Genomic DNA, 461373 nt, shown 5'->3' on the forward strand with positions numbered 1-461373 from the left:
ATGATAGGCGGCATCATCGTTTCGATACTGCTGGCGATCCTGAGCGTAAACGATCTGGCATTTTAAAAATAAAAATGGAGTCGACAACATGAAATTAACCTTGCACCGCCACCGCGGTTTTACTTTGTTGGAACTGCTTGTGGTGTTGGGCATTATCGCGATGCTGGCCGGCATCGTCGGCCCGCAAGTCATGAAACATATGGGTGCATCCAAGACCAAGGCGGCCAAGGTCCAAATCGAGGACCTCGCCGCAGCGCTGGACATGTACAAACTCGATGAGGGCCGTTATCCGACCACCCAGCAAGGCTTGACGGCACTGGTGGAAAAACCGGCCGAGGCCAAACGTTGGAACGGTCCTTACCTGCGCAAAGACAAAATTCCGCTGGATCCGTGGAACCAGGAATACCACTACGTTTTCCCTGGCCAGCACGGCAAATTCGACTTGTTCAGCCTGGGCGCCGACGAGAAGGAAGGCGGCGAAGGCGAAGACCAGGACATCAACAGCTGGGAATAAATGGCTGCCCTGCCCGCTTCGGCCAACGCACTCCGGCGTCCGCCGCGGTCATGCGCCGGATTCACGCTGATCGAACTGGTGGTGGTATTGCTGGTCGCCGTGCTCGGCTTCGCGGCACTGGGCGGCAGCATCGGCTCCGGCAATAAAAGCACCCAACTGCAAGCGCTGGCCAGAGATCTGGCCAGCGCTTTACGCTACGCCCAGGGCCAGGCGCTGGCCACGCAACGCCAAACCAGCGTCGCCATCGACTTGCGCAACAACAGCTATCAAATCAGCAACCGCGACAAAGTCTATACCTTCGCCGAAGAGGTCGACGTGTCGCTGGTCGTCGCCGAAGAGGAATTCGGCGCCGACCAAATCGGCAGCATCCGCTTTTTCGGCGACGGTTCGTCGACCGGCGGCCGCATCACGCTGGAATGGGGTAACCAATTACGCCGGATCGACGTCAACTGGATTACCGGCGAAGTCAGGATATCGGATGCGGCGGCATAAAGGCTTTTCGCTGCTGGAAATCCTGGTGGCGTTTTCGATCATGGCGATTGCATTGAGCGTATTGCTGCGGGTATTCGGCGCCGGCGTTAACAATGCCGTCATATCCGAGGAATACACTATAGCCGTGCAGATCGCCGAATCGTTGATGGCGCGGACCGGCGTGGAAACCCCGCTCACGGTCGGCGACAGCGAGGGCAGCGAGGGCGACAAATACGACTGGCTGGTCCGAGTGGCGCCGGCCTCGAATCAACCGGCCAAGCGCAGCCTGCGCGAGCCCGATCCGAACAGCGAAAACGCCGCACAACTTTACTCGGTGCAGGTTGGCGTCAGTTGGGGCGACGGCGACCAACGCCGTAGCGTGGAATTAACGACATTGAAATTGCAGCAAGGCCAGGGATAGTGTTTCCCCGCCAATCTAACGGCTTTACCTTGATCGAAATGCTGATCGCGATCACGCTGCTCGGCGTGATGGTGACCTTGCTGTTCGGCAGTTTGCGGATTGCGGCGCAGAGTTGGCATAGCGGCGAAACCAAAATCGACCAAGTCAACCGTAAAGCCGTGGTCTACCAATTTTTCAAACACCATTTGAGTGCGGCCCGGCCGTTGCCTGAGTTCGTCGCTGCCGAGCGCGACGACCTTCAAGCCCCCCCCGAGCCGGAATTGCCCAAACTTAGTTTTCAGGGCCTGCCGCAAAGCTTGCGCTTCGTTGCCGCGCTGCCGGCCGCTTCGGCGCGCAAAGGTCTGCAAATCTTCAGCATCGAACCGGCCCGCGACCGGACGTCTACATTGAACGTCACCTTGACCCCCTACCGGCGGCAAGTGGATGCCGAGCCGGAGCCGGTGGTGTTGCTGGAGGACGTCCGCAGCTTCCGCATCAGTTACTTCGGCGCCAAGAGTCCGAACGCTGGCGACGCTCCGGTCTGGCAGGACGACTGGCTGGACGCCGAACGTTTACCGAGCCTGGTCAAAATCCATATTGCGCTCAATGACGACAGCTTTTGGCCGGATATGATCTTTCCGCTGCGGATCGACGCCGCCGCCCCGGCCGGCGATAACATCGGCCAGCAAACCTCGCTGCCCCCCGATGCCGAGTAATCCGTCCCGGCCACGCCAAACCGGAATGGCGCTGGTGATCGTCATTTGGATTTTGACGCTGCTCAGCGTGATGGCGGGCAGTTTTACGCTGACCATGCGGCGGGAAAGCGGCGTTAGTTCGGCTATGGTCGGCAACGCCCGCGCCTCGGCGCTGGCGGAATCCGGTTTGAATTTGGCTGCACAGGGCCTGCGTCAACCCGATCCGGAACAACGCTGGCGGGTCGACGGCGCGATTTACCGGTTGGCTGGCGCCGATAGCGAACTGCGAATTCGGGTTTTGGCCGAATCGGGCAAGGTCGATATCAATGCAGCCGGCGAAGAATTACTGCTGGCGGTACTGTCCTATGCCGTCGAAGATGATAGCCGGCGGCAACAACTGATGGATGCGATCATCGATTGGCGCGACGCCGACGACGAACCGCGGCCGAACGGCGCCGAAAAGAAACACTACCGCCAGGCGGGCAGATCATACCCTCCGGGCAATGCCCCCTTTCAATCGCTGGAAGAGTTGCAAATGGTGCTGGGCATGGACGAAGCCATATTCGAACGGATCCGGCCCTGGATCACGGTCTATTCCGGTCAGCCCGAGCCGAACAAAAGCCTGGCGCCGCCCGAGTTGCTGCGCATCATCGATGCCCGGCTGAAGACACAAAATATTCATGATGTATACTTGGAGCGACGTCTGGCCAAACAAACCGGCGATAACGGGCCGGACGGCAATCAAACCGAGGCCGGCTTGGCGGATCAGGAACAAACCTTTACCATTAGCTGCGAAACACTGCTGGCGGACCAGTCAACCGCGTCAATTACGGCGGTGGTGAAGTTTGAAAACCAAGATATCGGACAAGCGCCCTACCGCATCCTGGATTGGCAGCAGGGTCGACAAGAATCGTCGTTATTCGACCCGGAAAAGGAACCCCAGTTAATCACTGTGCAAGATGAGCTTACTAACAACTAACGACGTCGATCTGAAGCGGTTTTGGCAATGGTGGAGCGGAGAGCTGGCTGCTCTGCTGCCGACCGGCCTGAAACGGCTGCTCAGCGACCGCAGCGGCGTCGCCATCTTCAGCCCCGACCACAGCAATTTCCGAATCGATTTTCATCGGGAAACTGCAAGCGAAAACACCGTAATCTGGCAACTCGATTCCAATGCCGCGGACGCGTACCGGAACCTGAAAAATCTGAATCCCGAACTGGACAAGGCCGAGTGCCTGCTGCGGTTAAACCCCGGCCAAGCCTTGCAAAAACGCTTGTTTCTGCCTGCCGCCGCCCAAGAAAATCTGCAACAAGTCGTCGGCTTCGAACTGGACCGCTACACCCCGTTCAGCACCGAGCAGGTTTATTTTGCCGCCAACGTGCTAGGCAAAACCGAATTCGGCCAAATCGAAGTGTTGTTGGTGTTAACACCGAAACCGCTCCTGGACGATTGCCTGGCCCGGCTGCAGGCGCTTGGCGTACAACCGGCCGCAGTCGATTTCAGTCCGGCGACGACGGTTTATCCCGCTAACGTCCCGCGTTACACCTTGTTGCCGGAACAATACCGGCCCCGGCCAAATAACTGGGTGCGCACGGTACATTGGAGCCTGAATGCCTTGTTACTCCTGTTGCTGGTCGCCGCCTTGGCTTGGCCGGTCTGGCAGGAAGGCGAAGCCGTCGATACCTTGAAACGCCAACTGAAGACATTGGAGAAAGAAACCACTCTGATCGAAGCCCAGCAAAGCGAAATAGACGCGCTCCGCGAGCAGACCCAACGTCTGATCGGCATTAAATCCGATTCGCCATCGCTCGTTGCGGTTTTAAACGAACTCAGCGTCTTGTTAAAAGACGATACGTGGTTAACCCACTACCAATACGCCGAAAAACGTTTACAAATACAAGGCCAGTCGCCGGCCGCATCGTCGCTGATCGGGGTACTGGAAGCCTCGCCCTACTTCAGTAACGTCAGTTTTGTCTCACCGTTGACGCAAGACAAGGCAACCGGCCGCGAACGGTTTCAAATCAGCATGGATGTCGCCGCGCCGAAGCCGGAAGACACGGCAGCAGATGCGGAAACGCCCGCCGCCGCGGAGGGCGACAACTCCGAGGAGGCACAGCATGAATGAAGCCCGCTATCAGCGTTGGCTGGCGTTGGGCCTGTTGGCTGCAGTGGTGCTGGTTGTGGTGTTGGCCGCCCTGTTGCCGCTGTTCAACACCTGGCTGGATTACCGCGAGCAGAAGGAAACCTTGTTATTCCGCCTGCAACGCCAGCAAACCATTGCCGCCCGTCGCGACAGCGTGGCTCAAAACCTGGATTTTCTGCATCAACAGTTTCAACAGCAAGGCTATTTGAGCGATAGCGATACCGAATCGCTGGCATCGGCGGAATTGCAAAACATCATCAAAACTGCCGTAACCGACGCCGGCGGCCAATTGACCAGCACTCAGGGATTACCCGGCAAAACTGAAGACGGTTTCATGCGGATCCTGGTCAAAGTCCGCATGAGCTGCAGCATGGAGGCCTTACGCGCCGTGTTGTACGCGCTGGAAACCAACGTCCCGCTGTTATTGGTCGACCAGCTGGACATTTCGCCGGTACGCGGCGCGCGCAACCGTAGCAATAACAAGCTGGAGCCGAGCTCGCAATTGAATGTCAGCTTTCAAGTCGTCAGCTTTATGCGGGCCAAGGCGTCATGAATCGTAAGTTGTTACGCTTGCAATTGCTGACTTGCGCCGCACTCGGCACCGGCCTCGGCGGCGAGTGGCTGGTCAGCCGTTACGCGGCGCAGGAACTCGACGGCCAACTGGCGGCCCGAGACCAAATCGGATTCGAGGCCGAACAATTACCCGCTATCGCTGATGCCCCGCGCCCTATCGACAGTTACAACGATATCGTCGAGCGGCCGATTTTTATCGAGGGGCGCCGGCCGCTGGTCGAAACCAAAGCCAACGACCCCATGCAGAACAGCGACACCAGCCAGATCGACGACTGGTCGCTGATCGGTATTTACGATAAGGGCGGCAAACCGACCGCGCTGTTCAGCAAGCGTAACGAAGCGCGGAAATTCCTGAAGATCGGCGAAGAACAAAGTATATCCGGCTGGCAATTGAAACAGATTCTGGCCGACCGGGTCATCCTGCAACAAGCCGGCCAGGACAAGCCGGTCATGTTGCGCAAACCGCGAGCACAAATCAAACCGCCGCCCGGTAAACCCGCGCCCCGGCCCCCGGCGCCGGCCAACGTCAATGCCAGACCGATTGAACAAGCACCCAATGAAATACCCGAGACACTCAATGACAACTAACAAAATTGGCGTTCCCCCGATGTTGGTGTTGGCGCTGTCCATGGCCGGCTGCGAGTATATCGGCCCGCAGTTGCACCAAAAATTGCCGATTGCCGACAACCAACGGATCGGCGACGATCAGCCCATTCCGGAGCTGGCAAATGCGGATAAATCGGCCGAGAACCGGACCACCAAAGTCGAATTGTTCCCGAACGGTGAAGCCAGCATTACCGCGCACAATACGCCCAGTACCGCCGCCAAATCCGGCGCCAAATCCGGCGCCAAAGGCGAATATAGCCTGAATTTCGACGATGCCGACCTCGGCGAAGTCGCCAAGGTGATCCTGAGCGACATCATGGGCCGCAATTACACGATCAGCCCGCAGGTCACCGGCAAGGTCACTCTGCAAACCTCGAAGCCGCTGACCAAGGACGAGCTGCTGCCGACTCTGGACATGCTGCTGGGTTTGAATAACGCCGCGTTGACCGAGCAAGGCGGAATGTATCTGATCAAACCGGCCAACGAGGCCTTGTACAGCAGTTCGATCAATTCGTTGACCAGCGCCAAAATGCCGAACGGCTATCAGGTACGCATCATCCCGGTGAAAAACGTGGCCGCGACCGAGCTGTCCGAGATCCTGAAGCCGCTGATGCCGGAAAAGTCGGTTTTGCATGTCGACCCGAGCCGCAATATTTTATTGGTGGCCGGGTCCGGCAACGAAGTCGCGCGAGCGATGGAAGTGGTCAATACTTTCGATATCGATATCATGAAGGGCCGCTCCTTTGCGTTGTTCACCCCGGCCAATGTCAGCGCCGGCAAGATTATCGAAGAACTGGAACAGATTTTTAATAACAAGAAAGCCAAGGACGAAGAAGCCAGTTTCTTCCGTTTCATCGAAATTGAACGCCTGAATGCGGTATTGGCAATCACTCATCAAGCCAATTATCTCAAAGACATTGAAAACTGGGTGTTGCGGCTGGACCGGATCAATCCGGCTGCGGCCGGCGGCGTCAACGTCTACCGTTGCCAGCACGTCAGCGCCGGCGATCTCGCCGACACCTTGAGCGGCATTTTCGGTAGCGGGGTGCAACGCAGCAGCAAAGCCTCGATCGCTTCGGGTCGCAAATCCCTGTCAGCGACCAACAAAAGCTCCAGCGGTACCTCGTCAAGCGCCAGCAGCATGGGTGGCAGCACCGGCAGCAACCGGCAACAGGATTCCGCCAGCGAACGAACCCTGAGCGACCGCACCGACCGTTCCGCCAACCGCAGCTCCGGCGCGCTCGGCGGCAGTTTGAGCGGCGGCAGCGGCAGTGGCGGCGGCAATAATAACGATATGCCGAACGTCAAAATCCTGGCCGACGAAGGCAATAACGCCTTGATTATCGTCGCTACGGCGCAGGAATATGCCGTGATTCAGCGTGTGTTGAAGCAACTGGACGTGTTGCCGTTGCAGGTGATGATCGATGCGACAATTGTGGAGGTAACGCTAAAGGATGATCTGAAATATGGACTCCAATGGTATTTCAATCATAACAATGGTGGGACGAATGCTATTTCAGGAGGAACCGGCAGTGGTCTAAATTTAACAAACCTCGCTGAAAACCTTGCTAAAGGCGTTGGTAGCGGCGGCTTTTCATATGCCTTTACAAGCGGTTCCAGGGACATAAATGCGGTATTGAACGCAAGCGCGATAAAAAATAACATCAATGTTATTTCATCCCCATCTTTGATGGTGCTGAACAACCAGGAAGCTTCGATCAAGGTCGGTGATTCAGTGCCGACGCGCTCTTCTGTTTCCACTAACTTAACTTCTGGCGGCGCTAACAATACTCCTATTCAAACCAGCTCCATTCAGATGGTCGATACCGGTATCAATCTTGCCGTAAGACCAAGGGTCAATTCTGGCGGCCTTGTTCTTATGGATATTTTACAGACCGCGAATAAAGCGATTGCATCAAATACTGGTCCGAATGCAACAAATCAAAATATCGACTCTCCCACGATTCAAAAAAGAGAGATCGAAACCAGCGTCGCGGTACAAAGCGGCGAGACCATTGTGCTGGGCGGTTTGATCGACGACAAAAATGAATATCTGCGCGACGGAGTACCATTGCTGTATGAAATACCACTGTTAGGGCCTCTTTTTGGCGGCACAACTCGTGCTAACAACAAAACTGAATTGGTTATTTTACTTACTCCACGAGTCATGAAAAGCCGCCAAGACGCACAAGACATTACCAAGGAGTTCAAACGCAAATTGTCCGGCATCTATTTTCAAGAACCGTTCGAGGTCGATGTCGAGAAGGTCGAACCCAGCGAGCAATAACGCTACCGCATAGCGGCAAACGCTCTATGAATCCGATCTCTCCCGACCGCTTGATCTCGTTTTGGTCCGCTGCCCAGCTCGAGGCCAGCGCAGTGATACTGATGAACATCGTCGGAGCCCTGTTGTTGGGCATGGTGGTCGGTTACGAACGCTCCTATCACGGCCGCGCTGCCGGCATGCGCACCTACGGCTTGGTCTGTATGGCCTAGGCGGCGGTTACCGTCATCGTCGGTTACCCGCAATTCTGGTTCGGCGGCTTATTGCCGCTGACGGCGACGGCCGATCCGACTCGGGTAATTCAAGGCATCGTCACCGGCATCGGCTTTCTGGGCGCCGGCGTCATTATGAAGGAAGGCCTGAATATCAGCGGGCTGACCACCGCAGCGTCGATTTGGGCCTCATCGGCGATCGGCATCCTTTGCGGCGCCGGCTTTTATCTGGCAGCGATCGTACTGGCCTTGATCGCGTCGGCGACGATGATCTGGGGTGGCTGGATCGAAACCGTACTCCCCTCCAGGCACGCCATTGCGGTTTTGCTACGTTTCAAACCCGACCACCGCCCGCGGCAAACCGATTTGGAACAGTTAGCCCAAATCATGGGTTACCGCCTGGCGGAAGGGTCGATTTCGATGAGCAAAGACGTGCAGGGTGAAGAATGGCATTGCCACCGACAACCGAAAGGTATCGATTCCCGCAATCAGCGAGACGCTGGAGCAACAGGTGTTTCTGGCCGGTTACCAGTTGTCTTTCGCCCGCAACTGACCTGCTGCAGCAACTGCGTCCAACACCAAGCTGCGATTTTTACTTCAGCACGTCCTTCACGCATTGCCTGATGAAGGCTTCTATCGGCAGATTGTCGTTGACATAGTTGTTAAACAAACCGCTGACATCGACCGGATCCAAGTAGGCGTAGACGCCGCAGCCGGTGGCGGCAATAAATTGGTGGCTGAGGTTTTCAATGAACATGGTCCGGGCATAGCCAAGTTCGGTCATTTCGTTCAATGCTTGCATGGCGCTCACCGTTGGGTTGATGGAACTCACCAACGCTGCAGCATAGGCTGGGCCAAACGCTCTGTTTTATTGGCTTTCAACCATTTGCATCCGGTCTGACGCGCCGAAGAGACCGCAGTGCTTCGAGACTCCTGCCACAATTGTCAGACAGCTTACACACTGTGGCAGCCAACTGTCAGGCGAAGGCCAAGCAGGTTTCGGCCAATCTGACCCAGTAACTGGCGCCCAACGCCAAAATGGCGTCGTTAAAATCGTAACTGGGATTGTGCAACGTACACGGACCGGCGCCGTGGTCCGCTAACCGGTGGCCGCCGTCGCCGTTACCGATGAAGCAGTAACTGCCGGGTACGCGTTGCAGCATGAAGGCAAAGTCCTCGGCCCCCATGGTGGGCTGTTGTTCGAAAACCTGTTCGTCGCCAACGATGCCAGCCATGACTTGCCGGGAAATTACGACTTGCTCTGCATGGTTTACCGTTGGCGGATAGCTGCGGGTCAATTCGAAATCGCCGGTCATGCCGTGCGCCAAACAGGTATGGTGGACGATTTCGGCCATGCGCGCTTCTATCATATCCAGCAGTTCGGCGGAAAACGTCCGCACCGTACCGGCCAGTTCACAACGTTCGGCAATCACGTTGGTAGCTTCGCCGATGTGCATCATCGTCACCGAAATCAGCCCCGCCGCCAACGGACTGGTGTTACGCGTCAGAATAGTTTGCAGCGCTAAAATAATTTGCGCCGCAACCGGTGTCGGGTCCAGGCCCAAATGCGGCAGCGCGGCGTGGCAACCTTTGCCATTTATCGTGATCCGGAAGGTATTTAATGAGGCCATCACCGGCCCCGGGCTGACCGCAAAACTGCCGGCCGGCAACCCAGGCCAATTGTGCATGCCGAACACGGCCTGCATTGGGAAGCGCTCGAACAAGCCGTCGCGGATCATGGCGTCGCCGCCACCGCCGCCCTCCTCTGCCGGTTGAAAAATCAGATACACGGTGCCGTCGAAGTTGCGCTGCTTGGCCAAATAGCGTGCGGCGGCCAGCAGCATTGCGGTATGGCCGTCGTGGCCGCAGGCGTGCATTTTGCCGGGATAAACCGAAGCATGGGCGAAGCGGTTTTGTTCCTGGATCGGCAATGCGTCCATATCGGCTCGCAGGCCTATCGCATTTTCCGAAAGACCGGACTTGACGATGCCGACTACACCGGTTTTACCCAAGCCGCGGTGGATGGGTATCCCCCATTCCGTTAATTTTTCTGCGACGAAATCGGCAGTGCCAAACTCCTGAAAGCAAAGTTCGGGATGAGCATGGATACGCTGCCGCCAAACGCTGATTTCGCCGGCATAGTCGAAGATTTCGGCAACGGCACCGCCAATTCGGCCGTTTCCGTTACTTGGATGGTTCGAGTTATTCGATTCTGGCATGGTTACGAAGGCTGCTGCAGTGGCAAAGCCTTAGTCTAACACTTGGCCGGGGTTGGATTGCTACCGCACAAATCTGGCGGCCGGACAAAAAAACGCCGCCGCTTAGGCGGCATCCACTTTGCGCAGTTTTTCCACTAACGTGGTCCTGCGCATATTCAGCAATTTGGCGGCATGGGCGACCACGCCATTGCACTCTTCCAAGGCTTGGCGGATCAGTTCGTTTTCCAAGTCGGTCAAGTATTCTTTTAAATCAATGCCTTGCTCCGGCAATTGCACCGTAGCCTGGCCCTGTATCGGCTTGGCCAGCGCTTCGCGTGCGGCCGGCCGGACCACATGGATATCAGGTTCCGGCAGCTGCAACTGAACCGTGTCGGGCACTTCGTACGCTTGGAATTTTTCCGGTAAGTCGCCGGCATCCACGGGTGAATCCGGGCTGATGATCGCTAAGCGTTCGATCAAATTCGACAACTCGCGCACATTGCCCGGCCAACTGTGTTGCATCAGGACAGCGACCGCCCGCGGCGTTAAGCTGACGCTGCCGCGGTTCGCCGCTTCCATGCGGGCAATCAAATCGTTGATCAGATACGGGATGTCTTCAGCCCGCTCCCGCAACGCCGGCACTTCAATCGGAAATACGTTCAGCCGGTAGAACAAATCCTCCCGAAAACGTTTTTCGATAATCTCCTGTTCCAGATGGCGGTGGGTGGCGGCGACGATACGGACGTCGCAGCGGATGGTTTTATTGCTGCCGACCCGTTCGAAGGTCCGTTCCTGCAATACGCGCAAAAGCTTGACCTGCATCGGCATTGGCATGTCGCCGATCTCGTCGAGAAATAAGGTACCGCCCTCGGCCATCTCGAATCGGCCCTGGCGCGATGTCAAGGCTCCGGTAAATGCCCCTTTTTCATGGCCGAACAGTTCGCTTTCCAACAGTTCGCCCGGAATCGCTCCGCAATTGACAGGCACAAACGGCTTGTCCCTGCGGGCGGATGCCCGATGCAGGGCTTGGGCGACAACTTCCTTACCGGTCCCGGACTCGCCGAGAATGAGTACGGTCGCATCGGATTTGGCGACTTGATCGATCAACTCGCGGGTTTTCTGTACTGCTTTACTGATTCCGGCCAAGCCTTTATTGGTTTGCGGCTTGTGCGCAGTCGATTCTGGTTTGGGCAATTCGTCCAATATGTCGATGAGTGTCGGATAGACCGTCGGCCATTCCACGACTTTACTGACCAATTGTTGAATAGTGCTCAGCAACTGCTGCCCGTTACCGGGCTCCGCTAGCAGAATGATCGGCGTATCCTCCGTCGCGTCGGCTATCGCTTTGATCAGGCTGGCTTGGCGATCGCCACTACCGACAAACACCGCACCGAAAGCATCTTGACCGGCCAATACCGATTCGTATTGATTGCCGCTGACCGTAATCACCCGGTATTCCAAAAACCGGAGCACCGTTTCGACTTGTTGTGCGCGATTAAGGTTATCGTCAACCAGCAAAATTTCCGGCAATGCCATGCGTGTGTTCTCTGAAACTACTTGGATACGAAGGGAGGGAACAATCGAATTTCAAGTTAAGCATCGAAGTCCGGGATTGTCAAAATCGCCGGATTTCAGCCGATTGCGCCGTCTAGTTGATGTAGTTTAGTTCAATCTCCGGCAAATGCTTCGGATCGGCACGCGGTTTTCAGCTTGACAAATTTTGCCCAGCATAGAAACTAAGCTCTTGTTACACAACCCAGAGTACGTTTGTTTTGAACGAAATTTCCCTAAGTATACTATTCGGTATACTGGCGGTATTATTGTTGATATCCGCATTTTTCTCGGGCTCTGAAACAGCGTTGATGACGCTTAACCGCTATCGGTTGCAGCATCTCGTCAAAAAAAAACATAAAAGCGCCGTTAAAACCCATCGCCTGCTAAAACGGCCGGAACGCGTGCTGGGCCTGATTTTAATCGGTAACAATTTCGTCAATATTCTGGCCGCTGCGCTGACGACGGTGATTGCAATCCGGATCGGCGGTAATCAGGCCATTCCTGCCGCGATGGGACTATTGACCTTCGCCATTTTAGTATTCTCCGAGGTTACCCCAAAAACTCTGGGCACACTAAAGCCGGAATTGCTGGCATTCGTTTCGGCTTGGATTTATCCCCCGTTATTGAAATTGTTTTATCCGGTGGTATGGACCATCAATTTGATATCGAGCGGCCTGTTACGCATTTTCGGGATCAAACGTAAAAAATTGGGCGAAGTTGCCGAGCCTTTGAATAAGGACGAGTTGAAAAGCCTAGTGTCTCAAGCCAACCACCAACTGCCGGCCCGCTACCGTAATATGCTGATGAGTATTCTGGATCTGGAATCCGCCAGCGTGACCGATATCATGACCCACCGTAACGAGATCGTCGGTATCGATTTGGAAGAATCGATCGAAGATATCATTCGCCAGCTCCAAGCCAGTCCACATACCCGTCTGCCGGTTTACAAAAAGAATATCGATCGGGTGATCGGATTTTTGCATATTCGCACCGCCCTATCCCGCATTAGCCACGCCGATTTAGATAAGCAAAGCATTGTCAACAGCTTGGCCAAGCCGTTTTTCATTCCGGCCAGCACGTCGATTCATAAGCAAATGCAGATTTTCAAGGCGGAAAAATTGCGGATCGGATTGGTAGTCGACGAATATGGGGACGTATTGGGACTGGTTACGCTCGACGATCTGTTGCAGGAGATCGTCGGCGAGTTGGCGATAGAAGAACCCGATATTAAAGCGCAAAAAGACGGTAGTTACTTGGTCGATGCCGGTGTTAGCATCCGTGAGCTAAACCGCGTCACCCAATGGGATTTGCCGACCGAAGGTCCAAAAACCCTCAACGGCTTAATTATCGAGTATATGGAAACCATCCCCGAGCCCGGCACCAGCATTAAGCTCCACGGCCACGTCATTGAGATCGTCAAGCGCGACGATAATGCAATCAAGTCGGTTAAATTCAAACCGGTCGGTTAATTTCTTCGGGCAAAAAAAAGGCGATTACCAGTGGATAATCGCCTCAGAGCAATAGGAAGAAATATAACGCAACTTTTAGCTGTCAAACCAAACCGAAAAAGTTAGGTTAATAATAGTTGGCGGATTGTCGATTTTAAATGTGACATATTGTCGCAGTTTGTGGTTTTGAGCCAACAAACTGTGACGCACTCCGTGATTTTTTATCTAAGCCAGCCTTTGCGTTTGAAATATACGTAAGGCAATAGCACAGAAACAGTCATCAACCCCAACGCAAACGGGTAACCCAACATCCATTTCAATTCGGGCATATACTCGAAATTCATACCGTAAATGCTGGCGATCAAGGTAGGCGGCAACATTGCCACCGAAGCGACCGAAAAGATTTTAATAACCTTGTTTTGGTTGATATTAATAAAACCGACGGTTGCGTCCATCAAGAAATTGATTTTGTCGAACAGAAATGCAGTATGGCTATTCAAGGACTCGATATCGCGTAAGATTTGCTGTGCATCTTCCAACTGGGTCGGATTCAACAATTTACGCCGGATCAAAAACGACACGGCGCGTTGGGTATCCAGCATATTGCGGCGGATACGGCCATTCAAATCCTCTTCTTCGGCAATATCGGTCAATATCTCAGCAGCTTCTTCGTCGCTGATATCCTGGCTTAATACTTTTTTACTGACGCTCTCCAGTTGCTCGTAAATATTTTCCAGCGCGTCGGCCGAATATTCAGCCTCGGCACCGTACAAATCCAGCAGCATATCCTTGGAATCCGAGACAAAGCCTGGCTGTGTTCTCGCCCTTAAGCGTTGGAGCCGAAATACCGGCAACTCCTCGTTGCGTACCGAGAACAGCATGTCGCCCGACAAAACGAAGGCTACCGGCACGCTACGCGATTTGCCCTCCCGGTCCAACAAAAAATCCGAATGGATATGGATTTCATGCTGGTCTTCGACATAGAACCGGGCGCTGGCCTCAAGATCGGTCAAATCCAGCGGATCGGGCAATTCCAAGCCGAAATGCTGGCCGATCAGTTGGCGCTGGGCCTTGGTCGGCGCCAATAAGTCGATCCAGATCGGTTTGATTTCGTACAAATCGTGGCGACAGGTGATCGCCACTTTGGATAACCGGCCCTCGACCAGTTCGAATGCGCTCATTTGGCCGACGCCGCAATGCGGCTCTCGGTCGCCGACCAATTGTTCGCGTAAGGTATCGGAAAGCTCCCACAACACGTCATCCTGCCGGTTCTCCTCCACCTGCTCCCAGACCAGGCGGGCATCCTCCAACTCCAAGGCGTGCAAGATCTGGCCGATTTCGATTGCCGTGAGCCGCGCCAACAAGCTGCGCAATTCGACCATGTGCTGCTTTTGCACCAGCGCAGTAATCAACTTGCGCCTCGGCATCGGCTGGTTGTGCAACATGCCCTCGACGAGCTTGTGTTTTTTCAAAAGGTCGTTGACCGTTTGCAGAGACAAGGGCAACTCCGGGGAAACGATTACCGAACGTTATCGGATGTTAGGCAGGTCACCGCGCCAAGCCGGCGCGGCGTTGATCGGAAGTTTAGCGTGACTATTACCGCATGGCGCTAGATTCGTCCGTACTGGTCTTCGTAGCGCACAATATCGTCTTCGCCCAGATAGCTGCCGGATTGGACTTCGACCATTTCCAGCGGAATCACGCCGGGATTCTCCAAACTGTGAATCACGCCGAGCGGGATGTAAATCGATTCGTTTTCCGACACCAGAACTTTTTCGCCGTTTTTCTCGACCCAGGCGGTCCCTTTCACCACCACCCAATGCTCGGCGCGATGGTGATGTTTCTGCACCGACAATTTTGCGCCGGGCTTGACCACGATGCGTTTTGTTTGGTGCCGGTCGCCGCTGTCGACCAGGTCGTAGTGACCCCAAGGCCGATAAACCTTGCGGTGCACGTTGGCTTCACTGCGTTTGGCTTTTTTCAGTTGGTCGACGACATCCTTGACGTCTTGCACCCGGTCTTTGGCGGCAATCATCACTGCGTCGTCGGTTTCGACCACGATCAGATTATCGACGCCGATCACGGCCACCAATTTGTTGCCGGAATGGATGTAGGAATTACGGGTATCGACTGTCAAGACGTCGCCTTTGATGGCATTGCCGGTTTCGTCCTTGGCGGTGACATCCCATAGTGCCGACCAGGAACCGACGTCGTTCCAGCCCGCGTCCAACGGAATCACTGCGGCTTTGTCGGTTTTTTCCATCACCGCGTAGTCGATCGAATCGGAAGGACATGTCGCAAATATTTCCTTATCCAACCGCACAAAGTCCAGGTCAGGTTTGGCCGCTTTCAATGCTTCCCGGCACACTGCCAACATTTGCGGATTGAATTTTTCCAGTTCGCGCAAGAAACAACCGGCTTTGAACGCGAACATGCCGCTGTTCCAAAAATACTCGCCGCTTTCCAGATAGCGTTGCGCGGTCTGCAAATCCGGCTTCTCGACAAAGGCATCGACTTTATAGGCCTCGCCGTAACGCACCTCACCGCGCTTGATATAACCGTAACCAGTCTCGGGTTCGCTGGCGACAATACCGAAGGTGACCAACAAGTCCTGCTTCGCCAGTTGTTCTGCCTGCACCACCGCACGATGGAACGACTGCCGATCGGCCACGACGTGATCCGCCGGCAAGATCAGCAAGATGTCGTCCTCGGAACCAGCACTCAACGCCGCCATGGCTACCGCCGGCGCGGTATTCTTGCCTACCGGCTCCAATATAATCGCCGCCGGCTTGATACCGATCTCCCGCATTTGCTCCGCCATCATGAAGCGGTGATCTTCGTTACACACCGCGATCGGCGGCTGCAAACCGGCCAACCCATCCAGCCTGAGCATGGTTTCCTGGATCATGGTTGCACCGGAAACCAAAGGCAAAAATTGTTTGGGATATTGGCCGCGCGACAATGGCCAAAGCCGAGTTCCAGAACCGCCTGACAAAATTACCGGTATCATAAGTTTTCCTTCACAAAGTTTTAAATAAGGGTGTTGCTAGTCTAACATCCGCGCGGCCTGCAGCGTCAAGCGGAGTACTGACGCGGGTCGACTGTGTCGATCCTGTTCGCCGAACTCAGCTGCAGCACGCCAAGGCTATTTGTTTTAACTTATCCCGCGCCGTATCCAATTCTTGAGTAGCTAGTTCTGTGTAAACCACAACCAGCAATTCCGGCGCCGAATCGCCGGTTAAGCGCTTGAGCAGTTGCCACCACTTTGCCAAATAGGCATTGTCGGTATTTTTATCGCCGATGCGATACCAGCGCCATACCAATAATTCGCGCTGGCTGCTGTTCAAGACCGCTTCCTCGACAACGATTGAGTAGCCGGAGCCCCAATCGACCGGATAGTCATTGTCGCGCAGCATCCGCCAAATCTTATGTTTTTGCGGGACCAAATAGTTCTGCGAGTTTACCAATTCGCCACCTTGGCTTTCGTCGCCGAAGTTGGCGAAATAGAGGCCGACGACGGCTTGCTCGTCTTTTAAAAATGTTCTGGATTCGGCGACCACACCTTTGAAGTTCGGCTCCCAACCCCAATCCGGCGGATCAGCCGGTAGCCAAGTATCGAGCGCGGGGTGGCTGAACCGTTCCGGCACCACTACATTGCTATTTTGCAAGCCAGACAGACCATGAGAAATCGGCGGCCAAATTGTCAGGCACACCAAGATTGCCGCGAAACCGAACCACTGATAACGGGGCTCTGAAGCCACTTCGGCATCGAACGGCCCTTCTTCTTTCACGGTGATTTCGGAGCTGTTTGGGGCGTCGTGCCAAAACGAACCGATGTAAAACAGCGCGAACATGACGATCCCGAAAAATACCCAGCCATAAACGATGTGATCCACGCCGGTCGCGAGTTTCATGCTGCTTAAATGGCCGATCATGACGATCATATAAGCGCGGAATCCGTTTGCGATGATAGGTGCCAGAAAAGAAACCGCGATAAACACTGCGCGCTTTTTATAACTGGTGTAATTCAGATAGGCGTAAACGGTTCCCAGAGTAAAAGACGATATCAGATAGCGTAAACCGCTACAGCCCTCCACCACAGACCAATTCCCGGAGGTTAGCGTAAAGAATAAGCCTTCCCGGTAAACGCTAATCCCGGTCAAACGCAGTAACGTGACGACAAAGGTCGCGGTGTAGTCCATCAGTGGCGGAATAAAGGCTTCGCCGAAAGGTACCATCAGAAACAAGAACAGAATGGGAAAAAGCATACTCGATATCACGCCGGTTCCCAACACCGCCCACAGACTGCTGATCAGGATTCCAACCACCGCCCATTGCTGTACTACCAAGACGTGGACCAAGTCTGCCACCAACCACATAAAGCCACCCGCGATGGACAAAATCAGGCCAAACCAACTGAATTCCGCCCGCAAATCGCGGTATTGCCGCCGCCGCAGCCAGATCAGCCATAAACTGGTCGGCGCAACTAAATAACCATGGGTAAAGGTCTCTGAACGCGACCAAATTGCAACGATAGACGCCCATGTATCCGCGAACACTCCCAGCGTAACCAGCGTAACCACCAGCACTCCTGCCAACGGTCTACGCCAATGTTGCGGTAAACCTGACGTATCGGTCATAAAAAATTCTCCGCTTTTACCCGATCTAACCCACTGTTTTTGCGCATCATCACCCCGGATTGAACAAATAGACGATTCATAACACTAAAATTGGCCGCACAATGCACCCCGAATCCTTCCCGAGGCTATCACGGTTCGGCGAGACCATGAATCTCTGCTAGGATGAAAGTGTAGCCCGTTATAGCTTGCTACCGCGGCACTTTAATTATCGATTGAAAATATGGCAATTCTGTTTATTTTAGGTTTCTGGTCGGTCTGCATCGCCTGCTTATGGGTTTGGAAAAAGGATCTGTTCGTTGCAACCTGGAACGAAGCCTATTTTGCCGACACCCCGGTATTGATTGAGAGCGACGATTGGGGGCCAGGCGGCGAGTTTCATGCCGACCGGCTCAACCAATTGCTAAATATGCTGGATCAGCATAAAGACGCCGTAGGACGCAATCCTGTCCTGACTGCCGACATGGTGTTGGCGGTTCCCGACATAGAAAAAATAGCCGTTGAAGGTGAATATCACCGAAAAATGCTGGATGCCGATTTTCCGGCAATCTACCAAGCACTCAAAGATGGCATCGCCCGGGATCTATTGACTCCGCAATTACACGGTCTGGAACACCTGAACGGAGCCGGTTTTGCCAGGTTATGCCAGCAAAACGACCCGCGCTTAACCGCGGCCAAATCCACCTCCGACTGGTGGGACTGGGAATCACTGGATTCGCCGCTACAAGGCCATTACGTGGACGGCAGCGCATTACCGACGTCATCGGTCGACTCGGCCGAGGCGCAAAACATCATAGAACTTGCCACCGCCAGCTTCCAGCGTATGTTCGGTGCACCCAGCGTGACTACGGTCGCGCCCTGCTATCTATGGAACGACCTTATCGAACAACAGTGGCGCGATCGCAATATCATTGCAATTCAAACCGCAGGCTACCGTTGCACCGGCCGCGACCAATCCGGCCGATATCGACAGGATCCGTCGATTATCCGGGTCGGGAACAAAACCAGTTTCGGCCAATTTTATTTGGTCCGCAACGTCATGTACGAACCCGTTGACGGTAAAAACACCGTTGCGAGCGCTGTGGCTGAGGCTGAAATTGCTTATCGGCAAGCAGCGCCGATCAGTATCTCGACTCATCGTTACAACTTCACTCGTTCCGAAACAGAATGCAACGATGCGATTGCCGGGCTGGATCAGTTGATGTCGGCTATTGCCGGGATGTTTCCGCGAGTCCGCTTTCTGTCCTCGGCCGAACTCGGGGAATCGCTACTCGATCCTTCGCCTGAAATTACCAACCGTTTTAATGGCAAGCGGTGGCCCGGCCTGAAGATGGCGAGCGGTCACCGAAAATTGGGCGCATTCTTATATCGTCTATACTATCGTCATCGAAAATTGGCCTTGATCGGATACGTCACGGGACTAAGCCTTCCTGCTTGGGTAATCTGTAAAACTGGACTCAAATAAGGGTAACCAAGAAAACTAATGAAAATCAGCGCAGTCATCCCAGCATACAACAGCGCCAAGTTCATCAGTGCCGCGGTCGCCAGTATTCAGGCCCAGACCGAACCCGTAGCGGAAATCATCATTGTCGACGACGGTTCGACCGACGAAACTGAAGCGATCGTGAGAGCGTTGCCCGGAAACATTATCTACTACAAACAAAAAAACCAGGGTCCATCCGCCGCCAGGAACAAAGGCGTTGAACTGGCAAGTGGAGACTGGATCGCATTTTTGGACGCCGACGATCAATGGGTCCCCAACAAAATTGCGCTGCAAAAACAGATTCTGATCGCACATCCAGAATTGAAACTAGTAGCCGGCGATATGGCTGAAATCGATATTGACGACAACATTACGGTCAAATCGGTACTAGCCAAGCACCAACTGTTTGATTATTTTCATCACTTGGCGGGTTGCCCAATACCAAACGCATTGGCCAAACTTGTCGAAAAAAATTTCATTCCGACAGGTACTGTCCTGATTGACCGTGAAACTATCATCTCATCCGGGCGATTCAATCAAGAAATTCGTTTTGGCGAAGACTTGGAGATGTGGGCAAAAATTGCTGCCGTTCATGCTATCAGCTGTGTGCCCGAAGTACTGATGCTACGCCGCCAACACGGCAACAATGCTACCCAAGCAAACCGGCCCATGTTGGCAGACCTAATCAAAGTCATGAACTCGATCCGCGAATTTGCTGGGCCGCAATTGAGTGCTCAGGGAATAGACGCTAATTTGATGGTAGCTAACGCGTACTGGTCGCTAGGGTATTGGTCTTTTATCAACTTGGAACACGACCAAGCCCGAGTGAATTTTTTAATAAGTATGAAACAAAAATTCACGCTACGCTCTCTGAAGTATTTAACGTTAAGTAACCTACCCAAAGACTTGATAATAAAATTACGTAGTTTAAAACAAGTATTAAATTAAATCACTAAATTACATTTTAATTATAACAGCCCATAGGACATTCCGGTTAAATGAACGGTGCAGTCAAACCGAAACGCATATTATTCGTTGAAAATGGCATTGGCTATGGTGGTGCCGTAATTTGTCTTCGCCATTTAGTGAGATGTCTTGATCGCAGCCAATTCTATCCGATCGTTGTTACTGGACGCGCAACTGCTCAATACCAAGAAATAGCAAGCGAGGCTGTTTGGAAACCTATAAAAGACCGCCATTTCGACATTAGCGCATGGCGTGCTTTAGTAAAACGCAAACCAGTGTTTGCAAGCAACCGATATTTAAGATTTATCGCCACGCAAATCATCGCTCGCGCTGATGATTTGCTCAATTTTATGCCGTTTTTTTTGCAACTTCTCTGGATTGCCTGGAAGTTTGAAGCAGACCTGATTCACGCCAACAATGACCCAGTTTGCAACCGCGCCGCTTTGCTGGCCGCTAAAATTTTGCATAAATCGTGTGTTTGCCATGTGCGCGAAAACCCTAGTTATTCCAAATTGGCGGGTTACCTTTACAAAATTCCGGACCACTTTGTATCTGTTTCTAACTGGGTCGCTGACAGAATGACTTCTGAACTAATGGTTGCCCGGGAAAAAATAACCGTAGTTTATGATGGGATAGAATTACAAAAACTCGATTTAAAGGCTGACGGCAACACATTCCGTAAACAATTTGATATAGAAACCAATGATTTTGTAGTCGGACTGGTAGGATTACTGATTCCCTGGAAAGGCCAGGAGTTATTTTTGGATGCCGCCAAAGAGCTATCTGATAAAATTCCAAATTTAAAAATGGTAATTATTGGCGGTACGCCGGAAGAATGCTCTAATTATGAAGAAATGTTGAAAAATAGAGTCAATAACGAAAACTTAAAAAATTTTGTTATTTTCACCGGCCATATCGGGCAAATGGAACGCGTATACAACGGTTTAAATGTGGTCGTGTCGGCATCGACAGCGCCTGAACCGTTAGGCACAGTAGTTATCGAGTCCATGGCAATGGGCAGACCTTTAATCGGCCCGAACCACGGTGGCGGCGCGGAAATGCTGGACAACGGAGAAACGGGGTTGTTATTTAGCGCCGGTGACTCCGAAAGCTTCCGTGATGCCGTACTTGAACTTTACCAAAAACCTGACTTAGCCGAACGGCTTGGGGAAAACGCGCAAGAAAAGGCGTTTAAATTATTCTCTATAAAAACTCATACAACAAGTATAGAGTCAATTTACTTTAAATTACTGAAACAGTAGCCATTTTTACAACTTATAAAGCTTATACATAATGAGAATTATAAAGTTTGCCAAAAAATCATTAAAAACATTTATGCTGTGTATCGGACTTTTACCGATCATTGCTAAAGCAGAATTTCCTCAAACAGATCTAGACTATATGGGGCTGCCTATTTTCTGCAAAGAAATGCATCAGGAAGGTGCCCAAGGCACGCCAAGAGCCTTGATGTGGGAAAAAAGGCTGGCAGGCAACGGCGGTATTCACCATTATTGTGCAGGATTATTTACCTATAACCTGGCCTGGAAAACCAACAACCGTGCGGAAAGAGTCAGTTATCTGAAACAGGCCATCAACGAAATGGTTTTTCCGTTTAAGCACGGTATGGTGTCGGATTTTGTATTGATCCCTAAAATGTACTACGACATCGGCAAAGCATACGAAGGATTGGAGGACTACAAAGCGGCTATCGACAACTATCACAAAAGTATCGAGCGTAGCCCGAAAACCTGGATGCCTTATGCAGCGCTAGGCGATATATATATCAAATTGAACAGACCTAACGAGGCGATCAATATACTGGAACAAGGCTTAGAAAAGAAACCGGATTCTAAGCCTCTATTGAAACGTCTTTCTAAACTGAAAAAAACCCAAAAAGCTGATTAATATACCTTATAGCGCATACCATTCGAGATGTTCAGAATAATCAAAAACCTTTATAACTATAGAGAGCTAATAGCCGCTCTAACTTACAAAAATATAGTTATTCGCTACAAACAGGCTTACCTTGGCATTTTATGGGCGGTACTAAAACCAGTTATGCTGATGTTGGTATTCACGCTAGTCAAGGGTTTCGTAGGTATTGAGACAGGTGGATTACCTTACCCTTTAATTACCTTTGCGGCATTAATACCTTGGGTCTTTTTTCAGGAATCCGTTTCCGAAGGTGTAAACAGCGTCACCTCGAACGCAGCCTTAATTAAAAAAATATATTTCCCAAGGGAAATTTTTCCGTTGACAGCAATGGTGACCAAACTAGTAGAACTAGTTGTTAGTTTTGTAATACTGGCCGGAATGATGATCTATTACAAAATTTTGCCTACTATATATGCTTTCTGGCTGCCGGTTTTTGTGCTGTATACCATGGTAGTGGCTTTGACGATCAGTTTTTTCGGCGCAGCGATGAATGTCTACTACCGCGATATCGCGCAAGCCATACCAATCGGCCTATCGTTATTGATGTACGGCTCACCGGTGATTTATCCCTTAAGCCTGGTTAAAAAGAAACTACTTATAGAGCAGGCAGCCGGAGAGTGGTCGGAGAAGTTGTATACCCTTTACACTATAAATCCATTAGTTGGAATAATCGATAGTTTTCAGCGCACACTAATTGGAGCATCTGACCCGGATTTTCAAGCACTTTACCCAGGTTTGATATTAACTTTGTCTGTGCTTCCTTTTAGCTATTGGTTTTTTAAGCGGGCTGAAAATTGGTTTGCAGACGTTATCTAATAGGTCGATAACTTACTAGAATCGAAATACTCAAATTCCACTATATGGCCATTATAGAAGTCAATCATCTGACCAAAGAATATCAACTCGGACACCTTACCAGTTTGAAAGAAACTGCCGTCAACGCAATACGACGCCTAAGTTTTCAGCCTACAATTAGTCGCGAGCGGTTTAAAGCCCTCGACAATGTGAACTTTGCTATTGATGAAGGTGAAGTCGTTGGCATTATCGGACACAACGGCGCCGGAAAAAGCACTCTACTCAAACACCTCGCCAATATTAGCAAGCCTACAAAGGGCAATGTTGTGGTAAGAGGTAGTATCGCCCCGCTTATCGAAGTGGGCGCAGGCGTAAATCCAGAATTAACCGGCAGGGAAAATATTTTCCTGAATGGTTCTATTTTGGGTATTCCGAAAAAAGTCATTCAACAAAAATTGGACGAAATCATTAATTTTTCCGAATTGGAAAAATTTATTGACACCCCTGTAAAACGATACAGCTCCGGCATGACCGTAAAGCTGGGATTTTCCATCGCCACCAGTCTGGATGCGGATATTCTAATTATCGATGAAGTTTTAGCAGTCGGCGACTTAGCGTTTCAACGGAAATGCTTCAATAAGATGGAAGACATGATAATTCATCAAGGAAAAACAGTTTTACTTGTCAGCCACAACATTCGACAAATCGAACGCATATGCAAGCGAGTGCTCCTCATGGATCACGGTAAAATTGTCGCGGATGGAAACCCGGCGGAAATATGTGGCCTTTTTTATGCGCAAAACGACGAGAAAATAAAAGAGCAAAGCCACCATTCATCAAGCAGAGCTCGAAAAGAGCTTTCTGGGGATATCGAACTAAATGCCGTTGAAATAATTAACGATCGCGGTGAAAAAATTGAAAGCATCAATACCAATGAAAATATAACATTTCGTTTGAATTTTAAAGTCAACAAAACACTTGAAAACCCAAACTTCGGGTTTGGAATTCATACCACAGACTTTCTTTATCTTGCCACAGAAATCACCGAGTCTCAGTTTAAAAACAAAATACTGTATCCAGGTCAATATATATTGGCCATTGAAATACCATCCTTTCCTCTATTACCCGGTGTTTTTTCAATTCGTATCGGCATTGAGGCCGGAAAAATAGCGCGTAATATCTTCTATGAAGAAGGCGTAATTAACTTCCAAGTTAAAACTTCAAATATCGAAAGAACTCAAAGCATGACGGAAGGATTTATTAATTTAAACGGAAAATGGAAATTTCTTGACAACAATGGACAATAAATAAAATGCATTGGCGAATCGAAAGACTTAAAAATATAATTGGATCAAAATTTTACAATATTGCCAACTTCGCTCGACAATCACTCTGGCTTGCAAGAGAAAAGAAATACCCGAGAACGCAAGACGGAGAATTACTTTTACACATTGGCTGCGGCGACATAAACGCCCCAGACTTTATCAATATTGATGCTAGAAAATATCGTCATGTCCATATAGTGACTCGCAATATTTTCCGCCTATGGATGATTCCGGATAATACTGTCGATCTCATCTACATGTGTCACGTATTGGAGCACGTCCCTAGGAAAAATATATCATTAGTCCTCAAAGAAATGCATCGCATATTAAAACCCAAAGGAAAATTAAGAATATCCGTACCGGATTTCGATCACATCATTGCCATTTATAACGATACAAATCACCAAATAGAATACATATCGCCCTCCCTTATGGGCGGACAAGATTACCCAGAAAATTTTCACCATGAAGTCTATAACAAAAAATATTTAAGTAACCTATTATTTTCACATAATTTTGGAGACATAACGGAATGGAATCCGCATGAAAGTCAATTTCATAATTTTGAAGACTGGGCATCAAAGAAGCTATCGTTTAATAACAAAGAATACCTAATTAGCCTTAACTTAGAGGCTTCAAAGGTTCAATAGTAAAAAAATGAATAAATTACCAAGAATAACGATAGTAACTCCCACCTTTAACCAAGGTAAATTTATTGAGAAAACTATACAATCTGTAATATCACAAGATTATCATAATCTGGAGTTTATAATAATTGATGGTGGAAGTACCGATAACACAATTGAGGTCATAAAAAAATACGAGCACTATTTAGCTTATTGGGTTAGCGAGCCTGATAGAGGTCAAAGCCATGCTATAAACAAAGGCATGGCAAAAGCCACCGGCGACATACTTACTTGGCTAAATTCGGATGATTGGTACCTGCCTGGCACTCTTGAATATTTCTCTAAGACATTCCAGAACAATCCGGAAATTGGTATGGTCGTTGGCTCAGGAAGAATTGTTGATTTGTCTGGCAACGAAATTTATTACATTGAACCTAATCCAACAATCGATCTGAATAGCCTATATAGCTGGATGAATGGCGGCAATTTTTTGCAACCGTCTAGCGCATTTTCTCGCGCGGCTTGGGAGCAGGTTGGTCCGATTGATGAATCTATCCACATCGCGATGGATCTGGATTTATGGCTGCGAATGGCGGAAAATGGAATTAAATTTATCAGCACTGACAGCCTTCTTTCTGAAGCTTTAAGTCATCCTAATGCCAAAACAACAGCTTTTGAGAAACTTATGCTTTTAGATTGTGCGATGGTTATCATTCAACATGGTGGTAAAAAGCAAGTCGAAAAACAACTAACAGATATAATCAATAAATACTGCTGGTACGAGAAAAATTACCAAGCAATTATCCAGAATCCTGTTATTAGATTTCTCAGACCGATTATCAAGCGATTGGCAAAAAATGAAGATCAATACTGGAGCGAATTCATACCGCCATGGGTAAAACATTAACTTTAGTTGCCGGATCGATATCTCAACAAATATATTCTTTACCGAGTCATTTAGCGCATGAAAATACTGATCGTCTCTGACTCCTACCCAGCATTCGACCGTTCCTCATACGAACTCAGGTTTTCTCGCTTGATTCAAATACTGACGGAGTCTCACCAAGTATCGCTTTGCCCGTTGGATGTCCCCTACATGGTCAACGAATTAGGAGAGTCCGCGGTGTCGCTTTATCGACAAACTTTGGTGTCTCAAGGCGTCGGTATTTGCGATAACGGATTGGTGCCGGCCTTACAGGCTGAAAATTACGATTCGGTGGTATTCGTTCTCTATGTACTGGCGACCCCGAAAAATATTCAAGCAGTAAGAGATTGGGCGCCGACAGCGAAATTGATTATAGACTCTGTAGACGTTCAGTTCGGCCGATATATGTCACGTGCCCGATTGACTAAACAACAGAGCGATATAGATTTCGCCAATAAAGTTAAGCGGGAAGAAATTGCCACCTATAGGAAAGCTGATTTCATTATTGTCGTTTCTGAACAGGAGCGTCAGTTATTAGCACCAGAACTCCCCGCCAATAAACTCGCTATCATTCCAAATATTCATCCTATGGGTGAATATATTCCTACTGCGGCGCGAGATAAAAACGTATTGATGTTTGTAGGCTGGGGCCAGTATGAGCCTAATAGTGACGCAGTGTTATATTTTGCCAACGAGGTCTTGCCGCTAATATTAGAACAAGCCCCTCAGGTTCGTTTTAAAGTAATCGGCGAAGGCTACCCGGAGACGGTGAAAAATCTTCACGGCGGGCCCATCGAGATTTTGGGCCACGTGCCGTCCATGCACCCTTATTTGACAGAGTCCTATATCTCGGTAGCACCTTTGCGTTACGGGAGCGGTGTAAAGGGCAAAATTGGCGAAGCGCTGTCCTTCGGCCTCCCAGTCGTCACGACCTCGATTGGGCTAGAAGGCTTCGGGCTTACTCCAGGCAAGGAAATATTGATTGGCGATACACCCAGAGAATTTGCCGATCACGTATTAAGTTTACTCAACGATCCGGGGCGGCATAGCGAAATCGGCTTATCCGGCAGAAATTTTCTGGAAAATAATTTTTCAGAAGCGGTGGTGAAAGTCAAAATTAATCAGGTATTCAGCCAGATCGATCAAACCCAGGTACCATGGTTAAAACTCAAAAGCCGCATTCTTCGTAGCTGGTTTTATCACACTCTCAATCGTTATGTGCTATGGCGATTCAATAAAACAAATTAACTAAGATGAACGGTAATTTTGGCATCAACGTTATCGGCTACGTCAGCAGTAACGTAAGCTTGGGAATAACTGCCAGGCATTTTGTAAAACTATTTTTAAATCGGCAAATTCCAGTATCGATTTTTGATATAGATTACAAGCGCGCTCCCAATGCCCGGGTGCATGAGTACCAGGATCTTACAGTTGACGACCCGATACAACTGCCCTACTCGATCAATTTGTTCTTTCTATCGATGGGACAATTGCCAAACCTGTTTCTGCATCCCCCGAAGGGCTTGTTTGCCGCCAATCGTCTCAATGTAGGATTGATCTGGTGCGAAGAAACAGTGCTACCGAAACGCTTCCGGGAAGCGCTACGTTTATTTGATGTGGTACTGGCCGGATCGCACTTTGTTAAACATGTATTTGATACTAATTTATCGGATGTATTGACGCTCGACTGCATACACCCGCTTTTCCTGCCTGACGGAATTTACGCAGACCGCGCTAAATTTGAACTGCCTCACGATAAGCTTCTGTTTGTATCCAGTTTCGATCCGCATCATGACCCGGCCCGCAAGAACCCATTTGGTGCTGTCGATGCTTTCCTGCAGGCGTTTCCCGGCAACTCCGAAGCTTCGGACGCGCCGCATTTAGTCGTGAAATTAAATAACGCGGAAGTCACTACGCCGGGTTGCAACCCCATGCGATTGGTAGAGGAACTAAAATCACGATGTGCTGGTAATCCCCGTGTTCATTTTATCCCCAAGTCGCTGAGCTACCCGGATGTGTTAAGCCTGTATGCCAGCTGTGACGTATTTGTCTCTATGCACCGTGCGGAAGGACTGGGACTCGGACCATTAGAATGTATGACGTTAGGCAAGCCTGTGATAGCAACCGCCTGGTCGGGTAACATGTCGTTCATGCGGCACACGAATTCGTGTCTGGTAGGATTTGATTTGGTGCCTTATACCGGCATGGCCGCCAATGGCCCTGACCGACTCGGCAAACGCGCAGTATGGGCAGAACCCCATATCGATGAGGCCGCCGATTGGATGAAAAAATTGGCCGTCGATCCGGGATTTCGCGAAAAAATCGGCCGCCAAGCGGCGGCTGATGCTCGGGCCTATCACGCCGCGTCGGAGCAAATCGAATTTATGAACGATTTGGCGTTAATTCTGGAAGAAAAATCGTTTTTATCACGGCGGCAACACAGCAAGCTGAGCGATACCAAGGCATTAAAAAACGCCGAAATGCAATTTAACTATTTCGGACTCCCTGGTTTTAAAAGACGATGCATCGACATGTTGGACAAACATGTAATGTGGCGTTTCAAGCAAACCCACTCAAATGGATCGGCATAACCATCTTAACAGCCAGAGCAAGCCGCTGGCTTTGCTCACGCTAACACTCGAAATTGAGCCAACCTCGTGACTATCTATTATCTTTGTCCGGAACATAACACTCCCGTAGGGGGGGTAAGAGTCATATATCAGCATGTCGACGTATTGAACCGTAACGGCATCCCGGCCTACGTCGTGCACAACAATCCCGGATTTCGAGTATCGTGGTTCGAAAATAAAACGCCAATTGTGTATTGGCGGGGCTCGATCATCGATCGTCTTCACGGCAAGGTAAAACGCCGTTTCCAGCCGGATCAGGTCGTTGAGTTGCACATCAAAGGCGGCAAAAGTCGCACGATCGGCTCAGACGACATTATTGCTATACCGGAATTGTACGGACCGGATTTGGCGTGGGCTTACGGCAAAGGCATAAAAAAAGTCGTATTAAACCAAAATTGCTATCTGACCTTTAACGGTTACTCGTTGAACAAAGATCGCCTGATAAGTCCATATCACGACCCCGATACGCTTGCCACGCTGGTAAACTCGAAGGACGGCGAAGATTATTTACGTCATGCTTTTCCGGAACTATCGCTCTATCGGTTTAGACTCTCTATCGATCCTAATACCTTTTATTATCAAGAGAAAAAGAAAAAGAAAAAGCAATTGTGTTTTTCCCGCATCAAAAATCAGCAAGACGCGATGCAAGTGATTAACATTCTGAAGTTTCGCGGCGCGCTTGAAGACTTCGAGATCGTCCCTTTCATTAACTTGCCTCAAGCAGAAGTTGCAAGAATTTATCGCGACTCGGCCGTCTTTTTGAGTTTCGGTTATCCCGAAGGCTTCGGCTTACCTGCTGCAGAGGCTATGGCATCGGGTTGTGTCGTGATCGGCTTCCACGGCGGCGGGGGCCGGGAGTTTTTCAACCCTGAATTCTCTTATCCTATCGAGCAAGGCGATATAGTAGGCTTTGCGAAAACTGTCGAACACGTCATACAAACCTACCGGCAGGCCCCCGAAACCATGGCGCAGAAAGGTCGGCTGGCAGCTAATTTTATTCGCGAGACTTATTCATTGGCGCTTGAAGAACAAGAAATCGTGTCAGCCTGGCGAGCCATACTTGCAAAATTCAACTCTGTTTAACATTTTATGAAGACCAGTCCACGCCTTATCGCTTTTCATTTACCTCAATTTCATCCTACCCCGGAAAACGACGAGTGGTGGGGCAAAGGGTTCACAGAATGGACCAACGTCGCTAAAGCCAAGCCGCTATACCCCGGCCATTACCAACCCCATGTGCCGGCCGACCTCGGATTCTACGACCTACGGTTACCCGAAGCGCGTCACGCTCAAGCCGAACTTGCCAAAGAATACGGAATTGAGGGGTTTTGCTACTACCACTACTGGTTCGGCGACGGCCGACGCATCCTTGAGCGGCCAGTCAACGAGATTCTCGCCAGCGGCGAACCCGATTTCCCATTTTGCTTGTGCTGGGCAAATCATAGTTGGAACAACATCTGGCAAGGCACCGCTGATCGAACTTTAATCGAGCAGACCTACCCAGGCATGGAAGACCATAAGCAGCACTTTGAATGGCTGCTTAATGCCTTCAAAGACCCACGTTACATCACGATCGAAGGCAAACCTCTGTTTTTGATTTTTAGTCCGATGGACGTGCCCGATCTGCAAAACGTAATTGCGTACTGGCGAGAATTAGCCGCCGCCGCCGGATTGGCTGGTCTGTATCTGGTTGGAGTGAATTATCGAATGCGCCAGGACTGGGACCCGACCAGCGTCGGGCTCGATGCTTCGACGTGGCAGCCTTTGCCACCAAAAGATGGTCACTTACCCACCCGATATATCATGCGTAAAATCTTGCGGTTTATTGCGGGAAAAAAATCCTCGCTGACCGTATACGACTATGCGGAGGTGATGGATAACCTGATTCGCAAATCGGCACCAAGCTTTCCGGACTATCCGACCGTATTACCAAACTGGGATAACACTCCGCGATCCAACGAAAACGGCTTAGTACTGCATGGATCAACGCCCGAGCTATTCAGGAAGCTATTACGCCAAGCGTTTGGATTAATTGCCAAAAATCCCCCCGAAAAACGCATTGTTTTTGTCAAAGCTTGGAATGAATGGGCTGAAGGCAATTATCTGGAGCCCGATCAACTACACGGCCTGAGTTATCTGAATATTGTCAAAGAAGAACTCACCCATTACGAAAACTAGTCAAGTTATAGAGTTGCCGAGTTAAACGCCGTGGCATTAAATAACAACTCAAAAACAGGGGATACTTTTGTCTCCATAGTAATGCCATGTTTCAACTCGGCTGTCACGATCAAAAACTCCGTTGCTTCCGTTTACAACCAAACTTTTAAGAATTTCGAGTTAATTATCGTTGACGACGGCTCAACAGATAACTCCAGACAAGTCATCAACGAATTGGAAGCTACTTATCCCAATATTAAGTCGATATTCAAATCCAACTCCGGCCCGGCGCAAAGCCGTAACGTCGGAATTCAAGCGGCCTCTGGCCAATTTATTGCTTTTCTAGACTCCGATGACACTTGGCACCCGGAGTTTTTAGAAAAACTTCTCGGCTGCCTAGAACAAAATCCGGATTGCACACTTGCCTATTGCGGCTGGCAGAATATCGGCTTAGCAGCCGACCGCTGCAAGCCCTATATTCCGCCGGACTACGAAACGTCCGATAAGGCGAGTATTCTGTTAAAAAGCTGCCCTTGGCCGATCCACGCCGTCATTACCCGCAAACAAGAGATAGACCGCGTCAAAGGTTTTAACGATGCCTGGTTTACCGCAGAGGATTTTGACATGTGGTTGAGAATTGCGTTATTCGGCAAAATTGTCCGGGTTCCGGAAGTTCTTTCTTACTATCACCATAAACAAGGCGAACAGATTACCCGTAATCGCTTGCGCGCAATATTGAATCATCTTGGCGTACAAAAAGCCTTTTTAAAAGACTTTCCAGGCATCGAAAAATCCATTGGCAAGCAGAACTGCAATAAATTGATTTATGAGCAGATTTTATATCAAGCGTATGAATTATACTGGGCCGGCGAATTGGGCGGAGCCCAAATATTATTTAGAAAAGCTTTTATATCCGGCCAGTTTAAACCTACTGATCTGAAATATATTATTCCCGCTTGGTTACCGTCCGGTATTTATTTAAATTTTATTGGCGCGTTTAGAAAACGGGCCAATCAATAAAACATTTATACCCTGGATTTTGGTCGCCCAGCTTTCGCGACCACAATCGGCTGGTTTTTACTTGGCGGATTCAAAAGTGAAGTGCAACACCCAAAACACCAGTAAGGTATGCACATGGAAATTACCTCAAAGCGCTATCAACAGCTTCAGCCTGAAGAGCGAGTCACGATCAGCAGTCTGAAGCAACAAAACTACGGTGTTCGTGCCATAGCACGGGTGCTGAAACGTCCCGCCAGCTGCATCAGCCGAGAACTGGGTCGTAATAGCGCATCCGGTCATTACGGCAGCGTCCAAGCGCATCAGGCCTGTCAACGTCGGCGGCGACAATCCAGACCTCGGCAGAAACTGCATGTCGATGGCGTGTTGTTTGGTGTCGTCAAATATTTCCTTCAGCAAGGCTGGTCACCGGAGCAGATTGCTCTGGCGCAGGCGGCTCTCTATCCCAAAGGTCATGAGTATCGCGTGTCACACGAAACCATCTACAACTGCATCTATGCCCAACCGGTCGGCGAATTAAAGCGCGACCTGATTGCCTGTCTGCGCCAGGCCAAAAACAAACGGGTGCCGCGCAGCAAGGGCCAAGACCGTCGAGGTCAGATACCGGACATGCTCAGCATCCACCTGCGGCCTCCTGAAATCGAAGACCGCCAGTTTCCAGGGCATTGGGAAGGCGATCTCATCAAAGGCGCGGGTAATGCCAGCGCGGTGGGTACCTTGGTGGAACGTACCAGTCGCTTGCTGATGTTGATCAAACTACCCCATCCGCAGCCCGCCAGTGCCGCTAACGTACTGCAAGCCTTTACCGACAAACTCAACAGCATTGCCCAACCGATGCGGGTGAGCATGACTTATGACCAAGGCCGCGAGATGGCTTTACACAAGCAGCTTTCGGCCAATACCGGCATTGCCGTGTACTTCTGCGATCCTCATAGCCCCTGGCAGCGCGGCTCCAACGAAAATATGAACGGCCTGGTTCGTCAGTATTTGCCCAAGGGCACTGATCTGTCCGGTTACACGCAACAACAACTCGATGCCATTGCCGATCAAATCAACTCTCGACCCCGGAAAGGTCTTGGGGTACGCTGTCCGCTCGCTGTTTACAGGGAATTGCTGCTGAACAGCTCGCAACAGTCAACTCTCATTCATTAATATCGAGGTGTTGCACTTCACTTTTGAATCCGCCCTTCAATAGCAAAATGACCCGGATTACCGGAACGTGCATTAAGCAAAAAACCAGACCAAACCAATACCGAAACCATTTCCGGGATGTAAGAAAGGTGCCGCTTTCCACGGCACCTTCACGGCCCATGCGATTGACCGCTATAGGCCCGTAACCATTTCTGGCTGGGATCCCCCTATGGAATGACGGCCGGCAATTCCGAAGGGTTAGAGACGTTTATACAAGTCGGATGACCAAAGCCACCGGCGCTCTTACCGTCGGCCCCGATGTCGTAAACGATATTATCCGGGCGCTGCCCATCGCCGCTGACGCCGTTTACGCCCTGAAGGTGATCCAAACCTAAATTATTTCTGACTCGCCAAGCGATATTGTGGTCGGCACACGATGTGTCGCCGCTCAAACCGATACCGCCAATCAAGGCTTGTCCTGTCGCATATAAACCAAGACCGCCGCCAAACACATTGACACCGCCGATTTTTTTGCCGACCATCGGGTCGACCGGCGTGCCGTAAAGGCCTGAGTTACCGCCATAAGCCACTTCCGCATTCACCGGATTACTTTCCTGTAGTCCAAACAGACTACCACCAGGCTGCACCGCAGAGTATAAATTTGCGGTCGACAACGCCAGCCCCAACTGTCTGCCCGAGCCGGCCGAAGCCGAGGTAGAATCCAGGCTCAAGGAATTGGCAGTATTGGCTTTTTGGGCCGAAATCACCCGACTGGCAGGCCATTGCGCTGCTCGATTACTACCGGAATAAGCCACGGCACAAACCACACCGTCTCGGTTGACGATAGTGGCCCACATATGCAGATTCAAACCGCTGCTTTCGGTGCTGACGGCCTGATTCAAGGCAGCTTTTAACGCAGCGTGGCTGGGCAAGCCTTTACAAGCTGCGCCAATACCTTTGCCGCCAAAATCCCAATCTGCGAATGCGTTACCCGTATTCAACAGGGCGGCGACAGTCGCCGCAAGTACTAACTTCGAATTCATAATTTCCCCTCGTTATTTTTGTTGTTGACCATGCGTTCGATAGCTCGCTCGCGCAGCCGATGGTAGCCGCGGCTCGCTCTTATGACTGAGCCGCGTTTTTGGATTCTAGATTGGCAAGGGCTAAGGGTCAACCGTCCGCACGGAGGGTAGTTAGCGAGTGCGGCTATTACGGCGGGCGGCAACCAGAAAACGCACTAAAACCAGTAATGTAAAATCAGACAGGCAATCGCGCCGGCGGCGATATCGTCAAGCATGATGCCGAGACCGCCGTCGACGTTTCGATCTAACCATTTGATCGGCCAAGGTTTCAGGATATCCAACAGCCTGAACAGAACGAATCCGGCCAACAAACTCTGCCAGGATAAAGCAACGCCGAGCATGGTCACCAAGAAACCGGCGATTTCGTCCCAGACGATGCCGCCGAAATCGTGTACCTGCAGTTTGTCCGCGGCGCGGCGGCAAATCGCCACTCCAGCGACGATTGCTACCAGCGTCGCCAAGCTATAAACGACGCTGCCGGTTTGGACCAATAACAGATACAGCGGAATCGCGGCGGCAGTACCGAACGTGCCCGGCATGAACTTGGAAAGACCGGAGCCGAAACCGAACGCCAAAAACAACACCGGGTCGCTTAGGATTTGCCGGGGGCTTAACCGGCTGTTACCGTAATATTCTCTAAGCAAAGTGTTGATAACCCCTGGCTGGAATGTTTTCGATACGCCCTGCCCGACGAATCCGCAGACCGGACTCGACCTCGACGACGCCGACGCAGTGGCAACCGGCCGGTACCTTTGCCGCCAATGGCGCCGGCACCGTGAAGCACAGTTCATAGTCGTCACCAGCGCTCAACGGCAACGTCCAGTCCGAACTGGTTGCGATATACTCGCCCACCGCAGTCGACAACGGCAGTTTGTCCCAATCGAGCACCGCACCGACGCCGCTTTGCTGCAGAATATGGCCCAGGTCGGCAGCCAAGCCGTCGGAAATATCGATGCAGGCGCTGGCAACGCCGCGCAACGCCAAACCGGTCTCGATTCGCGGTAGCGGCCGGTCGAACCTTTGCAAAGATTGTTCGTTACCGAAGACCGGCAAACCTTGTTTGATCTTGAGTCCCAAGCCGGCATCGCCGATGGGGCCGCTGACGAAAATCAAGTCGCCGGGCCTGGCGCCGGAACGCAACAAGGCCTGGCCGCGCGGCACTGCACCCATGGCCTGTACCGTCAAGCTCAGCGGTCCGGAGGTGGTGTCGCCACCGACCAGATCCACCCGATATTGACGAGCCAGGGCCAGAAAACCATCGGCAAAAGCTTGCAACCAGGATTCGTCGACTTGCGGCAAGGTCAACGCCAGCGTCACCGCGAACGGCTCGGCGCCCATCGCCGCCAAATCGCTGAGGTTTACCGCCAAGACTTTATGCCCCAAGGCATTCGGATCGACATCGGCAAAAAAATGCACGTTTTCGACCATGGTGTCGGCGGTCACGGCGATCTGGTAGGTTTCCGGCAGATTCAGCAAGGCGCAATCATCGCCGATGCCGAGTTGATTGAACGGATGTTGCAGCGCCGATCCGGCAAAGAAGCGACGGATCAGGTCGAATTCGCCCAGCGCCATCAGTCGCCGGTTTTATGGCGTTGTTTGGCGGCGATTTCCATTGCCCGCTGCTTCTGTGCCACTTTATCCAGAATACCGTTGACGTATTTGTGGCTGCCGTCGGCGCCGAAATCCTTGGCCAGATTGACGCCCTCGTTGATGATGACCTTGTACGGGGTTTCCAGACGGTTGATCAATTCATAGGCACCGATGCGCAGAATCGCCCGCTCCACCGGATCGATTTTCTCCACTGGCCGGTCGACGAATTCGGCCAACGCGGCGTCGATCACGTCCAGCTGTTTCGGCACGCCGTGGAACAGTTCGCTGAAATAAGTTTTCTGGGCGCCTTTCAAATGTTCTTCTTCCAGAAAATAGGTCTCGATCCGGGTCAGACTGTCGCCCGACATCTGCCATTGGTACAAGGCCTGCACCGCACATTTTCTGGCGTTGGTTTTTGCCTGGCTCATTAATTGCCCTGGTTGGCGTTCAGGGCCTTGAACAGGCTGACCATTTCGATCGCGGACAGAGCGGCCTCGGCGCCTTTGTTGCCGGCTTTGGTGCCGGCGCGTTCGATCGCCTGCTCGATGCTATCGACCGTCAACACACCGAATGCAACCGGAATATCGTGTTGCAATGCGACTTGGGCAATGCCTTTGACGCATTCGCCGGCCACGTATTCGAAGTGCGGCGTGCCGCCGCGAATCACGGCGCCCAAGGCGATGATCGCATCGTACTTTTTACTGGCGGCGATGCGTTGCACCACCATCGGCAATTCGAAGGCGCCCGGCGCCTTGACCAGCGTAATATCGTTGCGATCCGCACCGTGGCGGACCAATGCATCGATCGCGCCGCCTTCCAATTGTTCGACGATAAAGCTGTTGAAGCGCGAAGAGACGAGACAAAACTTGCCGCCTTGCGCGGAAAAATTGCCTTCTACGGTAGTGACTGTTGCCATGTATTTACCTGATGAGTGAGAGATTGAGGTTGTTGCGGTCAATTGCCGGCATCGATATGTTCGACCACTTCCAGATCGAAACCGGACAAGCCGATGTATTTTTTTTGCGCGCCCATCACCTTGAGCCGGCGCACACCCAGATCGGACAAAATCCGCGAACCGGCGCCGGTGGTGCGCCAATCGGCGTCGGCGCTGAGATCGCGACTGTGTTTGACGCCGTGGTCCTGCATTTGGTAGCTATGGATCAATTCGACCAGATCTTTGTTGTTTTCTTTCTGCCGGATCAGCACCAGCACGCCGCGGCCGGCCTCTGCGATATTTTTCAGCGCTTCCCGCACCGGCAGACTGCAATCGCTGCGTTTGGAGAACAGCAAATCGTCGATTACGTTACGCGCATGCACTCGCACCAAAACCGGCTCGTCGCCAGCCACGTCGCCCATGACCAAGGCCAGATGGACGTTGTCGTCGTTACAATCCTGGTAGGCATATAACCGAAAATCGCCGAACTCGGTCGGATAGGCGCATTCGCTGATGCGTTCCAACGTGTTCTCGTGCTTGATCCGGTAATGGATCAAATCGGCAATCGTGCCGATTTTCAGATTATGGCGTTCCGCGAACGCCTCCAAGTCGGGACGGCGGGCCATAGAGCCGTCGTCGTTCAGAATTTCGACGATTACCGCGGCCGGCTCGACACCGGCCAAGCGAGCCAGGTCGCAACCGGCTTCGGTATGCCCGGCCCGGTTCAGCACGCCGCCGGCCTGCGCCATCAGCGGAAAAATATGGCCCGGCTGGACCAAATCGCTGGGCTGAGCCTGTTTGGCAACGGCGGCTTGCACTGTCAACGCCCGGTCCGCCGCAGAAATGCCGGTGGTAACGCCCTCGGCCGCTTCGATCGACACGGTGAAATTGGTGGTATAGGGGGTGCGGTTGTCGTTGACCATCAGCGGCAGCCGCAGTTGCTGGCAACGTTCGCGGGTCAAGGTCAAACAAATCAGGCCGCGACCGTATTTGGCCATGAAATTGATGTCTTCCGGGCGGACGAATTCGGCCGCCATCAACAAATCGCCTTCGTTTTCGCGATCTTCATCGTCCATGATGATGACCATCTTGCCTTGGCGCAGATCGCCGATGATTTCTTCTATGCTGTTCATTGGATAAAGCCTGCGTCGTGAAGTAGGGCCTCGGTGATGGTCCCCCGGCCGCGGGCCGCAGCATCGCCTTGCATCAGGCGTTCCAGATAGCGGGCCAACAGATCGACTTCCAGATTGACCCGGTGGCCGACTTCGGCCTGGCCGAGCGTGGTTTCCTGCAAAGTGTGCGGCACGATATTTACGGCAAAGGTGGCGCCGTCGACGCTGTTGACCGTCAGGCTGATGCCGTCGATGCAAATCGAGCCTTTTTCCGCGATGTATTTGGCCAGTGGGTCCGGCGCTTTAAACTTGAAGCGCCAGGAACGGCCGTCGGCGCGTTTTTCCAGAATTTGGCCGATACCGTCGACATGGCCACTGACGATATGCCCGCCCAACCGGCTGCTTGGAGTCAGCGCCAACTCCAAATTAACCGGCATACCCGGTTTGGCCTGGCTTAAGGTCGTGCGCGATAAGGTCTCGTTAGATACGTCGGCACTGAAGCGATGCTCGGCCAATTCGACCGCGGTCAGGCAGACACCGTTGACGGCAATGCTGTCGCCGAGCGCGCAGTCTTGCAGCGACAGTTTGCCGGTTTCGATACTCAAGCGGCAATCTCCGCCCCTGGGTTGAACGGCCGCGATTTGGCCGACGGCTAAAACAATTCCGGTAAACATGATATTCGCTCGATGATTCGGGTTATGTTGGACCGTCAACGTTTTTGCGGCTGTTCCGCCGGCTGCGCAGCGGAGTCCTGAGTTTTTTCGGTTTTGTGCGGTTTACGGTAAACGGTTACCGATTGGTAGACGCCGCTATGATAATCGTAAATTTCGATATCGTGCTCTTCACCGACGTATTTGCCGCCTTCGATTTTAACGGTTTTCGAGCTTTTCGATTCGTCGTCCTCGGCGCCCGCCCAGCCCGGCAACAACGATAATGACAACGTAAAAATGATGACAGTCCTCATAACGGCTAGCCCTAATCGGAAATTGTTTGCGGGCGGTACAGCAACCGTAAATCCGGGCCTACTTGCCGCACTTCCGCCAAAGTAAGTTTTTTCTTATCTTGCAGGCGCTGCAACTCCGGCATCCGGAACAGGCCGCGTCCGCTGTCGCCCAAAACGCAAGGCGCCATATAAATCAACCACTCGTCGACCAGGCCGCTATTCAGCAAAGCGCCGTTCAAGGTCGCACCGGCCTCGACCCAGACCGTGTTGATCTGCCGCTCTGCCAGCAATCTGCACACCTGGTGCAAATCGGTTCGTCCGGCTGTCGCATCGACCTGAAACACCTTGTAGCCGGCATCCAGCAGACGCTGTCGTTTTACCGAATCGCTGCTGGAAGTGACGATCCAGACTTCCGCAGGATCCTGCAACATCCGCGCAGCGAGCGGTATGCGCAAATGGCTGTCCAGTACCACTTTCACCGGCTGGACCACATCGAAATCGACCCGCGCGCTCAATGAAGGATCGTCTGCCAACACCGTGTCGATTCCGGTCAAAACCGCGCTGCTGGCGGCTCGCCAACGTTGGACATCCTGCCGCGACTGCGGCGAGGTGATCCACTGGCTTTCTCCGCCGGCCATCGCCGTGCGCCCGTCCAGACTCATGGCCAACTTGCTGCGAATCCACGGCAAACCTTGGCTCATCCGTTTGAAAAAGCCGCGGTTCAAATTTTCCGCTTCGCTTTGCAACACACCGCAAACCGCTTCGACCCCGGCCGCAGCAAGCTGCTGCAAGCCACGGCCGGATACCAGCGGATTCGGATCTTGCATCGCGGCGACCACCCGTGTCACACCTGCTGCAATCAATGCCTCGGTGCAGGGCCCGGTCTTGCCTTGATGACTGCAAGGTTCCAGCGTGACGTAGGCCGTGGCGCCGCGGGCGTCACCGGCCCGACTCAACGCGTCGACTTCGGCATGAGCGTAACCGGCGCGCTGGGTCCAACCCTCGGCAATGATTTCGCCATGCTTGACCAAGACGCAACCGATATGGGGATTGGGATCGGTCGTATACAAGCCGTTTTGTGCCAGTTTCAAAGCCCGCGCCATAAAGGCGGCGTCTTGGCTAGGCGTCATGCTTCTGCAGATTTTCGATCACGGCGGTGAAATCGGACACATCCTGGAAACTACGGTAAACCGAGGCAAAACGCACGAAAGCCACGTGATCTAGCGCTTTCAGTTCGTTCATCACCATCTCGCCCAGCTCGCGCGCCGGGATTTCCCGCTCGCCCTTGGCCGTCAGCGCCTTTTTGATCCGGCTCAACGCGGCTTCGACGGCATCGACCTGCACCGGCCGTTTTTCCAGCGCCCGTTGCATACCGGCCCGCAGTTTTTGTTCGTCGAAACTTTGCCGGGCGCCGCTACGTTTGATAATCCGCGGCAGGGTCAATTCGACCACTTCGAACGTGGTAAAGCGCTCTTTGCAGGCGACGCACTCCCGCCGACGCTTGACTTGGTCGCCGTCGTCGGCCAGACGGGTGTCGATCACCCGCGTGTCTTGTGCAGCGCAAAACGGACAACGCATGTTAAAAATCGAAACTGGGTTTAAAGGGGTGCATTTTATTACAGAACCCAGTGATATTGAAATCGGCTAATAGCTGGCACCGCCCTCGTTCAATACGCCTTTCGAGACCGACCGGATATGCACGTCGCGTTGCGGATACGGGATTTCGATATGGTGGGCCTGTAACGCTTCGTAGATCTGAATATGCAATTTGTGGGTAGCGACGGCCCGGTCGCTCAGCTCGCGCACGAACACATTGACTTTGAATTCCAATGCGCTTTCGCCGAAACCGACGAAACTGATCACCGGTTCCGGATCGGCCAGAACTTGTTCGGTGTTTTTTACCGCTTCGCTCAGGATCTGTTCCACCAACTCGATATCGGAGCCGTAGGAGACGCTGACCGGTACCACCACCCGGGTTACGGTATCGGACAAGGTCCAGTTGATCAGCTGGTCGGTAATGAAGGTCTTATTCGGCACCACCAACTCCTTGCGGTCCCAATCGACGATGTGGGTAGCCCGCATTTGAATCCGGCTGACCCGGCCGGTAACGTCGCCCACGGTAACGGTATCGCCGACCCGAATTGGCCGTTCGAACAACAGGATAATGCCCGACACCATATTGGCGAAGATCTCCTGCAAACCGAACCCCAAACCCACGCTGAGCGCCGCCACCAACCATTGCACCTGCGACCAGCTGCCGCCAAGCTCGTTGGCGACAGCCAAAAAGGCAATCGAAACCAAACTGTAACGCACCAACTGAATCAGGGCGTAACGGCCGCCGGCGGTCATGGCGAATTTACCGGCCGTAGCCAAGTCGACCAAGGTTGGAAAATTGCCGACGAACAAAAACGCCAGTCCAATATACAGCAAACACAGCAGGAGATTGATCAACGTGATCGGCTGCAGTGCCTCCTTGCCGTCGACGATTTGGGCGTGCTGCCACAACACGATTTGGTCGAATACCGAAAATGCCGGCAGGATATCGCTCCAGATCAGCCAAGCACCAACCACGAGCAACACGCCGGTTATCGTGGTCAGAAATTTATGGCCCTGCTGGTTGATTTTGGAGATGTCCAACAATTCATCTTCCAACGGAATCGCCGGCTCGGCGCCGGTCGCGGCTGCCGCCTGTTCGGTCTGTTTGCGCTTTTGGCGGGCATTTTGCAGCGCCAGGCGCCGCTCGGTATTTCGCAACCAACGTAACACCAAGGCCTGGAACAAGGACACGAAAAACACCAATCGCAGACTGTCGATCAGCTTTTGTTCCAACTCCAACGCACTTTGGAAATAGCCAGCCACCGCGAAGCCGATAATCGCCAGCGGCGTCAGTACCGCAATCGCATACCAGACGTAACGCAACCGACTGACCCAACCCTCCGAGTGTTGGTAAAAATAGCGACCCAGTCCGGTTTGCGGCTGCGTCAAACGGTGAAAGACGTAGCTGAAGGTCAGCATCATCGCAATCAGCGCGCTACGCCCCAAGGCATAGCTGTGTTCGGAAAACAAGTCGCTCCCGGTCATCGACATAATGAATACGGCTGGCAGCAACAAAAACCGGGCCCATTTCATTTGGCCGTAAAGCAGACTGGTGGCATGCTCCGGCCAATGAAAAAGGGTTTCGGCGATACCGCCGGGTTTGAACAGGCGAAAGAAAAATTGTACGACAAACAGCGATACGGCTGTAACGACCATCCCCTCGGCGAAGGCGTGGCTGAAAAAATCGGCGCGGGCGTTCAATAACAATACGCCGCCGATCCAGGCCATTAATAACCCGCCGTATAAAGACAACAGCATCAAATATCCCATGCCGGATAGAATCTCGCCGAAACTATGGCCTATCGGATTTTTGACCAGCAAGCGCCCCAGCTTGAGTTTAAGATTCAAGCGAAAACGCCAATGCAGGACCACTATCCCCAAACCGACCAGCGCTAACATCGGATAATTCGCGATGCTCTCGGCAAAATCGGCGGCCACCCGCAGCCAATTGCCCGGATTCAGAAACCAGGTCAACGACGAGATAATATCCTTCAAATAATGTTTGTCGATCACCGGCGCGCTGGGCACCCACAGCAAGCGCTGGTCGAGATAGGCACTGAATTTGTCGGCCACGCCCAGCATTTGTTGCAAACTGAAATCGACGTCGCCGAGTAAGCGGCCGTAGTCGTTATAACTGGCGGCCAGCCGCATCACCAGATCTTTGCGGTCGTTCAATAACATGCGCAATTCGGTACGAATCCGCAATTTCTCCGCGTCGTCCGTCTCCGCCGGCAATTGGCCGATTTGATCCAGTAACACTTGATTGACATCGGCCAACTCTTTCTTCGCCTCATCCAGTTTGAACATTTCCAAACTCGCCAGCGCAATTTGCGCCTGGATATCGTCGTTCAAATGGGCAAACTGCTTTCGCTGCGGCACGTTACGACGCTGTTCCCGCAGCAGGTTGCCCAAGGCCGGACTCAAACCGGCGAGATTGATTTTTTGCTCGGCGCTTTGAAAGTCTTTTTCCAGTTGTTTGCCGCGGGTATCGATCTCGGTTTTTTGCAGCAGGTATTGCTCCATGTTTTTATTGATGTCCTGCAGCTTGCGGTTGTATTGCATGTTCTGCTTGGTTGCAGCTCTAATCAGCGGATGCTTGCTTTCCGCTTCTTTCTCCGCCTGCGCCAATTCGGCCTGCTCCTTGTCAATTTGCTGCTGGCGCCGATCCAATAAAAAATTATCCAGATCGGCAATGGTCAGAGCTTCCAACTCCCGTTGCAACGACGCCAGATGCATCCGGTCCTTTTCGACCTGCAACCGGAGCGGGCTGCTGATGTTTTCCAGCTCCAGCGTTTTCAAACTGCTGTTCAACAGGCGAATCCGGGTATCCAGTTGGATTTGGCGGGCTTCGCGCTCGTAGAGACTGTCGGCGGCGCGCGCGACCAAACTTTGTTGCTCCTGTAAACTGGATGCCTGCTTGTTTTTGATTTCGGCAATTTTTTCCCGAATCAGTTGCGGCCGGCTATTTAGTTCGCCGATTTGCGCTTCGATCCGGCTGATTTCGGCATCCAGATCGCTGAGACGGGTCTTTTCGATAATTAAGCGCTGCTCCAGTTCGTCGGTCGGAAATAGCGCCAACTTTTCCGCTTTGCGATTTTTTAAGTTGTTTTCCGCTTCGGCAATCTGGCCGGCGATTTGTTTGGCAACGACCGGATACAAACTCAACGCCTGCTTGAAGGAATCGGCTTGAGCATCCTGAGCTTCGGCCTCGCTCAAATTGTCGTCGCTTTCGCGGTAGGCGGCCAAAATCCGGTTCTTGATCTCTTCGGCCAGATTTTGCTTGTCCTTGATCGATTGCACCCGCTGCTGAATATCGGCCCGGGTCACGGCTTTGATGGCCGTAGCCGGCGCAGCTGCGGCCGAAAAGGCATCGCCCGCCAACAACATCAATAAAAAAACAGGCTATGCAGCAAAAAATTCAAGTTCATGAGTTAGTGTAATCAGCGTAAAACAAAATAGCCGGCTGGAGTTCCTATGCTTAACGATCGCGAAGGCGTGATCAAATACCGTCTCGACCACCGATACCAAGCACTGCCCGTAGACACCGATCTGCGCGCGATCAATGCTTGGCGCGACATTATGTATCGCCTCGGTTTGATAGGTCGCATCGCCGGCAAATACGATGGCCTCGGTTTCGGCAACATCAGTAGCCGTCGGGTTCCAGGCGAGAACGGCTTTTTGGTATCCGCCACCCAGACCGGCGATCTGCCCCAGCTCGGCCCGGAACATTACGCCTGGGTCACGACGGCGTCGCCACAGCAGAATCGGCTGCAGTCCTTAGGCCCGGCCCAACCCTCTTCGGAAGCTTTGACTCACGCGGTGATCTACCAGCTGTTGCCGCGGGTGCAGGCCGTCATCCACGTGCATTGCCCGGAAATTTGGCACAATACCGCAAATTTGCAGCTGGCGCATACCGCCGCACAGGTACCCTACGGTACCCCGGAGATGGCCGACGCCGTGGCAACGCTATTGCGGAATTCTGGGAGCGTCGACCACGGCATATTTGCCATGCTCGGACACCTGGACGGCGTCGTGGCCTTCGGCGGCTCCCTGCAGCAAGCAGCAGAGTTATTGATTGCTCGGCTGGCCATGGCCTTAGCGCTTGAGCAAAACCGGCCGGGCCGCTAGAATGCCAGCTTTATTAGCATTTATTAATTTTTATCATGCCGGAAATCATCATCTACACCACCAAAATTTGCCCTTATTGCACGATGGCGAAACGCTTGCTGGAGCGTAAAGGAGCCGGTTACACCGAAATCAACGTCGATGCCGAGCCGGGCTTGAGAGAGCAGATGATCGAGAAAACCCAACGCCGCACGGTGCCGCAGATATTCATCGGCAATCGCCACATCGGCGGATTTGACGACTTGCAAGCGCTGGACAGAAATCAGGAGCTGGATCCGCTACTGCGGGATTGAAACTAAAGCGAGCCCTGTTCGGGCCGAGCATTTTAGCGGATAGTGACTAACTGCAGGCCGATGCGGGTGCTGATTTCGTTACTGTCGTACCAGACGATTTTGCCCAACGCGCTCAAGCCCAACTCTGGGCACTGCACTTTGACCGGAGCGTTGATTTTGATGGCTGGCGAATTGCCGGCCAGTTTCAGACACATGCCTTCCACCGAGCGGTCTAGCCCTTCCACCAAAAAACGTTCCTTGTCGACGAATAACTCCGCCTTAAAATGTTCGGCCTTGCGGTATCCGCGGCGCTTGCGCCACAGTTTTTGAGCGTTGTGTACTACGTCGCGAAACTCCAGCCCCATCATTATGCGGTTGCGATCGCGCTTGACCCAGACAATGTCAACCTCACCGGCCAACTGCAACTCGGCGACAAAAATTTCCGCGCGCCGGCTTTGTTCCAACAGAACTTCGAAATCCCGAATAGTCGTCAACAAATCGCCAGGAGCAACCTCAAGCATCGCGCCGTTCAGCGAAACATCGTAGCAATTGATCTGCAGCGTCTCGCCGCCCACGTACAGCCTACCTTCGGCATTAAAGTTTTTTCGGTATTCTTTTCTATCCTGAAACATGCTCGAAATCTCTAAGGAATGTCCGACAAAGATAGCTTATTTTTGGCTCAACGTTCGCCCGCCCGGCCCCGTGTTTCAGACCAAACCCAAACCGACCGCCAAATCGGCCTTGATGTCGTCGAGATTTTCCAGACCGACCGAGATCCGCACCAAACTGTCCTTAATTCCCGCTTCGGCGCGGGCCTCCGGCGATAGCCGGCCGTGAGTGGTCGTGGCCGGATGCGTAATTGTGGTTTTGACGTCGCCCAGATTGGCCGTTATCGACAGCATCCGCGTCGCATCGATCAAACGCCAGGCTTCTGCCTTGCCGCCCTTTAGTTCGAAACTGACTACCGCGCCGAAATGGCTTTGCTGACGCTTGGCCAGTTCGTGCTGGGCGTGAGACGCCAACCCCGGATAATGCACCTTGGCGACGGCGTCCTGTTGTTCCAGCCATTGGGCCAGGGCAAAGGCGCTGTCACAATGCGCTTTCATCCGAATCGCCAGCGTTTCCAAACCGCCCAAAAACACCCAGGCGTTGAACGGACTCAGCGTCGCGCCGCCGGTACGCAGATAGGGGTATACCTGCTTTTCGATGATCTCGTTGTTGGCGACCACCGCGCCGCCAACGCAGCGTCCCTGACCATCGATATACTTGGTCGTCGAATGCACCACGATATCTGCGCCCAACGCTAGCGGCTGCTGCAAAATCGGCGTGCAAAACACGTTGTCCACCACCAACAGACAGCCGTGGCGATGGGCGATATCGGCCAAAGCCCGGATATCGGCAATTTCGATCAGGGGATTCGACGGCGTTTCCAGAAACAGAAACCGGGTATTGGGCTTGATGGCCGCTTCCCAAGCGGCAGGATCGGTCAAACTGACGAAATCGGTCTCGACCCCGAATTTGCCGAAATAATTTTGAAAAGCCAGGACCGTGTTACCGAATACGCTACGCGAACACACCACATGGTCGCCTGCCTTCAATAAAGCCATCCCTACCGCCATGATCGCCGCCATTCCTGACGCAAACGCCAGACAGCGCTCGCCTTTTTCCATCAGCGCCAGACGCTCCTGGAAGGCCGCGACTGTCGGGTTGGTAAAGCGCGAATAAATGTTGCCGGGCAACTGGCCGGTGAATTTGAGCGACGCCTCCTCGGCCGAGCCGAACACATAGCTGGAGGTCGCAAAAATCGGCATGCTGTGCTCGGACTCGTGAGTCCGATGCTGGCCGGCGCGTATGGCTTGGGTTTCTGCGGCAAAATCCTGCCAATCCGGTTGACTCATATTATTTCGCCACCTGCATTTCGATGATAAAACTGCTGCTGTTGCGCTGCTCCTGGGCGTGGTCGTTGCGCAAGGCTTCGATTCTCGCCAAGTAGGCGTCGTCTATGTCGCCAGTAACATAATCGTGACTGAAACAAGAGGTATCGAAATGTTTGATCTTAGGATTACCGCGACCTACCGCTTCGATCAAATCGTCGAGATCCTGGTAAATCAGTTTATCGGCACCCAGAGCTTTGCACACCTCGGCTTCACTTCGGTCGTGGGCAATCAACTCATGCGCGGCCGGCATATCGATGCCGTAGACGTTCGGATAACGCACCGGCGGCGCCGCGGAGGCAAAATACACCTTTTTGGCACCGGCGTCGCGTGCCATCTGAATAATCTGCTCCGAGGTGGTGCCGCGCACAATGGAGTCGTCTACCAACAACACGTTTTTACCGTCGAATTCCAACGAAATCGCGTTCAGCTTTTGTTTTACCGACTTTTTGCGCAGCTTCTGGCCGGGCATGATGAAGGTGCGACCGATGTAACGATTTTTCATAAAGCCTTCGCGAAACTTCACACCCAAGTCATGGGCGATTTGCGAAGCGGCGGTACGACTGGTGTCCGGAATCGGAATCACCACGTCGATATCGTGGTCTGGCCATTCGCGCAGAATCTTTAACGCCAATTTTTTGCCCATCCGCATCCTTGCCTTATAAACCGAAATGTTGTCGATGATCGAATCCGGCCGAGCGAAATAGACATATTCGAAGATACACGGGCAATGATCGGTGACCTCGGCGCACTGGCGGGTATGCAATGTGCCGGAAGCCTCGATGAACACGGCTTCGCCCGGTGCCAAATCGCGGATCAGACGAAAATCCAACACGTCCAGTGCGACGCTCTCCGAGGCAATCATGTAATCGACGCCATCCTCGGTTTTGCGTTCGCCGAACACGATCGGTCTGATGCCGTGCGGATCGCGAAAACCCAATACGCCGAAGCCGGCAATCATCACCACCACCGCATAAGCGCCGCGGCAACGTTTATGCACGGCGCTAACGGCTTGAAACACATCCTCTACCGTCAAGCGCAATTTGCCGAACTGCTGCAATTCGTGAGCGAACACATTCAGTAACACTTCCGAATCGGAATCGGTATTGATATGGCGCTGGTCGTCGACGAACACTTGGCGCTTCAGTTCTTCGGTATTGGTCAGATTGCCGTTGTGGGCCAAGGTCAGGCCGAACGGCGAATTGACGTAAAACGGTTGCGCCTCGGCCGAACTGGTGCAACCGGCGGTCGGATAACGCACGTGCGCAATGCCCATGTTGCCTTTCAACTTCATCATTTGTTCGGTTGAAAACACGTCTCTGGCCAAACCGTTGTCTTTGCGCAGATGCAAACGGCCGCCTTCGCAGGTGACTATACCGGCAGCATCCTGGCCGCGGTGCTGCAACACCGTCAGCGCATCGTACAGGTCCTGGTTAACACTTTGATTGGAAACAATAGCGGCAATACCACACATAGCTGATCCGGATTATCGATAATGAATGTAATCCGCCAAGCCCGCCGGCATCTGGGTTTTCAACCAGACCGCCAAGGCTTGAAACGGAGGAATGAGAACGGATTGTTTCCACCACGGATCTTCCGGCAATGGTGTGACCCCGGCCAGAATCACCAGAATGGAAACCAGCACGGCCCCGCGGGCAATGCCGAACAACATGCCGAGCAGGCGGTCGCTGCCGCTCAAGCCGGTTTTTTCGATCAATTGGCTCAACAGAAAACTGATCAGGCTGCCCAATATTAAAGTCGCGAAAAACAGCAAGCCGAAACTCGCGGCGATGCGGGCCGACGGATAGGTGATTGTGGTTTGCAGCAACACCGCAAGCTCACGGCTGTAATGGGTCGCCACCCACACCGCCGCAATCCACAGCACCAACGCGAAAGCTTCCTTGATAAAACCGCGCACCAAACCCATCACCGCCGACATCGATATGATGGCGATAATGGTGTAATCAACCCACAGCAGCTTGTCCCAAGCAACCAAGTCCGGCATCGTTCAGAGATCTATCGATCCGTACGCAAAATTTACTCGTCGGCGGAGACAAAGCTGTTGACGTTGATCTGCGCCAACTTGGCTTTGACGGCCTGGGCTTTGGCTTTGTCGACGATGGGCCCGATCCGAACTTTAAATACCGTGCCTTTATCGCCGGCGGCTTCTTTGACCGTCGCGGCAAAACCCTGCTGCTTCAAACTCTCTTGCAAACTGGCGGCGTTGGCTCTTTGACTGAAGGTACCGACCTGCAAATACCAGCGATTGGTTTCCTCGGCCGGAGCGGCGGGCTTGATCGCTGGCGGCGCTACCGGCGCCTGCGTTTGCAGTTCCGGTTTCGCTTCGGCTGGTTTTGCCAGAGGCTTCAAAGGTTTCGGCACCGGTGCAACCCCTGGCAACGGTTGAACCGGGGCAACAGGTTTTGTGGTTTTTGGCGCTATCGGCAAATCTTCAGCCTCAGCCGGTTCTTCTTCGACAGGCGCTAATGCCCGCGGCGGCGGCGCGGCCGGCGTTATCGGCGCGGTATCCCGCGCGCCTAGTTTCAGTTGCGGTTTCGGCGCCTCGAATTCGGCCTCGGCTTCGCCTTCCTCAACGAACTTGGGTACGGGCTTTCCGGTACTGGCCGGAGCCTGCGCTTCAGCGACATCTTCCGTTTTTTCCGGAAGCGGCATGATTTCCACATCCTGGGTCTTGGCAGGCAGCTCGGGAATTTTCAGTTCGCTGATATTTTTGCCGGTTTCGTCGATCGGGTCGTCGAACAACATCGGTACGAAAATCGCGGCCAATGCAGTGATCACCGCCGCCCCAATCAATCGCTGTTTCAATTCTTGATCCATTACGATCCCCTCTAGGAAAATTTAGCCAAATATTCGGATACCAGAAAAAACGAGCCGAACACCAGAACCAGCTCGTCCGGTCCGGCCGCGGCCCGCGCCGCTTCAAATGCGGCCGAAAAATCGGCGAAGCCGTTTTCGAAGTTCGCCATCTGCAACTGGCGGAAATGGGATTCGATCAATTCGGGCGTGGCGGCGCGCGGATTGTCGAGCGGAGCCAGATACCACTTGGCCACCCTAGCCCGCATCATTTTCAACACGCTGCCGATGTCTTTATCGCGCATCATGGCAAATACGGCATGAATTCTGGTTTCGGGAAAATAGTCGCTCAGGTAATCGATCAAGGTACCGACCGCTTGCGGATTGTGGCCGACATCCAGCAACACCTGCGGCGTCCCCGGAATCAACTGAAACCGACCCTGCAGTTTGGCCGCGTTCAAACCGGCACGGATCGCCGCCTCGTCCACCGGCAAGTTCTCCTGCAACGCCGAAACCGCCATCAGCACCGCCGCCGCATTCCGGTATTGGTGTTCACCTTTAAAAGCCGGAGCCGGCAAACCGGCGTAGACTCGATCGCCTGCACGCCAAGCCCAGGTTTCACCGTATTTTTGGTAAGCAAAGGCTTCGTCCAATTGATAAACCTCGGCACCGATCTGCTCGGCCACCTGCCGTAACGAAGCCGGTGCCGCGGCATCGCCAATCACGGCTGGCACCGATTGCCGAAAAATGCCGGCTTTTTCCCGGCCTATCGCTTCGACGGTATTGCCCAACCAATCGACATGGTCCAAGGCGATGGTGGTCACCAGAGCAACATCCGGATCGACGATGTTAACCGCATCCAGCCTGCCGCCCAAACCCACTTCCAATAACTGAACATCCAGATCGGCTTCGGCGAACAAACACAAGGCCGCCAGTGTGCCGAATTCGAAATAGCTCAGACTGGTTTCGCCGCGGGCCATATCGATTCGGGAAAATACCCGGCAGATGTCGGCATCGTCAACTGCACGGCCGTCTATACGGATCCGTTCGTTGTAGCGCAGGATGTGGGGCGATGTGTAGGCACCGACTTTATAGCCCTGCGCTCGGTAGATTGCTTCCAGATATGCCACGCAGGAGCCCTTGCCGTTGGTGCCGCCGACCGTGACGGTCAAGGGTTTACGCCTGGTCGGATTGAGCTGCCGGTATACGCCGGCAACTCGTGCCAAGCCTAAATCGATCGAGCGCGGATGTAATTGTTCCTGCCAGGCCAGCCAAGCTTGCAGTGAATCGAAACGCGCCATTTCGACCGGTTTTAGTCTGTTATCGGCAAGGTTTCGCTGACTGAGCCTGGATTCGAATCGGCCGTTTCGCTCGTTGCCACAGCGGCGGTTGCGGCTTCGCGTAAAATCGCCAGAATGCTGGCTATTTTATCGCGCATCTCCCGGCGATCAATGATCATATCGATCGCGCCGTGCTCCTGCAAAAACTCGCTACGCTGAAAACCTTCCGGCAACTTTTCCCGCACCGTCTGTTCGATCACGCGCGGCCCGGCGAATCCGATCAACGCGTCGGGCTCGGCCACATTGATGTCGCCCAACATTGCCAGACTGGCCGATACGCCGCCCATTGTCGGGTCGGTCATGAACGAGATATAAGGAATGCCGGCCTCAGCCAGTTTGGTTAGGGCTGCGCTGGTTTTGGTCATCTGAAACAAGGAAAACAACGACTCCTGCATCCTGGCGCCGCCGCTGGCGGTGAAGACAATGAACGGAGCGCCGCTACGCAGGCTTTCGTTGACGCCGCGCACGAAACGCTCGCCCACTACCGAGCCCATCGAGCCGCCCATAAAGCCGAAATCGAAGGCCGCCGCCACAATCGGATAGCCTTTCAAAGTGCCCTTCATCACCACCAGGGCGTCGTTTTCGTTGCTTTGCTTTTGCGCCTGACTGATCCGGTCCTTGTACCGCTTGCTATCCTTGAATTTCAGCGGATCGGCCGGTTTCAGACCGGCACCGATTTCCTGGCGATTGTCTTCGTCCAGAAACATGTTCAGCCGCTTGCGTGCGGAAATCCGCAAATGGTGTTCGCACTTGGGGCACACGCTGAAGTTTTTTTCCAGTTCGGCATTGAACAGTATCGCGTCGCAACGCGGACACTTGTTCCACAAGCCTTCCGGGACCGTGGTGCGTTTTTGCGACGATTCGGTTCGTATTGCAGAGGGAACCAATTTCTCAAACCAACTCATTCGGGGTGTTCTCCGCTATATAGCTCAGTGGTCCATTGCTTGGCGCATGGACTTTAACAATTCGATAATTTCGCGTTTGGCCTGCTCGGGATCGTCGAGATTGGCTTCAACCTTACTAATCAGCGCGCTGCCCACCACGACGCCGTCGGCAATGGCGGCAATCGTCCGCGCCGTATCGGCATCCTTGACGCCGAAACCGACGCCGACCGGCAAATCGGTATTGGCCTTGATCATTTGCAACTTGTCTTCGACGTCGGCCGTATCCAAATGACCGGCACCGGTGACGCCTTTCAACGACACATAATAAAGGTAACCGCTGCCGACCTCGTGCATTTTGCGGATCCGATCCGGCGTGGTATTCGGCGCCAACAGAAAGATCTGGTCGATGCCGCGCTCGCGCAGCAATTTGACGCAATCCTCCGATTCTTCCGGCGGTAAATCGACCGTCAACACCCCGTCGACGTCGGCACGCTGTACCGCATTGGCAAAACCTTCGTAGCCCATGATTTCGATCGGGTTCAGGTAACCCATCAACACCAGCGGCGTAGTTTGATCGGTGTTGCGAAATTCCATCGCCATCGTCAGCACTTTGCGCAGCCCGACATGGTGGGCCAAGGCGCGCTCGCTGGCACGCTGAATCACCGGACCGTCGGCCATCGGATCGGAAAACGGCACGCCCAGTTCGATCACGTCGGCACCGGCCTTGACCATTTCGTGCAGCATCGGCACGGTGAATTCCGGATACGGGTCGCCGGCGGTAATGAACGGAATCAAAGCCTTGCGCCCGGAAGCTTTCAATTCGGCGAATTTGGCGGCTAGACGGCTCATAAGCTGATCCCCTCGCGTTGCATGATGGTGTGCATGTCCTTGTCGCCGCGGCCGGATAGGTTAACGACAATGACTTGATCTTTGCGCATCGTCCGCGCCAATTTCATCGTGTAGGCCATAGCATGGCTGGATTCCAGCGCCGGAATGATGCCTTCCATCTTGGTCAGCGCGTGGAAGCCCTGCAAGGCCTCGTCGTCGGTGATATTGGGGTACTCGGCCCGGCCGATGTCTTTCAGCCAGGCATGTTCCGGACCGACGCCGGGATAATCCAGACCGGCGGAAATGGAATGGGTTTCGATGATCTCGCCGTCGTCGTCCGCCATCAGATAGGTGCGGTTGCCGTGGAGTACACCGGGGCGGCCGGCGGACAGCGGCGCGGAATGGCGGCCGCTGGCGATACCGTCGCCGGCCGCTTCGACGCCATACATTTTGACGCCGGCATCGTCGATGAACGGATAAAACAGGCCAATGGCATTGGAACCGCCGCCGACGCAGGCGACCAACGCATCCGGCAATTTACCGGCTTGATCCAAGCATTGTTGGCGGGCTTCGCGGCCGATCACCGCTTGGAAATCGCGCACCATCGCCGGATAAGGATGCGGACCGGCCACGGTGCCGATGATATAAAAGGTGTTGTCGATATTGGTCACCCAATCGCGTAGCGCTTCGTTCAACGCGTCCTTCAGGGTTTTGGAGCCGGATTCGACCGGCACCACGGTGGCGCCCAACAGTTTCATCCGGTAGACATTTAACGCCTGGCGGGCGACATCGACCGCACCCATGTAAACCACGCATTCCAATCCCAGCCGCGCCGCGACGGTTGCGGTGGCGACACCGTGCTGGCCGGCGCCGGTTTCGGCGATGATGCGGGTCTTGCCCATCCGTTTGGCCAGCAAGGCCTGACCGACGGTATTGTTCACTTTATGGGCGCCGGTGTGGTTCAGGTCTTCCCGCTTCAGATAAATTTGCGCGCCGCCCAGATGATCGCTCCAACGTTGAGCGTGGTACAACGGCGACGGCCGACCGACATAATCGCGCAGATCCGCGTCCAGTTCGGCAATGAAATCCGGATCGTCGATGTAACGCTGGTAAGCTGCGTTGAGTTCGGTAATCGCCGGCATCAGCGTCTCGGCTACAAAAATGCCGCCATAAGGACCGAAATGCCCCCTGGCGTCCGGCATATCGTACTTGTCACCCAAAGGGTATGTGTCAGTCATAATTCTCAAGTCGCTTGATTAGTTATTCTTATGAATTCGGCCATTTTCGCCGCATCCTTGATGCCCTTCCCGGCCTCAACACCGCTGCTGACATCCAACGCATACGGCTTTACCGCAATCACCGCCGCACCGGCGTTCTCCGCTGTCAAACCACCCGCCAATATCAACGGCAGCGATCGTCTTTGCGGAATCAAATCCCAGTCAAAACCGCTACCGCTTCCCCCCGGCAGGCCCGGATGGTAGGCATCCAGTAACAATCCGGCGGCATCGGCATATCGGCTTTCCAACTGCGCTACGTCAATGCCAGGCCGCATCCGGACGGCCTTGATATACGATTTGCGATAGATCCGACAGGCTTCCGCCGGCTCTTCGCCGTGGAATTGCAGGCAATCCACCCGCACTTTGTCCAATACTTCCCGAATCATGCCCGGCTCGGCATCGACGAACAAGGCTACCACGCTGACGAACGCCGGCAAGGCTTCGCTGATCGCCGCCGCTTGTTCGATTTCGACATGACGCGGACTGGGCGGGTAAAACACCAACCCAATCGCATCGGCACCCAGCCGACCGGCCTGCACCGCATCGTCGACATTGGTAAAGCCGCATATTTTAACGCGGGTACGCATAGCCAAACTCATAAAAAATGGCGGCGTAGGATACCACAGCTAAACCGGAAATCATGCCCGCACCCAACAAAAAAGGCCGGACGAACCAGCCTTTGCCGCGCCTTAAGCGACAGCTCAGTGCGCATGTTTGTGGTTATGCTGGTGCGGGTGGCTTGCAGCTGCCGGGGCAGGATCGCCTTGCGAATGCTGCGCGCCGTCCTGATGGATGGCGCTGCCTAAGCCCAATTGCTGCTTCACCACCGGCTCGTCGTGATCGACCGGTTGGTCGAAATCGGGAGTGCCGTGTTCATGTTCCTGCGCCGCAGCCCGATTCGCATCGGCGGCCGCCTCGACCGCGACGCCGTATTTGTAAACCATCAGGCCACCCAAATCGGCTGTAAACATCAGCAAGCCGGCCAGCACTCCGGCCAGCAGCAAGTAAAACGCATTGGCCGGACCGGCCGGATAGGTTTTGCCGATTCCGCGCCACACCGCCAGAAATGCGGCCAGACCGAATACCGATATCGCCAAATGTTCGTGGCTTTCCATGATCTCGTGGACATCGCCGCCGTGGGCAACCGTATCCGCCGCAATAAAACCGAAGGTCGCGGTAATCCCGGCAAAGGCGACGCCAAGATACAACAGCCAGCCGGCGACCCGGCGCCACTCGGCGCGACCGGCCAGGGTGCCGACCAGATCCACTGCAAAAAACAGACTCAACAAGGCGATCGGAAAATGCACGAATAACGGGTGCAAATTCTGCAATGCCGCGATTCCCGGCATTAAATCGTGGAAGGTTTCGGCCGGCGATTGCCGGACTGCGGTCTCCAAAAACGCCAGCAGACTATCGACGCCGCCGGCCACGCCGCCGCTGTCGGCACCGCCATGTATCGAAAATCGGATTTGACTGTCTAGTCCCAACATGAATCCCCCTGGTTTCGGCGCTCCGGCCTTGGCTTAATTGATTGTGACTGCGGTCGAGGTCGTCAGCGCCCGAGTCTTGCTTTCGACGAATTCGCTGCCGCGCTGCTGAATGAATAAAGCCTGCAGTTTCTCGTTATCCGCCAACTTCATACCCTCTTCCTGACCCAGACAAAGCAAGGCCGTCGACCAAGCATCGGCCACCGTCGGATTTTCGTGGAAAACCGTCACCGCCACCAAATCATGCCCCACCGGCCTGCCGTTGCGCGCATCCAGAATGTGGCTGTAGCGCTGGCCTTTCAGATCGAAATAGTGGCGATAAGTGCCGCTGGTCATCACCGCCATCGGCGCATCCTTCGGCAAAGTCACCGTCTTATGCATCATTCTTTCGCCGGGCAAGGGTTTTTCGACGGCGATGATCCAGGCTTTGCCGTCGGGTTTATGGCCATTCGATTTCAGTTCCCCGCCGATTTCGACCAGATAATTTTCTATCCCCAAGTGTTCCATGGCTTCGGCAACTTTGCCAACACTGTAACCCTGGGCGATGGAGGACAAATCAACGCGAAGACTAGGTAACTTCTTCAACAAATGCACGTCGTCGACGATTTCCAGTTTAGACATGCCGACATTAGCCAACGCGGCATCGATAGCGGCCTGGTCCGGCACGTGCAATTCGTCGTTTTGAAAACCCCAAAGTTCGAATATAGGCTTGACGGTCAGATCGTAACAACCGGAACTGAGCTGACTGACCGTTTGCGCTACTTTGACCAGGGCAACGATTTGCGCGTCCACGGTCTGGCCGACCGTCGCGGCAGACACATTGAATTGCTCGATTGCGGAATCGGGCCGGTAGTTCGACAACAATTTATCCAGCTCGGCCAGCGTCCTGTCGACTTCGGCCTGCACTTGCTTGCCATCCATAACCTGATCCGACCAATAGCTGACATGGTAGGTGGTGCCTTGGGCGAAGCCCTCGAATTTCTGCACCGGCACCGGCGGTTCACCGCCGCAAGCCACCAGCAATAACGCTCCCAGTATCGGTCCGATCCATGTCGTCCGTATCATTTATCCCCCACGATGGTGTTTTTAAAGCAATAAACCGGAAATAGCCTTAAACCGTTCATGCCTGGCATCGCGCAACCATTCGAACAATACCGATTCGTGGCAGCTCAGCGTCAGACCCTGCTGCTGCATACGCTGCAAAGCGAAGGCCTTATGTTCGGCATGCCGCGAGCAGACGGCGTCGGTAAGCACATGTATCTGGTAACCCCGATGCTGCAACTCCAGTGCAGTCTGCAGGACGCACACATGGGTTTCTTGGCCGGCCAGCACTATCTGCTTGCGTCCCAGTGCCGCCAACGTGCCGTCAAAGCCTTCCGCCGCGCAGCAGGAAAACCCGGTTTTGGCGAACACGTGCGCCGCGGCCGGCAATCGCTCCAACAAATTGGCTTGAGTCGGCCCCAGCCCTTGCGGGTACTGTTCGGTCACGATGACCGGCACATCAAGCAAAGCCGCCGCTTGCAGCAGACGTTCGCAGTGCTGCGACATTTGTTGCGCTTCGGCTGCCGTCATCGCCGCACTGAGGCGGGTTTGGATATCCACCAGCAGCAGGACGCTGTTATTTGCGTCGAGTAAATTGGGATGAGAAGACATGGCTTAGCCGTGTTTCATGATGCGCGCCTTGTCGCGTTGCCAATCCTTGTCCTTGGCCGCCGCGCGCTTATCGTGCAGTTTTTTACCTTTAGCCAAGCCGATTTTCAGTTTGGCCCGGCCTTTAATCCAATACATGGACAGCGGGATCAGAGTGTAGCCTTTGCGTTCCACCGAGCCGATCAACCTGTTCAGTTCGCGCCGGTGCAACAGCAGCTTCTTGCGCCGCACCGCGTCAGGATTGACGTGGGTCGAGGCCGACAGCAACGGTGAAACGTGGGCGCCGCACAACCAGGCTTCGCCGCGTTTGATTTCGACGTAGCTTTCCTTCAACTGCACCCGGCCGTCGCGCAGACTCTTCACTTCCCACCCTTCCAGCACCAACCCGGCTTCGAATTGCTCGTCTATCGTGTACTCATGCGTGGCTTGCCGGTTTACCGCAATAGTGTTGTCGTTGGCTTTGGAGTCCTTTTTCGATTTTTTGGCGGCCATCTGGTGCTAGGATTTTTTAGACTGACTGAAAACGGGAATTTTGTTATTTTACTCACACACCCGTTAAATAACGACTTAAAAAACACAGGGCGCAACACATGAGCGATAAAACCCGATCCATTCACGGCGAATGGTCATCCCGCTTTGCATTTATTTTGGCCGCCACCGGATCGGCGGTGGGATTGGGTAATATCTGGAAATTTCCGTACATCACCGGCGAAAACGGCGGCGGTGCCTTCGTGATGGTGTACTTGGCCTGTGTTGCCGCAATCGGCGTGCCGATCATGATCGCCGAGATCATGCTCGGCCGGCGCGGCCGGCAAAGCCCGATCAACACCATGCAAAACCTGAGCGCGGAAGCCGGCGCCGACCCGCGCTGGCATTACCTGGGCTGGCTGGGCATGATCGCCGGCTTTCTGATCCTGTCTTACTACAGCGTAATTGCCGGCTGGGCCATGGCCTATATTTTCAAAGCCTTCTTCGGCGGCTTCTTCGGCACCGACGCCGGCGAGGTCAAAGCCATGTTCGACGGCCTGATGGCCAGCCCGATCCAGCAATTGTTCTGGCATACGCTGTTCATGATCATCACGATGCAGGTGGTGATGCGCGGCGTGCAAGGCGGCTTGGAAAAAGCCGTGCGATTTTTGATGCCGGCCTTGTTCGTGATTCTGATGATATTGGTGGCTTATGCGATGTCGTCGGGCGCCTACGAGCAAGGCATCGAATTTTTGTTCAGCCCGGATTTCAGCAAGATCGACGCCGATGCGGTATTGACCGCGATGGGCCACGCCTTCTTCACTTTGAGCCTGGGCATGGGCGCCATCATGGTTTACGGCTCCTACCTGCCAGGCCATGTCTCGATCGCCAAAACCACGTTCTTTATCGCCGGCGCCGATACCATGGTCGCACTGCTGGCCGGCATCGCGATCTTCCCGCTGGTGTTCGCCAACAACCTGGAAGCGGCAGCCGGACCGGGACTGATCTTTCAAACCCTGCCGCTGGCTTTCGGCCACATGGGCGGCGGTTGGCTGTTCGGCGTGCTGTTTTTCGTTTTGCTGTTTTTTGCGGCGCTGACTTCCTCAATTTCGTTGATCGAACCGGCTGTGGCCTGGCTGGTGGAAAATAAAGATATCGAACGCAACCGGGCCTGCGTCTGGGCCGGTAGCACCTGTTGGGCTCTGGGCGTCGCCGTGGTGTTTTCGTTCAACATCTGGTCCGGCCACAAATGGTTCGACAAAAATCTGTTTGAATTGCTGGACTACCTGACCGCCAACCTGATGTTGCCGATCGGCGGCTTATGCATCGCCCTGTTTGCCGGCTGGAGCATGCGCCAGACCGATGCCGAACAGGAATTGGAATTGCCGGCACAAGGCTTTCAGGTCTGGCAATTTTTGATCAAATACGTCGCGCCGGCCTCGGTCTTTCTGGTATTCCTGCACGTACTCGGAGTGCTGTAAATGATTACGGTGGTACAAAAAAGCGCGCTGGTGAAATTTTCCGCGCAGCAGATGTTCGATCTGGTCGACGACATCGAATCCTATCCCAAATTTCTGCCCTGGTGTTCCGGCAGCCGGGTGCTGCGCCGCGAGGGCGATATCGTCGAAGGCCAGATCGACATCGCCAAAGCCGGTTTTCACAAGTCGTTCACCACCCGCAATAAAATCGACCGCGGCGGCCGGATTCAGATCAGCCTGCTCGACGGGCCTTTTAAGTCGTTGGAAGGTTTTTGGAGCTTTATGCCGTTGCGCGAGGACGCCAGCAAAATCTCGCTGGATCTCGAGTTCGAAATTTCCAGCGCTTTCGCCAGCCTGGCCTTCGGCCCGGTATTCAACCAAATCTGCAACACCATGGTCGGTTCCTTCACCCAACGCGCCAAAGCCCTGTATGGCGGTTGATCCGATTCAGGTCGAAGTGGCCTACGCCCTGCCGGAACGGCAAATCCTGATTCCGCTGGGGCTGGCGGCCGGCACTACTGCGGTCGAGGCCATATCGGCGTCGAACATCGCCAGCCAACTCCCCGACGTCGACCTGGCGCAGCAAACCATCGGCATCTTCGGTGCGGTCTGCACCGCGGATAAAGTTCTGGCCGACGGCGACCGCGTGGAAATCTACCGGCCGCTACGGAAAAATCCGATGGAAGCCAGGCGGGAACGAGTTAAAAAGTGACGAATCTAGCTGCCGCCGCCCTCTGAAAAAGCTTTCAGGCTGTTTCCCAAACAAACGGATGCTGAATTCGGATTCGGCAATTTCACCGGACGTCCCCCTAAACAATCGGTTCGATGGAATGCGCTGCTACTGAATGACCCTTGTTAGATATCAACTGCCAACTGGTTTGGATTAATCGCTTAGAAAATCGTCCTGTACCAAAGCAACGGCGGGCGACAGGATGGTTACCCCAAACAGTTTCAAATCCTCGGCCAACACCAATAAATCCTGATCACCAGAAACCAACCATGATGCGTTTGCAGCCAACGCCGCGTGGATAAATTTGTCGTCGTCCGTATCACGGGAAAACGTTTGTTGTTCGACCTCCGGTGGAATGCTTACCCAGTAAGCCAGCGCATCGACATCGCGCAGCAATTGCTTGCGGTATTCCAAGCTCAGGTAGCGGTCGAATTTCGCTCGAAATAGGCGTTCCTGCAATTCGGCATAAGTCGCCACTGAAAACACCGGCTTACCTTGGCTGACCAGTTGGCGGATCACCCGGGCCGGTGCGCCGGTTTTACTCAGAAAGCCACTGATCCAGACATTGGTGTCGACGACAGCGATGAGTCCCGCACCTTCAGCTTTCATCCGCCAATAATTGTTCCAGGATTTCCGAAGTCATACCGGCTTTTTCCGCGGCGGCGGCAGTTTCGTCCAAGGTCTTACGCAAGCGGTCGGCATAAAAGGCCCGCATGGCCTCGTAGTCTTCGGCGCTGACCATCACGCCAACCACGCGGTCGTGCCGTGTCACCCGCACCGGTTCGCGCTGGGCGATGTCGAGGAATTCTCCAAAACGGGTTTTGGCTTCGTTGGCGGTAAAAGTTTGCATGACGGCCTCCTGCGGACGGTGGTGCGTTGCCGCTGATTTACTCCAAAATCGTTCGATTAGCTCATTTCAAAAAGCTATGTTAATAATCGACGCATGGATGATGTTTGACTTTATAAAGACTGTATTCACGACTCTTTTCCAATTAAGTTCAAGCTTTTTATCGATAGCCAAGTCAAGCAAACCAGCCATTGAATATGCAGAACTGATGCGCGCCTATTTATGGATTTGTTTGGATTTAAAGTCGACTCAACAACCTGGAAACCCTCACCAAATCCTCCTCCGTATCCACCCCCGCCTCCGGCGTCTTGTCGACGATCTTTACCAATACCTTTTCGCCGTGCCACAGAATCCGCAATTGCTCCAGCGATTCGACACTCTCCAGCGGCGAGGCGGACCAACTGCAATAACGGTTCAAAAAACCCACGGTATAGGCATACATGCCGATATGCCGCAAATGCGGTAACGCCGCGGACTGAATATCATACTGGTCAGGAAACGTGGCGCGGTTCCAAGGAATCGGCGCCCGGCTAAAATACAGCGCATAGCCGTTCTTATCCAACACCACTTTCACGGCGTTGGGATTGAAGATTTCGTCGGCGTCCAAAATCTTGGCCGCCAAGGTAGCAATGCCGGCCTGGTCTTGTCCGGCCAACGCCAAGGCCGCGTCGCGGATGTAGGCCGGCGGAATCAGCGGCTCGTCGCCTTGCAGGTTAACCACGATTTGATCGTCATCCCAGCCCATGATGCGCGCCACTTCGGCAATACGTTCGGTGCCGGATTGGTGATTGGGATCGGTCATTACCGCCTGCAGGCCCAGATTGCCGACCGCAGCGAAAATGCGCTGATCGTCGGTGGCGACGACCACTTGCTCGGCGTCGGCTGCCAGCGCCCGTTCGCAAACATGGACGATCATCGGCTTGCCGGCGATGTCCAGCAACGGCTTGCCCGGCAAGCGGGTGGAGCCGTAGCGGGCCGGAATCACGACCTTGAAGCCGGCGCTCATTTTTTCAGGGCTTCGGCTTCTTCGAAACTCAGTTCGCGGGCTTCGTCTTCCAGCATCACCGGAATACCGTCGCGGATCGGAAACGCCAGCTTGTCGGCCTTGCAGATCAACTCTTGCTGGTCTTTATCGTAAATCAGCGAGCTTTTGCACAGCGGGCAAGCCAGAATATCGAGCAATTTTTTATCCATGGGTTTTGGTTTTCAATAGTTTTAAGAGCTGTTGAGAAAATGCCTCGGGCAATTCGGCATCGATGGGTAAATACCAGAAATTATCGGCGGCAAAGGCGGCGCATTTGACGGCGTCTTTCTCGGTCATGACCAGCGCCCGCTGGTCTTTGAACTGCAAGTCGGCAGCGCTAAATGGGTGATGATCCGGGAAGGCATGGGTTTCGCAGACCAGGCCGGCCTCGGCCAATTGATTAAAAAACCGCTTGGGGTTGCCGATCGCGGCGACGGCATGGACCGCTAAGCCTTTAAACTCGGTTAAAGGCCGGCTTTCGCCGGTTTTCAAGTTGACCAATTGCAGACCGACGCATTGCATCGCTATCTCGCCTTCCAGCAATTCCAATGGGCTGTTGACCACCACCAGATCGACTTCCCGCACGCGTTCGGGCGGTTCGCGCAACGGGCCGACCGGCAGGCAATAGCCGTTGCCGAACCGGCGCTGGCCGTCGATCACGATAATCTCGATATCGCGTTCCAGCGCGTAATGTTGCAAGCCGTCGTCGGAAATAATCACATCGCAGTGATGGTTAGATAGCAGATGTTTGGCGGCTGCCGGCCGGTCCCGGCCGATCGCCACCGGGCAGCCGCAACGGCGGGCCAACAACACCGGTTCGTCGCCGACGCTGGCCGGGTCGCTGTCCGCGGCGACCAGTTGCGGGCCGGAGTCGGTTTTGGGGCCGGCGTAACCGCGACTCACCACGCCGGGTTTATAGCCTTGCTGACGCAAAAATTCGACCATCCAAACCACCAACGGCGTCTTGCCGGTCCCGCCGACCGTGATGTTGCCGACCACGATCACCGGCACCGGCAGTTTGGTTTTTTTCTTGATACCAACCCGATAAGCGAAACGGCGCAAGCGCACCGCATCGACATACAGCATCGACAGCGGCATGAACCAGGCCGAGATATACATCTCGCCATACCAGGCATCTTCGAACCATTTCACGAGTTTTTTGTTCATGGCTGTTCCGGCTGATTGACGGCAAAGGTAATGTGATGGAAACCGAGTTGGTTCGCCACATCCAAGGCACTGACCACGGCTTGGTGCGGCGCCTTGCCGTCGGCGCTGATGATGAACGGCAAGTGCCGGGTTTCGCCGGCGAACTTAGCCAGCGCCGCTCTCAGGCCGTCCAGGTTTTGATTGACCAGTTCGTGAAATTGGTTGTCTTCGCCGGACAAGGAATAAACGCCCTTGGCGTCGACATACAAATTGATGGTTTTGCCCGGCTCGGCCGCTTCACTACCCTGCGCTTCCGGCAAATTGATCTTTAGCTCCGAATGGTGGCGGAATGTCGTCGCCACCATGAAGAAAAGCAGCAGAACCAGCAATACGTCGATCATCGGAATCAAACCGATTTCCACTGGCGCGCGGCGACGGCGGCGAAATTCCATTACACGTCCTCTCTGGCGCCTTGCATGATGTCGACCAGACGCAACGATTCCTCTTCCATCCGCACCACGTGATCGTCGACCAGCCGCTCGAAATAACGGTGAAAAAACAGGCTGGGTATCGCCACGGTCAACCCGGACGCGGTACAGATCAAGGCTTCCGAGATACCGCCGCTCAACACCGCCGGGTCGCCCATGCCGCCGACCGCGATATCGGAAAACACCCGAATGATACCGTCCACAGTACCCAACAAACCCATTAGTGGCGTGATCGAGGCGATGCTGCCCAAGGCGTTCAAATAGCGTTCCAGTTCGTGAGCGACTTGGCGACCGACTTCCTCAATACTGGATTTCATGATCTCGCGGCCGTGTTTGCGGTTAAGCAAGCCGGCGGCCAGAATCCGCCCTAGCGGCGAACTGAGTTTGATGCGGCGGATGGTGGCTTCGTCGAGCTTGTTCTCGCGATGCAATTGCCAAATGTACGGCACCAGCTCGGCCGGAAGAATGCGTTTGCGTTGCAGCGACCAGAATCGCTCGCCGATGATCGCCATCGCCACAATCGAACACAAAATGATCGGCGCCATCATCCAGCCGCCGTTTTTGATAACCTCGAACACTTGATAACCCTTGTTAGTAAATCGTCACAATTTTAACCCAATCCGGGCCGCGATTCCCGCGCCAGACCCAGGAAAGCGATAAGCCAAGCCACGCCGCAAACCAGGGCCGCAATCACGTAAACTTCGCGCCCGCCCAACACGTCCCAGAAATAACCGCTATACAAACTGCCGACCATGCCGCCGACGCCGAAACTGGCACTACTGTACAAGGCCTGACCTTTGCTCTGGTGGCGTTCGCCGAAATAATGGTAGAGCAACTGCATTGCCACGACATGGGCGACGCCGAACGTGGCGGCGTGCAGCAGCTGTGCGGCGACGGTCAAAATCAACGAGCCGACGCCGTCGGCAATCAACAGCCACCGCACCACGCTGAGTGCAATCGCCCACAGCAGCAAGCTGCGTGGCTTGCAACAACTCAACAGGCGGCGCATCGCCAGAAACAGCAGAATTTCGGCGCCAACTCCGGCGGCCCATAGCAGGCCGGTTTCGCTGGCGCTGTAACCGTGTTGCTGCAAATATACCGAATAGAACACGTAATAAGGACCGTGAGCCACTTGCAACAACAGATAAACCAGCAGAAACGCCAGCAACTCCCAGCGCAATAATACCTGCCAGATACCCGGCCCGGCTTGGCCGCGATCGATACGGGGCCGGGCTTCCGGGGTCAGTAGCGCCGCCAGCCAGTTCAACAACATCAAACCGCCGATGATCAACGGCAAGTTGGCGATACTGAAATAATCGAGAAAACGGCCGATGCCAAGCACCGCCGCAATGAAACCGATCGACCCCCACAAGCGGATCTGGCTGTAACGCTGCGGCTCGGCCTGCAAATGAAACAAAGTTGCCGCTTCGAACTGCGGCAGCGTCGCATTCCAGAAAAAGCTGAAACCGACGGTGACCAGCGCAAACCACCAGTAGTCGTTGCGGAACAAAAACCCGGCAAAACTGGACGCCGCTAGCAGCAGCGTCAGCCGAATCAAACGCAGATTGCGGCCGGTTTTGTCGGCCAGCCAGCCCCAATAGTTCGGGGCGATGATTTTGGTCGCCACCATCAGCGCGGTCAGTTCGCCGATCTCTTCGGCGGCAAATCCGGCCTGCTTCAGATATAAGCTCCAGAACGGAAGAAATGCTCCGAGCGTCGCGAAGTAGAAGAAATAAAAGCCGGATAGCCGCCAATACGGGACTGGCATCTAACGCAAGACAGGCAAACCGCAGTCGACGTGCAAATTTTGGGCGCGATGGCGCAGCAAGTGATCCATCAATACCAAGGCTACCATCGCTTCGGCGATCGGCGTGGCGCGGATGCCGACGCAGGGGTCGTGGCGGCCCTCGGTGATCACTTCGATCGGTTCCCCTTGGGTGTTGATGCTGCGGCCCGGCAGGCGCAGGCTGGAGGTCGGCTTCAACGCGATGCGGGCAACGATGTCCTGGCCGGTGGAAATACCGCCCAAAATGCCGCCGGCGTGGTTACTCAAAAACCCTTCCGGCGTGATTTCATCGCGAAACTGAGTGCCTTTGGTAGCAATGCAGTCGAAACCGTCGCCAATCTCGACGCCCTTGACCGCGTTTATGCTCATCAAGGCGTAGGCCAATTCAGCATCCAGCCGGTCGAAAATCGGCTCGCCCAAGCCCGGCGGCACCTGGCTGGCGACGACTTCGATTTTGGCACCGATCGATTCGCCTTCCTTGCGCAGCGCGTCCATGTATTTTTCCATTTCCGCAACTTTGCCGGCGTCTGGCGAAAAAAACGGGTTATTGCCGACTTCGTTCCAGTCGAAACTTTCGATCTTGATCGGCCCGAGTTGCGACAAATAACCGCGCACCTGAATGCCGTGTTGCTGGAATAAATATTTCTTGGCGATTGCGCCGGCCGCGACCCGCATCGCGGTTTCCCGCGCCGAAGAACGGCCGCCGCCGCGATAGTCGCGAATACCGTATTTATGGTGATAGGTATAATCAGCATGACCGGGGCGGAAGCTTTCGGCGATTTTGCCGTAATCCTTGGAACGCTGATCGGTATTCTCGATCAATAAACCAATCGGTGTGCCGGTAGTTTTACCTTCGAACACGCCCGAAAGGATTTTGACCTCGTCGGCCTCGCGGCGTTGGGTCGTATGGCGCGAGGTACCCGGCTTCCGCCGATCCAGATCGATCTGCAAATCGGCTTCGCACAGTTCCAGTCCCGGCGGGCAGCCGTCGACGATCGCCCCCAGCGCCGGGCCGTGGCTTTCGCCGAAGGTGGTAACGGTGAACAGTTTGCCTATGGTATTTCCGGACATGGTTAGAGCGCGTTGGTAAAGAGTGAATGGTAAGTGGAAACTTGTTCGGCGGTCAGCAGAAACACGCCGTCGCCGCCATGTTCAAACTCCAGCCAGTGGAACGGTACCTCCGGAAACATCTCCTGCAAGGTCTGGGCGCTGCTGCCGACTTCGACCACCAGGATACCCTGCTCTGCCAAATAGCGCTCGGCGTCGACCAAAATTCGCAGCACCAAATCCAAGCCGTGTTCGCCGCCTTTGAAACCCAACGCCGGTTCGGCATGGAATTCCGGAGGCAGGCTTTCCCACTCGGCAATGGAAACGTAGGGCGGATTGCTAACGATGATGTCGTAAGGTTTGGCCGGCAGATTATCGAATAAGTCCGACTGGTAGAGCTGCAATTGCTCTTGCAACTCGTGCTGTTCCAGATTGATGCGGGCCACGGCCAATGCGGCGTCGGACAGTTCCACCGCATCGACTTGCGCTTCCGGGAAGGCATAAGCGCAGGCGATGGCGATGCAGGCGCTACCGGTACACAAATCCAGAATATTGAATACTTGGGTTTCGTCGACCCAAGGCTCGAAGCGTTCGTTGATCAATTCCGCGATCGGCGAGCGCGGCACCAGCACCCGTTCGTCGACGTAGAACGACAAACCGGCAAACAGGGCTTCGTGGGTCAAGTAAGCGGAAGGCTTGCGCTCGACGATACGCCTCTCGATGAGTTCGGCCACTTGCTGGCGCTCGGCCATCGTCAATACGCTATCCAAGTAACTGTCGGCCAGATCGTAGGGCTGGTGCAAGGTATGCAGCACGATTGCCGCGGCTTCGTCCAACGCCGTTACGGTGCCGTGGCCGAGAAATACCTTGTGTTCGGCAAAGCGGCTGGCGGCCCAGCGGATGTAATCTCGAATGCTGCTCAGGGTTGTAATAACATCCGGGCCTGTTATAGTCATAGCGTATCCGTGTGTAAAAAATGCAGCGGCGGATTTTAAACCAAACCCTTGCCGCTTGTCCGAATTAAGCAATGTCCATGACCGAGGCCGCAACCCATCCGCTCAGCGCCAAGCTGGCCAAAAACCGCTTGTACCAGGATTGCTTCAAATACATGCAATCCGATTCGCTGGCCTTGCCCACCATTCCGGACGTATCGCTAAAAATCCGCCGCGCCATCAACGAACCAAGCGCCAACAGCAACAAGATCGCCCGCGTGGTGCAAATCGACCCCAGCATCACCGCCCGCCTGGTCAAGATCTCGAACAGTCCGCTGTACCGGGGTCGGCGCCGCATCGAAAGTTGCCCGGAAGCCTTGACCCGTTTGGGCTTGAAAGCGGCCCAGGACATTATCACCGCGTTTGCCTTGAAAGCCGTGTTCAATGCCCGTTCGCCGGTGATCCGCCGCAGAATGCAGGAGCTGTGGGCTCACAGCAGTTACGTGGCGGCGATCAGCGCGGTGCTGGCGCATAAGACGCCGGGCTTCGATCCGGACCGGGCCATGCTGGCCGGCCTGATCCACGACATTGGCGTGGTCCCGATTTTGGCATATGCCGATAGGCAACCGGACATTCTGGATAATCCGGGCGACCTGGCCGAAGCCGTGCGCGAATTGCGCAGCCCGATCGGCGTGCAGATCGTGCGCAAATGGGACTTCCCGGCCGACTTCGAGGACGTGATCATTCACGCCGAAAACTGGCGGCGCGACAGTGGCGAATCGGCCAGCTACAGTGACATCGTGATGATTTCGCAATTGCACAGTTTCATCGGCAAAGTCGACGTCAAACAAATGCCGAAGATGGACGAACTGCCGGCCTACAAAAAATTGGCGGCCGGGAACCTGGACGCCGATCTGAGCATCAACATCCTCGACCAGGCCAAGGACGAGATCGAACATATCCGGCAAATGCTCAGCTAAGCCGCCATTTTTTATGCCGGCGATTGGCATTGGCGCTGGGTTGCGGAATAATCCCGCCGGCAAACCCCGCGGCCGCTTGCGGCCGATAAATTTCCGTTTAAATCCGTCATGGAGACAGCGAATGAAACTGACCGTTTTAGCGACGACCGCCCTGCTGGTGTCCAGCAGCATCACCACCGCCGGTACTTTGGGCAACGGCACTTGGGTTCCGGCCGCTTGCGGTACGCCGCCGGAAACACCGGTCGTCGATGACAGCGATGTCGATGCTTTCAATAAAAGCATTGCCGCAATCAACACCTGGCAACAAAAATCGCGCGACTATTTCGAGTGCATGATCAAAGAAGCCAATACCGACAATGCCACCATCGCCGACAGCGCCAATCAGGCTCAAGCCAAATATCGGGAAACCGTCGAGAAAGTCGGTGCCCAAGCCGACGCCGCGAAGAAAAAGCTGGATAAGTAACGCCCGTTGCGGAAAACCACGCCTGCCGTCGGCATCAACCAAGCAACCCTGCCCGTAAACGCAACACACATGAAAATACTCAAACTGAAGCTGCCGATTCTGGCGCTGGCACTGCTGTCGTCCGGCTGCGCCAGTATCGGCAAAGGCATCACCGAAGCCATCCTGGAAAAACAGGAAGAAGAAGACACCCGCATCTGCGAGATCAAAGGCGAAAAATTCAGCGGCATCAAACCGCAGTTGGAAATCGCCAACCGGAAAATGAAATTGTTGATGGTGCACGGCGTCGGCAACCATTTGCCGGGCTATTCCACCCAGTTCATGGAAAAGCTGGCAAAAGAATTGGACCTGACCGTCACCTCCCGCAACATCAAAAACATCCGCTTGACCGATGCCAAGGAGCCGGCACGGCCGTTGGGCAATTTGCGCATCAACCGCTATCTGAATGCCGACCGGACTCAAGAGATGCTGTTCTACGAGCTGACCTGGTCCGAAATCAGCGCCAAGGACAAGGAAGTGCTGTCTTACGACAATTCCGGGGAACAGTCTTTCCGCCGCGCCGAGGTCAACGACTTATTGAAGAAGTTCTCCAACGATACCGGTCCGGATCCGATCATCTACCTCGGAGAGAAACGCGAAGACATCCTGTCGGCCTTTGCCCAATCGTTTTGCTGGATGATACAAGGCGACTGGAACAGCCTGCCGGACGATGTCCAACAAAGCTGTTCCACCAAAAATGTCACACCGTTTTACAACGACAGTTACGCCTTCGTCTCGCATAGTTTGGGCAGCCGGATCACCATCGACGGCCTGCAACATCTGGCGTCGAAACTGAGCAACGGCGATACCGCCAGCTATTACACCGCGCTAACTAATGTCTTGAAAAACAAGGAAGTGCCGATCTACATGATGTCCAACCAATTGCCGATGTTGCAGTTGGGGCGCAGCCTACCGGAAGTCGCCAACCAAGCCGAGGCCTATTGCAACAGCAATGGCGCCAAATACGGCGAACGGATACTCGCGAAAACGTCGGTGATTGCATTCAGCGACCCCAACGATCTACTCAGTTATGCGATCCCGCACGACTTCGTCAACAAGTATCTGGACTCGCGGCTGTGCATTGATGTTACCAACATCAACATCAACGTAGCCCGGGTTTACGATGCGTTCGGTTTGGGCAAGCTTGCCAACCCGATGGATGCCCACATCGGCTACGATACTGACGAGCGAGTGGTGGCGATGATCGCGAAAGGTATCGCCAACGACAAAACCGCGCCCGTCGTCAACGAACGTTGCCATTGGATACAGACCATCGATTGACGGGCGTCAGCAGCAGCGTTTGACGCCGCTCCATTTGCGGCGGGTTTCGGCGGCGAAAAACGCCTTGCGGCTGAGCGGTTCGGCCTGTTGGCCGGCATGCTCGGCCTGCCAATGGCGCAAATAGCGCTGGTAGGCCGCATCGCCGTTCAGAGTGCGCCAGACCTGCAACCACGCTTGCGAATCAAATTTCATGAACCGCTTCCGGCTGCGGCGCCAGTTTGACGCATTCGAACATCAGATCGTCCAATTCGTGTTCTTGGTGCCTGTCGGGGTCGTATTGCAAACCGCACTCTTGTTCTTCCTGAATATGCTTGATGGTGCCGTGAATCGACACCGGTATTCCCGACTCCGGCAATACAATCGAAATACGTAACTCGGCCTCTTCGATAGCTTGACCCAACGGCTCCCGCAAACGGATTTTGATTCCGCTGTAACTCATATCCACCACTTGACCGTCGATGACGATTTCCCCGCCGGGCGGCGGCGGATCGATAATAATGTGGGCGACTAATCCGGCCGGATTAAAACGTATTCTGCTGCGGTTTTCGTTCTGCACGAATCGGTACTCCTGTGTTCGGTTTGCCAGAGTATAGGCACAAACCTCCGGCCGGCACAATTCATCTCGGCTTCCCGGCTAACATTCCGGCTAGTCCGAATGCCAATAGCGCCGTCGCCGTGGCCGCTCCGCCACCGGAGACTGGCCGCTGCTCACGATATCGATTGCGCCCAGTTCAGCGGTATTCATCACCGCAGCCGGGAGTTGCCGATAACGTTCCAGCACTTGGCGATGGGGAAAGCCGAAACGGTTGGCGTAACCCGCCGGGATCAACACCCATTCGGGCTTAACCGCATCCAAAAACGCCTGGGTCGATGAGGTCTTGCTGCCATGGTGCGGTGCAACCAATATCCGACTGGCTAGCTCGCCGCCGTAAGTCGCAGTCAACCAGGCTTCGGCAGTCTGCTCTATGTCGCCGGTCAGCAGTGCACTCTGTCCGGCCGCGATGACCTGCAATACGCAGGAATTATCGTTTTCTTTATTGAATGCCGGCTGCGGCGGCGCCAACATCCGGAAACGCACATCGTCCCACAGCCATTCCTGCCCGGCCCGGCAATAACCGGCACGCTCGCGCTCGGCCCACTCCGGAACGCTGCTCAGCAGGCGCTCTACCGGCAGTTCGGCCAGTACCGATTCGGCACCGCCGCTATGGTCGTTATCACCATGACTGACAATTAGCGCATCGACCTTGGCAATACCGCGCAAACGCAGGAAGGGCAGCACCACCGATTCGCCCATATCGGAAAATTCGGAATATTTGGCCCCGGTGTCGAACAGCAACACGTGATCGGCGGTCCGCACCACCGTAGCCAGGCCCTGGCCGACATCCAACAGCGTCAAGCCGAATTCACCGGACTTGGGTTTGTCGATAGCGGGAAAAAATAATGGAATCAGCAGCAACGGACTCAGCTGCCGCCCCGGAAAGCCGCGCGGCGCCAACGCCAGCAGAATGCCGATTGTCGCCAGTGGCAGTGCGTACCAGGGCGGCGACGCTAAACTCAATTGCGACAAAGGCAGTGCTGCCAGATGCTGCAATAGCCACCACAAGCCCTGTAATACCGAATCTGCCACCTGCAATAAAATGCTCGCAGCAGCCGGCCAGACGAACAACAGCGCGATAGCCAACAATGCCAACGGTACCACCACGATTCCGATCAGCGGCACCGCCAACCAGTTCGCCAGCGGCGCGATCAAGGACACCTGTTGGAAAAACAAGACCAATAGCGGCGCCAGGCCAAGCAAACTGGCCCATTGTGCCACGACCAAATCCCGCCAATAGGCGGGACGTGCCAGCCGTCCGACCGAGACATACATCAATAAGGCCACAGCCACAAACGACAACCAAAAGCCGACTGACAAAACCGCCAACGGATCGGCAAGCACGACAGCCAACAAGGCCCACAGCAGCACCTGTGTCGGTGCCGGATTGCGTTGCCAGGCAATTGCCGCCAGCGCCACGCCAAGCATGATTACCGCCCGCTCCGTCGGCGCCGAGAATCCGGCCAAACCGGCATAGAACAGCGCCGCCAGCCAAGCAACCGGCGCGGCGGCCGATTGCGGCGAAATGCCGAGCAAACCCAAGTTAATCCAGATTCGCCGCGTCGCCAGATAGAACCAGCCGGCAATCAGGCCGATGTGCGATCCGGAAATAACGATCAAATGTACGACACCCGTGATGCGGAAGATTTGCCATTGTTGTTGGCTGATTGCGTTCTGGGTGCCAATGGTCAATGCCTTTATCACGCCAAGTTGCGAACTTCCCGGCAATGCCGCGTCGATTTTGTCCGCGATCAGATTGCGGCAGACTGCAAGATAGCGGCCCAGGCTGGCGCTGTCGGCGATCCGTTGCGGCGGCGGCTTGCTCTTGACGTAACCCGTGGCGCCAATGTGATTGGCAAACAGCCAGGCTTCGTAATCGAAACCGCTGGGATTGAAACGGCCATGGGGTTTTCGCAACTTGACCTGAAACCGCCAACTTTGCCCCGCTTTCAGTTCGAACTCCGGCGTATACCAGGACAAGCGCATCTTCTCAGGAACCGCATCCGGCGCGCTCGTAACCACAAAATCGAAACCGGTTCGATGTTCCTGAACCTGCGGCAGACTGGCGATGTAGCCCTCGACTTCTATTTCGGTATTTTGGTAACGGTCCGGCAATTGTTGCGCCAAACGCCAAGCGCCGAATGCGCAAGCCCAAGCCAGGCCAAGCAACAAACTCAACACGGCATAATGGCGCCTGACGCAGGCCAGCAGCGCGAGCGCCGCCAAGCCGAGCCATTCCGCCGAATTCGGCAAGCGGCTGAATTGCTGAACCGCAACAATGCCGGCAAAAAACGCCAAGCTGTAGCCGGTCATTGTTGATTTTCTCCCGGAACAGCCGGTGCCGATTTGCTTTTTAACTCTACCATCGAATCTATGCGGCCAAACAATCCGGCCAGTCTAGTCGATTTTTCGGCCAACTGCGGCAAGGAAACGCGTTAAACTGCGCCGATTTTTTTCGCGGTGTCGGCGTCACGAAGCGAAAACGCGGAGCCGGCCCCGATTCGCCTGGCCGTGTACGACCTGCAATATAGCGCAAACCCAACCATGCCTGAACCGTATTACCCACTGATCGTCCGCCCCCGCTTTATCGTCAACGCCCGAAAATTCTGGCGCCAATGCCATTTGTTATTGGCGCTGGGCCTGGGATTGGTATTTGCGCTGATCGGCCTGACCGGCAGCCTCAGCGTTTACCGCGAGGAACTGGACAGCCTGTTCAATCCGCAACTGCGGATCGAGATTCCGCGCGATGGCGCTCCGCTGCCGCTGGATAAAATCCTGGCTTCGTTACGTACCGCCCATCCCGACCGCCACGGCGCCTGGACACTGGAAATGCCGCTCGCGCCGGACCGGCCGCTGACCGCCTGGTTCGACAAACCCAAGGAAAGCGTCGACGCGTTTTACGCACCATTGATGGTTTCGATCAACCCCTACACTGGAGCGGTGTTGGACAGCCGATTGTGGGGCCAGACCTTCGCCACCTGGCTCCTGGACCTGCACGCCCAATTGCAACTGGACGCCGCCGGCCGTAACGGGATGGCCATTCTGGGCGGCTTGCTGATGCTGTCTACCGTCAGCGGCCTGTATTTGTGGTGGCCGGGCTGGCGAAATCTGGCCTGCGCTTTCCGCGTCCGCCGCGATGACAGTCTGATCGGGCTGATATTCGACCTCCACCGCTGGTTGGGCTTGGCAGCGGCCGGATTTTTGCTGTTGCTGGCGTTCACCGGCCTCCATTTGGCCTATCCGCCGTTACTGGAAAGCCTGACTTCGGCCGAAGGCATGGGCCACGGCGACGCCGGCCCCAACGTGCGCAGTACCGCGGTTCCGAACGATAGGCCAGTATCGGTGGGCGAAGCGATTTTGGTCGCCCGCGGACCGTTTCCCAGTTCCGAGGTCAGGCGAGTAACCACGCCGGCCGGCGAGCTGGGCGTGTATCGCGTCAATCTGCGCCAGCGCGACGAAATCAACCAACATCACCCGTTTACCACGGTCTGGGTCGACCGCTGGAGCGGGCAAATCCGAGACGTCCGCAATCCGCACCGGTTCTCGTTGGGTCAGACATTCACGGTCTGGCTTTGGCCCTTACACACCGGGGAAGCCGTCGGTGGCGGCGGCCGTTTTCTATGGTTCTGCGCCGGACTGACTCCAACCTTGTTGTTCGTTTCCGGCTTACTGCATTGGCTATATCGGCACGGCTGGATAGCGGACCGCCAGGTCGACTGGGCAGCGCTGGCCGATAGAACCAGACGCAAAACCGCTGGCTCTGCAAGACGGATTGGCGCCGCTTGGGCCGCCCTCCGGCCACGGATTCAAACCTGGAGTGGCAACGCCGCTCGAGAAATATTGAATCGATTGCGGCATTAACCGAAAAGCCCAGTGTATATGGCGTTGACGACATACGGGCCGGTATTGAATTTGGGAACGACAGGCTTTGGATACCAACCTGCCGTCCGTGTCGGCGACAACCTATCTTCTATCGGCCCTAAGTATCGATGACAATGGCTTGCCGCAATGAGCGCAGACGAAACTTCCGGTCGGCAAGCCCATTACCAATTCTTTTGCCAGAGACGAATGGCTGCAATCGCCGCCGAGATTCTTATTTGATGTGTCGTTTTTCTTGGTGTCCATAATCTTTGCCTCGCTATCGCTAAAATCACAATTCTTAAAGACTTTCCCTACGCACAGGCACCAAGCAAAATTTGTGCGATTACTGAATAAGCAAGAAAAAATAACTACTTTATGTGACGATCTTCACACGAAACAGGTCTTTGTTACAGAAATATGTAAAAATTTCCGACTAGTCATAAAGCCTTATCCGGCTAAACAAATATGCAGAAACAATCGTCCCCAACTGGCTCTGCAAATACCGGAAAACTCATTATTCAACAAATACTTGTAAAATTTTTCGACACTACGCTTTAACAGTCTTCATGTTGAATATATCGCCTGATTCCGGCACCAGCGCCGTTCACGGTCAGCAGATATGTTCAATCCGGCGACATGCGAAAGCCGCCGGACTGCCAGGCATCCCTTCCAACGTAACAAAGGGCTACGCCGCTATGCGCCGATCAACTCCAACATCTCTTCTCGCTGTATTACTTCCCGGTCTTGCAACAACTCGGCGAGCCGATCCAACTGGCCACGCTTACTGGTCAGAATTTTGTGGGCCCGGCGTTCGGCATCTTCGACCAGCTCGCGAACTTCGGCATCGACCACGCGCGCGGTTTCTTCGCTGTAGTTACGCTGTTCGGTAACGTCTCCGGCCAAAAACTGCAGCTGCTGGCGTTGGCCGTAAATCAACGGCCCCAGTTTTTTACTCATACCCAGGTAACACACCATGTTGCGGGCAATTTCGCTGGCTTTTTCCAGGTCGTTTTGGGCGCCGGTTGAAACGCTCTGCAACGCCAGTTGCTCGGCCACCCTTCCGGCCAGCAGTATGGCGATTTGGTCTTTCAGTTCCGCTTCGGTGGACAGGTATTTTTCTTCGACCGGCAGTTGCAAAGTAAATCCCAGCGCCGATACGCCGCGCGGAATGATCGAGATTTTGTGAACCGGCTGGCCGGTCGGCACGTTCTCGGCAACCAAGGCATGGCCGGCTTCGTGGTAAGCCACCCGGCGTTTTTCCTCCGGGCCGAGTACACGGTTTTTCTTTTCCGGCCCGGCCATAACCCGGTCGATCGCCGCTTCGAAATCGGCCATGTTCACGGTGTCGCGGCCGGCCCGAGCCGCCAAAATCGCCGCCTCGTTGGCAATATTGGATAGATCGGCGCCGACGAAACCGGGGGTGCGCTTGGCAACGATGGCCAGATCGACGTCTTTGTCCAGTTGCATGCCTTTAGTGTGCAATTTCAGGATTGCCACCCGATCCAGTTGATCGGGCTTGTCGACCACGATTTGCCGGTCGAAACGGCCGGCGCGCAACAAGGCCTTGTCCAGAATTTCCGGCCGATTGGTGGCGGCCATCACCACGACGCCGGAAGCGGCGTCGAAACCGTCCATTTCGGTCAATAATTGGTTCAAGGTCTGCTCGCGTTCGTCGTTGCCGCCCATCACCACCGGCCCGCCGCGAGAGCGGCCGATCGCATCCAGTTCGTCGATGAAAATGATGCAAGGGGCTTTCTGCCGGGCCTGTTCGAACAAGTCCCGCACCCGCGCCGCGCCGACACCGACGAATAATTCGATAAATTCGGAAGCGCTGATATTGAAGAACGGCACGCCGGCCTCGCCGGAAACGGCCCGCGCCAGCAAGGTTTTCCCGGTACCCGGCGAGCCGACCAGCAGCACGCCTTTCGGCATCCGCCCGCCCAGCTTTTGCAGTTTTTCCGGCGCTTTTAAAAATTCGATGGTTTCCTTTAGTTCCTGTTTGGCACTGTCGGCGCCGGCGACGTCGTCGAACGTGGTTTTCGAGGTTTCCTGCTGGATGCGCATTTTGTTACCCAGATTCAGAAAACCGCGACCGCCTCCACCGGCCATTTTCGGTAACAGCCACATCCAGATGCCGGCAAAAATCGCGATCGGAATGATCCAATTGAACAACAAGCTGCTGGCCCAGTTGTCGCCGCTCCTGACCACATATTCGACCTTATGCGCCTGCAGGTTTTTGACCAACGACTCGTCCCACAGCGGTATCGTGAAAAATTGTTTGCCGATCTTTTGGTCTTCCTGCTTCAAGGTGCCGTTAATGAAGCGCTGGGTCACGACGGCATTTTCCACTTTGTCTTCATTGACCAGATTGATGAACTGGCTATACGGGATTTCCCGGCCTTGGATACGTTCACCGCCGGCAAAAATCGACAACAGGAAAATACCTAAAAGCAGATACAACCAGAATCGCGATTGCTTCGGCGCGTCGCTGCCGGATTGGCCGGCGCCATCCGAGCTTTTGGCATTAAAAGCGCGCCAACGCCCCTGTAGCCAAGCCCAGGCCGCATTCAGCCATTCGACCGCAAGCCGGTAAATCTCGCCGATTTTTTGCTTATCTATCATGACCTTCGCCCTCGTTAGTTTCTTATTCGCAAAATACTCTACTCCACTTTTACCGTATTTTATCGACTTATCAACTAGCGACTTTCTCCGCCGTCACTCGAGGCGCGCGGTCTCATTGGTTTTTGATGATCAGCGGCTGGACGATGGCGATAACATCCTAAGACCTCACACCTCCGGTCTTACGATCCGCATTTACCCGATCGCCTGGAAGACATATAACTCGAAACGACGCAGTTTCTTTTGTTGGGCAATATCTCGAACGGGGTGAGCGGGCGACGCCAGCCATTCTCGGGTGACATATTGAAGCTGTTAATCAGCACAGGCCGGCTTTGAGGCGCCTTTCCTGTTCTAACACACTCTATTTGGTGTTTTTTGGGTTTTCGAATTTTGCTGGAATCGCTGCCGTTGACCACAGGCGCGCGGGCTTCGTCCGTATTACGCCTGGCATCGGTTAAGCTGGTTGAGGGATAAACGCCAAGAGAAATAGTTTTTCGGCGACCGTCGATGGAATAATCGAATCGCCACCATTTGGCGCCGTTGGTCTTAACCAGCAAATACAATCCAGAACCGTCGTTTAGGCGAAAGTCTTTGCCTACTGGTTTGGCATTGCGAGCCAAAATGTATTTAAGTATTTGTTTTTCCAAAAAGAATCCATGATTTTTTTAAAATAACCAAACACTAAAAATGCAAGCTGTTACCAATTGCCTTCTCCGGAAAAATACACCAGCAGCATTGTCACTGCGTCAAAGCGTAGCCGTCAGAATGGAATACCGGAAACGAGCTGACGAAACCCGCTTTTCGCCCCGTCGGGCTATCCGGTCGGAAAGATCATTAACAAATCAACGGCCAACATGCAAACTGGCCGGCGCGCGGGCATAATGCAGAAATCGCCGACTGCCGACCACCGCCATGCAAATCAATTGTCTCAACTGCCTGAAAAAAGCCCACATCGTTTCGCGCCAGAACCTAAACGACGAAAAAACCATCGCCGACCTGAACTGCAGCTGCTCAAACCCCGACTGAGCCGCCCGCTTCGTCATGCAACTAGGCTTCCAACGCTGGCTAAGCCCGCCCATCGCCAGCACCCTAGAACTCGCCGCCAGTTTGATCGGGACACTGTCGAAGGCTGAGCGGATGGCGTTGTTGAAGGAATTTGGTTAAAGACAATTAAAATCGTGATCAAGTTGACAAACACCATAATGCGGCACGTTCAGCTTCCCAAATATGAGGAAAACCATTGTTCTGATTATTGAGCAAATCTTTGTGGCTTGGATGCGAACCATTCTGAAATATGTCCGAAAAATCATGTAAGGATTCATCTACGTCTGTCCAAAGATCCATCATTGATGAAGGTTCATCACCACTATTCCAAAAGCCCCGCTGAACTCCAAACGGAGAAAACCAGAAATCAAGGTCGTAATTTTTAGGAATTCCAGCATCGAAAAATAATCTAGAAACTATTCCAGTGGATATTCGTAATAATAAAGTGGCTCTGGAAAGAATTGTTAATGGCGATGTAGGTGGATTTTTGGTTTGTTTTGCATATTGAAAAACAGATGGATCAGACGGATCAGATTGTCGTTTTAAAAACTCTAAAGGAAGATGGTTCTGAATAGTTGGGTCAAGTCTACGATACCCGGCAACAATTGGAGGTATTGATGGGCTATTAATCGATTTAGGTTGACTGTTGATTGTATCCAACAATGCAACACGGAACAAATACCTATCTAGTTGATAGAATGCTCCGCCAGACTGTGGTTCAAGTAAAAACCAAAACTCTGAAATATAATCGTATAGTTCTTTAGTTGAAATTTGAAGCGAAAAAAACTCATGAGGAGTATAACTGGCCGCATTGCGATGCTTTCTATCTTGAGTTCCCATGGAAATATCAAAAGCCCACTCAGTCAGCCATTTGTATACACATAAATAACCTGTTGTACCTAGTGATAGCTGGGTAATCGCGTCTCCAAGCGAGCAACTTCTAAAGGAAATAGCTCTTTCAAGTGATTGTCTCGCCTCTGGATTATGCTTTACCCATTGCTTCAAGGCTAACCATGCCATTGAATGGGTTCCCTTAACTGGTTTATCTTTTTCATCAATTTTAATAAGTAAACCAGAAGAATCTATTACCGAATTCCATTCATTAAATACACCAATACCACTAGCGGCTAATATCGAGAGAGCCGCTCTCAGTTCTGCGTAATATGCAAAATGCCAAGCAGAATGTGGATCCCCGGCCGTTAAACTACTCAATGCACGCGACAAATAAGACCACCCATTTAGACAATGGGTAGGTGCGCTGGTGGCAAGATATTCTGCTATTTCGTCGTCGGATGCGTGTTTACTTTTTCCAGGTGCGTGTTTGGCATTTACACCATTACGAAGCTTATGGCCATTAGATAACCAATTTGGGTTTTGTTGTATAACAAGGCGCTGAAGAGACGAAACAACATACCCTCTACCTGCTACATTAATTCCATTTTCTTCCGTAAGTGAAAGGACCATAGTTTACTCGCTATTGTTTAATAGCTGCAGTGCACAAGCACTAAAAGGATTATCAGCTTCTGACACAAATTGCAATAAATACATTTTAAAGACGCCATAGCCTCCCGTGCCGCGTAGTGCTTGTTTCTTTAGTTTTTCCTCGCCGCTTAATAAATCAGCTGATCGCCAATCATATTGTGAGAGTAGCTGGCAAAGCTCTCGAATTAAATAATAAAATTCTTGTTGTTGTATTTCTTGATAAGCTTTTGATACGTAATGATCCTTGGTTTCTACATCAGAAATATCATCGATTTCCCATTTATGAAGGCCAGCTTCAATTGCGCGAGCATAAAATAAATCATTGGTTATCGATAGCACCCCCCGAATTCCTTGATCTTGGTTGAGCAATGACGCCGAACCGGAAAAAGCTGGGTCAAAATTGTCATCAAGAATTCCATTGGTTCTATCAAAAGACTGGAGCCAAGAAGATGATGTATTGTTTCGAATTGACGTTTCTAGCTCCGCCCAAATAGCAATTAGAAATGCAGCTTGCTGAGACCGACTCCAGGTTAGTGGGCCGTGTAAATTGCTAAGATTGCATCCAAATAATCCTTTTGGAGCGCGGCCTTTTCCAGATGCTAAATAAGTATTGAAGAGGGATCTTACCCACGCTGCCTGAGTTACTTGTTTCTTGTTTTTCTCCCCCAGCATATTTATTCTATGTTTCCATGGGCTATCAGCATGTCTATAAAGGATTTCAGTGAGCTCTTGCGCTCTAGCTTCTCTGTAAATATAAGTTTCTGAGAAACCCTCTAACCAATCTTGAGAGCGGAGCAAAGGATATAGATCGAATGCGTGACTGGGATTAATTTTCTTGGGTGATACATTAATTGACCAAAAAATGTAAGCTTGCCAGCCTAGATCTAGTCCGTGGAATGCAACTATGGGTAATTCAAAGTTATCGATATCACCACTGGGGTCAAAAGCAAATAGCCGATGTTGACCATCGATGACTTCTAATGGAGGGAATCCCTTAGGTTTCCAATCTTCGCCAGAAAAACTATCGGGAAGTGAAAGAATGCTTGTTGAGTTATCTCTATCTTCGACGGTTATTGCATCGAATGGTTCTACCTTTTTTCCTCTACGTTCGTCATTTGGATTAAGAATATTGACTACAATTGCTGTTGGAAGCCATCCCGGCTTACGTAAGTTTGTGGCATCAAAGCTTGAGCGTTGTCTTGCTGTCAATTCGCAGTACGGATAACCATATCTAACATAGTCCCTAATTAGCGTCGACCGATCTTTTTCATGTGCCCGCTGAATACCGGTAGCACCATTAATGTCTCGTTCACGAGGGAATACTCCACAAAGCCTTCGGAGCTTATTAGCGGACATGCTAAAGATATATATTGTAGGCTCTGGCTTTTTTCTTCCATCGGCATGATTGAAATCCAAGTGATCCCATTCACTTAGCCATTGTTTAAAGCGTAATGCCATAAACTGGTTATTATTACCCATGATTTATGCCTTTGAATTTCTAGATTTTTATTAAAATTTTTCTGGTATAAAATAAAAAATGACTCAGCTAATTAACAATTCTTCATAGCGGCCACGATGCGATGAGGATCCCGCAAGCACACTTGCTCGTGTTAAAGAATCTAAGTTGAAGTCGTTTTGATAAAGCTCATGAATAGAGGTGTGATACGCATTTGTAGCGAAAATCTTTACTCCTCTGGATTTTGCTCTTAATAGGGAGTCGCGTAATCTGACTTGATCATCCCACGAAAAAAGTGAGTCATTGTATTTTATGAAACCATTATAATTATGCTTTACCGTGTAAGGTGGATCTGCAAAAATCAAATCGCCACTCACAGCTTTATCAATAGTTTCTTCAAAATCAGCGCAGACGACATCAGTAAATTTTAAAATATCCGATAATCTAAACCAATCATCTGTTTCCATTATTACATTAGACTTTGTTCCTATTGGTACATTAAACTCACCTTTGCGATTAACTCTATACAATCCATTCCAGCATGTTCGATTTAAATAGATAAATCGTGCTGCCATTCTAAATTCGCAGCGTGGCTTATATTCCCGAATAGTGTAATAATATTCTTTTGAATGATGCTTATGGTGTAATAGTAATAATTCGAAAATACGTTTTGGATTTAATTTTATTGCATTGTACGTATTAATAAGATCAGCATTGATATCTGAAAGGATTGCTTGAGTTGGTTGAATTGCAAAGAAAACGGCACCGCTTCCAAGAAATGGTTCAATGTATCGACCGTTAATGGGGGTTGCCAATTCAGCGATCTGTCGAGCAAGCCATCGTTTTCCACCTGCCCATTTCAGAAATGGTGGAAGCGTAAGCGCTTAACAACAAATAGGCATGCAGTAAAATAGCAGGGTTTTAGATACGGTGGTGGCGACGGAATGCGGGTAAGGCCCATAGAATTGAGAGAAAGCGAACGAGAGCAACTACAGCTAATCATCAAGAAAGGGAGTGATTGGCGAGAACGGGAGCGTGCGGAAACCATTTTGATGTTATCCGAGGGTCAAACAGTCGTTGCTATTGCAGAGCATCAGGGGGTGAAGCCGGAAGCAGTCCGCGAGCGGCGACGAAAGTGGTGGAGAAACGGACTAAACAGCTTACCGGATCAACCGCGTAGTGGTGCGCCGAGCAAGTTGACTGACGCGCATCGAAGCCAACTCAAGGAATGGATCGATGCGGAACCTTTGAACTGCCGGGTATTGGTTAGTCGTCTAACGACGGAGTGCGGAGTAACGATTAGTGCTGGCACCTTGCGGAACGAGTTAAAACGCATGGGCTATGTGTGGAAACGCACTCGTTACAGTTTAAAAAAAAGCGCGATCCCGAGCGCTTCGAGCAGGCCCGACAAGACATCGCTGAACTGATTAAGCAAGCTCAAGCTGGTGAAATTGAATTGGCCTATGTGGACGAAGCGGGGTTTGCGCCACAACCACCGAATCGTTCAGCTTGGACAAAAAGCGGAGAAGTCCATGCCATTACTGCTAAGCGTGCACTACGCTTGAATGTGATCGGTGCCATGCTGTCATCCGGCCGATTAATACTGGCTAAACTGTGGCAAAGCGTAAATGGTCTATGGTTCTTTGGCTTTCTGATGGCGTTGATCGACCGCGTCAGCAAACCCTTGGTAGTGATTTTGGATAATGCATCCATTCATACTGCCAAGAAACTGAAACCTTATTGGGATTTGTTGGAAGAAAAAGGGATGCGATTTTATTTCCTGCCACCCTACAGTCCCGAGCTGAACCGGATTGAATTGCTGTGGCATAAAATGAAATATGAATGGCTGCCATTCAAGACATTTACGCCGGATGAACTTGAGCAAGCCATTGACGAAATTGGTCACGGGTTTGGCTCGCAATACACGTTAACTTTTTGCTAGGCGCTTAGTGATTTTGGATAATGCATCCATTCATACTGCCAAGAAACTGAAACCTTATTGGGATTTGTTGGAAGAAAAAGGGATGCGATTTTATTTCCTGCCACCCTACAGTCCCGAGCTGAACCGGATTGAATTGCTGTGGCATAAAATGAAATATGAATGGCTGCCATTCAAGACATTTACGCCGGATGAACTTGAGCAAGCCATTGACGAAATTGGTCACGGGTTTGGCTCGCAATACACGTTAACTTTTTGCTAGGCGCTTATTAAGGTTATTTAAGTCCTGCTTTGGCATTTGAAGCTAATCCATGTGTATTATTTTAGTAATTATCAGACCTTCATTCAGGTAGTTGTTGGAATGAACGAATATAGATATTAGACAGCATTGATTAATATAACTGGTTTCTTGAAGTAAATCATTGTCGGTTTAGTCACTTTTCTTTATCTATACACCTTTGCTTCTTCTGTATCAATTCCACACTGTCTAACTGTCAATGATTTTGTTCTTTAGGGCATCTAAATAATCCGCCTATTGCTGCTTCATCCTGTGCCGTTCCGGTAAATGCGCCGTCCTATTGCAAGCGCGGCCGTTGGGGGCGCGGACCGCATGGGCGAGCTGGTGTTCGATAAAGTCCGGCCTCACGCCCAACACTTCGTCAAGTATAGTCCTGGCCATTGCCCGGAAGCCGTGCATCGTCATTTTGTCCTTCCCGATCGGCGGACAATAAACGATTTCAACGCGCCGAAAAAAAGACTTCTGGCGATTTAACTTCCCCGATCGGCTTTTGGCCAATTTCCGGAAACACGTAGAGTTCGAAGCGGCGGATTTTCTTTTGGTGAGTAATATCGCGCACTTATGCGCCGACGATTCGAGCCACTGTCGGGCGATGTGTTCGAAGCTGTTAACGATAGACAAGCCGGCTTCGAGCCGGGTTGATTTTCGGCGACTTGGGCAATTTCAGCCCTGGATTGCTTTCTGATTTCGCTTGGATCGATGCCGTCGGCAAAATTGTTTCGGGCTTCTTCAGCTTTGCGCCTGACATTTTCCAACGTGGTGTCCGGATGCACGCCAAACAAAAGTTTTTCGCTTCCCTTTGAAGGTAAAGACGAACTTCCATATTTCGGTGCCGTTTTTTCCGACGACCAGATAAAGCCCTCCCCTGTCGTTGATAAAGTATTCTTTATCGCGAGGCTTTGCCGCCTGTAAATCGTGTCTTTATTGAGATGGAGCGCCATTGTGCGTCTTCAATCGTGTCCTCGGAGAGAGGCATTATAGAAAAGGACACAATGAAGGACACACTTTTGGGTGTATGCCCCCTACATTTCGTTGAACAATAAAAAACCCGCTAAGCCTTGAGGCTCGCGGGTTTTTAAATTTCTTTGGACTACCTTAGATAGGTAGGTGGTACCGAGGGTCGGAATCGAACCGACACTCCCGAAGGAACCGGATTTTGAATCCGGCGCGTCTACCAGTTTCACCACCCCGGCAAAGAAAGCGTCATTATACTGAAATATTCAGAAATGACAAATGTTTTTTTATCAAGCTTCTAATGTCACCGCCGCTCGGAGTTTCTTCATCGCGTTTTGCTCAAGCTGCCGAATCCGTTCTGCAGATACTTGATACCGATCGGCAAGCTCGTGCAATGTAGCTTTTTCTTCGACCAACCAACGGCTAGCCAGAATATCCCTGCTCCTTTCGTCCAGCCCCGCCATGGCATCCATCAGCAGCTCTTCCTTGCGACCCTCCCAGTCGCTGGCTTCGAGCATTAATGCCGGGTCGGCGCCGTGTTGTTCCAGGTAGGCAATCGGGGCCTGCACCTGATCTTCGCTATCGTCGCCAGTGGGCTCCAGCCCCACGTCGCGACCGTCCAGCCGCCGCTCCATCTCGTAGACGGTTTTGACGTCTACGTCCAGATTTTCGGCAATCGCTTCGGCATCTTCCCGCGTTAGATAGCTCAATTCCTTTTTGAATTTACGTAGATTGAAAAACAATTTACGCTGCGCTTTGGTTGTGGCGACTTTGACGATACGCCAGTTCCGGATCACATATTCGTGGATTTCGGCTTTGATCCAATGGACCGCGAACGACACCAAACGTACGCCCATGTCGGGGTCGAATCGTTTGACTGCTTTCATCAAGCCGATATTGCCTTCCTGCACGATATCGGCCATCGGTAGACCATATCCGGAGTACCCGCGCGCCACGTGGGCGACAAACCGCAGGTTCGTCATCACCAATTCGCGCGCTGCTTCCAAATCACCACGATCGCGGTAACGTAAAGCCAGTTCCTGCTCCTGTTCGGCGCTGAGCTTGGGCATCTGCGCAATCAGGTTCAAGTATGAATCAAAAGTCCCAACCGACAAATTGATGGGTAAAGCCAAGCTGTTACTCATATCTTCCTCGATTTTTCTGAAAAATTAGACATGTCCGAATTCTAGCACTCGTTTAACAAGAGTGCTAATAATTTAACAATTTCTTTATATATCAGTGCGATAAACCATTTTCCGGCTTCTATCGCGGTTTGCATTCGCCTTTACGGGCTCACGACAAACTCGTTAAAATGACTGGACGCTTAGCTTTTATCAGCGTTCTCGCAAAAAATCTAAAACCTCAACTCGCAACCGAACATGTCCGCCAACGATAACAGCACCGCCGCGCCTAATTTCATTCGCCATATTATTGCCGCCGACTTGGCCTCCAACAAAAACCAGGGCAAGGTTGCCACCCGCTTCCCGCCAGAGCCTAACGGCTATCTGCATATCGGCCATGCCAAATCGATCTGTCTGAATTTCACTCTGGCACTGGAAAACAAAGGCACCTGTAATTTGCGCTTCGACGACACCAATCCGGAAAAGGAAAGCGTCGAGTACATGGAGTCGATCGAGCGCGACGTCGCTTGGCTTGGGTTCAAATATGCCGGCAAATTCCACGCCTCGGATTATTTTGAACAGCTCTACGACTACGCGGTGCAGTTGATTAAACAAGGCGACGCTTATGTCGACAGTTCCAGTTCAGAACAAATGCGCATGGACCGCGGCACCTTGACTCAACCGGGCAAAGAAAGCCCGGATCGCAACCGCAGCATCGATGACAACCTGGATTTATTCCAACGCATGCGCGCCGGCGAGTTCAACGACGGCCAATATGTGCTGCGCGCCAAAATCGATATGGCGTCACCGAATATCAACATGCGCGATCCGGTGATCTACCGCATCCGCCGGGTACACCACCACCGCACCGGGGACGCATGGTGCATCTACCCGATGTACGACTACACCCATTGCTTGTCTGACATGCTGGAAGGTATCACCCACTCGATCTGTACTTTGGAATTTGAAGACCATCGACCTTTGTACGACTGGGTGTTGGATAAATTGAACACACCTTGCCATCCGCAACAAATCGAATTCGCCCGCCTGCAATTGGAATACACCATCGTCAGCAAGCGCAAACTGCTGCAATTGGTCACCGAGAAGCATGTTTCCGGCTGGGACGATCCGCGGATGCCGACCATTTCCGGCCTACGCCGCGCCGGATTCACCCCGGAAGCGATTCGCGATTTCTGCGAACGGATCGGCGTGACCAAAAACGATTCCTGGATCGAGATGGGGGTGTTGGAAAACTGTATCCGCGAAGATTTGAACGAGCGGGCACCACGAGCGATGGCGGTGCTGCGACCACTGAAAGTGACGATCAGCAACTGGGAAGACGGCAAAACCGAAACCTACCAGATTGCCAACCATCCGCAAAAACCGGAAATGGGTAGCCGCGAAGTGCCGTTCGGCAAAGTCATATTGATCGAACAAGACGACTTCATGGAAAATCCGCCCAAAGACTTCAAACGTCTGGTGCCGGGCGGCGAAGTGCGCTTGCGCGGCTCTTATGTCATCAAATGCGATGAGGTAATCAAAGACGCTGCCGGCAACGTTGTCGAACTCATTTGCAGCTACGACCCCGCAACCTTGGGCAAAACCCCGGAAGGCCGCAAAGTCAAAGGCGTCATCCATTGGGTATCCGAGGCGCATTCCATCCCGGCGGAATTGCGTTTATACGACCGCTTGTTCAGCCACCCCAACCCGGACACGCTGGATAATTTCCTCGACGGCATCAATCCCAACTCACTGGAAATTCTTAGCGACTGCCGCCTGGAAGCCAGCTTAGCCAAGCCGGCACCAGACACGCGCTACCAATTCGAACGCACCGGATATTTCTACCTGGACGACCTGGATAGCAAAGCCGGCAAATTGGTATTCAATCGTACCGTGACCTTACGCGACAGCTGGGGAAAATAAAGGCCTGCCGATGTCGGACCGATTGCAACCCTTGATGCGGCATCTGGCGCAATCGACCGGACAAAATCTGGCCGAAGCTCGCCTGACTAGCGTCGGCGGCGGCGACATCAATTCCGCTTATCGGTTACAAAGCCGGGGTATCGACTGGTTTATCAAACTTAACCGAGCGGAATTGGCCGACATGTTTGCTGCCGAAGCCGTCGGCTTGACCGAATTGGCCGGTATCGGCGCTGTTCGCATCCCGAATGTGGTCTGCCATGGCCAGCATCAGCAATACGCCTACCTGGTTTTGGAATACATCGAACTGCGCTCCTTGTCAGCCGGTGCTGCCGCACTATTCGGCGAACAACTGGCCCGCATACACCTCCAACCGCAAGCCTACTTTGGCTGGACCATCGACAACACCATAGGCTCAACTCCTCAATACAACCCGAGGCATCATGACTGGATGGAATTTTGGCGCGACCAGCGCCTGGGCAAGCAATTGCAACTTGCCGCCGAAAACGGCCATCGCGGCACACTGCAAAAACAGGGGGAAAAACTTCAGGAACGGCTAAACAGCCTATTCGACAGCTATCGACCGCAACCATCCCTGTTGCATGGCGATTTATGGGGCGGCAACGCTGCCGCCGACAGCCAGGGGAAGCCGGTGATGTTCGATCCGGCCTGCTATTACGGCGACCGCGAAGCGGATATTGCCATGACCGAATTGTTCGGCGGTTTCGGGCAAGAATTCTATTCGGCGTACCAAGCGCACTACCCTTTGGATCCAGGCTACAAAGTCCGCAAAACCTTGTACAACCTCTACCATATTCTCAACCACTTGAATTTGTTCGGCTCGGGCTATTTAAGTCAGGCTAACCGTATGCTAGAGCAACTGCTCTCGGAATTGAAATAATCTCAAACAAAAGTTACCGCGGCGGAACTGAAAGGGATGCTCGCCAAAGAAGTGCTCTTGATGCAAGAGTTATGAAACGCGATTCAAAGACAAAGGTATGTCTTTGAGGCTTATCGGTAATAAAATTCGGGAATTACAAAGGCCATTTATCCGGAAAAAATAAATGGTGCCGAGGAGAGGACTTGAACCTCCACGGGGTTACCCCCACTAGCACCTGAAGCTAGCGCGTCTACCAATTTCACCACCTCGGCTGAGTCAAGTGAAGTCGCCATTGTATAGATCGCCAGCGTAGATGTCAACTCTGATCTACCTAAATAACGAATGACTGGCCCCGTCCAGCAAACGCCGGCCAAACCGTTCGCGTCAATCAAACCGCTTGGCGTTAGCCGGCAACCTATCGAAAAGCGGATGTTTGGCGACGCCATATTCGCTTGGGTAATACACCGCGGCCAGATGCAGACCATGGGGCGGCGCCGTCATTGCAGCTCTAGTACGGTCCTTGGCGACCAATAGCTCGGCAGTCCAATCCTCAGGCTGTTTACCACTACCGATTTCGATCAATACGCCGGCGATATTGCGCACCATATGATGCAAAAAGGCATTGGCGCATAAATCGATCACCACTTTCTCGCCGTCGCGGTAAACATCGATGAAATACATCAATCGGTTCGGACTGACCGATTGGCAGCTTTGGGCGCGAAACGAGGAAAAATCGTGTTCGCCGAGCAAATGCTGAGCGGCTCGGTGCATACGCTGCTCGTCCAGCGGCCAATAGCACCACGTCGCCTGGTTGCGCAGCAGGGCCGATTTTGTCGGCCGGTTCAAAATCACATAGCGGTAAGCTCGGGCAATGGCGCTGTATCTGGCGTGAAAGTCGGCAACCGCCGGCTGCGCCCAGGTAATCCGGATATCGTCCGGCAAATGGCTGTTGCCACCCATCAACCAGCCGCGCAAATCGCGCTGCACCGGGCTATCGAAATGCACCACTTGTTCCAGCGCATGGACGCCGGCATCGGTGCGGCCAGCGCATAACACACTGATCGGCGCGCAGGCGATTTTGCTCAAGGCACGTTCCAGTTCGCCTTGCACGGTGCGCTTACTCTGCTGCCATTGCCAGCCGGCGTAAGCGCTGCCGTCGTATTCGATGCCTAAAACAATGCGATTCATACGGGTGGCACGCCGTGATCGGCAGGCATGCTTCGCAGTTTTAAGTTGCCCGTCATCTCTTGGATACCAGGCTCAGACATGAATAAATACCCGGCAACCGACCGGCACCGCAGCGAACAAGGCAATCACGTCGGCGTTGTTCATCCGCACGCAACCGTGCGACTCCGGCTGTCCGTTCATCAATTCGTCCGGCGTGCCATGGATATAGATATACCGCCAGCCACTATCGACCTCGCCGTAACGGTTCTTGCCCGGCTCCAAACCGCCCAACCACAGAATCCGGCTCAAAATCCAGTCGCGTTGCGGCTGTTGAATCGACAAGTCGGGACTGTAAATCTCGCCGGTCGGACGCCGGGCTTTGAACACGCTGTTAATCGGCAAACCGGCACCGATTTTGGCTCGAACCCGGTGCCAGCCGGTCGGCGTACAGTAACTGCCCTTTCTTTCGCCGGGACCGTTTTTTGCAGTCGATACCGGATAATCGGCAGCCACTTCGCCGGCTTGCAGCAAACGCAAGCGCTGTTCGGCGATCGACACATCGATCAAGCAAGCCGCCGACGCTTCCGTCATTTCACAAACAATGCAATCGATTCGACGTGGGCGGTCTGCGGGAACATGTCCATCACACCGGCTTTGACCAGTTTGTAGCCGAGTTCGTTGACCAGAATACCGGCGTCGCGGGCCAGCGTCGACGGATTACAGGACACATAAACGATCCGTTCCGGCTGCCAATGCTTGAAATTGTGCAAAACCTCCGACGCACCGGCCCTCGACGGGTCGAGCAGGACTTTATCGAATTTTTGCTTGCACCACGGCAGATCCTTGACGTCTTTGCTCAAATCGGCGACGTGAAACTCGACATTCTGCAGATTGTTGAGACGGGCATTTTCCCTGGCATGGTTGACCAACGGCAAATCGCCCTCCACGCCGACGACATGGCCGGCGCGGGTTGCTAATGGCAAGGTAAAATTGCCCAGGCCGCAAAACAAATCCAGCACCCGGTCGTCTTTGCCCAACTCCAAGGCCTCAATGGCCCGAGTCACCATCTTCCGGTTAATTTCATAGTTCACTTGAGTGAACATCGCCGGGCGGAAATTGAATTTGACGCCCTGCTCGGCCAAGGTATAACTCGGCACGACTTCGGCTTCCCCGTCCAACGGCACAATGCTGTCCGGGCCTTTCGGTTGAAGACAAATCGTCACCCCCAACTTTTCGGCATATTCGCGCATGCGCTGCTGGTCGGCTGGGCTAGGCGGTTCCAATACCCGCACCGCCAGCACGCAGTCGTTGTCGCCGATTGCGACTTCAATCTGCGGAATCTTGTCCTTGATCGACAGACCGGCGATCATTTCGCCCAAGGCCAGCAAGTTTTCGCCGACGATAGGGTGCATGACTTTACAGCTATCGATTTCCGCCAAAAACGGATTGCGCCGTTCGCGAAAGCCGACCAACACCCTACCCTTCTTCGCCACCCATTTCACGCCCATCCTGGCTTTACGCCGGTAACCCCAATGCGGCCCGGTCAACGCTTCCCAGATTTGCGGGATTTCCAGCTTACCGATCCGGCGGAACTGGTCGCGTAACAATTCTTCCTTGAAATGAATTTGCTCGGCGTCGTCGACATGCTGAAAACTGCAACCGCCGCAGCGGCCGAAATGCGGACAAGCCGGCTCCACCCGATGCGGGTTGCGGTCGTGCAATTCGACGACCTTGCCTTCAGCATAATCGCGGCGGCTGTCGGTGTAGACAAAATCCAGGGTTTCGCCGGGTAAGGCTTCGTCGATGAATACCACTTTGCCGTTGACGTGGCTGACGCCGCGACCGTCGTGGGACAGTGATTCGATGGTTACGGTGACGGGTTCGAGCGGAAGTTTTTTCTTGTGGGCCATTATCAGTAGAAGTTAGGTCGGGGCCGCTCGGTAGAGCGCGACTCGACATGACAGGATGCGAAGACGGATAGTTTAAAAGAGGTGGTTCAGGTCGGAAACACGCCGGTCGACAAATAGCGGTCACCGCGGTCGCAGACGATGGTGACGATCAAGCTATTTTCGACTTGCTCGGCCAATTTCAACGCGGCAAACACGGCACCGCCGGAAGAGACGCCAGCAAAAATGCCTTCCACCGCCGCCAGACTGCGCGTGGTGTTTTCGGCATCCAATTGCTCGACTTCGATGATCCGATCCACGCGGCTGGCGTCGTAGATTTTCGGCAGATACTCCTGCGGCCAGCGGCGGATGCCGGGTATCTTCGATTCGCCTGCCGGCTGCACGCCGACGATTTGAATATCCGGATTTTGCTGCTTCAGATACCTCGAAGTCCCCATAATCGTGCCGGTAGTCCCCATCGAGCTGACGAAATGGGTCACTTTGCCATCGGTGTCGCGCCAAATTTCCGGGCCGGTACCTTCGTAATGCGCCCGCGGATTATCGGGATTGGCAAACTGGTCCAAAATCCGGCCTTCGCCGCGGGCTTCCATCGCCCGCGCCAAATCGATCGCGCCTTCCATGCTCTGTTTTGCCGGGATCAAAATGATCTCGGCGCCATAGGCTTTCATCGACGCGATCCGTTCCGCGCTCATGTTGTCGGGCATGATCAAGGTCATTTTATAGCCCTTGATCGCCGCGGCCATCGCCAATGCGATACCGGTATTGCCGCTGGTGGCTTCGATCAGCCGGTCGCCCGGTTTGATCTCGCCGCGGGCTTCGGCGTGCCTGATCATGCTGACAGCCGGCCGGTCCTTGACCGAACCGGCCGGATTATTGCCTTCGAGTTTCAGTAAAACGGTGTTACCGCCGGCTACCGGCAGACGTTGCAGGCGCACCAATGGCGTATTTCCGACAAAAGACTCAATGGTTGGGAAGTTCATCAATGACATCCGATTTGCGTGATCGCGGCGATTATAGCAAGTTCGAGACCAGAGGCGCCGCTGTAACCCAAGGCCGAAAAAATTCCTTTATAATCGATTCAACCCAATCCAACCCGCAGCAGACATGGAATCCATCGATTTGACGAGTCCCGAACTCTACCTGAACCGCGAACACAGCCTGCTGGAATTCAACGTTCGGGTGCTGGCGCAGGCATTGGACGAAAGACTCCCGCTGCTGGAGCGCCTGAATTACCTATGCATATCCTGTTCCAACCTCGACGAGTTCTACGAGGTGCGCGTCGCCAGCTTATTGCAGATGGCGGAAATGGACCCGAATCTGGTCAGCGCCGACGGCCTGACCATCAACGAACAGTTCGAGAAAATTTCGCAAAAAGCCCACGAGCTGGTCGCCGAACAATACCGGGTGCTGAACGAAATTCTGATCCCGAAACTGGAAAGCGAAAACATCCGCTTCCTGCGCCGCGACCGTTGGTCGCCGTCGCAAAAAGCCTGGCTGGAAAGATACTTCAACGAGGAGTTGCTGCCGATTCTGACACCGGTCGGTTTGGATTCGGCCCACCCGTTTCCACGCATCCTGAACAAGAGTTTGAACTTCATCATCTCGTTGACCGGAAAAGACGCGTTCGGCCGCAACAGCGGCCGCGCCGTGCTGCAGGCACCGCGGGCGCTGCCGCGCATCATCCAATTGCCGGTCAGCGAAACCGACAGCGGCCCGCACGATTTTGTGTTTCTGTCGTCGATCATCCACGCCTTCGTCAACGACCTGTTCAACGGCATGACGGTAAAAGGTTGTTACCAATTCCGGGTCACTCGAAACAGCGATTTTTTCGTCGACGACGACGCGATCGACGATTTGCTGCTCGCGGTGGAAGGCGAACTGGCGATGCGGAACTACGGCGACGAGGTTAGACTGGAAATCGACGCCAATTGCCCGGAAGAAACCACCCAATTCCTGTTGGCACGCTTCGACTTGACCCAAGATCGATTGTTTTTGGCCAACGGCCCGGTCAATTTGAGCCGGATGCAAGCCATCTATAACATGATCGAACGGCCCGATATGAAGTTTCCGCCGTTCAAACCCAGCGTACCGTCGGCCTTCGGCCGCAACAAAGACTTCTTCGCCAGCATCCGCAAACAGGACATCCTGCTGCACCATCCCTACGAATCGTTTTCGCCGGTGGTCGATTTCATCAAGCAGGCCGCAGCCGATCCCGACGTGTTGGCCATCAAACAAACCCTGTACCGGACCGGTGTCGATTCGCCTATCGTCGCCGCGCTGATCAAAGCCGCCCGTGCCGGTAAGGAAGTCACGGTCGTGATCGAATTGCGGGCCCGGTTCGACGAAAAGGACAACATCGGCCTGGCCGCCAAATTACAGGAAGCCGCGGCGCACGTGGTATACGGCGTGGTCGGATATAAAACCCACGCCAAAATGTGCATGGTGCTGCGCAAGGAGGGCAACAGCTTACGCAATTACGTCCATCTCGGCACCGGCAACTACCATCCACGCACGGCCAGGCTATATACCGATTACGGCCTGTTCACCTGCGAGAAAGAACTGGCCGAGGACGTGCGCCGGGTATTCATGCAATTGACCAGCCTGGGCAAGGTCAGCAAGCTGAACAAATTGTTGCAATCGCCATTTACCCTGCACCATGGCTTGCTGAAAATGGTGGAAAGAGAAATCGAACAGGCCAAGAAAGGTAAAACGGCCAAGATCATAATCAAGGTCAATGCCGTGGTCGAGGAGCAAGCGATTCAAGCCCTTTATCGCGCCTCGCAGGCCGGAGTCGAGATCAAATTGATCGTGCGCGGCGTTTGCTGCCTGCGGCCGGGCGTGCCTGGGGTTTCAGACAATATCGAAGTCCGCTCCATCGTCGGCCGCTTCCTGGAACATACCCGGGTTTATGCCTTCTACAACGGCGGCGACTGGGCCGTCTACGCCTCCAGTGCCGACCTGATGAACCGCAATCTGTTCCGCCGGGTCGAAGTTTGCTTCCCGATTGCCGACAAAAAAATCGTCGAACGCGTACTCGGCGACCTGGACGGCTATTTGAAGGACAACACCCAGGCTTGGCTGCTTGGTCCCGACGGCCAATATCGGCAAGTACACGACGAACAACACCCGCTTTACCAAGTGCAAACCGAATTGTTGAAACACTTTTGCTCCTGAGGCCAAGGCATGAGTAAACCGACTCACCGTCAAGTCGTTCTGGATACCGAAACCACCGGTATCAACCCGAAAGAAGGCCACAAAATCATCGAAATCGGCTGTGTCGAGTTGGTTAATCGCCGGCTGACCCGCAACCATTTCCACGTCTATCTGAACCCGGATCGGGAAATCGACGCGGGCGCGATTGAAGTCCACGGCATCACCAACGAATTCCTGCGCGACAAACCGCGCTTCGCCGACGTGGTGGAAGATTTCATGGCGTTTACCGCCGGCGCCGAGCTGATCATCCATAATGCGCCGTTCGACGTCGGCTTTTTGAATCACGAGCTGTCGCAGCTGCCGCGCGAAACCCGCACCGTGGAAAGCAACAGCAGCGTATTCGACACGCTGGCCTACGCCCGCAAGAAACATCCCGGCGCCCGCAATAGCCTGGACGCGTTATGCAAACGTTACGGCATCGACAACAGCCACCGGGAATTGCACGGCGCGCTGCTCGACGCCGAGATTCTGGCCGACGTTTATTTGTTGATGACCGGCGGCCAGTCTTCATTGCTGGACGAGGGCGACCAGCAGGACGGCGGCGGCGAACGCGCGATTGTGCGGTTGCCGGCGGATCGGCCGCGTTTGAAGGTGATTGCCTGCAGTGACGACGAACTGTCGGCACATCAGCAACGTTTGGCAAAAATCAGCAAGGCTAGCGGCGGCGTCTGCCTTTGGCAGGAATAAACTTAACTGCAGTTACCCACCCCGATACCTCAACCGATAGCCCGTCTGGTCAAGGCCTGCGGAGCGCTAAAGTCGCTCAATACGGCTTTATCCAAGGTTTGCAAAAACTGTTCGATGGCGTGACCCAATAGACCGGTCAAGCCGCACCCATTTTCCAACGGGCAAAGCCCCTGCTTTTTCGGATTGAAGCATTCTGCCATCTGAAACCGGCCTTCGACTTCGCGCACCACATTACCGATACTGATTTCCTGGGCCGGCCGGGACAGGCGGATGCCGCCGCCTTTGCCGCGTACGGTTTTGATGAAACCCTTGACACCCAGCTTGTGTACCACTTTGACCAGATGATTTCTGGAAATACCGAAGAACTCGGCCAGCTCGGTAATCGTGACCAATTTTTCGTTATTGACGTTCAGATAAATCAGGACGCGCAGCGCGTAATCGGTGTGTGCAGTCAGTTGCATATCCAGTCCTCACAAAGCTGTATTTGAAATAAATGTTAATGGCGCTTACACTTGTCGTAAAGCTGCATTTAAAAAACACCTTAAAAACTTACCTGGCGGTGGTAACCGATGTTGATAGAACCGGTGGCGTTATCCGACTTTTTTCTGAGTTTTTTCAGTGCGGCGCTGATTATTTTGCTCGCCACGCTATACGCGGCGCTATTTGCCTGGGGCAAGGTCAGTGGCCGCCGGTCGCTGGGCGTTGCTGCGTGGATAACATACTTCGCATTGATGGTTTGCGTCGCTGTTTTTAGCTACGTCAACCATTTCAGCGACTATTGGCTGGTACTGTCGCTGCTAATGGCGCTGGGTTACGGCTGGATGCCGCGCTTTATCTGGCAGTTGTGCGCAGCCACGCACCAGCCGGACCATCATCCCCCTCACCAAGCAGGAGACCACCATGACTGAGCACATCCCGCCGCGCTGGGCGACGGAAACTTTCTGGAAGAAAACCGCAATCTGGGTCACCGGCGGCTCATTCGTACTGCTAGTGATTTTAACCTTCGACTCGTTGGCGAAAATTTCCGCCGGCGGCCCGCGGGTACCGGCTTACAGCGTGATCAACCAAGACGTCGGTTACCGTTTCGATAAAACCAAACAGCGTTACCAGCCCGTGATCGGCGCCGAAGCGCCCTTGTTCGGTAAAATCCTGAGCGAAGAGGAAGCTGAAAAACTGGTCGATCTGGGCAAAAAAACCGTGCAGGCCAAAAACTGCATGAACTGCCACACCCTGCTCGGCAACGGCGCCTATTATGCGCCGGATCTGACAAAAGCCTGGCTGGACCAGGGCTGGATCGCCAAAGAATCGCGTGAACAGATGATGCTCAATTTCCTGCTCGATCCGGAAAAGAACGCCCGCACCTTCGGTTCCAACCGCAAGATGCCGAACCTGGAGATCACCCCACAAGAGGCCGAAGGCATCGTCGCTTTCCTGAAATGGATGGCAGCCATCGACACCAACGGCTTCCCGCATAATTTCAGAGCACTCGGCGCAGAGGAATAAGACGATGACAGCGACAACTTTCCAAGACAAAGCGGCCGCCTGCTGGTCCGGCTGCAAGCAACGTCACGCCGAGTTCATGGCCAATCCGCATTTAAGCGGCGGCCAGAAACTGGCAGTGCACTACTTCACCGTCGCCATGGTGCTATTCATGGCGCAATTGCTGTTTGGGTTGCTGGCCGGGCTGCAATTCTTGTTTCCGAGTTTTCTTTACGAAATCCTGGATTTCAACGTCAACCGCATGGTGCACATCAACGCCATGGTGGTGTGGATGTTGTACGGTTTTATCGGCTCGGTCTACTGGTTTCTGGAAGACGAAAGCGGCGTAGAAATCGTCGGTCTGAAATGGGGCCAACTGGCGTTTTGGGTGCTGACCGGCGCCGTGACGCTGGTGGTTTTAGTTTACTTGTTCATCCAGTTCGGCGCCGGCAACGATACCTCGCTGTGGCTGATCAACGAAGGTCGCGAATACATCGAAGCGCCGCGCTGGGCCGACATCGGCATCGTCGTCGTGGTCTTGACCTTTTTCTACAACGTCGCCGCCACCTTTGCCAAGGGCCGGTGGTCCGGCATCGCCGGCGTACTGGTGCTGGACTTGGTGGCATTGGCCGGTTTGTATCTGGCCGGGATGTTTTACGTAACCAACATTTCGGTCGACCAGTACTGGTGGTGGTGGGTGATCCATTTGTGGGTGGAAGCCACCTGGGAAGTCTTGGTCGGCTGCATCATGGCCTGGAGCTTGATGAAACTGCTTGGCGTGCGTCGCCAAATCGTGCAAACCTGGTTGTATATCGAAGTGGCGCTGATGTTCGGCTCCGGTATTTTGGGCTTGGGCCACCATTATTTTTGGATCGGCACGCCGGAATACTGGTTCAGCATCGGTGGATTTTTCTCGGCCTTGGAACCAATCCCGCTGGTAGCGATGGTGGTGCACTCGGTCTACGATTCTGGCGTCCATCGCTTTAAAAACAGTAACCACCCTGCCCTGGCCTGGATCATCGCCCACACCTTCGGCAACTTCCTCGGCGCCGGCGTCTGGGGTTTCATGCACACCCTGCCGCAAATCAATCTCTACACCCACGGCACCCAATGGTCCGCCTCGCATGGCCACTTGGCCTTCTTCGGCGCCTATGCCACGATCAACATCGCCTTCTTTTACCTGGCGGCGCAACAGGCGCGCGGCAACGTCTGGATGGGCGGCGATCTGGTCAACGGCTGGCGCTGGAAAGCGGCGGCGATTCTATTGAACCTCGGCGTGCTGGGCATGACCGTTGCGTTGTTGATCGCCGGCTACGAACAATCTTTCGTCGAACGTGCGGTAGAAGGCTCGACCTGGGCCGGCTACTTCGCCGCGCAAAACCACCCGTGGTTCATGCAAGCCATGGTCTGGCGCATGGTGTTCGGCCTGATGACCGCGGCCGGCGGCGGCCTGCTGTTCTGGGATTTACTGGAAATCGGCAAAGGCGAACAACGGCCCGCCGCAGTAATCGCTAGCGCAGCCGAATAAGCGGTTATCGCTCAACCGGGCAAGCACAGACCGGTTTGCCCGGTATGCAGCTTCCGATCTTGTGCCGCGGCTAAAGCTGCCGCGGCACAAACACTCTCTTTATCGTATTACCTCTGTCCGGCGCCCGGCCAATACGCCGTTCTGACGGTTCCAAGCCAAACGCCACAGGCCCTAAAAATTTGCAGGCGCTAATACAATCATCCCGGAACCGGTTCGCAAAAGTGTGACTACCCGGCCTTATTTTGCCTAATTCGTTTGTTGGATCGCGGAAATCTCTCCGATACTGTGCGGCACGAACGCTCGGCGTTCGGACAACCGATAACAACAATAACGAGAAAAACCATGACTTTCCTCTATAAACGCAATTTCGGGCCGATCGCGGCGGCCGCATTACTATTCAGTAGTTCGGCAATGGCCTCCTTCGTCAATACCTCGCCGCTGATCAACAGCTCGCGTAGCAACCGCAATGTCGATAACGGCTACGCCGGCTTGAAATGGACTTTGGGAGAAAGCTTCATTCCTGAATTGGTCGTCGGATTCCGCCATGCCAACATCAGCTCGAACGGCGATACCTATGGCGGCGATATTTCGTTTTCATTCCGGGTTTGGGGCGGCCTGCAGCCCGGACAAATCAGATTGAAATACTTTAACGGCGCGGACTATCTGCAAGGCGAGGTCGGCGGCGGCTACGATTTCAAAAACGGTTTTTTCGTCGGCATCGGCGGCAAAGCGCCTTTCTCCAGCGTGGGTTTGGATTACCAGTTTAACGGCCCGGTGCCGTTAGTTCCCTACTTCATGCTGGATTCAATCGGCCAGTACCGCAAGCCGGGCGTAAATTTCAGGATTATCTGTCCGGTGGCAGGACAACACTACAACCCGGTCACCGGACTCTGCGACGGCGTAATCTGATAGCGCCAGCGGCGGCTGCATCGCCCACATCGGGAGTGTGGGCGAATTCCGGCGCCTGAAGGTACGGCGTCGCCCAACGCGAGGCAACCGCCACGGAGCCCGCCGCAAGCCCTATCCCGTCAAATTTTTCGCCGATCCAGCGGATGATTGTTAAAGGCCTTGCGCGCCTGTTGCCAATGCTCAATGACCGCTTCGATCCGATTGGTATTTGCCGGCGTCAGCTGGGTAAAACATTCACTGCTGCGAACGAAGGAGGCCAAAAAATCGGCCATAATGCGTTGCTGCGTCGCGTACTGGGCAATCGCTTCGTGCTTGCGAGCGATCTCGGTCGGCGTCAAATCCAGGCAAACCCGGCGATGCCCGCGTGGCGGCAGATTTTCCGGCAAATGCATGGGTTGGTTGCTCCAATCCTGCGCGACGCCCCAATCCGAACCCGTAGGCCAATGCGGCCAATGCACCAGATACGCCAACATTTTCGGGTTGATCTGTTCGGCCGATGCTTGCGCCCGCCATTCGTGCACAGCCAACAATGCAAACATACCCAATCCGGCATGGTCGGAATCGTCTTCCATCACATCCGGAAAACTGATGATGGTCGGTTTGGTCTCCTGCATGATCGCCACCAATTCTGCGACCAGATCTTTACCGTCTTGCGCGTAGCCCCAATCCTGGCTGTCGCGATACGGTACATGGTCGAACCCGGTGAATTGCGACCGAAACGGGCTGTTACGCCGCCAATGCGATACCAGAGCGGAATAGATCGCACCGTCGGAAAATCCCATTAAATCCAAGTGCAGGAAACCGTTGCCTAAAATCTGCGCCGCCCGGCGGGATTCTTCCAGCCGTTTTTCGCCGAATGCCAAATAATCGGCCGCAGACAAGCGGCTTTTGCCGGTATCCATTTTTACCGCATCGACATAGGCATCGCCGGATGTCACGACAACGGCTCGCACCGAGCCGCCTTTGGCAAACACTCGCTGAGTCAAACCGGCGGAACTCAGACTCTCGTCGTCCGGATGGGGAGCCAACACCAGTAAACGTTCGCCGACACCGACATCCAATGCGGATTCTTGCGCCAAGGCCGGCGCTATTGTCAGGCCCAGCCAACAGGCGATAATGCCAACGCCGCCAAAAACTCTCATAAATAACTCCTTTGTAATCCGGAATTCGTAATCTCTGCAACCAAACGCATCGGCACTCAAGTTAAGCTCTTGTGCCGCCCGCTACGTGCCTTTTTTGAGCCGCGGCCGCTCGACTTGACCGGAACCGGGACAAGTCGAGCGCTGAGCGTTTAACGTAAGTCGAAACGATCCAAATCCATCACCTTGGCCCAGGCAGTGGCGAAGTCCTGAACGAACTTCTGTTTGGCGTCGTCCGCCGCGTACACCTCGGCCACCGCCCGCAACTCGGAGTTGGAGCCGAAGATCAAATCGACGGGGGTCGCAGTCCATTTGACTTGCTTGGTCGAACGGTCAAGCCCCTCATAAATGCCATCACTGGCCGACTTGCTCCACTGCGTCGACATATCCAACAAATTGACGAAGAAATCGTTATTCAGTGTGCCCGGCCGGCTGGTCAGTACGCCGTGCTTGCTATGACCGGCGTTGGCATCCAGTGCCCGCATACCGCCGACCAGCACCGTCATTTCCGGTACGGTCAAGGTCAGGAAGTTGGCGCGCTCGACCAGCATTTCCGCCGGCGAATGCGCATTATCCTTGCCGAAGTAATTGCGGAAACCGTCGGCCTTCGGTTCCAACGCCGCGACGGAATTGGCATCGGTTTGCTCCTGGGTCGCGTCCATCCGCCCCGGTTTGAACGGTACTTGCACCTTGTAACCGGCCTTTTTGGCGGCTTCTTCCACCGCCGCCGACCCGCCCAGCACGATCACGTCGGCCAGCGACACTTTCTTGCCGCCTTTCAAAGTGCGGTTAAAGTCGGCTTGGACGGCTTCCAGTTTGCCCAGCACTTTAGCCAATTCGGCGGGATCGTTGGCCTCCCAGTCTTTCTGCGGCGCCAGCCGAATCCGCGCGCCGTTGGCGCCGCCGCGCAGGTCGGTACCGCGGAAGGTGGCTGCCGATGCCCAGGCGGTTCTGACCAGTTCCGGAATCGTCAAATCCGAAGCCAGAATCGCCGATTTCAGCTTGGCGACATCCTTGGCATCGATCAGTTTATGATCGACTTTGGGGATAGGATCCTGCCAGATAAAGTCTTCGGCCGGCACTTCGGCGCCGACGTAACGCGCTTTCGGCCCCATGTCGCGATGGGTCAGCTTGAACCAGGCTTTGGCGAACGCCGCTTCGAACGCTTTAGGGTCATCCAGGAAACGTTTGGAGATTTTTTGATACTCCGGGTCCATTTTTAAAGCCAAATCGGTGGTGAACATGATCGGCGGATGGCGCTTGCTCGAATCGTGCGCGTCCGGCACGAAGTTGTCGCCCTTGCCGTCTTTCGGAATCCATTGCGTCGCACCGGCAGGGCTCTTGGTTTGTTGCCACTCGAAGGTGTACAGCCAAGTCAGGTAATCGTGGGTCCAGCGGGTCGGATTGGTCGACCAGGCCCCCTCCAGGCCGCTACTGACCGTGTCGACCCCGTTGCCTGCACCGCATTTGTTGGCCCAGCCCAGGCCTTGCTGTTCGATGCCGGCAGCGGCCGGTTCCTTACCGACGCATTCGTCCGCCTTATGTGCACCGTGGGCCTTGCCGAAGGTATGGCCGCCGGCGATCAGCGCCACGGTTTCCTCGTCGTTCATCGCCATCCGGCCGAAGGCTTCGCGGATGTGTTTGGCAGCCGCCAACGGATCGGGATTGCCGCCGGGCCCCTCCGGGTTGACGTAAATCAGGCCCATTTGCACGGCGGCCAGCGGTTTCGCCAGCTCGCCTTTTTCGTTATGGCGTTCGTCGGCCAGAAATTTCTTTTCGCTACCCCAATTCACGACCTCGGCTTCCCAATCGTCGGCACGGCCGCCGGCAAAACCTAAGGTCTTGAAGCCCATGTCTTCCAGCGCCACGTTGCCGGCCAGCACCATCAAATCGGCCCAGGATAACTTGGCGCCGTATTTTTGCTTGATCGGCCACAACAAGCGGCGGGCTTTGTCCAGGTTGACGTTGTCCGGCCAACTGTTGAGCGGTTCGAAGCGTTGCTGGCCGCCGGAGGCGCCGCCTCGGCCGTCGAAGATGCGGTAAACACCGGCGCTATGCCAGGCCATGCGAATGAAGAACGGCCCGTAATTGCCGTAATCCGCCGGCCACCAGGGTTGGGACGTATGCAGCACCCCGGCGATATCCTTTTTCACCGCCGTCAAGTCCAGGGTTTTGAATTGAGCCGCGTAATTAAAATTTTGTCCCAACGGATTGGACTCGGCCGCGTTCTGGCGTAGCGGTGTCAAATCCAACTGGTCCGGCCACCAGAAACTGTTCATGGTCGGTTGCGATTCCGCCAAAACCTGGCCGGCGTTCAAGGCTGCGGAGATGGCTAACGCCAAGGCGGATGCCAGCAAAATTGGTTTGGTTTTCATGGTGCACCTCTGTTAATTATTGTTAGTCTGCGAAAATACGTACCGTCGATAGCTGAGTTTAGATGCCGCTACGGAATAAAACCGTAGCCGCTTAAAACTGGCGTCATCGCTCAGGCACTACCGAATTGCTGTACGGCGATGGCAAATAAACTTATCTGCCATTGCCAACGGTACTAGCGAATTATCCGTCCGCCCTTTGAACGTGCTCGGTGGCTACATTGAACCGAATAGAGCCTGGAATTAGAAATTGATTCCCTCGATAAGCCGATAGGCGGAATCAATAAGCCTCGCTTTATGTTGTTATCATTTGCGGCTGAAACCAACCTTTCCGGACTTTCCAACTAACGACGGGCAGCAAGCCATGACTTTGCGCGAATTGAGCTATCTGGTAGCGGTGGCGGAATTTAGAAACTTCAGCCAAGCGGCCGAACATTGTGCAATCAGCCAACCCACTTTGAGCACCCAAATCAAAAAGCTCGAGGACTATCTGGGTGTGGACCTGTTCTTGCGCGACAAAAACAATGTGGACGTAACCGAAGCCTGTCGGGAGATTTTACCCATCGCCCGCCGCATGCTCGACGACGCCCGCGCCATTCGCCAAATCGCTGCTCATGCCAGCGGCCGCCAACGCAACCAACTGTCACTGGGCGCGTTTCCGTCGCTGGCGAGTTACGTATTGCCGGAGTACGTTTTTCGCATCAAGCAACATTATCCGGAACTCAAATTGCAATTGGTTGAGGAAAAAACCCACGCCTTGATCGCATTGCTACTCGACAAAAAACTGGACGCGGCCCTGCTGGCCTTGCCGATCGCCCCCGACACGCTGGACTCCCGGGTGTTGTTCGAGGACCCATTCACGCTGGCAGTCAGCGCCGATCATCCGCTCGCCGATCAGGCCGAAGTCGACCTCAACCAAGCCGCCAACGAAAACCTACTACTGCTGGACGAAGGCCACTGCCTGCGCGACCAGGCACTGAAATTGTGCGACCCGTCCCGTTTCATCGAACACGATTTTCGGGCGTCGAGCCTGGAAACCCTGCGTTTCATGGTCAGGAACGGTGTCGGCGTTACCTTGATGCCGTCCGTGGCGATTCAGCCGGAAGACAAAGACATTCGGTACATCGACATTCGGCAACGCCCCAGTCGGTCCATTGCCCTGGTATGGCTCAAGACTCATCCGCGTATCGCGTTGCTGGAAACCATGGCCCAACTGCTGGCATACAAACCATTGCCCTGAGTGGGAGAAGCTTTGATCTGGCTGACGTTAAACGTCAGCCAGACGAACTCGGATTCTGTTATCACGCGGCAACAAGGGCGATAGCCTCGGTTTCAATAGCTGACGCCGGCCATCTAGCCGGCTCGAGATTGCCGGCCGAACAAAACGCTAATCCCGCTGCCGTGGCCGCCGATGCCGGGGCCGACTTCAATCCGCGCCGCGTGCAGGTCGGCGATTTCCTTGACGATGGCCAGGCCCAAACCGCAGCCCTCACCGCGGCTGCCCGGAACCCGGTAAAACCGCTCGAATATCCGGTCCGCTTCCTCCGGCCGGATACCGGGACCGTCGTCCTTGACTACCCAGCCGGGCGGGTCGGCCAGGACGGTCACGTTGATCCGGCCACCCGGATTGCTGTAGCAAATACTGTTATCCAGCAGGTTGTTCAGCAGCTCCCGCAGCAGGGTTTCGTCGCCTTTGATCGAAACCGGGACGCGCGGCGCGTCGAATCCCAACTCAATTTGCTGTTCCAGGGCTTTATATACCCAGTCCATACAGCAGGCTTTGGCCAGCGCGGCCAAATCCAGGAGCCGAAACGGGCGCGAACCCTGCGAGACCGATTCGGAACCGGCCAGAACCAGCAACTGCGAACTCAAATGCGCCACCCGGTCTGCCGAATGTTTGATGTGGCTCAGTGCCGGTTTCATTGCATCCGGACTATCCGCGGCCAACGCCCGCTCGGCATGCACTTTCAGCCCGGCCAGCGGCGTGCGTAGTTGGTGGGCGGCGTTTTCGATGAAACGCTGCTGCGCGGCCAGCGCGGAGCCCAGGCGTTGCAGCAGCGCGTTGATGGTGTGGGTCAAGGACCGCACTTCCAGCGGCACGTTGGTATCCGGGATCGGGTCCAGTTCCCGCGCCGACCGCTGACCGCTGACCGATCAGCGTCGCCAGATCGTGCAACGGGCTCAAGCCGCGATTGATGCCGGCCTAGATGTGGAGCCCGGCGACCAGCAGCAGCAATAGCTGGGGCAAGCGACTTATCGCTCCGACGCCGAGGGCGAGCCAAGCAGGTTACCGCCCTTGTTCGGTTTGGGGCTGAAACAAGCCGCCGCCCTGCCCGTCCTGGTCTGCGCCGCCTTGACACCGCTGCTGTTGGTTCGGAGCCAGGATGACGCCAACACGCCGACCGTAGCGACCGCGCCGCCAGCACCAGAGCCGGCGCCAAGCGGCGAACTGCTGCGGACCGGCGCTGCCAAAGCCGACACAGATACCGAAACCGTGGCCCAGCGCCAGTTGTAGATTCGGGCTGAGCGGATCGTCAGGATTGCGATCTTGATCGACTCGGTGATCGGCTGAATTTGCAGTTTTTCCAGGTATGCTAGCCGGCGGCCGGTATTGCGCGGCCCGGTGTTCGGGCGGCAAAACGGCGGGCTGCCGACAACAGACTGATCAGGATTATTGGTATGGCAATCAACAAATTTTCGGCCGGCAAACTGACATACGCCGGCATCAGCTTAATGTTAATGCTACAGCCCAATTTCGCGTTTTGCGCCACGCCGGAGGCTTTGGATTTAAGCGGGCATTGGATCGGCTTCCTGGCCTTGGGTTTGTTTGCCACCGCCTACGTGCTGGTAGTGCTGGAAGAACTGTTGGAACTGCGCAAATCCAAGCCGATGATGCTGGCCGCCGCGCTGATTTGGCTGGCAATCGCACTGATTTACAAAAGCCACGGCTTGTCGGACCTCGCCGAAACGGCGATACGGCATTACGTGCTGGATTACAGCGAATTATTCCTGTTTTTGATCGTCTCCATCGCCTACATCAATGCAATGGAAGAAAGGCGCGTATTCGACAACTTGCGTGCCTGGCTGGTAAATCGCGGTTTCAGTTACCGTAAGCTATTCTGGGTCACCGGCCTGCTGGCATTCTTCATTTCGGCGGTCTCCAATAACATGACGACCGCAATGCTGATGTGCGCCGTGGTGATGGCAGTCGGGAAAGACAATCCGCGCTTCGTCGGCATTTCCTGCGTCAACACCGTCGTCGCCGCCAATGCCGGCGGCGCATTCTGCCCTTTCGGCGACATTACCACCTTGATGGTCTGGCAAAAGGGCATGATCGAGTTTTGGACCTTTTTCAACCTGTTCATTCCGTCGGTCGTCAATTTTCTGATACCGGCAACCATCATGCATTTCGCAATACCGAACGCCCGGCCGGCGCCGATTCAGGTCCAAATCCGCACGCTGCGCGGCGCCAAACGTATCGTCCTGCTGTTTCTGCTGACGGTGCTGACCGCGGTCGGGTTCCAGAACAGCCTGCAATTGCCGGCCGCCGTCGGCATGATGGCCGGTCTGACTTACCTGCAACTGTTCGGCTACTTCCTGCACATCACCCACCGCGACGAACCGGAACTAAGTATCGACGGCGTGGCCGGGGACCATCTGCCGGAGACCGGCGATGGCGGCAACGGTCTGCGTTTCGACGTGTTCCACCATCTGGCCAGGATGGAATGGGACACCCTGCTGTTCTTTTACGGCGTGGTGTTGTGCGTCGGCGGCCTCAACTTCATCGGCTACTTGCAGCATCTGTCCGAATTCCTGTACGGAGAACTAGGGGCGACGCCGGCCAACATTCTGGTCGGTATCGCTTCGGCGGTGGTGGATAATATTCCGGTGATGTTCGCGATACTGGCCATGACGCCGGACATGAGCGAGGGCCAATGGTTGCTGGTGACATTGACCGCGGGAGTCGGCGGCAGCTTACTATCGGTCGGCTCGGCCGCAGGCGCCGCGCTGATGGGGCAAGCGAAGGGGGTTTACACCTTTATGACCCACCTGAAATGGACGCCGGCCATCATGTTGGGCTATCTCGGCAGCGTCGGCGCGCATTTTCTGATCAACGGCAGCCTGTTTTGACCGACTGGCCCGCACGGCGGCCAGCCGGCTTTACCTGCGAGCCAATGCCGCGCTATGCTGAGCCATCTAGTGAATGCGCCGCGGCCGCGTGAACTATTAACCAGGCCCTTAAATTCCCTGGAGTCGTCATTCCCGCGAAGGCGGGAATCCACTATTGATTCTGGGCCCCCGCTTTGGCGGGAGCGACCCTATTTAAAAGCCGGGTTAATAAAACCCCTTGTCCCAACCGCACCATTTTTCAGGAAGCCCAAGCATGTATCAAGAACCGTCAATACCCGAAACCGAACCCGGCAAGCGCTACGTTTTTATCGAGCAAAGCGTGTTTATTCTGCTGGTTTTGTTATCTCTGGCCGGAATTTACATTACCGATTTCAATCCGGATGACGGCTACGGTTACTGGCTGACTATGGTGTTCGTATTCGGTTCGCTTTCGGTGTTCGTGTCCTGGCTGCAGGCCAAAAACGGCGCCGCCGATTTCGGCCAGGTGTTGAAGGCGCAGGCGATGCATTGGCTGCATACCATCGTGGTCGTGATCGCCGCAGCGTTTTTGAACAAGTCCGGCCAATTGTCCGGCGTCAGCGCCGACTTGGTGATATTGCTGATTTTGGGCTTGGCGGCCATGCTGGACGGTTACCACATCGGCTGGGAATTCAGTTTCCTGGGCTTTTTTCTGGTCGGCTGCGCCGTGATCATCGGTTACGTGCAACCCTTTCTGTGGGCTTGCGGCGGATTCGCCGCCGCCATCGTCGCCGTGTCGTTGCTACGCAATTTCCTTGGCGCAAAAGTCCGCCGCCTCGACGGCGAGCAAACATGATCAGAGCAATTACCTGGTTCCGGCGGTTAAACCGCAAAAACAAACTGGCAGTGGTCTTATCCGCAATCTGGATGCTGGCGGTACCGGCTTTCGTCGTCCCCTACGGCGACGAAGCGACCGGCCGACTGGAACATTTTTTCTGGTGGGGCCTGTTTCCGGTGTTTTTATACTGGGGCCGCCATCTTTGGGTCAGAAAATGGCCGAACTGAACCCCAATTACTCATGGTAAAAAGCGGTATCAGCCGCCGGCCCAGACTATGAACCAAAATCCGCAGCAAGCACCTGTCAGCCCCAGCCTCGCCGAAGCCGGCAAATTCTGGCTGAAACTGGGCTTTATCAGCTTCGGCGGACCGGCCGGGCAAATAGCGATCATGCACCAGGAGCTGGTCGAGCGCCGGCGCTGGATCAGCGAAACACGCTATCTGCACGCCTTGAATTACTGCATGGTCTTGCCCGGCCCGGAAGCCCAACAACTGGCGACTTACATCGGTTGGTTGCTGCACAAGACGCCGGGAGCTTTGATCGCCGGTGGCCTGTTTTTTCTGCCGGCGCTGTTGATTTTGATCGGCCTGGGCTGGGTCTACATGCGGTTCGGCGACTTGCCCGCGGTGGCCGGCCTGCTTTACGGCATCAAACCGGCCGTCACCGCCATCGTGTTGTTTGCCGCGTACCGCATCGGTTCGCGGGCCTTGAAAAACCGCTGGCTGTGGGCGATGGCGGCGGCAGCCTTTATCGCCATTTTTGCGTTGCAATTGCCGTTTCCATTGATCGTGATTGCGGCCGGCTTGATCGGCGCCGCCGGCGGCCGATGGGCACCGCAGTATTTTGCGATCGGTGGTGGCCACGGCAGCGCCAAGGCCAATTTCGGCCCGGCCGTGATCGACGACGATACGCCAACGCCAGCGCACGCCCTATTCAGTTGGGGCAAGTTTTACCGCCTGTTGGCGATAGGCCTGGCGATGTGGGCCGGCGTGCTGGGCTGGCTGTGCGCAGAATACGGCTGGCAGGGCGGTTTGACCCAAATGGGCTGGTTCTTTACCAAGGCCGCCTGGCTGACCTTCGGCGGCGCCTATGCGGTATTGCCTTACGTCTATCAGGGGGCGGTCGAGCACTACCACTGGCTGACGCCACAACAAATGATCGACGCACTGGCGCTGGGCGAGACCACGCCAGGGCCTCTTATCATGGTCAATACCTTCGTCGGGTTCGTCGCCGGTTGGGGCCAAGCCTGGTTCGGCGCGGATTCGGCGTTTTTAGCGGGCAGCGTGGCAGCTGTCGTCGTCACCTACTTTACCTACCTGCCCAGCTTTTTATTCATTCTGGCCGGCGGCCCGCTGGTGGAAACCACCCACGGCAACCTGAAATTCACCGCACCTCTAACGGGCGTCACCGCCGCGGTGGTCGGCGTCATCGTCAATCTGGCGGTTTTTTTTGCCTACCACGTGTTCTGGCCGCAGGGCTGGAACGGATCGTTCGATCTGTTTGCCGCCGGGCTGAGTCTGGCCGCGCTGTTGGCGTTGTTTCGGTTCAAACTCGGCATTATCCCGGTCATTGCCGGCGCCGCGCTGGGCGGCTGGCTGTGGATGCTTTGACCTAAAGCTACGCAGTGCTTACCCTCGTGGCAGGTCGTAATCTCCAATGAATTTAAAGAATCCCATCATCTGTGTCGGAATATGTCGAACGGCGTTTCTGGTGATTTAAAACTTACTGGAAACGCTAACGCTTGTTCCGGGCCACCTGCACTAACCGGCAAAGGGAGTGTTGACTAGCGGCCATAAATTGACGTTCAGGTAGCCGAGAAAAATTAAAGATCAACGGCTGATTTGAGATGCTAAGCTGTCTTCAATTCTCGTCATACTGCATCAAATAAGGTGCTGCCGATTCACTATTGACGGTTTGAAAAGATTCGTATAAAAATGCCCGCAAAAGGCATCTACTTTCATAAGACAATTTTCTTATGAAAGTAGATGCAGCAATCATTAGCAAAACAAAACTATCTCGAGTTTACCAGTGAAATTATGTCTCAAATCTAAAAATTTATAAAGGTGTAATTATGTTTGACGTAGACAACAACCAGTCTCTACCATCGCCAGAGTCTCTATTAGGAATAACTATGCCAGCTGATTTGGTGAGCTCACCTGGTGGGATTAGGATAAAAAGAAGACGTCAAATTCCAGTTGATTGGGGAAAGATATTAGAATTCACTGATTTAATTTATAAAGACGGATCATATTTTTTTAAACGATACATTGAGAAAAGTTGGAGTTACGAAAAAGAGGTAAAGCCTGGCGAAGATGGAAAGATTAAACTTCCTAATTTGATAAAGGACGGGATAAAAAAAACAAGTGAAAAAAGCAGATTTTCTTCAATAGATAGTAATGAAATTAAATCTGGACTAATTGTAATTCATAAGCGCTCGAATCGTGAATATCTTTTAATTAATTGGAATGGAATTCCCCTTGAAGAGTCTGAGTATGATAAATTAGTGGAATCGCAAGACGGATTTATTAACGAGGCAGAATACAATGAGTTTTGGGATAAAGTAGATTCTTTAGTTTTAGTATCAGACTCAATTCAAAATTTGAAAGATAGCTTGCCAACAGCCGAAGCAGTAACTAGTCAGGAAAGCGAATTACTAAGAGATTTTGATGCACTTATAAAGTTGAAACAGATTACTGATGCACTTTATCAAAAAGCCGAAAAATCATTTGAAAATTCTTCGAATTTAGAGGAAATAGAGCTTAATTCACTTATGGCTAGATGGGAAGAGCTCTCTCTTCGAAGACGGCACATTAATGGTAGATTAAAAGAATTAATAAATCGAGCGTTGAATTCTGGATATATATTGTTGCTTGAGACTAGGAAAGTAAAGCTTCCCGACGGCACTGATAAAAATTTGTCGCCGGGTATTTTGTATCGTGTATTTGAGAAGGTATTCAAATGGAATATACAAGAACAGCGAGAAGAATGGGTTTGGGATGGGGATTTAGGAAAAATTTTTAATAAAAAGAAAAAGAGAAGATATACGGTAACTGTAGAAAAACAAGAAACAGGTACTGATTATGAAGAGGTGGTTGTTGATGATAGTCCATGGCTCCATAAAGTCCAAAAATATATAAAAGATAAAAAAACAGTTTTTTTATTGACTACCACAAAGCAAGGACTATTTACTGAAAACGGACTTCCTGCGGAAGAATTATTGGAGAGATGTGATAACGATGACTTATTTAGAAAAGACTGTATTATAGGTTTTCCTATTTCAAGAACAACTGTTTTTGGCGATTTAGACAGTGTAGGATACTTATTCATAGAAAGACCACTCCCTCCAATTAAGCCGTCTAGGCCCCCTAGCTTTAATTTAATCGAAACTCTCAGTTCAGGTGTCAAATGGCAAGGTATTGAATACGGTAGATTAGTGACATCCATACCACTCGCGCCCGGTGAAGAGCGGTCAATCAGTATAAGTCTACAAGAGGAATCTCAGAATACAATTGCTGTTTCACGGGCACTAGGCACAGAAACTTTAATCACTGACAGCCAAGATTTGAGTCAAGAGATAGAAAAAGAATATCGTAAAGAAGGTACTAGTAATTTCAGCGCATCTATGTCCTCTGGTGTTGAGATCCCTTTAGAGGTAGTTTCAATTAATGCTGAAAACGATTTGAACTATGCTACATCGCTAACAACTTTTTCTAGAGAGTTTGCCCGAACTACGCAACGAGCAGCGCGAAATTTAAGTCGGCGTAGATCGGAACAATACTCTGTATCAACGACCTCGTCATCTCGTCTTACTTCCTCTAGTAGCACACAGATTAAAGTTTCTAATATAAATGAGGGCAGAACTCTAAATTTACTCTTATTTCAATTAGCAAATAAATTTGAAACTGGGCTTTTTTTGGATAATCTTGAAGTCGAAGTTGATACTGGTATGGAGTTTTTTCCAGGTATTAGTTCTTATGTCACAAAACGTGTTCCTTTAGATAATGTCGATCGGATTGTACGTGTTATAGCGGAAAATAAGATAATTTTCCCTGTGGGAAAGGAGTTACTTAAAAATTTTAGTGAGCAGTTTTCAAAAGCATTGATTGATTTATTGAACAATGAGTATGGAGAAGTCGATGATACATCAGAGTTTAAAAGTACTACATCTGTTCAAATGTTGCCGTTTTTTAAAGCTACTGAAGAACTTAACATATTTGATGTTGCGAAACAGCTTGAAGGATGGGATAAGAAGTTAATCGGAAGAGTGGTCGAGGGTTCCATTGCTAATATTTCAATTCCATCTGGAGCATTTTTTATCGATGCGGTAGTTGGGCAAGGTATCGCGACTGAAGATTATTCCGAGCAAATGAGAGTTGTAGAAATACAAAAGGGACATGCAGAAATAGAATATAGAAATGCTCAGGCTAGAGCCGAAAGAGCGAGATCAATTGGGCTTGCAATGGGTGTTGTTACAAACCGAATTACTAGTTTTGAAATTAATAAAAAAGATCAATCATATGATGTTGTAATATATTTAAATCAGGAACTAACGCATGGAGAATGGGAGGTTAAGTATAATGGAAAACTATGGTTTAAGAGGTCCATTAAGATTGATGAAGAAATATCATCGTTTACCCAAGCATGGGACGTTAATCTTGCCGATGGAAGCAAGCCTGAGTACTTTTCTTTACGTAAAAATGTAGTAATAAAGTCTATTGATACCGGGGAAAGCATTAGGGCTGATATATGATAAAAGCCAACCCATCTCCCGTAACTAAGGCTGCGTTATCAAGTAGTTTAAATAAGCGTAATAATTTTTCAGACTACTTAAATGCAAAACTTAATGCTGCATTAAAAACTAATGCGAGCCTAAATCTAACGGAACAAAAAAAAATTATACTCGATAAGTTCCCTGAAGAAATGCTTTTGGACAAGATCCTAACTATTATTTTTTTGCCGGAAATCATGCGAGCAATGGGATATAAGTATGCTTCGAAGGCTTTCGACGCGTGGTTGAGTGGAGTCGATAGAAAATCCGGATTTACAGAGAGTGGAAAAAATGGAGAGGTTAAATCTGATTATTACATGATTGATATTAAAAAAGTCATATCAGGCTTTCGCAATGATAGTCGAAAGGAACTTTTTAATAATGTCATTTCAAAAATAGAGAGTCATGCCTATGATGATGCTGTCCAAGAATATAATGTGGAGAGTGAATTTCGCAAAAGTCTTTACATATTTGCTGAAGAAAAAATACGTAAAATGAAAATTAAAGAAGAGTGTAAATTTGGAAATCTTGTAGAGCCTGGAATCAATAAAGCATCAGATTTCTATATCAAAGCATACACAAACGAAGAAAATAAATACGAGCATGCCATCAAAATGGCTCTTGCTACACAGCTAAAAGAATCAAAGTTAATTTATAGCGAAGTTGACGCTTTGCTTGGAAGTTATACATTTCTTACTTATGCAACCGGCAAGATGATTAAAATTAAAGAAAATACTATTAACTTTTATATTGACCGCATTTCATACAGATTAAGGGATTCATTTGATTTTTTAGGAGATCAAGAACTTGGTTACTGGGATCTAGGAGAATTTAATAAAAAAAAAGGCACCAAAATGGTGTGGCTAAATAATGACGACTTTATGCAATTTCAAACATCTATTATGCCATTTTATAACAAACTAGTTACTCGGTATAGCAATGGATTTAGCTGGTTGATTTGTGGGAGGTATGTATTAGTAAGTCCTTGGTATACAATTCCTAGGCCATCTGATTTTCCGGTTTTTGAAGTCAAGGTTGATCTTTAACAGGCTGTTGGCTTTGTTGCAAAAATCACCTGCATTTCCCATTGTGTGAGGGGATATCTGTTTAGTCCAGGATTTGTGCAACAAAGCCCTACATAAGCGAAAGCACAAGTTTCAACTAATTTTTATTTCTCCGAAAATACTAAAGAATAATCATGGCTAGCACGACAGAAGACATTGAGAGTGACGAACAATTGTTCACGGATGCCATGGCGAGAATTAGTGCTTGGCGACAAATAGAAGGTATAGATGAGAAGGGGGAGTCGATTCCTCTTTGTAAGGCTGATGATGACGTAAAAGATGCATATTTAATCGCATTGCGAGTAATCTCCCGGTTAAAGCCTGGAGGTACTGACCCATGGATGCTAGGGAAAATTCAAGTGCTTATACGTAAGAGCACCCGCTATATTATTTATTTAGATCAGAACTTCGAAATTCAATGGTGGTGGATTATTCCACCCGACGATGTTGATAATCTTACTTTGCTACAAACACACATTACCCAAATTGAAACCGACAGTAATTTTCTAATGGAAAAAGTCGAAAATTTCTGGAGATTTCTGCATTTCTTTCAAGAAAAACAGCCAGAATATGAGACATCGACACAATCTTTGCCTTTTCAAGCATCAATTGAATTGATTGGTATCCGAACGATGCTAGGGGAAGCAGCGGCTATTGCAATGAATGGAGGTAAATCAGATGATTGGGGGCGAGTAATCGATGAAGCTCGAAAACAGGTAACACTTGCGAAAGACCGTAGGTGCCGACCCTGGTTTATATTTTGGTTTCTAGTCCCAGTTGTGTTGGCCAATTTTTTACCACATGTCAACATGTTTTGTTGGACGGATACCACTTCGCTATGTTTTCAAAAATGGGGACAAGGCCATACTCACGCCATGTTAGCACTAGGCGCCGGCACAATTGGAGCGTTAGTATCTGCTATTTCCCGAACGCAGCAAATCGGGCTTGATCCACGCTCCGGCCAATTGGGATTGTTTACAGAAGCCTTGTCGCGTGCCATTTTGGGTGCCACCGCAGGTGCGCTTACCTCCCTGGCCATCGATGGGCATCTCATATTAGGTGAAGAACTAGTAAACACACCAGCTCTTCGGTTTTTTCTTGCTTTTGCCGCGGGATTTAGTGAACGTGTATTGCCAGCTTTAATTGGGAAGGCTGAAACGACTATCACTGGAGATCCTTCTAAAAAATAAGATGTATATTGCTAATGGAATTTATTACAGCCGCTGCACTTTTTGCATAAAGGTATGTCAGCTAATGAAAGCAGTTCGGCCATAACTTGCCAATATAGGTGACAGGCAGCTTTGGGACGAAACCAGCCAACCAACCTCGCAACCGAATAGCGCGGAACAACTCACAATCACCGGCTATTTCAAACCATACACCTTCAATTGGCTGCAAACCGGCAACTGGTTATCCGGCGCGGTGCAATCCGAGGTGCCGATTCGGTAAATCATCACGTAAACCCGGCCGTTGGCGACCACCGGCGGGATCATCCGCGACATTTTGCCCAGGCCGCCATTATTGTCGTCGCCGGTGCGGAACAGGCGTTTCAGCTTGTTGCCAGGCAGCACCGTGGTCGCGTCGTAGGCGACCAATTGGCCTTCGGCGAACTCCTTATTTGCATCGCCGAATTTGGAATAAACCGCCCAGACAAGGGCAGAACCGAAGTCGATAGCGTGCGGAAACGCCGATGCGGGCGAGGGTTTGCCGGAGACCATCAGCAAACCGCCGGGCATACCGCCGGGAGAGGCGACGCCGACCGAAGCCAGATCGTCGGCTTCGGCGCGGAAGCTGGGCAATTTGCCGTCCAGCGTCGAGAAATCGTAAGCCTTCAGCCGCGAATTTTCGCCCCAGACGTAGACGATACCGCCGCTCTGGTCGCGTTGCGCCAGCGCCAAGGCATGGATATGGTGCATCTTGTTGTTTTCCGGATCGCCGCAGGGTACGAACCAGCCGTGGTCGCTGTGGCCGGCCGCCGGGCACGGCAGACTGCGGTTCAGGTGCTGCGCCCTGTCCCAGTTCTCGTCGATGCCGCCGCCGTAGTAAGTCGCCACCAGCGGCGGTTTGGACAGCAACTGGTTGAAGCGATCGTTTTTCCCCAGATTGAATTTATCCAGCGAATAAATGATGCCGTCCTTGGTGCCTTGCAGCAGCAAACTCGAACCCGGCACCAGCATCGGCCCGGCTGCGCCGAAATCCCAATCCGCGCCAGCGGAACCGGCACCGGCCCGGCCGCAGGACACTTCCGAGTCGTTGTCCTGCCACAGGCAATCCTTATGCGCAACCCGCTCGTCAAGAAAGGCTTTGTAATAATCCACTTGCTCCAACAGCGGCCGGGCGCCGCCAAGGCCGGGCTTGAAGCGCAGTTTGATCATGCTTTCCGCCAGATCGACGCCGCCGTTATTGGACGTACCGTTGGAGGTGGCGACGTAGATCATGTCGTCTTCGGTGACCGGTGCGCCGCCGGCGTGCCAGATGCCGGCGCCCCACGAATTGAACGCGGTCGCGCAGAAGATCGCCGCTTCTTTGGAGAACCCCGGCTGCCCCAGCAGCGCGCGGGTATCGTAGGCGACGACAAAACCGTGCGGATTTTTGCGCCCACCCAGCAGTTTTTCCTCGTTGGCGGCAAATGCCATGACCAAGCCGTTATTCGCGGTCAATGCCAGACCGGCGCGCAACTTGGGATAGACATATTGCTTGGTCTGGTTATTCTCCCGGTAAACCGCACCGGCGTCGTTGAACCAACAGCCGTTGCCTTCCTGCGACCGACCGAAAATCCTCACCGGCGGCGCTTTCCGGCTGCCGTCCGCGGGATTCAAGGCATAGACCCAATAGTCGCGGAGCTTGTTGTCGTTGTTTTTCTTTTGCCAGGAGGCGACGAATAAAGTATTGCTGGCCGGATCGAGGATAGGCGTGGCCGATATGCCCCAGGTCGGCGTGTGCTTCCACATATCCATGTCCTGCGAACTGATTTCCGGCCCCAATTTGACGTTATAAACGGTGGCATTGGTGCGGGCGTTGATGCCGACAACTTCGTTTTTCATCGTCGTGACGACGACCAAATCGTCGCCGTTGGCCGCGTTTTCCAGCACCAATGGCTGGGTTTCGACTTTGGCGTTGAAATCGTAGGTACGCAACAAACCGAAGCGGTCGGGGTTGACGTTATCCTTGTCAAGCAGCACTTCCTGATTGTTGGCGGCGGTGCGGAAATTGTTGCCGGCCCGTTGGGTAATACTGACCGCCACCGCCTGATTGACAAACACACCGCTTAACACGGCCCCGGCAAGACTGAGCGCAATTCGTTTCATGGCGTACTCCGGCTGTGGCAAAAGTCAACTGAGCCTAGAATTTATCGCTCGCCGCTGTCAAGCATTTAATAATCAAGGTTTTTTCTAGTCTGTCCGCCCGCCAACACTACGCCGTTTCAATATCGTGCAATTGCGCCCGCATCACGCTAACCCGGCTGCCGCGGTATATTTCCTCGGCAACAGGCTGCCACCCCAGTGTTTCGTAAAACGCAACCCGATCCGGGGTAAACAAGTACAACTGCTCGTAACCGGCCGCACCGGCTTGGGCCATGACATGCCGCACCAAGCGCCCGCCGATTCCCTGCCGACGAAACTGCGGCGCGACAAACACGCTAGCCAACCAAGGCGTCCACTGCGGTCGGGTTTCCATATCGCAGGCGACAATGGCCGCCGACCCGGCCAGACAACCTTGTCGCTCGTAGACAAAGGTCGATGGAATCAGGCCGGCCTGCAAATAAGACTGCATCCTGGCGATGCGCATCGGCAAGGTTTCGCCCGGATTCAAATACGCCCATTCCGCTTGGTGCCAGGCGGCCAAAGTTGGCAGGTGATGAGGTGCGGCGGTCAAATCGACGATCGACATACGGTTTTGGTTATGTTGTTGAACTGGCCGGAATTATACGGAAACCCGGTGCCATTGAATCCGCGCTTTTTGCCAGCCCCCAACCTGGTCCGGTTTGACAAGCTCGCCCGCCGCGGCATGTTAATCCACTAACGGCCGGTCATATTCAAGCGTTGCAGCGCTGCCGGCATTCGGCGTAACATCGGCGGCAACGCCATCCCCGCGAGGCATACTCTGATGCTGCAAAAACGATTAATCGCGCTGTTGCTGCTCTTGATTTTGTTGCCGACCTTCGCGACCGGCTGGATGGCCTACCGCTTTGCGATCGACGATATTCTTGGCAACCGTCTGGACGCAGTCAGCCGCGTCGCTGAGAGCCGCCTGGAACAACTGGTGATGGTATTGCGCCGGGCCAATAGCCACACCAGTGCCGCTTTGGCAGATTTGTTGGCCGAATGTATGGTCCAGGACCGGCTAAACCGGGACTGCGCGATGCGTAGCGTCAACGATTTCCTGCATCGGGAAGGCGCCGCAGGCGCTTGGCTATTCCGCAGCGATCGGACCGACACGTTGGCGATCGGCAATCCGCCGCTGCCGATCGCCGATTTCGCCCACTTTGGCCGTGAGCAGCTCGCCGGCCTGATTCCATCCGTGCCCGATCGCTCCGGCTATTTTTATACAATTGCCAGCGATCCTGGCCAACCGTGGCAACTGGCTGTGTTTTACCAGGAAGCGCCGATCCAGGCCATTTTTGGCCCCCACGCGGTCCTCGGCCGCTCCGGGGAAAGCCTATTGGCCGACCGGCAAGGCATTTTCGTAACGCCAGCCCGTTACCCGCCGGCCTCAAATCAAGCTCAGGCCACCGCCAACAGTCCTTTGGCGGCCTGCCTGGCCGGAGAAAACGGGCAAGGGCAAGACAAAGATTACCGGGGGCGAGCGGTGATCTACAGCTATCGCCACGTCGCCGAGATCGGCGGCGGCTGCATCCTGGCCCAAATCGAGCAGGACGAAGCCTTCTCGGCAATCCAAAGCCTGAAGCACAACATGTTGCTGGTGGTAACGGCCTTTATTGTGCTGACCGGTTTTACCTCGCAGGCTTTGGCCAAACGCATCGTCGCGCCGATCGCGCGCCTGACCTTGACCGCGCGCCGGATTCGCGACGGCGACTTCAGTCTGCGCGCCGAGGTGAGCGGGCACGACGAAATCGCCGAACTGGCCAGTTCCTTCAATCATATGACCGACGCGCTGGCCGACGCCCAGCACAATCTGGAAACGAAGATCGCAGAACGCACCCTGGCGCTACGTACCAGCGAAGAGCGTTATATCCTGGCAGAGCGGGCCGTCAACGATGGTATCTGGGACTGGAATATCCTGACCCACGAATACTACCTGTCGCCGCGCTGGAATAAAATTCTGGGTTATGCCGCAGGCGAATTGCCGAACGAGGAAGCGATCTTCTTCGAATTGATCCATCCCGACGACAAAGCCAGGGCCAGCGACGCCTTTGCCCGGCACTTGGAACGGAACGAACGCTACTCCACCGAACTGCGCTTACGCCATCGCGACGGCAGTTACCGCTGGGTCCTGGACCGGGGCGAGGCCTTGCGCGACGCAAACGGCCGGCCGGTACGCATGGTCGGTTCGATTACCGATATTACCGAGCGTAAGGCCGCCGAAGCGGAGTTGCTGGAATATCGCGAGCATCTGGAAGAATTGGTGGCGATGGCCACTACGGAAGTCAAGGCCATTGTCCAGACCGCCGTCAACGGGGTGATTTCGATCGACAGCAGCGGCATTATCCGCATGTTCAACCCCGCAGCGGAGAAGCTGTTCGGCTGGCGCAGCGATGAAATCGTCGGCAAAAACGTCTCACTCCTGATGCCGGAACCCGACGCCTCGGCCCACGACGGTTATATCCGCCGATTTCTGGCTCAGCGGCAATCGAGAATCCTCGGTACCGAACGCGAAGTCATCGCCCAACGCAAAGACGGCAGCCGCTTCCCGGCCAGTCTGGCGGTCGGCCACGGCATCATTTCCGAGGGCCGGCACATCTTCGTCGGTTTTATTTCCGATATCACATTGCAAAAACAGGCGGAGCTGGAACTGCGCCAAGCCAAGGAAGCGGCCGAGGCCGCCGCCAAAGCCAAAGCCAACTTCCTGGCCAATATGAGCCACGAAATCCGCACACCGATGAACACGGTGATCGGCTTCGCTGAGGTCGCCCTGCAGGACGCCAACCTGTCGAATGCCACCCGCAATCACATCAAAACCATCCTCAGCTCGGGTCGGCATTTACTGAGCGTGATCAACGACATCCTGGATTTCTCCAAAATCGAGGCCGGCAAAATCGAATTAGAGTCGGTCTGTTTCAACTTGCCGGTCGCAATCCAGGAAGCGCTGCAAATCATGAGTTTGCGCGCCGCGGAAAAGGGTTTACGCATCGATCTGGCGGTTGAGGCCGGCCTGCCCCACCTCTTCGTCGGCGATCCGAATCGGCTGCGGCAGATCATATTAAACCTGGTCGGCAACTCGGTGAAATTCACCGACACCGGCTATATTGCCGTCAGCATCGGCCGGGCGGAACAGCCGGAACTGCTGCATTTCGCCATCGCCGACACCGGCATCGGCATGAGCCCGGAACAAACCGAACGCATCTTCGAATCGTTCTCCCAAGCCGACGCCACCACCAGCCGCCGTTTCGGCGGTACCGGCCTGGGCACCACCATCAGCAAACAAATCGTGGAAATGATGGGCGGGCGGATTTGGGTGGAAAGCCAACTCGGCGTCGGTTCGGTGTTCCATTTTACGGTGCGGCTGCCGGAAGCGGCAGCCAACGACGTCTGCCTGTACGAATCGGCTGCGCCGCGCAAACGGGCTTATTACTCGCCGCGCCGCTTCAAAATCCTGTTGGCCGAGGATGTGGAAGCCAACGCGAAACTGGCTAGCCTGCGCCTGGAACAACAAGGCCACCGGGTACGCTGGGTCAAAAACGGCGCCGAGGCCGTCGCGGCCTACCACGAATCCGACTTCGACTTGATTCTGATGGACTTGCAAATGCCGGTCCTGGACGGCATCCAGGCCACCCGTCAAATCCGCGAACTGGAGCAAGGCAGCCTGCGCCGGATTCCGATTTTGGCGCTGACCGCCAGCGTCCTCAGTCATGAACGCCGGGAGTCGCTGGCGGCCGGGATCGACGCGATTGTCGGCAAACCGATCGACATCGACGAACTGCTGGCGCAGATGGAAAATCTGACGCCGCCCGGTTTCGGCATTGCCAATAACGGCGGAGCGCCCGCGCCCACCAACGAAACCGCCGTCGATTTCGCACCGCTGGCCGACGTTGCCGACTACCGGAAAGGCTTGAGCAATTGGCTGGACCCTTTGATTTACGCCGATGCCCTGCTTAATTTCGCTGCGCAACACGCGGCCGACGCCGACAACATTCAGCTCAGTCTGGCAAACGGCGACATTGAAGCCGCCAAGCGCAGCGCACACGCCCTGAAAGGCGTGGCCGGCAATCTGGCATTGGTCGACATCGCAGCCTTGGCCGCCAACATCGATGCCGAACTGAAGAACGGCACACCGGCGCTGGCCGCAGCCCAAATCGACCGTTTGCGCAGTGCACTCGACCAAGCCGCCGCGGCAGTCCGCCGGCTCGAGTTGCCGGAAAAACAGCCGGTGGCCAGCGCGGAAGCCTTCGACGCCGCGCACATCGCCGATCTGTTGCAACAATTGCTGCGGAACCTGGACACGTTGAATCCGGAAAAAGTCGAGCCGGTGTTGCAGGATCTGGCGCCTTACCTGACAGCAACCGAATTGCAAGCCATCCGCTACGAATTGGACAGCTTCGATTTCGACGGCGCCAAGGCAGCGGTCGGACGGTTGCAGGCCAAACTCGCCGGTGCCGCAGAAGGAGAGCAAGCATGAAAGACAGTTACAAACTGCTGCTGGTCGACGACGAACCGAACAATCTGAAGGTGTTGCAGCAAATCCTGAAAGACCGCTACGAGCTGATTTTCGCCATCAACGGCGAAAAAGCGCTGGCCGCAGCGCGCGACCACCGGCCGGACCTGATTCTGCTGGACATCATGATGCCGGACATGGACGGTTATCAGGTCTGCATCCACTTGAAAGCAGACGCCGGCACCGCGAAGATTCCGGTCATTTTCGTCACGGCGATGGGCGAAACCGAAAACGAGGCCTACGGTTTCGACGTCGGTGCGGTGGACTACATTCAAAAGCCGGTTTCCGGCCCGATCGTGCTGCGCCGGGTCCAGACCCACCTGTCGCTGGTCCGGGTTGAGGAACTGGATGACTTGGCCCGCGCCGCGATCGAAATGCTGGGCGCCGCCGGCCATTACAACGACCCTTACACCGGCGACCACATTTGGCGGATGGCGGCCTATTCGGCGGCGCTGGCCCGTGCTGCCGGCTGGAGCCCGGCGCAAGTGGAAATGATCAAGCTGGCCGCCCCGACCCACGACACCGGCAAGATTGGCATTCCGCACGCGATCTTGAAGGCGCAATCCGGTTTGGCCGGCCGCGATTGGGACATCATGAAAACGCATTCGCAAATCGGCTACGACATACTGAGCAAGACCGACAATCCGGTATTCAAAATGGCCGCCGAAATCGCTCATTACCACCACGAACGCTGGGACGGCACCGGATATCCGGCCGGCTTGGCCGGCGCAGCCATCCCCGAATCGGCCCGCATCGTCGCAATTGCCGACGTGTTCGATGCCTTGAGCAGCAAACGGCCTTACAAACCAGCCTGGCCGCAGGAAACGGTCCTGGAAACGATGCGTAGCGGCGCAGGCAGCCATTTCGACCCGCATTTGCTGGAACTGTTCATGGCGATCATGCCGGAAATACTGGCATTGAAGGCGCAGTTCGCGCCTTGAGCCGCGCCCGAACGGCAAGCCGAGAAACAGGCTCATGTCGGCGCTGGGTACGCGCCCGACGCGAGCGTTTCAAATCGATTCGCGATACATTTCCAGATAAATCCGCCGCATGCGTTGCAAGTGCGCCGGGTCGGCGGCGCCGGCCCCGTAGCGGGCTGCTTCGAACAAGTGCGTCAGCTCCTGAGCGTGGCGCTGGACCTGCCGACGCTGCAGCCGGTTGATCTGCGCCAGATATTCGCGCGTATTGCTGAAGCGCGATCTGGGCAATTCGCCGAGCGCAAACAAGCGTTCCATCGCCCGGTAGTATTGGCAAGCGCCGGGCTCGCCCCCGGCGTGGCGTCCGCAGCGGCCCAGATACCAATAATCCCAACGGCTAGCCAGCCAGATCGCCCAAGGCGTCTCCCGCAGCAGATTGCGGAAAGCCAGTATCACGGCCAGCAGAATCAATCCCAGCAACGCGAACATCAAATCCAGCCAATGTTCGCGCAGCCATTGCCGCAGCCAGCGCCACCAATCGAAGACGAGCAATACCGCCGGCTCTAGCGTTTCGCTGAATCCGGCCAGTTGCTCAATCGCCGATTTTTGCCAGTGCGGCATATGCGGCCGCTGCGCCGCGGCGCGCATGTCCTGCGGACCGGGCCAGTGCATGCCCGGCCATTGCAAACCTTGGCCGCCACCGGTTCCGTTTTCGGCGGTCCCGCCCTGGCTTTTAGTTGCGGCGGAACCGGTCTGCCCGCCGGACTCCGCCTGTTCCAGCTCGCCGCCCGGCGCCTGCGGAATATCCTGGCCGAAGCGCGATTCCAGATAAGGCCAACTGACTTGCGGCGTCAACAGGTACAAGCCGCCGCCGAGCAACAAGATGCTCAGCGTGGCGGCCAAGCTGGCGGCGCCCTGCCCCTGGCTGCTCGATGTCCGCGCCAGGCCGGTCAGGCGCAGGTCGTCGCTACGCTGGCCAATCTGGCTGGCAACCAAGGTAAACACGGCGGCAATCAGATACGGCAGGATATAAAACAGCATGGTCCAGTCCGCCCGGTAGTGGGAAGCGGCAAACAGCACCAAGGCCAGCGAGGTCAACAACCCCAGGTGCAACTGGCGGCGGCTGGCGGTCGCGCAATTGTAAGCCGCTTGCAGCATCGCCAGCAGGTACAGGCCGGCGCGCGGCATGCCCCACAGCGGCAAGAATGCGAACACGAACAACACCAAACCGAAAAACAACACGAATTTTTGGGCAATGCCGCCCCAGCCGCCGGCTTTTCGGGCTTGGCGCCAGCCAACGGCCAGAGTGCCGCCGAACACCACCGACCAAAACAGCATTTCCCTGCCGAAGCTGCCGTAGCCGATATCCAAAAACGCGTTGCAGGCCAGCGCCAACAGTTGCGCGGCAAATAACCCGGCATACAGCGCTCCGGCAAGTTTGGTTTCGCTCACGAATTGAATACCTCGGTCAAATCGTCGCCTTTACGCACGGTCAGGCTCGGCACGCCCATCTCCAACAGGCCCAGGGTCAAATCCCTTCGCCGCGGTGCGGCGGCCATGCCGGCGCCGCTCGGAAAAAAACTGTCGCGATCGAAGTTTACCGCCAGCAAATTGGCGCCTCTGGCGCGCAGCAAGGCCAGCGCTTGCAGCGTCGCCGTGTCCCGGTGCGGCGGTTCGCTGAGCAGCAACACCACGGTTTCGCCGCGCTGGCAATGCAACGCGATGTCGGTCAACAGTTCGGCGTAGGGGGTGCGGCCGTCGCTGTCCGCCACGGCCAAGGCGTCCAACATATGCTGAAAGTGCAAGTCGCCTTTACCGGAAGCAAAGCGCACGGTTTGTGCCCCGTAAGCCAGCAAGCGGCTATGGATGTTTTGGCGGCAGGCATATCCGGCGACCGATGCGGCGACGCGTATCGCATACTCCAGGGTGCTGTGGCGGCCGCGGCCGACATTGGCGTCCTTGGCCAAATCCAGTGCAATGTAAAGGCAAGCCGAAGCCAGCGGTTCGAATTCTTTTACCATCAATTCGTTCATCCGCGCGGTGGTCGGCCAGTGCACGTGGCGCGGGTTGTCGCCGCTGCGGTATTCGCGCAGGCCGGCGAACTCGGCCGCTCCGGCGCCCTCCGGCAAACAGTAGGCGCCGCGGTGAATCTGACTGGGCGCACCGAGCAAGGCCAAGGCCTGGATCGGAAACAATTTGGGGTAGATCGTGAATCCTGGCGTCGTCTGTTCTCCGGCGATACGCACTTCCGCCAAACCTAACGGAAACGACGAAGCCAGGCCGACCGGCCCCAGCAGGTAAAAGCCGCGTTTTTCGCATTGCAACGTCAACTCGAAACGGCGGCTAGCGCCGCCGGGGATGTACGAAATCCCGCCGAGCAAGCGAGCACCGGCGGCAGGCAGCGATTCGGCGGCGCCGACAAAAGGCAAATGGTCGGCTAACTCCAGCATAAAGCGCGGCAGCCGGCCACGGTTATGCACTTCGAATTCGAATTTAACCGTATCGCCTTCCAAAGCCCGTTGCGGGGCGATCCGACGGATTGCCACCCGCTTCAACAACAGGTAAGGCCAAAGCAAACCGCTCAGTAAACCGCCGCCGATCAAGGCCGCCAATAGCCAAGGCAGACTTTGTTCGCGGGCGATGGCGGCGGCATAAGCCGCCAACGCAAAACCGGCCAGTATCCAAAACCGGCGTTGAACCGACATTGGCCTACACCACCGGCGGCGGCAATTGGCCGAGAATCTCGGCCAGAATTTCGCCGGCGCTGCGGCCCAGCACCGCCGCCTGCGGCCGCACCAACAACCGGTGCTCCAGTACCGCCGGCGCGATTAGCTTCACCAAATCCGGAGTGACGAAGGCTTGGCCGCGCAAATAGGCCAAACCTTGCGCGGCGCGCGCCAGCGCCAAGGTTGCGCGTGGGCTGGCGCCCAAACGAAGATCGGCGTGTTTGCGGCTGGCAGCGCCGATACCGACGACGTAGGCGGCCACATCAGGGCTGATATAGACATTTTTCACCTCGGCGCGCGCCGCCAGAATTTGGGCTTCGGTGGTAACCGGTTGCAGGGTCTCGATCGGATGGTTGTGCGCTTGCGCCGCCAAAATTTTGATTTCCTGGTCGATGTTGGGATAGCCCATATGCAGCCGGATGAAAAAACGGTCCAACTGCGCCTCCGGCAGCGCATGGGTGCCGGCCATGTCAATCGGGTTTTGCGTAGCCATGACCGTGAATAATTTCGGTAATTCGTAACTTTGGCCGTCGACGCTGACGTGAAACTCTTCCATGCATTCCAGCAATGCCGACTGGGCCCGCGGCGTCGCCCGGTTGATTTCGTCGGCCAATAGCAATTGGGTGAATACCGGGCCGGGACGGAATTCGAAATCCGCGCTTTTCTGGTTGTATACCGCGACGCCGGTGATGTCCGACGGCAATAAATCGGGCGTGCATTGCAGGCGCTTCATGTCGACTTGGATCGACCGCGCCAATGCCCGCGCCAACATGGTTTTGCCGGTTCCCGGCACGTCTTCCAGCAGAATGTGGCCTTTGCAAAGGATGGCGACGCAAGCCAGTTCGATGACCGGCCGTTTGCCGACGATGACGCGTTCGACGTTTTCGATCAGGGTGTGAATGTTTTCCATAGCTAGCTATTGAGTTGAATCAGGAATTCGGACCGGCTTGGCCCAAGATCGGCTTATCGGCAAAAATGACCAGCAAGGCCAATAGCCCGACCGCCAAAGCAGAAGTACTCGCCGCGGCCGCCGACAAGCCCAAATACGCCAATGCCGACAGAAAAATGAAGTAGATCGACGGCACGATTCCGGATAAACCAACGTAACTCCCGTAACCGGCAAGTAAAACCCAGACCAGCAGATTCAGGCCGACGACCCAGCGCACCGGATAGTAAACCGCCGGATGCAAGCGATCTTTATTTCTGGCCAGGGCCAGAAACACGATCAAATAAGCCAGTAACAATCCATAACCGTAACCGAAAAACTCCGGATTTGCCGCAGCGGTCGAATTGTTGTTCAACACATAGAGCACGCTGCCGTCCAACACATTGGCCGGAATCAGATACTGCTGCAGATTGCGTTCGTTGCCGCCAATGTCCGCGGCGATATCCGGAAAACAGAACACCGCGTCCTGCGGCACGATTAACGAGCCTTGCGCCATCCGCAGTTGCGGATACACGGCCACCGGCTGGGCGTTCACCGTCAGGGTTTGCCCGGCAAAACCGACTTGGTCGCCCGGCATGCCCTGAATCCGAGTGATTTGCAGTTGTCCGGCAGCGTCGGTATAGCGGACCAAACGCCCCCGGCTCAATTCAATCCGATTCGACATCACCATGAATGCATTCTGACTCAGTTCGCGATAAGCCGGATTGGCGGACGCCATGCGGCTGACAGGATGGTTCAACGGCGCGTGGATTAACGGAAATCCGAAAACGATGCCGGCCAACAGGCATAACAGATTCGGCCAAATTCTTAGGCTGGTAAGCATGAAGCTCCTGGTTGGGGTCAATTGCAAAGGGCCGGCCAAGCGCCGCGACTGGCTGGTCGGCTCTAGCGTTGTTGCTGGGTAGCGTAAACATAGTCCAAGTTTTGGATTGCGTTGCCATGACTCGCTGCGTTACGGCGGGTATGCAATTGCGGCAGTTTGGCTATGGTTATGGCTATAACTTGATAAACTAAGGCCGCCCCCGGTTTCCGCTACCGGCCGGTTTTGGCCGACAGTAGACCGATTCGAATATCAAGGAGAATTTATGCGTTATTGGCTGATGAAATCGGAACCGGAAACCTTCGGTATCGACGATTTATATGCGCGGCCGCAGCAAACCGAACATTGGGACGGCGTCCGCAATTACCAGGCACGCAACATGATGCGCGACGAGATGAAAATCGGCGACCAAATCTTGTTTTACCACTCCAATTGCGACGAGCCCGGCGTTGTCGGCATTGCCGAGGTGGTCAGGGAAAGTTATCCGGATTTCACGGCGTTCGATCCGGACGACAAGCATTTCGATCCGAAAAGCCATCCGGATAAGCCGACCTGGTTCATGGTCGACGTCAAGTTCGTGCGGAAACTGTCGCGCACGATCAGCCTGCGCGAGCTGAAAACCAAATCCGAGCTGGGCGAGCTGGCTTTGTTGCGCCGCGGCAATCGGCTGTCGATCATGCCGGTCAGCGCCGAGCAGTGGGCGTTTATTCTGGCGCTGGAATAGCCGCAGTGCCGGCGGCAAGGTAACGCTCGTGGAAATCAAACTGCCGCTGGATGCCAATCTGCAAGCCGCCCTGAACAAAGTCAGCGCCGCCTTTCCGGAGCTGAAACTGAATCAGGTTCTGGAAGCCAAGATCGCCGTCAATCAAGCCCAATTGAATCTGCTGACGGTAAACATGGCCGGCAAGGCCTTGACGCTGCAGACGCCCCTGCCCTTGCCGTTCGCTGCCGGCCAAAGCTTGCAGCTGCAAGTGGTCAAATTATTGCCGACGCCGGAATTCAAATTGATCGCGCCGCCGCTACCGGCCAGCGCCAAGCCGACAGTCAGCGGCGAAGCGCCGCTGCTGAAACTGGCAACCGCCGCCGCGCCGGCAGCCGGCAATCCGTTACCAAACCTGCAACTCGGCCAGGCCGTGCCGGCCCAGGTGGTCAGCGTCGGCAAACAGGGCGTGACGCTGCAATTGGCTATGCCATTGCCGGCATCCGGCCAAACCGCAACCGATAACGCCGCCGGCCATTCGCCAGCTCAGCCGATCACCTTGGATAGCCGGCAATTGATCGAGGCCGATCCGGCCAAACCGGTGCTGGTGCCGGGTAGCCGCATCGAATTGCAACTGGTCAAGGCCGGCTCGCCGCCATTGTTCAGCGTCAGTCTGGCGCCGGCGGACTTGGAAGCTGAACTGGTCGCTGCCGCTTTCAAACAAGCCCTGCCGCAGCAAAGTTCGCCCCTGCTCATGCTGAACCGGCTGGACCATGCCCTTGGCGAATTGATCGCCGATAAAACCGTTGGCGAAACCCTGAAACATCTGGCTTTGCAGATTTTGCGGGCGATTCCGGATAAATCGGCGTTGTTCCAACCCAACGATCTGAAAACAGCTGTCGCTCGCTCCGGCCTGTTCCTGGAAGCGCAATTGGCGCAAGCCGGCCGGCAGCAGGCGCCGCCTATGTTAGCGGACGATTTCAAGCTCAGACTGAGCAAGTTTATTGCGCAATTGGCGCTGGAATTGAAACCGGCTGCGGCGGAACATTCCGCCTCCGCCAGCGAACCGCTGCTGAGAGAGCTGTTGCAACAAGCCGAGGGCAGTCTGGCGAAATTAACCTTGGACCAGTTGCATTCGTTGCCGAAAGACGATGCGCCGCGTCAGGTTTGGGTGTTGGAGCTGCCTTTCTTGCAAAACGGTAAGCCGGACCTGCTGGAACTGGTCGTGGAGCACGATCGAGACGGCAACGGCAACCCGGCCGGACAGAACAACTGGGTAGTGAGCATTACCATTACCCCGCCGGAACTTGCTACAATACATTGCAAGCTCTCCTGTTACGACGGTAGCGTCAACACCCGTTTCTGGAGCGAATCGGCCGATACGGTCGAAAAAATTAACGCGCGTCTCGACTACCTGAGACGGCAATTCGAAGAAAAAGGATTGAAGCCCGGTTTTATGGATGCCCAACAAGGCAAACCTGCCCAAGAACACTCGCCGATAGCGTCGCCGCAAAGCTTGTTAAGCGAAAAAGTCTAGCTGCCTAACCTTGAACAGCCCGCTCACGTTCAGCCTTTACACTCATTTCCGCTTCGGCCGCCGCGCCGCGGCGTGCGCCGTTCATCCATTGGAGATACAGATTCATGTCTAACCAGCAAGTCACCCTTACCCAGTTCATCATCGAACAGCAGCGCGGTCTGCCGGACGCTTCGGGGACCTTTACCCTGTTGCTGAACAACATCGTCACCGCCTGCAAACAAATCTCGCATCGGGTGAACTGCGGAGCCTTGATCGGCGTGTTAGGCAGCGCCGAATCGGAAAACGTGCAGGGCGAGGTCCAGAAAAAACTGGACATCATCACTAACGACATCATGGTCAAAGCCCTGGATTGGAGCGGTTCTTTGGGCGGCATGGCCTCCGAAGAAATCAACGATCCGATCAAGATTCCGAAGCAATATCCGAAAGGCAAATATCTGGTGTTGTTCGACCCGCTGGACGGTTCGTCCAATATCGACATCAACATGACCGTCGGCACCATTTTCTCGATTCTGCGTTGCCGCGAAGGCATCGAACCGGAAACCGAAGATTTTCTGCGCCGCGGCACCGAACAGGTCTGCGCCGGTTTCGTGTTGTACGGGCCGTCGACGATGCTGGTGCTGACCACCGGCAACGGCGTCAACGGCTTTACTTTGGACCAGGACGTCGGCGAGTTCATCCTGACCCATTGCAACATGAAAATTCCGGAAGACAGCAGCGAGTTTGCCATCAATATGTCCAACCAGCGCTTTTGGGAGCCGCCGGTGAAACGCTATATCGACGAATGCGTGGCCGGCGAAGACGGTCCGCGCGGCAAAAATTTCAACATGCGCTGGGTGGCGTCGCTGGTGGCCGAGGTGTACCGGATCTTAAACCGCGGCGGGGTGTTTCTATATCCGCACGACTTGCGCGACCCGAGCAAACCGGGCAAGCTGCGTCTGATGTACGAAGCCAATCCGATGGCATTCATCATCGAGCAAGCCGGCGGTTTATGCAGCACCGGCCGGGAACGGATTTTGGATTTGAAACCGAACAGCATCCATCAACGGGTGCCGTTGATTTTGGGCTCGAAAAACGAAGTCGAGCGCATCATTGCCTACCATCAACAGGATTGAATATTTAAAACCAGAAACCGACTCGGGATGAGTCGGTAGCCGGTTGTGGCCGGCGCGTCTACCTTATTTATCGGAAATTTAGTTTAACGTGACGATTAAAAATCAAGTCAATTGTGCCAACTGCGGCTTGGACAATATTTGTTTACCCCGCGGCTTGTCGCAGAGCGAAATCAACAACATCAGCCAAGTCGTAAAAGCCCGCAAAACCTTACAACGCGGAGACTTCATTTACCGGGAAGGCGACAACTTTCGCGGCATTCTGGCCATCAAATCCGGTAGCGCCAAACTGGTGGCCAACGACAGCCACGGCAACGAACATATTTTGAATATTTTGCTGCCCGGCGAATTGCTGGGATTCGACGGCCTATCGGAAGACAAACACAACTGCGCGGCGATTGCGCTGGAAACCATGAGTTTTTGCATATTGCCGGCCGACAACATGGACGACTTGTTCAAAAACGTGCCGAGTCTGACCAGGGAATTGTTTCGCCATACCGGAGAAAAAATGCTGGAAGACAAAAACCAGTTGGTACTAAGCAAGCGCCCGGCCGACGAGCGGCTGGCCTACTTCTTGATCAGCCTGTCCGAGCGCTTGAAGCGGCGCGGATTTTCCTCGTCCGAATTCAAGTTGTCGTTGACCCGCCAGGAAATCGGAAACCATCTCGGCTTGGCGCTGGAAACCGTCAGCCGGCTGCTGAAAAAATTCCAGGACGACGAACTGATCGTGGTGCAGAACCGTTTTATCGCGATCAAAAACCCGACCGGCCTGCGCAACATGCTGTTGCCTTTGGAATAAATCAGTTTTTGATGCCGATGCCTTTGTGCAGTAAAAACAGGCTCAGGCCGGCCAGCAGCAGAATAAAGCCGGCCGTCATCGCAAACGCAATCTGAATTTGCACGTCGCTGACGCCGATCATGCCGTAACGAAAGGCGTTGATCATGTACAAAATCGGATTGCCCTGAGCAACCTTCTGCCAGATACCGGGCAGCATTTCGACCGAGTAAAACACGCCGCCCAAATAGCTGAGCGGCGTCAGGATGAAGTTCGGGATGATGGAAATATCGTCAAAACTGTCGGCGAAGACGGCATTGATGAAGCCGGCCAAGGCAAACAAGGTCGCTGTCAACACGAATACCGCTGCCGCGATATCCCAATGCAAAATTGCCGTGTCGGTGAAGGCCATCGAAATACCGGCCACGACCAAGCCCACCAAAACGCCGCGGGCGATGCCGCCGCAAACGTAACCGGACAAAATCACATAATTCGGCACCGGCGCCACCAGCAGCTCTTCGATATGGCGCTGAAACTTGGTGGAATAAAACGAAGAAACCACGTTCGAATAGGAATGACTGATCACCGACATCAAAATAATGCCGGGCACGATGTAATCCATATAGCGGACGCCGTGCACCAAGCCGATCCGGTCGCCGATCAATTTGCCGAAGATCAGAAAATACAAGGCCGTAGTGATGGCCGGCGGCAGCAAGGTTTGCGGCCAGATCCGGGTGAAGCGGCGAATTTCCTTGATTAAGATGGTCGAAAAGGCCACGGAATAGTTCATTGCACCAAGTCCAGGAAAAGTTGTTCAAGACGGTTGGATTTGTTACGCAGACTCAACACTTCAATCTGCCGGGCGGAGAGCTCCTGAAACAATCGGTTTAAACCGAGGCTTTTCGGCACGGCCACTTCCAGACTGCGTTCCGAGACCAATTCGATATGGTAACCGGGGATCGCCGGCACGCCGCTCAGACTGCGCCCGACATCCAGCACGAAATGGTCGGTATGCATCCGGCCCAGCAATTGATGCATCGCCGATTTCTCGATGATCTGGCCGTTGTTGATGATCGCAATATTGCGACACAGGCTTTCCGCCTCTTCCAGATAGTGGGTCGTCAGGATGATGGTCGTGCCTTGTTTGTTTACCGCCTGCATCATCTCCCACATCGAACGCCGGATCTCGATGTCGACTCCGGCGGTCGGTTCATCCAGAATCAGCAGCCGCGGCGAATGCACCATCGCCCGCGCGATCATCAAGCGCCGTTTCATGCCACCCGACAACCGCCGCGACACGGTATCGCGCTTATCCCACAGTTCAACCTGGCGCAAGCACTGCTCGGTGCGTTGCATCGCCAACTTGCGCGGAATCCCGTAATAACCGGCCTGGTTGAAAACCACGCTGAAACAGGTTTCGAATTGGTTGAAGTTGATTTCCTGCGGCACCGCGCCGATGCAGGTTTTTGCCGCGACCGGGTCGGTGTCCAGATCGTGGTCGAAGATGCTGACCTTGCCGCTGGTTTTATTGACCAAAGAACTGATGATGCCGATCAACGTGGATTTGCCGGCGCCGTTGGGGCCGAGTAACGCGAAAAAGTCACCGCGTTCGACTTCCAGATCCACGCCCTTCAAGGCCTCGAAGCCGTTGCTATACGTTTTTTTTAAGTTTTGAATGGATAAAGCCGTCATGCTCTAAGTTATAATGGCCGCCGATGAAAGCTGGCGCCAGTTGGGAACGGTATCGCCAGTAAAGCTGCGGAATTCTATCAGACTCCGCCTTCCCCCGTAGTCCGAACAGGAACAGACTCGTGCCTCAGCAAATACCGACCAGCGTCGCCGCGGTCGATCTTGGCTCCAACAGTTTCCACATGATCATTTGCAGTTTGCACGACGGAAAGCTGCAAACCCTGGACCGATTGAAAGAAATGGTGCGCCTGGCAGCGGGACTGGACTCGCAAAAGTACCTGGATCAGGCTACGCAAGAACGGGCACTGGCTTGCCTGGAACGCTTCGGCCAACGCATTCGCAATTTCCCACCGAACAGCGTGGCCATCGTCGGTACCAATACCTTGCGCATCGCCAAGAACTCGCAACAGTTCATCAAAAAAGCCGAACGGGCCTTAGGCCATCCGATTCATATCATTTCCGGCATCGAAGAAGCCCGTTTGATCTACCAGGGTGTAGCCCACAGTCTGGCCAGCAACGCCAATAACCGCTTTGTGATGGATATCGGCGGTAGCAGCACCGAATACATCATCGGTCGCAACGATGTCGCCCACACCAAGGAAAGCCTGAACATGGGTTGCGTCACGGTTAGCCAGCTTTTTTTTAAGAACGGCGACATCAACAAGCGAGCGTTCCGCAAAGCCACGCTGTTTGCCGAACAGCATTTGGAACCCTTCCAAAACACCTTCCATTCCCAAAACTGGGATGAAGCGATCGGCGCCTCCGGCAGTTTGAAGGCGATCAGCAACGTGCTGCAAACCTCGGGCTGGAGCAACAACGGCATTACGCTGGCCGGCATGGAGCAACTGGTTGCGCAATTGTTGAAGCTGGATAAAGTGGAGCAGATCAATTTCCCGGCATTGAGCCTGGAGCGCCGCCCGGTCTTTATCGGCGCGGTCGCAATCGTCTATGCGACGTTCAAGACCTTGCATATCGAACAAATGACGGTGTCCGACGGCGCGCTGCGCGAGGGCTTGGTTTACGACCTGTTGGGCCGCATCTATAACGACGATATTCGTTCGCAGACCAGTAAACTGATTGCCGCCCGCTACCACACCGATCAACGCCATAGCGAGCAACTGCAAGATACCCTGCGTTACATTGTGCGGCAATTAGAATCACACCCCTGCTTTCAAGACAATCCGGCCAGCCTGCAATTTCTGGTGTGGGCGGCAGAGCTGCACGAAATCGGCTTCGAAATCGCGCACAGTCATTACCACAAACACAGTGCATACATCCTGGAGAACGGCGATCTGGCCGGATTCTCCAAGCAAGATCAATTGCTGCTGTCGAAGTTGGTACGCAGCCACCGCAAAAAGCTGCGCCTCGAGCGCTTCGCCGACTTGCCTCATCCCTGGCGGCAAAATGCTCCGATTATGGCCATCGTGTTTCGCTTGGCGACGGTACTCCACCGAAACCGCCACAGCCAACGTGCCGACTTCAAAATCGATATCGACGGCAACACCATCAAACTCGCGTTTCCGGAAGGCTGGCTGGAACAGGCACCGCTGACCTACGCCGACTTGAAAAAAGAAATGCATTACCTGGAAGACGCTAATTTCGAGTTGATCATCGATCAATGCTGAAGGCTTTGTTATTCGCGCTGTTCTCGACCGCGGCGCTATTGGCAGTAATGTTGCTATTCGCGATCGACGACTCGCCGTTGCCCAGCTTGAATCAGGGACTGACCCGCGACGACATCCAACGCGCCAAACAATTGCTGCAAGTACGTCCCGAAGAGCGGAGTCAACTGAAAACCGTCAATTTGGATCAAAAGGATTTGAATATTGCCGCCAGCTATTTGCTGGACCATTTCGTCGAAAATACCACCCAAGTGCATTTCGGCCAGGATCGAATAGACTGCCAAATCGCAGTATTCGTGCCGGAAACCTTGTTCGGGCACTACCTTGATTTCAGTTTCAGCGTGCGGCAACTAAACGATAGTATTCGGTTAAAGTCGTTCAAAGTCGGCGAAATTTCGATTCCGGATCCGGCGGCAAACCTATTGATTCCAGCCTTGGTCATCCATACGCCGCTAAACGACTACTGGCAAGTTCTGACCCAGTATGTCAAAAATGTGCAAATCGGCCCACAAACACTGGAGATCAGTTATTTGGGCTCAATAGCGGACGCCGCCAAACAGTTGGTGATTCGAAAACACGCCGAGTATCCCAACCTGCACCTGTATCAACAACAAATCAACGATATCGTCAATCGACACGATCCGGACTGGCGCCTGTCCTTGATCGAATTACTGCAACCTTTATTCGCAACCGCTTACCAAAACACCCCCGAAGCCGATGCCATCCAGGAAAACCGCGCCATCATCATCGCCGTGGCCAGTTACATCTACAAGCGCGACTTACGCCGATTTTTGCCCTTGGGTTTGATATACAGCAAGGAATACCCGGTCTTCGCCTACAAGCGCGTCGATATTCCGCAACATTTCATCGCTTCGGCCTTGTTGGCGGCAGTGGATGCGTCGTTATTGGGCGAAAGAATGGGCGTGGACAAGGAATTGGGCGACGCCCGGCAAGGCAGCGGCTTCAGTTTCATCGACTTGTCCGCCGATATGGCCGGGAGCCGTTTCGGCCGGATGGCTATCGCCTCCCAGAACAAAGCCAGGCTACTGCAAAAATTAATGGCGGAGACCAAAGACTATTCGGCCATTATCCCCGAGGTACAAGACCTGCCGGAGCATATGGACGAAATGGATTTTAAGCAACGGTTTGAACGCGTAGGCAGCAAACGTTACCAGGAAGTTATTTCGGAAATCGACAAAAGACTGGATGATTTACCGCTCTACCAATAAAAGCAAATTGCGAAAATGGAGACCCAGACATCAACTCGCTCGAACCGGATCCCACTGCGGCAGTGGGACCGGTTGAAGATAATCACGCTAGTTAACTAAAAATGGATTCAAAGGAATAACCGCTGGTTTCCAAGATTTCCTTCAAACGTTTGAGACCATCCATCTGAATTTGCCGCACCCGCTCCCGAGTGACGCCCAATTCCAGAGCCACTTGTTCCAAGGTCGCATTTTCGAAACCACATAGTCCGTAACGCCGACAAATCACCTCGCGTTGTTTCTCGGCCAGTTGATATACCCAATATGTGACGTTATTTTGGATAAAGTTGTCCTGCAAAATTTCCGCCGGGTTACGGCTCTCTTCTTCGGAAATGGTTTCCAATAAGGGCTTGTCGAAATCTTTTCCGAAAGACACATCTACCGAAGTAACTCGTTCATTCAGTTTCAGCATTTTACTGACAGTTTTCGCCGGCTTATCCAAATGTTTAGCGATTTCATCAACTGTCGGCTCATGGTCCAGCTGTTGCGCCAGATTCCTTTGCGCTTTCAAATAAATATTCATTTCTTTGACGATATGAATCGGCAAGCGGATAGTCCGCGTCTGATTCATAATCGCACGCTCTATGGTTTGTCGAATCCACCAAGTAGCATAAGTGGAAAAGCGGAAGCCGCGGTCCGGATCGAATTTTTCCACGGCTCTGATCAAACCCAGGTTACCTTCCTCAATCAAATCGAGCAAAGGCAAGCCTCGATTCAAATAGCGGCGGGAAATTTTGACGACCAAACGCAAATTGCTTTCGATCATGATTTTTCGCGCTTGTGGATCCCCTTGCTGCGTGCGTTTGCCGTATATCTTTTCCTCGTCGGCCGTTAATAACTGGGACTTACTGAGCTCGTTCAAGTAAGCGCGAGTAGCATCGAAACCGCTATCACTTTGCGAATCACCGCTTTCTATTTCAGTTAATTTGAAATTTTCATTAGGATCGACTTCAACTACATCGTCCTCCACATCCTCAAAAGAAATAAAGTCTGGAATATCCATATCTTTTATTACATCTAAAGTTTCTTCCATCATATTTAATCTCCCAGGTATTTGGCTTGCCGATTCAATTATTTTTTATTATCCAGCCGGATAAGCGATCTTCCTTTATAAACCTCAAGATGCCATGGGCGGTACCCGCCTCTTCTCTCTTGATACGAAGCATGAAAACCAGAGGCTCCAAGTGCCGCTAGTGCTTTATTCCGAAAGACTCATAACGGACACTTACCTTAACGGCGTGACGCAGTATAACTTTAAAAGATTCGTCTTATAAATTGAATTCATTGATTTTTTTGCGGCGCACGTCTCTTTTTTTAATTTTATTTTAATCTCGCCATCATTTGATTTTTTCCGTTTTTGACAGCGTTTTAGCGGCAAAAACTCGAGCCAGTACTTATATTTTGAAAAAAGATAGTGATGTAATTCACGGTTGCAAAAAACAGTCCGCATTTTGACCAGGAGTTATGGGCAGGTTATCGATCGCCTAAAAGGTAATTGCCCGATGGGTTTGGCGCGGCTTGAAATTGCATAGACAGGCTATTTCGCTGCCTAATTTTGGCGGGTGAGGCGGTAGACGGATTGGAGACTGTGGCGATGGAGCGGCGATGCGGAACCACGTCCCGCATCGCTCAGCCGAGTGAGCGCTTACCAGCCTGACGCATGACTGCCCCGGTGATACGCGGGCGGGTACGCGCTTAACCCGCGCACACCAGGGCCGGCTCCAAACGTTAGGTACCGGCAGCCCATCGACTAACCGATTAATTCCGGTTCTGGGTCCGCCAATTATGAACGATGCCTTCTACATCCAAATCCTCGGGGCCTTCGCGCCAGCTAGTGTAGTAATCGACATCGTTACTTTTCGGTTCGGGGCTGGGCCGATAAATCTGCACCCTGGTCGGTAACGGCGCCGCCTCACCCAACACCAACGCCTCACCGCGGCCCAAAGAGCTCAAAATATCCGCCAGATCGCCCTCTGCTTCCGGTACCAAACCCCGGATATATTGCTGGTCGTCTGGGTTGGTGGTGCGTAAACAAATAAACGAGCTGCATTGCGCCAGCATCGTTTCGGAAAGTTCGGTCGGCCGCTGACTGACCACGCCAATAGATACGCCGTATTTGCGTCCTTCCTTCGCAATCCGTTCCATCATTTTGCGGGTGCCGTCGAACTGACCGTTTTTTTCGCGCGGGATATAGGCGTGCGCCTCCTCGCAAATCAACGTGATCGGAAATTCGCGGCGGCGCGGGTTCCAATAGTTAAATTCGTAAGCCAAGCGGCCGACCTGGGCCGACACGGCCGGCCGGACGTCGGTCGGCACCGAACTAAGGTCCACCACGGTAATATTGGCTTTTTTGTCGCCAAGGCCGACAAACTGGCGCAACAAGCCGGCCATGCTGTCCGACGAATTACGCTTTTTCGGTTTCAACAAAAAATCGTAGCGCACATCGTTGAACCGACTCTGCATCCTGACCAAAAATTCGTCGAACTGACCGAACAACGCCCCTTTGGTCTTACCGAAGTCTTTACGCTCCTCGTTGGCCGCTTTGAATTGCATATACATTTCCGCCAACGAAAAATAAATCGGCGTATCTATCGTTACCGAAGCCAAGCCAATCGCCTTGGCTTCCTTACGTTTCAATTGCTGCAGAATTTCGCGCATAAACGCCATCTGCATCGAAGCGCCGTTGTCGTCGCGGTCGATGAACAAATCGACCAACTCGGCGTAGCTCATCATCCAGTAAGGCATCTCCATGTCCAACGCGTCGACATAATTGACCTGATCGGCCGGAAACGCCGATTCGATGCTGCCGTCGGGACGCTTCCAGCAATATTCGCCGTGCAAATCCAACATGACCATGTGCGTTTTCGGCATGGCTTTCATCGTGTGCTGGATCAAACTGGTGACGGTCCACGATTTACCCGAACCGGACTGGCCGATGATCGCAAAATGTCGGCCGAACAAGGCCCGCGGGTCCAAGCTCAGGTGGTAATCCTTGTGGCTGGCCAACTGACCGATAAAAAACTGGTAATCGCGAAATTTGGAAAAAATCGCATTGATCTCGCTCAGCCCAACGGCATAGACCGCGGCACCGGGCGTTGGATAATGGCGCACACCGCGAATGAACACATTGTTTTCGGTCAACTCCCCGACCGGAATCAATGCAATGAAACGATCTGTAGCCCGGTTCCCGGCACTATCGAAACGGTCACGTTCCCACATTTTAAACACCAACGCCAACACGCCGATATGCGACTGCCGAATCACGACGTAAGATCCGATATGGCCGGCCAGAATTTCCTCGTCGCCTAGCCGAATGATCGGCGCCGCGGTCGAATGTTCTTCGATGATGCGCGCATCCATGCCGTCGCCTCTCACTTCGGTCAAGTGGCCGATCAGAATGTTTTGGGTGTGGTTCATGACATCCTCTAAGCTGAAACTAACCGCTTAAGCTTAGTCAGTTTTTAGCCCTTCACCCCTTAGAGTGAAGGGTTTACGCCAAAACGACAGTAAAACCCGACAATTGCCTCCCGACTTCCGGCGAAGGGTTCGCAAGTTCTTGAAACTCGGCGACTTCGTCTCGGTCCATTTATTGCTATTATCCAAACAACGCTGGTCAACAACCCATGAGGTGAATATGAAAATCGGGATTCCGAAGGAAATCAAACCCAACGAAAACCGCGTGTCGCTGGTACCTTCCGGAGTAGCGGCCTTGGTAGCCGCCGGCCATAGCGTGACCTTGCAGCGCGGCGCCGGTATGGGCGCCGGCTTCAACGACGAACAATATCAAGCTGCCGGTGCCGGCTTGGCCGACAGCGCCGAAACGGTCTGGGCCGAAGCCGACATGATCGTCAAGGTCAAGGAACCGATAAAGGCCGAATGGCCGCTGTTGCGCAAAGGCCAAACCGTATTCACCTATTTTCACTTCGCTGCCGATCGCGAATTGACCGAAGCCCATCTTGCCTCCGGCGCGACCTGCATCGCCTATGAGACGGTCCAATTGGCCAACGGCGAATTGCCGTTGCTGACGCCGATGTCGGAGGTGGCGGGCCGGCTGGCGGTACAAGAAGGCGCTCACTACCTGGAGAAACTGTACGGCGGCCGTGGCATGTTGCTGGGCGGCGTGCCGGGCGTGTTGCCGGCTAAGGTATTGGTTTTGGGGGGCGGCGTAGTCGGCACCCAGGCCGCTAAAATGGCAGCCGGTCTGGGCGCCCAAGTCACGGTGATGGATTTGTCGCTGGAACGTCTGCGCCATCTCGCCGACATTCTGCCGGCCAACGTGCAACTGTTGTTCTCCAGCCGCCACGCCATCCTGGAACAAATCGCCGAGGCCGATCTGGTAATCGGCGGCGTGCTGGTGACCGGCGCCGCAGCGCCGAAATTGATTCGGAGAGAAGACCTGAAGCTAATGCAACCCGGCGCCGTGATCGTCGACGTCGCGGTCGACCAAGGCGGTTGCGTTGAAACCACCCGTCCGACGACACACGCCGAGCCGATTTATTTGGTCGACGGCATCGTCCATTACGCCGTGGCCAATATGCCGGGCGGCGTACCGCGCACCTCGACGCTGGCCCTGACCAACGCCACGTTACCTTATGTTCTGCAATTGGCAAACAAAGGTTGGCAACAAGCCTTGCGCGACAATCCAGCGCTGTTAAAAGGCCTTAACGTGATAGAAGGCCAGGTCACCTGCGCCGGCATCGCGGAGGCCTTCGCCATCGATTATGTCCCGGCCGAGCAGTTCATCGCGTGACATACCCCTCTCGACGAAGCCTTGAATTAGCCCGAGACAATTAACGCGGAATCGGCAATGGCGCTCTATGCAATCGGCAGTATCAACGGCAACTACCAAGCCCTACAACAGTTGCTGGGTAAAATCGGATTCGATCCGGCAACGGACCGGATCTGGTTGGCCGGCAATTTAGCCGGCGACAATCCGCAAACGCTGGAGGTACTGCGTTTGGTGAAAAGTTTGGGAAAAAGCGCGATTTCGGTACTGGGCGATCGCGACCTGCAGTTATTGTCGGCCGCGGCCGGCTGTGGCAATTCCGTTGCCGGTTTCGAGCCGGTGCTGGCCGCTCCGGATCGGGACGAGTTATTGAAATGGCTGCGCCAACGCGGTCTGATCCACCACGACGCTAAATTGAATTACACCCTGGTACACGCCGGCGTTCCGGCAGAATGGAGTTTCAGCCAGGCCATGACTTTCGCCTACGAAGTCGAATCGGTGCTGTCGCAAAGCCAATATCAGGCCTTCCTGGAACACCACCGCCAAGACCAATCGCGCTGGCATGCAAAACTGCGCGGCTGGAAACGGCTAAATTTCGTTGCCAACGCCTATACCCGGATGAAATATTGTAACGAAGCCGGCAAACTCGATTTCAGCGCCAGCGGTCCGGTCTCAGCGCAAAGCGACGGCCTGCTGCCATGGTATCGGCTAGCTAACCGTCAGGCCGGACAATTGCGTATCGTGTTTGCCGACGACGCCGGCTTTGAGGACCGGGATTGTTCCGGCGTTTTCCCGCTACCCGACGTCTGCGCGCAAATAGCAGTTCGTCTGGCGAACGGCTAAAGGCAATCCAACTGTTTTGACTCAGGCCCCTGATCGGCTTAAAGCGAGCGATACCGGCAGTACCGGGTTATAGCAGATGCTGGATCGCCTGCCGCTCTTCCTTCAATTCCACTTCGTTTTGGCGCAAGCGCTCCAGGCTGAATTCGTTCAGATCCAAACCTTTGACGATCCGAATCTGGCCGTCTACGACCTGAACCGGGAATGAATAAACCAATCCTTCTTCGATGCCGTAACTGCCGTCCGACGCCACAGCCATACTAACCCAGTCGCCGGCATCCGTGCCCTGCGCCCAGAGGCGCATATGTTCGATTGCAGCATGCGCCGCAGACGCCGCGCTGGATTGGCCGCGTACTTTGATGATTTCGGTGCCGCGGTATTGCACCGTCGGAATAAAATCGTTGACGAACCAATCGTGCTCGACCAAAGACAAGGCATCCATACCTTTGACTTTGGCATGATGCAAATCCGGATATTGGGTACAGGAATGGTTGCCCCACACGGTGATGTTTTTGATATCCCGGCTTAATACGCCGCACTTTTCCGCAACCTGACTGATCGCCCGTTTATGATCCAACATCGTCATTGCGGCGAAACATTCCGGCGCCAGATCCGGCGCATTGTGAATCGCGATCAACGCATTGGTATTGGCCGGATTGCCGGTGACCAGCACTTTGACCTTACGGCTGGCCACTTCATTTAAGGCTCGGCCCTGATTGATAAAAATCTGGGCGTTATCCAGCAGCAAGTCACTGCGCAGCATACCCGGACCGCGCGGCTTGGCCCCCACCAAAAACGCATAATCGACATTATCGAACGCCACTTTCGGGTCGTCCGTGATAATGACTTTATTTAATAGCGGAAATGCGCAGTCGTTCAGTTCCATGACCACACCCTGCAATTGTTTCATTGCCGGCGGAATTTCCAACAAGCGCAATACGATAGGCTGATCTAGCCCCAACAGTTCACCCGCCGCCAAATGAAACAACAACGAATAGCTTATTTGACCAGCTGCTCCGGTAACAGCAATATCAACGGGGGTTTTCATCGGGGCTCCTCATCATCTGTGAATGGACTGATCCGGCCCTGGCGGCGCGGTTAGCCGTTTCAATATGACATAAAGTTTTTGCTCAAACAATCTCTAATTCCCGCTTTATCCGGCCGGTTCCGAATGTGAAGCGGGCAAAACAAACTCCGGTATAATGCCGCCACCCAAACGCCAGTCTCCGGCCTCCAGCGTCTTTTATCAGGTAGGTTAATGAAAAAACTGCTCTTCCAATTTGACACCGATGCCCACCCTTCCGTCTTCGATACCGTCGTGGCCTACGATGGCGGCGCCGACCATGTGATCGGCCACGGCAGCCTGACTCCCGACAATGTCGGCGCCCTGGTCGACGGTACCATTTTCACTCGCGCACCGAAGGACAAAAAAAACACGGCGATCTTCATCGGCGGCAGCAATATGGAGGCCGGCCAGAAGTTACTGGCCGCGGTACAAAAACATTTCTTCCCGGGCTTTCAAGTGTCGGTAATGCTGGACAGCAACGGCAGCAATACCACCGCTGCAGCCGCCGTGGCCAAACTGGCCGGCAGTGCGCCATTGGCCGGCAAAAAAGCCGTGGTATTGGCCGGTACCGGCCCGGTCGGCCAACGTGCGGCAGCGATGATGGCGCTTGAAGGCGCCCAGGTCAGCATCACCTCGCGCCACATTTTCAACGCCGAAAAAGCCTGCTTCGCGATGAAACAGCGCTTCGACGTCGACATCACGCCGCTGGAAGCCGGCGATTACGATAGCCGCGCCGCAGCGATCGCAGACGCCAACATCGTGTTGGCGACCGGTGCCGCCGGCGTCGAATTGCTGAAACCCGAACATTGGCAAGATAACCCTCATCTACAACTGCTGGCAGACGCCAACGCCACACCACCGGTCGGTATCGGCGGCACCGACGTGATGGATAGAGGTCGGGAGCGGCACGGTAAAATCGTCTGGGGCGCGATCGGCTTCGGCGCCTTTAAACTGGCCCTGCATCGGGCCTGTATCGCCAAATTGTTCGAAGACAACAAGCAAGTATTCGACGCCGAAATCATCTTCGCGCTGGCCAAGGAAATGGCATAGATCTTTGCCGGCCGTGATCCTCGCTGCCGAATCCGTCGAACGGGCAACTGCCCTGGCCATCTTCAAGGCCGGCGTGACGGCGGCCGACCCCGAAACCTGCGTCGGCAATTACCTGCATAAAGCGGGTAACAATCTAGTCATCGGCTGCGGCGGCGACCTCCGTAGCGGCAATTGGCGGCGGATTCATCTGCTCAGTTTCGGCAAAGCCGCTTGCGCCATGGTCAAAGCGGCCATTCGAATCATTCCGGATACGTGGCTGGCAGCACCCGGCATCGCCATCACCAACTACGAAAACGTCGTCGCGGTCGATAACATCCAAGTCTTTGGAACCGGCCACCCGTTGCCCGACCAAGCCGGCCTTCAAGCGGCGGAAACTCTGATCAATCGCCTCAACACCGTCCAAGCCGACGATTTGGTGCTGGCCTTGATTTCCGGCGGCGGTTCGGCGCTGTTACCCTGCCCGGTTGTCGGCGTCAGTCTGGCCGATAAAATCGCCACCACCCAATTGCTACTGGCATCCGGCGCCACCATTCATCAGATCAACTGCGTCCGCAAACATCTGTCGCGTTTGAAAGGTGGCGGACTGGCACGCTTGACCGCGGCCGCCGATCTGCACGCCTTGATATTGTCAGATGTGCTGGACGACGACTTGAGCGTGATTGCCAGCGGCCCCAGCGTGCCGGACGACAGCACTTTCGGCGAAGCGTTCGATATATTGCAGAGTTACCGGGTCTGGCCGCAGATACCTGACGCCGTGAAGAACCATTTACAAGCCGGCCGACAGGGACTGTACGCCGAAACCCCTAAATCCGGCGACCCCGTTTTCGAAAACGTCGGTCACCACTTGATTGGCAGCAATGCGTTGAGCGTCGATGCAGCCGTCGCTGCAGCCAAGTCCTCCGGCTATGCCGCCGAACTGTTCAGCAAACAATTAAGCGGCGAGGCCCGGCTGGTGGCCGAACAGTTGTGTCGACACGCAGTGACAATATCGCGCGATCTGCAGCAACCGCTCGCAATCATCGCCGGCGGCGAAACCACTGTGACACTGCGCGGCACAGGCAAAGGCGGCCGCAATCAAGAACTGGCCCTGGCTTTCGCGATCGCGGCCGAAACCCACGACTTAAATTGCCGCTGGACCTTTCTCAGCGCCGGCAGCGACGGCCGCGACGGCCCGACCGATGCCGCCGGCGCCATCGTCGACAACGACAGCCTTAACCGCATCCGCGCCGCGGCTATCGACCCGGCGGCGATGCTGAACGATAATAACGCTTATCCGGCGCTGGACGCCGCCAACGATTTACTGAAATGCGGCGCGACCGGCACCAACGTTGCCGACTTGCAAATCCTGCTGCTGCATCCCAACGCATAACCCGAACCTTACCAGGAGACCACAATGTTTAAGCAGTCAATGACCATCGCCGGCTTTGATGACGAATTGTTCCGGGCCATTGAGCAAGAACGCCAACGCCAGGAAGACCATATCGAACTGATCGCGTCGGAAAACTACGCCAGTCCGCGCGTCATGGAAGCGCAAGGCACGCTACTGACCAACAAGTACGCCGAAGGTTATCCGGAGAAACGCTATTACGGTGGTTGCGAGTACGTAGATATCGTCGAGCAACTGGCCATCGACCGCGCCAAGGCACTGTTCGGTGCCGACTACGCCAACGTCCAGCCGCACTCCGGTTCACAGGCCAATATGGCGGTGTTCATGTCCTTGATTCAGCCCGGCGACACCATCCTCGGCTTGAGTCTGGCGGATGGCGGCCACTTGACTCACGGCGCCAAACCCAACTTCTCCGGCAAAATCTATAACGCCATCCAATACGGCTTGAACAAGGACACCGGCGAAATCGATTACGAGCAAGTCGAAGCGCTGGCTGTGGAACACAAACCCAAATTGATCATCGCCGGCTTTTCCGCCTATTCCAGAATCTGGGACTGGCAGCGTTTCCGCGACATCGCCGACAAGGTCGGTGCCTATTTGGTAGTGGATATGGCCCACGTCGCCGGTCTGGTTGCCGCCGGTTTGTACCCCAATCCGGTGCCAATCGCCGACGTCGTCACCAGCACCACCCACAAGTCCCTGCGCGGCCCGCGCGGCGGCTTGATATTGGCCAAGCACAACCCGGAACTGGAAAAAAAGATCAATTCCAACATCTTCCCCGGCATCCAGGGCGGACCGTTGATGCACGTCATTGCCGCCAAAGCCGTGGCCTTTAAAGAAGCAATGACGCCGGAATTCAAAACCTACCAGCAACAAGTCGTCAAAAACGCCCGAGCGATGGCGGAAGTGTTCATCAAACGCGGTTACGACGTGGTCTCCGGCGGCACCGACAATCACCTGATGCTGGTCTCGTTGATACCGAAAGGCATCACCGGCAAAGCCGCCGACGCCGCCTTGGGCCGCGCCCATATCACCGTCAACAAAAACGCCGTCCCCAACGACCCGCAATCGCCGTTCGTCACCAGCGGCATCCGCGTCGGCACCCCCGCCCCGACTTCACGTGGTTTTAAAGAAGACGAAGTCCGCCAGGTTGCTCATTTAATGTGCGACGTGATGGATAACATCGAAGACGAGAGTGTGATTGATGCGGTGAGGGAGAAGGTGCATTTGTTGTGTGCTAGGTTTCCGGTTTATTCAGCGGAATAGAATTTGATTTTATTCAGTTGATATCGTGTCGCTACCGCGACGGTTTTTTTAGATGTCGGGTCTCGGCCCGACAACCGAGATACTTTTCTTTGCTTGTCCAAAGATAAAGTATCCAAAAGAAAAGACACCCGAACGCCGCTTATTCCCTGCGCTCCGAAGCTTTTGAACGGGGTTGCCGAAAGGGGCTTCCTGCCCCTTCGTCAACGCGATGCATCCATGCATCGCCCCTAACGGGCTGATCCATTCAAAAGCTCCGGTGCTCGGCTCGGCATACGGGAACCAACACCATCCGACAATAAAAGATTTTGGGGGTTGTTCAGGATCTTGCCGCTCCGAATAGCGACTCGTATTCGGAGGGACGAGAGATCTAATTTGCATATAAGTCAGGTTACTCAGCACTAATCGGGCCGACGATCTGTTGGCAACCGAGTATTTTGGCATGTGTATCTGCTGGGCCAGCGCGATAAACGATAACTCCGGTCAGTTTTGGGCATTTAGGCTTTACGTGCTCCACCAGTTCATCAACCCAACTATTGCGAACCAGGACCTGTACAGACACCGAAATATACTGGTCATGATTTTTTGATATATCTAAAGCTATCCAGGCACGCCCACTCCAGCCACTATTGAACGACTCCTCAAATTTATCTTTGTACTTCCTCACGATCTTATTAACCATTAGATCGGCGGATTCAAAAGTGAAGTGCAACACCTCGATATTAATGAATGAGAGTTGACTGTTGCGAGCTGTTCAGCAGCAATTCCCTGTAAACAGCGAGCGGACAGCGTACCCCAAGACCTTTCCGGGGTCGAGAGTTGATTTGATCGGCAATGGCATCGAGTTGTTGTTGCGTGTAACCGGACAGATCAGTGCCCTTGGGCAAATACTGACGAACCAGGCCGTTCATATTTTCGTTGGAGCCGCGCTGCCAGGGGCTATGAGGATCGCAGAAGTACACGGCAATGCCGGTATTGGCCGAAAGCTGCTTGTGTAAAGCCATCTCGCGGCCTTGGTCATAAGTCATGCTCACCCGCATCGGTTGGGCAATGCTGTTGAGTTTGTCGGTAAAGGCTTGCAGTACGTTAGCGGCACTGGCGGGCTGCGGATGGGGTAGTTTGATCAACATCAGCAAGCGACTGGTACGTTCCACCAAGGTACCCACCGCGCTGGCATTACCCGCGCCTTTGATGAGATCGCCTTCCCAATGCCCTGGAAACTGGCGGTCTTCGATTTCAGGAGGCCGCAGGTGGATGCTGAGCATGTCCGGTATCTGACCTCGACGGTCTTGGCCCTTGCTGCGCGGCACCCGTTTGTTTTTGGCCTGGCGCAGACAGGCAATCAGGTCGCGCTTTAATTCGCCGACCGGTTGGGCATAGATGCAGTTGTAGATGGTTTCGTGTGACACGCGATACTCATGACCTTTGGGATAGAGAGCCGCCTGCGCCAGAGCAATCTGCTCCGGTGACCAGCCTTGCTGAAGGAAATATTTGACGACACCAAACAACACGCCATCGACATGCAGTTTCTGCCGAGGTCTGGATTGTCGCCGCCGACGTTGACAGGCCTGATGCGCTTGGACGCTGCCGTAATGACCGGATGCGCTATTACGACCCAGTTCTCGGCTGATGCAGCTGGCGGGACGTTTCAGCACCCGTGCTATGGCACGAACACCGTAGTTTTGTTGCTTCAGACTGCTGATCGTGACTCGCTCTTCAGGCTGAAGCTGTTGATAGCGCTTTGAGGTAATTTCCATGTGCATACCTTACTGGTGTTTTGGGTGTTGCACTTCACTTTTGAATCCGCCATCTCTTTCGCCAACCGCAGAAACCATACCAGTCGAAGAAACCATACCAGAATATTTGTCTTCATCACGCTCTTTGGGAGCTAGGTTTATCACCTCAATAAAATTCTCTTCACCGTCACGCTCGGCAAAAATATCTACGTCTTTTTTGCCAAAGAATTTTTCTTCAAGCTTTACGCCCCACCCTTGTTCACTCAATTCCCTAGCAAGGGCAAGCTCGGATAGTGTGTTGAGGAACTGCAAATGTTTATTAAGTAATTTTTGGGCAAGTTCGCCGGGTCGCCATATCGCATCGACTTTCTGAAGTTCTTGGAGGTTGTTGTCGAGTGCGCGCAGTATAGGAATAGGAGGGAATGGATCAGGATTGTTACTGGCTAAGCAGTTAAGTAACGTAAGCTGGCCGTCGTCCAGCATAGAGATGTCATTATCGAGGCTTTTTTGCAGAAGTTCGTTTGAAACTAAGCGGTTGAGGCCAGGATATTCGAGCTTGCGTTTGATGAGTTGTTCTAATGTTTTCATTTTAGCAAGTAGCCTGGATAAAGCGCAGCAGAATCCGGGTAATCGAAGCTATCAAAACCTCGATTTCGTTTCACTCCATCGAGGCTACATTATTTGCTCACTAACTGACTTTTAATTCCGGGACGGTTTACTCCCGTATGCCGCGCCGAGCACCGGAGTTTTTGAACGGATAAGCCCGTTAGGGGCGCCGCAGGGATGCGGCGCGTTGCATGCAGGGGCTGGGAAGCCCCTTCATGCAACCCCGTTCAAAAGCTCCGGCGCGCAGGGAACAAGCGGCATCCGGGTGGCCTTTTCTTTGGATACTTTCTTTTGGCCACGCAAAAGAAAGTATCTCGGCTGTCGGTCCGAGAACCGGCATTAAAACCAGCCGTCGCGATAGCGACACATAATCCGGAAGACTCGCATCCCTGCGGTCTGGATTCCGGCAATCCATGCCGGAACGACGCACTATCATAGTCTGTCAGCCGTGATGAGCCCTATCAGGCACAATCAACCCATCCTCCATATACAACACATGATCCATCCGCGCTGCCAAATCCGGATCGTGAGTTACAACCAGAAAACTGACTTGCAGCTCGCGGTTTAACTCCAGCATCAGTTGGTAAATCTGCTCGGCGGTTTTACTGTCCAGGTTGCCGGTCGGTTCGTCGGCCAGGACGCATTTGGGTTTGTTGATCAAGGCGCGAGCCACGGCGGCGCGCTGGCGTTCGCCGCCGGACAGTTCGCCGGGTTTGTGTTGCATTCTATGGCCCAAGCCGACGCGTTTCAGTAATTCGGCAGCCTGTTGTTGCGCGGATTTAACCGAATGGTTACCGATCAGTAGCGGCATCGCCACGTTTTCCAGGATGGTAAATTCGCCGAGCAAATGATGGAACTGGTAGATAAAGCCGAGCGAACGGTTACGCAGTTGACTTAACTTCGCTGCACCAATTTGGTTTAAATCCGAACCGTCCAGAATCACCTTGCCTGAGCTGGGCTTATCCAAACCGCCCAGCAGGTGCAGCAAGGTGCTTTTGCCGGAACCGGAGGCACCCATGATGGCGACGCGCTGGCCGGCGTGAATCGCTAAATCGACGCCTTTTAGCACTTCAACATTCAAATCGCCTTGTTCGTAACGCTTGGTCAGCTGTTGGCATTGCAACACGATGGGACTATTCATAGCGCAACACCTCGGCCGGATTGACTCGTGCCGCTTGCCAAGCAGGATACAGCGTAGCCAATAAAGACAGTAGGAACGCGACTCCGGCAATCCAGTAAACGTCGTTCCAGATCAGTTTCGAAGGCACTTCGCTGATGTAATACACGTCGGCAGACATAAACTGTACGCCAAAAGCCTGTTCGATGGCCGGAACGATGGTTTCCACGTTCAGCGCCAACAACACCCCGCCAACTGTACCCAATACGGTGCCGATGCTGCCGATGATGCAGCCCAAGACAATGAAGATACCCATCACCGAGCCATTGCTCAGCCCCTGCGTTTTCAGAATCGCGATGTCGCCGCGCTTGTCGGTCACCACCATGACCAGAGTCGAGACGATATTGAACGCCGCCACCGCGACAATCAACAGCAGGATGATAAACATTGCCCGTTTTTCGGTTTGTACCGCACGGAAGAAGTTGCTGTGAGCTTTGGTCCAGTCGCTGACGCGATAATCGTCGCCTAAGGCGTCGGCCATACTTTGCGTGATCATCGGTGCATTGAACAAATCGTCCAGTTTAAGCCGCAAGCCGGATACCGCCTGCTCCAGACGGAACAGCTTAGCGGCATCGTCGAGATGCATCAGCGCCATGTTACGGTCGTATTCGTACATACCGACTTTGAATACGCCAACCACGGTAAAGCGTTTCATGCGCGGCAAGATGCCGGCCGGGGTAGAGTTGATTTGCGGGGTGATGATCGTAACTTTGTCGCCGATCATCACGCCCAGATAACTGGCCAGCTCGGCACCCAACACCACGCCGAATTCGCCTGGGACCAAATCCTTCAGGCTGCCGAACATCATTTTTTCAGCGACTTCAGATACTTTCGCTTCCTGTTCCGGCAGTATGCCTTGCAGCAAAGTACCGCTGACCTGACGATCGGCATTGATCATGACCTGACCGTGAATGAACGGTGCCGCACCCAACACGTGCGGCATTTCGCGGGTGCGTTGTTCCAACCCCTGCCAGTCGTCCAACTGCCCGTAGCGGCCGGTGACGGTACTGTGCGCGGTCATGCCTAAAATCCGCTCGCGCAGTTCGGCTTCGAAACCGTTCATGACCGACAGCACGGTAATCAGAGCGGTTACGCCCAGGGCGATCCCCAACACCGAAGTTAGCGTAATAAATGAAATAAATTGGGTGCGCTTTTTGGCACGGGTATAGCGTAACCCAATGTACAGGATGAGAGGTTTGAACATGCTGGAGAGTTAGGGGGTTTTACAGGCGGCGCAGTAGCCGTAAAGATACAAGCTATGGTCGGTCAGGGTGTAACCCAGCCGGTTGGCGATTTCGGTTTGGCGCTTTTCGATGACTTCGTCGGTGAATTCGTCGACTCTGCCGCACTTCATGCACACCACGTGGTCGTGATGCCCGCCGCTATTCAGTTCGAAAATCGAATTGCCGCCCTCAAAGTGGTGGCGATTGACCAAGCCGGCCGCCTCGAACTGGGTCAACACCCGGTAAACGGTCGCCAACCCGATTTCTTCGCCTTCGGCCAACAAAATTTTGTAGACTTTCTCTGCAGACAGGTGCCTGTCGTCCTGTTGTTTTTCCAGAATCTCCAAGATTTTGACTCTGGGCAGAGTGACTTTTAAGCCCGCGTTACGCAAATCCTGAGTTTCCATAGCCTGTCCTCGTATATCCAACCATCCGGCCATTGTATCGTTTTTTGCACCGAGCCGCAGACAGAATTGTGGGATAATGCCGGTTCGTTTGTCGCAAGACCACCAACATTTCTCATGAAAAAATCGTCTATTCTGCTCGTGGCTGCCGCCGGATTTGGATTCAGCGCCTGCAGTACCATTCTGAATAATCTGCCGGGTGTTTATACGCTGGATATCGAACAAGGCAATATCATCGACCAAAGCATGGTGAACCAACTACGGCCGAATATGACCAAACGTCAGGTGCTGTACATCATGGGATCGCCGATGCTGACCGATGCCTTTCACGAGAGACGCTGGGATTATCTCTATTCGGAACAGCCCGGCGGCGAGAACCGGATGCAGAAACGGATTTCGTTATTTTTTGAAGGCGACAACCTGATCGGCGTGCAAGGCGACTTCCGCCCCAGTTCGCTGCCAGTGGTCAAGGAATCCACCGAAACCAGCGTCGACGTGCCGAAACGCGATCTGGACCGCTCGATGTGGGAAAAAATTACCGGCTTGTTCGGCGACGAACCCGACCCGCTGACCCGGCGGAGCACCACCAACGCCAAAGAAGCCAACTCCTCAGCCGAAAAAGGCAAGGAACTGGTCGAAGAAGGCGCTGAACAGAAATAAACCGCCTCCCTACGCGACTTACAACAAAAGCGCTTCCGCAATCGCGACGAAATTGTCGGCAGCGGCGATCAAGGCCGGGGCGGTCAGGCTACGCACCCCGTAGACATCGCAGGCCACACCGAAATCGCGCCTCACTTTATTCAGCAAGATTTCGAAATCGCCGTCGCCGGACAACAGTACGACCCGATCGACCTGTCGGGCAAAATCCAGCACATCAACGGTAATGCCAACATCCCAATCGCCCTTGGTACTGCCGTCGCGACGCTGGATATAAGGCTTCAGCTTTACCGTAAAGCCTATGGTTTTCAGAATATTCTGAAAACTTTGTTGCTTGCTGTCGCCACGATCGATTGCATAAGCAAACGCCGCCACGACCTGTTTATCGTTAGTGGCATGACGCCAAAATGCGGTGTAATTGAAATGCTTTTGGTAGCGTTCTCGCGTCGTGTAATAAATATTTTGTACATCGGCAAAAATCGCTACCCGCTCCATCGGCTTATTTCAAAAACGAGCAGCAATAGTCGCTGGCAGTTTTGACTTTCATGGTAAATGCCGCGTTGGCCGGCACATTGAACGACTCACCGCCTTTCACCGCTTGCCAAACATCGCTGCCGGGCAGTTGCACGTCCAATTCGCCGGACAGAATCTCCATTAACTCGGGGTCGGCGGTATTGAACGTATATTCGCCGGGCTGCATGAAACCCAGGGTCTTTGTGGAGCCATCGGCAAAGCGAATAGTGCGGCTGTTGACTTTGCCGTCGAAGTAAACGTTGGCTTGTTTAACGATAGTGACGTTATTGAACTCTGACATTGTCCTGACTGATTGGTTAAAAAAAGGAGCGCAATCATAGCAGATCGCCCCATTTACGCAGAATAAAAAGCCTGGGGGCTCCGGGCTTGTCGAACTGGCTCAGCACCAGCTCCGTTTCAAATTGGCTCGGGTCGAGACTGCGCATCCATTCCGCCAACCGTTCGGTTTCAGCGTCGCCGCCGGCGTGTCCGGGATAGGCCAAAACGGTAATGATTCCAGATTTGGCGAGCAGCCGGCACGCAGCAGCTATTGCTTTAAGAGTAGAATCCGCCCGGGTAATGACGGCTTTGTCTCCACCAGGCAAATAACCCAGGTTAAACATGACCGCTGCCACGCTACCCATGACACTTTCAGGCAAGACTTCAAGCAGATCGGCGTGACTGACCAAATGCAAGGTTACCCGCCTTTGTAAGTCGTGAGCCAGCAACTTTTGGTAGCTACTGACCAGGGCTTGGCGCTGCACGTCGAAACCAAAAACATGGCCTGTGGGACCGACCGATTCGGCCAAAAACAGCGTATCGTAGCCGTTGCCGAGTGTAGCATCGACAGCGATGCTACCCGGCCGCAAACAGGATTTGACGGCAAGCTGGGCCGCGTTAACCAGAGAAATGCGAGGCATAGTATCGTTTTATATCGCAAGTTGACGGCAACGGCGCACGCTGCTGCAGAAAATCGGCAAAACGTTGCGCGTACCAGGGGATCAATAAACTGCCCTTGGCCCCGAAGCCGTTGAAGATGTGTAGACAAGAATGCTGCGGATGTCGACCTATCAGCGGCTCCTTATCCAGCGTCGCCGGCCGAATCCCTATTTGGTGGCGGACCACCCGAATTCCGGCCATATCCGGCATGACAGTCTGCAAATCTGCCAGCAAGGCCTTTTCTGACGCAGGCTCCGGATCCAGATTCAAATTAAGCGGATCGAAGGTCGCTCCGGTTTTGAATGTGTCGGCAGTCAGCGGCAGCAACCAATGCCCATAATTCAGGATTCGACTCGGCAAGGGCGTTTGACTGGTGCAACTCAGAATCACCCCTTTAGCCGGCTGAAACGGTAAAGAGCCGAACCAGGGGTTGGTGCGCGCCAAATAGCCTTCGCAGAATACGATGTGCCTGGGCTGGAGTTCGCGCCAGCGCAAATCCGGCGCCAGATGAATATCGGCATAGTCGAACTCAGCCTGCCGATACTCGCGGCGCGAGATCAACCAATTCCGTAAAGTGTCAAGCAAGGCTTCGGTCGTCAGATACCCGGTCTGCAGCTGGTGCAGCGTACCGAATGGCGACAAGATCTCGGGAATGCCGGGGACCAATGCTTGTAAGTATTCGGCATATTCGGCTTGCTGCAGACGGCGTTCGGCTTGTCGCTTTTGCGTCGGGCCGGACAAAATTTTCCACATCGGCTTTTCGACGTAGAATTCGTTGCCGAAAACACGCCGCAAGCGGTCATAGCAGGCCTTGGCTGCCGGCAATAATTCAGCAACGTTAGATTGCAAGACCAGTCGCTTACCGCTGACCGGATTGATCAGACCCGCCGCGACCCGAGACGCATTGCATTGGCCGTCGTCGACCACACAGACGCGTAGCCCTCTGCTAGACAATTCCCAGGCCAACAGACTGCCGGCAAGCCCCTGCCCGACAATCAGAACATCGACGTCCATCAACTATTTGGCTTGCAACGCCTCGCCGTCGAATGCGATGCCAGCCCAGCCGTCGCGCATGAAATTTCGGATATTTTGGTGATCGCTGCCGTCCGGATTGCCCAGCACGTCTTTCCGGTAATAGTCCCCAAATAAGGCTAAAGTGTGTTGTTCGGACAGGCCATGTATCCTGGCAAACGCGAAAATTCGGCATGACCCCTCGTTCTGCCCAGCCTCGTTTATCAGGCAAGGCTCGAAACCGTTACTGAATCGGGTTGGCCTGTATTCGTAATGGTCGGCAATTACGGCCATCGTTTCTTTAAAATCAATAGCTTGGTTATTTTTTAACTTTTCGAGAAAATCGCTCACCGATATTGGACTATTCATAAAATTCCCATATTATTCGCTCTGTTACAGCCAAAACCGCACAAAACGACTCAATTAAAGGTTATAATTCAAATCGAGGCCTTGTTGCTCGGCACCGCCACTAGCAACAGTCAGGATTGTCTTATTATTGTTATATTCCGTACTTACCATCTGGGCAGCCTGCACAACCGATCGGTTCTTACGGATTTCAACCTCAATAACATCATAAAGGGATACATTTTGAAACAGATAATTACACTTTTATCTTTCTGCCTGTTTTTCCCGGTCGCTACGCTAGCCGAGCCCGATCCAATATCCCAGTCCCCGCAAGCGGAACCCAGCCAATTAACCCCGGCCGCTACGCAATCGCCGAGCCCGAGCGTCATCATCGAACAAACCAACTTCGCCTCATATCAGCTTTCGCCCGGCGATGCTTTGGAAATCACGGTTTGGAAGGAAGAAGGCCTACAACAGTTGCAAATTTTGATCTCCCCGGACGGTACGATCATTTTTCCGCTGATCGGCACGGTCGGCGCGGCCGGCAAAACCATTACCGAGCTGAAAGATAATCTCACCACCCGGCTGTCAGATTACATCGCCGATCCGTCGGTCAGCGTTAAGTTGCTAAACAACCAAGGCAACTCCGTGTTCGTGATCGGCAAGGTCAACAAACCCGGCCAGGTATTTTCCGGCCGCCGCCTCGATGTGTTGCAAGCGCTAAGCTTGGCCGGCGGTTTAACGGTATTTGCCAAGGAAGGGTCAATCAGCATCATCCGCCGCACCGGCGACCAGGTTAAAGTCTTTCCGTTCGATTACGACGACGTAATTAGCGGAGAAGATTTGGAGCAGAATATTCTTCTGGAACCAGGGGATACGGTAACCGTACCCTAATTGGAACTAGATAGGCATTACTATCTATGAAGATTAAAACGGATTTTTTGTTACCGGCGTTGGTTTTATGTTCTGGTAATGGTTACGCGCTGGATTTCTTGTTTGAGCCCGATTTTAGCTTTAAAGAACGCTACGACGATAACTTGCGTTTACAACTCAACCCGAAGCGCACTAATTTCATCAGTACTTTTTCCCCTGGTTTTATGGCCGGTTATTTAGCTAATAACAACGAATTCAAGGCTAATTTTAAGTGGAATGAGTTAATTTACCATGGTGAGTCTGCATTAGACTTTTCTGAGAAAATTGGCAGTATTAGCCATCAATATCGAAGCGAATTGTTTAAAACTGATTTGGCAGCTAGCTATTCAGAGCAAGCATCTTTAACGACTCAGTTAGACGAAACGGGCTCTGGAGACCTTCAAACCCAAGTTGCACGAACATCAAAATCAATTTCTCCAAACTTAACTTACTTCCTGAGTGAAAAAAACTCTTTATTGTTTGGACTTAATTACACAGATGTGGCTTTTGACAGACCGGCAAACTTAACTACACCACTTGGCTTTTCGGATTATACAAACCAACAGTTTAGCGCAACAGCAATTCACACTTATTCAGAACAACTTTCTTTTAATATTTCTGGCAGTTACTCAGAATTCGAATCAGCAAGCAACGGCCCCGGTTTATTTTTCGGACTACCTGTCGATACGGCTTTCTCTCAAAAGTCAACCACACTTAACTATCAGGCCGGACTGCAATACGCTTTTAGCGAACAAACCCGATTTTCGTTATCAGCCGGGATGCGTGACACCGATACTGATAGCACCCAGACCACAAAGCTATTCGGGACTCAAACAATAATTAACAATTTTTCAAGGTCGAGTAAATCCACTGGTCACGTGTTTTCGGCAAACTTAAGCCGAAGTGCGGAGTGGGGAAGTTTAAATTTTAACGCTGGACAACAGTTAAATCCTGCAAGCTCTGGAACCCAACAAACGTCCACTTCGTTCTCTGCAGGGGCCAACTATAACTTTAGCGAACGCTGGACAGCTGGTGTTAATGCAACTTATCTTTCTGTAGACTCAGTTTCTACCTTTCGTGACACTAATACGAGTAATAATAGAAGTGTACTCAGCTTTTCCCCCAATATCAAATGGCATTGGACCGAAGAAGTCAGTTTGGATTTTTCATACTCTTATCGACAACAACAATTTGAATCCAACAGCCAAACCGCCATCGGCAATAGCGTGCAATTTCAGTTCTCATACCAACCTCAAATCAATCGTCAGGTGAAATAGCGTGGAAAATCAAACCCTCGACATCAAGGATTATCTGAAGATCATTAAACGGCGCAGAAAATTTTTATATATCCCTTTTTTGCTGATAGCTATTGTCAGTCTTTTATTGGCTGTCTTATTGCCGTCAATTTTTCGCTCCACCGCCACCATTTTGATTGAAGCCCAGGAAATTCCATCGGAATTGGTTCGTTCCACGGTCACGACATTCGCCGACCAAAGAATTCAGGTCATCAGCCAGAGAATCATGACGCGACCAAATTTGAGTGAAATCATCAAAAAATACGACCTCTACACCGACGATCGCAAGAAGAAAACTGAGGAGGTTATTCTGGAAAAAATGCGTAAAAGCATTAAGGTCGAAACCATTAGCGCTGATGTCGCAGATCATCGTAGCGGCGCAGCTGCGCAAGCCACGATTGCGTTTACGTTAACATTCGACGACAAGTCACCGGCTTTGGCGCAGAAGGTAGCCAACGAATTAACCTCATTATTTTTGAAAGAAAACATCAAATCCAGAACCGAATCAGCGGAAAATGCGGCACTATTTTTAAGTGAAGAATCCAAGCGCCTTAAAGCCAAAACCCAGGAAATTCAAAACAGTCTCGCTACTTTCAAGGAACGTAACCTAAATCAATTACCGCAAATCAGCGCACTGAACCAACAGGAATTGACCTCACTTAGCAACCAGCTTTTGTCGCTAGACAGCCAAGAGCGCTCTTTAAATGATCGGCGATTTTATCTGGAAGGCGAATTGGCGCAGATCGACCCTAACGCGATGGCAAGCAATGCCGCAGGCAATCGGGTTTTCGACATGAAAGACCGACTCAAAGAATTGCAATCACAGTATCCATCGATACTATCCAGCCATTCACCGAACCATCCCGACGTAATAAAAATAAAACGCGAGATCGAGTCTTTACAAAAAGAAATTGGCTCAAATTCGGATATTAATGCCTTGAATGCAGAATTGACTGACAAAAAAGCCGAATTGACTTTACTTTTAAAACAATATTCGGATAAGCATCCCGACGTGCAAAAATTGCAAAAACAGATTTCCGCTCTACAACAGAGCTTAGTCGATGCAAAACAGAGTGAATATACCAATACAACCTTCCAACCTGACAATCCTGCCTATATTACATTAAAATCCCAACTCGATTCAGTTAAAACCGAGATCGATTCACTGAATTACACCCGCGGTCAAATTAAGGCAAAAATGGAAGATTTACGCAACAGCTTGCGCCAAGCTCCATTGGTTGAAAAGGAATACACAGACTTGTTGCAGGAATTGGACAACACTAATATACGATATCGCGAAGTAAGTGCGCGGGAAATGGAGGCACAAATTTCGCAACAATTAGAAATGGAAAGAAAGGGCGAGCGCTTTACGTTGATCGATCCGCCGCAAGAGCCGTTGGAACCGGTTAGTCCGAACCGAATTGCGATACTTATTCTCGGTTTGTTAGTAGCGATCTGCTCTGGCTTCGGTGCGGTAGCGCTAGCCGAAATATTCGACCCAACCGTAAACGGACCCAAAGCGGTTACGGCTATCTTGGGAATGGAACCACTAGCAGCGATCCCTTATTTGGAAAGCGAGACAGAAAATAGATCGCAAAGCACCAGGCGAAAATTGGTGCTAGTAGGCTGTGTCGCAAGTGGCTTGTTAGCTGCCATTATTTTCCATTTCATGATCATGCCGCTCGACGTATTCTGGTACAAACTGTTGCGTGTAATTGGCAATTAACAGGCCAAGGAAATTAGGAATGAACTCAATCCAAAATACTGTAGAAGCTAGTAGTGGTAACGTCCGCTTCGACGACAAAGTCAACATCGCCTATACCCAAACCCGGATCCATAAACCCGACCAGAGCCTGCTCAAGCAAAATCGGGTTCTTTGTGCCGATTCGCCAAGTAAGTGGCTTGAATCTTATCGGATGTTGCGGACCCGTTGCCTGCAGCAAATGGATGCGATGGAATGGAAAACGGTTGCCATCACCAGCACCAGCGGCGGCTCCGGCAACAGCTTAACCGCAGTCAATCTGGCGATCAGCGTAGCGATGGAGTTGGATAGGACCGCGTTATTAGTCGACGCCAATCTGCGTAATCCGAGCATAGACCGTTTATTCGGCATCAAAGCCGATTCCGGTCTCAGCGACTATTTGTTGAACGATAAGGAAATCAGCTCGATGCTGGTCAATCCCGGTGTGGAGCGGTTGGTGGTACTTCCCGCCGGCAAGCCGCTGTTCAATGCCACCGAGATGTTGCGCTCGCCGAAGATGGTCCGACTAGTCAACGAATTGAAAAGCCGTTATCCGTCGCGGATTATCATTTTCGATATGCCGCCGATCCTGTCGCATGACGATACGTTGGGATTCTCGCCATACGTGGACAGCGTACTGTTGGTTGTGGAAGAAGGTCACACCAAAACCGACGAACTGAAAAACGCTGCATCTTTACTAAAAGACGCTAACGTTTTGGGTGCAGTGTTTAACAAGGCTACCGACAACAAAATCGGCTTCAACGAGGCGGCGTAACAGCCGTATTACCCCGCCGCAAAGCAGCAAATCGACCAACAGCTGAACAGCCGGACCTACCTGAGACTCAGGTAAGCCGGTTGTTTAGCTAGTCTATCAAGCAACTTGCTTGGCTTTATCCTGGTAACTGTCGATCTGATCGAAATTCAGGTAGCGGTAGGTATCGGCACTGGATTTTTCGATTGTCGCCGCATACTGCATATACTCTGCCGCGCTCGGAATTTTTCCCAGCAACGAACAGACCGCCGCCAGTTCCGCCGAGGACAAAAACACGTTGGTATTGTTGCCCAGACGGTTGGGGAAGTTTCGCGTCGAGGTAGACACCACGGTCGCCCCGTCCGCCACCCGCGCCTGGTTACCCATGCACAGCGAGCAGCCGGGCATTTCAGTACGGGCACCCACCTTACCAAACGTGCCGTAATAGCCCTCTTCCACCAATTGGTTTTGATCCATTTTGGTTGGCGGCGCCACCCATAACCGGGTCGGCAGCGCGGCGGCTTTTTCCAATAACTTGCCGGCGGCGCGGAAATGGCCGATGTTGGTCATGCAGGAACCGATAAACACCTCGTCGATTTTGGTGCCGGCCACTGCCGACAACGGCTTGATGTCGTCCGGATCGTTCGGGCAAGCCAATAAGGGCTCGGTGATTTGGTCCAAATCGATTTCAATAATTTCGGCGTATTCGGCGTCTTTATCCGCTTCCATCAGTACCGGGTTGGCCAGCCAATCCTGCATGGCTTTGATCCGGCGTTGGATGGTCCGGGCGTCACCGTAACCTTCGGCGATCATCCATTTCAACAAGGTGATGTTGGAGTTCAGATACTCGCGAATCGGCGCTTCGTTGAGCTTGATGGTGCAACCGCCAGCCGAACGTTCCGCCGAGGCGTCGGAAATTTCGAATGCTTGCTCGACTTTCAAATCCGGCAAACCTTCGATTTCCAGAATCCGCCCGGAAAACACGTTCTTTTTGCCTTGTTTGGCGACGGTCAGCAAGCCGCGTTGGATCGCCGCATAAGGAATGGCATTGACCAAGTCGCGCAAGGTAATGCCGGGTTGCATTTGGCCTTTGAAACGAACCAGCACCGATTCCGGCATGTCCAGCGGCATGACGCCGGTCGCGGCGGCAAACGCCACCAGACCAGAGCCGGCCGGGAAGGAAATACCAATCGGAAAGCGAGTATGCGAGTCGCCGCCGGTACCGACGGTATCGGGCAACAGCATCCGGTTAAGCCATGAATGAATCACGCCGTCGCCGGGGCGCAACGACACGCCGCCACGGGTCATGATGAAATCCGGCAAGGTGTGCTGCATTTGCACGTCGACAGGTTTGGGATAAGCGGCGGTGTGGCAGAACGACTGCATCACTAAATCGGCCGAGAAGCCCAGGCAAGCCAGGTCTTTCAATTCGTCGCGGGTCATCGGACCGGTGGTGTCTTGCGAGCCGACCGTGGTCATCTTCGGTTCGCAGTAGCTGCCCGGCCGCACACCGGCCACGCCGCACGCCTTGCCGACAATTTTTTGCGCCAGCGTATAGCCTTTGCCGGTATCGGCCGCGGCGCCCAAGCGGCGGAATACCGCTGAAGCCGGCAAGCCCAAAGCCTGTCTGGCTTTATCGGTCAAACCGCGGCCGATAATCAACGGAATCCGGCCGCCGGCGCGGACTTCGTCGAGAATCACGTCGGTTTTGAGTTTAAATTCGCACACCACGTCATCGGTACCGTGGCGTTTGACGACGCCCTGATAGGGATAAATATCGATCACGTCGCCCATCGCCATGCCGGTCACATCGCATTCGATCGGCAACGCGCCGGAATCTTCCATGGTATTGAAGAAAATCGGCGCAATCTTGCCGCCGATGCAGACGCCGCCGGCGCGTTTATTGGGAATGTAGGGAATATCGTCGCCCATGAACCACAACACCGAGTTGGTGGCCGATTTGCGCGAAGAGCCGGTACCGACCACGTCGCCGACATAAGCCACCGGAAAACCCTTGGCTTTCAGTTCGGTAATTTGCTGCTCGGCATTGGTGATGCCATCGCGCGGCATTTTCAGCATCGCTTTGGCGTGCAACGGGATATCCGGCCGCGACCAGGCGTCCGGCGCCGGAGATAGATCGTCGGTGTTGGTTTCGCCGGTGACTTTGAACACAGTGACAGTCAATTTCTGCGGAACTTCCGGCCGGCTGGTAAACCATTCGGCGTCGGCCCAAGATTGCAGCACCTGTTTGGCGTAGACATTGCCGGCTGCCGCTTTTTCCTGGACATCGTGGAAGGCGTCGAAGATCAGCAAAATCTGCGACAATGCCTTAGCGGCTATCGGCGCCAAGGTGGCATGATCCAGCAGCTCGATCAGCGGAGCGACGTTGTATCCGCCCAGCATCGTGCCCAGCAACTCGGTGGCTTTTTCCGGCGTGATCAGTGGGGACGACGCCTCGCCTTTGGCGATCGCAGTCAGAAAGCCGGCCTTGACATAAGCCGCTTCATCGACGCCGGCCGGAATTCGGTTTTCCAGCAAATCGACCAAAAAGGCTTCTTCCCCGGCAGGCGGATTTTTCAAAAGTTCGACCAGCGCCGCGACTTGCTCGGCGTCCAGCGGTTTCGGAACGATGCCCTCGGCGGCGCGTTCGGCGACGTGTTTTCGGTATTGTTCTAGCATGATGATTTCCGGTAAAAAATTAGGCTTGGGATGCGTTGGCTTCGGCATTAGCTTGAGCCAGCGCTTGCTCGGCGATGAAGGTCCGCATGTCTTCGTTGTCGACGCGGGCATAAATGTCGGCGACGCCGAGAATCAATCCGACTGATTCGAAAGGCACGTCGTCGCCGAGAAAATAGTGATTGGAAACCCAACCCTCACTACGGCGACAGACTTCGACATCGACGATGTCCTGTTCGATCAGCACGTATTCCTGCAAGCTGGGAATACTTTGGTAGACACGGCGTTTGACGGTTTCGTCGAGGCGGCGGGTGGATTTAGAAAGGACCTCGACGACCAGTACCGGGGCTTCGGTATAGTACTCGCTGGTATAATTTTGATCGCATACCACCATCGCGTCCGGATAAAACACGTGTCTATCGGTTTTAATCTTGACGTTGGAGCCAAAGGCTTCGCACGGTTTGTCCCGCAAGTAATTTCGCAATTCGGCAAACACATTACCGGCAATTCGCTCGTGGTTTAAGCTAGCTCCGGACATCGCATAGACCTGACCATCCAAATACTGGTGCTTGGTATCGCTTGCCAGCTCACCCGCCAAGTAATCTTCGATCGAAATCCAGGCTTGCTCGAATCTTGGTTGCGCACTCATAACCGCCTCCGCCTCAGATTAATCACTCCATCGCATCGACAATGGCCTGCCCCATTTCCTTGGTGCCGTATTGGCTGGCCGGATTCAAATCCGGCGTCACATAAACGCCGTCGTTGACGACTTTTTCAATGGCATTTTGCATCCGCACTGCCGCCTCGTGTTCGCCGAGATGGTTCAGCATCATCACGCCGGCCATCATCACCGCAGTCGGGTTGGCGATGTTTTTACCGGAGATGTCCGGTGCGCTGCCGTGCACCGCTTCGAACAAGGCCGCGTCCTCACCGATGTTGGCGCCGGGAATCAGCCCCAAGCCACCCACCAAACCGGCGGTCAAATCGGACAGGATGTCACCGAACATATTGGTGGTCACCACCACGTCGAATTGCTCCGGCTTCATAACCATGTGCATACAGGCGGCATCGACGATTTTCTCGTCAAATTCGATATCCGGATATTTGGCGGCGACTTCGCGAGCGGTTTTCAGGAACAGGCCCTGAGTGTATTTCAGGATATTGGCCTTATGGCAAACCGTGACTTTTTTACGGCCGTTGTCGATCGCGTATTTGAAGGCGTAATCGACGATGCGCTCGGAACCGGCCTTGGTCACAACCGCCAAGCTTTCGGCAATATCCTTGGCCGGGGTTAAATAGTGTTCCAGACCGACGTACAAACCTTCGGTGTTTTCGCGGACGATGACGATGTCGACATCGTCGTAACGGGTTTTCACGCCGTTCCAGCTTTTGGCCGGACGCACGTTGGCGTAAAGGTCGTATTGCTTGCGCAGTTCCACGTTGATACTTCTGAAGCCCTCGCCGACCATCGTGGTCAACGGACCCTTGAACGCCACTCGGGTCTGGGCGATCGATTCCATCGTCGCATCGGGCAATGGCGTACCGGTCCGCTCATAAGCCGACATGCCGGCGTCGGCTTCGTGCCAGTGGATTTTCGCACCGGAGGCGTTAATCACCGCGACTGCGGCTTCCATAATCGAAGGACCGATACCATCACCTTTGATCAACGTGACGTTGTGCATTCATATCTCCTGCTTTTGTTTAAAAATGGTGCTCATGATACACCGTTTCGGTGCGCCGGCCCATGTGGGCGGCGCGCCGGTCAGGGGCCGGCTGCCCTGGGTTGCCGATGGAAACCGAGTACTTAGCCGTCCTCAATATCTTCTCTAAGCAAATCTTGTACCGACAATCATTTTGGCCTGTAGACTGTTGCGGCCAAACTTTTCGCCGAAATTACCGGTATTATCCGGTTTAAATCCACGCAAGGTCTTGCCGATGATTACAGTCGATAATCTGATTTTCGAATATCCCGGCGTACGCGCATTAGACCGGGCGAGTTTTAGCGTCCCGCAAGGCCGCATCACAGCTCTGGTCGGCCCGAACGGCGCCGGCAAGACCACCTTACTGCGCTGCATGGCGGCGTTGGAGCAACCCGTCAGCGGCAGCATTGAAATCGGCGGGATCGACGTACTGGAACAACCGCGCGCTTGCCACCGCATCATCGGCTACTTGTCCGACTTTTTCGGGCTTTACCAACGCCTGACTGTGCGCCAATGTCTGCACTACGTGGCCCGCGCCCAGGGCATCGCCGCAGCCGATTGCGTTGCAGCAATCGCCGACGTGGCGAAGGGCCTGCAAATCGAAGAACGGCTAGACCAGTACCCCGGCGCATTGTCGCGCGGTCTGCGGCAGCGGGTGGCCATCGCCCAGGCCATCATCCACAAACCCGCCGTGGTACTGTTGGATGAACCGGCCTCCGGCTTGGACCCGGAAGCCCGCCATCAACTGGCCGAGCTGTTTCTACAGTTGCAGCGTCAAGGGATGACCTTGATGGTGTCGTCGCATATCCTGGCCGAACTCGAGGCGTACAGCACCGACATGTTGGTGCTACGCCAGGGCCGCATCGTCGAGCATGCTGTGATCAACGCGCCGACGCTACGCACACCGTTCCGCCTGGTATTAGCTGGCGCATACCCGCAATTGGCCGAGACCTTGCAAAAACTGCAGGAAGTGGAGCTGGTACGCACTGATCAGGACCGCATGGCGATCGTCAATCTGGAAAACGACGGCGACCGCCAACATCAGGTGCTGAAAGCATTGCTCGATACCGGCATGCCGGTGTGCGAATTCGGCCCTGCGACGGTCAATCTGCAAGACGCCTATCTGCAAACCCTGCATAAACAGCCATGACCACCAATCCCGAATTCGAACGCCAATTGCTGCTGGAATGCCCGCCGGCCCGCCTCAGCTCGGCTACTGCGGTGCTCGGCACCGTTTTCGCGTTCTGCTATTTTCTGGACGACTACCGCTTCGGCTCGATCAGCAGCGCCGCCGCGCTGGGCCTGTTCTGGCTGATTACGCTGCTGTGGGGCGCCCGCCAAAGCCTGGACAGCATCGTCGACGAATACCGCGACCGCACTTGGGACACGCAACGCTTATCGGCGTTGGGACCGTGGCAAATGGCCTGGGGCAAATTGCTGGGCAGCACCAGCATGGTCTGGTACTGCGCCGGTTTTTGCCTGTTGGTGTATACCTTGTCGGCCGGCCAGAGCACCGACCTGCCCCGCTTTTACTTTTATGCCATCGTCGGCGGCTTGTTGGTGCAAAGTGCCGCGTTGTTATTGGGGCTATTAGCGGTTGGGCGCGGCCAAACCAAAACCGGCTCGATTCTGCTGCCGGCACTGATCGGTTTTGCCGTGGTCGCACCGCAACTCGGCGACTTATCGGAAATCGCCGGTCTGGGTTCCGCCGGATTTCGCTGGCAACCGTGGTACGGCTGGCAATTTGCCCAACAGGATTTCCACCAATTCAGCCTGTTCTGCGCCGTGTTCTGGTGCATGGTCGCCAATTACCGGCTGCTGGCGCAAGCCCTAGGACTACGCAAGCCGCCAACGGCCTGGCTCGGCTTCATCGTATTTTTGGTGGTTTATCTGGGCGGACTGATACCGTCCGGCAATTTTGGCTTGGCGCTGGCCGGATTCGGCGTTTGCGGCGGCTTGACTTACCTAAGTGTCGTCGCCGAACCCCAGCAACCGATGCAGATCAAGCGCTTGCTGGAGTATTACCGGCAACGCAACTGGCGCCGGGTAATCGAAGAGTTCCCGCTAAGCTGGCTGAGCTTCGCGCTGGCCGTGCCGTTTGCGCTATACCTCAGTGCCAGTCGAGCCCATATCGCCTGGTTCGAGTTGTCCTTGCACAGCTACCCGTTGGCAGCACTACTGCTGATCTTGCGCGACTGCGCGATTTACGTGTACTTCTGCTACGGCAAAAACCCGCAACGGGCATTTAATTTAAGCTTGCTGGCAGCGGTGTTGCTATACGGCGTGCTACCCGGCCTGTTCGGCGCCCTAGGCATGCCCACCCTATCGGCGTTATTTTTTCCGCTCTGGGCCGATTCCGCGTTGGCTGCCCTGCTCTACGCCGCTATGCAATGCGCCGTTGTCTTGCGTTTGGCTTACCAGCGTTGGCGACAAACCGTCTAATAAAAAGAACCGTTTCGACCGTTAGAAATTACCTTGCCTAATTCTGGATTAGCCGGGAGAATGCCGACCAAGCCATAACAACAATGCCACGCCGCCAGCACTCGCGCGACTCCGCCATCCGCAGTTGCCGGCACCGCACAAGGAATCGGTAACATGCTCAGTTCCAGGCCGTTCATCGCACATTTTTCGGTAAAATCCTTTCTCCGACCGCCGGCCGCACCGGCTTCTATTGCCGTTAATCTCAACGAATTGTGCGCCGCGCTTACACCCCGCCGGCTATTCGCCATTCCGCAATTCGATGCCGACACCGAACAGGAGTTTTGGCGGGAACGTTACCGGGTACTGCTGTCCCCGCTGAAATGGGCGCTGGCCCTGGGCGCCTGCGCTTTTCTAGCCTATATCCTGCTCGATCTGCACACTGGAACCGCATCGACAGCCAACGCCTGTATGCGCCTGCCGATCGTGCTGCTGCTATTCGGCCTGTTCCACTATTTGCAACACTGTCCAAACGCGGCGGACAAAATCAACGGCGTCGCCAAACTGAGCGCCGGTTTGTCTGCAATCCAGCTGATCGCCGTGCTGTTGATCGAGGACAACCCGCGCTACTACCAGGAAACCTGGCCGGCGCTGCTGCCGATGTATTTTTTCAGTTACGGCCAGATGTTCATGTCGTTGCGGGCGACGATAGGTTTTGGCTGGAGCACGACGTTGGCGATGCCGCTGGCCGGCTACTGGCTGGGTTTGAGCATCGTCGACTTGATTCCGTCGATATTAAACCTGTTTATCGTCAACCTGTTCGGCGTCTGCACCCGCTGCCAACTGGAAGCTTACGCCCGCAATTCGTTTCGGGAAAAACGCAAAGTCGAAATCATCGCCGAACGCAAAAGCTGCTTCCTGCGCCAGCTCAGCCACAACCTGCGGCAACCGTTGCAGGCCTTGAACTGTTACGCATCGGTCCTGGAAACGGCCTGCGCCGAACCGGCCGGCCAGCATTTGCAAGCAATCGCCGGTCGCATGGGCTTTGCCATCGACGAACTCAGCCGGGCCATCAACCACATCCTGGACATCGGCAACCTGGAAAACGGCACTCAGCGGCCATTGTTGACTCACGTCGACATCAACCTGCTGCTGGCCGGGCTGGAAAACCAATTCGCCCCGCAAGCCGCCAAGCGCGATCTGAAATTGATCGTGCATCTGCGGCAAAGCCCGCCGTTCAATGTCTACAGCGATCCCAGCATTTTGAGCCAAATCATCGGCAACCTGCTGGATAACGCCATCAAATACACCCAAAGCGGCTGGATCGTCGTGTCAGCGGTCAAAATCGGCCCGGACCGGTTGAAGCTGCACGTTCGCGACAGCGGGCCCGGCATCGCCGCTGAGGTGCAAGGCGAGATTTTCAAGGAATTCGTCCGTGGCCAGCGCCGCACATCAGACCAGACGGTTCCCGGTTTAGGCATCGGCCTGGCCTATGTCGCCACCGCCATTCAACATCTACCCGAACATCGGCTGGAATTGTGTTCCCGCCCCCAACACGGTAGCGACTTTCGTATCGACCTACCAATCTCCCACTCGGCTGAAGCCTCAGGCAATTCGCCGACGCAAACCGGGGACTTGGCCGGCCGTTATATTTTAGCGGTGGACGACGACGCCGAAATGCTGGCAGCGCTGAGCTGCCAACTCCGGGCTTGGGGCTGCGATGTACAAACCGCCACGTCGCTGGCCGAAACCCGGCTGGCATTGGCGGATAATCTGCTGGTTCCGGATCTATTGATTACCGATTTTTACCTGAACCACAACGAAACCGCCCACGACATCGTCGCCGCCGTCCACGCCGACTGCGGCCCACTACCGATTCTGGTGCTATCCGCGGCCGGCATCAGCGACCAGGACAAAGCCAAATGGCCTGCCAACACCTGTCTGCTACGCAAACCGGCAAGGTCGGACGTGTTGATGGGGATGATGGTTAAGGCGCTGGAGCGAGAAAAAAAAAATTCGCCAACTACAGTAACGAGATATTAATCCGGTTTAATCGGGTTGGTAATGATCAAGCATCAGACCGTTGATCTGGGAAAAGTGTTTGACGTTGCTGGTGCATAACAGCTCCTTGCGCGCCATAGCGGTAGCAGCAATCAAGGCGTCGCCCATTTCCATACTGTGACTCAGCGCAAATTGGCGAACCAGTTGTCTGGCGTGATACGAAATCCCATGATCGACTTCATGAATGTTGAATTGTAGGGCTTGCAGCATATTTTCGAAGATCGCCAATTCCTTTTTGTTCCGACAAAACGGCACATACTCCATGTAGGTGACTGCGGAAATGGAACGTTGCTGAGTATCAAGAATCAACTGTTTGGCTGAGACGACGCCACGGTCGGCATAGATCAAAATATTGGTATCAAAGATCACTCAGCCGACTCCGGCGACCTCTACGGATATTACGCAATTCATCTTCCACGGTCACAATACTGGCATCACGATGCATGCCAAAAAACTCATTCATTGCCGCTTCTTGCTCCTCCGAGTTAACAGTGGGCACGGCAGGATGAACGACGCCAACTACTTGGCCATGATACGTAATCTCGACACACTCCCCGCGTTTAAGGGCATCGATCAGAGCTTTGTGTTTCGATTGAAGTTGGGATGCTGTGAGCTGCATGACAGGAACAAATAATTACTTTAGATTAAATATTTTACCATTGTGGAGGGACAAAACAATGTCCATGCAATCCTCAAGGTGCCGCCTCCGGCAAACCAAACACAATCCCCTGCTCGAATAACTTCACTAGCAACTCGGTGCGCCGCGACACGCCGAACTTCTGGAAAATCGGCCGCAGATGATTTCTCACGGTCTGTTCCTGAATATGCAATTTATTGGCGATGGACTTATTGGTATATCCGCAGGCAATCCAACGCAGAATCTCGAACTCGCGCGGCGTCAAGCCCAAGTTGGCTGGGTTGCTGACCCGCCGAATACCGGCTTCCGCCTCGGCATTGCTAACCTGTAAAGAAGCTTTACCGGCAATCGTCGCCGGCAAATACACCTTGCCGGACAACACGTCGCGTAAGGCCTCGACAAAAGCTTGCCGCGAAACGGTTTTCACGACAAAACCCATCGCCCCGAACTTCAAAGCCTGAAACACTATTTCTCTGTCTTCCACCCCGGAAAACATCACGACGCACAAATCCGGAAATTCTTGTTTTAGTTCGGCCAAACCCTCCAGACCCACGCGATCCGGTAACTGCAAATCCAGTAAAACCAAATTCAAGGCTTGCTCGCGGGCAATGACCAAGCCGGCGGCAAAGCTCTCCGCCTCGAATACCTGCACATCCGGGTAGATCTGTTTCAACAAACACGCCACGCCTTCGCGAGCGCAGAAGTGGTCGTCGATCAGCAAAATATTCATCCATCACCCTCTTGGCGTACCCGATTAAGCGATTGTAACTCCAGAAGGTAAGGATTCTACCCAGTACGTTTGTACTGGCACGAAAAACGATTGGATTAAGTAATTTCTTTGGTTGAGAATTGTTAAAAACCGAAATATTAAATCCTACTCACTGCCACTTCAAAATATAAACTGGGAGAGTATCAATGAACCGCCTAATCACTTGGACAATTAGTTTGACTTTATTTCAAGGATTAACAGGGTGTACTCCTAGCACTGGAACATTCGGTTTGGGTACGCCAACAATATTACCAGCGGAACTCTCCAAGAAAAGTCTGGATGAATATGCCAGTTATATGCAGACACGGATGAGTGTCAAGACAAAAGACACCGATATAGAAGATTTGGACCCGTTAAAGACGAATCGTGTGTCAAAAATTGAATACGCTCAGGCCGTTAAAGGCTCTGTATCCGCCTCACCAAATGCAACGTCGCCGATAAGCACATCAGGGAATAATGAGGAGATTTTGCCGAAAGCAAATGAAGTTTCGATAATCACTAGTAATGACAAACCGAACGGCCTTCTAATGGATAAAATCAGCACGTTAGAAGCTTTCGCTGCTCACAAACAACGCATGAAAGACTTAAGCTTTCTATACAAAGACAATCAAAAACAATTATATAAGATTGGCTTTACTCTTTGGATTGAACCTGAACGCCAAAATTATTGGGAATATATATGGCGCTGGGCTGATTTATACAACGGCTTTAGGAATTATACAAAAGATTATCATGCAGATATTAAATTTAGACTATGTAAAGATGAGAAATGTATTCAGCCTTTGGATAATTCTCAAGTAGTCCGTCTCGAACCAGAGCACGAAGGCGATATAGCAGATAGTTATTACGCCTCAATGAACCAATCCCAATTTGGACTTACCGGAACATGGACGGAAATCGCAGCTAATCTTGATTATGCGGAACGATTACGTCAAGCAGATGTTGAGCAGCGTAAACACCCAATTCTAAGAGGGATAATTGAAACAAAAAGCGAAAATGATACATGTGCTAAAGATTCAGAAATTCCTCTATGGAGTAAATGCAAGCGCGATGCCGACTTCCATTTCATAATTTCACCTCGACAACACGTAGAAGAGCGCACATTTTATATCCCAATCTTTATGAATCCTTATACAAACACACAACGCTTGGAGTCAGTGCCTTATCACGTGTCGGCGTATATTGAAACCCCAATTAAAGACAAGCTATACCTAGAGACGACCGCTTGTTATAAAGAATATGGCAAACCAGAGAGAAATTGCTCTAACAACTATATCCTTGATAACTCTGATTCAGAAAACTCGATGAAGATTATCGTCCCTATTTCTTTACCCAGAGATAGCTCTCAACCCGTAGTTGAAAAAGTGAAAATACCCGCTTCTGATCAGGCAATGAATATTGTTGAAAAAACAAAAATTGTTGAGACCAAAACCATTGAGAAGTTAAAACAAAAAAACGGCTCAACCACAGAAACAACCAAAAGCAGCAAGTAGATTATATGAAAATAATATCTATCAATAAATTCAAATATCAAAAATAACGTTTACGGCTGGTTAAATACAGAATATGCAACCCTTAAAGTTTATATTCAAATGGCTATTGAAAAAATGACAAATAAAAGCCTTATTCTGACATTAATATTGGCAATAAACCTAGGAGGGTGTAGCTTAGCTCCAAAAAAGCTCAAAGTGCCAAACGAGCACGTCTTGATGTTCGACGAAGATGGAAAACCTCTGAATCCGAATGGAAATATCCCATTAATAAATACCGATTCGCTGGCAAATTCGCCGGAGAGCTGGCATGCTGATTTGGGGAAATACCGAAATCTAAGTTATGAACAGTTTGACGCCTATACTGACATAATAATCGATAACATTTTTAAGCAAGAATCTAGAAAAAAAATCCTGATTTTTATTCATGGTGGATTAAACACCCAAATGGACAGTTTGGCTAGACTTGCAGAAGACCCGAGAAACGGAGAAATATGCGATGATTCAAAAAACGATAAGGTTGCTTGCAAATCCAGAAACAAAATGATTCTTGAAGATAACAAATATTATCCTATTTTTGTAAATTGGCGATCATCTCTCATCAACAGCTATTCCGACGGACTATTCTCCATCCGTCAAGGAAAGAGTGCAGGCATTTGGGGTTACGTTACCGCTCCTTTTATTTTTGCATCCGACTTGACAAAAAGTGCTCTACGATGGCCAAATGTAATTGGAAGCTTGATATACAACGACGCTCAAACCGCTCCTGCTCTAAAAGACCCGCAAGATTATCCCGCAACAATTGCGAAAGAGACTTTGTGTAAAAAATACCAATATCCTTACAGAAACAAAGACAATCAACTCTGGGATCAAGAAGATTGCCTGAGCAATCTATCATTCTCTGAAGCACCTGATTTATTAAGACTTAAATTCAAGAAAACAATTGGAAACAATACCAGAAACAAAATCATTAAGAAAGAAGAAAACTCAAAATCATTCGACATATATATAGGTGAAGATGAACGCCAAGCAGCCGAACTAGTCACTAACTTCGGTAGATATATAATTTCCTTCCCTGGAAAAATATTGACAACCCCAATCATCGATACATTTGGAGGAATGTCCTGGGATTTAATGCTGAGACATATAGACATGCTTTTTAACAGCGAGGAGGAACTAACTAAATCGGAGCTTACAAACACTGCCGCATCGAAACAAAAATTACTCGACATCCCGAAGCATGGCGGTCTTAGTCTATTTTTAAAAAAGCTTGCTGACAAACTACGCGAAGAAAACGATAAGGAAAGAGAAATAGTTTTAGTTGGCCATAGCATGGGAACGATTGTGGCAAACGAATTGATTCGCAACTTTGGTGAAGACCTTCCTATTTCAAAACTGGTTTATGTTGCTGGCGCAGCAACTGTACACGATTATGAAACGAAAATTTTTCCGTGGCTATCCAGGGATCATAACCGCCATATCTATCATTTCCAGTTACATCCTCGAGCTGAGGAAAGTGAGAAAATGGCGTTTGATATTCCCGCTCGTGGTTCGTTATTGGTCTGGATCGATAACTTTTTAGATAAGCCGTTGTCGCCTAAACAACGAACTGTCGGTCGCTATGATAATTTGCTGCCTAGCTTGCATAACACTCATTATTCTCTTCGTGATCAGATTTCTTTGAAAGTATATAGTGCTGGATCAGATGTAGAACATGCCAACCCACAAACACACAGCGACATGGCAAGCCGCTTTAAATTTTGGGATGACGAATGCTGGAACCCAAATAGTGAAAAACCTGATTGTGTTTTTCCCAACCAATGACTTTGAGCTTCATAAAATAACTCCTTGATTAAGTTATTTTTCATGAAAACCATCAGCGTAATTCAAATCTTGGATGTCTACCTGATAGTGGCAAATACGCCCTTACACCAAAAAATAGCAAGGTGCCACCATGACCATCACCCTAGGCCCCATCATCGGCCATACCACCGACACCTCCGCCAAGATCTGGATACGCGGCGCGAAAGGACCCAACCATAACAGCCGGGAGTTTTGTTACGGCGCGTTCGATTTATACGACGGCAACAAACTGGTCGCGTCGCAGTTTTGTTTCTTGAAGGATTATTACGATTTCACCGGCGTCGCCCAATTCGATCAGCTCAGGCCCAATACAACTTACCGGGTGGAATGCGGCGTGGTGTACAAGCGCGATGCCGATGCGCCGCCGACTGGAACGCCGGTTCCCGGCCCGGTCGTTACCGGCGCGAAGAAAGCGGTAGCAACGTTCAAGACCGATCGCGGCAGCAACGATACCCGGCTGGATTTCGTGTTCGGCTCCTGTCGTTACCTGTATTGGGACAATCTGTTTCAAAACGATGCCGAGAAAGGCGACAAGACTTTTCGTTCGATCGCCAACCTGCATCAGCGGCGGCCGCTGGATTTCTTTCTGGCGGTGGGCGACCAGGTGTATGCCGATCCGTTGAACAAACTGTACGAATATAAAAACTTCGACGCCTTGTGCGAGATTTACCGTAAGTCGTTTCAATTGCCGCATATTGCCAATTTGATGCGTAGCGTGCCGACTTACATGATTCTGGACGACCACGAAATTCGCAACGATTGGTCCAAGGACCAGATGCGCAGCGAGGCCGATAGCGGCTTTTATGCGATGCGGATGCGGGCTTACGCCTCCTACCAGCACCTGCATAATCCGGATACGCCGAACGGCCAGTTCTGGTACAGCTTCGCTAAAGGGCCGTTTGCGTTCTTCGTAATGGATACCCGTACCTTGCGCATCAACGATGCCAATGCGGTAGGCGGTAAAACCCTGCTCGGCCGCGAGCAACTCAATGCCTTTTTCGACTGGCTGCACCAGAACCGCAACGCGCCGGTCAAATTCGTCGTTTCCAGCGTGCCATTTTTTCCGGACCCGAAACCCAACAAGGGCGGCGACGATAAATGGGCCGGTTTTAACGACGAGCGCAGCATGATTCTGGAATTCATCCGCGTAGAAGGCCTCAGCGACGTGGTGTTCCTGTCCGGCGACGTACATAACTCCAGCTTCGCCCGGATGCGCTGTTACCAGGATCCCGCGTTTTTAACGACCTCGCTGGTGTCGTCGCCGTTTTACTGGCCCTACCCGCACGAAAGCGCCAGCGATTTTTACGGCGGCCGCACGTTGGAGTTCATGCAATGGACCGACGGCAACCGCCGCAGTCGCGACCGCATCGAATACCGTTACGAAGGCGAAGGCTTTATCGGCGACGAAGCCTTTATGGCAGTGTCGGTGGACATCGGCAAAGGCAAGCCATGGTGCAGCGCGGAGATTTTCGACCGCAAAGGCAACCCGTTTCCGGCTTATCCGCGGCCGTTTTTCTTTTGAGCCCAGCGTCGGCCTGGATGCAGCCGCGCCGCCCTTAACCGAACAACACCTTGGCCAGCTCTTTGGTCTTGACAAACTCGGTTTGCAGTTGGGCAAAGCAGTGTTGTTCCGTGTTTTCCGGGATAGCCAATATCTCCAGCATCTCCAACTTAGGCATTTCCGCATCCTTGAACAAGGCGCTGACCAAGCGCGTGGCAGCGCCGACTACCAAGGTTTGCTGCCAATAGTCGCCGCGGTAACCGGGATGACGGTGATGTTCTATGATCGTACACAAGGCTTCCGGGATTCCCCAATAGCGCGCCAGATGGGCGCCGATTTCGCAGTAATCGGTGCCTACGCTCTGGCGCAAGGCCTGGTTTAAATGCAATTGCGGATTGGCTCGCTTCAAGCGCACGGCTTCCTGGGTCTGCTCCGCCATGGTATCGGCTAGACATAACAAGCCCAGGTTATGCAAGATGCCGGCGGTGTGCACGGTTTGCACAAACGCTTCGTCGACTGCCGCGTCCGGTAACGCCCAAGCCAGATCGGTCGCCGCTTGCGCCGCCAGCATACTGCTGACCCAGTAACGCCGGATATCGAAACTACGACACTGATTGACGTTGAATGGCTTCATTACCGCCAAACCGATACTGACACCACGTACGATGTTCAAACCCAATTTGAAACAGGTGCGCTCTATCGAGGTGACCGCTTCGCCGTTGTTGTTCAGCCAGGCCGAATTGGCCAAGGCGATCAGGCGGGAACAAATCGTCGGGTGATTCTGCAACACTTTCGCCAAGCCGGAGTAGTCCAGACCGTCGTCAGACAAGGCTTGAATCAGGTGATGGACATCGTGCGGCAGGGCCGGCAGTTGCTTAATGTCGGCAAGTGCATCAGGTAAATCGAGTCGCTGCATATTCAATTGTCGGGCGGGATAAACGGACTGGGTTTGGCGTCGACGAACTCCAAACGAAAATCTTTCCGGAACAAGGCGGGCATCGCAATAGCCGGTTGCGGCGTGCTAAACAAGAATCCTTGCACGATCTGACAGCCCAGGCCGGTCATCACCATGGCCTGATCGATGGTTTCCACCCCTTCGGCAATCAGGCAAAAATGCATCGCATGAGCCATGCCAATGATGGTTCCCAATAGGATCGGCGTTTGCGGATTAATCAATACGTCTTGGACGAAGATGCGGTCAATCTTCAAACAGTCCACCGGCATTTGTTTTAACGAGACCAAAGACGAATAACCGGTACCGAAATCGTCGATGGCGATTTTTACCCCAAGTTCTTTGACCTTATGGAATACATCGATATCGGCTGCGTCCTGCATCGCGCTTTCGGTCACTTCCAATTGCAAGTATTCGGCGGGAATGGCGGTTTGCTGCAGAATATCCCGTAGCGAGGAAATGAACAGCGGATCGCGGAAATGGCTGGCCGACACGTTGACTGCCATCGTCATCAGCGGCAATCCCTGCTCGCGCCATTCGGATAACTGCATACAGGCGCTACGTAGCGCCCATTCGTCGATCTTGCCGATCAGCCCCAAAGTTTCCGCCAGCGGGATAAATTCGCTGGGCCCGATAATGCCCCGCTGCGGATGGCGCCAGCGGGCCAAGGCTTCGATACCGATCATCCGGCCGTCGAGCATGCCGACCTGGGGCTGGTAAAACAACTCGAACTGGCCTTGATCCAACGCGTCGCGCAGCATTTGCTCGTCTTGTAAGCGTTTGATCGCCAGACCGGTCATTTCCGGCCGGTAATAGGCGTAGCGCTGTTTGCCGGCGGTTTTGGCCGAATACATCGCGGTATCGGCGGCTTTCATCAAGTCGTGCTCGTTGTCGCCGTCTTTCGGGTAAATGGCGATGCCGATACTGACCCGCGGCTTCAAATGATGCCCGCTCAGGATCAATGGCCGGTTGATTTCCTGCAAGCACCGTTCGGCGATATCCATGGCCTGGAACTCGTCGGTGATGGTATTGACGATAATGCAAAATTCGTCACCGCCCAAGCGCGCAGCAAAATCTTCTTCCCGTACCACGCTCTGGATCCGCTGGGCGATGGCTTTCAGAAACTGGTCGCCAACATTGTGGCCGAAACTATCGTTGACGTATTTAAACTCGTCCAAATCCAAAAACAGGAAGGCGAACTCCTGCTGGGCACGGGACGCCGCCTTGATGGTTTGCTGCATGCGCGAATGGTAATGCACCCGGCTGGCCAAACCGGTGAGTTCGTCGAAATAAGCCAACTGGTGGATGATTTTTTCCGATTCCTTCTGTTTGGAAATATCCTGAACCGTCCCGGTTACGTAGCTTTGCGCCCCGCTGTTGATCAGTGCCGTATCCTGGCGCACCGTTATCGGGTCGTCGCTTTCGCTCAGCAGCCGGTATTCGGTGTATGGGGCCGATTTGCCCTCCGCTGCGGCCTTGATCACCTCCTCCACTTTGGATCGGTCGGCGGCATCAATCAAATCCAGATACTTGGCCAACTCGCCCTCGAAATATTCCGGATTCGTCCGGCATAGCTCAGCCAAATACGGCGATATTTCGAACCTATCCAGCTTGGCGTCCCAGGTCCAATAGCCCAGGCCCGCTATGCGCTGCGCCGCCGACAATTGTTGCTTGCTATTGCGCAACTCGGCAGTGTCCCGATAGGAACGCAGCAAAAATTTGATGTGATGAATCAGCACCACGTGATTCAGCGGTTTGATAATGAAATCGGCGGCGCCGACCTTGAAGGCGCGATTGATCGACTCGATATCGTCCAGGCCGGTCGACATGATGACCGGTACATCGATCATCTCGGGTAAGGCCGTCATCCTGGCGCAGGTTTCGAAACCGTCCAGCCCGCCCATGATCGCGTCGAGAATCACCAGATCCGGAATGTCGCTCTGCAACATTTCCAGCGCTTGTTCGCCGCTGCAAGCTTCCTCGACCTGAAAACCGGCCGATTTCAATTGTTCACCGGTGATCAGGCGGAAATTCGGATCGTCATCGACCAGTAACAGGCGCACCGCCTCGCCGACAGACGCAGCGCAAGCCTGTTTGGCTGTCACCGCCGATCCGGCTGGGCTCGCATCGGCCAAATGGCGCAGCTCGTCCAAAACCTCCGGCAATTGCTGCTCGAATGTGACGATCAAGGCTTTAACTTCATCGATTAACCCCTGGCGACCGACGGTCTCCAAAGCCAGACAGGTTTTGGCAAATTCCCGCGCGCCCAGATTGGCGCTGGCCGATTTGAGCGCATGTGCAATGTTGCCGGCTGTCAGCGGATCATTGGCGGCAACCGCCTCGCGCAGCTTTTCGGCATTCTCCGCCGCCGTTTGCAGGTACAACGCCACCGCTTTATCGAACAGGCTGACTCCCTGCGCATCGACAACTTCGCGCAGCTCAGCGGTATCGGCTTGACAAATCGGGCCCGGCACAGACGGTTGCGGCAGCGCGGGCGGTACCGACGCCGTGGTAACCGCACCGGCTCCGCTGCCCGGCAACCAGGTCGCTAACAAGGCGCGCAACTGGTCTTTGCTGAAAGGCTTGCTCAGATAGCCGTCCATCCCGGCCGCGTGGCACTGATCCTGAATACCTTTCTGCACGTCGGCGGTCAAGGCTATAACCGGCACCCGGCCTTTACCCGCCGCAGTTTCCTGCTCGCGCAAGTTGCGGGTCGCGGTAAAGCCGTCCATGACCGGCATGTGGCAATCCATCAAAATCAAATCGTAAGACCGGCTAACCGCAGCCTTTACCGCCTCTTCGCCGTTTTTGACGACGTCGGCGCTACAGCCCATATTCTCCAAAAAGCTTTTCACCACTTCCTGGTTGACCAGATTGTCTTCGGCAACCAGTATTCTCCCGCGCAAGCGGGCCGGCGAAACCGGTTTACCGGATTGCGACAGCTGCGGCTCGGCGACCTTGTCGCGTGCCAAAGTCTCGCGCAGGCAGTTCAACAAGCGCTGCTGAAACACCGGTTTGTTCAGGAAAAAGCTAATGCCGTATTCGTGGCTGCGTTCGGGTTGGAAGCTGACGTTCTCCGAACTGAGCATGATGATGGCGGGCTTGGGAATCCGCCGGTCGGTTTGAATCGCTTTTGCCAGCGATAAACCGTCCATGATCGGCAAATGCCAATCCAACAAGGCCAGTTGAAACGGCTGTTGCACGGCGGCGGCTTCCAGCAGCATTTTCAAGGCGCGCGGTCCGCTATCGACACTGGTGGGATTGGCGCCCCACAATGCCAACTGTGTGGTCAGAATATCGCGGTTGGTCGCGTTGTCGTCGACCACCAGAATATCAACGCCTTGCAAATCGGCCGTATCGGCCATCGGGATTGCCACCTGGATGCCCAAGCCGAATTCCAGATTGAAGTAAAACCGCGAGCCGACGCCGACTTGGCTTTCCAGATGCAGTTCGCCGGCCATCAACTCCACCAATTGCTTGGATATGGTCAAGCCCAGACCGGTACCGCCGTAACGGCGAGTGATACTGCCGTCCGATTGGGTAAAGCTGTCGAAGATCTCGTTTTGCCGATCTTGCGGCACGCCGATGCCGGTATCGATTACTTCGAACAGCAAACCGACCTTGTCGGTGGCCGTGCTGCTGTCGATACGGCTGATTTTGAGTTGCACGTCGCCGCGTTCGGTAAATTTGATCGCATTACTGAGCAGATTGACCAGCACCTGGCGCAAGCGTTCGGCATCGCCCTGGACGATGTAATTCAGATCGTGGGGCATGTTCAAAATCAATTCCACGCCCTTGCGATGCGCCTGGTCGGCCAACAATTCCAAGGTTTCTTCCAGCATCGGCCGCAAGTCGAACTCTTGCAGGATCAATTGCAGTTTGCCGGCTTCGATTTTGGAAAAATCCAGAATGTTGTTGATGATGCTGAGCAAGGAATTGGCGGAACGGTATGCGGTTTCCGCAAAGCGTTTTTGCCGCTCGTTCAAGCCGGATGCCATCAGCAGTTCGGTCATGCCCAACACGCCGTTCATCGGCGTTCTGATCTCGTGGCTCATCGTTGCCAAAAACTGCGACTTGGCTTTGCTGGCTTGTTCCGCTTGCTCCTTCGCGGCCAGGGCATCGGCTATGCTGATGTTCAGTTCTTTGTTCGTTTCCGCCAATTGCCGGGTACGTTCCAGTACCTGTTGCTCCAGCGAATCCCGGTGCATCGCCAGCTGATCGTCGCGGAACTGGATTTCGGCAAGCATGGTGTTGTAGACCTCGGCCAAATCGCCAAACTCGTCGGAACTGGTTTTGCTGATGCGGTGGGAAAAGCTTTTTTCGTGGCCGACCGACTGCATCGCCTCCATCAACTTCAGCAGCGGCGCCAAAAAAATGTGCTGCATTTTGGAGGTCAACGCGCTGATGCACAGCATCGTGAACAGCACGATAATGCCGAGAATCAGGTAAAAGGTTTTCAGGATCGCATAGAAACCGCTCTGGTCGTCGACCAAATGCAATATACCGACGGTGTCGCCGTCCAGCTCGATCCGCCGCACGAAATGCAAGTTGTTTGCCGCATCGTATTGAAATACGTCCTTGTCTGTGGCAGCGCCGTCGACGTACGGAAACAGTCTGTCGTACCAATGCGCAAGCGCACTTCCCAAGCTACCCAGCAAACTGCGGTTGGGATCCGGGGTTTCGGCCTGCTTCAAAAGCGCCAGGGCCTGCACGGACTCCCAGTGACTGACAGAGGATTTGGCGGAGTGGTAGTCGGCAAACAATTCGCCTTGTTTGTCGTAGAGCTCGGCGTTCAATATGCTGTCCCGAGTCCGCATACTCTCCAGCATCGTGTTGGCCGAAACCATATCGCCGAACACCAGCGCGGCGGAAATATTCGAAGCGATGATATTCGCCACCAGCACCAACTGCTGTTCGGTTTCTTTCTTTTTTGCAAAATACTCGTTGATGATGATTGCCGTTGTCGCCAAGCACAGCGTCAACATGGCGATCAAAGTCATCATCGACACCAATTTGATTTTGATCGGCGCGTTATTAAACCATCTGACAAAGGGCATAGCTGTCTCCTAACGGTCTCCGACGATCTTTGCCAGCCGCAACAGGTTGGAACTGATATTCAGCCCCGAAGCCTTGACCGCCGCCAGATTGACGTGCAGCTGAATTTTGCCGTCTACATTCACCATTGCCACCATACCGCCGTTTTCCACAAATCCCTCATCTTCTCCCATCGTCAAAACCGGATGGTTCTTCGTATCTAAAAATACCTGCAACAAAACATTATTCGGCAACTCACCGATGAACAAAATCTGGCATTGATTCAAATTACGCAAGCGCTCCGAATTGACGATCTTGATCGCACGGTCGCCGACGTTCTTGCCGTCGATCGAATCGAATGACTGCAACAATACGTTATCGCCCACCAGACACACGTTCAGAACGTTGGCATCCGTTTTAGCGCCCTCCGGCCATTGGGTAAACCGGGCGAAATTCAGGGTCAGCGCGGCCAACACCGTGTATTGCTCCAGCGCGGCCGGCGCCGCCGCGCAAACGCTTGCCGCCGCCGCAAATGCCGCAAAAGTACCAGCTCTAAAAACGTTTACCACATGACTCCGTAGTAGCAAGCCGCTATCCGATTGCAAATTTAGTTCGAAAATTAGAAAGCATCGCGCCTTAAAAACTCCAGGCCACTTTGCCGTACATGCCGCGATCGATAAAGGTCGGCAAGGTCTGGTTTTCCTGTCTGAATTCCAAATGGCTCTCGCTGAGCAAATTCTGCCCGACCAAAGACAGCTCCAGACTGGCGGCCGGCCGCCAGGCCAAACGCACATCCATCGTCACGTAATCGTTGATTTGCTGCACGCCGTAGACGCCAACGGACGCATTGGTATCGACGTAGCGAAACCACAAATCGAAGTCCACATCTTTGCGCACGCTCAATGCGCTGCGCAGACTGATGCGATGTTGCGGACTGGCTGCGGCGACCGCAGTATTTGTGGTTGGGGCGAAATCGGACTTCAGCAAGCCGTAGTTTGCATCCCAACGCCACCAATCCAGCATCTGCCAGACTGCCGCGACCTCGAAGCCGTAGGTCTTGGCTTGAAAATTATTGTTCAGCGTCAACGGCACCACCACCACGCCGGACGATGGGTCGAAGGTTCCCGCACCTTGCGTAGCATTACGCAAATTATCGTAATCGTTATAAAACGCCGTGAAATCGACGGACAGCGATTTGATGAATGTGGTCCGGTAGCCCAATTCATACGCAATCACGTCTTCAGCCCGATAGCTGCGGTCACCGTTCAGATAGATCGCCGTCGCCGGAAAAAAGCCCTCCGGCGGCCGGACAGCTTGGAGTAGCGACATGTTCTGCTCGGCACGGGACGGCGTTCTGACGGCGCGCGATACCGCTCCCCAAAATCGATGCTGCGGATGCGGCGCCCACATCAAGCGCGCGGTCGGCTGACCTTCGAAACCGCTGTAATCGTTATGTTCGAACTTGGAGCCCAAAGTCAACCACAAGGCCTGGTCGACCAACTCGATTTCGTCCTGGACGAATGCGCTGAACAGTTGGTCGTTGCGGCTCGCCGGGCTCAAACGCAGCAAACGGCCGGTTTCGGTGTGGTCGTGGGTATATTGGTAACCAAAGCCCCAAATCAACTCATGGCTGTCGAACAAACCGAAACGGTGCTGGAAATCCAAATCCAAAGTATCGCGTCCTTCGCTGAACCAGGCCTCGTTACGCCGATAGTAGTCGTAATAGAGTTGCAACGAATAATCCGAACGGGTCGAAATGGTATGTTGCCAGCGGCTCAACAAATTGCCGCCGTAGGCGTCGACCTGTTCGCCGAATGCGCTTTGGTAAGGCACGGCGAGTTGCGGAATCGATAAACTCTGGTTGATGGAACTATGGTAAGCATCGCCCTGCACGGTCAATTCGTCTTGCATGGACAGCCGTGAATCCAGTCTGAACCCGCCCTGAGCTTTATCCCAGGCGTCGCCGGCCGGGTCGCCATTGGCGCGGCTGTAGGCGTCGCGCTGGAAACCTTTGACGTATGCTCGGGCGGTGGTGTCTTCGTTCAAACGACCGCCGTAACGGAAGCCACCGAACCCGCGCTCCTCAGTACCGCCGCCGGCCACCAGCAGGCCGCCCTGGGTTTTGCTGGAATGCTTGGTGATGATGTTGATGACGCCGTTTACCGCGTTTGCGCCCCAAAGCGTGGCTCCCGGTCCGCGGATAACTTCGATCCGCTCCACGTCTTCCAACATCACGTCCTGGTTTTCCCAGTACACGCCGGAAAACGATCGGGTATAGGTGTTGCGGCCGTCGATCAAAACCAGCAATTTGTTGGCAAAACGACCGTTGAAACCGCGGGCGCTGACCGCCCATTTATTGGAATCGATGCGGGAAACGTCCATCCCCGGCGCCATGCGCAGAGCCTCCGGAATGCTGGTCACGCCCGAGCGTTTGATGTCTTCGTGGGTGATGACGAACACTGCGGCTGCCGAGTCGTTCAAGGCCTGCGCCTTTTTGGATACCGAAGTCACTTCGACGCTGAGCAAATCCTCGACATTCAATTCCAGCGCATCCTGGTTTTCCGCAGCGCAATGACCGGCTTGATGTACTGCAAGCAGCAGTAGTCCGACTAGTGGTTTTTTCATAATGTAACTTACAACTGAATTGGCGTACCGTTGCAGTTAAGGCCGGCCATATCGGCTATTACTGCAACGAATGAAACGGGGCCGCCGATAGAATAGCCATTCGCGTAAAAATCCTGGGCCAAGGCTGGATTTTTTCGGTTCCGCAGTCGCGGCGGCGGCGAAAACAGACGTGTCGGCGCATCCCTACAAATTAAGTTTAGTTCAATTTCGGACAAGACAACCCCGCCGGGCCGAACCGGTCCGGATTTAGCCGCCGGCGGCCGCGGTCATCGACCTCCGACTTGGTCGCGGTCCACGCGCGAATGTTGGAAAAATCGGAAACGCCGGTTGGCAACCAACAGCCATGCTCCGGCCAAAGCTGCCGGCACGACCTTCTGCGATCAAATGTTTAATTTGTCTTCCATTTTTTGCTTGTAGTTCAGGAAGTGCACGGTCTGCAACTCCGCGCTATGTTCGGCGCCCAATACCCGGCAAGGCGCGTCAATTTCGGTGATATGAAACGGATAGTCGTCATGACTGTTTCGATAGCCCAGAATGTCGCTGCGCACGGCCTTGTAACTGTCGGGGCCGTCGATCAGGAAGCGACGTTCGTTGGCATAAACCGCCACCGCACCGCTGTCTTCACTGACGATCCTGACTCTCAAATCGAATGCGCTGGCGCCCAACTTGACTTGCACCGTTTGGCAGGACACAACCCCGGCCGAATTTCGTTGAATCTCGTAAAACCGGATCGCGAGCCCCTCCGGCAACTGCGCTTGCGCCAGCAAGGTACCGAGGAATACCGAGTAATGAGCCAATATGTGTTCCGGATTGGCGTTGTGATGCTGGCGGACGAACAACGAGCCCTTTTCGTCCAGAATGTAGACGGCGACGTGCTTGCTAGTGGCATGGTAAAACAGCTGTACCGTATCGGCCAGATTGTAACGATACAGCAGCGGGATATAGGTCTGTTCCAAAACGTAGTCGTCGAACAACACCGCGGAGAACTGCGGTTGCGGTTTGGCCAACTCCTGCAACAACTGGGTATGGTTGTCCACGCCGAAATACCCCAAGCGGCCATTATTGAATTGAAACAGGCAGTAACCGGTTTCCGCCGGAATCAGGTAGCGTTGGGCACCGATACCGGCCGCTACGAAACACTTTCGCAGGTTGTTGAACAAGGACTCGATGCGCAACAAGATACTGCGGCCGCGAACCGGGGTGTAACACAACACCCGCAGGGCATCGCTGCCAAACTGGGTTCCGCCGTTATGCACGACATCGAGCAAACAGTTAAACAAACCGTCCAGCCCGGCGTACCGCTGCAAGGTGGCCTCGCCCCAGCTCGACACCGACAGTTTCTCGATCGACTGCACGAAACACTGGCGGGACTCGCCATAGCTCAACGGGTCGGAGCGTTCGCTCATCACCAACTGCTGGCCGTTGGCGTCGATCGCCAGGCTTTCGCCAAGGTTGACCAGCAACAGCGACGCCGACAACCGGTTCGGTGCGGCATAGGCACTCAAACCGCTGTCGCCGCCCGGCAACCGACTCTGAAAAAATGCATGCAATTCGTTGAGCAATTGGTAGGTATCGTTGCCGGCGAGTTTCAGACTCAGTGCAGATACCTGTAAATTCAGCGCTTTCTTATACAAACCGTTCAGCACCGCCCAGCACAAAATCTCCAGCAAACTATCGGCCTGTTTGATGGCGCCTTCCGCCGACCCTTGTTGCGCTACGCTTCTATCGCTGTACAAACGCCAAATCGGCGCGGCGTGTTCGGCGGCGATTTCCTTCGCGATCAGCAAATCCGGCGTGGTATGCACCGCGCCGCGCGTGGTCAGAATCTCGATTTTGCCGGGGCGCTGGTCCAATCCGGCCCGCAGTTTGCGGCCGATCAAACCTAAATCCCGGTTTTCCCGTTGTGCTTGATCGATCGGCAAGCCGGTAAATTTGATGATCATCCGCAAGCACTGTTGCAACTGGTCGCGGATTACGCCGTGTTCGCTGTTGGCACGTTTGATATCCCAATAGCGTTGGCTGGCCAGATTCTCCAGCAAGGCTTCCGGCCAGTGCCATTGCTCGGCAACCTGGTGTAAAAAACTTTCCCGCAATTGCCTTAGCCGACTATCCAGTATCGGCCCGGAACCAGCCATAATCTTCATGTAAAAACACTCGCGGATCAGATCCAGACGCCGTTTGGAGCCGGCCTGACGCAAGTAGGCGTCGACCTTGCTGTACATCAACAAATACGGGTCCAGGCTTTCCACGCTGAAGTCGCCCCGGTAAACGGCTTGTTTCAAGGCTTGGCACAGCCAGTGCGGGCGCGGGAACTCGCTGGCATAGCTTTCCATCAGCAACAGCTTCAACAGAGATTTGTGCGGCGAAGTCAGAGATTTGTAGATATGCCAGAGCGTCGCGCTGACGAACTCGGCGGTCGGCATGTTGTTCAGATTGCCGAAATCCAAGACTTCGCTTTCTGCGACGAACCGGTTCTCGAGCAAATGCTGCACGTATTGCGCGTAATCGGCTTCCTGTTCGGGCGGCACCAGCCACCAAACCGGGGTGCGGCCGGCGACATAAATCGAGGTGCGGTAAAACTCTTCCAGCAACAAATAATGCTGGGTTTCGCCGCTGCTTTCCTGCGAAATCGGCGTGTTTTCGCCGCGGACGAATTGTTCGGCGTCGACCAGAAAAAAATGCGCCTCGATTTTCAACGCCGCCGCCCATTTCTCGACTTCGCGGGCTTTTTGCTGAAGCTCGGTCAATTCGTCGGCCGCCAATCCCGAAGCATGGCAAAGCCAGATGTCGATATCGCTTTCTTTGGAAAAAGCCATACTGCCGACGCTGCCCATCAGAAACAAGGCGTGAATCGGATATTGCCGTAGCGCCTTGCGTTTGTAGACAAAGCCTTTGGAAAACTGTTTGGCAACGTCCAACGTTTGTTTGCCGGGCGTATAGTCGGGAATGCCGGCCGGGCTTTCCAGCGAGACGAAGCCGGGCAACAGCGGGTGGTTTTGGTGGAATAACAGCGGCAGCAATTTCAGAAAATCCTGCTGCCGCGGCTGCAGCAAACTCTGCACATGCAGCATTCGTTGCTGGTTGAAATACTTGAAGCGCTGCGTCACCGCATGCAGATCTTTTTTACTGATCTCTTCGCCTGGTGCGCCCAATCGGATTGGAAGAAAACGGTTCGTCACTGCGGCGCACCAAAATCGAAACGGCCTTGAGTATAGAAGAAATCAACCCGGCCGATGGTAGTTCAGCTGCAGGTAACGGCCGTCTGCGCTATCGAAGGCTGTAAACCGGGTCAGTCCGGCCTGAGGAACCTCTATGCGGAAGGCTGCCGTCGGCGCCAGTTGCAGACAATGGCTCAACAGGCTGCGCACCACGCCGGCATGGCTGACGATCAGAATCTTCTTGCCGGCATGCGCGGTCAACAGCGCATCCCAGGCCGTTTGCACCCGGCGATTGAACTGCCGGTAGTTTTCGCCGTTGGGCGGCGGCGAACGCTCCGGATCGCGGTAAAACGCATCCAACGCGCCGGGCCACTCGCGTTCGATTTGGTCGGCGCTCAGACCTTCCCAGGCGCCGAAATCGTACTCGGCCCAAGCCGGATCGACACACAATTCGGCTTGCTGCTGTCCGCACCACGCAGCGGCGAACGAACAACAGCGGCGCAATGGCGAACTCGCCACCACGTCCCAGTGCAGTTCGCCGCACTGCCGGTACATTTGTCGCCAACCGCGCTCGGTCAACGGATCGTCGGTGATTCCGCGGTAACGGGCGCCGCCGCGGGCTTCGCCGTGCCGCAAAACATCTACCGTGGTTACTATGGTCATGGCTGCGGCTTCCGCTGATAAAAATTAAGGTTAAGTATTGAGGGTATCCATCAAATCGATCATAAATTCCATTTCCTCGTCGTCGATCGCTTGCCAACCATTGAAGCCCAATGCAGCCAGGACGCCCCTGCCCTTCTCGTCCGCCGCCATCTCCAACAAAGCCCGGCAGAATTCGCCGCGCCTTGCCTGCAAGCGCGGGCCGATCAACAAGGCATGGTGGATCACGCTAATCTGGCTGCGCACCAATATCCGCAATTGCTTGCGAATCACGCCCGACAAATTATCGTAGGCTTCGGCCAGAATGATACCCGCATCGGCCTCGCCTTTCAGCAAATGCTTTGCCACCAGAACCGGCGTGTCGGCCAAAACCGGGACAATGTTGCCGGCATCCAGGTCGGCCGGCTCCAACATGATCATGCCCATCAGCCGCACGTCGGGATCGTCGGTAAACGCCACCCGGCTATTGGCTTGAAGATCGGCGACATCCTGCACCGGATTGTCGGCATTGACGGCGATGATGGCCTCGTCGGCCTGGCCCAGAGCCTTGACCAGCGGCACGAAGCCCTTAGTCCTGACCAGCATGGCCGCGTCGAACGGGTTGGCATAAATCAAATCGATTTTATCCGCTTCGATCGCTTGATGCAGTTGCTGGTAATGGTTGTACATTTCCAGATGGATCGCGGTATCGGTTTGTTTTTGCAACCAGGTGTTGAATATATACCAACCGGACAGCCGGTCGGGCGCGAAATCGGGACTGACGGTAAACAGAAATGACATGGCAGGCTCCGTTAACGTAGTGTCGGATAGAGTTTGACGCATTCGTCGACCTTGGTCCGCGACGGCTTGCGCCGGACCGAGGTATAGCCCACGACTTGACCGCCGCGCACGTTGGGGATGACGGTGGCTTTGACCCAGTAATAACCGCCGTCCTTGCGCAGATTTTTGACGTAACCCTGCCATTTCTCGCCGCGCTGAACCGTCTCCCACAAATCCTTGAACGCCGCCGCCGGCATGTCCGGATGACGCAGAATATTGTGCGGCGCACCGATCAGTTCGGCTTCGCTATAGCCCGACATTTCGACGAACGCCGGGTTTACCTGACGAATCACGCCTTCCGGCGTCGTGGTCGACACGATCAATTTGCCGTCCGGATACGGCGTTTCCAGTTCGGTATACAACACTTTGCGGCGAGTACCGTCGTAGAACGTCAACTCGGTCTCCCGGTAATCTCCAACGATGTCTTCGGGTTTCATATCGCTAATCATGATCGGCTCCGTAGCATGGTTTCGGGATCACAGCATTTCGGAAATACTTTCCGCCGCGCGCTTGACGTCGAGAAAGATCAGGCCCAATTTGGCATTGGGCTTGGCTAACACCGTCAATACCGCTTCGCTGCCGGCGTAAGTCATCAGCACATAGCCGCGCGCGCCTTTGATCAACACCTGCTCCAGATTGCCCCGGTTCAATTCCTGGGCAGTACGGTCGCCCAAAGACAGCATCGCCGCACTCATGGCGCCGACCCGGTCTTCATCCATGCCGGCCGGCAATACCGAGGCCATCATCAATCCGTCCGTGGATATCACGCCCGATGCTTCAATATCGGCCGAAGTGCCGTTCAACTCCGTCAGTACCGAGGTCAGCATATCTGCTTTCATAATGGGTCTCTCCTAATAAATGATGTTGATAACGCAAGCGGACGAAACTAATCGCCTTTTTTGACGTAGCGGGTCGTCAGGCTCCAGGCCAAACTGACGAATTCGGCCCGATTGAAATGCGGCGTGCCGGCAATCGCCAGCACGAAGCGACGGCCACCGACGAACACAGGCCAGAAGCCGATCTGGCTGGCGCCGAACGCATCGACGATCGCCCAGGCGTGGCTGGCGATGCCCATGTTGTTGCTTAACAAACCGGAACGGCGTTTATGCACGGTCGCCAATTCGGCGCTCAAGGCCGACAATTCTTCGGCGGCCTCGTGCGGAAAACCGCTACAAGCCAGATAAAAACCCTGGTCGTCAGCCAACAATACTTTGCCGGAATCGGAGATCGCCGCCAGCAGGCCGGGTAGCAGTTCCTCCAACGCGCCAGCCGGCGCCTGCAACGGCGTCTCCACGCCTTGTACCCAGCCCAACTTCTGACAATGCGACAACATTTCCAAGGCTTTGTCTTCGTCTTCGATTTCCATCAGGCTTTGCAGTTGCGGTAAGGCCAGCGCCGGCGTCTGCGCCTGCTGCAACAGGCGCAGCAAAAAGCGCCGGGGTTTGTCGGAATCCGGATAAGCTACCGCGTAATAGGCCCCGGCCGGCGTCGGATATAAAAACAGGTCTTCGACGAGTTTGAAACGCTCCATGCCCTACTCCGCCATACCGGGATCGAGCGAATACAACAAGGCCTGCACCAATAACGAAACGTCGTTCTTTTCGCGGGCGTCCACCGCAAACACCGGCGGTTTGATGCCGAATTCCTGCAAGCGCGAGTGGTAATCGTCTATGGTCGGCCGGTTGCTGAGATCCATTTGGGTGACGCCGATGGCCAGACTGGTATCGCTGATAAATTTACTGAACGCATCCAGAAAGAACTTCATATCCTGAAACGGATCGGCGCGGGTGTTATCTAACAGCAAAATCAAGCCGATGCCGCCATTGACCAGAATGTCCCACATGAAATCGAAGCGTTCCTGCCCAGGGGTACCGTACAAATGGATCTTTTCGCCACCAGCCAGATTCATCACGCCATAATCCATCGCCACCGTGGTCGAAGCTTTGCGGTTTTTGGTCATGTCGCTGGCCGCCGCGTCGGTTTTCACCGGCGGCGTATCGCTAATGGCATTGATCGCGGTGGTTTTTCCGGCCCCAACCGGGCCGGTGAAAATAATTTTGTATTGGCTCATCGAGATTCCTGCTGAGAGCGGCTAGGCACCGCGCAATTTACTGAGAATTTTGCGTAACAGGCCTTGGTTCTGCGCCCGATCCGGTACCGGCGGGGCGATCACTGCATCCGCTTCGCGCTCGCTTTGCCGCAACAGTCCCAAGGCATGGCATGCGCTGATAAACGCAAACACATATTGCGGCTTGACGTTCAACACTCGACAAACCGCAATTGGCGTGGTCGGTGTTTTGACCAGCAATGCAGCAATCCGCAGCGCGTCGGGCGTGATGACCAAGCGGGTGAAATTGGGCCAGCGCAGCAGAAATACCGGCCGCTGAATATCCAGTCCGATCGGAAACCGCCCTTTCGAAGTCCATAGCGCCAGCTTCCAGATAAAGCCTGCCACGTCCTGATATTTCTCCGGGTCCCGTTCCTTATCGACGGCAGCCGGTTCCAAAGCCGATAAACTCATATTGCCGGCGGTGCCGGATTTGAAGGCGACGCCGGCAAATGCCCTCAATTGTTTGTCGTCCGCATCCAGCCACACTTCATTCTGCTCGGGAAAAATATACAGCGGCTTCCAGATCGAACTCAGCCGCAACGGCCGCACCTGCAATCCGGCGGTTTTCACGGCTGATTGCACATAACCCAGGAAAAACTGGCGCGGATCGTAACAAGCGGTCGGTAATTGCACCTCGTCGTCGAAATCGATATCGCCGAGCGTACCCAAAAACGCGGTAAAACCGCCTTCGTTGAGTTGCATCGCCGATTGGTGCTTAGCGGTCTTTTGTCGTTCCGCGTTAGCGGCGGGTTGGCTCGGTTTCGCCGGCTTGACGTAGACGTCCAGCGTAGTTTTGGGCGGCGCTGGAGGTCGTTGCTCTTCCGCGGCAGTGACCGCCGGGGCTGGCGCCGGTTTGACTTCTGACGCTTTTAGCAAGGCACCGATTTTGTCCAACACCCCAAGAATTTGCTCGACATTGACCGGCTTTTTGACGAAAAAAGTGTTGTCGATCTGTAAGGTCTGCAAGGACAGCAGGATGATCGGGCGGCCGGGCCTTGCCGCCTTGCACTGCTCCAGGATTTCCCGCGCCTTGACATGGTCGGCATCGATCATGTCGATCTGTGCCGCTTCAGCCGGGACGACGACTGCCGCACCGCGGCACGGGCCTTTCAGATACATTTCCATGGTCTTGCAAGTGCGGCCGTCCATACCGTGCAAGGCAATCCGGTAGGAATGGGCCGTCTTAGTCATGACGCTTGCCGTTGGAAAATATCTGCCAGCGCCTGCCAATCGTCCGCTAACGGAATAGCCAATTCGGCGAAGCTTCTTCTGGCATGTTCGAACCGCTCGCGGCTGCCGGTAGAACGGTAAAGTTCCAATAACGCCCGTTGCAATTCGGTCCGTTCCGGATCGACTCCCACCGCACTTTCCAGTACGTCCATCGCCTGATCGAGTTGGCTGTATTCGATGAAGTCGTTAGCCAGTGTCAGAGGGTCATGACTGGGAGCGATCGGCGCTTCGATTTGCACGACCAATTTGCTCCGGCCCTGCAGCCCGCCGGTGAATAAGGAATAGCGATTGCCGATTTGCTGGGGATCGTGCCGCGCCAATTCAAACAGGATATGGCAATGACGCTTGTCCAGACCCGACCGGCAAGCGTTGAGCAGTCGCCGGGCCAGCGCTTCGCCTTTGCCTTCCAGCACCAGCAACAAATCCAGCAGCGCCCCGTATAGCGCCGCCGGCAGCCGGTTTCGGAAACAGAAATGAATCCGCCGCAGGTGCGCCAGCAGATCGAGCGGATTCCGCCGAACCTTGACCGACAACACTCTGAGCGCGGACTCCGCGGACGATTCGCAACCGAAGCTCCCCAGTTCCCCGTCCAGCCAAAAATCGCTGTCAGGCTTCGGATCGGCTTGCTTGTCGACGATTAAAGTCGAATGAAAAACGGCCATCGCTACCTTCCTTCAAAAACGATGCCGGAAGGTTAGCAGTTAGGCCGGTTATTTCCAGATTGTTTATCCGGTTATTTGGTGTCTTGCTTCACAGATTGCCTTACGCACCGTCTCCGGAGCCGTACCACCGATCAGGGAACGCGCGGCAACCGAACCTTCCAGGGAAAGAATATCGAACACATCAGCGCCGATCGCGGCGGAAAACTCCTGCAACTCGGCCAAGGTCAGTTCCGATAAATCCCGGCCGCTGTTCAAACCCAGGCGCACGGCTTGGCCGACCACTTCGTGCGCATCGCGAAAGGCCATGCCTTTGCGCACCAAGTAATCCGCCAGATCGGTTGCCGTCGCAAAACCGCGCTTGGCGGACTGGTACATGTTTTCCCGTTTGGCTTCGACGCGCGGCATCATGTCGGCGAAGGCGCGCAGGCAATTGACCAAGGTATCGGCCGTGTCGAACAACGGTTCCTTGTCTTCCTGGTTATCTTTGTTGTAAGCCAAAGGTTGGCTTTTCATCAGCATCAGCAACGAAATCAAATGCCCGGCCACCCGGCCGGATTTGCCGCGCACCAATTCCGGCACGTCCGGATTTTTCTTTTGCGGCATGATCGACGAGCCGGTGCAGAACGCATCCGGAATGTCGATGAAATCGAACTGGGCACTGGCCCACAACACCAACTCCTCGGAGAACCGCGACAGATGCATCATCAACACGCTGCCGGCGGCGGCGAATTCAATCGCGAAATCGCGGTCGCTGACCGAATCCAGCGAGTTATTCGACGGCCGACTGAAGCCCAACAATTCGGCGGTCATAAAACGATCCAGCGGGTAGCTGGTACCGGCCAATGCCGCAGCACCTAGCGGCATCACGTTCAGGCGCTTGGCGCAATCCAGAAAACGCTCGCGGTCGCGGCTCAGCATCTCGAACCAGGCCATCAAGTGGTGGCCGAAAGTGACCGGTTGCGCCACCTGCAAATGGGTGAAGCCGGGCATGATCGTATCGGCTTCCTGCTCGGCCTTGTCCAACAATGCCAACTGCAAGCGCTGCAATTGGCCGAGGATGTTGCCGATTTCGTCGCGCAGATACAAACGAATGTCGGTCGCCACCTGGTCGTTGCGGGAACGGCCGGTATGCAGCTTCTTGCCGGCGATGCCGATCAGGTCGGTCAGGCGCGCTTCGATGTTCATGTGCACATCTTCCTGCTTCACCGACCAGACGAATTCACCGCGTTCGATCTCGCCGCCGATTTGGGCCAAACCGTTGCGGATGTCCGCCAATTCCTGCTTGGTCAGAATACCGATCTTGCACAGCATCGCCGCGTGCGCCAGCGAGCCTTGGATATCTTGTTGCGCCATGCGTTGGTCGAAATTGACCGATGCGGTGAATTCCTCGACGAAGGCGTCGGTGGCTTCGGCAAAACGGGCGCTGGAGAGTTTTTCGGAATTAACGGTGGTCATGATACTCGGCAGATTGATCGAACAAAAAAGGCCGATTATACCCGCCGCGGCCGGCGTTCAGCGCGGGAATTGCACGCTGACGCGCAGACCGCCGAGCCGCGGCGAGCGCTCGATACTTAATTTGCCGCGATAGAACTCGGCAATATCGCGCACGATCGCCAGCCCCAGCCCATGGCCCTGTACCGCTTCGTCCAGGCGCAAACCGCGCCGGCTGAGTTGCTGCATCTCCGCTGCGGAGCATCCCGGTCCATCGTCCTCGACCGTGATGCGCATGGTCTGCATGCACTCGATTTCCACAACGACGCATCGTTCAGCCCACTTGCAAGCGTTGTCCAGCAAATTGCCGATCAACTCCAACATGTCTTCCCTATCGAAATTGAGCGGCCGATCCGGCGCACTGATTTGAAAGTCCAGCACCTTTTCCGAGTAAATGTTGCGCAACAGCTGGGTCAAGGCGTCCAGTTCTTCCTGTGGGTTAAACACGCTGGCCGATTGCAAGTTGCCGGACAAACGGGCGCGTTTCAATTCGCGCTCGATGCGTTCGTGCATTTTTTGGGCTTGTTGCTGTAACTGTTGCTGCAGCTCCGGGTGAGCCGCCAAAACCGGGCTCTCCGCCAATCTGAACAGCATCGCCAACGGCGTTTTCAGCGAGTGCGCCAGATTGCCGATTGCGGTCCGCGACTGGTACAGGCGCCGCTCGACCAACAGCAACAGACGGTTGACTTCCCTGACCAGGGGTTTGATTTCCAGCGGTACCCGGGTTTGGATTTGTGGTTTGCGGCCGCCGGCAATCTCCGCCAGCTCGGCGCGCACGGCCTGCAACGGATGCAGAGCACGCCGGACATCGCCGGTTTGCAAACCGATGGCCAGCAGCAATACCAACACCGTCAACAGCAAGTACGCCAGCCGGATATGGTCGATATCGCGGCCGATATCGGTCAAGTCCTCGGCTATTGCAATCGAAACCGGATGGCCGAAGCGTTGCAAGCCCCGATTCAAAACCAACAACGGCTGCTTTTTTGGCCCATCGGCGTGGTGAAACAACTGCACCGTGCCGACAGGCAGAGCGGGAAACGGCAAGGTTTCGCTTTGCAAAGACTGGGAATAGTAAGTTCTTGGGCCGATGTGCAATACAAAATAGTGGCCGGAAAACGCCTGGCCGTAGACGGTGCCGATGTGGGAACTGTCGAACTCCAGCAGGCCGTCGCCATTGGGCTGCAAGGTATCGATCAGAGAGTCGGCATCGTGCTGCAATCGGGTCGTCATCTGCTTCTCGGCAACGGCGCGGATCACCCAGTCCGCCGCCAGCCAATGGCCGACAAACACCGCGCTCAAAATCAACATCAAGCCCCGATTCAAGCGGCGTTGCAACGACATCAGGCTTTCTCGCCGAACACGTAACCCTGGCCGCGGCGGGTGGCGATCAGATCGTTGCCCAACTTGCGCCGCAAGCGATTGACGTAAACCTCGATCACGTTGCTGGCCGGGTCGCTGTCGCATTGGTAGATATGTTCCAGCAGATGAGTTCTGGTCAAAACTTTGCCGGGATGCAACATGAGATAACGCAGCAAGCGAAATTCGATCGCCGTCAGTTGTTCCGGGCCGCCGCCGTTAACGCTGACCGTTTGCGCATCTTCGTCCAGGGTCAAGCCGCAACTCGCCAACTGCGGCTGCATCCGGCCGTGAAAGCGCTTCAACAAGGCTTGCACCCGGGCCAACAGTTCTTCGGTATGAAACGGCTTACCCAGGTAGTCGTCGGCGCCGGCTTTGAAGCCGTCGACTTTCTCGTGCCAGGCGTCACGGGCGGTCAACACGATCACCGGCACATGGTTTTCCGCCTGCCGCCAACGCCGTAACACCTCCAGGCCGGGCATTTTCGGCAAGCCCAGATCCAGAATCACGATGTCGTAGGATTCGGTCGAGCCCAGGAACTCGGCGGCCTCGCCGTCCATCGCACAATCCACGGCAAAACCGGCGTTTTCCAGCTCGAGTCTTAACGATCTCGACAAACCCGGATCGTCTTCCACCAACAATAAACGCATACGCGGCGCTCATCTCCCGCTTGTAAATCGCTCAGAGTTTAATGGTTTATCCGCCGGTGCGGCGATTTTTAAGATTGGTTTCATTTCGCCTGACTAAAATGCCGGCCATACCTCAACCATTCTGGAGCTTGATCCATGCAAAACCAAAATTCGGTAGCTGTCTGGGATATTTTCGTCCGCGTGTTCCATTGGTCGCTGGTCGCCGCATTTGCAGTCGCGTACGTTACCAGTGAAGAAGAAAATCCCTGGCACATCTACGCCGGCTACACGGTACTGGGCTTGATCAGCGCAAGATTGGTCTGGGGCTTCGTCGGCGGCCGCTACGCCCGATTCAGCCAATTCGTGCGCTCTCCGGCTGCCGTGTTGCGTTATGTTTCCCAACTGCGCCAAGGCACTGCGCCGCGTTACCTGGGCCACAATCCGCTCGGCGGCTGGATGGTTTTGGCATTGCTGGCTACGCTGTTCGTGGTGACGATCAGCGGCTTGAAAGTCTACGCCATCGAAGAAGGCCGCGGCCCGCTGGCGCAGGACAGCCGGATGCTCAGCGTAATCGGCGCCGCCCACGCCGCAGAGGAAGCGGAAGGCGAAGGCAAGCCGGCTGAAGCTGGAGAGGAGGCCGAGGAATTCTGGGAGGAAATTCACGAGATCGCCAGCAATCTGATGTTGGTCTTGATTGCGATCCATGTGCTGGGCGTCATCGTTTCCAGCAAAGTCCATAAGGAAGGTTTGGTGAAGGCCATGATCAGCGGACGCAAACCGAAATCGCCAAACTGTGAGGATTAACACAGTTTTCATGTTGAATTCATCTTGGTTTGCTATAAGGCATGCCGTCGTCGTGTAGACGATCTGCTTAGTCAAGTCCCAGCCAACCAGGAGCAATAATGGCGACCACACTCAAAATCCAGGCGTATGCCGCAACATTCTCTTTAGTCCTGTTACCCAATATTGCTTCGGCGAGTTTTCTCGGTTTTCTGGGCAATTTCGACGTCGTTAACGACACCGGCAACACCGCCCACGGCTTCGAAATCGAACTCGAAGGCCTGCACAGTAGCGACATTACCGACACCTTCGGCGGCGCCGGCCGCGGCTTTCCCAGCGGCACCGGCTTCGACCCCGGCAATGCGGTGGTGCGTTACGGCGCGCCAATGATCAGCGAATACACTAACGGTGCCGTATTTGGAACCCGGGTCACCTACGCCAGCGCCTGGGATGCCGCCAGCCAATCCTGGTTTTTCGGCACGCCGAGCGGCAACTTCGTCACCCCCGGAGACAACTGCTGGACCGGCGGCGGCGTCGGCTACAGCGCCGCCACCCCATGCGACCATTTCGGCGTCGGCACCAGTAAAAACGCCAGCAAAACCACCTATAGCTGGCTGTTCGACGACGGCAGCAATACCGGCAAACTCGCCAACAGCAACGGCAACGTGGTGCTGCCGGCACCGAATTGGAACGTGATTCCGGCCGATCCGGCGCCAGCCGGTCAGCCGCAACCGCAACCGGTGGTGGTGGCCGATATTCGCGCTCCGGAACCGGCGAAAGAAGACCAATTCGGCGAAGCGATCTGGGTAAAAGTGTTCCGCACCGAATTGGAACGGGAAGTCAAACTCGAAGAGCTGATCGGGGGCAATCAAGTCATCGAGCAAGCCGAAACCGAAATCGAATGGCAATTATTGCAAACCGATCCGGACAATCCGGACGCCGGCAAATTGGAAGCCGGCTACCAAAACGTACTGGGTCAGAACGCGGAATCGGTGATCTTCCGTTACGAATTTTACAAGTATGCCGGCGAGTACGACCCGGAAAACCATGAAGCCAAAGCCAGCAGCGACTCGAACCCGTTGGATGCCGAAATCGGTACTTACCTCGGTGCTCAGAACGGCGCGGTCAATCTGAATGCTGTCGCGCCGGTGCCGGTACCGGCTGCATTTTGGTTAATGGGCTCCGGGGTATTGGGACTGTTGGCGGCCCAGCGCCGCAAACGAGCTGAGGCAGTTTGATCCGGCGCTAACCCGTTTGATACCGTTCGCATTGAGCCGGCCTTAAGGCGGCGCAGCGCGAACGGTTTTGCACCGGCAACTTCAATCTGCGGATTGCTGGCGCCGCAACAACGCTTCGAAGTCCTGCTCCGACAACGGTTTCGCAAAATAATAACCTTGGGCTTCGTCGCAGCCGTGGGCGATCAGGAAAGCCAAATGCTCGGAAGTTTCCACGCCTTCGGCGATCACCTTGAAGCCCAGATTGTGCGCCAACGCGATCGTGGCCGAGGCGATCGCTCCATTATTGCGCTCGCCAACGTCGGCGGAAATATCTTGGACGAACGCCGCGTCGATCTTCAAACGATCCAACGGCAAATTTTTCAGCTGGCCCAACGACGAATAGCCTTGGCCGAAATCGTCCAAGGCTACCGTGATGCCTATTTCGCGAAACGACTGCAACATTTCGCCGGCCTGGACCGGTGATGTCATTACGGCGGTTTCGGTAATTTCCAATTCCAACTCCAGCGACTCAGGGCTAATGTCGGCCAGCACCAGTGCCCGCTTTACCGCTTCGTACAGGCCTTTGTTTTGAAACTGTTTGGCCGACACGTTGATCCCGATCCGCTTTAGCGGTAATCCTTGCGCTATCCATTCGCCCGCCCGCCGACAGGCGTTTTCCAGCACCCACTCGCCGATTTTGTAAATTTGGTTGGTCTCTTCCGCCAACGGAATGAACACCGAGGGCGAAATCAATCCCTTGACGGGATGGCGCCAGCGTAACAACACCTCGGCACCCAGCAAACGTTCGTCCGGCAGCGAGAGTTGCGGCTGGAAATACAATTCGAACTGGCGTTTTTCGATCGCTTCGTGCAACTGGTTTTCAAGTTCCATTTTCTCGTGGGCGTTGCGGTTCATTTCCGGCGAGAAAAACTGAAAATTGCCGCCGCCTTCGGACTTGGCGTGGTACATCGCGGTATCGGCGCTTTTCATCAGGTCTTCCATATGCTCGGCATTATCCGGATAGACCGCGATACCGATACTGGAAGCGGTACGCAACGTGAATTTTTCTATCGTGAACGGCTGCCCCAAGCTATGGCAGATCTTATTCGCCACCGAAGAAGCGACATCCTCTATCGCGGCAGCTCTGATTACCACCACAAACTCGTCACCGCCCAGGCGGGCAACCATGTCGTATTCCCGCAACGAGGTTTTCAGCCGCTTCGCCACCTGAATCAGCAACTGGTCGCCGATGGAATGACCCAAGGTATCGTTGATGTTCTTGAACCGATCCAAATCCAACAACATGACGGCCAATTGCTCCCCCCCACGCTTGGCAATCATCAGCGATTGTTCGAGATAGAGTTGCAAGTGCAAGCGATTCGGCAATTCGGTTAACGGATCGTGGTGAGCCAGATGCTCGATCCGGGCATGGGCTTCTTTCAGATGGCTGATGTCGACGAAGTTGGCCAAATGAAACTCGATGACGCCGGTTCGGTCCCGCACGACCGACACCGTCATCATTTTGGGAAATACGCTACCATCCTTACGCCGGTCCCAAAGTTCCCCCTGCCAGAATCCTGTGTCCCGAATACCGGCCCACATCTTCTCGTACAGCTCCCGCTCGGCCTGACCGGAAGACAACATTTTCGGGTCCATGCCCAATACGTCGGCCTTATCGTATCCGGTCAGAGCCGAAAACGCGGCGTTGACGTCGATGATGCGGTTATGGCGATCGGTAATCATGATCGCCTCCCCACTGTACTCGAACACATGCGCCGCCAAACGCAACTGCACCCGGTCCGCGTGGCGCTGAATCTGGTTGTGGACCCTTACCGACAAGACATTGGGCGAGATCGGTTTTACCAAGTAATCGTCCGCGCCGAGGTGCAGGCCGGCCAGCTCGTTTTGTTCCGAACTGTCGGCGCTTAACAGAATCACCGGAATGTCGCCGGTTGCCGGCGACGCCCGCATCCTGCGCAATACCTCGATGCCGCCGATACCCGGCATTTTGACGTCGAGGACGACCAGTTTCGGCAGATCGTCCTGTTGCTCCAGCAAGGCTAAAGCGTCCGCGCCGCTGGTCGCGGTTTTCAGGCGGAAATCCGCCTTTAAGGCCGACACCAGCACGTGCAAGTTGGCCGGCAAATCGTCCACCAACAGTACCAGGGGTTTTAGGCTGGGGGCACTATCGCTCACGCTTGCCCCCCAGTGCTCGATTTCCAATTCGCGAATACCTCGCGCGCTTGCCGGTGGTCGAAATTGTCCAGATGATATTTCAACTGGCGTAATAAAGCGGAACCGTCCGAGTTGTCGGCAGCCAGCCGGTCGAGGGCCTCAAGCAATGCATCGGGAATGATTTCCTGGCGCACCAGATACGGCTCCAATTCCAGCAAGGTCTCGGGCGAGCCAACATAGTCGTTTTCTTCGACTTTGACGCTTGCGGTTTGGGGGTGCTTGCCCAGAAAAACTTGCATCTCTTTGACGGTTTCGGTGAACACCGTGTTGAATGCGTCCATCGACAAGGTTCCGCTGTCCAGCTTGATTTCCTCCATCAACCGGCTACAGGCGTCCGCCAACGCCGATGCCCCCAAATTGGCGGCAACCCCTTTCACGGCATGAATCATATTGGCCGCGTCCTTTGGATTGCGCTTGACCAGCAATTCGGTTAACTGCGCCGTAATATCGTGAAAACGCTCGATGAAGCTGCTGATCAGTCGTTGCAGCAAAGCGATGTCGCCGTCCAGCAGGCGCAAACTTTGGGTCACATCCAAAATGGGCCGATGGGTTATGATCGCGGCCTGTTCGACTTGCGCCGCCAACGGGCCGCGCCGACTGAAAAGCTCCAATACCCGGGCCAGATCCGTCGGTTCTACCGGTTTCGGAATAAAATCGTCCATGCCGGCCTCCAGGCAAGCTCTGCGATCTTCGTCCAAAATGGCGGCGGTCATCGCCACGATCGGCAGACTCCGGCCTTGTGGCATTTGCCGAATCAAACGAGTGGCTTCCTGCCCTCCCATCACCGGCATGTGCAAATCCATCAACACCAAGTCGAATGTACGGCGCTTGACAAATTCGACCGCTTCCAAACCATGCCAGGCTACAGTAACATCTACCCCGCGTTTTTTTAAAAAATTGACGGCGACTTCCTGATTGATATCGTGATCTTCCACCAGCAACACCCTAAGCCCTTCGAAGCGGCGCCTGGTCAGTTCCGGCGCAACCACGTCAGGATTGGTTTTACGGCTCAACAGCGCATCGAACAACTTGGAAGGCAAAATCGGTTTCGACAGCACGTTGTCGACGAAATGCGCATCGGGATGCCGCAGCAACGCCTGCTTATCGTAAGCGGTGACCATCAACACCTTGAGCGGATCGTTAGCCTCTCCCCCGCTCAGCCGTTTTTTCAACTCCGCCGCCACTTGCAATCCGCTCATTCCCGGCATACGCCAATCCAGCAACACCGCGTAAAAAGGCCACCGCTCACGCGAGGCCTGTTCGATCGCCACCAACGCTTCTTCGCCGGAACCGGCCATGACCGCATGCATCCCCCATAAACCGATCAGACGCGACAGAATATTGCGCGACGACTCGATGTCGTCCACGATCAAAACCCGCTTTCCCAGCAAGCTTTGCAAATCCCCGGCCGAGGTGTGCGACAGAACGGCCTCGCCCGGCATTAGCCCGACCTCAATGGAAAAATTGACGCAGGTACCCTGGCCGCAGGTACTGTTCATCTCGATATGCCCGCCCATCAGCTCCACCAGCTTCCGGGATATGGCCAATCCCAAGCCGCTGCCACCGAAGCGCCGCGTGGTGGAATTGTCGGCCTGCACGAAGGGATTGAACAGGGATTCGATTTTATCCGCCGACACGCCGATCCCGGTATCGCGGACGCTAAAAACCAGGGTCACGGTTTTTTCGGTCCGGCCATCCGCTTGTACCGACAGGTAAATTTCGCCATTTTCGGTAAATTTAATCGCGTTACTGATCAGATTGTTAAGAATTTGGGTCAGTCGATGCGGATCGCCCATCACGTAAAACGGCGTATCGGGATGAATGTCCACAAACATCTCCAAGCCTTTTTCTTCGATCTGGGCGCCGAACAAGTCGGTGACTTCCTGCAACACCGTCTCCAGTCTGATCGGCAGCTGTTCCAGCGCCACGGCACCGGACTCGAATCGGGAAAAATCCAGAATGTCGTTAATGATCCGGATCAGCACCTGGCCGGACTTTCTGACTTTATCCAATTGTTCGCGTTGCTCCGCCGTCAGTTCGGTTTCCAATACCTGGCGAGTCAGACCCAAAATCGCGTTCATCGGCGTCCGGATTTCGTGGCTCATATTCGCCAAAAATTGCGATTTGGCCACCGTCGCCGCGTTGGCGGCTTCTTCGGCGCGTTTGCGTTCGGTGATGTCGGTGCGAATCGCCAGATACCGCCGCGGTTTCCCATTCTGGCCGATGTCCGGCACGATAGTGGTCGATACCCAGTACAGCTCGCCGCTCTTGGTCCGGTTGCAGATATCGCCCTGCCAAACCTTGCCTTTGCCGATAACCTTAAACATATCCCGAAAAAACTGCTGCGAATGCAGCCCCGAGTTCAACAGCCTGTGGTTCTGGCCGATCAACTCCTCCCGCGAGTATTGGCTGACCTTGCAAAACAGATCGTTAACGTAAGTAATGGTGCCGTCCACTTCAGTAACGGCCACGATTGCGTGCTGGTCGAATGCGTATTTATGAAAACTCAGCTCGGCGACGTTATCCAGCAGTTGGCTATCGCGCTTGACCGCCGCCGTAATATCGTTGATTTGAATCAAACAAAGACTCGAATCTTCAGTATTGAGCGGCGTAACCTTCAATTGCTGATCGATGGCTGCGCCGCTGGCAGCAGTCAACGGCAGCGGATTGCGGTTTAAGGTATGGGAAATAATCGACGACATGCCGTGACTCAAAGCAACGTCTATCGCTCTTTGCAAACTGCCGCCAGCCGCATTGGGGAATAGTTCGGCTAAAGATTTGCCGAACGCCCGCTCGGCATCGATACCGCTGCACTTCGCCATCCAAGGATTCCAGGCAACGACGGCAGAAGCCCGGTTCACAACGATCAATCCAAACTGGCAGTTTTCGAAAATAGCCTGAAACAGGCTTGACCTGACGAAATCCGAATCCGGCTTACTATTCGCCACCATCACATACCCAGATAAGACTTGACGCTTTGCTTGAATATCGACATCGATTCGACGTCCATCAAAAAGGTGACGTAACCCTCGACGCGGTTCTTATCGAGCGAGAACTCCATGTTCAACAACAACACGCAAGCCTCGACTTTTTCGCGCAACTCGTTGTCGGTAAGGATGTCCGCCAAAGAACCTTTTACGAATTCGGGGATGCCGCCGGAAATCCGCTGATTGAACAGATCGGCGATGCTGCACAGACAACCGTTTAATATGACATTGCCGATTTCCGCCATGGCCTCCTGTTCCATTTCGGTCAAGTCTTCCAGCGACAAGTCCTGCTGCAGTACGGCTCTGACCAACTGCAGGCTTTTTTCCTCGGGAAACAGCAGCAGTACGTCGCCGCCCATCACGCCGTCGAATTGCTGGCAAACGCCGCTGACATCGCGATCGGTCTTGGCTTGAATCACCTTCAAAGCCTCCGGACGCGAGACAAAGGTCACGCCGGGCACACTCAGTTTCACCTCTTCGTTGACCATTTCGCTGAGTACGCTGGCAGCGTAACCCATGCCGATATTAAGGACTTCGGCCACGGCATCTAAAAAATCTTCGTCATTTTCAATCAAGTTATCCGACATAGGCTTTGATCTTGGCTTCTGTGATCGGTTTGGGGATAAAGTCGATGTGCAATTGCACCGCCAGATTCTTTACCGCCTCTTGCACGTTGGCGGTCAGGAACGCCATCTTGGCCTCGGCTTGCATCGGACGGATGATTTCGGCCGCTTGGCCGCCTTCCATGACGGGCATGTTGTAATCCAGCAAAATGATGTCGTATTTGGCTTCGCCGGCTCTGTCGATCGCTTGCTGCCCGTTCTCGGCTTCGACGATATGCCAATCGGGATGCGCCTCCAGAATGATTTTTTTCACCATCATTCTGGACATCTTGCTGTCGTCGACAATCAGACAATGTTTTTCCGTCATGTTTTACTCCATCTGTAATAAGTTGAAAGGACGCGGCACCGGCTGTTAGCAACCAAGGCCTCCGGTCGCGCTGCAACGGCCCGCTGGCCGCAGCGCGTTACCGGTAAACTGTAGCCCATACTCGCGGAACTTGAAGCCAAGGTCAGTCCGGGCCGCAACAGTTGCGACAATCGAGGCAATTTTGAAACGAGAACGCAAGAGGGATTGTGCCTAGGCAGGTAGCGGTGACACGGCGCCAGTCGGCCGGGCCGGTTTTTTGCAGACGACTGATTGAAAAGAGCAAGGTAGCCGCCCGATCCGGTGCCGGGTCGGGCGGTTGACTGAGTGCGGTTTGCTAACGCCGGCCGACCATCAGCTCGATTTCCTCGACGATTTCCTCCTGCCGCAGCCGGTTGCGCTGGCGTTGCAAGTCCTCGCCGCCGTGTTCCAGATGACGTAGCGCAGTTTCCATCTGCATCAGCCGCATGTGGTTTTCGACCCGAATCGAACGCAACAGCAGCGCCAGCAGCACATGGAACCAATACTGTTCGGCAACGCCCATCGCAACTGCGGCAGGACGCTGATAAGTCAACGGCAGTTCCAGCGGAACACTCCCGCCGGCAATCGGCGGCAACGGCCACAAGCGCTGGCTGCGAGCGCCCTGCTCGTCGCGGATGCAGACCATCAAACCATAATCGCCATCGCCGCGCAGTTCGGCGACCGCCGCCAAAATCCGGTCAATCGCCGCCGGCGCATCCAGCCCGCCTTCGGCGCCGTCCAGAAAAACGGCATATTCATGACCGTCGAATAGGAAATGCAGGCGTTCGCCCACCAAAATCAGCGGCGCTTGCGGGTCGGCCACACTCTGCCAAAAACGCAGCACGTCTTCGTTGAAACTGCCGCAAAAGCCGCGCACCGAGCCGAACAACAACCAGATATCGGCGCCGGATTTGGCGGTATCGGCATAAAACGCTTCCGGCAAGGCGCCGGACAAATCGTGCAAAGCGGCCAGCAACGACTCTACGACCAGCTGCTGGCCGGCTTCGCGCTTGCCGACCTTGCGCAATTCGGCCAACGCAAAACTGCGCATCGCGCCGAGGATGCCGGACAATTCGTCGAACAGCGCCAACCGCGCTTCGACTTCCCGCCGCTGGCTCATGGTTTAGCCGCCAACCATTGCCTGAGCGCCGCCAGCCATTGCTGCTTCGGCGAGTCCAAGCTCAAACGGGTCTCCGCCAGTTGCTGCTGCAGATAGGCCAACACCCCGGCCGCTTGTTCCGGCGCGAGATCGGCCAGCATACCTTCGCCGTAAGCCAGCAACCAAGCCAGATGTGCCGCTTCAGACCAGGGCTGCAAGCGGTCCTGCTTCAGAATTTCCCGCAACAGCCGGCCGCGCTGTAGTTTTTCCTCGACGCTGGCTTCCAGGCGGGTGCCAAAGCGGGCGAACAGTTCCAGCTCCAGAAATTGCAGATAATCCAGCCGAATATGGGCGGCGGCGTTTTTGATGGCCGGATGCTGGGCCTTGCCGCCGATCCGCGACACCGAACGGCCGATATCGATGGCCGGCAGGATGCCGGCGGCGAATAATTTGCTCTCGAAATAAATCTGGCCGTCGGTAATCGAAATCAGGTTGGTCGGGATATAGGCCGACAATTCGCCCTGCCGGGTTTCGATGATCGGCAGCGCGGTCATGCTGCCGCCGCCGTGTTGCAGGCTCAACACCGTCGAGCGCTCCAGTAAGCGCGAATGCAGATAAAAAATATCCCCCGGATAGGCTTCGCGGCCCGGCGGCCGTTGCAACAACAGCGACAACTCGCGGTAGGACTGAGCGTGGCGGGTCAGATCGTCGTAGACCACCAGCGTGTCGCGGCCCAGCCGCATCCAGTGCTCGGCGATGGCGCAGCCGGCAAACGGCGCCAGATAGCGAAAACCCGGCAAGGCATTGGCTTCGGCCACCACCAGCACGGTGTAATCCAGTGCACCGGCGGCACGCAAGGCTTCCAAGGTGCCGGCCACCGACGAGCGCGGTTGGCCGATCAACACCATCACGCACAACACGTTGCGGCCGCGCTGGTTCAACACCGCATCCAAGGCCAGGGCGCTTTTGCCGACACCATCGTCACCGATGATCAATTGGCGCTGGCCCTTGCCGATCGGAATCAGGCTATCGACGATCTTGCAGCCGGTATAAAACGGTTCGGTGACGAAATCCCGTTCGATAATGCTCGGTGCGGCGGCTTCCAATGGCCGGAACTGGCGAATTTGCGGCGCCGGCAAACCATCCAGCGGACTGCCCAGCGGATCGACTACCCGGCCGAGCAAGGCGTCGCCGACGCCGATCTCCAATTTACGGCCGATGTGCTGTACCGCCATGCCGGCGGTGACGCCGCGGCTTTGCGACAGCAGGATCGCGCCCAACACTTCCTTGCCGAGTTGGAATACCAAACCCGAACTACCGTCGTCGAAGCCGATCAATTCGTCGAGCCGGGCCGACGGCAGACCGCGGATCCAGGCGATGCCGTCGCCGATGCCGGCCACGCAGCCGCGTTCGGATAGGCGTAAGCCGAACCGATAGGACGTGTTCGGCTCAGTCATGGTTGGTTTGGCGGCGGAAAAAGGCCAATTCGTCGGCCAAATTGGCGTGCAACTGGCATTCGCCGACTACGGCGCGGACGCCGGCGATCAAGGCCGGGTCGATGGAGAAGTTGAAAGCCAGCTCGCGACCGGCCGCCGCCGACAACGCTTGGCCGAGCCGGCTCTGATCGGCGTCGGTTAACGGGTGGGCGCTGGCTATCGTCACCGCCGACGCCTGGATCAGAGCGGCCGCCGCTTTATGCAATGCCGCGAGCTCCGCTTCCGGCAACTGCCGCAAATCTTCCAGGAAAATCTCGACGATGCGTCCGGTCAAATCCGGTCCGGCCATCCGCTGCAGCATCGCTGCGGTCTGGGCGTAGGCCTTGGCCGCCGCTTCGCGGATCAAGGCGGCTTCGCGGGTCGCGGTGGCCGCCTGATTGCGCACCCGAAACTTGGCTTCTTCGTCGGCCAAAGTTTTCCGCAGCGCGTCCAATTCGCTGCTGCGCAGTTGCGCCAACTCTTCCTCCAGCGCCCGACGCGCGGCATCCTGTTGTTGCTGCCAATCCGCCAGGCGCGCCTGGTACTGGCTTTGCAAGGCTTCGGCTTCGGCGTGCAATTGCGCGGCGCGCTCGGTTTGCTGGTTGATGCGTTGCTGGCGGGCGTCCAGTAACGCCAAAACCGGCCGGTACAGAAAACGCTGCAGTATCCACACCAACACCAGGAAATTGAGGATTTCCAGAATAAACGTGGTCCAGTCGAGTTGCATCATGGCAGAAGTCCGGTGGATTGGAGGGCGATAGCGATCACTCGGCGGACTAACTCAGAAAATATTCCAGCAATGGATTGCGGAACAGCACAATCAACGCCACCACCAGACAATAAATCGCCAGCGATTCGATCATCGCCAAACCGATAAATAAGGTGCGGGTGATGGTTTTTTCCGCCTCCGGCTGCCGCGCCAGCGCCTCCAACGCGCTGGCAATGGCCTTGCCCATCGCGATGGCCGGCAGCATCGTGCCCAGGGCGATGACCAAGCCGGCCACGCCGGTGGAGATGATGCTGAACAGGTGTAAATCGGTCATGACGGAGTCTCCATGGCTGAAGTGTCGGATTCGTTGGGTTCCAGCGCGCCGGCGATGTAAATCAAGGCCAGCATGCCGAAGATATAGGCCTGCACCACGGCTTCGACCACGTGCAGCATTAACAGCGGCACCGGCACCAAAAAGCCGGCGATCAGCAATACCAGCAACGCGGCCATTTCCAGACTCATGACGTTGCCGAACAAACGGATCGCCAAGGCCAGCGTCCTGGTCAATTCGCTGATGATATGAAACGGTAGCAGGATCACGCTGGGTTCGATGTAGTGGCGCAGATGGTTGCGCAGGCCGCGGTCGCGAATGCCGAACCAGTGGGTGGAGGCGAATACCAGTACTGCCAGTGCGGCCGTGGCGGATAAATCACGGGTTGGCGAATGCAAGCCCGGAATCAGGCCGACCAGATTGGCGACCAACACGAACAGCCACAGCGTCGCGACGAACGGCAATACCCGTCGCACCGCAGCTGCCGGCAGCACCTCGCCGATTGCGCCATCTATTGCCACCACCACCGCCTCCAGCGCCGTATGCAGCCGCGCCAATCCGCCCTTCGCCGGCAACCGCAGCAGTAACGCCAGCAAGGTAAATCCGGCCATCACGCCCCAGGTGGTCAACACCGTGCCGCTGATCGCCAACGGTCCGAGATGCAAGGCAAGGTCGGGCTCGGTCATCGCGAATGCTCCTGTAAAAACCGCAGCGCATTGTAAGCACCAACCACAATGCCCAGCACGATCAGGCTGACGGTCCAGCGCACCGAATAACCGTCCGCCAACGTATCCAGCCAACGCCCCAGGTAGGCGCCGGCGACGATGGGCACCACAAACAACAATCCCAGCGTACCGCCGTACAGCAACACACCGAGCCAGGACGCCGATTGCCGGCGTTGTTCCTGCAAGCGCCGCGCATCGCGCCGGGTGAATTCGATCAATTTATTCCGAAAACTCATGGCTATCGCCCCCCTGCAACCCGGTTACTCAACTCCGCCAAACGCCGCAATAGCGAACGTTCGATTTCGGTCAGCGTCGCCCGCGCCCGGTGTACTTCCGAATCGGTGCGCGCCATTTCCGCCGCCAATTGCTCGCACAAAGCGTCGGGATCGTCGCCGAGAAAATAGCGCACCGCGGTCAACGTCATTCGATTATCGGCAAAGCGCAACACGCCGCCCGGCAGAGCCAAATAGCGCCAGACGCCGGCTTGGTCGCGAAACCGCGCCAGCCCGTATCGCAATAACGCAATCATCCGCACGTGGCCGGGCAAGATACCGAAACTGCCGTCGGCGTCGGCCCCGACGAATTGGCCGACTTGTTCGAAATGCTCGACGCCGCGGCTGTCGAGCAAAGTCAATTCAAACCCGCTCATGCCGGCATCGCCCCCTTCATGTAACAGTCGGCTTCGCTGAGCGTGTCGTACTTGCCGGCGATAAAGGCCTCGCAGTCGGCGATGGTCTGTTGCAGCGGCACCCGCACGCCGGGCAAGCCGGTATGGTCGGCAACGGTAACGAAGGGTTGAGTCAGATAGCGCTGCAGGCGGCGGGCGCGTTCGACGATACGCCGATCCTCGACCGATAATTCCTCGATGCCGAGCATGGCGATGATGTCCTCCAGCTCGCGGTAACGCGCCAGGTGCTCGCGTACCGCCCGCGCCACTTGATAATGGCGCTCGCCGACGATATGGCGATCCATGATCCGGCTGCCGGAACGCAATGGGTCGATTGCCGGGTAAATGCCCTTGGCCGCCTGCTGCCGCGACAGGATCACCACGCTATCCAGATGGCCGAGTATCGTCGCGACCGCAGGATCGGACATGTCGTCGGCCGGCACGTAGACCGCCTGCACCGAGGTGATCGAACCGGAACGGGTGGAGACGATGCGCTCCTGCAACGACGCGACTTCGGTCAGCAAGGTGGGCTGGTAGCCGACCGTAGCCGGCATCCGCCCCAACAAGCCGGAAATCTCGCTGCCGGCCTGAACGAAACGGAAAATGTTGTCCATCAGAAACAACACCTCGCCGTGCAGCGTGTCGCGCAAATACTCGGCATAGGTCAAGGCGGTGTAGCCGACATGAAAGCGGACGCCGGGCGATTCGTCCATCTGGCCGTAGACCAGCAAAGCCTTGGGCAGCACGCCGGCATCGGCCATTTCGTGCCACAGTTCGTGGCCTTCGCGCATGCGTTCGCCGACCCCGGCATACACCGACACCCCCTGCATGCCGGCGCTGACCGCATGCATGAATTCCATCATCAATACCGTCTTGCCGACGCCGGCACCACCGAACAATCCGGTCTTGCCGCCGCGCACGAACGGGCACAGCAAATCGATGACTTTAATGCCGGTTTCCAGGATCTGCGAGGCCGGCAAGGTATCCGCCAGCAGCGGCGGCTTGGCCAGGATGTTACGAAACACCTTCTTCGGCAGCGGCGCGCCGCCGTCGAGCGGTTCGCCGAACAGATTCAACATCCGCCCCAGACAAGCCGGATCGACCGGCACGTGTAGCGCGTCGCCGCGATCGTAAACCGGCATGCCGCGATACAGCCCGGACACCGGATGCAAGGCAATCGCCCGCACCAAGGTCGGTTCCAGATGTTGAAACACCACCATCACATAGGCCGATCCGCCGTTGATCACGTCCAAAGCCTGGCCGATCGGCGGCAGATACTCGCAGCGCACGTCCACCACCGGCCCCTGAGCCGCTTCGATGCGGCCGACCGGTTGCTGCGGGTGGGGCTTGGTTTCCGCCGGCACCGAAGCGGATATGTCCGCTGCTGCCTGCCGGGCGATTGTTGCGTCTGCCATAAGCGCGATTTCCATATAAAAGCTACAGAAATACTACTCCTAAGCCCAGATTTTCACCAGCGCCGCCCCGCCCGCCATTCAGCTCCCAATTTATCTAATATGGTGATTAACAATTCTAATAATATCGTTTTATTTCACAAAATACAGTCGTTAACATTGCTCGATATAACGCCGGACGGCACTGTCCCGACCGGCTGCCTTGCCCGCTCTACAATTTCAATCGAGAGGAAGCGATCATGCCTTTGCAGCAACTAGTGGAATATTTCAACGACCGCCTGGAACAGGAACACGCCGATGGTGTCCGGCCGTTTTTGCTGGAGAATGGCGCCGTACATGGCTTGTTCGGGCCGATCAAAGTCGGCAGCACCTTGGCGCCGATCCGGGAAACCTTGCGCACGTCGCAGGTGGTCGGCCATATCGCGCAATTGACGGTCACGGCGAATCCGGTACAGACGCTGTTGGGTAACGAGCTGGACAATCTGCTCAGCCTGCCTCAAACGCCCGGCAACAGCGATTCGGTGATCAACTTCGACCGGCTGACCCGCACCGTGCACATGCTGAACTACCTGCCGCAGTCGCATCTGGACGAATTGCTATTTCTGTACGTCGATCCGCGGCATATTCTGGGCGTCAAGGCCGACCACGGTGCTTACTTCGAAGAGATCATCGTCAAATGCGGCTTGCAAACCAGCAACGTGGCGATTGCGCTCAGTGTCAGCAACGCCTACGCCCGCTTCTTTCCGTCCCTGCAAAAAGGTCTGGAAAATTACCAACGCCGCGGTTACCGGCTGGCGTTGAAATTCGACGTTCAGTCGCTGGAAAGAGCCGCGCTGGAATTGATCTCCCGGTTATCGCCGGATTTTGTCGGCTTATCCGCCGAGCATTTGGATCAAGTCAGAGACAACCAGTTGCTGGGCAAAATCCAGCAACTGAACAGCCTGGTCGCCTCGGTCAATGGCCGCAGCTTGCTATTGGATGTCGCCGACAAGCGTAGCGCGGCATTGGCCAGACAGAGCGGCTTCGATTTGGTACAGGGGCGCTATTTCGAACTGCCGGTGACGTCGGCGAATAGGCGGGACGCAGCACATCCGCTTGGCACCACGCAGAGTTACTCGAGCCGCGGCGCGTTGTGAAAGGGTTCGAGGCCATTCAGCTTGTTGCAAAGCGCGATTTGCTGGAAGTTCTATCAATGACTTCAAGCAGACCAGACTGTTAGAACTGGAGTAATGCGGTAGCGCCGAGTTCCGCTCACCGTGCTGACCGGATACGTCATGCCTGCGCCGGATGTGCGCAGCGAAAACCCGACTCGGAAAGCAATGGGTGGGGACCGTTCTCAGCGTGATCGAAGATCTGCGCGCTTTACTTTATCCCTTGTTTGACTTTGCCCCAATCCATCTCGAACAGAAAGGGCTGTGCCGGCTCGGCGGCGGCTGTCACGCGTTGGATGCGCTCCTCGGTTAGCGGATGAGTTTGCAACAGCACCGGGATGCTGCCGTTCAGCGTATCCGCGGTTTGAATTTTTTTAAAAAAAGCCGCCAGGTTTTGCGGCGATAAGCCGGCAGCGGTCATGATTTCGATCGCCCCGTCGTCGGCGCGGCGCTCCTGATCGCGGTCGAATGACAGGCTATCCAGTTGCGAGCTAAGTTCGATCAACTGCGACAGTACCGACACGTCGCCGAATACAATGCCGATCAACACCCCCATACCGGCCTGACGCACCAGTTTTCGCATCCCGTGTCGCTGCAGCACATGGGTCAATTCATGCGCTAACACGCCTGCGACTTGTTCGGGATTGTCGGCATTTTCGATCAGCCCGGTAGTCACCACCACGTAACCGCCGGGGAAGGCAAACGCGTTGATCATGTCGGCATCGACCACCGCCACCTGGTATGCGATCTCCGCGCCGTCGAACTGATCTATGCGGTTAACGATGGCGTTAACCCCGTCGGTGACGGTCTGATCCGCGATAGTTCGTTTACCGGTTTGGTAGTGTTCGAAGGCAACTTCGCCGATTTTTTGCTCCCATTCATAGGGAATCAAATCGGCGATCAAGGGGGCGGCATAGTGCAACGCCGCATATCCACCGACAAAAAACGCCGCAATCAGACCCAGGTAGACCGGCACTCGATGTTTTTCGCCGCTGAGTGTTTGACGCTGCCGAGTTTGCAAGGCAGTTAGGTGCGCGTGAGCCGGTTGCGGTAAATTCAGCGACAGCAGGGTAACGAATAGGCCGGGCTCCGCGCACAACAAGGCGTGTCGACCATTGTGGTCTGACCAGCCGATTTGCAAGGTCGTACACGGGTCGCCGATCAATTCCAAGGTGGTGCCTTGCAGAGCAATCGCCTGTCGCCCCCGTTCGGCCAGTTCGAATTCGATCAGTCCGTGCGCGGATACGGTAAACCGCACACTGAATTTGTCGCGCCCGGCATAGTAAAGCCCATTGAAATTGCTTCCTGAATTCATAGTCTTCTGTGCGCTGAATAGTCTATCCGCGGTATCAGCGGGTCGGGATGAACTGGCGTAGCCAAGAGCCGAAACCCGGCGAGTTGCGGGTTTGAATATAAACATCGCCCGGCCCCGTAAACCGGCAGACCAGACCTTCGCCGCTGGTAAAGCTGGAAATCCAGCCTTTGGCGGCTTTTTCGATTTTATAATTGGCGTTGGCGCTCCAGGCCACCATATGGCTGTTGTCGATGATTCGGGTTTCGCCGGGTGCCAGCGACAGCTTTTGGATGCCGCCGTAGGTGCTGATCGCAAGTTTGCCCTGCCCGCTTACCCGCATCACGAAGAAGCCTTCGCCGGAAAACAGACCCTTGGTCAGGTTTTGCGCCTTAGTGGAGACTTGCACCGATTGCTCGGCTGCCAAAAATCCGTCTTTCTGTAAGATGTATTCTTCCGAACCGTCCATCTCGAGTATGGCGATTTCGCCGGGATAAGCGGACGCCATCAACACTTCGCCGGGCCCGCGTGCCGCAGTAACGGTTTGAAAAAACAACGACTCCCCGGTCAGCAGTTTGCGGGATAACCCGCCCAGCAAGCCTCTTTCCATTTTTGAACTCACATCCAGCGTCTCGCTCATGGTGATCATCGCACCCGACTCGGCTTTGATGGATTCGTTGGGCTCCAGACAGACCCTTAAGGTCGAAAATGCGCCGGGGTTGGTTATATCGAATTTCATACATCGCTCCTATGTTGACTATGGCCGGCGCCTAGTCTAACGGATTTCATGGTTCAGTTTTAAAAAAGCAGATTTTGCTTGGCCGCGAGCTAGCGATGTCACGAACAAGGAAGAAGGGGTCAGGCATAAAAAAGGAAAGCCTTTCAAGGACGCTTATTTGCTAGATCTGGCCCTTTTCCTGTTCGAAGAAAACCGGCAATTCAGGCACTACTAACCTCCCCCATATTCGTCTCGAACTCGTTTTGCATCTGTTTCATAACTATCCGACAAAGCATTTAACGTCTGGGCAAACCTGACATAACCTTCATTTTCCATGTCCACTGCTTGTACGCGATATTTTTCCGCAAGTTTCATTTCCTGTTCCCCGCTAGGGTCAACATAGTAAGCTCCGCGGGAATTCCGAATGGCGAAGTAATATCCTCGCCTGAGCGCTTCGGCGTCTTTTTCGTTCAATTGACCAGCCGCTACCCGACTAATCCACAGACCATTTGGGTCGGGCGGGCAATGCATCAAGACCTGACCAACTTTGGACATTGCCACATCAAAATGACCAGACTCCTCAGTGAGCTCCCTGACCCGATTGATCCAGACAACTAATTTGTCTGAACTAAAAGTCCCATCGTCTTCAATACCAGGAGGCATTTTCCAATCGTTCAATAAACGATAAGCGTTGTTCGCAATCGATTTTTGTTGCTCGGAAACATCCTGAATTTCTAAATCCTTTTTGTCCGGACGATAAATTAACCGTATAGCTTCACAGAAGAATTCCGGATCGCAGGCAAGCCGTTTTTCTAAATATACTGGCCTAGCTCCATGGTAGCCATTTAATAGAGGTAAATACGCCCATTCAACTCGAAAGAGGTCGTCCGGCGAAGTCTCGGTTGATTCTTGTAAATACTTGATCAAATCAACAATATGGTGGCTTGCTAAGCGCCTAGCAAAAAGTTAACGTGTATTGCGAGCCAAACCCGTGACCAATTTCGTCAATGGCTTGCTCAAGTTCATCCGGCGTAAATGTCTTGAATGGCAGCCATTCATATTTCATTTTATGCCACAGCAATTCAATCCGGTTCAGCTCGGGACTGTAGGGTGGCAGGAAATAAAATCGCATCCCTTTTTCTTCCAACAAATCCCAATAAGGTTTCAGTTTCTTGGCAGTATGAATGGATGCATTATCCAAAATCACTACCAAGGGTTTGCTGACGCGGTCGATCAACGCCATCAGAAAGCCAAAGAACCATAGACCATTTACGCTTTGCCACAGTTTAGCCAGTATTAATCGGCCGGATGACAGCATGGCACCGATCACATTCAAGCGTAGTGCACGCTTAGCAGTAATGGCATGGACTTCTCCGCTTTTTGTCCAAGCTGAACGATTCGGTGGTTGTGGCGCAAACCCCGCTTCGTCCACATAGGCCAATTCAATTTCACCAGCTTGAGCTTGCTTAATCAGTTCAGCGATGTCTTGTCGGGCCTGCTCGAAGCGCTCGGGATCGCGCTTTTTTTTAAACTGTAACGAGTGCGTTTCCACACATAGCCCATGCGTTTTAACTCGTTCCGCAAGGTGCCAGCACTAATCGTTACTCCGCACTCCGTCGTTAGACGACTAACCAATACCCGGCAGTTCAAAGGTTCCGCATCGATCCATTCCTTGAGTTGGCTTCGATGCGCGTCAGTCAACTTGCTCGGCGCACCACTACGCGGTTGATCCGGTAAGCTGTTTAGTCCGTTTCTCCACCACTTTCGTCGCCGCTCGCGGACTGCTTCCGGCTTCACCCCCTGATGCTCTGCAATAGCAACGACTGTTTGACCCTCGGATAACATCAAAATGGTTTCCGCACGCTCCCGTTCTCGCCAATCACTCCCTTTCTTGATGATTAGCTGTAGTTGCTCTCGTTCGCTTTCTCTCAATTCTATGGGCCTTACCCGCATTCCGTCGCCACCACCGTATCTAAAACCCTGCTATTTTACTGCATGCCTATTTGTTGTTAAGCGCTTAAAGAATGTTTCGGTTCGGGCGTCGATACCGCCTCCATTAATGCCCTAACGCATTGTTCTATTTTGAGTGCTTTATGATCATGCCGAATCTTATCAAGGCAATCGATGGCTGAGAGCGGCCGCCCATACTCAATCAACTTGTCCACGGCAAAAGCCAAATCGCTATCTGGTTGGTAGGGATTTACCCAAGCGTGTTGCCAATAATCAATCTCGGATTCATGTAAATGTTGAGCAACACGTTGCCATGTGCTCGGCTTAAACGGTAACTGACTATAAAACTGAGAAATTTGGGGCTTTTTCCATGTGGACATATCCAATCCGTCTGCCCATGGCCAACCATTTATGTGGAAACGAGTTCCAACAAAGGCTGATATAAAATTATCCAATTGTAAATTTTCTTTATTGAGATATTCCGGCAACAAAAACGCATCAATTTTATCGTCGGCGATATGCGCCAATGCTTGCCCAACCTGGTTAGGCGATTTCACGGTTTCGGCAAACCGGATAATGGTAGTAATACCATTTTGATCTAATAAATCTTTTGCCGCATCAATACGGCGCTGATTTAGTTTTTTCAGTTTCTCGTCCCAAGATATTTCATCGTCATATTGTTCAAAGTCTCGATTCGAAAACAAATGCTGGTAACGGATATAGGGAGTTGAAGGAGCCAATTTTTCCGCCACTTCTTCGATCGGCTTCAACAACGATTCATCTGCACTCCACTCCGCGTCTGGAAAGCGGCGATGTTTGGCAACAAATCCGACTAGTTTTTCCCACAATTTTTGTCGAACATCTTCATCAAAACCAACCACGGTTTCCGATCTCAATGCACTAAGCAATTGATCGTATGCAGGATTGGGCAAACTATCGAAGCGCTCGACCAAGGCTCCCAACCTGATCGGATCGTAACCCGCCATTGCAACGGCTTGCTCCGCGTAAAAGCTTATTTGTTGCCAATATTCTTGCTGGGTGACGCCTTTCTCCCAATCAGCCGGAATCACGTTTCGCCAAACAGGCTTATGCGCGCCAAACGATGACTGAAGTTGGTTGGGTAATAAATTCAGGATCAACGACCACGCCACATCGGGTTGATCATTCTTTAAGGTACGAATGACAGCTTGGCGCTTTTCAAATGGCGCGATGGTCTGGGGTAACCATGGCAGTAAAATCGTAGATAAAGAATTTGCCGGACGGTTGGACCATTTGCCGCCGGGATCATGGCTTGCGAGTTCACCAAGCAACGAGCAAGCGCTGACCAGATAGGCTTCATCCCAGGCTAACGTTTCCAAGGCCCATAGCAATCCAGTCAGATAGTTGCCACCATGTATTCCGTCGCCTTCTTGCGCGAATAGCTCGTCAAACGGACAAGGCGTTTGGTTTAACGCATTCCCGACAGCGCGTAAAAACTCCCTCGGCGCGGCTTCTGCTAAGGTCGGTAGCAAGTGATTTAGCGAACCCCATAGCCGCCAATCGGCGCCGGTGAATATCTCTCTGATTGCCAAAACAGCGGTAACCTCGGCCTTATTCAGGGAGCAATGAGTTAGCCAATCCGGATAAGCGCCCAACAATGCCAAACCCTCGGCGAATCCACTGCGCAAGCATTGGGAATGGGATAAAACTTTGCCGTAAATATTGGCTGCAAAGCGTTGATCGGCGGCTAATTCGAAACAGGGATCGCTTTCGCGCAATATCGAAACTGCGATTTGTTTGAATATATCAAGGTTCTGGTCAAACAATTTACCGCCAAGTGCTTGCAACAGCTCAATGCGGCGATGCACCGTCCACACGCCGTTTTTGATAGTAACTGGCGCATCGAGCAATGCTAACCAAGACTTAGGCTTTTGAATCCAATCGTTATAGTTCTCGCCAACCAAAGCGGTCACGACTTCCAAATCGGCCGATTTTTGTTCGTCCCAGCAGCCGATTAAGACTGCGATAGCTAGCGCGGTTGCATGTTGGTGCTGACTCCAATCGATTGGCTCAAGTGGTGTTTGGGATTTGAGCAACGCGGTTGGGAAATGGCTAACCTTTCGTTCCTGGAAAAGCGCTTTGATGTCTTCCGGTAAATTTTCCAGTGTGATCGTTCCGGCGCTCTGATTCCACGTTTGAACAATATCGACAATACGCGACCAAACCAATTGGGGTTCTGGCGTACTGAACTGAGAAATATGCGAATGCAATAACGACAGCACCACGCCTTCCTCTTTGCCCAGGTCATAACCCAGCCAGTGAAAATGTCTGAGAAAAGCATAGAGTTGATCGTCAGCGACATTGCGATTGCGGTTGGCGGATTTCAAGTGGTACCGGATCACTTCAAGTTTTTCGCTACTGCTCGACGGACTGAAGTTGGCTTGTTTGACGTTTCTGAAAAATTCGTCAACGCTAGCTGTGCGTTTAGCCTGTTCCAATAGCCATGGTACTGTTTGGAAATCTTTCGCTGTTAGTGGCCCCGTGATTAGCGCAATAACATCCTTGTTTTTATTGAAAATTCGTTGGTTGTTGAAATCGCTCCAGGCTGCGTCGATGACATCTTTTAGCTGTTTATCGCTTTTGACGAAACTAACAGCGTGCTTGACTTGGCCTAATAATTTCTGAGTTTCTCGGGTTCTCGCGTTTTCTACAAAAACGATCAAATCGTCGGTATCGAAGCCGTCAATTTTACCTTGCAATTTGACCTCGCTGATCGGCCAGCGAGAAAGGCACGGTACATGGCCACCAGTCAACATCAAGGTAACGAAACAGGCTTGAACATGAGCTTCGAAATGCGCCCCGCCGCCACCTGTAGAAAATGGATTGCTCAGTTGTTTTTTACCGTTAGCCACTAGTCCGTTTTGGTCGTAAATAAGTCACACATGAATACAGCGATAACTATTAGTATCCATTCTCAGCGCATAAAAACCAACCGCATTTGGAAATGGATATTGCTCGACGAGGATTGTGCATATCCTACGCCGAGCAACGAAATCACCACCGCTTATACCGCCACTCCCTGAGCATCGAACAAACCTTCGAACAAGGCCGAACTCAGATAACGTTCGCCCGAGTCCGGCAGAATCACGACGATGCTTTTGCCGACATTCTCTTCGCGTTTCGCTACCCGCACTGCGGCGGCGACCGCGGCACCGCAGGAAATGCCGGCCAGAATCCCCTCTTCCCGCGCCAAGCGCCGGGCATACTCAATCGCGTCGTCGTTGCTGACCCGCTCGATGTCGTCGACCAGCGACAAATCCAGAATGTCCGGCACGAAGCCGGCGCCGATGCCTTGGATTTTATGCGGCGCCGGTTGCAGTTCCTGGCCGCTACGGAACTGGGTCAGGATCGGACTGGCTTCCGGCTCGACCGCAATCGAGACGATGGGTTTGCCCTGCGTCAGTTTGATGTAACGCGATACGCCGGTAATGGTGCCGCCGGTGCCGACGCCGGAAACAAAGATGTCGATGGCGCCGTCGCTGTCGCGCCAGATTTCCGGGCCGGTGGTTTGTTCATGAATCGCCGGATTAGCCGGGTTCTTGAATTGTTGCAATAAAACATAGCGTTCCGGATCGGAGGCGACGATTTCCTCGGCTTTGGCGATCGCGCCTTTCATGCCCTTGGCGCCTTCGGTCAACACCAGTTTGGCGCCGTAGGCCACCAGCAATTTGCGGCGTTCGATGCTCATGGTGTCCGGCATCGTCAAGGTCAGCGGGATACCGCGCGCGGCGGCGACAAAAGCCAGGGCGATGCCGGTGTTGCCGCTGGTCGGTTCGATGATTTCCTTGCCTGAGCCCAGCAGACCGCGCTGTTGGGCGTCGTTGATCATGGCCGCGCCGATCCGGCATTTCACCGAATAGCCGGGGTTGCGGCCTTCGATTTTGGCCAGCAAGGTCACCGGCGCGCCGTCGGTGATGCGGTTGAGTCTGACCAGCGGTGTGTTGCCGATCGATTGCGAATTGTCGGGGTACCAATATGCCATGTTGATGTCCTTGCGCCGCAGCGGCGCGAATAAGTTAAATGCGTTAAATGCGTTGAAACAATCCCCTCCCATTGTACGCACCGTCCGATTTAAGAGGTAGCCCGGCCGCTGCCGGCGTTCAGCAATTCATCGATAAAGCAACGTAAATAAGTAGGCAGATACAGTTGCTTAAGATACGCCAATTTGGTCATCGAGCGCGGGATCAAATGCGCCAGATCGATACAGATCAGATCGCTGTCGTTGCCCGGCTCGTACGACGCACCGGAAATGATGCCCACTCCCAGACCGAGCCTGACGTAGGTCTTTATCACGTCCGAGTCGGCGGCGGACAAGGTGATATCCAGTTCCAAGCCGTGCTTGGCGAAGGCTTTTTCGATATTGGAGCGACCGGTATAACCCGGCGAATAGGTCAATAACGGATAGGACGCCAGCTTCTCCAGCGTCAGCTTGGCGTCGGCGAGCGGATGGCCCTGCGGTACGATCGCGACGTGGTTCCATTCGTAGCACGGCTTGATCACCAGCTTCTCGCTGTCCTCCATTTTCTCGGTGCAGATGGCGATGTCGGCTTCGTGGCGGTACAGCAAATCGATGATTTCGCCCGGCGACGACTGCACCATGTAAATCGTCACACCGGGAAATTGCGCCCGAAATTTGCGGATCGGCTCCGGCAACAAATACTTGGCCTGCGTGTGCGTCGTGGCGATGTGCAAGGCGCCGTTGCGGTTGGCCTGGTAGTCGTCGGCGATGGTCTGGATGTTGCGTTTGGCCAGATCGATACCTTCGATTTCCTGCATCACCCGTTCGCCCAGCGCGGTAAAACCCAGGATTTTCTTGCCGTGGCGTTCCAGCAGCGGCGAGCCCAGTTCCTCTTCCAGCAATTGAATATGCCGGCTGGCGGCCGATTGGACGATATTGACCTTGTCCGCGGCTTTGGACAGGTTGAACTGGGTTTCCGGCAGCAGGCGCAGTAGTTCCAATTGGCTGAAATTCATTGATGCACACTCCTTTGCCGAAGCCGGCTAGTCATCAGTTGAACCAATGCGCATGTTTGATCCGCAGCGCCACCCGGTCGCCCTTTTGTAACGCCAGTTCGCGGAACTGTTCATTGGGCATTTCGGCGTAAATCGTGGCGCCGGAACCGTTGGCACCGTCGCGGTTCAATTCCAGCCGGATCGTGCCGCCCAGATGTTGCCAGTCTTTCAGATAAACCGGGGCTTGATTCTGATCGACTGGTTTTTCGACGCCGATATGGTGCGGCCGGACATGGGCGACGATGCCTTGCGAGTCGTCGACAATCACGCCGCTTTGCTTGAGCCAGAAATGTTCCTCGTCGTCGAGTTTGAACACATTGGTCTGGCCGATGAAACGCGAGACGAAGTCGCTGGCCGGATGATCGTAGATTTCGCTCGGCGTACCCTTTTGCTCGATCTTGCCATGGTTCAACACCACGATCTGGCTGGAGACTTCCATCGCCTCTTCCTGGTCGTGGGTGACGAAGATGCTGGTCACGTTCAGTTCCTGGTGCAAATGCCGCAACCACAGCCGCAAGTCCTTGCGCACACTGGCGTCCAGCGCGCCGAACGGTTCGTCCAGCAACAACACCGACGGCTCGACCGCCAAGGCTCTGGCCAAGGCGATGCGCTGGCGCTGGCCGCCGGACAATTGGTCCGGGAACCGGTCGTGCAACCAATCCAGTTGCACCAAATTCAGCAAGTCGTGAACCTTCTTGCGGATGATCGCTTCGCTAGGCCGGTCCTTGTGCGATTTGACCCGCAAACCGAAGGCGATGTTGTCGAACACCGTCATGTGCCGGAACAGGGCGTAATGTTGAAACACGAAACCGATCTGCCGGTTTTTGACCGGCTGTTCGGTGACGTTGTCGCCTTTTAAATAAACCTCGCCTTGGTCGGCCTGCTCCAGGCCGGCAATGATCCGCAGCAAGGTGGTCTTGCCGCAGCCGGACGGTCCCAACAGCGCCACCAGTTCGCCTTCCGGAATGTCCAGGTTGATGTTGTCCAAGGCTTTGAAAGCGCCGAATTGTTTACTGATGTTTTGTAGGGTGATGCTCATTGGCTGCCTCTTTGAATCTAACTTGGTCATCGGTTTTAAGGCCGACGTGTTGGGTTATACCCATAGGGCACAAGCGCCTAGCGGCTAACCCAACCTACGCTTTATTTATTCCTTCGCCTTTTTCCGGTCTTCGCTTTGTTTCCATTCCAGCAGGGTTTTGAAGATCAGGGTCATGATCGCCAAGCCGGCCAGGATCGACGCACCGGCAAAGGCGGCGACGAAGTCGTATTCGTTGTAGCTGACCTCGACGTGCAACGGCAGGGTGTTGGTCAGGCCGCGAATATGGCCGGATACCACCGACACCGCACCGAACTCGCCCATCGCTCTGGCATTACAGAGCAGCACGCCGTACAGCAAGCCCCATTTGATGTTGGGCAGGGTAATCTTGAAAAAGGTCTGCCAGCCGCTGGCCCCCAAGGACAAGGCCGCTTCTTCCTCTTCGTGGCCGATTTCCTGCATCAGCGGGATCAATTCACGGGCGACGAATGGAAAGGTGACGAACAAGGTCGCCAGGACGATACCGGGCACGGCGAAGATGATCTTGATGTTATGTTCGGCCAACAGCGGCCCCAACCAGCCTTGCGAGCCGAAGATCAGCACGTAGATCAAGCCGGCGATTACCGGAGACACCGAAAACGGCAAATCGATCAAGGTAATCAGCAGGCTTTTGCCGCGAAACTCGAAGCGGGCAATGGCCCAGGCCGCCGATACGCCGAACACGGTGGTCAACGGCACCGTGATGGCGGCGGTCAGCAAGGTCAAACGCATCGCCGCCAGAGCGTCCGGATGTTGCAGCGCCGTGGCATACGCTGACCAGCCCTTGCTGAAGGCATTGATCAACACCGTCGCCAGCGGCAACACCAAAAACAGGCCGATGGTGGCCAGACTGATGCCGATCAGCACCAGCCGCACCCAGTCGGCATCTTTCAGCGCCAGCGCGTTGGCCGGTTTTCCTGCAGCTGAAGCAATTGCACTCATCGCCGTCTCCTTAAAGTTGGCCGCTACGGTGGCGCACCCACCATTGCAGGCTATTGATAAACAGCAGCAACAGGAACGAAATCACCAACATGGTCAGGCCGATTGCCGTGGCGCCGGCATAGTCGTATTGTTCGAGTTTGGTGATGATTAACAGCGGCACCACTTCCGAGATGTAGGGCATGTTGCCGGCGATAAAAATCACCGATCCGTACTCGCCGACGCCACGGGCAAAAGCCAAGGCAAAGCCGGTAATGGTCGCCGGCAGAATGTTGGGGAAAATCACTTTGATGAACGCTTGCCAGCGGCTGGCGCCCAGGCTGGCGGCGGCTTCTTCCATGGCCAGATCGAATTCCTGCAATACCGGCTCGACGGTACGCACCACGAACGGCAAGCCGATGAAGATCAACGCGAACACGATGCCCAAGGGTTTGAACGCAATCTGTACGCCGGTAGCTTCGATCACCCATTTACCGACCCAACCTTTGGGTTCGTAAATCGTCGCCAGCACGATCCCGGCCACGGCGGTCGGCAAGGCAAACGGCAAGTCGATCAGGGCGTCGAACAGTTTTTTGCCCGGAAACGGGTAGCGCACCAGGGTCCAGGCGATGACAAAGCCCAAGGCCGCGGCGACGGCGGCCGCGATCAAGGCCGCGCCGAAGCTGACTTGAAACGAGGCGATCACCCGCTTGTTGGTCAAAATCCCCCAAAACTGCTCCAGGCTCAGATTCAGCGATTTCAGCAACAAGGCGCTGAGCGGAATCAAGACGATCAGCGTCAGGTAGAGCAAGGTGAATCCCAGCGCGGGACGAAATCCGGGCATGATGTGGCTTTGTGGCATAACTATTTTTATGTAGGTCGGGTTAGCGAAGCGTAACCCGACGTTTGGCAATCGATTTGTCGGGTTACGCTTCGCTAACCCGACCTACATTTTCATTCGCAACAATATCTTTCTACGGCGTATAGATCTGGTCGAAATTGGCGCCGTCGTCGAAATGCTCTTTCTGCACTTGCGCCCAGCTGCCGAAGCGTTCGTTAACCGTGAACAATTCCAGTTTCGGGAAGCGTTTCATATCTTCGGCATCGGCGTGCTCGGGATGCGACGGCCGATAGAAATGCTTGGCCACCAGTTTTTGGCCGATGGGGGTGTACAGATAGTTCAAATAGGCGTCAGCCAGATCCTGGGTACCGTTCTTCTTGACCACTTTGTCGAGCACGGTTACCGGCGTCTCAGCCTTGATGCTGGTCGGCGGGACGACGATTTCATATTCGCTGGCGCCGAATTCCTTCAAGGCCAGAAAGGCTTCGTTTTCCCAGGTAATCAACACATCGCCGATGCCGCGTTGAATAAAGGTCGTGGTCGAACCACGGGCGCCGGAATCCAGTACCGGTACGTTTTTAAACAGCTTTTTGACGAAATCCTTGGCGGCGTCCTTGCTGCCGAATTTTTTCTCGCCGTAAGCCCAGGCCGCCAGATAGTTGTAGCGTGCGCCGCCTGAGGTTTTGGGGTTCGGGGTGATCACTTGCAAGCCATCCTTGGTCAGATCGCCCCAGTCCTTTATACCTTTGGGATTGCCTTTGCGCACCAGAAACACGATGGTCGAGGTGTAAGGCAGGCTGTTGTCCGGCAGCCGTTTTTGCCAGTCTTTCGGCAGCAAATTGGCTTTCTCGGCGATCTGGTCGATGTCGTAGGACAGCGCCAAGGTCACGACGTCGGCTTCCAGGCCGTCGATCACCGCCCGAGTCTGTTTGCCCCCGCCGCCGTGCGATTGCTGAACGTTAACGTCCTCGCCGGTTTTTTGTTTCCAGTACTTGATGAATTCCTTGTTGAAATCCTGATAGAACTCGCGGGTCGGGTCGTACGACACGTTCAGGATGGTCCGGTCCGCCACCGCCGTGGCGCTGGCCAGCAGGCCTAACGCAAGCAGCACGGATTTAACGGTGTAACTCAGCTTCATAATGACTCCTCAAGAGATTGATTCGGTACTCGGTAGCCGAAACGCCCGGCTTTAACACCTTTGGCGATATGGTACGCGGCCTTTTATCTGATTTAAAATGATCGTTTTCGAGATACATATCTTATTTAGGGATATAAAAACCCACGGCTCCGCCCGGCTCGACCAACCGGCCAAACCTGCTCAGGGGGAATGAGCGTTTAATTAATGATATTTGGGCTTGCCGTCGCCGAATGCGTTCAGCGAAACTTCGAAATAAAAGAAGTTGCTCGGTTCGTTGGTAAAAGGGCCGTTGGTTCTGGCCAAAGAGGTCGTATAGTCTCCGGGCGTGTAATGGGCGTAACTCAAGCTCCAATCCACGAAAGCATTCAACTTGTGGCGCAGGCGGATATCGAATTCGTGACCCATAAAGGTCTTGCCGTTGCCGTTACCCAAACCGGCCCGCCGCCATCCGCCGGCATCGCTTTCCAGCCAATAGGCGTTGTAACCGGTATCGATCCGCACATCCTTGTAGGGCGTAAATTCCAACCGCGCCTTGGGGGCATGAATGTTATCCCACGAGTAATAGTCGTTGCGCGACCAAGGCTGGTTAAAGCCGTAAAAAGCATCGAAGCGTTGATTGGTGCGGTCGCCGCCGGTTTTATCGCCGGTACCGTAGCCGTAATACAGGCTGGCGCGGGGTTTCCAGTCGTGGTCGAAGGTGTAACCCAACTCCAGCGAGTAAGCCAACGCGTCGTGTTGTTCGACGATCTGCGAATAGTTATTGCGGTTGGTTCCGGTCAAGCGACCTTGGTGACCGAACTGCTTGGTGATATCGGCATCGAAATCGAAGCCGCTGTCCCAAAACAAGCCGTAAACCCGTAAACCCGGTGAATAAATATCGGCATCGGCCTTGCGGTTGGCGTTGATCGGATTGCGCGGATCGCCATCGACGTGCTTACCCAGAAAATACGGTTGGATCGTCACATAGTCCGACCATTGCTTCCAACTGAACACCGCGCCATAGAACCAAGTATCTTCGTCGGGCTGGTCGAAGTCGTATTTCAAGCGGTCGACCGGTTGAAATACGAAGGTATCCAGATCCCAGTTGTTCTGCTTCTTGCCGAACCGCACCCGATAACCTTCGAAATTGTTGGTGGTATTGCGGAACTCGTTGTTACCGACCAAGCGCCGGTCCAGTAGCTCCAGATGCTGGCGACCGGCGCGAATGCTGATCGGCCGGTTATGGCCCAAGGCATTGGCGAAATACAACTCGGCATAGCCCTGGATCATTTCGAATTCGTTGACGTCGGCGTCGGTCCGCGAGTAGAGGCCGTTATAACTGCGGGCGTCCTCCAATTCCATGACAAAGCGTAGCGGATCGAGAATATCCTTTACCCCCAGAAAAGCCCGGGTTCGTAACAACCAGATATTGTCGGGATCGGGCCGGTAAACTCCGCTGTTGTTTGCCCCTACCGGGCGGTAATCGTTTTCCCGGTATTCGTAGCGGCTGCGAAAATCCAGACCGACGTCCAGCCACTCTACATTGCGGAATTGTTCGAATTGGGTTTTGCTCAAGTTACGCACGTAGGGCGGGGTATCGGGCGCAGGCTCAACGCGGTAGCCTTTGGTCGGCCGGTAATAATCCTCGGCAGCGGCGTTCCCAATAAGGCCGAGCAGTAAGCCGATCGCGCCGGTCGCCGATCGTGCGCTGATGTGTTTTCTTCTCATGGTTAACTCGTGTATTCGGTTGCAGACGTGGAATCAAAATTCCTGATTGGCTAACTTCCGGCGATCCGGTCGGTTATCGGTGCTATTGGTTTTTTCGCCGCGGGTACGGTAGAACTGGGGTTAGATGCGTCAGGCACTTTTCACACGAAACTTTTCATGTTTCTCGATTTGCACCACACGGCCGTCGTGCACCACGATTTCCACCGAACCGAAACGCATCCCCCGCAAGATGGCGATGACTTGCCTGACCAGCTCTTGCTGCTGGGCCGATGTTGAAAAGTCGGTTTCGAATTGGATTTGCATGTGGTCTCCGCGCGCATGAACTGCATAAGAACTCCCGTTGCGAAACATGTTACGAAAAACAAATAGCCGTTTGAAACGGTAAATATCGATTATTAAATCGAAAAAAAAGATAAAGCATGAACACACCAGTACATAGCAAAACCTGAGGGCAAAAAAAAAACGCCGGCCCTTGCGGGACGGCGTTTTCCGGTGGCGAAGCGCGGCGGTTTACAGCTTGCCGAGCACTTCCTTGGCTTCGGCCAAGCCGTCGAACTCGACTTTCTTGTCGACCGCTTTTTGCAGATACTCGCGAGCTTTGACCGGATCGTTGGTTTTGTAATAAATCATGCCCATGTGGTAGTTGCTGATCGGCGATTGTGCGTCGCGTTCGATCGACTTGGTCATAATTTCCTTGGCCTTGTCGTAATTGCCCTGCTTGTAGGCAATCCAGGCCACGGTATCCAGCATATTTGGGTTGTTGGTTTTCAGCAGGGGTTCTGCCAGTTTGGCAGCCCGCTCCAGATTTTCCGGCGTCGCCGCGAAATCCGACAAGTAGCTTGCCAGATTATTGACCGCCACCGCCGAATCGGGATGCTGTTTGTAGGAAGCTTCATACAGGGCTAACACTTCCTGATTCTGACCGTCGCGGTGGTACAAACGAGCCAGATCGTCGACCAGTTCCATGGCGCCGCCAGTTTTCTCGATACCTTTTTTATAAATATCGATCGCGCCGGCTTTGTTTTTCTGGGCCAGTTCGATCAAGGCCAAGTTGCGATAAGGGCTATACCAATCGGGTTTGATCGACTGCGCCTTCTGGTAAGCGGTTTTGGCTTCGGCAAACTTCTGCTCGTTCAGATAGGCGCCACCGATCAGGTTATAGGCGACGAAATGGTCCGGCTGTTGTTTGACCACCTGTTGCAACTTGGCCAAGGCTTTGTCCGATTGTTTTAACACCAGATAGCTTTTCACCATTTCGGTCAAAGGCTCCACCGCATCCGGTTTCCGCTCCAAGGCCTTGCTAAAGGCTTCGACACTTTCCGCCAGCTTGTTTTCCGCCTGGTAGGCCAAACCGGACATGTAAAAACCGGTAGCGTCCTTGTCGTTCAAATCCTGCACCTGCTTGGCCGCGGCTTGGGCTTTGTCCCAGTGCTTTTGCGTCACTTCCAGTTTGAACAGAGCTTCCAGACCCTTCAAGCTTTTCGGATTGGCTTTCAGCAAAGATTCAAGTTGGGCTTTGGCTTGGTCGGGCTTATTACCTTTCAAAAACAGGCCGACCAAATCCAGTTGCGCGGTTTCGTCGGTCGGTGTCAGCGACACGACTTTTTCCATGTTCTCGCGCGCCAGTTCATCTTCGTTATTGCGCAGATGCGCCGCCGACAGCATTTTCAACACGCCGGTGTTGTTGGGCTGATCGACCAGCACCGCCCGGAAGTCGGCGATTGCGTCCGGAATCCGGTTTTCCGCCAGCGCAAATTGGCCGCGCATCGTCAACGCTTCGGCGTCGCGCGGATTGTTTTCCAGTACTTCCTTGATCAGGGCTTTGGCTTCGTCGCCGCGTTTGGTCAAGGCATACAAGGCGGCCAATTTATTGCGCGCGGTAATCGCGTTCGGACCTAATTTGTCGCGGTCGACAATTTCTTTCAAAGTGGCTTCGGCCTTGTCGAATTCTTTTTTGGCCAGATGGATATTAGCCAGTTTGAATTTCAATTCGTAAGCATCCGGCTTTTGCTCGATCATCGGCAGCAGTTCGGCAATCGCCACTTCCGGCCCGCGCTTTTCCAGCAAAAAATCGATTAAGTAGGTTTTTGCAGTATCGTTGTCCGGCATTTGGGCGACGGCGTTACGCAAAGTGGCCTCGGCCTTGTCGACTTGCTGAGTGCCTACCTGAAACAGCGCCAGGCTGCGGTAATGCTGCAATTGCTGCGGTTCGAGCTTGACGATGTCCGCCAGCGTTTTCTCCGCTTCCGCCGCATTCTGGGTTTTGGCGTACAAACCGGCCAACATGCTGCGCAGCGGCACATTGTCTGTCTTTTTGGCAATCGCCTGTTGCAATAGCGCAATGGCCTGATCGGTTTTGTCCAGACGGGTTTGAATCGATGCCATCATCAATGTAGCCGGCACGTCGTCCGGACTTTGCTTCAGCGCGCGTTCGACCGAAGCGATGGCGCCGTCGTTATTGTTTTTGGCTGATTGCACGCCGGCCAGCAACACCAGCGCTTCGACGTTGTCCGGTTCTTTCGCCAGCGCTTCACCGACCATTTTTTCGGCATCGTCGACCATCCGGTTCAATAACAGTAACTGGCCGACCCTGACTCTGGCCATCACATGATTCTCGCTGCTGGCGACAACGCCGCTGTATTCCTTGAACGCGGCTTCGATTTTACCTTGCTTGCTTAGGGCCTCGGCCATTTGAAACCGGCTTTCGGCGTCTTTCGGATCGATTTGCAAAACGTTTTTAAAGGCCAATTGGGCTTTCTCGTAATCGCCCGCTTGAAACAGCTGCTTACCCTCTTCCATGTATTTCGCTTTCCGTTCCTCGGGGCCGTTACAGGCCACCAATCCGGTCGTCAAAACAACAATGCCCAGATTTTTCAAAAAATTATGTGTTGTCATGAGTATCTCGATGATTCTTGCGTGTGGTTGTTTAGGACGCGCCGGTCGAAGCGGATGACTCCATCCCGCCCGGAACAGATTCAAATAGACACTGAAAAATCAACGCCTTATATCTGGTCCGCAATGATCTTCCGTCGAAAAACGGAACTTCGAATATCGTTTCCTTAGCCGCTTTAAAAACGCTGCTAGCCCGATTTTAACTTATTTGTATCGTTAAACTGGTACTGGCTTCGGTAATTTGCAGGGAAACGAGGTGCGACATGACGCCGCACCCCTGGCAACGGAAAGGCTTATTGGGCGGGGATACCGGCCTCGGCCGCGGTTTGCTCCGCCAGCTTGCCGGCACGCAATTTGTCTTCGTATTCCTGGACGATGTTTTCCATTTCCACACTATTGAACTGCAGCAAGGTTTCCTGCTCCAGCAAACCGGACAGGGCGCCCTTGTTCTGGTAGCGCTGCAGCAAATCCTTTCCGGCTTCATAGAGCTTCAGATTATGCTCGCCGCAAACGTTCAACTGTTGCTCGGTGGCCTGCTGTTTGGTTTTCAACGCCGCCAGTTGGCCCGCCAATTCCGCTTTGGCCTGATTAACTTCCTGGTTCTTGGCGAAGGCCTCCTGCAAGCGGGCGTTGGATTTTTCCAGACGTTCGCGCACTTCGCCGGCGGCATTGCGCTGGGCCGACAATTCGCTACCAAGTTGCTCCTTGGCCGCGACGGCGGCGGAATGCTCTTTCTTCAGTTGCTCCAACTGCTTGAGTTGCTCGTTCAGTTTGGCGGTTTCGGCCTGGGCCGCGTCGCGCTCGGCGGTCAGGCTTTTCACCATGCCCTGCAGTTTCAATACCGCGCCACTATCTTTAGATGCCTCGCGCGGCGCGGCCGAAACCGTCGCCGAAACTGCCAGCGCCAGCAACAATCCCGCCGGCAAATGCCAGGTAATCTGATACCGCTTCATGTCGCCTCCTCGCCTAGAACTGGGTGTTGATATCCATTTGCAGCACGTCGACGCCCCAGGTCGGGCCGCTGATCATATCGGCCGTCAGCCAGCGTCCGGTCAACCAGACGTTTTTCATCAAACCGTAGTTGCCGCCGATGAACCAGCCTTTGACGTTGGTGCCGCCCAAATGGAAATCCGAATCGGTAAACGCGTCCAACACCGAATCTCGGCCGACATATTTATAAGCGGCGAAGACGTTCCAATGCCCGGCGACTTCCGCCTTGGGCCAACCGAAATCGGCGCGGAACTGCCAGGCCGTGGTCTTGGCATCGACCGCGGAACCGTACAAGCGACTGACTTCCTGTTTGTCGAAGCCGATGTTTCTGGCGTAGTCGCCGCTGATGCGCAGATGGTACGGCGCGAACAAGGCCATGTCGTAAGAAGCATTGATATTGACGATGTTGAAATCCGACGCCAAACCGACCATGGCCGGCAAGGTGCCGGGCGCCAAGCGGGTGCCTTCCTTACAAATCGTCGCCAAGGTGTTACCGCCTTGCATGAACTGCGGTCGCGAGGCGGTATTGGCTCGATTGTTGGTGTCGCAGGTGCCGGAAGCGGTGGTATTTTGCCTGGCCTGCAGGTTGACGTAATCGTAATACGCTGCGGCCAATTTCAAATTATCCTGGTTGGTAAAGGCCCAATCCATGCCGGCCTGGCCGCCCAACAGCCATTTGTCGCTGCTGAAACTGCTTTCCTGCAACGGAAACGCGCCGACCGTGAGATAAGCCTGATGGCTCTGGTCTCCCGCATCCATCAGTCTGCCGGAGTCGCCCAAGTGGTGGCGCCATGTCGCGGCAAAGCCCTCGAACGACAAATCGACGTCCCACAGCAACTCGCTACCGCCGGTAAACTCGCCGCCGCCGGTATACCACGGGTTCTTGATCCGGCCGCCGCTCAGCGTCAGCCATTTGAATTTGTTGTCGTCGGTCGCATCGTATTGCAGGTAGGCGCGGTCGACCGTGAAATCGTAATGGTTACCGAAGTTAGCCAAGTCCTGGTTGGTCGATACCGGATCGCGCTGGTTGCCGGTCGCCAGCCTGACGCCGGCCTTCAAGTTGTCGGTAACATTGGCATCGATACCGATCCGCAGCCGTTCCCGGAAACGCTGGCGGTCTTCGGTGGTGTTGTAAAACGCATCCAGGCCGGCATTGGTCACACCACCGGCATTGTTGATAGTCTGGTAATCCAGATAAGAATTTGGGATATTGTCCGGTGCCTGATAATCGTGCTGCGAACGCAAGCGCAAATCGCCGGACAATTTGAACTTGCGGGTCCAGTCCGGCAACGCATTCGGCAAACCCCATTGTTCGTTCTTGGCTTTTTGCATCACGTCGCCGACCACTTCTTCGCGCAGCTCGCTACGCACTTGCTGGCGAATCTCGTCCTTGACGAAGTCCGGCACGTAAGCCACTCGCACTTCGTCGGCCGGCACGGCCTCTTTCTCGCCGGCCGCTTTGGCGGCGGCGACCTGTTGGCCGGCGTCGGCTTCGGCCTGCTTGATCATTTCGTTGGCCGCCTTGTCGGTCAGAACGCCCTGCTTCACCAATTGCTTGATCAAATTGGTGGTGGTGTTGCGCAGCTTCAGCAATTCTTCCTTCTCGCCGGCCTGGACGCTGCCGATCAACCCTGACAGCGCCAGGGCCATCAGCCGTGTTTTGTTCGCCATTGTTTTGTTCTACCTATGATTTTTAAATTCTCGATGAAATCTTCAATTTGACCGGTTGCTGCATGCCGGGCGGCGGCGGTTCCGCGACCCGGTCGAACTTGTTCAGCAAACGGCTCAACAGCTCGTCGATTTCGGCATCGTTGCTGCCCTTGGCTAACTCCACCCGTTCTACTGAACCGTCCGCCTTTAACCAGACTTTGACGATGGCGGTATAACCCTTGCGCCGCAGCTCCTCGTGGTTGTTCAGCAGAGCCGAAATGCCGTTCTTGATCAGACCGCCGTACCAGGCGTAGGGATTGCCGCTGCCGCCGCCGAACAGGCCGGTACCACCTTTGCGGGCGGCCAGACCGAAACCGTCGGAGCCGGCCGCGCCTTCGGCATCCAGCCCCAAATCGCGCGGCGGCGCCTGTTCCGGCTCGGGTTCCGGCTCGGGCTCGGGTTCCGGCTCCGGTTCCTTGATTTTTTCCTTGATTTCCGGCTCGGGCGGCTTCTCCACTTTCGGTGGCGGAGGCGGCGGTGGCGGCGGTTTCAGCAAGGTGATCGGCTGGATTTTCTTTTCGTTTTTGGCCGGTTTGTTACCGGCAAAGTCGATGATGACTTTGACGATATAAAAAATGGCCACCGCAGCGATCAAGGCACCTATCACCATGGGTATGTAAACCCGCCAATGCTTCTTTTTCGACATCGCGCCAACTTATTTCACGAGGTTCTGCGTGACCAGACCGACCTGGGTAATTTCCAGTCGGCCCAGCAAGGCCAGAATGTCGACCACGCTTTGGTATTGCACCGTGGCATCGCCCTTGACCACCACCGGCAATTCCGGATTTGCCGCCTTGTATTGCAGCAGCGTGGATTCGAGCTGTTCCATCGTCACCGGAAAGGTATCCAGAAAAATGGTGCCGTCGGCAGTGACGGTAATCGCCTTAGTTTGCGGTTTGGCCAAACTTGGGGTGTTGCTGGCCTTGGGTAGATTGACCTGGACGCCCTGCACCGCGGCGGTGGTCATCAGGATGAACACCACCAACAACACGTAAGCCAGGTCCAGCATCGGCGTGACGTTGATTTCGTCGTATGCGGCGTTTTCTTCTTGAACTTTCATTAGGTATTCTCTTGACTGCGTAGGTTACGCAGGCGCTACCGGCAACTGTCCGCCAGGTGAGCGCTGCGTCTGCTAAGAATGGGATATCAGCTATGCTGTTCGGCGAGTTTGGCGATGAATTCGTCAACGAAGACGTGCATATCGGCGGTGATTGCCTTGATCATGCTGCCCAGGTAGTTGTAGGCAAACAGCGCCGGAATCGCCACGCCCAGACCGGCCACGGTCGCAGCCAAGGCCGCGGCAATACCCGGTGCGATGGCGTTGACGTTGACTTCGCCGCTAGCGGCAATCGCGGCGAAGGTAATCATGACCCCGACCACGGTACCCAGCAGACCCAGGAACGGACCGCCGGAAATGGCGATGGTCAATAGCACCATCTGCGAATTGAGTTTTTGCAGTTCCCGCACCAACACCCCGTCCATCGAAGCCTTGACCGCATTCAGCGCCTGTGCGGACAAGCCCTGTTCGGCGGCATCGGCGCCTACGCCTTTGGCCAGTCGTTTGTTCATTTCCTGAACGCCGATATGGTAGATACGGTAGATGGATGAACCGGCGAAGGCCGCATGGTTACCGGTCAACGACAGCAGCAACGGTGATTCGTCGAAGTCCGCTTGATCTTCCTCGTCCTGATGATCGAGCTTGGTAAGGTTTTTGGAACCGAGCTGACTGAAGGCTTCCTCGAACTTTCTATTTTCGCTGCGGGTACGGTTCAGAATAATCGCCTTGCTGACGATCACCAGAAAACTAATGATGAACATCACCGCCAGAATGCCGATGATGACCCAACCGTCCAGCGTAACGTTGTCCAGCGTCGCCATCAAATAGGATTCGCCGCCCTCTTCGCTGTCCGGCGTGCTGTCCTCGCCGTAGTTCAACAGCGCCGAAGACTGGCCCTGCATCAACGCAGCGAATTGCAAATAATTTTGGTCGCGGGCGATTTTGGCGATGCCGAATTCGTCGATCGCGCCGGCAAAGCCGCGGGAACCATCCACCGCCGCACCGATGCTGCTGTCGCCGAGTAGAGTCGGCACGCTGGCCGGCAACACGCCCATCGGCTTGCCGTCGACGTATAAGGTAAAACCTTCTTTGGTGGCGCTGACGGCCAGGAATTGCCAAGTCGCCAGATTCAGATCGGTCGGGCTGACCAGTTCCTTACGGTTAAGGTCCAAGACCGGGGTCTGACCTCTAACGGACAATGTCAGGCCGTCGCGCTGAAAAATCACACCGTCGGCTTGGGCTTGGTCGATCTTGACCCAGGCCGACACGGTCCAGCCGAATTCGACCGCCATTTGCACGGCCGGCGTCGCGGCGATCTTCAGCGACTGACTACCGTTGAATGCACCGGCGTCGCCGACGGCACCGCCTTCGATTCGGGTCGAGGTCGCCGCAGACGGTTGATTGGCGTAAGCCGTGGCGTCTTTCACCGCATCGGCGTCGAAGTGATAAGCCACAGCCTGGGCCACGTCGAAAATGCCGGCGCCGTCCTGGGCGTCTACCGCCTTCGGGTTACCGTAATACATCCAGAACATGGCCTCGTCGGCGCTTGCTATGTCTTTTGGTAGTTTGACCCAGATCAGGGCCATCTCGTTGACGGTATCGATTTTCTCGATGAAATATTTCAGCGGTGTCTTATCGTCGGCCGCCAAAAACCGCAAATCCTTGCCGTTCTCGGCCAGATCGGCAAAGAAACCGAAATTGCCGGTATGCAGCCGCACCGGCACCAAGCCCTCGGCCACCGGCTTGACGCCGTTTTGCTGCAACTGCTGCGCGTCGATGGTGATTTTCTTCCGATAGCCCCAGTCGTCGTTCCACCAGGCTTGCGCCAATCCGGGCATCATCGACAAGGCCAACATTAACAAGGCAATCCGCTTCATTTTCTCTCTCAAAACAAGGTACTTAGCGAATTATCCTGACTTTTCTTTACATTTTTATGACATTTTCGTGAAATTTACCGACCAATCCGGTTGCGACCGGAATCCCCTCGTTCCGACGTTACGGCGTGGGAATACCTGCGGGCCGGTCAGCTCGGTACGGGTTTCCAAGGGGGACCGTGGGCACCAGCGAAGTGCCGTAATGCCGGCAGGACTCGGGCATCCAGCGCCATGGATGGTAGCTTCGAGCTATCCTTGCAGCCTGGATTCCGGCGCTCCCTGCCGGAATGACGGTCAGCAAACGAACATGCGTATAACAATGAGCGGAAAATCGTTGGAACCGGCCAATTCCGCCGGCTTCGGCTAGTCGCCGAAGCCCAACAATTCAACACTGAGCATGCCCAGTATCGCTTTGGCGATGGAGTTGCCGTTGTCCTTGCCCACGCTGTTGTTGACCGAGCTTTCCGCCATCTGGCTGACGCCGGCGTTCAGATTGCTGGTTCCGGTCAAACCGGCGGCGACGCTGCCGGTGGCCGCGACCGGGACGCCGGTGCCAACGCCGCTGACCTGAATGTTTTGCGCACCGAGTACCGCCGTCGCGGCGATGAACACGTTCTTGCCGCCGATCCCGGCTTCACCGGCGTCGACCACGCCTTTCGGCGCGAACAGGAACACGTCGCCCGGCACGCGGCCGGCCGAATTGGCCGCGGTACGGATACCGCTGCCGGAAATGATCGCCGGCGGCTCGCTGGTCAAATTGCCGTCCTTGTCGTAGGTCGGCTCGACCGGCGGAATCGACAGCGCGGTTTTGGCTCCGCGGCCGGCGTCGATGTTGCCTTCGGACGACCAGACCAGAATATCGCCGCCGTCCAATACGAAAGCCCGTGAGGTGTTGACCGAAAAGTCGTCGCGGACCATGACGTTAATGTCGCCCTCGCGCCAAGCCACGATACCCAGTTGCGATTCGTCCTTCTCGCCGGCAAACGACACCGCCAGACCGACGTTGACTTGGCCGCCCGGTGCCAGAATGTTGATGTTGCCGTGGTCCAGCGTATGAATTTTGCTGAAGAACATGCTCAAATCGCCCTGCCAGTTGCTGCCGGCAAATAAACTGTCGATCGCGGCGAAGCCACGCTGGTTGCCGAGGTCGCTGCTACCGGCCGATGCCGTGCCGGACGCCTTGATTTCATCGAACAGCACCGGCAACAGCGCCGCGTTCAATTGCGGTTGGATCTCGACGAAATCTCGGCTGCTCAACTTGGCGAAAGCGGCCAACGCTGCGACACCATCCAGCGTATCGTCGTGCAAACGCTGGCGCATGAAGCCCAAAATCACGCCGCTGGCTTTATCGAATTCGGCCGCGTACTGCGGATCGTCTTGCATGATCTTTTCAATGAAGCCGGCATAGTCCAGTTCGCCGTTGGCGCCGGTCAGGAGATGCAAATTGGCGCCGCGATCGGCCAAACTGGTATTGAACAGATTGCCGGTGGTCGAGACCCCGACCGAGGCGCCCAAATCGATGTTACGGCCAGCTTTGATCAAGACATCGCCGCCGCCGGCCACTTCGATTTTATTCTGGTTGGAAGTGAGGATACCGGTATTCGGGCTGCGAAACGAACTGTAACGGATATCGCGGGCCGCTTCGATCAACGAAACGGTATCGGCGGCAACATGCTGCGCCGCCAGCGAAACGTCCACCAGGTCCTTGCCGGAACTCAACAACAGGTGTTTCGGCAACGTAAAAATGATGTTCTCGATGTTTCCGTTAGCGGAAATCAGGCGTACCGGCTGCTTGTTGCCGGCGTGAAGCGGTTCTGTGGCGTGCTCCCCCATGATAGCGCTGCGAACGGCGAACAATTCGGATGCACGCGGCAACACGGCTGTCGGCAACAACCTAGGGTCGAAATCCGACATAACCAGTTGTTTTTGCTGTAGCGAGTTAGTATTCGTCTCAGTAGAAATACTATCGCCGGCCAACAACGACAATTGCGCAGTCGGTGACGGAAACAAGACAATATCATCGGCAATACGGATATTACCTGCCACGGCGGCAACGCTCAGTGACGCCGGATAAATATCTTTCAGGACACCCTCCGAGCCGCCCAGCGTACCGCCGGCACGCAGCACCACATCTCCGGCCAGCGTTTCGACGCTGAGGCTGCTATTGGCGCCGTAGCTGAAGAAGTTGACGCCGCCATTATGCAGGCTCATCGGATCGGAAACGCCGGACAGATCCACACCGGCGCCTGCGCTAATAGCCATCCGGGTATCGCCGACCAATAGCCTGGGGCCGCTGGCGGCGGCTTCGCCGGCACCGATCTTGCCGCCGGCGACCATATTGCCGGCGCCCTTTCCCAAATAGTAGGTGCCGCCGACGATATCGCCGCCGGCGTAGACCTGCATCGTGCCGCCGCCGTTGACTTGAACCTCGTTGGTATCGAACCGGTTCGGTTTGGGTCTGTCGTTATCGTTCGGCTTCCCGACCTGCTTACCGGTCGTCGGCATCATCACATCCAAATTCGTGATCGAACCGCCGGCAATGACAGTAACCTTACCGCCGCCGAACGACCCCACATTTTGTTGAAAAAACCGTTCAGATCCCCCAACGACCTGATCAGAATCCTCACTTAGGCCCTCAGCATAACCCAGCAAGAGCCCCCACGCCGTAGGCAACTCATCCCGATGATTGGTGCCCTCCTTCCACGAGCCTATCCTGCTTAACCAGCTATTGAAGTTATTCTCGGTTGCGGCACCCTTGATACTGCCTCCGGCTGCCAGGGTCAAATCGCCCCCCTCTACCGGATACTCGGTGTAAAAATTTTGGCCGATATAACGAGCTTTCAGGTTACCAAACGGATTGGATTCAGTCGGGCGGCCGGCGTTGTAAACCGAAGCGGAACCGGCATCGAATTTAATGTCTGCGCCCGCGCCTATCCACATGTCGCCGTTGCCGGTGCGTACTGTAGTCTTTTCTGCGATCTTCAACGTACCAGTGCTGCCGACCGCTCTAAAATCAGCGCTGCCATCGGCAGCACCTGCGACAATGTCATATGACCAGGAGTCGCCACCCTGCAATTTATCGGTAATTGACAGGACGCTATTTGCAGCAAAACGAAACCCTTCCTTCTTAAACCCGTCGCTCAGCGACTGATTCGCATCGAAATCGCCGGTGGCCTTGATCACCAGCCGGCCCGGCGTGTCGTTCCAGACGTTGCCGTCGGCAAGATTACCGTAGCGCCAATCGGCCAGATCCCAACGCTCCTGCAAAGCCAGGTTGCCGTCGTAATCGATTTCGACGCCGGCCAGCAACTGCAGGCCGGGCGCCAACGCCGCGACCTTTTGCATGGTCTGTGCCGTCATGTAAGCCAGCGTATCCCGCTTGATCTCATCAATGTCGGCGGCGTTGATTTCGCCGTCGTTGTGCAAAGCCAAGTTGTCGTAAACCTTTACGCCCTCTGCATAGAACTTGGTATATCCGGTTACCGTGCCGGCCACCGGTTGTATATCGATCCCGTCGACGCTGCGTTTCGCACGTAGTGTTACTTTGCCGCCGGCAGCACCGTTACCGGAGACGTCGATGTTGGCGCCGGAGCGGATGGCGATACCGCCCGTACCGTCCTTATCCGAATCGATCGCCGACAGTAAAACCTTACCGCCCTTGGCGCCTTCGCCCACACCCACTGCAGACAACGTAGCACCGTCTTGCAGCGTGATGTTGTCGCCAGCGTAAATATTGATTTCTCCCCCATTATCGGTAGCATCGGCATTGATGCTACCGGCCAAGTTCACCGCTCCGTTATCGCTAGCTAAAGTAACCTTGCGCGCGGCGATCAAGCCGCCAGCCAGTTGTTTGATATCGGCGTTATGCACCCGAAAGTCAATCGAGCGGTCAATGCCGGCATTTTTGACGATCGCCATCAGCGCGCCGAAATCGGCGCCGGCATCGAAGCGATCCACTTCGATCGCAGCGCTGCCGCCGTTGGCGCGGATTTGGCCTTTCAATATCAAGGACTGGTTCGGTGCCCGTAATACGATATCGCCGCCCTGAGCGTCGCCACCACCATCCGCATTAATCACCGCGCCTTGTTGCACGATGACTCGCTTCTGGTCGGCAATAGCTTTGAAACTACCGCCGGCAGTGTATTTATTCTGATCCGCGAAACGCACGCTACGTCCGGCCAGATCGATATCGGCTTCGGCGCCGATCACCACGTCGCCGGTCAAGGCTTGCAATTCCAACGCCCCGGACGCCAGTACCGCTTTAGCATTAAAGTCTATGCTGTCGGCGACGGCACTAATCGCGCCGCCCAGGCCGCCCGCGACCTTAGCCTCGCTAGCCAAGCCGGTGAACACCGCGTCGTGGCCGCTCGCATCGAGCTGAATCCGGCCGCCGCCGTCGACGGTCAGCATACCGGCCGCCAGACTCAAGTCGGCGGCGACTTTCAACGTGCCTTGACCGGCCGCTCTGAATTCTTTGGCCGCGTTGGCATCGACGCGGGAAAATCCGTCGATTACAAACATGCCCTTGTCGTCCGCCGGGCTGTCTGCGGCTTTCAGGATGTCGGCAGTTTTCAGGATGTCGGCGGATAAAGCCAATACGCCGTTGCCGCTGCCGGTGCGCAAACTTTTCGCGCCGGCGCTGTTTTGCAGCGTCAAACTGTCGGCGGACAACTGGGCGAGGTCGCCGTCGGCGCCGTATCCGGCAATACCGGCCGCGTTCAAGGTCAAACTGCCGAAATGGATGGCACGGGTATTGCCGTTTTGATCGAGCTCGGCCGAGCAGTCGGCGTTGACCCGATGCAAGTTACCATAAACCCCAATACTGTCGCGCGCAGTCAGCACCAACTCGTCAACGGCGAGAGTCGACAATTTGCGGTTCGACCAGTTCAGCGCGTTGCTGCCGCTCAAGCCATCGACTTCGCCGAGGTTGATGGTGTTGGCGGTCAGATTCAAGGAACCGCCGTCCATTTCCAGTTCGCCCAGCAATTGGGTGGAGCGGGTCGCGCCCAACAGCATCGATTTAGCCGATTTCAGCGTGGCGCCGGCTGCGACCTGCAGTTCGCCGCTGGCGGCGTCGGTCGAGGTTTCGCTGCGGTTGAATACCACTTGCTTGTCGCCGGACACGCGCAGAATCGCGCCGTCGCCGGCAATGTTCAATACGCTGTCGCCGCTGTTGGCGGCTCTGTCAGCAGCCAACACCGCACCGGCGTGCACATCGATCAACCCGGTCGCGGCGGCCATGATTTCCGGGCCGCTCAACGCCACGTTCTCGCTGAATACCACCTCGCTGGCCGTCACCCGGATATCGGTTTCGCCGGCTTTGGTTTGGTTACGGCTGCGGGCACCGCCCAGCAACAGGCTGTCCACATTTAGAGCGCTGAGGTCGCTATCCAGGATCTCCAGCACCCCGGCTACAGGCGCCTGGCTGAGTTGCTCGACCACGCTGATCCGGTTGGCGGCGATATCCATCTTCGCCCCTCTACCGCCGTTGGCCGCTTCGACCAGAAACTTGCCGTCCATGACCAACTGGTTCTGCGCGACCAACGAAATCTGGCCGCTGTCCTTTGGCAACAGCGGCACGGCCTGTTCATTCTTGAGCGCCCGCTGCCGGTAAAAATCGTTGGCGGTGTGAATATCGTAGCTGGAGCGCATCCGCACGTCGGCGGCGGTTTCGATCAAGTAACCGTTGCTGCGGGCGTCGCGGATGCCGGTACCGGCCTGCACCATGTAACCCGGCACGATGGCCCGGCCGTCTATCGTAGCCTGGCTGACCGGCAAATCCTGGGTACCGACTTGCGGCGTAATCAGATAAGCTCCCGGCAACAACGCATAGCGGGCCGGTAAAATCACGTACTCGCCGGCCGCCAGGCCGGAGCCGCCGTCCAGGTAAATCTTGCTGCCGAAGGCATAGGGCAAATACTGGCTTTCGTAATGGTCGAACGGCGCCAGCTCGGAGCCCAGACTAGGTAATACCGCGAAGCCGCCTTGGTAAGACGGACTGCCCGGTTGCAGATAATCGTAAGAGCCGCCGACTCCGGGTTGGAACTCGTAGGACAACAAATCCCCGCCGCCGGCCACGTCGACCGTACTCCCGGTTTTGATATCGATGTCCGGCGCCGACAGTACCAAGCGTTTTTCCGGCGCGGTATCGAAAACCAGCTTGAAGTCCGTATTGCCCAACGGATACAGCCAGTCCAGGCCGCCTTGGGTTACGCCGAACGGAATCGTCAAACCGGCGCCGGCTACCCAGGTTTGGCTGGCCGGGTCGAATTTCATGTTCCGGGCCGAAACCGAGGTCAGGCTGTTTTGTTCCAGCGTTAATTCGCGGCCGGCTTTCAGGGTTATCGTCCCCATCGGCGCCTTGATCGCACCGGCCTGATGGATCACCGGCGCATCGAAAGTCAGTTGGCCGGCAGCCGACAACGGCGTGTTATCGGTGTCGGTGTTGTTACCGGTGATAACGATCTTGCCGTCGGCATTGTTTTTGACCGCGAAGGTGAAATTGCTCAGGGTGGACGGATAAATTTGGCTGGCCTGCAGATATAAATCCGCGGCCGTCACCAAGCCGCCGACGAAATCGCGTTCGGCGAAGCGAATCCCAACCGCACGCAAGTCGTGTTGACTGTTTAATGCAATCCGTTCGAAGCCGTTCCATTGCGTAGCCCCGTTGAGTTGTATCCATTGCGCATTGCCGCTAAACCGGCCGCTACCGGTGTCGGCACTATCGGCCAGCGCCCGGTTCAGCGACGAACCGATTTGCAGGAACATCGTATTCAACTTAACGTCTGCAGCTTGGCCATCGATGCCGACTGCGCTCACCTTGGCCGCATCGATCTTGATCCGCTCTCCGGCTTGCAGCTCGACACTACCGTCAAACTCCACTTGGTCCGCCATCAAGCTCAAATCGCTGAAACCACCAGCGGCGAAGCGGTCGACGCTGAACGACATTTGTTCGTTCAATTCCGACAGTAACGGCTCGCCGTAAACCAGCTCCCGGTTCCCAGAACGGCGGGCAGTCTGGCTAACGTGAATGACCAACGGATCGCTCGGGAACGGGATTGTCGGCGTGTCCGGCGGATTGCGGCGGAGCCGGTCCAGCGCCAACTCCAGCTTGCCGGCATGCGCCAGCGGCGAACCGGCATTTGCGCGAAAATCGGCTTCCAGCACCCCGCCCTCGGCGGCGGCGACCTTGACCTTGCCGGCATTCGATGCGATCTGCTGCCGGACGAAACTATTCGGATTACCTTTTTGCGGAATGTCCAGTTCGGCACCGGTGCCGGATACGTCGATCAAAGAGCCGCTTTCCAGAACTACCGCACCGCGCAATGCGTCGAACACAACTTCGCCGCCGTCCAATACCACACCGGTACGGCGGCCGAATACGTCGGCCGGATTCAAGCGGCTGGTGCCTTGCGCCAGCAATTTGCCATGCGAGCCCAGCCAGATCACCTGCTTGTCGTCGTATTCCCGTTCTTTGACCGCGGCCACGGTCAGGTTGATTTTGCCGCCCTGACTTTGCACGGTACCGTCGACGTAAATGCTGCCTTCGGAACTGACCAGGCTGACGGTCGAGCCTTTATCGGCGCGGATCGTGCTCCCGGTTTCCAGCACCACTTCGGTAAGGCCTTTCAGTGTGACCGCCATCGGCTGGCGCATATGTTCCGGTAACTCGACGACTTGGCTGAAATCGCGCAATGCGGAACCGGTGGTGCGGTTCAGGTAGTCGCCGGCCAAAACCAGATTCCTGGCGCGCAAGTCCAGATCAGTCGAAGCTTTGACAGTGACAGCACCGGTGTTGGCAATCAAATTGACGGTATTGAAAGCTGCGAAATTGGCGGTGTCGAAACCGTCGGTACCGATCGAAAAAACCTGATCGGCTTCGCCGGCTGCAGGCGTACCGACCACGATTTTGTTACTTTCCAAAGTCAGACTGCCGTTTTGTTCCAAACCGTAGGCAGAAACCTCGCCGGCCACACGCAACAGCGGTTCTCTCGGACCGTTAGCGTCGGCGGCCAAGGTGATGTCTCCGCCTTTGCCGGCTTTGATGTCACCGCTCAATGCCAGCCAGGCGCCACCGTCGGCTCGAATCCGGGAACCGGCCGCGACCGTCAAATTACCTTCCGAGTTAAGCGTGACTTTGCCGCCGTCCAGTGCCAACGCGTCGGTCGGCGAAGCATCGAAACCTTTTTGCAAATCGTTGACCCATAATCCGGAAACATCCAGATTGGCGGTATCGGCTAGCAACAAATCGCCCGAACCAGGCAAAATATCATTACTGGAGGCCGTTAAGCTAATACTGCCCCCGGCCGCTTTGAAATCGCCGGCGAAGTCTACTATGCCAGCGGACAGATTAAGGCTGCCGGTGGGCCGCATCGCGAAACTGACGTCGGCGCCGACCGTGGCACTGCCCAATGTTTTTACCGAAACTTTACCCACGCCGGATTGTTCCAGCTTGGTGGTGGAAATCACTAAATCCACCGGCCGGCCGTCGGCTTTCAGCGGAAAAATCTGATCGGCCGATACCTGTGTCGTCCCAGGAGTGGTTTGGAACTTGACGTTCTGCCCGGACTGTCGCAACGCTAAATCGATTTTGAATTCGCCGGCGCCGGGCAGTTTCGCCAAGTCGCGCTGGTAGAGGCCGGCCTGCGAGCCAGCCGTCAGATCGCCGTTCCAGGCTAGCTGCGCTGTCTGCAGGTTCAGGCTGCCGGCGCTCTTGCCCTCGCTGTAGCCACGTTCGAACTGGGCAAAGGAGCCGGCTCCCAATACGTTATAAGCCTTTTCTACGCCCCATTTCCTGTGCGTTTCATTAACAACACCCAATACCGCAACGTAACGGTCGTTCGGGTCGGCGTCGCCGATATCGACGATCTGACCATACTCATTCATCAACTTGGTGGTGTTGACGTAACCGTCGGCATAGTTGACCGAACCACCGGAAATATCGAACTTCGCGTCACCGTTCACGGCAATGTCGCCGCCAGAGGTCAGGGTGATGCTGCCGCCTTTGGCCAGCCTTTCCTGGATACTGCGGCTAATGCGGTCCTTAGCGCCTTTGCTGTCAACGATCTTGGTATCGCCGCGCAAATCGACATAAACGGTTTTACCTTTCAGCACGCCCGATTTCTGTAGCGGCGCATCCCGCAAATCGTAGGTCTGTACCGAGACTTCGCCGAGGTTGCGCTCCATCGCCACCGCGACGTTTTTATAGCCGGACGCGTCTATCACCGCACCACTGTCGATGCGGATGCTGCCCTTGGTGCCGAGATTGGGTGTAAGAAGGTTATCGGTCGCGGTCAGGTTAACCTTGCCGCCGGGGACTTTGAGGTGGGCGCCACCCTCGACCACGACGGTGTTGGCAGTGGCGGCCAAATAGGAATTCGGTTGCACTTGGCTGTCGACGGCGCTGCCGCCCTCGGCGTCAGCCAGAATTTCGGTGTGGCTTTCCGAACCGAATGTCACGGTCGCCTTGGTCCCCAAACCGTCGGCATCGCTGGTGCGCTCGGTACTGGTTGCCACCAGACGCTGGCTTCGCACGCTACTCTGTTCGGCGGCCTGTAAGCGGATCGAGCCGTTGACGTTGACCGAGGTGGTGGCACTGATCCGGCCCTCCTGGTTGACGACGAAGCCGGCCATCGTCACGTTGCCCTGGCGCACGCCGATATTACCGGTCGTGGCGTTTTTGACCTTGCCGCCGGTATCCACTTCCACAATCAGGCCGGCAAACGGATCTTTCTCGTTCGCGGTTTGCAGATAGACTTTGTCCTGGCTGGCGGCCAGGATGATTTGGCCCTGCTTTCCGCCGGTTAGCTCGCCGCGGTTTTCGATTTCCGGAGCGACGATGATGATTCGGCCGTTGTTATCCGTGGAAATCTTCGCACCGGCCTCGATCAAAATTTGTGCCGTTTTCGGATCGAGCGTATCGCCGGGTCCCATCGGTTCAATCGCTAACGCCGCGATGTTATTTTCGTCGAATACTTTGGTGATACCGCGCTTGAAAATCTCGTCGCTGATGTTCAAGGTAGTCGCGACCACGGTGTTGGTATTGATCACCGCATCCTTACCGAACACGAAACCGTTTTTGTTGTAGAGGTAAATCTGGCCGTTGGCGATGATCTGGCCGAAGATCCGGCTGGGGTCTTGCTGATTGATCCGATTCAAAGCGATCGATTGGCTGTTCGGCTGCACGAATTGGACGGTCTTTCCCGCATCGACGTTAAACTTGTCCCAGTTCAAAATCGCTTTGTCGGTCGTTTGATCGATGCGCAGGGTATTGCCGATAATCTGGTTGGTCGCGGCGCCGCTGGTGACCCACGTTGCCGCCGGAATCGGCAGACCGGTGTCCGCCCAAGCCGCACTGGCACTGCCCACCAGCATGCCGCCGGTCAGCGCCAGACGGACGCAGGCCACCAAAGGATTGAGTCGGAACGGTTCGCAGGATGTCTGCCGTGGAAATGCCGCGGATTTGGCCATGTCTAGGTTGCCTCGATCAATTAAGGTACACCAGCGCTCTGGCGGCAACCCGGCTGTCTTAGCATAAAGACCCGTAGCTTTCCGTCCCCGCTTCGCAACGGGTTTGGCTTTAGAATGAAATTTAACTACTTCAATTTATTTTCAATAAATTCGCGTCGTTATGGGTAAGTCGATCAAAAAGTTATTCGGCACCGCGCAATTTAATTACCAGATAGACCCAATTATCAAACGACCCCTAATTGCGCATATTCGACAAAATTTATTAAAAACCAACAAACCTCAGTTTAATATTTAAACCTGAATTAATAATTGTACCAAGGTATTAAATAAAATTATGTCAATATTATGACAACAACGAATTTGAAAACCAAAACCCAATTAAATAAATATTACAAATACATTAAAAAATACTGCTTCGTATTATTTTAAAACTCGGTCGCGATATTAAAATGCACGCGCGGATCGCCGCTTTGCACCGGCGCCAGGGTCGTGAACGGAATGCCGATATCCAGCGCGCCGCTGAGTTTGCGCCACATTTGAAACCGCACACCGACGCCGCCGCCGCTGAGGAAATTGCTGCGGACGTTGCCCGGCAAGGCGTTCTTGATCCAGCCGCGGCCGACATCCAGGAAACCCAGCAGCTTGAATTTGTTCAGAAACTCCCAGTCGCTCGCCCCCAGATGCGGCGAGCGCAGTTCCACCGAACCGAACACGGCATCGTCGGCCAGCGCCTGGGTCTCGAAATAACCGCGCACGCTTTCGTCGCCGCCCAACGAGAATTGCTCGTTACTGATCAGCGGCGTATCGGCCACTTGCGCCGCGACGTGGCTGTAAACTTCCATGCCCAGCGGCAGGTCGTGCTGGAATTTCAAATCGCCGGTCAAAAACAGGTAATTGGCTTTGGCCAGATAGCGTTTGTTCTCGAATTCTTTCTGGTTATTGCCCAAACCGCGGAAGGAGAAATGTGCACCTATATCAAAACTGGTAAACGATTCGGCGCCGCGCAGGCTACCGCTGTATTGCGCTAGAAACGGTGCGTAGCTGATCGGCGTCTTGATCGAATCGGCGCTGAGCAGATTCACGTCTTCCTGAAAGTCCTTGTAATCCATGCCCAAGGTCGCGGTATGAAAGTAATCCCCCAACGGTTTCAAGGGCTTGACCAGGCGGGCACCGTAGATGTTACCGATACCGATCACCGACAAGGCGCCGGCGTTGGCGATTTGCGCGTTGGAAGACGAACTGACCGCATACAGTGCTAACCGGCTGTCGCTATCGAACAACGGCATGGCATAAGTACCGGCCCAAACGTCGACTTCCTGATTGTTTTCCGGCGAGACTTGGTACATCAGCGACGCACTATGCATCTCCTGCCACAGATTGTCGTAACGCAGCGAAGACACCAGTCGCAAGCGCGAGGTGCTGGAGGTATTGCGGCCGTTCAATTCCACCTTGCCGTGAACCGGCAGTTCGTCCTTGACGTTCAAATCCACTTCCAGCGTGCCCGGGGTCTCGCCGGCGCGGAGGACCGGCACGATCTGCCGGTCCGGACTTTGTCCGGCCAGTTGCGTCAATTGCTGTTGCATGCTCTTGAAGTTGGGCACGTTGCCTTCCGCCAATTCCGGTACGCCGGCCTTGATCTTGCCCAGCGCGAAGTAGCGGCTGTCTTTGACCCGCAAGCGGGATACCTTGCCTTCCACTACTTGCAGATAGACCACGCCGTTCTTGACATCCTGTTCCGGAATATCGACCGCGACGGTCTGGTAGCCATTGGTACGGTAAAGGTCTTCCAAGGCACCGCGGGCGGCTTCGACATTGTCGATGCTCTTGTTGGGGCCGAGAAAATGGTAGACCGTGCGTTCCAGTTGTTTTTTATCGAGCAAGGTGTTGCCCTTGACCCGCAATTCCAGCAAATCGAATGTTGCCGGCGCTTGCGGCTCGGCCGCCCCCTGCGCCGCTGCGGCTTGCTCCGGCGCTGCCTGTGCCGTCGCCCCATTCGCCTGTGCAACCGTCATCAGGGTTGCTGCGGCGCAAACCAGCCTGAGCCATGGCTTGCGCACTATCGTTCCGGTGTCCTGCATAAAAATGATGTTGTTTCCTAAAGCCCGGTTTTCCCGTTGAAAGCCGGTAGCCCTAAATTCTATTTCTGCCACGTTAAAACTTTATGACAGTGCTGTTACCGTTGCTTACCGCCGTAACAGGCCCTGAAACAGCAAAACCAGACGTCCGAAAACGGCTGGTTTTGCAGGTTTGGAGCCGTCCCTGGCTCCGGCCGGGATTGCCCCGGCTAACTGAGTATCCGCTTACAGTTGGCCTGCGCGGCCGCCCCAGATGGTCGGTACGCGGCAAGCGTTGGCCGGAGCCAAGGTGGTCGCGCCGGTTCTGACAGCGTGGCTGTAAGGAACCACCGGTCTGGCTGGATCGAAGCGGCCGTTATCTGAAGTGAAGTTGGAAGGCACGGCCAAGTAAGCGCCGTTACCGAAGGTGTGGAGGAAACCGGCATTCAAATCAGCCATAACCGAAGGCGAGCCGGCAGATTTGATGATGGCATCGGCCAGAGTTTTCTTGTCGCCGGACAACGGCAGAGACGAAGTGGTGTTACGGTACTGGAAGGTGTTTTCCGCCCAATCCTTGTATTTGCCTTCCACGGTATTAGCCAAGGTTGGCGCTACGCCGTCGATCTTGACGAACTCGTAAGCCGCGTTGGCTCTTTCCAGAGACAAAATACCGATCGCCCAACGTTTGCCCCAAGTGTTGGTAAAACCGGAACCGGCATCGTTACCGTTTTGCAAGTCGCGCAAGCAGGAATCCACACGACCGGCACTGGTGTTGGAGTGAATCAGCGCAACGCCGTCGCCTTCCGCAAAATCCTGATCGGTAGCATTCGCTGGCGGTAAAGCGGTTGCTGCATCAGAACAACCGTCACCCAGGAAAATGATGTTGGATTGGGCTTGGGTACCTGAACCGACGTCGCGGCGGCAAAGGTGCAATGTCGCTCCATCAATACCAGCAGAACCACTCTCATCAGGTGGCGCCAAGTCGGCAATCGTGACGGTGCCGCCACCGAATGCAGAAACCGGGGTCGTTTGATCCAGGGCCCAGTCGCGCAAACCTGGCGCAGTGGCGCTGTTACCGACTTTCAACGCATTCCAGTCCGCCCATTTACCGGCATGGATCGAAGCGATTTGCGCAGAAGTCAGGCTAGGCATACACACTTCGTTCCGATCGCCGATCAAGCAGGATGCCGGCAGGTCGTTGGTGGATTTTTGCGCGGCCTGCAAGGTTCTGTACAAGTCCCAGGTTACCGGCGCGCCGAAATTCAAGGCCGCAGCGGCTTTGACGGTCAATTTGGCGACGTCGGTGGCGCTGATATCGACACCGTTAATCGCGTTGTTGCCTCTGAACTGGATCGGGTCGACATCCGACAAGCCCATGTCCGGGATTTGGTTGTTGTTGATGTTGGTGCACTGAATATCGGCGGGTGTGCTCAAATTGCCGGCGCTGATTTCGGTGCAACCGCTGGCGATGTTCAGGAAGGCCAACGGGGTCGCTTGCGCCACCGGGGTCACACCGGTACCGGAACCGCCGGTGTTGATTTTATAAACCAACAGATTGGCATTCGCTGTGCCGGTCGGCAGACTGGGATTTCTCGCGCCGACGGCGCCGGTGTTGTTGGCTTTGCAGTAAATCGCAAATTGCTCGGTGTTGCCGGTATCTCTGAAGCGATAAACTTGGCTGCTTGGGTCGCAAATACGGTCGGTCGGATCAACGTTGGTGGAAGTCACCAGACGATCGATAAAGGTGGCGGCAGCGGTAGCGCCGGAAATGTACAGCACGCGCGTGTTGGCCGGGTCGATGGTCGGGATCGCCGCTTGCGCCGCAGCGCCGAACATTGCTGCGGAGATAGCCGCGCCTAATACTAATTTTTTCATGGTCGTGTCTCGTGTGGGTTAAAGCTGAAAAGCAGGCGGCGGCTTCACCGCCGCCCGTAAAGCGGTTTACTCGGCAACTGCCCATTTACGGCGGGTTGCACGCAACAAGCCCATCAAGCCGGCGCCGAACATCCAGACTGCGCCCGGCAGCGGTACATTGCTAACTGGGAATACTTTGTATTCCAGAGTGTTGCCGGACAACAGCCATTGGCCGGCAGCTTTGGTTACATCGGTACGATTCGCATACCAAAAGTCAGCTTTTTGACCGTATGCAACAGCCGCAGCCGAACCGCCGGTGGTACCCCAGATATTGTCCGGCAAGTTTCCGCCGGAAGCCCATTGACCGGTTTTCGCCGGCTCAGTGTCCGATACCAATTTGCTGACGTTCAACGCAGGATTGTTTTCCAAGCCTACGTTGATTTCCTGAGCGTGGTTGGTAATCACAGTCGCCACGCCGCTAGTTGTTAGCGGAGCATCGTAAGCCGGCAATGGATTGCCTTCTTTTTGGGTAATGAACAATTTCGAAGAACGGCCTACCGCCAATACGTACTGAACGTTAGCTGGGTTGTAAGTTGCGACCGAAGTCATCGCAGTCCAGTTGGCATCGCTGCTCAGATCGCGGCTGATAGTGTAAGTCTCGCTGGAATAGTTGTTGACCAGATCCAACAAAGTGATACCCAAGTCCAGGCTGTAAGTCAGCTTGGAAACGCTGTCGTATGCTTGGAAATATAGTTCGCGGGTCGCATCGGTAGAACCCAATACTGAGATACTCGCGTTAGCCGCACCAGCACCGGCCAACAGAGCCGCCGCAACCAAAGTTTTAGAGAATTTGTTCATTTTTAGCCTCATGTTTTAAAAAACCATAAATACACAAGGTGACAACCCGGCCATCTTGCCTGGCGGCAACATCCGTAGCTTTCCGTCCCCGCCTCGCGACGGGTTTGGCTTTTACACACTTCCTTAGTCTTACCAATGCACCGAGATGGCGCCGCTCTCCCCGCTACCATTTTTGTATCCACCGCCTACTCCCTAACCTCTTCCCTCGCCGCTCCGTCTGCGTGCCGTCCCTGCTCCCTGTCCGATCCGTAACTGTGCGAACCATCGCGCATTCCGGCGCAGTTCCAGTTGCGGCAAATTATTTCAGTTGAAATCGAGGTTTTTCGTTACGCGTCGGTTACAGTTTGATGAAACGTAATACATTTGTATTACACGGCCGCGCGAATCCGGGATTCAGGCCGTGTCTATGCTGTTGTATTGGTTGCTAAATCTTCCTTATCGCTCAGACTCGGCGTAGCGAGCGCAACAAGACAAGCAAGGCTTGCCGGTCTGGTTACACCGCTGCTACAGTGGCTGAACCACTTGGCCCCGCGCCGGCAGACTCAAACCAGAACCTTCCCGCATGACAGAAATCGACCTTTTGCACCAAGCCTTTGCCGGCGCGCAGCCGCCGATCGGCGATTTAGCCGGTCTGGCCTCGGCATTGAACCGTTGGTATCTGCACCATCCGGATTGCAATTTTCTGCATCCCTGCCAAATCGGCGGCCGCCCGGCCCTGGTCTGTCAAGCCGACCTGAGCCGGAGCGAGCCGGCGGCCTTCGCCGAATTGCAAGCCATCGCCGAACGCTATGCGCTGTACCTGAAGGAAGATGCCCGCCGCCACGAGCAAACCTGGGCCGACGCCAACCGCCGCCGCGGCATCGGTCTGGTATTGAGTTTTTGTATCGGCCTCAGCGCGGTCTCGCGTAGCGTCGGCGCCGATGAACTGTTGCCGGTCAACGTGGTGGCCGGCCAGCATTTGCCAAGTCCGCTCGGCGCTAGCGCCAACAGCGGCGATGGCGTGATTCGTTTGCGCCACCGGCATCCGCCGTCAGCGGCGCAAGTTCTCGCCGCCTACAGCCAAAAACAGACGAACGTTCAGGTTAATTCCGCCGCGGCAGCCGACATCGCCGAGTTCCTGCAATCGCTCTACCAAAAAAAATCAGGCGACCCACCCACGGTCAACGCCGATCTGCAAACCATCGCCGACTATTTTTCGCGATATCCGCAGGCAGTAGCGCTGATCGGCGAATTACGCGGCCAAAAAATCGGGTTGGATTACCAGGCCGGCGCTTGGCAAACCGTGGCATTCGGCAACCAATTCGGCATCAGCAGCGTGACGATCCGTTTCGATACCCGCCTCGGCGCGCAATTGCTCGGCGACCCCGGCTGCGACGCTACCCCGGCGTGCAGCATCGCTCCGGCCGACGCTTTATTGCACGAATTGCTGCACGCCAAATTGATGCTGTTGGATAGCGAACACTTCATCGCCGGCGGCGGCTTGGCGCCGGGGCTGTATCCTTTCGAACACGAACATGAAGTGATCGCCGAGGAAAACCGGCTATTTCAGGCCATGAACCAAACCGACGGCCGGGCCCGGCCGATCCGCCACCGCCATAGCGGCGAGTTGCTGCAGGTATCCTGCCCCGCCTGCATTCCGGTAAAACAAGTTGCATCGGGCGAATTAAGCCTGTGAAACCGGCGAAATTCCTGAAGCCCGTTACAAGGCAACGCGTGCAGGCGGTCGTTTGGGGAGACAAAAGTCAAGGCCGGCTCGACGCAGCTCAATAGCCTTGCGCCAAATTGGGCGGTTTCGATCAAGGCGAGTTGAGGCGAGCAATCTTCCGGCGCGGCCGGAGCTGGACCGGAGACGACGGTCGGATTCCGGCGCAACGGATGTCGGTAGCGGTCGGTTGGACCAGTGGGATGCTGAAAAATCCTGGCCGTCGGGTGTGATTTACGATCGGGCCGCGGGAAGGCTGGCATTGCCAGCCTTCCCGGACCAAGCCGATGCCGCCTCAACGGCGACGGTGTACTCCGGCCGAAACCGCACCGGTCACGGCGCAATCATGCCGTTGTGCAGATAGCTTTCTTCGTAACTGAACACGATATCGGCGTCCGGCAACACCAGTGCTTCGTTCTTGCCTTTGTAGTCCAGCCGGAACAGCAAATCCTTGATCAAATTGATTCTGGCCAGTTTTTTGTCGTCGGCTTTGACGATGGTCCACGGCGCCGATAAGTGGTGGGTTCTGGCGAACATGATGTTGCGCGCCTCGCTATAGGCTTGCCAGTGCTTTTGCGCTTCTTTGTCGATCGGGCTGATTTTCCATTGCTTTAACGGGTCTTTTTGGCGTAGACCCAGCCGTTTTTTTTGTTCGCCTTTGCTGATGTCCAGGTAATACTTCAGCAACTTGATGCCGGAGCGCACCAGCAGTTGCTCGTAATGCGAAACCGTTTCGATGAACTCGTGGTATTCGTCGTCGCTGCAAAAACCCATGACCCGCTCCACCCCGGCCCGGTTGTACCAGCTGCGGTTGAACAGCACCAACTCCTGCGCCGCCGGCAGATGTGCGGTATAGCGTTGAAAATACCAGGTACTGTTGTCGCGGTCTGACGGTTTACCCAACGCGACCACCCGGATTTCGCGCGGACTGAGATGCTGGATGATGCGCTTGATGGCGCCGTCCTTGCCGCCGGCGTCGCGGCCTTCGAACAAAATCAAAATCTTGTCGCCGTGCTTGATAATATGATTTTGCAGCTTGACCAGTTCCACCTGCAATTCGTGTAGCACGTCCTTGTAATCGGGTGCCTCGGCCTGTTTTTGGTGTTTTTTGCTCATGTCCGCCGCCTGTTCCGGGTTGAAGGGTTTACTGGAAAATAGCACGCTCCCGGAGTTTTTGCCGAAACCGGGCTAAGTCGAAGCACCGCCGGCAAACAAGCGGTAGGCCGGGTTCCCGGTCTCCTGCCGGTAAAGCAGTTGCAACGCGTTCAGGCATTGTTCGAAATGCACCGCTTCCGCGTCGCCGAGCTGCAAACCGATCAACACCTTGCCGAACGCGGCGCCGTGGTTGCGATAATGAAACAGGCTGATATTCCATTGGCTGCCCAATGCCATCAGGAACTTCAACAAGGCGCCGGGCCGCTCCGGAAATTGCAGGCTGTAAACCCGTTCTTTGACATCGTAGGGTGCATGGCCGCCGACCATGTACCGGATGTGGTCCTTGGCCAACTCGTTACCGGTCATATCGGTCACGGCAAAGCCTTCTGCGGCCAAATGCTCCAGCAATTGCTGCCTGTCGGTCTCGGCGCCGCTACTGCTGATGCCGACGAAGACCTGGGCCATGGCCGGGTCGAAATAGCGGTAATTGAACTCGGTGATGTTGCGTTTACCCAGCGCTTTACAGAATTTCAGGAAACTGCCGGGCGACTCGGGAATGGCCACCGCCAGCAAAATCTCGCGATGCTCGCCGACCTGGGTCCGCTCGGCAACATAGCGCAGCCGGTCGAAATTGATGTTGGCGCCGCTGTCGATCGCGATCAGGGTTTGTTGCTGCAAACCGTTCAGTTCGGCGTATTTTTTCAGGCCGGCCACGGCCAAGGCGCCGGCCGGCTCGGCCACCGAGCGGGTATCGTCGAAAATGTCCTTGATCGCCGCGCAGATTTCGTCGGTGCCGACCGTAACCACCTCGTCGACGAACTGGCGCGCAATCCGAAACGGTTCCGCGCCGATTTGCTTGACCGCGACGCCGTCGGCGAATAGGCCGACCTGCTCCAACACCACCCGCTCACCGGCGCGTAAGGCCTGATTCAGGCAATCGGCATCGTCAGGCTCGACCGCGATGACTTTGATCTCCGGCCGTACGAATTTGACGTAGGCGGCGATGCCGGCAATCAAGCCGCCGCCGCCGACCGGCACGAAGATGGCGTGAATCTCGCCGTTGCGCTGGCGCAAAATTTCCATCGCCACCGTGCCCTGGCCGGCGATTACGTCCGGGTCGTCGTAAGGGTGGATAAAGGTCATGCCTTTCTCGGCGGCCAATTCCATGGCGTGAGCGTAGGCGTCGTCGTAGGAGTCGCCGTGCAACACGGCTTTGGCGCCGCGCGCCTTGACCGATTTGACTTTGATTTCCGGCGTGGTTTTCGGCATCACGATCAAGGCTTTGATGCCGAGCCGTTTCGCCGCCAACGCGACGCCCTGGGCATGGTTGCCGGCCGAGGCGGCGATCACGCCGTTGGCGGTCTGCTCCGGCGTCAACGACGCAATTTTGTTATACGCGCCGCGCAGCTTGAAGGAAAACACCGGCTGCAGGTCCTCGCGCTTCAAATAGACCCGGTTGTTGACCCGCTCGGACAAGGTCGGCGCATAGTCCAGCGGGGTTTCCTCGGCCACGTCGTAAACCCGGGCCCGCAATATTTTTTCTATGTAATTCAGCATCGCTATCCTCGGCGCCAGCATCCTGTCGCGCCGCGCATTCCTGGCCTTAAAAACTGCTGAGCGATCAGCGTTAATCGGGTATTATCCCACACAATGACGGGTTGAAAGCCGTGTCAGGACTCATAAGAGCATAACCATCAGGACCATCACACATGACTCAAGACGAATTAAAAAAACAAGTCGCCGCCGCCGCATTGCAATACCTGAAAAACGTACCGATCATCGGCATGGGCACCGGCTCGACGGTGACGCATTTGATCAACCAACTGGCCGACTGCAACTTCAAAAACGATATCGAAGCCGCCGTGTCCAGCTCGATCAAAACCACCGAGCACCTCAGATCGATCGGAATTAAAGTCATTGAATTGAACGACAGCGGCGACCTGGACATTTATGTCGACGGCGCCGACGAAGTCACTCCGCACCGCAAAATGTTGAAAGGCGGCGGCGGCGCGCTGACCCGCGAGAAAATCATCGCCGGCGCCAGCAAGAAATTCGTCTGCATCGTCGACGAGACCAAGTGCGTCGACGTGATGGGCAAGTTCCCGCTGCCGGTGGAAGTGCTGCCGCTGTCACGCAGCTTCGTCGCCCGCCAATTGGTGAAACTGGGCGGCCAACCGATTCTGCGGATGAACAAGGAAACCGGCCAACCCTACATCACCGACAACGGCTGCGAGATTCTGGACGTGCACAATATGAGCATCGTCGACCCGGTCGGCACCGAACAAGCGATCAACAACATCCCCGGCGTCATCACCAACGGCCTGTTCGCGATGCGCGACGCGGACGTAGTGTTGGTCGGTAAAGGTAGCGAAGTCATCAGTTACTGATTGCCGCCTGTCTAAGCAAGCTTGCCGCCACCGGGCGGCAAGCGTTAGTTGTTCCGCCCTGCCCTCGGCAGGTCATAAAAGACGCCGCTCCGCCGATTTTTTCTGGCTGCTGCGGCCGTTGCCCTCTAAAATAGCCGCCATTTCCGCCGTCAGCCGGTCTCCTCGCCGCTTCGAGCTTTAATTTAGTTTCCAGGATATTCAACATGTCAGACATCGAAATTGCCCAACAAGCAAAAATGCGCCCTATTATCGATTTGGCCGGAGAAAAATTCGCCATCCCAGCCGAACATCTCGACCCATACGGCCATTACAAAGCCAAAATTTCCCTGGAATACGTCAACAGTCTGACCGATAAAGCCGACGGTAAATTGATACTGGTCACCGCCATTTCGCCGACCCCGGCCGGCGAAGGCAAAACCACCACCACGGTCGGTTTGGGCGATGCACTGAATCGCATCGGCAAGAAAACCATCATCTGTTTGCGCGAGCCGTCGCTGGGCCCCTGCTTCGGCGTCAAGGGCGGCGCAGCCGGCGGCGGCTACGCCCAGGTGGTGCCGATGGAAGACATCAACCTGCATTTTACCGGCGACTTCCACGCCATCGGCATCGCCCACAACCTACTGTCGGCGCTGATCGACAACCACATCAACCACGGCAACAAGCTGGACATCGACCCGCGCCGCATCCAATGGAAGCGGGTGATGGACATGAACGACCGCGCCTTGCGCAAGATCGTGGTCGGCATGGGCGGCGCAGCCAACGGCTATCTGCGCGAAGATGGCTTCGACATCGTCGTTGCCTCGGAAGTGATGGCGATTCTGTGCCTCGCCACCAGCCGCGCCGATTTGAAAGAGCGCCTGGGCCGCATCGTCATCGGCTACAAATCGGACAAAGTCACCCCGGTTTACGCCCGCGACCTGAACGCCCACGGCGCGATGGCGGCGGTGTTGAAAGACGCGATCAAACCCAATCTGGTGCAAACCCTGGAAAACAATCTGGCGATCATCCACGGCGGCCCGTTCGCCAACATCGCCCACGGCTGCAACACCGTCACTGCCACCAAAACCGCGCTGAAACTGGCCGATTACGCAGTCACCGAGGCCGGCTTCGGCGCCGATTTGGGCGCGGAGAAGTTTCTGGACATCAAATGCCGCATGTCCGGTCTGAAGCCGTCGGCGGTGGTGTTGGTGGCGACAGTACGGGCGCTGAAATTCCACGGCGGCGTGGCTAAGGACGAATTGAACCAGGAAAATCTGGCCGCGTTGGAAAAAGGCTTCGCCAACCTGGAACGCCACCTGAGCAACATCAAAAACCACTACGGCCTGCCGTGCGTGGTCAGCATCAACCATTTCACCTTCGACACCGACGCCGAAATCCAATGGCTGAAAAACCAATGCGAAAGCTTGGGCGCCAAATGCGTGATCGCCAAGCATTGGGCGCACGGCGGCGCCGGGGCGGAAGAGCTGGCGCGCGAGGTGTTGAACATTGTCGATAACCGCGAGCCGGCCTTCAATTACGTTTACGACGACGAGCTGCCGTTGTGGAACAAGATCGAAGCCATCGCCACCAAGCTTTACGGCGCCGGCAGCGTCAGCGCCAGCCCGAAAGTCATGGCCGACATCAAGGCCTTGCAAGCTAACTACGGCCACTTCCCGATCTGCATGGCCAAGACCCAAATGTCGTTCTCGACCAATCCCAACGCCAAGGGCGCGCCCAGCGGCCATAACGTGGAAATCAGCGAAGTGCGTCTCGCCAACGGCGCCGGCTTTATCGTCGCTATCGCCGGCGACATGATGACCATGCCCGGCCTGCCGAAAGTCCCGGCCGCCGAACGTATCGATATCAGCGACGACGGCGTGATTAGCGGCCTATTCTAACCGATTTGGCAGGACAGTCGCCGCCGCGGCCCCGAGCCCTTGGCTAATTAACCCGGCGAATCTCTCGATGCTGCGAGGGATTCGCTATTCTTTCTTTGTCGGAGTTGCGAGCGCCAAAACAAGCGGTTAAACCTGACATTTCGGCCGAACGGAAAGCGCTAGCCGATCAAGCAAACCAATCTCGTTTAGCCGATTGACATTCGCTTATATCAGCGGCTTTTCGTAACGAATAAACCCGGTATGCGCCGCCACTTTATCGTACAGCGCCCTAGCCGATTCGTTGGAACTTTGGGTCAACCAATAAAGCCTGGGCGCTTGTTTTAATTGCGCTTGCCGGGCGACAAATTCGATCAACGCCCGACCGATACCGCGGCCGCGGTGCTGCGGATCGACAAACAAATCTTGCAGATAGCAAACATCGGCACTCCAGCCACTGGCGTGATACAGGTAATGCGCAAACCCCACGAGCGCACCATCGATCCGCGCACCGGCCGCATGGATCTCGCGATTTTCTATCAGCCGTCGCCAAAGCGCGTCGTATTCCGCGTCAGTTCGGACGGTTTGGTAGAACGCCATGTATTGGCGAACCAGATGGTTCCATTCGGCGCGGTCAGGCGCTGTTAGCGATGCGATTTCGAACATGCTTGTCTGCTGAATTAGGATCAAATAATTACAACGGGATTAAGTATTGGCATCGCTCCGCAAAGCCAAAAGGCAGCGGGCCAATCGCTCCGCTTGCGGCCTTGGCGCCTCCATATCGTAAACGACGGCTTTGCTTGTCGTGCCTTAACCGGTTTTGCCGATTGGCGCCACCGCCACCGGCTGCAAACACACCAACTTGCAATCGGGCTGGGCGGCGACCAACAGCGTGGTTTGCACGAAACGCAGCGTGCCGCGTTGCGGATGATGGAAGCAACGCTCGCCGCCCTCACGGTGCAACACCGCTTGTTCCTGCCAATAGTCTGTAAATTCGGCGCTCTGCGCCAGCAACGGGTCAATCAAAGCCTGTAATGCCGCATCCTTGGGCCGGCGGCTGAAATCGGCACGAAACTCCGCCGCCAGCCGCCGGGCGCGTTCCGGCCAGTCGGCCAATAGCGTTTTCGCGGCGGGTTGCAAGAACACGAAACGCAGCAAATTGCGTTCGGCGCTATCCGCATCCAGCCAGCCGACGAACAACTCGGCCGCCGCCGCGTTCCAGGCCCTGGCGGTCCAGCTTGCATCCAGCAAATAGGCTGGGCCGTGGAACTGCGTCGGTAAGGCCAGCAATTCCGGCGGCATTTCGGCTTGGGTTTCGAGCGCGGCTTGCGGGTCGCGTTTGCCGGCCAGATCGAACAGCGAGGCGCGTTCGGCCGGGGTCAGGCGCAAGGCGTCGGCCAGGCGCGCCAAGGCTGCCGGCGACGCCGCCACGTCGCGGCCCTGTTCCAACCAAGTAATCCAGGTAACGCTGACCAACGCTGCTTCGGCCAATTCCTCGCGCCGCCAGCCGGGCGTGCGCCGCCGTCCGCCGCTTTTCGGCGGCAGCCGTTCGCGATGGACGCGGATAAACGCACCCAGCAGACGTTTGGGATCGGACTCGCACATAGTGGCTTTTATACCAGGATAAATCGTCATCTTGTACCGGTTTATCGATCGTCCAACAATGAGCCTCCACTCATTATTCGAGGATTTAGCATGCGCAACAACGATCATCAAACCCTGGTCAACCAGCAATTCAGCGAACATGCCCTCGCCTATCTTGCCAGTTCAACCCATGCCGACGGCGAAGATTTGCAACGCATGGCCGACCTGGTTGCTGCCCGGCCGCCCGGCGTGGCGCTGGACTTAGGCTGCGGTGCCGGCCACGTGGCGTTTCGCCTGTCGCCGTTGGCGCAACAAGTGGTCGCTTACGATCTGTCATCGGAAATGCTGGCCGTGGTCGAGGCGGAAGCGCAACGGCGCGGCTTGCCAAACATCGCCAGCCAAGTCGGCACGGTAGATAATCTGCCGTTTGCCGACGCGATGTTCGACTGGGTCGTGACCCGCCATAGCGCCCACCACTGGCGCCACATTGTCCCCGCCCTGACCGAAATGCGCCGGGTGTTGCGGCCAAACGGCACACTGTTGTTGATGGACGTGGTCGGCCCCGGCCTGCCGTTGTTGGACACCTGGTTGCAAAGTCTGGAAGTATTGCGCGACCCGTCCCACGTCCGCGACCGCTCGTTGGCCGAATGGCATTCCTTGTTGGCGGCGGCCGGTTTTCGCACCGTCAGCCTGCAAAAATTTCGCCGCCGGCTGGCGTTCGGGCCCTGGATAGCGCGCATGCAAACCCCACCGGCTCAGGTCGCGGCCATCCGCAGCTTGCAGCACATCGCGCCGCAAGAAGTGGCCGACTATTTTGCGTTGGAAGCCGACGGCAGCTTTACCGGCGATACCGTGTTGATCGCCGCCGAAATCGCGGCCGGCCGATCATGAGCACCTACGCTTGGGAGGCCGAGGATTACGCCTGTCATTCGGCGATGCAAAAAATCTGGGCCGGCGAATTAATCGAACGTTTGGCCTTACGCGGCGACGAAAGCGTATTGGACTTGGGTTGCGGCGACGGTCTAATCGCGGCGCAGTTAGCGGCGGCGCTGCCTTGCGGTTCGGTGGTCGGCGTGGACAATTCGGCGGCGATGATCGCCTTGGCGCGGCGCCGCTATCCACCGGAGCGCCACCCCAACCTGAGCTTCCAAATCATGGATGCGCAAGCGCTCCGGTTCGATGCGCGTTTCGACCGGGTTTTCTCCAACGCCGTGCTGCATTGGCTCAAAGATCATCCGGCGGTACTGGCAGGTTTACACCGCAGCCTGAGACCCGGCGGCAAGCTGTTGCTGGGCATGGGCGGCCAGGGCGACGTCGCCGAGATGCGGGCGACGCTGGAGAGGGTCATCGCCGCGGCGGAATGGTCCGAGTATTTTCACGACTTCGAATTTCCCTACACCTTTCCGTCGCCGGCCGACTACCGCCGCTGGCTAAAGGCCGCCGGCTTTAGCGTGCGCCGCGCAGAGTTGCTGTCCAAAGACGCAACCCACGACGGCCCCGCCGGTTTGGCCGCCTGGATCAGAACCACCTGGCTACCCTACAGCCAACGCTTGCCCGAATCCCGGCGCGAGGCGTTTATCCAAAATGTGGTCGAAGCCTATTTACTACGCATCCCGCTGGATGACAGCGGACTGGCCCACGTGGCGATGGTGTTGTTGGAGGTGGAAGCAGACAAGCTTGGCGACGAACGGATGGATACAACATAATCGGTCAATTTCTGGCCTTTACTCCAACCAGAACCAAAATCCGAACGTTTCTCGGAGCAGTGCAAAACAGGGTTGAAATCGAGCTTAAATGCCTTTGTGGCTTAGTGTACTTCGTGATTAGAAAACACCGACTGCAGATTCATATTCTTTTTACTCGGCAGGTCAAAATCGACCCATAAGCGACAGTTGGTTGAGATTTCCAATGACCGCTAATGGATCATAAGCTGAATCTGAGTTTGTGGACGTAGGCTGGGTTGAATGATAATGAAACCCAGCTTATAACGGATACGCTGATGCGTAGATACATTCGAAGTCATTTAAAAGGCGGCGCATATTTCTTTACCGTCAATCTTGCGCAAAGACACCAAAATGATTTACTGATTAGGTATATCGACGAATTACGCAATGCGTGTCGCTATACTAAGCAGCGTCATCCCATGATTATTGAAGCTATGGTTGTGCTGCCGGAACATTTACATTGCATTTGGCGCTTACCCGAAGGTGACGACGACTATCCGATGCGTTGGCGCTTGCTTAAATCACATTTTTCCAGACATATTCAAAAGAAAGAATTCGTTTCCGACAGTCGATTACGGAAAAACGAACGTGGGGTATGGCAACGGCGATATTGGGAGCACCAAATCCGGGACGAAACGGATTATCAGCGACATTTGGATTATATCTATTACAATCCGGTAAAACATGGTTATGTCGATAAAGCAGTGGATTGGCGTTATTCTTCCATCCCCCGCTGGATTAAATTAGGGGTTTACAACGAAAATTGGGCTGCTCTGCCGGACTTAATAGAACAAAATTGGGAATGATCGCTGGGTTTCACGTTGTTCAAACCAGCCCACGGCCCTCGGCTGGTCAAAATCGCCCCCTAGTTGACAGTCAAAGGTTTGCGCTTAATGTCGCAGACAGCCAATGATCTGACATTCAACGATTGAATTCAGCGGACGGCAAAAAGCGTAGCTTTTTGACGGTCCGCTGGAATGATTTGTTAGGCAGTGGCCTCACTGCTAACCTGAAGTGCTTTTTTTGCAACTTCGTAGCAATCATCAACGTGTGAGTTGCCAACCATTTTCATTGCACCAAAGCTGATTGATGCAGCTAGTGCTTGGCCGAGGATGGGGATGAACTTAGCTACTGATTTTGTGGCCACGCGAACTCCAACACGCTTCAGTACTTGCATGATTAGTTGCTTTGTCACCAATTTGCCAATCATCTCACTACCAACACTGGTGACAGCGACCAGAATGATTTTTTTGATCTGGGGGTCCAGATCTTCAATTTGTTCGGGAGTAAGGCCGAATTTTCGATTTATGGTGGGAATCATTTCGAGGAGCAAAGTAACATCAGCCCCAATATCTGCACCTGGAATTGGTACTACAGCGGCTCCCGCAGAGAGACTGGCGCGTGTTGTGACCATTGACTTGCACTCATCTCGCAGTGCGTTCAGTTCTTCGATAGTGCGTGGAAGCATGGGTTCTCCTATTTTTTACTAACGTTTAAAATAATCTGGTGGCGTTAGCCAGTCCCGCTTGAATGATAGGTTAGGAGTGCTATTGTGCAAACCAACCGAAAAAAGAAAGTTTTGACCAACCGCCAGCAGGGGTTGTTGGTTTAGCTAGCCTTACTGGTGTAGCCCGGTAAGGTGGGCACAGTTTTTTGTGCCCACGCGGGTCGAAACGCTGGGCAAATTTGCCCACCCTACATCTGCAAAAGCAATTTACCGGACAATCAAGAATTTAGAGGGGCGTCCGCATTTGGCCGCTCCCAGCCCATTTCCCCCAACCAATACTTCAACCCCAAAGAAACCCAAATGATTACCCTCTACGACATGGCATTATCCGGCAATTGCCACAAGGTCCGGCTACTGTTGAGCCTGCTGGGGCTGCCTTACCAAACCCGGCCGGTGGATTTACTGGGCGGCGAGCAACGCGGCAGCGACTTTTTGCAAGTCAATCCGTTCGGACAGGTGCCGGTGCTGGAGGACGACGGCCTGACGATTCGCGACAGTCAGGCCATTTTGGTGTATCTGGCCAAACGCTACGGCGGCGAGACCTGGTGGCCGGACGACGCTTACCAACTGGCGCAAATCGCGGCGTGGCTATCGACCGCCGCCAACGAAATCTTCAATGGCCCGGCCATGCTGCGGGTGCATCACAAGTTCGGCCGCGCCATCGATACGGCGCGGGCGCAACAAGTCGCCGACAAAGTGCTGGGCATCGTCGAAGGCCATCTGCAAAACCACGATTGGCTGGCCAACGACCGGCTGTCGCTGGCCGACTTGGCCGTCTACCCCTACCTGGCGTTGGCGCCGGAAGGTGGCATCGCCATCGGCGATTACCCCAACATCGTCGCCTGGTTTCAGCGCATCCGCGCCCTGCCCGGCTACGTCCCGATGCCGGGCCTGTGGCAAGCCTAAGCGGCGGAACGCTGAGGCGGCGGTGTGGTGACGGATTTTGATTGGATTAAATCGGTGACGATGCGCCGCGCTACGGTCGCCGACGCCGCACCTATCAGCCGCTTGATCGCGGCGCTGAGCCGGCCTTTTCTGATATCGGTGGACGGCGCAGGCGCGGAAGCGTTTCTGGCGGCCGTCGGCGAAGCGGCGATTGCCGGTTATGTTGAAGACGCTGATTTCCGCTATTGGCTGGCGGAAGCCAATGGCGAACTGGCCGGCGTGGTGGCGATGCGGGAGCATCGACATTTGTATCACCTGTTCGTGGCCGAAGTTTTTCAAAACCGGGGATTGGCACGCCATTTGTGGCAATGGGTCAAAACCGGGGCACTCGACGCCGGTAATCCGGGCGAATTTACCGTCAACGCCAGCTTGAACGCGGTCGCAGTGTATCGGCGTTTCGGTTTTGTCGAACTCGGCACGGCGGTACAGGCCGACGGCGTGGCGTTTCAGCCGATGCGCGCCGTATTGGGGGCCGGTAACGCTTGACTTAGCATGCCCTGCAGCGATAACCCGGCACGGGCCTTGGCGGAGTCGGGCCAAAGCCGGCCTTTCGCCCTACCTGTTTCCTTTAAACGGACAAGTCCTGCTCCACACTCAGTCTCAATCACAGCCTGCCGCTGGTTTTTCAGCGCCTGCCAAGCGACAATAGCGCGCCGGGATAGCCGGCAAAAAGACTTGCCGAGTCGGTTAACGCGCTTAAGGCATTGGCCTTGAATTGGATTCCGGGATGTGTTTTTGGAGGCCAGCGTTTGCGCAAATCGATACCAAAAACCTACACCCAATCCGGTGCTCAACACCAAATGCCGGGCAAGTTTCGGCACGCACCATCAGCACCGGAACAAAGAACGTTTTCAAGATATTTCATTAACTTAATCAATGAACAGCCCAGAAAAACAATCGTCTAAGCCAGCCAACGAATCTCCCCATACGCCGATGATGCAGCAATACCTGCGCATCAAGGCGCAGCATCCGGAGATTTTGTTGTTTTACCGGATGGGCGATTTTTACGAGCTGTTTTACGACGATGCCAAGCGCGCCGCCCGGTTGCTGGACATTACCTTGACCGCGCGCGGCGCCTCGGCCGGCGCGCCGATTCCGATGGCCGGGATTCCGTACCACGCCGCCGAGAACTACATCGCCCGCTTGTTAAAACAGGGCGAGTCTATCGCGATTTGCGAGCAAATCGGCGACCCCGCCAAATCCAAAGGCCCGGTCGAGCGCCAAGTAGTGCGCATCGTCACCCCCGGCACCGTCACCGACGAGGCTCTGCTGGAAGACCGCAAGGATAATCTGCTGGTGGCGTTGGCGCGCTTCGATAAGTTGATCGGTCTGGCTTGCCTGGATTTGACCAGCGGTAAATTCGTACTGCAACAACTGGACGACGATAGCCAGTTGCTGGCGGAAATCGAGCGCTTGAATCCGGCCGAATTGTTGTTCAGCGAAGACCAAGCCCTGCCCGCCGCCATCAAGGAGCGCAAGGGCCTGTGCAGGCGGCCGCCCTGGCATTTTGAATTGGACAGTTGCCGGCAATTGATTTTGAAGCAATTCAACTGCCACGACTTGAAGGGCTTCGGTTGCGAGCAACTGCCGGCGGCGATTTGCGCGGCCGGCTGTCTGTTGCAATACGTGCGCGACACCCAGTTCAACGCCCTGCCCCACATCCAGGGCATCGCCGTCGAGTACGCCGACGACAGCATCAGCCTGGACGCCGCCAGCCGCCGCAATCTGGAGTTGGACAGCCACCCCAGCGGCCAATTGCAATACACGCTGCTCGGCGTATTGGACAAAACCGCCACCGCAATGGGCAGCCGCTGTTTGCGGCGCTGGCTGCATCGGCCGTTGCGCGACCAGGCGGTGGTCAACGGCCGTTACGCCTGTATCGCCAGCCTGATCGACCACGAGCTGTACCGCGAGCTGCAAACCAGCCTGCGCCAAGTCGGTGACATCGAGCGCATCAGCTCGCGGATTGCGTTGAAATCGGCCAGACCGCGCGACCTGTTGACCCTGCGCCTGACCTTGGCGGTGCTGCCGGAACTGCAACAAAAACTGGCCGGCAGCGACAACCCGCATTTAGAAGCCTTGCGCCAGCAACTCAAAGAACATCCGGAATTGGTCGATCTGCTGCAACGCGCGATCATCGATAATCCGCCGGTGTTGATTCGGGACGGCGGCGTCATCGCGCCGGGCTTCAACGCCGAACTCGACGAACTGCGCAACCTGAGCCAGAACGCCGACCAGTTTTTGATCGACATGGAGCAACGCGAGCGCGCCGCCACCGGCATCGCCAACCTCAAGGTCAATTACAACCGGGTGCACGGTTATTACATCGAAATCTCCAACGCCCAGGCCGACAAGGTGCCGGTGCACTACACCCGCAAGCAGACCCTGAAGGGCGCGGAACGTTACATCACGCCGGAATTGAAGTCGTTCGAGGACAAGGTACTGAGCGCACGGGAAAAATCGCTGGCTTTCGAAAAAGCCTTGTACGACGACTTGCTGGACACGCTGGGCGAGGCTTTGCTGGATTTGCAGCAATGCGCCACGGCACTGGCGGAACTGGACGTGCTGGTCAACTTTGCCGAGCGCGCCGAAACTCTGAACTGGAGCCAGCCGGCGCTGACCCAGGAACCCGGCATTCACATCGTCGCCGGCCGCCATCCGGTGGTCGAGCAACTGTCCAGCATTCCCTTCGTCGCCAACGACCTGGATTTTTCCGGCGACCGACGCATGCTGGTCATCACCGGTCCGAACATGGGCGGTAAATCGACCTATATGCGTCAGGCCGCATTGATCGTATTGCTGGCCCATATCGGTTGCTACGTGCCGGCGCAAACGTTGACTTGCGGGCCGATCGACAAAATCTTCACCCGCATCGGCGCCTCCGACGACTTGGCCAGCGGCCGCTCGACCTTCATGGTGGAAATGTCGGAAACTGCCAACATCCTGCACAACGCCAGCGCCAACAGTCTGATTTTGATGGACGAAATCGGCCGCGGCACCAGCACTTTCGACGGCCTGTCGCTGGCTTGGGCCTGCGCCGATTATCTGGCCCGCAACGTCAAAGCCTTTACCCTGTTCGCCACCCATTATTTCGAATTGACCACCCTGGCCGAAGAACAAACCGGCATCCATAACATTCATTTGGATGCGATGGAGCACGGCGACAAGATCGTGTTTTTACATGCAGTGAAAGACGGCCCGGCCAGCCAGAGTTACGGCTTGCAAGTCGCAGCACTGGCCGGCGTGCCGCAGTCGGTGATCGCCAATGCCAAACAAAAACTGGCGCAACTGGAAAATACCGCTTACATCGAGCAACAGGACCGTAGCGAAATCAACCAATTCGATTTGTTTACCAGTCAGGAATGCCATCCGGCACTGGTGTTACTCGCCGAACTCGACCCTGACCAGCTCAGCCCCAAACAAGCTTTGGATACTCTATACCGTCTGGCCGGTCTGATGAAAAGCTACGGCAACCGATAGGCGACGAACCCGGTACGCCCCGGAGGGCGAAGTCAAACGCGCGCTAACAGTCGCTGGCATTACTCGCCTTAGCGCTATCGGACTATAATTGAGGCTCAGCCGCTCTTTAGACGATCCCCATGGCGAAACGCCGCTGCGACAAACCAGTGTTAATTTCCATTTTGACGTTGTTGACGGTCATATTGACCGCAAGCGACGCCTTGTGGCGTGTCGATCGCTGGGTCTACGACCTGCAACTGCCTTTGTTGGCCTCGCCGGCTTCGCCGGAGATCGTTATCATCGAAGTCGATCAAGAAAGCTTGGCCGAATTCGGCCGTTGGCCATGGCCGCGAGACATCCATGCCCGCTTGCTAGAGTTTTTGGCGCAGTCGAAACCGCGCGCAGTGGCGCTGGATTTCATTTTTTCCGAAGCCGACAAATCGCACCCCGAAGCGGACGCCCATCTGGCGCGAGCGCTGGCACAAGTCCGGCCGGTAGTGCTGCCGGTCGTGGTCGAATATAACGGCAAGAGCTTAGTGGAAACCTTGCCGCTGGCCGACTACGCCAAACATGCCGCACTCGGCCACGCCAACGTCGACCTGGATAAAGACGGCGTCAGCCGCAGTATTCTGCTGGAAGCCGGTTTGGGTGAAAGGCGCTGGCCGGCGATGCCGTTGGCGCTGTACGCGCAACAGCACCCGGAGTTTCTCGAAAATCTGCCCGGCTTGCGTACTGAAAACAGCCACGACTCGTTGGAGGGCGATTTTAGGGTTTGGCTGCCGTTCTTCGATCCCAGCACCGATTTCGTCCGCCTTTCCTACTCGGCGGTTTTATCCGGCAAAATCCCGGCGCGAACATTCGACGGCAAATACGTATTGGTCGGGCTGACCGCCAGCGGCCTGGAACGCGAACTGCCGGCGCCGCTGGCGGTTGGCGGCCGGCCGATGACCGGAGTCGAATTTATCGCCGCGGGCCTGGACGGCTTGTTGAAACAAACCCTGTGGCAGCCCTTACCCGGAATTTGGCAATTTATCGCCAGCCTCGCCGTCGCCGGCGTTTCGGTTTCGCTCAGCACCCGTTTCTCGCCGCGCTGGTTGCCGCCGGCGGTATTGGCGCTGTCGGCGCTAATTCTGCTTTGCAGTTGGCTGCTGTTACGCTTGAGCCACTATTGGTTCGCGCCATCGGTCGCGCTGTGCGTCCTGTGGTTCAGCTATCCGCTACGTAGTTGGCGCCATTTCGAAAAGCTGATTCAGTCTTTGTTTGCCGAGCGAAAGCGCGCGTTTATCACGCTGAACGCGATCGCCGACGGTGTGATCACTACGACGCCTGACGGCGTCATCGATTACATGAACTCCGCCGCCATCGACATCGTCGGCAATAGACCGCCCAATTCCAGCAGTCAGCAGATAGACCGGATTTTCGCGCTGGAAATACGCGACAAACCTGTTGCCATCGCCGACCTGATCCGAAAAAGTATTGCCGAAAACGCGCCGCTGAAATTCAGCCATTGCAGTTTGACCGTATCGGGCCAGCACCAGATTACCGCCAATCTGGCAATTGCGCCGTTGATGGCGGGTAAAAATGGGCCTAGCGGGGCCGTAATCAGCATCAACGATATCGGCGAAAGAATGTTGATGGCGAAAATGTTGTTGCAAAAGACCGAAGAGCAGGCCGTGATGCGCGAGCTGATCAACCGCGCCGAGCAGGTCAGTCTGGCTAAAAGCCAGTTTTTATCGCAAATGAGCCACGAGTTGCGTACGCCGTTAAACGCGGTAATCGGTTTCGCGCAACTGCTGCAGATGGACGATCCCGAACATCCTTTGGATCCTTACCATCTGGATTCGGTGAACGAAATCCTGAAAGCCGGTCAGCATTTACTAGGCTTGATCAACGAACTGCTCGATCTCGCCAAAATCGAATCCGGCAAAATCGCGATGAATATTCAAAGCGTGGCGCTACAGGACTTGATCGGCGACTGCGCTGCGCTGATCACGCCGTTGGCGCGTAGCAAAGGACTGGACTTGACCGCACGGAATTCGTTACCGCAGGACCTTTTACTGAAGGTCGACCCGAAACGGGCAAAACAGATACTGCTGAATTTCCTGTCAAATGCGGTCAAATACAATAGACCGAACGGCCGTATCGATTTGCACACCCAGCGCATCGGCAGCAACCGCATCCGCATCTCGGTCGTGGATGCCGGAGAAGGATTGGCGACACAAGAGCAAAAGTTGCTGTTTCAATCGTTTCAACGTTTGGGCGCCGAGAATAGTGAAATCGAAGGCACCGGTATTGGCTTGGCGATTACGAAACAACTGGCCGAGCTGATGGACGGAAGCGTAGGCGTTAGCAGCACGCCGGGCATGGGCAGCACCTTTTGGGTGGAATTTCCGATCGAGATTGAAGACGTCACGACACCTGACCGCTAAAGACGCCCCGTTTCTCGGCAAGCCGCCAATACCGACTATACTTGGCCGATACCTCAAAGCCGCTACCGCGGTGAGTTTTTACCTTCCTTTTTTGAATCTCGAGGCTCTTATGAATCGTTTTGTCACGCTGCTATGCCTAGGGCTTGTCCTCACGCTCTCTACCGCCGCCTTCGCCGACGATAGCATTATCGGATACATCAAAACCTCTACCGACGAAACCTCAATCATTGAAGCGGGCGCTACGTTAAAAGCGGGCCTGGGATCGGCCGTGCGTATCGGCGATACGATTAAAACCGATGCGAATGGCTCTGCCGGCTTAACGCTCAAAGACAATACGGTGCTTTCCATCGGACCTAACACCGAATTGAAAATCGAGGCTTACCAGTTTTTGCCGGAGCAGGACAAACTGGAACTGAACGCCAGTCTATTGAGGGGAACTCTACACTACATCTCCGGAGTCATCGCCAAGCTTAAGCCGGAGGCAGTCAGGCTCAACACTCCGACCGGCGTGATCGCCGTCAGAGGGACACGTTTTCTTGTCAAAATTGCCGAATAAACCGGGTACCTGCCATGACCAAAATGCTTACTTTGAGAAAACCCCTGACACTTGCCGCTGCAATGGCTTTGGGCGGCTGCACCGAATCTTACTTGGTTCTGCTGGAAGACCACGACGGCAGCACTGGTAAAGTCACTTTCAGCAGCCCGGCCGGCGAAACGTTGATCGAAACGGCCGGCTACGGCGCGGCGCTGACGAACGATAAGACCGTGTTTAAAGTCGAGCAACAACGCATCGAAAAAGATTTCGGGCGGGCGTTAGCGTCCGAGCCGGTGCGCCCGGAGGTATATCTGCTTTATTTCGAGACCGGAGGCGCCAAGTTAACTCAGGAATCTGCCGCGCTGATACCGAAAATCATTGAGGCAGCCGGCAAACATCCGGCCGCCGATATTTCGGTAATCGGTCATACCGACACGGTCGGCAACGCCGATAAGAACGAAAAACTGGCCCGCGAACGCGCAGTCGAAGTCAGCCGTTTGTTCGATCCGAGCAAACTGGACGTTAAAGAAGTGACCGTGACCTCGCACGGCGAGAAGAATTTGTTGGTTAAAACCCCGGACGAAACCGCGGAACCGAAAAACCGTAGGGTAGAAGTGACGATCCGGTAAAGCGAACGGCGGTCCGACGACAAACCGGACCGCCTCAGTTTTATTCGCTTGCCAAAATTTTGGCCAACTGCGCGGCCGGCACATAGCCCGGCAAAATATTGCCTTTTTGGGTAACGATCATTGGCGTTCCGTTCATGCCAAATGCCTCGCCCAGCGCCATATGTTCGTCGACCGGATTTTCGCAACTCTTGCTGTCCAAACTTTCGCCTTTTTTGGCCGCAGTTAGTGCCTTGTTTCTATCGGCCGCACACCACACCGAAACCGCTTTTTTATATGAATCGGAGCCTTTACCGGCTCTGGGGAAGAACATGTAGCGAACGGTGATGCCTTGCGCCATATATTGGTCGATTTCCGAGTGCAATTTACGGCAGTAGCCGCAATCGATATCGGTAAACACCGAAACCGTGTGTTTGGAAGACTCGGGATTGAAGATGATCATCTTCTGTTCGCCAAGCTTGTCCAATTCGGCTTTACGAGCGCCGGCCAACTTGGTCTCCGTGATATTTTTTTTGGCTTGAACGTCGAACAATTGCCCTTGCACCAAGTATTTGCCGTCTTCTGAGGCGTAAAAAATATTGCCGCCCGACGTCACTTCATAGAGTCCGGGAATTTCGGACGGTTTCACCGCATCGATTTTGCCTTCCGGCATGAAATTGCCGAGCGCCTTTTTTATCGCAGCTTCGTCAGCAAGCGCTTGACCGCATAAAATCGTGGCCGACAAAGCCAATAGGTGTGAGATTTTTTTCATGCTAATACCAATGGAAGATAGTCAAGGAAAGCGGTTGACCGGGATTGCGCCGTTTCGTTCAGCGTTATTGGAACAATCGGTCGATATCGAGAAACATAGCCAACGCCATCAACAGCATTAACAGCACCATGCCGACCTGTTGAAAATATATCTGCAATTTCTCGGGAACCGGGCTGCCTTTGACCGCCTCCACGGCGAAAAACAATAGGTGCCCGCCATCCAAAACCGGCACCGGCAACAGATTCAACACGCCGAGACTGACGCTGACCAAACCGAGAAACTTCAAGAAGGCGGTCAGCCCCATATCGGCGGATTGTCCCGCATACTGGGCAATACTGATCGGCCCGCTCAGATTTTCCACCGATGCCGAACCGACCAGCATTTTACCCATCATTTTCAAGGTATTGACGGCATAGAACCAGGTTCTTTCAAAAGCAGCCGGCACAGCGTCGAGCGGCGACAAGGAGTGCTTGACCAACAATGAATCCAACACATCTTGCGGGGTCTCAACTCCGGCACCGATCTTACCGATGCTGGTGCCGTCTTTCTGTTGTTCTCTGCGCGGAGTCAAACTGAGTAGCGAACGCACGCCGCTCCGCTCTATCGTCAAATTGATCGCAATTTCCGGACGCGCCTGCACATAATCGACCCATTGTTGCCAATCGCTGATATCAACGCCATCCGCATTGACCAAGAGGTCACCGGTTTGCAAACCGGCCTGTTTGGCTACGCCGTCTTCCATCAATTTGCCGACCACCGGTTTGATCTTCGGCGACCAAGGCTTCAAACCCAAACGCTTGTGCAAGCCTTCCGGCGTCGCCGCATCCTGGTCGGTCAGCTGCAGAATGTGGGTTTGCCGACTATCGTCCGCAGATTTGGTAGTGATGCTTATTTCACGTTGGCCAACGATTGCCGCCGAAAGCAGCACGTCGAAAGTTTCGATCCAGGTTGGCGTAGTCTTTTCGTTGATCGCTACAATTTCCTCGCCTTTGATCAAACCGGCTTGTTCGGCCAGTGATCCGGGCTCGACTCCACCAATCAACGGCTTGACGCCCACTTCGCCGATAACGAGTACCGCCCAGAACAGCAATACCGCCAGCAAGAGGTTAAACAAGGGACCGGCCGCGACTACCGCGGTTCTGGCCCATAAGGGCTGGCGATTGAACGCGAACGGCAGATCCGCTTCCTTGACGGCTTCCTCGCGCTCGTCAACCATTTTTACATAACCGCCCAACGGCACCGCCGCGATGACGAACTCCGTATCTTCGGCGCTTTTCCGCCAGGCCAGCAAAGGCTTGCCGAAGCCGATGGAAAAACGGATGACTTTCACCCCAACCTTGCGCGCGACCCAAAAGTGGCCGAATTCATGAAATGCCACCAGTACCGCAATGGCGACGATGAAGTAAAACAAGGTATGTAGGGTATCCATCTAACGCCTAGTGCTACAATTGAGCAATGACGGTTTCGGCCACCTCTCTGGCGCGCCGGTCGGCGTCCAGAACATGATCCAAGGTATCGGCGGCTTCGGGTTCGAAATGCGCCATGCTGCGCTCGATAATTTTGGCGATATCGGTAAAACGAACGCGTTCGTTCAAGAAGGCGTCTACCGCGATTTCATTGGCGGCATTCAATACCGTGGGCATGATGCCGCCGGCCTTGATTGCCAAGTACGCCAACTTCAAACAAGGAAAACGTTGCAAATCAGGCTGTTCGAAATCCATGTGCTTGACCTGAAAGATGTTCAAGGGCTCCACTCCCGAATCGAAACGCTCCGGCCAGGCCATCGCATGGGCGATCGGCGTACGCATGTCCGGATTGCCCATTTGCGCCAACACTGAACCGTCGACGTAATCCACCATGGAATGAATGATGCTTTGCGGATGAATCACCACCTGAATGGCATCGGGGTCCATATCGAACAGCAGGCAGGCTTCTATCAGTTCCAAGCCTTTGTTCATCATCGTCGCCGAATCGACCGAAATTTTCCGGCCCATGTCCCACTTAGGGTGAGCTACCGCCTGCTCGGGGGTGACGTGCTCCAAATCGGCCAGCGGCGTCTGGCGGAACGGCCCACCCGAAGCCGTCAGTAAAATTCTACGGGCTTGTTTGGCGCGATGTCCGGCGGTGTATCCGGCCGGCATGCACTGGAAGATGGCGTTATGCTCGCTATCGATCGGCAACAGGGTCGCACCGGAATCGGCCACCGCCTGCATGAAGATTTGGCCGGACATCACCAGCGCTTCTTTGTTGGCAAGTAGCACCGTCTTCCCGGCTTTCGCGGCGGCGAGGGTCGGCAACAAGCCGGCGGCGCCAACGATCGCTGCCATCACCGCATCGACACTATCCAGTGTCGCGACCTGAGCCAAGGCATCGGCGCCGGCCAGGACCTTGAGGCCCGCTATCGGCGTGCCAACCAGTTTGTCCTTGAAAGCCTGGAAATTATCCGGGTTGGCAACCACGGCATATTCCGGCCGATGCGTAAGGCATTGTTCGAATAAGGCATCGATATTGCCGTTAGCGGTTAACGCAACCACTTTGTACTGATCCGGATGACGCGCGACCACATCCAGGGTGCTGACGCCGATGGAGCCGGTCGCCCCGAGTATGCAAATGCCTTTCATGAGTAAAAAATCCTGCCGATCAACAGTATGCCGGCGTAAAAGAATGGGGCTGCGGCGATCACGCTATCGACTCTATCCAAAATGCCGCCGTGTCCCGGCAACAAGTTCCCGCTGTCTTTCACGCCCTTTTTGCGCTTGACCAGACTGAAAAACAAATCGCCGTAAATCGAGATCAACACTGTCATCACTGACAAGATCAGCATATCGGTCCAAACCAGGCCACCTAAAAACCTCAGACCGCTGTCTTGGGCCTCTGCCGGTTCGGCGGCGGTCAGCCAACCATAGACGGCGAAGCCCAGACCGCATAATGCCGCAGAGGCCAGAGCGCCGTACATACCCTGCACCGTTTTGCCGGGGCTGACTTCGGGGGCCAGTTTGTCTTTGCCCCAGGTTTTGCCGGCAAAGTAAGCGGAAATATCGGCGGCCCAAATCAAGATCAAAAAGTAAAGCACCATGCCGGTTCCGTAATAGGCGCGCAGTTTGCTCAAAAACATCCAAGCGCCAAGCAGCACCATCCAGCCGACAAACGCTTTGAATCCGGATTTGAACTCCAGAGCCAACAGCTGCGGACTGGTCTTTCTGATTAAGACCATCGTCAGGATCCAGAACGATACCGGCAATATCACAAACCACTCCAGGGCATCGGAATAATCCTTGATTTCCGGCCACTCCATCGCTTCGCTGGCCACTTCCAGCAGTACGGTCCAATAGGTCACACCCAACATAGGTACGATTAGAGCGATCAGAAACAAAATCTTGCTGCTGAGTTTGTTGACGTCGGTCAACTGCATCCATTCGTAAGCCGCTGCAAATGTGATCAAAGCGATAAACAACGAAAAATAAGTGGCGGGCAACAAGAACACCGCCGCCGTGGCGACCGCTGCCAGAACCAGTGCGGTTAAAATACGTTTTACTAACATGTCGATTTTCTAGTTATTATGGTTATGGAAATCTTCCCTAGACAACTCTGCCGGCAATGACTTGCTCGCCGGTGTGGCCGAAACGGCGCTGCCTGCGCTTGAAGCTGTCGATGGCCTTCTGCAAGGCGTTTTGGTCGAAATCGGGCCAGAGGGCGTCGGTAAAATAGAATTCAGTGTAGGCCAACTGCCAGAGCAGGAAATTACTGACTCGTTCCTCGCCGCCGGTGCGAATGAACAGATCCGGTTCCGGCAAACCAGCCGTTTGCAAATACCGTTCTACCAAATCCTCACTGACCGCCTGTTCGTCGATTGTACCTGCTTTAATACCGGCTACGATTTGCCGCATGGCATTGGTTACATCCCAGCGTCCGCCGTAATTGGCGGCAATCAGCAAGGTCAAACCGGTATTCTGGCCAGTTTGCGCCTCGGCCGAACGGATTTTATCTTGCAATTTGTCGTTGAACGCGGATTTGTCGCCAATGATTTTCAGGCGGATATTGTTCCGGTCCAATTTGTCGACCTCGGCTTGCAAAGTCGACATAAACAGTTCCATCAACAAGCTGACCTCGTCCTTGGGCCGGCGCCAATTCTCGCTGCTGAACGCAAACAACGACAACACTTCGATATTTTCCTTGGCGCAGTGTTCGACGATTTTACGCACTGTCTTGACCCCGGCATGGTGCCCCATAATCCTCGGCATCAGGCGTTTTTGCGCCCAACGGCCGTTGCCATCCATAATGATGGCAATATGGCGCGGGTTGCCGTTATCAATCACCGGTTTGTCGTCAATAACAGTCATGTTGATCTCGATTACATGGACAGCAAATCAGCTTCTTTTTCTTCCAGATGCTTCTCCACTTCCTTGATGTATTGATCCGTCAATTTTTGGATCTTGTCTTCGGCCTGGCGCGCGTCGTCCTCGGAAATCAATTTCTCTTTCAGGGCGTCTTTGATCGCGGCATTGGCATCGCGGCGAATGTTGCGGATCGCCACCCGGCCTTGCTCGGCTTCGTTTTTGACGATTTTCACCAGATCGCGGCGGCGCTCCTCGGTCAAAGCCGGCAAAGGCAGGCGAATCACGGTACCCTGCGTGGCCGGGTTCAGACCCAAACCGGAAGACATGATCGCTTTTTCAATCGCTTGTATCATGCTTTTTTCCCATGGCACGACCTTCAATGTCCTGGCGTCTTCAACCGTAACGTTGGCCACTTGGGACAATGGAGATTCGCTACCGTAGTAGGACACCGAGATTTGATCCAGCAAACTGGGATGGGCACGCCCGGTTCTAATTTTGGTGAATGCTTTTTGCAACGCTTCGATGCTTTTTACCATCCGCGCCGCAGCATCCTGTTGAATATCGCTAATCATTTTGTTATTTCCTCACGATCAGAGAACCGATTTCTTCACCGCGCATCAGACGCATCACGGCACCCGGTTCAAATACATTCATAACCCGCATCGGCAAGTTGTTATCCCGGCACAGCACTAGCGCAGTAGTATCCATGACGTTAAGACGCTGATCGATGGCTTCGTCGTAGGTCAAACGCGGATAAAATACCGCATCAGGCACTTTAACAGGATCGGCTGAATAGACGCCCTTGACCTTGGTGGCCTTGATCATCAGTTCAGCGTCGATTTCGATGGCGCGCAGACTTGCGGCGGTATCCGTGGTGAAAAACGGATTGCCGGTGCCTGCGGCGAAAATGGCAACCCGGCCTTTTTCCAGATGGCGGACTGCCCGGCGGCGAATATAATCTTCGCAAACCTGATTGATTTTCAGCGCGGTCATAACCCGCACCGGCTGGCCCAGATATTCCAACGCATCCTGCATGGCCAAGGCGTTAATCACGGTGGCGAGCATACCCATCTGATCGCCGGTGACCCGGTTCAAACATTCCGACGCTTTTTCGCCGCCGCGCAAAATATTGCCGCCGCCAATCACCAACCCTACTTGGATACCGGCGTCGCACAGCTCTTTCACCTCTTGAGCCAAGCGTTGAACGATATCCGGGTCGATACTGCCGCCCCGCTCGCTCATCAGTGCTTCGCCGCTCAACTTCAGTAAAATTCTCCGACAAATCAATTGACTCATATTCAAATATCCAACGTAAAGGGTAAAAGCAACGGATTATCCAGAAAAATAAACCCGGATGACCGGGTTTATTGATTGGGTTGGTTAACCTCTAACTTGCGCCATCACTTCGGCCGCGAAGTCCTCTTCTTTCTTTTCAATGCCCTCGCCGACTTCGAAACGGGCGAAACGTACCGCCGCATTGCCTTTCTCTTTCAGTAGCTGGCCGACGGTTTTGCCGTCGTCCTTGATGAAAGCCTGGCCTTGCAGCGTGATTTCCGCCAAAAATTTGTTAACACGGCCGGAAACCATTTTTTCCACGATGTCGGCCGGTTTACCTTTGATTTTCTCTTCTTGTTGCGCCAAGAAAATTTCTTTCTCTTTTTCGATGGTTTCCGCAGCAACTTCATCTGCCGAAATGCAAGCAGGTTTGCTGGCGGCAATGTGCATTGCGACGTCTTTACCCAGCTCCGCATCGGCTTTAGCCAACTCGACGATTACGCCGATTTTGCTACCGTGCAGGTATGCCGCTTGACCGCCATCGGTGGTGGTGTATTTGACGAAACGGCGTACAGTGATGTTTTCACCGATTTTAGCGATCAAAGCCCGGCGGGTTTCGTCTACGCTGACGCCGGTGCTCAATACCATCGTTTGCAACTCTTCGTCGCTATTGACGTTGCTATTCAACAGGCTGTTGACGACGTCGTTGGCGAAACCGATAAAGTCGTCGCCTTTGGCTACGAAATCGGTTTCGCAGTTCACGTCAACCATTACCACGGTTTTGCCGTCGTCGGATACTTTAACTCCGATTACACCTTCAGCTGCGATACGACCGGATTTTTTGTCTGCCTTGGCCAGACCCGATTTACGCATGTTCTCGATCGCCAGCTCCATGTCGCCATTGGCTTCGACCAAGGCTTTTTTGCACTCCATCATGCCCGAACCGGTACGTTCGCGCAGTTCCTTGACCATCGCCGCACTAATACTCATCTCTTTTTCCTCAAATTTATCAACTAAAAAAACGCCTCACAAAGGAGGCGTTTAAAAGACATTCTGTTCTGAACGCTAAGTCCAGGCGCCCGGCAGCAGCGCCGGGCACTTTAAAAATATTTAAGCCTCCGAGGCCACTTCTTCGACAAACTCGTCGGCTTTAGACGACGCGTCCATCCGCAAGGCTTTGGCTTCCAAAATAGCTGCCGAAGCGCTTTGGCAGTAAAGAGTAACCGCACGGATAGAGTCGTCATTACCCGGAATCACGTAATCGATTTTTTCCGGAGAGTTGTTGGAGTCAACCACGCCGACCACCGGAATGCCCAATTTTTTGGCTTCCATGATCGCATTCTTTTCGTAACCGACATCCAACACGAAAATCACATCTGGGGTACCGCGCATGTCTTTGATACCGCCCAAGCTACGCTCAAGCTTTTCCAGCTCGCGCTCCATACCCAGTGCTTCTTTTTTGCTGAAACGCTGGTACAAGGTACCGTCGGCTTTCATCGCTTCCAGTTCTTTCAGGCGATTGATAGACTTCTTGATGGTTTTGAAGTTAGTCAGCATACCGCCCAACCAACGATGGTTGACGTAGGGCATGCCACAACGTTTCGCTTCGTCGGCCACCGCTTTACGCGCGGCTTTTTTAGTACCGACGAACAGGATGGTTCCTTTATTCGCGGTCATTTGGCCCAGATAGTTCATCGCATCATTGAACAACGGCAAAGTTTGCTCTAAGTCGATGATATGAATTTTGTTGCGGGCTCCAAACAGATATGAAGCCATTTTCGGGTTCCAGTAGCGGGTTTGGTGTCCGAAGTGAACACCCGCTTCCAGCATTTGACGCATTGACACTGCTGCCATTTACTTCTCCTAAAATTGCCGAATAATTCGGCTTTGGGTTACGCCTCCACTCGCCCCGACCAGTGACCGAAAACCAACGGTTTCCAGCACCCCACCGACCGTGTCGACAAGTGTGAGTATTGATTACATAGTGAACTTACCTTTATACCATGATTACAATTTCACAACAACTTCAAGTCTGATAGACTCCCCAAATCGTTCGCAGGGCGTCAGTCCGATTTTGGCGCAAACCCGGCTCGATTGAACCCGCTATCCAAACCATTCTCCGACCCGATGACCATAATTATCAAAACCGCCGACGAAATCGAGAAAATGCGCGTTGCCTGCAAACTGGCGGCAGATGTGCTGGACATGATCGCTCCGCATGTCGTCGCCGGCGTCGCCACGGAAGAGCTCGACCGGATCTGCCACGAATATATCGTCGACGTCCAAAAAGCGATTCCGGCACCGCTGAATTACAGGGGCTTTCCGAAATCGATATGCACTTCGATTAATCACCAGATCTGCCACGGCATTCCCAGCGATAAAAAACTAAAAAACGGTGATATCGTCAATATCGATATCACCGTGATCAAAGACGGCTACCATGGCGATACCAGCAAAATGTTCTGCATCGGCGAGGTGAGTCCGCATGCCAAACGCTTGGTGGACATCACCCGGGAAAGTTTGTTTTTAGGCATCGAACAAGTCAAACCCGGCGCGTATTTCGGCGATATCGGCCATGCCATTCAAAAACACGCCGAAGCCAACCGCTATTCGGTCGTGCGCGAATTCTGCGGCCACGGCATCGGCAAAAAATTTCACGAAGACCCGCACGTCATGCATTTCGGCAAGCGCGGCGAAGGCGCGATGATGGAGCCGGGCATGATATTCACGATAGAACCCATGCTCAATCTCGGCAAGCGCCACATGAAAATCCTGCCCGACGGCTGGACTGCCGTTACCAAGGACCGCAGTTTATCGGCCCAATGGGAACACACGATTCTAGTGACCGACCAAGGTTACGAGATACTTACCTTAAGACAGGAAGAACTGTGAGCCCATTTCCGTTCACGGAAAACGACTTTTTAGGTTGTTTCAAGCATGAAAACCCGATTACGGCGTTTAAAAACGCTATTAGCGCGGAAAACTCCCATTTAAAACTGCGATTCAACCCGGACCAGGCGACGGCCGGCCTGCTTACGGAGAAAGCTCGGTTCATCGACAATATCCTTACCGCCTGCTGGTTGCATTTTCTCGGCCCGGCAGCGGATATACACGCACTCATTGCAACCGGCGGCTATGGCCGTAGCGAACTGTTCCCTCATTCGGACATCGACATTCTCGTTTTACTGGCCGACGCCGACGCCGCCGATTACCAGCATTCGCTATCGGGCTTTTGCAATTTTCTGTGGGATATCGGCCTGAAACCGGGTTTAAGCACGCGCGATGTCGACGACTGCGTCATAGCAGCCCAGGATGATCAAACCGTGTTTACCAGCCTACTGGAAATGCGCCTGATCGACGGCAACACCGAGCTTTTCGAAAAACTAAAAGGCAAAGTCAGCTCGGATGCCTTATGGCCTTCCGACCGATTTTTCCCAGCCAAGATGCTGGAGCAACAAAAACGGTACGCCAAATACCACGATACGGCTTACAACCTGGAACCGAATATCAAAGAAGGTCCAGGCGGGCTGCGCGATTTACAGGTTATCAGCTGGGTATTCAAACGCCACTACAATGCCTCGTCGCTAAGGGAATTGATCAAATACGGCTTCCTGCCGAAGTCCGAATACGACAACCTGATCACAGCGCGCGACATTTTGTGGCGACTGCGGTTTGCCTTGCACAATTTGACCAACCGCTGCGAAGACCGCCTGGTATTTGACTATCAGCGGGAACTTGCCAGCCAATTCGGCTACGTTGACCGCAACGAGCAGCCGGACGTAGAACAATTCATGCAGTTCTACTTCAAAACCGTGGTCGACATTGAACGGCTGAACGAAATGCTGTTGCAATTGCTTAACGAGCGCCTGATCAGCAACAAGGAAAGCCTGGCCCCGATTCCAATAACGGCCAACTTCTCGTCGATAGACGGCTACCTGGAAGTCAGCAATAAAGACGTTTTTCAAAAACAGCCACTGGCTTTACTGGAAATATTCCTGATCCTGCAGCAATCGCCGTCACTTAAAGGCATTCGCGCCAGCACGATTCGGCTGATCCGCAAAAATTTGCCATTGATCGACGAAGATTTTCGCAGCAACAAACAGGCTAACCGCCTGTTCATGGACATCCTACGCCAGCCGCGCGGCATCACCAGCCAACTAAAACGCATGAACCGCTACGGCGTGCTGGCAGCTTATCTGCCGGACTTCGCGAATATCGTGGCCCGGATGCAATACGATTTATTCCATATTTACACTGTCGACGAGCACACGCTGTTCGTGATCCGCAATCTGCGCCGCTTCTCACTGGCCAAGCACAACAATGAACTACCCTTTTGCAACAATATTTTTTTGCTGATCGCCAAACCCGACATCCTATATTTGGCAGCATTGTTCCATGACATCGCCAAAGGTCGCGGCGGCGACCATTCCACGCTGGGCGAAACTCTGGCGCGTAATTTTTGCCTGCAACACGAACTATCCAACCACGACACCAAAGTCATTACCTGGCTGGTGCGCCACCACCTGCTGATGTCGATGACCGCCCAACGCAAAGACATCAGCGATCCGGAGGTGATCCATACCTTTGCCCTGCAAGTCGGCAGCATCGAATATTTGAATTACTTATACCTGTTGACCGTGGCCGACATCCGCGCCACCAACCCGAGTTTGTGGAACACCTGGAAAGATGCACTGCTGAAGGAACTTTACATCTCGACCCACCAAGCACTGCACCGGGGCTTGCACAACCCGGTAGCCCGTTCCGAACGGGTGCAGGAAAACAAGAAGGAAGCACGCGAAGAACTGCTGAAACTAGGTATATCGAAAACCACGATTAAACATTCCTGGCAACACCTCAGCGACGATTATTTTTTACGCTACTCTGCCGACGAGGTCGCCTGGCATACCATCGCGATTGCCGCCTGCCAGGAAAGCGAACTACCCCTGGTGCTGCTGAGACCGCAAACACAACGCGGCAGCGCCGAAATATTCGTCTATACCCGCAACGAAGACTTATTGTTTTCGATCTGCACGGCAACCCTTGACCAACTAGGCCTGACCATCCTGGACGCCCGGATCATCACCACGGCCGACCAGTATGTTTTGAACAGCTTTCAGGTGCTGGAACAATCCGGCGAAGCAATCAACGATCTGTACCGGGAGGTCCATATCTGCAATGCACTACGCCAAGGACTGATTGCCAAAAAAGTGAAAACCTCTAAAAACATCCACAAACAATCCCGACAGGCCCGTCATTTCCCAATTGAAACCAGCATTACCTTTTTGGACGATCCTTCGCACAAACACACAATCGTGGAACTGGTGACAACCGACCGCGCCGGCCTACTATCGACAATCGGCCGCGCCTTTACCGAACTCAACATCCAGCTGCACGACGCTAAGATCACGACCATAGGCAGTCGCGCTGAGGATATGTTCTACATTACCGACCCGCAATCGCGTCCGATCGACGACGAGAACAAAAAACAACAATTGCGCACTACGATGCTCAGGTATCTGGAACTGAAAAACTGAGCACGACTAACCGGCGGACAGCCGCTGGCCGCGCGCCAATTTTGGCAAACGTCCTTCCAAGCCCATAGCCGCCTTCATGACTTTATTGCGCGCCGGCGTGATGCGCTGAGCCAAACCCAGGCCGAGATTGCGCAAAAACTTGACCGGCAGAATGTCGTTGCTGAACGAGCGGTAAAACACATCCATCACGGTCATCATTTTCAAGTTTTCGTTACGCCGCATCGCCTCGTAACGCCGCAGCACCGAGACATCGGCAAAGTTTTTGCCTCGGCCGTGCGCATCCACCACCACCTCAGCTAAAGCCGCAGCATCCAGCAACCCGATATTGACCCCCTGCCCCGCCAGCGGATTGATCATATGCGCCGCGTCTCCAACCAAGGCGACGCCTTGTTTGACGTAGGCTTGCGCATGCTGACGCCGCAACGGAAAACTTGCCACACCCAGCACCTGTTTCACTTCGCCAAGACAATCCGGAAACGCTGCGACCAACTCCGCCTGCAACCGCTCAAATGGCAGGGCTTGTAAGCGTCTGACCTCATCCGGCGATTGGTACCAAACGATGGAGCCGTAATTCCCGGTCAACGGCAGAAACGCTTGCGGCCCGGACGACACGAAGCGCTGCCAGGTAATATCCTGTTGCGGATAGGCCGTTTCGATGTAAATCACCAGCGCGTGCTGGTTATAATCCCAACTGGTAACGCCCAAGCCAACTGCCTGCCTTACTCTGGAGTGACCACCATCGGCCGCGACCAACAACTTAGCTTGCAGCTCCCGACCATTCTCCAAAACCACACGAGATTGAGCGCCGTCATAATGAATGGCTTTGATCGCTTGCGGCATTAATAGCTCCACATTATCAAAGTCACGCAATCTATCGAGTAATGCTAATTGCGTAACCCGATTTTCGACGATATAACCTAATTCGGGATAGCTGATATCGGTACTATCGAACAGAGTATCGCCGGAATTTTCCCAGACGCGCATCCGGCGAAACGGACAAAAGCGCCGCGACGTCACTCCGTCCCAAGCGCCGACGGTTTCCAGGATATTTTTCGAGGCGATACTAAGGGCGGAAACCCTTAGATCATGCGGCTGATCGGCAGAGAACGGCTGCGGGGTTTGCGCTTCTAACACGGCGACCTTCAAGCGGCTACCGCCCAAACTGCATGCTAACGCGGCACCGACCATACCGCCGCCCACAATAACCACATCGATTTGTTCTTTCATAATTGATCACAAAGTTTTAAAACAGAAGCCTGGAGCCACACTCAGCAAAGTTAAATGCGCGAAATGACAGGGACAGGCCTACATGGTATGATTGGAAAGTTTCGCCGACTGAAATTCGGAAGTTATTGCGCGTTTTTCCCCGCTCGTTGAGACGACTCTAACACGCAGCAGGCAGAAAAACCATAAACAGCGTTTTCGGCAAGGAAAACACCGGTAACGCATCAATCAGTAGACAGGATCTGGATAGCTATGATTAAAAACGCCCAGAAAATCAATTCAGTACACATGCTTTACGACGCCGACTTGTCTCAGGACAGTTGCGGGGTCGGCTTCATTACCCGCAAGGACAGCAAACAGACCCACGAACTGCTGCTGAAATCGCACGAAGCACTCTGTACCATTCCGCACCGCGGCGGCATGAGCGCCGAGGGCATCGGCGACGGCGCCGGGGTCAATATCGACCTGTCTTTGAAGTTTTTCCGTAAAGTCACCGGCAACCCAAGCTTGATATTGGGCCAATTCGGCGTAGCCAACTTCTTTTTTCCGGAAGACCACACCCATTACGACTCCGAAGCGCAAAAACTGGTCGAGGAACACCTGAAAGAATTCGAGCTACCGGTTTTGAAATGGCGTGAAGTGCCGGTCGATACCTCGGTATTGAACGCTGCCGCGGTCAAAGCCCAACTACCGATCAAGCAGCTGATTTTCGGCCGGCCGGCGTCGTTGCAAGACGCCAGCCACGAGGCATTCGAAAAACACATCCAGCAGGCCCTGCTGGCCATCGAAGCCGACGGCTTCAATCGTCCGGAATTGCAGGGCTTCTACCCGCTATCCATGAGTTCGCGCACTCAGGTGTATAAAGGCCGCTTGAATTCGTTCGAGGTCATCCCTTACTTCGTCGACCTGTACGACGCCGACCACGAAATCAGCACGCTGTTCTTCCACACCCGTTTCTCCACCAACACCGCGCCGGCGACGATGATGGCGCAGCCGTTCCGTTACATGGCGCATAACGGCGAGTTGAACACCGACAAGAAAAACCGCTTGAGCGAAAACGCCATCGCCCGGCAAAATAACAAGCACATCGTGTTTCCGTGCGGCCAGTCTGACTCCGGCCGTCTCGATCAAACCCTGACCCGTCGCATCAACGAAGACGAACTCGACATCGTCACCGCAATCCTGGCGATGATGCCTCCGGCCTGGGAAAACGACCCGACCCTGTCCGACGAAGTTCGCGCCATGCTGGAATATTTCAGCTTGTACGAAGAAAAAAACGACGGCCCGGCAGCGCTGATATTCAACGACGGTACCCGCGTCGGCGCCCGCCTGGATCGTTTGGGCCTGCGGCCGCTGCGTTCGGTCGAAACCGCAGACTATCTGGCCGTAATGTCGGAAGCCGGCCAAATCGACTTCCCTCCCGAACAAGTATTGCGCCGAGGCCGGATTGAGGCCGGCGGCATGCTGTATTTCGACCACAACACCGGCGAGTCTTACGACAGCCACCAGGTCATGGCGCGTCTGGCGAGCGAAAAAGATTACAAGGCGATGTTGGCGCAGCGCTGCGTGCACATGGATCAACTGCCGAAAGTGGAACTTTCCGAGATCGGTAGCGACCACTCGCTGAACACAGAACAGTGCCACACTGCGTATTCTCTGAACCAGGAAAGTTTCAAATTCCTGCTGGATCCGATCCTGCAAACCGGCCTGGAAAAAGTCTCGGCGATGGGCTATGGCCTGACCCCGAACGCACTGAGCTCGGCCGAGGGCGGCATGTCGCGTTATTTCAGCCAGCGCTTCGCTCAGGTCACCAATCCGCCGCTGGATTCGCTGCGGGAAAGCGACGGCATGACGCTGCGCGTCGCGCTGGGTGCCAAACCGACCTTCGCACCGCCGACCAGCAAACAGTTGATGATCGAATCGCCGATTCTACAGCGTACGCAACTGGAACAAATCCGCCGCCAAACCTTGGTCAAAACCGTGACCCTGGATATGCTGTATACCCCCGACTTCGACGATGCCGCGCGCAACGAACAAGCACTGGAACACGCATTCCTGGCTGTGTGCGAACAAGTCGAGCAAGCCGCGCGCAACCATACCGGCATCATTGTTCTAAGCGATGCCAACATCGGCCAAACCCGCGCAGCGATCCCGGCCTTGTTGATGATCGCCGCCGCTAACCAGCATCTGGTCAAACAGGGCCTGCGCTTCAATTCATCCATCATCATGGAAACCGGCCAGGCCGCCAGTCCGCACGATGTAGCGACCATTTTGGGTTTCGGCGCTTCGGCAATTTGCCCACTCAGCGTGCATAACCGGGTCATGACCGAATATGCCGACGAAGCCGGCCGCAAAAAAGCCCTTTACAACTTCCAGAAAGGCGTCGAAAAATCGCTGATGAAAACCATGGGCAAATTCGGCCTCTGCACTGTGGAAAGTTACATCGGCGGCGAGTTTTTCGAATCCAACTATCTGGACACCGACGAGCCGAAATTAAAACCCTATTTCCCGAACATCAACTCATCGGTCGGCGGTGCGCGCTACGCCGACATCGCCGCCAGTTCCCGCGAATGGCACCATAAAGCGCTGTCGGTGCAAAGCGAAAACGACATCCCGTTCCTGGGCCTGTTCAAAGAACGCCAGGACGGTGCTGGCCACACTTTCGGCAATACTGCGGTGCGCGAATATATCGCGATGACCGACGAGCCGATTCTGTATATCCCGCAGCAACAGGCTAACGAAGCCAGCGATAATGCTTACCGCGATTTCGGCTACGAAAAACGTACGCCGGCGCAAATCGACGCTTTCGGCATTACACCGGCCTATCGCAGCTTTACTCGCAATCTGGCTCAAGAGCGTGCCAACCGGCCAGCCGCATTGCGTGACGTGATGGAATTCCCGGTCGATATAGCGGACGCCGAGACCCAAGCCGATTTCGATCGCCTGCTCGGCAGCCAAAACCTGCATGGTAATAACAACTTTCTAGTCCGCGGCTTGAAAGTTTCGCGCACCAACGGCGCCGTGTTCAAAATCGAATTGACCGAAAACTCGAACAAATCTCGGCTGGAGCAACTGGCGGAACATCTCAAATCACGTTTCGCCGACCAGGATTTCTCGGTCGCCATCGAAGCCGACAGCCTAAATGCACGGATCAACGATACCGACAGCATACTGTATTTTTACCTGAGCAATCTCCGCAGCAGCCGCGAGCGGCTGGACTTAGCGAAGGTACAACCGGCGCACGAAATCACCCCAACTTTTGCATCCGGGGCCATGAGTCACGGCGCATTGTTGGCCGAGGCCCACGAAGCGGTCGCGCAAGGTACCAACATTGCCGGCGGTATGAGCAACTCCGGCGAAGGCGGCGAACACTCCAGCCGCTTCGGCACGATTCGCTCCAGCAAAATCAAACAATTCGCGTCCGGCCGTTTCGGGGTTTGGGCCGGTTATTTGGCCGACCCGAATCTGGAAGAAATCGAAATCAAAATCGGCCAAGGCGCTAAACCGGGCGAAGGCGGCCAATTGCCGGCTCCGAAAGTCTCGGTGGAAATCGCGGCCTTGCGCGGCGGTACGCCGAAAGTCGAACTGGTCAGCCCGCCACCCCACCACGACACGTACTCGATCGAAGACTTGGGCCAATTGATTCACGACGCCAAAGCCGCCCGGGTTAGGGTCGTCGTCAAACTGGTTTCCTCCGAAGGTATCGGCACGATCGCCGTCGGCGTCGCTAAAGCCGGCGCGGACGTCATTAACGTCGCCGGGAACACCGGCGGCACCGGCGCCGCGGCGGTCACCAGTTTGAAAAACACCGGCCGCTCGCCGGAAATCGGTATCGCCGAAGTCCACCAAGCCTTGGCCGTGAACGGATTACGCGATAAGGTCACGTTACGCTGCAGTGCCGCGCACCAGAACGGCACCGACGTGGTGAAATCGGCCATCCTCGGCGGCGATTCGTTCGAATTCGGCACCACCGCATTGATGATGCTGCGCTGCGTGATGGCAAAAAACTGCAACATCCGCTGCCCGGCCGGCCTGACCACCGCCCACGAGGAATTCAAAGGTGATCCGCGCGTGTTGGCGCAGTTCTTCATGAATCTGGCCCACGAAGTGCGGGAAATTCTGGCCGACCTGGGTTACACCAGCCTAAAAGAGATTCGCGGTAAAACCGAGCTGCTGCATTTAATCAACCATCCGAGCATGATCGGGCAGTTGCATCTGCAAAAACTGTTGGCGGAAGTACAGGAAATCAAAGTCGAAAAGCCGATATACCTGGAAAAAGACTTTACCATCGACGATCTGATCTTCGCGCAAGTGAAAACAGCTTTGTTCGAACAAGGCCACAAACAAGTCGTGATCGAGGGCAGCGAGTTCAAACTCAACAACCGCAACAAAACCGTCGGCGGCCAAACCGCGATCGATATCGAGCGCTTATTGCACTATGAAATGAGCGCCGAGCAAATCGCCGCCAGCCAAATCGTGTACACCAATCAACACGGCCGCCGTTATCTGGCGGACGATACCGTCATTGTTCGCACCCACGGTTCGGCGGGACAAAGTTATGCGGCATTCAATAACGACGGCATGCGCATGGAACATACCGGCACTTGCAACGACGGCGTCGGTAAAACCGCTTGCGGCGGCGTAATCGTGATCAAGTCACCCGGCGGCGGCTCGAATAAACCTGGCGAAAACGTATTGATCGGCAACTTTGCCCTGTTCGGCGCCTCCGGCGGCAAAGCCTTCATCGAAGGCGAGGCCGGCGACCGCTTCGCGGTGCGCAATTCCGGCGCGATGGCGGTGGTCGAGGGCGTCGGCGATTTTGCCTGCGAATACATGATCAACGGCGCGGTCCTTAACCTGGGCGGTTTCGGTAAAGGTTTCTGCACTGGCATGTCCGGCGGCAACGCCTACCAATACGACCCCGAAGACCGACTGGAAGAACTGTACGACGACAGCTCGGTCAGTATCCATCGATTGACCGACGGCGGCGACGTCGCAGCCAGCCACGAACAGTTCATCCGTTATATGCTGGAGCAACACGTCGAGCATACCGGCTCGACCAAAGCCAAAGCGATTCTCGCCGATTGGGAACAACAACGCGGACATTTCAAATTCGCGCTGCCGCTGTGGCTGAATCGTACCCAAACCGCGGAGTATTTGAGCAAATCTCTGGACCGAAAAGCGATGATCGAAGAGCTGTCGGTGGCATTCGCGCAAAACCAGATCGAACAGATCAAGCAAGCGCACAAAACCGGTAATGCTTTGTTCAACGGCGCCATACCCGGCTACGGCGAAACCGACAGCGAGTTGACGCTGAAACTGATCAACAGCTATGCGGTGGTTGACAAGGCCCAGCAAATCGCTCGCGACCAGCTGATCAAAGCCAATATGCCTTTGACCCAAAGCTTGATCGATAAATACGCGGAGAAACTATTGATGGAGCGTCCACGCAAATTGCAAGACGCATTGGTGAAAAACATTCGCGAGGCCTACAGCCAATACGACGATCAACAATTGGCGACGCTGATGGCGGAAAAGCGCTTGAACGACTATAAGACCACGTTGAAATTGCGCGACGTCCAAAGCATTTATTCAATAGGCTCCACCGCCTGGATTATCGAGCAGGACCGCTTCAACCGCCAAGCGCTGGCGGGCGTGCCAACCATCGACAAGAATTTGGCCAGCCTGGAAAGCCTGAGCATCGTCAAGGAAATGCTGGAAACTGAAGCCGCATAACCTTGGCCGGTCGGGTTACAGCGCATCCGCGCTATGAATTAAACACCCGGCCAAACTGGATTAATAGTTTAACGGGCCGCCGTAGTGCGGCCCAAAGTTGGTAAAGAAATGAAATCACCTTTTATCCCCGAAAACGCGCCTTATTCCGATATTCAACGTGCCTGGCTCAGCGGATTTTTTGCCGGCATGCATAGCCATATGGTGCAAAACTCGAATAGCAGCAACCAGAGCAATAGCAGAACCTTACATATTTTGTTCGGCAGCCAGACCGGCAATTCCGAGGGTGTAGCTCATGACGCCGCCAACCGCGCCAAAAGCCACGGCTTGGTACCGGTAGTCAAAGGCATGGACGAAATCGATATCAGCCAGTTAGCCAAAATGGAATATCTGCTCATCATAACCAGTACGTATGGCGAAGGTGCGATGCCCGATAACGCCGAAATGCTCTGGGAAACCGCCAAAGCAGAGTCAGCCCCCCGTTTGGAAAACATCAAATACTCTATCTTGGCGTTGGGCGACACCAGCTACGACTTGTTCTGCCAAGCCGGCAAGGATTGGGACGAGCGCTTGGCGGCATTAGGCGCGCAACGCTTGTTCGACCGGGTCGATTGCGACGTCGATTTCGAGGCCCCCGCCGAGCAGTGGCTCAGCGAAGTAATCCCCTTGATGGCAGAAGGCGCCGCCACCGTCGCCGTGCTGGATACCGATAATCGCGCCGCAGCCAAACCGGCTTATAACCGCAAGAATCCGTTCCCGGCCAAATTGATGGTCAACCGCTTGCTGACAGCCGAAAACTCGTCCAAGGAAACCCGCCATTACGAAATCTCCATCGCCGGTTCCGGACTCAGTTACGAAGCCGGTGACGCGATGTGCGTCATACCTAGCAATTGCCCGCAATTGGTTGCCGATATCGTCAAAGCCCTGGGCTGTACCGGCGGCGAAGACGAGCCGGTCAACGGCGAATTGATGACACTATCGGAGGCGCTGCGGACCCATTTCGAAATCAAAACTCCAAGCAAAGAATTCGTCGAGGAAATCGCGAAGCGTTCCGGCGACCAGGAACTTAACGGCATCCTGCAGGCCGGCGACAAAGAGAAAATATCCGATTATTTGTGGGGCCGCGATACGCTCGACCTATTATTGCAATTTCCGGCCGTCGAATTTTCCGCCGCCGAATTTCTAGGCCTATTAAAACCGCTTCAACATCGGGCCTATTCGATCTCTTCCAGCAGCAAACTGACTCCGGACACCGTGCATCTGACCGTGGCCAGCGTGCGTTACGACGCCCACGGCCGCCATCACAAAGGCGTCTGTTCGACCTATCTGGCCGACTTGGCCGACAGCAACAGCGACGTTAAAATTTTCTTTACGCCGAACAATAACTTCCGGGTTCCGAGCGACGATAGCCTGCCTATGGTCATGGTCGGCCCCGGTACCGGTATCGCACCATTCAGAGCCTTCCTGCAAGAACGCCAAGCCCGCAATGCCAGCGGCAAAAACTGGCTGTTCTTCGGCGACCGCAACGCCTCGACCGATTATATTTACCGCGACGAAATCGAAGCGATGCAAGCCAGTGGCCTGTTGACCAAGCTCGATCTGGCCTTCTCCCGTGATCAAGCGGAGAAAATCTATGTTCAAGACCGGATGAAAGAACACGGCGCCGAATTGTTCGCTTGGTTGGAACAGGGCGGCTATTTTTTCGTTTGTGGCGACGCTTACCGGATGGCAAAGGATGTCGATCAAGCCTTGCACGACGTCATTCGCGAGCACGGCAAAATGAGCTTGGTTGAAGCTGTTGAATACGTTAACGGCCTGAAGAAAGACAAACGTTACGTCAGAGACGTTTACTGATCGAACCAACCAATCCAACTCGGTTCGTTTCCACATTTTCCTCCGACAATCCGCCTAGGCAAACTCTACTTACCTAGGTGGATTGTACGCCAACCATCCTATTTTTACTTTTCCAACCGATTGGCCTACCCTACTGTTTGAGGCGAATAAATATCGCTCTATAGCGGTCTTGACATGCCTCCGATTACGACAAGGACAGCGCTACGGCATGTTCAGCATTGGCATCATTACTGCTAATCTAACTCAAGCCTTTTTCAGACAAAGGCTGATATTTCGCTTCGGACAATCAACAATGACATTAATCGATGAAGCTACGATTTCCGCAACCGGAAACGACGTGATCGACGACGATCACGTCGAATTTATTCAGCTTGTCAATCAATTGGAAAAGGCAGACAACCCCGAGTTTGCACAACTGTTTCGGCTGTTACACGAACACGTAGTGGCACACTTCGAACGCGAAAACCAATTGATGGCACAATGCGGATTTCCGGCGGAAAGCGAACACAAAAGCGAACATCAACGAGTATTGTCCGAATTCAAACAATTTCAAGCCAGAGTCGATAAGGGACTAGTCGGGTTCGGCCGCGCCTTTGTCCGGGAGCGCTTGCCGGGATGGTTCGCCGTACACGTAGCAACGATGGATAGCGTATTGGCGAGTTATATTCGGCAATATCAGGCATAGCCTGTTATGGATGCGAACGGCAGTCTGCAAATTATCGAGCGGTTTTACGCAAAGGCTGAATGCGAGGAGATTTACCGGCGTTTCATGCTCGACCACGATTGGCCGGTCAACGTCTACACCGTCGGCGGACGCCGTTTTGCGCTACCGCGCTTACAAACCTGGCATGCCGACTCGGGCATTCGTTACAGTTACCGTTACAATCTGTTGGAAACCCGAGCATGGACGCCGCTTCTAGTCGAGATCAGGCAACGAGTCGAAGCTTATCTGAATATTTCGTTTAATTCGGTATTGGCCAACCTCTACCGCGACGGCAACGATTATGTGGGCTGGCACGCCGACGACGAGCCGGAACTGGGAGAGCGACCCTTTATCGCCTCTTTAACGTTCGGTACGGCGCGCAACTTTGCGTTTCGCCATAAAAAACTCGATCAGCAAGGCGAGGTTAAATTGGCCGACGGTGCATTGCTGATTATGCATCCCGAATTTCAACGCGATTGGAAGCATAGCTTACCGCCGGATTCCGGACTTGACAGCGGCCGAATCAATTTGACTTTCCGCAAGGTTATCTCGCCTTGACCGGGGCTTCCAGCTTTTGCTAACCGCATCGCCGTTCAAGAATGTTCGGCGGGGGCCGCTTGCGCTTGTTGAGCCTCAAACTTCTTTCTTTTATCGCACTTCTCGGTACAAATACAGTTACCTGTCCCGCCGCAGGAACCTTTGATCGCGTTTCGGCCGAAAATGACCCCAACCGCCATGATAGCGATCACGACCAGCATGAATAAAAACGTCGCAAGAAAATAACCCATATCGATTGTCCAGTTATATAAGCCTTAGAAACGAAAAAACGAGGGACGACCCTAATCGCCCCCCGTTTTTGTCTACCCGATCAATCTGCGGTTAGCCGCCGAAGTCGTCCAAGAAAATGTTTTCTCTGTCGACGCCGTTAGCCACCAGCATATTGATCACCGAGGAGTTCATGATCGGTGGACCGCACATGTAATACTCACAGTCTTCCGGGGCCGGATGGTTTTTCAAGAACTCTTCGTACAGAACGTTGTGGATGAAGCCGGTATAGCCTTTCCAATTGTCTTCCGGCAGCGGATCGGACAATGCCACGTGCCATTTGAAGTTTTCGTTCTCGGCTTGCAGCATGTCGAAATCTTCAACGTAGAACATTTCGCGTTTGCTACGCGCACCGTACCAGAAAGTAATTTTGCGATTCGACTTCAATCTGCGCAATTGATCGAAAATATGCGAACGCATTGGCGCCATACCGGCACCGCCGCCGATGAAGACCATTTCGGCGTCGGTATCTTTGGCGAAAAATTCGCCGTACGGACCCGATACCCAAACTTGGTCGCCCGGTTTCAGGTTGAAGATGAACGAAGACATGATGCCGGGCGGCACGCCTTCCGGCGCACTTGGCGGCGGCGTGGCGATACGCACGTTCAGCATAATTTCTTTCTCTTCCGGATAGGAAGCCATCGAGTAGGCGCGCAAAGTCGGTTCTTTTACATCCGACACATAGCGCCACAGATTGAATTTATCCCAATCCGGCCGGTACTCGTCAGCAACATCCATATCCGCATATTTGGAAACGTGCGGCGGACACTCGATTTGAATGTAACCGCCGGCGCGATAGTTGATCGCTTCGCCTTCCGGCAATTGCAATACCAGTTCCTTAATGAAGGTCGCGACGTTGTCGTTAGATTTGACGGTGCAAAGCCACTTTTTGACGCCGAATACGCTGTCTTCGACCTCGACCGCCATATTGGTTTTCACCGCGACCTGACAAGCCAGGCGCTCGCCGTGGGCCGCTTCACGCTTGGTGATGTGCGACAACTCAGTTGGCAGAATATCGCCACCGCCGCTATGCACTTTTACCTTGCACTGACCACAAGAACCGCCACCGCCACAAGCCGACGATACGAATAACTGGTTGTCGGACAACGCATTCAATAATTTGGAACCGGCCGGCACGTGAATCTTCTTCTCGTTATTGATCAGAATTTCCACATCCCCGGCGGCCACCAGTTTGTTTTTCGCGCCGATGATCAGGAACACCAGCGCAATCACGATAGCCGTGAAGAAAATAACACCTAATGCAATTTCTAGCATTACGATACCCTTTTACAATTGAATTCCAGAGAAAGCCATGAAGCCCAAGGACATCAAGCCTGCTGTGATGAAGGTGATGCCCAGGCCTTGCAGCGCGGCAGGCACATCGCTGTATTTCAGTTTCTCGCGAACACCGGCCATCAAAGTGATAGCCAACGCCCAACCAAAACCGGAACCGATACCGTAAACCACACTCTCGCCGAAATTGTAGTCGCGTTCGATCATGAACAAACTACCGGCCAGAATAGCGCAGTTAACGGTAATCAAAGGCAGGAAGATACCCAGCGCGTTGTACAAAGCCGGTACGAACTTATCCAGGAACATTTCCAGAATTTGCACGATCGCGGCGATCATACCGATACAGCTCAGCAAGCTCAAAAAGCTCAAATCCACGCCGGTGATACCCAGCCAAGCCAAGGCATCTTCTTTCAACAAAGTTTGATAGATGAACTGGTTGGCCGGTACGGTCAAGGTTTGCACGACCATTACCGCAATGCCCAACCCCATGGCGGTGGCTATTTTCTTGGACACGGCCAAGAAGGTACACATACCCAGGAAGAACGACAGAGCCAGGTTTTCAATGAAAACCGCTTTAACAAATAATGCGATATAGGCGTCCATTAGTGATGCCCTCCTTCACCGTGAGCAATAGCCATGATTTTGAACTCATTGTGTTCGACTTGTTTGGGTTTCCAGGTACGGAAGGCCCAAATAATCAAGCCGATAACGAAGAAAGCGCTGGGCGGCAACAGCATCAAGCCGTTCGGCACGTACCAGCCGCCGTCTTTGACCAGCGGCAGAATTTCGATGCCCAACAACTTGCCCGATCCCAGAGTTTCGCGCACCAGCGCCACCAGAATCAGAATCAAGCTGTAGCCGGCGCCGTTGCCGATACCATCGATAAAGCTTTGCAGCGGCGGATTTTTCATCGCGTACGCTTCGGCGCGACCCATCACGATACAGTTGGTGATGATCAAACCGACGAATACCGACAGTTTTTTGCTGACATCGAACGCGAAGGCTTTCAGCAACTGGTCGACCACGATTACCAGCGAAGCGATGATAATCATCTGCACGATAATCCGGATGCTGCTCGGCGTGTGCTGGCGCACGGCACTAATCGCCGCACTGGAGCAGGCTGTAACCGAAGTCAGAGCCAACGCCATGATCAACGAGGTCGACATTTGCGAGGTCACCGCCAACGCCGAGCAAACCCCCAACACCTGCAAGGTGATGGGGTTGTTATCGACCAACGGTTCAAATAATACTTTTTTGGTTTCTTTGTCCATGACGACTCCTAACCGTTTGCTTTGATTTTGTTCAGGTAAGGCGCAAAACCTTCCGGCCCCATCCAGTACAGGATCAGATTGCTGACGCCGCGGCTGGTCAAAGTCGCACCGGCCAAACCGTCGACCTTGGTCGCAGCATCCGGACGGCTATTGTCGACCGTGCCTTTAACCAAGGTCAAAGCCACTTCGCCACTGTCACCGTAAACTTTCTTGCCTTTCCACAGCGCACGCCAGTTCGGATTAACCACTTCGCCGCCCAGACCCGGAGTTTCGCCTTGGTCGTACAGGTTGATGCTTTGCACGGTTTGGCCGTCAGCATCCAAAGCGAGGAAACCGTACATGGTCGACCACAAACCGTAACCGTTGATCGGCAAAATAATGGATTGCAACTTATCGCCGTTCTTGACCAGGAATACCTTAGCCAGCTTGGCTTTGGTACGGATGCTGGCGATGTCTTTTTCCGGCGGAATCACTTCGTTTTGCGCAGGATCCTTGGCAGCTTTGCGTTGGTCGTATTCGTCGACGTTACCGTCCACGTATTCGCCGGTCGCAATGTCGACCAATTTAGCTTCGATCCGTTCTCTGAAAGCTTGGTCGATATCGGTACCGTCTTCCAGCAAGCCTGCAACATCCAGAATATTCTTCTTCATGTCCAGGGCCTTGTTATGGGACTGCAAAGGCCGCAACGCCACGGTGGCTATCGATACCAAAACCGCGCAGACCAAACACAGCGCCAGCGCGACGTTAACCGTTTTTTCCAGACTATCGTTGCTTAATGCCAGGATGCGGTCGGCATAAACCCGGAACTGCGCGTAGTACTTACACAACTGCTCGTTAAAGTTATTGGTCTTGTTTTCGGCATTAGGCATGACGTTTGATCCTTCTTCTGATATTCGCTTGAATCACAAAATAATCAATCAATGGTGCGAACATATTGGAGAACAGAATCGCCAGCATGACGCCTTCCGGAAAGGCCGGGTTGATTACGCGGATAATGATGATCATGACGCCGATCAGCACGCCGTAGATCCAGCGACCGATATCGGTATTGGCTGCAGAAACCGGATCAGTAGCCATATAAACGGTACCGAAGGCAAAACCGCCCAATACCATGTGCCAGTACCAGGGAATCGCGAACATCGGGTTGGTGTCGCTGCCGATCACGTTCAACAAGGTCGACATGCCGATCATGCCGATCATGACGCCACCCATGATGCGGTAAGAAGCGACGCGGGTATACAACAGGAACGCAGCACCCAGCAGACAAGCCAGAGTCGACGTTTCGCCCATCGATCCGGGGATGAAGCCCAGGAAAGACTGAAACCAACCGAAGCTACCGGTGATGGCGTCCAATCCGCCGGCCGAAGCCAGAGACAATGCTGTCGCACCACTATAGCCGTCAACCGCAACCCAGACCGAATCGCCGGAGATTGAAGCAGGATAGGCGAAAAACAGGAAAGCACGGCCGGTAAGTGCCGGATTCAGGAAGTTTTTACCGGTACCGCCGAATACCTCTTTACCCAACACGATACCGAACGAAATGCCCAAGGCCACTTGCCACAGCGGAATACTGGCCGGCAGGATCAAGGTATACAGCATTGACGAGACCAGGAAGCCTTCGTTGACTTCGTGTTTACGTACGGTGGCGAACAACACTTCCCAGAAGCCCCCAACCGCCAACGTGACGATATAGACCGGGAAGAAATACAACATACCGTGCACCAGGCACGAAAACGGGTTGTAAGGGTTGTAGCCGAACAAGGCCATCGGAATGCTACGCCAGCCGTCGATATCGGTTGCGCCGATTTTCTGCATCGCCAGATTGGCTTGAAAGCCGGTGTTATACCAAGCCATCAAAATGCAGAATGCCGTGGCGATGACGACGAAAGTCATGGTCCGCTTCAGGTCGTTACCGTCCCGGACATGAGTAGTACCGCGCGTTACATCGGACGGGGTATACATGAAAGTATCGACCATCTCGTACAGGCCGTAATACTTTTCGAATTTGCCGCCTTTTGTAAAATGCGGCTCTATGCTATCTAATAAGTCTCTAGCCGACATTTATCCTTCCTTCTCGATTTTGGTTAAATTTGCTCTGAGCACCGGCGCAAAATCGTGTTTACCGGGATCGACGAAAGTGAACAGGGAGACGTCTTCCTCGTTCAATTCCAAACAGCCCAGGGCTTGCGCAGTATCGGTATCGCCGACGACAATCGCTTTCAACAACGGTGTCGGCAGAATATCCAGAGGCATGACGGATTCGTAAATTCCGACCGGGACAATGGCCCGGTTACTACCGTTTTTATCGGTAGTCAGTGGAAACAGGCGTCCCGATTCACGATCTTTGGATGAGACATAGACGTTCAAAGCCGAATATTTGTCTTTGCCCGGCACGATCCAACCAAAAAATTCGCGGTCGCGGCCTTCTTTCAGTGCGGAAACCTGCAGTGCATAAGTACTCAGATAGGCAAACGGCCCCGCAGCTTCGTGCCCGTAAAGCACGGAACCGGAAATGACGCGATTCTCGCCGTCTTCCAACTCGCCAGCCGCCAGCTCCAACAAGTTAGCGCCAACTCGGGTCTTGACCAAGCGGGGCTTTTTAACGGTCGGACCGGCCAGAGACACAACGCGCTCGACGTTCAGCTGACCAGTAGTGAACAGAGCACCGATAGCAATCACAGCCTGATAATCGATGTGCCACACGAATTTGTGGACATTGACCGGGTCGATGAAATGGATGTGCGTGCTGGGCAAACCGGCGGGATGCGGGCCGGCAAACTCAGCGGTCTGCACGCCGGCAACTGCAGAAATGTTGGCGCCGGCGGCTTTACACAAATAGGTCTTGCCGGCCAGTTTCGAAATCACGGTCAAACCGTTGGCGAAATCGCCGGCTCTGTCGGCTATCACTACCGCCGGATCGGCTGCTAAAGGACGGGTATCGATTGCGGTGACGAAGATAGAACTCGGCGTCGAATCGGCCGCCGGGACTTTACCGTAAGGACGTGTCACGAACGACGTCCACAAGCCTGATGCTTGCAGATTCTGCTTGATTTGTTCGGCAGACAATCCGGCCAACTCGGACTCGGCATACTTGCTGAACTTTTCGTGCTGGTCGCCTTTCAACTCGATCACCACAGATTGCAGCACCCGCCGATCACCACGGTTGATGGCTTTGACGACGCCCGCCCCGGGCGAAGTGAAATTTACGCTGGGATTTTGCTTATCCACGAACAGAGCTTGGCCCACTTTCACCTTGTCCCCTTCCGCGACCAGCATTTTCGGCTTCAGCCCGACGTAATCGGCGCCCAACAGCGCGACCGATTTGACGGCGTTACCCTCGCTTATTTGCTGTTCGGGCTTACCCGTAATGGGCAAATCCAAACCTTTCTTTAGTGTAAATTGCATAGTTAATACGCCTGCTCTCCAGACAAATTTCAGCAAAAAGCCCCCTTGGACACAGCATTCCTCGAGAGCAGTTGAAAACTTAAAACCTTGCCATTACATCACAAGTTATCGGCTTTCTCAACGATAAATCCCGAGCCGCAAGCCAGGAAAAGCCGCTTGCCAAACCGTCTGAAAAATGATTACCGGAATCAAATTTCCACGACCTTATTGATGTCGAAACCGGCGACGGTTTTCCGCCCCAAATACCCGCGGGTATTGCTCAAAATCCGGGCGTCGGCGATCCGATAGTCGCCCAAATTGTGCACATGCCCATGAAACCAGGCGGCAATTTCGTACTCGTGGAACAGCGGCTTCAGGTCGTTGCAATAGGCGATTTTTTTGATCACGTTCGGCGAATCGATCCAACTCCATTCGGTCGGCGCATGGTGCGTCACTACCACTGTTCTTCCGGGATAAGGTTCAGCCAGCCGCTGTTCCAGCCAAAGGCGCGATTCCCGATACAATTCGACGAACTGCTCCGGCCGAAAGGCCTGGTCGCCGAACATGATCTTACGAAAATCGTTCAACGACCGACCAAGTGCCTCCGCCTTATCTAAACCGTCGACGAACAAATCGCTCCACAGGGTGCACCCCAGAAAACGCACCCCCTGAAACACGAACTGCCCCTTTTCCAGAAACCGAATTTGGGTGTTGGCACACTGTTCCCGCAGCATCTCCAGGGTTTGCCGATACTCGTAGCCGTAGAATTCATGATTACCGGCAACGTAAATTACCGGCTTGCCGATTGCCTTCAACCATTCCACGCCTTGGCTGAAAACACCGATGTCGCCGGCAGCGACTACGATATCGGCATCGGTGTCGGGCAAACTTTGGTCTCCAAACTCTAAGTGCACATCAGAAAAGTAATTTATCCGCAAAATTTTTCCGTCCCGTGGCTATGGAGGTATAATTTTAATCCTAAGTGAATTACTTGGTATTTTTAAACAACTCGAGCTCCTGAAAACACAATTCTATGTCGATTAGCCCCAGAAAACACACCCAACAGGTTTTGGTAGGTAACGTTAAAGTCGGCGGCGGCGCGCCGATTGTAGTTCAATCCATGACCAACACCGATACAGCTGATGTTGCAGGAAGCGTTCAACAAATCATGGAACTAGCGACCGCCGGCTCGGAAATCGTCAGAGTCACAGTCAATACCGAAGAAGCCGCCAAAGCCGTTCCGGAAATCGTCAACCAACTGGAACAAAAAGGCTTTTCAGTACCGATTGTTGGCGACTTTCACTTTAACGGCCACAAACTGTTGGAAAAGTACCCGGACTGCGCTCAAGCCCTTGCCAAGTACCGCATCAACCCTGGCAACGTCGGCAAAGGCAAAGCTCGCGATCCGCAATTCCAGCAAATGATCGAATTTGCGATTCGCTATAACAAACCGGTCCGGATCGGCGTTAACGGCGGCAGCCTGGACCAAGCGGTATTGACCCGCTTGCTGGACGAAAATCGCCAGCTAGCGCAACCCAAAGAGTTGCCTGCCATTACTCGGGAAGCGATCATTCTGTCGGCACTAGAAAGCGCCGCCAAAGCGGTCGAACTCGGACTGGGCAAGGACAAAATCGTGCTGTCTTGCAAAATCAGCAACGTGCAGGAGTTGATCAGTATCTACCAAGACATCTCCACTCGTTGCGACTACCCCCTGCATTTAGGCTTGACTGAAGCCGGTATGGGCTCGAAAGGCATCGTCGCCTCCGCCGCCGCTTTGGGCGTATTGATGCAGCAAGGCATCGGCGACACCATCCGCGTCTCCCTAACACCAGAGCCCGGCGCCTCACGTACGAAAGAGGTTATCGTCGCTCAGGAAATTTTGCAAACCATGGGCTTTCGTTCGTTCACGCCAATGGTCATCGCCTGCCCGGGTTGCGGCCGTACCACCAGCGATTATTTCCAACGCCTAGCCCAGGATATCCAAGCTTTCCTGCGCGATCAAATGCCAATCTGGAAAGACAAATACAAAGGCGTGGAAAATATGGAAGTCGCAGTAATGGGCTGCGTCGTCAACGGCCCCGGCGAAAGTAAGAACGCCAACATTGGCATCAGTTTGCCGGGTAGCGGGGAGTCGCCTGTCGCGCCGGTATTCGAAGACGGCGTCAAGACCGTGACCTTGAAAGGCGACCATATTGCCGAGGAATTCCAAGCACTAGTCGAACGCTACATCGAGACGCACTACAGCGCCCACTAATTCCCCGGCCACAAAAAAGGCGGCTTTTCAGCCGCCTTTTTTATTGCCTGTCAACCGGGTTGACCGTCGATCCGCGGCGATGTCAGTATCGGCGCATAATAAAAAGCGAATAACGAAAACGCCGCCAACCAGCTGTAGCTGGAAATCATGACAAAGCCGCCGTACCACGCCGGCAGCAACGCCGGAAACATTACCCTGAACAGCGTCGCGATATTCAACAGTAAAAACGCAATCGCCACTACATTCGAGGCCTTCAGCGCCCGCCCGGTATGCCCCAACGCCACCCTTGCCATCATCCCCAGCGTCAATACGCCGATACCGCCGACCGTAAAGGCATGCAGTGCCAATACCGGTTGAACCCAGGCAAATGCCGACAAGGCCACCAAGCCGAATCCGAGTATTAACCAACCGTAACCGATGTATAACACCCATAACAACGGCACGTACCAGATCCGCGCGTTGTACCAAGCGGACACCCGCAACACATTGATAACCAGAGCCGCAATTGCCGCAACCGCCAACACCGCACCGGAGACGTCAAACATCAGCAACCCAAATACCGCCACGCCGGCAGCGACCGCAGCCAAGTCCAAAGCAGGATTGCGGATGCAAATCACACCTGACAATCCGCGCTCGGTAAAAAACGGAAATACCCGGCCGGCGATTACCAAAATCATCGCCACCACTACCGCAACTACCAGCGTCAACCCCAAGCCGGCGCTGGTTGCCGACACACCCAAAATCTGAGCGTGGATCAAGCCGTTACCGAGCGTCAGCAACAGCAATAAAGCGATAAAAACCAGATTTTTGAAATTGCCAGTCTTCAACAAAGGCCGGGCCACGAAATAAGCCACCGCCGGCAGGAACAGCATATCGACAACGGCGATCAATCCGTCCGGCAGCAAACCCGAATAAAACGGCAATACCCGGCCGTATATCCATAAAAAACTCAATGAGGCCAATTGGTCCGGGTTGACGGTTTGCAGTCCGGTCCAGTTTCTGACGGCGGTCAGCAAAAAACCGGCGATCACCGCCGCGGTGTAACCCAACAACATCTCATGCGCATGCCACAGGCTACCGGCGAAATAATTGTCGATATGCAAAGCGCCTTTGGACATCGAGTTCCATAATGCAATCAAAGCCAGCGCCGATAAACCCGCCAGCGCGAAAAAAGCGCGAAAGCCCATTGCAAACAGCGGGTAATCAAAAACCGGTTTGTTATTCATGCGCCCTTTCCTCCAGCCAGTCGAGTTCGTTATCCGAGAAACCAGCGATTATACGCACTTCTCGGTTAAATGGCCCTTTGGGTTTCCCCTTGTAATAACCCAAAATCAAATCCTTATAATGCTGCTCGGGGGGCAGTCCCTGCTGCCAGGCCAGGCTCTTGAACCAATACGAACCGCGCTCGACATGGCCGATTTCGTCGGTATATACCCGCGCCAATATGGCAGCGCCGTCCGCATCGCCCATCGCCGCGAGTTTGTCGCGCATGCCCGGCGTGACGTCCAATCCGCGCGCCTCCATGCACCGCGGCACGATCGCCAATCGGGCTAAAATATCTTCTGCAGTATCTTCCGCATGAGACCACAAGCCTCCGTGCGCCGGCAGATCGCCGTAATCGCAGCCCAATTGCCTTAGCCGGTTGCGGATGAGTTGGAAATGTTGCGCCTCCTCATCGGCGATCAGCAACCAATCGCGGTAAAAATCGTCGGGCAAGCCGCGAAAGCGGTAGATAATGTCCCAGGCCAGATAGATTGCGACGAATTCGATATGAGCCAAGGCATGGAAAAAAGCCGCCTTGCCTTCGTCGGTATCCAAGCGCCGTTTCGGCATGTCCCGCGGCATCAATAATTCCGGTTTTGCGGGGAAGACCGTAGCAGCGATCGGCAATGCCTCGCCGACCGGCGCAAACGACAGCCGATTTTCCGCCAATAGTTGGCGGGCCTGGAAGGTAAAGGCAAGTTTTCGCTCGATATCGGCGTCGAACAGACACCGCTCGGCAAATTCGAACACTGATTTCATCTGGAATTAAGACGGGATTTGATCAATTCAGAAACTCAAGCTATCAACGGAAATTGAGATGAACGATATACGTCATACTTAAGCAAGCCCGTTCAAACCGGAAGCCGTACCGCTAAATGTCGTGCAAAAACGGGGAGGATGGGCTAACTGAATATGGCAAGGTATGCGCATCTATCAAGCGAACACCTTAAACCCCATGTTGGCAACGCAAAATCTTGTTTAGAGAAATACGACACTTCAAATATAGAGCGCAGTAAAAAATCGAGTAAGTCATTGAAAATATTGGTTGGGGCCGAGGCATCAGAACCCACGACACTTACTCCCAGTCAATTAGCGCCTTTTATTAGAAAATAAAATCAACAACTTGTAAATCTCGCAATTTTAAAGTTCTACTACAGCGAGACCAATATCAATGTCGTATCCATCTTGCAGTACTAGATTTTTACTACACTGGCGCGCTAAAGGTCTTAGCGCCGAGCAGGGAGAACCTAAGCTCTGTTGAGCCAAGGTAACGTGCGTCGATGAACGGTGGGGGCGCCACAGGCAGGGATAGCGCGCTTTCTTTTTGCCGATTTTTCCCAGCAGAATCCCGGAAAAATCAGCAACATCGCCCCGACCGCTCACGCCTTCTGCGGCTCCGGTTCGTGCACATCGCCTCGTTCGACCCAACAAGCGGATCGAAACATTGGCTCTCGCATGATTTGACGCCGTTTCACGAGGCCTTGCAGGTTTTCTGCGCTTCGCTGCGAATATCCGGCCGGCGCTACGGCTATCTCGAACTAAAAATCTTCACTTCGCTCGCGCTCCGTTTCCAAGATTTTCAGCAGGTAAGTGGTAATCACTCTTCGATCCAGATCAACTCGACCCGCCTGTTTTCCGATTTACCGGCTTCGGTTGCATTGTCGCCGACTGGCCGGGTTTCGCCATAGCCCTTTGCGGATAATCGGTTGGTAACACCTTTTGCCTTCAGGTATTCAACAACCGAATGCGCCCGCCTTTGCGAAAGTTTCATATTGTAGGAATCACTACCTTCGCTACTGGCATGGCCTTGCACTTCAATTTCATTTTTCTGCGGAAACGCGATCAAATCCCTGGCTACGCCGTCCAGCAGTTGTTTGGCGTTTTCGCCGAGTTCAGCGGAATCGTATTTAAAATGCTGGCCTTTCAGTATCAACCGAACCGCGCAACCTTTGATGTCGACCGTGGCGCCTTTGATAGTCCCGGGGCATTTGTCCAGACAATCGTTGACGCCGTCGCCATCGGAATCCGACGTGCTGCAATCGGGTTTGGGCGCCACCGCGAACGGCACTGGCGCGGCGCGGGTGTCAGTCTTCGCCGCGTATTTGGGTTTATCGCCAAACGGAATCACCACGCCTAAATTGACGGTCATGTCGTGAAATTCGTCGGTGCCGGCTTGAACATGGGCGTTCAAATTATTGTTGTAGCGGTAACGCACATCGCTGCGTATCAACAAATTGTCGTTAACCTCATAACTGGCGCCGATACCGGCCTCGCCGATAAAACCGATACCGCAGTTGGCGGAGGCGCAGGTGTTCATGCCGCCCAAACCCACCACCGCATAAGGCGAGAATTTATCGCGGAACAAATAGTACTGTACATCGGCACTCCCGCCGGCCAGATCCCACGGACCGTTATCGCCGCCAAAGCCTTGATAAAAACCTTTTATCTCGACGTTAAAATGCTGATCGATGATTTTACCGACGCCGACACCGCCCCCCCAACCGTCGCTCGCACGCCTGTCGCCACCGCTGTTGATAAAGGTTGCAAACGGCGCAACATACCAGCGGTTATCTTGATATTGATCCGCGGCTCGCACCTGCGGCACCATTGCCATGCCGACTAAAGAGGCGAAAGGCAGTAAGTGTTTATTCAGCATAATCTTTCCTTTAAGTAAAAAATGGGAACACGTAAATGGCGTCGCCGATCAGACCAGCCATCCCGACTCGCTTAACTTTCTCGACGATCTGTTGTAAAAAAGCTGTCAAGTAGCTTATTCGCAACAGAGATAGACTGTCGGTACGGTAACGCACATAAGCACATAAGCACATAAGCACATAAGCACACTGACCTCCAGTTTCTAAGCAAACGCCCATTACTTCCTCAACATAGACGTCGCGGCATAACCGGCTTGGTGCCTTATGTACGCTAGCGCACCGACTGATTCCCGAGAAACCCGTTAAAGTGATCTCAAGGTCTCAGAACCCCAATCCAGCTCAAGCGGGACGCGTTCAGTGAGTTGCATAGCGACGAGCGCTAAGCGGCCATCGAATAGTGTCTTTACGTTCCAATTCCGGAGACATACCCATGAAAAGCCTGACTAAATTATTTTCCGCATTCCTTGTGGCCCTGACATTACTGGTTTCGGCCGGTTGCGCTTCGACGAATAGGCACGAAGGCACCGGCGAATACATTGACGACAGCGTCATCACCACCAAGGTGAAAGCGATGTTGTTCGATGAGCCCAATCTGAGATCCGGTCAAATCAATGTCGAAACTTTCAAGGGGATAGTGCAATTAAGCGGTTTCGTCAGTTCCCAAGCCGACATCAACAGGGCAGTGGAAATTGCCCGCAATGTAAAGGGCGTAACCTCGGTAAAAAACGATATGCGCCTTAAATAAGAGGATAAAACCAGATGGAAACAATCGATAAAGCATCCAATTACGTCCACGAAGCCGTGGATAAAATCGCCAGCGCATCTCATCAAGCGGCGGATACGCTGGATCAAAAAAGCGAACAATTTAAAACCGCCGAGCAACGCCTCGTGAAAAACTGCCAAGGCTATATTCGCGATAACCCGGTCACATCGTTGGGCATTGCGGTTGCGGCCGGATTTTTACTCAGCCGACTATTGAGCAGTCGTTAGGCCTCAAGCCACGTGAGTTCGAACTCCGTAGAGCAAAACCATGGTTCCGTGTCCTCCACCGCACCTGCCGAGCAGGCTAGCGAGGCCGGAGTGCTGGCGGATATCCAGGCCCTATGGGATCAATTGTATGGTTTAGGCCAGGATCGCTTTCGGCTCGCCGCGTTAGAAACGCGCCGGGCCGGCCAAAGTTTAGTGACCATAATCGTCGCTGGAATCATACTCGCTTTATTGCTCAGCGCCGCTTGGCTAGCTCTGCTTGCGGCCGGAGTACATTGGCTGGCCGAGTACGGGCTGGCGGTCGGCACCGCGATATTGATTGCGGTAGCCATCAACTTGCTGTCGGCACTCGTGCTTTGCAGCCTGATCCGTCGCCAAAGCCGTTATCTTCAATTCCCGGCCCTGCAGCGTAGTTTGAAAACACCCTTAAAGCCGCCTTCAAACCGGAGGCGAGGATGACGCCGGTGAAGCTCGGACACAAAGGCACATCCCATTGTTTGCATACACAAATCCGCGACGCGGAACGGCGCGTGCTTAATCGGCAACGGGCGGTCACGACCTGCAAACGGGAATTGATCGGGAGTATACGCAGAAAAATGGTGTCTCCAGCCAGTTTGATACTGGCGGGTAGTATCGGATTCATAACCGGCGAACTCAGCAAATGCCCGCCGCGCGAACCACACAAAATCATTACGGATTCAGGCACAGCCGAACCTTCTGGGCTTAGAAACGTAATCGACCTGATGTTGATGCTTCATACCTTATATTCGGCGTTACCGGTAACCAGGTTGATGAAGCGCTTCAATCAACCCAGTTCCCCTAACTGTTAATCGATCGATCTAACCGCGAATGCCCTGCGGCGACCTTCCGGAAGTCTCGTCGCCGAGGCACCACTCTCCGTCACAACACTCTTCTGCTTTGAATAATACGCAGAGCAATCGCAATCAGCGCGAGAACCAACAAAATATGAATGAAACCGCCGAGTGTGTACGAAGACACCAACCCCAGTACCCATAGGATGACTAATAAAATTGCAATAGTTTCGAGCATGGTATCTCTCCGTTAAAGGCTACGCATAGCCGATGGAAAATCCGGATATGCCGGCAAATGGCCGCAGCATTTATCCTTGAAAAAATGACGCATGTATTTACAGCTTGTTTTTTAGCTCCTGCTTCAAATCGCCAAATCCGGCTTCCAACTTGCCTAAGTTTTTTTGAACGTTTCCCTCTACCTGCAAGGAGTTGTCGTCAAGCAGAACACCGACAGCTTCCTTGGCTTTACCTTTGAGTTCTACGACTCGGCCTTTCACTTGTTCTTTGTTCATGCGGTTCTCCAGTGGTGTCAGCCATAGGCAAAATGCCATGACCAAGGCGGAATATTCTGATCTCACCCGTGGCAAACGATACCGCCAAAACCTGACAGGCTCGGTGCGCCAGCGTACATAGACTGAATACTAGATATCAGACGGATCGATTCCACCGCGCCGGAACCGATCCATATCCGAAACTCGAATTTCCACTCTGGCCCGCAGGGCTAAAAATGGGGCAAGAGCACCAAGCAACCTATGTTGGATAACGCACCGACGCTCCGGGTAGGCAACGCTTAAACTGTTACTGTGTTTGCTGGACCGTAACCCCAAAACGACGCAATCGCTTGACTTGCAAAGGCCTGCTGAACTCGGTTCGTAAACCCATAGCGATGCCAGCGCCAGCGCTGCTCTTACCAGACGGCAATCTCCGGACAATCTGGCAATCGCATCAGTCGCCATTGGTTTAGCCAACTCCGGAGCATGAGCTTTAACCATTACGCGAGTCTGGAATTTGATCTGCGAAACGATTTTTTGGCGGGTATCCCTGTGCGCTCTAGGCGATAGGTCCAAAGGCAGCGCGACTGTATAAGGCTACGCAATTAACAGTCGAAAAAACTCTGTCGCAGCCGGCATTGCAAAACGATACCCGGCTGGAGGAGTAAGTCGGCCACGGGATGGCCGTTTGTTAACATAACATTTTTTGGAAAAACCTATGAAAATCAATCCATTTGTAAAAACCTCATTTGCTGCTTGCCTGTTAGCCATGTCGACCGCTAGTTCTGCTAGTGTTTGGGCACCGAACGATGGCGACGCGAACTTTCTGGCATTCAGCCCGACATCGTTTCCGTTTCCCTCACTGTCCGATACCTTCGGAATTTTCGAAGACACGGCTAACATCGCTAGCGCCACCCCCGTCGTCACATTTACCGGTGTCGGCGCGGTATCGTTTGCCGCCAGCGGCTCCAATTACACTGTCAACACCGGTACATCATCCGGTACGCTATTGGGCTCCAGTAATTTTCAAATTGGAATGCTGTCCGGCGGTCTTTGGAGTTCGGCGTTTGGCAATGCCAATCTTGGCTCGGACGCGACCTTGCTAATGTTTGCAGATGCGGGAGCGTTTAACAATTTGCACTTTTTGTATTCGTTCGACATCAGCCCTTCCCAAGCCACTAGCGACGGCCCGTCGGCCGTGCCCTTACCGGCCTCGGCATGGTTGATGACTAGCGCAGTGCTGGGCTTATTGTTTACCGGACGCCGTAAATCCAACGTCGTATATTCGTAAGCACCAGCGAAACCGGGCGAGCGGTTTTGTGCGCGTCCGGCTTATTCTGGTTCCCTGCTTCGAAACGATGGGACATAAAAAAACGGCGGGTTATTCATCCGCCGTTTTTACGCGACAACAGACTTGATGCTATTGCGCGGCTTTCAGATGAGCCACGGCTTCTTCGGCAGATTTTTTCGCTAAATCGGCATGGCCCTGTTTCCCGTGTGCAATCGCGGCATCCAGACTGGTGACGGCGGCTTTTAGGTGCTCATCGACAATTTTGATATGGCCCTTTGCGGCATCGGCATGATCGGCAACGGTTTTTACGTCGCCGGTTTTAGCGGCCGTTTGCGCGTGTTCCAACGACAGTGCCATATGGCTTTCCGCCGCCTCGGCATTGACAGCGCAAAAAATCAAAACGCTGCCCGCTGATAGGCCGATCAATTTAGTACGGATAATATTCATATAGTTTTCCTTCAATAATGGGTTCGAAATCTGGACTCATTACCCTCAATAGTAATTTGGCGATCCAGTCTTGGTTGAGCGGCATTCAATAACGATCGTTTTTGTTGCCTTTCTTCACATTGCGTCGGGTAGCGGCAAAGCCGACCCTATCCTTATCGGCATGCATCGGCACCTCACTGCCATCCTCACTGAAATTGTCGTCCCGAGTGTTACCGTTGATGTCTATCACTTTGGCCTTTATCGATTCGACTCGGCCTTTCATGGCTTCTTTATGCATGTTGATCTCCTGAAATGTCGACCATAGCCGGATTAGCCATGATCCAAGCGCGAATTAAGTTTTCTCGACGCTCAACCAACACAGTAACCCTAATCCCATAAACCGTCGGTACGGTAACCAACAGATTGACCGCTAGGTGGCAACGACTTGCGCAAGGCCCACAACCACTAAGACTCGATGCTGTTTTCCGTCGTCCCGCAAACCAATGCCTTCGCCAGGCACTTGCGCTACGCCGTCCAACTCGAGGCAGGCAACGCCACGGGTGGCGCCATCCGGATTCTCAACACTGATGTTATAAACACTGTCACCATGCCGATAGACCATGCTGTAGCCTTGCCAGGCTTTCGGAATACACGGCTCGAACAGCAAACGATCGCCGCGCAGTTGTAAACCCAGGATCGATTCCAACCCGGCCCGATAAAACCAACCGGACGCGCCGGTGTACCAGGTCCAGCCGCCGCGGCGGGCGTGCGGTGCCTCTGAATAAATATCCGCCGCCAGCACATAGGGCTCGACTTTATAGGCATAGACCCCGGTTCGGCTGGCGCTGCGCTTGATCGGATTCAGCATGCGCAGCAATTCGGCGGCTTGATCGCCTTCGCCGAGCAGCGCATAGGCAATCACCGACCAGATTGCGGCGTGGGTGTATTGCCCGCCGTTCTCGCGAATGCCGGGCGGATAACTTTTGATATAGCCGGGGTCGCGCTCGGTCTTGTCGAACGGCGGCGTGAACAACAACAGCAAATCGTCGCCGTAGCGCACCAGATATTCGCGTACCGACTCCATCGCCCGCCGCACCCGCTCCGGGTCGGCGGCACCGGAGATGACGCCCCAACTTTGGGCGATGGCATCGATCCGGCATTCGGCATTGGTGGCCGAGCCCAGCGGCGAGCCGTCGTCGAAATAGGCGCGCCGGTACCAGGCACCGTCCCAGCCCTCCGCTTCGACGGCGCTACGCAGTTGTCCGGCATGCTCCAGCCATCTCGCGGCGCGTTCATTCTCGCCACGCGTTTCGGCAATCGCGGCAAAATCCGACAGGGTTTTGATCAGAAACCAGGCCAGCCAGATGCTCTCGCCCTGCCCGCGGTTGCCGACCCGGTTCATGCCGTCATTCCAGTCGCCGCTGCCGATCAGCGGCAGGCCGTGCGCGCCGGTGGCCAAGCTTAAATCCAGCGTGCGTGCGCAATGCTCGAACAGAGTGGCTTCTGGTCCGGTTTCGGTCGGATGAAAATAGGCGTCGTCCTGCCCCTCCGCCAACTCAGGCCCTTCCAGAAACGGTAATAATTCCTCCAGTACCGCGTTATCGCCGCTGACTTTTAGATAGTGGGCGACCACAAACGGCAGCCAGACCCGATCATCGGAAAAACGGGTGCGCACACCGCGACCGGTGGGCGGATGCCACCAATGTTGCACGTCGCCCGCTTCGAACTGGCGGACGGCGGCGCGCAGAATATGCGCGCGGGTCAAATCGGGCCTGGTCACCGCCAAAGCCATACTGTCCTGCAATTGATCGCGAAAACCAAACGCGCCGCCGACCTGATAGAACGCCGCTCTCGCCCACATCCGGCAACTCAAGGTTTGATACAGCAGCCAACCGTTCAACAGCACATCCAGCTCGCGGTCCGGGGTTTTGACTTGCACCTTGCCCAGTATGCTCTGCCACGACTGTTTGACCTCGGTAAACGCAGCGGCAACGTCACTTAACCTGTGGCGGCGGATTAATTCGCTGGCGTGCGCTTTATCCTTGCCCTGCCCCAATAAAAACACAAGCTCAATATTTTCACCAGGCGCCAGTTCAAAGCTGGTTTGCAAAGCCGCGCAAGCGTCCATACCCGCACCGACCCGGTTTTTTAGCGGTTTGCGGCTCAACAAGCCGGCCGGCGCGTCCAGGCTGCCGTTACGACCTAGAAATTCGCTGCGATTGGCGGTCCAGGCCGTTTGCCGTCCGGCCAAATCGGCAAAAGCGATCTGCTCGCCAAATTCCTGATCCCAAGGGTTATAGGCCAGCATCGCGCCGGTTTCCGGATCGAGTTCGGTGACGATATGCGGCGCGGTGACGCTACGCGAGGCACCGAGCACCCATTCCAGATAGGCGGTTACGCTCAAGCGCCGACGTCGCCCGGACACATTGGTTAAGGTCAACACAGACAGTTTGACCGGATCGACCGGATGGACGAACTGCAACAAGTCGCTGTGCACGCCGTGGGAGGCATGCTCGAAGCGGCTATAACCCTGGCCGTGCCGAATCAGATAACTGGCGTTTTCGACCCGGATCGGCAGCGCGGTCGGCGTCCACAGTTCGTTGGTATCGTCGTCGCGTAAATAGAATGCCTCGCCCGGCGCATCGCCGACCGGATCGTTCGACCAAGGCGTTAATTGGTTCTCGCGGCTATTGCCGCACCAAGTGCAACCGCTACCCAACTCGGAGACCGTGAAACCGAATTCAGGATTGGCAATCACGTTGATCCACGGCGCCGGCGTGTTCTGGCCTTTATCCAGCACGATCACATATTCGCGGCCGTCTTCGGCAAAGCCACCCAACCCATTGAACATTTCCAGCGGCGGTGCCGCCAGTACCGGCGCTTCACCCGTCAGTAACGGCAGGGAGGGCATGGCGATGAACGGTATTGCCGGGCGCGGATGCCTTAACAGTTGTTCGGCCAGGGTACCGCGATTGCCCACCAACATCGCCCGCGCCGCCGTCTGTAACAAACGCCGCTCTTCCAGGGATAACTGACCGGCCTGCTGCACAAAAATCGCACCCTGCCGTTCGTGCTCCGCCAACGCAGAACGCGCCAGATTTTCCCGCACCAGCGTTTCCAGCAGATTGTGAAAGTCTTCGACGTAAGAAGCTTCCCTTTCATTCAGGATCAGCAGATCGACGATGAGGCCTTTAATCCGCCAATATTCGTGAGCGCGCAGCAATTGCGCGACAATCGCGCGATCTTCCGGCTCGCCGACCCGCAGCAACAAGATCGGTCTATCGCCGGAAATACCGTGGCGCCACAAACCGGCGACATTCAGCTTATTCAGTTGCAGCGACTTCCCGGCCGGCCTTAACGACGGATCGGCATAAATCAGCCGATTGGCCAGCATTTGAAACAACTGAGCCTCATCCGGCTTGGTATGCAAATGGTGCAGTTGCACATGGGCATGGGTCCAGGCCAGGGCAGACACTCGTTCCCAGGCCATCAGATTATGATATTTGTCGGCCAAATCCGCGGCAGCCTGCCGCGAGGCGGCGACCAGCGTGGTAAAGGTCAGATGCTCGGTCGCCCCCGCTGCGATTTTAACGCGAGTGCGCAGGCTGAATATCGGATCGAGCACCGAGCCGACGGTATTGCTTAACGGTCGGCCGTCCATCACAGCCAATGGCGCCCGCAAAGTTTGGCCGCGGCCTATGAAACGAGCCCGGTCGGTTTCATATTGCAAACCATCGCCGGTTTGGCGGTCGGCCAGCACGTGCGCGGCCCACAATTGCGGGTCTTCGGTGGAGCGTTGCCGGCGGTGTGCGATTAATGCCCTGGTCTGCGGCAAGTACTCGGTATGCACAAACAAATTGGAAAACGCCGGATGGGCGATGTCGGCCGGCAGCGTCGTCAGCACGATTTCGGCATAAGACGTCACTTCCACTTCGCGCTCGCGCATGCTGTTATTGGTCAAACTCAGCCGGCGGATTTCGGCATCGTCTTCCGGTGACACCACAATTTCCAGAGTAGTGACAATGGCGCCATCGGTACGCGTGATCCGCGCCCGGTCCTCGACAAACACCACGTCATAGTGGTCAGGGGTGGCTGTAGTCGGTTGGTAGCCGGCCGACCAGACCTGGCCGCTATCGACGTCGCGCAGGTATAAATAACTGCCCCAGGCATCGCGGGTGGTATCTTCCCGCCAACGGGTGACAGCCAGATTCCGCCACTGGCTGTAACCAGAACCGGCTGCGGTCATCATTACCGAGTAACGGCCATTAGACAACAGCAGCGTGGACGGCACGGACGACATCGGCGACGGCACTCGGCGCACCGGCGGTTGCACCGTTTCTTTCACATCGGACAGTTCCTGCAACAAGGGCAACACGCTGGTATCGGCGCCGTGCGGGATACGTTCCTGCAACAATAAATCCGCGGCTTGAATCAGCGCCGCGCGATGGAAACGGTGCCGCATCGATCCGTCATGTATCACATTGGCGAACGCTACCAGCGACATCCCTTGATGATGCGCCATATAACAACGCACCAATGCCACACGCTGGCCATCCGCCAGACGGACCGGTGTAAAATCCAGCGCTTCGTAAAAACCATAACGCCCCAGCGCACCTTCCCGTTCCAGGCAGGCGAAGTTTTCGACCGCGGCATGCGGTAGATACATCGCCGCCAACGCCGTGGCGTAAGGGGCTATTACCAGTTCTTCGCCCAAGCCGCGCTTCATGCCCAGACCGGGCACGCCGAAGGCGGAATACTGATAGGTCAAGTAGATGTCTCGGCCGTTGAACGCCGATTCCGACACGCCCCACGGCACGCCGCGTTCCTTGCCGTATTCGATCTGCCGCTTTACCACCAAGCGGCAGGTCTGATCCAGCAGGCTGTAGCGGGGGGTAAAGGTCACCAACGACGGCATCAGGTATTCGAACATCGATCCGGACCAGGACAGCAAAACCGTGCCGTGGGCGACACGCGTCACCCGCCGGCCCAAATGGAACCAATGGGAACTGGGCACGTCGCGTTTGGCGATGGCGATAAGACTGGACAACCTGGCCTCGGACGCCAGCAGATCGTAATAACTGGGATCGATGGCGCCTTCCGCCACCCGGTAGCCGATGGCAAACATGTGCCGATTGGCGTCGTACAAAAACCGAAAATCCATGTCCCGAAACAAACCTTCAAACCGATCGGCCATGATAGCCAGGCGCCGATGCAGGGCCCCGGTCTGTTCTCCAGCCCGGCGCAGCAGCACAATCAAGGCCTTCTGAGCGGAAGTTGCCTGTTCCGGCCGGGCATATTCTGCATGATCGGCCCAAGCAGCATAGCGGTCGGGGAGTTCGCATAGCGGCGTTTCCAAAGCAAATTGCTGGTTTGTTTCGCCACTCTGTGTACAGAGTGGCGGGTATTGCTCGGGAAAATGAATCCACGGAAGCAACATAGCCACATCGCGGGCATGCGAACGGATATCGTCGAATAAAAAGCCAGCCCAGGCCAGCACTTCGTTATCCTGGCTATCGCCGCGTTCCGCGGCATGCGCATTCGCCAGATCGAGCAAGGCGTTGCCGCAAACGGTCAATTGCTGCCACAGCGCGCTCCAGGTAACGGCGTCTGTGGGACGGCTGGCCAGTAGCTCGGTTAAAGTATCGGCTTTTTGCCGCAATTCTTTTAAGGTTACCGTCAGGGTTCGGCGGTTATCGCCGATATTGGTCAAAGCGTCTAGCAATAAGCGATGCGTATCGGCCAGTCCAAGCAACGCGTTGTTTAAATCCAGCGGTCGGCCGGCCATGTCCCGGCAGGCTTGCGCCAGCGTCAGCACATGGCCGGCCAGATTGCCGCTATCGACGGTGGACACGTAACGTGGTTCCAGCATTTGCAAGTTGCGGGTGTCGTACCAGTTATAAAAATGCCCGTGCAGTTTGGGCAAGTCGGTCAGGGTGGCCAGCGTCGCTTCCAGACGCTCGACGGTGTCGATCAAACCTAGCCAGCCGAAATCACGGGCGGACACCACCGACAACAAATACAGACCGAAATTGGTCGGCGAACTGCGATGGGCGATAACCGCTTGCGGATCTTCCTGAAAATTATCCGGCGGCAGATAGTGTTCTGCCGGCGTGACAAAAGCGGTAAAAAACCGCCAGATACGCCGGCCATACAAGCGCAATTGCGCGCTATCGGCCGGCAACAGCGCTTCGGCGCTATCGATTTTAGGCGGCAGACTCAAGGCCCGCGCCACCACCGGCGCCAACCACCAAAGCACTAAAAACGGCGCCGCCGGCACAATCGCGGCCGGATTGAACACCACCACCAACGCGCCGGCACCGAACACCACCGAGGACGAATGGCTGAGCGGGCGGATTAAATTCTTCAACGCATGGCCTGCCCCGGCTTTAGCTTGCAAGGCCGTCACCCATTTCAGCAATTTGCGGCGCGTGACGAACAAGCGCACCAGCGTGGTGACGATAGCGTCGGTCATCAACCAGGCCTGTTGCGCCAACAGCGTTAACGCCACCAGGCTATTGCACAGTGCCCAGGCGATGTTCTCTAAGGAACTGCGCAAATGCGTGGCAAAAGTAATTCCGCGCCGGGGTAAGGTAAAGCCGGCGGTAACCGCCAGAATGGCCGGAAAAGCCAAGGCCGTCAGCACGAAGCCGATCAGGATCGCCAGTGGCGCATCGGGTATGGTCCAGCTTGCCACCAGGGCGGAAAAGGCTGCCGGCGCCGACAGCGACCGGCGCAGATTGTCGAGCATTTTCCAGCGGCCTATCATCGGCATGCCTTTGCCGAGCGGGCCGAAAATCCAGGGTATTAGTTGCCAATCGCCACGGGTCCAGCGATGTCCGCGCGAGGCAGCGACTTCGGTGTGCGACGGAAATTCTTCGAAAAACTCGATATCGCTAACCAAGCCGCACCGGACGTAAACGCTCTCGAACAAATCATGGCTGAGCTGAGTGTTCTCCGGGACCCGCCCCGCCAAGGCCGCTTCGAAACTGTCGACATGGTATAGGCCCTTGCCGCTATAAGTGCCGAGGCCGAACAAGTCCTGATACAGCTCGGATACCGAACTGGAATAGGCATCGGTACCGGAGGCGCCGGCGAAAATTTGGTGGAACATCGAGCGCTCCTGGCGTTGCGGCAAGGTCGGCGTAACTCTGGGCTGCAAGATGCCGTAACCGTCGACGATGAGTTGGCTGTCGGCATCGAACACGGGCTTGTTCAAAGGATGTGCGGCCACTCCAACCAGTTGCGCAACCACGCCCATCGGCAATTTGGTATCGGCGTCCAAAGTAATGACATAGCAAACCCCGGACGGCGCGGCCGCCGGCTGGCCGCCGATTGGCAGAAACGAGGTATCGGAGGCACCGCGCAATAGCCGATTGAATTCCTGCAACTTTCCGCGCTTGCGCTCCCAACCCATCCATTTACCTTCGCTGGGATTCCACAATCGTTTGCGGTGAAACACATAAAACCTGTGCTGACCGTACTTGGCGTTCAATGCGTTGACGCCATCTAGGGCAAGACTGAGCAACTCATCGTCGTTAGGCTGCGTTTCCTGATCCGCATCCGCCCAATCCGACAACACGGCAAAACTCACGGCGCCATCCGGGTTGGCCAGATAACGGATTTCCATTTGTTCGACTTGTTGCAGTACGCCGTTTGCGCTGAAGAACATGGTCGGCACGACCACAAACGTGCTCAATGCTTCCGGCACGCCCTGTTTTAGCTCCAAGCGCGGCAAATGATTGGGCGGCAAACCGGCTAGAATGAAGTGATTAATCAGGCCGACAGCAATATCCGAAGCCGGAAACGCAAGGACTAGGCACAACAAACCCAACTGCAAGGCGTTCACCCCGGACGCAGCGGATACGCTCAACGGCAAGGCCAGCAACAACAGTGTCAATAGTCCCACACTACCGACATAAGCCCAGGCGGCATGTCTGACATAGCTGCGCAACAGGCGTTGTTTGATGGGCGGCCGATAAGCGAGTTTTGCCTCGAAAGCATAACGGCCGGCACCGATCAGATAATAGCCCGGCTCCGTTTGCCGAGCATCGCGGCAGGCTTGATCTTTGGCGATTTGCGCTTCCGCGACGGCCCGACGCGCAATCTCCACTTCAGACGCCGGCGCGTGTTTGGCTAATTCCTCAATCGCGTGGCGGTAACGATCGCGGGTTAAAAAGTCCATAGCGGTATAGCCATCATGCCCGCGTAGATAAGCATCGACCAGACTGACATCCTCCACAAAGCCCGGCCAATCGAATGCGGAAATGGCGCGCATACTGGTAATGATGTTGCGTACCGTCAGGTTGTCGGCGATTTGCGCGGCATGTTCCCGTTGCACGATGTCGTCCAGGCTCAAGCCTTGCTCGCCCAGCCAGTCGTTCAGAAACGCCAGGGACAGCGCTATCGACGGATGCGGGTCATGCGACCGTTGCAGCAGTTGCACCGCATAGGCCTGGCGTAAAGGTTCGGCGGGCAATTCAGGGCTGGGAACCGGCGGATCGGGCCTATCCGTGCCGGCCACGATTTGTTCGACATGATCGACAAATTCATCCGCCAAGCGCCGGCCGTTTTGCGAACGCATGATGCTAACGGCCAAACGCCGCAGATTTTCGACCAGCAACACCCGCAGCGTAATCGGAATGGCCCATAGTTCGCCCAGTGTCAGCGGATCGACGCTCTGATACGCTTTGACGAACACGGTCAGCAAATCCGGCGCGAAGCGGCTGTCGGTGTGCGCCACCAAGGCCCAGGCGATACCGTAAACCCGGGGATATCCGGCCAATACACCCTCGGCGAGTTTCGGCAATTCCCGCGAATAACTTTCCGGCAGATCGACATGAATGTCGCTGATCTGCTCTTCGATCACATGGAAATTATCCAGCAACCATTCCGCTGCCGGGGTGATGGCATGTTGCTCGCGCACCGCCTTGGCGACGGCTTTGTAAGCTTCCAACAAAACCTGGGCATTCTCGCGCACCCGCGGAATCAGCTTGCGCCCTTTCTTCAAGGTGATAACTTTTTGGGCGTGCGCCAGACTGTCTGCGTGTTGTTCCAACCTTTCCGTGCTGAACAATTCAAAGCGAATCGGCGCTTCCTCGCCGCCAGGATGCTCGCTTCTGACATGCCGCCTTTGTTCTCGCCGCTTGGCCATGGATTTATTCTCCGGTTCTGATGAGAGTGTGGATGCGTGCTGCCCATCGACATCGTCGATGCGGAGCGCGTTGGGAAGACAGTAGGCAAAAATAGAGTGGCTGGGTTGAATGGCATTCAACCCAACGTCTTTGCAGAAGAGCTAAATTTTGCCGAGTACCAACAGAATCAAAACAATGACTAATATTAAGCCTAAGCTGCCGCTGGGTCCGTAGCCCCAGGAACGGCTATGCGGCCAGACCGGGATTAAGCCCAACAACATTAAAATCAGTATGACAAGTATCAGAGTGCTAAGTGACATGGTGATGCTCCTTATGAATTCGGGCCGTTAACGTGCAACTGTTCGGATTGGATTGAATCTGCCCGCTTAGCGGTGTATCAGACCCAACACTCCGACGACGATTAAATACACCGCCACCAAATAACTCAGAAATCGGGGCACCATTAAAATTAAGATGCCTATCGCCAGCGCCAATAAGGGTTCGATTGCCAGATTCATCGCGTACCTCCTCGAATAGTGGAGGTCTGAGCTTAACGCCGAGCGCAAGCGGGGGTCTGTACGCTGTCGCACATACTTATTTTCGGTTGCGCTCCGCCGGCCCTAACGGGACGTTGCTCGGGAACGGCTTTATTTGGGTTTACCGGACGCCAATCTTTCACGACCTGAAGATTGACAACTTTTTGACGAGACAAACCCAGGCGAGTGCGTCAAAACCAGCCGGTGCGCGCAGGCACGGCTCGGCATGCGGTTGAGCTTGACGGTTTCGGATATTGACCGGCCGCCCGTCGCCCGTGAAAATCCGGCTGCCGGGCGTGTGCAAGAATTGGCCGGACCTCTCCGGTAAAAAAGAGACTCGCGGTTTTAGATTAGGGATCGGCTGATCCGCAGTTTAGAATGGTTCTAAAATCCTCATTAACCAGTAAAGTGGTGATATCAATTCGGTCGGACAATGAACAAAACTGACATGGAGCCAACGATCATCGGCATTGGTGCGTCCGCCGGCGGTTTGGAGGCGATCGAACAATTTCTTTCTCAAGTCCCACCCAATTGCGGCGCAGCCTTTGTCGTTGTCCAACACCTCGACCCAACTCACCAATGCATGTTGGCGGAGTTACTGCAAAGGGTCACGCCAATGAAGGTGACCCCGGTCAGCGAGGGAATCAAAGTCAAAGCCGACTGCGTCTACGTGATTCCAGCCAACAAAGACCTGTCTATTCGCCAAGGTAAGCTGCATTTGCTAGACCTGAGCACGCCGCGGGGATTGCGTCTGCCGATCGATTTATTCTTCAAAGCTCTGGCTAAAGACCAGCATGAGCGTGCGATCGGTGTGATTCTGTCCGGCATGGGCACCGACGGTACGGAGGGCTTGCGTGCAATTAAGGAAAATGCCGGGATAGCGCTGGTACAAACGCCGGAATCCGCCAAATTCGATGCCATGCCGCAAAGCGCTATCGAAGCCGGTTTGGCGGACGCCATCGCCCCGCCGGATACCCTGTGGGAACACATAGCGGACAGACTGCGGCAAAGTCGCCGCGGAGTGCAGGCGATTTCCGAACCTGTTCTTCCCCTGAAATCGCAAAGTGCGCTGGAACAAATCATCGCCTTACTCCGTGCTCGCAGCGGGAACGACTTTTCCTTATACAAAAAAAACACTCTTTACCGCCGCATCGAGCGTCGGCTGGGGTTACACCAAATCGACACGGTGGCGCATTACGCACTCTATCTGCGCGAAAACCCGCAAGAGCAAGATCTACTGTTCAAGGAACTACTGATTGGCGTTACCAATTTCTTCCGGGATGCGCCCGTCTGGGATCACCTTAAACGCCAGGTGATCCCGGCATTGCTGGCCGAGTATCCCCAGGGCAAGGAACTCAGGGCTTGGGTAGCGGCCTGCTCGACCGGAGAAGAAGCCTATTCCCTGGCCATCGTGTTCAAAGAGGTCCTACGCCAGAACGGCCTGCAACACCTCTACAAACTGCAAATTTTCGCCACCGATCTCGATGCCGAAGCGATCGAGAAAGCCCGAAGCGGGTTTTATCCAGCAACAATTGCCGCCGATGTCTCCCCGGACAGGCTGAATGGCTTTTTTATCGCCAAAGATAACGGTTACTGCATAAACAAGGAAATTCGGGAAATGGTGATATTCGCTCAGCAAAACATCATCGCCGATCCGCCGTTTACCCGACTCGACCTGCTATGTTGCCGCAATCTCTTGATTTACTTGAATCAAGATTGCCAAAAGAAACTGATACCCTTGTTCCATTACGCACTGACCGCGCGCGGTGTTTTGTTGCTCGGCAACGCCGAGACCATCGGCATGTATAACGAGTTCTTTTCGACCATCGATAGCCAGTCCCGGTTATACCGCCGGGCCGAGCAACCCTTGTCCGTTGCCGACATCGAATTCCCAACTAAATATTTTCCCGTAAAAGCCATAATGCATTCTGATTCCACCAAGCCGACAACCATCATAAATTTGCAACATCAAGTCGAGCAATTACTGCTGGAAAGGTACTCGCCGGCCGCGGTGCTGGTCAATGCCGAGGGCGATATACTCTATATTCATGGCCGCACCGGCAAATACTTGGAACCGGCTGCAGGCAAAGCCAATTTGAATATTCATGCCATGGCCCGGGAAGGACTGCGCCACGAACTGGCGAATGCGATCAAACTGGCACAGATGCAATCGGAACCGGTCGTACTGTCGGGCTTGACGGTCGGTACCAACGGGGGCAGTCAGATAATCAATCTCACCGTGCAGGCTATCGACAGGCCGGAGGTATTGAAAGGGGCGCTGATGCTCGTCTTCGCCGATGTAGCAACGCCGAAGCCCAAGAGGCACAGTCGCCGTATCACGCCGAACGCCGAACTGCAGCTTGCGTTGGACGAATTGAAAAAAGCCCAGGATGAAAACCAAAGCCTTCTGGAAGAGGCGCAATCGTCCCAGGAAGAGTTGAAGTCCTCGAATGAAGAACTGCAATCCACCAACGAAGAACTGCAATCCACCAACGAGGAATTGACCACGTCCAAGGAAGAAATGCAGTCGCTGAATGAGGAATTACAGACCGTTAATGCAGAACTGCAAGCCAAAGTCACTGACTTGTCAGGGGTCAATAACGATATGGAAAACCTGCTCAACAGTATGGAGATCGCAACGATTTTTCTGGACAACGCTTTGAACGTTCGCCGGTTCACCAGCCACGCCACGCATTTATTTAAGCTGATTGCCGGCGATATTGGCCGCCCGCTTACCGATATCGTGACCTCGCTGGATTACCCGCAACTGCATCAGGATGCTCAGGACGTGCTACGCACATTGGTGTTTGTCGAAAAACAAATCAAAACCAACAACAACTGCTGGTTCAAGGTACGCGTCATGCCCTATCGTACCCAGGATAATGTAATTGACGGCGTGGTCATTACATTTATCGACATATCCGAAACCAAGCGGCTGGAAGCCCAGTTGCGGGGAGAATAAGGCATGAAAAAACAGGTGCACCTCGCCCCAGATCCGGCCGAGCTGCGTCTAAGTGCAGAGCGGCAGCTTATTGCCAACCCGAGGCGACAGACCACAGCAGCAAGCGAAGAAAAAAGGCTGATGCATGAACTACAGGTGCATCAGATCGAACTGGAGATGCTGAACCAAAATCTACGCCACGCGCAAAACGAACTGGAAAAATCCTGGGCATCCTATTTCGATTTATACGATTTGGCGCCGATTGGCTATCTCACCGTTAACGATCGAGATGTGATTCTGAATGCCAACCTAACCGCAGCAAAGTTATTGCTCACCACCCGCAAGGCTTTGCTGAAAAAACCGCTGACCCAATTGATTCTGCCGAGCGATCAGGACATTTATTACCTGCATCGCAAACAAATAACGGAAACGGGCGAGCCTCAGGTTTTCGAACTTCGCTTGCTCAAACAGGATGGCGTCGGCTTTTGGGTGCGGCTTGAGATCAACCGCATGGCCGCAGCCGCCGGCGCTGAAAGCTTTCGGGTCGTGATCAGCGATATCAGCGAACAAAAAGCCAAGGACGAGTATCTTCGGCAGGCTGCGGCCATGTTCGAAACCACACGGGACGGAGTCATGGTGACCGACGCCAACACCAGGATTCTGATCGTCAATCGAGTCTTTACCGAACTCACCGGCTATTCGACCGCTGAAGTGCTGCACCAAACCCCGCGAATCCTGAAATCGGGCCGCCAAAATGCGGCTTTTTATCAGGCAATGTGGGCGGAACTCAATGCTACGGGCAGCTGGCAAGGGGAAATCTGGAACCGGAGCAAGAACGGCGAGATTTATCCCCAAATGCTCAATATCAGCGCGGTGCGCAATGAAGATCGCCAAGTGACGCATTACGTGGCCGTGTTTTCCGACATTAGCCAACTAAAAAGCGCGTTCGAGCGCCTCGATTATCTGGCGCATCACGATCCTTTAACCGAGCTCCCCAATCGTCTGTTGCTGTTTGCCCGTCTTGAGCACTGCATCGAATTATCCTGTCGCGACCGCAAGTCTTTTGCCGTCCTGATGCTGGATTTGGATCGATTTAAGGACGTTAACGACAGTTACGGCCATCTGGCTGGCGATGAGTTGCTGCAACAGGTCTCCAAACGTCTAACCAGTCGGCTAAGGGGTGTCGACACCGTTACCCGCCTGGGTGGCGACGAGTTTGCATTATTGCTGGAAGATTTATCGCACCCTCAGGATGCAGCTTTGGTCGCTACCGATATTATCGAATCGCTGAGCGAACCTTGGTATTTATCCAAAGGCATTGAAGTACGGATCGGCGTCAGCGTGGGTATTAGTTTATTCCCCGAGCACGGCAAAACATCCGAAGCGCTCCTGCAACAAGCCGATGCCGCGTTGTATCGCGCGAAAGCAGAAGGTCGCGGCACTTTTAAATATTTTTCTGAAGATTTAACCGAGGCAGCCGTTCGCCGCATCAAACTGGAAACGCTATTGCGACGAGCCATAGCGAAAAACGAATTAACGGTCCATTACCAACCCCAGATCGATATCCGGACCGGCACCGTGATCGGTGCCGAAGCCCTATTACGCTGGTACCATCCCGACGAAGGCATCATACCGCCCAGCCAATTTATTCCGGTGGCCGAAGAAACCGGCCTGATTGGCGAGATTGGCGAATGGGTGCTGCTAGAGGTTTGCCGCCAGGGCCAGCGCTGGATCGAATCCGGATTGCAGCCGCTAAAATTGGCCGTCAATTTATCGCCGTGTCAATTCAGACATGGCGATATTGGCGCGCGGGTGACGGAAATCCTGCAAACGACCGGCTTTCCGGCCGAGTACCTGGAATTGGAATTAACGGAAAGCGCGCTGATGGAAAGAGAATCCGAAGCCGTCAAAATCCTCAATTCACTGCGAACCCTGGGCGTTCGCTTGGCGATTGACGATTTCGGCACCGGCTACTCATCATTGGCATATCTGAAACATTTCCCGCTGGACAGTCTCAAAATCGATAAATCGTTTATCAATGATATTCCGGACTCGGACGATGACAAAGAAATTGCCTCAGCGATCATTGGCATGGCACACACACTGAGACTAAAAGTACTGGCCGAAGGCGTAGAAACCCCCGCTCAACTGCAATTTCTCGCAAAGCAAGGCTGCGATTTCTATCAAGGCTACTACAAGAGCCCGGCTCTGCCCGCCAATACCTTTGCCGCGTTGGTCAGCCAGGCTAACTGACGCTGCAGCGGCAATACTTTTCCAAAACGTGCTGACGCGTCGAAAGCCCGCCGGCCTCCATGGTCGTGGCGTTTGGCCGGATTACCGCGTTTGCCGTAACCAGGCCGCATCGACGACGAAACGGAATGTCTCCAGCCGTCGACCGGAGCTGGCGCTATGGACGTCATTGACGTTATGGATCGGGATTGCCAGCTTGTCATGGCCAGCGTGCGGGTCCGGTTGCCGCCGGGTTTCCTTGATGCCGCCGAGCAGACTGCGCCGCCCCTGGATCAGACTGCCATCGTGCCTCAAGAACATGGCGCCGGCATCGGCCACTCCTGCGACCGCCAGGCTATCGAACCAGACATGAAAAAGCTGGATACGCTGCCGGATTTGTTGCCGATTGCCGGTAACCGCGGTCTCGCCGGGATTGGCGCGCAGAGCGGCTTTGGCCATGCCGGGAGAGTGGGTGAACACGATCACGTGGGCGCCCACTTTACTCACGCGTCCGACGATATTCCGATCGGAGATTCCCGGGTAAATGTCGGCAAGCGGATGCGGCACATCGGTGTGGCAAACCCCCCAATACAGAATGTGGACCTGCACGGCATCGGCAATCGTTTTGTAGCGGACTTGCGGTTTCGGCGAACCCAAATCCGATTTCGCCGGGCGATGTCGAAGCGGCATAGGGCTAGGCAAGACAGATATCGCAATCGGGTTGTTAGGTTAATTTGGCAGCGACATCGGCCAGCCCGATTCTAAGATCGTCCCATACCTGGTCGGCCGTATCTTTCAACGCCAGCCAGCCATATTTGCCGGATTCTTCCAGCTCTTTCAGTTTTTCTTCAGCCGCTTGTTGCTTGGCGCGCAGGACATCCAGCTCTTCGATGTAGCTCGTTTTCAACAGTGCCGCAGCATTCTCGGCTTTTGCGGTCAAATGGTCGACCTCGGCGCTCCATTCTCTAAGCTGAGTCGCCAAGATTTCGATGTACTCGTTTTTGGTTTTCATGTGTGTCTCGTTGGTGATACTTGTAGGAATGGCAGTATCAGGAGCCATGCGCCGGCGCGGGACGGCCTAAAGCGCTGGCGGCAATTTAGCGGCCGCGGGTAACGGCGTCCGTACGCTAACCCACATATGCCAAACTTAACGATCCGGCCAAGCAAACCCCAACGCCGCCCGGTGTTTGCCGTCGACGGCTACGGATTTACGAATCGTCTGCCCTTCATGATCGGCGCTAACCCGATAGCGGCCGGGCTTGAGCTTGGCAAACAGAATCGGGCCTGCGGAGACGGTATCCAGCACTATCCGGCCATTGCCGTCGCTAATCCTGACGCTTACGCCGCTGAAATACTCGCCGCTATCCTGACTGGAAAACAACAAGCTCAGGTTGTAATCGGTGCGGACGTTATTTAGCGCCGCCCGCTCTTCGATACCGACACCGCCGCTGATAAAGCCCACGTCGCCCTGGTTCTGTTCCTCAAGTGAAGATGCACCGGCGCCGGCCGAGATGCAGTGCAAAAACCACGCAATCATCAAAGCGGTATATCGTTTTTTCATCTTCATCATTCCTCGCTACTTGGCGAGACTTGAAAAACTAAGTTCGCCTTCATCAATTCAGGCAGCGGCTGAACCTGCCGATTGCCCAACGTTCCGGGTGGCCGAATTTGAGCCCGCTAGCGCGTCGCGATATTGCCGTTGGCATCTGACAGGATAATGTCGACCCGCCGATTCAATTGCCTGCTGGCGGCTGTGTTGTTGTCGGCAACCGGATAATCCTCGCCATAACCGCGGGTTCTGACCCGGTCACTGCTGACACCGGAATCCACCAGAGCGGTCCGTACCGAATAGGCTCGGCGCTCCGATAAGTCCTGATTCAGGTCGGCACTGCCCCTGGAGTCGGTATAACCTTCGACCAACACCTTGTAATCGGGATATTGCTTCAGAAAATCGGCCAGTTTGTCGATGTTACGCAGGCCGCCGGATTGCAATTGCGCCTTGTTGCTGCGGAATAACACGTCGCCCAAGGTGATTACCAGACCGCGCGCGGTTTGCTTGGCGTTCAGTTCGTTGATCAAAATGTCCTGTTGGGCGATCAAGGCCTGGTCGCGCTGGCTATTGGCGCCGGCTATCGCCAATTCGCCGGCTTGCCTGTCTACGGTTTGTTGGCTGATCGCCACTTGGCGTTTGGCAGCATCGGCTTCGGCGGTACGCGCGTCGAGACGTACTTGGTTGCGTTTGCCCTCGGCGTTATTCACGGCGGTTTCCGCCGTTTTGCGCTTGGCCGTTGCCTGCGCAATGGCCACTTGTTGGGTGGCGATATAGGCCAGATGGGTAACGGATTCGTCCTCGTCATCTTCGGCGTAGGCGCGGTCGGCTTTTTTGAGCGTGTCGTCCGCCTGCTTCATTTCCAACTCCGCCAGCGTTCCCACTTCGGAATTGATGCGGGCGTTGTTGTAACTGTTGTGGGCATCGATCAAAGATGCATTGGGCACGGTGGTGCAGCCGGATATTATGGCGGCGGCGATCAGCGTATGCGGAAAAATTCGGTAGATTTGCATATTGAACTCCATTGAGGAAATTATTGAGCTTTGCGGTCGATTTCTTCGCGCAGGACGCGATTGCTTTCCTGCAGCTCGCGCGCCGCTTTTTGAGCCTTTGCCGCCCGCGCGGTCGCCGCAGCCAGTTGAGCGTCGACTTGGGCCTGTTCCGCTAATTGCCTGGCTTGCAAATAGTCTTTCTGGGACATCGCACGTTCGGCGGCATCCAATTTCTGCACGGCGGCCCGCAACGGTATCGGCGCATACTCGTTACCTCCGGCGCTACTGGCACTATTGACCGCCGCTTTGGACACGGCCATTTGTTCGGTCGGAGCCGGTATACTGGCGCAGCCGGCCGCGAATAGCGCAGTAGCCAAACCGATGCCGTATATGGTCCGAGACGGTAGAGGGTATTTAATGATTGTCATGATTTTTTGTCCTGTGCGTTAAACATCGAATGCCACCGCAGCCCGGCCTTGCCGCCTATCCCGTTGCGGTCGATTGCCGTAAAGTCGCTGAAATTTTTCAAGCTCCAACCCGAGGCGGATGTTAGGATTAGCAGAGAATTGGCCTAGGTAAGCGTCGGGGTCGATTAGACGCCTTTGTGCGATGCAACACAGTTCGTTAACGCACATAGGCCCGTCCTGGCGGGCGATAGGGATTCGCTTGGTAACAACTTGGAGTCGATATGTCGACCTGGAGAAACTGCGGTATGAACTTAAAATGGGATGGAATCGAGCGGCGCAAGTCGCTGAGAGAAAAAGCCGAAGCCATGGTATCCAGTGTCTCGCCACCAGCGTCAATGAATATCCAGCCGGCGGAAATGTTGCTGCACGAACTGTTGGTGCACAAAATCGAACTGGAAATGCAGAACGATGAGCTGCAACGAACCCATCAGGCTCTGACGGAATCCCGAGATCGCTATAAGGACCTTTACGAGTTCGCCCCGGCCGGCTACCTCATCATCGATGCCGAAGATCAAATCAGCGAAATCAATCTGGCTGGCGCCGCGTTGTTCGGGGCAAATCGCGATCGCTTGCACTTGGCGCGCTTCTCCAGGTTTGTCGCCGCAGATTACCGCGACCACTGGTACCGCCAGTTTCGGCAAATGATGGATTCGGCTGACGCCGAAGGCTTGGCGTTCGATCTGGAATTACTGCACCAAGACGGGTCGGTGTTTTATGCCCATCTCGACTGCCGGCGTCGGGAATTTACCGATACGCAACCTATGCTGCTGGTGTTTCTAACCCAAATCGGCAAGCGTTGAACGTCTGCTGCCGGACCGGTTTTATGGTAGAAGCGACTCCCCTTCCTTCGAATACAGGCTTTCGATCAAGCGCCGTTCCTCGTTAGTCAGCGATATGCGGGAAACTGTTTGCGCAGGGCGAGCCTGCCCGGCAACGTGCGCCAAACGCCGCTCGCAGTTGCGCCTGTCTCCTATGCGCGTATTTCGACTGCGCCGGTCGGATTTCGGCCAGGCCAGATAAGCGTTTTCGATATTTTCCAGCCACTGCGGCGAAGCAAATGGATAGGGAATTTGCCGCCTATCGGCCAGGCGACGGCTAGACGCCGAGCGGCGCGGTTTTGAGCGCGAATCATGGGTATTCATCCCCGTTGCTCCTGTCGGTGCCAAGTCTATCGGTGCCCCGGAACCGGCAATCCGGCGGCATCACCCTACCCGCTCATGCCGCTGGTTCTTCGTGCCCGGCCATTTCGATAGCGGGCCAAAGCCCATAGCGGGAAAACCTTGTCGTAGCCATGGTACTTCAGGTAAAAAAACTTCGGAAACCCCGGCGCGTTGAAACAGTCGTCGTGCCAGAATCCGTCCGCCTGCTGGCCTTTTAGCAGATAATTCACGCCGCCGGCCACTTCCGGACAATCGGTTTCCCCGGCCGCCAGCAAAGCCATCACCGCCAACGCGGTGTGGAACGCGGTGCTACTGTCGAATACGCCGCGGACCCAGGGCCGATGGTAGCTGAGATTGCCTTCACCCCAGCCGCCGTCGGCGCGTTGCCTGGACTTTAACCAGGTTACGGCTTTGCGCACGCTGGCGTCGTTTGCGGCAACGCCAGCGGCGGCAAAACCCAGCAAAACCGACCAAGTGCCGTATAGGTAATTGGTACCCCAGCGCCCGAACCAGGAACCATCGGCCTCCTGCTCCTTACGCAGATAAGCGATGCAACTCTCGATCACTTCGCGGTATTCCAACTGCTCTACATCCAGTTTACCCAACAGCATGACGCAACGGGCGCTAACATCCGCCGTTGGCGGATCCAGCAAAGCGCCGTGATCGGCAAACGGGATCTGGTTTAAATAGTAATGGTTGTTGTCGGCATCGAAAGCGCCATAACCGCCATTGCGCGATTGCATGCCGGCGATCCAGTGCGCTGCGCGCCGGATATTTTCGGCAAACGCCGGCGTATCGGCTTGCAGCATCGCATAGGCCACCACTGCGGTATCGTCCACATCCGGATAATAACTGTTGCCGAACTGAAAAGCCCAACCGCCGCCGGCCAGCCCAGGGCGTTGCACACGCCAATCCCCCGGTTCTTCGCATAACTGTTTGGCCGCCAGCCAACTCAGGGCCGACTGGGTGGCTTGCCGGCAGCAGGCCTCGGCGTTTTGCTGATCGGCCTCCTGCAAAGCCAGTACCGCCAGACCGGTATCCCAAATCGGCGATACGCAAGGCTGGCAGTAGGCGATATCGCCTTTCACCACCAGCAATCTATCGATGGCGGCTCGGGCGGTTTGCCGTTGGGCGTCGTCAGGCGGAACGCCGAGAAAGTCCATCGCTTCGTAAGCGTTGACCATTGCGGTGAAAATAGCCCCCAATCCGTCATAGCCGTTCAATCGAGCCATATACCAGTCCGCAGCCCTGACCGTGGCCTTACGTCGGACAAAGTCGGGTATCAACGGCTCCAGGCACCGGCCAAGCCGATCCAGCACCAGAATGGCCTTGCCTAACGGCGTTTTAACGTGGGAGAAATAGTGCTTTTCTTGATCGGGCGCAGTGATGAAGAGCTCCGCACAGCCGATTTTACGCGGATTGCGCGCCTTCACTCGGTATGTACACAGCACAGAAAGCGGCACCATCACCGTACGCGACCAATACGAGACTTTGTCGATATGAAACGGAAACCACTTCGGCAACAGCATGATTTCCACCGGAAGAAACGGTACGGCGCGCCACGGGATTTGCTCGAACATCGCCAGCATGATGCGGGTAAACACATTGGCCTTCGCTGCGCCACCCTGCCTCAAGATCCAGACGCGGGCTTTCAGCATATGGGCCGAATCCGCAGCGTCACCGGCCAGTTTCAGCGCGTAATAGACTTTAACGGTGCAACTCAAATCGCCTGCGCCACCTTTGTATAACGGATAACTACCGTCCACGCCGGCCTGGCTGCGCAGGAAGTTGGCAATTTTGGCTTGTAGCGCCGTATCGATCTCGGCCATATGATGCATCATCATGATGTACTCGGCCGGAATCGTGCAATCGGCTTCCAGCTCGAACACCCAATAACCGGCCGGGTTTTGCAGCTTCAACAACTGCGCCTTGGCCATCGCAATCGCCCTATCCAGATTTACCGGCGCCGCGCGGGCAGCGCTGCAGTCAAAATCCACACCGGCCAGCGATGAATTTTCTGTTAGCATGATTTTAATTCTCTGATTTCACCCGTGCGATAAGGCCTGCGGGCCTCCGACTCGGCGCGAAGACATTCAAAAAAAACGCCGCAACTCACATAGGTTGCGGCGACAGTTGGCACACATGGTCTTGGAGATTGCCTGAAACTTGAACATCAATGCTTGGAAGTTACAAAACTGCAGCTTAAATGCCGACAGCATTGCGGTCTGTACGCTATCGCACATAAGCCGCCTATTCGATAGGCCGGCACTACCATTTCTGCGCCCGTCGCTCTGTTCCTTAACGCACAGAGCGGAAATGCACGGCCTATTACAATGGGGCTACACTGGCCGTTATTGCTGGAGCGGATCTAATTTTTTTGATAACTACCAGGGCAGCAAATGAGCGATCTCGACAATCCGCAACTCAACCATTTGCTAAATGCGTTGCCGACTGCCGAATACCAACGGCTGCTACCGCATCTGGAACGCGTGGACATGCCGCTGGGAGAAGTAATTTACGAATCCGGCGGCGAATTGCGCTACGTCTATTTTCCCGCCACCTGCATTATATCCTTGCTGTACGTGATGGAGAACGGCGCGTCGGCGGAAATCGCCGTCGTCGGCAACGACGGCATGATCGGCGTGGCATTGTTTATGGGCGGCGGCAGCATGCCGAATCGGGCCGTGGTGCAAAGTGCCGGATATGCCTATCGTTTGCGTGGACAACTGTTGATGCAGGAATTCAACCGCTACGAAGTGATGTTGCATTTGTTGCTGCGCTATACCCAGGCCCTGATCACGCAAATGGCGCAAACCGCGGTATGCAACCGGCACCATTCGGTAGACCAGCAACTATGCCGCTGGCTGCTATTAAGTCTGGACCGGCTGCCAAGCAACGAATTGGCGATGACACAAGAATTGATCGCCAACATGTTGGGCGTACGCCGGGAGGGCGTTACCGAGGCGGCCGGCAAATTGCAGCAGGCCGGTTTGATTCATTACAGCCGCGGCCGAATTACGGTGCTGGACCGGCCCGGCCTGGAAGCGCGGGTCTGCGAGTGCTATCACGTAGTCAAAGCCGAATCCGACAGGCTGCTGCCCCCCCCCCAAGAGCAATAAACTCAAGCGTCAAACGCCGTGAGTCGATTTGGCCGTCGCGCCGCTCGGCATCGACGATTCGGATACCGAATCCGTCGATAGCCGTAACCGGCGCCCATAAAAAAGCCGGCTGTTGCCGGCTTCAAGGATGTGACTCATCATTCTGCCGCCTATTTGCTGGTTTCGGCGAGTGCTGGCCGGATTCCGGATGTTGGATTACCGTTCCTGTTTCATTTCAACGATGCCTTGCTCAAGTTCGGCCATGCCTTCATCCAATTTACCGGCTTTGGCGGCTTTGATGGCGGCCTTCAGCTTGGCGTTAGCCCGTTGCAACCGAATGGAACTGCCTTGCTCATTTTGGACTTTTAACGCCTCCCAAGCGACGGTTGCACTTTCGATAAAGGCTTTGGTGTCGCCGGTCTTGCCTGTTTCCAAGGCATTGTTGGACAGGGTGATCAGGTTGGTAAAGTTTTCGTTCATCGGACTGCCGGCGGCATGCGCGCTCAGCGAAACCCACGACAAAACCAATGCCATCAAAAAGTATCTAGTTTTCATAAATCTACCTGGTGTATGTATTTTAAATGCGCAAAATGCCGAATTTCGGTGGCCGACTGAAAGCTTCTCAAGATATCGCATAGTGCTCTATAACCGGGACGTCAAAACTGAAACGCACTCGTGCGAATGCACAATGCACGCGTTTACATCCCCGGTTGCCCGATGATTCCACCGGAGCTGAAGCGAGGTTACGGCAATAACCGGCTCCGGTCTGTACGCTAAAACACATAGCCCATTCCACACCCGGCGCGGGCTAAGCCTGCGGCAGGCGAAGCACGGCCAACGTGCGCTAACATACAGACAGCGCAAGTCCGGCGCTATAGTCTCGCTGCCAGGCCGGTGGACGCAGCGTTGCCGGCACCCCAGCGCGGGAGTGGCGATTAACCTCCCTCCGGATGCTATTCCCCCGCAGGATTTCCTTAAAACTACGCCGGAGAACGCCCGTGCCGTCCATACCAGCCGCGCCTGTGGCCAATCGTCTGCTAGCCGCGTTGCCCGATAACGATCGCCAACATTTGCTGGAACACTGCGAACCGGTCGAACTGGCCTTTTGCCAAGTCTTATACCTGACCGGCGCCCGGATACCGCATGTGTATTTCCCGACCAGCAGTTTTATTTCGCTGGTCACGCCAACCGATGGCGATACCGGTTTGGAAGTCGGTTTGATCGGCAACGAAGGCATGCTGGGTATCACGCTGATATTGGGCGTCGATATCGCGCCGTTTCAAGCACTGGTGCAAGGAGCCGGCTCGGCACTGCGTATAGGAACACCGCTATTTATGCGGGAATTGGCGCGGAGCGGAGCGTTACAGACAGGATTGAAACGCTATTTGTACGTTTCGATGAGTCAACTCGCGCAAACGGCGGCCTGCAATCGTTACCATCAGGTAGAACCCAGATTGGCGCGTTGGCTGTTGATGACGCATGACCGCGCGCACGCCGATACCTTTCACGTCACCCATATTTTTCTGGCTTATATTTTAGGGGTGCGGAGGGTCGGGATTACCAAGGCCGCGCTCTCGTTGCAGGAGCAAAAGTTGATCCGCTATCGGCGCGGCGATATTACGATTCTGGATCGCCGCGGCCTGGAAGCCGCGGCTTGCGGCTGTTATAAAACAGAGCGAGAAACCTACGAACGAATCTTGGGTTGCAAATGAAGCCCAGCCTTCGCCGTTTTTTGACGGCGTCGGCCAAGCGGCTGCGTAGAAGGCCTAACTCAGATCCTGCAAGGACTTATCGGCGGACAAATTCGTCCAACCGATGACGATTCGATAGATCAGCAGCAGCAAGGTCGGAATCAACACAATCAAGCTGAGTTGCGTGTCCATCATCAACAACAAACCGGACAAAGCAAAACCCGCCAACGTCACCCAGACGGTTTTGATCTGCCAATTAAAATGCGACTCCAGCCAGGTACCTTTGACGTTGCTGCGATAGAAAAAATTAATCGCTACCCCGATTAGCAAAGGTAATCCCGCAAAGGCAAAGGTCAATACCTGGCATAAGTAAACCGTTGCCGTCAGCTTTTTCAGTGCGGCGAAATCTTCGGTGGGTTTTTCGTTTGTAATTGTCGTGTTCATGATTACTTACCTCCTGGTAAAAAATAAATTCGGGCTTTAGGGGCTCGATCGCCCTGCGGAGCGTCGCTGAGCTTGACCAAACTCAGCTTCGGACTCTAATCTCGAAAAATCACGGCGTCTGTACGCTAACGAACGATAAGCCTGACCTCAACAACTAAAAACAATGGTCTCTCAAATACGCCACATCGCATCAGTACGCCGGCGCACGGACTTAGTGGCCCATTCTGGTTAGACTGTGCGGCGTCAGGCGCAGCCTGTAAATGGCACTCTGTCAATTGCCGCGGCATCCCTAATTTGTAGGAATCGGTTGGCCTCCGTCGGCGTGATAAAGCTGACCAAGTAAGAGCGATGGTGGATGCCGGGCAACTGTAATCATTTTCCCGAACAGTTGCGACGATGTAGCAAGGCCTGATGTCACATCAAGTCCATCACTGATTCCTAGCAATTGCCACCGTTACAATCGACCAAGCGATGAAAATAACCAACGATAAAAATAAGGCTGACAGCGCATGTTGGTGGCTGCAATCGGCCTCGCAACTCAGGACCGCACGCGCTAACGATAGGGACGGATTATCCAGCAGCGAAGCGAAAGCCAAGTTGGCCGAATTCGGTCCCAACCTGTTTCGTGATCGCCAACAACAATCCTTGCTGCTGCAATTTCTGGCTCGCTTCAAAAACCCGCTGGTGATCCTGTTATTGGTCGCCAGCGCTATATCCGCATTCATCGGCGAGATCACCAACTTTGTGATTATCAGCGTGATGGTGCTGCTCAGCGTGACCTTGGATTTTGTCCAGGAACACCGGGCTGGCAAGGCTGCGGAAAGCCTGCGCCATTCGGTTTCAGTTAAAGCTCGAGTGATGCGTGACGGCAAGCCCATCGATGTGCCTGTAGCCGACGTGGTGCCCGGCGACGTTGCCCTGCTCTCGGCGGGCGATATGGTACCGGCGGACGGCTTGTTAATGGAAGCCTGCGATCTGTTCGTCAAGCAGGCGCTATTGACCGGGGAAGCCTACCCTATCGAAAAACATCCCGGCGAATTGCCGGCAGACGCCACCGAGTTGCAGGACGCCAGCAATGCGGTATTCATGGGCACCACCGTCATCAGCGGCAGCGCCACGATGCGGGTGATCAAAACCGGCACCGGCACCGCGATCGGCGCGATTGCGGACAGCCTGACCCGGCAATCGCCGCCGACGTCCTTTGAGGTCGGTACGCATCGATTCGGTTTACTCATCATGCGGCTGACCGTGTTGCTGGTCATGTTCGTGTTGTTGGTCAATGCCTATCTGGGCAAGCCCTGGCTGGAATCGTTTCTGTTTGCCGTGGCGCTGGCGGTGGGATTGACGCCGGAACTGCTGCCGATGGTGGTATCGGTGACGCTATCGCGCGGTGCAATGCACATGGCCGAAAAGCGGGTGATCGTCAAACGCCTGGCAGCCATCCAAAATCTAGGTTCGATGGACGTGTTGTGTACCGACAAAACCGGCACCTTGACCGAGGCCAAGATCAAACTGGAACAACATATCGATCCGCAAGGCCAGCCCAGCGAGCGGGTGCTGGAGCTGGCTTATCTGAACAGTTTCTTTGAGACCGGCCTGAAAAGCCCACTGGATGAAGCGATTCTGGCGCACGAAAATATCGACGTCAGCGCCTGGCAAAAGATCGACGAAGTGCCGTTCGATTTCGAGCGGCGGCGGGTATCGGTGCTTCTGGATAAAGGCAACGGCCGCTTGCTGGTGGTGAAAGGCGCCTCCGAAGAAATCATCACCCTCTGCACCCGCTACGAACAGCAAGGCAGCGACGCGCAACTGCCGCTCGATTCTGTCAGCCGAGCGCGAATTCACGAACAGCACAATGCGCTGGAAAGAGAAGGTTTCCGGGTGTTGGGCATCGCCTGGCGCGAAGTGCCCATGGATCATCCGCATGCGGTGGTCGGCGATGAAAGCGAGCTGGTGTTTGCCGGTTTTGCCGGCTTCCTCGATCCGCCCAAACAAAGCGCCGGCGCGGCTTTGGCTGCTCTGAAAGATAGCGGCGTGACGGTGAAGATCGTCACCGGCGACAGCGATTTGGTGACTCAGCATGTCTGCGCGCAATTGAATATACCGGTGACAGATGTGCTGACCGGCAAGGATATAGAGGCAATGGATGACCATGCTTTGCGCATCCGCGTCGAAAAGGCCAATCTGTTCTGCCGGGTCAATCCGGCGCAGAAAAATCGGGTCATCCTGGCCTTAAAGGCGCACGGCCACGTGGTCGGTTATCTGGGCGACGGCATCAACGACGCGCCGTCGCTGCATTCGGCGGATGTGGGGTTGTCGGTGGACTCGGCGGTGGACGTGGCCAAGGAAGCCGCCGATATGATTTTGCTGGATCAGGATTTACACGTGCTACACGACGGCGTGCTGGAAGGCCGGCGTACCTTCGGCAATATTCTGAAGTACATCATGATGGGCACCAGTTCCAACTTCGGCAATATGTTCAGTATGGCCGGCGCGGCTTTGTTCCTACCCTTCTTGCCGATGCTGCCGACGCAGATTCTGCTCAACAACATTCTGTATGACATCTCCGAAGTGCCGATTCCATTGGATCAGGTCGATCCGGAGGAGCTGCGCAAACCGCGCACATTGGATATAAACTTCATCCGCAACTTCATGCTGGTGATCGGCCCGATCAGTTCCGCGTTCGATTTTTTGACCTTTTACATCCTGTTAACGGTATTGAAAGCCGACGAAGCCCTATTCCAAACCGGCTGGTTCGTGGAGTCGCTGTGTACCCAAGTCCTGGTGATTTTCATCATCCGCACCCGCGGCAATCCGTTCAAAAGCCGGGCACATCCTGTGCTAATCGCCACCTCGCTGTCGATTACGTTGATCGGCGCCGTCCTACCCTTTACGCCGCTGGCGCACTATTTCGGCTTTGTGTCGCCGCCGGCCTGGTTTTATCTCATCTTAGCGGTAATGGCGGCGGCGTATCTGATGGGGGTACAACTGGTCAAAACGGTCTTTTACAACTGGCATCAAGCATACGGGAAGCGAAATCGATCCGGCCATCGCTTGATCTGATACACGAAACTAGGCTGGTGTTGCGGCAGTAGCGCGATCGTTGGCGGCGACTAGCATACCCGGCAATCGAATCAGGCTGTTTCGTGTCCGATTCCGCACTTGGCGTTCTGGTCGATGACAGGCGCGGCTTTTTCGTCGGTATTGCCGACAATTTGCTCAACCGATTCCGTTCGAATTTCCTTGGAGCAATGCGTATTCGTATCGCATCCATCGATTTGGTCCAGGCAACCGAGTCCCTAAAAACTTCGCTAATGTCATTAAACAAGGTTAGCAAAGCGCTTGACCCAAAAGTCAATATGTTCGTCAGCGTACCGACCGTGTCGGTTGGAGCAGATAGAGTAGCCACAAGTTTGCGGAGTGTCCGGTCAAACTACAAACCTACCGATCCTTTAACCAATGGTGAACAGTATGAAAACGTTAATCCCTTATGTGGCGGCGTCTTTGCTAAGCGCAACACTCTTAAGTCCGGCCTACGCGGCAGACGCAGTACAAAAACAAAAAGAACTGGTCGAAAAACAAAAGGAACTCGGCAAAAAACAGGATGAAGTCGACGAGAAACAGGCCGAAGTCAACCAGGCAAATAAGGAAGAATCTATTGAACGCGCCGAGGAAGCTAACAGATCAATGCAACAGGTAAGCCGCGCCAGCAAAATTACCGGTGCCAAGGTTAAAAACACTACCGATGAAAATCTCGGCGACATCAAAGACTTGGTGATCGATCCGGCAACGGGTCAAGTCGTATATGCGGTGGTTTCCTTCGGCGGAGTAATGGGCATGGGGGACAAGCTGTTTGCCATCCCCTGGAGAGCGCTACATTGGACGAGTCCCAAAGATTACTACGTCCTTGACCTGGACAAAGACACCTTAAAGAAAGCGCCGGGCTTTGACAAAAAACACTGGCCGGAAAACTCAGCCAAGTGGGAAGACCAACGCGAGGCGGTCAGTCAGTTCTATCGCGTGGCCCCCTGAGCAAACATCTCAAAGGCGGGGCTTGTTTGTAATGTTTGACGACGCACCGACGCAATCCAGCAAGTCCCATATAGTCAAGCCCGCAACACTGTTCTAAAAGACAAATCCTTATCCATGGATGCGCATAACGCCAAAATCATTACCCACAATGGCGTTGTGACTTTGCGCGGCCCCGTCGCAACGACCGACGAAAGCATAAAACGACAAAAAATCTGCCGGGAAACGGCCGGTGTCGTGCAGGTAGACAATCAACTTGAAACTAAAGCGCCTTAACAGCGTGGGAGTATGTAATGACTAAATCCGTATTTTGTATCGCTCAAACTATCGAGCAAACCGAGAGCATTGTGAACCAGTTGAAGGCCGCCGGCTTTGCCAGCAACGATATTTCCGTGTTGCTGCCCGATAAAAATACCACGAAGGATTTTGCCCATGAAAAACACACCAAAGCCCCGGAAGGCGCGGCGCTTGGCGGAACGGTAGGCATGGGCACCGGCGCCGTATTAGGCTGGTTGGCCGGTATCGGCAGTCTGGCTATCCCTGGTTTGGGGCCGTTTATCGCTGCCGGACCGATTATGGCTAGCTTGAGCGGCGCCGCATTGGGCGCGGCGGCCGGTGGATTGACAGGCGCATTGATCGGTGTCGGCATTCCGGAATACGAAGCCGTGCGCTACGAAGGCAAAATCAAGGGTGGCGGCATTTTGATCTCGGTGCACGCCAGCAGCAGCGAGGCGATTGACCAGATCAAGGAAATTTTCGGTCACGCGCATGCCGAGGATATCTCTTACACCGATGAAGCCTCGGTACCGGCTTAACTTATACGTCACTCACCAAAGCAATCGAAAACTTGCCATGCACAATATCGAAGCGATCGACAAATTGCTCATAACCGAATTAGGCGCCGCAGCAACTTATCGGCAGATGTTCGAAGCTTTTCGGAAAGACGGCAATTTCACGGAGATGGCCCCTTTAATCGCCATTTACCGGGGCCATAAAAACGCCATCTCCGATTTGCAAGCCCAAATTCGCGAACTGGGCGGCAAGCCTGCCGATCACTCAGGCGTCTGGCAGGCGTGGGTAAAACGAGTTCAAGGCGCCAATAGGTTAACGACGCAAGCGGCTCTCGACATTTTGCAGCAAGGCGAAAAACACGCTGCAGAATGTTATTTGCAGGTACTCAGAAACGCCGAACTGCCCCTGTCGATTCGCTGCTTAATTGAATGGAAGTTACTGCTTATTCAAATATCGCATACCCGCATTTTAGACCGGCTGGTGCCGGCCGACATCGGCTAAAACGCTTGCCGTAATCACCGATTGGACATCGGCCGAGCAATGTGTGTTGACGCACCGACTGCGGCCAATATCGCGAGTATGGTTTGCTCCGAGCATCGAAAAGCTCATTAACCTGCACCGCAAATATAAACACCACCGGGAGTCATCATGAACAAAGATCAAGTCACAGGCCGCGTCGAACAGACCAAAGGCAAAGTCAAAGAAGTCACCGGCAAGCTATTGGACAACGAAGAAATGGAACTTGAAGGCAGCATCCAGAAAAATGCCGGCAAAATCCAGTCCGGCTTTGGCGATATTAAAAACGATATCAAAAAAGCCACGGAAGACTGACCGCGCCGGAAAACCGTATCCAACTGCTCAAAGGCGACATCATGAAATCGATTCAGAACAAACGTCCCATTTTATCGGCCGGCATATTGAGCGTGGTTTGCTCGTTTGGCACCTTCGCCGCGGACCATGAACACAACAGCCCGATGAACCAAGATCAGGTAAAAGGCAGGGTCGAAGAAACCAAAGGCAAGGTCAAGGAAGTGACCGGCAAAATACTCGACGACAAAGGTATGGAAGTGGAAGGTAATATCCAAAAAAATCTCGGCAAAGCACAAAAGGGCTATGGCGATATCAAGCAGGATATTAAGGAAGGTAAATAAGGAAAAGCAGCTAGTTTGCCGACCGATCGCCTCGCCCCCCTTGGCGTGTCCGTTCGCTGGCTAGCTGCCCCCCGCAACTGTTCGCAGCATTTTGCGTTACTAAGGCGGCGTGGATACCAGTAGTTACTAACCGGGTCCTTGAATATCGTCGCTCCCGCGAAGGCGGGAGTCCAGTTTCTAAAATCGATTCCCGCTTTTGCGGGAATGACGGAACCTGGGTATTTAGGGGGCCGGATTAATCAGATTCGTTGCCTATCGACACAAACATCCGGCTGCTAACCGCAACAGCCGGCGCATTTGCCATAGATATTCGGTACTTGGGCAAATTGCCCTATTCAACGGAGAACGCCATGCATCAAATAACCCAATCGGAACATGCAACGCAAGCGTGTATTGCCGCATGCAGCCTTTGCCACCAGATTTGTCTGCACACTGCGATGAACCAATGCCTGGAAACGGGCGGGAAACATGTCAAAGCCAAACATTTGCGACTGATGCTGAACTGCGCCGAGATCTGCCAGACTTTGGCAAATTTCCAGCTGACCGGATCGCATTTTTTGCATCGCCTGCACGAAGTTTGCGCAGAGATTTGCGAAGCCTGTGCGCTGGAATGCGATGAGATCGGCGATATGAAGGATTGCGTTGTGGCTTGCCAACAATGCGCCGACAGTTGCCGGCAAATGCTCAGCATTCAACATTAACCGATCTTTAACGTCGATGCGCCCTGGATATCTATTCGCAGCCGCCGTTATTTCGGCAGCAGTGTCGGCCTGCGCGATAGCCATACAACCGAATCCGCAAGTACTCGCATCCGGGTCGGACAGCCACGCGGCCCAACGATCTTTATTCGGAAAAATCGATTGCCGCATCAGTATGAATCGGGTTTTCTGCTGAGCAACCAACCAGGTCGACTCGCGCACGAGCCAAGGAGAAAGCATCATGAACATCATTCTCACCGAAGACGGCACGAACATTTACTACAAAGACTGGGGACAGGGCCCGACCGTGGTATTTAGTCATGGCTGGCCGCTCACCGCCGATGCCTGGGAAAAGCAAATGGTCTATCTGGCCGCAAACGGCTACCGCTGCATTGCCTACGATAGACGTGGACATGGGCGTTCCAGCCAGCCGTCGATCGGCAACGACATGGACACCTATGCTGACGACTTGGCAGCGCTCATCGAAAACCTGGAGCTAAGCGACATCGCCTTGGTAGGCCACTCGACCGGCGGCGGCGAGATAACGAGATACATTGGCCGCCACGGTTGCCAGCGAGTTAAGCGGGTAGTGCTGATAGGTTCCGTTACGCCACTGATGCTTAAAACCGACGATACCCCGGTCGGGCTACCGATCTCGGTATTTGACGACATTCGCAGTGGCGTTTCCGCCGATCGTTCGCAGTTTTATAAAAACCTCGCCTCTCCGTTCTACGGCGCCAACCGCCCCGACGCGACGATTAGCGAAGGGGTACGCGAGGCGTTCTGGTTACAGGGCATGCAAGGGGGCCTGCTCAACCAGCTTGAATGCATCAAGGCTTTCTCGGAAACCGATTTTTCCGACGACCTGAAAAAATTCGAGATTCCGACCTTGGTTATCCACGGCGACGACGATCAAATCGTGCCGATAGCGGCTTCCGCGCTTGCCGCAACGACACTCATAAAGAACGCAATACTGAAAATTTACCCCGGCGGATCGCACGGCTTGACCGACACCCACAAAGACCAACTCAATAGCGATCTACTTGCGTTTCTAAAAACCTCCGCCGAGTAATGCACGGCAACGCGGCTAATCCGTTGGGTTCGCCACGAAAATACATTCACATATCACAAGCAAAAATATTCTTATACTTCGATATTTATTCATCGTGAATGTGTGGCGACGTACCGACACAAGCTCGACTTAACAGTATCCTGAAACTCCGGAATAAGGTATTGAACGACAAATTATTCGATACCTTATTTATAGAAAACAATAAATCGCTAATAGCTGCAGGTCTTTTGCCAAACACCCGCCATTATTAATGAAATCGCAGTAAATATTCATCCAGATGGCAGCGTATCAAGCCGCCATTCAGATCGAAGAGACTATTATGTATAAGCCTGTTTTTTGTATCTGCCAAGACCTCGGCCAAACAATGACTATCGTAAATAATCTTAAATTAGCGGGGTTTGCAAACAATGAAATATCTTTGCTATTTTCGGACACCTTGAACCCGTCGATCTTCCGGCAAAATGCCATTGAAAGCGGCAATAGTGCTGCGAAAGATAGCGGCAACCAGGAATGGTTCAACAGAGCCGAAAGTCTGGAGATTCAGGGCCTTGGCCGCTTCATTGCCGGCGGCCCGGTTAGAGTCGAATTATGCCGCACGCCTGAAAAAGGCTGCGCGGAAGACTTAACTACCGCCCTGATTGGCGTCGGTATACCGGCGCATCACGCCGGACACTACCAAGAAAAAATCAAGGCCGGATACATTTTGGTCGCGGTCAATACCGCAAGGGTTGCGACGCGGGATGCCGCGAACGCTATTTTCCGACAAGCCAATGCCGAGGACATTTCTTCATCCGAAGAAGTATCGGCCTTTATTTGATAGGCCTTTGCCATAGCTCCCCACACCTCCACACATAGGATTTTTTATGCACAGCATTGATACGATAGACAATTTACTCATCGACGAACTGGCCGCTGCTGAGACTTACTGCCAGGTCTTAAAGCAATTGCGGGAAAACGCCTCGCTAGGCGAAACCGAATCGCTATTGCCGATTTACCAAGACCATAAAACCGCCGTATCCAGCCTACGTATGCAAATCCGCGAGTTAGGCGGTACGCCGGTGAAAGGTTCCGGAGTTTGGGGTTCTTGGGCAAAATTGATCCAAGGCGGCGCCCATGCTCTCGGTAAGCAAGCCACGCTAAAAGTACTGCGGGAAGGCGAAAAGCGCGGTCTGGCAGATTATGAACAGGCGCTGCAGGACCAGGAGCTCGGCACTCAAATTCGCAACTTGATCGAACATAAGCTTGTGCCTGCCCAACACGCCCATATCGCCACGCTGGAGAAAATGATGAGTTCGATGGCCGCTTAGCGTTACTCGAATACAGCGTGACACCCCGTCGTTTAATCCGACAACAACGGCATTGCCAAGATCGATGCCGTTGCGACTGAATCAAGGAGTTCGTCAACATGCTTACCACTGTTCCCGATGTCATCTTCAAAACCCGCGTTCGCGACGAAAGTATTGGCGGCGAGAATCCGTTTCGCTGGCAAGATGTCAGCAGCGACGAAATTTTCAAAGGCAAATCCATCGTGATTTTTGCGCTACCCGGCGCATACACGCCCACTTGCTCGAACAAGCATCTGCCGGGCTTTGATGCCAAATACCAGGAACTGGTCTCCCATGGCATCAATGAAGTCTATTGCCTGAGCGTCAACGATGCTTTTGTGATGTACCAATGGGGCCAACATCTAAACATCGCCAACGTGAAAATGCTACCGGACGGCAACGGCGAATTTACCGCAGCGATGGGCATGCTGGTGAAAAAATACAATGTCGGTTTCGGTAACCGTTCCTGGCGGTATTCCATGCTGGTCGAAGACAAAAATATTGTGAAAATATTCAGCGAACCCGGCCAAAGCGACGATTGCCCGGACGATCCGTTTACGGTGAGCGATGTGGATACGCTGTTGGCCTATTTGCCGCAACGAAAATTTGTCTAAACCTGCCAAGGACTGTCCGTGACTGACTATGACTACGATCTATTCGTTGTGGGTGCCGGCTCCGGCGGCGTAAGGGCCGCGAATCTGGCCGCCAATCAAGGCGCGCGGGTTGCCGTCGCCGAGGTCCGCCATTTTGGCGGCACCTGCGTCAACTTGGGCTGCGTACCGAAAAAACTATTAGTCTACGCTGCGCAATTTAAAGACGACTTTGCCGCCGCGGCCGGTTTTGGCTGGACTCTGGACAATGCCTCCTTCGATTGGCCCAGCTTGATCGCCAACAAAAATCGGGAAGTCGAGCGCTTACAAGCCGTCTACCAACACCACTTGCAACAATCCCGAGTGACCATCTTCAACGGCAAAGTGCAATTGCTCGATGCCCACACAGTCGCGGTCGCCGGCGCGCAATGCACGGCCAAACGCATTTTGCTGGCCACCGGCGGTTGGCCGTTTGTGCCCGATATTGCCGGTAAAGAATACATCGTAACCTCCAACGACATGTTCTCACTGGACAAGTTACCGGAACGCATCGTGATTGTCGGCGGCGGCTATATTGCGGTCGAATTTGCCAGCATCCTGAATAGCCTGGGTGTGGATACCACCATTTGCCATCGCGAACCAAAACTGCTGGCAGGATTTGACGAGGATATTCGCGATTTTCTAGCGACAGCCTTGCGCAAACAAGGCATCAAAATCCTGTTTGATTGCGATGTGCAATCGATCGCAGCAGCTGGCGACGCCTATAACGTTCGCTTGCTGAACGGCAATACCATGGTTACCGATCTGGTGATGTATGCCACCGGCAGAACGCCCAATTCGCGGGGATTCGGCTTGGAACAACTTGGCGTGGCACTGGACGATAACGGCGCGATCATCGTCGATAGTCACTACCAAACCAATCTGCCGTCAATCTATGCACTGGGGGATGTCACCGACCGGGTCAACCTGACGCCGGTAGCGATAGCCGAAGGCGAAGCGCTGGTGAATAGTTTATATGCCATGCAACAGCGACCGGTGGATTACGCCAACATCCCCACGGCGGTGTTTTGCCAACCCAATATCGCCAGCGTCGGTTTAACCGAAGCTAAAGCGCGGCAACAATATACCGACATCGATATTTATAAAACCGAATTCAAGCCGCTCAAAAACACACTGTCGGGCAAGGATGAAAACACGTTGATGAAAATGGTCGTGGACCATGCCACCGGCAAGGTTATCGGTCTGCACATGGTGGGTGCCGATGCTCCGGAAATTATCCAGGGCATGGCTGTTGCCATGCGTGCCGGAGCGACTAAAGCCTTGTTCGATTCGACTATCGGCATCCACCCGACCGCCGCGGAAGAGTTTGTTACTCTGCAGCAAGTCGGGACCTAAAAAGGACCGCCCAAGCTTTACCGGGCAAAAACCAAACCAACCTGCGTAACGCGGCCGATCCGGGACCAATGTCGTTAAGTTAAGGATGGCAGGAGCGGGCCATGATCGCGATCAAGCGCCTTCAGTCTGGTATTCCGAGATACTTTACGCGTAAATTTAATAGTTTTCATATTAGCTCAAGGTTTAATGGTTTTATTAATCGTTTTTAAATTCCTTATTAATTCTTTTCATGCCGCATCATCAACAACAGGTATTGGCATGAAAATAATTTTATAAGGCTGGCATGATTATAACCGCCAACGATTGCTCTATTCAGTTCGGCGCACCACATAGCCATTCCTATTTCGATTTAATATCAAGATCCCAATAGCCACGGACAAAAAATATTATTTAAAAATCTTAACCATTTTATTAGGAAATATTCCGATCAGTTCACTCGAGTGCACTGGATGAAAGTCCGCACCACTCAGCTCGATTGGTGTTATCACGCATATACCTGTCAACGAAAAGTTAATAGATTACCGTTTCACCGCCAGCAGAGCTAAGCCATCGCTCTGTTCTTTTTGTACGCTAGCGTACGGATAGATTGGCCTTTTATTTGTAATGCTTTATCGAGCGCCGGAACTGGGTGTTTTAGGCTTTTGGTGCTCATTACAAATTGTTAGGGAGTCAGTGTGAATAAAGAAAAACCAGAATATCGGATTCGACGAATCGGCATCGACATCAACAGTGCCATCGGCCAGCCATCGGCCGATGACGACATGGAAGCGGAGCGGTGCACACACAAAAAGCGGGGGAAGCTGGATACTGACTCGGGTGATTTCAAGGAAAAAATCAAGAAAGGCCGCCATAGACGCCAAGACTATTAGCGGCGTTGAGCCCAGCGCGCTAAGCGCAAGGTTTATGAACGGGAATTTTCCCATTCCTTGGCAAGCCGGAGATACCGCCTGCCACAGCATCCGGCCAAGCGTTAACAGCGAATTTCGGCCTGATGACACTTCTAATTTAATCAAACAAGATGGAGACTGCTCATGACTCAATCGGATTCAGCAAGACAGAATTTGTTGCTGGCCGCAATTCCGGAAGACACATGCGCGCGCCTTTTATCCGAACTGGAATTGGTGCAGCTGAATTGCGGCGAAGTCATTCACGAGCCTGGACGAGAATTGCGTTATGCCTATTTTCCAACGACTTGCATCGTGTCCAATGTTTATGTCGATCAAGACGGCACATCCAGCGAACTGGCCATTGTCGGCAACGAGGGCTTCATCGGCCTTGGCCTGTTCACGGGCGGGCGCACCATGCCGCATCAAGCCGTGGTCAGCCGCACCGGGTATGGTTATAGGCTACGGCGACAGTTGTTTATCGAAGAATTCGGGGCGGCACAAGGTATCGGCAACGACCAATCGTTATTTCGTTGGGTACTGCGCTACATCCAGGCATTGATGACCCAAATAGCCCAAACCGCAGCCTGTAATCGCCACCATTCCATTTACCAACAGCTAACCCGCTGGTTGCTTTTAAATCTCGACCGGCAGTCTTCCAACGAGATGCGGGTAACCCACGATCACATTGCCAATATGCTCGGCGTACGTCGGGAAAGCGTTACCGACGCTGCCGGAAAACTGCAACAAAAAGGCCTGATTACATACAGCAGAGGCCATCTCGCCGTCTTGGACCGCTCCGGCCTGGAAGCGCAAGTCTGCGAGTGCTACAGCGTGATAAAGACCGAATTCGATCGGCTCATACCCTGTTTAGCGGCGGCAGCCGCAACCGCTATCGATTTGGCGCCAAGCGCTTCGAACCATCGGAGTATGCGGATAAACCGCCTCTGAAACATCTCTAGCTATGCGATCTATTCCGGTAAACGCTGTGCGGCACCGTACCGACTTTCGAGCGGCCGTATCATTAAATGTTTGCCGGCACAGTCGACCGATCGGCTCTTTGATAATCACCCCGAAACCCATCATCCGGGAGTTTTAATATGTCTCACCTTCAATCAATCGGCAGTTTGCTACAAAATGAATTATCCGCGGTAGAAACCTATCAACAGGCCTTGAAAAAGTACCGGAAACAGACTGCACAGGGCGAACTGGTGTTTTTAATGTCGTGTTACCAGGAACATAAGGCCGCGGTTTCAAGTTTGCAGAGTAAAATTCAACAACTGGGCGGCATATCCGTTCGAGATTCCGGAACCTGGGGAGCCTGGGCGAAAATAGTGATGGCCGGCGCTATTTTGTTGGGCAAACCAGCCGCGCTAAAGGCATTGCGCGAGGGCGAATTGACCGGCTTGGAAGAATATGAAAAAGCATTGCTGGATCATGGATTGCCAGCGGACATTCGTTGTTTGATCGAAACCAAGCTATTACCCGCCCAGCACAGGCATATGCGGGCTTTGGACAGCCTATTGAATGCAGTAATGGCCTAGATTATGGCCGTTTCAGATATATCGGCCGGCAAACGCTCGTATTCCGCTAAACGAAGCCCACCGCTATCGGTGCGCTTCGTATGCTGATACAAACTCGCTAAAAATGGTAATGCGCCCCCAGACCGACGTATTCCACCTTGTCCTTGTAAAACTGGCCGCTGGGCGTGTATCCATTGAAATATTCGATCATGAGCTGTAATTTTCGGCCCAATACTTTCGAATTGTCGAATTCAACGCCGGCCCGGGCCGAGATATCGGTACTCCAGTTATTCTCCTCGTAATTCTTGATGTCCGCGGCAATGATCGGGCGCATGGCCGCAAAATCCAGCCGCCACGGGCTTCTAAATTCGATGCCGTATTGGGCCGACCATTTTTTTAATGCGGAAGGCTCCCTGTGAAATAGGCCGGCACCGCCGCCGTAAATCCTGACACCGTAAGGCAGTTCATACGATAGCTTCAAATCCACACCTTCATAACTGAGATTGACCCGTTCGAATTTGGTGTCGAGCTTGCGCAGTAAAAATTCGTCGCCCAGATGCGAGCTTTGGTGATACAGCCGGCCGAACGCGGAAAATTGGCCAGCCCGGACGCTGGAATACAGAGATGCAATAAAGTCGGTATTGACCAAGTCCGACGACGAAGCGCCCAGATTGAAGTCGCTAAACACGCCGGCTTGAATGCCGGTTTCCCACTGCGCCGTGGAATGGCCGAAGTTGGCCCGATAAAACGGTATGGTTTCGCCGAAACTCACCGACGCAATATCGCGGCCGTCGAAATTATGGCTTTGGTAGTTACGGTAGGCCGCGGAAAAATGCGCCCAGCGCGGATCGGCCAGCAAAGGCTTGAATAAATGGCCTGCCGGTAGCAATCCGGTCGGCATCACCAAACTATCCACGCTGGTTACCGCCTTGCCGTCACCCGCTACCCGCGCTTGCGGCTCGGAGATTTCGGCAATTTTGACGGCATTGACCCCCGGAATCTCCGACAATGTCTTACTGGCGGCGGTACGTTCCGAATCGGACAAATTGGCCGCCGGCAAGGTAATCACACCATCCTTTACTACCAATGCCGGCAGATCGAGCTTTAAATCGTGCTTCAACGCGGCAGCGGCATACCCGGCTATATAGGCATCATCCGCCGTACTAGCCTGCGCCAATGACGTAGCAACCAGTAACCCCCCCGCCAAGGTTTTCAGTCGAATAGAATTCATCATTGTTTACTCGGTACGCTGGCCTTAACCAACAGTTCGTTTTGTACCGATTTCACGTGTTCTTGGCTGTTTACCAGACCTATCGCTCTGCCGACCAGTTGTTCGGAATCGACGGTACCTCGCAGGGTAACTACGCCATTCACGGTGGTCACCTCGATCGGCGCCAATTTCAGAAAATCATCGCTTAACAGCTTTGTCTTGATTTTGGCGGAGATTATGGCGTCATCGAGATAGCCTCCGGTCGCGTTCGCGGTGTCGGTAACTGAATCCTTGGCGACTGCCATTTGTTTTTCGGTTTTGCCGATGGCTTGGTCAATTTGCGTTCCGGCTTCATCCAGAGCTGCCTTGGCATTTTGCGCGGATTTATCCAGATACTCGCCGGTTGTTTCCGCCTGCTGTGCAACCGAATCCTTAGCTGCACCGAGTTGCTGACCGGCTTTATCGGCCGTTTGTTCGATCGCTTGGCCGGTGGTGTCGACCGCCTTGTCGATTTTTTGCCCGGCCTTTTCCGTCTGGCCGTCCGGTTGGCAAGCCGTAATACCTAGTGCGACGAATAAGTAGCCAAGGATCGATAATTTTTTTTGCACGTGGCGCTTGATGATCTTCATGGGGAAAGGTCCTTTATTTTGGTCTGTTTGAAATGGCTGCAATCGGCATTGCAGAAAAAAATTGCAGAAATGCCGTTGGCGGTCTGCTGAAAACTCGTCCGGATTCTAAGGACAATGCCGGCCGCGGTCTGTACGCTATCGAACACAAGAACACGCCCCAGTGACCGCAACGGTAGGCCCCAACCCAATGAATTAATTCGGTTTGAAGGTTGTGGTCGGGCTTCCTTATGGTGAATACGAAGCGATAGCTACCAAGGCCAGTTTATGCACTAACTCGAGCGCGGATCGTCGCTCGAAACCATCACCCAGCAGGAGTCAAGGCCATGAAGTTTCTTGCCGTTCATCCCAGTCCGTTGATGTACCCCCAGGTATTTTTACGGCGGGAACCACTCGGTTTGGAGCGGGTTGCCGATACGCCCGCCGCGGCGGTTGCCGGCTACGTCTGATCGATTTGCCGGTGGAATCGCATCAAGACTTGAACCGGCTGCGGGATGACTGACAACCCGATATCGTGGCCTTTTCATTGATTGATCAGGCGAATGTGACGGAAGTGATCGATTTGACCAAGGCCGCAAAAGAACGCTTGCAGGCCAGCTTGGTGTTTATCGGCGGCCATAGCGCCTGGTTCACCGCCGAGGAATTGCTGGAACACGTTGCGATCAACATCATCGCCGATACCGACTGGGATCGGGCGCGATTCAAAGTCATCCGGGAATGGTGCAAGGACGTACCAGGCAGTTGGCGGACAAGCAAAGCCGGTTCACACCCGCGGCAATCCGTTCAAAAGCCGTGCGCATCCGCTCCTGATCGGCGGGGTCCTGCCTTTCACGCCGCTGGGCAGATTATTTCCGCTTCGTGTCGCCACCGATCCGATTTTATGTCATTCTGGCGACGACGGTGGCTATTTTTAATAGCGGTGGAACTGGCCAAACGGGGGTTCTATCGCTGGAATAAGCCTTTCAAAAAACCAAACCACCCTTGCCTTGGGTCGATTTCGCCTAAAAATCCCGCGTGAAAGGAAGCTCGCGTGCCGACTTGCTTAACCACGGAAACAATACTTCTTTACCACGAGGGAAAACCATGCAACTTGACCAACAAGAACTTCAGGTTAGTCCGTACAAGCGCCACTTCAGCATTGAAGAAACCGTATTTATCGTAATGATGATGCTATCGCTATTGGGCATCGTGATTACCGACTTTTCCCAGCACGATGGCTACGGCTACTGGATGTTCATGGTGTTGGTGTTTGGCGCGCTTTCGATCTTCGTTTCCTGGTTGCAAGCCAAAACCCTTGAAAACGACATCCGGGAAATCGTCAGAATTCAGGGCTTACACTGGCTGCAAACCTTACTGATCGTCGGCGCATCGTCCTTGTTAAATAAATCGGGCGATATATCGGAAATTAGCGCCAGTCTGGTGATTCTATTGATATTGTCATTGGCAACCATGCTGGACGGCATGCGGATAGGCTGGCAATTCAGTCTGCTGGGTTTCTACCTCGCCGCCTGTGCCGTGCTCGTAGCCTACGTCAATGCATTTATCTGGGCGTGCAGCGCGTTGGCTTTACTGGTGGTGGCAGGCACCCTGCTTTGGGGCTACTGGATACGCGCCGCCCGGATACTCGCTTCCAAGATCATCGCCAAACGTTAAAGCGCTATTGCATCAGCACCGTTTTCCGCTTGGGTTTTATGCGTTAACCGCGACTCGTCGAGTAAAGCAGGTGTCCAATATAGCCGCTATTCCTGTATTTCCGTGACCGAGACCGCCACTTCCATCTGCGGAAACTGCATGCGATTGGCGACAAACGAACCGGACACCGGCGGCACCGATTCCGGATGCCGACCGACGGCTACGGCAATGTGATCGTTCCCCACTACCCTACCCGTCGTCGAGTCAAAACCTTTCCATCCGGCCCCCGGTAAATAAACTTCTGACCAGGCATGGGTTGCACCCGCCATCGGCAGTAAACCGGGCGAATATTGGTAGCCGCTGACAAATCGCGCTGCCAGGCCCAAGTAGTGGCATGCCTCAATGAATAAGGTGGCAAAGTCGCGACACGAACCCGCTCTGCTCGTCAAGGTCAACAGCGGTGATTGAACCCCAGGTTGATCGCGGGGCAAATGACGAAAGCCTGAGGCTATGGCGCGGTTGATTCTGTCAAGCAAGACATAGGTTTCCAAAACCTGGCCCGGTCGCCAGATTGATCGCAACCATTCGCCCAGCTGCGGATCGGGGATAAAAATCGGGATCAGATAAGGACCAAGGTCGGTATATTCGGCGGGATCGTAAACAAAGGGATAAAACACGGCACGATCCGCTACCAGAAAATCCAGCGGCTGATCGTCGTAATGCTGAAGGACAACCCAACTGTCGATGGATAAGCAATTGCCGGGTTCGGTAAAATTGACCAGAGCGACGGCATTGTCGTAAACGTCGCGTTGCCATTGCAGACGGTGATTCGGTTGAATCATCAGCCGATTCGATTCGATGTGAATATCGTGGCCTTCGCGAGGCCGCAACAATAATTTGTGCGGCAAAAACGTCACGAATTCGCTGTACTGATAAGTCGTTACGTGCTTGATTTGCAACCGATGCATCACGCTCACTGACCGCAACCTCCCAATACCGACGATAACACCCGCTCGACCAGGGAACTTTACCAAAGCGCCCGGTTTCCACGCTAAAAAATGATATTGCACTCCCGAACCGACATATTCCACCGTGTCATGATAGAACCGACCAGTCGGGGGGTAACCGTTACGTATTCGACCAGAATCTGCAGTTTGCGTCCCCGTGCTTTGACTTATCGAAATCGACGCCGGCGCAGACCGATATGTCCCTACTGCGGCTGTTTTCATCGTAATGCTTGATGTCGGCGGCAATGACGGGACGCATCGGCGGGAAATCCAAACGCCAGGCACGTTTAAATTCGATACCGTATTGGGTCGACCAGTTTCTCAGCGCCGAAGGTTCTCGGTGAAATAAGCCACCACCTTATATCGTCGAGAATCGTGCTGAGTTTGGCGTAACTGCATGCGACAGAGAAAAGCCTATGGTTGGGCAACCCGGCTACTTAAAAACTCGTTTTGATTTTATGGACTAGACCAAGCACGGTCTGTACGCTGGCAAACATTCGGTTGCTGCGATACACGTGGATATAGACATATCCGTAGTGTCGTTAACCATCTTGCAAACCGAGCGCTAGCAAAGTGAGGACTTTCAACGATCGATTTTTTCAGTTCAGATGTTGGCCTACCGGCCAACGCCGGATTGACTTAGACCACTTATCTGTCAAGAGCTGGGTAGTTTAAAGCCCTCTATTGCAGGATTTAAAACAACTTCTCAAGTGCCTCGGCCGTCACTGCTTTCGAAAAGAAAAAACCTTGCCCATAATCGCAACCCGCTTTTAACAGCAAGCAGCGCTGCTCCTCGGTCTCCACACCTTCGGCGATCACCTTCATGCCCAGGATGTGCGCCATCATGATAATGGCTTCGCACAGAGCCATGTCGGTGGAACCGGCAGTCAGATTGGAAACAAAAGCCCGGTCGATTTTCAAAAAATCAATGTGGTATTTTTTCAGGTAAGACAAAGACGAATAGCCGGTTCCGAAATCATCCAGCGATGTTTGCATGCCGGCGTTTTTAAACGCCGCCAGTTTTTCGGCGACGATGGTAGAGCCATCCAACAATAGCCCCTCGGTAATTTCCACCGCAATGCAACTGCCGGGTAAACCCAAACGCTGCAAATGCTCGAACCAGTCGGATAATTTGTCGCTATTGCTGTGAAACTGGGCCGGCGATTTATTGATGCTGATCTGAAATTGGTCGTAATAGTTCATGCGCCAGTTCCAAACCTGTTCCGCTACTTGATGAAACACCCAGGTGCCGATCTCATTGATCAGACCGGTTTCTTCGGCGATAGGAATGAATTCGGTGGGCTCGATCGGACCGCGGCGAGGATGTTGCCAGCGCACCAGTGCTTCGGCTTTAAGGATTTTGCCGGTAGCCAGTTCCACGATCGGTTGATAAGCGACCCAGAGTTGCTTGTCGGCCAGTGCATGGCGTAAATCGTTGGTCAGGCGCAAACGGCTCTCCGCGCTGGCTTGCATTGCCGGAGTAAAAAAGCAAAAACGGCCGCGGCCCAGTTTTTTTGCGGCATACATGGCTTGATCGGCCTTTCTCAGCAACTCATCCAATGTCTCGGCATCGTCCGGATACAAGGCAATACCAATGCTGACCGATACATAGCAACGCTCGTCCTTTAACTGGAACGGTGCCATCATCGTTTGCAGCAATGCTTGCGCCACTCTCTCGATACTGTTTAAGTCTTTCAACTCGCCCATGATCAGCGTAAATTCGTCTCCGCCCGGCCGCGCCAACGTATCGGTCTCGCGGATGCAGCTTTTCAGGCGCAGGGAGGTTTCCTCCAACAGGCGATCGCCGAAATCGTGTCCCAAAGTGTCGTTAATGTCTTTGAAATGGTCCAGGTCCAGAAACATCAGTGCCATTTTTTGACGGGTACGATGCGATTTATTGATGGCCCGCTGCAAGCGGTCGAGAAACAGGCGCCGATTCGGCAATCCGGTCAGCGGGTCGATATTGGCTTGTTTGCTGATGATTTCTTCGGCGCGGCGCTGCTCGGTAATGTCGGAAGACATCGCGACCCGCCGGACCGGCAGGCCATTTTCGCCATATACCGTGCTGATCGATAAGCGTGCCAGAAATTCTTCGCCATTTTTCCGCCGGTTCCATATTTCTCCTTGCCACTGCCCAGTGGTATTCAGCGAGTGCCACATGGCCTGAAAGAATGCGGACTCATGCCGGCCGGACTTCAATAGCGAGGTCGATTGGCCGATGGCTTCTTCGGCGGAATAACCGGTCAATTTAGTAAAGGCCGGGTTGATAGCCACAATGCGGTTGTCGGTATCGGCCACCATAATCGCTTCTTCTATCGCCAGATAGACAGTTGCCGCCAATTGCAGCTCTTGTTCGGCTTGTTTACGTTCACTAATATCCACCATCGCTGCCAGACAACTCTTTCTATCCGCATCGGCAATCGCTTCGATCGATACCCAACTCGACTTGCCGCCGGAATCCAACACGATCTCGCAGCGCTCGGCACCGGGATTGCAAAATACGTTTTCCATAAAGCGGTTAAAAACCGGCCTATGCTCGCCGGCAACGATATTGGCAAAACGCCGCCCGACCAAGTTGGAACGGGCGGCGCCCAGTAAACGTTCGCCGTTGAAATTAGTCTGCTGAATACGACTGTCGCTTCCCAGGGTAAAGTAGGCTATCGGTGCAAAATCGAACAGTTCGGCATAGCGTTCTAAAGCATGTTCGGCGATGGCTCGAGCTTCGCGCAAGGCCTCGTTTTGCATCTCCAATTCGATCTGATGCACTTGTAATTCGTGCAATAAACGGTGTTGCGGTTCGCCAGTGACATCCGGACCGGTGTCGGCCAAACGCCGTTCCGCGGATTGGCGAAATTCCTGATTACTATCAGGCAAGTCTTTCCAGTTCTTCATGACGGCACCTTAATTCGGCTTCTAGCTTTTTTGTCTCGGAGATATCAATAAACGTAATCACCACGCCGTCTATCAAATTATCCTGTGTGCGGTAAGGCATGATCCGCACTTTAAACCAGCGTTCGTCGCCGGCTCTGACTTGTTTTTCGACGAAAATCAGCGTGCGCAGCACGCTCTGGGCATCCTGATGCAATTCGGGATAATCCAGCTCGGTGACAATGTCGGACAATGGCCGCCCAACATCGCTGGCAATCAGATTGAACAAATGGCTAATATGGCTGGTAAATCGGCGGATATTCAACGCGCTGTCCAGGAACACCGTGGCGATTTCCATGCTATTCAACAGATTGTCCATATCGTTGCTGGCCCGCGACAAGTCATCGACCTTGTCCTGCAGTTCGGCATTGACGGTTTGCAATTCCTCGTTCAGTGACTGCATTTCTTCTTTGGAGGTGGTCAATTCCTCGTTGGTGGACTGCAATTCTTCGTTGGTCGATTGCAACTCTTCGTTAGCCGACTTCAGTTCTTCCTGAGACGTCTGCATTTCTTCGCGCAAGTTGTGTAAATCTTCGTGGCTTTGTTGCAACTCGGCTTCCAGCAGTTTCTGCCTGGCATTTGGCGATTTGCGCGAGGCTATGGCGGCGGGTGGCGTGGCGAGATCTCGAAACACGACGACAGCCATGCCGGATAAGGCTGCGGGCTTGGTTATAGTCTGTACCGTAAGGTTAATGATCTGACGGCCGCCATTGGTGTCGATCACGAGCTCCGGCACATGCACCGGCTCGAGTTGGCCGCGGGCTTTTTTCAACGCGCCAATCAATTCATACCGCAAACCTTCGCGGGCCATGGCGTGGATATTCCAATTGGCCTTGCCGGCCGCCGGCTCCAGATATTTGCCGGTACGGCCGTTAATGTAAAGAATGTCGCCATCGGCATTGACCAGCACCGCTGCCGGGGCAAAATGTTGTAACAAAAGTTGATCGGCCAAGGTCTGAAGATCGGGTATGGACGGGGTCTGGTTGGATTCTTCGACCATCGCCGTTACCGGAAAATATTTGGTCGGAAAATCGACATCCAACGGAAATGGATTGCCGATGCGCCTATATAAGCGAGATTTGTTGTCGATTACGCTAAACAAGTGGCTGGCGTTGCCGATGGTTTCGGCGTTACCCAGCAACATAATGCCGTGATGGGTTAGCGCGTAGTGAAACAGCAGAATCAGCTTTTTCTGCAGTTCCTGGCTGAAGTAAATCAACAGGTTGCGGCAGCAGAGCAAATCCAGCTTGGTAAACGGCGGGTCCATGATCACATTGTGAGAGGCGAAAATCACCATCTCGCGAATTTCCTTATTGATTCGATATCCTTCGCCGTCGAGGGTAAAGAATCGGCTCAAGCGTTCCGCCGAGACGTCGCCGGCAATATTGGCCGGATAGAAGCCCTGCCGCGCCTTGTCGATGGCATCCTGATCCAGATCGGTAGCGAAAATTTGCAGTCTATAAGGCTGTTTGCATGGGCTTGCCGCGAATGCTTCCTTAAAGACGATGGCCAGCGAATAAGCTTCCTCACCGGTGGAACAAGCCGGCACCCAGGCCCGCAAGGGTTTGCCGGCCGGATATTCCGCCAGTAGCGTCGGAATCGCACCGGTCTTAAGCGCCTCCCAGACGGCCGGGTCGCGAAAAAAATGGGTAACGCCTATCAACAGTTCCTTGAACAACAAATCCTGTTCCTGGGGAGTCTGGCGCAGATAGCGTACATACTTGGCGATGGTATCGATCTGGTGCAAGCCCATCCGCCGTTCGATCCGGCGATAAATGGTATTTTTTTTATACAGCGAGAAATCGTTGCCGGTACGTTCGCGCAATAGGATGACGATTTGGTCCAGCGCGCTTTGATTTTTTAGATCCAAACTGCATTCCGGCGCGGCAGGCAAACCTCGCGGATTGTGTTTGAGATACGCCAGAATCTTGTCCCACAGTTGCGCGGGGGGAGCAACGATATCGGCCAAACCGGCATCGATGGCGCTCCGCGGCATCGAATCGAATTGGGCCGATTCCGGCGCCTGCACTACCGCCAGTCCGGCGTTTTCCTTGATGGCGCGCAACCCCAATGTGCCGTCGGAGCCCATGCCCGACAGAATCACGCCAATCGCCCGTTCCCGCTGGTCGTCGGCCAAAGCCCGGAAAAATGAGTCGATCGGTAAACGCAAGCCTCGCGGAGCCTGCGGTTCCAGTAGATGCAGCCTCCCATGCAAAACGGATAAATCTTTGTTGGGCGGAATGACATACACCCAGTCGGCCTTGACTTTCATCCGATTGCGGGTCTGAATTACGGTTAACGGCGTAACCCGCTGCAATAATTGCGGCAGCATGCCCTGATGGTCCGGATCGAGATGTTGAATTACGACAAAGGCCACACCGCAGGCCGGTAAGACGCGGCCAAAAAACTGTTCGAGGGCCTCCAATCCGCCTGCCGATGTCCCTATCGCAATGATCGGCGGCACATTATCGGCATCGGTGCGCGTTTTGCCGCTACGAATTTCGGGTACGGGGTTCGAGGGGGCGACAACCGCCAGAGAACTGGAGCCAACATTGGCCTCGTTAGATTTAACCATTTTTCAGCGCGCTTAGATTGACTGGAAAGCAAAGAATCACATCTTTACATTTTGCCCTGCCTCAACGTCCATGTTTTTAAAGGTTTTTAGAGAGTAATCGCAATAAGTTAATTCTAAGAGATGTAATGACTTGGCTTTACCGCAGGCGAATTACCTCCCTCAATCGATTGAAAATAACACCCTCATAGGCTTAAGTCGGTTCGCTAACGCACATCTGCGTGATGTCTATCCGCCCACCAAAACATTCCATAGCAATATCATTTCTAAAGATATTCGCATTGGCCATACCAACAAAAAAGGCATTTTGCCAGGGGATTTCCAACAGGCTTTTAGTCGCTATCATCGTCTTTCCACCTCGTTATCTTTGACTCACCGACAGCCCAAAAACGGCGCGGCTTCCAGCATCACAGATGAAAAAGGCCAAACGCTACACGCGACAAGCGCCCAGTAAAGCCAAACGATTGTCGCGGATAGAAGCAATGTTGCGGATGTTGAGAGATTTTAAGACGGGAGCCCTAACTCAAAGACGATGGCGGTGCGCTTGGCGGGCTGCTCGGCGCCAAGCAAGGCGTTGACGATTTGTAAGGCTTACTCCAAGCCCGCGCCGAAGGCTTGTTCCAGTAAGCGGTCGTAATGGGTGGTCATTACCGTATCGCCGCACAACTCGGTCAAGCGCCAAACCGTATCGGGAACCGTGCCGTTTTTGCCGAACACGTTCCTGATCTCGGCAACGAAAACCTCGCGACCGCGTTTGGCTTCGATCTGTTCGCTGGCGATATTGGCGGTTTTGCCTTGCTGACGCAGATGATCCTGCCATGTGGGAAAACGGCCGCCGACCGATAACCCGGCGCCGACGAACGGTACCACCTCGCCCTTGGCCATTTGCAGCAACAGCTGTTCGAAATGTTCGACATTGTGCTCGAACCAGTGTTCGTCGCCAGTCAAAGGTTGCAAATAGTCGCGGCTGAGGATTTCCTGGCGGCGGTTGGTTTTGTATTGTTCGAAGGCTTGGTCGTATTGGGCTTTGTCACCGGCAAACAGCGCTTTGGCCGGTTGCGACAGGTTGTCCAAGCCCAAGTCGGCGCGTAAATCCTGGGCGTCGTCGCTTTCCTCCAGCCAGGTGTTGAAGTCTGCGTAGTGATCGAAGAAATGGTGCTGATCCTTGGTGCACCAGGATACCGGGCGCTTAATGGTCATTGGGTGACTCATTTTGCAGATGTAAAGCAAATTCCCTCTCCCTCTGGGAGAGGGTTAGGGTGAGGGGAATAAATTGGATGACCACCCTCACCCCGGCCCTCTCCCAATGGGAGAGGGAGAAATACCCACTCAGGCGACGGCTTGCTCGACAATCGCATCAGCGAGCTGGAGTTGCGTGGTTTGCGCAGCGGCGATGCGGCCTTTGAGGGCGTCGCAGAGGGCCATCAATTCATCGACTTTGGCGACGATGCGGTGTTGTTCGGCGAGAGGAGGCAGGGGAACTATTAATTTTGATATTTCACTTGCAGGTATTTGCTGTATTACCGCTCCAGATTTCGACTTGGAAATTGAAGTTAGAAAAACGTCGGATTTGAAGAAGTAGTTGACGTAACCAGCCATATCCAATTCAAGGAGGCGAATGATCAGCATCTGAGCATTGATGAATCCAGTTTTATGATTAGTATTTGCATAAAATTGGGCGATCTTGCCGACAGAGCCTCTTAACAGAATGATGAAATCACGGTCCACAAGTTTTCCATTACTTAGCTGGGAAAATTTTTCCATCGTGATAAACCGCAGCTCGGAAGTAAATTCCAATTTTCCATTAACAATATCAGGGGCTCCGAAAAACGGAACACCGCATTCGACCAAATCACTGGAATTAGGGTAACGACTACTTCTGTCACCGTTTTCGAATAATGCGAATTCTTCAAGCCGGCACCATATCCAGCCTCTAGGCAGAATATATGGTTTGTCTATTTGGGAGATTTGGTCAAGAACTTTGAGCCTTCTGATTTTCTTTTCTTTAATCAGTTTGTTTTTTTTAATTGCAATCTTTTCTAGAAGATTATTCGCTGGTTCATCGTTCAAATCTTGCGGCACCAATCTACCCATGACGGCAAGTTGCAGGAGGGTTTGTTTGAGTTGGTCGATGCTGAGTTCGGTGGTGAACAGAGTGTCGAAGTGGTCGGCGATACGGTTCCAGGCTTGCTCGAATTCCGCGGCATCGGCGGCTTGGGTCAGTGTGTCGAGCAGGGTTTGCACCAGGGTTTGATGGGCGGCGATGTTGTCGGCTTGCTGTTGCTCCAGTTGATCGCACAGCGCCATCAATTCATCGACTTTGGCGACGATGCGGTGTTGTTCGGCGAGAGGTGGAATTGGCACAACTAGCCTAATTACCTCACTTGTATTCAACTCCACTTGATTAGTTGTACCAGAAACTAATGCTTTCTCGGAGCCTGGTTCAATTCTCTGCTGAATTCCTGGCGCACTGATATAGCACAAAATAAAGTTACTGTTTATGTTTAATGGGCGGATAACTGTTACATGGGAATCAGCAACAAGAGAATTTGGTTTTACTTTCGCTAAAACGTTAATTCGCCCAACAGTCCCTGTTCCGGTTGAATTCCACAACAGATCGTTTTCCACAAGAAATCGCTCTGGCTGATAGCTAGTTATGGAATCATCATCTACATATTTGGCTTGCAATAAATCAAAGCCATTCCATTGAATACATTTTTGGGAAATTACCCGTACTTGACCTTGATCTGCGTATTTTGGACCTTTACCCCTTTGGATATACGCTGAAACATCCTGTAATCTAACCCATTCCCAGCCAGATGGAAGCCCGAAGGATTTTTCATCATCATTGATTTCTGGCAACGGATTTTGATTTTTGATCTTTCCTTCTTTAATCAACCGCTTTTTTTCAACTGAAATTCTTTCCAGCAACACACTCGCTGGCTCATCATTCGGGTCTTGCGGCACCAACTTTCCCCGCACCGCCAATTCCAAAATCAGTTCGCGCAGCTTTTTGATGCCGTACGCGGTGTACTTGGCATTGCGGGTACTGGTTGGATTCCCCTCACCCCGGCCCTCTCCTTTATGCCCTATAGGGTGCGTTGGAGAGGGAGTTGTATTGCCCCGGCCTGCGCTGCTTTTGCTGGCGATGGCGGAAGTCCAAAGGTCTAAATGTTGGCTGATTAAATCGGTCATTGGGTTTGTGACTGTTCGGAATTCCATTAAGTGATCTGTTTGGTATAGCCTGCCCCCTCTCCAGCGGGAGAGGGTTGGGGTGAGGGGAAATTTAAAATAATGTGGCTTCAAAAATTGCGGCTTCGCATTGATTTAACACACCCTCACCCTAGCCCTCTCCCAGTGGGAGAGGGGATTTATTGTTAACGTTGCAAGGCTTGCTGCAGCACGGCTTTAAGCTGGTCGCGCAGTTGGCCGATTTCCTGTTGCTGCTGGGCATAGCGTTCTAGCAATTCGTCCGGATCGTGGCTGATTTGTTCGCCGACGTGCGGGTTTTTGATGTCCAGGTTGTAGTTGCGGGCTTTGATGTCCTCGATGGATACCGGCCAGGCTTGTTCGCTGGCTTGGCGGCTGGCGAAGCCGTCGGCGGCGCTGCCCCACCAGGCGATTTCGGTTTGGAATTCTTCAAAACGCATCGGCTTGGTTTTGTTGTAGCTTTTGACGCCGTCCGGATACGGGTGTTCGTAATACCAGACGGTTTGCGTCGGCGTGCCTTTGTCGAAAAACAGAATGTTGGTTTTGATGCCGGTGTAGGGGTTGAACACGCCGTTGGGCAGGCGGACGATGGTGTGCAGGTTGCATTCGGTCAGCAGGCTTTCTTTGAGGCGGGTTTTCATGCCTTCGCCGAATAAAAAGCCGTCCGGCAATACCACGGCGGCGCGGCCCTTGTCTTTGAGCAGTTTGATAATCAAGGCCATGAACAAGTCGGCGGTTTCGCGGGTGCGGAACTGGGCCGGAAAGTTGTTTTCGATGCCGTCTTCTTCCATGCCGCCGAACGGCGGATTGGTGATGATGGTATCCACGCGGTCGGCGTTACCGTAGTCTTTATACGGACGGCTAAGGGTGTTGTCGTGGCGGATGTTGGTGGGCGTGTCGATGCCGTGCAGTATCATGTTGGTGACGCAGAGCATGTGCGGCAGGGCTTTTTTCTCGACGCCGCGGATCGAGGCTTGCAGGGTTTGTTCGTCTGCTTCGGTTTTGACGTAGCGTTCGCGCTTGTGGTCGATGGCGCAGCTTAAAAAGCCGCCGGTGCCGCAGGCCGGGTCGAGCACGGTTTCGTGCAATTGCGGGTCGATGCGGTTGACGATGAATTGGGTGACGGCGCGCGGCGTGTAAAACTCGCCGGCGTTACCGGCGCTTTGCAGGTCTTTGAGGATTTGTTCGTAAATGCTGCCGAAGGTGTGGCGGTCGGCGCTGTTGTTGAAGTCGATTTCGCCAATTTTGTTGATGACCTGGCGCAGCAAGGTACCGGATTTCATGTAGTTGTAGGCATCTTCGAAGACGTCGCGCACGACTTGGGCGCGTTGGCCGGCGGGGCCGTGCAGCGGCAGTTTGTCTTTGAGCGTGGGGAATAGTTGCAGGTTGACGAAATCGGCCAGTTCGTCGCCGGTCATGCCTTCCGGGTCTTGCGCCCAGTTACGCCAACGCAGGTGCTTGGGCAGCGGCGATTGGTAGTCGTCTTCAATCAGCTCCAGTTCTTGTTCGCGGTCATCGAAAATCTTCAAGAAAAACAGCCACACCAATTGACTGATGCGCTGGGCGTCGCCATCGACGCCGACATCCTTGCGCATGATGTCTTGGATGGATTTGATGATGCCGGAAACGTTACTCATGCAGATTGGTCCTGTTTGTACAATTCTTGTTCTAATTCTTGGATGGCAGATTCGTATTGGTCTTTGCCGCCAAAGACTTGGTTGATGATTTCAACTGGAGTGCCAATGTCGCTAAACGGTTTAAGCTTGAGGACTTTGGCGCTTTCAATGGTGCTGATGCCTTCATCGGCGTATTTTTCCAACAGGGCATGCAACACGGCGCGGGCTTGCTCGCCGTATTTAGTGAAGTAGTTGCGCTTTTTAACGTTGTTGGCGCGTTCTTTACGAGTTAACGGCGGCTGGTCGTAAGCGATGTGGGCGATCAGGTCGAAATCGCCGTAATCCTTGCCGACTTCGGCGGCCAGGTTATCCAGCACGATGCCGTAATCTTCCAGCAGGTCGATGATGGCTTGTTTTTTCTTGGCGCCGTGCCAGCGTTGCAGAAACTCGTCCAACGAGGCGAATTCGGACTGAATCTGTTTGCGGGTGAAGTCGCGGTAGGATTCGGTAATCAGGGTGCCATCCGGGCCGAGGTATTCGACGCGCTCGGCGATGATTCTGACCGGCACGCCACTGACGCGGACTTTGTAAACGCCGGTTTCTTCGTTGACTTCGTCGCCGTCTTCTTCGTCTTCCGGTGCCGGATCGGGCGGCACGGGATCGTCGTCATCGTCTGGTTCGTAGATGACTACCGGTTCACCGTCGAAATCCGGATCGCGGAACAGTTCGGTCGCTTTTTTGAAGTCCATGATGGTGAAGAAAAACTTGCCGAATTCTTCATCAATTCGGGTACCGCGACCGATAATCTGCTTGAAGGTGGTCATGGAACTGATGGTTTTATCCAACACGATCAGCTTGCAGGTTTTGGCGTCGACACCGGTGGTGAGCAACTCCGAGGTGGTGGCGATGACCGGGAATTTGCTCTCAGGGTCGATGAAGTTATCCAGTTCAGCTTTGCCTTCCACGCTGTCGCCGGTAATGCGCATGACGTATTTGGGGTTGTCGATAGCGAGTTGACCGGCGGCATTGACGATGGCGACCCGCATGCGTTCGGCGTGGTCGATGTCTTCGCAGAAAATGATGGTTTTGGAATAGGGATCAGTCGCCAGCAAATATTGCATCACGCGCTTAGCAACCAGCTTAGTACGTTGATTGAGCACCAAAATCCGGTCCATGTCCGCTTGGTTGTAAGTGCGGCTTTCAATCGGTTTACCAAGGTCGTCGTTCATGCCTTGCGGCGGCGTCCAGCCCTGGATGTCTTTGTCAATGTCGATGCGCACCACTTTATACGGAGCCAGAAAACCATCGGCAATGCCTTGTTTGAGGCTGTAGGTGTAGACCGGTTTGCCGAAGTAATCCGTGCTGGAGACGTATTTGGTTTCTTTGGGTGTGGCGGTCAAACCGAGTTGAATGGCATCTTTGAAGTAATCGAGGATTTCCCGCCAGGCCGAATCGTCGGCGGCACTGCCACGATGGCATTCGTCAATGACGATCATGTCGAAAAAATCACGCGAGACGTTTTTGAAGATTTTGTCTTCTTCCGCCGGGCCGGTGATGGCTTGATAGAGGCCGAGATAAATTTCGTAAGCAGGATCGAGTTTGCGGTTTTTGATTTTGGTCATCACCGAGCCGAACGGTTTGAAGTCGTTGACCAGGGTTTGATCGACCAGAATGTTACGGTCGGCCAGAAACAGGATGCGCTTAACCTGCTTGGCCTTCCACAAACGCCAGATGATCTGGAATGTAGTGTAGGTTTTGCCGGTGCCGGTGGCCATGACTAACAGCACACGCTTTTGATGGTTAGCGACGGCTTCAATCGTGCGATTGATGGCCTCGACTTGGTAATAGCGCGGTTCTTTGCTGTTGCTGTCTTCGTAGTAGGGTTGGATGACCAGTTTTTCGTTTTGGTCGGTTATGCCGCGAAATTGCTTGTAGCGCTGCCAAAGCTGCTCGGGCGGCAAGAATGCATCGAGCGCGAATTCGGTTTCGATGTCTTCGGTTGGCTTTGGCGTTTTATTGTGGCCGGCGAAAGCGTCGCCGTTGGAACTAAAGGCGCTGGGGACTTGCAGAATCTCCGCGTAGCCCAGGGCTTGTTGCAGGCCGTGGCTGACAGTGTGGTTGTTGTCTTTAGCTTCGACGACGGCCACCGGGACGCCGGGTTCCCAGTACAAAACGTAATCGGCGAATTTCTTCTTTTTCTTGTTGCGCGAAGAGATATTGCCGCGAACGACTATCGGACCGGGGGTCAGGGTGACTTCGCGGCGGATTTGTTTTATGGCGTCCCAGCCTGCATCGCATATCGCCGGGGTGATGAAAAGGTCGCAGATGTCCGTTTCGCTGAGGGCCTTTTTATCTTTACTTTGCATGAACTAGAAATCCTATCTAACGCATTAGTTAGCGGACTAGTATAACGTTAGAATTGTCGAGTTCGGAGATTGCTAGATAATTTGGCCATATCGACCAAACAGTACGGATAAAAATTGTTGTACCGAAACTGCAATTTTGATAACTATGGCAATGGCGTATTTTATAACCATTGATTTGATTGGTCGGGACGGCGGGATTCGAACCCACGACCACTTGCCCCCCAGACAAGTGCGCTACCAGGCTGCGCTACGCCCCGATTTTGAATAAATAGTGAAAATCATTTTACCATGATTTACGAGCGCGCTATTTCAATAGCTCCAAAATATCTTCCAGCTCGCCTATCATTTGATGGATTAATTGCTTCGTGCGCAGGCTATCTTCCTTAGCGCTACCGCTCGCCAGATGGGCTCTGGCACCACCGATGGTATAGCCTTGTTCGTAGAGTAAGGCGCGAATTTGGCGGATTAACAGCACATCGTGACGCTGGTAATAACGCCGATTCCCGCGTCGCTTGACCGGACTCAGCTCGGTAAATTCTTGCTCCCAATAGCGCAAAACATGAGGTTTTACACCGCATAAATCACTGACTTCGCCAATCGTGAAATAGCGCTTGGCCGGAATGACCGGTAATTCGTTATTATTACTGGGTTCCAGCATAAGCTTCCACTCGAGCTTTCAATTTTTGCCCTGTTCTAAAGGTAACGACCCGACGCGGCGTGATCGGTATTTCCTCGCCGGTCTTCGGATTGCGGCCGGGACGGCCATTTTTATCCCGTAATTCAAATTTGCCAAAACCCGATATTTTGACTTGTTCACCGCTTTCCAGACTTCTTTTGATTTCGTCGAAAAACAGCTCTACTATTTCTTTAGCTTCTCGTTTATTCAAGCCGAGATCTTCAAACAACTTTTCTGCAATATCTGCTTTCGTTAATGCCACAATCACTCCCTCAATTTTGCATTCAGTTTAGCCGTCAAAGTCTCCAACACCCTGCGAAATATAGCATCAATTTCGGCATCGGTAAGAGTTTGCGAAAAATCTTGCAGTACCAAACTCAACGCCACGCTTTTGCTACCCTCGGCCACGCCCTGCCCGCGATAGACATCGAAAATCGAAACATCACGAATGGATTGTTCGCCAGTTTCGGCGATACAAGCAATAATCGCATCAGCGGATACAGCTTCCGCCACCAACAAGGCCATGTCTCGGCGTACCGACGGGAATTTGGACAAGGGACTGAATTTAGGCACCTTGCGCTGCAAAATTGCATCCTGGTTCAATTCGAACAAAAACACCGAGCTATCGAAGCCCAGTTGTTTTTGCAATGTCGGATGCAACATTCCCAATAGACCAATCGTTTCTCCATCCTGGTTGAAGATGCAAGCTGTCTGCCCAGGATGCAATGCCGGATGCTCCGCTGCCTTGAACACCGCAACGCTGCCGGTAAGGCCGAGCAAGGCTTCCACATCGGCTTTCACATCAAAAAAATCGACTTTCCGAGACTTCTCGCCCCATTGCTCGGCATTCAGGTCGCCAAGTGCTATGCCTGCAAGCATCTTTTGTTGCCGAATCGCGCCGTTTTCATAGCCAAACCGCAGGCCAGTCTCGAACAGCCTCACCCGACTCTGCTGCCGATTAATGTTGTATAGCGCAGCGTTCAACAATCCGCACCACAGGGTGGTACGCATCACCGCTAACTCGGATGAAATCGGGTTCTGGATCCGAATAAATTCATCATCCGGCGCCACCGCTTTTTGCATCGCTTCATCCACAAAGCTGTAGGTGATGGCTTCCTGATAACCACGATCGACCAGACAATCCTGCAATCGATCCAACCCTAGCACCGACTCCGGTGCTTTACCCAATTCAGTACGCATTAATAGATGACTGCTGGGCAAGTTGTTATAGCCATATACCCGGCCAATTTCCTCGAGCAGATCTTCCTCGATTGCGATATCGAAACGAAATGCAGGCGGTGTAATTTCCCACCCGTCTGCGCAAGGCTCGACCCGCATACCCAAACCGCAGAATAGATCACGAACTTGCGTGTCGCTATATTGGATACCCAAGACCTTTTCGATCTGAGAACTACTTAATTTGACTGCCAAGCGGGCCGGCAAGGCTTCAGTGTTAATAACTTCCGTCACTGGCCCCGGTCTGCCGCCGGCAATTTCCAATATCAATTGCGTCGCGCGCTCGATGGCTCGACGTTGCAAATTAAAATCGACACCGCGTTCGAAACGGTGGGAAGAATCGGTATGCAACCCGAACTGTCTAGCCTTGCCTGCGACGCTGATTGGATTGAAAAAAGCGCACTCCAGGAAAATATCGCGAGTCTCGGCAAACACCGCGCTCTCTTTGCCGCCCATAACGCCAGCCAGAGCCAACGCCCGATGTTGATCAGCGATGACTAAGGCCTCGCCATCAAGTTCTATGGTCTGATCGTTTAACAACGCCAATGACTCGCCGGCTCGACTGCGTCTGACGACAACGGGCGCCGTCAATTTATCGGCATCAAATGCATGCAAAGGCTGACCAAGTTCAATCAGCACATAGTTGGTGACATCGACCACCGGGCTGAGACTGCGGATCCCGCTACGGCGCAAGCGCTCCTGCATCCAAAGCGGCGTCTGTGCGGCTGAATCGATACCCTTGATCAAACGCCCCAAATACGCCGGGCAAGCTTCCGCAGAGTGGACTTGAACGTCCAAGGTCTGCTGATGTTGCGGTTCGATGACGACGGAATCGTCGGACGGTAACGTCAAACCATTCAATACTGCGACCTCGCGCGCCACACCCACGACGCTCAAGCAATCGGCGCGATTCGGTGTCAAGCCGAGCTCAATCACGTTATCGTTCAGTAGTAGATATTCGCGTATGTCTTGACCTATCGGCGCATCGGTCGGCAGCTCCATCAAACCTTCGGAAGTGGTAGCTAAACCCAGTTCCTTTTCGGAACACAACATGCCAAACGACAACTCACCGCGCAGTTTGGATTCCTTGATTTTGAAATCGCCCGGCAGTACCGCACCAATTAGGGCGGCCGGCACCTTTAAACCCGGCCGAACGTTGCTGGCTCCGCAAACAATCTGCAGCGCTTGCTCTTGGCCGACATTGACTTGGCAAACCTTCAGTTTATCGGCATTCGGATGTTGGACGGTTTCCAGTACTTCAGCCACTACCACACCGCTAAAATCGGCAGCAACCGGAGTGACCGCATCGACTTCGAGGCCGGCCATGGTCAATTGCGCAACCAATTCGGCAGTGGCGATAGGTGGATTGACCAGCTCCCTTAACCAGGCTTCACTTACTTGCATGATTCCAATCCACCGTTACCTAAACTGTTGTAAAAATTTCAGATCGTTTTCGAAAAACATCCGCAAGTCGTTAATACCGTAACGCAGCATGGCTAGGCGCTCGACCCCCATGCCGAATGCAAAACCGGAATAGGTTTGATGATCGATACCCACGGATTTGAAAACTTCCGGATGAATCATGCCGCAGCCCATGACTTCCAGCCAGCCGGTTTGGCTGCAGACGCGACAACCTTTACCGTCACACATTACGCACTCGATATCGACCTCAGCCGAAGGTTCGGTAAATGGAAAGTAAGACGGGCGAAAACGAACTTGAATGTCTTTCTCGAAAAATGCGCGCAAGAATTCGAACACGACGCCTTTCAAATCGGCAAAGCTGACATCGGTATCGACTAAAAAGCCCTCAACCTGATGAAACATCGGCGTGTGCGTCAAATCCGAATCGCAACGGTAGACTCGGCCGGGCGCAATCACTTTTAGTGGCGGCTTCTCGGATTCCATGACCCGAATTTGCACCGGCGAAGTGTGGGTTCTTAGTACCGTATGCGCGTCGAAATAAAAAGTGTCATGCATCGCACGCGCGGGATGATGTGCGGGAATGTTGAGCGCGCCGAAATTGTGATAGTCGTCTTCAATTTCCGGCCCTTCCACCGCGTTGAAGCCGACGCTAGCGAAAATTCTACTAATCCGCCGCAGGGTAATAGTAACAGGATGCAAACCGGCGGTGGTTTGTCCGCGACCAGACAGAGTCACATCGATAGACTCGCTCGCTAACCGAGCAGCCAGCTCTGCACTTTCTAAAGCGAGTTTGCGCGTCTCGAGAGCGTGTTGGAAAGTGCTTTTGGCATCGTTGACAACCTGTCCAGCGCTACGACGCTGCTCCGGATCCATGCTAGCCAACTCTTTCATTTGCTGGGTGAACAAGCCTTTTTTACCCAGATAGTTGACCCGAACCTGATCCAATTGACCTAGATCCTTAGCCTGTGCAAGCTCATCTAATGCCTGCTTAACGATATCTTCGATATTAGCCGACACGACTCAGCTCACTTTTGTCTGTAATTGATGGGATTTCCCAAGCGATGGATATCCGCCGTCGAAAGGCGGAACTCCCCGCATAGCGGGGAGGATGCGTCAAAACGGTTTCTAAAACCGAATTTGAAAGCAGCTTACGGCTTGCTCTGGTTGGCGATTGCTACCTTTGCAATCTCGCCGAAGGCTTGAATGTCGCGTACGGCCAAGTCGGCCAGTACCTTGCGGTCGATAGCGACATTGGCTTTAGTCAAGCCATTGATTAAGCGGCTGTAGGAAATGCCGAATTGGCGGGCCGCAGCGTTAATCCGCACGATCCACAAAGCGCGGAATTGGCGTTTTTTCTGCTTGCGGTCGCGGTACGCATATTGACCTGCTTTGATGACCGCTTGTTTAGCAACCCGATAAACCCGGCTACGGGCACCGTAGTAACCTTTAGCCAGCTTTAAAATCTTTTTGTGTCTTGCTCTAGCGGTAACACCGCGTTTTACTCTAGCCATTTTTCAATTCTCTCTGCAATGTAATTTAGTCGATCAACTGTATGGCAGCATACGCGCTACCAATGGCGTATCTGACGGATGCAGGATGGCTGTTTTACGCAGTTGTCTTTTCCGTTTCGTGGTTTTTTTGGTCAAGATGTGGCGTTTGTGCGATTGTTTGCACTTGAAACCACCGGTCCCGGTTTTCTTAAAGCGCTTACCGGCGCCACTATGGCTTTTCAATTTTGGCATTTGTTTTCTCCAATGTTAAAAATAAAGTCCCTGAGCGAAAACTCAATCAGGCAAAATGCTCGGCCCAACCGAATTTTTTCGGGTAAAACCCGATCAGCGCTGCAATCCGGCAACGCCGTACCGTTTAAAAAACGGCAAAATTATTTTTTCTTTTTCGGCCCCATCACCATGACCATTTGCCGGCCTTCCAGTTTGGGGAATTGCTCGACCGCGGCCAACTCTTCCAAATCGGTTTCGATACGTTTCAACAGATCCATACCCAGTTCGCGATGAGTTAGTTCGCGCCCTTTAAACCGTACGGTGATTTTGGTTTTATCGCCTTCGTTGAGAAATTTGATCAAGCTGCGCAATTTGACCTGATAGTCGCCCTCTTCGGTACCCGGTCGAAATTTGATTTCCTTGATCTGGATTTGTTTTTGTTTTTTCTTGGCGGCCTGGAGCTTTTTATTTTGCTCAAACTGGTATTTGCCAAAATCCATGATTTTGCAAACAGGAGGATCGGCGTTGGGTGAAATTTCGACCAGATCCAGGTTCGCATCATAGGCAAGCTGCAAAGCTTCGTTTATTGATACAACCCCAACTTGTTCACCTTCAGCGCCTATCACCCTTACCCGTCTGGCGGTAATCTCGGTATTTAAGCGCGTTGCATCTTTTTTAGAGCTGATACCCTATCCTCCAAGTTGTTATTATTTTCGATCCGCAATCTGCTTTCTCAAACGTTCGCCAAGTTCGCCAATTGACAGACTTCCCAGATCCTCGCCCTGCTGGGTACGCACACTCGCAGTTCGAGTTTCCAATTCCTTGTCGCCGATAATCAACAAATACGGGACACGCTGCATGGAATGCTCGCGGATTTTAAAGCCTATCTTCTCGTTTCTCAAGTCAATTTTGGCCCTAAGACCTTGTTTTTCAAGTTCTAGGCGAACCTGCTCGGCATATTCGGCATGACGATCGGTGATATTCATGACCATGATTTGCACCGGACTCAACCACAACGGAAAGTTTCCGGCGTACTGCTCGATCAAAATACCGATAAAACGCTCTAACGAACCCAAAATAGCCCGATGCAGCATCACAGGGGTATGGCGCGCACTGTCTTCACCAATGTAACAGGCATCCAACCGCTCCGGCATCGAAAAATCGACCTGGATGGTACCGCACTGCCAAACCCGACCGATGCAATCTTTCAGCGAGAACTCAATCTTCGGACCGTAAAAAGCACCCTCTCCAGGCTGCAACTGCCATTCAAGGCCTTTATTGTTAAGCGCCAACTCCAAAGCACTCTCCGCTTTATCCCATACCGCATCGGCGCCGACCCGATTTTCAGGGCGAGTCGATAACTTAATGATCACTTCGTCGAAACCGAAATCCTTATACACTTCGAACAGCAAATCGATAAAAGTCGATACCTCAGATTGAATCTGATCTTCAGTGCAGAAAATATGCGCATCGTCCTGCACAAAGTTCCTAACCCGCATCAGACCGTGCAAAGTACCTGAAGGCTCGTTACGATGGCAAGAACCGAATTCAGCCAGGCGCACCGGCAGGTCACGGTAACTTTTGATACCTTGATTGTAAATCTGGATATGACACGGGCAGTTCATCGGTTTCACCGCATAATCCCGATTTTCGGAATGCGTGGTGAACATCATCGCACTGAATTTATCCCAATGCCCGGATTTCTCCCACAAAGTACGGTCGACAATTTGCGGCGTCCTAACTTCGCCATAGCCGTTCAGCCGCAACTTCTCGCGAATGTACTGCTCCACTTCTTTGTAAATCGTCCAGCCCTTGTCGTGCCAGAACACCATACCCGGCGCCTCCTCCTGAGTATGAAACAAATCCAAAGCCTTGCCGATTTTGCGATGATCGCGCTTTTCCGCCTCTTCAAGACGGTGCAGATAAGCGGCCAACTCTTTAGCATCACCCCACGCGGTACCGTAAATCCGCTGCAACATTTCGTTTTTCGAATCGCCCCGCCAATAGGCGCCGGCAATTTTCATCAACTTGAATGCTTTTAGCTTACCAGTGCTCGGCACATGGGGGCCGCGGCACAGGTCGGTAAATTCGCCTTGCCGGTAAAGCGACAATTCCTCATTTGCCGGAATCGAAGCGATAATCTCGGCCTTGTATTTTTCACCCAACGCACTAAAGAATTGCACCGCTTCGTCGCGAGCCATCAAAGAACGCTGCACCGGCATATCGGCTGCAGACAATTCCTGCATTTTTTTCTCTATCGCAACCAAATCGTCGGGCGTAAACGATCGCTCGTAAGAAAAATCGTAATAAAAGCCGTTTTCTACGACAGGACCAATAGTAACCTGAGCGCTGGGAAACAACTGCTTAACGGCTTGCGCTAACAAATGGGCAGTGGAGTGACGAATAACGTCCACGCCCTCCTCATCCCTCGCGGTCACAATTTGCAGGGTCGCATCGCCCTGAATCAGATAACTAGCATCAACCAGCTTACCGTCGACCTTGCCAGCCAAGGTCGCCTTAGCCAGCCCGGTACCGATAGACAGAGCCACATCCATCACAGAAACTGCATGGTCGAATTGACGCTGAGAGCCATCAGGCAGAGTTATCACTGGCATTTTTGGATTCCACAATAAAAAAAGCACCGTCGTGCGGTGCTTAGTATTTTGGTAGGCGCGAGTGGACTCGAACCACCGACCCCCACCATGTCAAGGTGGTGCTCTAACCAACTGAGCTACGCGCCTAAAGTCTTGTCGTTCGAGCCGTGCATTATAACGACGTTAAATTTTTGTGCAAGCGTTTTCTGCCAATCCGCTTTAATCCCGACTCACACCGTAGCCGAGACGATAGTACCTGAGCCGGCTGGTGCCGAATTCTGATGCTCGGTGTCACCCTTAAGTTTGTTCAAAAATTCCAACAATGAAGGTTTCGCGCCACCACTGCCACTATCCAAAAGATTGACCAGACGATCGAAATCCTCCCTTAGAGACTTAAATTTATCGGAACTTGCCTGACTCCCGTCACTTAAAGCCGCAATCAAGTTGTCCAAGTTCGCGGAAAAATTTCGATAACCGTGCCAGCCGACCGAGCGAGATCCATAGTCATCACCTTTGCCGCCAGCTCCGGTATTTGCAGCATCTGCAACTTGCACGAGCGCTCGCCGCAACTCGTGTAAAAAGCCGTGTAGTGCCTTAAACACATCGCCGCGAGCATACTGAGTCGAAGCATCATCAGTTGTGACCGACGCCGAGCTGGAAGCCGAATCGGTCAAAACTTGGTCCGCAGACTCAGTACTGGTCGTGGTCGACGCATTCGCCGTCGCCGCGTTATTCGACAATTGCGAAACCGTATCAACTCCACTTGCATTGTCGCCGAACGCTGCATCAGCACTCAATCCAACAGCCCGTCCCGAGCCAGCTTGCGTCAATACTTGGTGCAAATCCTGCAGAAATGTCTTTACCAGTTGCCCTATATCGGCGGCTTTTCCTTCGTCAGACTGGTTTGATCTATCCGATTCATGATGGCTGTCAGCATTTTCACGAGGAAAACTCAACCCCAAACCCTGCAATGCGTTAACGACGCTCCGCATAAAATAACCGCCACCGTGATGGCGATGACCCTGGGCATGGTGTGATTCAGCAACTGTTTCGGGCTTCGTACCGTCCGGCTTCTCAGCGGCGCTTGCAGCAGAAACAGTGATAGTGGTCTGTGAAATATACAGCGATGCCGAAATTGAATTGATTGTAGCCATGAACACCCCCGCCAACGAAGAAACCAGATCGCTAATCCAGTTTTGGCGGATGGGATAAATAACCTCCGCCGCCACCGAAACCAACCTGACCCTCTAATTAGCGACGAGAATTCTGTGAACTTTAGCAAACAAACGCAAAAAAATTAATTTCGGACTTGACCGAAAACCCTCAATCGCCACCGCCTCCCTTACGCACCATCATGCCTTTCGAGGGGTTGTAGCCGACTATCGCCGCACCGATAAACACTAAAAAAGAAATCGCGGTGAAGATCAGAGCCGATTGATTGAAATGCTGATAAAGCGCGAAGCGGATCAGCTCTACAGCCTGGGAGAACGGATTATATTCAGCCAATGTCGCCAGTAGCGGACTAGACTCCTTGATTTTCCAGAGCGGATATAACGCAGTGGACATGAAAAACAGCGGAAATATCACGAAGTTCATCACCCCGGCAAAATTCTCCAGTTGTTTGATGAACGAGGACAACAGCAAGCCCAGCGCGCCCAGCATCATCCCGCCCAACACCAGCGCCGGCAGTATCCATAGATAGCCGGGCAGCGGTGCCTGGATGTCGTACAACCAAGCGATGCCCAGGAAGGCGTAGCACTGCAGCACGCCGACCGCGGTACCGGCGATCAATTTGCTGCAAAGCAAGAACCAGCGCGGCAGCGGGCACACCATCAACATACGCATACTGCCCATTTCGCGGTCGTATACCATCGACAGCGAGCTCTGCATACCGTTGAACAGCAAAATCATACCCAGCAGCCCGGGAGTGATGTAGACCTCGTACAAGATATAGGTTTCGTAAGGCGGGCTGATCGCAATACCCAGCGCAGCGCGGAAGCCGGCCGCGAACACGAACAACCAGACCAGAGGTCTTACCAGCGCCGAGACGAAGCGCTCGCGCTGGTGCAGAAAACGCAGTAATTCACGACCAACGATGCCGACCAGCGCCCGCCAATAATGCAAAATCCTCATGCCGGCCCGCCTTTGTCGGATTGAGTGAGCTTTTGGAACACCTGGCCCGGATCGGCCCAACCGGTGCTTTGCAATATTTCAGTGAGTTTGCCATTGGCCTTGATTTGGCCTTTGTGAAGCACTATCAGACTGTCGTCGGCGGCAATCTCGTCAATCAAATGCGTCGCCCACAATACCGCGAGACTTTGCTGCTTCACTAATTCGTGGACGTGCTTGACGATAGCCTGCCGACTAGGCACATCCAAGCCGACAGTCGGTTCGTCCAAAAGCAGCAGACTGGGTTTGTGTAACAAAGCGCGAGCAATCTCGACCCGACGCTTGTGGCCGCCGTTCAGTTGCCGGACTTTCTCGCCGCGCCGCTCATACATGTTCAGCCGCTCCAGTTCTTCCTGTATCCGGCGGTCTGCCTGCTTTTTACTGATGCCATGCAACGCGGCATGGTAGCGCAGGTTTTGAGTCACCGACAAGTCGGGGTCCAGCGTAGTCTGTTGAAACACTACCCCTAACTTGGCCAGGGCTTGCAGACTTTGCTTCTTGACGTCGTAACCGCACAGCGCGATGCGCCCTTCCCTGGCGTCGTAAAGCCGGGTAATCAGGGCGAACAAGGTACTTTTACCGGCACCGTTCGGCCCCAGTAAAATCGTGCATTCGCCGGGCTCGACCTGAAACGCGACATTATCCAGCGCCTTCTTGGCACCGTAGGCAAAACTCAGACCATCGATTTGTAGCGCCGACGTCATGGTTTGACCGCTACGCCCCAAGGATAACGCCCCACCGCCACCGACTTGGTTACCTTGTGACTTTCCAGGTCGATGATCGAAATATCGTTGCTGACGCCGTTGGTGGTATACAGGCGTTTTTGGTCCGGTGAAAAAGCCAGATTCCAAACTCGTTGACCGACCAGCAAAAATTTCTCCACCTTGTAATTCTGCGCGTCGATCACCGCGACCCGATTGGCCGGCCCCATCGCTACGTAGCCGTAGCGGCGTTGTTTATCGATAGCGATGCCGACCGGCTGCACCAAATCGCTGCTCAAACCGGGTACATCCAGTTTAATATTCTGGACGACTTGCTTGGTTGCGGTGTCGATGATGGTCAACGTACCGGCCATTTCCGAAGTTGCCCAGAGTTGCTGACTATCGTCGCTAAACGCCACCGCGCGCGGCCGAGGATCGACCAAGGTATTTTCCTTGATCTGCCGATCGGCAGTGCCTATCCAATGCAGCATATTGGTGGTCTCCGAGGCGCTGACCGTCCATTGGTTGTCAGGGCTGACCGCGATCCCTTCCGGCTCGACGCCCACCTTGACCTTAGCCACCGCCTTCTTGCTGGCGATATCAATGACCGTGACTTCGGCATCGTCCTCGTTGGACACGTACATCAGCTTGTCGTCGGGGCTCAGCGCGAAAGTCTCCGGGTCTTCGCCGGAAGGCAATTTACCGATTTCCTTCAAGCTTGAGCTATCCAGCATGCGGATCGTGTCGTCATCGCTGGTGGCGACGAACAGTGTCTTGCCATCGTGGCTGATCGCAATACCGCGCGGCCTCTGGCCAACCTTGACGGTCTTGACCAACTTGCCTTCGGCGGGATCGACCACAGCAATTGCATTGTCTTTTTCCAAAGTCACAAAAACAGTTTCCGCACTTGCCGCACCGGCGACACAAACGGCCACAGCCATTCCGGCCAGCTTTATCCGACGCATAATGCTTATCCTTGAGTTGCCATAAATCACTTGAGCCATCTCCTCGTTCTTGATCGAGCCAGACCGCATGCTAGACGATCGGCGGGCGGCAAGTTTAACCCGAAGCCAACCAGGATTTCATCCCTTTACAAAAAGGGAAATTTTCCAAATCGAGGATTCGGAAATCTACCGGTGGGTTTCTCCCGGAAAATTCTACTGACAATAAACCTGCTGCACCTTGGAACAATAGCCTTGCTAGGCCGGGAGAGAGAGGATATCAACCGTGCCGATACCGGCAGCACCCAAAAACACGCCAGACAGATCCGTTTAAGCGCATTCTAATCCGTTACGGAAACTTGAATGCAATGCGTACCAAGAGGACTCAACTCATGAAGATCTATTTGATTACGGACCAACAACTCGAAAACATCGAAAAACAACATGACGCACTGACTAAAACCCAAAACATGTGCGATTTGATGCTGGACATTGCCCAACACAGCGAAAACGACAAGACCTTCGATGCGGCCATCGAGTTAGCCACCGGCGAACTGGATAGGCTGGAACGTTATTTCGATTCGTGCGAAGTGGTGTTAGCCCCCTGAAGCCCGCTTCGGCCATTGAGCATTGAAGCCCGAAGCAGGCAAGCCGGGTTGGTTAATCAACTCCCTTCCACTGGCGGCTTAATCCGCTACTCTGCTCATAACGTTAACACGCGCCCGTTCGCAAGATACTCAGCGAGACTCCTCGCTCATTCCCGCAAGTGGCCGTCCCCCACCGCTATCCATTTATAGGTAGTCAGCCCGTCCGGCCCGACCGGACCGCGGACATGGAGTTTATCGGTGCTGATGCCGACTACCGAGCCCAGGCCGTAATCGCCGCCGCCGGATAGCCGGGTCGAGGCATTGACCATCACCGAGGCCGAATCGACTTGTTCTTCGAATTGCCTTGCCAGCCTCAGGCTTTGGGTGACGATGCCGTCGGTGTGGCCGGAGCCGTAGTGGTTGATGTGATCGATGGCTTGCTGGATGCCGGCGACGATTTTCACCGACAGAATCGGCGCCAGGTATTCGCTGGACCAGTCCTGTTCGGTGGCGGCGGCAATGCCGGGCAATAGTTTCAGGGTTTCCTCACAGCCGCGCAGTTCGATGCCATTTTCAGTAAAGGCTTCATCCAATAACGGCAACAACCGTTCGGCACATTCGGCATCGACCAGCAAGGTCTCCAACGCGTTGCAGACCTGCACGCTCTGGCATTTGGAATTGACTGCCAGCGCCACGGCTTTGTCCGGTTCGGCGTCGGCGGCCAGATACAAATGGCAAATGCCGTCGTAATGTTTGATCACCGGAATCCGGGTGCCTTCGGCGATACGTTTGATCAGGCTTTTGCCGCCGCGCGGAATCAGCACGTCGATGTACTGGTCTTGCTGCAACAGTTCGCCGACCGCTTCGTGGCCCGGCGCGCGGACGATCTGGATGGCGTGTTGCGGCAAGCCGGCGGCCGCCGCGCCAGCGACCATCGCATCGGTCAATACCGCGTTGGTTTGCAAGGCCTCCGAGCCGCCGCGCAGTATCACGGCGTTGCCGCTTTTGATGCAGACGCCGGCGGCGTCGGTGGTGACGTTGGGCCGCGATTCGTAAATCATGCCGATCACGCCGAGCGGTACCGACTTCTTATACACCCGCAACCCGGCCGGATTGGTATGGCCGGTCAGGACAAGGTTTAGCGGATCGGGCAGTTGCGCGACTTTTTTCAAGCGCGACAGCATGTAATCGAACATCTTGTCGTCGATGGTCAGCCGTTTGACCATTGCCTCGGTCTGGCCGGCCGCGCGGGCTTTCACGACTTCTTCGGCGTTGGTTGCCAGCACCTGCGCTCTAACGGCCTGCAACGCTTCGGCCATTTTTGCCAGAGCCAAATTACGTTGCGCGTCGGAAGCCGGCGCCAGTTGGCGCGCAGCCAAGCGGCTTTGCCGGGCGATCTCGGTTATGGAAGATAAGTTCATGAGCTGCAGAATGGTTTTCGGTTAAAGGATGTCTGAGAAATCAGCCGGCGCGGAATAATTTGCCGGCCAAAGATAAGTGGCGACGCTCTTGGCCGGGATTTCGACGCGGGCCGTAAGCGCTCGATAACGGATATCGAAGCCAACACCGGCGTCGCCGTCGTTCAACACAATCAGCACCAGATTACCTTCCGGGGTAACGAACGCCACGTTCGGTAACAAATCGTCGCTGGAATCGATTCTCACCGAGCCGGGCCTTACCGTTTTCGCGGCATGGCCGATGATGTAGTAAGCCACGTTACGCTCGACCCGCTCGCCGTCGATGGTCAAAGCGCCGACGCAGCGCGCCTCGCCGCCCGGCGTGTGGGGGCAGCAGAACGGGTCGGCGGCCAGATTCCACTCCAGTACCGCGTTACTCCAATTGCGGCAGGCACCGATCAGCACATGGCGGATGTGCCACATCAAATCGCCACCGAATTCGCCGTCAGAGCCGACCCATTGTTCGGTGAAATACAACTTCATGTCCGGATAGGCCGCGTGCATTTCCGACAGCACCGAAATATCGCCGCCATAGAGATGCCAAGCCGAGCCGCGCAAATAATGGCGGGCGCCAGCGTCGGCGAACACCGCCAACGGATATTCCTTGACGTCGCAATTGTGGTCCCAACATAAGATTTCGACTTCGGCCAAGCCGGCCTCAGCCAGCGCCGGACCTAAGTAGGTTTTGACGAACTCGGCTTGCTCGGCCGCCTCCATCACCATACTCGGGTCGTTTTTGAAGTTTTGCGGTTCGTTTTGCGGCGTGATGGCGTGAATCGCGATACCGCGTGCGCGCATCGCCAACAGGTATTTGACGAAATATTGAGCGTAAACGGTGTAACACTCCGGTCTTAACTTGCCGCCGACGGCAGCTTGGTTGGTTTTCATCCAGCGCGGCGCCGACCAGGGCGTGGCGATGATTTTGATCTCAGGATTCAGTGCCAGGATTTCCTGCAACAAAGGTACCACCTCGCAATCGCCGGCATCCAGGTTGAAATGGGCCAACTCGAAGTCGGTTTGCCCTGCCGGCAGGTCGTCGTAGGAGTAACTGCGCTCGCTCAAATCCGACGCGCCGATACTCAACCGCAAAAAACTGACGCCGATACCGTCGGCATCGGCCAAAAACAATTCATTCAATAACTTTTGTTTGACGTCTGTCGGCAAGCGGCTGATCAGCATGGCGCTACCGCCGGTCACCGAAAAACCGAATCCCTCGATCGTTTGCCGGGTTTGTTCCGGGTCCAACGTAATCGCCGGGCCGAGGCCATCGCCCGCTTGAAAAAACAGCACATCTTGCGCCTTTTCGAACAAGCGGCTGCGGTCGGCGCTGGTCAGCCAAACTGAGATGGCCTGGGTCGGCTCGGGACTGGAAATCTGGGTCATGATGGATCTCGCATGATCGTTGAACGGGAGTTCGGCGGCGGTTTTGGCAGCGTGCTATAGGCTTGTTCGCTCCTCGCGCCCCGCAGCTCGACGCAGCGACATGATAATGAAATCCGCCGAAAAAATGCGAAATGCTTGGCGCCGGCTGCTTTCCGCTAACCACGGTCGGATTTGGCAATGCAAAATTGGAGACTGTAAAATTCAATTGAACATTGTTTAATTTGATTTTATAGTAGCCCCGGTCTTTATCTTTACTGTCTGCTAAACTGCGCCGGGGAGGAAATTTATGTTGAAAATCGTATTGCGCTGGTTGTTAACCCTACTTTATCGGGTCAAGGTCAACGGTCTGGAGAATTACGCCGCAGCCGGCAACCGGGTGCTGATCGTCGCCAACCACACCTCGTTTCTCGATCCATTGTTATTGGGCGTGTTTTTACCGGACGACATCACGTTCGCCATCAATACCCACATCTCCGAACGCTGGTGGTTGCGACCGTTCTTGAGGCTATCCAAAGTGTTCCCGATGGACCCGACCCATCCGCTGTCGTTGAAAGCCCTGATCCACCACATGCAGCAGGACACCAAAACCGTGATTTTCCCGGAAGGGCGGATTACGACCACTGGTACTTTGATGAAGATATACGACGGTACCGGCATGGTCGCCGATAAATCCGGTGCCACGCTGTTACCGGTGCGGATCGACGGCGCCGAATTCAGCCGCTTCTCCAAATTGGGCGATAAGGTCAGACAACGCTGGTTTCCGCGCATCACCCTCCACATCCTGCCCCCGACCCGCATCGAAACCCACGGCGACGTCACCGGCAAAGCCCGCCGCAAAAATAGCGGCCATATTTTGTCGGACATCATGAGCGAAATGATGTTTGCCACCAGCCATTACCGGCAAACCATTTTTGCCGCGCTACTGGAAGCCCGCACCATTTTCGGCGGCAACTATGCCATTGCCGAGGACCTGGAGCGCAAACCGGTCAGTTACGACACGTTGATTACGCGCAGCATCGCGGTCGGCAAATTGGTGAAATCCATTACCGAGTCCGGCGAAAACGTCGGCGTGTTGCTGCCTAACAGTTGCAAGACCTTGAACGTAATACTGGGCCTGCAACTTTACCGGCGCACGCCGGCGATGCTGAATTACTCGCTGGGCGCAGCCGGGATGGCTGCCGCCTGCCGCACCGGTCGGGTCAAAACCGTACTGTCCTCACGCAAATTCATCGAAGCCGCGCATTTGCAAACCGAAGCGGATACACTGGCTGAGCAAGTGAACTTGGTCTATCTGGAGGATCTCGCGGCGGCGCTGACCGGCTTCGACAAAGCTGCAGCGTGGCTGCAGGGCAAAACCGCCCGACTCTGGTACAAAAGCCGGGAATACGATGCCGACGATGCGGCCGTGGTACTGTTCACTTCCGGCTCGGAGGGCTTGCCGAAAGGCGTCGTGCTGTCGCATGCCAACATTCTGGCCAACCATAAACAGATTCGCGCCCGCATCGATTTCGGCCCGGGCGACGTGGTGTTGAATTTCCTACCGATGTTCCATTCCTTCGGTTTCACCGTCGGCACGATGATGTCGGTGTTAAACGGCATGGTCAGCTTTTTCTACCCGTCCCCGCTGCATTATGCGGTGATTCCGGAAATGGCCTACGAAGTCGGCGCCACCATCATGTTCGGTACCAACACCTTCCTGGCGGCCTACGCAAAAAAAGCCCACCCCTACGATTTTTACAAGATGCGTTATGTCGTGGCCGGCGCCGAAAAATTGCAGGAAACCACCCGCACCCTGTGGCTGAACAAATTCGGCATCCGGATTCTGGAAGGTTACGGCGCGACCGAAACGGCTCCGGTCACATCGGTCAATACGCCGATGGACTACAAAGCCGGCAGCGTCGGCCGCTTCATGCCCGACATGCTGCACCACCTGGAGCCGGTACCGGGCATCGAAGGCGCCGGCCGGCTGCACGTGGCCGGACCGAATATCATGAAAGGCTACTTATTGCCGGATAATCCCGGCGTATTGACGCCCCCGATTTCGCCGCAGTACGGCGAAGGTTGGTACGATACCGGCGACATCGTCCACGTCGACGACGAGGGCTTTATTCACATTCGCGGCCGCAGCAAGCGCTTTGCCAAAGTCGGCGGTGAAATGGTGTCGTTGACGGCGGTCGAACAATTGGCGATCCAGGCCTGGCCGGATACACAACACGTTGCGGTCAGCCTGCCCGACCCGCGCAAGGGCGAACAAATCATCCTGCTGACCACCCAACGCAACGCAACGTTGAAGCAATTGGCCGAAGCCTCGCCAGGCGTGGCGGCCATCAATCTGCCGAAAAAATTGTTCGTGCTGGAAAAACTGCCGGTGCTGGCCACCGGTAAAACCGACTATCCGGGTTCGACGGCGTTGGCGGAAAAGCTGACCCAAACCGATAGTGCCGACGACGACCAATAACGCCCACCAGTAACTGATTCAGACCGATGCCCCTGCCATGAACAAATCCATTTATCCGTTGCTGGTTGCGCAATTTCTCTCGGCCTTTGCCGATAACGCCATTTTGTTCACGGTCATTGCAATGGTGATGCAACAAGCGGAACCGGCCAGTTGGTACGTGCCGGCATTGCAGAGCGCATTTTTGGTGGCTTTCGTCGCGTTGGCACCCTGGGCGGGCGGCTTTGCCGACAGCCAGCCTAAATCGCGGGTACTGATCATCGCCAATCTGATCAAAGCCGGCGGCGCCGGGTTATTGCTGGTCAAGGTCGAACCTTTGCTGGCTTATTGCCTGGTCGGCGTCGGCGCCACGCTCTACAGCCCGGCCAAATATGGCATATTGCCGGAGTTGGCCGGACACAATGCCTTGGTCAAAGCCAATAGCTGGGTCGAGGGCTCGACCATTTTAGCGATACTGACCGGTATGCTGGTCGGCGCCAAGCTGGCCGACCATTCCGTCACCTGGGCTTTGCTGGCCACGATCGGTCTGTACTCGGTATCGGCTGCGACGACGCTGTTTTTGCCGACAGGATTGCGCAAAACAATAGGCGGCGGCTCGAAAATCCTGCTGTTTTACCGCGAGGTCAAAGATTTTCTGTCGGTACCGCGCTCGCGGTTTGCAGTGTTGGGCGCTTCGCTGTTTTGGGCGGCGGCGGCCAGCGTCCGGGTCATCATCATCGCCTGGGCGCCGTTGGTGTTGATGCTGCACAATGCCAGCGACATCGCCAACCTGACGCTATTTCTGGCGTTGGGCATCATCGCCGGCTCAGCGCTGGCACCCCACTTGATTCCGCTGGAACATCTGCGCCGGGCAAGGCTTCCTGCCTATGCAATGAGTGCGCTGATTGTGGCATTGAGCTTTACCGACGCGATCTGGCCGGCGCGCGGCGTGCTGTTTTTGATGGGGACCGCCGGCGGATTGTTTATCGTGCCGATCAACGCCGCCTTGCAGGAAATCGGCCAACAAAGCATCGGCAGCGGCGGCGCAGTGGCGATGCAAAACTTTTTTCAAAACGCGGCAATGTTGCTGGCGGTCGGTTGCTATACCCTGGCCGCAGCGGAACAGGTGACTCCAATCGCGGCTATGGTCGGATTGGGGCTGCTATTGCTGGTAGCGACTATTCTGGTGGCATGGCATTTGCCGGATTCGGCGCAATCTTCCAGCCCTGAATAAAAGTCCAAACCAACAACTCCACCGCCTTTTTCGCGGCTTCGACTTCGCCGGCTTGCTGCTCGCCGGTCAAGGAGAGGATGCAGATGCCGTGGATGCCGCTCCACAACGCACGCGATGCCAGCCGGCTCCGCTCGGCGGAGACATCCTGCGCTAGCTGGCCGAACAAGGCTTCGGCAATCGCGAACATTTGTTCGACCTTGGCTTGGTACCAATCCGGTACCGGCGCATCGCTCTGGGCATCGAAAATCATCCGCCAGCGGTTGAAATGGCGGGCGGCAAATTGCAAGTAAGTATCCGCCAGCGCCATCAACTGCTGTTCGGCGCCGCCGTCGGTAACGCTTTGTTGCAGGTGTTCGGCAAGTTGCTCCAAAGTTCGCGCCTTAACGTGGGTTGCCAGATCGTTCATATTGGCGAACACCATGTAAATGCTGCCGACCGTATAGCCGATCTCCAGCGCAATCTTCCTGACCGTCAAAGCATTAAAACCATCCTCGATAACAATGGTTTCCGCCGCCTTCAGCACCATTTCCCGGATCTGCTCCTGACTATGCTCGCTTCTTCTTGCCATGTTCGCTCGATAATCCATCAAAAACGGTTACGATACACGACCTTGCCATAGGAATCGATAGCTGACATGTCAAACGAACTGCTCGACGTGGTCGACGAACTCGACTGCATTCTGGAACAGCGCCCGCGCCAGGAAATCCACGCCACCGGCCGCCGTCACCGCGCTGTGCATATATTGGTGTTTAACGACCGCGACCAGTTGTTTTTGCAAAAACGCTCGATGCTGAAAGATCTGAACAAAGGTCTGTGGGACACGTCTGCCGCCGGCCATGTCGACGCCGGCGAGACCTACGCCGATTGCGCGCCGCGCGAGCTGGAAGAAGAGTTGGGAGTGGCCGCCGCCGATTTGAAAGCTTTATTCAAACTGGAGGCCTGCCCGGAACTGGGCATGGAGTTTATTCAGGTCTACCAAGCCCAACATAACGGGCCGTTCCAATTGGCAGCGGACGAAATAGACGAAGGCGGCTGGTTCCCGCCCACTGCCATAGACGATCGGGTCGCCAAAGACGACCCGACCATGACCGAAACCTTCAAGATAATTTGGCGGCGTTACCGCCAGATTGTGCCGCCAGCAGGCGGTTAATCAATACTCAAACGCTGGCCGCCTTTGCTTTGGGCTTTGACCAGATTCAAGGTCAGGATGCCGTTGTCGTAGCGGGCTTTACTAGCGCCTTGATCGATGTCTACCGGCAACTGAAAACTGCGTGAGACCTGCCCAAAATAACGCTCGCTGCGCAAAGGTTTGTCGTCCTTGTTCTGGGTATCGATCTGGCTGATTTCGGCGCGGATACTGACTACGTTGCCTTCGATCTGGACATGGATGTTTTCTTTCCCGGCACCGGGCAATTCGGCGTGAACGACGTATTCGTTCGGATTTTCTTTAATATCGACTTTAATCTGCGCCGGCAACGGATCGCCGTGTAAAGGGCGGACCCAATAGCCCGGACTGATATCCCGAAACAACTCGTCAAACAGATTACCGCCGACAAATGGACTTAAGCTGCTCATAGCATTTCTCCTTACAGTTTCTGCGGGAAATGCGATGATACAAAATTGGGCCTGCATTGCAACCGAGGAAAATCCCAGGAAATTGTTGCGGCTCGAGAGCGAAAGGAGATGAGAGAAAACGATTGGCGGAGCGGACGGGGCTCGAACCCGCGACCCCCGGCGTGACAGGCCGGTATTCTAACCAACTGAACTACCGCTCCGCGTTGGTGAGCCGCTCATTATACGAGCTGATAAAATACGGTCAAGTAAAAAATCGGTATCGACCTTGGACAACTCGACCTGCCCGCTTTGCACCAGCAACGAAACAAACCATTTTCATCGCGACCGGCAACGCGATTACCGCCGCTGCGCAAAATGTTGGCTGGTGTTTGTGGATAGCAGCCAACATTTGAGCGCGGACGCGGAAAAAGCGATTTACGATCTGCATCAAAATCACTCGAACGATGCCGGCTATCTTAACTTTCTGTCGCGGCTAGCGTTACCGCTGACCGGCCTGTTGCCGCCCGGCTCGGAAGGGCTGGATTACGGCTGCGGCCCCGGTCCGGCAATCGCCAGTATGCTTGAGGAATACGGACATCGCGTCAAACTATACGACCCGATTTACGCCAATCATCCCGCACATTTGCAGCAGCAATACGACTTTATCACCTGCACCGAAGTCATCGAGCACTTTCGCGAGCCTGGGCGGGAATTCGGCCGTCTGTTCGGTTTGATTCGCCCCGGAGGTTGGCTGGGTATCATGACTAAATTGGTAATCGATGCGGACGCCTTCAGCCGCTGGCATTACAAGAACGACCCGACCCACATCGCTTTTTTCTCGCGACCCACTTTAACGTGGCTGGCCGAGCACTACGACTGCGCGATCGAATTCATCGGCGGCGACGTCATCATTCTGCAACGCAATCGGCACCGACGCAGCAATTGACTTCCACCGTGACGTGATCCAACTTACCGAACCTCGCCAACAGGCACTTGTAATATTGCGGCGGCTTCGGGCGCTGCGTGACCAGACCGATAATGGCGGCATAGTGGTTGGCGCTGACCGGCCAGATGTGCAGATCGACAACGCGGCATTCGCCGTCCTGTTCCAAAACGGCCCGTATTTTGGCGGCGTAAGCGGAATCGATACTCTGATCCAGCAAAATCGGGCTGGTGTCCCTGATCAAACCGACTGCCCAAATCAATATCACCCCGGCACCGACAAATCCCATCACGGTGTCCAACCAGACCCAGCCGTAATATTTACCGGCTAACAACGCGATAATCGCCAATACCGAGGTCAGTGCGTCCGCCACCACGTGCAGATAGGCCGCTCGCAAGTTATGGTCACGGTGGCCGCGGCTTTCATGTTCATGTTCATGTTCATGTTCATGTTCATGTTCATGTTCATGTTCGTGTTCGTGGTCGTGGTCGTGGTCGTGGTCGTGGTCGTGGTCGTGGTGATGATGGTCGCCGTGATGGTGGTCGTGATGGTCGCCCAATAACAACGCACTCACCAGATTGATCAGCAAACCGACTTCGGCCACCAAAATTGCTTCGTCGAAATGAATGGCCTGCGGTGCCAACAAGCGTTCGATCGAATCGGCCACCATTACGAATGCCACCATCGCCAAGGCGATTGAGCTGGCAAAACCGCCCAATACGCTGACCTTGGCCGGGCTAAAAGCAAAGGTTTGGTCGTGCTGATGAATCCGACTGTAGCGGTAGGCAAAAATAGCAATCATGAAGGCGACGACATGAGTCGCCATATGCCAGCCGTCCGCCAGCAAAGCCATCGAGTGGAACTGCATGCCGGCGGCAATTTCCACCAACATTGTGCTAAACGTCAGTGCCAGCACCCATTTGGTCCGCCGCTCGCCTTCACGGTTAATCCTGGCGAAATCATGAGAATGCTGCCAATTGCCGAGTTGATGTTCATGCATGAGTCGAATCCTTGTCGTCCACCAAAACCTTAACTGCACCATTCTAACCCAGCTCTCCGGCAAAAACCGCCGCTCAGGAGAAGCCGACCGGAAACCGCAGAATCGGCTTAGAATAGGGCCATTAAGCTAAGCAGCCACCCTACCCCGCTCAATGACCGATTCCGAAGCTATCTACAGCGTTTCCGAACTCAACCGCGAAACCAAGCGCCTGTTGGCCAACCACTTTCGAACCGTGCAGGTACAGGGCGAAATATCCAACCTGAGCCTGCCTTCGTCCGGCCACTATTACTTCACGTTGAAAGATGCCCAGGCCCAGGTTCGTTGCGCCATGTTCAAGGGTCAGCAGCAACGATTACGTTTCAAACCGGCCAATGGCGACTCGGTTATCGCCACCGCCCAGGTCAGTTTGTACGAGCCGCGCGGCGATTACCAGCTGGTGGTGGAACATCTGGCGGAAGCCGGGGACGGCGCCTTGCGGCTTGCGTTCGAACGCCTGAAACAGAAACTGCTGGCCGAGGGTTTGTTCGACCAGGAACGCAAAAAACCGCTACCTACCCTGCCGGACTGCATCGGCGTGATTACTTCGGCCAGCGGCGCCGCGATTCACGATATCCTCAGCGTATTGAGACGGCGTTTTCCGGCGATACCGGTCCTGATTTATCCGGTTGCGGTACAGGGCGAGAACGCTAAATTCGAAATCAGCGCGGCATTGGCCAAAGCAAATCGCGATCAGCAAGCCGACGTTCTGATTTTGGCCCGCGGTGGCGGCTCGCTGGAAGACTTATGGGCGTTCAACGAGGAAATCGTCGCCCGTGCCATTGCCGCCAGCAAGATTCCGGTGATCTCCGCCGTCGGTCACGAAGTGGACTTCAGCATAGCCGATTTCGTCGCCGACATGCGCGCGCCGACGCCGTCGGCGGCCGCCGAATGCGTGGTACCGGATGCGAATAGCTTGCTCGGCGCATTTGCCAGCTTCGAGCGCCAACTGCAGCGACTGATACAGCAAAAACTACTGCGTCAGCGCCAGCAGCTGGAGTGGCTGGAAAAAGCCTTGCGCAGCCAGCATCCCGGCCAGAAGCTGCAACGCAATGCTCAACGCCTGGACGAATTGGAATTGCGCCTGCAACATGCCATGCAAAACCGGCTGGCTCATGCCCGCCAGCAAGCGGCGATCCGCGAACAGCGCTTGTACCGCAACCAACCGCTGGCGGCAATCAATGCTCAGCAACGGCAATTGCAATTTTTCCGGCAACGGCTTCAAGCTGCGGTAAACGGCAAAATTGCAGTGTTAAAAAGCCGTCACGCTGCCGCAGCGCAAACCTTGCAGGCCGTCAGCCCACTGGCCACGCTGGTACGCGGCTATGCTATCGTTCGGCGCCACGGCTCGGCACAGGTGATCAAGTCGGTAAGCCAGCTAAACTCCGGCGATCTGCTCGATACCCGCTTGGCCGACGGCCGAATCGTCAGTCGCATCATCGATATTGCCGACGGTTAACTTTGCTTTGGAAAAACACCACCAATACTGCCGGCGAAGGCAACACCAATTCGGCCTGCGGCGGAATCGGCCGACATTTATAAGAGGTAGCAATGACCGATTTTCAACTTCACCCGCAATTGCGACGGGATTGTTTTAGCGTTGGCAGTCTGGCACTGTCGGAACTGCTGATGATGAACGACAGCCAATATCCCTGGTTCATCCTGGTGCCGCGTCGAGCCGATATCACAGAAATATACCAGTTAAATCCCGCGGACCGGCATACGCTGCTGGAAGAGTCCTGCCTGTTGGCAGAGGCGTTAGACCGGTTGTACCGGCCTGACAAACTGAACATCGCCGCAATCGGCAATCTGGTACCGCAACTACACCTGCATCACGTAGCGCGTTACCAAAGCGACAAAGCCTGGCCGGCGCCGGTTTGGGGAAAGTTTCCAGCCCTGCCCTACAATGGCGAACAACCGGAGCAGCGCCTCGCGCAACTGCGCGAAACGCTGGGAGAATGGTTATTGGATTAAAAACTCGGAAAAGAAGACATCTCTGAAACCGTCGCTATTCTGAATTTTAACCAGCAAGTCGGTAATCAGTTGTTTGGTTTTCAGGCGCAAGGCCTCGCGTTGTTCCATGGACTGTACATCCGCGACATGCATGCCGCTCAACATCATGATCATTTCGTGACGTAAGAGCGGCATATGTTTTTTGACTTTCTCGACATGCTCGGCGCCTTCTACCAGCAACTGCACGTTGATCATCAGATACCGTTTCGGTTCGGCCAGATTCACCGTAAATTTCGGCTTCATTTCGATGTATTCGATCACCGGCCCGGCGCTTTCGTCGGCCTTTTTCTCGCCCGAGTTGGCCTGCGCCATAAGCGGCGCCATTACTAAACAGAGCAACAAAATAAATGTTCGCACGGATTCCTCATATAATGTGGTGGTAACGCCAAAAAGTATATTCCATTTTCTGCATTTATCACGATGAAACCACTCGCTATCGGCCCGGTGATGATCGACATCGCAGGCCACAGCCTGACTGCGCTGGACCTAGAAAAAATCGCTCATCCCAATACCGGCGCCTTGATCCTGTTTGCCCGCAATTACGAAAATCCGCAACAGGTTGCCGAATTGATCCGCAACATTCGTCAGGCCCGCAACGGCGATATTCTAATCGCCGTCGACCAGGAAGGCGGCCGGGTCCAACGCTTCCAAACTGGCTTTACCCGCTTGCCGGCGGCGGCGCGTTACGCCGAGCGACCGGAATTGGCGGAAGCGGCCGGTTGGCTGATGGCCAGCGAGATTTTGGCCGTCGGCGCCGACTTCAGCTTTGCCCCGGTGCTGGATGTGGACTGCGGCATCAGCACGATCATCGGCGACCGCTCGTTTTCTCAAGTCCCGGAACAAGCCGCCGAACTGGCCGGCAAATTCCGCGCCGGCATGCGCGCCGCCGGCATGGCTGCCACCGGCAAACACTTCCCCGGCCATGGCGCGGTGGCACTGGATTCGCATCTGGACTTACCGATCGACGAGCGCGACCTGGAAGTTATTCGCCGCCAGGATTTGGTCCCGTTCCGGCACTTGATCGCGGAAGGCTTGGAAGCAGTGATGCCTGCGCATGTGCTTTACCCGCAGGTCGACCGCTATCCGGCCGGATTTTCCGAGATTTGGTTGCAGCAGGTACTGCGCCGGGAATTGGGTTTCGACGGCGCCATTTTCAGCGACGACCTGAGTATGGCCGGCGCCGCCAGCATCGGCGACTTCAACGAGCGCGCCGGACTGGCTCAACAAGCCGGTTGCGACATGCTGCTGGTGTGCAATAACCCGACGGCCGCCGAACAGGTATTGGACACTTTACCGACCAACCGCGACGAAAAGCGCGAACGACGCCTGCAAGCCATGCGCGGTCGCAGCAACTTGAGTCTGGACAATTTGGCCGAACACCCGCAATGGCGCCAATTTTCCCAACTAATCACCGAATTTTATGAATCCTTTGCTTGAAGAAATCGAGTTGGTCAAACAACAGGCGCTGTTGTTGCACAGCGAGGCCGAGGTCGAGGCGGCGCTGGACCAAATGGCGGCCAACATCAATCGGACCTTGGCCGACAGTAATCTGTTGCTGTTATGCGTCATCAACGGCGGCATCATCGCCGCCGGCAAGTTACTGCCGCGGCTGGACTTTCCGTTGACCTTGGACAGCATCCACGCCAGCCGCTACCGCAATGCCACGTCCGGCAGCGATCTGCACTGGCTGTACAAACCGACGACCCCGCTCTCGGGACGCTCGGTATTGATCGTCGACGACATACTGGACGAAGGCCACACGCTGCAAGGCATCATCGACTATTGTCTGGAGCAAGGTGCGGAACAAGTCTTCACCGCCGTGTTGTTCGACAAGCAACTGGATCAGGAAAAGCCGGTTACACCGGACTTCCTCGGCTTGACCGTCGCCAACCACTACTTGTTCGGTTACGGTATGGATTACAAGGGTTATTTGAGAAACGCACCGGGCGTCTTCGCCTGCAAGGAAGTGTTATGACATTGGCAATTATCGGCGGCACCGGCCTGACCCAAATCGCAGAACTGAGCATTACCGGCGAACAAACCCTGGAAACGCCGTTCGGCTCACCATCTGCGCCATACGTATTCGGCGAATTGAATGGACACTCCCTGATATTCCTGGCCAGACACGGCAATCCGCACCGGATTCCACCCCATAAAATCAATTACCGCGCCAATATCTGGGGTTTGCACCAACTGGGCGCCACTGAAATCATCGGCGTCGCCGCGGTCGGCGGCATCGGCGCAGCGATGGAACCGGCCAAGATTGCGATTCCGACACAATTGATCGATTACAGTTACGGCCGCGAACACACGTTTTTTGCCGACGAGCTGGAACACGTGACCCATATCGATTTTACCGAACCGTATACTCCGAGTTTGAGGCAGCGTATCCTGCGGGCCGCCAACACGGCCGGCATCGAGGTATATGATGGGGGCGTTTACGGCTGCACCCAGGGGCCGAGACTGGAGACGATCGCGGAAATCAAACGTATGGCCAACGACGGTTGCGATTTGGTCGGTATGACCGGGATGCCGGAGGCGGCGCTGGCCCGGGAACTGGAAATTCCGTACGCCAACATTTCGGTGGTTGCCAACTGGGCAGCCGGCATCGTTGACGGCGAAATCACGATGGCCGAAATTGAGAAGAATCTGCTGACCGGCATGAGCAATGCAATTAAGCTACTAAAGGCAACAGTGCTGTCGTCGCCGACATGATTCAACCAAAAACGGGAGCTGGCGCGACCCGGACAATTGCGCCAACCCCCGCGAAAGATCGGAACCGACACCCTCGGTTCCTATAAGTATCCGTCTAGTCGAGCCGGCCCTTTGCGGAGAAGATCGCTCCGGCTCGACGGCGGAAGCTTATTTGGTTAGACCGCCTTTATGCAGTACGTCGGAACGGTAAGCCGAATTACTGGAGTCTTCGGCGATATTTTTGGCTGCTGTTGCATATTTGTCGTGTTCGGCATTTTTTACCATCAGCACCGCGCCGGCGACCAATACGACGGCAACAGCTATGTATGTCCAAAAATTGTCTTTTTCTTGTACTTCGTTCATTTGATACCTTCCTTTTCTGGTTTTTTAGTGGTGGTGCTGAAAATGTTTTCAACGCGGCACAAGATAACAAAGGAACCGGACGGAATTTTGATATACGTCAATCTTTCTATGGTTATTACAACCCGATGGCGCATTCTCGGCGGAAGTTTCTGAAACACAGCGGCATATTGGCGGCCGGCGGGCTACTGCTTGCCGACACGGCAGACGGCATTGCCGCGCGGGTGGCTGAAGATTTTGCCGCCAGCGACTTCACCGATCGTTATGCCAAACTATTCGGCGACCAAGCCGTCGTCGACAGCGAATCAATTGAATTGATTCTGCCGGAAATCGCCGAAGACGGTGCCGTGGTGCCGGTGACGATCCGCAGCGAATTGGACGGCATCGATCGGCTTTATCTATTGGCCGATAAAAATCCGACGCCGCTGGTTGCCGAATTCGAATTGGCGCCGGTGGTGGCGGTATATCTCACCGCGCGAATCAAACTGGCGGAATCCTGCCGAGTGACCCTCATCGCCCGCTGCGACGGCGGCTTGTTGCGTTGTAGCCGTTGGGTCAATGTGATGCGCGGCGGCTGCGGGAGCGGTTAATGAACAGCATCAAGGTGCGCAGCCGGCGGGAAGGGGAATTGATCGAGGTGAAGGTGCTGATCGAACATCCGATGGAAAACGGCCGCAACCGCGACGCCGCAGGCAACTTGATTCCGGCCCATTTCATCGAACAGTTGTCCCTGACATTGAATGCGCAACCGCTACTGACGGTAAATATGGCGGGCAGCGTGTCGAAGAATCCCTTCTTCAGTTTTCGGTTGAAGCAAGCTGCCGACGGCGACGTGCTTCGCGTTGACTGGCGCGATAACCTCGGTTCAAGCGACAGCGCCGAACATCGAATCGGCGTTAACCGCTAAGCGTCGCTGAATTCCGCCGGCAGATTTCTGGCGCTGGCAAGCGTAAAACTCAACGGCGAATCCGCGAATTTCCGCCGCAAGTCCGCTAGCAAGCCATCCGCAACTTCCGGGCTGGCCACGGCGCAAAAACCGGTCGGCCCCCAAGAGGTTTGGCCGATGGCGACCGCGCCCTGCTCCGCCAGGTAAGCCATTGCCGCCGCGACTTCGGGGCTGGTGAACACGCCGCCCTGCACCGGCGCGAAATGCTCGCCGACGGCTTGCTGCAATAAGGTGATGACATCGCCGAATTGCTGCAGATCGTGTTCGGCCAAAGCCGGTAAACCGCGCATCAACAGCAGATAGCACAAGCGTTCGGCTTGGGCCTGCGGAAACGGCGGCAATTCGCTGAAAGCGCTGACCTCCTGCTCGCCGTGCAATCCCTGACCGCGTTGGTCGAAAACCAAAACGAAACGCCAGGCATCCGGAACCGCCATTTGTGCGATCACGGGCGGCGTCACGGTATTGGGGCCACGGCCGCCGTCGACAATCACCCCGCCTTTTTCGAAAATCCCGATTCCGATCCCGGAACGGGCACCGCGGTCCGACAACTGGGCAATCTCCCGGACCGACAGGCCCAGTCCGTAAAATCGGTTCAATGCGGCCCCGACCGCTAACGCCATTTGCGTCCCCGAACCCAGACCGATATGTTCCGGAATCGCTGCGGCGATATCGATCCGCAACCGGTCAGGCACCCCGGCATATTCGCAAAACTGGCCAACGCAGCGGCGGGCGCGTTCGGCGCCCGGCCCGTTAACCGTCAACTCGTCGGCAAGGCTGACGCTGAGCCGAGTGTTGATTTCGTTCAAGGCTACGCCGATGCTGCCGAAATGCCGTCCCAAGCCGCCGCTCAGATCGATAAACCCCATGTGCAGCCGGGCCGGAGCGATCACTGTGACTGATTGGAATTGCGCTTTCACCACCAGGATTCCCTTAGCAAAAATGAGGCGGCATTATAGCGGAAGCGAGCCCTGAGCCGAGAGTAAATCAGCGACTTGGTACAAATCGGCCATCACCCTATCGGCCAAGCCGACAGCCTCCGGCGCCGCCGCCGCGGTCGATGGCACCATGATGCAGCGTGCGCCGGCGGCTTTTGCCGCCCGGACGCCGACCGGCGAATCCTCCAGTACCAGGCAATCGGTAATCGGACAAGCCAAGGCGTCGGCCGCACGCAAAAACAGATCCGGCGCCGGCTTGGCCCGCATCACGGTATCGGCGGTGACCATGACGGTAAACACCTGTTGCAATCCGGCCGCTTGCAGGCAGCGTTCGGCGTTGGTGCGGCGGCTGTTGGTCGCCAGCGCATAACTCAAACCGCAGCGGTTGGCGGCGGCCAAAACCGCCCAAAAACCGGGCTTGACGGCGATACCGTGGCGCTCAACGTGCTCCACCCAATAGCGGCTGCTCAAGCTTTGAAATTCGCCGATATCGAATCCGCTGCCGCCATAGTCCTGCAAGCGTTGCCGAACCACATCACCCGAACAACCGGACAAGCTGGTGCAAAACTGCTCCGACAATTCGCAACCCATATCCGCCGCCGCCCGCCGCCACGCCGCGAAATAAGTGGTCTCGGTATCCAAGACCAGCCCGTCCAGGTCGAATATCAGTCCCGCCAATCGCCAAGACGTCAACGCAACACCTTGATATATTCGCCGATGGCTTCCCGGGTAGAACCGACTACCAGACGCTTGCGGCCATGTTCATCGACTTCGACCCAGCCGGCGGCCTGAATCCATTCGCCTTGTTGGGCCTGGCCGTTAAAGGTCGCGGTAAAACTGACCACGCTGTCGATTTCGGCATGTTTCAGCGCAAAACAAGCCGGATAATCGAAACTGAAACGGTCGTCGGCCACTTCGGCTTCTATCCGGGCAAAATCCAACTTGCGGTAATTTGCTGTCGTCGAGTCGGCTTCGCTCAGTAGCGACAAATCGAATTTGCGTTGATTGATCATGCCCTTGTTATATTTGCGTTGCTCGTGCCAGATGTAGTCGTCCAGCGCAAAATCGCAGGCGCGGCGCCGGTAGGCCTCCAGCCAATCGGCATCGTTCAAGGCCTGCAGTCGATCCTGGGCGATCAGCGCCTGCACGGTGTAGCGGGCACGATGAAACTCGTCGCGGTCGTAACACACCAGATCGATATCGGAATCGCGGTTTTGCATCCCCACCAGCAACGAACCGGTGACGCCGAACAATTCCAGCGCCAAACCATTTTCGGCGAACAGTCGGCACAAGTGCTGCAAGTCAGCCAACACCGCATCGGCCGGCTGCTGCCGCAACAGTGCTTGCAATTGCTTGCGGGGCTGGTAGTGCCGGACGATCGCGGACGCCGGTACGGCGTGGACGTCGGCGTCGATCACCGCCGAATAATGCAAATAGTGCGGATAAGACTGGCGCAGAAAATCGTTCGCAAAATCGGTGCCGACTTTGCGCCAGCGGCCATCGACGCGCAAATAGCGCAGAAAACATAGAACCTTGTCCTGCTCCAATCCGCTGCTGACGGCAGCGAAGATCAAGCCTTCGGCAGTCTCGACGAAATCCTTGGCGAAATACACGGCTTAGTCGATCTCGACTCGGTTGCGGCCGTGCTGTTTGGCTTTATATAAAGCCGCGTCGGCCGCCTCCAGCATGCTATGCGGAGATTTGTATTGGCCGACGAACGTCGCTACGCCCAAACTCAGGCTGACATAGCCTCCCGGCGCCGCTTCGTGTTGCAGCTGCTTGTTCCAGATATCCTCGCGAATCAGCTCCGCCAGACGCCTGGCTTCGGACAGGGGCGTGTCCGGTAATATGGCCGCAAACTCTTCACCGCCGTAACGGCAAATCAGATCGCTGTCGCGCTCGAGTTGGGCGCGGATGCTTTGCGCCACCTCGATCAAGCAAGCATCGCCTTGCGGATGGCCGCGGCTATCGTTGTACTGCTTGAAGTAGTCGATGTCGCAAAGCAGTAAGGTCAACGGCGATTTGGTCCGCCTTGCCAATGCAAATTGCACGGAAAAATTGCTATCGAATTGGCGGCGGTTGCCTAATCCCGTCAGTTGATCCAGCAAGGTCAAACGTTCCAATTCGCGATTGACCCGCTGCAATTCCTGCTGAGCTTGCTGTAACTTCACCCGCATCACGTAAATCCGCTCCATCGCCATGACCGTGAAACGCAGGCGCACCGGATTCAGCGGCTTGGACAAGTACGCGTCGCCGCCGGACAGTACGCCGTGAACAAACGATTCGTCGTCATCGTGCGTGGTCAAAAAAACCACCGGAAACCAATCGGCTTTTTTTAGCTCGCGGATCGCTTTGGTGGCTTCGAATCCACTCAAATTCGGCATTTCCACATCCATCAGAATCAGATCCACATCTTGATCGGCGACATATTGCAATGACTCGGCACCGTTTTCCGCGAAAGCCACTTCGTGCCCCATTTCCCGCAAACACTCGGCTGCCAGTTGGCGAATGGTTTTGCTATCGTCTACTACCAAAATTTTCATCGTCAGATTATCAACGGCATGGGCAGGGTCGCGATGATAGCTTAAATCCGGCAGGCCGCAGAAAACAATTGATTAAAGCCAATCAATCACCTATTCTCGCCCGCGGGTTTTTCGGCCTATGCGATCCGTTATATCCCTCCACACAACAGGAGAAATTATGAAAATCGGTGTTCCCAAAGAAATCTACGACGGCGAAAAACGCGTTGCCACAACGCCGGAAGCCGCGGAAAAAATAATAAAACTGGGGTTCGAAATGCTGCTGGAAAGCGGCGCCGGAGCAGACGCCAACATCTCCGACGACGCTTATCGCGCCGCCGGCGTGCAGATTGTCGGTACGGCTCAGGAACTGTGGCAGCAAAGCGACATCGTCATGAAAGTCCGCGCCCCGCAGCACCATCCGCAACTCGGCATCGACGAAGCCGACTTACTGCGCGACGGGCAACATCTGATCAGTTTCATCTGGCCGGCGCAGAACGAAGCGCTGATGCAGAAATTAGCCGCCAAAAACGCCACGGTACTGGCGATGGACAGCGTACCGCGCATGTCCAGGGCGCAGAAAATGGACGCGTTAAGCTCGATGGCCAACATCGCCGGCTACCGCGCCATCGTCGAAGCCGCCCAACATTTCGGCCGCTTCTTTACCGGTCAGATCACCGCCGCCGGCAAGATCCCGCCGGCCAAAGTGCTGGTGATCGGTGCCGGCGTCGCCGGTCTGGCCGCGATCGGCGCCGCCAAGGGCATGGGCGCCATTGTCCGCGCCTTTGACACCCGGCCGGAAGTCAAAGAACAAATCGAGAGTATGGACGCCGAATTCCTGATGCTGGATTTCCAGGAAGACGGCTCCGGTAGCGGCGGCTATGCCAAGGTGATGTCCGCAGAATTCATCGCCGCCGAAATGGCCTTGTTCGCCCAGCAAGCTAAGGAAGTCGACATCATCATCACGACCGCATTGATTCCTGGCAAACCGGCGCCGGAACTGATCACCGCCGAGATGGTGGCCTCGATGAAACCGGGCAGCGTCATCGTCGATCTGGCGGCCGAGCAAGGCGGCAACTGCGCATTGACCGAGAAGAACCAAGTCGTGGTCAAACACGACGTCACCATCATCGGTTACACCAACCTGCCGAGCCGGCTGGCCAACCAGTCCAGCCAACTGTATGCCACCAATTTACGGCATTTGCTGACCGACCTGTGTCCGACCAAGGACGGTACGCTGAACGTCAACTTCGACGACGAAGTAATTCGCGGCGCCACCGTCATCAAAGAAGGCAAAATCACTTGGCCGCCGCCACCGCCGCAATTGTCGGCCGCCCCCAAAGCGGCTGCGGCCGTAGCGGAAACCGCTATCGAACCGAAAAAACCGCTGCTACCGGAGCCGGTACGGCAATTTTTGCCGATGGCATTGGCCGGCCTGGCGTTATTTGGGGTCGGCGCGGTGGCGCCGGCCTCGTTTTTGGCTCACTTCACCGTATTCGTGCTGGCCTGCTTCGTCGGCTACATGGTGATCTGGAACGTAACGCCGTCGTTGCACACGCCGCTGATGAGCGTAACCAACGCCATCAGCGGCATCATCGTCATCGGCGCTTTGGTGCAAGTGTCTTCAGCCACCGAAATCGTCGCCGGCCTGTCGGCTCTGGCGATCCTGATCGCTTCGATCAACATCGCCGGTGGCTTCCTGGTCACCCGGCGCATGCTCGCCATGTTCAGAAAATAGGGGAAACGCAATGTCGAACGGAATGGTAACCATGGCCTATATTGCGGCCTCTATTTTATTCATCCTCAGCTTGAGCGGCCTCAGCCGGCAAGACACCTCGCGGCGCGGCAATTACTTCGGTATGCTGGGCATGGCGATTGCGATCATTGCCACGGTACTCAGCGAAGATGTCACTGCCTACGGCTGGTTGAGTGTAGCCTTGTTGATTGGTGGCGCCATCGGTGCCCGTGCCGCCGCCAAGGTGGAAATGACGCAAATGCCGGAACTGGTGGCGCTGATGCACAGTTTGGTCGGCATGGCCGCGGTATTGGTCGGCTATGCCAGCTTTCTCGACCACTCCAACACCCTCACCGGAGTCGAGCGCACGATTCACGAACTGGAGATTTACATCGGCATCTTCATCGGTGCCGTCACTTTCTCCGGCTCGGTGATCGCTTTCGGCAAACTCTGCGGCAAAATCAACGGCAAGCCGGTGTTACTGCCGGCCCGCCATTGGCTGAATCTGGGTTTGTTCGTCGCCACCTTCATCTTGGGCGGGAGCTTTCTCGACGGTGCCGCCGCCGGCGGTGGCATGACGCCACTGTTGATCATGACCGCTATCGCCCTGGTATTCGGCGTGCATATGGTGATGGCGATCGGTGGTGCCGACATGCCGGTGGTGGTGTCGATGCTGAACAGCTACTCGGGCTGGGCGGCGGCGGCCACCGGCTTCATGCTCAGCAACGACTTGCTGATCGTCACCGGTGCATTGGTCGGTTCCAGCGGTGCGATTCTGAGTTACATCATGTGCCGGGCGATGAACCGCCATTTCTTGAGCGTAATCGCTGGCGGTTTCGGCAGTGCCGGCGGCGAAGCGGCGGAAGTGGTCGGCGAAGTGCAGCCGATAGAGGTCGAGGAAACCGCACAACTGCTGCGCGATTCGAAAGACATCGTCATCATCCCCGGCTACGGCATGGCGGTTGCCCAAGCTCAACACACGGTCAATGAAATTACCAAATACCTGACCAGCCACGGCAAGAAGGTGCGTTTCGCGATCCATCCGGTCGCCGGGCGGATGCCTGGTCATATGAACGTGTTGTTAGCGGAAGCGAAAGTGCCTTACGACATCGTATTCGAGATGGACGAAATCAACGAGGACTTCCCCCACGTCGACGTCTCGATCGTCATCGGCGCCAACGACATCGTCAACCCGTCGGCCCTGGACGATCCGAACAGTCCGATTGCCGGCATGCCGGTACTGGAATGCTGGAAAGGCGGTACCACCATCGTCATGAAGCGCTCGATGGCGTCGGGCTATGCCGGGGTCGGCAACCCGCTGTTCGTTCACGACAACACCCGGATGCTGTTCGGCGACGCCAACGATAAATTGCAGGCTTTATTAAAGGCGCTGCAAGGCTGATTTACCGGCCAAGCTCCACGAGATCAGTTTTCGGCAAGCCTATAAAGTTCTCGCCGACAACATCGCAACCGGCCCGTCTACGCCAAGGCGGGCCGGCATTCGAGTTCAAGCCGGTTTTCCGGCCCTCCGCCCCCAGCGCCAGCTTTGACATATTTCTGACATATTCGCTGTCTAGAATTCGCGGCATACCGTTATTTCTGGACTCTCTTCGATGATCGACGCCGAACGCATACTGCATGAAACCTACCCCGACTTCAAATTAGGCAAGGACAACACATTGGTGGTCAAAGCTTTGAAAAAGCTGATCCACGAAGACGATTTCAACGACGTGATCCGCAAAAACCAGCACTTACGCGGCTTTGCGTTTTTAGACAAACTGCTGAAATACTTCAACTTCAGTTACCAGATCGGTAACGACTCCTACAACAACATCCCTGCCGAAGGCCGACTGATCATCGTCGCCAACCACCCGATCGGCACCCTGGACGGGCTGGCCTTAGTGAAACTGATCCGCTCGGTCCGGCCCGACGTACGCATCGTCGCCAACCGCGTGCTATCCCACATGGAACCGTTGCAATCGATCTTCCTGCCGGTCGACGTGCTGTCCGAAAAAAAGAAGTTCAAGGACGTGTACAAGACCATGATCGACGCGCTGGAAAACGAAGAAGCCGTGATTTTTTTCCCGGCCGGCGAAGTTTCGCGCATCACGCCCAAAGGCATCCGCGACGGCGCCTGGCAAAGCGGATTCGTCAAACTGGCGCGCAAAACCCAGTCGCCGGTACTGCCGATTTATATCAAGGCCAAGAATTCGGCCTTGTTTTACAGCGCCTCGACGCTTTACAAACCGCTGGGCACGATGTTGCTGGTCAAGGAGATGTTCAACAAAAAAGGCCAGGAAATCAAATTCCTGGTCGGCGCACCGGTGCCGTTCCAAGCGCTCGCCGACAGCCCGGAAACCAACAAACAACTCAGCCAGCGCTTTCGTAAGCATGTGCAAAACCTGGGCAAGAAAAACAAGGCGCCGCTGTTCGATACGGTCGCCACCGTGGTGCATCCGTCCGATACCAAAGCAGTCAAAAAGGCCTTGTTCCAGTCCCGCTTACTGGGCGAAACTCGCGACGGCAAAAAAATTTTTTTGTACCAGTTCCGCGACGACTGCCCGGTGATGCAGGAGATTGCCCGGCTGCGGGAATTGACCTTCCGCACCGTGGAAGAAGGCACCGGCCTGGCGCTAGACTTGGATAAGTTCGATATCTATTACAGCCACATCGTGTTGTGGGACGACAACGATCTGGAAATCGTCGGCGCCTATCGCATCGGCGACGGCCCGGCCATCATGGCCAGCCACGGCATCGACGGTTTTTATACGCAAACCCTGTTCGATTTGCGCGGCGAGTTCGTCGATTACTTACCCAACAGCATCGAACTGGGCCGCAGCTTCGTCCAACCGCGTTATTGGGGCCAACATAGTCTGGATTATTTGTGGTACGGCATCGGCGCTTATTTAAGGGAACGGCCCGACATCAAATACCTGTTCGGTCCGGTCAGCATCAGCAACGCCTATCCGCACGCCGCCAAAGAACTGATCATCGGCTTTTACCGGCAGCAATTCGGTGCCGAGCCGCATCAAACCAAAGCCCGCAAGCCGTTCATCATTTCCGAGGCCGGCCAGGCCTTCGCCGCCAGCGAATTCAATGCCGACTATTCGACCAGCTTCAAAGTACTGAACAGCGAATTGAAAAAACTCGGCGTCAAAGTACCCACCTTATACAAACAATATGTGGAATTGTGCGTGGATAAGGGTTGCCATTTCATCGATTTCAATATCGATCCGGACTTCAACAATTGCATCGACAGCCTGATCATGGTCGAAGTCGACAAAATCGCGCCGAAAAAACGCCAGCGCTATATCGAAAAATCCTTGGCCGGGTAATCCACCGCGCACCGACCGACTCATGAAACAGCGTCCATTCCCTGAACTGGAGCAATTGGAAACAATTGTCGCCCGCTTGGGCAGCCGCGCCCAGTGCGAGGTCGTCGAAACCGTCGAACATGCCGGCCGCCGGTTTCCGATCCACTGTCTGACGATAGGCTCCACCGCGCCGGATGTGCCGGTGCTGGCCTACTTCGGCGGCGTACACGGCCTGGAAAAAATCGGTTCCGAAGTGATTTTGGCCTATCTGCATACGCTGTGCGAGTTGCTGGATTGGGACGAAGAACTGAACCAACGTTTAAGCAAAGCTCGCCTGGTGTTCATGCCCCTGGTCAATCCGGTCGGCGTGTTTCGGGGGACCCGCTGTAACGGCCGCGGTGTGGATTTAATGCGCAATTCGCCGATCGAAAGCGACGGCAATACCCGCTTATACAGCGGCCAGCGCTTGAGCCCGAAACTGCCCTGGTACCGCGGCGACGAATCCAAGATGGAAAAAGAAGCCCAGGCCCTATGTCGGGTGGTGCACCGCCACCTGTTCGACGCGCCGCTGGCGATTGCCGTGGATCTGCATTCCGGCTTCGGTATTCACGACCGCCTGTGGTTTCCGTACGCGTCTCGGCAAACGCCCTTTCCCGACCTGGCCGACGCCTACGCATTGAAACAGTTGTTCGACCGCTGCTACCCGCACCATTTTTATAAAATCGAACCGATGAGTCAGGAATATGTGATAAGCGGCGATTTATGGGATTACCTGTACGACGACTTCACCGACCGCTACCGGCAACGCAAGCTGTTCTTGCCGCTGACACTCGAGATGGGCTCCTGGCTCTGGCTAAGAAAAAGCCCGACTCATTTATTTCAACGCCACGGCTTGTTTCACCCGCTGTTACCGCATCGGCAACAACGCATATTGCGCCGTCATTTAACCTTATTCGACTTTTTGTTTCGATGCTTGTTGTACCCAAATCGATGGGCGAAATTCGACGAGTCGCAACGGGAACTGAATCAAAGCCAGGCATTGGAGTTATGGTATGGCCAGCCACCGCACTGAAGACTGGATACTGCTGCGCGGTCTATGCCGAGAGGCCGGCCATTGGGGAAATTTCCCCAGCTTGCTGCAATCGGCATTTCCGGCCGCTACCGTCCATTGTATCGATTTACCGGGCGCCGGCACGTTCCACCGTGAGACCAGCCCGAAGCGGATAGAAGAGATCAGCGAATGGGTACGTCAACGGGCGGCGGAAGCCGGTATGCTGCAGCGGCCGGTCAACCTTCTGGCGCTGTCTCTGGGCGGCATGGTGGCCTGGGAATGGTTGCAGCGATATCCGGGCGATATTGCCGGCGTTGCGCTGTTGAATACCAGCTTTGCCGGGCTCAGCCCATTCTTTCATCGCCTGCGCTGGCAAAGCTACCGACGCTTGCTGCAAATTATGCTGGAAAAGGATGTCTACCGCAGAGAGTTGGCGATTATCCGCCTGACCAGTAACCGCCGCGACTACGACCATGAACTGGCCGAAACCTGGGCCCATATTCAACGACAAAGACCGGTCAGTGTCAGAAATGCGCTACGTCAACTGTACGCAGCGTCGCGCTATCGGCCGACTGCTTGCGCAAACCAAACTCCGGTACTGCTATTGAGCGGAAAAGGCGACAGAATCGTCGCTCAGGAATGTTCGAAAGCCATCCATGGCCGATGGAATGTTCCATGGCTAAGCCACCCTTGGGCCGGACACGACCTGATATTGGACGACGGCATTTGGGTGGCTGAGCGCTTACAGGATTGGACGAAGCAACTATCCGGAATTACTTGATTTCGAATTCGGATTTATCGCGACCTGCCGCCAGCAGTTCCTGCATCCATTTCGGCGCCAAACCTCTGCCTGACCAAGTCAATGCCGAATTGTTCGGGTTGCGGTATCGCGCTGCAACTTTAGAGACTTTTCTTTCGGACTTTTTATCGCCGTCGTGAATATCAACGGTCACACCAATCGACGCGGCCAACTCTTTAATTTGGGCGATAACTTCTTTACGTTTGCTGAATTGCCTTTCTTTCAACGCTTTTTCGGCATTATCGATAACGGCTTGTAACTCTGCTTCGGATAATTTATTAAAATCAGTCATATTTTCCTCTTTAATCAAAAGACGGCGCGGATTCTATCACTAAGTTTTAGCGAAAAAAACTATTATTCCGCGGATAATGAAAATTTCACCTCAGAGTATACCTTACCTTTCTTATCCGACAACCTTACTTGCCACTCGCCGACGTCTTTATACGACAAAGTTTTGCTTGACCATACCTTGGAGCGGGTTTCTTTCAAATCTAATTGTTTATGCTGCACTACTTGTTTGTTTCGCAACCACTCGTGAAATAACACCAGCCTTCCCGGATTTTTTATCTCGGTAAAATAAAACAACTCTATAGGTTTTCCCTTTACCACGGCAAACGCTCCTGCTATTGGCTGGTCGGGTTCGTTATCTTTCAACCGGGTATTCAGCGAAGCGCGAATCACCCGGCGATCGAAAATAATGCCCAGCGGACGCGTGCCCAGCAGCTCGGTTTTGGTGTTCTCCGCTTGCAACTGTTGTGCAAGCGGAATCTCCTTGGTATACACCTTATTGATAGCCAAGCCATCGGCCGCAGGCGGCTCCGAGTTGTTTGCGCTGGAAATCTGATTCGACTCAGGCTCTTGAACTTTTCCAGCCGTATCGGTCTGAGTATTGCCCGGCTGCTCGGATCCGCTAAACGTAAAGTACAAAAACAGCGAAAATAGCAGCAGTAAAACCAAGGCAATAGCGATTCTTCCGGTATGCCAAACAGTAATAGTCTGCGGCGGATTTATCTGCTTTGCCGTTTTAGTTTTATCGTAGTTTATTTTTATAACGACTCTATTATCCGTCATGCCTTTGCCTTGTTAATAAAACAGAACTTGCGCCGAAACCGCGACCGCTATCATCACCCCACGCTTGGTAATATAGCATTTTCGCTCTAACATAATTGACTTCAACTTGCCGATAACCAGGACGTTTGCAATGAGTAGCTTGCTTAAAGAATTCGAAGAATCCTCCTCGCTGTACGGCGGCAATGCCCACTACGTCGAATACCTGTACGAACAATACTTGAATGCGCCGGATACCATAAGTCCCAGTTGGCGCGCCCGCTTTGACGCCATCCGCAGCGGCTCGGCCGAAGACACGCCGCACAGCGCGATTGTCGACCGGTTCGAGAAACTGGCTATCGCCGAACCGGGCAAACTGGCCCGGATGCAGGGCTTTACCGAACAAAGCGTAAAGAAGCAATCCGCCGTGGCTCGCTTGATCAACCACTACCGGGTCAAAGGCCACCAAATCGCCGCCAACAATCCGTTACGCGGCTCACCGACCGTCCCGGCCGATCTGGAGCCCTTGTATTACGGCCTGACCGAAGCGGATATGAGCACCTTATTCGATACCGGCGGCCTGTGCGGTATCGACCGCCTGCCACTGAAAGCCATCCTGCAGACCTTGAAGGAAATCTACTGCGGCAGCATCGGCAGCGAATACATGCACATCGTCGACGACGAATCCAAACGCTGGATCAAGAACAAGTTGGAAGGGGCAAAACCCGACTTCTCCAGCCACCCGGAAAAACGCATCTGGCTGCTAAAACTACTCATTGCCGCCGAAGGCCTGGAGAAATTCCTGCACCGAAAATACGTCGGCCAAAAACGCTTCTCGCTGGAAGGCGGCGAATCGCTGATCCCGATTCTCGACGAATTGATTCAACGCGCCGGCGAACACAAATTCAAGGAAATTGTCATCGGCATGGCCCACCGCGGCCGGCTCAACGTACTTATTAATATACTCGGCAAAAGCCCGGCCGTGTTATTCGGCGAATTCGAAGGCACCCACACCTCTTCCCCCGGCGTGCTGACCGGCGACGTCAAATACCACCAGGGTTTCTCTTCGAACATCGCCACACCGGGTGGCCCGATCCATCTGACACTGGCGTTCAACCCCTCGCATCTGGAAATCATCAATCCAGTGGTGGAAGGCTCGGTCAAAGCCCGCCAGGACCGGCACGGCGTCGGCGGCATCGATGCGATCGTGCCGATTTTAATTCACGGTGACGCGGCGTTTGCCGGCCAGGGCATCGTCATGGAAACCCTGAACATGTCGGAAACTCGGGCATTTTCCACCGGCGGCACAGTACATATCGTTATCAATAACCAGATCGGTTTTACGACCAGCAATCCGTTCGACGCCCGCTCTACCTTATACTGTACCGACGTAGCCAACATGATTCAGGCGCCCGTGTTCCACGTCAACGGCGACGATCCGGAAGCGGTCATTTTCATCACCCAATTGGCGCTGGATTACCGTAACACCTTCCATAAGGACGTGGTGATCGATTTGATCTGCTACCGCCGCCACGGCCATAACGAAGCCGACGAGCCGGCTGCCACCCAGCCCATGATGTACAAAGCCATCCGCGACCATTTGACGCCGCCGCAAATCTACGCGCAGAAACTGATCGCCGACGGTGTCATCGACGAGGCCGGGGTGCAACAACTGGAACAGCATTATCTGCAACAACTGAACGAAGGCTTGCCGGTTTCGCGGCCCATCATCGAAAACAAGGCCTATTCTTACTCGGCACGCTGGGAACGGTTTCTGAATAAACACTGGGACATTCCGGCAGATACTTCCGTCACGCCGGAGCGAATTCGGTTCTGCAACCAGCGCCTGCAATCCTTGCCCGAGGGTTTCGAATTGCATCCGCGCGTCGCAAAAGTCATGGAAGACCGCAACAAGATGGCGGCCGGCGAAATGCCGATGGATTGGGGCTTTGCCGAGAACATGGCCTACGCCACCGTGCTAATGGACGGTTACGACTTACGCCTGACCGGCCAGGACATCGGCCGCGGCACCTTTTCCCACCGCCACGCTATTTTGCTGAATCAAGCCACTGGCGAAAATTACATACCGCTGAAGCAGCTGGCCGAAAACCAGGGCCGGGCACAAATTTTCAACTCGCTGCTGTCGGAGGCAGGCGTACTCGGCTTCGAATACGGCTACAGCTCGACCGAACCCAACAAACTAATCATCTGGGAGGCGCAATTCGGCGATTTCGCCAACGGCGCCCAAGTCGTGATCGACCAATTCATCAGTTCCGGCGAAACCAAATGGGGCAAACTCAGCGGCTTGGTGATGCTGTTGCCGCACGGTTTCGAAGGCCAGGGCCCGGAGCATTCCTCGGCCCGCCTGGAACGCTATCTGCAATTATGCGCCGACCAGAATATCCAGGTCTGCGTACCGACCACCCCGGCCCAAATTTTCCATTTGCTGCGCCGGCAAGTGGTGCGCGAATACCGTAAACCGCTGATTGTAATGAGCCCGAAAAGCCTGCTGCGTCATAAACTGGCGGTGTCGGAACTGGACGAACTGGTTAACGGCGAATTCCAGACCGTGATCGGCGAACAGGACGATATCGATCCATTTCACGTCACGCGCTTGATTCTCTGCTCCGGCAAGGTTTACTACGACTTGCTGGAAACCCGGCGCGCGGACGACCTGAAGCACGTGGCGATCGTCCGTATCGAACAACTGTACCCGTTCCCGAACGACCGTTTCAAACAGGAGATTGACAAATTCCCCAATCTGGAACAAATCTACTGGTGCCAGGAAGAACCGAAAAACCAGGGCGCCTGGTACCAAAGCAAGCACCATTTCTTCGATTTGGTGGACAACAACATCCCGATTCATTATGCCGGCCGACCGCCTTGCGCCGCGCCGGCGGTGGGTAATTACAAAACCCACTTGCAAGAACAACGTGCGGTAGTTCATGCCGCTCTTTACGGAAACAACGAAGGAAACAAACATGAGCTTTGATATTTTGGTACCCAGTCTCCCCGAATCGGTGTCCGACGCCACGCTGGTCGCTTGGCACAAACAGGCCGGGGAATGGATCAACGAAGGCGAAAATCTGGCCGACCTGGAGACCGATAAAGTGATTCTGGAAGTGCCGGCCCCGAAATCCGGCACACTGGAAGTCATCGTCGTTCAAGACGGCGAAACCGTCGTCGGTGGCCAGTTGCTGGCCAAGCTCGATGTGCAGAGCGCCAAGGCGACCGCGCCGGCGGCAAAGCCGGAGGAAGCGCCGCTCAGCCCGTCGGTCCGCAAACTGGTAGCCGAAAAGGAACTGGACCCAAGCTCAATCCACGGCTCCGGCAAACACGGCCGGATTCTGAAAAGCGACGTGCTGGACTATTTGCAAGACCAGCAAGTGCAGCCGGAACCGGCGCCCGCCGTGGTTGCTTCAGCGGCCGACAGTAGCCATTCTCCGCTTTCCGCGACGGCTATTGCCGCATTGCGGCCTGAGCAACGGGTACCAATGACCCGGTTGCGGGCCAAGGTTGCCGAGCGGCTGTTGCAGGCCCAACAAAACGCGGCAATGTTAACCACCTTCAACGAAGTCAACCTGAAAGCGGTCATCGAACTGCGCAACCAATATAAAGACCGGTTCGAAGCCAAGCACAACATCAAACTCGGCTTCATGTCGTTTTTCGTCAAGGCGTCCATCGAAGCCTTGAAACGCTTCCCGGCCATCAACGCCTCGATCGACGGTAACGACATCATCTACCACGGTTATTACGACATCGGTATCGCCGTCACGACTCAGCGCGGCTTGATCGTGCCGATTTTGCGCGACGCCGACCAGCTCGATTTCGCCGGCATCGAAAAAGGCATCCACGACTTCAGCAACAAAGCCCGCAACGGCTCGATCAGCGTCGAAGACCTCAGCGGCGGCACCTTTACCATCACCAACGGCGGCATCTTCGGCTCGATGCTGTCCACACCGATCTTAAACCCGCCGCAATGCGCGATTTTGGGCATGCATGCGATCAAGGACCGGCCGGTGGTCGAGAACGGCGAAATCGTGATCCGGCCGATCATGTACCTGGCCTTGTCCTACGACCACCGTCTGGTGGACGGCAAGGAAGCGGTGCAATTCCTCGGCATCATCAAGGAATGCTTGGAAGCTCCGGCGCATTTGCTGTTGAACATCTAAAAATCGATTGCATTTATATGAGATTCTTTGGGTTAGTTGTTTTATTAACTTGCTTCATTTCAATAGGACATGCCGAAACCACAAAATCCGGTATCCCTGCTGAGCTAGAGATTCAAATAAAAAAGCTGACTGAATTATTAAGTGACTCATACGGCTCCTCTCCGTCGAAATCTTGGGAAGTACAAGCCATCAGCCTAAATTCAATTGCGGTTAACTTTCTGGCAATTTTTACTCTTGAAGGTTACACCGGCGGCAACGGCTGGACTCAATATCTGGCTGTTTTCGAATTTGGAGAAGGCGAGAATGGCAAACCAGATAGTTACCCATTGGTTGACTTCATGCCTGTAGGCGGTAAGGGGTGCCGGACAATCCCGAAGCTTGATGTAAAAACAACCTATTTAAACACCCATGGTGATAAGGTTTTCACGCTTGATGTTCTGGAAAATACAGAGAATGATGCGCCGAATTTTCCAACTAGAAAATCAACAGCTGATATCACTCTAAAAAACGGCCGCCTCACTGAACAAAACCAGAAATGTCAAGGTGCCTGGGACTAACCCTCAATTCAACTTCCATGCGCTACACCATCATCCCCGTCACAGCCTACCAACAAAACTGCACCCTACTCGTCTGCGAACAAACCCATAAAGCCGCTTTGGTCGATCCGGGCGGCGACATCGATTTGCTGCTGAGCGAAGTGACAAAACAAGAAGTCGAACTGGAGGCCTTACTGTTGACCCACGGCCATCTGGATCATGTCGGTGGTACGGCCGAACTGGCCGCCAAGTTGTCGTTACCGATCATCGGGCCGCAGTTGGAAGACGATTTCTGGATCAAATTGTTACCGGAACAATGCCGCATGTTCGGCTTTCCGCAGTCGGCCGGCTTCACGCCGCAGCGCTGGCTGAACGACGGCGACACGGTCAAGATCGGCAACGAAGTGTTACAGGTCATCCACTGCCCTGGCCATACCCCCGGCCATGTGGTGTTTTTCAGCGAGACGGAACGACTGGCGTTGGTGGGCGATGTGCTGTTCAAAGGTTCGATTGGCCGCACCGATTTCCCGAAAGGCGATTACCAGACCTTGATCGATTCGATCGTCAACAAGCTTTGGCCGCTGGGCGAAGACGTCAAATTCATTCCCGGCCATGGCCCGATGTCGACTTTCGGCGCCGAAATGCGCAGCAACCCTTACGTCGGCCAATTCGTCGCTTCTTAGCGACGCTGCGATAAATAGTGCCGGCCTACGGCCGGTTTAATGTGAAATCCGCTGCTGCCGGATCTTGGCGTTGAATTGGTCGATATCGGAGACGACATCTACGTTGGCGACCGCAGGATCTTCCGCGCCCAACAAATACAACGCACCGCCACCGCCCAACCAGACTTTCAAATCGTCCTGCCGGGCCGCATCCAGCAGTCGGTGCAAATGCTCGACCGTAACCGCTTCCGGCGGGGTTTTCACCATGCCGATCACCAATAACTCAGGCGCCAAGTGCCGCGCTGCTTCGATGATGTCTTCCGCCGGTAAATCTGCACCCAGGTAATAGCAATTGTAGTTCTGCGCCGCGGCGATCAAGCAACTGACCAATATGCCGAATTCGTGCGGCTCGCCGCTGGGCGTGGCCAACATAATGCCCGGATTGTTGCGGGAATGGCGATGCAGATTGTTCACCATACTGAGCACGATCCGTTTCACGCAGGACGAGAACATATGCTCCTGGGCGATGTTGATTTTGCCCCGGTGCCACAAATCCCCGACCTTTTGCATCGCCGGCAACAAAACGTCGCGGGCGTAGTCCAATGGCTCGCTGACCAGCAACGCTTTCTTCAATAACTGCTCGCAACGTTCGATACGGTATTCGCGCAAGGCATCTGCAATTTGCTCCAGAAACGGCACCGGCTCGCGCCGCTGCTGTAGTTCAGACTGGTTTTGCAAATCGCTGAGCTGTTGCCAGCTCAGACCGGCGAGTTTACCGATGGAATGCCCTTGCCCGGTCAAGTTCACCAACAGCGTCAACTTGTCCAGATCCTGCTGCGAATAGAACCGCCTGCCGGTGTCGTTGCGCGCCGGCGTGACACAAGCATAGCGGCGTTCCCAGGCTCTTAGCGTTTCCGGTGTCAAACCCGTTAACGATGTAATGGCTTTAATTGAGTACATTGTTCACGTTTTGTACATATTTTATTTTGACAAACATTTTACAATCTAGTAACGTATTTGCCAACAACTTAATTCAACGAGCGAAACGATTATGTCTAATACAGCCGCACTATCCTTTGCTAGCGAGACAGTCACTATCGCGGATGCCGAGCCAGGCACCTTAAGCGTGCGCATGGAGCAAGCCCGGAACCGTCTCAACCAGTTATTGCTTGATAATCAGCAGGTTAGTCCGCTGATAGCCAAACGTTTACTCAACGAACTGCAGCGCGGCATCGATTGCTCCGAATTGATGATTGCGAAAAATTCGGACGAAGCCAAGCGCCTGATAGAACTGTTGTACAAGCAAGAGTCACTTGTACAAAATACCGCAGCCAACTTCAAAGCCGCGCAAGAAGTTGTACAACCGCAAAACATTGTACAACTTTTGGATCCCCACCGGCGTACAGTAAACCAGTTGTTGTACAGCTTGCACTTGTTGCCGGTGTTCCTGCTCGATAGCGCCGGCGACATCCTGAAAACGCTGGCCGCTGATCCCGCCTTAGACTCTGATTATTCAGCCGAACTCAAAGTGGCAATTCGCGAATTGAAAACCATCCGCCAACAAACCATATCGGCCAACACCGGATTGGTGGCGTTCGTGGCCCACAAATACAAAACCAGCAATCTGAGTTTCGACGACCTGATGCAAGAAGGCTTGGTCGGCTTGATTAAAGCGGTCGACCGTTTCGATGCGGAACGCGGCATCTGCTTTTCAACTTACGCTATCTATTGGATCAAACAAGCCATATCGCGCTTGATCGTCAAACAGGAAAAAATCGTGCGTTTGCCGGTGGCCTTGGCGGAAAAAGCCTCGGTAGTGTTCGAGGCCATGCGCAACTGCTACCTAAAGACCGAACGCTGGCCAAGCATCGCCGAGCTCAAGGCCTGCTGCGACCTGACCGAACAAGAGATCAAAACCATCAGCAGTTATTACCAATCCACCCACTCCCTGGACGCTGCGATCGGCGACGAAGACGACGGCCTGGATATGATGGCGAAGATGCAACAGCACCAGTTCAGTCTGCCGCTCGATGAACTAATTGACAACGATCTAGCTCAATACGTCGACAAAGCGGTGGCGTCGTTGCCGGAAAAACAGGCAGCGATTCTGACGATGCGCTTCGGCTTGCGCGATCACACGGAAATGACTTTGCAAGCCGTTGCCGACCAACTGCATGTTACTCGGGAAAGAGTCCGGCAAATCCAGAACGAAGCGTTAAAAAAATTGAAACAACAGTTCGGCTTTGACCTTATGCTATTTCTCGAACCCAAGGACGGTTAACAATAACAATCAATGACTCAGGTCAGGCGAACACTACAAGAGGAGTGATTATGTCATCAGAAAAACACAATACCAGTAAGCAGACGCCACAACCGGATTGGAGGCTGGAGATAGACAAGTATTGGAAGCAGGTGTCGGAAAAGACCGGCGATTTTTTCAACGGCCACAAAAGCATGTTTTCCACCGGGAAAGTGGCTTCTGCGGTGGGCGGCACCTTGGCGGTAGTCTGGCTGGCCAGCGGCTTCTACATCGTCGACCAGGGCAACCGCGGCGTGGTAACCCGCTTCGGCGCCTACTCGGAAACCACGATGCCCGGCCCGAACTGGCACATTCCGGTACCGTTCGAGAACGTTGCCATCGTTAATGTCGAACAACAACGCTTCATTGAAGTGGGCTATACCGACAGCAGCCGCATCAGCAAATCGTCGCTGATTCCGCAAGAGTCGTTAATGCTGACCGCCGACGAAAACATTATCGCCGTGCGCTTAGCGGTTCAATACCAAATTAACAACGCCAGAGATTATCTGTTCAACGTGAAGAACAACGAAAACACGTTGAAACAACTGACCGAGAGCGTCGAACGGGCCGTGATCGGCCGCAACAGTATGGACTTCGTCCTGACCGAGGGCCGTAGCCAGATTGTTGCCGAAATCAAGGAACAGATTCAGGCCGGTATGGATGAATACAAAACCGGTATCAGCATCGCCAGCGTCAATCTGCAAGATGCGCAACCGCCCGAGGAAGTGCAAGGCGCCTTCGAAGACGCCATCCGCGCCCGCGAGGATAAACAACGCCTGATCAACGAAGCCGAAGCCTACGCCAACGAAGTGATTCCGAAGGCCCGCGGTGCGGCGGGACGGATTGTGCAGGAAGCCGAAGCCTACGAAGCGGAAAAAGTCGCCAAAGCCAAAGGCGAAACCGAACGCTTCGACCAACTGCTGGTGGAATACGAAAAAAGCCCGGCCATCACCCGCAAGCGCCTGTACCTGGAAGCCAAAGAAAAACTGTACAGCAACACGAACAAAGTGATGCTCGAAGCCGACAATACCAATCCAACGCTGTACATGCCGATGCCGCAAACCTTCCAACAACACGGCACCGGCGCAGCCAGCAATAACGAAGTCGAATCGGTATCCGAACCGCACAACGCCGATAAAGGCGCGGTCCGCAAAACCGTCGGCACCGATTTACGCCCAAGCAGGAGCAAACAATGAGCAGCAGAACCCAAATTTTGATTCCAGCCGGTCTGTCCCTGTTGGTACTCGGTTACATGTCGGTTTTCTACGTGAAGGAACACGAGAAAGCCATTCTGTTTCGTCTCGGCGAGATGGTCGAATCCGACTACAAGCCCGGACTCCACTTTAAGGCCCCCCTCATCAATAATGTCAGTACGTTTGATGCGCGCGTGCTGACCTTGGACGCCAAGTCCGAGCGTTTTCTTACCTCCGAAAAGAAGAACGTTATTGTCGACTCGTTCGCCAAATGGCGGATAGGTGATGTGGGCCTCTTTTATACCACGGTCGGCGGCGACGAGTTTCAAGCCAATCTCCGCCTCGACCAAATCATGAAAGACGCGATGCGCAGCGAATTCGGCGTGCGTACCATCAAGCAATTGATCTCGGAAGACCGTAGCGAATTGCGCGAAACGCTGTTGGCCAAGTTGTCGCCGACCGCCGAGAAGTTCGGCATAGAGCTGATCGATATCCGCATCAAACGGATCGATCTGCCGCAGGAAGTGAGTAGCTCGGTATTCCAGCGCATGCGCGCCGAACGGGAGCGGGTCGCCCGCGAATTCCGCTCGCAGGGTGCGGAAAGCGCCGAGCAGATCAGCGCCGAAGCCGATAAGCAAAAACAAGTGATCGTCGCCAATGCCCAACGCGACGCCGAGAATATCCGCGGTCGCGGCGACGCTCAATCGGCCGAGATTTACGCTAAGAGTTTCGGCAAAAATCCGGAGTTTTACGCTTTCTACCGCAGTCTGCAGGCCTATCAAACCTCCTTCGAAAAAACGCAGGATACCTTGGTGCTGAAGCCGAACTCGGATTTCTTCAAATATTTCTCCAGCGAGAAATAACACCGGAGCGAAATCATGAAAAAGTATTTCATTATTCTGACGATTTTCGCTGCGGTCGGTTTGATCATATCGGCCATTTTCAACCGCGGCATGCCGCAATACGATCCGCACTACGAAATTTCGTATTCCGACTTTATCGAAGACGTTCGCAACAAAGCGGTCGAAGAAGTGGTGATCGACGGCAATTACGTCGACGGCCGCCGTCCGAACGGCACCCGGTTCTCCACCTACAACCCGAACGACATGCGAATGATCGACGAGTTGCTGGAATACGGGGTGAAAATCAAGGTGGAAAAACCGCAACAACCGTCCACCCTGATGCAAATCTTTATTTCCTGGGCGCCGACCCTGTTGCTGATCGCCGTGCTGGTCTACTTCATGCGCAAGCAGGCCGCAGCGATGGGCGGCCGCGACGGCCAAATGGGGTTCGGCAAAAGCCGGGCCAAATTGATGGCCGAGGACCAGATCAAGATCCGCTTCAAAGACGTCGCCGGCTGCGAAGAAGCCAAGCATGACGTGGTAGAAATGGTCGATTTCCTGCGCGATCCCGGCAAATACGAAGCTCTGGGCGGCAAGATTCCGCGCGGCGTGTTGATGGTTGGCCCTCCGGGTACCGGTAAAACGTTGCTGGCCAAAGCCATAGCCGGCGAAGCGGGAGTCCCCTTCTTCTCGATCTCCGGTTCCGATTTCGTCGAAATGTTCGTCGGCGTCGGTGCGGCGCGGGTGCGGGACATGTTCACCGAAGCCAAAAAACGTGCCCCTTGCATCATCTTTATCGACGAGATCGATGCGGTTGGCCGCCAACGCGGCGGCGCCGGCATGGGTGGCGGTAACGAGGAGCGCGAGCAAACCTTGAACCAGTTGCTGGTAGAAATGGACGGTTTCAGCGGTAGCGAAGGCATCATCGTCATCGCCGCGACCAACCGCTCGGACATTCTCGACAAAGCCCTGTTACGGCCGGGCCGCTTCGACCGCCAGGTCCAAGTCGGTTTGCCCGATATCAAAGGCCGCGAGCAAATTCTGAAAGTCCACGGCGACCGGGTACCGCTATCCGAAGACGTGAATCTGACCGACTTGGCGCGCGGCACACCGGGTTTCTCCGGCGCTGAACTGGCGAATCTGATCAACGAAGGCGCCTTGTTCGCGGCACGCAATAATAAGAAAGTCGTGACCATGAACGACCTGGACAAAGCGCGCGACAAAATGATCATGGGCGCCGAAAAACGGACGATGATCATGTCCAAGGAAGACTTGTTGATGACCGCTTACCATGAAGCCGGCCACGCGATCGTCGGCCGCAATGTACCCGAGCACGACCCGGTTTACAAAGTCAGCATCATGCCGCGCGGCGGCGCCCTGGGCATCACCATGTTCCTGCCGGAGCGCGATCAGTACAGCGCTTCCAAGGACAAACTGGAAAGCCAGATCGCCAGTCTGTTCGGCGGCCGGGTTGCCGAAGAACTGATCTACGGTAAAAACAAAGTGACTACCGGCGCCTCCAACGACATCATGCGCGCCACCCAACTTGCCCGCAATATGGTGACCAAATGGGGCTTGTCCGAGCGGTTGGGTCCGATGGACTACGGCGATAGCGAGGGCGGGTACATGGGGCCGCAGGCCAAACCGATGTCGGAAAAAATGGCGCAAACCATAGACGAAGAAATCCGGCATGTGATCGACAGCAATTACAAACGTGCCGAGAACATCCTGAAGGAAAACATCGAGATCCTGCACAACATGGCGCAAGCCCTGATGGATTGGGAAACCATCGATAAATTCCAAATCGACGAACTGATGCAGGGCCGGATGATCGAACCGCCGCAACCGGAACCTGAACCTGAAATGACTTTCGAAGCCGAGACGGACCAGCCGGAACTCTCCAGCGAAGCCGACGGCCAAATCGGTCAAGGAAGCGCACTCGCTTCTTAACAGTCCTCCTCTATGTACCCTCCAAACGCTGTACTCCTGGAGGGTATTTTTTTCAGAGGTTAGCAATATGCAAAACCAAACAGCATCCGTTAGAACCTTAAATTTTTTGCAGCTGGTGTTGCAGGTCAATTTCAATGCCGCCGTGATTACGCTACTGATCGGCGGCATCGCCGCCATACTCGGCAATCCGCTGTTTTTTACCGATAACAGCGATTTGTACGGGCCATTGGCCAATAACATGCGGCTGATGATGTTTTATCTATGCTTGATGCAAGTTGCGGTCTATAGTTTCTACAAACTGGACAACCGGCCGGAAGCGTTGGCGGCATTAGGCATATTTTTTCTGTTGTTGATTGCCTCGCTTGAGTTCTATTGTTCGATCAACCAGATCGAAGTAGACGACAACTACCGCCAGCTTTTGGTTTACTCCGGTTTATCGCACTTACTCTACGGAGGATGCGCCGCGCTGCGCGATCCGCGGCCGCGATCATAAGCAGACCGGACAGGAAAGTCCGGCCTCACCTGGCGTTTTCTCAGCGCCGCCAACCAGGGGGAAGCAGCAAATGCAAATCAAACTACCGTTCGACGCCAACAAACCCGTGGCCGCCGAGGCCAGTATCGAGATAGAACAACCGTTAAGTGAGGTATTCGAGTTCGTCGGCCACGACTTTTTTGAAAATTACCCAAAATGGGCGGCAGACTTGGTGGATTTCGAGCCATTGGACGGCGAACAAGTCTTTGTCGGCGCCAAAGCCCGGCAGATTCGCCACGACAGCGGCGAAGAAGTCGAATCGGTATTCGAAATTGCCGAGTACCAACCCCTGACCAAGCTGGCCGTGCAAGGCCTGACCCAGCCTTACCGACAAAGTTACCTGCTACAGCCGGAGGGCGACCGGCCGCAGACCCGCCTTACCTTCCGGTTCGAATTTCTGCAACTGGACATATTCATGCGGCCTTTCGAAAAACTGATCCGTTGCGCGATCGAAGAAGGCGCGGAAAACACCGTAGAACAGATCAAAAATCTGATTATGTACGATTCCAATCCAACAGCCCAAGCTTAGTGGAGTGTATTTATGGCTTTTGTCGTTGAAAAAGATAACGGACTGATTCCGCAAGTGTTGTCGGCCATTCTTGACGAATGCGTGAATGGCGTGACGCTTGCCGACCCAGACCAAGAAGACGCACCGATCGTTTATGCCAACAAAGCCTTCGAACGCTTGACCGGGTATAGCCAGGACGAAATCATCGGCCACAATTGTCGGTTTTTGCAAGGCAAGGACCGCGACCAAGACGCGCGCTTCCAAATTGCGGAGGCGATGCAGCGTCACGAAGCGGTCGAAGTCACGCTACGCAATTACCGTAAGGACGGCAGCTTGTTTCATAACCGGCTCAAAATCGTGCCGTTGTTCGACCGTAAACAACGGGTTATTTATTACCTCGGCGTGCAATACGACATTACTCATCAGGTCGATGCCGATACCGAAATCAAAAGTCTGACCGACCTACTGAACGCTAGCTCGCGCCCTTAACTCCAAGCAACCGGTGACGCCATGAACGCAATCGGCAGTGAAAACGGCATGTTATTCAACCAAGGCCTGTTCGGCTTGGCGATACTGGCTTTTTTGTTCTTGCTGGCGCTGGAAAAGAAACGGCCTTACCGCTATTTCCCACCCAAGGTGTATAAGGAATCGATTGTCACCAACACCATGGCCTTCCTGGTAAACAACCTGATTCTGGCGATTCTGCGAGCCTCGTCTTTGTTTCTGGTCGCTCAGCAATTCGCCGGGCACGGCTTATTGAGTGCGATGCCCAACGGACCGCTGAAATGGCTGCTGGCTTTCGCCTGTTTCGATCTGGCGATTTACGCCTGGCACTATGCCAGCCACAAATCGGAATATTTATGGCGGTTTCATAAGATTCACCACAGCGACAAGTCGTTTAACGTGTCGACCGGCTTCCGGTTTCACGTGTTCGATTTAATGCTGGAAATCGGCTACAAGTGCCTGTTCGTGGTGGTGATCGGCGTCGATGCCTACTTGGTGCTGTCGATCGAAATCGTCGAGTTGTTTTTCATCTTTTTCCACCACGCCAATATCCGCGTGCCGAACGAAGATGCGCTATCGAATTTCATCATCACCCCGGCGTTACACCGCACCCATCACTCCACCCTACGCAGCGAACACGACAGCAATTACGGCATCGTGCTGGCGCTGTGGGACCGGATGTTCGGCACCCGCAAAGAAATGGTCCCGGCCAATATCGGCCTGGATCTGATCGAAGCCGAGAACTTCATCCAGTTATTTTCGCTGGCCTTCATTACCGAACGGAAAATCCGCCAACTGCTCGGCTGGATTCCGAAAGGTAAGAAATAAGGTCCGGTAACGTCTGAGCGCGAGGCTCGCCTCCTACTGTCGGCCGCAACTATGTTGATTCAAACCCGCCAACCCATTCCGAGCAGCGAGATTACCGATCCGGCAGTATTCAGGCAACGGCGTACATTAATGAAGGCCATCGCCGCGCTTGCGGTAGGCGTTTCCGCCGCAGACACCGCCAACGCAAGGCCGCGAAACTGGTCGACTCTACCGCCCGGCGGTCCGCAAACTCTCGGTTTGACAGCAACCCCAGCCGAGTTGATGCTGAATTACACCAACTATTACGAGTTTGCCTTCAATAAAGAAGACAGCACCCGTTTGGCTCAACGATTGCGGATCGATCCTTGGTCGGTGGAGATCGGCGGCGAGGTCGAAAATCCGCTCAGCTACCGGGTGGAGGATTTGCTGAAACGCTTTCCACTGCGCGAATACCTGTATCGTTTCCGCTGCGTGGAAGGCTGGTCCATGGTCGTGCCTTGGGTCGGTTTTGCCCTAAGCGATTTGTTACAGCTGGCACAACCGTTGTCGTCCGCCAAGTTCGTCAAATTCATCAGCGCCAGCCAGCCGGAAGCGATGCCGCGGCTGCGGCAACAAGCCATGTTGGCTTGGCCCTATGAAGAAGGCTTGCGCATCGACGAAGCGGTTCATCCGCTCACCATCCTGGCGGTCGGCGCCTATGGCGAAACCTTGCCCAAACAGAACGGCGCCCCCTTGCGTTTGGTGGTGCCCTGGAAATACGGCTTCAAGAGTGCCAAAGCAATCGTCAGAATCGAACTGTGCCGGAGGCCACCTCTAACCAGCTGGAACCGGTTTGCGCCCGAAGAATACGGCTTCTACGCCAACGTCAATCCGGCAGTGCCGCATCCGCGCTGGAGTCAGGCCAGCGAGCGGCCGCTGGGCTCCGACTTTTTCACGCCACGGCGGCGGACCGAATTGTTCAACGGTTACGCCGAACAGGTGGCAGGCTTGTACAGTGATATGGACCTGGGGCATTTCTTCTGATGGACGCCCTGATCAACCGGCTCTGGCCGATCACTCTGGTCAGCTGCGCGGCACCGCTCCTGTGGCTGTTGCTGGAAATCGGCTGGAACCGTTTGGGCTCGAACCCGATTCAGGCGATGCATATTTACCTAGGCGACTGGTCGTTGCGCTTTTTATGCATCACACTGGCTATCACTCCACTGCAAACCATGACCAATTGGCGCGGGATGACCGACTACCGCCAACTGTTCGGCCTGACTGCGTTTTTCTATGCCACCTTGCACCTGCTCGGTTATTTAAGTGCCGACCAGGCCTGGGTTTGGCCGCTGATCGGCATCGATATCCTGCAAAGCAGTTATCTGTGGTTCGGCGTGTTGGCCTACCTGATTCTATTCCTGTTGGCGGTTACCTCGCCCAAAGTCGCCAAGAAACGGCTCGGCAAAACCTGGAAGAAACTGCACCGTTACATTTATCTGGCGGCGGGCGCGGCCATCGTCCATTACTTCTGGCAATTGAAGGGCAATTTGGCGGAACCGCTGTTCTATTTATTGGTACTGGCTATGTTGATGGGTTTCCGCGGCTTGGTTTGGCTGAAAAACCGCCGTTTCGGGCAAACCGCGGCTGCCAAGCCTCAAGCCGCTAACCCGGACCGGGCCGACTAAGCCAGTAGCCTGTTGCCGATAAGTTTGGAGAAATCGCCATGACCTCAACCTCGATTTTGATCACCGGTGGCACCGGCTTCTTGGGCAGCGCCCTCGCCCGCCGCTTGTTGGCCAAACAATACACTGTCACCGTATTTGGCCGCGACGCGGCAAAGATTCGCCAGCAATTCGGCAGCGCTGTCGGCGCGGTCACCCGCTTCGCCGACCTGCCCGACGCCGGCGCCTTCGACGCCGTGGTGAATCTGGCCGGTGCCGGTATTTTCGACCGGTACTGGACCGCCGCCCGCAAACAGATTTTACGCGACAGCCGGATCGAACTGACTCGAGCGCTGGTCGCCTGGATCGCCGCCGGCAGCAAAGCGCCGGTGTTGGTCAACGGCTCCGCGATCGGCATTTACGGCGACCAAGGCGATAGCTTACTCAGCGAGACCAGTCCGGCCAAAACCGATTTCGCCCAACAATTGTGCGCCGACTGGGAGGCCGCGGCATTGGCCGCCGCGGATCACGGCAGCAGGGTCTGCCTGATCCGTACCGGTCTGGTGCTGGGCCGCGGCGGCGGTTTGTTGCAACGCATGCTGCCGGCGTTCCGACTCGGCCTGGGCGGCAGCATGGGCGACGGCCGGCAATGGATGTCGTGGATTCACCTGGAGGATTGGCTCGCCGTTGCCGAAGCGATGATCGCCGATCCGACCATGAGCGGCGCCTACAACGCCACGGCGCCGGAACCGGTCACTAATCGCGAGTTCAGCCTGAGCTTGGCAGAAGTGTTGGGCCGACCGATGTTACTGCCGCTACCGGCCGGACTGTTGAAATTGTTGCTCGGCGAAATGGCCGCCTTGGTGCTCGGCAGCCAGCGGGTGAAACCGGAACGCCTGTTGGCACAAGGCTTCGAGTTTCAGTATAGTCGGCTGCGGCCCGCGCTCGACGCGATTTTGCATAACTCCTGACCCGAAAAGATCGGTAATCCCATGTTGATCGACAGCCTGTCCGCGTTATTTGCCTTTACCTCGTTCATCAAATGGTACGAAGCCTTGTTGGTGGCGATCGGCCTGGGCCTGCTGGTGTTTTACCTGACGCCGGAACCGGCAGAGGCATGGGAGGAGCGCGAACCGCCCAGCCTTTACTATTACCTGCAATGGAGCTGGTTGGGTTACCTGCGCTTGAAAGACGCGTTCTATCCGTTTTTCGTTTTGTACAACGCCGTGCTGTTCCTGATCGATTATCGAATCCAGGAAGGCGACTTCACCGTCGCCAGCTGGGTGACGATGCATATCATCATGGCCCTACCCTTGATTTACTGGATCGGTGCGGTCTGGCGCTGCTCCGATAAAACCGGCGCCCGCCATTGGGCGGTGCTGGCCCGCTTGCTGACCGTTGCGGCGGTTCTGGATTTGATACTGCGCTGGGTGATTTACCAGTATTACCCCAACATTTTCTTCAATTGCCTGCAGATGACCAACCATTGGGGCGACTGCTGATCGCGATGAGCACACCGCGTTACCGAACTTCCTTGTTTATATTCCGCCGCGACCTGCGTCTGACCGACAACACCGCCTTGAACGCGGCATTGAAAAGCTCGCAGCGGGTGCTGGCCTGCTTCGTTTTCGATCCGCGCCAGATCGAAGCCCATCCCTACCAAAGCCGGCCGGCACTGCAATTCATGCTGGAATCGTTAAGCGATTTACAAGCGGACTGTCTGGCAAACGGCGGCCACCTCTATCTATTCGGCGATCGACCGGAAGCGGTCGTCGAACAACTGCAACAGCAGTTGCACATCGAAGCCGTGTTCGTCAACCGCGATTACACCCCCTTCGCCCGCGAGCGCGACCAGGAGATTCAGCAATGCTGCCAAAAACTGGGGCTGGACTTTCATAGCCACGCGGATCTGTTGCTGAACGAGCCGGAATATGTACTGACCGACAAAGGCTTGCCCTATCAGGTGTTTACCGCCTTTTATAAAAAGGCTATCCAGAATCCGGTGGCGGCACCAAGCGGACTGGCTAATGGCCGACTGGTCAGCGAGCCGCTCGCTACGGAAAGATCCGAGCTGCTGCAAACCTTGCGCCGGCCGCAACAGAATGCCTTTGCCGGCGGCCGGCGCGCGGCGCAGCAACAGTTATCGGCATTGACTGCACGGCGCGATTACAGCGAGACCCGCGACTTTCCGGAACTCGACGCCACCAGCCATTTGTCGCCGTATCTGAAGTTCGGCTGCTGCTCGGTACGCGAAGCCCATCAGGCCATCCAGGTTGACCTTGGACCGGACCATGCGCTGTTGCGCCAATTGTACTGGCGGGATTTTTTTAGCCACATCGCCTACCACTTTCCGCACGTCTTCGGCCACGCCTTCGACCTCCGCCTGAACGGCCTGCGCTGGCGTAATGCCCAGGACGATTTCTGGGCCTGGGCCAACGGCCAAACCGGATTTCCCATCGTCGACGCCGCGATGCGGGAACTGAACCAGACCGGCTGGATGCACAACCGGCTGCGGATGGTCGTGGCCTCGTTCCTGATCAAGGACCTGCATGTGTCCTGGCGCTGGGGCGAACGTTACTTCGCCCAACATTTGCTGGATTACGACCCTTGCGTGAACAACGGCAACTGGCAATGGGCGGCGTCGACCGGCTGCGACGCCCAACCCTATTTCAGGATTTTCAATCCCTGGCTGCAACAGAAAAAGTTCGACCCCGACTGTCGTTACATCAAAACCTGGCTACCGGAACTGCAACCTTATTCGGCCAAAGCCATTCACAATTGGGAAAAGGCGCCGCTGGCCGGCGATTATCCGCCGCCGCGGGTAAATCATGCCGAGCAAAGCCGCCGCATCAAAGCCCAATACCAAATTCAACTTTCCAACCAACAGGCCTGAGCCCATGCAATTGATTCCGATACTGTTACTAACTTTGCTACTGTCGACCGGCTGCACCGGCATACCGGAAGGCTTGACCGTGGTCGAAGGTTTCGAATTGCCGCGCTATCTGGGCACCTGGCACGAGATCGCCCGGTTGGACCACCGCTTCGAACGCGGTCTGAGCGAGATCCGCGCCGAATATAGCCTGCGCGAAGACGGCGGCGTCAGAGTGCTGAACAGCGGGTTCGATGCCGAAACCAACCAGCGCCGCAGCGCCGAAGGCAAGGCCTACTTTATCGACGGCCCGGACCGGGGCCGGCTGAAAGTATCGTTTTTCGGACCGTTTTACGGCGCCTACAACATCATCGCGCTGGACAAGACGGCTTACCAATATGCAATGATCGCCGGCCCCGACCGCGACTATTTATGGATTCTGGCGCGCACGCCCGATCTGGCGCAGCCGATCCTGGACAGCCTGCTGAATCAGGCTCGCAACCAGGGTTTCGCCACCGACCAACTGATTTTCGCCGCGCCCCGGCATTGATTCCAAGGACTCCCATGCACAATATTCCGGTCGGCATCAGCAGTTGCCTGTTGGGCCACGAAGTCCGTTACGACGGCGCCCACAAATACCACAGCTATATCGAACGCACGCTGGGCCGCTATTTCGAGTTCAAGCCGTTTTGTCCGGAGGTGGAAGCCGGCCTCGGCATTCCCCGCCCCTGCGTGCAACTGCGGGAAACGGCCGATGGGATTCGCTGCGTCGGCGTCAAGGACCACAGCTTCGACGTCACCGACCGCTTGCGCGACGCTGCCGCCCGCCAAGCCGGCTGGCTGGACGGCCTGTGCGGCTACATCCTGAAAAAAGACTCGCCCAGTTGCGGCATGACCCGGGTCAAGGTTTACAAACACGAAGTACCGGCCCGCAACGGCACCGGTATTTTTGCCGGCTATCTGCAATTCGCCTTCCCTAACCTACCGGTCGAAGAAGAAGGCCGGCTCGGCGATCCGGGTTTGCGGGAAAACTTCATTCAACGGGTTTTTGTTTATCAGCGTTGGCGGCAGCTCTGCGAGGAAGGCCTCAGCGCCCACGGCTTGATGACCTTTCACAGCCGGCACAAACTGATCGCGATGAGCCACGACCAGAACCGGGCGCGCCATCTGGGCCGCATCGTTGCCGGAGCCACCGATGCCCGGATCGAGGCGATCGCCGCCGAATACATCACCGAATTGATGGCCTGCCTGAAAATCGTCGCCAGCCGCGGCAACCACGTCAACGTGCTGCAACACATTCAAGGTTATTTGAAACGGGCTCTGGACAGCGACGACAAACAGGAATTGTCCGACACCATCGAAAACTACCGCATCGGCCAGGTGCCGCTGATCGTACCGTTGACGCTGCTGCGCCACCATTTCCGCCGCCAGCCGGACAGTTTCATCGACAACTCGTTTTACATGCAACCGCATCCGGCGGAATTGGCCTTGTTGAACGAGATTTGATCGACACCGCCGCTAACGGTCCAACTCGCGCCGCTCCTTTTGGTACTGGTCGTAGCCGGGCCGGCGTTCGCAATCGTTGGCCATGGCTTTCTGGCATTGCAATTGGCCGGCATTCTCGACGGCGTGGTAGGCAAAGCGCTGGGCCCAATCGGCGCTGCAAGCGGTACCTGCCGATATGCAAACCGTCAGACTTAATACCCGAATTCCGTTCATACGTTTCGCTCCGTTGGCTTCGCGCCCGATTCTTGTTGGAAATGGCCTTCAGAATACTGCGAAACTCGCTACAATGCTTGACCAATTCAGCTACTTTCGACGGTACATCCGATGGACATGGACACCGCGGAAAACTCCGCAAAATATGCAACCTTTATCAACCAATTAAAGGGTAACGGCAAACTGTCGGACACCGATCTGGGTAAAGTCCGGCGCATGCAGAAAACCGCACCGGACGACTCGCTGCCGCAATTGCTGATCAAACTCGGCTTGTGTTCGGACAACGACATCGCCAACAGTTTTGTGGCGGCCACCGGCATCCAACGCGCGGCGGCGGCAAACTATCCGCCGCAGTCGCCGCTGCCGGACCACATTTCCCAGCGGTTTCTGAAGCAACACCATGCCGTCGGCCTGACAGCGGACGAGCAGCAAATCGAAATCGCGGTGATGGACCCGGTGGACGACTATGTGGTGCAAGCCCTGCAATTGGCCACCGGCAAAACCGTGACCTTGCAAATCGGCCAACTCGCCGAAATCGACGCCGCCTTGGAATTGCAATACGGCGAAGGCAAATCGCAGATGGATAAACTGCGTGACAACCTGGACGTCGAGCAGGAAGGCAGCGAGGATTTGGAACATCTAAAAGACCTGGCCTCCGAAGCGCCTATCATCAAGATGGTCAACTATATTCTGCAAAAGGCCGTGGAAAGCCGGGCTTCCGACGTGCATATCGAGCCATTCGAACAAAGCCTGAAAGTGCGGCTGCGCATCGACGGCGTGTTGCAGGACATCGATTCGCCGCCGGTCGCCTCCACCGCCGCCGTGTTGTCGCGGATCAAAATCATGGCCAAGCTCAACATCGCCGAACGCCGGCTGCCGCAGGACGGCCGGATCAAGCTGCAGATGATCGGCAAGGAGTTGGACCTGCGGGTATCGACGATTCCGACTTTACACGGCGAAAGCGTGGTAATCCGTTTGCTGGACAAGGAAAACGCAGTGCTGGACTTCGAAACCCTGGGTTTTGTCGGCCGGCAGGCCGAGCGCTTCATGGACGTGCTGGCGCAACCGCACGGCATTTTATTGATCACCGGCCCGACCGGTAGCGGTAAATCCACCTCCTTGTACGCCGCGCTGAAAACCCTGAACACGCCGGAACGCAAAATCATCACGGTCGAAGACCCGGTCGAATACCAACTGGAAGGCATCAACCAGATTCAAGCCAAACCGCAGATCGGCCTGACCTTCGCTTCGGCGTTGCGCTCCATCGTCCGTCAGGACCCGGACGTGATCATGATCGGCGAGATGCGCGACCTGGAAACCGCCAAGATCGCCGTACAATCGGCGCTGACCGGCCACTTGGTATTGTCCACGCTGCACACCAACGACGCGGCAGCCGGCGTTACCCGGCTGCAAGACATGGGCCTGGAAGAGTATCTGCTCAGCTCGACCATCAACGGTATTCTGGCCCAGCGCCTGGTCAGAAGACTTTGCCCGCACTGCAAGCAAGCCCATCCGGCGGCGGATGCGGTGATCGAGGAAATGCAGTTGCGACGGTGGCAACCGAGCGGCGATATCCTGTTCTACAAACCGGTGGGATGCCCGGCCTGTAACGGCATCGGCTACAAAGGCCGGCTGGCGATCATCGAATTTTTGACGATGACCGACACCATCCGCAAACAAATCATGAAGCACGAGGAAGCCTTCGTCATCCAGCAAACCGCGATCGAGGAAGGCATGCAGACCATGTACGAAGACGGCGTCGGCAAGGCCTTGCAGGGCATCACCACGCTGGAAGAGGTGCTGCGGGTCACCACTGAAGCTTAACTCGCTGGCTCGTCGCTCGACCCGGCATTCGTTCGCTCAACCCGCGCAAAATCCACCCAATCTTGAAAGCAACCGGGAGACAATCGTGGCATCGGCAATCATTCAGAGTTGGCACCGCATCAGACTGTCGGGCCCAGACTACCAATCCGGCGAATTGGCCGTGTTAATGGGCGCATTTCGCGCGGCCTACGTAGCCCGCAACGGCCCCGAGGGGATGGCGATGTTCGGCCATTGGGCGGCCGACGGCTCGTGCTATTGGGTCTATACCAGCCCGAAATCGGCCAGGCATATCGCGCCGCTGCTGGTGGCCTATTCCGCGGTGTCGACGCCGGCTCCCGATCCGGAGACTTTATCGCTGATTTACGGTGACGAATCCGGCCGCAATTGCTTCGAAACCGGGTTCGAAGCCTGAGAGCAACGTCGGGCTTAATCCGTGGCCGCGGCGCACTGGCGTAAGAACGGCAAGACTTTGCCCGTTGCCAGCGGTTTGCTGAAAAAGTAGCCCTGCACGTAGTTGCAACGCAGTTCGCGCAGATAGCTCATCTGTGCGGTGCTCTCCACCCCCTCCGCGACTACCTCCAACTTGAGCTGTTGCGCCATCACGGTAATCGCCGACACGATCGCCTTGTCGTTGGGGTCCTCGGTAATATCGTTGACGAAAGATTTGTCGATTTTCAACACATCGATCGGAAACCGCTTCAAGTAACTCAGCGACGAATAACCGGTGCCGAAATCGTCGATCGAAATCCTGACGCCGATATCTTTCAGGATATTCAGGATTTGCATGGTCGAATCGAGTTGCCGCATCAAAATACCCTCGGTAATCTCCAGTTCGAGCAAAGCCGGCGACAAGCCGCTGGCATCCAACGCGTCCAGCACGGCATCGAGCAAGGGGTGTCGCGGGTGTTGCGCGGTTTGCACCTGATGGAACTGGCGGCTGGACAAATTGACCGCGACACGAACCGGCAAACCCTCCCGCTCCCAGGCCTTGGCTTGGGCACACGCTGTTTTCAGCACCCAGGCGCCTATCGGCACAATCAAGCCGGATTCCTCTGCGAACGGAATGAAATCGCCCGGCGGCACCGGCCCCAATTCGGCGCTGAACCAGCGGATCAACGCTTCCATGCAGATCACTTTACCGCTGGCGACGTCAAGCTGCGGCTGGTAATAGAGCTCGAGTTCGCCCTGCTCCATGGCCCGCCGCAAATACTTTTCCAATTTCATGTAGTTCTGCGCGGTCCGGTTCATTTCCGGGGTGAAAAACTGGTAATTGTTTTTACCCAGCTTTTTGGCGTAATACATTGCACTGTCGGCGTTGGCGAGCAGGCCTTCCATCTCGTCGGAATCGTCCGGATACACGCTAATCCCGATACTGAAACTGACGAAGACTTCGTGGCGGTCGATATCGAACGATGCGTGCAACGACTCCAGAATTTTAGCGGCGACTTTGGCCGCATCCTGCACATCCGACAAATCGGGCAACATGACGATAAACTCGTCGCCGCCGAGACGCGCAGCGGTATCGCCGTCGCGCAGACACTGGCTGATCCGCGACGCCACCACCCGCAGTAAGCCGTCCCCCGCCGTGTGGCCGATGGTGTCGTTAATGACTTTGAAATTGTCCAGATCCAAAAACAGGACACCGACCTTGTCGCCACTGCGTTGGGCGTGAGAAATAGCCTGTTCGAAGCGGTCTTTCAACAGCGTCCGGTTCGGCAAACCGGTCAAGGCATCGAAATGCGCCATGTAATTCAGGCTTTTGCGGGCTTGTTTGACTTCCTCGATCTCGCGCGCGTTGTCCAGAATCAACGACAGCGAATAGGCAAAACTCAGAGCCAGCTCCTCGTCGCTGGCTGTAAACGGCTCGCCGTTTTCTTTGTCGCACAGGTAAATCCGGCCGTAGACACGTCCCTGGTGCGAGATCGGCACGGCCAGTAAGGATTTCATCGGCGGATGATGTTCGGGGAAACCGCTGCTGCTGGCATGGGTGGACATCTCCGCCAGCCGCAACGACACGTTGTCTTGAATCACGACGCCTAACAGGCCATTGCCTTGCGGAAATTGGCCGATGCGCTGCGCCTGTTCGGCATCGACACCGGTATAGACGAAGTGGCTGAGTTTTCCGGCGTCGTCTAGGATACCGACCGCGCCGTAACGCGCTTCCAACAGTCTGGTCAACGCCTCGATTCCGGTTTCGAACAGTTCGTTTTGGACCGAGGTGTGCTTCAACACCGTTAACAAACTGCGCGAGGCTTCGTGAAGCCGGGCCAGTTTGGCAGACCAGGAACGAATCCGGTTTCGCTCGGTTTCCAGGGATTTGTTCAATCGGCGCGATTGCGCTAACAACCAGCGCTCCCGTTTCAACAGGGTTTCCAGAATGCTCTGGCGACTGACCGCGCCGATAAAGCGCGGGCCGTCCAACACCGGCAACGCTTCCAGTCCCTGCTCACTTAGAAGATCCAAGGCACTGCTCACTTCGACGTCCGGGGCGACGCTAAAACACTCGCGGTGCTCGGTAAGATCGGCAAAAATCCAGCTCGGGTGTTGCACGATATCTTGCGGCGTCACCAGACCGCAAAAGATACCGGTTGCGGTGGAATCGCGAAATACCGCATACAGGGGCTGGTTAGCCAGAGAATAGGCCGGCCGCCCCTCTTCCAACACCCGGACGATCGGGTCGCACAAACAATCGCGCACCATTAAGCGTTGCATCGGTCTTTCAGTCGCCTTGCGACAGGAAAATGCTGACATCCAGTTCGGCGTGCAAGACCTCGTCCGGGCCCATCATGGGCTTTAATTGGCCGATCACAAATTCGATCAAGCCTTCCCGCGACACCCGCCGCAAAATGTGCTGACGCACCAAAATATCGGAGATCACCTCGTCTTGCAGCTCGATATGTTCGAAAGGGGTTTTAACCAGCAGCTCGATGGCCCGCCGCATGGCGATGCAGCCGATCGGCGATTGGTTCCCCAAAACCAACATGTCTTTCAAGGGTGGAATCGCATACTCCCCCACCCGCGCCGATAATTGAATTTTCTTGTTGACTGACATGGACTTAAATACGAATTTATTTAATTGTTTTTATCGGATTTATCGATTTCCGCCATGGCCTAAAGTATGGCCGAAGAACCGGACTAATACCACACATATCAAACGCTTTTTAGACACGCTCCGCAGCGCAGTACCAAACCAATCTTCGACTCGTTGCCAATACGTCAGCCACGAAAAAGGGGCCTCACGGCCCCTTCGTTAGAACCGGAAAACGCCCGGTGCTTAGTTAAAGGTAGAACCCGGAGTGCCCGGCAATTGCGGCATGGTTTGAGTCGGGAATTCGCCGGTCAACGCGTTCAGGAACGCAACGATGTCGGCGACGTCGCCGTCGGACAACTCTTTGTTCAATTGCAATTTAGCCATCAACCAGACCGCTCTATCCAGGGTTTTCACCGAACCGTTATGGAAATACGGCGCGGTCAGAGACACGTTGCGCAAGGTCGGCACTTTCCACAGGTGCTCGTCGCTGTCTTTTTTGGTCACTTCCGCCAAGCCTTTGTCTTTTTGGAAGTGGTATTGCGCCTCGAAATAGCCGTTGGAGTTGACCGGGAATTTCTGGAACATACCGGGACCGTTGAATGCCGGGCCGCTATGGCAGCTGGTGCAACCGACTTCGACGGCTTTTTCCATACCGCGGATTTGCTGCTTGGTCATCGCGTCTTTATCGCCGCCGAGATACTTGTCGTACGGGCTGTTCGGCGTAATCAAAGTTCTTTCGTAAGCCGCAATGGCTTTGGTGGCGTTTTCTTTGGAAATAGAATCCTTACCGAAGGCCTTTTCGAACGCGTGTTGATAACCTTCGATGGTTTTCAGGCGGGCGACCACGTCGTCCCAGCTCTTCATCCCCATCTCGATCGGATTGGTCACCGGGCCGGCAGCTTGGGCCTCCAGACTGTCGGCGCGGCCGTCCCAGAACTGGACTTTATTGAAGGCGGAGTTCCAGACGGTCGGCGCGCTACGGCCGCCGGTTTGGCCGTTGACACCCATTGCCACCGGCCGGTTGTCTTCGCCGCCCAGCATCGTGTTATGGCAAGAGGCGCAGGATACGGTGCCGGTGGAGGACAACCGCGGATCGTGGTATAGCATTTTTCCCAACGTGACTTTTTCCAGCGTGGTCGGGTTGTCGGCGGGAGCCGGGGCCACACTCGGCAGCGGCTCGGCCGCCATTACAGACATAGAACCGGTCAGCGCAAGCGCGGAAACCAGCAGGCGAAATTTGAACATACCATCCTCCTAAAAATAGTTATTGTCAGAGCCAAGGGCTGGCGAATTGTAAGATATTGACGCGCGGCAGGTAAATTAAATTGCATCCCTCCCACAGTGCAACGGGGCCGGCGGACCGGACCAGGCGAAAATTGTAATGGTCAACAAAAACCGGACACCACATCAGGCAGCGTTTCTATAAAATTCCTGCTCGAATTCAAGCGGGGATTGATAGCCCAATGTTGAGTGCGATCGGCGGCCGTTATAAAAAGCCAAATAATCGATCACGCTCAGTTTTGCCGCTTCTTGGGTTTTGAATTTTTCGTAGTTGAGTTGCTCATGCTTCAAACTGCGAAAAAATCGTTCGGTTGGGGAGTTGTCCCAACAGTTGCCTTTGCGGCTCATGCTTTGTTGCATCTTCATCACCGCCAAATGTTGACGGTATTCACGACTCGCATACTGACTGCCACGATCCGAGTGATGCAGCAAGCCGGGTGGCGGTTTACGGCGCCAGAAGGCCATTTGCAAGGCCCGTGCGCAGAGCGAGGTGCGCATGTGATCGTCAATCGCCCAGCCCACGACTTGGCGGGAAAACAGATCGATCACTACCGCGACATAAAGCCAACCTTGCAGGGTCCATACGTAGGTAATATCGGTCGTCCATACTTGATTGGGCTTAGCCACTTGGAATTGCCGATCCAGCCGGTTGGGCGAAATGGCCTCGTTATGATGACTGTCGGTCGTGGCTTTAAATCGCTTGGGATAGCGAACCTGTAATTTTAAATCTCGCATGATGCGGCGCATTTTAAAGCGCCCAACGGTAAAGCCTTGTTTTTGCAACCGATCCGCTAAACGACGCGAACCAAAGCACTGCTTATTGTCGATGAAAATCTGCCTCGCCTTTTCGGCAACACTTTGATCTTGTTGATCTTTGTCGCGTTCTTGCGGGGCTTTTAACCATTCATAATACGCACTGGTGCTCACCTGCATCACTCGACAGAGCACGGTCACTGGATACGTCTTCTGTTGCGCCTGAATAAACCCGTACTTTATTCGGCTTCTTTCGCAAAGAAGACGGCGGCCTTTTTTAATATCTCACGCTCCATTCGCAACTGTTCATTTTCCTTGCGCAAGCGAATCAGTTCATCGTGATCCCCCAAACTCAAGCTTGGCTTTTTCGTCGACGAGCCCTTGGTAGACGGCTTGCTCTCCGCTCGAACCCAGCGCCCCAGGGCGCTTAATGATATGCCCAGATGATCGGCGGCTTGTTGCTGGCTGTAGCCTTTTTCAAGAACCAGCTTGGCGGCATCTTGCTTAAATTCCAGACTGTATTTGGGCCGTTTGTGTTTTTGCTCGTTTGTCATGGTCACCTCTGCTGACAGTATAAAGTCTGCCTTTTGAAGTGTCCGGGTTCATTAAACCATTTCAATATCATTCTTTAAACCGGACAGGATAAATCAGCCGGTATCTCAATATAGTCAAACCAATATGAATAAATATATCAGCGACTAAAGCGCTGTTTTCTACTTCGGTTCTGGTTGATTTTTTATCCCTTGAATTGAACTTATGCGCATGACTTAGGAATAGGATAGGGCAAAAATGAGACGTTTCAGCCTAACTATAAACAACCCAAATTCAGCGAAAAATACTTGATCACGTGAGCCAAAAATCCATCAAGATACAAACGATATAAGGCAATATGTACCCGGCTCTAAACATGACTCATTTGTAATAAGTGATTTACATCACAAGTATATAAAAATACGGCACGGTAATTGCTGTTTTAATTGTTACATAAACCATAAGCCCTTTAGGAGTTTAAATGAAGACCACGAAGATTAAAACCATATTACGATATGTAGCCATAACCGCTTTATCATTGTTATCAACTGCGGTCAACTCAGCTGCGTATAGGTTTGATTGGAATTACAACGGACGTACTACGACAGGGTTTTTCACCGGCACTGAAAACGGAAATTTGATTACCAACACTACTCTGAGTTCATTATTATTAGACAACACGGTTATAGCCCCGATTGGTGGAGTTTGGTATTCGTCAAGCTTCGATTCATCCAATCAACCGACAACGCTTAACGGACAGCTGTCGTTCGATGGTGAAGAAAATAATGTAATATTCTCAAATACTGATTATCCGACGAATGCCAACAGATTGCAGTGGTTCGCGTCATTTTCTACATCAACGTACACAAACCAAAGAGGGCTAGCATCCACAGAGCTAGTTATCCTACCGACATTCATCATAAACGACACGAATTTCGACTACCCAGTGGCACCAGACGTAACCGGCTGGAGCGTCACTCGTGTTGGTCAAGTTCCCGAGCCCAGCGTGTTGTTGTTGATTGCGTCAGGCCTTGCAAGTCTGCGTTGCTTCCGTAGACGTTTGCTGTAATCCCGTTCAACCCCGCCTGACACCACCTCAGCCAACTTTGAACGTATTGCCCCAGGATCAAAGCCAACTCCTCGGAGTTGGCTTTGTTTGAGCGCTGTTGCTCATAAAGCCGGTGCCATCGTTCAACGTGTCGGCTGACGGTCTTGGTCGCCAGTGTCAATGGCTGCCGCGAAAAGTGGTAGCCTAAAAAATCAAAACCGCGCTCTATCTTGCCGATAAAGGTTTTATTGGGATACGTGATCGGCCACCCGTCAAGTGCTGACAGACTCCTTAAGTGCAAAACCTTTTCATAAACCAGTACTTTAATTTTTACAAAGTGTCAGGTCTTTTTACAGTATTTTAGCGGTCAATGTGGGTCCTTAAATTAAGTCTTTAGACTTAAAAAGCTATTTAAATAAATGTATTGCAACAGCTTAGTGCTTATGCGTACATTTTTTCAATAGAATCCATCTGTCAAAAAATTTTACACTTTGCTGCTTTTTGCTAAATTTTGCCAGGGCTGGACAGGACTTAACCCACGATGTTGACTTGAGTGCCATTTTTTGACACTGCATGACCGTGTTGGAATCTTTAGCGGTTAAACCTCGCACCACATCGTTCGCGATCTGCGCGGGAGCCCCGGGTTCTATCAATCATTGGATTTCCATGCCTAAAACCGGACACCCAATAGCGCGCAGGATGCCCTAAAACTTGAAATTGGAAAATGACCTCGAATGGCAGGTAATGGCCGATCTTGTATGTCAATTGCTAAAAAATTTTGAAATTTGAACGGCAGGTTTCGAGATTAACTCCCTTTAAATTTATCCAGCCTCATCCATATAATTTTGGCGGTATCGTTGTGGGCGAAGTTTACATGCCGCAAGCCAATCCGGACGGATTGCTCGATCATGTGCTGATTCACGTCCCGGCCGGTATCGACGACGACATGTGCCGGTTTTTAGGTGCGTTAAAAACGCTTAAAGGCTTTGACGGCCGGGAATGGCGCTTGATGTTGGAGCATATCGGCCAGCGCAACGACTTCGAAAGCGTCTCGCCTATCGTCCAGACCGCCAGCGTTTGGCAGTCGCAAACGCCGTATCTGCACCCGTGGCATTGCAAAAAAGACTTTGACGTACCGGCACAGATTCGGCGGGAATGTCGGGAGCGCAAATTACCGGAACCGATAGAAATTCCGCCCATACCGACCATTAAGCCGCACGGCCGCGAACTACGCCCGATCGACTTTCATCGCTTTAGAAGCAAAAGAGGCCTAGTGCAGCCGGATACCCGGGGCTCGTTCTGGCAACTGACGTTCGCCGAACCACTTACCGGCTCGCTGGCATTGGGCTTTGGCTGCCATTTTGGTTTGGGTTTGTTTACGCCAGTAGATACAGATGGATAAAAGCTCACCACAACCCCATAAGCCCCCGCAAACTCTTCTCCACCGCCGCCAGTTCCTCGGCGGTGACGGTGGCGAGTGGGCCTTCGCCGAAGCGGGAGCGGTCGATGGCTCGAAGTTGTTCGACCATGAGGTAACTGTCGGCTTTCAGCCGGCCTTGCGGTGCAATCGGTATCCGCAGCGGCGCCAAGCTTGGCCGAAACTGGCTGGTCAACGGCACCACCACAATCGTGGGCAGGCCGCCGGTAATCATCGCGTTGTCCTGCAACACCAGCACCGGCCTGATCTTGCCGATTTCGGCGCCCTTGTCGGGATTCAGATTGGCGTTCCACACTTCGCCGCGCTTCATCATTCCCACCATTTTTCGTCGGGGTCGATACCGGCGGCGCGCTCTTCGGCAATCAAACGGTCCAGGCCATCGTCCGCCGCGTCGAAATCTGCGGCAATTTGTAGCGCTTCCGCCCTGGCTTGCGGATCGTTGGCCAAGGCGCGTGCCGCTTCCACCATTTCCGCCATAAACCGCTCCCGCTCGCGGCGGGCCAGGTATTCGGTGATCGCCAAGCGGGCGATTTCCGATTGGCTTTTGCCTTCCAGTTGGGCTTCGGCTTTGAGATTGGCTTCCACGTCGTCGGGTAAACGCAGGCTGATGGCAGGCATGGCGGACTCCAGGTAATACACTGATGATGACGAATTGTATTACAAAATGACTGACAACGAACGCCCGCCCATCCAATTGGAATTGCCTTTGCCCTTCCCGGAATTGTCCGGCGACATGCCCTTGCTGCCAGCGCGGATGATCAACGAATACCAGTACTGCCCGCGTTTGGCCTATCTGGAGTGGGTGCAAGGCGAATGGGCGGCGTCGGCGGACACTGTGGAAGGCGACCATGCCCACCGCCGGGTGGACAAGCCGTCCAAAAGTTTTCCGGAAGCCGACGAACTGGACGACACCGAAAAACTGCACGGTCGTTCGATTACCCTGTCCTCCAACCGCTTGGGGCTGATCGCCAAACTGGACTTGATCGAAGCCGAGGACGGCGTGGTCACACCGATCGATTACAAGCGCGGCAAGCGTCCGCATGTGGCGCGCGGCGCTTACGACCCGGAGCGGGTGCAACTCTGCGTGCAGGCCATGGTGTTGCGCGAACACGGCTACGTCTGCGAGGAAGGCGCGCTGTATTACGTGCAAAGCCGGGAACGGGTGCGGGTGGTGTTCGACGACGAACTGCAGCAACTCACCGCCAACGCCATCAACGGCCTGCGCCTGATCGCCGCCGGTGGCCACATTCCCGATCCGCTGCGGGACAGCCCGAAATGCTCCGGTTGCTCGCTGGTAGGTATTTGTTTGCCGGACGAAGTCAATTACCTGCGCCACGCCGACTTGGAGCCCCGGCCGCTGGCGGTGATGCGCGACGAAGCCCTGCCGGTTTACGTGCAGGCCTACAAAGCCAAGATCGGCAAAAAAGGCGAGGAACTGGAGATCAGCATCGACGACGAGAAAGTCCAGACCGCGCGGCTGGTGGATGTTTCCCAAGTCGTAGTGATGGGCAACGTCTACATCACCACGCCGTGTTTGCAAGACTTGATGAAGCGCGAGATTCCGGTCAGTTGGCAGGCAGCATTCCCCGGCCTCCCGCCGGGGCCTCATTGAAACATTTCGATTTAAAGGGGATGCAAACCTGCAAGCGGGCTAGCGATTTCGGCGACACGGTTTCATCTTGCCTACCCCAGCGGAATAGACGGCTAGCCCTGCCCTATCAGCAGGCGCAATTCGGCCAATTGGATTTGGGCGTCGTCGATTGCGAATCGGTCCAGCTTATTGCCAATTTCGGCGACCGCATCGCGGTAGCGGTTGTCGGTAAGGCTGCGGCGTAGTTGTTCCATCAAATCTTCCGCAGCGCCCAGATCGTGTTCCAAGGCGTGCGCCAGCTTTTCCAATACCGCAGCAACATCGGCCGGCGGTGTGGCTGCGCCGCTGTCCGCCACCGGGCCGGCAGTGCCGGTTGCCGCGAGCTTGGCAATTTCCGCCAGCAAATCGGCCAGCAAGGTTTCCATGCGTTGCAGTTCTGCCAAGTCGGGGCGCTGGTGTTGTTTCAATTGCTTGTCGATTTCGGCGGCCGCGTCGAACAAGGCCGCTGCGGCCAGATTACCGCTGACGCCTTTCAGGGCGTGACAACGTTCTTCGGCGGCTTTCAATTGGTCGGCGTCGATCAGGCCGCGAATTTCGGCTACCGTACCGGAATAGTGCGCGGCAAAACGATGTAGTTGTTTACGATAGGCGTCGGTGTTTCCGCCGATGCGGCGGATGCCCTGGGCAGCGTCCACTGCCGCCAAGGCCGCCAAATCGGCCGGGAGTTCCGCTGCCGGAATTTCGCTGCCGACGGCGACGCGTTGCGGCAACTCCACCCAGGTTGCCAGCGCAGACAGCAGCCGCTCCGGGTCGATCGGTTTGGTTATGTGGTCGTTCATTCCGGCCTCCAAGCTTTTTTCCACATCGCGCGCCATCGCATGGGCTGTCATTGCAATGATAGGGACTTTGGCGTAACGCCGGTCTCCGGTCAATTCCGCCAGCTCCCGAATTCGGCGGCTGGCCTGCAAGCCGTCCAGCACCGGCATCTGGATGTCCATCAATACCGCATCGTAGTTCTGCTGCTGCACCATGATCACCGCCTCTTCCCCGTTCACCGCTTCATCGACTTGCATGGCGTGGCTGCGCAACAATTCCGAGGCGAATTCGCGGTTGATTTCGTTGTCTTCGACCAACAGCAGGCGAATGCCCTGCAATTGGCGGGCATCGCCGGCAGCCCCGGTTCCAAGCTGTTTGAACTTGTCGGCCATGGCTTGCACCCGGCCGCGGCCCAATGCCGATAAAATCGCGTCCAGCAGCGACGACGGCGATACCGGCTTGACCAAAAAACCGTCGATACCGGCGCGGCCGGCGGCATGCATCACGTCTTCGCTGCCGTAGGCTGTGACCATGATCACTTTCGGTTGCTGAGCCAAATCGGTATCGTCCCGAATCCGGCGGATGGCTTCGTCGCCGTTCATGCCGGGCATTTTCCAGTCCATCAATACCACGTCGTAAGGTTCGACGCCGGCTTGATGGATCCGATTCAGCGCGGCAGCGGCGCTGGCGGCGCAATCGATCCGCAGATGAAACGGCCGCAGCATGTCGGAGATGATTTCCCGCGAGGCGGCATTGTCGTCGACGACCAAGACCCGTACGTCCGCCAACAATGCACCGATGCTGCGTTCCATTGCCTGCTGGCGGGCCAGTGTTTCGCCGGCCACGCCCATTCGCACGGTAAAACAGAAGGTGGTGCCTCGGCCCGGCTCCGAATGTTCGATCCAAATCCGGCCGTGCATCATTTCCACCAGGGTTTTGCAAATAGCCAAACCCAGGCCGGTGCCGCCAAAACGGCGGCTGGTGCCTTGGTCGGCTTGGGTAAACTCCTTGAATAGTTTGTCTTTGTCGGCGGCAGACATGCCGATGCCGGTATCGCGCACCGAAATCCGCAAGTCTAGGGTTTCTTCGGTCTTGGCCGTACAGTAAAACGCCAATTCCAATTCGCCGGCGTCGGTGAATTTCAGGGCATTGCCGCAGAGGTTGGTCAAAATCTGACCAAAGCGCAACGGGTCGCCAACCAGCACCGGCGGGATTTGCGGGTCGTGCCGAATCAAAAACTCGATGCCTTTCAGGCCGGCTTGATAACCGATCATGTCGGCCAGTTGCTCGACCACACTATCGAAGCGGAACTCGATACATTCCAGCACCATCTTGCCGGCCTCGATTTTCGAGAAATCCAGAATGTCGTTCAAAATGCCCAACAGCGCCCGGGCCGAGCTATGCGCCTTGGCTAAATAATTGCGTTGCGACGCATTCAAATCGGTTTGTAGCGCCAAATGCAGCATACCCAGGACGCCGTTCATCGGGGTGCGGATCTCGTGCGACATGTTGGCCAGAAACTGGCTTTTGGTTTGAGTCGCCGATTCGGCGGCGTCGCGGGCCTCCTTCAATGCCGCTTCTGCCTGGATTCGCAAAGTGACGTCTTCATAGGTACTGACAAAGCCGCCGTCCGCTATCGGACCGCCGGCAATTTCGATCACGCGGCCGTCCAGCCGGGTACCGGTGAAGCGGTGCGGCCGGAAGTGCCTGACCTCATGGAAAAACTCGCCCAAGGCGCCGTCGGGATTTTCGAAGCGCAAGGCTGCGTCCGCCGAATCGAAGCGGACAAACTCGGCGTAGTCCCGCCCGGCCTGCAACATCGCCGCCGGATAACCGCGCACTTCACTGAGTTTGCTATTCCAGACCAGCAATTTCAGATCGGCATCGAACGCAATCAGTCCCTGCGACATGCTGTCCAGGACCGTGGCCAGCATCACGCTGTTGTGCGCCAACTTGGCGTTGGTGTCGGCCAGTTCCGCGGTGCGCGCCTCGACCCGTTCTTCCAGGACTTCGTTAATACCCGCCAATTGTTTTTCGTTGTCGGCCAACTGGCGGTTGGCGGCCAGCAATTCCCGGTCGCGCGCCTCAATGGTGGCGATCATGGTGTTGAATGCGCGGTTCAAGGCGCCGAATTCGTCGTCGCTGTCCACCTCCGCACGCAGGGTATAGTTTTTTTCGCTGTTGATGGTTTCGACCGTTTTTTTCAGTCGCATCAACGGTTCCGAAACCACCCGCTGCAAGCGGGACGCCAGTATCAGGGCGATGGTCGCCGACAAAGCGATGATCGCCGCAGCCGCCAATAGAAACTTGCGCCACAAGCCGATCAGTTCGTCCAGGCTGGCTTTGATCCAGACTTTACCTAGAGTCCGGCCATCCCAAACGATGTCTTCGCCGACATTGCTGTAGCGATCGTATACCACGACGCCATCGTCGCCCAGCAGCCCCGGATACAGCGGCGGGCACGCCTCGTCGCGGCGGTATTCGGCAAACAAATGATCGCTCTGGTCGTAAATGCAGGCGGAGACAATGCTGCTTTTTACGCTGAGCGCGGCCAGGGTGCCGGAGGCGACGGCGCTGTCGTTGAAAGTCAGCGCCACCGTGCTGCGGTTGGCGACAATCCGTGCCAGGGATTGTATATCGCGGTCCATATCGGATTTGACGCGGATATGTTCGTAAGCGATGAAGCCGGCTCCGGCCAGCACTAACGCCACGCAACTGGTGGCTAACATGATTAGCACCAGTTTGGTCTTGATGTTCATATCGCGTTTGATATCGGTCATGGCAAGACTCTCGCGCTCATCAGCGGACAATACGGGCTATTTCCATCAGCATAGCGTTGATTTTCAATTGGGCTTTTTGGGCAGCATCCGGATTGACGCTGAGCTTGACTTGCCCGTTCTCGTGGTAAAAACCGATGGCACCGCCCCGCTCGGCAAAACCGTCGGCATCGCTGACCGTCAACACCGGATTGCCGCCAACCTCGCGCATCAATGCCGGCAATTCCGCAACCGTGCGCTCGACATACAAGATCTGACATACGTGCGGATCGTCGACTCCCGACCAGATTTGCAACAGCCGGCCTTTGGTATCGCGGCTGGCCAAATCGCTCAAGACGTTGACGACCGCTTCCGAACCGACCACGCAAATGTGCAACGCATCGCCGGCCGATGCCGGCCACTCGACAAACTTGGTGAAGTTATACAGGTAATTTGCCTTGGTCCGGACCTCGGCCAATTCGTCGGCAAAGCCGGTCAGGGTGGCGAAGCCGAGTGCCAAGCCCAGCACTCGCGCCGCCCGGCTGCCGTATCGCGCAGTTATCGAAGCGAAACCGGACATCAAAACTCCAACCGCGCAGTCAGTTTCAGCGTTAAGCCGGGGCCGGCCAAGTTACCCAGCGGCGAGCCGAAATTGGCCGAGGCGAAATCCGAGTTAAACGCCGCATAGTTTTTGAAATCGAACAGATTCAAAACGTCCAGCCGCAACTTCATCCGGGTGTCGCGCGGGGTATCGAAACTTTTGATCAACGCCACATCGACCTGGCGGTAACCCCACCAATTGCCCGGAAAAATAAAGTCCTCGCCGCGCGGAGTGAAAGTATCCAAGCGGCAAGCGCCGCCGGTGCAATTGATGCCGGAACGGGTCTCGGGGGTGGCCAGGGTTAACTTGGTGGAGAATATCAAATCCCACGGCAAATCCACACTGCCGCTGGCGACGATTTTATGTTTGCGCACCCCGGCAGTGTCCAGCCAGCCGACACCATGGGTGTTGGGATACTCGAACAGATAACTGCTGTTGTCGACAAAGGACTGTGGTTTATTCTCTTCCGAATCGGTAAAGGTATAGGCAAAGGTCATGCCCCAGCCGCTGTCCTTGCGGTAGGGCTTTTCGGCTTTCAGAAAGATCGAATTGGTTTTGGTCTGCACCCCGTTATCGAACAATATCACTTGGCCGTAGCCCGGTAATGCCTGAAAAGTGCCGCCGAAAGCCGATCCCGGCGTGAAAAAGCTGCCGTCGGCATTGCGGCCGCCCAACAGCCCGACCAGACCGTTGTAGCTGACCACGTGCGAGAACGCGATTTCGGCGAACCAGTCGCCGATCCGGTTGCGCATGCCCAGGCTGAATTGGTCGGAGAACGGGGTTTTCAGGTTGTTGCGGACTAAATTGATTTCGCGGCTGGTCCCCGGAACGGCGCCGGTCAGCGCCGTCAACTGCGCCGGCGAGTAATTCAGATACGCAGGGTTCCAGGGAATGCAGTCCGCCGCCGCAGCGCAATCGTAGTTCGGGTCGCCCAGAAAATTGACGCTGTAGCCGGGATAAGTGCCTTTGGTCTGTTCCAGTTGCAAAACGTCGTAAATATTGCGGTCGTAGGCCCTGGCAAAGCCGCCGAACACAATGTGGCGCTGGTCGGCCAGCAAGTCGTAGGCAAAACCCAGGCGCGGCGCGAAATTGTTGCTGTCCGCGCTACGGTTGTCGCCGCTGCTGATGAAATTTTCGATGTCGTAACCGGCGTTGGCTTTCGCAATGTTGCTCCAGTTGCGCAACGCACCGGCGACGTCGGCCGGCGTCACGAAATTCAGATAACCCGGGTTGTACTCGTAGTCCCAGCGCAGGCCCAAATTCAAACTCAAATGCTTGTCGACCTGCCAGTCGTCCTGCAGATAAACCCCGAACTGGGTAACATCGCTGGCAGTACTGCCGTCGCCGGCGCCGGCCAGCGCCGACGCCCAGCGCACCCGGTAAGGATTGCCGGCCGGGTTGTTCAGGTTAAAACTGAACTGCGGGTGATACGGATCGCGTTCCAGCGCGCTGAGTTCGATCTGTTTCAGTTTGACGCCGAGTTTGGCGACGTGGTCGCCGTACCAGTGTAAGTTGCTAAAGGTCAAATCGTCTTGCAAGCCTGGTCCGATCTGGCCCTTCTGCTGATAGTTGGTAGAGCCGCCGGCATTCAGCACGGCACGGCTGGACAAGGTATTTGCCAGCAGGCTGCCGTCTAAGCGTTGCAGCACTATGCCCGGCGAATTTTCCGCCGGCGTTTGCTGCCAATTGGCGTCTTCGTAGGTAAAACGGGCTTCGTTGACCCAATGTTCGGCCCGGTACTGGTATTTGAAATCCAGGCGTTTCTCGCTGTTGCCTTTTTCCAGCGCGTAAGGCTGCGTATTAATGCCGCCGATTCCCAACGACTCGGTCTCGTCGCGGAATTTGAATGTGGCTTCGATCAAATGCCGGGTACCGATCGCCCAATCCAGTTTCCCGAAAAACAAGTCTTGTTCGAACGGCCGGTTGAATTCGCCCAACAAAGGCTGGTAAGCGGCTGGAACCGGGCCGCGGTCCCCTGCGGCGACATTGGCGAAATCGTCGTTGACCTTGCGCTCGTAGGCCATGAAGTAATGCGCCACGTCCTTGACGATAGGTCCGCTCAAGGTCACGCCATACTGCGCCTGTTCGGTATCGCGCTTGCCGGTAAGCTGTTCGCTGGGGGTGGCGGCCCGTAAATCCTGGTTGGTATGGTCGTAAAAGGCCTCTCCCTGAAACCTATTGCCGCCGGATTTGGTTTGAACCGAGACCGCTGCGGCGGCGACTTGGTCGAACTCGGCTTTATAGTTCTGGCTGATTACCTTGTATTCGGCCACCGCCGATTCCGGAAACACGTTGCCCTTACTGGAATCCTGGCCGGCCACGCCGCCTCGCACTACGTAGTTTTTCTGGCTGACGCCGTCGATGAACAGGTTGACGCTGTCCGGCCGCTGCCCGCCGCTTTGCAAACGGGTGGCGCCGTCCTCGCCGTTGACGACATTGACGCCGGGGGCCAGGTCGGCGTAATTCAGGAAATTGCGGTTGACTTGCGGCAAACGCTGCATTTGCTCCGGCGTCAGATAAGTCGCCAGTTCCGACGAATTATGTTCGGCCGGATTGCCGGCGGCAGCTGCGCTTTCCGGATCGAGCGAAATGTCGAGTAAGGCGGTCTGGCCGACCTGTAAGGTCAACTCCTGTGAGGTCTGCCGTCCATCCGGTGCCTGCACCGAAAGCCGGTAACGGCCGGGTTTTAACGCCATCAGCACATAGGAGCCGTCATCGCGGGAAAAGGTGCGGGTCGAGAAGCCGCGTTGCAAGCTGGTGACGATGATTTGAGCCCCGGCCGGGCTAATGCCAGCGCCGGGCAGCACTTGGCCGCGAATCATGGCCGCGCTGACGTCGGCATGGCTGGCCGTCGAAGCGATCAGCCCGTAACAGGTTAGTGCGATGGTTAACCGGGGCGTTTTTCGATGCATTCCTTGTTCCGGTTTGAGTGCCCGCAGCCGCCGTTCAGGCCCCGAGAGTTTGCGGTTTAATCGGCATCTTGCGCCGATAGGGGCTTGGGCAGCGGTTTGCCCAAGTAATAGCCCTGGGAAAAATCGAAACCGAGCTGCTTGGCCTTGAGTTGAATGTCGGCGCTGCCGACGTATTCGGCCACGGTACGCATGCCTAAACGGCGCGCCGCATCGACGATAACTTGAGCAATGGTTTCCGAATCCGGATCGTCGATGATACTCATGATGATAGAGCCGTCTATTTTCAAATAGTCGATTTTCAAGCGCAGCAAGTGCACGAAATTGGAGTAGCCGCTGCCGAAGTCATCGATTGCGAATTTACAGCCGTAGGTTTTCATCCGGTCGACGAACAGGCGTATTTCTTCGTAATTTTCGATACCCTCGGTTTCGGTAATTTCCAATACAATCCGCGGACCGACACCGGGCTGAGACAGTTTTTGGTCGATGAAGGCCACGGTGTTACTGTCCAGAATGTCTTCCACCGTCAAGTTGATCGCGACTTCGCCGCTGCACTGGTCCAAAATGGCTACGGCCTGTTCGAAGATCGCTTTGGTCAACGCCGCGTATTGCCTGGACAGTTTGGCCGCCCGCAAAAAGGTCGGCGCAATAACCTCGCCGTCCTCGTCTATCATCCGCATCAAGGCCTCGTGCTTGCAGACCTGTCCGCTGACATTATCGACAATCGGTTGAAAAAACGGCACGATGCGGCCGTCGGTCAACGCGCGCCGGATCTTCTGGCTCCAGCGGATGTTGTCTTTGTAATGCGATTTAATCTCCATCTGGTCGGTGTACACCAAATAATCGCGCCGCTCTATCCGCGCCCGCTCCAAGGCCAAAGCGGCATGAGTGTAAGTGTTGTCCCGACCGAAACAGATGCCGGCTGTGACGCGGATATTGATTTTGTCGTCGCCGCAATCGACGGCCACCGATTCCAACTGATTGAGTATGGTGGCAATCAAGCTTTCGAAGCCGGCCGCGTCGCCCTGCTTTTCGGAAAACAGGGCGAATAAATCGCCGCCGATCCGGTAGGCCGAGGCACGCCCCGCCGTCATTTTTTGCAAGCGGGCGCCAATTTCGAGCAACACTTTGTCGCCGTTGCACAAACCGTAGAAATCGTTAATCGCTTTGAACTGGTCGATGTTAATCATGCCGAGCATCGCCCGGCTGGAGGCCTTGCCCAAATCCTGCATGAGCTTGACCCGGTTCGGCAAGCCGGTCAACGCATCGGTGGTCTGTTGCCGGATCAGCTCTTCCTGCTTGATCAGGTAGGTGACATTAACGCTGGTCGAGATGAATTCGCGAATGCTGCCGTCGGCATTCAGAATCGGCACGATGGTGTTGTTGACGTAAACCTCCTCGCCCGATTTGCTTAAATTGCAAAAAGTACCGCGCCATATGGCGCCGGACAGGATGGTGCTCCATAACTCGCGAATCAAGCCAGGGGGCGTACTCGGGTCGGCGATCACCCGGTGAGTTTTGCCGATCAACTCCTCGCGCGAGTAGCCGTAGGTTTCGACGAAGGCATCATTGACGTAAGTGATCACGCCTTGCGGATCGGTTCTGGAAACGATATTGGAGACGTCGGCGGCGTGCTTGTATTCGTTTAGCCGCTCGACCCGACCTTCCAACACCTTGCGCAAACGGCCGAGTTCGAGGTGGGTTTTGACTCTGGCGCGGACCTCGTCGATATCGAACGGTTTGGTGATGAAATCGGCGGCACCCAAGGAAAAACCGCGAATTTTTTCGCCGGATGCGTCGACGATCGTCACGAACAGGATCGGAATGTTGCAGGTCTTGGGACTGCTTTTCAGCCACTTGCAAACTTCGTAGCCATCCATTCCGGGCATTTTCACGTCCAGTAGTACCAGATCCGGCGGCGTCGGCCCTTGTGCCAACTCCACCGCTTTGGGACCGTCGGTCGCAACCAGAATACTGTAGTCGTCTTTCAACGCTTCGAGGAGACCGTGGATGTTTTCGGGTAAATCGTCTACAACCAAAATGGTGGGCCTAGCGCTAGGCACTGCACAGTCGTCTCTGCTCATTGGTGTAATCGGCGTGGGGGATGTTGTGGGCTAAAATTCCCTAATTATAGTCGCCCATAACGTTTCCGATAGGCGGCCAGCTCCAAGTGTACTTCAACCCGGGCCATCAAGATTTCCGGCACTACCGGCTTAGTCACGTAATCCACGGCACCGAGCGCGAACCCGCGGCCCGCTTCCTGGGCTTCGGCGGCGGCCGTCACGAAAATCACCGGAATGCCAGCGGTACCCGGTTGGCTCCGCAGGCGTCGCAACACTTCGTAACCGTCCATTTCCGGCATCATGATGTCCAGCAATATCAAATCTGGCGGCGGCACGTGGCCGGCGATCTCCAGAGCTTTACTGCCACTGGTCGCCGCTTGGATCGCATATTTTCCACGCAGAATATTCAGTAGCGTATGCAGGTTTTCGTGAACATCGTCGACAATCAAAATTCGGGGCTTATCGGGATTGGTATCGATCATGAGCAGTAAGGAAGTCAATGCGAAGCGATATACCGCTGATCTTTAAGCGACATAATTACAAAACAAGGTTAGCCAATGTTCCGCCGCACCGCAATTGGGAGCCTCTCGTCAACGCTGAGTCGAGACCGAATCTCGTAACGCCGGCAACCCGGCAGTGACAGGAACACACTCCTCGATTGCAATTGCCCGCCTTATGAATTATTCTATTGAGCTTAAGTCAGCAAGCTGCATGCCAACGTACTACATTAGCACGCCATGACTGACCGAGATTTTGGAGAGATGGCCGAGCGGTCGAAGGCGCACGCCTGGAAAGTGTGTATACGGAAACGTATCGAGGGTTCGAATCCCTCTTTCTCCGCCAAACTTTGATCCGACCCCGGATCGGACCCTTTAAAAACCCGCAAACCGCATGGTTTCGCGGGTTTTTTATTGTGGCATCGCTATCAGCCGGCTGAATCCAGTAAAGCTGCGCGCATCAAACTCGCATTGTGCATCTAAATACGCCTAAGCAGCAGCACATTAGCCAACGCCAGTCCATCGAAACGTTTGTTTTGTCTACAATGTTATGCGGCTGCGCACCTTACAGCCGGATCATACGCTTGACTTTAGCGTAGCGCTCGCCAGCATGACGCTACACTTTGCCATTTATTTTCAATACATTGACGGAAACGCAAATCCGTTTTTAAACAGAATCGGACTCTATCCATCATCAGAAACATGAACCATCTTCAACCTGCCAAAAGAGTCACGTACGCATTTTGCACGTATAACAGGGCGGGCAGGTTAGCTAAATTGCTATCAGCAATCCGCTCGCAAACCTGCCCGGCGCCATTCGAGATATTGGTAGTAAACAATAACAGTTCCGACCAAACGACAGAGGTGTTAGAGGAATTGTCCGCGCTACCCGGAATCCGGTTACGCTGGGTGACCGAACCGGAACCCGGTATAGTTGCAGCCAGGAACCGTTGTCTGAATGAGGCGATCGACTCGGATATAATGGTATTCATCGATGACGACGAGATTCCGCAACCCGGTTTGCTCGAAGCCGCTTACGATGCCATCGTCAACGAGGGCGCAGACTGCGCCGGCGGAAGAGTCGTTGTCGACTTCGCCGACCTAAACCGGCCTGAATGGCTAAAAGACGAATTGTTGGGCTTTCTGGCTGAGACTGATTATGGGGATGAGCCGTTTTGGATCAGTGACAAGCAAACTCCGCTTTGGACGGCAAATATCGCTTACAACATGCGCCTTTTTCGCGACAATCCACATCTGCGGTTTGACAAACGCTACGATCGGGTCGGAAAGGCGGTTGGTGGCGGAGAAGACGTCATCATGTTTGATGCTTTACTAGCCGCAGACTGTCGGATTCGATATCGTCCGGATATGGTCGTACTTCATTCAGTGGAAGCGTGGCGATTAAAACGCCGATATTTTTTAAAACTACATTTTGTATCGGGATACAAGAACGCGTATAACCAAACAACCGAATTCCCGCGCAGTTATTTCGGCATACCTCCTTTTTTAATTTTTAAAACAATCAAGTTATTTTCGATTTGGCTAACGTCCGCATTAAAAAGCCGGGAGATTAACATTAGAAAACTGATGAATTTCACCCACTCCAGCGGTTTGATATTCGGTTATTTCAAGCGATGGCAACAAACCAAATTAGATTCAGATAATCAGTCTTGAGAAAATCGTGCGCGACATTGTTGTTCTTATATTTTTAACAGCCTGCATAATCGCTGCACTAAAAAAGCCGTGGTGGGGCGCTCTTTCTTTAGCCATATTCAGCTACTTGAACCCGCATGCCTACGCCTGGGGATTTGTCCGTTCGCTACCGGTATATTACGTACTGTTTCTCGTCGTCACTGTCAGTACCATTGCGACAAAAGATAAACAGCCAATACCGAAAGATTGGCGCATTCCTGCCTTCCTATTTCTTTGGGTTTATTTTATTTTCACGACCACGCAGGCCCCGCTACAAGATATTGCATGGACCAAGTTTTGGTTTATTTGCAAAATATTTATACCTTTTTACTTTACCTGGGTATTAATTAATACTAGAGAAAAACTTTATTATTTGATTTCCACCATAGGCGCATCAATTGGCGTTGTAGCCGTTAAAGGCGGTATTTTCGCCATCGTTACCGCATTCGGCCACCGGGTTTATGGCCCACCCAATACTCAATTCGAAGATAACAATTTGTTCGCGGTAGCCATGCTGATGGCCATACCGCTATTATTAGTCTGGGAAAAGGAATTGACCAAGAAATGGCTTAAAACCGGCATCTTGTTATCCGTTCCGATTATTTATGCTGCTTCGTTATCTTCTTGGTCGCGCGGCGCCCTTTTGACCATGATCGCCTTGACGTTAATATTAATTTCAAATAGTAAGCGTAAATTCATGACGATACCCATCGTGATTGTTGGAATCATAGCGGTAATACCGGCTATGCCCGAGGAATGGTTCGGACGCATGCATACTTTGGAAACCTACGAAGAAGACTTATCCGCGATGTCTCGAATCGAAGCCTGGACCGACGGCTGGAACTACGCATTGAGCCACCCATTCACCGGTGCCGGATTCGACGGCTGGATCCATGTCACCATGCGGGACTGGCATAGCTCCTATATAGAGATGCTTGCCGAACACGGCTTTGTCGCATTTGGAGTCTGGTTATCGATGGTCCTGGGTAGCGTTATAAGCTTGACGAGTCTAATACGGCAGGCAAAACGGATTGAAGGGATGGACTGGGTTGTCCATTACAGCTCCATGGTTAGAGCGTCGATTATTTGTTATATGGTGGGTACTGCATTTCTTGGCCTATCGTATTGGGACTTGATCTATCATTTAATATTTATATCGGTATTAATAAAACAATTTGCGCTTCGAGACTTTTCCGAGAAAGAAAAATTCGCTGCCGAACAGCTTAGAACGAACAAAAAGCCAGCCATAGACCGAGCCTTAAACTCAACCATTGATTAGAGATGGAAAAAACACTAATATCGCTCTATAGTAGTTCCATTATTGCTTTCTGCTTTGCCCTTACCGTTATAATTCTCGCGCTCTGTAATTACTCAAGAACCGGACCGGGCATACAGCGAGAAATAGAAAAAAGATTTGGCTACTATCTTTTATACGCCATTGCCAGACTGATTTTTTGGCTATTTATCATATTCTTTCTAACATCACTACCAGGTACCGTAGCCGTTTATACTCTTTCGAGAACCTCCACTCTGATAGACTTTAATTTTGTTAGCAATCTGATGGGCTGCATCTTTTCCAGCACAATCATCACGCTTTATTTTTTTTTACACCAACTACTGTATAACCCGGGAAGCATTCAACTGTCTTTCCAATATCGATTTTCGCGACTATTCTTTCTGTGGAAGCTTTTATCTCCCAATTTAATTAAATTTTGCAAAAATTTTCTGTTGGCGTTTTTTGTTTCAGGTTGGATATCTGCGTTTTATTTTTCAACCGCTGAAGGCGAACTGTCATTTTTAATTTATATAGCGGGGTTAGCCGCTTTATATACATACATTCACTGTGCAGCTAGCGAAAAAGAACCGGCCGTAATTCAGTCGACCAAACAAAATAAAATGAACGTTGTCATGATAGGGGCCGACACGTTACGTTGCGATCGTATCGGCGGCAACGGTTATCCACGGAATCTGACACCCAACATAGACAAATTACGCTCTCAAGGCGTCAGCCTAAAAACTTGTATTACACCTCTCGCCAGAACCGCCCCCAGCCTGACTTCGCTGCTCACCGGCCTCTGGCCGCAAAATCACCGCATACGCGATAACTATCCGTCCGAATCGGATTGCAAATTGCCCCAACCCTCATTAATTGATTTGCTCAATCAACACGGCTACCTGACAGCCGCCATATCCGATTGGTGTGGTGCCGATTTTGCAAAACTGAGTTTTAATTTTTCGGAACTCTCTGTAGCCGAAGACCAATGGAATATTAAACTATTACTAAGGCAAGGCTCTTCTTTGATTAGAAACGTTTTGTCTTTATTTACCAAAAATCCGCTCGGAAAACGTTTTCTACCGGAGTTCTATTACTTGGCCGGCTCGCCTTTAACCCGCCAAATGGGACGCGAGTGTAGAAACTATCTAAAGCGTTGCGGCCAAAAATCGCAACCTTTTTTCATTAACTTATTTACGTCGGCCACCCACGTTCCCTTCAATTCGGAATATCCTTATTACAATTTATTTACACCGGCGGATTACAAAGGCGAATCGCGGTTTATTATGACCAGACTGGCATCCGCCGAAGAAATTATTGAAAAACAAGAAAAAAACGCCGATTTTTTCGATATCCAACAAATCAATAATTTATACGACAGTTGTGTAAAACAATTCGACGACGAAGTTGGCAGGATAGTGGATTATATCGAGCATTCGGGTTTGGCCGACAATACGATAATAATTATTTACAGCGACCATGGCGCCGACTTCTTCGAAACCGGGTGCTGGGGACAGGGAAATACGTTAGTCGGCAACGACCCGAGCGGCCGGATTCCTTTGATAATCAAAGGCCCTGGCGTTCCGAGCGGCATTGATTTTACATCGGTCACGCGCTCTATTGACGTGATGCCGACCTTACTGGAACTGTTGGACCTGCCGGTGCCGGCCAACATCGACGGTATCAGTTTGGTGCCCTATCTCGAAACCCGGACGTCTCCGGAACTTTTCGCATACCAAGAAACCGGAGTCTGGCTGGGACGAATTCCCGGATTACATCCACGGCAGATTTTTTATCCGAATATCGTCGAGTTATTGGATATCCCTAATAAAAAAACCGGGACGCTGGTAATCAATGAGCAACTTTATCCTACCGTCATCCAGGCCAAAAACAGGTCTATCCAAAATCACAAGTGGAAACTGATTTACATTCCAACCTACGACGGCCCCGTTTACCAACTTTATGACTTAGAAAACGATCCTTATCGCGATGTTACGGATCAATTCCCGCTGATATTTGCAGAGTTGAAATTACTGCTGGATGCACACATTGCAAACGATTCGTTAATCGCTGCTCATTGATCTCGCTCAAGCGTAGTACTCTGCGAAAATGGGCGACTTTATAGAGGCTCGACACTCACTTGCCGAGTGCCAATAATCGAAAATATTAAGTACCGACCGGCATCCACAAATTTTGCCGAACTGGAAGTGTTTGCCGACAAAGGATTCATCCGAGCCGCCAGATTTGTAGTTCCGACCATAAAGCATGCCGGAACTCAAGTTACCGCTATACGTTTGAAAAGCCTCAGCGGGAACGATAGTAGTCCAAATACCATTCAACAAAGCGCTGTATGCCCTGCTCTATGCTGGTATTGGGTTTGTAGCCGACATCGCTCACCAAGGCTTCGACATCAGCGTAAGTGTCGGGGACATCGCCGGGTTGCAACGGCAACAACTCTTTCTCCGCCGTTTTGCCCAAAAACCGCTCCAGCGTCTCGATGTAGGCCATCAGCTCCACCGGATTTTGGTTGCCGATATTGTAAACGCGCCACGGCGCTTTACTTGTACCAGGATCCGGATTCGATCCGTCCCAGTTGAGATTGGCCTGCGCGTTATGATCCAAGGTGCGCATGACGCCTTCGACGATATCGTCTATGTAGGTGAAGTCTCGCCGATGTTTACCGTAGTTAAATACCTTGATTTTTTCACCCGCCAAAATGGCTTTGGTGAATAGGAACAACGCCATGTCTGGCCGCCCCCAAGGCCCGTAAACGGTGAAGAAGCGCAATCCGGTAGTTGGAAGCTGATACAGATTACTGTAGGTATGCGCCATTAATTCATTTGCCTTTTTTGAGGCGGCATACAGGCTTAATGGATGGTCGACATTGTCATGCACTGAAAACGGCATCCACTCGTTAGCACCGTAAACCGAACTACTCGAGGCATAAACCAGATGTTCGACCTTATGGTGTCGACAACCTTCCAAGATATTGATAAAGCCGACAATATTGCTATCAATATAGGCATGGGGATTTTCCAACGAATAGCGTACCCCCGCCTGAGCCGCTAAATTGACGACTTTTTGCGGTTGGTACTTCTTGAAAACCGCGTCCATTCCGGCCCGGTCGGCAATATCCAACCTTATATCGGTAAACCCGGAATGATTTTTGATTCTATCCAAACGGCTGAGTTTGAGATTCACGTCATAATAGTCGTTGAGGTTATCGATGCCGATAACTTCGTCACCGCGTTCCAACAACTTAACAGCCAAATGGTTACCGATAAAACCGGCTGTGCCGGTCACCATAATTCTCATGTTTACAACCTTGCGTCGGTTTGATCGGCCGGAAATAAATATTTCAGATCGTAGACTATCGCCTGCGGCGTACCAAGAGCTCTGATCGCGGAGATCGGCATTTGCCGGAACTGATCGTGGGCTACCGCCAGGATGATTGCATCGTATTTGCCCTTATCGGGCTGCTGGACTGGAGAAATACCGTATTCGTGCCGAGCTTCATCAGCGTCGACCCAAGGGTCGTAAATGTCGACATTGACGCCGTAAGTCTGCAATTCGGCCACAATATCCACTACTCGGGTATTGCGAATATCCGGGCAGTTTTCCTTAAACGTCAAACCCATGATCAGTACGTTGGCTTCCTGAACGTGAATCCGTTTTTTTAGCATCAACTTGACCAGTTGCGACACCACGTATACGCCCATACCGTCGTTAATACGCCGGCCGGACAGGATGACTTCCGGGTTGTAACCGATCGCTTGGGCCTTGTGGGTCAGATAATAAGGATCCACGCCAATGCAATGACCGCCAACCAAGCCGGGTCTGAACGGCAAAAAATTCCATTTGGTACCGGCTGCCAGCAAGACTTCCTCGGTATCGATACCCAATTTATTGAAGATTAAGGCCAGTTCGTTAATTAAAGCAATATTGACGTCGCGCTGAGTGTTTTCGATGACCTTGGCGGCTTCGGCCACTTTAATGCTGCTGGCTTTATGGGTTCCCGCAGTGATAATACTCTTATAGAGGGCGTCGACTTTTTCGGCAATTTCCGGGGTCGAGCCGGAAGTCACCTTCAAAATATTTGTCACCCGATGCAGTTTGTCTCCAGGATTAATCCGCTCGGGGCTATAGCCGACGAAGAAATCCTGGTTGAATTTCAATCCGGAAACCCGTTCCAGTATCGGCACGCAGACTTCTTCAGTCGCCCCCGGGTAGACCGTCGACTCGTAAACGACGATATCGCCTGGTTTGACGACCTTGCCGAGCAAATCGCTCGCTTTCTGCAGAGGCGTTAAATCGGGTTGCTTATGTTCGTTGATCGGGGTGGGAACCGTGACAATGTAAACCGAACAATCGGCGATATCCTGCAAATCCGCGCTGTAAGTCAGTCTAGTGGCTGCCGCCAGTTCCTCTCCGCTAACTTCAAGAGTATGATCTCGCCCGGCGCGCAATTCCTCGATACGGTGCCGATTGATATCGAAACCGACCGTCGGATACTTCCGACCAAACTCCACTGCCAACGGCAATCCGACATAGCCCAGACCAATCATGCCAATCTTAACGTTGTCCAACATCAACTAAATCCTCCACTACCGCACTGGTACTTTTTGAGTTCGCTATTTCTTGGCGATACAACCCCACGCCATCAACCAGGCTTGAGAAAGGTAACTATCGGCCGCTTTAGGAAGCCCCCCTTTCAAGACCATTTCCAAAGTATGATTGATGATGCCAAAAAAGTAAGTGTAGGCGAGTAACGGATCAATGGCCTTAATTTCGCCGTCTTTGACACCGTTCTGAAAAATGCGCTTGATTTTGACAAACGCCGCCGTATCCAATAAAGGTTTCGGTTCGGACAGAAACTCATCGCTGTTTACAAACAACAGGAACTGCACCACTTCCGGCGCGTCGTCGGTTAAACGGAATAATAAGTCTACTATTTCCCGCAGTTGTTCCGCCGCTTTACGGTTACGACGGCGAATATCGTCGACCGATATGCTCAGACTATCGAGAATATTCTCGTGTAAAGTCTGAGCGATCGCTTGTTTGGTTTTGAAAAACTGGTTGATACCGCTATTGGTTTTAATGCCCAGGGCATTCTTAATATCGGTCAACGAAGTATTGAAATAGCCTTTTTCAGCAAATAGTTTCAATGCCGCTTGCAATACTTCGTCCTGACTGACCGTTTTTTTCTGCTCAATCTCTGATGTCGATTCTAATTCTTGTTCCATGCTCTTTTATACAGCTTTACCTGCTGTTTACTCTCTGTTATTGCAGTATTAATACCGCTTTATTATTTTATTCGCTAATGGTGGAAAACGCCGCCACCAGGTAATTGACCATCGACCACAACGTCAATATTGCCGACAAGTATAATAGCCAATAACCTATCGAGTTGATCGGCAGACCGAACAAGTCTTCCCGGTACAACAACAAACTGACCGCGGTCATTTGTGCCGTGGTTTTCCATTTTCCCAATAACGACACCTTAACCTTGGCGCGTTGACCGATTTCCGCCATCCATTCTCTTAACGAGGCTATGGCAATCTCCCGGCCGATGATAACGGCTGCCGGTACCGCCAGGAAAGGATTACCTTGCTCCTGCACAATCAACACCAGAACGATCGCCACCATCAATTTATCGGCCACCGGATCCAAAAAGGCGCCGAAAGCCGTTTGCATATTCATTTTTCTGGCCAAGTAACCGTCCAACCAATCGGTAACGCCGGCTATCAAAAAAATCAGCGTGCAGGCGATATTCGAATACTGCCAAGGTAAATAAAACACAATGGCCAGCAACGGGATCAATGCAATCCTCAGCAAAGTCAAGTAAGTCGGAATTGTGAATCTAATGGCCATCTTGGTGGTGAAACGTATCGTAAATCCGCTGTGCTAATTGTCGGCTAATGCCATCTATACTGGCCAAAGCGTCCACGCCTGCACTGGACACTCCCTGCAAACCGCCGAACTGTTTCAGCAGAACCTGTCTTCTTTTCGGCCCCAGTCCGGCGATATCCTCCAATACCGATTGCTTATTGACTTTACCGCGCCGCTGTCTATGGCCGGTTATAGCAAAACGATGCGCCTCATCGCGAATCTGCTGAATCAACAGCAAAGCCGACGCTCCCGGCGTTACGTCCAATGGCTGTTGATTACCGACCAGAATAATTTTTTCCATGCCGGCTTTGCGATCGGGCCCTTTGGCAACCCCAACTATCATAACATCGTTTATCTCCAATTCGGCCAAAGCCTTTTCCGCTTCAGCGACCTGGCCTTTACCGCCGTCGATAAACAAAATATCCGGTGCCCGATGTTCGCCTTGCTTCAAGCGCTTGAAGCGTCGGGAAACGGCTTGATAGATCGCAGCATAATCGTCGCCCGGCGCAATGCCTTCGATATTGAAGCGGCGGTAATCGCTCTTCACCGGCCCATCCCGATCGAACACCACGCACGACGCAACGGTCTGCTCGCCTTGAGTATGACTAATATCGAAACACTCCAACCGGCTCGGGATCAGATCGCAACCCAATTCCTGTTGCAAACTGGCGAATCGGCCAAACAATCCTTGTTTATCCGCCAAGCGGGCGCTCAACGCATTTTCGGCATTGGTAACGGCCATCTGCAGCCATTTCAGACGTTCCCCGCGCACATTGCTCGAGATCGCCACCGCGTGCTTGGCCTGCTCGGCCAAGACCTCGGCGACCAAGGCTGATTCCGGCAAGGCGTGGCTTACGATCAACTCCTGCGGCACGGTTTTTTCCAAATAATATTGGGCGATAAAGGCCTGCAATATTTCCTCCGGCTGGCTTTCTTCCAACATCTTCGGAAAAAACTGGCGATTACCCAAGTGCTGGCCGTTGCGAATGTAAAATACCTGCACGCAGGCCATGCCGGTTTTTGCGGCGCAGGCGACAATATCGACGTCGCCGCGTTCGCCCTCCACGCATTGTTTCTCCAGCACCGCTCGCAATCTGGCGATCTGATCCCGGTAAATCGCTGCTTGCTCGAACTCCAGTTCTGCGGCGGCAACCTCCATTTTGGCAACCAAGCGATCGATCAACAATCCGCCCTTCCCCTCCAAAAACAATATCGTGTTTTCAACATCGGCGGTATATTGCACTGTGCTGACCAAGCCGACGCAAGGCGCTGTGCAACGTTCGATCTGGTATTGCAAACATGGCCGGGAGCGGGCGCTGTAATAAGAATCCTCGCATTGCCGGACCGGGAATATTTTCTGCAGTAACTTCAAGGTTTCCTTAACCGCGCTGGCGCTCGGATAAGGCCCGAAATATCGGCCGCGCCGTTTCTTGGCGCCTCGGTGAAACGTCAGCTGCGGAAAATCGTGAAAACTGGAGATAAAAACGTAGGGATACGATTTGTCGTCGCGCAAACTTATGTTGTAACGCGGTTTGTACCGCTTGATCTGCTGGCTTTCCAGCAGCAAAGCTTCGCCCTCGGTATGAGTAACGGTGACCTCGATCCCCGCCACTTTAGCCACCATGGCCTGCTGCTTGGGTGAAGCGGCGTTGGTCCTGAAATAACTCGACACCCGGTTCTTCAGATTCTTGGCCTTGCCGATGTAAATGATCTCGCCTGCCGCGTCCAGCATTTTGTATATGCCTGGACGCTGGGTCAGCGTTTTGATGAACGCCTTGGCATCAAAGCCGGCCGGGTCGGTATCAGTCACGGCCAATCAGCAACGAACGAACGGTGGAGAACACTTCGGCCAGCATTGTCGGGCTTAAACGCTTGGTCTGCACATTGTAGCGGCTGCAATGATAGGAACTGACCAAGGTGTTGCCATCCGGCAATTGAAATAGCGAATGATGACCGAATTTGGCAGCGTTGCTTTTCAAGCCATAAGCACGCAGTACGGCTTGGTGGGCGATATTACCCAAAGCCAAAATCACCGAGCGCTCAGGCAAGGCCTGGATTTCCACTGCCAGATAGTGATTACACCGTTTTATTTCATCGCCGGTGGGTTTATTTTGCGGCGGCAGACACTTGACGGCATTGGTGATCCGGCAGTCGGCCAAGACCAGTCCGTCGTTCAACGCGGCAGACTCCGCCTGATTGCTAAAACCGTGATCGTATAACGCTTGATAAAGCAGCAAGCCGGCATAGTCCCCGGTGAAGGGCCGACCGCTGGCATTGGCACCGTGCATTCCCGGCGCCAAACCGACAATCAGCAGTGTCGCTTCCGGATCTCCGAAAGGCGCAACCGGCAAGGCATGGTAATCGGGGTATTTACGTTTGACATCATCGAGAAACCCCGCCAAACGCGGACAATCCCGGCAATCCTGATTAAAGAAATTAGAAGGTAACATGACACAGACAAAGTAAGACTGCGTTGATTTTACCCGACCCGACAAAATCCTGCCGCGGCTACGGCAAAATCCGGCCGTTTAATTAAGCGTTTGGCACAGGGGACCACAGGTAACCCACAATAAAAAAGGGCCTTACGGCCCTTTCTTGTCGCTGCGATAAGCGCTAAGCGATCAGTTGTTATCCACTTCTTTCATACTCAAGCGCACCCGGCCTTGGCGATCGATTTCCAACACCTTGACCTTGACCACGTCGCCTTCCGACAACTTATCGCTGACTTTCTCGACCCGCTCATCGGAAATTTGCGAGATGTGCACCAAACCGTCCTTGCCCGGCAAGATCGTGACAAAGGCCCCGAAATCCATCAAGCGCACGACTTTGCCTTCATAGGTTTTGCCGACTTCGACTTCTGCGGTAATTTCCTCGATCATCCGTTTAGCTTCTTCACCAGCCGCTTTGTCGACCGAGGCGATATTTACGACGCCGTCATCGGTCAAATCGATGCTGGCACCGGTTTGTTCGGTTATGGCCCGGATTGTCACGCCGCCTTTACCGATGACTTCGCGGATTTTGGACGGATCGATTTTAAAACTGATGATGCGCGGCGCGAAATCCGACATCGTCTCGCGAGAGCAGGACAGGGCTTTGTTCATTTCGCCCAAAATATGCAAACGACCTTGCTTGGCTTGGTCGAGAGCGACTTTCATAATCTCCGGCGTGATGCCGTCGATCTTGATGTCCATTTGCAGAGCGGTGACGCCGTTCTCGGAACCGGCCACTTTGAAATCCATATCGCCCAAGTGATCTTCGTCACCCAGAATATCGGATAACACGGCAAACTGGTCGCCTTCTTTGATCAAACCCATCGCGATACCGGCCACCGGAGCCTTGATCGGCACGCCGGCATCCATCAACGCCAAACTGCTACCGCAAACCGAGGCCATCGAGCTAGAACCGTTCGATTCGGTGATTTCAGATACCACGCGCAAAACGTAAGGGAATTCGCCCATGTTCGGCAACACCGATTGCACGCCGCGCTTCGCCAGACGACCGTGACCGATCTCGCGGCGTTTCGGCGAGCCGGTACGGCCGGTTTCGCCCACACTGAACGGCGGGAAGTTGTAGTGGAACAGGAAAGTATCTTTGTATTCACCAGCCAACGCGTCAATGATCTGCGCATCGCGCTCGGTACCCAAAGTCGCGACGACCAAGGCCTGAGTTTCGCCGCGGGTGAATAAGGCAGAACCGTGGGTTCTGGGCAATACGCCGGTACGAATCGTAATCGGCCGCACGGTGGTCAAATCACGGCCGTCGATACGTTTGCGATCGTTCAGAATTGCACCACGGACGATGTAGTATTCCAGAGTTTCGATCACATTGCGAATGGCTTTTTCGTCGTAAAGACCTTCCGCAGTCAATTTTTCCACGACGTCGCTACGGATTGCGCTCAGCGCATCTTGTCTCGCCAACTTCTCGGGAATTTGGTACGCGGCTTTGATTTGCGCTTCGGCTTCGGCGGCAACGGCGGCTTTCAGGGCTTCGTTATCGGCCGGAGCCGTCCAAGCGATTGCCGGAGTGGCGGCTTCGGCGGCAAATTCGTTGATCGCGTTGATTGCAACCTGCATTTGCTCGTGGCCGAACAATACTGCACCCAGCATAACGTCTTCAGGCAACAAATCGGCTTCCGATTCCACCATCAACACCGCTTTGTTAGTGCCGGCAACCATCAAGCGCAAACGCGATTCTTTCAGTTGCGGCAAGGTCGGATTCAACACGTACTGGCCATCGATATAACCGATGGTCGCAGCGCCCAGCGGACCGTTGAACGGCAGGCCGGACACGGCCAGTGCGGCGGAAGCGCCCAGAATAGCCGGCGCTTCGGTATCTATTTCAGGATTCAACGACAGTACGGTAGCGATGATCTGTACTTCGTTAGTGAAACCTTCGGGAAACAGTGGACGAATCGGGCGATCGATCAGGCGAGAAATCAGCGTCTCGTTCTCGCTTGGTCGGCCTTCGCGTTTGAAAAATCCGCCGGGAATTTTACCTGCGGCAAAGGCTTTCTCTTGATAGTCGACAGTCAACGGAAAAAAATCACCGCCGCTGCTTTCCTTTTTGCCGACCACGGTCACCAACAGCGTGGTGCCTTCGACATCGATAATCACCGCGCCGTTGGCTTGACGGGCAATTTCGCCGGTTTCTAACGTGACGAGACGATCGCCGTACTGAAATTGTTTCCTGATAGGATTCACTATAAGGTTCCTTCGATTAAAGGTTATGCTGAAAATTTTGCCCTAAAGCAGAAACGGCGCCCCATGCGCCGTTTCCAGATTGTGTTACTTGCGGATACCCAGGCGTTCAATCAAGGAACGGTAACGCGCCACATCGGTGTTTTTCAAATAATCCAACAGTTTGCGGCGTTGGTTAACCATGCGCAACAGACCGCGGCGCGAATGATTGTCTTTCTTGTGGGTAGCAAAGTGCGGAGTCAGTTGGTTGATATTGGCGGTCAACAAGGCAACCTGGACTTCAGTCGAGCCGGTATCGGATTCCGACAAACGGTATTCTTCAACGACGGCTTTTTTTTGTTCTGCAGTTAATGACATTCTTAATCCCTATCGATTAATTTTGATTTTAAAAAACCATCTGACGATGGCAAGGATGGCACCGTCTCCGCAATAGGGTGCAGCGACGATGCATAGACCCGGATAATCAAACAGTTTGACTATCCAGATGAAACAGTTTTTTCGGAGCTAGTTTACCATCCATTGAAATTTCCCCCAACCCCAAAAAACACTCAGGCGAATAGATTCTGACCCGCTCGGCAGCGGCTTCCGCCACTCGGATACGCTGCCCCTGGCGAACCCGCTCCGCTTGTTCGGCAGTCAAAGCAATTTCCGGCATGCCCAGCAACGGTTGGTCCAATGCGATCAAAACCTGCTGCAATTGTTCAGAATCCATTGCCTGCAACCCCTCCAAGGTATGAGCTTGGCCGATGTCAAACATGCCCGCAGCGGTGCGGCGCAGCATCGTGACACTGGCGCAACTGCCCAAGCGATGACCGATATCTTCGGCAAGCGAACGAATGTAAGTGCCTTTGGAACAGTAGACATCCAGCGTCAAGCTGCCGCGCTCGAAATCGGCCGCCACCAACTGCAGCTGGTATATTTTGATACGTCTAGCCTGCCGCTCGACGGTCTTGCCCGCCCTGGCCAACTCATACAGTTTTTGGCCTTGATATTTGAGCGCGGAGTACATCGGCGGCACTTGCTCGATCTCGCCGACGAATTCAGTCAGACACTCCAGCAGGCGACGCTTTTCCAACGGCGGCACCGGCATTTCGGCAATGACTTTACCTTCGCTGTCGCCGGTATCGGTCATTACCCCCAACTGAATCGTCACCAAGTAACGCTTGTCGTCGTCCAGCATTAACGCCGATACTTTGGTCGCTTCGCCGAAACAAAGCGGTAGAAGCCCGGTGGCAAGCGGGTCCAACGCCCCGGTATGGCCCGCTTTGTTGGCATTGAACAACCTTTTTACTTCCTGCAGCGCCTGATTCGAAGACACTCCCAGCCGTTTATCGAGCAGCACGATGCCGTGCACATCGCGCCCAGACTTGCGTTTCGCCATTAAACGTCCTGTTCCGGAGTATCGTCGCTAGCCGCAACGGGCTTACCGCCTTCCAAATCGTGCAACAGCGCCGCGACGCGCATACCGGTATCGAACGAATTGTCGTAGTAAAAATGTAATTCGGAGATATGCCGCAAGCGCATCCGCTTCGCCAACTCATGGCGAATGAACGGCGATATCTCGTTCAACACTTTGACATTGGCTGCCTTACCGGCATCGTCGGCATTCAATACCGTGACGAAAATTTTCGCCACCGCCAGATCCCTGGACAGCTCGACCTCGTTGATCGTCACGAAACCAAGCCGACTATCCTTGACGTCGCGCTGCATGATGATGGCCAATTCCTTCTGCATCTCCGAAGCGACCCGCTGGCTGCGGCCGAATTCTCTGCCCATGCTTAGATTTCCCGCTTAACTTCGATACGTTCGTAAACTTCGATCTGGTCGCCGGCTTTGACGTCGTTATAATTTTTGACGCCGATACCGCACTCCATGCCCATTTTGACTTCGTTGACGTCGTCTTTGAAGCGACGCAACGACTCCAATTGGCCTTCGAAAATCACCACGTTGTTACGCAGCACCCGGATCGGCAAATTGCGTTTGACGAAGCCGTCGACGACCATACAGCCGGCGATTGCGCCGAACTTCGGCGAACGGAATACGTCGCGCACCTCGGCCAAACCGACGATCTTTTCCTGAATGTCCGGCGCCAGCATGCCGCTGATCGCACGCTTAACTTCATCGATCGCCTCGTAAATGATGCTGTAGTAATGCAGATCGATATCTTTTTCTTCGATCAACTTACGCGCTACCGCATCGGCACGAACGTTGAAACCGATCAAAATTGCATTGGAAGCCAACGCCAAGTTGGCATCACCTTCATTGATACCGCCGACACCGCCGTAAATACACTTGACTTGCACTTCCTCGGTCGACAGGCCAACTAAGGATTCGCGCAAGGCTTCCAAACTGCCCTGTACGTCGGTTTTGATGACGACATTGAGAGTCGAGGTCTCGCCCGCAGACATCCGGGAGAAGACGTCATCCAGTTTCGACGCATGCTGCGCGGCATGGCGGCTGGAGCGTTTGCGCTCTTCACGGTGCGCGGCCAGTTCCCGCGCCACCCGCTCGTTTTGCACGACCAGGAACTCGTCGCCGGCATCCGGCGTACCGGATAAGCCCAAAATTTCGACCGGCGCGCTGGGGCCAGCTGACTTGATCGCATGCGAATTCTCGTCGAACATCGCCCGAATCCGACCGTATTCGTGTCCGCATAACACGAACTCGCCTTTGCTCAGCGTACCCTTTTGAATCAGCACCGTAGCCACCACGCCGCGGCCTTTATCCAGACGCGACTCGATACAGACACCGGAAGCCACACCGTCTTTCGGCGCTTTCAGCTCCAATACCTCGGCCAGCACAATCAACGCCTCGATCAAGTCATCGATACCGGCACCGGTTTTGGCGGAAACTTTCAGGAACTGCACGTCGCCGCCCCATTCTTCCGGCACCACGTTCAACGTAGCCAATTCCTGCATGACTCGGTCCGGATTGGCTTCCGGTTTGTCGATTTTATTCAGCGCGACGATGATCGGCACGTTGGCGGCGCGAGCATGGTCGATTGCCTCCTTGGTTTGCGGCATCACGCCGTCGTCGGCAGCAACCACGACGATAACGATGTCGGTGACTTCCGCACCACGCGCCCGCATCGCGGTAAATGCAGCGTGACCCGGTGTATCGAGGAAAGTTACCGAACCGTGGTCGGTTTTGACCTGATAGGCACCGATATGCTGGGTAATACCGCCAGCTTCCCCGGCAGCGACGCGGGTTTTACGGATGTAATCCAGCAACGAGGTCTTACCGTGGTCGACGTGACCCATAATGGTCACGATCGGAGCTCTAGCCGATAGCTTGACCTCACCGGCCTCGCCGATCACTTCCGCCAGCATTTCCTGCTCGAAATCGTCCTCGCTTTGCATGATGGCTTTGTGCCCCATCTCTTCAACCAAAATCACCGCAGTTTCCTGATCGATGGTCTGATTGATGGTGGTCATGATGCCCAACTTCATCAAGTGCTTGATCACTTCGGCGGCCTTGATGTTCATTTTCTGAGCCAGATCGGAGACCACGATAGTCTCCGGAATGGTGACTTCGTAAACGGTAGGCGCTTGCGGTTTTTCGAATTTGTGGCGAGCCTGATGCAGATCGATCTCGAATTCAGGCTTTTCCCGACGCGGGGCCGGTTTCGCTTTCTTGGCCTTGCCGCGCCGCGCATCACCGCCGCCGCCACGATCGACTTCGACATCCGGAGTAGGACCGCGTGAAGGCTTGAATTCGGCTTTTTTCTTATGCAGCGTTTGCTGTTGCTTAGCTTCGGCTTTCTTTTTGACCTTCTCAGCCGTTCTTTGTACCGCCGCTTCCAAGCGCTGCTTCTTTTCTTCCTCCAAACGCTGCTCTTCGGTCAACTCCACCGGTTTGGCGGGTACCTGGACTGCAACAGCCGCAACTTCCGACTTAGCCTCCGCGACGGGTTCCTGTTGAACAGCGACCGGTTGCTCCAACTCCTGGGCGGCGGCTGGCGCTGGTGGTTCGACAGCCACAACCACGTCTTCCTCGACGGCCATGGGTTTCAGCTCGATTTGCTGCTTACGTCTTTCCTCTTCCAGCAACTGCTGTTTGCGCTGTTCTTCCAGAGCTTGTTTGGCCAGCTCCGCTTGCCGCTGCTCATCGCTACCGGGTAAATCGCTACGCTTGATATATGTTTTTTGCTTGCGCACTTCGACGCTAACCGTTTTCACCGCGGCACCGGGCGGAGTCGATTGCTTCAATTCGGTCTTGGTGCTGCGTTTCAGCGTAATGCGCTTGGGCGTTGCCGCTTCCTGATCGGCATCGGTCTTACCGTGGCGTTTTCGCAAATGGGCGAGCAGTTTGACTTTTTCGTCGTCGTCAATGACGTCGTCCGGCGCGCTGGCGCTCAAGCCGGCTTCCTTCAACTGCTCCAAAAAACGTTCCAGAGGGATGCCTACAACTTCCGCTAATTCCTGTACTGTTTTATCGCTCATAATCTCCTCCGGCCTCAGCCCTTATCCTCTGCGAACCAAGACTCGCGGGCTTTCATGATTAGTTTACCAGCACGCTCTTCGGTCATTCCGGTAAATTCGATAATATCATCGATGGCCTGCTCCGCCAGATCGTCCAAAGTTACGATACCTTTGGCAGCCATTTCCCTGGCCAACTCAGCGCTCATTCCTTCCATGGCCAGCAGCTCCGGACTGGGTTCGGCGGTTTCGATCTTTTCTTCCGAGACAATCGCGCTGATTAACAACGCGTCTTTGGCCCGGCTGCGCAGGGCTTCGACCAACTCTTCGTCGAAGCCTTCGATTTCCAGCATTTCGTCGACCGGAATGTAAGCAATTTCCTCGATATTATTCAAACCGACATCGACCAGGACGTCGGCGATTTCTTCATCCACATCCAACAGCTCCATGAACTGTTGTTTGGCTTTCGCCGCAGCTTCGTCGTGGCTCTTGCCGACCTGGGCTGCGTCGAGAATATTCAATTCCCACCCGGTCAGTTCGGTAGCCAGCCTGACGTTTTGGCCGCCGCGGCCGATCGCCTGCGACAGACTGTCGGTCGCCACCGCCACATCCATGCTGTGTTTATCTTCATCGACCACGATCGATTGGATTTCAGCCGGCGACATGGCGTTAATCACGAACTGCGCGTCGTTGGCATTCCACAAAATAATGTCCACCCGTTCGCCCGCCAGTTCGTTGGAAATGGCCTGGACCCGGGAACCGCGCATACCGACACAAGCACCGACCGGGTCCAATCGCGGATCGTTGGCTCTGACCGCGATTTTTGCCCGCGACCCCGGATCGCGGGCCGCAGCCAATATGTCGATCAAACCTTCACCCACTTCCGGCACTTCCAGACGGAACAGTGCAATCAGCAACTCCGGCGCGGTGCGACTGACAAAAAGTTGCGGCCCGCGCGGCTCGGAGCGAACCGCTTTCAAATAGCCGCGCACCCGGTCGCCCATCCGCACCGGCTCCTTCGGAATCATATCTTCCCGGGCGATATAAGCCTCGACGTGCCCGCCAAGGTCCAGGTACACGCTACCTTTTTCCAGCCGTTTGACGACACCAGTCACCAATTCGCCGACTCGGTCTTGGTATGCCTCGACGATTTTCTTGCGTTCCGC

Annotated in this window: 415 protein-coding genes, 6 tRNA genes, 1 pseudogene and 2 riboswitches (2 of these 424 running past the window's edge); of the genes and pseudogenes, 174 read left to right on the forward strand and 248 right to left on the reverse strand. The window is 54.4% G+C overall.

The features are described 5' to 3' along the window. The 11 genes and pseudogenes from ACH518_RS14530 to ACH518_RS14580 all read left to right on the forward strand — a co-directional run. Nucleotides 1–66, forward strand: the end of a protein-coding gene (locus ACH518_RS14530; protein WP_445370614.1) for a type II secretion system F family protein. It extends 1152 nt beyond the left edge of the window; the window shows 66 of its 1218 coding nt (coding positions 1153–1218); the start codon falls outside the window, past its left edge; it ends in the stop codon at nt 64–66. 22 nt (nt 67–88) lie between these two features. Further along, the gene (gspG, locus tag ACH518_RS14535; RefSeq protein WP_140911242.1) at nt 89–514 is read left to right on the forward strand and encodes a type II secretion system major pseudopilin GspG; all 426 of its coding nucleotides are present in this window, start codon (nt 89–91) and stop codon (nt 512–514) included. Next, nucleotides 515–1006, forward strand: coding sequence for a GspH/FimT family pseudopilin (locus ACH518_RS14540; RefSeq protein ID WP_140911241.1), 492 nt, complete (start codon nt 515–517; stop codon nt 1004–1006). Next, entirely contained in the window at nt 993–1406 is a 414-nt protein-coding gene (locus tag ACH518_RS14545) for a type IV pilus modification PilV family protein (protein ID WP_445370615.1), read from the forward strand. The genes ACH518_RS14540 and ACH518_RS14545 overlap by 14 nt, the downstream gene beginning before the upstream one ends. Continuing rightward, nucleotides 1406–2101: a prepilin-type N-terminal cleavage/methylation domain-containing protein gene (locus ACH518_RS14550; RefSeq protein WP_445370616.1), complete on the forward strand. Its 696-nt coding sequence runs from the start codon at nt 1406–1408 to the stop codon at nt 2099–2101. The genes ACH518_RS14545 and ACH518_RS14550 overlap by 1 nt, the downstream gene beginning before the upstream one ends. Nucleotides 2102–2126: 25 nt before the next feature. After that, complete coding sequence (locus ACH518_RS14555; protein ID WP_278211883.1) at nt 2127–3059, forward strand: type II secretion system minor pseudopilin; 933 nt, start codon at nt 2127–2129, stop codon at nt 3057–3059. Beyond that, complete coding sequence (locus ACH518_RS14560) at nt 3040–4203, forward strand: PilN domain-containing protein (RefSeq protein WP_445370617.1); 1164 nt, start codon at nt 3040–3042, stop codon at nt 4201–4203. The genes ACH518_RS14555 and ACH518_RS14560 overlap by 20 nt, the downstream gene beginning before the upstream one ends. After that, on the forward strand, nt 4196–4774 hold the full coding sequence (gene gspM, locus ACH518_RS14565; protein WP_140911237.1) for a type II secretion system protein GspM: 579 nt from the start codon (nt 4196–4198) through the stop codon (nt 4772–4774). Before ACH518_RS14560 ends, gspM begins: the two co-directional genes overlap by 8 nt. Next, nucleotides 4771–5382 carry a hypothetical protein gene (locus ACH518_RS14570; RefSeq protein ID WP_140911236.1) on the forward strand — a complete coding sequence of 204 codons (612 nt, stop codon included), beginning with the start codon at nt 4771–4773 and terminating at the stop codon, nt 5380–5382. Before gspM ends, ACH518_RS14570 begins: the two co-directional genes overlap by 4 nt. Continuing rightward, nucleotides 5372–7687: a type II secretion system secretin GspD gene (gspD, locus tag ACH518_RS14575; RefSeq protein WP_445370618.1), complete on the forward strand. Its 2316-nt coding sequence runs from the start codon at nt 5372–5374 to the stop codon at nt 7685–7687. The genes ACH518_RS14570 and gspD overlap by 11 nt, the downstream gene beginning before the upstream one ends. A 131-nt stretch (nt 7688–7818) precedes the next feature. After that, nucleotides 7819–8520, forward strand: a pseudogene (locus tag ACH518_RS14580) (MgtC/SapB family protein). Here ACH518_RS14580 and ACH518_RS14585 read toward each other — a convergent pair. The 3 genes from ACH518_RS14585 to ACH518_RS14595 all read right to left on the reverse strand — a co-directional run bounded on the left by ACH518_RS14585 (nt 8489) and on the right by ACH518_RS14595 (nt 11630). Beyond that, the gene (locus tag ACH518_RS14585) at nt 8489–8698 is read right to left on the reverse strand and encodes a hypothetical protein (RefSeq protein WP_140911233.1); all 210 of its coding nucleotides are present in this window, start codon (nt 8696–8698) and stop codon (nt 8489–8491) included. The pseudogene ACH518_RS14580 and the gene ACH518_RS14585 overlap by 32 nt on opposite strands. Nucleotides 8699–8873: 175 nt before the next feature. Beyond that, nucleotides 8874–10115, reverse strand: coding sequence for a M20 aminoacylase family protein (locus ACH518_RS14590; RefSeq protein ID WP_445370619.1), 1242 nt, complete (start codon nt 10113–10115; stop codon nt 8874–8876). Nucleotides 10116–10217: 102 nt separating this feature from the next. Then, nucleotides 10218–11630 carry a sigma-54 dependent transcriptional regulator gene (locus tag ACH518_RS14595; RefSeq protein ID WP_278211876.1) on the reverse strand — a complete coding sequence of 471 codons (1413 nt, stop codon included), beginning with the start codon at nt 11628–11630 and terminating at the stop codon, nt 10218–10220. 236 nt (nt 11631–11866) lie between these two features. Here ACH518_RS14595 and ACH518_RS14600 point away from each other — a divergent pair, with 236 nt between their 5' ends. Beyond that, nucleotides 11867–13117, forward strand: coding sequence for an HlyC/CorC family transporter (locus tag ACH518_RS14600; RefSeq protein ID WP_445370620.1), 1251 nt, complete (start codon nt 11867–11869; stop codon nt 13115–13117). A 200-nt stretch (nt 13118–13317) separates the two neighbouring features. Here the strand turns inward: ACH518_RS14600 and corA are convergent, their stop codons facing one another. The 3 genes from corA to xrtA form a co-directional block, all read right to left on the reverse strand. Next, nucleotides 13318–14595, reverse strand: a complete 1278-nt coding sequence (gene corA / locus ACH518_RS14605; protein WP_445370621.1) for a magnesium/cobalt transporter CorA — start codon at nt 14593–14595, stop codon at nt 13318–13320. Nucleotides 14596–14705: 110 nt separating this feature from the next. Beyond that, nucleotides 14706–16106, reverse strand: coding sequence for a mannose-1-phosphate guanylyltransferase/mannose-6-phosphate isomerase (locus tag ACH518_RS14610; protein ID WP_445370622.1), 1401 nt, complete (start codon nt 16104–16106; stop codon nt 14706–14708). 115 nt (nt 16107–16221) lie between these two features. Beyond that, nucleotides 16222–17736 (reverse strand): exosortase A, encoded by a 1515-nt coding sequence (gene xrtA, locus ACH518_RS14615; RefSeq protein ID WP_445370623.1) that lies wholly within the window; start codon nt 17734–17736, stop codon nt 16222–16224. Between the two features lie 220 nt (nt 17737–17956). On the opposite strand from xrtA, the gene ACH518_RS14620 reads away from it, so the two are divergent. The 14 genes from ACH518_RS14620 (at nt 17957) to ACH518_RS14685 (ending at nt 32744) form a co-directional block, all read left to right on the forward strand. Next, nucleotides 17957–19198 (forward strand): hypothetical protein, encoded by a 1242-nt coding sequence (locus tag ACH518_RS14620; RefSeq protein ID WP_445370624.1) that lies wholly within the window; start codon nt 17957–17959, stop codon nt 19196–19198. Nucleotides 19199–19216: 18 nt separating this feature from the next. Next, entirely contained in the window at nt 19217–20164 is a 948-nt protein-coding gene (locus ACH518_RS14625; protein WP_445370625.1) for a glycosyltransferase family 2 protein, read from the forward strand. A 50-nt stretch (nt 20165–20214) separates the two neighbouring features. Then, a complete protein-coding gene (locus tag ACH518_RS14630) occupies nt 20215–21444 on the forward strand; it encodes a glycosyltransferase family 4 protein (RefSeq protein ID WP_445370626.1) in 1230 nt (409 codons plus the stop codon). Nucleotides 21445–21475: 31 nt separating this feature from the next. Further along, nucleotides 21476–22087 (forward strand): tetratricopeptide repeat protein, encoded by a 612-nt coding sequence (locus ACH518_RS14635; protein ID WP_140911223.1) that lies wholly within the window; start codon nt 21476–21478, stop codon nt 22085–22087. A gap of 27 nt (nt 22088–22114) precedes the next feature. After that, on the forward strand, nt 22115–22933 hold the full coding sequence (locus ACH518_RS14640) for an ABC transporter permease (protein ID WP_140911222.1): 819 nt from the start codon (nt 22115–22117) through the stop codon (nt 22931–22933). Between the two features lie 44 nt (nt 22934–22977). Next, nucleotides 22978–24219: an ABC transporter ATP-binding protein gene (locus tag ACH518_RS14645; RefSeq protein ID WP_445370627.1), complete on the forward strand. Its 1242-nt coding sequence runs from the start codon at nt 22978–22980 to the stop codon at nt 24217–24219. A 5-nt stretch (nt 24220–24224) separates the two neighbouring features. Continuing rightward, nucleotides 24225–24887 carry a class I SAM-dependent methyltransferase gene (locus tag ACH518_RS14650; RefSeq protein WP_445370628.1) on the forward strand — a complete coding sequence of 221 codons (663 nt, stop codon included), beginning with the start codon at nt 24225–24227 and terminating at the stop codon, nt 24885–24887. A gap of 7 nt (nt 24888–24894) precedes the next feature. Continuing rightward, nucleotides 24895–25770 carry a glycosyltransferase family 2 protein gene (locus tag ACH518_RS14655; RefSeq protein ID WP_445370629.1) on the forward strand — a complete coding sequence of 292 codons (876 nt, stop codon included), beginning with the start codon at nt 24895–24897 and terminating at the stop codon, nt 25768–25770. A gap of 57 nt (nt 25771–25827) precedes the next feature. Then, entirely contained in the window at nt 25828–27036 is a 1209-nt protein-coding gene (locus ACH518_RS14660) for a glycosyltransferase family 4 protein (protein WP_140911218.1), read from the forward strand. Between the two features lie 5 nt (nt 27037–27041). Then, nucleotides 27042–28379 carry a glycosyltransferase family 4 protein gene (locus ACH518_RS14665; protein WP_445370630.1) on the forward strand — a complete coding sequence of 446 codons (1338 nt, stop codon included), beginning with the start codon at nt 27042–27044 and terminating at the stop codon, nt 28377–28379. Nucleotides 28380–28523: 144 nt separating this feature from the next. Then, the gene (locus tag ACH518_RS14670) at nt 28524–29501 is read left to right on the forward strand and encodes a glycosyltransferase (protein ID WP_445370631.1); all 978 of its coding nucleotides are present in this window, start codon (nt 28524–28526) and stop codon (nt 29499–29501) included. 6 nt (nt 29502–29507) lie between these two features. After that, nucleotides 29508–30596, forward strand: coding sequence for a glycosyltransferase WbsX family protein (locus tag ACH518_RS14675; protein ID WP_445370632.1), 1089 nt, complete (start codon nt 29508–29510; stop codon nt 30594–30596). 30 nt (nt 30597–30626) lie between these two features. Further along, nucleotides 30627–31595, forward strand: a complete 969-nt coding sequence (locus ACH518_RS14680) for a glycosyltransferase family 2 protein (RefSeq protein WP_445370633.1) — start codon at nt 30627–30629, stop codon at nt 31593–31595. A gap of 114 nt (nt 31596–31709) precedes the next feature. Next, a complete protein-coding gene (locus ACH518_RS14685; RefSeq protein WP_445370157.1) occupies nt 31710–32744 on the forward strand; it encodes an IS30 family transposase in 1035 nt (344 codons plus the stop codon). 206 nt (nt 32745–32950) lie between these two features. Here ACH518_RS14685 and ACH518_RS14690 read toward each other — a convergent pair whose 3' ends face one another. From ACH518_RS14690 to ACH518_RS14740, 11 genes are all read right to left on the reverse strand, one after another. Continuing rightward, nucleotides 32951–33766, reverse strand: a complete 816-nt coding sequence (locus tag ACH518_RS14690; protein ID WP_445370634.1) for a GlcG/HbpS family heme-binding protein — start codon at nt 33764–33766, stop codon at nt 32951–32953. Nucleotides 33767–33960: 194 nt separating this feature from the next. Next, entirely contained in the window at nt 33961–34458 is a 498-nt protein-coding gene (locus tag ACH518_RS14695; RefSeq protein WP_445373002.1) for a phosphatidylglycerophosphatase A family protein, read from the reverse strand. Beyond that, complete coding sequence (gene thiL, locus ACH518_RS14700) at nt 34442–35377, reverse strand: thiamine-phosphate kinase (RefSeq protein ID WP_445370635.1); 936 nt, start codon at nt 35375–35377, stop codon at nt 34442–34444. The genes ACH518_RS14695 and thiL overlap by 17 nt, the downstream gene beginning before the upstream one ends. Then, the gene (gene nusB / locus ACH518_RS14705; RefSeq protein WP_140911212.1) at nt 35377–35823 is read right to left on the reverse strand and encodes a transcription antitermination factor NusB; all 447 of its coding nucleotides are present in this window, start codon (nt 35821–35823) and stop codon (nt 35377–35379) included. Before nusB ends, thiL begins: the two co-directional genes overlap by 1 nt. After that, the gene (gene ribH / locus ACH518_RS14710; protein ID WP_140911211.1) at nt 35823–36311 is read right to left on the reverse strand and encodes a 6,7-dimethyl-8-ribityllumazine synthase; all 489 of its coding nucleotides are present in this window, start codon (nt 36309–36311) and stop codon (nt 35823–35825) included. The genes nusB and ribH overlap by 1 nt, the downstream gene beginning before the upstream one ends. Before the next feature lie 38 nt (nt 36312–36349). Beyond that, nucleotides 36350–37462: a bifunctional 3,4-dihydroxy-2-butanone-4-phosphate synthase/GTP cyclohydrolase II gene (ribBA, locus tag ACH518_RS14715; protein ID WP_140911210.1), complete on the reverse strand. Its 1113-nt coding sequence runs from the start codon at nt 37460–37462 to the stop codon at nt 36350–36352. Next, complete coding sequence (locus ACH518_RS14720; RefSeq protein ID WP_445370636.1) at nt 37459–38115, reverse strand: riboflavin synthase; 657 nt, start codon at nt 38113–38115, stop codon at nt 37459–37461. The genes ribBA and ACH518_RS14720 overlap by 4 nt, the downstream gene beginning before the upstream one ends. Before the next feature lie 35 nt (nt 38116–38150). After that, on the reverse strand, nt 38151–38405 hold the full coding sequence (locus tag ACH518_RS14725) for a hypothetical protein (RefSeq protein ID WP_445370637.1): 255 nt from the start codon (nt 38403–38405) through the stop codon (nt 38151–38153). An 11-nt stretch (nt 38406–38416) separates the two neighbouring features. After that, nucleotides 38417–39514, reverse strand: a complete 1098-nt coding sequence (gene ribD / locus ACH518_RS14730; RefSeq protein WP_445370638.1) for a bifunctional diaminohydroxyphosphoribosylaminopyrimidine deaminase/5-amino-6-(5-phosphoribosylamino)uracil reductase RibD — start codon at nt 39512–39514, stop codon at nt 38417–38419. Further along, nucleotides 39504–39962: a transcriptional regulator NrdR gene (gene nrdR / locus ACH518_RS14735; RefSeq protein WP_140911206.1), complete on the reverse strand. Its 459-nt coding sequence runs from the start codon at nt 39960–39962 to the stop codon at nt 39504–39506. The genes ribD and nrdR overlap by 11 nt, the downstream gene beginning before the upstream one ends. A gap of 66 nt (nt 39963–40028) precedes the next feature. Then, nucleotides 40029–43367 carry a mechanosensitive ion channel domain-containing protein gene (locus tag ACH518_RS14740; protein WP_445370639.1) on the reverse strand — a complete coding sequence of 1113 codons (3339 nt, stop codon included), beginning with the start codon at nt 43365–43367 and terminating at the stop codon, nt 40029–40031. Nucleotides 43368–43454: 87 nt separating this feature from the next. Here ACH518_RS14740 and ACH518_RS14745 point away from each other — a divergent pair, with 87 nt between their 5' ends. After that, nucleotides 43455–44108: a class II aldolase/adducin family protein gene (locus ACH518_RS14745; RefSeq protein ID WP_445370640.1), complete on the forward strand. Its 654-nt coding sequence runs from the start codon at nt 43455–43457 to the stop codon at nt 44106–44108. Nucleotides 44109–44143: 35 nt separating this feature from the next. Further along, entirely contained in the window at nt 44144–44398 is a 255-nt protein-coding gene (gene grxC / locus ACH518_RS14750; protein ID WP_278211850.1) for a glutaredoxin 3, read from the forward strand. Nucleotides 44399–44430: 32 nt separating this feature from the next. Here grxC and ACH518_RS14755 read toward each other — a convergent pair whose 3' ends face one another. The 14 genes from ACH518_RS14755 to smpB all read right to left on the reverse strand — a co-directional run bounded on the left by ACH518_RS14755 (nt 44431) and on the right by smpB (nt 57083). Beyond that, complete coding sequence (locus tag ACH518_RS14755; RefSeq protein ID WP_140911202.1) at nt 44431–45009, reverse strand: PilZ domain-containing protein; 579 nt, start codon at nt 45007–45009, stop codon at nt 44431–44433. Nucleotides 45010–45084: 75 nt separating this feature from the next. Then, nucleotides 45085–46275, reverse strand: coding sequence for an O-succinylhomoserine sulfhydrylase (locus ACH518_RS14760; RefSeq protein ID WP_445370641.1), 1191 nt, complete (start codon nt 46273–46275; stop codon nt 45085–45087). Nucleotide 46276: 1 nt separating this feature from the next. Continuing rightward, nucleotides 46277–47785, reverse strand: coding sequence for an amidophosphoribosyltransferase (purF, locus tag ACH518_RS14765; RefSeq protein WP_140911200.1), 1509 nt, complete (start codon nt 47783–47785; stop codon nt 46277–46279). A 12-nt stretch (nt 47786–47797) separates the two neighbouring features. Continuing rightward, nucleotides 47798–48316, reverse strand: coding sequence for a CvpA family protein (locus ACH518_RS14770; RefSeq protein WP_140911199.1), 519 nt, complete (start codon nt 48314–48316; stop codon nt 47798–47800). A 32-nt stretch (nt 48317–48348) separates the two neighbouring features. Then, nucleotides 48349–49149, reverse strand: coding sequence for an SPOR domain-containing protein (locus ACH518_RS14775; protein WP_445370642.1), 801 nt, complete (start codon nt 49147–49149; stop codon nt 48349–48351). Between the two features lie 11 nt (nt 49150–49160). Further along, nucleotides 49161–50426 (reverse strand): bifunctional tetrahydrofolate synthase/dihydrofolate synthase, encoded by a 1266-nt coding sequence (folC, locus tag ACH518_RS14780; RefSeq protein ID WP_445370643.1) that lies wholly within the window; start codon nt 50424–50426, stop codon nt 49161–49163. 11 nt (nt 50427–50437) lie between these two features. Next, nucleotides 50438–51370 carry an acetyl-CoA carboxylase, carboxyltransferase subunit beta gene (gene accD, locus ACH518_RS14785; protein ID WP_445370644.1) on the reverse strand — a complete coding sequence of 311 codons (933 nt, stop codon included), beginning with the start codon at nt 51368–51370 and terminating at the stop codon, nt 50438–50440. Nucleotides 51371–51394: 24 nt separating this feature from the next. After that, nucleotides 51395–52198 carry a tryptophan synthase subunit alpha gene (gene trpA / locus ACH518_RS14790; RefSeq protein ID WP_445370645.1) on the reverse strand — a complete coding sequence of 268 codons (804 nt, stop codon included), beginning with the start codon at nt 52196–52198 and terminating at the stop codon, nt 51395–51397. Beyond that, nucleotides 52195–53415: a tryptophan synthase subunit beta gene (gene trpB / locus ACH518_RS14795; RefSeq protein WP_445370646.1), complete on the reverse strand. Its 1221-nt coding sequence runs from the start codon at nt 53413–53415 to the stop codon at nt 52195–52197. The genes trpA and trpB overlap by 4 nt, the downstream gene beginning before the upstream one ends. Before the next feature lie 5 nt (nt 53416–53420). Then, on the reverse strand, nt 53421–54041 hold the full coding sequence (locus tag ACH518_RS14800) for a phosphoribosylanthranilate isomerase (protein WP_445370647.1): 621 nt from the start codon (nt 54039–54041) through the stop codon (nt 53421–53423). A 114-nt stretch (nt 54042–54155) separates the two neighbouring features. Further along, nucleotides 54156–54944 carry a DUF2231 domain-containing protein gene (locus tag ACH518_RS14805; protein WP_445370648.1) on the reverse strand — a complete coding sequence of 263 codons (789 nt, stop codon included), beginning with the start codon at nt 54942–54944 and terminating at the stop codon, nt 54156–54158. A gap of 33 nt (nt 54945–54977) precedes the next feature. Then, complete coding sequence (locus ACH518_RS14810) at nt 54978–56006, reverse strand: FAD:protein FMN transferase (RefSeq protein WP_445370649.1); 1029 nt, start codon at nt 56004–56006, stop codon at nt 54978–54980. A 21-nt stretch (nt 56007–56027) separates the two neighbouring features. Then, entirely contained in the window at nt 56028–56594 is a 567-nt protein-coding gene (locus tag ACH518_RS14815; RefSeq protein WP_445370650.1) for a hydrolase, read from the reverse strand. A gap of 3 nt (nt 56595–56597) precedes the next feature. Further along, nucleotides 56598–57083 carry an SsrA-binding protein SmpB gene (gene smpB, locus ACH518_RS14820; protein ID WP_140911190.1) on the reverse strand — a complete coding sequence of 162 codons (486 nt, stop codon included), beginning with the start codon at nt 57081–57083 and terminating at the stop codon, nt 56598–56600. A gap of 98 nt (nt 57084–57181) precedes the next feature. Between smpB and ACH518_RS14825 the strand changes: the two genes are divergently transcribed. From ACH518_RS14825 to ACH518_RS14835, 3 genes are read left to right on the forward strand one after another with little or no spacing between them, the layout of a single operon-like run. After that, nucleotides 57182–58540, forward strand: a complete 1359-nt coding sequence (locus tag ACH518_RS14825; protein ID WP_445370651.1) for a sodium-dependent transporter — start codon at nt 57182–57184, stop codon at nt 58538–58540. Beyond that, entirely contained in the window at nt 58541–58978 is a 438-nt protein-coding gene (locus tag ACH518_RS14830; RefSeq protein ID WP_222101861.1) for a type II toxin-antitoxin system RatA family toxin, read from the forward strand. Further along, entirely contained in the window at nt 58968–59249 is a 282-nt protein-coding gene (locus ACH518_RS14835; RefSeq protein ID WP_445370652.1) for an RnfH family protein, read from the forward strand. The genes ACH518_RS14830 and ACH518_RS14835 overlap by 11 nt, the downstream gene beginning before the upstream one ends. A gap of 171 nt (nt 59250–59420) precedes the next feature. Here ACH518_RS14835 and ACH518_RS14840 read toward each other — a convergent pair whose 3' ends face one another. The 10 genes from ACH518_RS14840 to prmB form a co-directional block, all read right to left on the reverse strand. Continuing rightward, nucleotides 59421–59876, reverse strand: coding sequence for a putative toxin-antitoxin system toxin component, PIN family (locus tag ACH518_RS14840; protein WP_445370653.1), 456 nt, complete (start codon nt 59874–59876; stop codon nt 59421–59423). After that, nucleotides 59866–60117 (reverse strand): type II toxin-antitoxin system Phd/YefM family antitoxin, encoded by a 252-nt coding sequence (locus tag ACH518_RS14845; protein ID WP_445370654.1) that lies wholly within the window; start codon nt 60115–60117, stop codon nt 59866–59868. Before ACH518_RS14845 ends, ACH518_RS14840 begins: the two co-directional genes overlap by 11 nt. Nucleotides 60118–60352: 235 nt before the next feature. Next, entirely contained in the window at nt 60353–61120 is a 768-nt protein-coding gene (gene kdsB / locus ACH518_RS14850) for a 3-deoxy-manno-octulosonate cytidylyltransferase (RefSeq protein ID WP_445370655.1), read from the reverse strand. Beyond that, nucleotides 61117–61308 carry a Trm112 family protein gene (locus ACH518_RS14855; protein WP_140912970.1) on the reverse strand — a complete coding sequence of 64 codons (192 nt, stop codon included), beginning with the start codon at nt 61306–61308 and terminating at the stop codon, nt 61117–61119. Before ACH518_RS14855 ends, kdsB begins: the two co-directional genes overlap by 4 nt. Continuing rightward, a complete protein-coding gene (lpxK, locus tag ACH518_RS14860) occupies nt 61301–62305 on the reverse strand; it encodes a tetraacyldisaccharide 4'-kinase (protein WP_445370656.1) in 1005 nt (334 codons plus the stop codon). The genes ACH518_RS14855 and lpxK overlap by 8 nt, the downstream gene beginning before the upstream one ends. Next, complete coding sequence (locus tag ACH518_RS14865) at nt 62302–62736, reverse strand: ExbD/TolR family protein (protein WP_140912968.1); 435 nt, start codon at nt 62734–62736, stop codon at nt 62302–62304. The genes lpxK and ACH518_RS14865 overlap by 4 nt, the downstream gene beginning before the upstream one ends. Then, nucleotides 62736–63350, reverse strand: a complete 615-nt coding sequence (locus ACH518_RS14870; protein WP_140912967.1) for a MotA/TolQ/ExbB proton channel family protein — start codon at nt 63348–63350, stop codon at nt 62736–62738. The genes ACH518_RS14865 and ACH518_RS14870 overlap by 1 nt, the downstream gene beginning before the upstream one ends. Before the next feature lie 32 nt (nt 63351–63382). Next, nucleotides 63383–64540 carry an MFS transporter gene (locus ACH518_RS14875; protein ID WP_278211836.1) on the reverse strand — a complete coding sequence of 386 codons (1158 nt, stop codon included), beginning with the start codon at nt 64538–64540 and terminating at the stop codon, nt 63383–63385. Continuing rightward, entirely contained in the window at nt 64541–65629 is a 1089-nt protein-coding gene (gene aroC / locus ACH518_RS14880) for a chorismate synthase (RefSeq protein ID WP_140912965.1), read from the reverse strand. It lies immediately after the preceding gene. Nucleotides 65630–65631: 2 nt separating this feature from the next. After that, nucleotides 65632–66561 (reverse strand): 50S ribosomal protein L3 N(5)-glutamine methyltransferase, encoded by a 930-nt coding sequence (gene prmB, locus ACH518_RS14885; RefSeq protein ID WP_445370657.1) that lies wholly within the window; start codon nt 66559–66561, stop codon nt 65632–65634. A gap of 77 nt (nt 66562–66638) precedes the next feature. On the opposite strand from prmB, the gene ACH518_RS14890 reads away from it, so the two are divergent. The 3 genes from ACH518_RS14890 (at nt 66639) to ACH518_RS14900 (ending at nt 69297) form a co-directional block, all read left to right on the forward strand. Continuing rightward, nucleotides 66639–67517 (forward strand): HDOD domain-containing protein, encoded by an 879-nt coding sequence (locus ACH518_RS14890; protein ID WP_140912963.1) that lies wholly within the window; start codon nt 66639–66641, stop codon nt 67515–67517. A gap of 121 nt (nt 67518–67638) precedes the next feature. Next, a complete protein-coding gene (locus tag ACH518_RS14895) occupies nt 67639–67980 on the forward strand; it encodes a hypothetical protein (protein WP_140912962.1) in 342 nt (113 codons plus the stop codon). A gap of 69 nt (nt 67981–68049) precedes the next feature. Further along, nucleotides 68050–69297 carry a hypothetical protein gene (locus tag ACH518_RS14900; RefSeq protein ID WP_140912961.1) on the forward strand — a complete coding sequence of 416 codons (1248 nt, stop codon included), beginning with the start codon at nt 68050–68052 and terminating at the stop codon, nt 69295–69297. A 6-nt stretch (nt 69298–69303) separates the two neighbouring features. On the opposite strand, the gene ACH518_RS14905 is transcribed toward ACH518_RS14900, so the two are convergent. From ACH518_RS14905 to ACH518_RS14915, 3 genes are all read right to left on the reverse strand, one after another. After that, nucleotides 69304–69489 carry a YbdD/YjiX family protein gene (locus ACH518_RS14905; protein ID WP_140912960.1) on the reverse strand — a complete coding sequence of 62 codons (186 nt, stop codon included), beginning with the start codon at nt 69487–69489 and terminating at the stop codon, nt 69304–69306. Then, nucleotides 69479–69853 (reverse strand): PilZ domain-containing protein, encoded by a 375-nt coding sequence (locus tag ACH518_RS14910; protein ID WP_140912959.1) that lies wholly within the window; start codon nt 69851–69853, stop codon nt 69479–69481. The genes ACH518_RS14905 and ACH518_RS14910 overlap by 11 nt, the downstream gene beginning before the upstream one ends. A 90-nt stretch (nt 69854–69943) precedes the next feature. Then, the gene (locus ACH518_RS14915; RefSeq protein WP_445370658.1) at nt 69944–72205 is read right to left on the reverse strand and encodes a DNA internalization-related competence protein ComEC/Rec2; all 2262 of its coding nucleotides are present in this window, start codon (nt 72203–72205) and stop codon (nt 69944–69946) included. A 231-nt stretch (nt 72206–72436) separates the two neighbouring features. On the opposite strand from ACH518_RS14915, the gene ACH518_RS14920 reads away from it, so the two are divergent. After that, the gene (locus ACH518_RS14920; RefSeq protein WP_445370659.1) at nt 72437–73753 is read left to right on the forward strand and encodes a PepSY-associated TM helix domain-containing protein; all 1317 of its coding nucleotides are present in this window, start codon (nt 72437–72439) and stop codon (nt 73751–73753) included. Nucleotides 73754–74446: 693 nt separating this feature from the next. On the opposite strand, the gene ftsH (ACH518_RS14925) is transcribed toward ACH518_RS14920, so the two are convergent. The 5 genes from ftsH (ACH518_RS14925) to ACH518_RS14945 form a co-directional block, all read right to left on the reverse strand. Beyond that, nucleotides 74447–76375: an ATP-dependent zinc metalloprotease FtsH gene (gene ftsH, locus ACH518_RS14925; RefSeq protein ID WP_445370660.1), complete on the reverse strand. Its 1929-nt coding sequence runs from the start codon at nt 76373–76375 to the stop codon at nt 74447–74449. A 179-nt stretch (nt 76376–76554) separates the two neighbouring features. After that, entirely contained in the window at nt 76555–77019 is a 465-nt protein-coding gene (locus tag ACH518_RS14930; RefSeq protein ID WP_445370661.1) for an Arm DNA-binding domain-containing protein, read from the reverse strand. A gap of 535 nt (nt 77020–77554) precedes the next feature. Then, complete coding sequence (locus ACH518_RS14935) at nt 77555–78880, reverse strand: hypothetical protein (protein WP_445370662.1); 1326 nt, start codon at nt 78878–78880, stop codon at nt 77555–77557. Nucleotides 78881–78883: 3 nt separating this feature from the next. Next, the gene (locus ACH518_RS14940) at nt 78884–80377 is read right to left on the reverse strand and encodes a DGQHR domain-containing protein (protein WP_445370663.1); all 1494 of its coding nucleotides are present in this window, start codon (nt 80375–80377) and stop codon (nt 78884–78886) included. A gap of 63 nt (nt 80378–80440) precedes the next feature. Continuing rightward, nucleotides 80441–81217 (reverse strand): DNA adenine methylase, encoded by a 777-nt coding sequence (locus ACH518_RS14945; RefSeq protein WP_445373003.1) that lies wholly within the window; start codon nt 81215–81217, stop codon nt 80441–80443. Between the two features lie 81 nt (nt 81218–81298). Between ACH518_RS14945 and ACH518_RS14950 the strand changes: the two genes are divergently transcribed. The 3 genes from ACH518_RS14950 to ACH518_RS14960 are packed head-to-tail and all read left to right on the forward strand — an operon-like array spanning nt 81299 to nt 82555. Further along, on the forward strand, nt 81299–81781 hold the full coding sequence (locus ACH518_RS14950) for a helix-turn-helix domain-containing protein (protein WP_445370167.1): 483 nt from the start codon (nt 81299–81301) through the stop codon (nt 81779–81781). Further along, the gene (locus ACH518_RS14955; RefSeq protein ID WP_445370166.1) at nt 81700–82296 is read left to right on the forward strand and encodes an IS630 family transposase; all 597 of its coding nucleotides are present in this window, start codon (nt 81700–81702) and stop codon (nt 82294–82296) included. Before ACH518_RS14950 ends, ACH518_RS14955 begins: the two co-directional genes overlap by 82 nt. A gap of 7 nt (nt 82297–82303) precedes the next feature. Next, on the forward strand, nt 82304–82555 hold the full coding sequence (locus ACH518_RS14960) for a transposase (RefSeq protein ID WP_445370664.1): 252 nt from the start codon (nt 82304–82306) through the stop codon (nt 82553–82555). Nucleotides 82556–83061: 506 nt separating this feature from the next. On the opposite strand, the gene ACH518_RS14965 is transcribed toward ACH518_RS14960, so the two are convergent. The 3 genes from ACH518_RS14965 to rpoH form a co-directional block, all read right to left on the reverse strand. Further along, the gene (locus ACH518_RS14965; RefSeq protein ID WP_445370665.1) at nt 83062–83532 is read right to left on the reverse strand and encodes an integrase arm-type DNA-binding domain-containing protein; all 471 of its coding nucleotides are present in this window, start codon (nt 83530–83532) and stop codon (nt 83062–83064) included. A gap of 167 nt (nt 83533–83699) precedes the next feature. Beyond that, nucleotides 83700–83784: transfer RNA gene (locus ACH518_RS14970), tRNA-Leu, on the reverse strand. Between the two features lie 51 nt (nt 83785–83835). Next, nucleotides 83836–84690 carry an RNA polymerase sigma factor RpoH gene (rpoH, locus tag ACH518_RS14975; RefSeq protein WP_140912955.1) on the reverse strand — a complete coding sequence of 285 codons (855 nt, stop codon included), beginning with the start codon at nt 84688–84690 and terminating at the stop codon, nt 83836–83838. Between the two features lie 234 nt (nt 84691–84924). Here rpoH and ACH518_RS14980 point away from each other — a divergent pair, with 234 nt between their 5' ends. Together ACH518_RS14980 and ACH518_RS14985 are read left to right on the forward strand one after the other, a co-directional pair. After that, nucleotides 84925–86589: a glutamine--tRNA ligase/YqeY domain fusion protein gene (locus ACH518_RS14980; RefSeq protein ID WP_445370666.1), complete on the forward strand. Its 1665-nt coding sequence runs from the start codon at nt 84925–84927 to the stop codon at nt 86587–86589. A gap of 10 nt (nt 86590–86599) precedes the next feature. Beyond that, entirely contained in the window at nt 86600–87487 is an 888-nt protein-coding gene (locus ACH518_RS14985; RefSeq protein ID WP_445370667.1) for a fructosamine kinase family protein, read from the forward strand. A 164-nt stretch (nt 87488–87651) separates the two neighbouring features. On the opposite strand, the gene ACH518_RS14990 is transcribed toward ACH518_RS14985, so the two are convergent. The 5 genes from ACH518_RS14990 to cysM form a co-directional block, all read right to left on the reverse strand. Next, a tRNA-Leu gene (locus ACH518_RS14990) sits at nt 87652–87738 on the reverse strand. A 112-nt stretch (nt 87739–87850) separates the two neighbouring features. Beyond that, entirely contained in the window at nt 87851–88654 is an 804-nt protein-coding gene (gene truA / locus ACH518_RS14995) for a tRNA pseudouridine(38-40) synthase TruA (RefSeq protein ID WP_445370668.1), read from the reverse strand. A 72-nt stretch (nt 88655–88726) separates the two neighbouring features. After that, the gene (locus ACH518_RS15000) at nt 88727–89224 is read right to left on the reverse strand and encodes a L,D-transpeptidase family protein (RefSeq protein WP_445370669.1); all 498 of its coding nucleotides are present in this window, start codon (nt 89222–89224) and stop codon (nt 88727–88729) included. Then, a complete protein-coding gene (gene rlmD, locus ACH518_RS15005; protein WP_445370670.1) occupies nt 89221–90543 on the reverse strand; it encodes a 23S rRNA (uracil(1939)-C(5))-methyltransferase RlmD in 1323 nt (440 codons plus the stop codon). Before rlmD ends, ACH518_RS15000 begins: the two co-directional genes overlap by 4 nt. An 86-nt stretch (nt 90544–90629) precedes the next feature. After that, on the reverse strand, nt 90630–91520 hold the full coding sequence (gene cysM / locus ACH518_RS15010; protein ID WP_445370671.1) for a cysteine synthase CysM: 891 nt from the start codon (nt 91518–91520) through the stop codon (nt 90630–90632). A gap of 124 nt (nt 91521–91644) precedes the next feature. Here cysM and ppk1 point away from each other — a divergent pair, with 124 nt between their 5' ends. Both ppk1 and dnaQ read left to right on the forward strand, forming a co-directional pair. Then, on the forward strand, nt 91645–93714 hold the full coding sequence (gene ppk1 / locus ACH518_RS15015) for a polyphosphate kinase 1 (protein ID WP_445370672.1): 2070 nt from the start codon (nt 91645–91647) through the stop codon (nt 93712–93714). 9 nt (nt 93715–93723) lie between these two features. Next, nucleotides 93724–94440 (forward strand): DNA polymerase III subunit epsilon, encoded by a 717-nt coding sequence (gene dnaQ / locus ACH518_RS15020; RefSeq protein ID WP_140912947.1) that lies wholly within the window; start codon nt 93724–93726, stop codon nt 94438–94440. 29 nt (nt 94441–94469) lie between these two features. On the opposite strand, the gene ACH518_RS15025 is transcribed toward dnaQ, so the two are convergent. After that, complete coding sequence (locus ACH518_RS15025; protein ID WP_140912946.1) at nt 94470–94901, reverse strand: Rrf2 family transcriptional regulator; 432 nt, start codon at nt 94899–94901, stop codon at nt 94470–94472. A gap of 108 nt (nt 94902–95009) precedes the next feature. On the opposite strand from ACH518_RS15025, the gene ACH518_RS15030 reads away from it, so the two are divergent. From ACH518_RS15030 to ACH518_RS15045, 4 genes are all read left to right on the forward strand, one after another. Beyond that, entirely contained in the window at nt 95010–95348 is a 339-nt protein-coding gene (locus ACH518_RS15030) for a hypothetical protein (protein ID WP_445370673.1), read from the forward strand. Then, nucleotides 95341–95943 (forward strand): c-type cytochrome, encoded by a 603-nt coding sequence (locus ACH518_RS15035; protein WP_445370674.1) that lies wholly within the window; start codon nt 95341–95343, stop codon nt 95941–95943. The genes ACH518_RS15030 and ACH518_RS15035 overlap by 8 nt, the downstream gene beginning before the upstream one ends. 76 nt (nt 95944–96019) lie before the next feature. Then, a complete protein-coding gene (locus ACH518_RS15040) occupies nt 96020–97447 on the forward strand; it encodes a cbb3-type cytochrome c oxidase subunit I (RefSeq protein ID WP_445373004.1) in 1428 nt (475 codons plus the stop codon). 342 nt (nt 97448–97789) lie between these two features. Beyond that, complete coding sequence (locus ACH518_RS15045) at nt 97790–98356, forward strand: hypothetical protein (protein WP_445370675.1); 567 nt, start codon at nt 97790–97792, stop codon at nt 98354–98356. 119 nt (nt 98357–98475) lie between these two features. Here the strand turns inward: ACH518_RS15045 and ACH518_RS15050 are convergent, their stop codons facing one another. Both ACH518_RS15050 and katG read right to left on the reverse strand, forming a co-directional pair. Then, entirely contained in the window at nt 98476–99498 is a 1023-nt protein-coding gene (locus ACH518_RS15050) for a PIG-L deacetylase family protein (protein ID WP_445370676.1), read from the reverse strand. Between the two features lie 149 nt (nt 99499–99647). Then, nucleotides 99648–101870 carry a catalase/peroxidase HPI gene (gene katG / locus ACH518_RS15055; protein WP_445370677.1) on the reverse strand — a complete coding sequence of 741 codons (2223 nt, stop codon included), beginning with the start codon at nt 101868–101870 and terminating at the stop codon, nt 99648–99650. Nucleotides 101871–102231: 361 nt separating this feature from the next. Here katG and ACH518_RS15060 point away from each other — a divergent pair, with 361 nt between their 5' ends. Beyond that, nucleotides 102232–103107 (forward strand): LysR substrate-binding domain-containing protein, encoded by an 876-nt coding sequence (locus ACH518_RS15060; RefSeq protein WP_445370678.1) that lies wholly within the window; start codon nt 102232–102234, stop codon nt 103105–103107. Between the two features lie 113 nt (nt 103108–103220). Here the strand turns inward: ACH518_RS15060 and ACH518_RS15065 are convergent, their stop codons facing one another. Further along, a complete protein-coding gene (locus ACH518_RS15065; protein WP_445370679.1) occupies nt 103221–103967 on the reverse strand; it encodes an ATP-binding protein in 747 nt (248 codons plus the stop codon). A 196-nt stretch (nt 103968–104163) separates the two neighbouring features. On the opposite strand from ACH518_RS15065, the gene ACH518_RS15070 reads away from it, so the two are divergent. The 8 genes from ACH518_RS15070 to ACH518_RS15105 all read left to right on the forward strand — a co-directional run bounded on the left by ACH518_RS15070 (nt 104164) and on the right by ACH518_RS15105 (nt 113816). Further along, nucleotides 104164–104382 (forward strand): hypothetical protein, encoded by a 219-nt coding sequence (locus ACH518_RS15070; RefSeq protein WP_445370680.1) that lies wholly within the window; start codon nt 104164–104166, stop codon nt 104380–104382. 218 nt (nt 104383–104600) lie between these two features. Continuing rightward, on the forward strand, nt 104601–105998 hold the full coding sequence (nhaD, locus tag ACH518_RS15075; protein ID WP_445373005.1) for a sodium:proton antiporter NhaD: 1398 nt from the start codon (nt 104601–104603) through the stop codon (nt 105996–105998). Between the two features lie 253 nt (nt 105999–106251). Continuing rightward, nucleotides 106252–106812, forward strand: coding sequence for a hypothetical protein (locus ACH518_RS15080; RefSeq protein WP_445370681.1), 561 nt, complete (start codon nt 106252–106254; stop codon nt 106810–106812). Then, nucleotides 106809–107021, forward strand: a complete 213-nt coding sequence (locus ACH518_RS15085) for a hypothetical protein (protein WP_445370682.1) — start codon at nt 106809–106811, stop codon at nt 107019–107021. The genes ACH518_RS15080 and ACH518_RS15085 overlap by 4 nt, the downstream gene beginning before the upstream one ends. Before the next feature lie 48 nt (nt 107022–107069). After that, a complete protein-coding gene (chrA, locus tag ACH518_RS15090; protein WP_445370683.1) occupies nt 107070–108404 on the forward strand; it encodes a chromate efflux transporter in 1335 nt (444 codons plus the stop codon). Between the two features lie 461 nt (nt 108405–108865). Then, entirely contained in the window at nt 108866–111544 is a 2679-nt protein-coding gene (locus ACH518_RS15095) for a hypothetical protein (RefSeq protein ID WP_445370684.1), read from the forward strand. Beyond that, the gene (locus tag ACH518_RS15100; RefSeq protein WP_445370685.1) at nt 111541–112608 is read left to right on the forward strand and encodes a DUF6402 family protein; all 1068 of its coding nucleotides are present in this window, start codon (nt 111541–111543) and stop codon (nt 112606–112608) included. Before ACH518_RS15095 ends, ACH518_RS15100 begins: the two co-directional genes overlap by 4 nt. 152 nt (nt 112609–112760) lie before the next feature. Next, nucleotides 112761–113816 (forward strand): hypothetical protein, encoded by a 1056-nt coding sequence (locus tag ACH518_RS15105; protein ID WP_445370686.1) that lies wholly within the window; start codon nt 112761–112763, stop codon nt 113814–113816. A 174-nt stretch (nt 113817–113990) separates the two neighbouring features. Here ACH518_RS15105 and ACH518_RS15110 read toward each other — a convergent pair whose 3' ends face one another. Further along, on the reverse strand, nt 113991–115934 hold the full coding sequence (locus ACH518_RS15110) for a hypothetical protein (protein ID WP_445370687.1): 1944 nt from the start codon (nt 115932–115934) through the stop codon (nt 113991–113993). A 106-nt stretch (nt 115935–116040) separates the two neighbouring features. Next, complete coding sequence (locus ACH518_RS15115; RefSeq protein ID WP_445370688.1) at nt 116041–116517, reverse strand: GNAT family N-acetyltransferase; 477 nt, start codon at nt 116515–116517, stop codon at nt 116041–116043. 216 nt (nt 116518–116733) lie between these two features. Here ACH518_RS15115 and ACH518_RS15120 point away from each other — a divergent pair, with 216 nt between their 5' ends. Together ACH518_RS15120 and ACH518_RS15125 are read left to right on the forward strand one after the other, a co-directional pair. Continuing rightward, nucleotides 116734–120423: a PAS domain S-box protein gene (locus tag ACH518_RS15120; RefSeq protein ID WP_445370689.1), complete on the forward strand. Its 3690-nt coding sequence runs from the start codon at nt 116734–116736 to the stop codon at nt 120421–120423. Continuing rightward, the gene (locus ACH518_RS15125) at nt 120420–121400 is read left to right on the forward strand and encodes a response regulator (RefSeq protein WP_140912929.1); all 981 of its coding nucleotides are present in this window, start codon (nt 120420–120422) and stop codon (nt 121398–121400) included. The genes ACH518_RS15120 and ACH518_RS15125 overlap by 4 nt, the downstream gene beginning before the upstream one ends. 69 nt (nt 121401–121469) lie before the next feature. Here ACH518_RS15125 and ACH518_RS15130 read toward each other — a convergent pair whose 3' ends face one another. From ACH518_RS15130 to ACH518_RS15145, 4 genes are read right to left on the reverse strand one after another with little or no spacing between them, the layout of a single operon-like run. Next, complete coding sequence (locus ACH518_RS15130; protein ID WP_445370690.1) at nt 121470–122828, reverse strand: DUF4129 domain-containing protein; 1359 nt, start codon at nt 122826–122828, stop codon at nt 121470–121472. Continuing rightward, a complete protein-coding gene (locus tag ACH518_RS15135) occupies nt 122825–124081 on the reverse strand; it encodes a DUF58 domain-containing protein (RefSeq protein WP_445370691.1) in 1257 nt (418 codons plus the stop codon). The genes ACH518_RS15130 and ACH518_RS15135 overlap by 4 nt, the downstream gene beginning before the upstream one ends. Before the next feature lie 4 nt (nt 124082–124085). Beyond that, entirely contained in the window at nt 124086–125012 is a 927-nt protein-coding gene (locus tag ACH518_RS15140; RefSeq protein WP_445370692.1) for an AAA family ATPase, read from the reverse strand. Between the two features lie 19 nt (nt 125013–125031). Continuing rightward, nucleotides 125032–125871 carry a hypothetical protein gene (locus ACH518_RS15145; protein WP_445370693.1) on the reverse strand — a complete coding sequence of 280 codons (840 nt, stop codon included), beginning with the start codon at nt 125869–125871 and terminating at the stop codon, nt 125032–125034. Nucleotides 125872–126133: 262 nt separating this feature from the next. Between ACH518_RS15145 and ACH518_RS15150 the strand changes: the two genes are divergently transcribed. From ACH518_RS15150 to ACH518_RS15165, 4 genes are all read left to right on the forward strand, one after another. Next, nucleotides 126134–126592 carry an EVE domain-containing protein gene (locus ACH518_RS15150; protein ID WP_278211776.1) on the forward strand — a complete coding sequence of 153 codons (459 nt, stop codon included), beginning with the start codon at nt 126134–126136 and terminating at the stop codon, nt 126590–126592. 28 nt (nt 126593–126620) lie between these two features. Then, nucleotides 126621–128105, forward strand: a complete 1485-nt coding sequence (gene fliK, locus ACH518_RS15155; RefSeq protein WP_445370694.1) for a flagellar hook-length control protein FliK — start codon at nt 126621–126623, stop codon at nt 128103–128105. A 104-nt stretch (nt 128106–128209) separates the two neighbouring features. Next, nucleotides 128210–129217 (forward strand): class 1 fructose-bisphosphatase, encoded by a 1008-nt coding sequence (locus ACH518_RS15160; RefSeq protein WP_445370695.1) that lies wholly within the window; start codon nt 128210–128212, stop codon nt 129215–129217. A gap of 88 nt (nt 129218–129305) precedes the next feature. Then, nucleotides 129306–130013, forward strand: coding sequence for a helix-turn-helix domain-containing protein (locus tag ACH518_RS15165; protein WP_140912921.1), 708 nt, complete (start codon nt 129306–129308; stop codon nt 130011–130013). 1 nt (nt 130014) lies between these two features. On the opposite strand, the gene ACH518_RS15170 is transcribed toward ACH518_RS15165, so the two are convergent. Both ACH518_RS15170 and ACH518_RS15175 read right to left on the reverse strand, forming a co-directional pair. Beyond that, entirely contained in the window at nt 130015–130779 is a 765-nt protein-coding gene (locus ACH518_RS15170) for an ABC transporter permease (RefSeq protein ID WP_140912920.1), read from the reverse strand. Continuing rightward, entirely contained in the window at nt 130776–131681 is a 906-nt protein-coding gene (locus ACH518_RS15175; RefSeq protein WP_140912919.1) for an ABC transporter ATP-binding protein, read from the reverse strand. The genes ACH518_RS15170 and ACH518_RS15175 overlap by 4 nt, the downstream gene beginning before the upstream one ends. Nucleotides 131682–131800: 119 nt before the next feature. On the opposite strand from ACH518_RS15175, the gene ppx reads away from it, so the two are divergent. Together ppx and ACH518_RS15185 are read left to right on the forward strand one after the other, a co-directional pair. After that, nucleotides 131801–133303, forward strand: coding sequence for an exopolyphosphatase (gene ppx, locus ACH518_RS15180; RefSeq protein ID WP_140912918.1), 1503 nt, complete (start codon nt 131801–131803; stop codon nt 133301–133303). Beyond that, nucleotides 133297–134529, forward strand: coding sequence for a hypothetical protein (locus ACH518_RS15185; protein ID WP_445370696.1), 1233 nt, complete (start codon nt 133297–133299; stop codon nt 134527–134529). The genes ppx and ACH518_RS15185 overlap by 7 nt, the downstream gene beginning before the upstream one ends. Nucleotides 134530–134620: 91 nt before the next feature. On the opposite strand, the gene rpoS is transcribed toward ACH518_RS15185, so the two are convergent. Both rpoS and ACH518_RS15195 read right to left on the reverse strand, forming a co-directional pair. Then, on the reverse strand, nt 134621–135601 hold the full coding sequence (rpoS, locus tag ACH518_RS15190; RefSeq protein WP_140912916.1) for an RNA polymerase sigma factor RpoS: 981 nt from the start codon (nt 135599–135601) through the stop codon (nt 134621–134623). Nucleotides 135602–136323: 722 nt separating this feature from the next. Then, a complete protein-coding gene (locus ACH518_RS15195) occupies nt 136324–137982 on the reverse strand; it encodes an ATP-binding protein (RefSeq protein ID WP_445370697.1) in 1659 nt (552 codons plus the stop codon). 217 nt (nt 137983–138199) lie between these two features. On the opposite strand from ACH518_RS15195, the gene ald reads away from it, so the two are divergent. Together ald and ACH518_RS15205 are read left to right on the forward strand one after the other, a co-directional pair. Next, on the forward strand, nt 138200–139315 hold the full coding sequence (gene ald, locus ACH518_RS15200; RefSeq protein WP_445370698.1) for an alanine dehydrogenase: 1116 nt from the start codon (nt 138200–138202) through the stop codon (nt 139313–139315). A gap of 57 nt (nt 139316–139372) precedes the next feature. Next, nucleotides 139373–140134: a symmetrical bis(5'-nucleosyl)-tetraphosphatase gene (locus ACH518_RS15205; protein ID WP_445370699.1), complete on the forward strand. Its 762-nt coding sequence runs from the start codon at nt 139373–139375 to the stop codon at nt 140132–140134. 67 nt (nt 140135–140201) lie between these two features. Here the strand turns inward: ACH518_RS15205 and ACH518_RS15210 are convergent, their stop codons facing one another. Next, nucleotides 140202–141179, reverse strand: coding sequence for a malate dehydrogenase (locus ACH518_RS15210; RefSeq protein WP_140912912.1), 978 nt, complete (start codon nt 141177–141179; stop codon nt 140202–140204). 210 nt (nt 141180–141389) lie between these two features. On the opposite strand from ACH518_RS15210, the gene ACH518_RS15215 reads away from it, so the two are divergent. Genes ACH518_RS15215 through glyA form a run of 3 tightly spaced genes read left to right on the forward strand, consistent with a single transcriptional unit; the run spans nt 141390 to nt 144900 of the window. After that, the gene (locus tag ACH518_RS15215) at nt 141390–142247 is read left to right on the forward strand and encodes an NADP-dependent methylenetetrahydromethanopterin/methylenetetrahydrofolate dehydrogenase (RefSeq protein ID WP_445370700.1); all 858 of its coding nucleotides are present in this window, start codon (nt 141390–141392) and stop codon (nt 142245–142247) included. 13 nt (nt 142248–142260) lie between these two features. Next, nucleotides 142261–143616: a glycerate kinase type-2 family protein gene (locus ACH518_RS15220; RefSeq protein ID WP_445373006.1), complete on the forward strand. Its 1356-nt coding sequence runs from the start codon at nt 142261–142263 to the stop codon at nt 143614–143616. 24 nt (nt 143617–143640) lie between these two features. Further along, on the forward strand, nt 143641–144900 hold the full coding sequence (gene glyA, locus ACH518_RS15225; protein ID WP_445370701.1) for a serine hydroxymethyltransferase: 1260 nt from the start codon (nt 143641–143643) through the stop codon (nt 144898–144900). A 388-nt stretch (nt 144901–145288) separates the two neighbouring features. Here the strand turns inward: glyA and ACH518_RS15230 are convergent, their stop codons facing one another. From ACH518_RS15230 to fur, 6 genes are all read right to left on the reverse strand, one after another. Then, a complete protein-coding gene (locus ACH518_RS15230; RefSeq protein WP_445370702.1) occupies nt 145289–145579 on the reverse strand; it encodes a hypothetical protein in 291 nt (96 codons plus the stop codon). Between the two features lie 40 nt (nt 145580–145619). After that, the gene (locus ACH518_RS15235; protein WP_445370157.1) at nt 145620–146654 is read right to left on the reverse strand and encodes an IS30 family transposase; all 1035 of its coding nucleotides are present in this window, start codon (nt 146652–146654) and stop codon (nt 145620–145622) included. Between the two features lie 9 nt (nt 146655–146663). Then, on the reverse strand, nt 146664–147221 hold the full coding sequence (locus ACH518_RS15240) for a hypothetical protein (RefSeq protein ID WP_445370703.1): 558 nt from the start codon (nt 147219–147221) through the stop codon (nt 146664–146666). A 460-nt stretch (nt 147222–147681) separates the two neighbouring features. Continuing rightward, nucleotides 147682–148380: a lipoprotein-releasing ABC transporter ATP-binding protein LolD gene (gene lolD, locus ACH518_RS15245; protein WP_445370704.1), complete on the reverse strand. Its 699-nt coding sequence runs from the start codon at nt 148378–148380 to the stop codon at nt 147682–147684. Then, complete coding sequence (locus ACH518_RS15250; RefSeq protein WP_445370705.1) at nt 148373–149620, reverse strand: lipoprotein-releasing ABC transporter permease subunit; 1248 nt, start codon at nt 149618–149620, stop codon at nt 148373–148375. Before ACH518_RS15250 ends, lolD begins: the two co-directional genes overlap by 8 nt. A gap of 9 nt (nt 149621–149629) precedes the next feature. Continuing rightward, complete coding sequence (fur, locus tag ACH518_RS15255; RefSeq protein ID WP_140912906.1) at nt 149630–150046, reverse strand: ferric iron uptake transcriptional regulator; 417 nt, start codon at nt 150044–150046, stop codon at nt 149630–149632. Between the two features lie 114 nt (nt 150047–150160). Here fur and ACH518_RS15260 point away from each other — a divergent pair, with 114 nt between their 5' ends. Then, on the forward strand, nt 150161–150703 hold the full coding sequence (locus ACH518_RS15260; RefSeq protein WP_140912905.1) for an outer membrane protein assembly factor BamE: 543 nt from the start codon (nt 150161–150163) through the stop codon (nt 150701–150703). 18 nt (nt 150704–150721) lie between these two features. On the opposite strand, the gene ACH518_RS15265 is transcribed toward ACH518_RS15260, so the two are convergent. Genes ACH518_RS15265 through ACH518_RS15285 form a run of 5 tightly spaced genes read right to left on the reverse strand, consistent with a single transcriptional unit; the run spans nt 150722 to nt 153532 of the window. Then, nucleotides 150722–151195 carry a LabA-like NYN domain-containing protein gene (locus ACH518_RS15265; RefSeq protein ID WP_140912904.1) on the reverse strand — a complete coding sequence of 158 codons (474 nt, stop codon included), beginning with the start codon at nt 151193–151195 and terminating at the stop codon, nt 150722–150724. A gap of 4 nt (nt 151196–151199) precedes the next feature. After that, nucleotides 151200–151514 (reverse strand): pyrimidine/purine nucleoside phosphorylase, encoded by a 315-nt coding sequence (gene ppnP, locus ACH518_RS15270; RefSeq protein ID WP_140912903.1) that lies wholly within the window; start codon nt 151512–151514, stop codon nt 151200–151202. A gap of 34 nt (nt 151515–151548) precedes the next feature. Continuing rightward, on the reverse strand, nt 151549–152133 hold the full coding sequence (locus tag ACH518_RS15275; protein ID WP_445370706.1) for a class I SAM-dependent methyltransferase: 585 nt from the start codon (nt 152131–152133) through the stop codon (nt 151549–151551). Beyond that, on the reverse strand, nt 152111–153166 hold the full coding sequence (locus tag ACH518_RS15280; RefSeq protein WP_445370707.1) for an NAD(P)/FAD-dependent oxidoreductase: 1056 nt from the start codon (nt 153164–153166) through the stop codon (nt 152111–152113). Before ACH518_RS15280 ends, ACH518_RS15275 begins: the two co-directional genes overlap by 23 nt. Before the next feature lie 3 nt (nt 153167–153169). Further along, nucleotides 153170–153532 (reverse strand): HopJ type III effector protein, encoded by a 363-nt coding sequence (locus ACH518_RS15285; protein ID WP_445370708.1) that lies wholly within the window; start codon nt 153530–153532, stop codon nt 153170–153172. Between the two features lie 219 nt (nt 153533–153751). On the opposite strand from ACH518_RS15285, the gene ACH518_RS15290 reads away from it, so the two are divergent. Genes ACH518_RS15290 through ACH518_RS15305 form a run of 4 tightly spaced genes read left to right on the forward strand, consistent with a single transcriptional unit; the run spans nt 153752 to nt 158231 of the window. Beyond that, nucleotides 153752–154402 (forward strand): polysaccharide biosynthesis/export family protein, encoded by a 651-nt coding sequence (locus tag ACH518_RS15290; protein ID WP_445370709.1) that lies wholly within the window; start codon nt 153752–153754, stop codon nt 154400–154402. Nucleotides 154403–154428: 26 nt separating this feature from the next. Continuing rightward, on the forward strand, nt 154429–155697 hold the full coding sequence (locus tag ACH518_RS15295) for a hypothetical protein (protein ID WP_445370710.1): 1269 nt from the start codon (nt 154429–154431) through the stop codon (nt 155695–155697). A gap of 1 nt (nt 155698) precedes the next feature. Continuing rightward, nucleotides 155699–157441 (forward strand): lipopolysaccharide biosynthesis protein, encoded by a 1743-nt coding sequence (locus ACH518_RS15300; protein WP_445370711.1) that lies wholly within the window; start codon nt 155699–155701, stop codon nt 157439–157441. Between the two features lie 19 nt (nt 157442–157460). Beyond that, on the forward strand, nt 157461–158231 hold the full coding sequence (locus ACH518_RS15305) for a CpsD/CapB family tyrosine-protein kinase (protein ID WP_445370712.1): 771 nt from the start codon (nt 157461–157463) through the stop codon (nt 158229–158231). A gap of 96 nt (nt 158232–158327) precedes the next feature. Here the strand turns inward: ACH518_RS15305 and acnB are convergent, their stop codons facing one another. Genes acnB through ACH518_RS15320 form a run of 3 tightly spaced genes read right to left on the reverse strand, consistent with a single transcriptional unit; the run spans nt 158328 to nt 162565 of the window. Then, a complete protein-coding gene (gene acnB / locus ACH518_RS15310; RefSeq protein WP_445370713.1) occupies nt 158328–160886 on the reverse strand; it encodes a bifunctional aconitate hydratase 2/2-methylisocitrate dehydratase in 2559 nt (852 codons plus the stop codon). Nucleotides 160887–160905: 19 nt separating this feature from the next. After that, nucleotides 160906–161532 carry a Uma2 family endonuclease gene (locus ACH518_RS15315; RefSeq protein WP_445370714.1) on the reverse strand — a complete coding sequence of 209 codons (627 nt, stop codon included), beginning with the start codon at nt 161530–161532 and terminating at the stop codon, nt 160906–160908. 22 nt (nt 161533–161554) lie between these two features. After that, complete coding sequence (locus ACH518_RS15320; protein ID WP_445370715.1) at nt 161555–162565, reverse strand: isocitrate/isopropylmalate dehydrogenase family protein; 1011 nt, start codon at nt 162563–162565, stop codon at nt 161555–161557. Between the two features lie 253 nt (nt 162566–162818). On the opposite strand from ACH518_RS15320, the gene ACH518_RS15325 reads away from it, so the two are divergent. The 3 genes from ACH518_RS15325 to ACH518_RS15335 all read left to right on the forward strand — a co-directional run bounded on the left by ACH518_RS15325 (nt 162819) and on the right by ACH518_RS15335 (nt 167044). Continuing rightward, a complete protein-coding gene (locus ACH518_RS15325; RefSeq protein ID WP_445370716.1) occupies nt 162819–163733 on the forward strand; it encodes an ABC transporter ATP-binding protein in 915 nt (304 codons plus the stop codon). Continuing rightward, nucleotides 163730–165025 (forward strand): hypothetical protein, encoded by a 1296-nt coding sequence (locus tag ACH518_RS15330; protein WP_445370717.1) that lies wholly within the window; start codon nt 163730–163732, stop codon nt 165023–165025. The genes ACH518_RS15325 and ACH518_RS15330 overlap by 4 nt, the downstream gene beginning before the upstream one ends. A 153-nt stretch (nt 165026–165178) precedes the next feature. Next, the gene (locus tag ACH518_RS15335; protein ID WP_445370718.1) at nt 165179–167044 is read left to right on the forward strand and encodes an ATP-binding response regulator; all 1866 of its coding nucleotides are present in this window, start codon (nt 165179–165181) and stop codon (nt 167042–167044) included. A gap of 6 nt (nt 167045–167050) precedes the next feature. Here the strand turns inward: ACH518_RS15335 and ACH518_RS15340 are convergent, their stop codons facing one another. Continuing rightward, nucleotides 167051–167431 carry a type II toxin-antitoxin system VapC family toxin gene (locus ACH518_RS15340; RefSeq protein WP_445370719.1) on the reverse strand — a complete coding sequence of 127 codons (381 nt, stop codon included), beginning with the start codon at nt 167429–167431 and terminating at the stop codon, nt 167051–167053. 323 nt (nt 167432–167754) lie between these two features. Beyond that, nucleotides 167755–168429: a response regulator gene (locus ACH518_RS15345; protein ID WP_140912889.1), complete on the reverse strand. Its 675-nt coding sequence runs from the start codon at nt 168427–168429 to the stop codon at nt 167755–167757. A 185-nt stretch (nt 168430–168614) separates the two neighbouring features. Between ACH518_RS15345 and ACH518_RS15350 the strand changes: the two genes are divergently transcribed. From ACH518_RS15350 to ACH518_RS15360, 3 genes are all read left to right on the forward strand, one after another. Further along, a complete protein-coding gene (locus ACH518_RS15350) occupies nt 168615–169961 on the forward strand; it encodes a hypothetical protein (RefSeq protein WP_445370720.1) in 1347 nt (448 codons plus the stop codon). Nucleotides 169962–170177: 216 nt separating this feature from the next. Further along, entirely contained in the window at nt 170178–171782 is a 1605-nt protein-coding gene (locus tag ACH518_RS15355; RefSeq protein WP_445370721.1) for a hypothetical protein, read from the forward strand. A gap of 130 nt (nt 171783–171912) precedes the next feature. Next, nucleotides 171913–173343: an alkaline phosphatase D family protein gene (locus ACH518_RS15360; RefSeq protein WP_445370722.1), complete on the forward strand. Its 1431-nt coding sequence runs from the start codon at nt 171913–171915 to the stop codon at nt 173341–173343. 34 nt (nt 173344–173377) lie between these two features. Here ACH518_RS15360 and ACH518_RS15365 read toward each other — a convergent pair whose 3' ends face one another. From ACH518_RS15365 to ACH518_RS15440, 16 genes are all read right to left on the reverse strand, one after another. Beyond that, nucleotides 173378–174238 (reverse strand): HDOD domain-containing protein, encoded by an 861-nt coding sequence (locus ACH518_RS15365; protein ID WP_445370723.1) that lies wholly within the window; start codon nt 174236–174238, stop codon nt 173378–173380. 2 nt (nt 174239–174240) lie between these two features. Then, entirely contained in the window at nt 174241–179331 is a 5091-nt protein-coding gene (locus tag ACH518_RS15370; RefSeq protein WP_445370724.1) for an EAL domain-containing protein, read from the reverse strand. A gap of 9 nt (nt 179332–179340) precedes the next feature. After that, nucleotides 179341–179877 (reverse strand): YfiR family protein, encoded by a 537-nt coding sequence (locus tag ACH518_RS15375; protein ID WP_186289602.1) that lies wholly within the window; start codon nt 179875–179877, stop codon nt 179341–179343. A gap of 67 nt (nt 179878–179944) precedes the next feature. Beyond that, the gene (locus ACH518_RS15380; protein WP_445370725.1) at nt 179945–181933 is read right to left on the reverse strand and encodes a TonB-dependent receptor plug domain-containing protein; all 1989 of its coding nucleotides are present in this window, start codon (nt 181931–181933) and stop codon (nt 179945–179947) included. A 380-nt stretch (nt 181934–182313) separates the two neighbouring features. Beyond that, nucleotides 182314–185085, reverse strand: a complete 2772-nt coding sequence (locus ACH518_RS15385; RefSeq protein ID WP_445370726.1) for a class I adenylate cyclase — start codon at nt 185083–185085, stop codon at nt 182314–182316. 69 nt (nt 185086–185154) lie between these two features. Further along, nucleotides 185155–185754 (reverse strand): histidine phosphatase family protein, encoded by a 600-nt coding sequence (locus ACH518_RS15390; RefSeq protein ID WP_445370727.1) that lies wholly within the window; start codon nt 185752–185754, stop codon nt 185155–185157. Nucleotides 185755–185784: 30 nt separating this feature from the next. Then, nucleotides 185785–186531: a phosphate/phosphite/phosphonate ABC transporter substrate-binding protein gene (locus ACH518_RS15395; protein ID WP_445370728.1), complete on the reverse strand. Its 747-nt coding sequence runs from the start codon at nt 186529–186531 to the stop codon at nt 185785–185787. 11 nt (nt 186532–186542) lie between these two features. Then, nucleotides 186543–187019, reverse strand: a complete 477-nt coding sequence (locus ACH518_RS15400; RefSeq protein WP_445370729.1) for a PAS domain-containing protein — start codon at nt 187017–187019, stop codon at nt 186543–186545. A gap of 27 nt (nt 187020–187046) precedes the next feature. Further along, nucleotides 187047–187409 (reverse strand): roadblock/LC7 domain-containing protein, encoded by a 363-nt coding sequence (locus ACH518_RS15405; RefSeq protein ID WP_140912877.1) that lies wholly within the window; start codon nt 187407–187409, stop codon nt 187047–187049. A gap of 47 nt (nt 187410–187456) precedes the next feature. Then, a complete protein-coding gene (locus ACH518_RS15410; protein WP_445370730.1) occupies nt 187457–188101 on the reverse strand; it encodes a hypothetical protein in 645 nt (214 codons plus the stop codon). Nucleotides 188102–188104: 3 nt separating this feature from the next. Continuing rightward, nucleotides 188105–188641: a GTP-binding protein gene (locus ACH518_RS15415; protein ID WP_140912875.1), complete on the reverse strand. Its 537-nt coding sequence runs from the start codon at nt 188639–188641 to the stop codon at nt 188105–188107. A 21-nt stretch (nt 188642–188662) separates the two neighbouring features. Continuing rightward, a complete protein-coding gene (locus ACH518_RS15420; RefSeq protein ID WP_445370731.1) occupies nt 188663–189871 on the reverse strand; it encodes a hypothetical protein in 1209 nt (402 codons plus the stop codon). Then, nucleotides 189868–190572 (reverse strand): type IV pilus assembly protein FimV, encoded by a 705-nt coding sequence (locus ACH518_RS15425; protein ID WP_445370732.1) that lies wholly within the window; start codon nt 190570–190572, stop codon nt 189868–189870. The genes ACH518_RS15420 and ACH518_RS15425 overlap by 4 nt, the downstream gene beginning before the upstream one ends. Before the next feature lie 63 nt (nt 190573–190635). Beyond that, a complete protein-coding gene (gene argH, locus ACH518_RS15430) occupies nt 190636–192027 on the reverse strand; it encodes an argininosuccinate lyase (protein WP_445370733.1) in 1392 nt (463 codons plus the stop codon). A 57-nt stretch (nt 192028–192084) separates the two neighbouring features. Then, a complete protein-coding gene (locus ACH518_RS15435) occupies nt 192085–193404 on the reverse strand; it encodes a sensor histidine kinase (RefSeq protein ID WP_445370734.1) in 1320 nt (439 codons plus the stop codon). Continuing rightward, nucleotides 193404–194069, reverse strand: coding sequence for a response regulator transcription factor (locus ACH518_RS15440; RefSeq protein WP_445370735.1), 666 nt, complete (start codon nt 194067–194069; stop codon nt 193404–193406). The genes ACH518_RS15435 and ACH518_RS15440 overlap by 1 nt, the downstream gene beginning before the upstream one ends. Before the next feature lie 135 nt (nt 194070–194204). Between ACH518_RS15440 and ACH518_RS15445 the strand changes: the two genes are divergently transcribed. Both ACH518_RS15445 and ACH518_RS15450 read left to right on the forward strand, forming a co-directional pair. Next, nucleotides 194205–194852 carry a cytochrome b/b6 domain-containing protein gene (locus ACH518_RS15445; protein WP_445370736.1) on the forward strand — a complete coding sequence of 216 codons (648 nt, stop codon included), beginning with the start codon at nt 194205–194207 and terminating at the stop codon, nt 194850–194852. 98 nt (nt 194853–194950) lie between these two features. Beyond that, nucleotides 194951–196066, forward strand: a complete 1116-nt coding sequence (locus tag ACH518_RS15450; protein ID WP_445370737.1) for a hypothetical protein — start codon at nt 194951–194953, stop codon at nt 196064–196066. Nucleotides 196067–196147: 81 nt separating this feature from the next. Here the strand turns inward: ACH518_RS15450 and ACH518_RS15455 are convergent, their stop codons facing one another. The 12 genes from ACH518_RS15455 to atpD form a co-directional block, all read right to left on the reverse strand. Beyond that, on the reverse strand, nt 196148–198241 hold the full coding sequence (locus ACH518_RS15455; RefSeq protein WP_445370738.1) for an EAL domain-containing response regulator: 2094 nt from the start codon (nt 198239–198241) through the stop codon (nt 196148–196150). Beyond that, entirely contained in the window at nt 198238–201231 is a 2994-nt protein-coding gene (locus ACH518_RS15460) for a response regulator (RefSeq protein ID WP_445370739.1), read from the reverse strand. The genes ACH518_RS15455 and ACH518_RS15460 overlap by 4 nt, the downstream gene beginning before the upstream one ends. Next, on the reverse strand, nt 201231–201854 hold the full coding sequence (locus ACH518_RS15465; protein ID WP_140912865.1) for a chemotaxis protein CheX: 624 nt from the start codon (nt 201852–201854) through the stop codon (nt 201231–201233). The genes ACH518_RS15460 and ACH518_RS15465 overlap by 1 nt, the downstream gene beginning before the upstream one ends. After that, nucleotides 201844–202197, reverse strand: coding sequence for a response regulator (locus ACH518_RS15470; RefSeq protein WP_140912864.1), 354 nt, complete (start codon nt 202195–202197; stop codon nt 201844–201846). Before ACH518_RS15470 ends, ACH518_RS15465 begins: the two co-directional genes overlap by 11 nt. Before the next feature lie 334 nt (nt 202198–202531). Next, nucleotides 202532–203335 (reverse strand): F0F1 ATP synthase subunit gamma, encoded by an 804-nt coding sequence (locus ACH518_RS15475; RefSeq protein WP_445370740.1) that lies wholly within the window; start codon nt 203333–203335, stop codon nt 202532–202534. Next, nucleotides 203332–204771 carry a F0F1 ATP synthase subunit alpha gene (locus ACH518_RS15480; protein ID WP_445370741.1) on the reverse strand — a complete coding sequence of 480 codons (1440 nt, stop codon included), beginning with the start codon at nt 204769–204771 and terminating at the stop codon, nt 203332–203334. The genes ACH518_RS15475 and ACH518_RS15480 overlap by 4 nt, the downstream gene beginning before the upstream one ends. Then, the gene (locus ACH518_RS15485; protein WP_256609332.1) at nt 204764–205519 is read right to left on the reverse strand and encodes a F0F1 ATP synthase subunit delta; all 756 of its coding nucleotides are present in this window, start codon (nt 205517–205519) and stop codon (nt 204764–204766) included. Before ACH518_RS15485 ends, ACH518_RS15480 begins: the two co-directional genes overlap by 8 nt. A gap of 46 nt (nt 205520–205565) precedes the next feature. Beyond that, nucleotides 205566–205832: an ATP synthase F0 subunit C gene (gene atpE, locus ACH518_RS15490; protein ID WP_054762023.1), complete on the reverse strand. Its 267-nt coding sequence runs from the start codon at nt 205830–205832 to the stop codon at nt 205566–205568. Continuing rightward, nucleotides 205829–206515, reverse strand: coding sequence for a F0F1 ATP synthase subunit A (locus tag ACH518_RS15495; RefSeq protein ID WP_445370742.1), 687 nt, complete (start codon nt 206513–206515; stop codon nt 205829–205831). Before ACH518_RS15495 ends, atpE begins: the two co-directional genes overlap by 4 nt. Beyond that, nucleotides 206512–206790 (reverse strand): AtpZ/AtpI family protein, encoded by a 279-nt coding sequence (locus ACH518_RS15500; RefSeq protein WP_445370743.1) that lies wholly within the window; start codon nt 206788–206790, stop codon nt 206512–206514. Before ACH518_RS15500 ends, ACH518_RS15495 begins: the two co-directional genes overlap by 4 nt. Nucleotides 206791–206792: 2 nt before the next feature. Next, nucleotides 206793–207203: a F0F1 ATP synthase subunit epsilon gene (locus ACH518_RS15505; RefSeq protein ID WP_445370744.1), complete on the reverse strand. Its 411-nt coding sequence runs from the start codon at nt 207201–207203 to the stop codon at nt 206793–206795. Then, entirely contained in the window at nt 207200–208636 is a 1437-nt protein-coding gene (gene atpD / locus ACH518_RS15510; protein ID WP_445370745.1) for a F0F1 ATP synthase subunit beta, read from the reverse strand. The genes ACH518_RS15505 and atpD overlap by 4 nt, the downstream gene beginning before the upstream one ends. Nucleotides 208637–208872: 236 nt before the next feature. Here atpD and ACH518_RS15515 point away from each other — a divergent pair, with 236 nt between their 5' ends. Beyond that, the gene (locus ACH518_RS15515) at nt 208873–209769 is read left to right on the forward strand and encodes a hypothetical protein (RefSeq protein ID WP_445370746.1); all 897 of its coding nucleotides are present in this window, start codon (nt 208873–208875) and stop codon (nt 209767–209769) included. Between the two features lie 226 nt (nt 209770–209995). Here ACH518_RS15515 and ACH518_RS15520 read toward each other — a convergent pair whose 3' ends face one another. The 24 genes from ACH518_RS15520 to ACH518_RS15635 form a co-directional block, all read right to left on the reverse strand. Continuing rightward, complete coding sequence (locus ACH518_RS15520) at nt 209996–211099, reverse strand: M48 family metallopeptidase (protein ID WP_445370747.1); 1104 nt, start codon at nt 211097–211099, stop codon at nt 209996–209998. Nucleotides 211100–211133: 34 nt separating this feature from the next. Further along, nucleotides 211134–211814, reverse strand: coding sequence for a TIGR00266 family protein (locus ACH518_RS15525; RefSeq protein WP_445370748.1), 681 nt, complete (start codon nt 211812–211814; stop codon nt 211134–211136). A gap of 210 nt (nt 211815–212024) precedes the next feature. Then, nucleotides 212025–212720 (reverse strand): hypothetical protein, encoded by a 696-nt coding sequence (locus tag ACH518_RS15530; protein ID WP_445370749.1) that lies wholly within the window; start codon nt 212718–212720, stop codon nt 212025–212027. Nucleotides 212721–212748: 28 nt separating this feature from the next. Continuing rightward, complete coding sequence (locus ACH518_RS15535) at nt 212749–213345, reverse strand: IS630 family transposase (protein WP_445370166.1); 597 nt, start codon at nt 213343–213345, stop codon at nt 212749–212751. After that, on the reverse strand, nt 213264–213746 hold the full coding sequence (locus ACH518_RS15540) for a helix-turn-helix domain-containing protein (RefSeq protein ID WP_445370167.1): 483 nt from the start codon (nt 213744–213746) through the stop codon (nt 213264–213266). Before ACH518_RS15540 ends, ACH518_RS15535 begins: the two co-directional genes overlap by 82 nt. A 56-nt stretch (nt 213747–213802) precedes the next feature. Next, nucleotides 213803–216634 carry a hypothetical protein gene (locus tag ACH518_RS15545; protein WP_445370750.1) on the reverse strand — a complete coding sequence of 944 codons (2832 nt, stop codon included), beginning with the start codon at nt 216632–216634 and terminating at the stop codon, nt 213803–213805. Nucleotides 216635–216786: 152 nt separating this feature from the next. After that, nucleotides 216787–217764, reverse strand: coding sequence for a cysteine synthase A (cysK, locus tag ACH518_RS15550; RefSeq protein ID WP_445370751.1), 978 nt, complete (start codon nt 217762–217764; stop codon nt 216787–216789). Nucleotides 217765–217853: 89 nt separating this feature from the next. Beyond that, complete coding sequence (locus tag ACH518_RS15555) at nt 217854–218756, reverse strand: LysR substrate-binding domain-containing protein (protein WP_445370752.1); 903 nt, start codon at nt 218754–218756, stop codon at nt 217854–217856. A gap of 34 nt (nt 218757–218790) precedes the next feature. Further along, nucleotides 218791–219834 (reverse strand): sulfate/molybdate ABC transporter ATP-binding protein, encoded by a 1044-nt coding sequence (locus ACH518_RS15560; protein ID WP_445370753.1) that lies wholly within the window; start codon nt 219832–219834, stop codon nt 218791–218793. 105 nt (nt 219835–219939) lie between these two features. Then, entirely contained in the window at nt 219940–220812 is an 873-nt protein-coding gene (gene cysW, locus ACH518_RS15565; protein ID WP_445370754.1) for a sulfate ABC transporter permease subunit CysW, read from the reverse strand. A gap of 10 nt (nt 220813–220822) precedes the next feature. Continuing rightward, the gene (gene cysT, locus ACH518_RS15570) at nt 220823–221650 is read right to left on the reverse strand and encodes a sulfate ABC transporter permease subunit CysT (RefSeq protein ID WP_445370755.1); all 828 of its coding nucleotides are present in this window, start codon (nt 221648–221650) and stop codon (nt 220823–220825) included. Between the two features lie 112 nt (nt 221651–221762). Next, a complete protein-coding gene (locus ACH518_RS15575; protein ID WP_445370756.1) occupies nt 221763–222767 on the reverse strand; it encodes a sulfate ABC transporter substrate-binding protein in 1005 nt (334 codons plus the stop codon). 201 nt (nt 222768–222968) lie between these two features. Beyond that, entirely contained in the window at nt 222969–224474 is a 1506-nt protein-coding gene (locus tag ACH518_RS15580) for an alginate export family protein (protein WP_445370757.1), read from the reverse strand. A 129-nt stretch (nt 224475–224603) separates the two neighbouring features. Next, nucleotides 224604–224777, reverse strand: coding sequence for a YezD family protein (locus ACH518_RS15585; RefSeq protein ID WP_445370758.1), 174 nt, complete (start codon nt 224775–224777; stop codon nt 224604–224606). A 207-nt stretch (nt 224778–224984) separates the two neighbouring features. Beyond that, nucleotides 224985–227369, reverse strand: coding sequence for a tetratricopeptide repeat protein (locus ACH518_RS15590; RefSeq protein WP_445370759.1), 2385 nt, complete (start codon nt 227367–227369; stop codon nt 224985–224987). Between the two features lie 290 nt (nt 227370–227659). Further along, the gene (locus tag ACH518_RS15595) at nt 227660–228319 is read right to left on the reverse strand and encodes a hypothetical protein (RefSeq protein WP_445370760.1); all 660 of its coding nucleotides are present in this window, start codon (nt 228317–228319) and stop codon (nt 227660–227662) included. Between the two features lie 13 nt (nt 228320–228332). Continuing rightward, nucleotides 228333–230027 (reverse strand): putative porin, encoded by a 1695-nt coding sequence (locus ACH518_RS15600; protein ID WP_445370761.1) that lies wholly within the window; start codon nt 230025–230027, stop codon nt 228333–228335. A 22-nt stretch (nt 230028–230049) separates the two neighbouring features. Then, nucleotides 230050–230712: an energy transducer TonB family protein gene (locus tag ACH518_RS15605; protein ID WP_260839342.1), complete on the reverse strand. Its 663-nt coding sequence runs from the start codon at nt 230710–230712 to the stop codon at nt 230050–230052. Between the two features lie 9 nt (nt 230713–230721). Further along, nucleotides 230722–231126 (reverse strand): ExbD/TolR family protein, encoded by a 405-nt coding sequence (locus ACH518_RS15610; RefSeq protein ID WP_140912839.1) that lies wholly within the window; start codon nt 231124–231126, stop codon nt 230722–230724. An 86-nt stretch (nt 231127–231212) separates the two neighbouring features. Next, complete coding sequence (locus tag ACH518_RS15615; RefSeq protein WP_445370762.1) at nt 231213–233000, reverse strand: DUF2341 domain-containing protein; 1788 nt, start codon at nt 232998–233000, stop codon at nt 231213–231215. Nucleotides 233001–233360: 360 nt separating this feature from the next. Then, entirely contained in the window at nt 233361–243467 is a 10107-nt protein-coding gene (locus ACH518_RS15620) for a filamentous haemagglutinin family protein (protein ID WP_445370763.1), read from the reverse strand. Nucleotides 243468–243507: 40 nt separating this feature from the next. Continuing rightward, nucleotides 243508–243585, reverse strand: a riboswitch (cyclic di-GMP riboswitch). Nucleotides 243586–243892: 307 nt separating this feature from the next. Beyond that, nucleotides 243893–245617, reverse strand: a complete 1725-nt coding sequence (locus tag ACH518_RS15625; protein ID WP_445370764.1) for a ShlB/FhaC/HecB family hemolysin secretion/activation protein — start codon at nt 245615–245617, stop codon at nt 243893–243895. 150 nt (nt 245618–245767) lie between these two features. Beyond that, nucleotides 245768–247396, reverse strand: coding sequence for a hypothetical protein (locus ACH518_RS15630; RefSeq protein ID WP_445370765.1), 1629 nt, complete (start codon nt 247394–247396; stop codon nt 245768–245770). Nucleotides 247397–247462: 66 nt separating this feature from the next. Next, complete coding sequence (locus tag ACH518_RS15635; RefSeq protein WP_445370766.1) at nt 247463–248233, reverse strand: hypothetical protein; 771 nt, start codon at nt 248231–248233, stop codon at nt 247463–247465. Between the two features lie 37 nt (nt 248234–248270). Further along, nucleotides 248271–248352, reverse strand: a riboswitch (cyclic di-GMP riboswitch). A 443-nt stretch (nt 248353–248795) separates the two neighbouring features. Here ACH518_RS15635 and ACH518_RS15640 point away from each other — a divergent pair. Next, nucleotides 248796–249908 carry a hypothetical protein gene (locus tag ACH518_RS15640; RefSeq protein WP_445370767.1) on the forward strand — a complete coding sequence of 371 codons (1113 nt, stop codon included), beginning with the start codon at nt 248796–248798 and terminating at the stop codon, nt 249906–249908. A 360-nt stretch (nt 249909–250268) separates the two neighbouring features. Here the strand turns inward: ACH518_RS15640 and ppk2 are convergent, their stop codons facing one another. Both ppk2 and ilvA read right to left on the reverse strand, forming a co-directional pair. Beyond that, the gene (gene ppk2, locus ACH518_RS15645) at nt 250269–251051 is read right to left on the reverse strand and encodes a polyphosphate kinase 2 (protein WP_445370768.1); all 783 of its coding nucleotides are present in this window, start codon (nt 251049–251051) and stop codon (nt 250269–250271) included. 72 nt (nt 251052–251123) lie between these two features. After that, nucleotides 251124–252647: a threonine ammonia-lyase, biosynthetic gene (ilvA, locus tag ACH518_RS15650; RefSeq protein WP_445370769.1), complete on the reverse strand. Its 1524-nt coding sequence runs from the start codon at nt 252645–252647 to the stop codon at nt 251124–251126. Nucleotides 252648–252799: 152 nt separating this feature from the next. On the opposite strand from ilvA, the gene rpiA reads away from it, so the two are divergent. Beyond that, a complete protein-coding gene (gene rpiA, locus ACH518_RS15655; protein WP_140912831.1) occupies nt 252800–253477 on the forward strand; it encodes a ribose-5-phosphate isomerase RpiA in 678 nt (225 codons plus the stop codon). On the opposite strand, the gene ACH518_RS15660 is transcribed toward rpiA, so the two are convergent. Then, nucleotides 253467–253682, reverse strand: coding sequence for a hypothetical protein (locus ACH518_RS15660; protein WP_445370770.1), 216 nt, complete (start codon nt 253680–253682; stop codon nt 253467–253469). The genes rpiA and ACH518_RS15660 overlap by 11 nt on opposite strands. On the opposite strand from ACH518_RS15660, the gene ACH518_RS15665 reads away from it, so the two are divergent. After that, nucleotides 253681–255354 carry a formate--tetrahydrofolate ligase gene (locus ACH518_RS15665; protein ID WP_278211697.1) on the forward strand — a complete coding sequence of 558 codons (1674 nt, stop codon included), beginning with the start codon at nt 253681–253683 and terminating at the stop codon, nt 255352–255354. The two genes, ACH518_RS15660 and ACH518_RS15665, sit on opposite strands and share 2 nt — an antisense overlap. Nucleotides 255355–255558: 204 nt before the next feature. Here ACH518_RS15665 and ACH518_RS15670 read toward each other — a convergent pair whose 3' ends face one another. Beyond that, nucleotides 255559–255996, reverse strand: a complete 438-nt coding sequence (locus ACH518_RS15670) for a GNAT family N-acetyltransferase (RefSeq protein ID WP_445370771.1) — start codon at nt 255994–255996, stop codon at nt 255559–255561. A 144-nt stretch (nt 255997–256140) separates the two neighbouring features. Beyond that, on the reverse strand, nt 256141–256965 hold the full coding sequence (locus tag ACH518_RS15675; RefSeq protein ID WP_445370772.1) for a helix-turn-helix transcriptional regulator: 825 nt from the start codon (nt 256963–256965) through the stop codon (nt 256141–256143). A gap of 60 nt (nt 256966–257025) precedes the next feature. Here ACH518_RS15675 and ACH518_RS15680 point away from each other — a divergent pair, with 60 nt between their 5' ends. The 3 genes from ACH518_RS15680 (at nt 257026) to ACH518_RS15690 (ending at nt 259444) form a co-directional block, all read left to right on the forward strand. Continuing rightward, nucleotides 257026–257805: a class I SAM-dependent methyltransferase gene (locus ACH518_RS15680; protein WP_445370773.1), complete on the forward strand. Its 780-nt coding sequence runs from the start codon at nt 257026–257028 to the stop codon at nt 257803–257805. Beyond that, on the forward strand, nt 257802–258620 hold the full coding sequence (locus ACH518_RS15685; protein WP_445370774.1) for a class I SAM-dependent methyltransferase: 819 nt from the start codon (nt 257802–257804) through the stop codon (nt 258618–258620). The genes ACH518_RS15680 and ACH518_RS15685 overlap by 4 nt, the downstream gene beginning before the upstream one ends. 293 nt (nt 258621–258913) lie before the next feature. Beyond that, nucleotides 258914–259444 (forward strand): REP-associated tyrosine transposase, encoded by a 531-nt coding sequence (locus tag ACH518_RS15690; protein ID WP_445370775.1) that lies wholly within the window; start codon nt 258914–258916, stop codon nt 259442–259444. A 179-nt stretch (nt 259445–259623) separates the two neighbouring features. Here ACH518_RS15690 and ACH518_RS15695 read toward each other — a convergent pair whose 3' ends face one another. Then, on the reverse strand, nt 259624–260106 hold the full coding sequence (locus ACH518_RS15695) for a hypothetical protein (protein WP_445370776.1): 483 nt from the start codon (nt 260104–260106) through the stop codon (nt 259624–259626). Nucleotides 260107–260445: 339 nt separating this feature from the next. Here ACH518_RS15695 and ACH518_RS15700 point away from each other — a divergent pair, with 339 nt between their 5' ends. The 6 genes from ACH518_RS15700 to ACH518_RS15725 all read left to right on the forward strand — a co-directional run bounded on the left by ACH518_RS15700 (nt 260446) and on the right by ACH518_RS15725 (nt 268142). Further along, the gene (locus ACH518_RS15700; RefSeq protein ID WP_445370777.1) at nt 260446–261051 is read left to right on the forward strand and encodes a glutathione S-transferase family protein; all 606 of its coding nucleotides are present in this window, start codon (nt 260446–260448) and stop codon (nt 261049–261051) included. A 27-nt stretch (nt 261052–261078) separates the two neighbouring features. After that, the gene (locus ACH518_RS15705) at nt 261079–261576 is read left to right on the forward strand and encodes a GNAT family N-acetyltransferase (protein WP_445370778.1); all 498 of its coding nucleotides are present in this window, start codon (nt 261079–261081) and stop codon (nt 261574–261576) included. A gap of 390 nt (nt 261577–261966) precedes the next feature. Continuing rightward, the gene (gene mutS / locus ACH518_RS15710; protein WP_445370779.1) at nt 261967–264570 is read left to right on the forward strand and encodes a DNA mismatch repair protein MutS; all 2604 of its coding nucleotides are present in this window, start codon (nt 261967–261969) and stop codon (nt 264568–264570) included. Nucleotides 264571–264689: 119 nt separating this feature from the next. After that, nucleotides 264690–266978: a CHASE2 domain-containing protein gene (locus tag ACH518_RS15715; RefSeq protein WP_445370780.1), complete on the forward strand. Its 2289-nt coding sequence runs from the start codon at nt 264690–264692 to the stop codon at nt 266976–266978. Between the two features lie 109 nt (nt 266979–267087). Continuing rightward, on the forward strand, nt 267088–267534 hold the full coding sequence (locus ACH518_RS15720; protein WP_140914013.1) for a FecR family protein: 447 nt from the start codon (nt 267088–267090) through the stop codon (nt 267532–267534). A gap of 14 nt (nt 267535–267548) precedes the next feature. Next, on the forward strand, nt 267549–268142 hold the full coding sequence (locus ACH518_RS15725) for an OmpA family protein (RefSeq protein ID WP_278211685.1): 594 nt from the start codon (nt 267549–267551) through the stop codon (nt 268140–268142). A gap of 40 nt (nt 268143–268182) precedes the next feature. On the opposite strand, the gene ACH518_RS15730 is transcribed toward ACH518_RS15725, so the two are convergent. The 9 genes from ACH518_RS15730 to rpsB all read right to left on the reverse strand — a co-directional run bounded on the left by ACH518_RS15730 (nt 268183) and on the right by rpsB (nt 276356). After that, entirely contained in the window at nt 268183–268890 is a 708-nt protein-coding gene (locus ACH518_RS15730; RefSeq protein ID WP_278211684.1) for a DsbC family protein, read from the reverse strand. A 64-nt stretch (nt 268891–268954) separates the two neighbouring features. Beyond that, nucleotides 268955–270319 (reverse strand): RIP metalloprotease RseP, encoded by a 1365-nt coding sequence (rseP, locus tag ACH518_RS15735; RefSeq protein WP_445370781.1) that lies wholly within the window; start codon nt 270317–270319, stop codon nt 268955–268957. Between the two features lie 13 nt (nt 270320–270332). Further along, entirely contained in the window at nt 270333–271511 is a 1179-nt protein-coding gene (ispC, locus tag ACH518_RS15740; RefSeq protein WP_445370782.1) for a 1-deoxy-D-xylulose-5-phosphate reductoisomerase, read from the reverse strand. After that, the gene (locus ACH518_RS15745; RefSeq protein ID WP_445370783.1) at nt 271508–272431 is read right to left on the reverse strand and encodes a phosphatidate cytidylyltransferase; all 924 of its coding nucleotides are present in this window, start codon (nt 272429–272431) and stop codon (nt 271508–271510) included. Before ACH518_RS15745 ends, ispC begins: the two co-directional genes overlap by 4 nt. Nucleotides 272432–272468: 37 nt before the next feature. Then, nucleotides 272469–273230, reverse strand: a complete 762-nt coding sequence (locus ACH518_RS15750; RefSeq protein WP_140914007.1) for an isoprenyl transferase — start codon at nt 273228–273230, stop codon at nt 272469–272471. 11 nt (nt 273231–273241) lie between these two features. Further along, complete coding sequence (frr, locus tag ACH518_RS15755; RefSeq protein ID WP_140914006.1) at nt 273242–273799, reverse strand: ribosome recycling factor; 558 nt, start codon at nt 273797–273799, stop codon at nt 273242–273244. 4 nt (nt 273800–273803) lie between these two features. Continuing rightward, nucleotides 273804–274523, reverse strand: coding sequence for a UMP kinase (gene pyrH / locus ACH518_RS15760; RefSeq protein WP_140914005.1), 720 nt, complete (start codon nt 274521–274523; stop codon nt 273804–273806). Between the two features lie 84 nt (nt 274524–274607). Beyond that, entirely contained in the window at nt 274608–275492 is an 885-nt protein-coding gene (gene tsf / locus ACH518_RS15765; RefSeq protein ID WP_445370784.1) for a translation elongation factor Ts, read from the reverse strand. A gap of 120 nt (nt 275493–275612) precedes the next feature. Further along, complete coding sequence (gene rpsB / locus ACH518_RS15770) at nt 275613–276356, reverse strand: 30S ribosomal protein S2 (protein WP_445370785.1); 744 nt, start codon at nt 276354–276356, stop codon at nt 275613–275615. A 240-nt stretch (nt 276357–276596) separates the two neighbouring features. Between rpsB and map the strand changes: the two genes are divergently transcribed. Both map and glnD read left to right on the forward strand, forming a co-directional pair. Beyond that, nucleotides 276597–277394 carry a type I methionyl aminopeptidase gene (gene map, locus ACH518_RS15775; RefSeq protein WP_260839403.1) on the forward strand — a complete coding sequence of 266 codons (798 nt, stop codon included), beginning with the start codon at nt 276597–276599 and terminating at the stop codon, nt 277392–277394. Then, nucleotides 277391–280036 carry a [protein-PII] uridylyltransferase gene (gene glnD / locus ACH518_RS15780; protein ID WP_445370786.1) on the forward strand — a complete coding sequence of 882 codons (2646 nt, stop codon included), beginning with the start codon at nt 277391–277393 and terminating at the stop codon, nt 280034–280036. The genes map and glnD overlap by 4 nt, the downstream gene beginning before the upstream one ends. Before the next feature lie 6 nt (nt 280037–280042). Here the strand turns inward: glnD and ACH518_RS15785 are convergent, their stop codons facing one another. Beyond that, nucleotides 280043–281263 (reverse strand): FAD-dependent monooxygenase, encoded by a 1221-nt coding sequence (locus tag ACH518_RS15785; protein WP_140914000.1) that lies wholly within the window; start codon nt 281261–281263, stop codon nt 280043–280045. A 249-nt stretch (nt 281264–281512) separates the two neighbouring features. Between ACH518_RS15785 and ACH518_RS15790 the strand changes: the two genes are divergently transcribed. The 4 genes from ACH518_RS15790 to ACH518_RS15805 all read left to right on the forward strand — a co-directional run bounded on the left by ACH518_RS15790 (nt 281513) and on the right by ACH518_RS15805 (nt 290108). Next, nucleotides 281513–286996: a glutamate synthase-related protein gene (locus ACH518_RS15790; RefSeq protein WP_445370787.1), complete on the forward strand. Its 5484-nt coding sequence runs from the start codon at nt 281513–281515 to the stop codon at nt 286994–286996. A gap of 108 nt (nt 286997–287104) precedes the next feature. Continuing rightward, on the forward strand, nt 287105–288847 hold the full coding sequence (locus ACH518_RS15795) for a sulfite reductase subunit alpha (protein WP_445370788.1): 1743 nt from the start codon (nt 287105–287107) through the stop codon (nt 288845–288847). Between the two features lie 292 nt (nt 288848–289139). Then, the gene (locus ACH518_RS15800; RefSeq protein ID WP_445370789.1) at nt 289140–289532 is read left to right on the forward strand and encodes a bacteriohemerythrin; all 393 of its coding nucleotides are present in this window, start codon (nt 289140–289142) and stop codon (nt 289530–289532) included. Between the two features lie 6 nt (nt 289533–289538). Next, complete coding sequence (locus ACH518_RS15805; RefSeq protein WP_445370790.1) at nt 289539–290108, forward strand: alpha-ketoglutarate-dependent dioxygenase AlkB family protein; 570 nt, start codon at nt 289539–289541, stop codon at nt 290106–290108. A 35-nt stretch (nt 290109–290143) separates the two neighbouring features. Here ACH518_RS15805 and nqrM read toward each other — a convergent pair whose 3' ends face one another. The 8 genes from nqrM to ACH518_RS15845 all read right to left on the reverse strand — a co-directional run bounded on the left by nqrM (nt 290144) and on the right by ACH518_RS15845 (nt 297261). Further along, nucleotides 290144–290338: a (Na+)-NQR maturation NqrM gene (gene nqrM / locus ACH518_RS15810; protein WP_140913992.1), complete on the reverse strand. Its 195-nt coding sequence runs from the start codon at nt 290336–290338 to the stop codon at nt 290144–290146. Between the two features lie 91 nt (nt 290339–290429). Further along, entirely contained in the window at nt 290430–291650 is a 1221-nt protein-coding gene (gene nqrF, locus ACH518_RS15815; protein ID WP_445370791.1) for an NADH:ubiquinone reductase (Na(+)-transporting) subunit F, read from the reverse strand. Between the two features lie 12 nt (nt 291651–291662). Then, nucleotides 291663–292271, reverse strand: coding sequence for an NADH:ubiquinone reductase (Na(+)-transporting) subunit E (nqrE, locus tag ACH518_RS15820; protein ID WP_140913990.1), 609 nt, complete (start codon nt 292269–292271; stop codon nt 291663–291665). After that, nucleotides 292271–292939 carry an NADH:ubiquinone reductase (Na(+)-transporting) subunit D gene (locus ACH518_RS15825; RefSeq protein ID WP_054759006.1) on the reverse strand — a complete coding sequence of 223 codons (669 nt, stop codon included), beginning with the start codon at nt 292937–292939 and terminating at the stop codon, nt 292271–292273. Before ACH518_RS15825 ends, nqrE begins: the two co-directional genes overlap by 1 nt. A gap of 8 nt (nt 292940–292947) precedes the next feature. After that, the gene (locus ACH518_RS15830) at nt 292948–293808 is read right to left on the reverse strand and encodes a Na(+)-translocating NADH-quinone reductase subunit C (RefSeq protein ID WP_140913989.1); all 861 of its coding nucleotides are present in this window, start codon (nt 293806–293808) and stop codon (nt 292948–292950) included. Then, nucleotides 293801–295000 (reverse strand): NADH:ubiquinone reductase (Na(+)-transporting) subunit B, encoded by a 1200-nt coding sequence (locus tag ACH518_RS15835; protein WP_140913988.1) that lies wholly within the window; start codon nt 294998–295000, stop codon nt 293801–293803. The genes ACH518_RS15830 and ACH518_RS15835 overlap by 8 nt, the downstream gene beginning before the upstream one ends. Continuing rightward, nucleotides 295001–296344 carry a Na(+)-translocating NADH-quinone reductase subunit A gene (locus ACH518_RS15840; RefSeq protein WP_140913987.1) on the reverse strand — a complete coding sequence of 448 codons (1344 nt, stop codon included), beginning with the start codon at nt 296342–296344 and terminating at the stop codon, nt 295001–295003. 188 nt (nt 296345–296532) lie between these two features. Continuing rightward, nucleotides 296533–297261, reverse strand: a complete 729-nt coding sequence (locus ACH518_RS15845; RefSeq protein ID WP_445370792.1) for a metallophosphoesterase — start codon at nt 297259–297261, stop codon at nt 296533–296535. Between the two features lie 95 nt (nt 297262–297356). On the opposite strand from ACH518_RS15845, the gene ispG reads away from it, so the two are divergent. Beyond that, the gene (gene ispG, locus ACH518_RS15850) at nt 297357–298577 is read left to right on the forward strand and encodes a flavodoxin-dependent (E)-4-hydroxy-3-methylbut-2-enyl-diphosphate synthase (protein ID WP_445370793.1); all 1221 of its coding nucleotides are present in this window, start codon (nt 297357–297359) and stop codon (nt 298575–298577) included. 50 nt (nt 298578–298627) lie between these two features. On the opposite strand, the gene ACH518_RS15855 is transcribed toward ispG, so the two are convergent. From ACH518_RS15855 to ACH518_RS15865, 3 genes are all read right to left on the reverse strand, one after another. Continuing rightward, a complete protein-coding gene (locus tag ACH518_RS15855; RefSeq protein ID WP_445370794.1) occupies nt 298628–299803 on the reverse strand; it encodes an NnrS family protein in 1176 nt (391 codons plus the stop codon). Continuing rightward, nucleotides 299796–300599, reverse strand: coding sequence for a ferritin-like domain-containing protein (locus ACH518_RS15860; protein WP_445370795.1), 804 nt, complete (start codon nt 300597–300599; stop codon nt 299796–299798). Before ACH518_RS15860 ends, ACH518_RS15855 begins: the two co-directional genes overlap by 8 nt. 838 nt (nt 300600–301437) lie before the next feature. Beyond that, the gene (locus tag ACH518_RS15865) at nt 301438–302496 is read right to left on the reverse strand and encodes an OmpA family protein (RefSeq protein WP_445370796.1); all 1059 of its coding nucleotides are present in this window, start codon (nt 302494–302496) and stop codon (nt 301438–301440) included. Between the two features lie 428 nt (nt 302497–302924). Here ACH518_RS15865 and ACH518_RS15870 point away from each other — a divergent pair, with 428 nt between their 5' ends. The 3 genes from ACH518_RS15870 to ACH518_RS15880 all read left to right on the forward strand — a co-directional run bounded on the left by ACH518_RS15870 (nt 302925) and on the right by ACH518_RS15880 (nt 303940). Next, entirely contained in the window at nt 302925–303239 is a 315-nt protein-coding gene (locus tag ACH518_RS15870) for a BON domain-containing protein (protein WP_445370797.1), read from the forward strand. 14 nt (nt 303240–303253) lie between these two features. Further along, on the forward strand, nt 303254–303484 hold the full coding sequence (locus ACH518_RS15875) for a DUF883 family protein (protein ID WP_140912789.1): 231 nt from the start codon (nt 303254–303256) through the stop codon (nt 303482–303484). A gap of 90 nt (nt 303485–303574) precedes the next feature. Continuing rightward, nucleotides 303575–303940: a phage holin family protein gene (locus ACH518_RS15880; protein WP_445370798.1), complete on the forward strand. Its 366-nt coding sequence runs from the start codon at nt 303575–303577 to the stop codon at nt 303938–303940. A gap of 441 nt (nt 303941–304381) precedes the next feature. Here the strand turns inward: ACH518_RS15880 and ACH518_RS15885 are convergent, their stop codons facing one another. Together ACH518_RS15885 and ACH518_RS15890 are read right to left on the reverse strand one after the other, a co-directional pair. Continuing rightward, nucleotides 304382–304531 (reverse strand): lmo0937 family membrane protein, encoded by a 150-nt coding sequence (locus ACH518_RS15885; RefSeq protein WP_445370799.1) that lies wholly within the window; start codon nt 304529–304531, stop codon nt 304382–304384. 97 nt (nt 304532–304628) lie between these two features. Continuing rightward, on the reverse strand, nt 304629–304805 hold the full coding sequence (locus ACH518_RS15890) for a CsbD family protein (protein WP_445370800.1): 177 nt from the start codon (nt 304803–304805) through the stop codon (nt 304629–304631). Nucleotides 304806–305502: 697 nt separating this feature from the next. Here ACH518_RS15890 and ACH518_RS15895 point away from each other — a divergent pair. Further along, entirely contained in the window at nt 305503–306075 is a 573-nt protein-coding gene (locus ACH518_RS15895) for a hypothetical protein (RefSeq protein ID WP_140912785.1), read from the forward strand. Between the two features lie 129 nt (nt 306076–306204). On the opposite strand, the gene smbP is transcribed toward ACH518_RS15895, so the two are convergent. The 5 genes from smbP to ACH518_RS15920 form a co-directional block, all read right to left on the reverse strand. Then, nucleotides 306205–306522 (reverse strand): small metal-binding protein SmbP, encoded by a 318-nt coding sequence (smbP, locus tag ACH518_RS15900; protein WP_445370801.1) that lies wholly within the window; start codon nt 306520–306522, stop codon nt 306205–306207. Nucleotides 306523–306607: 85 nt separating this feature from the next. Further along, nucleotides 306608–306799, reverse strand: a complete 192-nt coding sequence (locus ACH518_RS15905; protein WP_445370802.1) for a hypothetical protein — start codon at nt 306797–306799, stop codon at nt 306608–306610. A 132-nt stretch (nt 306800–306931) separates the two neighbouring features. Further along, nucleotides 306932–315652, reverse strand: coding sequence for a GH36-type glycosyl hydrolase domain-containing protein (locus tag ACH518_RS15910; protein WP_445370803.1), 8721 nt, complete (start codon nt 315650–315652; stop codon nt 306932–306934). Nucleotides 315653–315793: 141 nt separating this feature from the next. Continuing rightward, nucleotides 315794–315952: a DUF3309 family protein gene (locus ACH518_RS15915; protein WP_140912781.1), complete on the reverse strand. Its 159-nt coding sequence runs from the start codon at nt 315950–315952 to the stop codon at nt 315794–315796. 66 nt (nt 315953–316018) lie between these two features. Next, nucleotides 316019–316150: a DUF3096 domain-containing protein gene (locus ACH518_RS15920; protein WP_140912780.1), complete on the reverse strand. Its 132-nt coding sequence runs from the start codon at nt 316148–316150 to the stop codon at nt 316019–316021. 451 nt (nt 316151–316601) lie between these two features. On the opposite strand from ACH518_RS15920, the gene ACH518_RS15925 reads away from it, so the two are divergent. Next, nucleotides 316602–319130, forward strand: a complete 2529-nt coding sequence (locus ACH518_RS15925) for a chemotaxis protein CheB (protein WP_445370804.1) — start codon at nt 316602–316604, stop codon at nt 319128–319130. A gap of 120 nt (nt 319131–319250) precedes the next feature. After that, the gene (locus tag ACH518_RS15930; RefSeq protein ID WP_445370805.1) at nt 319251–321362 is read left to right on the forward strand and encodes an EAL domain-containing protein; all 2112 of its coding nucleotides are present in this window, start codon (nt 319251–319253) and stop codon (nt 321360–321362) included. Between the two features lie 81 nt (nt 321363–321443). Here ACH518_RS15930 and ACH518_RS15935 read toward each other — a convergent pair whose 3' ends face one another. The 5 genes from ACH518_RS15935 to ACH518_RS15955 form a co-directional block, all read right to left on the reverse strand. Next, the gene (locus ACH518_RS15935; protein WP_445370806.1) at nt 321444–322028 is read right to left on the reverse strand and encodes a hypothetical protein; all 585 of its coding nucleotides are present in this window, start codon (nt 322026–322028) and stop codon (nt 321444–321446) included. 34 nt (nt 322029–322062) lie between these two features. Further along, entirely contained in the window at nt 322063–322350 is a 288-nt protein-coding gene (locus ACH518_RS15940) for a hypothetical protein (protein ID WP_445370807.1), read from the reverse strand. 135 nt (nt 322351–322485) lie between these two features. Next, complete coding sequence (locus ACH518_RS15945; protein ID WP_445370808.1) at nt 322486–322899, reverse strand: carboxypeptidase regulatory-like domain-containing protein; 414 nt, start codon at nt 322897–322899, stop codon at nt 322486–322488. A 116-nt stretch (nt 322900–323015) separates the two neighbouring features. After that, nucleotides 323016–323900 (reverse strand): OmpA family protein, encoded by an 885-nt coding sequence (locus tag ACH518_RS15950; RefSeq protein ID WP_140914321.1) that lies wholly within the window; start codon nt 323898–323900, stop codon nt 323016–323018. Nucleotides 323901–323920: 20 nt separating this feature from the next. Further along, nucleotides 323921–324307, reverse strand: coding sequence for a DUF4398 domain-containing protein (locus tag ACH518_RS15955; protein WP_445370809.1), 387 nt, complete (start codon nt 324305–324307; stop codon nt 323921–323923). 284 nt (nt 324308–324591) lie between these two features. Here ACH518_RS15955 and ACH518_RS15960 point away from each other — a divergent pair, with 284 nt between their 5' ends. Then, nucleotides 324592–325146 (forward strand): PAS domain S-box protein, encoded by a 555-nt coding sequence (locus tag ACH518_RS15960; RefSeq protein WP_140914319.1) that lies wholly within the window; start codon nt 324592–324594, stop codon nt 325144–325146. 21 nt (nt 325147–325167) lie between these two features. Here the strand turns inward: ACH518_RS15960 and ACH518_RS15965 are convergent, their stop codons facing one another. Both ACH518_RS15965 and shc read right to left on the reverse strand, forming a co-directional pair. After that, nucleotides 325168–325488 (reverse strand): hypothetical protein, encoded by a 321-nt coding sequence (locus ACH518_RS15965; RefSeq protein ID WP_140914318.1) that lies wholly within the window; start codon nt 325486–325488, stop codon nt 325168–325170. Nucleotides 325489–325553: 65 nt separating this feature from the next. Next, entirely contained in the window at nt 325554–327533 is a 1980-nt protein-coding gene (gene shc / locus ACH518_RS15970) for a squalene--hopene cyclase (protein ID WP_445370810.1), read from the reverse strand. A 372-nt stretch (nt 327534–327905) separates the two neighbouring features. Here shc and ACH518_RS15975 point away from each other — a divergent pair, with 372 nt between their 5' ends. Next, nucleotides 327906–328625: a Crp/Fnr family transcriptional regulator gene (locus ACH518_RS15975; protein ID WP_445370811.1), complete on the forward strand. Its 720-nt coding sequence runs from the start codon at nt 327906–327908 to the stop codon at nt 328623–328625. 195 nt (nt 328626–328820) lie between these two features. Here ACH518_RS15975 and ACH518_RS15980 read toward each other — a convergent pair whose 3' ends face one another. Continuing rightward, nucleotides 328821–329159 (reverse strand): hypothetical protein, encoded by a 339-nt coding sequence (locus ACH518_RS15980; RefSeq protein WP_445370812.1) that lies wholly within the window; start codon nt 329157–329159, stop codon nt 328821–328823. A 443-nt stretch (nt 329160–329602) separates the two neighbouring features. Between ACH518_RS15980 and ACH518_RS15985 the strand changes: the two genes are divergently transcribed. Then, the gene (locus tag ACH518_RS15985) at nt 329603–330316 is read left to right on the forward strand and encodes a Crp/Fnr family transcriptional regulator (RefSeq protein WP_445370813.1); all 714 of its coding nucleotides are present in this window, start codon (nt 329603–329605) and stop codon (nt 330314–330316) included. 54 nt (nt 330317–330370) lie between these two features. On the opposite strand, the gene ACH518_RS15990 is transcribed toward ACH518_RS15985, so the two are convergent. After that, nucleotides 330371–330739 (reverse strand): DUF4870 family protein, encoded by a 369-nt coding sequence (locus ACH518_RS15990; RefSeq protein ID WP_140914313.1) that lies wholly within the window; start codon nt 330737–330739, stop codon nt 330371–330373. 471 nt (nt 330740–331210) lie between these two features. On the opposite strand from ACH518_RS15990, the gene mgtA reads away from it, so the two are divergent. From mgtA to ACH518_RS16025, 7 genes are all read left to right on the forward strand, one after another. After that, nucleotides 331211–333802, forward strand: coding sequence for a magnesium-translocating P-type ATPase (gene mgtA / locus ACH518_RS15995; protein WP_445370814.1), 2592 nt, complete (start codon nt 331211–331213; stop codon nt 333800–333802). A 408-nt stretch (nt 333803–334210) separates the two neighbouring features. After that, the gene (locus ACH518_RS16000; protein ID WP_140914311.1) at nt 334211–334771 is read left to right on the forward strand and encodes a PRC-barrel domain-containing protein; all 561 of its coding nucleotides are present in this window, start codon (nt 334211–334213) and stop codon (nt 334769–334771) included. Nucleotides 334772–334825: 54 nt separating this feature from the next. Then, complete coding sequence (locus tag ACH518_RS16005) at nt 334826–335044, forward strand: BON domain-containing protein (RefSeq protein WP_445373007.1); 219 nt, start codon at nt 334826–334828, stop codon at nt 335042–335044. Between the two features lie 17 nt (nt 335045–335061). After that, nucleotides 335062–335583 carry a hypothetical protein gene (locus ACH518_RS16010; RefSeq protein ID WP_445370815.1) on the forward strand — a complete coding sequence of 174 codons (522 nt, stop codon included), beginning with the start codon at nt 335062–335064 and terminating at the stop codon, nt 335581–335583. Between the two features lie 37 nt (nt 335584–335620). Continuing rightward, a complete protein-coding gene (locus ACH518_RS16015; RefSeq protein ID WP_140914308.1) occupies nt 335621–336061 on the forward strand; it encodes a DUF2383 domain-containing protein in 441 nt (146 codons plus the stop codon). A gap of 147 nt (nt 336062–336208) precedes the next feature. Then, the gene (locus ACH518_RS16020; protein ID WP_140914307.1) at nt 336209–336391 is read left to right on the forward strand and encodes a CsbD family protein; all 183 of its coding nucleotides are present in this window, start codon (nt 336209–336211) and stop codon (nt 336389–336391) included. Nucleotides 336392–336432: 41 nt separating this feature from the next. Beyond that, entirely contained in the window at nt 336433–336711 is a 279-nt protein-coding gene (locus ACH518_RS16025; protein ID WP_445370816.1) for a CsbD family protein, read from the forward strand. A 335-nt stretch (nt 336712–337046) separates the two neighbouring features. On the opposite strand, the gene ACH518_RS16030 is transcribed toward ACH518_RS16025, so the two are convergent. Continuing rightward, the gene (locus tag ACH518_RS16030) at nt 337047–337661 is read right to left on the reverse strand and encodes a hypothetical protein (protein ID WP_445370817.1); all 615 of its coding nucleotides are present in this window, start codon (nt 337659–337661) and stop codon (nt 337047–337049) included. On the opposite strand from ACH518_RS16030, the gene ACH518_RS16035 reads away from it, so the two are divergent. The 8 genes from ACH518_RS16035 to ACH518_RS16070 all read left to right on the forward strand — a co-directional run bounded on the left by ACH518_RS16035 (nt 337651) and on the right by ACH518_RS16070 (nt 344219). Next, nucleotides 337651–338481 carry an alpha/beta fold hydrolase gene (locus ACH518_RS16035; RefSeq protein WP_445370818.1) on the forward strand — a complete coding sequence of 277 codons (831 nt, stop codon included), beginning with the start codon at nt 337651–337653 and terminating at the stop codon, nt 338479–338481. The genes ACH518_RS16030 and ACH518_RS16035 overlap by 11 nt on opposite strands. Nucleotides 338482–338758: 277 nt before the next feature. Then, the gene (locus ACH518_RS16040; RefSeq protein WP_445370819.1) at nt 338759–339298 is read left to right on the forward strand and encodes a hypothetical protein; all 540 of its coding nucleotides are present in this window, start codon (nt 338759–338761) and stop codon (nt 339296–339298) included. Nucleotides 339299–339344: 46 nt separating this feature from the next. Further along, nucleotides 339345–339788 (forward strand): DUF2383 domain-containing protein, encoded by a 444-nt coding sequence (locus ACH518_RS16045; RefSeq protein ID WP_445370820.1) that lies wholly within the window; start codon nt 339345–339347, stop codon nt 339786–339788. A gap of 98 nt (nt 339789–339886) precedes the next feature. Further along, nucleotides 339887–340420: a peroxiredoxin gene (locus tag ACH518_RS16050; RefSeq protein WP_445370821.1), complete on the forward strand. Its 534-nt coding sequence runs from the start codon at nt 339887–339889 to the stop codon at nt 340418–340420. Nucleotides 340421–340438: 18 nt separating this feature from the next. Continuing rightward, entirely contained in the window at nt 340439–341791 is a 1353-nt protein-coding gene (gorA, locus tag ACH518_RS16055) for a glutathione-disulfide reductase (protein ID WP_445370822.1), read from the forward strand. 674 nt (nt 341792–342465) lie between these two features. Next, complete coding sequence (locus ACH518_RS16060; RefSeq protein ID WP_445370823.1) at nt 342466–342660, forward strand: hypothetical protein; 195 nt, start codon at nt 342466–342468, stop codon at nt 342658–342660. A 162-nt stretch (nt 342661–342822) separates the two neighbouring features. After that, a complete protein-coding gene (locus ACH518_RS16065; RefSeq protein ID WP_445370824.1) occupies nt 342823–343626 on the forward strand; it encodes a Crp/Fnr family transcriptional regulator in 804 nt (267 codons plus the stop codon). Between the two features lie 149 nt (nt 343627–343775). Next, nucleotides 343776–344219: a DUF2383 domain-containing protein gene (locus tag ACH518_RS16070; RefSeq protein WP_445370825.1), complete on the forward strand. Its 444-nt coding sequence runs from the start codon at nt 343776–343778 to the stop codon at nt 344217–344219. Nucleotides 344220–344316: 97 nt separating this feature from the next. On the opposite strand, the gene ACH518_RS16075 is transcribed toward ACH518_RS16070, so the two are convergent. Together ACH518_RS16075 and ACH518_RS16080 are read right to left on the reverse strand one after the other, a co-directional pair. Continuing rightward, a complete protein-coding gene (locus ACH518_RS16075) occupies nt 344317–345432 on the reverse strand; it encodes a DUF1207 domain-containing protein (protein WP_445370826.1) in 1116 nt (371 codons plus the stop codon). Continuing rightward, a complete protein-coding gene (locus ACH518_RS16080) occupies nt 345429–346037 on the reverse strand; it encodes a BON domain-containing protein (RefSeq protein WP_445370827.1) in 609 nt (202 codons plus the stop codon). The genes ACH518_RS16075 and ACH518_RS16080 overlap by 4 nt, the downstream gene beginning before the upstream one ends. Before the next feature lie 323 nt (nt 346038–346360). On the opposite strand from ACH518_RS16080, the gene ACH518_RS16085 reads away from it, so the two are divergent. From ACH518_RS16085 to ACH518_RS16095, 3 genes are all read left to right on the forward strand, one after another. Further along, a complete protein-coding gene (locus ACH518_RS16085) occupies nt 346361–346483 on the forward strand; it encodes a hypothetical protein (protein ID WP_260839325.1) in 123 nt (40 codons plus the stop codon). Nucleotides 346484–346548: 65 nt separating this feature from the next. After that, nucleotides 346549–347052 (forward strand): hypothetical protein, encoded by a 504-nt coding sequence (locus ACH518_RS16090; RefSeq protein ID WP_445370828.1) that lies wholly within the window; start codon nt 346549–346551, stop codon nt 347050–347052. A 65-nt stretch (nt 347053–347117) separates the two neighbouring features. After that, nucleotides 347118–347687 (forward strand): hypothetical protein, encoded by a 570-nt coding sequence (locus tag ACH518_RS16095; RefSeq protein ID WP_140912695.1) that lies wholly within the window; start codon nt 347118–347120, stop codon nt 347685–347687. A gap of 86 nt (nt 347688–347773) precedes the next feature. Here ACH518_RS16095 and ACH518_RS16100 read toward each other — a convergent pair whose 3' ends face one another. The 4 genes from ACH518_RS16100 to ACH518_RS16115 form a co-directional block, all read right to left on the reverse strand. Continuing rightward, nucleotides 347774–348634, reverse strand: a complete 861-nt coding sequence (locus tag ACH518_RS16100) for a transglutaminase family protein (protein WP_445373008.1) — start codon at nt 348632–348634, stop codon at nt 347774–347776. A gap of 160 nt (nt 348635–348794) precedes the next feature. Continuing rightward, a complete protein-coding gene (locus ACH518_RS16105) occupies nt 348795–348998 on the reverse strand; it encodes a DUF1207 domain-containing protein (protein WP_445373009.1) in 204 nt (67 codons plus the stop codon). 368 nt (nt 348999–349366) lie between these two features. Then, on the reverse strand, nt 349367–351565 hold the full coding sequence (locus ACH518_RS16110) for an EAL domain-containing protein (protein ID WP_445370829.1): 2199 nt from the start codon (nt 351563–351565) through the stop codon (nt 349367–349369). Then, nucleotides 351540–354176: a chemotaxis protein CheB gene (locus ACH518_RS16115; protein WP_445370830.1), complete on the reverse strand. Its 2637-nt coding sequence runs from the start codon at nt 354174–354176 to the stop codon at nt 351540–351542. Before ACH518_RS16115 ends, ACH518_RS16110 begins: the two co-directional genes overlap by 26 nt. A gap of 130 nt (nt 354177–354306) precedes the next feature. Here ACH518_RS16115 and ACH518_RS16120 point away from each other — a divergent pair, with 130 nt between their 5' ends. Next, nucleotides 354307–354627: a hypothetical protein gene (locus tag ACH518_RS16120; protein WP_445370831.1), complete on the forward strand. Its 321-nt coding sequence runs from the start codon at nt 354307–354309 to the stop codon at nt 354625–354627. A 137-nt stretch (nt 354628–354764) separates the two neighbouring features. Here ACH518_RS16120 and ACH518_RS16125 read toward each other — a convergent pair whose 3' ends face one another. From ACH518_RS16125 to ACH518_RS16210, 18 genes are all read right to left on the reverse strand, one after another. Further along, a complete protein-coding gene (locus ACH518_RS16125) occupies nt 354765–355373 on the reverse strand; it encodes a hypothetical protein (RefSeq protein ID WP_445370832.1) in 609 nt (202 codons plus the stop codon). Between the two features lie 129 nt (nt 355374–355502). Continuing rightward, nucleotides 355503–357368, reverse strand: coding sequence for a restriction endonuclease subunit S (locus ACH518_RS16130; protein ID WP_445370833.1), 1866 nt, complete (start codon nt 357366–357368; stop codon nt 355503–355505). Between the two features lie 182 nt (nt 357369–357550). After that, nucleotides 357551–359020 carry an N-6 DNA methylase gene (locus tag ACH518_RS16135; RefSeq protein WP_445370834.1) on the reverse strand — a complete coding sequence of 490 codons (1470 nt, stop codon included), beginning with the start codon at nt 359018–359020 and terminating at the stop codon, nt 357551–357553. Continuing rightward, complete coding sequence (hsdR, locus tag ACH518_RS16140; protein WP_445370835.1) at nt 359017–361365, reverse strand: EcoAI/FtnUII family type I restriction enzme subunit R; 2349 nt, start codon at nt 361363–361365, stop codon at nt 359017–359019. Before hsdR ends, ACH518_RS16135 begins: the two co-directional genes overlap by 4 nt. A 180-nt stretch (nt 361366–361545) precedes the next feature. Continuing rightward, nucleotides 361546–361622: transfer RNA gene (locus tag ACH518_RS16145), tRNA-Pro, on the reverse strand. A 47-nt stretch (nt 361623–361669) separates the two neighbouring features. Further along, nucleotides 361670–362023: a MerR family transcriptional regulator gene (locus tag ACH518_RS16150; protein ID WP_054761637.1), complete on the reverse strand. Its 354-nt coding sequence runs from the start codon at nt 362021–362023 to the stop codon at nt 361670–361672. Next, nucleotides 362007–362303 (reverse strand): integration host factor subunit alpha, encoded by a 297-nt coding sequence (gene ihfA / locus ACH518_RS16155; RefSeq protein WP_425334030.1) that lies wholly within the window; start codon nt 362301–362303, stop codon nt 362007–362009. Before ihfA ends, ACH518_RS16150 begins: the two co-directional genes overlap by 17 nt. Before the next feature lie 2 nt (nt 362304–362305). Then, nucleotides 362306–364681, reverse strand: coding sequence for a phenylalanine--tRNA ligase subunit beta (gene pheT / locus ACH518_RS16160; protein WP_445370836.1), 2376 nt, complete (start codon nt 364679–364681; stop codon nt 362306–362308). A gap of 15 nt (nt 364682–364696) precedes the next feature. Continuing rightward, nucleotides 364697–365716, reverse strand: coding sequence for a phenylalanine--tRNA ligase subunit alpha (gene pheS, locus ACH518_RS16165; RefSeq protein WP_445370837.1), 1020 nt, complete (start codon nt 365714–365716; stop codon nt 364697–364699). Nucleotides 365717–365847: 131 nt separating this feature from the next. Beyond that, nucleotides 365848–366210 (reverse strand): 50S ribosomal protein L20, encoded by a 363-nt coding sequence (gene rplT / locus ACH518_RS16170; protein ID WP_140912685.1) that lies wholly within the window; start codon nt 366208–366210, stop codon nt 365848–365850. A 33-nt stretch (nt 366211–366243) separates the two neighbouring features. Further along, nucleotides 366244–366441, reverse strand: a complete 198-nt coding sequence (rpmI, locus tag ACH518_RS16175) for a 50S ribosomal protein L35 (RefSeq protein ID WP_054761633.1) — start codon at nt 366439–366441, stop codon at nt 366244–366246. Between the two features lie 140 nt (nt 366442–366581). Continuing rightward, complete coding sequence (infC, locus tag ACH518_RS16180; protein WP_140912684.1) at nt 366582–367106, reverse strand: translation initiation factor IF-3; 525 nt, start codon at nt 367104–367106, stop codon at nt 366582–366584. A gap of 21 nt (nt 367107–367127) precedes the next feature. Further along, nucleotides 367128–369035, reverse strand: coding sequence for a threonine--tRNA ligase (gene thrS / locus ACH518_RS16185; RefSeq protein WP_445370838.1), 1908 nt, complete (start codon nt 369033–369035; stop codon nt 367128–367130). A 49-nt stretch (nt 369036–369084) separates the two neighbouring features. Next, nucleotides 369085–369161 (reverse strand) — tRNA-Val (locus ACH518_RS16190). A gap of 83 nt (nt 369162–369244) precedes the next feature. Further along, nucleotides 369245–370168 carry a hypothetical protein gene (locus tag ACH518_RS16195; protein ID WP_445370839.1) on the reverse strand — a complete coding sequence of 308 codons (924 nt, stop codon included), beginning with the start codon at nt 370166–370168 and terminating at the stop codon, nt 369245–369247. 169 nt (nt 370169–370337) lie between these two features. After that, nucleotides 370338–371147 (reverse strand): ABC transporter permease, encoded by an 810-nt coding sequence (locus tag ACH518_RS16200; RefSeq protein WP_278211666.1) that lies wholly within the window; start codon nt 371145–371147, stop codon nt 370338–370340. After that, nucleotides 371144–371887, reverse strand: coding sequence for an ABC transporter ATP-binding protein (locus ACH518_RS16205; RefSeq protein ID WP_278211665.1), 744 nt, complete (start codon nt 371885–371887; stop codon nt 371144–371146). The genes ACH518_RS16200 and ACH518_RS16205 overlap by 4 nt, the downstream gene beginning before the upstream one ends. Next, a complete protein-coding gene (locus ACH518_RS16210) occupies nt 371884–372849 on the reverse strand; it encodes a PQQ-dependent catabolism-associated beta-propeller protein (protein WP_445370840.1) in 966 nt (321 codons plus the stop codon). Before ACH518_RS16210 ends, ACH518_RS16205 begins: the two co-directional genes overlap by 4 nt. A 368-nt stretch (nt 372850–373217) precedes the next feature. On the opposite strand from ACH518_RS16210, the gene ACH518_RS16215 reads away from it, so the two are divergent. Continuing rightward, nucleotides 373218–373433, forward strand: a complete 216-nt coding sequence (locus ACH518_RS16215) for a hypothetical protein (RefSeq protein ID WP_445370841.1) — start codon at nt 373218–373220, stop codon at nt 373431–373433. 146 nt (nt 373434–373579) lie between these two features. Here the strand turns inward: ACH518_RS16215 and ACH518_RS16220 are convergent, their stop codons facing one another. Continuing rightward, a complete protein-coding gene (locus ACH518_RS16220; RefSeq protein ID WP_445370842.1) occupies nt 373580–374833 on the reverse strand; it encodes a glutamate-5-semialdehyde dehydrogenase in 1254 nt (417 codons plus the stop codon). A gap of 21 nt (nt 374834–374854) precedes the next feature. Further along, entirely contained in the window at nt 374855–376252 is a 1398-nt protein-coding gene (locus ACH518_RS16225; protein WP_445370843.1) for a glycoside hydrolase family 30 protein, read from the reverse strand. Nucleotides 376253–376538: 286 nt separating this feature from the next. Between ACH518_RS16225 and ACH518_RS16230 the strand changes: the two genes are divergently transcribed. Both ACH518_RS16230 and lplT read left to right on the forward strand, forming a co-directional pair. Beyond that, complete coding sequence (locus ACH518_RS16230) at nt 376539–378710, forward strand: AMP-binding protein (RefSeq protein WP_445370844.1); 2172 nt, start codon at nt 376539–376541, stop codon at nt 378708–378710. 37 nt (nt 378711–378747) lie between these two features. After that, nucleotides 378748–379920: a lysophospholipid transporter LplT gene (lplT, locus tag ACH518_RS16235; RefSeq protein ID WP_445370845.1), complete on the forward strand. Its 1173-nt coding sequence runs from the start codon at nt 378748–378750 to the stop codon at nt 379918–379920. Here lplT and ACH518_RS16240 read toward each other — a convergent pair. Then, nucleotides 379865–380488, reverse strand: a complete 624-nt coding sequence (locus ACH518_RS16240) for a TetR/AcrR family transcriptional regulator (protein WP_278211658.1) — start codon at nt 380486–380488, stop codon at nt 379865–379867. The genes lplT and ACH518_RS16240 overlap by 56 nt on opposite strands. Before the next feature lie 66 nt (nt 380489–380554). On the opposite strand from ACH518_RS16240, the gene ACH518_RS16245 reads away from it, so the two are divergent. After that, complete coding sequence (locus tag ACH518_RS16245; RefSeq protein ID WP_445370846.1) at nt 380555–381070, forward strand: NUDIX hydrolase; 516 nt, start codon at nt 380555–380557, stop codon at nt 381068–381070. Here ACH518_RS16245 and ACH518_RS16250 read toward each other — a convergent pair. Both ACH518_RS16250 and ACH518_RS16255 read right to left on the reverse strand, forming a co-directional pair. After that, nucleotides 381067–381495, reverse strand: coding sequence for an Hsp20/alpha crystallin family protein (locus ACH518_RS16250; protein WP_445370847.1), 429 nt, complete (start codon nt 381493–381495; stop codon nt 381067–381069). The two genes, ACH518_RS16245 and ACH518_RS16250, sit on opposite strands and share 4 nt — an antisense overlap. 123 nt (nt 381496–381618) lie before the next feature. Then, nucleotides 381619–381695, reverse strand: a tRNA-Asp gene (locus ACH518_RS16255). Between the two features lie 65 nt (nt 381696–381760). Between ACH518_RS16255 and ACH518_RS16260 the strand changes: the two genes are divergently transcribed. Next, a complete protein-coding gene (locus tag ACH518_RS16260; protein WP_445370848.1) occupies nt 381761–382420 on the forward strand; it encodes a class I SAM-dependent methyltransferase in 660 nt (219 codons plus the stop codon). Here the strand turns inward: ACH518_RS16260 and dmeF are convergent. Further along, entirely contained in the window at nt 382383–383417 is a 1035-nt protein-coding gene (gene dmeF, locus ACH518_RS16265) for a CDF family Co(II)/Ni(II) efflux transporter DmeF (RefSeq protein WP_445370849.1), read from the reverse strand. The genes ACH518_RS16260 and dmeF overlap by 38 nt on opposite strands. Before the next feature lie 151 nt (nt 383418–383568). Here dmeF and xseA point away from each other — a divergent pair, with 151 nt between their 5' ends. Both xseA and ACH518_RS16275 read left to right on the forward strand, forming a co-directional pair. Next, entirely contained in the window at nt 383569–384912 is a 1344-nt protein-coding gene (gene xseA, locus ACH518_RS16270; RefSeq protein WP_445370850.1) for an exodeoxyribonuclease VII large subunit, read from the forward strand. A 92-nt stretch (nt 384913–385004) separates the two neighbouring features. Beyond that, a complete protein-coding gene (locus tag ACH518_RS16275; protein ID WP_140912667.1) occupies nt 385005–385427 on the forward strand; it encodes an HIT domain-containing protein in 423 nt (140 codons plus the stop codon). Here ACH518_RS16275 and ACH518_RS16280 read toward each other — a convergent pair. Then, on the reverse strand, nt 385416–385778 hold the full coding sequence (locus ACH518_RS16280; RefSeq protein ID WP_260839324.1) for a flagellar basal body-associated FliL family protein: 363 nt from the start codon (nt 385776–385778) through the stop codon (nt 385416–385418). The two genes, ACH518_RS16275 and ACH518_RS16280, sit on opposite strands and share 12 nt — an antisense overlap. Before the next feature lie 108 nt (nt 385779–385886). Here ACH518_RS16280 and nagZ point away from each other — a divergent pair, with 108 nt between their 5' ends. From nagZ to ACH518_RS16295, 3 genes are read left to right on the forward strand one after another with little or no spacing between them, the layout of a single operon-like run. Next, the gene (gene nagZ, locus ACH518_RS16285) at nt 385887–386903 is read left to right on the forward strand and encodes a beta-N-acetylhexosaminidase (protein WP_445370851.1); all 1017 of its coding nucleotides are present in this window, start codon (nt 385887–385889) and stop codon (nt 386901–386903) included. Further along, nucleotides 386896–387441 (forward strand): hypoxanthine-guanine phosphoribosyltransferase, encoded by a 546-nt coding sequence (locus ACH518_RS16290; RefSeq protein WP_445373010.1) that lies wholly within the window; start codon nt 386896–386898, stop codon nt 387439–387441. Before nagZ ends, ACH518_RS16290 begins: the two co-directional genes overlap by 8 nt. After that, complete coding sequence (locus tag ACH518_RS16295; protein WP_445370852.1) at nt 387438–388181, forward strand: S-methyl-5'-thioinosine phosphorylase; 744 nt, start codon at nt 387438–387440, stop codon at nt 388179–388181. The genes ACH518_RS16290 and ACH518_RS16295 overlap by 4 nt, the downstream gene beginning before the upstream one ends. Nucleotides 388182–388328: 147 nt before the next feature. On the opposite strand, the gene ACH518_RS16300 is transcribed toward ACH518_RS16295, so the two are convergent. Further along, nucleotides 388329–388523 carry a hypothetical protein gene (locus tag ACH518_RS16300; protein WP_140912663.1) on the reverse strand — a complete coding sequence of 65 codons (195 nt, stop codon included), beginning with the start codon at nt 388521–388523 and terminating at the stop codon, nt 388329–388331. A gap of 125 nt (nt 388524–388648) precedes the next feature. On the opposite strand from ACH518_RS16300, the gene ACH518_RS16305 reads away from it, so the two are divergent. After that, a complete protein-coding gene (locus ACH518_RS16305) occupies nt 388649–389110 on the forward strand; it encodes a thiosulfate oxidation carrier protein SoxY (protein WP_445370853.1) in 462 nt (153 codons plus the stop codon). Continuing rightward, complete coding sequence (gene soxZ, locus ACH518_RS16310; protein ID WP_445370854.1) at nt 389110–389427, forward strand: thiosulfate oxidation carrier complex protein SoxZ; 318 nt, start codon at nt 389110–389112, stop codon at nt 389425–389427. Before ACH518_RS16305 ends, soxZ begins: the two co-directional genes overlap by 1 nt. Here the strand turns inward: soxZ and ACH518_RS16315 are convergent. The 4 genes from ACH518_RS16315 to ACH518_RS16330 are packed head-to-tail and all read right to left on the reverse strand — an operon-like array spanning nt 389424 to nt 392944. Further along, complete coding sequence (locus tag ACH518_RS16315; RefSeq protein ID WP_445370855.1) at nt 389424–390383, reverse strand: beta-ribofuranosylaminobenzene 5'-phosphate synthase family protein; 960 nt, start codon at nt 390381–390383, stop codon at nt 389424–389426. The genes soxZ and ACH518_RS16315 overlap by 4 nt on opposite strands. A gap of 33 nt (nt 390384–390416) precedes the next feature. Continuing rightward, complete coding sequence (locus ACH518_RS16320) at nt 390417–391094, reverse strand: HAD family hydrolase (RefSeq protein ID WP_445370856.1); 678 nt, start codon at nt 391092–391094, stop codon at nt 390417–390419. Further along, on the reverse strand, nt 391091–392014 hold the full coding sequence (locus tag ACH518_RS16325; RefSeq protein ID WP_445370857.1) for a hypothetical protein: 924 nt from the start codon (nt 392012–392014) through the stop codon (nt 391091–391093). Before ACH518_RS16325 ends, ACH518_RS16320 begins: the two co-directional genes overlap by 4 nt. A gap of 3 nt (nt 392015–392017) precedes the next feature. Next, complete coding sequence (locus ACH518_RS16330; RefSeq protein ID WP_445370858.1) at nt 392018–392944, reverse strand: GGDEF domain-containing response regulator; 927 nt, start codon at nt 392942–392944, stop codon at nt 392018–392020. A 157-nt stretch (nt 392945–393101) separates the two neighbouring features. Here ACH518_RS16330 and ACH518_RS16335 point away from each other — a divergent pair, with 157 nt between their 5' ends. The 5 genes from ACH518_RS16335 to ACH518_RS16355 all read left to right on the forward strand — a co-directional run bounded on the left by ACH518_RS16335 (nt 393102) and on the right by ACH518_RS16355 (nt 399801). Next, the gene (locus tag ACH518_RS16335) at nt 393102–394658 is read left to right on the forward strand and encodes a Re/Si-specific NAD(P)(+) transhydrogenase subunit alpha (protein WP_140912656.1); all 1557 of its coding nucleotides are present in this window, start codon (nt 393102–393104) and stop codon (nt 394656–394658) included. A 10-nt stretch (nt 394659–394668) separates the two neighbouring features. Further along, nucleotides 394669–396057, forward strand: a complete 1389-nt coding sequence (gene pntB / locus ACH518_RS16340; protein WP_445370859.1) for a Re/Si-specific NAD(P)(+) transhydrogenase subunit beta — start codon at nt 394669–394671, stop codon at nt 396055–396057. A gap of 211 nt (nt 396058–396268) precedes the next feature. Continuing rightward, a complete protein-coding gene (locus ACH518_RS16345; RefSeq protein ID WP_445370860.1) occupies nt 396269–397990 on the forward strand; it encodes a lysophospholipid acyltransferase family protein in 1722 nt (573 codons plus the stop codon). 22 nt (nt 397991–398012) lie between these two features. Continuing rightward, nucleotides 398013–399041 carry a M14 family zinc carboxypeptidase gene (locus ACH518_RS16350; RefSeq protein ID WP_445370861.1) on the forward strand — a complete coding sequence of 343 codons (1029 nt, stop codon included), beginning with the start codon at nt 398013–398015 and terminating at the stop codon, nt 399039–399041. Next, nucleotides 399022–399801: an alpha/beta fold hydrolase gene (locus ACH518_RS16355; RefSeq protein ID WP_445370862.1), complete on the forward strand. Its 780-nt coding sequence runs from the start codon at nt 399022–399024 to the stop codon at nt 399799–399801. The genes ACH518_RS16350 and ACH518_RS16355 overlap by 20 nt, the downstream gene beginning before the upstream one ends. On the opposite strand, the gene ACH518_RS16360 is transcribed toward ACH518_RS16355, so the two are convergent. Then, nucleotides 399794–400111: an H-NS histone family protein gene (locus tag ACH518_RS16360; protein WP_278211638.1), complete on the reverse strand. Its 318-nt coding sequence runs from the start codon at nt 400109–400111 to the stop codon at nt 399794–399796. The genes ACH518_RS16355 and ACH518_RS16360 overlap by 8 nt on opposite strands. 62 nt (nt 400112–400173) lie before the next feature. Next, complete coding sequence (locus tag ACH518_RS16365) at nt 400174–400890, reverse strand: DUF2914 domain-containing protein (RefSeq protein ID WP_140912651.1); 717 nt, start codon at nt 400888–400890, stop codon at nt 400174–400176. A gap of 130 nt (nt 400891–401020) precedes the next feature. Here ACH518_RS16365 and ACH518_RS16370 point away from each other — a divergent pair, with 130 nt between their 5' ends. The 4 genes from ACH518_RS16370 to ACH518_RS16385 are packed head-to-tail and all read left to right on the forward strand — an operon-like array spanning nt 401021 to nt 406257. Beyond that, nucleotides 401021–403858, forward strand: a complete 2838-nt coding sequence (locus tag ACH518_RS16370; RefSeq protein ID WP_278211636.1) for a 2-oxoglutarate dehydrogenase E1 component — start codon at nt 401021–401023, stop codon at nt 403856–403858. Continuing rightward, nucleotides 403848–405038 carry a 2-oxoglutarate dehydrogenase complex dihydrolipoyllysine-residue succinyltransferase gene (odhB, locus tag ACH518_RS16375; protein WP_445370863.1) on the forward strand — a complete coding sequence of 397 codons (1191 nt, stop codon included), beginning with the start codon at nt 403848–403850 and terminating at the stop codon, nt 405036–405038. The genes ACH518_RS16370 and odhB overlap by 11 nt, the downstream gene beginning before the upstream one ends. Then, a complete protein-coding gene (locus ACH518_RS16380) occupies nt 404999–405595 on the forward strand; it encodes a hypothetical protein (RefSeq protein ID WP_140912648.1) in 597 nt (198 codons plus the stop codon). The genes odhB and ACH518_RS16380 overlap by 40 nt, the downstream gene beginning before the upstream one ends. Before the next feature lie 17 nt (nt 405596–405612). Next, nucleotides 405613–406257 carry an MBL fold metallo-hydrolase gene (locus tag ACH518_RS16385; protein ID WP_445370864.1) on the forward strand — a complete coding sequence of 215 codons (645 nt, stop codon included), beginning with the start codon at nt 405613–405615 and terminating at the stop codon, nt 406255–406257. A 36-nt stretch (nt 406258–406293) separates the two neighbouring features. Here the strand turns inward: ACH518_RS16385 and ACH518_RS16390 are convergent, their stop codons facing one another. Beyond that, nucleotides 406294–407196, reverse strand: coding sequence for a MerR family transcriptional regulator (locus tag ACH518_RS16390; RefSeq protein WP_140912646.1), 903 nt, complete (start codon nt 407194–407196; stop codon nt 406294–406296). 91 nt (nt 407197–407287) lie between these two features. On the opposite strand from ACH518_RS16390, the gene ACH518_RS16395 reads away from it, so the two are divergent. The 15 genes from ACH518_RS16395 to ACH518_RS16465 all read left to right on the forward strand — a co-directional run bounded on the left by ACH518_RS16395 (nt 407288) and on the right by ACH518_RS16465 (nt 420886). Next, complete coding sequence (locus tag ACH518_RS16395; RefSeq protein WP_445370865.1) at nt 407288–408517, forward strand: sigma-70 family RNA polymerase sigma factor; 1230 nt, start codon at nt 407288–407290, stop codon at nt 408515–408517. 50 nt (nt 408518–408567) lie between these two features. Next, on the forward strand, nt 408568–409731 hold the full coding sequence (hflK, locus tag ACH518_RS16400) for an FtsH protease activity modulator HflK (protein WP_445370866.1): 1164 nt from the start codon (nt 408568–408570) through the stop codon (nt 409729–409731). After that, on the forward strand, nt 409728–410591 hold the full coding sequence (gene hflC / locus ACH518_RS16405) for a protease modulator HflC (protein WP_140912643.1): 864 nt from the start codon (nt 409728–409730) through the stop codon (nt 410589–410591). Before hflK ends, hflC begins: the two co-directional genes overlap by 4 nt. 15 nt (nt 410592–410606) lie before the next feature. Continuing rightward, entirely contained in the window at nt 410607–412520 is a 1914-nt protein-coding gene (gene ftsH / locus ACH518_RS16410) for an ATP-dependent zinc metalloprotease FtsH (RefSeq protein ID WP_445370867.1), read from the forward strand. A 67-nt stretch (nt 412521–412587) separates the two neighbouring features. Next, nucleotides 412588–413013: a hypothetical protein gene (locus tag ACH518_RS16415; protein ID WP_278211630.1), complete on the forward strand. Its 426-nt coding sequence runs from the start codon at nt 412588–412590 to the stop codon at nt 413011–413013. Between the two features lie 70 nt (nt 413014–413083). Next, complete coding sequence (locus tag ACH518_RS16420; RefSeq protein WP_140912640.1) at nt 413084–413581, forward strand: SRPBCC family protein; 498 nt, start codon at nt 413084–413086, stop codon at nt 413579–413581. Nucleotides 413582–413593: 12 nt separating this feature from the next. Then, the gene (locus ACH518_RS16425) at nt 413594–414049 is read left to right on the forward strand and encodes a PAS domain-containing protein (protein ID WP_140912639.1); all 456 of its coding nucleotides are present in this window, start codon (nt 413594–413596) and stop codon (nt 414047–414049) included. Between the two features lie 21 nt (nt 414050–414070). Next, complete coding sequence (locus tag ACH518_RS16430; protein ID WP_445370868.1) at nt 414071–414892, forward strand: sterol desaturase family protein; 822 nt, start codon at nt 414071–414073, stop codon at nt 414890–414892. Nucleotides 414893–414946: 54 nt separating this feature from the next. Beyond that, nucleotides 414947–415894: a protein-methionine-sulfoxide reductase catalytic subunit MsrP gene (gene msrP, locus ACH518_RS16435; protein WP_445373011.1), complete on the forward strand. Its 948-nt coding sequence runs from the start codon at nt 414947–414949 to the stop codon at nt 415892–415894. Beyond that, nucleotides 415894–416535, forward strand: a complete 642-nt coding sequence (locus ACH518_RS16440; RefSeq protein WP_445370869.1) for a sulfite oxidase heme-binding subunit YedZ — start codon at nt 415894–415896, stop codon at nt 416533–416535. Before msrP ends, ACH518_RS16440 begins: the two co-directional genes overlap by 1 nt. Before the next feature lie 38 nt (nt 416536–416573). Continuing rightward, entirely contained in the window at nt 416574–417482 is a 909-nt protein-coding gene (locus ACH518_RS16445) for a TIGR01777 family oxidoreductase (RefSeq protein ID WP_445370870.1), read from the forward strand. A gap of 21 nt (nt 417483–417503) precedes the next feature. Next, nucleotides 417504–418013 (forward strand): hypothetical protein, encoded by a 510-nt coding sequence (locus tag ACH518_RS16450; RefSeq protein ID WP_445370871.1) that lies wholly within the window; start codon nt 417504–417506, stop codon nt 418011–418013. A gap of 5 nt (nt 418014–418018) precedes the next feature. Then, nucleotides 418019–419404: a cryptochrome/photolyase family protein gene (locus ACH518_RS16455; protein ID WP_445370872.1), complete on the forward strand. Its 1386-nt coding sequence runs from the start codon at nt 418019–418021 to the stop codon at nt 419402–419404. 4 nt (nt 419405–419408) lie between these two features. Beyond that, nucleotides 419409–419930 carry a lipocalin family protein gene (locus ACH518_RS16460; protein ID WP_445370873.1) on the forward strand — a complete coding sequence of 174 codons (522 nt, stop codon included), beginning with the start codon at nt 419409–419411 and terminating at the stop codon, nt 419928–419930. Between the two features lie 14 nt (nt 419931–419944). Then, nucleotides 419945–420886, forward strand: a complete 942-nt coding sequence (locus ACH518_RS16465) for a YbgA family protein (protein WP_445370874.1) — start codon at nt 419945–419947, stop codon at nt 420884–420886. Between the two features lie 12 nt (nt 420887–420898). On the opposite strand, the gene ACH518_RS16470 is transcribed toward ACH518_RS16465, so the two are convergent. Continuing rightward, nucleotides 420899–421099: a hypothetical protein gene (locus ACH518_RS16470; protein ID WP_140912630.1), complete on the reverse strand. Its 201-nt coding sequence runs from the start codon at nt 421097–421099 to the stop codon at nt 420899–420901. Nucleotides 421100–421210: 111 nt separating this feature from the next. Between ACH518_RS16470 and gspE the strand changes: the two genes are divergently transcribed. Continuing rightward, nucleotides 421211–422923, forward strand: a complete 1713-nt coding sequence (gene gspE, locus ACH518_RS16475) for a type II secretion system ATPase GspE (RefSeq protein WP_445370875.1) — start codon at nt 421211–421213, stop codon at nt 422921–422923. Between the two features lie 85 nt (nt 422924–423008). Next, entirely contained in the window at nt 423009–423335 is a 327-nt protein-coding gene (locus tag ACH518_RS16480; protein WP_278211621.1) for a hypothetical protein, read from the forward strand. 14 nt (nt 423336–423349) lie between these two features. Here ACH518_RS16480 and ACH518_RS16485 read toward each other — a convergent pair whose 3' ends face one another. The 5 genes from ACH518_RS16485 to ACH518_RS16505 all read right to left on the reverse strand — a co-directional run bounded on the left by ACH518_RS16485 (nt 423350) and on the right by ACH518_RS16505 (nt 428542). Next, nucleotides 423350–425635, reverse strand: a complete 2286-nt coding sequence (locus tag ACH518_RS16485) for an EAL domain-containing protein (protein ID WP_445370876.1) — start codon at nt 425633–425635, stop codon at nt 423350–423352. A 7-nt stretch (nt 425636–425642) separates the two neighbouring features. After that, complete coding sequence (locus ACH518_RS16490) at nt 425643–425975, reverse strand: hypothetical protein (RefSeq protein WP_445370877.1); 333 nt, start codon at nt 425973–425975, stop codon at nt 425643–425645. A gap of 222 nt (nt 425976–426197) precedes the next feature. Continuing rightward, entirely contained in the window at nt 426198–427199 is a 1002-nt protein-coding gene (locus ACH518_RS16495; protein WP_445370878.1) for a cytochrome-c peroxidase, read from the reverse strand. Nucleotides 427200–427361: 162 nt separating this feature from the next. Then, nucleotides 427362–428270, reverse strand: coding sequence for an IS3 family transposase (locus tag ACH518_RS16500; protein ID WP_445373012.1), 909 nt, complete (start codon nt 428268–428270; stop codon nt 427362–427364). After that, nucleotides 428228–428542 (reverse strand): transposase, encoded by a 315-nt coding sequence (locus tag ACH518_RS16505; RefSeq protein WP_445370879.1) that lies wholly within the window; start codon nt 428540–428542, stop codon nt 428228–428230. The genes ACH518_RS16500 and ACH518_RS16505 overlap by 43 nt, the downstream gene beginning before the upstream one ends. Nucleotides 428543–429000: 458 nt before the next feature. On the opposite strand from ACH518_RS16505, the gene ACH518_RS16510 reads away from it, so the two are divergent. Together ACH518_RS16510 and csb2 are read left to right on the forward strand one after the other, a co-directional pair. After that, on the forward strand, nt 429001–429588 hold the full coding sequence (locus ACH518_RS16510; RefSeq protein WP_445370880.1) for a PEP-CTERM sorting domain-containing protein: 588 nt from the start codon (nt 429001–429003) through the stop codon (nt 429586–429588). Nucleotides 429589–430426: 838 nt separating this feature from the next. Further along, a complete protein-coding gene (csb2, locus tag ACH518_RS16515; protein WP_445370881.1) occupies nt 430427–430969 on the forward strand; it encodes a type I-G CRISPR-associated protein Csb2 in 543 nt (180 codons plus the stop codon). 4 nt (nt 430970–430973) lie between these two features. On the opposite strand, the gene ACH518_RS16520 is transcribed toward csb2, so the two are convergent. Beyond that, on the reverse strand, nt 430974–431318 hold the full coding sequence (locus ACH518_RS16520) for a type II toxin-antitoxin system PemK/MazF family toxin (protein ID WP_445370882.1): 345 nt from the start codon (nt 431316–431318) through the stop codon (nt 430974–430976). Continuing rightward, on the reverse strand, nt 431315–431623 hold the full coding sequence (locus tag ACH518_RS16525; protein ID WP_140912618.1) for a ribbon-helix-helix protein, CopG family: 309 nt from the start codon (nt 431621–431623) through the stop codon (nt 431315–431317). Before ACH518_RS16525 ends, ACH518_RS16520 begins: the two co-directional genes overlap by 4 nt. 46 nt (nt 431624–431669) lie before the next feature. On the opposite strand from ACH518_RS16525, the gene cas4 reads away from it, so the two are divergent. Next, nucleotides 431670–432617, forward strand: a complete 948-nt coding sequence (gene cas4 / locus ACH518_RS16530; protein WP_445370883.1) for a CRISPR-associated protein Cas4 — start codon at nt 431670–431672, stop codon at nt 432615–432617. 92 nt (nt 432618–432709) lie between these two features. Here the strand turns inward: cas4 and ACH518_RS16535 are convergent, their stop codons facing one another. Genes ACH518_RS16535 through ACH518_RS16555 form a run of 5 tightly spaced genes read right to left on the reverse strand, consistent with a single transcriptional unit; the run spans nt 432710 to nt 442223 of the window. Next, nucleotides 432710–436192 carry a response regulator gene (locus tag ACH518_RS16535; protein WP_445370884.1) on the reverse strand — a complete coding sequence of 1161 codons (3483 nt, stop codon included), beginning with the start codon at nt 436190–436192 and terminating at the stop codon, nt 432710–432712. Between the two features lie 19 nt (nt 436193–436211). Then, nucleotides 436212–436748, reverse strand: a complete 537-nt coding sequence (locus tag ACH518_RS16540; RefSeq protein ID WP_140912616.1) for a YfiR family protein — start codon at nt 436746–436748, stop codon at nt 436212–436214. Beyond that, nucleotides 436748–439681, reverse strand: coding sequence for a TonB-dependent receptor domain-containing protein (locus tag ACH518_RS16545; RefSeq protein WP_445370885.1), 2934 nt, complete (start codon nt 439679–439681; stop codon nt 436748–436750). The genes ACH518_RS16540 and ACH518_RS16545 overlap by 1 nt, the downstream gene beginning before the upstream one ends. A 56-nt stretch (nt 439682–439737) precedes the next feature. Further along, nucleotides 439738–441762: an EAL domain-containing protein gene (locus ACH518_RS16550; RefSeq protein ID WP_445370886.1), complete on the reverse strand. Its 2025-nt coding sequence runs from the start codon at nt 441760–441762 to the stop codon at nt 439738–439740. Nucleotides 441763–441806: 44 nt separating this feature from the next. Continuing rightward, the gene (locus ACH518_RS16555) at nt 441807–442223 is read right to left on the reverse strand and encodes a response regulator (RefSeq protein ID WP_140912613.1); all 417 of its coding nucleotides are present in this window, start codon (nt 442221–442223) and stop codon (nt 441807–441809) included. Nucleotides 442224–442496: 273 nt separating this feature from the next. On the opposite strand from ACH518_RS16555, the gene ACH518_RS16560 reads away from it, so the two are divergent. The 4 genes from ACH518_RS16560 (at nt 442497) to ACH518_RS16575 (ending at nt 447284) form a co-directional block, all read left to right on the forward strand. Further along, nucleotides 442497–442584: transfer RNA gene (locus ACH518_RS16560), tRNA-Ser, on the forward strand. 356 nt (nt 442585–442940) lie between these two features. Then, the gene (locus ACH518_RS16565) at nt 442941–443912 is read left to right on the forward strand and encodes a glycosyltransferase (protein WP_445370887.1); all 972 of its coding nucleotides are present in this window, start codon (nt 442941–442943) and stop codon (nt 443910–443912) included. 7 nt (nt 443913–443919) lie between these two features. Continuing rightward, nucleotides 443920–445209 carry a putative O-glycosylation ligase, exosortase A system-associated gene (locus tag ACH518_RS16570; RefSeq protein ID WP_140912611.1) on the forward strand — a complete coding sequence of 430 codons (1290 nt, stop codon included), beginning with the start codon at nt 443920–443922 and terminating at the stop codon, nt 445207–445209. 2 nt (nt 445210–445211) lie between these two features. Beyond that, nucleotides 445212–447284, forward strand: coding sequence for a sulfatase-like hydrolase/transferase (locus ACH518_RS16575; RefSeq protein WP_140912610.1), 2073 nt, complete (start codon nt 445212–445214; stop codon nt 447282–447284). Nucleotides 447285–447507: 223 nt separating this feature from the next. Here ACH518_RS16575 and ACH518_RS16580 read toward each other — a convergent pair whose 3' ends face one another. The 12 genes from ACH518_RS16580 to nusA all read right to left on the reverse strand — a co-directional run. After that, nucleotides 447508–448518 (reverse strand): NAD-dependent epimerase, encoded by a 1011-nt coding sequence (locus tag ACH518_RS16580; protein WP_445370888.1) that lies wholly within the window; start codon nt 448516–448518, stop codon nt 447508–447510. A 2-nt stretch (nt 448519–448520) separates the two neighbouring features. Next, entirely contained in the window at nt 448521–449792 is a 1272-nt protein-coding gene (gene tviB / locus ACH518_RS16585; RefSeq protein ID WP_445370889.1) for a Vi polysaccharide biosynthesis UDP-N-acetylglucosamine C-6 dehydrogenase TviB, read from the reverse strand. 42 nt (nt 449793–449834) lie between these two features. Beyond that, nucleotides 449835–450446, reverse strand: a complete 612-nt coding sequence (locus ACH518_RS16590) for a TetR/AcrR family transcriptional regulator (protein WP_278211599.1) — start codon at nt 450444–450446, stop codon at nt 449835–449837. Nucleotides 450447–450513: 67 nt separating this feature from the next. Beyond that, nucleotides 450514–451074 carry a CDP-diacylglycerol--glycerol-3-phosphate 3-phosphatidyltransferase gene (pgsA, locus tag ACH518_RS16595; protein ID WP_186289585.1) on the reverse strand — a complete coding sequence of 187 codons (561 nt, stop codon included), beginning with the start codon at nt 451072–451074 and terminating at the stop codon, nt 450514–450516. Then, nucleotides 451064–452902 (reverse strand): excinuclease ABC subunit UvrC, encoded by a 1839-nt coding sequence (gene uvrC / locus ACH518_RS16600; protein WP_445370890.1) that lies wholly within the window; start codon nt 452900–452902, stop codon nt 451064–451066. Before uvrC ends, pgsA begins: the two co-directional genes overlap by 11 nt. Beyond that, a complete protein-coding gene (locus ACH518_RS16605) occupies nt 452895–453542 on the reverse strand; it encodes a uracil-DNA glycosylase (RefSeq protein ID WP_445370891.1) in 648 nt (215 codons plus the stop codon). Before ACH518_RS16605 ends, uvrC begins: the two co-directional genes overlap by 8 nt. A 171-nt stretch (nt 453543–453713) precedes the next feature. Further along, entirely contained in the window at nt 453714–455792 is a 2079-nt protein-coding gene (gene pnp, locus ACH518_RS16610; protein WP_445370892.1) for a polyribonucleotide nucleotidyltransferase, read from the reverse strand. A gap of 84 nt (nt 455793–455876) precedes the next feature. After that, the gene (gene rpsO / locus ACH518_RS16615) at nt 455877–456146 is read right to left on the reverse strand and encodes a 30S ribosomal protein S15 (RefSeq protein ID WP_064021993.1); all 270 of its coding nucleotides are present in this window, start codon (nt 456144–456146) and stop codon (nt 455877–455879) included. A gap of 106 nt (nt 456147–456252) precedes the next feature. Next, nucleotides 456253–457170, reverse strand: a complete 918-nt coding sequence (gene truB, locus ACH518_RS16620; protein WP_445370893.1) for a tRNA pseudouridine(55) synthase TruB — start codon at nt 457168–457170, stop codon at nt 456253–456255. Further along, a complete protein-coding gene (rbfA, locus tag ACH518_RS16625) occupies nt 457170–457565 on the reverse strand; it encodes a 30S ribosome-binding factor RbfA (protein WP_140912602.1) in 396 nt (131 codons plus the stop codon). Before rbfA ends, truB begins: the two co-directional genes overlap by 1 nt. A 2-nt stretch (nt 457566–457567) precedes the next feature. Further along, nucleotides 457568–460231 carry a translation initiation factor IF-2 gene (gene infB, locus ACH518_RS16630; protein ID WP_445370894.1) on the reverse strand — a complete coding sequence of 888 codons (2664 nt, stop codon included), beginning with the start codon at nt 460229–460231 and terminating at the stop codon, nt 457568–457570. Between the two features lie 14 nt (nt 460232–460245). Continuing rightward, nucleotides 460246–461373, reverse strand: partial view of a transcription termination factor NusA gene (gene nusA, locus ACH518_RS16635; protein WP_140912600.1) — the 3' portion only. Its footprint extends 384 nt past the window's final position; 1128 of the gene's 1512 nt are visible here — the last part of the coding sequence; its start codon lies off the right edge, out of view; the stop codon is at nt 460246–460248.

This window comes from Methylomonas sp. HW2-6 (assembly GCF_052474525.1).

What these genes read in the sequence shown, in the direction of transcription:
- smpB (WP_140911190.1), bottom strand. Translation starts at nt 57,083, where the DNA reads ATGGCCGCCAAAAAATCGAAAAAGGACTCCAAAGCCAACGACAACACT.
- ACH518_RS15600 (WP_445370761.1), bottom strand. Translation starts at nt 230,027, where the DNA reads ATGGCGAACAAAACACGGCTGATGGCCCTGGCGCTGTCAGGGTTGATC.
- thrS (WP_445370838.1), bottom strand. Translation starts at nt 369,035, where the DNA reads ATGCCAGTGATAACTCTGCCTGATGGCTCTCAGCGTCAATTCGACCAT.
- trpB (WP_445370646.1), bottom strand. Translation starts at nt 53,415, where the DNA reads ATGACTGACACATACCCTTTGGGTGACAAGTACGATATGCCGGACGCC.
- ftsH (WP_445370660.1), bottom strand. Translation starts at nt 76,375, where the DNA reads ATGATAGATAAGCAAAAAATCGGCGAGATTTACCGGCTTGCGGTCGAA.
- ACH518_RS15890 (WP_445370800.1), bottom strand. Translation starts at nt 304,805, where the DNA reads ATGAACAAAGAACAAGTGAAAGGCCGAGTCGTAGAACTCAAAGGTAAA.
- ACH518_RS15795 (WP_445370788.1), top strand. Translation starts at nt 287,105, where the DNA reads ATGAAATCACCTTTTATCCCCGAAAACGCGCCTTATTCCGATATTCAA.
- ACH518_RS14900 (WP_140912961.1), top strand. Translation starts at nt 68,050, where the DNA reads ATGAAAATACTCAAACTGAAGCTGCCGATTCTGGCGCTGGCACTGCTG.
- ACH518_RS16110 (WP_445370829.1), bottom strand. Translation starts at nt 351,565, where the DNA reads ATGAAGAACTGGAAAGACTTGCCTGATAGTAATCAGGAATTTCGCCAA.
- ACH518_RS16330 (WP_445370858.1), bottom strand. Translation starts at nt 392,944, where the DNA reads ATGAAAATTTTGGTAGTAGACGATAGCAAAACCATTCGCCAACTGGCA.
- ACH518_RS16415 (WP_278211630.1), top strand. Translation starts at nt 412,588, where the DNA reads ATGCAAAACCAAACAGCATCCGTTAGAACCTTAAATTTTTTGCAGCTG.
- hsdR (WP_445370835.1), bottom strand. Translation starts at nt 361,365, where the DNA reads ATGCAAAGTAAAGATAAAAAGGCCCTCAGCGAAACGGACATCTGCGAC.
- nagZ (WP_445370851.1), top strand. Translation starts at nt 385,887, where the DNA reads ATGAAACCACTCGCTATCGGCCCGGTGATGATCGACATCGCAGGCCAC.
- ACH518_RS16365 (WP_140912651.1), bottom strand. Translation starts at nt 400,890, where the DNA reads ATGACGGATAATAGAGTCGTTATAAAAATAAACTACGATAAAACTAAA.
- ACH518_RS14640 (WP_140911222.1), top strand. Translation starts at nt 22,115, where the DNA reads ATGTTCAGAATAATCAAAAACCTTTATAACTATAGAGAGCTAATAGCC.
- ACH518_RS16380 (WP_140912648.1), top strand. Translation starts at nt 404,999, where the DNA reads ATGCTTGGAAGCTCCGGCGCATTTGCTGTTGAACATCTAAAAATCGAT.
- ACH518_RS16030 (WP_445370817.1), bottom strand. Translation starts at nt 337,661, where the DNA reads ATGATGTTCATGATGCTTTCTCCTTGGCTCGTGCGCGAGTCGACCTGG.
- ACH518_RS16200 (WP_278211666.1), bottom strand. Translation starts at nt 371,147, where the DNA reads ATGAGGATTTTGCATTATTGGCGGGCGCTGGTCGGCATCGTTGGTCGT.
- ACH518_RS15895 (WP_140912785.1), top strand. Translation starts at nt 305,503, where the DNA reads ATGAAAATCAATCCATTTGTAAAAACCTCATTTGCTGCTTGCCTGTTA.
- ACH518_RS15320 (WP_445370715.1), bottom strand. Translation starts at nt 162,565, where the DNA reads ATGCACAACGTCACGTTGATCAAAGGTGATGGTATCGGTCCTTCGATT.
- ACH518_RS16025 (WP_445370816.1), top strand. Translation starts at nt 336,433, where the DNA reads ATGAAATCGATTCAGAACAAACGTCCCATTTTATCGGCCGGCATATTG.
- katG (WP_445370677.1), bottom strand. Translation starts at nt 101,870, where the DNA reads ATGAAAACCAAACCAATTTTGCTGGCATCCGCCTTGGCGTTAGCCATC.
- ACH518_RS15475 (WP_445370740.1), bottom strand. Translation starts at nt 203,335, where the DNA reads ATGAGCCAGCGGCGGGAAGTCGAAGCGCGGTTGGCGCTGTTCGACGAA.
- ACH518_RS15920 (WP_140912780.1), bottom strand. Translation starts at nt 316,150, where the DNA reads ATGAATCTGGCAATCGAACCCTTATTGGCGCTGGCGATAGGCATCTTA.
- ACH518_RS15665 (WP_278211697.1), top strand. Translation starts at nt 253,681, where the DNA reads ATGTCAGACATCGAAATTGCCCAACAAGCAAAAATGCGCCCTATTATC.
- ACH518_RS14690 (WP_445370634.1), bottom strand. Translation starts at nt 33,766, where the DNA reads ATGAATTCGAAGTTAGTACTTGCGGCGACTGTCGCCGCCCTGTTGAAT.
- ACH518_RS15240 (WP_445370703.1), bottom strand. Translation starts at nt 147,221, where the DNA reads ATGAAAACATTAGAACAACTCATCAAACGCAAGCTCGAATATCCTGGC.
- atpE (WP_054762023.1), bottom strand. Translation starts at nt 205,832, where the DNA reads ATGACCGATTTACACCTGTTCAGCATCATCTCCACCGGCGTGGCCGGC.
- ACH518_RS16535 (WP_445370884.1), bottom strand. Translation starts at nt 436,192, where the DNA reads ATGACCGATATCAAACGCGATATGAACATCAAGACCAAACTGGTGCTA.
- ACH518_RS15215 (WP_445370700.1), top strand. Translation starts at nt 141,390, where the DNA reads ATGAAAAAACTGCTCTTCCAATTTGACACCGATGCCCACCCTTCCGTC.
- rseP (WP_445370781.1), bottom strand. Translation starts at nt 270,319, where the DNA reads ATGGATACCCTACATACCTTGTTTTACTTCATCGTCGCCATTGCGGTA.
- ACH518_RS14815 (WP_445370650.1), bottom strand. Translation starts at nt 56,594, where the DNA reads ATGTCTTCTCATCCCAATTTACTCGACGCAAATAACAGCGTCCTGCTG.
- gspM (WP_140911237.1), top strand. Translation starts at nt 4,196, where the DNA reads ATGAATGAAGCCCGCTATCAGCGTTGGCTGGCGTTGGGCCTGTTGGCT.
- ACH518_RS15555 (WP_445370752.1), bottom strand. Translation starts at nt 218,756, where the DNA reads ATGAATTTCAGCCAATTGGAACTACTGCGCCTGCTGCCGGAAACCCAG.
- ACH518_RS15950 (WP_140914321.1), bottom strand. Translation starts at nt 323,900, where the DNA reads ATGCAAATCTACCGAATTTTTCCGCATACGCTGATCGCCGCCGCCATA.
- ACH518_RS15185 (WP_445370696.1), top strand. Translation starts at nt 133,297, where the DNA reads ATGCTGAAGGCTTTGTTATTCGCGCTGTTCTCGACCGCGGCGCTATTG.
- ACH518_RS15495 (WP_445370742.1), bottom strand. Translation starts at nt 206,515, where the DNA reads ATGACCGAGCCCGACCTTGCCTTGCATCTCGGACCGTTGGCGATCAGC.
- ACH518_RS16440 (WP_445370869.1), top strand. Translation starts at nt 415,894, where the DNA reads ATGGACGCCCTGATCAACCGGCTCTGGCCGATCACTCTGGTCAGCTGC.
- ACH518_RS14740 (WP_445370639.1), bottom strand. Translation starts at nt 43,367, where the DNA reads ATGTTGTTGGCGGGCGATGCCTTTTCGGCCGCAGCTGCGCCGGCTACG.
- truA (WP_445370668.1), bottom strand. Translation starts at nt 88,654, where the DNA reads ATGAATCGCATTGTTTTAGGCATCGAATACGACGGCAGCGCTTACGCC.
- ACH518_RS15515 (WP_445370746.1), top strand. Translation starts at nt 208,873, where the DNA reads ATGCCTTTGCAGCAACTAGTGGAATATTTCAACGACCGCCTGGAACAG.
- ACH518_RS15235 (WP_445370157.1), bottom strand. Translation starts at nt 146,654, where the DNA reads ATGGAAATTACCTCAAAGCGCTATCAACAGCTTCAGCCTGAAGAGCGA.
- ACH518_RS15425 (WP_445370732.1), bottom strand. Translation starts at nt 190,572, where the DNA reads ATGGCCGTTTTTCATTCGACTTTAATCGTCGACAAGCAAGCCGATCCG.
- ACH518_RS15095 (WP_445370684.1), top strand. Translation starts at nt 108,866, where the DNA reads ATGTTTGACGTAGACAACAACCAGTCTCTACCATCGCCAGAGTCTCTA.
- ACH518_RS14755 (WP_140911202.1), bottom strand. Translation starts at nt 45,009, where the DNA reads ATGTTTCAGGATAGAAAAGAATACCGAAAAAACTTTAATGCCGAAGGT.
- ACH518_RS16300 (WP_140912663.1), bottom strand. Translation starts at nt 388,523, where the DNA reads ATGAACGAAGTACAAGAAAAAGACAATTTTTGGACATACATAGCTGTT.
- rpoS (WP_140912916.1), bottom strand. Translation starts at nt 135,601, where the DNA reads ATGATGGAAGAAACTTTAGATGTAATAAAAGATATGGATATTCCAGAC.
- ACH518_RS15035 (WP_445370674.1), top strand. Translation starts at nt 95,341, where the DNA reads ATGACTGAGCACATCCCGCCGCGCTGGGCGACGGAAACTTTCTGGAAG.
- ACH518_RS15910 (WP_445370803.1), bottom strand. Translation starts at nt 315,652, where the DNA reads ATGGCCAAGCGGCGAGAACAAAGGCGGCATGTCAGAAGCGAGCATCCT.
- mutS (WP_445370779.1), top strand. Translation starts at nt 261,967, where the DNA reads ATGAACAGCCCAGAAAAACAATCGTCTAAGCCAGCCAACGAATCTCCC.
- ACH518_RS15140 (WP_445370692.1), bottom strand. Translation starts at nt 125,012, where the DNA reads ATGGAAAACATTCACACCCTGATCGAAAACGTCGAACGCGTCATCGTC.
- ACH518_RS15000 (WP_445370669.1), bottom strand. Translation starts at nt 89,224, where the DNA reads ATGACGGAAGCGTCGGCGGCTTGCTTGATCGATGTGTCGATCGCCGAA.
- ACH518_RS14760 (WP_445370641.1), bottom strand. Translation starts at nt 46,275, where the DNA reads ATGAGTCAACCGGATTGGCAGGATTTTGCCGCAGAAACCCAAGCCATA.
- soxZ (WP_445370854.1), top strand. Translation starts at nt 389,110, where the DNA reads ATGAACAGCATCAAGGTGCGCAGCCGGCGGGAAGGGGAATTGATCGAG.
- rlmD (WP_445370670.1), bottom strand. Translation starts at nt 90,543, where the DNA reads ATGGCCCACAAGAAAAAACTTCCGCTCGAACCCGTCACCGTAACCATC.
- ACH518_RS16000 (WP_140914311.1), top strand. Translation starts at nt 334,211, where the DNA reads ATGAAAACGTTAATCCCTTATGTGGCGGCGTCTTTGCTAAGCGCAACA.
- ACH518_RS15585 (WP_445370758.1), bottom strand. Translation starts at nt 224,777, where the DNA reads ATGCAAATCCAATTCGAAACCGACTTTTCAACATCGGCCCAGCAGCAA.
- cysT (WP_445370755.1), bottom strand. Translation starts at nt 221,650, where the DNA reads ATGCCACAAAGCCACATCATGCCCGGATTTCGTCCCGCGCTGGGATTC.
- ACH518_RS16205 (WP_278211665.1), bottom strand. Translation starts at nt 371,887, where the DNA reads ATGACGTCGGCGCTACAAATCGATGGTCTGAGTTTTGCCTACGGTGCC.
- ACH518_RS15840 (WP_140913987.1), bottom strand. Translation starts at nt 296,344, where the DNA reads ATGCAATTTACACTAAAGAAAGGTTTGGATTTGCCCATTACGGGTAAG.
- nrdR (WP_140911206.1), bottom strand. Translation starts at nt 39,962, where the DNA reads ATGCGTTGTCCGTTTTGCGCTGCACAAGACACGCGGGTGATCGACACC.
- ACH518_RS15445 (WP_445370736.1), top strand. Translation starts at nt 194,205, where the DNA reads ATGCAAAACCAAAATTCGGTAGCTGTCTGGGATATTTTCGTCCGCGTG.
- ACH518_RS16305 (WP_445370853.1), top strand. Translation starts at nt 388,649, where the DNA reads ATGGCGCATTCTCGGCGGAAGTTTCTGAAACACAGCGGCATATTGGCG.
- ACH518_RS14895 (WP_140912962.1), top strand. Translation starts at nt 67,639, where the DNA reads ATGAAACTGACCGTTTTAGCGACGACCGCCCTGCTGGTGTCCAGCAGC.
- ACH518_RS16540 (WP_140912616.1), bottom strand. Translation starts at nt 436,748, where the DNA reads ATGTCCGGTTTCGCTTCGATAACTGCGCGATACGGCAGCCGGGCGGCG.
- ACH518_RS15105 (WP_445370686.1), top strand. Translation starts at nt 112,761, where the DNA reads ATGGCTAGCACGACAGAAGACATTGAGAGTGACGAACAATTGTTCACG.
- ACH518_RS16510 (WP_445370880.1), top strand. Translation starts at nt 429,001, where the DNA reads ATGAAGACCACGAAGATTAAAACCATATTACGATATGTAGCCATAACC.
- ACH518_RS15280 (WP_445370707.1), bottom strand. Translation starts at nt 153,166, where the DNA reads ATGGACGTCGATGTTCTGATTGTCGGGCAGGGGCTTGCCGGCAGTCTG.
- ACH518_RS15640 (WP_445370767.1), top strand. Translation starts at nt 248,796, where the DNA reads ATGACAGAAATCGACCTTTTGCACCAAGCCTTTGCCGGCGCGCAGCCG.
- rplT (WP_140912685.1), bottom strand. Translation starts at nt 366,210, where the DNA reads ATGGCTAGAGTAAAACGCGGTGTTACCGCTAGAGCAAGACACAAAAAG.
- ACH518_RS16095 (WP_140912695.1), top strand. Translation starts at nt 347,118, where the DNA reads ATGCAACTTGACCAACAAGAACTTCAGGTTAGTCCGTACAAGCGCCAC.
- ACH518_RS15680 (WP_445370773.1), top strand. Translation starts at nt 257,026, where the DNA reads ATGCGCAACAACGATCATCAAACCCTGGTCAACCAGCAATTCAGCGAA.
- ACH518_RS16010 (WP_445370815.1), top strand. Translation starts at nt 335,062, where the DNA reads ATGACTAAATCCGTATTTTGTATCGCTCAAACTATCGAGCAAACCGAG.
- ACH518_RS15465 (WP_140912865.1), bottom strand. Translation starts at nt 201,854, where the DNA reads ATGTCGGATAACTTGATTGAAAATGACGAAGATTTTTTAGATGCCGTG.
- ACH518_RS15975 (WP_445370811.1), top strand. Translation starts at nt 327,906, where the DNA reads ATGAGCGATCTCGACAATCCGCAACTCAACCATTTGCTAAATGCGTTG.
- ACH518_RS16050 (WP_445370821.1), top strand. Translation starts at nt 339,887, where the DNA reads ATGCTTACCACTGTTCCCGATGTCATCTTCAAAACCCGCGTTCGCGAC.
- ACH518_RS15135 (WP_445370691.1), bottom strand. Translation starts at nt 124,081, where the DNA reads ATGTCGGTTCAACGCCGGTTTTGGATACTGGCCGGTTTTGCGTTGGCG.
- chrA (WP_445370683.1), top strand. Translation starts at nt 107,070, where the DNA reads ATGAACCAAAATCCGCAGCAAGCACCTGTCAGCCCCAGCCTCGCCGAA.
- rbfA (WP_140912602.1), bottom strand. Translation starts at nt 457,565, where the DNA reads ATGGGCAGAGAATTCGGCCGCAGCCAGCGGGTCGCTTCGGAGATGCAG.
- ACH518_RS14770 (WP_140911199.1), bottom strand. Translation starts at nt 48,316, where the DNA reads ATGCCGGACTTGGTTGCTTGGGACAAGCTGCTGTGGGTTGATTACACC.
- ACH518_RS16015 (WP_140914308.1), top strand. Translation starts at nt 335,621, where the DNA reads ATGCACAATATCGAAGCGATCGACAAATTGCTCATAACCGAATTAGGC.
- atpD (WP_445370745.1), bottom strand. Translation starts at nt 208,636, where the DNA reads ATGGCAGACGCAACAATCGCCCGGCAGGCAGCAGCGGACATATCCGCT.
- ACH518_RS15195 (WP_445370697.1), bottom strand. Translation starts at nt 137,982, where the DNA reads ATGAACCACACCCAAAACATTCTGATCGGCCACTTGACCGAAGTGAGA.
- ACH518_RS16035 (WP_445370818.1), top strand. Translation starts at nt 337,651, where the DNA reads ATGAACATCATTCTCACCGAAGACGGCACGAACATTTACTACAAAGAC.
- ACH518_RS14645 (WP_445370627.1), top strand. Translation starts at nt 22,978, where the DNA reads ATGGCCATTATAGAAGTCAATCATCTGACCAAAGAATATCAACTCGGA.
- ACH518_RS16135 (WP_445370834.1), bottom strand. Translation starts at nt 359,020, where the DNA reads ATGAGTAACGTTTCCGGCATCATCAAATCCATCCAAGACATCATGCGC.
- ACH518_RS16430 (WP_445370868.1), top strand. Translation starts at nt 414,071, where the DNA reads ATGAACGCAATCGGCAGTGAAAACGGCATGTTATTCAACCAAGGCCTG.
- ACH518_RS15160 (WP_445370695.1), top strand. Translation starts at nt 128,210, where the DNA reads ATGTCTAACCAGCAAGTCACCCTTACCCAGTTCATCATCGAACAGCAG.
- ACH518_RS14985 (WP_445370667.1), top strand. Translation starts at nt 86,600, where the DNA reads ATGTCGGACCGATTGCAACCCTTGATGCGGCATCTGGCGCAATCGACC.
- gspG (WP_140911242.1), top strand. Translation starts at nt 89, where the DNA reads ATGAAATTAACCTTGCACCGCCACCGCGGTTTTACTTTGTTGGAACTG.
- ribD (WP_445370638.1), bottom strand. Translation starts at nt 39,514, where the DNA reads ATGACGCCTAGCCAAGACGCCGCCTTTATGGCGCGGGCTTTGAAACTG.
- nqrM (WP_140913992.1), bottom strand. Translation starts at nt 290,338, where the DNA reads ATGGGTTATTTTCTTGCGACGTTTTTATTCATGCTGGTCGTGATCGCT.
- ACH518_RS15715 (WP_445370780.1), top strand. Translation starts at nt 264,690, where the DNA reads ATGGCGAAACGCCGCTGCGACAAACCAGTGTTAATTTCCATTTTGACG.
- ACH518_RS15520 (WP_445370747.1), bottom strand. Translation starts at nt 211,099, where the DNA reads ATGAATTCAGGAAGCAATTTCAATGGGCTTTACTATGCCGGGCGCGAC.
- ACH518_RS15325 (WP_445370716.1), top strand. Translation starts at nt 162,819, where the DNA reads ATGATTACAGTCGATAATCTGATTTTCGAATATCCCGGCGTACGCGCA.
- ACH518_RS15915 (WP_140912781.1), bottom strand. Translation starts at nt 315,952, where the DNA reads ATGTCACTTAGCACTCTGATACTTGTCATACTGATTTTAATGTTGTTG.
- ACH518_RS16360 (WP_278211638.1), bottom strand. Translation starts at nt 400,111, where the DNA reads ATGACTGATTTTAATAAATTATCCGAAGCAGAGTTACAAGCCGTTATC.
- ACH518_RS15935 (WP_445370806.1), bottom strand. Translation starts at nt 322,028, where the DNA reads ATGCCGCTTCGACATCGCCCGGCGAAATCGGATTTGGGTTCGCCGAAA.
- ACH518_RS14905 (WP_140912960.1), bottom strand. Translation starts at nt 69,489, where the DNA reads ATGAAATTTGATTCGCAAGCGTGGTTGCAGGTCTGGCGCACTCTGAAC.
- ACH518_RS15695 (WP_445370776.1), bottom strand. Translation starts at nt 260,106, where the DNA reads ATGCTTCCACGCACTATCGAAGAACTGAACGCACTGCGAGATGAGTGC.
- ACH518_RS15120 (WP_445370689.1), top strand. Translation starts at nt 116,734, where the DNA reads ATGCTGCAAAAACGATTAATCGCGCTGTTGCTGCTCTTGATTTTGTTG.
- ACH518_RS16605 (WP_445370891.1), bottom strand. Translation starts at nt 453,542, where the DNA reads ATGTTACCTTCTAATTTCTTTAATCAGGATTGCCGGGATTGTCCGCGT.
- ACH518_RS15885 (WP_445370799.1), bottom strand. Translation starts at nt 304,531, where the DNA reads ATGCTCGAAACTATTGCAATTTTATTAGTCATCCTATGGGTACTGGGG.
- ACH518_RS16275 (WP_140912667.1), top strand. Translation starts at nt 385,005, where the DNA reads ATGACCGATTTTCAACTTCACCCGCAATTGCGACGGGATTGTTTTAGC.
- ACH518_RS16565 (WP_445370887.1), top strand. Translation starts at nt 442,941, where the DNA reads ATGAACCATCTTCAACCTGCCAAAAGAGTCACGTACGCATTTTGCACG.
- ACH518_RS16245 (WP_445370846.1), top strand. Translation starts at nt 380,555, where the DNA reads ATGTCAAACGAACTGCTCGACGTGGTCGACGAACTCGACTGCATTCTG.
- ppk2 (WP_445370768.1), bottom strand. Translation starts at nt 251,051, where the DNA reads ATGAGCAAAAAACACCAAAAACAGGCCGAGGCACCCGATTACAAGGAC.
- rpmI (WP_054761633.1), bottom strand. Translation starts at nt 366,441, where the DNA reads ATGCCAAAATTGAAAAGCCATAGTGGCGCCGGTAAGCGCTTTAAGAAA.
- ACH518_RS16460 (WP_445370873.1), top strand. Translation starts at nt 419,409, where the DNA reads ATGCAATTGATTCCGATACTGTTACTAACTTTGCTACTGTCGACCGGC.
- ACH518_RS14920 (WP_445370659.1), top strand. Translation starts at nt 72,437, where the DNA reads ATGCCTGAACCGTATTACCCACTGATCGTCCGCCCCCGCTTTATCGTC.
- ACH518_RS15420 (WP_445370731.1), bottom strand. Translation starts at nt 189,871, where the DNA reads ATGACTAAGACGGCCCATTCCTACCGGATTGCCTTGCACGGTATGGAC.
- ACH518_RS15825 (WP_054759006.1), bottom strand. Translation starts at nt 292,939, where the DNA reads ATGGACAAAGAAACCAAAAAAGTATTATTTGAACCGTTGGTCGATAAC.
- ACH518_RS15330 (WP_445370717.1), top strand. Translation starts at nt 163,730, where the DNA reads ATGACCACCAATCCCGAATTCGAACGCCAATTGCTGCTGGAATGCCCG.
- ACH518_RS14950 (WP_445370167.1), top strand. Translation starts at nt 81,299, where the DNA reads ATGCGGGTAAGGCCCATAGAATTGAGAGAAAGCGAACGAGAGCAACTA.
- ACH518_RS15745 (WP_445370783.1), bottom strand. Translation starts at nt 272,431, where the DNA reads ATGTTAGTAAAACGTATTTTAACCGCACTGGTTCTGGCAGCGGTCGCC.
- ACH518_RS15800 (WP_445370789.1), top strand. Translation starts at nt 289,140, where the DNA reads ATGACATTAATCGATGAAGCTACGATTTCCGCAACCGGAAACGACGTG.
- ACH518_RS14675 (WP_445370632.1), top strand. Translation starts at nt 29,508, where the DNA reads ATGAAGACCAGTCCACGCCTTATCGCTTTTCATTTACCTCAATTTCAT.
- ACH518_RS16555 (WP_140912613.1), bottom strand. Translation starts at nt 442,223, where the DNA reads ATGATCGATACCAATCCCGATAAGCCCCGAATTTTGATTGTCGACGAT.
- lolD (WP_445370704.1), bottom strand. Translation starts at nt 148,380, where the DNA reads ATGAATAGTCCCATCGTGTTGCAATGCCAACAGCTGACCAAGCGTTAC.
- ACH518_RS14655 (WP_445370629.1), top strand. Translation starts at nt 24,895, where the DNA reads ATGAATAAATTACCAAGAATAACGATAGTAACTCCCACCTTTAACCAA.
- ACH518_RS16390 (WP_140912646.1), bottom strand. Translation starts at nt 407,196, where the DNA reads ATGTACTCAATTAAAGCCATTACATCGTTAACGGGTTTGACACCGGAA.
- ACH518_RS16115 (WP_445370830.1), bottom strand. Translation starts at nt 354,176, where the DNA reads ATGGTTAAATCTAACGAGGCCAATGTTGGCTCCAGTTCTCTGGCGGTT.
- ACH518_RS15580 (WP_445370757.1), bottom strand. Translation starts at nt 224,474, where the DNA reads ATGAGAAGAAAACACATCAGCGCACGATCGGCGACCGGCGCGATCGGC.
- ACH518_RS16490 (WP_445370877.1), bottom strand. Translation starts at nt 425,975, where the DNA reads ATGTCAGTCAACAAGAAAATTCAATTATCGGCGCGGGTGGGGGAGTAT.
- ACH518_RS14855 (WP_140912970.1), bottom strand. Translation starts at nt 61,308, where the DNA reads ATGGATAAAAAATTGCTCGATATTCTGGCTTGCCCGCTGTGCAAAAGC.
- ACH518_RS15085 (WP_445370682.1), top strand. Translation starts at nt 106,809, where the DNA reads ATGATCAGAGCAATTACCTGGTTCCGGCGGTTAAACCGCAAAAACAAA.
- ACH518_RS15080 (WP_445370681.1), top strand. Translation starts at nt 106,252, where the DNA reads ATGTATCAAGAACCGTCAATACCCGAAACCGAACCCGGCAAGCGCTAC.
- accD (WP_445370644.1), bottom strand. Translation starts at nt 51,370, where the DNA reads ATGAGTTGGTTTGAGAAATTGGTTCCCTCTGCAATACGAACCGAATCG.
- gspE (WP_445370875.1), top strand. Translation starts at nt 421,211, where the DNA reads ATGGACATGGACACCGCGGAAAACTCCGCAAAATATGCAACCTTTATC.
- ACH518_RS16230 (WP_445370844.1), top strand. Translation starts at nt 376,539, where the DNA reads ATGTTGAAAATCGTATTGCGCTGGTTGTTAACCCTACTTTATCGGGTC.
- ACH518_RS15670 (WP_445370771.1), bottom strand. Translation starts at nt 255,996, where the DNA reads ATGTTCGAAATCGCATCGCTAACAGCGCCTGACCGCGCCGAATGGAAC.
- ACH518_RS14660 (WP_140911218.1), top strand. Translation starts at nt 25,828, where the DNA reads ATGAAAATACTGATCGTCTCTGACTCCTACCCAGCATTCGACCGTTCC.
- ppnP (WP_140912903.1), bottom strand. Translation starts at nt 151,514, where the DNA reads ATGTCAGAGTTCAATAACGTCACTATCGTTAAACAAGCCAACGTTTAC.
- ACH518_RS15660 (WP_445370770.1), bottom strand. Translation starts at nt 253,682, where the DNA reads ATGTTGAATATCCTGGAAACTAAATTAAAGCTCGAAGCGGCGAGGAGA.
- ACH518_RS15050 (WP_445370676.1), bottom strand. Translation starts at nt 99,498, where the DNA reads ATGAGAGTTTTTGGCGGCGTTGGCATTATCGCCTGTTGGCTGGGCCTG.
- ACH518_RS15125 (WP_140912929.1), top strand. Translation starts at nt 120,420, where the DNA reads ATGAAAGACAGTTACAAACTGCTGCTGGTCGACGACGAACCGAACAAT.
- xseA (WP_445370850.1), top strand. Translation starts at nt 383,569, where the DNA reads ATGACCGATTCCGAAGCTATCTACAGCGTTTCCGAACTCAACCGCGAA.
- ACH518_RS15500 (WP_445370743.1), bottom strand. Translation starts at nt 206,790, where the DNA reads ATGAGTTTTCGGAATAAATTGATCGAATTCACCCGGCGCGATGCGCGG.
- smbP (WP_445370801.1), bottom strand. Translation starts at nt 306,522, where the DNA reads ATGAATATTATCCGTACTAAATTGATCGGCCTATCAGCGGGCAGCGTT.
- ACH518_RS14965 (WP_445370665.1), bottom strand. Translation starts at nt 83,532, where the DNA reads ATGGCGCTCCATCTCAATAAAGACACGATTTACAGGCGGCAAAGCCTC.
- ACH518_RS15470 (WP_140912864.1), bottom strand. Translation starts at nt 202,197, where the DNA reads ATGACGGAAAAACATTGTCTGATTGTCGACGACAGCAAGATGTCCAGA.
- ACH518_RS14545 (WP_445370615.1), top strand. Translation starts at nt 993, where the DNA reads ATGCGGCGGCATAAAGGCTTTTCGCTGCTGGAAATCCTGGTGGCGTTT.
- ACH518_RS16350 (WP_445370861.1), top strand. Translation starts at nt 398,013, where the DNA reads ATGAAACAGCGTCCATTCCCTGAACTGGAGCAATTGGAAACAATTGTC.
- ACH518_RS15485 (WP_256609332.1), bottom strand. Translation starts at nt 205,519, where the DNA reads ATGATGCAACTCGACTGGACCACGTTTATTCTGGAAATCCTCAATTTC.
- ACH518_RS15855 (WP_445370794.1), bottom strand. Translation starts at nt 299,803, where the DNA reads ATGAATAACAAACCGGTTTTTGATTACCCGCTGTTTGCAATGGGCTTT.
- ACH518_RS15620 (WP_445370763.1), bottom strand. Translation starts at nt 243,467, where the DNA reads ATGGCCAAATCCGCGGCATTTCCACGGCAGACATCCTGCGAACCGTTC.
- ACH518_RS16385 (WP_445370864.1), top strand. Translation starts at nt 405,613, where the DNA reads ATGCGCTACACCATCATCCCCGTCACAGCCTACCAACAAAACTGCACC.
- ACH518_RS16240 (WP_278211658.1), bottom strand. Translation starts at nt 380,488, where the DNA reads ATGGCAAGAAGAAGCGAGCATAGTCAGGAGCAGATCCGGGAAATGGTG.
- ACH518_RS14775 (WP_445370642.1), bottom strand. Translation starts at nt 49,149, where the DNA reads ATGGATCAAGAATTGAAACAGCGATTGATTGGGGCGGCGGTGATCACT.
- ACH518_RS16215 (WP_445370841.1), top strand. Translation starts at nt 373,218, where the DNA reads ATGAAGATCTATTTGATTACGGACCAACAACTCGAAAACATCGAAAAA.
- ftsH (WP_445370867.1), top strand. Translation starts at nt 410,607, where the DNA reads ATGAAAAAGTATTTCATTATTCTGACGATTTTCGCTGCGGTCGGTTTG.
- ACH518_RS14865 (WP_140912968.1), bottom strand. Translation starts at nt 62,736, where the DNA reads ATGGAATTTCGCCGCCGTCGCCGCGCGCCAGTGGAAATCGGTTTGATT.
- lpxK (WP_445370656.1), bottom strand. Translation starts at nt 62,305, where the DNA reads ATGAACAAAAAACTCGTGAAATGGTTCGAAGATGCCTGGTATGGCGAG.
- rpsO (WP_064021993.1), bottom strand. Translation starts at nt 456,146, where the DNA reads ATGTCATTAACTGCAGAACAAAAAAAAGCCGTCGTTGAAGAATACCGT.
- hflK (WP_445370866.1), top strand. Translation starts at nt 408,568, where the DNA reads ATGTCATCAGAAAAACACAATACCAGTAAGCAGACGCCACAACCGGAT.
- ACH518_RS16545 (WP_445370885.1), bottom strand. Translation starts at nt 439,681, where the DNA reads ATGCATCGAAAAACGCCCCGGTTAACCATCGCACTAACCTGTTACGGG.
- ACH518_RS16065 (WP_445370824.1), top strand. Translation starts at nt 342,823, where the DNA reads ATGACTCAATCGGATTCAGCAAGACAGAATTTGTTGCTGGCCGCAATT.
- ACH518_RS16220 (WP_445370842.1), bottom strand. Translation starts at nt 374,833, where the DNA reads ATGAACTTATCTTCCATAACCGAGATCGCCCGGCAAAGCCGCTTGGCT.
- hflC (WP_140912643.1), top strand. Translation starts at nt 409,728, where the DNA reads ATGAGCAGCAGAACCCAAATTTTGATTCCAGCCGGTCTGTCCCTGTTG.
- ACH518_RS16335 (WP_140912656.1), top strand. Translation starts at nt 393,102, where the DNA reads ATGAAAATCGGTGTTCCCAAAGAAATCTACGACGGCGAAAAACGCGTT.
- ACH518_RS15345 (WP_140912889.1), bottom strand. Translation starts at nt 168,429, where the DNA reads ATGAATATTTTGCTGATCGACGACCACTTCTGCGCTCGCGAAGGCGTG.
- ACH518_RS16210 (WP_445370840.1), bottom strand. Translation starts at nt 372,849, where the DNA reads ATGCGTCGGATAAAGCTGGCCGGAATGGCTGTGGCCGTTTGTGTCGCC.
- ACH518_RS15690 (WP_445370775.1), top strand. Translation starts at nt 258,914, where the DNA reads ATGCGTAGATACATTCGAAGTCATTTAAAAGGCGGCGCATATTTCTTT.
- ilvA (WP_445370769.1), bottom strand. Translation starts at nt 252,647, where the DNA reads ATGCTGAATTACATAGAAAAAATATTGCGGGCCCGGGTTTACGACGTG.
- nhaD (WP_445373005.1), top strand. Translation starts at nt 104,601, where the DNA reads ATGTTAATGCTACAGCCCAATTTCGCGTTTTGCGCCACGCCGGAGGCT.
- ACH518_RS15355 (WP_445370721.1), top strand. Translation starts at nt 170,178, where the DNA reads ATGTTCGACGAAGATGGAAAACCTCTGAATCCGAATGGAAATATCCCA.
- ACH518_RS16130 (WP_445370833.1), bottom strand. Translation starts at nt 357,368, where the DNA reads ATGACCGATTTAATCAGCCAACATTTAGACCTTTGGACTTCCGCCATC.
- ACH518_RS16150 (WP_054761637.1), bottom strand. Translation starts at nt 362,023, where the DNA reads ATGCTGGAACCCAGTAATAATAACGAATTACCGGTCATTCCGGCCAAG.
- ACH518_RS14830 (WP_222101861.1), top strand. Translation starts at nt 58,541, where the DNA reads ATGATTACGGTGGTACAAAAAAGCGCGCTGGTGAAATTTTCCGCGCAG.
- ACH518_RS15930 (WP_445370805.1), top strand. Translation starts at nt 319,251, where the DNA reads ATGCATGAACTACAGGTGCATCAGATCGAACTGGAGATGCTGAACCAA.
- ACH518_RS15685 (WP_445370774.1), top strand. Translation starts at nt 257,802, where the DNA reads ATGAGCACCTACGCTTGGGAGGCCGAGGATTACGCCTGTCATTCGGCG.
- ACH518_RS16125 (WP_445370832.1), bottom strand. Translation starts at nt 355,373, where the DNA reads ATGACCATTAAGCGCCCGGTATCCTGGTGCACCAAGGATCAGCACCAT.
- ACH518_RS14725 (WP_445370637.1), bottom strand. Translation starts at nt 38,405, where the DNA reads ATGAGGACTGTCATCATTTTTACGTTGTCATTATCGTTGTTGCCGGGC.
- ACH518_RS16420 (WP_140912640.1), top strand. Translation starts at nt 413,084, where the DNA reads ATGCAAATCAAACTACCGTTCGACGCCAACAAACCCGTGGCCGCCGAG.
- rpsB (WP_445370785.1), bottom strand. Translation starts at nt 276,356, where the DNA reads ATGGCAGCAGTGTCAATGCGTCAAATGCTGGAAGCGGGTGTTCACTTC.
- ACH518_RS15260 (WP_140912905.1), top strand. Translation starts at nt 150,161, where the DNA reads ATGAAAAAATCGTCTATTCTGCTCGTGGCTGCCGCCGGATTTGGATTC.
- ACH518_RS15835 (WP_140913988.1), bottom strand. Translation starts at nt 295,000, where the DNA reads ATGTCGGCTAGAGACTTATTAGATAGCATAGAGCCGCATTTTACAAAA.
- folC (WP_445370643.1), bottom strand. Translation starts at nt 50,426, where the DNA reads ATGGCGCGTTTCGATTCACTGCAAGCTTGGCTGGCCTGGCAGGAACAA.
- ACH518_RS16195 (WP_445370839.1), bottom strand. Translation starts at nt 370,168, where the DNA reads ATGGCTACAATCAATTCAATTTCGGCATCGCTGTATATTTCACAGACC.
- ACH518_RS14875 (WP_278211836.1), bottom strand. Translation starts at nt 64,540, where the DNA reads ATGCCAGTCCCGTATTGGCGGCTATCCGGCTTTTATTTCTTCTACTTC.
- ACH518_RS16550 (WP_445370886.1), bottom strand. Translation starts at nt 441,762, where the DNA reads ATGAGCAGAGACGACTGTGCAGTGCCTAGCGCTAGGCCCACCATTTTG.
- ACH518_RS15610 (WP_140912839.1), bottom strand. Translation starts at nt 231,126, where the DNA reads ATGAAAGTTCAAGAAGAAAACGCCGCATACGACGAAATCAACGTCACG.
- ACH518_RS14555 (WP_278211883.1), top strand. Translation starts at nt 2,127, where the DNA reads ATGGCGCTGGTGATCGTCATTTGGATTTTGACGCTGCTCAGCGTGATG.
- ACH518_RS16225 (WP_445370843.1), bottom strand. Translation starts at nt 376,252, where the DNA reads ATGACCCAGATTTCCAGTCCCGAGCCGACCCAGGCCATCTCAGTTTGG.
- ACH518_RS16020 (WP_140914307.1), top strand. Translation starts at nt 336,209, where the DNA reads ATGAACAAAGATCAAGTCACAGGCCGCGTCGAACAGACCAAAGGCAAA.
- ACH518_RS15230 (WP_445370702.1), bottom strand. Translation starts at nt 145,579, where the DNA reads ATGGTTAATAAGATCGTGAGGAAGTACAAAGATAAATTTGAGGAGTCG.
- ACH518_RS15295 (WP_445370710.1), top strand. Translation starts at nt 154,429, where the DNA reads ATGAAGATTAAAACGGATTTTTTGTTACCGGCGTTGGTTTTATGTTCT.
- ACH518_RS14940 (WP_445370663.1), bottom strand. Translation starts at nt 80,377, where the DNA reads ATGGGTAATAATAACCAGTTTATGGCATTACGCTTTAAACAATGGCTA.
- ACH518_RS16485 (WP_445370876.1), bottom strand. Translation starts at nt 425,635, where the DNA reads ATGCAACGCTTAATGGTGCGCGATTGTTTGTGCGACCCGATCGTCCGG.
- ACH518_RS14845 (WP_445370654.1), bottom strand. Translation starts at nt 60,117, where the DNA reads ATGCAAACTTTTACCGCCAACGAAGCCAAAACCCGTTTTGGAGAATTC.
- ACH518_RS15365 (WP_445370723.1), bottom strand. Translation starts at nt 174,238, where the DNA reads ATGCAGCGACTCGATTTACCTGATGCACTTGCCGACATTAAGCAACTG.
- ACH518_RS15925 (WP_445370804.1), top strand. Translation starts at nt 316,602, where the DNA reads ATGAACAAAACTGACATGGAGCCAACGATCATCGGCATTGGTGCGTCC.
- ACH518_RS15860 (WP_445370795.1), bottom strand. Translation starts at nt 300,599, where the DNA reads ATGAAATCAGTGTTCGAATTTGCCGAGCGGTGTCTGTTCGACGCCGAT.
- ACH518_RS16455 (WP_445370872.1), top strand. Translation starts at nt 418,019, where the DNA reads ATGAGCACACCGCGTTACCGAACTTCCTTGTTTATATTCCGCCGCGAC.
- argH (WP_445370733.1), bottom strand. Translation starts at nt 192,027, where the DNA reads ATGACCACCGTTAATTCCGAAAAACTCTCCAGCGCCCGTTTTGCCGAA.
- ACH518_RS14840 (WP_445370653.1), bottom strand. Translation starts at nt 59,876, where the DNA reads ATGAAAGCTGAAGGTGCGGGACTCATCGCTGTCGTCGACACCAATGTC.
- ACH518_RS15115 (WP_445370688.1), bottom strand. Translation starts at nt 116,517, where the DNA reads ATGTCGATCGTCGATTTGACCGCCGCACCTCATCACCTGCCAACTTTG.
- ACH518_RS15400 (WP_445370729.1), bottom strand. Translation starts at nt 187,019, where the DNA reads ATGATTAGCGATATGAAACCCGAAGACATCGTTGGAGATTACCGGGAG.
- ACH518_RS15415 (WP_140912875.1), bottom strand. Translation starts at nt 188,641, where the DNA reads ATGAGCCAATACAAAATTATTTTCACCGGCCCGGTTGGGGCCGGAAAA.
- cysM (WP_445370671.1), bottom strand. Translation starts at nt 91,520, where the DNA reads ATGAACTTCCCAACCATTGAGTCTTTTGTCGGAAATACGCCATTGGTG.
- ppk1 (WP_445370672.1), top strand. Translation starts at nt 91,645, where the DNA reads ATGGAATCCATCGATTTGACGAGTCCCGAACTCTACCTGAACCGCGAA.
- aroC (WP_140912965.1), bottom strand. Translation starts at nt 65,629, where the DNA reads ATGTCCGGAAATACCATAGGCAAACTGTTCACCGTTACCACCTTCGGC.
- ACH518_RS16465 (WP_445370874.1), top strand. Translation starts at nt 419,945, where the DNA reads ATGCACAATATTCCGGTCGGCATCAGCAGTTGCCTGTTGGGCCACGAA.
- tviB (WP_445370889.1), bottom strand. Translation starts at nt 449,792, where the DNA reads ATGTTGGACAACGTTAAGATTGGCATGATTGGTCTGGGCTATGTCGGA.
- odhB (WP_445370863.1), top strand. Translation starts at nt 403,848, where the DNA reads ATGAGCTTTGATATTTTGGTACCCAGTCTCCCCGAATCGGTGTCCGAC.
- ACH518_RS15750 (WP_140914007.1), bottom strand. Translation starts at nt 273,230, where the DNA reads ATGACTGTTATTGACGACAAACCGGTGATTGATAACGGCAACCCGCGC.
- ACH518_RS15150 (WP_278211776.1), top strand. Translation starts at nt 126,134, where the DNA reads ATGCGTTATTGGCTGATGAAATCGGAACCGGAAACCTTCGGTATCGAC.
- ACH518_RS16075 (WP_445370826.1), bottom strand. Translation starts at nt 345,432, where the DNA reads ATGATGAATTCTATTCGACTGAAAACCTTGGCGGGGGGGTTACTGGTT.
- ACH518_RS16575 (WP_140912610.1), top strand. Translation starts at nt 445,212, where the DNA reads ATGGAAAAAACACTAATATCGCTCTATAGTAGTTCCATTATTGCTTTC.
- ACH518_RS15960 (WP_140914319.1), top strand. Translation starts at nt 324,592, where the DNA reads ATGAACTTAAAATGGGATGGAATCGAGCGGCGCAAGTCGCTGAGAGAA.
- ACH518_RS15805 (WP_445370790.1), top strand. Translation starts at nt 289,539, where the DNA reads ATGGATGCGAACGGCAGTCTGCAAATTATCGAGCGGTTTTACGCAAAG.
- ACH518_RS15370 (WP_445370724.1), bottom strand. Translation starts at nt 179,331, where the DNA reads ATGCCCTTTGTCAGATGGTTTAATAACGCGCCGATCAAAATCAAATTG.
- cas4 (WP_445370883.1), top strand. Translation starts at nt 431,670, where the DNA reads ATGACTGACAACGAACGCCCGCCCATCCAATTGGAATTGCCTTTGCCC.
- ACH518_RS15460 (WP_445370739.1), bottom strand. Translation starts at nt 201,231, where the DNA reads ATGGTGGCGAATAGTAAGCCGGATTCGGATTTCGTCAGGTCAAGCCTG.
- ACH518_RS15965 (WP_140914318.1), bottom strand. Translation starts at nt 325,488, where the DNA reads ATGAATACCCATGATTCGCGCTCAAAACCGCGCCGCTCGGCGTCTAGC.
- ACH518_RS15480 (WP_445370741.1), bottom strand. Translation starts at nt 204,771, where the DNA reads ATGACTGAGCCGAACACGTCCTATCGGTTCGGCTTACGCCTATCCGAA.
- ACH518_RS15635 (WP_445370766.1), bottom strand. Translation starts at nt 248,233, where the DNA reads ATGAACAAATTCTCTAAAACTTTGGTTGCGGCGGCTCTGTTGGCCGGT.
- xrtA (WP_445370623.1), bottom strand. Translation starts at nt 17,736, where the DNA reads ATGACCGATACGTCAGGTTTACCGCAACATTGGCGTAGACCGTTGGCA.
- ACH518_RS15410 (WP_445370730.1), bottom strand. Translation starts at nt 188,101, where the DNA reads ATGGAGCGTTTCAAACTCGTCGAAGACCTGTTTTTATATCCGACGCCG.
- pgsA (WP_186289585.1), bottom strand. Translation starts at nt 451,074, where the DNA reads ATGGCCATTAGATTCACAATTCCGACTTACTTGACTTTGCTGAGGATT.
- ACH518_RS16370 (WP_278211636.1), top strand. Translation starts at nt 401,021, where the DNA reads ATGAGTAGCTTGCTTAAAGAATTCGAAGAATCCTCCTCGCTGTACGGC.
- ACH518_RS15315 (WP_445370714.1), bottom strand. Translation starts at nt 161,532, where the DNA reads ATGAGTGCGCAACCAAGATTCGAGCAAGCCTGGATTTCGATCGAAGAT.
- ACH518_RS16495 (WP_445370878.1), bottom strand. Translation starts at nt 427,199, where the DNA reads ATGTTCAAATTTCGCCTGCTGGTTTCCGCGCTTGCGCTGACCGGTTCT.
- ACH518_RS15045 (WP_445370675.1), top strand. Translation starts at nt 97,790, where the DNA reads ATGACTTTCCTCTATAAACGCAATTTCGGGCCGATCGCGGCGGCCGCA.
- ACH518_RS16505 (WP_445370879.1), bottom strand. Translation starts at nt 428,542, where the DNA reads ATGACAAACGAGCAAAAACACAAACGGCCCAAATACAGTCTGGAATTT.
- ACH518_RS15040 (WP_445373004.1), top strand. Translation starts at nt 96,020, where the DNA reads ATGGCCAATCCGCATTTAAGCGGCGGCCAGAAACTGGCAGTGCACTAC.
- ispG (WP_445370793.1), top strand. Translation starts at nt 297,357, where the DNA reads ATGTCGATTAGCCCCAGAAAACACACCCAACAGGTTTTGGTAGGTAAC.
- ACH518_RS15830 (WP_140913989.1), bottom strand. Translation starts at nt 293,808, where the DNA reads ATGCCTAATGCCGAAAACAAGACCAATAACTTTAACGAGCAGTTGTGT.
- ACH518_RS14610 (WP_445370622.1), bottom strand. Translation starts at nt 16,106, where the DNA reads ATGATACCGGTAATTTTGTCAGGCGGTTCTGGAACTCGGCTTTGGCCA.
- lplT (WP_445370845.1), top strand. Translation starts at nt 378,748, where the DNA reads ATGAACAAATCCATTTATCCGTTGCTGGTTGCGCAATTTCTCTCGGCC.
- ACH518_RS16100 (WP_445373008.1), bottom strand. Translation starts at nt 348,634, where the DNA reads ATGCATCGGTTGCAAATCAAGCACGTAACGACTTATCAGTACAGCGAA.
- ACH518_RS15730 (WP_278211684.1), bottom strand. Translation starts at nt 268,890, where the DNA reads ATGAAAAAAATCTCACACCTATTGGCTTTGTCGGCCACGATTTTATGC.
- acnB (WP_445370713.1), bottom strand. Translation starts at nt 160,886, where the DNA reads ATGCTAGAACAATACCGAAAACACGTCGCCGAACGCGCCGCCGAGGGC.
- ACH518_RS16355 (WP_445370862.1), top strand. Translation starts at nt 399,022, where the DNA reads ATGGCCAGCCACCGCACTGAAGACTGGATACTGCTGCGCGGTCTATGC.
- ACH518_RS15440 (WP_445370735.1), bottom strand. Translation starts at nt 194,069, where the DNA reads ATGCGTTTATTGTTGGTGGAAGACGATCCGGGTTTGTCGAGATCGTTA.
- ACH518_RS15205 (WP_445370699.1), top strand. Translation starts at nt 139,373, where the DNA reads ATGGCGCTCTATGCAATCGGCAGTATCAACGGCAACTACCAAGCCCTA.
- tsf (WP_445370784.1), bottom strand. Translation starts at nt 275,492, where the DNA reads ATGAGTATTAGTGCGGCGATGGTCAAGGAACTGCGCGAACGTACCGGT.
- ACH518_RS15025 (WP_140912946.1), bottom strand. Translation starts at nt 94,901, where the DNA reads ATGCAACTGACTGCACACACCGATTACGCGCTGCGCGTCCTGATTTAT.
- shc (WP_445370810.1), bottom strand. Translation starts at nt 327,533, where the DNA reads ATGCTAACAGAAAATTCATCGCTGGCCGGTGTGGATTTTGACTGCAGC.
- ACH518_RS15145 (WP_445370693.1), bottom strand. Translation starts at nt 125,871, where the DNA reads ATGCTTACCAGCCTAAGAATTTGGCCGAATCTGTTATGCCTGTTGGCC.
- ACH518_RS16070 (WP_445370825.1), top strand. Translation starts at nt 343,776, where the DNA reads ATGTCTCACCTTCAATCAATCGGCAGTTTGCTACAAAATGAATTATCC.
- dnaQ (WP_140912947.1), top strand. Translation starts at nt 93,724, where the DNA reads ATGAGTAAACCGACTCACCGTCAAGTCGTTCTGGATACCGAAACCACC.
- ACH518_RS15980 (WP_445370812.1), bottom strand. Translation starts at nt 329,159, where the DNA reads ATGAAAACTAGATACTTTTTGATGGCATTGGTTTTGTCGTGGGTTTCG.
- ACH518_RS15945 (WP_445370808.1), bottom strand. Translation starts at nt 322,899, where the DNA reads ATGAAAAAACGATATACCGCTTTGATGATTGCGTGGTTTTTGCACTGC.
- ACH518_RS15505 (WP_445370744.1), bottom strand. Translation starts at nt 207,203, where the DNA reads ATGAGCGGGTTTGAATTGACTTTGCTCGACAGCCGCGGCGTCGAGCAT.
- ACH518_RS16080 (WP_445370827.1), bottom strand. Translation starts at nt 346,037, where the DNA reads ATGAAGATCATCAAGCGCCACGTGCAAAAAAAATTATCGATCCTTGGC.
- ACH518_RS14745 (WP_445370640.1), top strand. Translation starts at nt 43,455, where the DNA reads ATGCTTAACGATCGCGAAGGCGTGATCAAATACCGTCTCGACCACCGA.
- ACH518_RS15720 (WP_140914013.1), top strand. Translation starts at nt 267,088, where the DNA reads ATGAATCGTTTTGTCACGCTGCTATGCCTAGGGCTTGTCCTCACGCTC.
- ACH518_RS16445 (WP_445370870.1), top strand. Translation starts at nt 416,574, where the DNA reads ATGACCTCAACCTCGATTTTGATCACCGGTGGCACCGGCTTCTTGGGC.
- ACH518_RS16450 (WP_445370871.1), top strand. Translation starts at nt 417,504, where the DNA reads ATGTTGATCGACAGCCTGTCCGCGTTATTTGCCTTTACCTCGTTCATC.
- ACH518_RS14590 (WP_445370619.1), bottom strand. Translation starts at nt 10,115, where the DNA reads ATGCCAGAATCGAATAACTCGAACCATCCAAGTAACGGAAACGGCCGA.
- ACH518_RS15525 (WP_445370748.1), bottom strand. Translation starts at nt 211,814, where the DNA reads ATGAAATTCGATATAACCAACCCCGGCGCATTTTCGACCTTAAGGGTC.
- ACH518_RS16040 (WP_445370819.1), top strand. Translation starts at nt 338,759, where the DNA reads ATGGCAGCGTATCAAGCCGCCATTCAGATCGAAGAGACTATTATGTAT.
- ACH518_RS16280 (WP_260839324.1), bottom strand. Translation starts at nt 385,778, where the DNA reads ATGGCGCAGGCCAACTCGGGCGAGAAAAAGGCCGACGAAAGCGCCGGG.
- truB (WP_445370893.1), bottom strand. Translation starts at nt 457,170, where the DNA reads ATGGCGAAACGCAAGTCTGGGCGCGATGTGCACGGCATCGTGCTGCTC.
- ACH518_RS15990 (WP_140914313.1), bottom strand. Translation starts at nt 330,739, where the DNA reads ATGAACACGACAATTACAAACGAAAAACCCACCGAAGATTTCGCCGCA.
- ACH518_RS15170 (WP_140912920.1), bottom strand. Translation starts at nt 130,779, where the DNA reads ATGAACTATTCCGTGGCCTTTTCGACCATCTTAATCAAGGAAATTCGC.
- ald (WP_445370698.1), top strand. Translation starts at nt 138,200, where the DNA reads ATGAAAATCGGGATTCCGAAGGAAATCAAACCCAACGAAAACCGCGTG.
- ACH518_RS14620 (WP_445370624.1), top strand. Translation starts at nt 17,957, where the DNA reads ATGGCAATTCTGTTTATTTTAGGTTTCTGGTCGGTCTGCATCGCCTGC.
- ACH518_RS16425 (WP_140912639.1), top strand. Translation starts at nt 413,594, where the DNA reads ATGGCTTTTGTCGTTGAAAAAGATAACGGACTGATTCCGCAAGTGTTG.
- ACH518_RS15360 (WP_445370722.1), top strand. Translation starts at nt 171,913, where the DNA reads ATGACCATCACCCTAGGCCCCATCATCGGCCATACCACCGACACCTCC.
- ACH518_RS15175 (WP_140912919.1), bottom strand. Translation starts at nt 131,681, where the DNA reads ATGACGGCTTTATCCATTCAAAACTTAAAAAAAACGTATAGCAACGGC.
- nqrE (WP_140913990.1), bottom strand. Translation starts at nt 292,271, where the DNA reads ATGGACGCCTATATCGCATTATTTGTTAAAGCGGTTTTCATTGAAAAC.
- purF (WP_140911200.1), bottom strand. Translation starts at nt 47,785, where the DNA reads ATGTGTGGTATTGCCGCTATTGTTTCCAATCAAAGTGTTAACCAGGAC.
- ACH518_RS15210 (WP_140912912.1), bottom strand. Translation starts at nt 141,179, where the DNA reads ATGAAAACCCCCGTTGATATTGCTGTTACCGGAGCAGCTGGTCAAATA.
- ACH518_RS16590 (WP_278211599.1), bottom strand. Translation starts at nt 450,446, where the DNA reads ATGGAACAAGAATTAGAATCGACATCAGAGATTGAGCAGAAAAAAACG.
- ACH518_RS14560 (WP_445370617.1), top strand. Translation starts at nt 3,040, where the DNA reads ATGAGCTTACTAACAACTAACGACGTCGATCTGAAGCGGTTTTGGCAA.
- ACH518_RS16295 (WP_445370852.1), top strand. Translation starts at nt 387,438, where the DNA reads ATGACATTGGCAATTATCGGCGGCACCGGCCTGACCCAAATCGCAGAA.
- ACH518_RS14630 (WP_445370626.1), top strand. Translation starts at nt 20,215, where the DNA reads ATGAACGGTGCAGTCAAACCGAAACGCATATTATTCGTTGAAAATGGC.
- ACH518_RS15350 (WP_445370720.1), top strand. Translation starts at nt 168,615, where the DNA reads ATGAACCGCCTAATCACTTGGACAATTAGTTTGACTTTATTTCAAGGA.
- ACH518_RS15390 (WP_445370727.1), bottom strand. Translation starts at nt 185,754, where the DNA reads ATGACCATAGTAACCACGGTAGATGTTTTGCGGCACGGCGAAGCCCGC.
- ACH518_RS14625 (WP_445370625.1), top strand. Translation starts at nt 19,217, where the DNA reads ATGAAAATCAGCGCAGTCATCCCAGCATACAACAGCGCCAAGTTCATC.
- ACH518_RS14805 (WP_445370648.1), bottom strand. Translation starts at nt 54,944, where the DNA reads ATGTTGGGACTAGACAGTCAAATCCGATTTTCGATACATGGCGGTGCC.
- ACH518_RS15700 (WP_445370777.1), top strand. Translation starts at nt 260,446, where the DNA reads ATGATTACCCTCTACGACATGGCATTATCCGGCAATTGCCACAAGGTC.
- grxC (WP_278211850.1), top strand. Translation starts at nt 44,144, where the DNA reads ATGCCGGAAATCATCATCTACACCACCAAAATTTGCCCTTATTGCACG.
- ACH518_RS15100 (WP_445370685.1), top strand. Translation starts at nt 111,541, where the DNA reads ATGATAAAAGCCAACCCATCTCCCGTAACTAAGGCTGCGTTATCAAGT.
- nusB (WP_140911212.1), bottom strand. Translation starts at nt 35,823, where the DNA reads ATGAGCCAGGCAAAAACCAACGCCAGAAAATGTGCGGTGCAGGCCTTG.
- ACH518_RS15380 (WP_445370725.1), bottom strand. Translation starts at nt 181,933, where the DNA reads ATGAAAAAACCACTAGTCGGACTACTGCTGCTTGCAGTACATCAAGCC.
- ribH (WP_140911211.1), bottom strand. Translation starts at nt 36,311, where the DNA reads ATGGCAACAGTCACTACCGTAGAAGGCAATTTTTCCGCGCAAGGCGGC.
- ACH518_RS15405 (WP_140912877.1), bottom strand. Translation starts at nt 187,409, where the DNA reads ATGAAAGCAGATATGCTGACCTCGGTACTGACGGAGTTGAACGGCACT.
- ACH518_RS14720 (WP_445370636.1), bottom strand. Translation starts at nt 38,115, where the DNA reads ATGTTTACCGGAATTGTTTTAGCCGTCGGCCAAATCGCGGCCGTTCAA.
- ACH518_RS15595 (WP_445370760.1), bottom strand. Translation starts at nt 228,319, where the DNA reads ATGAAGCGGTATCAGATTACCTGGCATTTGCCGGCGGGATTGTTGCTG.
- ribBA (WP_140911210.1), bottom strand. Translation starts at nt 37,462, where the DNA reads ATGAACAGCATAGAAGAAATCATCGGCGATCTGCGCCAAGGCAAGATG.
- ACH518_RS14825 (WP_445370651.1), top strand. Translation starts at nt 57,182, where the DNA reads ATGAGCGATAAAACCCGATCCATTCACGGCGAATGGTCATCCCGCTTT.
- ACH518_RS15870 (WP_445370797.1), top strand. Translation starts at nt 302,925, where the DNA reads ATGAAAAGCCTGACTAAATTATTTTCCGCATTCCTTGTGGCCCTGACA.
- ispC (WP_445370782.1), bottom strand. Translation starts at nt 271,511, where the DNA reads ATGAAAGGCATTTGCATACTCGGGGCGACCGGCTCCATCGGCGTCAGC.
- glyA (WP_445370701.1), top strand. Translation starts at nt 143,641, where the DNA reads ATGTTTAAGCAGTCAATGACCATCGCCGGCTTTGATGACGAATTGTTC.
- kdsB (WP_445370655.1), bottom strand. Translation starts at nt 61,120, where the DNA reads ATGAGCGCCGGCTTCAAGGTCGTGATTCCGGCCCGCTACGGCTCCACC.
- ACH518_RS15785 (WP_140914000.1), bottom strand. Translation starts at nt 281,263, where the DNA reads ATGAAAGAACAAATCGATGTGGTTATTGTGGGCGGCGGTATGGTCGGT.
- rpoH (WP_140912955.1), bottom strand. Translation starts at nt 84,690, where the DNA reads ATGAGTAACAGCTTGGCTTTACCCATCAATTTGTCGGTTGGGACTTTT.
- ACH518_RS14800 (WP_445370647.1), bottom strand. Translation starts at nt 54,041, where the DNA reads ATGCGTACCCGCGTTAAAATATGCGGCTTTACCAATGTCGACGATGCG.
- ACH518_RS14980 (WP_445370666.1), top strand. Translation starts at nt 84,925, where the DNA reads ATGTCCGCCAACGATAACAGCACCGCCGCGCCTAATTTCATTCGCCAT.
- ACH518_RS15675 (WP_445370772.1), bottom strand. Translation starts at nt 256,965, where the DNA reads ATGACGATTTATCCTGGTATAAAAGCCACTATGTGCGAGTCCGATCCC.
- ACH518_RS15305 (WP_445370712.1), top strand. Translation starts at nt 157,461, where the DNA reads ATGAACTCAATCCAAAATACTGTAGAAGCTAGTAGTGGTAACGTCCGC.
- ACH518_RS15540 (WP_445370167.1), bottom strand. Translation starts at nt 213,746, where the DNA reads ATGCGGGTAAGGCCCATAGAATTGAGAGAAAGCGAACGAGAGCAACTA.
- cysK (WP_445370751.1), bottom strand. Translation starts at nt 217,764, where the DNA reads ATGGCATATTGGTACCCCGACAATTCGCAATCGATCGGCAACACACCG.
- ACH518_RS16085 (WP_260839325.1), top strand. Translation starts at nt 346,361, where the DNA reads ATGAAGTTTCTTGCCGTTCATCCCAGTCCGTTGATGTACCCCCAGGTA.
- ACH518_RS16395 (WP_445370865.1), top strand. Translation starts at nt 407,288, where the DNA reads ATGTCTAATACAGCCGCACTATCCTTTGCTAGCGAGACAGTCACTATC.
- ACH518_RS15605 (WP_260839342.1), bottom strand. Translation starts at nt 230,712, where the DNA reads ATGTCGAAAAAGAAGCATTGGCGGGTTTACATACCCATGGTGATAGGT.
- ACH518_RS15030 (WP_445370673.1), top strand. Translation starts at nt 95,010, where the DNA reads ATGTTGATAGAACCGGTGGCGTTATCCGACTTTTTTCTGAGTTTTTTC.
- ACH518_RS16470 (WP_140912630.1), bottom strand. Translation starts at nt 421,099, where the DNA reads ATGAACGGAATTCGGGTATTAAGTCTGACGGTTTGCATATCGGCAGGT.
- infB (WP_445370894.1), bottom strand. Translation starts at nt 460,231, where the DNA reads ATGAGCGATAAAACAGTACAGGAATTAGCGGAAGTTGTAGGCATCCCT.
- rpiA (WP_140912831.1), top strand. Translation starts at nt 252,800, where the DNA reads ATGACTCAAGACGAATTAAAAAAACAAGTCGCCGCCGCCGCATTGCAA.
- ACH518_RS15395 (WP_445370728.1), bottom strand. Translation starts at nt 186,531, where the DNA reads ATGTCATTTCTGTTTACCGTCAGTCCCGATTTCGCGCCCGACCGGCTG.
- ACH518_RS15575 (WP_445370756.1), bottom strand. Translation starts at nt 222,767, where the DNA reads ATGAAGCTGAGTTACACCGTTAAATCCGTGCTGCTTGCGTTAGGCCTG.
- ACH518_RS15955 (WP_445370809.1), bottom strand. Translation starts at nt 324,307, where the DNA reads ATGACAATCATTAAATACCCTCTACCGTCTCGGACCATATACGGCATC.
- ACH518_RS15940 (WP_445370807.1), bottom strand. Translation starts at nt 322,350, where the DNA reads ATGAAAACCAAAAACGAGTACATCGAAATCTTGGCGACTCAGCTTAGA.
- ACH518_RS14540 (WP_140911241.1), top strand. Translation starts at nt 515, where the DNA reads ATGGCTGCCCTGCCCGCTTCGGCCAACGCACTCCGGCGTCCGCCGCGG.
- pyrH (WP_140914005.1), bottom strand. Translation starts at nt 274,523, where the DNA reads ATGAGTCAATTGATTTGTCGGAGAATTTTACTGAAGTTGAGCGGCGAA.
- ACH518_RS15560 (WP_445370753.1), bottom strand. Translation starts at nt 219,834, where the DNA reads ATGAGCATCACCCTACAAAACATCAGTAAACAATTCGGCGCTTTCAAA.
- ACH518_RS16345 (WP_445370860.1), top strand. Translation starts at nt 396,269, where the DNA reads ATGATCGACGCCGAACGCATACTGCATGAAACCTACCCCGACTTCAAA.
- ACH518_RS15265 (WP_140912904.1), bottom strand. Translation starts at nt 151,195, where the DNA reads ATGGAGCGGGTAGCGATTTTTGCCGATGTACAAAATATTTATTACACG.
- ACH518_RS14635 (WP_140911223.1), top strand. Translation starts at nt 21,476, where the DNA reads ATGAGAATTATAAAGTTTGCCAAAAAATCATTAAAAACATTTATGCTG.
- ACH518_RS15790 (WP_445370787.1), top strand. Translation starts at nt 281,513, where the DNA reads ATGATTAAAAACGCCCAGAAAATCAATTCAGTACACATGCTTTACGAC.
- ACH518_RS14665 (WP_445370630.1), top strand. Translation starts at nt 27,042, where the DNA reads ATGAACGGTAATTTTGGCATCAACGTTATCGGCTACGTCAGCAGTAAC.
- ACH518_RS16045 (WP_445370820.1), top strand. Translation starts at nt 339,345, where the DNA reads ATGCACAGCATTGATACGATAGACAATTTACTCATCGACGAACTGGCC.
- dmeF (WP_445370849.1), bottom strand. Translation starts at nt 383,417, where the DNA reads ATGCATGAACATCAACTCGGCAATTGGCAGCATTCTCATGATTTCGCC.
- ACH518_RS16250 (WP_445370847.1), bottom strand. Translation starts at nt 381,495, where the DNA reads ATGAGCAGCTTAAGTCCATTTGTCGGCGGTAATCTGTTTGACGAGTTG.
- ACH518_RS15630 (WP_445370765.1), bottom strand. Translation starts at nt 247,396, where the DNA reads ATGAAAAAATTAGTATTAGGCGCGGCTATCTCCGCAGCAATGTTCGGC.
- thiL (WP_445370635.1), bottom strand. Translation starts at nt 35,377, where the DNA reads ATGGCGCTGGGCGAATTCGACCTGATCCGTCGCTTCTTTGCCGGATCG.
- mgtA (WP_445370814.1), top strand. Translation starts at nt 331,211, where the DNA reads ATGAAAATAACCAACGATAAAAATAAGGCTGACAGCGCATGTTGGTGG.
- ACH518_RS15725 (WP_278211685.1), top strand. Translation starts at nt 267,549, where the DNA reads ATGACCAAAATGCTTACTTTGAGAAAACCCCTGACACTTGCCGCTGCA.
- ACH518_RS14570 (WP_140911236.1), top strand. Translation starts at nt 4,771, where the DNA reads ATGAATCGTAAGTTGTTACGCTTGCAATTGCTGACTTGCGCCGCACTC.
- trpA (WP_445370645.1), bottom strand. Translation starts at nt 52,198, where the DNA reads ATGAGCCGTCTAGCCGCCAAATTCGCCGAATTGAAAGCTTCCGGGCGC.
- ACH518_RS15590 (WP_445370759.1), bottom strand. Translation starts at nt 227,369, where the DNA reads ATGACAACACATAATTTTTTGAAAAATCTGGGCATTGTTGTTTTGACG.
- ACH518_RS15275 (WP_445370706.1), bottom strand. Translation starts at nt 152,133, where the DNA reads ATGCCTCGCATTTCTCTGGTTAACGCGGCCCAGCTTGCCGTCAAATCC.
- ACH518_RS15110 (WP_445370687.1), bottom strand. Translation starts at nt 115,934, where the DNA reads ATGAAACGAATTGCGCTCAGTCTTGCCGGGGCCGTGTTAAGCGGTGTG.
- ACH518_RS14595 (WP_278211876.1), bottom strand. Translation starts at nt 11,630, where the DNA reads ATGGCATTGCCGGAAATTTTGCTGGTTGACGATAACCTTAATCGCGCA.
- ACH518_RS14650 (WP_445370628.1), top strand. Translation starts at nt 24,225, where the DNA reads ATGCATTGGCGAATCGAAAGACTTAAAAATATAATTGGATCAAAATTT.
- gspD (WP_445370618.1), top strand. Translation starts at nt 5,372, where the DNA reads ATGACAACTAACAAAATTGGCGTTCCCCCGATGTTGGTGTTGGCGCTG.
- ACH518_RS15285 (WP_445370708.1), bottom strand. Translation starts at nt 153,532, where the DNA reads ATGAATAGTCCAATATCGGTGAGCGATTTTCTCGAAAAGTTAAAAAAT.
- ACH518_RS15865 (WP_445370796.1), bottom strand. Translation starts at nt 302,496, where the DNA reads ATGCTGAATAAACACTTACTGCCTTTCGCCTCTTTAGTCGGCATGGCA.
- ACH518_RS15905 (WP_445370802.1), bottom strand. Translation starts at nt 306,799, where the DNA reads ATGCATAAAGAAGCCATGAAAGGCCGAGTCGAATCGATAAAGGCCAAA.
- ACH518_RS14585 (WP_140911233.1), bottom strand. Translation starts at nt 8,698, where the DNA reads ATGCAAGCATTGAACGAAATGACCGAACTTGGCTATGCCCGGACCATG.
- ACH518_RS15450 (WP_445370737.1), top strand. Translation starts at nt 194,951, where the DNA reads ATGGCGACCACACTCAAAATCCAGGCGTATGCCGCAACATTCTCTTTA.
- ACH518_RS14935 (WP_445370662.1), bottom strand. Translation starts at nt 78,880, where the DNA reads ATGGTCCTTTCACTTACGGAAGAAAATGGAATTAATGTAGCAGGTAGA.
- ACH518_RS16525 (WP_140912618.1), bottom strand. Translation starts at nt 431,623, where the DNA reads ATGCCTGCCATCAGCCTGCGTTTACCCGACGACGTGGAAGCCAATCTC.
- pheT (WP_445370836.1), bottom strand. Translation starts at nt 364,681, where the DNA reads ATGCAAGTAAGTGAAGCCTGGTTAAGGGAGCTGGTCAATCCACCTATC.
- ACH518_RS15335 (WP_445370718.1), top strand. Translation starts at nt 165,179, where the DNA reads ATGCTCAGTTCCAGGCCGTTCATCGCACATTTTTCGGTAAAATCCTTT.
- cysW (WP_445370754.1), bottom strand. Translation starts at nt 220,812, where the DNA reads ATGAGTGCAATTGCTTCAGCTGCAGGAAAACCGGCCAACGCGCTGGCG.
- ACH518_RS15435 (WP_445370734.1), bottom strand. Translation starts at nt 193,404, where the DNA reads ATGTCGTTGCAACGCCGCTTGAATCGGGGCTTGATGTTGATTTTGAGC.
- ACH518_RS15875 (WP_140912789.1), top strand. Translation starts at nt 303,254, where the DNA reads ATGGAAACAATCGATAAAGCATCCAATTACGTCCACGAAGCCGTGGAT.
- ACH518_RS16580 (WP_445370888.1), bottom strand. Translation starts at nt 448,518, where the DNA reads ATGAGAATTATGGTGACCGGCACAGCCGGTTTTATCGGTAACCATTTG.
- ACH518_RS14810 (WP_445370649.1), bottom strand. Translation starts at nt 56,006, where the DNA reads ATGATACGGACGACATGGATCGGACCGATACTGGGAGCGTTATTGCTG.
- fur (WP_140912906.1), bottom strand. Translation starts at nt 150,046, where the DNA reads ATGGAAACTCAGGATTTGCGTAACGCGGGCTTAAAAGTCACTCTGCCC.
- frr (WP_140914006.1), bottom strand. Translation starts at nt 273,799, where the DNA reads ATGATTAGCGATATTCAACAGGATGCTGCGGCGCGGATGGTAAAAAGC.
- nqrF (WP_445370791.1), bottom strand. Translation starts at nt 291,650, where the DNA reads ATGCTAGAAATTGCATTAGGTGTTATTTTCTTCACGGCTATCGTGATT.
- prmB (WP_445370657.1), bottom strand. Translation starts at nt 66,561, where the DNA reads ATGACTATAACAGGCCCGGATGTTATTACAACCCTGAGCAGCATTCGA.
- ACH518_RS16520 (WP_445370882.1), bottom strand. Translation starts at nt 431,318, where the DNA reads ATGATGAAGCGCGGCGAAGTGTGGAACGCCAATCTGAATCCCGACAAG.
- ACH518_RS14685 (WP_445370157.1), top strand. Translation starts at nt 31,710, where the DNA reads ATGGAAATTACCTCAAAGCGCTATCAACAGCTTCAGCCTGAAGAGCGA.
- ACH518_RS14890 (WP_140912963.1), top strand. Translation starts at nt 66,639, where the DNA reads ATGACCGAGGCCGCAACCCATCCGCTCAGCGCCAAGCTGGCCAAAAAC.
- ACH518_RS15060 (WP_445370678.1), top strand. Translation starts at nt 102,232, where the DNA reads ATGACTTTGCGCGAATTGAGCTATCTGGTAGCGGTGGCGGAATTTAGA.
- ACH518_RS14835 (WP_445370652.1), top strand. Translation starts at nt 58,968, where the DNA reads ATGGCGGTTGATCCGATTCAGGTCGAAGTGGCCTACGCCCTGCCGGAA.
- ACH518_RS14915 (WP_445370658.1), bottom strand. Translation starts at nt 72,205, where the DNA reads ATGACCGGCTACAGCTTGGCGTTTTTTGCCGGCATTGTTGCGGTTCAG.
- ACH518_RS15615 (WP_445370762.1), bottom strand. Translation starts at nt 233,000, where the DNA reads ATGAAGCGGATTGCCTTGTTAATGTTGGCCTTGTCGATGATGCCCGGA.
- pntB (WP_445370859.1), top strand. Translation starts at nt 394,669, where the DNA reads ATGTCGAACGGAATGGTAACCATGGCCTATATTGCGGCCTCTATTTTA.
- ACH518_RS15250 (WP_445370705.1), bottom strand. Translation starts at nt 149,620, where the DNA reads ATGTTCAAACCTCTCATCCTGTACATTGGGTTACGCTATACCCGTGCC.